We start from the raw sequence: 461,373 nt of genomic DNA, 5'->3' as shown, positions 1-461,373 counted from the left end.
AGGATCACCCACGGCAGGGGGATTAGGAGGATATTTCAGCCCCGGCATCATGCTCATGATCAGAAACCCGCCCAACGACAATGACAGCGCCAGCGCTCTTGCCTGGCGCGGTCCGGTTCGTTGCCAGCACAGCGACCAGACCAGAGCCAGCGCGCCGCCCATCGCCGCGCTGAACAGGATCATCCCGCTCAGCAGACCGGCACCGGATTGCGTCTTCCGGCTAAACGCTTCACCATCGGCTTCTCCCTCGTGGTGATGCCCGCCCTCCTCACCCACCGGCTTATGGGAAAGGGCTTCTTCAAATGATATCGCGCGATCGACCTGCGGCTCGCCGAAGACGTGGGCAAAGCTGAAGGCGATAATGCCAGCGAGTATCCCCGCCATCATCCCCTGTAACAGAAGTTTTCCCGTCATGATTTTGTCCTCAGTGGCAGGGGAATCCCAGCAGATGCCGGGCATCATGGAAGTATTCGTGTACCTGATTGCCGGAGAAAACGGCAGTTGCCCCTTGCTCCGCCCCGATAAAATAGACGGACAGCATCACCAGCAGAGTGATAAATGTAATCCACGGCAGGATGGCATTAAGCGGGATGGGTGCCTGCTTGACTTGAATGTCATTAACGGTATGGTCCATTTTTCTTCCTTCTATCTGACTGTGAATAATATTCAGGGTTTCAGACCGGCGGATGCCAGGCTGACCGCCACGGGGACACGAAGTGCCGGGTGGTGGTGATTATGCGCTGGCGCGCAGGTGGCGCTGATCAGTGCAACCGGCATCCCGTGCGGGGTATTCAGATAAGCCTGGCGCCATTCATCGGTTCGCCGGGTCATATCTTCCTTTCCTGTCAGTTCCAGGGAGAACAGCATTTTTTCGGCGGCGGAGACCCACTGCCGGTAATAGGCATCGTTAATGCTTTCCCCCTCCCGCAATGGACTGGCTTTTATTTCCTCGCTGAAAACATCAACCCACGCTTTCCAGCTGAACTGCCCGGCCTGATGGAGGTAGACGATCAGCGAAAAAATCTGCGCCTGCCACGGATGTTCAAATGGGGCGTTATCCGCGGCGGTAGCATCGGGGGCTATCCGGATTTCTGTACTCATAGCGCCTCCAGATAGTCGTCCCACAGGTCGATTCGCACCGTGTCTTTAGGCGGTGCTTTATCGCCCCACAGCTCAGTCGCGTAAAAGCTCACGCTGTAAACGTGCTGAGGATGATCGCCCAGATCGTGAGCAGCCGTATCCGGGGTGATAAAGACCCCATGATCAATCACAATCGTGCCGATCTTACCGCGGACATAGCGCGGCAGGCGGGTATGCCCCGCAGGATTGATATTTTTTGCTCTGACGCGGTCGCCAGGCTGGAAGCTGGCCGGTACATCAATATCTACCCGTGCGCAACCCCCGGTACTGACAACCGCCTGCACCATATCCTGCCGCAGCACCGGCGTTTCCGGCGATGCTGACCGCGGCTTAACCGCGCCGGCAAGCTCATCGGCGGTAATAACGCCCCTCTCCAGCAGAAGCGTCTCGAAAGCATGCATCCAGTGTTCGTAGTAGCTTTCTTCGAGATAGTGCGCCGGGGTCATGCGCTCAATGGCGTGCCGGAACATATCAACATTGAAGTGACCACCAACAAACAGAGAGGCAAAAAGCGAAAATGTGCGCCGTTCCCATTCGTGATGGAAGGGAGGCTCGTTTTCTTCAGTAATGACGGCGCCCATACCATGCATACCGCCCAGGTCATGTATCCCGTTCATCGAATTCTCCAAAAGAGTTGAAAGAAATAGCGCTTGCTACTTATCGCCCGGCTGAAGCGCCACTCCCGTGCCAATCATGGCATCACGGGTGACCAGCGCGACAAGCTGCTCCACACTCCAGCCCTCAGTTCCGGCGGGCCTTTCCGGCAGAACCAGATAACGCAACTCAGCGCTGCTGTCCCACACCCGAATTTCCCTGTCTTCACTGATGTTCAGACCAAACTCGGCCAGAACGCTGCGCGGCTCAATGACAATGCGCGATCGATACGGCGCCGATTTGTACCAGGCGGGCGGAAGACCGAGTGTTGGCCAGGGGTAGCAGGAGCAGAGCGTACAGACCGTCACGTTGTGAACCTCGGGGGTATTTTCAACAACCATCATGTCTTCCCCCTGCACGCCTGAAAAACCCAGTTCGGCAATGGCCTCTGTGCCATCGGCAAGAAGACGGGCCTTGTAATCAGGGTCGCTCCAGGCTTTTGCCACGACAAGCGCACCGTTTCGGGGGCCAATTCGGTGTTCATACGTGTCGATAAGTTCATCCAGCGCCGCAGGATCTACCAGGCCTTTTTCCGTCAGCAGCGACTCCAGCGCTTTCACGCGAAGCGCAATTTCCTCCGGCGGTTCGGTGTGGTCATGGTGGTGTTCGTGGTCGAGAGCCATGATATTTCTCCGATAAATTTAAGGTTATTGCCGGGCCTTTGGTCCGGCGGTTTCACCCTGAGCATACGGGCTGTTAACGGCTACATCTCCTGCCAGTTACCGCTCGCTTCAAACGCGGCGGCGGCCTGATAGATAGTGCTTTCGGCGTAATGGCGCCCAATCAGCATCATGCCGACCGGCAACCCGTCAACCAGCCCGCAGGGCACAGACATGGCTGGATGACCCGTCACGTCTAGCGCAGCCGTGTTGCCAATCATCTCGAATGCCCTGGAGATATACTCGGTAATTGAACTGCCCGGTTGCGGCAGCGGCTGGGCCGTCACCGGGACGGTCGGCATGACCAGCAGATCGAAATCACCGAACGCGCGGTCATAGTCTGCCCGTGCCCGGCGGGCCAGATTCTGTGCCTTCGCGTAATAACGACCGTTATAGCGCGTCAGGCCATACTGGCCGATGAGCATGCAGATTTTGAGCGAGGGAGAAAGCGTGTCTGCGCTGTCGCGCCAGGCCGCATGTTTGTCCAGCAGGGGGACGTCGTAGAGCCCTTCCCAGTTAAATCCCATACCGTTGCCATGCATCATCTGCATGGTGAGTCCTTCGCAACCAATAGGCGACCACAGCGCGGCGGCAAGCTGATGACCGGGCACTGATACTTCCCGGGCGGATGCGCCAAGACTTTCCAGCCGCGCAACGGCATTACGGACCTTTTCAGCAAGCTGAGGCTGGAGATTGGGCAACTGGAATCCTTCCGTTACCACCCCGATTTTCAGCCCGCTGACCCCTTTATCAAGCGCAGCGGTATAGTTTCCGCCACGAGAGGTGTACTGGCGCGGGTCAAGCCCGTCCGGTCCGGCCATGACCTCCAGCATCAGGGCATTGTCCTTCACATTCGCGGTAATCGGTCCGGCATGATCGAGGGTGGCTTCAATCGGCATAATGCCGGTATAGGGAACCAGACCGTGAGTAGGCTTCATGCCGTAAGCGCCACAGAAAGCGGACGGAATACGGATGGAGCCCCCCTGATCACAGCCTATCGCCATATCCACTTCCCCGGCGGCGACCAGCGCTGCACTGCCCGATGAAGAACCGCCGGCGCTGTACCCCCTGCGCCAGGGATTATGTACCGGAGCCGGGTCTGACGTGTGGCTGCCCCCGGAGAGACAGAAATGTTCGCAGGTGGCTTTCCCCACAATGGTGGCGCCGGCCTCAAGGAGGCGCGTTACTACGGTGGCGTCAAAAGCAGGTACATGCCCCTCAAGCGAAGCGGCGCCGTTCATCATCGGGACGCCGGCCAGGGAAATATTATCCTTCAGCACCACGGTTTTCCCGACGAGCCGGCCTTCTGGAGCCCCCTGCACTTCGCTTTTGTAATACCAGGCATTCAGCTGATTTTCTTCGCCCTCCGGGCGGTATCCTTTTTCACGCGGATATTCAACCTGTGGGATTTCATCCTGTAGCTCCTCAATCAGGTCATAGGCATCGAGATTTGGCTGCATAAGGGCAAGATATTCTGCCGCTTCGCTCTCAGAAATCTGCAGATGAAGCTCGCGTGCAAGCTGCTGCAACTGACTGGCATTGGGACGTTCAATGGACATATTTATTCCTTACATGAAAAATGACTGACTGAATCCTGTTCTGAACATAACGCACCGGCACTGCCTCTACCTGGCTGAGACGGACAGTGACCTGGTCACAAAGGACAGCGTCAGAAAACGCGTGCATAGCGGAGATTCAACCGGAAATTCTCTTCCGCGCCGTTTTCAACGCGCAGATCCCTTCCCAGCTGTATCTGGAACTGATCGCGAGGGGTCACAAATTTGGTTGCTGTGATACGGACGTTGGTGGTCTGCGCCGGATTATCCTGATTTTCACCGTCAACGGTTGTTTCACCGCCCCAGGTCTGACCGAACCCCAGACCGAACGCCAGTGTAGGATCAGGCATATAACGTCCCATAATCTGGGCTGCCCACGCGTTATCCTGCTGAAGGCGGGATGAACCAGGCCCATAATCGTTATTGTCACCGTACCAGATGGCGTCACCGACCACGTCCAGCGCCCACTTTTCAGTGAAATATTTCACCCAGGCCGCCTGCAGGTCGACCTTCCAGCGGTTCTCACCCAGATTTAGCGCATCGTTGTGGTCATAGCTGCCGCTGGGCACATAGAGATAAGGGGCAAAGCCAAAAATGTCGCCTCCTGCGTTGAGTTTGACCTTCAAAGGCACGGTAAGGATCAGATCGCTGGTACCATTGGCTGAGCCGAGGGAAGCCGCATCGCCGCCGCCAGATATCCGCCCGAAAGGCAACAGAAACTGCGGGTCCAGCGTTGCTGACTCAGAAATCTGTACGGTATGCAGCAGACGCAACATGCCGATATCAGAAGTCAGGTTGTAATCAGAGCTGACTTTGTCACCGCGGGAGTGCGCTGAGCCGGTTGAGGCGTGCTGATAATAAAGCAGCCCCACCGTGGTGCCGTCGGGAAATTGACTGTAGTCGCCAGGCGCGACTTCAACGGCGAGCGCTGGCACAGAACCAAGCAATATGGCAGGCAGGAAAAAGCGTAATGCGTGCATAAAGTAATCCCCCGGAGAATTGTTGATGGATAGCGATGTTGTTCAGCGTTGAGCGTCACGCAGCATCCCGGTCATAGGATGGCAGTTGATGTACTCGAAGGTCTGAAAGCGGACGTCTGAAACGGAAACCTCGTGGTAAAGCCGCAGTTTCTGCAGACCGGTTACCACCCGGAAAAACGTGGTGAAGATGCGAAGATGCGTGGGGTGCGATTCGGCCCAGCGCTCAAGCCGGTCTAGTGAACGCCAGAAGCCGATATCGTAGGCAATATCCAGCAGATTTCCGTTGATATCCACGTTGCGGACAAAGCGGTTGCTGTAGCAGCCGAGCGTCTGACCTTCATCCCTCAGAAAATCCATACCAGCCTGCAAAGGAGGGAGCATCTCTGTGAAGTAAAGCTGACGCTCCTGCTCATCCGCCGCCATCCAGTCCTGCCCTGAACGGATAAGCGCGATGTTGTCATGGCCCTGCACCACCACCCTGCCGCCGGCATCAGGATCGCCCGAAATAATGCGCAGTCCATCGTCAGGCTGCAGCCAGTCATTCTGAGAGGCCGGAATACGGTCACGCACGGATCCCCAGTAGCCGTGCTCCTGAATCTCACCGCTGATCTTGTCCATTACCGCGCCGACGCCCGGCAGATCTTCTTTAAAGGCATACAGCGTCTCAAACTGCTCCGCCCGCGGGGCAATAACTTCCCGGAAATAACCGACGTCATCCTGCAGACGTTCATCAGAAGACCACCAGTGATCGAGCTCCGGCTGACGGACCCAGCGGCAGTACGCAGCCGGATCCCGCCAGTACCCCACTACGATAAAATTACCGTAGCCCTGGTTGTCGGTATGAAAAGAGATATCATGATTACCCGGCCCGTCGCTCAGGCTGAAGGTCGACACAATGTGCTGCATTGCCCGGACAGCGTTCTCACGCTTTTCCTCCCGAAACTGCACGCCCAGATAGGCCATAACGACCTGCGTCAGATCGCTACCGGCCCGTCCGGCAAACATCGGGAACGGTGGCTGATAATCGTCGTGAACCCGGCGGGAAAGCGTTCGCGGGCATTTCAGGTGTTTATCAATGGCAGATTCCATAAAGACTCCCGGTAAATAGTTTCAGCGATGGGTTAATTCACCATTGATACTAAGGAGAAATCTGCCGGATACCTGGCTCAACCGGACAATCGTCTGGCTGGGAGGGACACCCCTGATATTTATAAATCAGGGGGTGACTCGTGATGAAAAGAAACAGTGCAGCACTGCCCGTTAATAGTGCGCCCCCCGTCGTTTGGCATATCTGAATACATCAATTCGCTCTGAAATCTCTCGCAAAACAGTCATGGCGCAAATATTGCTTTCAGTTTGAAACAATTCATTCTGATATGAGGTGTCGCCGTGAACAGTCATTCCGCCTCCCGGGATATACGCTATTCCACCGAACATGTTTCAGTGCATCACCGTTTCGAATACTGGAATGATGTTATTCTTCGTCACTGCATTCCTTCAGATGGCAAACCGCTTGCTGACGGCAGGTTTGACGGTGAACTGGCCGTGCGTGAAGTGGGTCTGGTGGATGTCTGCACTCTCACTTCAACGCTTCACCACTGGGAGCGAAAATCACGACATCTGCGAACGGGACCGGACGATGATTTGTGGCTCGGTTATATTCAGGGGGGATACGGACAGCTGGAACAGGGGGGACGAAAGGCATGCCTGGCGTCTAATGACCTGGTTCTTTATGATGCGGCACAGACTTTTCGCTTCAGCATCGGGGGCAAAAATAACCATCTCATACGGATCCCCCGACATCTGCTGGCAGGAAAAGTGCCTGCCAGCGACGCCCTGACCGCCACGGTCCTTGATGATACCCGTCCGGGCGTTATTCCGCTGCGTGAGATGATTTGCCAGGCAGCGAATACGCCCGTTCTGGTCAACAATTCGGATGTGGCCAGTCGCTTTTCACAAACGATGCTGGATCTGCTGATACTGAGCCTGGAGCTTCAGGATCACCATAACGTGGCTTCAGAACGCGATTTATACGCAAAAATGCGAAGCTATATCAGCAGAAATCTAACTAATCCTGAGCTAAGCGTTGAGAATATTGCTCTCGCTCACCACGTGTCAGTACGCACCGTGACCCGGACTTTTGCCCGGCATCAGAAAACGCCAGCAGCCGTTATCTGGCAGGAACGGCTTTTGGCCAGCCGCGATGCGCTAGAACAAGGGCGAGTATGCAGCGTATCTGAGGCTGCGCTTGACTACGGATTCTCTGATTTCACTCACTTCAGTCATGCATTCCGGAAAGCATTTGGCGTCACGCCCAGCTCGCTCCTGAGGCAGAAAAGCCGGTTCTTTATACAGCCCGGATAGATTGTGAAACGTAAGCAAAGCAGATAATTGATTGTTTAAATAGAAATTTAATGTTCTCAATTCTCCCTTCAGAATATCCTCCGCCAGCGTGGACGTATATACCTCTGCATCAGTGGGGATAACCGGGCGATATTCTCATCCCCGATTTCTTCATCATTACTGCGCATCCAGCTCACGGCTTCCTGCATATAAAGCGTGTTCCACAGCACCCCGGCGTTAGTAACCAGCTCTGCTGAACCCAGTCGTTCTTCCTGCCATTCACAATACCGTTTTCCGATCTCTGCGCGCGGTCCGTGGGCGCTCGCTCGCGCCATTGCATAACGGGTGATATCCTTCAGCACGCCATAATCGACATATTTATCCACACGCCAGAATACAGTAGCTCCTGCATCAGCCAGACGGAGAGAAAACTGATAGCCTGGGAACCACAAAAGACCGAAGATCGGATCGCTGGAGCCGGCCATATTTGTCATTATCTCAGTCGGGTTTGTCCGGAGCAGCCTTTCCAGTACAAGTATGGAATCCCTTAGCGTATCTGGGTACGCCAACGTCATGAAATCCTGATAGCCGATCTGAAATGAGTTTGTGACAGGTGATGCCGCGGCTTGAGCAAAGTATTTTGCGGATTAGTGCCGCATCGTCCTCAATGGATATATTGGGATAAACCCGGTGCTAACTATAACTCAACCAAAGTCCATCGTATCAACCATCCGGACTAATGCGATCGGTTATAAGATTCTCTATTTTTAAAATAAAGAAATGAATATTTTTTTGAATTTATGTAAACCTCATTTACATAAATAAATGCATTCAATTTGGCTTGCCGCTGAATATTTGTAGAAAAAAAGGAGTTTTGAACAATAAATTTGAATCAGAATTAAAATCAAGATTAATTTTAACTTAATGATTGATTAATTAATGAAACAAAGTCATTGTACTTTTTTTGTTACATAATCGAGCGTTTTGAAAATGCGTCTGGTAAACTCACAATCAAATTATGGCTTTATATCCATGACGCTGCACTGGCTAACGGCTGTCGTGGTGTATGCGATGTTCGCACTCGGGTTGTGGATGGTTACATTAGGATATTATGATACCTGGTACCATAGGGCCCCAGGAATCCATAAGGGAATTGGTATTCTTTTAATGATGGGGCTCATAATTCGTATTTTGTGGCGGTTTATATCCCCTCCCCCTCCTGCGTTAAAAAGTTATTCTAAGTTAACGCGTGTCGCTGCTGGATTCGCTCATTCATTACTTTATCTGGCACTTTTCACTATCGTCATTAGCGGGTATCTCATATCTACAGCTGATGGAAAATCTATAACCGTCTTTGACTGGTTTAGTGTACCGGCGATCGTATCGGATGCTGCGATACAGGCCGACATTGCCGGCGTATTACACCTATGGGTGGCATGGGGAGTTGTCATTGTATCTATTCTTCATGGACTCATAGCGTTTAAACACCATTTTATTGATAAAGACGAAACGCTACTCAGAATGCTGGGTAAAACGTCTTCACACCCTGAGGTTAAAAAATGAAGAAACGCTTGCTGGGACTTTCTCTGTTTACCGCGATGTTCATTTCAGGATCAGCTTTAGCTGCTGATTATAAAATTGATAAAGAAGGCCAACATGCATTTGTAAACTTCAAAATTAAACATCTTGGTTACAGCTGGTTGTACGGGACATTTAAAGACTTCGATGGCACTTTCACCTATGACAAAAGTAATCCATCGGCTGATAAGGTTAATGTAAAAATCGCTACCAATAGCCTTGATACCAATCACGCTGAACGTGACAAACACCTGAGAAGTGCTGATTTCCTCAATACAGCCAAGTTCCCTGAAGCGACGTTTGTATCTACGGCAGTCAAAAAGAATGGTGAAAAGCTTGATATCACCGGTGATTTGACACTGAATGGCGTTACCCGTCCTGTTGTTCTGGACGCGAAACTTATTGGTCAGGGCGATGACCCATGGGGCGGCAAACGTGCTGGATTTGAGGCTACAGGCAACATTCACCTCAAAGACTTCAATATTAAAAGCGACCTCGGGCCGGCATCACAAGATGTGGAGCTTATTATCTCGGTTGAAGGTATCCAACAGTAATGGAATAACTCCCGGATATAACAGATCCGGGAGTTATTTAGTTAATATGAGGATAGAGAAGTTTAGTGCCCATATTCGGGACTGTCTGAGCGTTAAAAAAACGCACCTTCGAACGAAGGGGCGTTTTTTCATTTTGGGACTTTATTGATCCACTGTTTTTCCTTTCCCTTCATCTCTGTCAGCATTGAAGGAAGGGGTAGCCCTGGCAGCGGAAGCCGGGGTTGGATAAAAAAGTGGGTCATGAGTTTACCCTCAGGCCAGGGGGTGTTGAGCGCAGATATCACACATAGCACAGGCAGTTTTAAGCCTGTGGGTCAAAGCGACGCAAAACCGCTTCATCCAGCGCGATGGGGTCGCCCTGCAGCTCCGAACTGAGCTTCGCCATAAACTGCACGAGGAAGCGGGCGTTGTGTTCCGCCATCGCTCTCCCTTCATCGGTTTGCATCGTTTTTGGCAGCCTCAGCAGCTTGCACTGAAAATGGTCCAGCGCATAGGTACGATCGTCCAGCTTACGCCTGTCGGCAAAAGGATCGTCAGCATCAAACAGGATATTATTCAGCGCGCCGGAAACCGCGAAAACGCGTGCCAGGCCAATCGCCCCCAGGGACTCAAGCCGGTCGGCATCCTGGACAATCTTCGCCTCTTCGCTCAGGGGAGGAATACCGGCGCTGAAGCTATGCGCCTCGATGGCGTGCAGCACGGCCGGATAGCGGTCGACGGGAAAATCGGCAAATGACGACTGCAGAATGCTCTGCGTCTTTTTCGCCGCCATCACCGATGAGCGGCTGCGTTCGGGGTGGTTTTTCGCCAGGCTCACAATGTCATGAAAGTAGCAGGCGGTCAGGATCACCAAACGGTCAACCTGCCGGTTGGCGGCCAGCCGTTGAGCGGTGCTCCACACGCGACGAAAATGTGAGATGTCGTGAGCGGAGTCGCCCTGCGAGTGATGCCCTATCAGCCAGGTTTCAAATCGTTGCTGCCAGTCAACCAGTTCCATGCGCTTTCCTTTGAGAGAAGGTAGGCTGCGATCATAGCAACTTTAATCCTGATGTTCATATCTCCTGCCATCAGGCCGCGTATACCAGGCGATAGCCCCAAGGATTAACCCGACGATCCCCAGGACAAGAAAACCCAGCAGCGCGCCCAGCCATTTACCCGTCGTCGAACCCAGATCCCCGTCAATACCCACTCCGGGCATGCTTTGAATGTGCCCGACGACCCACCAGTAGCGCGCCATTGCCCACAGGAAATAACCGCAAAAGGCGTAAAAAGCCCATAGCGCCAGCTTCCCGCCGAGACTCCGTTTCGCTTTCTCTTCCATTTAACCGCTCTCCTTCCTCAGTAACGAAACGTCACTTGCAATAAAAATGTGATTTTAGTCACATTATACAGCGAAGTTTGCCGTCAGGCATCCGCAACGTCCGGGGATTTTCATCGACGAATCGATGCCTCCTGCGCCGCCTCTCGCCTGCTCCTGATAGATAATATGTCCTACACTCCCCCGCTATATTATTTCCCTGAACAACCGATTTTATATTCCTCCGTTAGCGGTTATTTTCCGAAATCCCCGATCGTAGAAGAAGGATATTTATCGCCAGAACATACCTGAGACGCTAAACCATAAACACCATAAATTTTATAACAAGCATGAATTCACAACCATCATCAATAATTCATTGTTATAAAAGACAATAAACCAAAATAATAGCTCACTTGCAACCTATAGAATATTAATATAAAGAACCAAAATGAAACATTTTGTAATATTACATATAATTTACTTACATTTTTAATTTAAATAAAAATGAACCTTCGCAGATAGTATTTATTTTGCATCGAGCACGACTCTTTGACATTCACATTAATTATAAATAAAAGGGAATATATAATGAAAAGAAAAGTACTGGCAATTCTGGTGCCGTCCTTATTAATTTCTGGGGCCGCTAGCGCAGCGGAAATCTATAATAAGAGCGGTAATAAAGTCGATTTCTACGGCAAAATGGTCGGCGAGCATATTATGACCGATACCGACGAAGGCAATCGCAACTCTGAAGATACCTCTTATGCGCGGTTCGGCGTTAAGGGTGAAACGCAGATCAACAGCGACCTGACCGGCTACGGTCAGTTTGAGTACAATATGAAAGCTAACCGGCCAGAAGGCGACCAGGGCAGCGCGACCCGTCTGGCATTTGCCGGTTTAAAATACGCCAACTACGGTTCATTTGATTATGGCCGTAACTACGGGGCGGTATACGACGCAGCGGGCTACACCGATATGCTGGTTGAGTGGGGCGGCGACGGTCTGGTGCATACCGATAACTTTATGACCGGCCGTGCCAACGGCGTTGCTACATATCGCAATACTGACTTTTTTGGCCTGTCCGATGGGCTGAACTTTGCTCTCCAGTACCAGGGTAAAAATACCAACCGCGATCGTCTGAAAGCAAACGGCGACGGTTACAGCATGTCCGTTGACTACAGCCTCGACGGATTTGGTTTTGCCGCCGCCTACGGTAATTCCGACCGTACTGACGAACAGACTGCCGACGGCAAAGGCGAAACGGCGGAAGTCTGGAGCATCGCGGCGAAGTATGATGCCAATAGCCTGTATACGGCCGTTATGTATGCCGAATCACGCAATATGCTCCCGATGGAAAATAGCATCATCGCCAATAAAACGCAGAGCGTTGAAGCCGTCGTTCAGTACCAGCTCGATTTCGGTCTGCGCCCTTCCCTGGGCTACGTCTTCGCGAAAGGTCAGGATCTCGGCAACAACAGGCACGGCAATGCAGAGATCATGAACTATGTTGAGCTGGGTACCTGGTACTACTTCAACAAAAACTTCAACGTCTACACCGCCTATAAATTCAATCTTCTCGATGAGGAAGACAGCATTGTCACCGGTGCGGCGACTGACAATCAGTTCGCGGTCGGTATCAACTATCAGTTCTGATGCTATTTCACCAACCTAAGCCCGCCTCGTGCGGGCTTTTTTGTTAGCGGCTGACCGATACCAGATTCAGAGATAACCTAAGGCGCAATCGCCGGCAGTGGCTCATTTTTAAATGGGCGCAACCACAGGCTGCATCACACGACTTAGCTCACAAAATGAAGGAGATACTGGCAAACTGCTACCTTGAGCAATCGCTAAGTGATAGCTTATGAGGGCGTGAGAAGCGTTCAATCCCGTCCAGCGAGAGCCGGCATCAGATGGCATACGTAACGGTATACTGAACAACAGGAATTTAATTAAAGGATTTCGAATCAGATAGATGGAAAGATGAAGTGGCGGAGAGAGGGGGATTTGAACCCCCGGTAGAGTTGCCCCTACTCTAGTTTTCGAGACTAGTCCGTTCAGCCGCTCCGGCATCTCTCCGCTGTTGAGGTTGCTATAATGCCAGGTTCTTTGGCATTTTAATAGTTCCTGTCTCTTTAATTATGTTCAAGTGACGACTTTGCGAGCAATGTGATGTTTAAATGGCCCTGGAAAGCAAATGAAGAGTCCGACAGTGCGGGAATTCCGTGGGAACAGGCGCTTGCCATTCCTGTTTTAGCCAACCTGTCCGCACAGGAGCAGCAGCAGCTTGTGCAGATGGCGGCGCGCTTTCTGCAGCAAAAACGCCTGGTTGCCCTACAGGGGCTGGAGCTGAGTCCGCTACAAAGCGCGCGCATCGCGATGCTGTTTTGCCTGCCGGTTCTCGAGCTCGGTATTGAGTGGCTGGACGGTTTCCACGAGGTGCTTATCTACCCTGCCCCGTTCGTCGTTGATGATGAGTGGGAAGATGACATTGGCCTGGTGCATAACCAGCGGGTCGTGCAATCAGGACAAAGCTGGCAGCAGGGGCCCATTATTCTTAACTGGCTGGATATTCAGGACTCTTTCGACGCATCTGGTTTTAACCTCGTAGTACACGAAGTGGCGCACAAGCTTGATACCCGTAACGGCGATCGCGCCAGCGGCGTACCGCTAATACCCTTACGCGAGGTTGCCGGCTGGGAACACGATCTCCATGCGGCCATGAACAACATTCAGGATGAGATTGACCTGGTCGGCGAGAGCGCCGCCAGTATTGATGCCTACGCCGCAACCGACCCGGCGGAGTGTTTTGCCGTCCTGTCAGAATATTTCTTTAGCGCACCAGAACTCTTCGCCCCACGTTTTCCGGCGCTTTGGCAACGTTTCTGCCACTTTTACCGCCAGGACCCGCTGCAAAGATTACGTGATAATGAAGAGCAGGACGCGGACGACACGCGAATTGTGCACTAAAACAACGAGCTGAGCTAAATTTAGCCATCTGAATCAGCTAGTTAAATTTAGTGTTGACACAAAAATGCGGGGCCAGTAGTATGCGCCTCGTTCAAACGATTCCTCTGTAGTTCAGTCGGTAGAACGGCGGACTGTTAATCCGTATGTCACTGGTTCGAGTCCAGTCAGAGGAGCCAAATTCTTGTTTTCATGCCGCTCTGCGAATCCTTATGTGATTTAGATTCAATAAGTTAGCGTGAAAAGTCTTCCCGATGCATTTTCAGTTTTCTCTCCGCATCGGGAGAATTTGGTGGTCAGATTTGGGGCCAAGTTGGTTCGATGACGGAGTGACCCCCAAATGTCTCTTAACGACTCAAAAATCCGCAACTTAAAACCATCCGCAAAACCCTTCAAAGTTTCCGATTCTCATGCCCTGTACCAGCTGTTTAATCCAGGCGGTTCACGTCTTCTTTAGTATCTTGATGGCTCCGCTCTGATTGAGTCCCTCCGGCGTTGCCAGAAGCACCGGATTACGCACCGGCAGGCGTTGCTCTTCCTTACGAGCAAAAAGCGAGAATTACGCATTACATTCAGCAAATTAGAGACACGAACGCGCCGTTTTCATCCTAAATGTCGCTTAGCCTCCTGACGTACCCGGTGCAGTACATGATGTTTGATCCCGCTATAGGCCGGGTGTTCAGACAGCGTCTCGATATCGCGCTCCCGGCCAAAAGGCAGGACGATCTCCTCGACGATTTTTCCGGGCTTCGCCGACATAATCAGAATACGATCGGCAAGGAACAGCGCCTCTTCGACGTCGTGAGTCACAAACAACAGCGTGGTGCCGGTATTAAGCCAGGCATCGCGCAAGAGTTCCTGCATCATCAGACGCGTTTGCGCATCCAGCGCCCCGAACGGTTCATCAAGTAGCAACGCTTCCGGCCCCGGCAGCCAGGCGCGGGCCAGCGCCACGCGCTGTTTCATCCCGCCCGAGAGCTGCCACGGCGCATGATGTTCAAACCCTTTCAATCCTACCCGCGCCAGCCACTCCAGCGCCTGCGCGTTGACCTCTGGTTTGTGATATTTCCTCAATCGTGGGCCAAATGTGACGTTTTCCAGTACCGACAGCCAGGGGAACAAATTCGGCTGCTGGAAGATCATTCCCCGGTCCGGCCCAGGCAGACGCACCGTTTTGCCGCCTGCCGCCACACGCCCGCGGTCCGGCTTATTGAATCCGGCGACCAGGTTCAGAATCGTGGACTTGCCACAGCCGGAGGGCCCCAGCAGCACCACGAACTCCCCTTTTTCCAGCGACAGGCTGATATCTTCCAGCACCGTAAACGGATGCGGTTTTGCCGCAAAAGAGAGCGATACGTTTTCCAATGTAATAGCACTCATTACTCTTTCCCCGCCCAGGGCACAAAAAATCGCTGCAGACCCAGCAGCAATAAATCCAGTAAATAACCGATACCGCCGAGCAGCAGGATCCCCAGCATCACGATATCGGTTCGCAGATAAGAACTGGCGTTAATCACCATCCAGCCGAGACCGGAACTTGCCGCCACCATTTCCGCCGCGATGAGCGATGTCCAGCCGATCCCGATGGACAATCTGACGGTGGTAAATAGTTCTGGCAGCGCATCCGGCAACACCACGCGCAGAAAAATCTGTTTGCGCGAAGCGCCGAGCGTTTGCGCGACACGAATGCGCGAACGGCCAATACGCTCCACCGCAGCGGACGCCCCCACGACCACGCTCAGAAAGGTGGCGATGAAAATCAGGAAGAACTTAGACGCCTCCCCGATCCCCAGCCAGACGACCGCCAGAGGAATAAGCGCGATCTTGGGCAGCGGGCGCAAAAATTGTACAAATGGATTCAGTACCGCCGCCAGGCCTTCCGACAAGCCCATCAGTAATCCCAGGGGAATGCCGATGATAATGGCTACGGAAAAAGCGCTTAATGCGCGAGCCAGGCTAACCGCAACGTGCTCCCACAAAGGCACCTGCCGATAGCCATCGGCCAGCAGCTCTTCGGTCGTCAGGCCAATTTCCTGCAGCGACGGAAGCAGCAGCGGGTCCACCCATTGCCGCATCGCCGCCACCTGCCAGAGGATAAAGAAAACAGACACCGAAACGACGCTGATGGCGATGTGATAACTCAATCTCATGGCGCGACTACCGCCGCGTCACGGATGTAGCGGGAGTTTATGGCGCTATCCCAGTTCGCCGGGATATCACGTTTGCGGATCTCGCCAATCCCCGCCAGGAAGTTAGAGGTCTTTGTCAGCGCTTTCCCGATACCGCTGTCGGTCGTATGGGTTCCGTTGCCAAGCCAGTCCGCCGTACCCTGCTGCGTCAGGGTTGGGTATTCCAGCCCACCCAACGTATTCGCGGCAGTCGTCACCGGCGCCCCCACCTCTTTCGCCACAATCGCCGCCGCACGTTCCGGGTCGGCCTTAAACTCATCAACTTTTTCCTGATGAACTCGCAGGAACGCGCTGACGGTTTGCGGATACTGCTCGGCAAAGGCTTTACGCACGACGTAGTTGTTATAAATCAGGTAGCCATCCTTTTGCAGATCTTTGGTCGCGAACACCTGATGCCCGCCGGAGGCCTCAAGTTCCTGAGCAAACGGCGCCCAGACATAGCCCGCGTCGATATCGCCGCGTTTCCAGGCTGCGACCATTTCCGCCGGACGCAGCGGCAATAGCGTTATTTTGCTGCGATCGAGCCGGTTGACGCTGATAGCGGCCTCAAGCGCATATTGCGCCGTCGAGTTTGGCGGATAGGCGACCCGTTTGCCCTCTATATCCTTAATACTGCTAATGCCGTCTTTACCTATCAAACGCTCGTAGCTGGCGATCACCCCCGAAACGCCGACAATCTCCACCGGCAGCTTTCTGACAATGCCCGCCGTTGCCGGGCTGGAGCCGAAATTGGCAATATCAATCGCGTTGCTGGCAAAATAATTTAACGCATCCGCGCCGGACGCAAATTGCACCCATTTCACCTTACTGTTTAATGCCTTATCCAAAGAACCATCGGCTTTTGCCAGCATCAGCACCTGAGAGCCGCCGCTATATGCTACCCGGACCTCCGCGGGCGCGTCGGCAAAGCTGGTATTGACCCACAGGCCACCTGCTGCAAGGAATACGCAGAGACTTTTCTTCATTTAATTTATCCTTTAAATAATAACGTTATTAATGCCACGTCTCGCGCTGCGCCAGCCATAGGTGCGCGCACTGCTGCGCCAGCGCTTCTGCGGGGTCAATCGACACGGCTAAATGCGGGGATGCTACCTCCGCCAGCGCAACCGGCACTTCCGTGCAGGCCAGCACCAGCCTCTCTGCGCCACGATCGCGCAGTGCCTGAGCCTGCAAACTCAGCAGCTCACCGCCGGCACGCAGTTCGCCCCGTTTCACGGCATAGCACCCCGGCACAAACAGCTGCCGTAGCTCTTCTGCCGTCGGCAGCACGCTGTTGATACCCAGTGCGGAGAAACCGTGCTGGAACCAACCGGCATCAAGCGTCCCCTGAGTGGCGATAACCCCGACCCGGCGAGGCTTCTCTTTCCCCTCGAACGCCGCCAGCGTAGCGTCCACGATATGCAGCAACGGCGCATCGCTGCGCTGCGCCAGCGCCTCATACCAGTGATGCGCGGTATTACAGGCGATCGCAATATGGCTGGCGCCCACGCGATTCAGCTGCTCCACCGCGTGCAGCAGCTGCGGCAGCGGCGATGGCCCCTTCCCCGCCAGCGCCTGTTGACGATCGGCAATTTGCGGGACGTTCCATACCACATGTGGAATTTGCTGCTGGTCGCTTTCGGCGGGCGTTGCGCGCAGCAGTTTATGCATCAAATCCAGCGTCGCCAGCGGACCCATGCCGCCAACGATCCCCAGAAGAAAAGGTTTACTCATGATGACAAAGAGTCCGCAATCACCTGACGATAGCCAAACAGGCCCGCGCTTCCGCCCGTATGGATAAACACCACATTCTCATCCTGGCGAAAATGACCTTTACGGATCAGATCAATCAGTCCGGCCATGCCTTTACCGGAATAAACGGGATCGAGCAGAATCCCCTCGTGCTGCGCCAGCAGCTGCAGCGCTTCAAGCATCCCCGCGGTGGGCAGGCCATAGCCTTCACCCACATAATCACCGTTCGCGACCACCGCCTCACGCGGCAATTCACCCGGCACGCCGAGCAGTTCCCGCGTCTGTTGCGCCAGGCGCCAGACGTTTTGCTCCTGTTTATCGCGCGGCGCGCGAACGCTGATCCCGAGCAGAGGAATATCGCTGTTGGTGGCGCTTAAGCCCGCGATCAGGCCGGCCTGCGTACCCGCGCTGCCGGTGGCATGAACGATACGATCGATACGCAGCCGTAGCTGGCTGGACTGCCAAAGCAACTCTTCCGCGCAGGCTACATAGCCCAGAGCCCCGATAGCATTCGAACCGCCGCCAGGGATGACGTAAGGGGTATGACCCTGCGCGCGCAGGCTTTCCGCATGTTGCTCCATCGCCTGCTGCATATCCGTACCGCCGGGCAAATGGGCAATAATTTTGCCGCCGAGCAAACCATCCAGCAGCACATTGCCGGATTGCTGATATTCATCACCCAACGTGGTGACGCGCTGTTCGAGAAAAATATGCGTTTCCAGACCCAGTCTGGCCGCCGCCGCGACGGTCTGACGCACATGATTAGACTGCGTGGCGCCCTGGGTAATAATAATGTTCGCCCCTTTTTCCTGAGCATCCCCCAGCAAAAATTCAAGTTTGCGGGTTTTATTACCGCCGGTGGCAAGGCCGGTACAATCATCACGTTTTATCCAGATATTTGGCCCCCCCAGCAAACGCGAAAGCTGAGTGAGAGGCTCCAGTGGCGTCGGGAAATGGCCAAAATGAAGACGGGGAAAACGCGCCAGGTGCATAATATCTCCTGTAAAAAAAGGCTCCGCAGCAAATTAAAATTCGCCGGCGGGAGTAAGAAAGGTTCGTGGAATATGGGAGTGACTATATTGATTTTTCCACTCGCGGTTTACCAAGTTTTTCAGCTATGGTTATGTTGATAAAATATATATAAAAAAAGTGGTCACTTTATTTATTCGCCACAGCTGCTTAGCAGACCATAATGTCGATCCGGGAAAACAGATAACTAAAATAATTATTGGGCGTGCAGGCAACCTCCGGTGTTTAATTCCTCAAGGGCGACAAACGCCTGCCAGCTCACCTCATCAATCCAGATCCCCTCTTCCTGACGCCGGTGATAAGCGCGCAATTCCGGTTCTCCAGGGATCTGCACATCGCGCCCTTCCTGCCCGCAGCGTACCCAGTCAACCTGCGCTAATAACGCCTGGGGGTAGCTTTCCTCCGCGCCCAATCGCGCAGGGTCAAATAAAATCGACAGCATATTGTTAATGATCCCTGCACGTGGCGGGATCTGCCGGCTTTCGGTCTCGCCGCCGGTCAGCGCCGCGCCGAGCAAGCTGCAAATCAGCGACAGTCCCGCGCCTTTATGGCCGCCAAAAGGCAGCAAGGCGCCAGCCGGCTCAGTCATTAATACGGCAGGGTCGGTCGTGGGCTGTCCGTTCGCATCTACCGCGCACCCTTCCGGGATAGCGCGCCCTTCGCTCCATGCGATACGCGCCTTATTCCCCGCAATGGCGCTGGTAGCGAAGTCAAGGATAACCGGGGGAGAGTTGCGAAGCGGAACCCCCACGCAAAAAGGGTTTGTGCCAAGCCTGGGGCGCAGTCCATCGAACGGCAGGACCACCGCCGGCGCCGCCACGTTGGCAAAATGGATCGAGACCAGCCCGGCGCTCGCCGCCTGCTCTGCCCAGGCGCCAATCCGCCCAAGATGGTGGGTATTAGACAAGCCAATAATTGCCACTCCAAACTGGCGCACGCGCTCAATACCGGCGGCCATAGCCTGCTCGCCCAACGCCTGGCCGAAGCCATGACCGCCATCAAAAGAGACAATCGGTCCGGCATCAGATAAGGTGGTCAGCGTGGCGCCGGGGTTCAAATCTCCCGCCAGAATTGCCCGAATATAGCGTGGCAAGAGGGTCACCCCGTGGGAATCGTGGCCTTTTAATGAGGACTCGACCAGGTTATCTGCCACCTTTTTGGCGATATCAGATCCAGTGCCAACCCGTTCCAGATGCCGTTGTAAAAGCGAACGTAAGTGATGATGTGAAAATAGAGGCATGGTTCTACTCACGGCCGTTGCCCATACAATGCAAAGGGCTATTAAAGAGTGGGCCGACTATAGCAAAGATATTTTTGTTACATAAACACGAATAATGGCTAAGCTTTTCCATTTATCGAATAATAAGTGCCAAATATCGTTATTCGTTTTCCTGATATTCATAGCCATTTAAATCATTTCCTTTCCCTCCCGCCTCTGCCCATGATTTTTTGCTGAAAAGCACCTTTCCGGGGAGAAGAGATGAGTAAAATTAACGGGGTATTAGCCTGGACGCTGGCATTTTCTGTTCTTGGCGGAGTCAGCCAGCCGGCATTCGCCGAAGGGAATATTAGTATCGCGCAGCAATTTGGCATCGGTTATTTAATTCTTGATGTGGTACGAGACCAGCAGCTTATCGAAAAAGAGGGGCAAAAAGAGGGGCTGGATATCAAGGTCGAGTGGCGCACCATCTCAGGCGCGACCGGGATGAACGAGGCCCTGCTCTCCGGGGCTCTGGACGTTGCATCGGCGGGCGTCCCCCCGCTACTCACCCTCTGGGATCGCACCAAAGGTAAACAAAATGTGAAAGCAATAGCCTCGCTGGGATCGATGCCCAATTACTTATTGAGTAATAATCCGGCGATAAAAAGCATCAAAGATTTGACGGATAAAGACCGTATTGCCGTTCCGGCGGCTGGGGTCGGTTTCCAGTCGCGGACATTACAAATCGAGACCGCAAAACTATATGGCGACAAAGAGTTCAAACGCTTCGATAAAATTAGCGTCAGCTTACCGCATCCGGATGCCAGCGCGGCATTAATTGCCGGTGGTTCGGAAATTAACACCCATTTTTCCAGCCCGCCGTTCCAGTATCAGGCGCTGGAGCACAGCAATATTCATAAGATACTCAGCTCCTATGATGTGCTGGGGGGACAGGCAACATTTAACGTTCTCTACACTACCCAGAAATTCCATGACGAAAACCCAAAAACCTATAAAGCGTTTTATCGCGCACTTAGCGAAGCCGCGAATATCATTAACCGTGATAAAAATGCGGCGGCTGAAACGTATATTCGCGTCGAGAAATCACGACTGCCCTTACCGCTGGTGCAAAAAATCGTTAACGACCCTGAAATCAGCTTTACGGTTTCCCCTGAGCGTACCGGCGTATATGCGGAAAAACTTCATGAGCTTGGCGTACTGAAAAATAAAGCCGATTCGTGGAAAGATTATTTCTTCGACGAAGCATGGGAAAAACCTGGCAGTTAAACCGCGACACCGGAGGCTCTAGTGGCAACTCAGCAAATCAATGGCCCGCTGCTGCAGGTCAGCAATGTCGATATCGAATACCGCACCCGCGAACGGCAAATACGCGCGACGCATGATGTCAGTTTTGATGTCTGGCCCGGCGACCGCTTTATTCTACTTGGCCCGTCAGGCTGCGGGAAATCGAGCCTGTTAAAAGCCACAGGCGGTTTTCTCACCCCGCGCAGCGGTCAAATTTCTCTTGCGGGGACCCCGGTTAGCGCCCCCGGCCCGGAGCGGATGATGGTTTTCCAGGAGTTCGACCAACTGCCGCCGTGGAAAACCGTGCTGGAAAACGTCATGTTTCCTCTGCTGGCCAGCCGGAAAGCCAACCGCGCGCAAGCAAAAGAGACGGCGCTGCATTTCCTGCACAAAGTTGGGCTGGCGGAATTTGCCGAAGCGATGCCCCATACCCTCTCCGGCGGAATGAAGCAACGCGTCGCCATCGCGCGCGCTCTGGCGATGAAACCGCGAATCCTGCTGATGGACGAGCCCTTTGCGGCGCTGGATGCGCTGACCCGCCGCACTATGCAGGAGGAGCTGCTGGCGCTGTGGGAAGAGGAGCGCTTTACCCTGCTGTTCGTCACCCACTCGATTGAGGAGGCGCTGGTGCTGGGCAACCGTATCCTGGTGCTTTCGCCGCATCCAGGGCGCGTCAGGGCGGAGCTTAACTGTCATCAGTTCACGCTTAATGACTTCGGCAGCGAGGCGTTCCAGCACGCGGCTCGTCATATTCACCACCTGTTATTCCCGACAACCGGCAGCAGTTCGTCTCACTCATCCGGCGAGGAGCCAGAGTATGTCCCAGTCACCGTACATTCGTCCTGAATTCGAACGTGAATTACCGCCGCTGCGAGATCTGCCGGTGGAAACGCCGCTCCCCTTAAGCCAGCGCCTGTGGAATCAAACATGGCTGCGCAAGTGTCTGATTGTGGCCCTTGTCCTCGCGCTATGGGAGATCGCCGCGCGGGTACAGCAAAACGATCTGATGTTACCCGGAGTACTTCAGACCCTGCAGGCGTTTAGCGAAGACATGCGCAATGGCGAATTGCCGGAAAAAATCGCCAACTCCCTTAGCACCCTGTTGAAAGGGTATCTGGCAGGCAGCGCGCTGGCGCTCATTGCCAGCGCGCTGGCAGTGACCACCCAGTTTGGCCGCGATCTGCTGAGCACATTAACCGCGATGCTGAATCCTCTGCCTGCAATTGCTCTGCTGCCGCTGGCCCTGCTGTGGTTTGGTCTGGGGAATGTCAGCCTGATATTTGTACTGATACATTCGGTGATGTGGCCAATCGCGCTGAATACCTGGTCCGGTTTTAGCAGCGTTCCGGAAACGCTACGCATGGCGGGACGCAACTATGGCCTCCGTGGGCCACGCTATGTAATTACGATTCTTATTCCGGCATCGTTGCCGGCAATCCTTGCCGGCCTGAAGATCGGCTGGGCTTTCGCCTGGAGAACGCTGATTGCCGCCGAGCTGGTATTTGGCGCCTCCAGCGGCGAGGGCGGTCTTGGCTGGTATATTTTCCAGAATCGCAATGAGCTCTTCACCGACCGGGTCTTTGCCGGGTTGCTAACGGTCATCGCGATTGGCCTCCTGGTGGAAGGCATCGTATTCGCCAGTCTGGAAAAGATCACGATTAAGCGCTGGGGGATGCAGCGTTAGCGCCAGCTATCTCAACAGCCAGGTCCTGTGAAATCGCTCCCTTAATCACCCGGTGAGAGCCACGGTAGCGAATACGGGAGCCCGCCAGTTTTGCTGCCAAACGGTACCTTGCGCCGTCCTGCTGCACATGAGATCCAGCCTCCAGGCATGGATGCTTTATGAGAAAAGCCCGCGCGGAAACCGGCGGGCTTAGGTGATCGTCGCGGTTGTCCACCCGTTACGTGGTTGACACCGCTGACCGGGCCGGACCTCGCTACCGCGAAGCAAACCGGACGACATGCTCTGCGAGAAAATCAATTTCCTGCGGCGTGTTATAGAAAGCCAGCGACGGCCGGACGGTACTTTCATAACCAAAATGGCGCAGGATCGGTTGCGCGCAGTGGTGTCCGGATCGCACGGCAATACCGACCTGACTCAGATAGCGCCCCACGGCTTCATTTTCATGACCCGCCAGCACGAAAGATAAGACGCTGGTTTTGTTCGCCGCGGTGCCGACCAGCGTCAGGCCCGGAATAGCCGACAGCTTCTCGATCCCATACTCCAGCAAGGCGTGCTCGTACTGCGCAATATTTTCTATCCCCAGCGAGGTGACATAATCGATAGCCGCCCCCAGCCCGACGGCATCGGCAATATTGCCCGTGCCCGCCTCAAACTTATTCGGCGAGGGTTGATAGCGCGTCAGTTCAAAAGTTACGTCGGCAATCATATTCCCGCCGCCCTGATACGGGCGCGCCTCTTCCAGCACCTCCTGCTTGCCATATACGACGCCGATCCCGGTCGGTCCAAAAATTTTATGCCCGGAGAAGACGAAGAAATCGGCATCCAGCGCCGTGACGTTGGTCGGGATATGCGAAATAGACTGCGCGCCGTCGATGGCGATGCGCACGCCAAAACGATGGGCGATTTGCACCAGCTCCTGAACCGGCGTGACGGTACCCAGCGCGTTGGAAACGTGGGTAGCGGACACAAAACGGGTCTTGTCATTGAACAAACGGACATATTCCTCAACGATCAGCTGCCCGTGCTCATCAACCGGCGCCACGCGGATCACCGCTCCCGTCTCCTGCGCAATGAGCTGCCACGGCACAATGTTGGCGTGATGCTCGAGCAACGTGAGGATAATTTCATCCCCCGGCCGTAACAGCGGCTTCACGTAGCTGTGCGCAATCAGGTTGAGCCCTTCCGTGGTGCCGCGCACGAAGATGATATTCTCCGGGCCGCGCGCGCCGATAAACCGCGCCACTTTGTCACGCGCGGCTTCATAAGCATCGGTGGAACGTGCGGCAAGGGTATGCGCCGCCCGATGAACGTTCGAGTTTTCGTGCAAATAATAGTGGCTGATGCGATCGATAACCTGCTTCGGGCGCTGGGTCGTCGCGGCATTGTCCAGCCAGACCAGAGGATGACCGTCCACCTGTTCGGCAAGGATCGGAAAATCAGCGCGGATCCGTTCAACCGGGATCTGCCCGACACGCGCCGGCGGCGCCGGCTTTGCGCCAACAGAAGGTCGCGCCGCGAATCCGCGAGGCGCGATATCCCCCCGGCTCTCCTGCCCCAGCGGCACCACCCGCGGCGCGTACGCGGCCTCGGCGGCCCGCGGGCGTGCGGGCGTGTCGCCCAGCAGCCCTTTCAGATCCCGCGCGTCGGGCAGTCCGTAATCCCGCGCGGAGGGAGCGTCACCCGCCTCGCCCGGCCATCCGCCGGGCGCGTGGGGAAGCGTGAATAAATTACTCGTAGTCATAATATTCACCCACTTCAACGTCTTCCAGCACGGCAATGGCGTCATCGGCCAGGATCGCAGCGGAGCAATAAAGTGAGAGTAAATAGGATGCCACGCCGTTATCGTCGATCCCCCGGAAGCGCACCGACAATCCGCGAGACTGTTCGTTTGGCAGCCCTTCCTGATAAAGCCCCAGCACGCCGCGTTTGCTTTCACCGGAGCGAATCAGCAGGATATTGGTTTTCCCGCCCTGGCCTTTCGGGTTTTTCAAACCATCAACAAACAGCTTATCGGAAGGGATCAGCGGAATACCGCGCCACAGGATAAAAGTGCCCCCGTGCAAATTCACGGTGACCGGCGGCACGCCGCGTCGCGTGGCTTCACGCTGAAATGCGGCAATCGCACGCGGATGGGCCAGGAAGAAGGACGGCTCCTTCCAGACTTTTGACAGCAGCTCATCCAGGTCATCCGGCGTCGGACGGCCATTGCGGGTCTGAATACGCTGCGAGTCATCGATATTTTTCAGCAATCCATATTCATCGTTATTGATCAGCTGACTCTCCTGGCGCTCGCGCAGGCTTTCAATCGCCAGCGCAATCTGCTCTGACGCCTGGTCGTACGGCGAGCTGTAGAGATCGGCGATTTTGGTGTCCACGTTAATAATGGTCGCAATGGAATCGAGCTGGTATTCACGCGGCGTGGTCTGATACTCGATGTAGCCCTGCGGTATTTCAACGCGCGTCGGGTCCTGGCTGCATAATACGTCCAGCGGCGTATCCCCCTCCACGACCTTGTTCACCCGATAAATCCCCGACTCCAGGCCTTTATAGTCGAGAAAACGGCTGACCCAGCGCGGGGTAATCGCCGCAAATTGCGGAGCCGTTTTGGTCACGTTCGCTAACTGATACGCGGCTTCACGCCCCAGTGCATTAATGCCTTTTTGTTCTGCCATGATGATTCCTTAGTGTTTGAAATAGTGGAGCTGAAGGTTAGTACTGCGGCAAACGGGTATCCACATCCCGCGCCCAGGCGTTTAGGCCATCTTTTAAATTCATCACGCGGCCCTGATAGCCCGCGCGCTGTAGTGCCCGAATCGCGAAAATACTGCGCTGCCCGATCTTGCAGAGAAACACCGCATCGACCGTCGGGTCGAATTCACCGATACGCCTGACTATCTGGCCCAGCGGCATCACTTTTGCCTGCGGAAATTTGGCAATCGCCCGTTCGTGGGGTTCACGAATGTCGATCAGCTGCAGGGGTTTACCCTCCTCTATCCAGGCGTGCAGCTCCTGGGCCGTGACGCTTTCAACCGGCACCTCCGCCTCATCGGGTTTCAGTCCACAAAACTCTTCGTAGTCAATCAGCTCATGAATCGACGGGTGCTCACCGCATACCGGGCAGCCGGGATCTCTCGCCAGCCGCAGCTCACGCTGCTTCATCTGCCAGACATCGAAGAGCAGCAGGCGGCCAATCAGGCTCTCGCTGCCGCCGACGATCAGCTTGATCGCTTCTGCCGCCTGAATGGTGCCGATAATCCCCGGCAACACGCCGACAACGCCGCCTTCGGCACAGGAGGGCACCAGCCCCGGCGGCGGCGGCTCGGGATACAGACACCGGTAACACGGCCCTTCCCCGGCATAAAAGACGCTGGCCTGCCCTTCGAACTGGAAAATGGAGCCGTAGACCAGCGGCTTACCCAGCAAAACGCAGGCATCGTTAATCAGATATCGGGTTGGATAGTTGTCCGTACCATCGACGACGAGGTCGTATTCGCGAATAATCTCCAGCGCGTTTTTACTGCTCAGGGTGGTGTTATAGGTCTCCACCTGCAGGTCGGGATTGATCGCTTTAATCTTGTCTTTCGCCGAGGCCACTTTGGGCCGGTTGATATCTTTGGTGCTATGAATGATCTGCCTTTGCAGGTTGGATATTTCGACAAAATCAAAGTCGACAATCCCCAGCTTACCGACCCCGGCAGCGGCCAGGTAAAGCGCCACCGGCGCCCCCAGCCCTCCGGTGCCGATAAGCAACACGCGGGCTGCCTTCAGACGCTTTTGCCCTTCAAGCCCGACTTCCGGCAGCAGCAGATGGCGGCTGTAGCGGGCAATCTCCGCATGCGTCAGCTCCGTCAGGCGGTCGTCCGGGATAATGCTCTCTCTGCTCATACCGCCTTCCCGACGCCGCCTGCAATGGCGGGGACCAGCAGCACCTCAGCGCCATCGCTGACCGGGGTCTCCAGCCCGCCGGTGGTTTTAATGTTGTTCTCCCCCACGTACAGATTGATGAAACTGCGCAGCGCTCCGGTGTCGTCATACAAATGCTGCTGAATGTCCGGGAAACGCTCCGCCAGCGCCGCGACCAGCTGACCTACGGTGTGGCCTTCGAGGGTCACTTTCCCCTGGCCGTCGGTGAAGGCGCGTAGTGCGGTGGGAATCAGTAATGTCGATGCCATAGTGATAATCTCTCCGTGTTTTGCTCTGGTTTCAGGCAGCGTTGTGCCTGCTATTCACGTCATGGAACGGTTTGCACGTCCTCCTGCAAAAAGCGCTGGCGGTCCTGCGTCAGCCGCCAGCTGGTCAGCGCCCCCGCCTGCCGCTGCGCGACCGCCACGATGATGTAGGCGTAAAACGGCAGCGCATGCTCGCGGTCAAATTCCGACGGAATAGCCGGATGATCGGGGTGCGAATGGTAATAGCCGACCACGTCCACTCCCTGAGCCAGCGCCGCGCGCTCCGCCCGCAGGGAGTCATCGGCGGTGATGACAAAACGGTGGTATTGCTCCTCCGATTCGCGGGCATTGACGATGGGGAAAATCGCCGTCACGCGGGCATCGCCCTGCGCGGAGAAATGGCCAAAGAGCGCGCCGCAGCATTCGTTGGGATAGGCCTTTTCCCCTTCAGCGCCAATCTGCTTTGCGATTTTGTGGGTCAATTCAATCATCGGTTTCATTCCAAAAAGAGTCAGTCAGGTAACGCGAGCCGACATCACACAGCAGCGTGACCACCACAGATCCCGCCGGCAGCGTGCGGGCCAGCCTCACGGCGGCGGCTACGTTTGCGCCGGATGAAATGCCGACAAAAATGCCATCGCGCCGGGCCAGACGCCGCGTGATGGCGTAGGCCTCTTCGGTGGTGACAGAAATAATGTCGTCGAACAGGGTTTCGTCGAGAATGCCCGGTTTAATGCTGCTGCCCATATGCTTGGTCCCTTCAATGCCGTGGAACGGCGAAGCGGGCTGCACGGCGAGCGTTTTAACCTGCGGATTCTCATATTTGAGCCGCCGCGCGGTGCCGACAAAACTGCCGGAGGTGCCCATCCCCGCGACAAAATGGGTGATTTGTTGCCCGCTCTGGTCCCAGATCTCTTTTCCGGTGGTCGCGAAATGCGTATCCGGATTAACGGGGTTGTTATATTGGTCGGGATAAAAATAGCGTTCCGGATGCGCAGCAACTTGTGCCTGAACTTCAATATATGCGCCGTCGGAACCTTCAAGCGGATCGGTTTCCACAATCGTGGCGCCATAATGACGAATAATTCGTTTGCGTTCCGGGCTGGTATTCTGCGGCAGATATAGCCGGACGTGATATCCCAGCGCCGCGCCAATCATCGCGTAGGCAATGCCGGTATTGCCGCTGGTCGCATCAATAATCGTTTTACCCGGCGTTAATAAACCCCGCGCAATCCCGTCCAGCACCATGGCTTTCGCCGCGCGGTCTTTCACTGAGCCGCTGGGGTTCATATACTCTGCTTTTGCCAGCAGCGTTACGCCAGGCAACTCTGCGGCAAAAGAGGGCAACGTTATTAACGGCGTAGCGCCGATCGTCTCAAGCAAATTCATAATAATTATCACGCCGTTATTTTTGTCTGTTGTGCTGCACTGACCATTCCATTGCATTATTGGAATAATTAAATCCCATCACCGTCGCTGAAATGTTTTTGTTGCGCTCGGGCCTGCAGCACATTACTGTCCGGCGGAACGTCGCGGGTCAGCCATATATTCCCGCCGATGCTGGAACGCGCGCCGATGGTAATTCGCCCTAATATTGTCGCGCCGGCATAAATAACTACGTCATCTTCTATTATCGGATGGCGAAGGTAGTTTTTTTGCAACTGCCCGTCTTCACCGGCAATAAAGCGTTTGGCCCCCAGGGTGACGGCCTGATAAATACGCACCCGTTTACCGACGATGGCCGTTTCACCAATCACCACGCCGGTCCCGTGATCGATAAAGAATCCATCATCGATCCGCGCGCCGGGATGAATATCTATTCCGGTCTGGCTGTGCGCCTTCTCGGACATAATTCGCGCCAGCAGAGGCAGATCGAGCTGATGCAGCTCGTGGGCCAGACGATAGTGGATCACGGCATGAATTCCCGGATAGCAGAGCAGCACTTCATCCATGCTGCGCGCGGAGGGATCGCCCTGATAAGCCGCGAGGATATCGCTGTCGAGACGCTGACGGATGACCGGCAAACGGTTGGCAAACTGCTGAACCCGCCTGACCGCCTCTTGCGACAGCGCCTGACTCGCGCCCTCCTCGTCCTGCTCATCCGACTGATAATAGAGTTCCAGAAGCGCTTCTTCGGTGAGCCTGTCAAGCGCGGTGCCTAACAAATGGCCGACGTAATAATCTTCGCCCTCTTTGCGTAATTCGACGTCGCCTAACCGCATCGGATAAAGCACTTTTATCAACGTATCGGCGACTGAATTAACGCTTGCCCGGGAAGGTAAACTACGTTTATTACGATAATTATTTTTCGAATGTTCATCGCGCCACGCCTGACGAACGCGACGCAGTTCATCGACGACATTATTTAAATGCCAGTTATTTTCTCTTTTCGGCATGAGATACAATTCACCCGCTTCCGGCATAATAATATCCTTCTTAAAATCACATCGATAAATCTGTTTTCTGCGTTACCTCACTTTTATGCATTACCCACATTAAAAACAAATAACCTTATTGACTTTGAATAGCTGAAAAGAATAAATACATAAAAATCAACAGACTAAATTCAGAATGGCCTCGCGGCGCCAGCATTCATTGAGGCCAGGGACGTTTTCCCCCTGCGGCAAAACCGCCAGGCTTACCCGCGGGCACGGCGCTGAGTCTGTCCACAAAGTGGCTACTTAACTCTGTGGATAACCTGGAGTCAGATTGCTGCAGAGGGCGTGAGGCCGACCACGGCGCCGAATGTGCAAATTTTAACCAGCGGCTGATTGAGTGGACGAGCCGCGGTCCGTTGAGTATTGCCGCATATTTATTTATGTCCCAACGCATATCGCAGTATTATATACAGCGCTTTATGAAGTGAACCTGGGGCGAACTCCAGTGCGGGAGCCCCTTTAAGCGTGTCTTATCCGACAGCCTTTAGCGATGAATACGGTTCGCCGCAAGCGGGCGTCCTGACGATGCAAGGTCTCAGGTCAGGAGAGCCTTGTTGTTACCTTTGCCAGGCATATCGGAAGATTTTTGACCCCTCCAGGGACGGGACGGCCCGCAGCCAGTTTAACGGGATGGCCTGAATCACAGGTAAACAGATGTTCAGCAAAAAACCCTTTCTCCGGCCTCTGCTTATTTTGCTCACAACCGGAGGCGTTGTACTCACGTCACTCCTTCTGTCAGGAACGATGCTGATTTTCCAAAGGAACAATATTGAGGCGTCACTCCTTGACAGCAATCAGGCCTACGCCCGAAAGCTTGCCGACACGACGGACCGTTACCTGGCTTTTGCCCAGCGCGAGTTAGCCTGGAGCGCTTCGTCTATCCGTAGCCTCTCTTACAGCCAGCATGAAGTGGATCGCCTTCGCCTTCAGTCCGGTATCTTTAACTCTGTGGGGGTTGTCAACGCTCAGGCAGCACTGGTTTCGACGTCCCCATACCTGCCGGCGCTTACGGGAGTGACGCTGCATTCGCGCGCCAACCAGCTCGCTCTGGCCGCGCGGTCGCCCTTGATTTCCGAACCATTCACGTCGGTCGCCGGGAATGAGATGATTCTGCTCTCACAGCCCGTTCTGGCACCCGATGGCCGCTATCTGGGGTATTTAGGGGGCAGCATCTATCTGAAAAAACAGAGCATGCTGAGCGATATTCTGAGCCTCCATTTCTATGAAGATAACATCGCCATCAGCGTCGTCGATAATCATGGCCGGATTATCTTCAGCAGAGATACGGCCCAAAAGGGTTCGTTCCTGCCCCTGCCTCCGCAGGTCCAGGCCGCACTGCGGGCGAATAAAAGCGGAAACTATACCGGGCTTTATGAAAGCCATAAAAACCTGGTCGGCTATGCCAGCCTTAACCAAACTAACTGGAATATTTTCGTTTCAACCCCCGCCGATACGGTCACCCGCATGCTATGGCGGACGGTCGAAAAAATCTCAGGGTTTGTTCTCGCTATCCTTCTTCTTATCGCCGGGGGCGTGGCTATTTTATCCTCCTACATTGCGCGTCCGCTGGAGCAGCTTGCGGGACGAGTTCGCGCCACGGACGGCCTGACATCGCCGGAAAAACTCTCGACGATCAGGGCCTGGTATCAGGAAGCTGACATGCTGCGGGACGCGATGGAAAACAGCTTCCGCTCGGTATCGGCCCGCTTCGCCACGCTGAGCGATGAGGCCATGACGGACCCGCTGACCGGACTGTATAACCGCCGGGGATTTTATGAACAGTCGGCCCGCGTCGGGGACGCGGAGAATCAGTACGTGATTGCCATAGACATCGATCATTTTAAAACCATTAACGATCGGTTCGGGCATGACACGGGAGATGACGTGTTGGTTCGTATTGCTGACCTGCTGAAGCAGACCTGCCGGGATGGGGATATCATCAGCCGCTTCGGCGGGGAAGAGTTTATTGTACTGCTCCCCGACTCGACGCTTAACGGAGCTATGACGATGGCGGAGAGGATCCGCAGAGTCATGGCCGGGGCGACCTTCTCCCGTGCAGGACATATCACCATCTCCGCGGGCGTGGCCGGGCTGCGGGAATGCGATGGCGACAGGGAAAGGCTTCTTCGGATGGCCGATCGGGCGCTTTATCAGGCCAAACAGCTGGGACGCAATCAGGTCGTACTCAGTGAGTACCCTCCGGAGCCCGGCAGTAAATAAGCAGGAGACTTACCGCGATACCCGGATCTCCACCGTTCCGGGCCGATCGGCAGAACGGGAGCGTCCTGAGGCCGTCGATTTGCCGGACGCGAGCGAAGGCCGCTCCGTCGGAGAAGCCAAATGAGAAAAGCCCGCGGAGGAAACCCGGCAGGCTTTTGCTTTCTCAACTCACTTTCGCCTACGCTAGCCGCCGAACGTGGACGGTATCGCTGAGTAGCCGATATTCACCGGCATTCCGGAACGACGCAGCATGACCTCGCTGGCCCGGTTAGCCTCAACGCCCTCTCCTTGCACAAACGCCTGCAGCCCCGTGGTCATAGGCAGCGGCACTTTTCGGTCTGATTCGTATTCCGCGCGGTTGCGCGAAAGCGGCTCGTGAACCTCAAGCCAGCGGCTACCGTCCGGCTCGAGGGTATATTTCACCGGCCGATCGATAATCTGCACCCGCGTCCCCACCGGAACGTTATCGAAGAGATACTTGATATCGTCGTTACGCAAGCGGATACACCCCTGGCTTACCCGCAGCCCGATACCAAAGTTGGCATTAGTGCCATGAATGGCGTACAGCCTGCCGATATAGATTGCGTACAGCCCCATCGGGTTTTCCGGGCCGGCAGGCACGAATGCGGGCAGGCTTTCTCCCCTTTTGGCATACTCGCGGCGGGTATTCGCCGTCGGCGTCCAGGTTGGCGCCTCCTGCTTACGTTCAACCGCCGTCACCCAGTTGCGCGGCGTTTCGCGGCCCGCCTCGCCGATGCCTATCGGTAGAACCTCAACCGTGGTCCCCTCCGGCGGATAGTAGTAAAGGCGCATTTCCGCGACGTTAACCACAATCCCCTCACGCACCGTATCGGGCAAAATAAGCTGCTGCGGTACGATCAGCGTCGAACCCGACTTCGGCAGATAGACATCGACCCCGGGATTGGCTTCGAGCATATTGCTCAGCCCTTGCCCGTACTGCGCGGCAAACGCCTCCAGCGGGAGCGTATTACCGTCCGGGACGGTGATGGTTTGCGGGCTACCCACAAGGCGGCTTCCTTCCGGCGGCAACGGGTAGCTAACGGCCAGAACGCTCTGGCTTGACAGGATAAATAACAGAGAGCAAAGCAGTTTCACACGCCGCACCATTTCCCTTCCTCAGTCGCGACAATCGTGAATGAATTATAGCTTTATTATCGAAATCTTATATACCGACTCACGGCGGTGGACCACGTTCCCTTGTCCACTGCCGGTATTCCGTTAGATCTGGTAATCGATCGCCGTCTCTTCCGGCTCCATCGCCTGGCGTTTAATTTCATCCAGCGACAGTCCGGCGTTGCACAACTCGATAAAGCGCCAGACGTAGTTACGCTGCAGCTGTCCGCGCTTTAAGCCTAGCCAGACGGTATTGGCATCAAACAGATGGCGGGTTTCAAGACGCGTGAAGGTGTCGGACTCTCTGGCATCGCCCGACTGTTCGGCGACCAGCCCTACCCCGAGGCCAAGCTCAACGTAGGTTTTAATGACGTCGGAATCCTGGGCGCTGAGCACGATATCCGGCATCAGCCCTTTGCGATTGAAGGCTTCATCGATACGCGAGCGTCCGGTGATCCCCTGACGATAGGTAATCAGCGGCCAGCGGGAAATGGCTTCCAGGGTGAGCGGCGTCACCTGCACCAGCGGATGATCTTTTGGAACCAGCAGGCTGTGGTGCCAGCGGAACCAGGGAAAGGCCACCAGCGTCGGATCGTTGCTCAGCCGCTCGCTGGCGATGCCGATATCGGCGCCTCCGTTGTGCAGCAGCGCTTCGATCTCCTGCGGCGTCCCCTGCACCAGCTCCAGGCGAACGTCGGCAAAAAGCTCGCGGAAGGCCTTAATCACCGGCGGCAGGCTATAGCGCGCCTGGGTATGCGTCGTGGCGATGGTTAATACGCCCGAGGCGTCGTTGGTAAACAGGTCCGCAAGACGGCGGACGTTGCTGGCTTCATTAAGAATGCGTTCGGCAATCGATAACAGCGCTTTACCCGGTTCCGTCATCCCCAGCAGACGCTTGCCGCGTCGGATAAAGATTTCGATCCCCAGCTCTTCTTCGAGTTCACGAATATGGCGACTGACGCCCGATTGCGATGTGTAGAGCATATTGGCGACTTCCGTCAGGTTATAGTCCTGACGGGCCGCTTCACGAATTATTTTTAGTTGCTGGAAATTCACCCTTTCCTCCGGGCTATCAGACATAACATATGCTCTATTGTTAGAGTCTGTTGTCCCTGCTAACAAATAATAAAAACCAGCAACTTATTCCATTCAGGAATATACATTAACTCACCAGCAGCAGTTCACGGTTCTCCAGCGAAGGGCGGCTCACCAGCGACAGCAAAATTTCCTTCACCGCCTGCGCCTGCGGCGACAGGCTTCCCTTGGCAGACATATTCAACGATAGCGACAGGCTCATGGACGGCGTGCTGATACGCGCCATCCAACCGTTAGCGGCGCTGCACAGCGAGCGAGCGGCGGATTCCGGCAGCACGGTGGCCCCCATTCCGCTGGCTATCGCCGCGGTTAAGGTCGTAATAGACTCGATTTCGCCGATGATTTTTGCCGACAGCCGCCGCAGGGTAAAGGCTTCCGTCACCCTCGCCCGCACCGCGCTGTAATCGCGGGGCAGGAACAGATTCATCTCGGCAACCGCCGTCAGGTCAACGCTTTGCCCCGGGCAATCCCGGGTACCGACCAGGTACAGGTCCTCTTTCAGCAGCGGCTGGCTGACGATACCGGCAACCGGCGAGCGCTCGTACAGCACCGCCATATCCAGCTGACCGCTGAGCAGCTTATCGTTAAGGATCGTCCCGCTGCTTTCCTGCAGATAGACCATCACTTCAGGAAGTTCGTTACGTACAGTTTGCAGCAGCGGCATAGTAATGGCGGACGCCGCCGTTCCCGGCGCCAGGCCGATAGAGACCTGGCCGCTGAGGATATGGCCCACGTTATTGACCGCCAGCTGCGCCTGCTCGCACTGGCGCAGAATGGTCCGGGCGTGGGTATAAAGGATTTTCCCTGCTTCCGTCGGCGTGACGCCTCGCTTCGTACGAATCAGCAGCTGCTGGTCCAGTTCACCTTCCAGGGTCGCAACCTGCTGACTCAGCGCGGGCTGTGCGATATGCAAGACTTCGGCTGCCTGGGTCAGACTGCCAATATCGACGATTTTCACAAAATACTTCAGTCGTCTTAAGTTCATTTTGCCTCCTGTAAGGAACGCCAGTACCAACGCTGGCAATTGAGATACAGAAGGTTTTGCAATTTACTTGCCAGTTTTATTCTGCCCGGCGTAAAAGCCGCCGGACGCGGCGTAATAAGCGATTCCGATTGCTGCAGGGGATTTTTTTGCCCGGTAAGCAGATTACGATATGCCCCATTAGGGGTACATTTGCACCATCGCGGTGCGCAGCGGCGTAAAACTGCGTGAACATCACCCAACTGCTGAAATTGTCAGCAGTCAAACTCATTCCGATGATTCAGCCTTTGACAAGGTGGAGCGCCGCCGTTAATATGCGCCCCGTTCACACGATTCCTCTGTAGTTCAGTCGGTAGAACGGCGGACTGTTAATCCGTATGTCACTGGTTCGAGTCCAGTCAGAGGAGCCAAATTCTTGTTTTCATGCCGCTTTGCGAATCCCTGTTTAATTCGAATTCAATAAGCCAGCGTGAAAGTCTTCCCGATGCATTTGCAGTTTTTCCTCCGCATCGGGAGAATCTGAGGTCAGGCGAGTTCGATAACGGAATAACCCCTGATATCTCCTGGCGACACAAAAATCCGCAGCTTAAATCCATCCGCAAACCTATTCAAAGTTTCCGATTATCACGGTCTGTATCTTTTAGCTCATCCAGGCGGTTCACGTTTCGGGTATCCGCCACGTCGTCCTGTACTCTTTCCGCAGTAATATTTCTCAGTAACGCTTAACAAACCGCACCGGCATACTGCGAATCCCGGTGTGCTTATTGCTGCGCACCCAATTGACATCGCCATCCAGCCTGAAGCCATCCACCTGCTCCAGCAGGTGGTGCAAAATAACGCGCATTTCCAGCCTCGCCAGCTGAGCGCCAAGACAGCTATGTCCCCCGCCCCCAAATGCCATATGCAGATTTTTCTGGCGGCCAATATCGAACGCAAAAGGTTGCTCATAATAAGCATCATCCCGGTTGGCCGACGCCCACCATAACGTGACTTTCTCCCCACGGCGAATCAGCCGATCGCCGATAGTCACATCGCGCGTTGCCGTTCGACGGTTATAGGGGGTCGGTGAAGTCCAACGCAGTATTTCGTCGAGCGCTGAATTCATCAGGCCGCCGTCCTGTTGCAGGCGCAGCCACTGCTCTGGATGGTGAATAAATGCCAGAATACCGCCGGCAATGGCGTTACGCGTGGTTTCCAGCCCCGCCACCATGACCACGCTGAACACCATCAACTGCTCCAGCGGCGTCAGTTTTCCCAGCCCTTTGGGTAGCTCGCCTGTCACGGCCAGCGACACAATATCGCTGCCTGGGTTCTGGCGTTTCTCTTCGACGAACTTATGCCCGTAGGCCATAAAGTTCTTCATCCCCTGCTGGCTACTGATGCTGGTTTCCCCCAACTGACGGTCCGAATAGTCCAACACGGCGTTAATCCACGCAAAAATCTGATGGCGATCGTCGTGTGGGATACCGACTAAACTGGCGATAGCAAACAGCGGCAGCTCTGCCGCGATGGCAGAGACGAAATCGACACGTTCCTGCTGGAGCGCGGCCTGTACGGCAGCCCCTGCAGCGGCAAACAGAACATCCTCCATCGCCGCCACACGGGCATTGGTGATGGCCGGAGCAATCAATCTGCGTAGCGCCTTATGGCGCGGATCGTCCATCATATTGATTACCGATCCCGGCCCCATTTCCCGCGGCAAATCCTCAATCATGGTACCCCCGCCCTGCCGATCGCCGCCACCAGCGGAGGAGAAGGTGTCGTTATCTTTCGCGATGGCCGCAATGTCGTGATAGCGCGTAAATACCCAAAATCCTTCGCCATCGGGCGTTAGCGCCGTCCGGGGATGGAACAATGCCCCGTGGTGGCGACGCAGGTCGGTGAATACCTGATGTGGAAACCCGCGGCTGAACAGGTCCAGATTGGTCAGATCCACGTCAGGCAGCGGCCAAAACTGCGCGGCCTGTTCACTGTTGATAATCGCTTCGGACATCGTTACCTCCCCGGTTTATTGCAGACGCCAGCCTTCAGCACGGTTACGCGCCTGCCAGAAATCGGCATAGCGACCGTCTGCGGCCAGTAATTGCTGATGGTTGCCCTGTTCGATAATGTGCTGCCGATCCAGCACCAGAATCTGGTCAGCGTTTTGGATGGTCGAGAGCTGATGGGCAATGACCAGCAACGTACAGCGATGGTGCAGAGACTGTAATCCGGCGGCGATCGCGGACTGATTCTCTGCGTCAAGAGCGCCGGTGGCCTCATCCAGCAGCAATATCGGCGCGTTTTTCAACAATGCGCGAGCGATGGCGACACGCTGGCGTTCACCGCCGGAAAGCAGGCCGCCGCCCTCGCCAACCTGACTTTGCCAGCCATCCGGCAGACGTTGCAGCAGCTCGTCCAGCCGCGCCAGCCTGACCACCTGCGCAATTTCCTGCGCATCGGCGTGCGGATTGCCAATCAATACGTTTTCCCGCAGGGTGCCGCTGAACAGATAATTGTCCTGAAAGACTGGCGCGATCAGCGACATGTGCTCGCGACTGCTTAACTGGCGCAGATCGGTGCCTCCCAGCGTAATGCTGCCGCCGTCGGGATCAAAGAAACGCGCGATCAAACGCATAAGGGTGGTTTTACCGGCGCCAGAGAGGCCCACCAGCGCCGTGGTGGTGTTGGCGGGCAGCGTAACCGACACATTTTTCAGGATCGGCCGCTCGGGTTGATAGCCAAAGGTCACGTTATGCAGCTGAATGCTGGCCTCGCCGCTGTATGGCTGCGGATCGTCGGCCTGCGGCAACGGTTGCTCGGCCAGTACCCGTTCCACCGCATCCATTTGGGCAGAGGCCATACGGATCCCGGAACCATAGGCGGCCACTTCGGTAAGGGGATCAATCACCCGGTTAATCAGCACCAGCAGCGCCAGCAGCGTGACCAGCTGCTGCGGATCGTTATCGGCCAGCCCCAGCCAGGTGACGCTGGCCATCAACGTCAGGAAACTGAGCTGCGCCAGCCAGGAGTTCGCCAGTAACGGCGGCAGCACCAGCCACAGCTGGCGTTTACTGGCCCGATTTTGCGCCACTAAGGCCGCATCAAAATTGGCATGTCCCTGTTCGCCGCAGCCGTGAGTTCGCAACACCATTTGGTTCTGCGCAAACTCAAGCATACGTTCGCTGGCTTCTGCCGTGGCATGGTGAACGGCTTCGTCCGCGGCGCGACCCAGCCTGCCCGCCCACCAGTAAACCAGCGCCACCAGCGGAAAAATCACCAGCGCGATCAGCGCGATACGCCAGTCGAAGAAAAAGGTAATCGCCACCACCACCAGCGGTGTCAAGGTGGCGCGCATTAACGGGCTTAATTGATGGGCGGGCAGCCCCAGGATTTCCATCACCCCCTGACTGAGCAGCACGCCAAGCTGGCTGGTATTGGCGGGACTGAACCAGCCCAGCGGCAGAGTCACCACATGGTCGCCAATGCGGTGACGTAAGGTATTCAGTAGCGCGATGGCCACCTTGAAGCCGCCCAACGAGGCAACGTAGTTAAGATACCAGGCGAGCAGCGTACCCAGCGTGAGCGGCAATAACCACCATGTCGCCCGCGTGATATCAGCCTGCAATAGCGCCTGGACGATCGGCACGACCATCGCAAAAGCGATCCCCTGCACCAGGCAGAAAAGCACCATCAGGATCAGGTAACGTCGCAGAACCCTGGCGTTATCATTGCCCAGCAGTGACGAGAGACGGGTCAGCAGCATACCTCCTCCTTTGATGGTGAGAACTGCGCCTGCCACAGACGCGCGTATTCCCCCTTGTTAGCCAGCAGCTGGCTATGCGTTCCCTGTTCCGCAATACGTCCCTGCGCCAGCACCACGATATTATCGGCGTTAACCACCGTCGCGAGGCGGTGAGCCACCACCAGCAGCGAGCGGTTACCCTGTTGAGAAATGAGCCGGGAGAGCGTGTCCTGAATGGCGGCTTCTGATTCGGCATCAGCCTGTGCCGTGGCTTCATCCAGCACCAGCAGCTGCGGCTCCTTGAGTAGCGCTCTGGCAATACTCAGGCGCTGCGCTTCCCCGCCCGACAGGCGGGCATCTTCGCCATAGACCGACTGATAGCCGCGCGGCAATTGCAGAATGCGTTGATGGATATTGGCTGCCTGCGCCGCGGCAATCACTTGCCGATCGGTTGCCTGCGGATGACCCAGGGCAATGTTGTCTCTGATGCTGAGTCGCAGCAGTCGTACCTCCTGAAAGACACAGCCAATCTGGCGATAGAGATGGTCGGTCGCGATATTCGCCAGATCGACACCCCCCAGCATAATCCGCCCAGCGTCGGGTTCGGCAAAGCGCAGGAGTAACTTCGCCAGCGTTGATTTGCCCGCCCCGGATGCGCCAACCAGCGCCGTTACCGTACCGGGTTCCAGCCTCAGCGAGATGTCATGCAGAATCTGGCGATCGGGCCCGTAGCTGAAGCTGACGCGATCAAAACGCACCTGGCTGCCCGCATTGAGCATCACCCGCTCCGGCTCCTTTTGTTGAGGGATCGCCAGTAACCCGGCCAGGCGAGCAAAAGCCCCCTTCGCCATCTGCAGCGACTGTGCGCTGCTGCTTAACGTGCCAATAGGCACCGAGATCCCCAGCCCCAGCACCGCAAACGGCAGGAGTTGCCAGATATCCATCCAGCCGAAATGAATAAAGGTGACGCCGCCAACCAGCACCAACAGCAACAAGGTGATCGGCGCGATAATCACCCCTGAGAGACTTTCCGGTTTGATCAGCGGGCGCACCCAGTCGAGAAAGAAATCGCGAAAGCTGTCTACCGCCCGGCGATATGCCTGATGAGCAACGCCATGCTGGCCGAAGGTTTTCACCACCGGAATGCCCTGGACAAACTCCACCACCGAGCGATTGACCTGCTCCAGCTCCTGGCCGTATTCCGCCATTTTGGCCTGACTGGCACGCATAATCTGGCGATAGAGCAGAAAAAAGAACGGTAGCGGAATCAAGGTAATCAGCGTCATCCGCCAATCGATGAACAGCAGGTAGCCGTAGACGCACAGAAGGGTGGCGGCGGCGTTTGCCAGATTCAGATAGGAGTGCGCCACCAGGTGATGAATGGCGGTCACGTCATCCTGCATACCCTGCTTAATCCTGCCGCTGCTGTTGGCGCTGAACCAACTGAGCGGCGCGTGCGCCATACGACGCGCTAACTGGCGGCGCAGCCACAAGGAGAACGCATTATCAGCGAGGTGCGTCGTGAGATCGGCCAGCCCGCGCAACGCCAATCCTCCGCCCAGGCAGAAAGCGGATATTTTCACGATATGCCAGGCCAGGGCCGCGCGATCTGCCTGCGCGCTCATCAGCACCCGCGCCAGTTCAGTCAGACCAATCAGCGGGGCCAGCACCAGCGCCGATGAACCCACCTGAAGTACCACCGCCAGCGCAATCCAGCCGCGAACCGGTCGTAATAGCCCGACCTGCTGAGGTTCAGTCTCGCATGTTGAAGTCATCACAAATCTCCTTGTCAAACACCGCGCCTGAATCAGCATCATCGCTGCTGAGATGCAGACCTGCGGTGCAAATCTGTCTGGCTGCCGGTAAATCATGGGTAATAAAAAGCACTGCCATGCCCTGCGTCAGTAGCTGACTCAGCAGTTGCAGAATCGTGCGGGTGCTGAGCACATCCAGCGCCGAGGTCACTTCATCGCAGATAAGCACGCTGGGCTGACCTGCCAGCGCCCGCGCCAGCGCCACGCGCTGCTGTTCGCCGCCAGAGAGCTCTCGTGGCAAGCGGCGGGCGTAATCGCCGGGCAGTCCGACCTGGTGCAGCAGCGCGGCCACGCTGCCTGGGTGGGATAATCGGTACCGATCGAGCGCCTGCTGTAGCTGTTGTCCAACGCTGCGTAGCGGGTGCAGCGAATGGGCTGGGTCCTGAGGCACCAGCGCGATGGCGCGCTGCTGTTCGCGAGAGCGCCGGCGCACATCGCTCGCCAGCGCTCGATCGCCAAGGGTGATAGCGCCCTGATGGGGTGGATTTAAACCCGCCAGCGATCGCGCGAGGGTGCTTTTGCCAATGCCGGATGGCCCGGTGACCGCAAGGCACTGCCCCGGATGCAGCGCGAAACTCAGCTCTGGCAACGCGATCTGTCGGGAATGCCCCGGATGCCAGCGCGAAACCCGCAGCAGTGGCTCACCCTGAGTGGCTACCGGTCGCGGCCAGGTCACAGGAGACAACCACGCGCGCAGCAGCGGGCTTTTGGGAGCGACGAAAAGCTGCCGGGTGTCGCCATATTCCAGCTGCTGCCCGTTATGCAGTACCAGCATCCGCTGCGCTATCTCCGCCACGGCGCTGAGTTGGTGACCGATCAGCAACAGGGCAAAGCGATATTGCCGCTGTAACTGACGCAGTTCCGCCATCATCTGCTCACGATGTCGCCGATCTAATCCGGCGAAGGGCTCATCGAGAATGAGGAGCTGCGGGCGCTTCAATAACACCCGAGCGAGTGCGACCCGACGACGCTGCCCGCCGGAAAGCTGGTGGGGGAAACGTTGCAGGAAAGCGTTATCCTGCGGCAATCCGAGTGAAGCCAGCACCTCGCTAATGGCGTTGGCATCGCCATGATGAAATTCATTAAGCTGACGCCGCACCGACATACCTGGCGTCAGCTCCTGTGCCGGGTCCTGGCCGAGCCAGGCGGTATGCCTGAATCTGAGCTGCCGGAGCTGGCGAGGCGTCGCCTGCAATACCTCGCATCCGCAGCAGATAATCTGCCCGCCGGCGTGGCGCTGCCCGGAGGTCAGGTCACCCAGCAGCGCGCGCCCAAGGGTGCTTTTCCCTGCCCCGCTGCTGCCAATCAGCGCCAGCGAACCACCCGCGGCCAGCTCAAAGTTAATGTCCTGCAACACCGCATCACCCTGCGGGTTGCGGATCGTCAGGCCGGAAACCTGCACCACCCAACGCATCAGCCCTTGCTCCAGAGGTCAGTCTGCAAACTCATCGCCACCACCACCAGCGCGATACCAAGCGCAGGTAACAGCGCCGCCCAGGGATTGAGCATCAGTCCGGGCAACCCGTCGCGCACCATTGACGCCCAGTCGATCCCGCCGGGAGTGGCGATACCGAGAAAACTGGCCGAGGCGAGCAGGTAAATCGCAGCGACTAAACGGGTTGTCCCATCTGCCAGGATACCGGGAACAATCACCGGCAGGACTTCGCGCCATAACAGTAACGGCAGCGCATCGCCTGCCGCACGCGCGACCTCGACATAACCGGTATCGAGGACGGGATCCGCCAGCGAACGTACGTAGCGCAGGGTAAAAGGGATATTGAGTAACGTAATCCCGATCAACAGCGCGACCTGCCCGTTGCCAAAGGCATAGATCACCCCAATCAGTACCAGCAGCGGGGGCATGTACAGTAGCGGGTCCAGTAACACCACCAGCCTTCTGCCGCGATCGGGCAAAGCAACCAGCAGCAGCGCACACAGGCTGCCTAAAAATGAGGAGCACAATGCGCACAACAGGGGGAACAGCAGAATATTGCGACCACCGCTCAGCAGCCGGCTCAAGACATCCCGCCCCAGGCCATCGCTGCCCAGCCACAGTCTTTCATCCGGCAGTTGCCAGGCCAGACCGAGGCTACGCTGAGGGTTATAGGGGGCCAGCCACGGACTACAGATAATCAGGGCAATCATCAATAAAGCGACGATTCTCACGAGCGCCTCCGCCAGGGATCGAGCCAGACCGCCAGGATATCCGCCGCGAACCAACACAGGGCGGTAATCAGCGCCAGCAGCATCGCCACCCCCTGAAGCAAAATGGCATCACGGGTATTCAGCGCCGTCAGCAGCAGCTCGCCGAGGCCGGGAAAGCCAAATACGCGTTCCACCACCACGGCGCCGCCAATCAGGTAGGGTAAACTGGCGGCAAATAACTGGGCCAGCGGCCCCGCGGCCTGAGGCAGCAAATGGCGGGCCACCAGCGTCAGCCCGCGCACGCCGTTAAGGCGGGCGCTAAGAATGTTGGGCGCGGCAGTCAGCCTTATCAACGAGGCGCGTATCATACGCAGCAAATAACAGCCGCCGATCAGTGCCAGAGTCAACGCGGGGAGAACCAGAATCGACCACTGGTCGCTGATGTTGCCGGAAGCCGGCAGCAGGGATACCGCCGGGAACCACCCCGCCCCAACCGCCAACAGCAGGATCATCAGCGTGGCAACAATAAATTCCGGGGTGCTTAATCCACTCATCGCGATGAATGACAGCAGCCGGTCCTGCCAGCGATCGCGATGCATCGCCGCCAGTACACCGCCGGCGCCTCCCAGCAGCAGCATCCCGCAGGCGGCCAGCAGCGCCAGCAGCCCGCTCCGCCGTGCGGCGGGAGCGATAATATCGGCTACCGGTTGTTGGCTGGTCAAAGAGATGCCGGGATCGCCGCGCAGAATACCGCTAAGCCATTGCCAGTATCTTGCGGCGACGGGCCGATCGAGGCCGAACTGATGCCGTAGCGTCTGCAACGCCTGCGGGGTGGCGCGTTCGCCCAATGCCTGCACTGCGGCATCTCCGGGCGCCAGCGCCAGGGTGAAGAAGATCAACATGCTCGCCAGCCACAGCAGCAGCAGAGTGCTGAGCAGACGCCAGAGGACAAATCTGGCCATCATTGGCCGGCCGCCATCCGGGCGCTGCGGAACAGAGGGATCCCCTGGTTGAGCTCAACGCCCTGCAAAGCCGTCACCGCCGCCGAAAGCTGATCGCGATACCCCCAGAGCAAATACGGCCCCTGTTGCCACAACTGTTGTTGTAACTGGTCGAGTTGCTGCTGTTGGCGCTGCGGATCGAGCGTTTTACGCGCCTGCTCAACCCCTGCCGCAAAATCGTCCGGATACCACCCGCCATAGTTATAGGGGTTGTCATCACCGAACAGCATCGGGATCGCCGCCAGGAAGGGGCGATTTAACGCATACATCGATAACATCTGCGCCTGATGGAGACGTGAAATATCCCCCAGATAATCAGCCGCAGCCACCGTCTCAACCCTGAGGGTAATGCCCATGTCGGCCAGCTGCTGGCGTAATAGTTCTGCCGCGTCGTTCAGCCCTGGGGTCAGATCGGCGGTCAGCAAGGTCAGCTGCGTGATCCCTTTTTTGCGCAGCAGCGCCTGCGCCTCGGCAGCATCGGTCTGGCGCTGAGGGAGCTGGTTGTCAAAACCACTGAGCCCCTGGCCGAAAACGTCATTCCCGCGATAGCCATAGCCGCCGAGGACCACATCAAGCAGCTGCTGACGGTTCACCAGCGTTTTCAGCGCCTGCCGGACCTCAACGTCGTCAAACGGTTTTACCCTGGTATTCATGGCAAAGTAATAACCGCTGGCATTCGCCACACCGCTGCGGATGATTTGCCAGCCCTGACGTCCGTCTACGCTGCGGGCGCTGCTGACCGGTATATCAAAGGCATAGTCTGCCGCGCCGCTCAGCAGCGCGTTCACCCGCGCCGTGGCATCGGCCAGCGGGCGAATTTCAATGCGATCAAACCACGCCGCAGGATGCCATGCATAAGGGTTGCGGCTGAGCAACGCCCCGTTCTGTGCATTGAAGGAGGTGACCTGATACGGGCCGCTGCATACCGGGATCGCCGCATCGCCCCGCCCCTGTTTCCATACCATACTGGCGGCGGTCAGCACGGTGGTGACCAGATCGGCACGTGGCCGGGTAAGAACCAGCTCCAGCGCTTCGGCATTGACAACATGGCTGGCCTGCATATCGACATCGCTGAAGAATCCGGCAAAACCGGGAGAAGCGGCCAGAAAGCGCAGGCTCGCCAGCGCATCATCAGCGGTCAGCGGCGATCCATCGGAAAAGCGCACCCCGGCACGCAGTGAGACGGTCCAGCGCGTGGCATCCTGATTGGGGGTAATGGCACGACTCAACTGATAGTCGGGACTGCCCTGCCTATCCGCCACCAGCACATCGCAGACATTGCCGGTCACCACCCAGGGGTAATAGGTTTGCGCGCGCCCGTAATCGAGCGTTTCGCTCTGGCTGCCCAACATCACCACCCGGAGAGTACGCTCAGCGGCAGCCTGCGCGGCGGGCAGAGCCATTGTCACACCCAGGAACAGCCACCCTGACAGGCGTAATTTCATCATATTTGCATCCGGGAAAACTGAATGACGCGCCCGGATACCAATCCGGGCGCAGCGCGTAATCAGAATTTTATTTGCGTGCCGACGCCCAACACACGTCCATGTCCAACGGTGACCGCCTCGCTGCCCGGGCCGTAGTACAGACCAATGTACTGCGGACGTTCATCCGTCAGGTTTTGACCAAAGACATAGACATCAAAGGAGGAGAATTCCAGACCCACTTTGGCGTTGTAGAGTTGGTAGGCATCAAGCTTGAAGTGGCCGCCGACATCCGCTTCACGACTGCCGACATACTGATGCTGCGCCAGGGCGAAGATATTGGCTTCCGGCAGCCCCAGCCAGGCGGCAGAATCGTAGTATTGCAGCGTCAGGTTGGTGTTGAATTTCGGTACCGCCGGTACCCGGTTGCCATCGCGTGCGCCGGATGAGGCCGCGACATCATCCGAAACATTACGTAATTCCGTATGGGTGTAACCCGCCCCGCCGCTGACCTTCCAGTGCTCAGCCAGCTGCAGCGAGCCCTCCAGCTCCACGCCATAGTTACGGGTATCCATCGGCTTCGGCACAAAGGTGAATGACGCGGAATCCAGCGCGAACAGGTTTTCATCTTTTACGATGTTATAGAACAACGAGGCGTTCAGTTCGGCACGCCCGTCCAGGAAACGGTTTTTGCTGCCGATCTCGTAGCTCCAGGAGGAGGAATCCTTATAAGGCTCATCCTTCAAGCCGCTGGGTGCGTTGTTGGTAAAATTAGGGAAACCGCCGCTTTTCGCGCCGCGTGCGACGCTGGTATAGATCGTCGAGTCATCGGTCAGGTCATAACTCAGCGCCGCGCGGCCTGTCACCATGTCGTAATTCAGCACCCCGCTTTGATTGAAGGAGGCCACCGTCCCGGGGAAACCGTTGGAACGATACAGCGATTCATAGCTTTTACGATCGTGGGTATAGCGACCGCCTAACGTCCCTTTCAGTTTCTCGGAGCCAAACAGCGGTACCGTCACCTCGCCAAAAGCGGCATAGCTGTTGGTGGTGTAATCCCCGTTACGCGTACCGTTGGTGGAAGCGAAGAACGCGGAATCATATTTGGTGGTCAGCTTGTAGCTGTCATGCAGATAGTTGATGCCGCCGACCCAGACAATATCCGCGTCATCGAGGCTACTCAGGCGCAGCTCCTGGTACAGGCTGTTCTGGCTTTCGTCATAAGTACTCCAGTCGGTGGCTGGAATAAATGCCGACGTCGGCATACCGAACACTTTGCTATACGTCAGCGCCTCGGAGTTATTGGTCAGGTTTTTAAAATCGTAATGGTTCACCGCGGATACGGAGGTGAACTGCATCCGATCAAGCTGACGGCTGGCGGTTAATGACAGACCGGAAATCTCGCGATCGACCCAGCCTTTAGGAGCCAGCTCTACCGTGGGGAAGTTCGGACCATTTTTGAGAATGAAGTTTGACGGCGTGTTGTTGTCCCGCTCGTAGTTGCCGGTCAGCACGAAGCGGGTACGGTCGTCGGGGGTGAAGACCAGCGAACCACGGAACACCCCGGTTTCCACCTTGCCCAGCTTGCCACCCGGCGCTTTGTTATCCACATCGGCGCCCAGGTTGGAATAGGCGGCGGAGAAGCGCCCGCCCAGGCGGTCCTCAATCAGTGGCCCGGAAACCGTCAGCTGGCCCACGTTCTCGGATTCGCTGTTCAGGCCCGCTTCCGCACGCAATGTGCCTTCAAAGGTATCGCCAGGCTGGCGCGTGGTGATGTTAATCGCCCCCGCCTGCGCATTGCGTCCAAACACCGTGCCCTGCGGGCCGCGCAAGACTTCAATCCGTTCAACATCCAGGAAACGCAGATCCGAACCGAAGGCCGGTTGCGGCACGCCATCGATATAGGTCACGACCGACGTATCATCAAAGCCGAGCGGCTGGGCCATCGGCCCGACCCCACGGATCGACATATAGGTTGAGCGCATATCCCCCAGCGAGCTGAAGCTGATGTTTGGCACGTCACGGATTAAGTGCTCCACATCATCAATGCGGCGATCGCCCAGCGTCTGGCGATCGAACAAGGTCATGCTGACCGGGACTTTCAACGGATCCTCTTTCACCTTACGGGCCGTCACCACCAGGGTTTCTTCTTTTTTGCTATCGGTGGTTTGTTCCGCGGTAAAAGCCGGGGCTGAAATCGCCAGACCGCACAGCAGGCAGAGCGGTTTAATGGTGGCAGGTAGATTTTGTTTTAAGCGAAGCTGGTGTGAACTGGTGCGCATGACCATCCCCATGGTGCTGAAACAGAAACAAAAAAAATCGTTTTATATCTGTCACAATTATATGGGGGTGGTCATACGACACCCTAGTTAACTCAGCTATGAGCAAAGCCAAATGAGTTATGTTTTCAGCCAGTCAGAGGCTGAGAGAGTCGCGCGGGGGCATACCAAATTTGCGCCGATAGGCCGTTGAAAAGTTACTGGGATGCTGATAACCAACATAGTAGGCGGCCTGCTTTACCGTCCACCCTTCTGACTCTAATCCCTGGCGGGCACGGGTCAGGCGCTGGTCGCGCAGGAAGGCGAAAACCGACTGCCCCATGACCGCCTGGAACTTACTTTTCAGGGCGCTGACGCTGATGCCAACATCACGCGCCAGGTCACACAGGCAATGGTTGCAGTCCAGTTCCGTGACCAGCTTATCCCGCACTTTCAGCATCCGCGTCACATCGCGATGCGGCGCCATCACCCCCACCTGAGGTAAATCCGGATTCGCCGCGCGCAGCACCTGGGCCATCAGATCCAGTACGCAGCTATGGGTCTGTAGCCGACCAATCACGCAGTTATCGCAAAAGCCAAACAGCTCATTGGCCCGATCGATGGTGTACTGCGGGATGATTAAGCTGAAGACATGGTTACGTTGCAAAATACGTTCGACCTGATCCGCCAGCTCTTTATCGCTGATACGATCCGGCGCCGCCTGAATCACCAGGCTGCGGCAATGATGTCCACGCGGATTGCGGCACCACAGGCGCATACGATCTTTGGTGGCAATCACCTTCGCCATGCCCCTTTCCGCCGGCAACGGACTGCCGTCATCAAGATGATAGTTGGGTTCATCGCCGCCGAGCGTCAGTAAAATAGTTAAACAATGGTGAAGCGTGCCGCTGCGATGGTCGTCACCGTTGGCGGTCAGCTCATTGAGACAGAGGTTGACGCCGTAGGGCAGCGTGACCGTTTTGATTGTCCCTTCAAACTCGCCAGACTGACGAACCGCGCAGTTGGTATTTGCCAGCTCATAGTCGTAGCCCCATTTGTGCGCCATATCGGTTAACTGCTGCAGAGAATGTAACTGGTGAGTGGATTGCATAAAAAACCCTCTTTTGTAAGTACCCGGCTGGCGAACTCGCCAGGTGCTTAGTTCCCGAAACGAAACTCAGGGAATCATCATACTGGGGTTTATAAATATGTAAATAATAATCATTATCAATTGATGACCCTTTCCTGACACTCTCCCCATGCAACAAACAAACCGGTCAGACGCTATGATAGCCGCGCCCTCCTCAGCCGAAGAGGGCGCATCCGCAACAGGTTAATTAACCAGAAAATACCAATAGATCTCGTGCCAGTTGAGTCAGGCGTCATCCGTCATTTCGCCTGCGAAACCACCAGGTAAGGCGCCACGCTGGAAAGTTTTTCGCAGGTCTCCGTCAGCTCACGTAATGCGTTCGACTGAGCAATCACCCCGGCTCCGGCCTGGATCCAGCTTCTCTGCGCATCCTGAAATGCGCTACGCAGAACCAGTGCCGCCTCGAACGAGCGATCGCCTTCCAGCATCAGTATCGCGCCGGAGTAAAGCTCACGCGGCATCGCTTCCAGGCGGAGGATGGCAGCCAGTGCCGGGAGCTTGGGAATACCGGATGCGGTGATCGCCGGGAACAGCACATCAAAAGCGTCCCAGGCATCGCGCCCCGACGCCAGTTTGCCGCACACCTGAGATCCCAGATGTTGCACACTCCCCCTTTCGCGTACCGACATCAGGTCGGTGACCGCCACGGAGTCACGCACGCACAGCGTTTCCAGCTCCCCAATCGCCGCTTTGACCGAGATAACGTGTTCCACAATCTCTTTGCTATCGCTTTGCAGCTCAGCCCGATTGTAAGCATCTTCACCCGCCGAACCGGATAGCGCGCGGGTGCCAGCCAGGGGTTCGCTGGTGACGATATCCTGCTCCACCGTCACCACCATCTCCGGGCTAAAACCGGTCGCGGCAAACGCCCCCTGCTGCAGCAGGAAACTGCGTGCCGGGGTATTGGACATTCTCCCGCGCCAGAGGGTAGCGGGCATGTCGATGCGCTCGGCAAGCGCCAGAGCGCGCGACACAATCACCTTGGTGTATTCGCCGGCGGCGATCTCTTCAAGCGCGCGTGTCACCTGGTGCTGATAATCTTTGCCCTGCGCGGTCAGGTCGGCCAGCAGCGCGCCGCCAGCCGGTGCCGGTAAGATGTCCTGTAATTGCCGGGCGAGGCGCTGGCATTGGTCAGCACTCTGCGCCAGGATCGTCACTTCCCCCGCGTCAAAAACCAGTTCATCACGCGGCACCAGGAGAGACAGCAGTGGCCACTCGCCGGCCGGAAACGCGATCCCACGAATGCAGGCCGCGTAATTAAATCCGGCCATACCGAAGACGCGTTGCCCTGCGCTGGCATGTTGCGCACGGAACTGACGGGCGTAATCCGCCAGCGATGAGGTGACGGGCGCTGTCTGACAGCCCTCTTCGCTTTCGGTTATGGCCTGCGAGCCATCGGGTGAAAGGGTTAAACTCGCCCGTTTACCCAGGCCCACATACCAGCATGGTGGCCGCTCATAGATATAGTAATCCTCCGTCGGATTCTGCCGGATAAGGCTGACAATCGCGGCCAGCGTCCGATCTGCAGGCAGGTTGAGTCGAAGTTCGGTGCGTGTATCCGTCATGTTGACTCCTGAAAGTTAAACCGCCAGCCGGGCTGCCAGCGCTTGTTTATTGATTTTGCCAATCGGCGTCAGCGGGAAAGCATCAACCAGCGTCAGCCGATCCGGCCATTTAAATGGCGCGACCTGCTGCTGTTCAAGAAACGCCCGCATCTCGGCCAGCGTGAGAGGGGAATGGGCGATGACGACCGCATGGATCGCTTCTTGCTGCTCTCCGACCGCATCCGCCAGTACCGTCACGTCGCGTACCAGCGGATGCGCCCGCAGGCACTCCTCGATTTCATCGGCGGCGACCGACTCCCCGTGGCGGTTGATCGTGTCGCGGGTTCGCCCCTCCACCAGCAGCTCGCCGCCTGGCAACTGCCGTACCCGGTCGCCGCTGCGGTAGAACCCCCCGGCGGCAAACGCCCGACGATTGTGTTCAGGCGCGCGATAGTAGCCTCGGATGGTGTAAGGCCCGCGAACCAGCAATTCCCCGGTCTGTCCGCTAATCACCGGCAGGCCCTGCTCGTCAACCACCCGGATCTCATCATCGTCGCATAGCGGTCGGCCCTGCGTGGTGGTAATCAGCTCAGGTGAGTCATCCAGTCGCGTGTAGTTCAGCAGCCCTTCCGCCATGCCAAACACCTGCTGCAGCTGGCATCCCCACCGGGCCAGCAGCTGGCGGGCGGCATCGGCTCCCAGCCTCGCGCCCCCCACCTGAACCAGCCTCAGTGAGCTAAGGTCGGGTTGTTCCCACTCCGCCGCTTCCAGCCATAACGTTGCCAGCGAAGGGACCAGCGCCGTGAGCGTCACGCGGTGCTGATGAATCGCGTCAAACGCGTCCTCAGCGGCGACGGTGGCCGGGACCACCACGCAGCCTCCGCGGGAAAAAATCCCGAGGATGCCCGGACAGGCGAGGGGAAAGTTATGCGCCATTGAAAGCACGGCCAGGTAACGGTCATCCGGCTGGACGTGGCAAAGCGCGGCGCTGGCGCGAAAGTTGTAGTGATAATCGGCATGGGTGCGGGGGATCAGCTTGGGTAAGCCGGTTGTACCGCCGGAAAGCAGCAGCAAAGCAATATGCTGGGGCGCATCGCCGGGAGGCAATTCCTCCATCGCCGGAGCCTGGCTGGCGGCAAAACGCTGCTCCGCCGTTGAGAGCAGGCTATGACAGTCGGGTGCCTTAGCGCGCAGGCTCTGCGCCTCAATTCCCGCCTGTTCGGCGTCACTCAGGAACCAGCGCGCCTGCGCCAGCTCCACCACGTGCAGGATTTCACGCTGGCGGTGAGCCGGTAACATCAGCACGGGCACCGCCCCGTTGAGGATCGCCGCGAACAAGGCCACCACGAAATCGGCCCCGTTGGGCAACTGAATAACGACCGTTTCCCCGCTTTGCATCCCTCGCCGCCTGAGTTCACCGGCGAAACGACATGCCTGGTTGATTAACTGGTGATAACTCCAGCTGCGGCCCGGTTCGATCAGGGCGGTGCGGTCACCATACTGCCGCCATTGCAGAATCAACTGACCGAGCGTTTCCGGCTGCCAGTAGCCGCGTTGCGTATAGCGCTCGGCCAACGCCACCGGCCAGCGCATCTCCTCCGGCAGGATACGGCGATCGGGGGAGGCAATCGGTTCAGACATACAGCACCCCCGCCTGCGCAGTCAGACGTTCAGCATGCAGCCCGGTTTCGCGGGCGAGATCGTCCAGGCCAAAGGTATGCCAGACGCTCCGGTTACGGATCACCTGCGTGGCGCAGGGTCCGCCGCTAACCGTCCAGCATGAAGTCAGCAGCATGGTGTCGTTGGGTCCAGGCTCACCCTCGAGGGTCGCGTGATAGTGACGCTGGCCGATCGTTTCACTGGCCAACGTCATCGTCGGCAATACCATCGGTTTTTCGACCGGCAGCAGCTCCACGAACACCGGCGCGCCGGGTGCGAGCCGCGGCAGCAATATTGACCACAGCGCCTGACGCGCCTCCGTCGTCAGGTGTCCCAGCACCCCGAAGGCCACGACCGCGCCCAGCCGCTCGGGTAGCTGCAGCTTGTCCACCGTGTCCGGGATAATCGTGACGCGCCGCCGCAGCTCCGGCCTTTGCGCCACGCAATGGGTCAGCACCGCGCGCATGGCCGGGGCTGGCTCCACCGCCAGAATATCCACCAGCGGCACGGTTTCGGCTATCGCCTGCACCGTTCGTCCGGTGCCAGCGCCGATATCCAGCACCGGGTCGTGAATATCGGTGAATGCCGACAGCCGCTCACGCAGCGCGGTTTCACCCGCGGAGTGCGCGCGACCAACCAGATCGTAAAACTCAGCGACCGGCGAGTAGAAGTCTTCCATAGATTATCCTTCACTGAACAAGGGTGAGAACTGCCGTAATGCCTGCCGCACGCAAGCCACCACGGCGGCACGCTGGCTGGCAATGAAAAAGTGATCGCCTGGAAAACGATGCACGATACTTTCAGCTGAGGTGTATGCCGCCCAGGCCTCGGCTTGCGACAGAGGCAGTTCACCGTCGCCTTCGCCGCTCAACACCACTATCGGGCAGGTAAGCAAACGCGCAGGCTGCGGGCGGTAATTCTCAATCAGTCGGTAATCATTGCGGATCGCCGGCAGCAGCAGCTCCGCCAGCTCTGGTTGTTCGCGCAGCGTCTGGTTATCGTCGCTGAGGCGCAGCAGTTCCTCGATAATTTGCCGATCGCTACCCAGATGAATGCCGCTATCCAGCGGATGAAAATCCGGCGGCTGGCGGCCTGAGACGATCAGCAGTTCTGGATGCCGGCCGTGGGCGGCCAGCGACTGCGCCAGCTCATGGGCGATGGCACCGCCCATACTGTGTCCGAGCAGGGCAAAACGGCGTCCCGCCAGATGCGGCAACAGCTCCTCCTGCAAGGCGGTCAGCAGCTCGGGCATATTGTCGATGAAGGGCTCAGCGAAGCGGTCCTCGCGTCCCGGATACTGCACCACTGCCAGCTCCGCCTCAGACGCATCGAACAAATAAGGCCACGGGCGAAACGTACTGGCCGCCCCGCCGGCATGGGGTAAGCAAACCAGCAACAGCGGCGCAGCGGGTGCGGGCTGGTAAAAGCGTAAAAAATGCTGACTCATCGCGGGGTCTCCTCAGTTAACCGATCAATAAGCGGCAGGATGGCCGGCGTGTCGGGATAAATCAGTTCTGGCGGCCCCAGCACCGATGACACCCGATGCCAGAATCCGGTCACGCCCAGCGCCCATTGCACCTGCTGCTGCGCCAGCGCAGGGGCGTCGATGGAACGCTGAAAATCCGCCACCGCGCAATTAATGGCCTGCGGCCACAGCTGTTCGAAAATCTCGCTGAAGCTGACGGCTTCGCTGCCAGGCAAAAGGGTGCTGCTGGCTGCCGATAAACGTTCTGTCCCCTCGCCCTCCAGCACCAGGCGATGGGTTTCATCACGGTGGGTATGTAATCTGGGGCTCCAGATCGCCGGGCCGTGGGTATCCGCGAGTGCCAGTACGCCGCTTTCGGCGGTGATGGTCAGGCGGTGCAGCAACAGCGCGTGGTTGTCGGCGTCTGCCGGATGGATTTGGTTCTGAACACGCAGCGTCAGCGGTACGCCGCCGATACTGCCGTGCAGGCAGGTATAAGGTCCCACCTGGCGGGGCTGCATCAGCTCCAGCTGCGCCGGGCGCAGTTTTCCCAGCGCGCGCGCAATCACATCCAGCAGCGGGTAGAGAACCTGCGCGCCGCACACGCCTTCAATGTATTGCACCGGCTGGCGCTGACGCAGAATCTCGGCCGCCTCAAGAAAGCGGCGGATGGGGGCAACAAAGGGGTAGAAGGCATTGATGCCAAAACGGACGCGATGCTGGTGCGCCGTGCGCAGGCAATCGGCCAGCTCGTCAGGATGAAGCGGATGCTCCTGCAATACATGAATGCCCCGCGTTAACAGCTGGCCGGCGATTTCCGCGCCCTTGCCGCCGGAGACGGCCGCCCTCACCACCACGCAGGCAAGGTCTATATCGGCCGGCAGACTTGCCGCCGAGGTGTAGTGAGCGATATTCAGCTCACGCGCGTAGCCCGCGGACGCGGCAGAGCCGCTGGAAAGAATCCCGACCAGTTCAATCGTCGGATTGTTGGCCAGCGCGCGCAGATAAAAGCGGCCAAAGCTGGTACCACAGACAATCGCGCGGCGGCGGGGTGTCGAAGCTGGAGTCATATCACCCCCTGCTCTGGCTGCATATCCGGCAGATACTGGCTGATGTGGGTGCCCGCATGCAGCCGCGTGATATCAGCCAGCACGGTCGCCGGGTGCAGTACACAATCGGCAAAATGCACGCCCGGCGCAATCTCGCCGCGCATCAGGCTCAGAACGGTACTGACGGCGGTGGCGGCGGTGAGCGCCAGGCTGCTGTCCGTGCGCACCACGACGCGCCGACGCCGCTCCCCCTCCTGCTGCCAGTCAAACACCATCTGGTAATAAGGGGCGTAGCCCGCCAGATCAATTTCACTGGCCTTCTCCACCGCTGCACGGGCAAGCGCGAGACTCTGCGATGTGCCATCCACCTTGCCGCGCAGCCCGGTCAGGGTTTCGCGCAGGCATTGACCGCTGAAAACGTTGTACCAGCTCAGAGCGGAGAGATGATGGCGCAGCGCCAGCCGCTCGGCGTCGGCGCTCAGCCAGGGCAGTAACGTAACGTGGCCGGTGAAATGCGCCAGCGTATCCGTCTGCTGCGTTGACAGAACGTGGCGTGCGCGACGGCCGAGCCGCCAGCCGGCACCGGCCTCGCCGTACCAGTAATCGCTGCCCTGCAACGCATTGCATTGTTCATTTAACGACAGCACCAGATCGGCGGCAGCCGCGCCGCTCACCCGCTCAATACCGCCGCTGTAGACCGTCAGATCGCCGCCAGCACGCTGGCTCATCCAGCCCGGGACCAGATTCGCCAGCCCGGGCAACATCCCGGCGGAGAGCACCGCAGTCCAGCGCTTATCGCCGGCAGGTTGCCGCTGTAACAGATGCCACGCCGGGCCATCGCCTGAGACATCCACATAATGCGCATGCGCCGAGGCGGCAGCACGCGCCACCCGATCGAGCACCTGATAGGAGGGACCGGCGCAGTTCACCACCGCGACGCAACCCCGGCAAAACTCGCGAAGCGCCGCCTCCTGCCATAGATCCACCAGCTGAGCTTCCGCATCCAGCCGTGTCGCCAGCTGCCGTAAGGGATCGCGACGGCGACCGCCGAGCCGCAATGCAAATCCGGCCTGAGCCAGCCAGCGGCTGACATAGCGCCCTGCGCCGCCGGTGGCGCCGAGTACCGCGATGATGTTGTCGTTCATCAGGCTTCTCCCGGCGCGGTGTGGCGCGCGATCAGCGCAGCCAGGGCGGGCGCATGCTGACGAGCCAGGCAGCTAAAATGGTCGCCGGGCGTATCTTCAACAATGAGTTCACCCAGGCACAGCCGGCGCCAGTAGTCGTGGACGTCGCCGGGCGTACCGGGCAAGAGAGGATCGCTTTCGCTGTTACGCACCAGGATGGTTTTACCAAACCAGGGATCGGGGCGATATTGGCCCACTGACGCCATGCTGTGTCCGAACAGGGCGTAACGACTCGCAAACAACGCGCTGGCTTCATCCTCCTGATGGTAGGCTCCCTGGGCCATGCCGGCCGTCTGCAATGCTTGCAGGCGAACGGACTGCGGCTGCTGGAACCAGCGCGTCAGCGCCTGCGCGACCTGCGAATGGTCGTCGAGGCAATCAAATGCGTCTTCGGCGATACGCTGCGGGGTCCGTTGCAGGATAGCGCTCACGGCGGCGGCCAGCGCCGGCTCCTGCGGCAGCCCCAGTTTCTCCAGGTCGGCCCCGATCGCCCGGGCAAACACGTAATCCACCAGCCGCGCGTCATCCACCTGCGGCGGCTGATACGCGCTGATGACCACCAGCTCGCGCACGTTTTTGCCGCGCTCGCTGAGCTGACGGGCGATTTCCGCGGCCAGCAAGCCACCGAGGCAATATCCCAGCAAAGTGAAGCTTTCCCCCTGCGCTGACAACGCATCGGCATAGTGGCCGGCCAGCGTAACCAACGCCTCATGCGGCGCCAGCGCCATAAACGCCTGCTGGCTGGGCAGTTCGAGACCAACGCCGCGGGCAAATAGCGACTTGTCCAGGCTCGCCAGCAGATGCTGATACGGCTGGAGATTGCCCGTACCGGCGTGAAGCAGCACGCAGCAGTGGCGGTGATAATCCTGCGGGCCCCACAGTGGAACCAGCACGGCGCGAGCCTGCTGTTGCTGCTCACTCTGCGTCGCGCTGCTGCGTAGCAAATCCGCCAGCGCCATCACCGTGGATTCCCGCAGCAGATGGCGCAGCAGGGTTTCCCATTCGAAATGAGCCGCCGCCGCGACCCGGGCGCGCAGACGTCCGATCATGCGTGATAACAGCAGGGAATCGCCGCCCAGCGCATAGAAGTCAGCATCGCGCTGCACGTCCGCCACTCCCAATACTTCCGCCCAGACGGCGGCAATCTGCTGTTCCAGCGCATCGCGCGGGGCGTTACCGCTGCCTGCCTGCTCCGCCCTGGTCAGCTGCTGCGGCGCGGCGCTCAGCAGCCGCTGACGATCGGTTTTACCGTTAGCCGTACGCGGCAGACGATCCAGCAGATGTAGATGCGCAGGCACCATATAGCCCGGCAGCCGATCGCGCAGAAAATCCCGCAGCTCATCGCGGCGGAGGCTGGCGCGGTCCGTTTTGAACCGGGCGATAAATACCCCCTGCCCGGAGCTGGACAGCGCGCTTTCCGCCGGCGGGGCGCAATCAGATATCGTCGCCCCCGCCTGCGCCAGCAGGTCAAGCCACTGCTCGCGGGTGAAGAACGTTTGATCGGTGTTGGCGCGCAGGTCCGTAAAGCCCGTCAGCTCCGGGAAGAACTCCATCGAAACCAGCAGCGGGTAGTTATGACGACGGAAAGGTTCGATAAACACCAGCGTACCGCCGGGCGCCAGCAATGAGGAGAATTGCGCCAGCACGTCACCGGCGTTACGGGCGTTATGCAGCACGTTGGCGCACAGGATCACATCAAAGCTATTCGCCGCCATCCCCTGCCGCCCGGCATCTTCGTTCATGTCAAAAATGCCGTAGTGCATCCACGGATAAGGGGCGAAAAGCTTACGCGCTTCAACGAGGAAGAACTCTGACAGATCGGTAAACCAGTATTCAGGCTGCCAGGGCGCCAGAGCAGGCACCAAATCGCTGGCGGTCCCCGCCACGCCGGCCCCCACTTCCAGCACCCGTAACGGGCGGGCGCTGGAAGCCGCCAGCGCCGAGATCGCCGCAATCACGATCGCGTTCATGCTCTGACTGACCAGGTTATCCCGGTAGGCCGCGTGGGCGGTCGACAGCTCGCCTTCCGGGAACAGAATACCGCGGACATCGGTTTCGCCACGCAGCAGCCCGCTCAGGCAATCGCTGCAAACGCGGATATAGTGCAACGTCTGGCTGCCATAACCGGCACGCTGCTCAAGCTGTTCCACCTCGTGCCAGCACTGCTGCAACGTGGCCGCATCGCAAGGGATCAGGTCTGCGTAGCATCCCTGCGCGTCCTGGGTGAGCGCACCGGCGCTGACCAATCCGGCCAGCCAGCGGCGCAGCAGTCGCTGATGAACCTCCGCCACCCCGGTCGCATGATAGATCTCTTCCAGCGAGTGACGGGAAGCGATCGTGGCGAACAGGCCATCCTGACGCAGGCGATCGGACATCGCGAGAATCGCCACGCGATCCGCTCCCGCCATTAACGCCTCGAAAGCTTCACCATCAATCTGCTGTTCAATATGTCGCGCACGCTGCCGGGCGCTTTCCATCGCCGGCCGACTGCCGGGCTGCTCGCCCGCCGCCAGTTCCACGAATCCCAGCAGATTACTGGCGGTGCCATGACCTTCCGTCAGGCATACGGCAGCATCGGCGACAGCCGGGTGTTGGCGCATCGCCGCGGCGATTTCACCCAGCTCAACGCGGTGTCCGCGGATTTTGACCTGGTTATCGACCCGCCCCAGAAACTCGATGTTGCCATCCGGCCAGTACCGCCCCCGATCTCCGGTCAGGTACAGGCGCCGTCCGTCATCGCGGGTCACAAAACGCGCGGCGGTCTTCTCTCTGTCCATCCAGTAACAATCCGCCAGCCCGTCACCGCTGATGGCGATCTCGCCGCTGACCCAGTCAGGGCGGTCGTGCAGGCTCTCATCAACAATATGCAGTTGCTGATTGGCCAACGGCTTACCATACGGAATGCTCTGCCAGGACGGCGCGACGTGCGTGACCGGATGGAATACCGACCAGATTGCCGCTTCAGTCGCGCCTCCCAGCGCTATCAGTTGACCATCGGCTGAGATGGCCTGCAGTTGTTCCAGCAGATTGAGTGGAACCCAGTCTCCCGATACCAGCGCCAGGCGTAGCGTCGGCAGGGGCTGTTGCGTATCGGCCAGCATCTGCAGCTGGGCCGGCACGCTGTTCCATAGCGTGACGCCATATTGAGTGATGCATTCAGCCCAGTGTGAAGGATCCGCTTTTCTCGCTTCCTGCGGATAGACCAGAGCGCCTCCCGCCGCCAGCACGCCAAACAGATCGTACACTGACAGATCGAAACTCAGGTTAGCGACCGCCAGGACCCGATCCCGGGCGCTCACCGCAAAGCGACGGTTGATATCGGCAATCGTATTCCAGGCGGCATGATGGTTGATGACCACGCCTTTCGGTTCACCGGTCGACCCGGAGGTATAGATAATATAGGCAGGCTGATGGAGACCGATTCTGAGCGGCTGGAAATCACCAGCGGACGTCTCCGTACGCCAGGCGATCGGATCTACGTCCTCAGGTAATTGTTCCGGATCGTCACAGATTGCCCGGCGCACCCCGGCGTTACGCAAAATCGCCTCCCGGCGGCGGGCAGGCTGTTGCGCATCAACCGGTACATAGCACCCGCCATTCAGCAGGATGGCAAGAGGGGCGAGCGCATGGGCGCGCCCTTTCCCGCACATCACCGCGACGGCTTCGCCTGGACAGTGCCCCGCCCGCTGCAAATCCGCCGCCAGTCCGTAAGCCCGGGCGGCCAGTTCGCCGTAAGTCAGGCTCCCTTCATCGTCCCACAGCGCAATGGCATCCGGCTGCCGTTCCGCCTTATCCAGGAATCCCTGCTGTAGCAGCCGGGCGAAATCTGGCTGGCTATCCGCGTTAATCTGTTGGCGAACGGCGGCTTGTGCCGCAGGCAGCGTCAGCAGCTGACGCTGGTTAAGGCAAGACTCGCCGTCCTCCAGCAGCCGCTGGATTAAACCGCTGAAGGCATTAAACGCGTGTTCAATAAACTGCTCGGGGAATAGCCCCTCGCGCGAGTCCCACGCCAGCATCATGCCATCGGGCTGGGCGGTGACCTGGCAGTCAATCAACACCTGCGGGGTTTGGGTTAAACCCTGCTCGATACGATAGCGCGCCGGGGCCTCCTGCCGTTCCCCCTGGCCGAGCGTGCTGGTAAACACCACGGGCATCAGCACCGCCTCACCATGATGGCGTGACAGTTCACTCAACGCTTCAAGGCCTGAGAACGCGCTATGGTCGAGATCGGCAAACAGGCGCTGATTGAGGGTCAGCAGCTGCCTGGCAAACACCTCATCTCCACGCAGATCGACCTCCAGCAGCGTGACAGAGGTGAAATCCCCGACCACCCGTTCAAGGTCACGATGCTGCCCCTCACGGCGGAAAATGGGCAGGTTAAGCGTAAAGTGGCGACTGTCGCTGTAGAACCCCATCACCTGTGAGAACGCCCCCAGCAGCAGCGCGTTCAGCGTTACCTGCGCCTTCGCGGCCAGCTGGTTCAGCCGCTGACGCTGTTGATGGGACAAGCGCAGATGGCGACGGACAAATGTGGCTTTCTCAGCGGCGGCGCTAGCGGGCAAGGCCGGAGCATTGGGGAGCTCAGGGATGCGCTCCCGCCAGTATTGCTGCGCCTTACGGTAGCGCGCGCCCTGGCGCGCTGCGCGCCGGGCAATCACGTAGTCACGGAAACCCAACGAGGGCGCGGGCAGCAGCGTCCCTGGCGCAAACAGCAGTTGATCCAGTTCATCCACCAGCAGATAAAGGCTGGCGGAATCCACCAGGATCAGCTCAATCGACAACAGCAGGCGGGTTTGTCCTGCCGCGAAGATAGTGGCCGCGGCAAAAAGCGGCCAGCGCTGGTAATCCGCCGGGGCAGCCAGCATCGCTTCGCGCAACTCAGCGATACGCGCCCCGATTTCTGTGGTTGGCAGGTCTGGCCATTCGTGTTGTTGCGGCTGGAATAGCGGCACCTGCGGCAGAACGCGCTGGAATCCCTCTTCCTCAATCACCACCCGCAACATGTCGTGGCGAGCAATCAGCTGATTAAGCGCCTGGCTGAGCTGCGCAGGCGTGACGGGCCGATCAAAACAAATCTCCAGATATCCCCGACAGGCGACGCCGCCGAACGCGAACGCGCTATGGCGCCCGACAAAATAGGCCTGCTGCGCCTCCGTTAAGGGGAAAGGCGTAAAACGCGCATCGGGATCGGCTTGCAGCACTGCCCCGCTCTCCTGCTGCCTGAGCCAGTCGAGGATGGCCGGTTTATGGTCGCGCAATTCCTGCATAATGGCTTCGGTCATCACTCCCGCAGGCGCGCGAAAGCGCAGATTGTTCTCCTCCTGCCACAGTTCAATGCCCTGAGTTTCCAGTCGTACGATAACGTCAGAAATTTTCACAATAAACCTTCTTCCATACTGTTTTTGTCAGCCAAATGCCTTTCGACGGATGCGCAAAGGCCCGAGAGGGTAGCGTCAGCAAAAAAGTCTCGTAGTGTCAGACGGATACCGAAGTGTTTGCAGATTTGCGCGACCAGGCGGGTGCCCAGTAGCGAATTACCGCCAGCGCTGAAGAAGCTTTCGCTGGCATGGCCCGGCTGCGCGCCCAGCACCTGCTGCCAGATGTCCGCCAGCGCCTGCTGGTGAGGGTCGTCCAGGGACAGCGCGGTTTCCGCAGCCTGAGCGGTGAGCTGCGCCAGCGCCTTGCGGTCGATTTTGCCGTTAGCGGTGAGCGGCCAGCTGCTGAGAGAAGTGATGGCCGCAGGGATCGCCCAGCCAGGCAACACGCTACGCAGCCCGCGCTGCACCTCGTCGATCGCTGTCCCGCCCTCATAGAAGGCGTGCAGGCTGGCGCTGACGCCGCTCCCCTTGAGTAACACCACCGCGCGGCGTACCCCCGGACAACGCTGCAGCTGCTGTTCAATTTCGCCCAGTTCAATGCGGTGGCCGCGTAACTTCACCTGACCATCGCGTCGCCCGAGGAATTCGAGGACGCCGTCGGGGCGGTAACGTCCCATGTCGCCCGTGCGATACCAGCGCTGCGGGTAGTCGCCGCTAAAACTGGCCTGGGTCAGACTCCGATCGCCACAGTACCCGCGCGCCACCCCCATCCCGCCAATCCACAGCTCACCTGCCACCCAGTCCGGCAGATCGCAGCCCAGTTCATCCACCACCCTGAACTGCTGATTGCGCAGCGGTAAACCGTAAGGGACCGATGTCCAGTCGCGCGGCGGCCGGGCCGGGACCGCCCAGGCGTTGGACCAGATGGCGGCTTCCGTCGCCCCGCCCAGCGCAATGGTCCGGCACTGTGGCGCAACAGGTTCCAGCCGGGCGGCAATGTCCGGACTGACCCAATCGCCTGACAGCAATGCCAGACGCAGCGCCGGTAATTCACCGCCGCGCAGCTGCGCGATTTCGATCGTCATCTCCATCAGCGTGGGGACGCTGTTCCAGACGCTGACCCGGTGCTGCTGCATTAGCGCCAGCCACCCCTCGGCATCGCGATGCTCTTCTTCCGCGCTGAGCACCAGCTGCGCGCCCTGGTTCAATGCGCCGAAGATATCGAAAACCGACAGGTCAAAATCGAGCGCGGCCACTGCCAAAAACACATCCTGACTGCGGATGGCATAACGCTGGCAAATGTCGTCGACGGTGTTACTGGCGCTGCGGTGTTCAACTTCCACGCCTTTGGGTTCACCGGTCGATCCGGAGGTAAAGATGATGTAAGCCAGGCTGGCCGCATCGGGCAGCACCGGCTCAGGCAGCGGCGCGCAGTTGAGTAGCTGCTGCAGAGGAAGAGATATGGCGCCGTCCACGCAGCCAATCGCCCGCTTCGCCTGTGCTTTACGGCATAACAATGCCTGCCTGGCGGGCGGATGTTTGCCATTGACGGGCAGATACGCGGCGCCCGCCGCCAGTACGCCCAGCACCGCCGCTATCTGATCGACGCCGCGCGGCAGACCTATCGCCACGCAGTCGCCTTCGTTAACTCCCTGCTGCTGAAGACCCGCCGCCACCGCAAGCGCTCTTTCCCGCAGCTCGCCGTAGCTGATGCCGCCGCTCTGCCCGTCCCACAGCGCTATCCGCTGCGGGTGACGACGCGCCTGCTCAAAGAAGCCCTGATGCAGCAGCGCCGGGCCCTGCTGCGGTGCTTCGGTGGCATTGATCCGCTCGCGAACGCTCTGCTGAGCGAGCGGCAGCTGGCGCGACGGCGGCAGCTGCCAGTCGTCGTCGGCCAGCCGCTGCAGGGCCGCGCAATAGCTGGCAAACATCTGCTCCACCATCTGCGGCGGGAACAGATCCTCCAGATAATCCCAGCTCAGCAGCAGGCCATCTTCGAGGTCAATCACCTGATGATCCAGCCACACCTGCGGCGTCTGAGACAGCGTAAAATCGGGCCAGGGCGCGGCTTTCGCCAGCGCATCGGCCACGCCGAGCATGCTGGTGAACACCACCGGCACCCCTCGCGTTTCACCGCCATGATGCTGCGCCAGCTGCCGCATCACGCTGACAGCGGAGACCTCCTGATGATCCAAATCGCGCCAGATTTGCGCCTGCATCCGCAGGGCATGACTAAGCCAGCCCTCGTCCGCCCGGGCGTGGTATTCCGCCAGTATCAGCGAGGTAAAGTCGCCGATGACCCGGTTGATATCAGGATGGAGCGGCTTGCGGTCAAACAGCGTCATATTAACCACCAGCGAGCGCTGCCCGCTCCAGCGGCTCAACACCTCGGAGAAGCAGGTCAACAGCAGCACGGAGGGGGTAATTTGCGCCTGGCGCGCCCGTTGCAGGATCTTTTGCCACTGCGGCGTTGCCAGCCGGGCCTGCAGGCGGCGGAATACAGGCTGAGTCAGCGTATCCGGTTCAACCTGCGTCGGTAATGCAGGCGCGGCAGGCAACGAAGCCAGCCGCTGCTGCCAGTACTGGAGGGATTCAGAGGACGTCCCCTGCCGCTGGCGCAGGCATTGGTAATCGCGGAACTCCACGCCGAGCGGCGGCAAAGGCTGCTCAGGATGCTGGTAGTAGTGGAACAGTTCGGTGAACAGCGTCAGCATGCTGAGGCCATCGACAATCAGGTTGTCGAGCAGCACGGCCAGCCGCAGCTGGCGATCGCCGTAATGGATGACCTGGACGTCGTAGAGACGCCCGCTGTCGGGGGCGAGTTTCTGTCGCGCCATCTGTTGACGCAGTTCATCCAAAGAAGCGGCGCCCAGGTGATGCTGGCGGAAGTGGTAGAAAGGCACCTCCTGCATAATCTGCTGCTGGCCGTCAGCGGTGATGCGACAACGTAGCATGTCATGACGCAGCACCAGCTGATGCCATGCCTGCTCCATGCGCGCGACGTCCATACCCGGCAGTTCATATTCGTTGTAGCACTGCGCCGCGATATCACCGAGCGTGAACGCCTCCTGGCGGCCCAGCCAGTACGCCTGCTGCACATCGGTCAGCGGGAAGGGTTGGTAGCGGCAGGTCGCGTCATGCGCTAGCACCGGCTGCTGCGCCGTTGCTTCACGTTTCAGGCTGGCAGCAAACGGGCGTAGCTCAGGGGTGCTAAACAGGGACGAGAGCGCCCCACGGAAACCCGCCTGTTGTAGTCGGCTCATCAGGCGGGTTGCCACCAGGCTGTCGCCGCCAAGGCTGAAGAAGTTATCGCTCGCGGCAACGTGCGGCACCGCCAGCAGCTCACGCCACAGCTGCGCCAGCAGGGTCTCCGCCTCGCCGCTGATGGGCTGTTGCTCACCGGCATGCGCTGCCTGTTCCAACCGCTCCGCAATCTGTCGGGTGATAGCTTCACGATCGACTTTGCCATTGGCGGTGAGCGGGATCTGGCTGATTTGAATCAGGTGCTCAGGCACCTCATAATCCGGCAGGCTGGCCTGCGCGGCGTGTTTTACCGCGGCCAGGTCGATCGGCCGGGAGGCCACCAGCGCCGCCGCCAGCTGCCGCGTTGTGCCGGTTAACACCACCGCCACGGCGCTCTCCACCTGCGGCAGACGACTGAGCGCGCCTTCCACCTCGCCCAACTCAATGCGGTGGCCGCGGATCTTGACCTGATTATCGGCCCGGCCAAAGAACTCCAGCACGCCGTTGGGACGATAGCTGGCGACGTCGCCGGTGCGATACCAGCGACGTTGCTGCCACGCGACGAACTTCTCTGCGCTGCGCTTTTCATCACCGTGGTAGCCCGTCGCCACGCCGGCCCCGCTGACCCACAGCTCGCCCTTGACCCAGTCCGGGCAATCACCTCCCTGCTGGTCCACCACCCGGCACTGCATATTCGCCAGCGGGACGCCGTACGGCGCCGATGCCCACCAGGGATCGTCAGGCTGGATCTCATAACACGTCGAGTGAATCGCCGCCTCGGTCATCCCACCGAGGGAGACAAAACGCGCCTGCGGCGACAGTTGCCATAAATCCTGCGGCAGCTGGCGCACCACGCGATCGCCCCCGACCATCACCAGACGCAGCGCCTGAGTGAGTCCATGCGCTTGAGCAGCAACGGTAATCATCTCGATCAATGCGGGTACGGCGCTGATGACGCTGACCTGCCAGTGGTTAATTAACCCCACCCAGGCGGCGGCATCACGGCGCTCCGCCTCATCCACCACCGCCAGCGAGGCGCCACGCCCGAGGAAGGTGAAAATGTCGTAGGCGGAGAGATCGAAATCGAGGGCCGACAGGGTGATGGAGCGATCCTTGTCGCTGATGCCGAACCGCGCCGCGACGGCGTCAACGGTGTTCGCCACCGCGCCATGACTCACCACCACCCCTTTGGGGGTGCCGGTTGAACCGGAGGTAAAAATAATGTACTTCGCGGCTTCTGCAGGCTGCACACGGGGCGCGGCCAGGGGGGTCGCCTGTAATGCCTCACTAAGGCTGGTTACCGCTACGCCCTGCGGCCAGCTGAGCTGATGCAAACTGTTTTCATCGCACAGCACCCGCTTTACCCCGGCATCGCGATAGACCACCGCGCGGCGCGCTTCCGGTAAACCGATGCCGGAAGGGACATAGCAGCCCCCCGCAGCTAACACGCCCAGCACCGCGACAATTTGCCGGGGGCCTTTTGCATGGGTGATGGCGACTCTGTCGCCGGGTTGTATCCCTCGTTGCTGCAGATAGCCCGCAACCGCCAGCGCCTGTTGCGCCAGGGTGCCGTAATCCATCCGCCCTTCCCGGCCCCAGAGCAGCGCGGTGGCGTCCGGATGTTGATGGGCCTCGGCAAAGAAGCGCAGGTACAGCGGCCGTGAATCCGGGAAGGAGAACGCGGTCTGATTGGTGAGCCGGCGTACCTGCTGCTGGCTCTCCGGTAATGGCAGCGTCACCGGCTGGCGCCAGTCGGATTGGGTTAGCTGCGCCACCAGCTGACAGTAGCTGCTGAACATCGCCTCGATCATGCCCGCCGGGAATAACGCCTCCAGCGCATCCCACTCCAGCAGCAGACGCCCGCGCGACTCGCTGATTTTTGCGTCCAGCCACACCTGCGGCGTTTGCGTGATGGCGTAGATTTGTTGGGGGAAGGCATCCGAAAGATCGAGCGACGCGTCTTTATCCAGCCCGATAACGCTGGTGAACACCACCGGCATTGAGGCCATAGTCTGACCTTTCTGGCGGGCCAGTTCGCGCAATACCCAGATCCCGGACACTCCGCGTTGCGCCAGGGCCGCCCCTTCCTGCTGCTGCAGGCGACGGGCCGCGGCAAGGAAATCGCCTCCGGCGCTGCTTTGATAACCCAGCAGCAGAATTGAGGCGAAATCACCGACCACATGGTTAATCTGCGGATGGCGCGGCTGACGATCAAACATCGTCAGGTTGATGGCCAGCGCGGTCTGGTTGCTCCAGCGAGCCAGCACTTCGCCATAGGCCGCAGCCAGCACCACGCTCGGCGTAATGCCGTAACTTTTCGCCACCGCCTTTAACTGCTGCCAGCGGCCGGGAGATAACTCGTGACTCCAGCGACGAAAACGCGGCTGTTGCAGGGTTTCAGGCGCGACCGCCAGCGGCAGCGCGGGACGTTCCGGCAACGTTGAGAGATGCTGCTGCCACCATGCCTGCGCCTGCCGCTCGCGCTCCGCAGCGGGCCGATTTTGCAAGACATAGTCGCGGTAGCGGATGGACAGTTCCGGCAGGCTGGAGCAGGGATCGCGATACAGCCGATCCCATTCAGTAAACAGCACCATGATGCTGCGGCCATCCAGCATCATACTGTCCAGGCTGACGAATAAGCGCTGGCGCTGCGCATAATGGGCGACATGGATGGCGAACAACGGCCACTGACACGGATCGTAAACCTGATGCGACAATGTTTCGCGCAGGGTTGCCAGTTCAGCCTGTGCATCTTCGTTCAACCAGTGCTGCTCAATTTCCCACGCGGGAAGCTGCTCCGCGACCTGCTGCTGCCCCTCTTCCGTTACGCGAACGCGCAACATGTCATGACGCAGCATCAGCTTACGCCAGGCCTGTTCTAGCCGCACGACATCCAGCCCCTGGCCGTCGAACTCAATGTAGAAGTGCGACCCTACCGCCCCCAGCGTCATTTCCCCGGAGCGACCTATCCAGAAAGCACGCTGGATATCGCTGAGCGGGAACGGCTGATAACGATTGGCTTCATCGGCGCTAAGCGGCTGGTCAGGTACCTGATGCTGGCGTCGCACATGGGCGCAAAATGCCGCCAGCGTTGGCGTGGCGAAGAGTTCGGCCAGGGGGGCGGTAAGGCTCTGTTCATGCATCCTGGCGATTAGGCGCGTGGCGATCAGGCTGTCGCCCCCCAGCACGAAGAAATTGTCCTCGCGTCCCACCTGCGCGACCTGCAGCAGCTGCTGCCATAGGGCGGCGACCCGTTGCTCAATCTCCCCTTCGGGAGGCTGAAATTGTCGTTCAGCGCTCGCCAGCTGCCGCTCTGCCTGCTGCTGCAACGCGCGACGATCCAGTTTACCGTTCGCCGTCAGCGGCATTTCTGCGAGGAACTGATAGTGTTCCGGCACGGCATAGGCTGGCAGCTGGGCCTGTAGCCAGCTGCGCAGCGTTGCATGACTCAGGGGTTGCAACGTCACCAGGCTGGCGCACAGCTGTCTGGCAGCCGGCGATACGATGCCAACGCTTGCCTGAAGCACCTGGGGATGGCTGAGTAACGCGGTTTCAATCTCACCCAATTCAATACGGTGGCCGCGTATTTTAATCTGCTGGTCGGTACGCCCAATGTACTCAATGATGCCTTCAGGCCAGTAGCGTACCCGGTCACCGCTGCGATACCAGCGGCGGCCAGCATCCTCAACAAACTTTTCCGCGGTACGGACAGGATCTTTCAGATAACCCAGAGCCAGGCCGGGTCCGCTAACCCACAGCTCGCCGCCGACCCAGGCCGGGCAATCGCGACCGCGATCATCGACGATACGGCAATGCATATTTGCCAGCGGCTGCCCGAAAGGCACCGCTGACCATCGCGTATCATCCGGCTGCAGGACAAAAACCGTTGAGTGGATAGCCGCTTCCGTCATCCCGCCCAGCCCGACAAATGCAGCCTGCCCGGTCAGCGACCACCAGCGCGAGGCCATCTCCGCCGGGATGCGATCGCCCCCCATCATCACCAGACGCAGCGATGGCAGGGGTTTGTCGGCCGCGGCGGTGAGGATCATATCCAATAGCGCCGGAACGCAGCTGATGATCGTGACCTGCCAGCGCTGTAACAACGCCACCCACGCGTGGGCATCCCGGCGCTGGAATTCATCGACCACCACCAGACCCGCCCCACGGCTCAGGCTGGCGAAGATATCGTAAGCCGACAGGTCAAAATCCAGCTCAGAAAGCGAGATGGTGCGATCCGCCGGCGTGAACCGGAACAAGCCGTCGACGGCATCAATGGTATTGGCTACCGCGCCATGTGAAACGGCCACGCCTTTTGGCGTCCCCGTCGATCCGGATGTGAAGATCGCGTACATGGCCTGCTGAGGCGAAACCGGCAGGCAAGATTGCAATGGCGGGCTGGCTAACGCCGCGCTGAGCGGCACCACGGCCACCCCTTCAGGCCATGACGGCTGGCAACCGGGCCGATCGTCGCTCAGGACCCACCGCACGTCAGCCGTCTGATACACCTGCTGGCGGCGTTGTAACGGCACATCTATCCCGCAGGGGACATAGGCTGCGCCGGCGGCCAAAATACCCAGCGCGGCGATGACCTGCCCGATGCCCTTCCCCATGCTGACAGCAACGTAGTCGCCTGCCTTCACGCCCTGCTGCTGCAGATATCCGGCAACGCATAACGCCTGATGCGCCAGCTCGCCATAGGTCAGTTGCTGCTTATCCCCCCACATCAGCGCAATCGCCAGGGGCCGTTGTTGAGCCTGGTGGAAAAAGCGCTGATGGAGCGGGATACCCGATGCTACAGGCGCTTCGGGCTGAGGGAATGACGCCAGCGGAACCGGCGTGGCAAGCGGTTTCCGCCAGCTGACGGGATCTTGCAGCAGCTGAAGCGTACGCTGACGGAACCAGTCAAACATCGCATCAATAACCTGGGGTAAGAACAGGTCGGCGCGGAAATCCCAGTTCAGCAGGATCCCCCCCTGATACTCTGTGGCCTGGGCATCCAGCCACACCTGCGGCCCCTGCGAGATTGACCAAACCGGGTCGCCCAGCGTCTGTTTGACCTCGGGTTCATACAATTCACCCAGCGCCAGCGCGCTGGTGAAAACCACCGGAGCCAGCACCTGTTCCCCACTTTGCTGCCGGGCCAGATCGCGCAGCACCTCAACACCGCCGTAGGCCGAATGCGCCATTGCCTGATGCAGTTGCCCCTGGAATCCCCTCGCCTGGGCGATAAAGTCAGGCTGGCTGGCAGGCTCAATCGTCACCAGCACCGAGCTGGAGAAATCACCGACCAGGAGATCGACCTGAGGATGGTCGGAGTGGCGGGAAAATACGGGCAGGTTAAGCACGAAGGGAGCGGCCCCGCTCCACAAACCAATTGTCTCGGAAAACAACGTTGCCAACACGACCGGAACGGTCAGCCCGGCCTGTTGACTCAGCTGTGACAGCGTCTGACTTTGAGCTTCATTAAGACAGAAGTGTTTGCGTTCAGTACGGGGAACAGCGCTCGCCGTGCGCAGCGGTAAGGCAGGCGGACCGGCCAAATCGGCTAATTGCTGCTGCCACCAGCGGCGATCTTCCTGCCACTGCGATTGCTGATTTTCACGTTTTTGCCGGAGATAGCTCTGGTAGCTGAAATTTAGCTCGGGAAGGGACGCGTCGGGGCGGGCATAGAGTGAGGCCAGTTCGCGCAGCAGAATGCGCAGACTGGCGGCGTCACCCGCGATCATATCCAGATCCAGATGCAGCCGGCTGCGCTTTCCGGGCAGCCGCGTCAGTGCCAGCATCATCGTCTGGCCCTGTTCGATATCCAGCCGCTGGTGGGTGTAGCGTTGACGATATTTTTCCAGCTGTAGCGTCACTTCCGTTGCGCAGAGATCGATTAAGTCATTCACCTGTAACTGACAATCTGAAACCGCGACGGTGTGCTGTAACCCTTCGCTATTGATGCGCATCCGTAGCATCGGATGGCGGGCGATAAGCTGCTTAAATGCCTGATTAAGACGCTCAGGTTCCAGCTCCGCCCCATCAAGCTCAGCATAAAAATGGGCAGAGACGCCGCCAAGTTGCTGCTGCTCCTGGCGACCGATCCAGAAGGCATGTTGCATCGCCGCCAGTTCAAAAGGGGCTTCGCCTGCGTTGACGTGCATGGCTGGAGGCACGGTGATGCTACTGGCCGCCCGCACAATGGCCATCCATTCCGCCAGCGTTCTTTTTCCAATCAGCTCAGTAAACCTGACGGAGATACCTGCGCGGCGCAGTTCACTGGCCGCACGCATGGTGCGCATCGAATCCAGGCCGTGGCAGATCAAGTCACTTTCGTCATGCAACTGCTCTGAGGGCACATCTAACAGCCGGGTTAACAGACTTTTTAACAGCGCTTCTGGCGAACTCATGGTGGTGATATCTCCTGTCAATAGCCGAAAACAGGTTTTGGCTATTTCCTTGCCAATGAGGAGATATGTTGGTTTTAATCACTGTCCGCCGTCATGCGTTATAAGTTATGCCTTAAGACATTTGACTATGCGAAGGGCCAAATAACAGCATCGAATCTGTGCCCTTAACTCAGAAAGGCGGCAATTATTATAATAATGGAAGGCCGTTAGACGATAATGCAGTGGTCGGATTATCGGGATTCGTGCCGTGGACCCTGTGCCCCAGCCTATATTGTCGGCAGAGAAAAGCGCGCTCCTGCCTGCTCCATCAATTCCCGGTGCTGAAAATCAAAACCGCCCCGGTCAGGGCTGATACGATTTTTTATTTTATCCGCCAATGTGGCGGCGGCCGATCGCAGCGATGCAAGCGCCGGATATCCTGTTCAATGACATGGATAAGCGCTCACCCGTTCCCCGATAAATGCCCTGCTTTGCAAACAAGCTGATTTTCCGCGCCCGACGCCTGACATTTTAAACCACAATAAAATTGCTAAAACAGACGGGGCCGTATAGCATCAATAGAATATATCTCCAGCTTCAATCATGGTGTCATTTTAATCATGTTTGTGTTTACAAAAAAGTTACCTGATGGCAAATTCATTCGTTCACATAGAACCGGCCATCTTATTCACGAACCCTCAATAGGTGTTTGTGAGATAGCGTTTCAAACAAACAACTATCGCGATGCACTATTCACAGAGCATTCAATTCAGTTTCCAGAAAAGCTCTTCGCCGCGGTAGCAAAGCGTCGTTCCGAATATCTGTGCGGGCGTCTTGCAGCTCAAACGCTATTACACGAAAAACAAATTTACGCACAGATAACCCAATCAACAGACGGGGCACCAATATGGCCTGGGGGATGGCTTGGTTCTATTTCTCATACAGATCACTGTGCGATAGCGGTTATAGCCCCGCAAAATAAACGATGCATTCTCGGTATTGATATTGAGAATTTTAACCCCGAAGCGCTGGACGAAATAGCCGGGACGATCGCTCAAGAAAGTGAGCGAAAACGCCTGGCGAAAAGTGAAATAGATTATAATATTGCATTACACATCGCGTTTTCGGCAAAAGAAAGTCTCTACAAGGCGCTATATCCCCAGGTGAGACAAATTTTCGGTTTTGAAAGCGCCATAATTACCGATATAAACACGCACAAGCAAACCTTCAGTATACAGCTGACACACGCCCTGACTCCCGCGCTTCCAGCTGGATTCCAGCGCACCGGTTATTATCAACTCGATAAAGACAAAGTCGTTACCGTTATTTACTAAGATATCATTATTATAGCCTTACCCGATTTAATACCGATGCCGGATGTTAATAATAAAATCCTTATGTCACCAATAAAACAGATGACTATGACAAAAGATCTCTAAAAGTGAATGGTTCGTTTTAGCGGGATATTTACAGTCTCCCTGCCTGAAGTAAGGCAGCTGCGTGAAGGTATCCGCAAACCTGGACGACGTGACGGCAGCTCCAGCATGATCCGAATTTCAGGATCGGCCAGAACCACCTAATTCACCCCGCGCACTCACGCAGCTCAAACGCGCCTCATGGCTTCATAACGATGCGGCCCAGCGGTTTTGCGGTCTCGGCGAATTCGTGAGCCTCGGCAGCGTTGGTCAGGGGGAATATGCGGTCGATGACAACCCTGATGCGCCCTGCAGCTACGGCCTGCAGCATGTCGTCCACACTTGAGCGAACTCCGGGCCTTTCAAAAAGAGGTCCCATGAATACCCCCATGAGCGTCTGGTTGGACTGCATTGGCGGCCACAGGTCGACAGTCAGGCAGCCACCCCCCGCATTACCGACGAAGACGAGACGTCCTTCCGGGGCGAGTGCAGAAAGTGAAGCAGGCAACGTCGTCCCCACAGGATCGATGACGAGGTCAACACCGGCGCCGTGGGTGAACTGTCGGACACTGTCCACCACGTTATTCGCGGCGCGATCCACGACGTGGTCGGCGCCAAGTTCAAGCAGCCGGCTCCTGCGCTGCGTTCCGCTTGCCACGGCGATGACCGTCGCGCTTGCCTGTGAGGCAAGCTGAACGGCCGCGAGACCCACGCCGCCGGCTGCCGCCTGAATAAGGACGGTTTCTCCGTGCCGAAGCATGCCCCGCGTGAAAAGGCAGTGATGCGCGGTGCCGAAAGAGATCGGGAGCACCGCCGCTTCTGCCGCCTCCACCCCATCGGGTATCAGCCACGTTCGTTCCGCGGGCACGGCCCAAAGCTCCGCATGCGACCCCTGCATGTTAAAAGCAGCGACCCGGTCCCCAACCGTACGGCTACGGACGTTCGATCCGACAGCGACAATCGTGCCCGCGGCCGCGTAGCCGACGATCCATGAAGGATGAGGCGGCGGCGTTGAACGGCGGTTGATCAGATCCCCCCCTTCAATCGAGATAGCCTCGACAGAAATCAGGACGTCGTCAGGTCCCGCGACCGGATCGGGGATATCGACATATTTCAGGACGCCGGGCGCGCCTTGCACGTCATAAACCGCTGCTTTCATAAATTTTCCTCTGTCTCATCAGTCAATCCAGACCGATCCGGCTCCTGGCACATCAGAAATCTCCTCGACCTCTGACCGGTAGGCAGCCACAACCGCTATTCGGCGGCATTGCATTAACTCACTGCCGCATTCCCCGCGGTGGGTTTTCGTCGATGCTGCCAGGCCGTAATGGCCACAGTCCGCGCAGGCTGCCCTGCTGAATTTTCGACTGTCCGAAGATCCGTAACGCTTACGGCAGCCTGGCAATCACTTTAATCTCAAACTGGAATCCGTAAAGCCACGTCACGCCGATCCCGGTCAACGTGGGGTAAGGCGCTTCCCCCCAATATTCTGGCAGGACGCTCCAGATAGCGTCGAGGTTCGACTCGGGATCGACGACGAAGAGGGTGACGTCAACCACGTCACCGAATGTGCAGCCCGCAGCCGCGAGAACAGCATTCAGATTATCGAATGCCAGCCTGACCTGTGCTTTTAGATCCGGTTCAGGCGAACCATCCTCGCGGCTACCCACCTGCCCCGAAACGAACAGGAAACCGTTGGATTTGATGGCCGGTGAATAGCGATTGCGCTCATAGAGCGCCTGCCGACCGAAGGGAAAAACTGCTTCGCGTGCTGTCATGTTTGTACCTTTGCAAGGGGGCGAAATCTGCCCGGTGAACATAAAGACACTTTACACGCGCTGGATCGGCTGGATAAACAAGCGACTTTGTTCATCATTGTTTGTAAAATCCAAACAATCGCTGAAAAGAGAGGATAAGGAATGGATCGTTTCGATGCGATGCGCGCCTTTGCTCGCGTGGTGGAGGCCGGTAGCTTCACAAAGGCCGCCCAAACGCTGCATATGAGCAAAACCACGGTGACGCAGCTCATTCAGCAGCTGGAAGCGCGCCTGCGCGTCAGGTTGCTCCATCGCACCACCCGCAGGCTCGGCGTCACTCCCGATGGCGCGGTCTACTACGAACGCGTCATCCGCCTGCTGGCGGACATGGAAGATGCTGAAAACAGCCTGTCCAGTGCGGCGATTACGCCCAGGGGACGGCTACGGGTGGATGTGCCCAGTCCGCTGGCCCGCCTCCTCCTGGTGCCGGCGCTACCGGCTTTCCACGCACGCTACCCTGATATCCAGTTCGACATGGGCGTGAGCGACCGGGTGGTGGATCTGATCGGCGACAACGTGGATTGCGTCCTGCGCGGTGGCGAAATCAACGACCAGTCCCTGATTGCACGCCATGTCGGCGATTTGCCAATCGCCGTGTACGTCGCGCCGAGCTATGTGGAACGCCTTGGCACCCCTGCGCACCCGCGGGAGCTGGAAAACACCGACCATCGCATCGTAGGTTTTTTGTCTTCGCGCACCGGTAAGATTGATCCTCTGGTGCTGCGCAGTGAGAGTGAACATATTGAAATCACGGGCCGCTATGTACTTGCCGTGGATGATGGCAATGCTTACCTCGAAGCCGGGTTAGCCGGGTTAGGAGTGATTGCGCTGCCAATCTATATGGCGGCAGCACATCAGGCTGTAGGCGCTTTAATTCCGTTATTTACACAATGGCGTATCAGTCCAATGCCCCTGCACCTGGCGTTTCCGCCGAACCGCCATGTCAACGCCAAACTGCGAGTTTTTATTGATTGGATCATTGAATTGATGCAGCAGCATGCCCCGAATTCCAACCATAAGTAGCCACATGCAGGCTCCCTGAATCGCTCCTGCACCGGTATCAGTCGCTATGCAACCGACCGGTTAAACCGAAAGTCCCACTCATGTTGGCAGGCAGACTTGCCAACATGAGTTAACGCGCACCGTTAAGTTAATGGCTCAATATTTGCTCCAGAAATTGCCGGGTGCGTGGATGTTCCGGCTGGCTGAAGAAGCGTTCCGGAGGCGCGGATTCAACAATCTGCCCGTCAGCCATCAGGATCACATTGTCCGCCACCGTGCGCGCAAAACCCATCTCATGGGTAACGACAATCATGGTCATTCCGCCCTCCGCCAAATCCAGCATCACATCCAGCACCTCTTTAATCATCTCAGGGTCGAGCGCCGAGGTGGGCTCATCAAACAGCATAATTTCCGGCTGCATGCACAGCGCGCGGGCAATCGCTACGCGCTGCTGCTGGCCGCCCGACAGCTGCAGCGGGAATTTATGCGCCTGATTGCCAATATGCACTTTCTCCAGATAGTACATCGCCAGCTCCGTCGCCTGCTTCTGGTTCATCTTACGCACCAGCCGTGGGCCGATGGTGAGGTTGTCCAGCACGCTAAGATGCGGGAACAAATTGAACTGCTGAAACAGCATACCGATGCTCAAACGAATGCGGTTGATATTGCGCACGTTGTCATTCATTTCGATGCCGTTCACCAGGATCTGCCCCTGCTGATGCTCTTCCAGACGGTTAATGCAACGGATTAACGTGGATTTTCCCGACCCTGAGGGGCCGCAGATCACCACTCGCTCCCCTTTCGCCACGTTCAGGGATACGTTGTCCAGCACCTGAAATTTTCCGTACCATTTGCTGACGGCGTTCATTTCGATAATCGGGTTTGGTAATGCGACGGACATCAGGCGACTCCTTCTGAGTGGTGGCTGGCATCAATGCGTTTTTCTACCCAGATGGCGTAGCGGGAAAGCATAAAGCCGAACAAAATATAAATGGCCGAGATAAAGACGTAGGTTTCGATGTAGTAGCGCCGCCACAACGGGTCCTGCATCACCGCACTGGTGGCGGTAAGGACGTCAAACAGGCCGATAATAATCACGAATGAGGTATTTTTCATCGCGGCGATAATATGGTTGGTTACCGCCGGCAGACAGATGCGCAGCGCCTGCGGCAGAATAATTTTCGTCGTAGTGTGCCAGTAGCCGAGGTTCAGCACGGTCGCCGCTTCATACTGCCCACGCGGTACGGATTGCAGGCCGCCGCGGATGACTTCCGCCTGATAGCAGGCGAAAAACAGCGCGATGCCGACGATAATCCGCAGCAGCTTGTTGATCTCCATATTGGTAGGCAAAAACAGCGGAAACACGTTCACCGCGACAAACAGAATGGTGATCAGCGGCACGCCGCGCAATCCTTCAATAAAGATCACCGACAGCCCGCGCAAAAACGGCAGCGGCGAACGTCGTCCCAGAGCCAGCGCTACCGAGACGGGCATGCCGATAACCACCGTGCCGGAAAACAGCAGCAGCGTCAGCGGTAGCCCGCCCCAGTCGGCAGACTGAACGGGCGGCAGGCCAAACGCGCCGCCGCTCATCAGGCAGGACATTGCCGCCAGCGCGACGCCCCACAGCGGCCACAGAAACCGCGAGTGCCAGCACGCGGGCGACAGCGACAATCCCACGCTGACGAACCAAATCAGCATGCACAGCGCCGGACGCCACTGCTGTTCATAAGGATACAGCCCGAACAGAATCGGCCGGTATTTTTCGCCGATCACCGCCCAACACGCGCCCGCCGCCGCGCGGCACTGCTCCACGCCGCCGGTAAATACCGCATCCGTCACGCCCCAGCGCAGCAGCTTGCCGCCAACCATGAAAATCAGGGCCAGAAGCGCCAGGGTGAGCGCAGTCTGAGCGACGTTGCTGAACAGATTACGCCGTAGCCAGTAAATAGCCGAATGTTGCATTGCCACTCCTTAGCGCTCTTTAATGGCGACGTAGCGGTTAAAGATATTCATCAGCAGCGAGGTTGTGCTGCTGATAATCAAATACACCACCATCATAATGGCGATAGCTTCCAGCGCCTGTCCGGTCTGATTCATTAAGGTATTACTGATATTCGCCAGTTCCGGATAGCCCACCACCACGGCAATGGAGCTGTTTTTCGCCAGGCTGACGTACTGGCTGGCCAGCGGCGGCACCATCACCCGCATCGCCTGCGGAATAATGACGTGCCGAATCACATGCCAGGGCGATAGCGACAGCGAACGCGCCGCCTCAAGCTGCCCTTTCGGCACCGACTGGATCCCGGCGCGGACGATTTCCGCAATAAAAGCGGAGGAATAAAGCGCAATTCCCAGCAGCAAGGCGGTGAATTCCGGACTGATGGTAAAGCCGCCGCGAAAGTTAAAGCCCCGCAGTTCCGGGCGGTCAATAGCATGGGGGGCGCCGCCTAACCACCAGGCCAGCAGCGGCAAACCGATAATAAGCGCCACGCGCAGGCGGGCGACAGGTAGCAGGCGTCCTTGCTGCTCGCGTAACCGTCGCGCCAGCGTCGACAGGACGATATTTAACGCCAGCGCCGCCAGCAGAGCCCAAAACGTCCACAGCCAGCCGGGGTGCGCCTGCAAAACGGTAAAGGTCAGACCGCGGTTGGTCAGATAACCCGCCCCACCCAGTTCGATCGCCGCGCGCGGCGAAGGCAGGTTGCGGATCACCACCGACCAGAAAATCACCTGTAAAATAACCGGCACGTTGCGCAGCAGCTCGACGTAGCCTTCCGCCAGCTTCACCAGCAGCCAGTTTTTCGAGACGCGTCCAAGACCGACGATGAATCCCAACAGGGTTGCCAGCACGATGCCGCAGGCGGTGACATACAGGGTGTTGAGTAAACCGACCAGCACTGCCCTGGCGTAGCTGTCGCGCGGGGTATAGTCGATTAGCGTTTCGCCGATGGCGAACTGGGCGCTTTGCTTCAGAAAGCCGAAGCCGGTGGTGATGCGCTGCGTTTGCAGGTTTTCCACCACGTTGTTGTAGAGCCATCCGCAAAAACCCACCAGCAGCGCGGCCAGCAGGATCTGGTAACACCAGGCGCGCGTGGTTTTGCTGCCGACGAGCGACGAAGGACGAAACGCGGCGTCCTGCGTCGGCGTGGCGGGAGATCTTGTGCAGGTGTTTGCTTGTTCTGGTTGTTTCATCATGTCAGGATCGGGCATACAAACCAAAAGAAAGGTCCCTGCTAACAGGGACATTCAGGTTAACGGATCGGTAAGCCATACAGGAGGCCGCCGTCGTTCCATAACTTATTCAGATCGCGATCGAGGGGTTCCGTGCTTTGCGGCCCAAAGTGGCGGTTATAAATATCGCCGTAGTTACCGACCTGCTTCACCACGTTATAAGCCCATTTGTTATCCAGCCCCAGCTTCTGACCAAAGTCGCCGCTCACGCCCAACAGAGCCTGAACATCCGGATCGGCAGATTTCAGCTGCTCGTCCACGTTGGCCTGGCTGGTCTTCAGCTCCTCGGCGTTGAAAGTGGCATAAACCACCCACTTAACAATATCAAACCACTGGTCGTCGCCTTTGCGCACCGCCATTGCCAGCGGCTCCTTCGAATAGATACCCGGCAGGATCGTATGGTCGTCCGGCTTTTCCGCGTCGAAGTTTTTCACCCCCGGCAGCGCAACCTTGTCGCGGGCGATCGCGTCGCAGCGCCCGGCCAGGTAGGCGGCAACGTACTCTTTGTTATTCTCAATAACGACCGGCGTATAGTGCAGATGACGGGAGGTGAAGATCTGCGCCACGTTTTGCTCCGTGCTGCTGCCGGGCGTGATGCAGACGGTCGCGCCGTCAAGGTCCTCGATCTTCTTTACACCGCTGTTGGCGCGCACCATAAAGCCGGTGCCGGTGTAAAAGTTAGGCGGCGCAAAATTCAGCCCCAGCGACACGTCGCGGGTCAGCGAGGCGGTGATATTGCGCGACAGCACATCCACTTCGCCGGACTGAATCGCCGGGAATCGCTGCGCCGTGGAGAGCGGCGTAAAGCGAACCTTTTTCGCGTCGCCAAAAACGGCCGCCGCCAGCGCGCGGCAAAAATCGACGTCCAGCCCGACCCAGTTGCCTTTATTGTCGATGGATGAGAAACCGTGGCGCGCAGGATGCACGCCGCAAATCAGCTCTCCGCGGGCTTTAATTTTCTTCAGCGTTTCGCCGCTGCTGGCGGACGCGTCTGCGCCATACGCCGGGAGGACGAAGCTCCCGGACGCGATCAGCAGAATTGCCGCCACCGTTTTGATACTTTTGCGCATAATCGCCCCTTTTCCCGGTTAATTTTTTATATTTACTAATATTTGCTATCAACTTGTCTGACTATGTTCAGCGCATCCCCCAGCCCCTGGCAAAGAACGAATATGCCGGAACAAATGAGAAAATGGTCTAACTCAGCCATCCCTGCACGCCCTGCCATATCAGCTGTGCGCTCAACAGCAGCATCGTTAGCCTGAACACCACGCGAAACAATTTTTCCGGCAGATTATCGAGCAGCCGCGAGCCCAGCCAGGTACCCAGCGCCCCGCTGACGATCATCGCCGTCAGCACCGGCAGCCATGCGGCCCAGGCAAACCCCATCAGGCCGAAGGCCAGAATCTTAAGCCCGTGCTGAAGCACCATGCAGGTCGCATGCGTGGCGATAAGCGGCTGCCGTTTCAGCCCCTGAGAGCTGATAAGCCCGGCGACCATCGGGCCGGTCGCGCCAACAATCATCGTCCCCAGGCTGCTGATCCCGCCGCCGATGACGAAAAATAGCTTATTGAGCGGCTTCGCCTCGCCACGCTTATGAAAAACCGTCCACAGGATGAACGCCGCTAACGCGATGCGCGCCACGCTGTCCGGAATCGCGGCCGCCAGCGGCGCGCCGAGAGCGATGCCGACGGCACTGCCCAGCAAAAACCACAGCACCAGCGGCCAGACGACGTAAATACGCTGAATGAGCGTACGGCTGAGATTCGATCCCAGCTGCACCATCCCGTGGACCGGCATCAGACTGGCTACCGGCATCCCCAGCCCCATCACGGCCAGCAGGGCCGTACCGCCGCCCAGCCCCATCGCGGCCGTCAGCGCCGAGGTAAGAAAGCTGCAAAACACCATAACGCCGGCAAACAGCGGCGAAATATCGGCGGGGATTAAGTGTAATGTCATGGCCGTCCCGCTCAGCGATAGTCGTCTTGCAGCAGGCGCGCATAGAGCCCCCGCGCATCGTCAGGAGACAATACCCGGCCAGCGCAATCGAGGAATTTTTGCGCCAGCAAGCCTTCCGGCAGTGGGTTCGCCGGGCTGGAGCCCCGAGCCCCCGCGATATGCTGATGAAACTGTCGTCCGTCGGTGGCGGTCAGCGTCACGTACGCGCTGTGGGTCGTCGGCTCGTCATGGCAGCTCAGCGTCACCTTGCGTAATAATTCCTGGGTTGCCGGATCGGCAAAACGCGTGTTTTCAATAAAATCGTCCAGCGTCAGGGTGCCGGCGACAAAGGCACGCGCCACGCAATAATGCAGGCTGAATTTCCCCGCCAGCGGATTTTCCGGCTGCGGAATATTGATATGTGGGAAACGGATCGGATGGACCTGCACCTCAATACGCTCCACCTGCTCCGGGTTGAGTCCCGTTTGCTCGCGCAGCGCCAGCACGCCGTCAACCGGCGACAAGATCGCGTAGCAGCAGGAAAAATATTTAAAGTTGTTGCTCTTCTCGGTATCAAGAATGTACGGCGTACCGTCCCAGGGTTCGGTCAGCGCGGACGGGTCGACATTGTCGCTGCCGTTGAAGACGTTGAAATAGCCGTGATGGTGCTCAAACGCCGTCTGTCCGGCGCTGAAGTCTTCCCGCGCCAGCAGCGCCGCCATGACCGCGCTGCGCGCCGCCTGCCCCACCACCAGCGCCTTGGTCTGGCTGCCAAAGTTGGATTTAATGCCGGAAGATAATGACGCGCAAATTGATAGCGCCGTCGCGGTTTGTTCTTCCGTTAACGCCAGCAGTACGGCGCAGGCGGCAACACCGGCAAAAATCCCCACGGTCGTCGTCGGATGCCAGCCGTGCCGGTACTGGAACGGGCTGACCGCTTTGCCCATCCGCACGGCGGTTTCATACCCGCAAAGATAAGCGCGCACGATCGCCTCGCCGTTAAGCTCATATTCATCCGCCAGTGCCAGCACGGCGGGCAGCACGGCGACAGAAATATGCCCATGTAGCCAGGAGTTGGAATCATCAAAATCCAGCAAATGGGACGACGCGCCGTTCAGCAGCGCGGCATCCAGCGCGTTAAGGCGCAAAGCGGTGCCAAAAACGCGGCTTTTACCGGTTGCCGCAGAAGGCGCAATCACATGGCGAAGTTTCTCCGCCCCGTCCTGTACGCCGCCTGCCAGCGTTACGCCGAGCGTATCAATAATGGCGGTTCGCGCCTGCTCCTGCGCCGCCGGTGAAAACGTCTGGCGCGAGAAACGCAGCATGTTTGCGGCCATTTGTCTGGCAATGGTCATTAATAGGTATCCTTACTAAAGTCGGCGTTGTCGCCTGCCAGCAGCGCGGTAATCTGCGCCAGCGAGCCGGGGCGTTCAAAATGCGCGGCGGCCAGGTAGAGCGCACTGCTGCGCTCTGCGCCTAGCGCCGGAATCGCCAGAGAGTCGAATTTGGCGCGCAGCTCCTCATCGGTTAACGGGTTTTGCGCGTGGCCGCGATACACCTCGGTCGCGGCGTGAAGTTTCTCGCCGTCCTCCAGCCAGACGTCAATAAACGCCGAACTGGCGGACTGCCCCTCAACGGCCTGCACGTTCATTAGCGGCAGCAGCGCGCGGGCGGCGGGATCGGCCACCGTTTGCGGCGTAAAATCCGTATCGGTAAGCGCGTACCCGCTGAGCGCCAGCGCAATGCAGTGCGGAATGCTGAATTTGCTCTCCAGCGGCGTTTGCGGATTGAGGATCCCCGCGTTCACCATTCCCATTGGATGCACCTTTGCCTCAATGCGGGCGATCTTCCGGCCTTTAAGCTGGGGGTAAAGCTGGCGGGCGGTCTCGATGGAGGCATGCGTTCCACGGCAGCTGGCATACAGCTTGTAGCCATTGGTCAGCAGTTCCCAACTTTCGCCGAAATCGAGCGGCGGGATCTCCGCGCTGCCGTCCTGAATAAAGTTTTTTACCCAGCCGTCGGCTTCAAAGAAATGGTGCGCGCCGACAAAACCTTCGGACGCCAGCTGCGCGGCAAGAATACCGTCCATTGCCGCCTTACCCGCATGGAAAGGCTTGCCGTGGGTACCGGAGGATTTTTGCAGGCCGCCCATCATGGTCGCCGCCGCGCCGAGCGCGTTTTGTATTTGTTCTTCGTTAAGCCCAAGAATTGAAGAGGCTACCGCCGTCGCCCCGACTCGCCCGACGATCGAGGTCGGATGAAAGCCGCGACGCTGCAGATTGCGTCCGACGCCTGGCACCCAGCCGCCGCCCAGTTTCGCCATCACTTCAAATCCGGCGATAAACGCCTTCAGCACGCGTTCCTCGCTGACCGGATGCGCCTGCGCCATTGCCAGCGCCGTCGACCAGCACGGGCCGCCCGGATGGCCCGCCCCGGCGGGATGGGTATCGTCGTAATCCGCCGCGTGCGCCATAGTGGCGTTAATCAGCGCCGCCAGCCCCGGCGTAGTCGTTCCGCCAAGCAGAATGCGCGCCTCGCCTGCCGCGTTCCAGACGCTTGCGACCTGCCGCACCGCCCGCACCGCGTCATCGTTCACCGCCCCGAGCGCTACGCCGAGGTAATCAATCAGCGCGCGTTTCGCTTCATGCAGAACCGGGTCCGGGATGCGAATTTCATGTGCGTGATGAATAAAATGGCTGAGTTGCGCCCCTCGCTGATATGGGACAGATGCGACGTCTGATATCGTCATGATGGGTTTCCCTGATGCTGGTAACTAAAATAAATCATATAAAACAATACAATGCTTAATTGAATTCATTTGTATACAATAAATCATGGCGTAAACATATCAGCGACGGAGCGAAGGTCAAAAGATGTTTTTTAGCTATGCTAATAACAAAATGAGCGATAAAACATTATTTACTGTGGCAATATGACGCTATCATCAATTGCACTCGACCCCAGCAGCCTTACCTGCAAACTGGAAAATATCCCCTAAAAATTATGAACTTAAAACCTGGCGAGCGTGATGTGACATTGTCACCTTTTGAGATACTGATTACCGCGATTGAACGCGGTGAACTTCTCCCCGGAGAACGATTACAGGAAACGCGGTTGGCAGCGCAGTTTGGTCTGAGCAGAACGCCTATACGTGAGGCGTTACACCGGCTGGAAACGCTCGGCCTGGCGGAACCGGGCCCCAAACGCGGGCTGATTGTCGCGAATATCAGCTACGATCGTCTGCGTCAGCTTTTTGCCGTCCGTGAAGGGCTGGAAAAAATCGCTATACAGCTGGCGGTGACCGCCGCGTCCGATGAAGAAATCGCGCTCCTGCAAAGGATGGTCGACGCTGAAAAAACGATGACCGACAGTAAAACGCTGCACGATCATAACCGCCTGTTTCATCGTCAAATTTATCGATCCACTCATAATCCTTATCTTAATGAAATGCTTGATAACCTGCGTATCCATCTCTCTCTGTTGCGCGGCACGACCTACGCATTGTCCGATCGGGCGGAAGAAGCGAAATGCGAGCATCAGGCAATGGTGGACGCCCTCGCCCGCCGCGACGCCGACGCGGCGCAGGAGGCCGCCTGCCTGCATATCCGCAACGGCTACCGCGCACGCCTTGCCATCATCAGCCAGCTGGATAATTAAAACACGCCCGCAATTTCGCGGGCGGCGCATTATACCTCCGGCGGCGGCTTGATGGCTGCCGTCAGCCGCGGCGGAATAAACGCCTTTACCGGCGGCAGAACGCCCTCATATTTGACCATCTCTACCGGGGCTATCTGCCCGGTACACCCCTGCGCCAGCGATGAAGTGCCTGCGTCGAGGGTGACGACGTTGGGGTTACCGTGGACGCAAAAAGGCGCGTCAGCCAGCGGCTCCAGCGGATCGAACCATGCGCCGGTCGGCACCTGGATCACGCCGGGCATGATGTCTTCCGTCACCTTCGCGCAGGCCAGCAGCGCTCCTCTCTGATTAAAAATCTTCACGATATCGCCCGTACGTATCGCCCTTTTCAGCGCATCCCGCGGATGAATCTGGCATATTTCCCGCTCTTTTTGCTTGTGCCGCGCGCTCCACTGTCCAAAATCAAGCTGGCTGTGCAGGCGCGTGGCCGGCTGATTCGCGATAAGCCAGAGAGAGTGCTGCCGATCGGGCTGCTGAGTCGGCGGCAGCCACGCCGGATGTCCCGGACAATCCGCATAGCCGAAACGCGCGATGGTGCGGGAAAAGAGTTCTATTTTCCCGCTGGGCGTCGCTAGCGGGGCGTTGTCCGGGTCGGCTCGAAAGCCCCGCATCAGCCGATCGCCGTCCTGAATCTGCGGCAACAGCAGCGTTCCTGCCTGCCAGAAGGCGTCGAAATCGGGTACGCGAATAGCGTGCTCGCCCAGTTTTGCCTGCATCTGGCCGTAAAGATGGCGCAGCCATTGCTGGCTGCTGCGACCTTCGGTAAAGGCGCGTTCCGCGCCAAACCGTCGCGCCAGCGCCGCAAAAATCGTATAGTCGTCCCGCGCCTCGCCCTGCGGCGCTCTCACTTTCTGCATCGCCACCAGCAGAGGATCGGTCGGCGTGCCGCCGATGTCATCACGCTCAAGGGTCATCGTGGCAGGCAGAACAATATCGGCATGACGCGCCGTGGCCGTCCAGAACGGTTCATGAACGATAAGCGTATCCAGCCGGCTGAAGGCGCGACGCAGCCTGCCGAGATCCTGATGGTGATGGAACGGGTTGCCGCCTGCCCACCATGCCAGCTTAATCGCCGGATAGGTCAGCCGCTGGCCGTTAAAATCATAGCGTTCGCCGGGATTAAGCAGCATATCGGCAATTCTGGCCACCGGAATAAAGGTATTAACCTGATTCACCCCCTGCGGGAACGCCGGGAAAGCAACCACGTTATGATGCTTGCCGTAATGCCCAATCGCCCCCAGCGCATAGGCGTAGCCGCCGCCGGGTAATCCGGGCTGGCCTAATACCGCCGCCAGCGCCAGCCCCAGCCATACCGGCTGCTCGCCGTGTTCCGCGCGCTGTAATGAGTGTGAGACCGTTACCAGCACCCGCTTACCGACAAGTTCGCGGGCCAGCGAGGCAATCTTGTCTTCCGGGGTCCGGCAAATCGCCGCCGCCCAGCGCGGCGTTTTCGCCTGGCCGTCGGTATTGCCCAGCACGTAGGCTTCAAATTGCCGCCAGCCCTCGCAGTAACGACTGAGAAACGCCCGGTCGGCACTCCCGGTGACGACAATTTCGTGGATCAGCGCCAGCATCAGCGCCGCATCGCTGCCGGGGACGACCGACCGCCATTCGGCGCGGGCCTCTGGCGGCATATCCGTTCGCAGAGGACTGAAATTGATAAACCTGGCCCCTCTTGCGGCGGCCTGACGCATAAACTCCCGCTCGGTATGGCGGCTGATGCCGCCGCTGGCCACCTGCGAATTTTTCAGCGCCATGCCGCCAAAAGAGAGAATGATATCCGTATGCGCGGCGATATCATCCCAGCTGACGCCGCGACGGGCCACCTCATTTAATTCGCCGATAATATGGGGCAGGATCACCGCCGCCGCCCCAGAACTGTAGCTATTGACCGAACGAACGTAGCCGCCGATGGTGGTATTCAGAAAGCGATGCACCTGGCTCTGGGCGTGGTGAAAGCGCCCGGCGCTTGACCAGCCGTAAGATCCGCCAAAAACCGCTTCTGGCCCGTACTGGCGATTGACCCGCGCCAGTTCATCGGCGGCGAGATCGAGGACCTGCTCCCATTCCATCTCAATATACTCATCCGCGCCCCGGCGATCGTCAGGGCCCGGGCCGTTCTCCAGCCAGCCGCGTCGGACGGCCGGCTTAACAATTCGCGTCGGGTGGTCGGCAGAACCGGTAAAATTACCTAATAGCGGACTGGGGTCCGGATCGTCATCCCAGGCTTTCACTTTGAGCCTTTGACTCTCCTCAGAGACGCGAAAAACGCCCCAGTGCGAGCTATGCATTTTTTCATTGTTCATGCCGCCACCCTTTTATTAACGTCTGCGTTATGTCATCTGATATCAGAACTGGTACGTTAGCCCAATGCCAAATTTGTCATCGCTATTGACGCCCAGCGGATTATTATCATCCAGGAGGTTAATTTTATAATCGGCATAGGCCAGGATATTTTTATTAATGAAGTATGAGATAGCGACATCAACATATTTTATGATGTTCGTTTCACCTACCCCTTCAATATCTTCCCCGCGCGACTGGAAATATCCCACAAAAGGTTTTACACCGGAGGAAAACAGATATGAGGCAACGGCCTCAAAGCTGTTGGCTTCGTTGGCATAACCGGATGAGCTGATTTTATTCAGGTTATGGCTGTTGGAATAGAGCGCCGCCAGATATAAATGGTTGTCGTCATATTTAATCCCGGTAGCCCAAATCTCGGCGCGGTTGCCCTCCCCCCACTTCAGCTGCTGCTGAGCCGAAGTTCTTTTTGACGTGCTGTACGTACCAAGAACGGTAAGATTATCGACCAGTTCATAGCTCAGCGAGAAACCGTAGCCATCGCCGTTAGTAGCCGTAGCCGACCGCTCTGAGTTGCGCCCCTGATACTGTGCCGACACGTTCAGTCCGTCAACGGCGCCGAACAGATCGCTGTTACGCCAGGTCAGCAAACCGGTCGAGCGGCCGGTCATAAAGTTATCCGCAGTGCTGTAGGTCAGCTCGTCGAAGATCGGCGCTTTATCGGTGATCGACGCCACATCATAAGTCACCCCCCAGTTGCGTCCATAGTCGATGGAGCCGAAGCGGTTAAACTTCAGGCCAGCAAAGGCCAGACGCGTTTTATTGCCGTCCTGGGCATCGCTGCCTTCGGAGTTATTGGCCTGAAAATTATATTCCCACTGACCAAATCCGGTCAGGCTATCGTTAATTTGAGTCTGGCCTTTAAATCCCAGCCTGACATAAGACGCGTCACCATCAACGCTGCTGCTATCGCTGAAATAATGTCTCGCACGGATGCTGCCATACAGATCCAGCTTATTTTGATCCTTATTAAAAATTTCCGCCGCATGGGTCGATGAGGCGCTGACAAATAATGCCATAAGAATTATTTTTTTCATTAACTTCCCCAGAGTTTAGGTAATAAAATCCCCGGCCCATTATTGTGAATGGGCCAGCGTACTAACAACGTTGATTAATTTATCTCAGGCGCTGCGCGTATATGCCATAAACGGCGATGGCCTGTTCCTGGCTAATATATCCCGCCTCAACATCGGCAAGAATATCTTGCTCTGTCCGCTGCTGCGGCTTTCCCCAACCGCCGCCGCCGGGCATTTCCAGCACCAGTCGATCGTCGAAAGGGATCTCCTGAATGCCTTTCGCGTTCAGCGGCTTACCCGATGCCAGGTAAAGCCGACCGGTGCGTCCCGGCAACCCTCCTTCGCTGCCGCGCGCGGGATGATTAACCCGGTCGAAGCGAGCATACAGCGCCAGCGGTACGGGAAAACGGTTGCCGATAACCATGCGCTGCCCCAGCCCGCCGCGGTATTGCCCCGCGCCGCCGGAATCCTGGAGCAGAGATTTCTCCCATACCACGACGCTGGTCATGGCCTCCGTGATTTCCACCGGCACATTTTTCACGCCGGAAGGAAACGGCGTGGCGGAAAGCCCGTCGCTCTGCGGCCTCGCGCCCGCGCCGCCGCTGTGGAAACTGGTAGTCATATACGCCTTTCCCCATTCAGAGGCGGGTGCGGCCAAACGCACATTCCACAGGCTGCCGGTACTTTCCGCCGGGGTTTTATCAGCAAGGATCTGGCGCAGGCAGCCGAAAATGAGGTCCGGCAGAAACATCCCAACCAGAGAACGCGCCACGACGGGTCGTGGCCAGTGGGCATTAGCGATGCAGTCTTCCGGCGCCCGCAGCGTAATACATCCCAGCGTCGCCGCATTGTTAGGCAGCGCGGGGGCAATCAGGCTCTTCACGCCAAACGCCGCATAGGCTTCGGTATAGCACAAGGGGCAGTTAATGCCGTAGCGCGACGGCCCGGAGGTCCCTTCCATATCAATATGGATGCCGCTGTCGTCGATGGTGACCGCGGCAACCAGATCGATCGGCTGCTCATAGCCGTCAACCTGCATGCTATTGCGCCATGTTCCGTGCGGCAGCGCGCCGATCGCGGCCATCATCGCCCGCTGGCTGAAGGCCAGAATGCGCGCGCCGACGTCGGAGAAATCCGCCAGCGCATATTCGTCCATCACTTTTTGCAGGCGGCGATTGCCGACATCATTGCAGGCCATCAGCGCAAAAATATCGCCCTCGACCTGCACCGGCTCCCTGACGTTGGCGCGCACGATTTGCAGCAGGCTTTCGTTGACGACGCCGCCCTCGGCCAGCTTCATGATCGGGATAAACAACCCTTCGCCGAAGACCTGGCGCGATTCCGGCGACGGACCGTTGCCGCCGATATCCACCACGTGCGTGGTACAGGCGAACAGCGCGACGGCGCGTCCATGACGAAATACCGGCGTGACCACCGAAATATCCGACAGATGGCCGGTTGCTTTCCAGGGGTCGTTCGTAATGAGCACGTCGCCCGGCGCCAGCGTCTCCAGCGGATAGGCGGCGAGAAAATGCTTCACCGAACGGGCCATTGAGTTCACATGTCCGGGCGTACCGGTCACCGCCTGGGCCAGCATCTCCCCCTCCCGGGAGAATACGCCGGCGGAAACGTCACCCGCTTCCCGGGTTGAGGTGCTGAACCCTGCGCGAATCAGGCTCCTGGCCTGCTCCTCTACCGCCGCGATGAGGCGGCTCCAGATAACCTGCAGCTGAATATCGGAAATAGCAGCGCTCATTTTTCCTCCCGGTGGGCTTGCAAAACAAGATGTTGTTGGCGGCTAAGGGTGACGCTGAATCCCTGCGGCACAACGGTGTTCGTTTCGCTCTCTGCGATAACCGCCGGTCCCAGCAGTCGTGCGCCGATGCGTAACTCCTCGCGCAGATAGATCCCCGCCCGCTGCGCCGACAGCGTGGCGAGATCAACCAACGTCTGCTCACCCTGCGGCGTGGGCGTATACGGATCGTGATTCGGTATAGCGGGGGCCTGTGGAGCGTCGGTCGCAAGACTCAGCCGCAAGCCCCACGTCAGGCACTCCACCTGCATGCCGGGAATGGTGCGATGAAAGTGGCGGGAGTACTCCTCTTCAAAGCGGGCCGTCAGCCATGCGGCGTCACGATCTTCATAGCGTTTTTTTCCGCTCAGGCGCACCGGAATCTCATGCCCCTGCCCCCGGTAGCGCATATAAACGGTGTGTTCCTGATGCAGCGCGGACTCATCCTGCGAACCAGCCGCCAGCGTAGCTTTCGCCTGCTGGTACAGCTGGCCGAAAATGGCGTTCACACGATCGGCGCTAAATGCTTCCAGCGCCAGCAGCTGCGTTTTCACCACCTCGCAGGCCAGCGGCGCCAGCAAAAAGCCGTGCGCCGATCCGACGCCCGCGCCTTTGGGAATAATGACCCGATCGATACCCAGCTTTTGCGCGACGCGCGCCGCATGCATCGGCGCCGCGCCGCCAAAGGCGATCAGCGTCCGGCCTTCAATGGTCAGGCCCCGGTCGGTCGCATGAACCCGCGCGGCGTTAGTCATATTCTCATCAACCACTTCGACCATCGCCATCGCCGCCTGCAGCCCGTCGCGATCGGAATCATCGCTGAGGTGCGTCTGTAAAGCGCGCACGGCGTTGTCCCGCGACAGGGCGATTTTGCCGCCGGCGAATCGCGCGACGTCGATCTTGCCCAGCAGAAGGTCGGCATCGGTAATCGCCGGCAGTTCGCCGCCGCGCGCGTAGCAGGCGGGCCCCGGCTCCGATCCGCTGCTTTCCGGACCAACGTCAATCAGGCCGAGCGCGTTGCGCTTTGCCAGCGAACCGCCGCCTGCCCCGATTTCGACCATATCCACTACCGGAATACGCAGCGGCATGCCGCTGCCTTTCAGAAAGCGATACGCCCGCGCCACCTCAAGCTCGCGGCCGTATTGCGGCACGCCGTCATCAATAAACACCACTTTCGCCGTGGTGCCGCCCATATCGAAGGCGATGGCTTCGGCGATCCCCGCTTCGCGGGCAATATGGGCGGCAAACACCGCCCCGCCCGCCGGGCCTGACTCCACCAGCAGTACAGGGAAACGGCAGGCCTGCTCAAGCGAGGTCAGGCCGCCATTCGACATCATCAGCAGAGTCTGACCGGCGATGCCGCGCTGACGCAGCCCCCGATCCAGCCGCTGCAGATAGCGGGCAATGGTCGGTTGCACGTAGGCGTTAGCGCAGGCGGTGGAGAGACGTTCGTATTCGCGGATCTCCGGACAGACCTCATGCGACAGGGTGATCGAAAGGCCTGGGCGCGCGCGGCGGAGGAGTTCCGCGGCCTGCCGTTCGTGCTCGCCGTTGACATAGCTGTGCAGAAAACCGATCGCCACCGACGTAATTCCCTGCGCATCCAGCTGCGGCAGCAACTCTTCCAGCGAGCGCGGGTCCAGCGGCGTCAGCACGCTGCCGTCGGCGGCCAGCCGCTCGACGACCTCCAAGCGCAGCGCGCGCGGCACCAGCGGTTCCGGACGTTTCATATACAGGTCGGAAACGTCAAAACGATGCTCGTGGGCGATTTCCAGCGTGTCGCGAAAACCCCGGGTCGTGATCAAAGCCGTTTTCGCGCCCTTGCGCTCAATGAGCGCGTTAGTGGCAAGCGTGGTGCCATGCACGACAGCGCTCACTTCCGTCGCCGCCGTCGCCGTCTCATTGAGCAAATTATCAATGCCCTGTAATACGGCCTCTTCCGGCGCGCCGTGGGTCGTCAGACGTTTGGCCGACACCAGCGTGCCGTCGGCGCGCTGCAATACAATATCGGTGAATGTGCCGCCGATATCGACGGCAATTCGGGTTCCTCTTTGCAACATAACCAGTTTCCGTATAGTTAGCTCATTCGTTTACTGACAGCAGATGGCCCGCCGGTCTACGCGACTTCATATTAAGCGCCCGCAGGAGCGCCCACAGCGATGCCTGATTAGAGGTCACTACAGGTACGCCCAGCGCCTCTTCCAGCAGCGGAATAATCTCCAGCGTCAGCAGATTGGTGCAGCTGATAAATAGCGCATCGGCCCGACCGATCGCTCCGGCATACCTGATGGCGAGCGCCATAATTTCATCGCTATCCACGGCCGCAATGGGGTACGCCGACGAGCAGTTGAACGACTGATAGCCGGTGGTCTCCACCCCGTAGCGATGTAAAAACGCCACCTCGGCGAGATTAATTTCTTCCGGGTATGGGGTGATCATATAAATTCGCTTCGCCTCCAGCGCCCGCAATGCCCTGATAACCGCGTGGGCGGTCGTTACGGCGGGAACGCCGAGAGCGGCGGTGATTTGACGTTCAATCGCTTCCGGCGCATCGGGCTGGCCGACAAAACTGCCGCTGGTACAGCCAAACAGCGCCACCCTTAGCGGCAGACGATCCAGCTGATCGAGCGCCGGGGCGATATTTTGCTGCATCGCTGCCAGCGCTGAGGCAGAGAGCGTCGTACCGCCCGGTCGCCACACGCGAGCGACGTTTAGCGCGATGCTCTCCGGCAGCCAGCGCGGTAGCTCATACTCCAGCGCCATATTGCCTGCCGGTACCAGCAGCCCGGCGCGGATCGGATCCCGGTGTTTCATTTTTGCGCTCCGGCGTCGCCGGATACGCCGATCTCCATCGCAATGGTTTGCTCATCGCTGCGTCCCGGATAGACCAGCGGCTTACGCAACCCCCAAACGTTGATGGGATGGTAAAGCGGCAGCAGAGCCACATCCGCAATGGCAAGCTCAATAGCCGAGGCGAAAAGCGCCTCGCGTTTGCCATCATCAAGGGTGACCAGCCCCTGTTCGATAATCTGGTCCACCTTCTTATTGCTGTAGAAAGAGCGGTTGCTGGAGCCGTAGCCCCTTTCTTTATCGATGGTGTGCAGCAGTGAGCGCAGGGGCGAAGAAGACTCGCCGGTGGCGCTGCCGTAACCGACGAGGAAGAAGCTGAATTCGCTGCCCTGCGCGTCGCCGGTGACGCGCTTGTAAAACACGCTGCTGGGCATGGTCTCCACCTCGGTTTTGATGCCGACGCGCGTCAGCATCTGCGCCACGGCCTGAGCAACGGCGCTGTCGCGAATAAACCGATCGTTCGGCGAATGCAGCGTAATGCGAAAGCCCTCCGGATACCCTGCGGCTTTTAGCAGCGCTCTTGCCTTTTCCGCATCCGCGATGACGGGTTTAATCGCGTTGCTGTGGCCGAAAATGCCTTCCGGCACCAGCTGATCGGCCACTTCCGCGGCGTCGGTGAGAATATGTTTGACGAGCAGCCGGGTATCGATCGCCAGCTGAAACGCCTGGCGGACCCGTAAGTCCAGCAGCGGGTTATCAATTGGCTGACCCGCGTTATCGCGAATAAACGGCGAACGTTTACGCCCGTGATCGAAGCTGAGAAAGATGGCTCGATTGGTCACGCTGCGGGTCAAATTCACCGCGTCGTTGGTTTTCAGGCGGGCGATATCGCTGGGCGCGACTTTTTCAATGACGCTGACGTCCCCTGAGAGTAGCGCCGCCACGCGCGCGCCATCCGCGCTAATCGGGCGGATGGTAATCTCTTTCCACTGCGGCTTCTCACCCCAGTAATCATCATTGCGGGTCAGTACAATACGGTTGCCGGGAATATAATTGACCAGCTTATAAGGACCGGTGCCGATGACGGCTTTGCCGCTGTTATAGTCGGCGGTCGTCGCCTCCCCGCTGCTGCGGCTAATAATCGCTACCGTAGCCAGCTCATTAGGTACAATCGGATTTGGCGCAAGGGTTTTTATTCTTAATACCGTGTCGCTGATTTTAATGACGGTTTTATCATGTAAATAGGTTCGTAACGCAAAAGGCGAACCAACAATATGGCTGGCGCGATCGAAAGAAAAAATAACATCATCGACAGTCAGCGGCGCGCCGTTATGAAACTTCACGTTCGCCTGTAATTCGAACTCCCAGGTCGTGTCATCAATGACCTGCCATGATTTTGCCAGCCCCGGCTGCGGGCGCTGTTTATTATCCGATCTTACCAGCCGATCGAATAAATAGGTGGTCAGCGCCGCGTTAGCGCTGACGATATGCCAGTGCGGATCGAGCGACGACGGTTCGTTGCTGAACCCCAATACCAGGCTATCTACGGAGCGGGCGGCCCAGCCGGTCACCGGCCAGGTGACAGCCACGGGAATAAACGACGCCGCCGCCAGCGCGCCGGTTCGGAAGAGAAATTGTCTTCTGTTAATATTCATGACTGTCTCCTGGTGGTTTAATTTAGGCAAATTGTATTTATTAATTTCATTTAATCAGAAAGATAAGACATTCCCTTCCCGCACCGCTGACAGTTCTCGCCGATCCGGCCTGGAATATTTTAATAATTAATATTGCTATGAATATGTTTAATTTTTATTAGTCATTATCACTGACAGCACGGCAACAGCCGATAAATATCTAACTCATCGACACAGGATAGCTGCTCTATATTTTGTAATGACGCCCACAGCGCGTGGCTATTTTCTGTTACGCCGCCCCAGTGCAGGCAATGAATAAATTTCTCCTGCAGCTGTTCAGTGCTTAATGGCGATCGCGCATCGCCCGTGGCATAGCGCACCGGCGGGCTAAAGAGCGTATCTCCCTGACGAAAAACAATCTCGATCCGGTCCTGTGGCGCGAAGCCTTCGCGCTCGGGATCGCTTTCTGCAATGACAATACGTTCGCAGCATGCCATCAGCCGCCAGACCTCCGCACGCGCACGTTTCTTATCCTGTAAGGAACCTGGCGTCAGTTCGCCATCGATGAGCGCGCTTGCGGCGACAAACTCCAGGCTAAAGGCACTCTGCGTGCGGTCCATCGGCTTACGGAAACGCAAAATATCGCTGTGACGCTGGCTGGTCATCAGGCGGATGCGCGCAATATCCGCACGGCGCGCGGCCGTCTGTAAATAGAGCTGGCGCGCGGCGTCCACGATCCGGTGAGCGGCATAGCACACCGGATAATATTTAATTGCCGCAGGCTGGCGCGCCAGTAGCCAGTCCTGCTGCCGTAAAGCCAGCGCCGTCGTTCTGTCTGCGGGATGGTGCGGCGACCAGGTCGTCAGCCAGCCGCGCTCCTGTTCCAGAATAGCGTCATTGCCGGTAATGCCCTGACGCGCGAGCAGCGCGGCAAACAGACCGGCTTTGGCGGCGAAGCCAATATGCAACGCCTTAACCGGCGTGCCGAAATTCGCCATCAGTCCCGCGCTTTGCGAAGCCGCAATCGCCAGCGCGTGCCGGGCCCTAACCGCATCAAGTTCAAGCGCCGAGGCGCAGGCCGCCGCCGCCGCTATGGGGCCGATTAACCCGCTGGGATGCCAGCCCGCCGCGTGCGCCAGCACCGGATGCCGCCGCCGTAATTCGCCCCACGCTTCATAGCCTGTGGCGTAAGCAACCAGTAGCGCGCGCCCGGACAGCGGAAAGCGCCTCGCCAGCGCCAGTAGCGCCGGGATCAGTACGGCAGCGGGGTGCCCGCCCAGCGCGACGTTGTCATAGTCCAGCACGTGCGCCGCCGCGCCCGCCTGCAGCGCGAAGGCGAGAATATCCGGGGGCGTATCCTCCGCCAGCAGGCGCTGCGTTTGCGCCAGCCTGCTGATGGTATCCTCGTTTCTGCCCGCCAGCATCACCGCCAGCGTGTCGATCAGGTCGCGTCTGGCGTAATGCAGCGCATCGTCGCCGAACGGTATCTGGCGGGCGGAAGCAATCATGTCCCCCAGTTCGCGGGTCAGCATCATGGTCATATCAGCGGTTCACCACGACCTGATGCTCAGCCGCAATCTGACGATAAACCAGCGTTGGAACATCGGCATTGGCCGGCATAACCGCATGCACTATCTCGCTGTTATCCAGTTCAGGCGCCCTGCTGCGTCGGGAAGGGTCGGCAACGGGGACCGCGCTGAGTAAACGGCGGGTATAGGGGTGCTGCGCCCGCTGAAAAATATCCTCATTACGCCCCGTTTCGACAATGACGCCGCGTTGCATGACGGCGACACGGTGGCTGAACTGTCTGACCACCGACATATCATGAGAAATAAACAGAAAGGCCGTACCGAGCTTGTGCTGCAGGTCGCTCAGCAGCTGCATGACCTGCATTTTCACCAGCGCGTCGAGAGCGGATACCGATTCGTCGGCAATGATCACCTCAGGCTCCATGATCAGCGCCCGCGCGATGCAAATACGCTGACGCTGGCCGCCGGAAAATTCATTGGGGTAGCGCGTCGCCATGCCCGGCGTAAGCCCGACCAGCTTCAGCAGCTCGCTAACCCTTTCACGCGCCTGATGCCGGTCGCCATGCCGATGGTAAATCCACGGCTCTGCAATCGCCTCGCCGACAGTCATGCGAGCATTCAGGCTGGACCACGGGTCCTGGAAGATCATCTGCACGCGGCATGCGCGATCGGTTCGTAACGGCAGGCCTGGCGCAACGATCTGTTCGCCATTGAGGAGGACGCGGCCAGCCTGCGGCGCGACCAGCCCCACCAGCGCTCGCCCCAGCGTGGATTTGCCGCTGCCCGACTCGCCCACCAGCGCCAGCGTTTCGCCGCGCCTGAGCTGTAAGGATATTTGCTCAACGGCATGCACCCGCTGCTTCACCCGTCCCAGCAGGCCGCCGCGGAGGTTAAAACGGCAGGTCAGTCCCTCAATCTCCAGCAGCGGCTCTGCGGCGGAGGGCGCGGTGGGAGGCGGCGCATCATGGCGGGCGGCCGCCAGCAGCCGCGCCGTATAGGTATCCTGCGGATGCGCAAACAGAGCAGCGGTAAGATTCGTTTCTTTTACTTCTCCCGCCTGCATCACGAGGGTTCTGTCGGCCATTTCCGCCACCAGGCCCATATCGTGGGTGATAAACAGGACAGCCATCCCCTCTTCACGCTGCAATTGCTTGAGCAGGGCCATAATTTGCGCCTGGATAGTCACATCCAGCGCGGTCGTGGGCTCGTCGGCGATCAGCACTTTCGGACGTCCCGCCAGCGCCAGCGCAATCATCACCCGCTGACGCATCCCGCCGGAGAGCTGATGCGGATAGTCATCCATCCGCGTTTCCGCTGCAGAAAGTCGGACCTTCTTCAGCAGACCGATGGCTTCCTGTCGCGCCTGACGGCGGCTCAGCTGCTGGTGCTGAATCAGATGTTCCATAAGCTGATAGCCAATCGTGAGCACCGGGTTCAGGCAATCCTCCTGAAAAACGATGCCGATATCGCCGCCGCGCACCGCGCGCATCTGTTTTTCGCTCAGCGGCAATAACGCCTGCCCGTTCAGCAGTACGCTGCCGGTAACGCGCGTGCTCTTTTCGGGCAAAATCCGCATGATTGCCGCCGCCGTAACGCTTTTCCCCGAGCCCGACTCGCCGACCAAGGCCAGCGTCTGACCGGCGTCAAGCGTGAAGGAAATATGGCGGACGACCGACCGCCACTCGCCGTCGGATTGAAGATCCACGCTCAGGTTTTCAACTTCAAGAACTGGCCTCATCATGCCTCTCCCCGCCGGAGTAAGTCGTTTATTGTGCCCATGGATTGAGCACGTCCCGCAGGCGATCCCCTGCTATATTAATCGCGACGATGGTCACCATCAGCGCAATGCCGGGGTAAAAGCAGATCCAGTATTCACCCGATAACATATATTGATAGCCGTTGGCGATAAGCAAGCCGAGACTCGGTTCCGTCACCGGCACGCCCAACCCCAGAAAGGAGAGCGTCGCTTCCAGCGCAATCGCCCGCGCTACCTGTACGGTGGAAATCACAATCAGCGGTGGCAAACATTGCGGCAGAAGATGGCGAAACAGAATGCGATGTAAAGGCAGCCCAAGGCAGACCGCGGCCTCAATATAGCCTTTCTTACTTTCGACAAGCGCGGTGCTGCGCGTGGCCCGGGCGTAGGTCGCCCACTCAACAATAACCAGCGCCAGCACCACATTACCGATACCTTTACCTAAGAAAGCCAGCAGCATTAAGGCCACCAGAATGGCCGGAAAGGAGAGCTGCAAATCCACCAGCCGCATAATGAAGGCATCGGTTTTACCGCCGCGATAGGCAGCCAGCAGCCCCAGGGACCCGCCGATAATGGCCGCGAAAAAAACAGAAACAAAACCGACGCCCAGCGAAATACGCAATCCGTACAGTATCGCCGATAGCATATCCCGCCCCTGATCGTCGCTGCCCAGCCAGAACAGGATGCCGGAACTGCCCTGTGCGCCCGGCGCCAGCTGCCCGTCAATAATGCTGAGCTGCTGAAGATCGTAAGGGTTTTGCGCAGCCAGCAGAGGCGCGGCAAAGGCCGCAATAATAATCAGCCCTATCAACAACGCAGCAAATAACGCGCTTTTTGAACGCGAGTAGCGCCTTAAAAATTGCCGTATGCCCTGTTTGCGCTGCGGCGTCGACGGTATCACCATATTTGCCTCAGCCATTCGCATTTGCTCCCGCATTTATTCTGATTCGCGGATTAAGCAGCGATGAGAGAATATCCACGACGAGATTTATAACAACAATAAGGGTGACGATGATCATCAGATAGGCGACGATAACCGGCCGGTCGAGCATATTAATACTGTCAATAATCAGTTTGCCCATGCCGGGCCAGGCAAATATTGTCTCAGTGACCACCGAAAAAGAGATAACCGAACCGAACTCCATTCCCACCACGGTGATCAGGGGAATCACAATATTTTTTAATAAGTGGACAAACGTCATTCTGAACTCAGATAACCCACGCGCTTTGGCCAGCCGCATATAATTCGCTGACATCTCCTCCCGCACGCCGGCGCGGGTGAGACGCAATAACAGGGCGGTTTTAAATAAGGCCAGATTAATGGCCGGGAGTAATAAGTGGCGTAATCCATCGCCGGTCAGGAAAGACCACTGAACGCCCAAAAAGGTTTTCATCTCGCCGCGTCCGCCGCTGGGCAGCCATCCCAGACCGACCGAGAAAAACATAATCAGCAGCAAACCCGCCCAGAATGTCGGCAGAGAAAAGCCGAGGATGCTGCCCGCCATAATGGTTTTTGACAGCCAGCTATCCGGTTTTAGCCCCGCATAAAGACCGAGCGGCAAGGCGATAATAATAGCCAGCAAAGTCGCACTGACCGCCAGCTCAAGCGTGGCCGGGAAGCGCTGCAGAATAAGCGTCAGAGCGGGCTGATTAAAGACGTAGCTGCGTCCCAAATCACCGTGCAGGAGGCCCTGTAAAAAAAGCCCGTACTGTTGCCACAGCGAAAGATTAAGTCCAAGTTCAGCAATCAGCTGCTGCCGATCGCGCTCGGTGGCATCGGGAGACAATAAAATATCGACCGGGCTACCAATAACGTGCAGGGCGAAAAAGACCAGCGTCGCCATTAACCAAACCACCACGCATGCCTGCATCAGACGTTTGATTATCAGATTCAACATAGGTAATACAGCTCCGGCTCATGAAATAGCGGCTTCAGGAGGCGAAGTACCGCACTCAGCTGAATCCTTTGGTCTGCGATGAAAATGGAACCAGAAAAGAATACCAATGTATACAGTAATGCTGAAATGCAAAAACCAGCAAAGAAAAGTCTTATTTGAGAAATACCAGACGCGTTTATCCAATCATCTCTTGCCGGTAAAGCCGTGCGCTTTCTTCCCTTTCGTCGCACATCATTTTCTGGGGATACCCGCTGGGCCAACCTCCTCTCCCGACATGTAGCTATTCTTGTCGCTAACTACGCTCAGTGGGCTGGTTTGCCGCTTTACAGTCTGGAATAGGCCCTACCGCCGGCCGAAAACAGCTGAACATGGCGGCTGCTAATGCCCAGCCGTACCGTCATGCCGACTTTGCGCTGCGATTCTCCAGGCACTCTTTGTATCAGCGGCTCATCTACCCCTTCAATCTGGTAATAGAGCAATGTCTCGTAGCCCAGATTTTCAATCAACACCAGCAAGGCGTCCAGCTGCGGTCCGGGGATCTCCTCTGAGGGTAAATGCTCTGGACGCACGCCCAGCCATGCCTGCTCACCCGCCACGGCATGACGACCATCCACCGTCACGAGCAGCGGTACATCGCCGGGCAGACGAACCTTAATGCCCTGCTCACTGCCCTCCTCTATTTTCACCGGCAGGATATTCATTCGCGGCGATCCGATAAAGGTCGCCACTTCCAGCGTGGCCGGATGATGGTACAGCTCCAACGGCGTCCCTACCTGGGCAATACGTCCCGATGACATCATGACGATGCGATCTGCCAGCGTCATCGCTTCTACCTGGTCGTGGGTGACGTAAATCATGGTCGAACGCAGCTTTTGATGCAGGCGAGCAATCTGAACGCGCATTTCCACGCGCAGAGCGGCATCAAGATTGGATAAGGGTTCATCAAACAGAAACAGGGCCGGCTCTTTCACCAGCGCGCGGCCAATGGCCACCCGCTGACGCTGTCCGCCGGACAGCATCGCAGGTTTGCGCTCCAGCAGCGGGGTGAGCTGTAAAATACTTGCCGCCTCACTAACCCGCCGGGCAACCTCCGCTTTCGGCCGCTTCGCCAGCGTCAGGCTATATGCCATGTTCTCCGCGACCGTCATATGCGGGTACAGGGCATAAGACTGGAACACCATGCCGATACTGCGCTCCTGAGGCAGGGTATCGTTTATCAGCTGACCATCCAGGAACATCTCACCGGTGCTGATATCTTCAAGACCGGCGATCATCCGTAGCAGCGTGGATTTGCCGCTGCCGGACGGGCCGACAATGACCACAAATTCGCCGGCGTCAATGGTCAGATCGATATCCTGTACCACTCCCTGAGCGTGGAAAGTTTTCCCCACGCCCCGTAATTCTAATTGTCCCATAGTACTCTCTGTTGTTATAAAAACCGCTGTGGGGCAATAAACGCCGTGTCGAGTTCGACCGTCTTACCAAGCGCCTCTGCGGCAATGATCTCGCCGATAGCCGGGGCATGTTTAAAGGCATGACCGCTGTCACCGCCGGCCACCAGCACGTTTTTCCGGTATCGCCCGACGATAAACTGCGCATCGGGCGTACGGGTGATCATGCACGGACGGGCGCTGGCCGGTTGCGGATGAATCCCTCCCAGCCACTGGCTAACGGCCTGACGCAGCTCGGCGGTATCTTCACGGGTGATATGCCGGTCAATATAGTCAGGGTCGAGCGCGCGACGAGGTACGCCGATATCTCCCAGACCAAGCTTCACCGCCCCGCCGGGTAAAGCGCCGTGCCCCCACAGGGTGAGCGACGGATGAATTTCACGCACAAACACCGGGAACTCAGCCAGGCCGTAACCAGGCGCGACATCAAACCAGGTCATCACCGTGCGAACAGGATCGAGCGGGAGATCGGCAGCAAAGCGCGCCAGCCACGCCCCGCTCGCCAGCACGACCTGATCGGCCCGTACGTCCCCTGCCGAGGTAGCAATGCGCACTCCGTTGCCGTCATCCTCTATCGCCTCGACGCTCACCTGCGTCAGCACCTGCGCCGACAGCGCTTCAGCGCGCTGCAATGCCGCGCGAATAAAGCCTTCCGGGTTCGCCACGCCCGCTTCCGCATCAAACACGGCCACATCATCAGCGCGTAACCCGAGATGCTGCGGCTGACGCGCCGCAAGCTCCGCGGCGGTCCACACGTTCAGCGCGACGCCGAGCCGTTCTGCGGCCCGTAGCGTGCCGCTGACCGCCAGCGAATCGCGACGGCCGATAATGGTGCCGCCCGTTACCGACAGCAGGCTTTCTCCCGCGTGGAGTTCCAGCTGCTGAAACAGGCTACGGGATAAGCGGGCATACTCCCCCAGCGCAGGATGCTCAAGGCAGAAGGTACGGAACAGCCGGGTTTGACCGTGGGTCGCGCCGAGATCGTGAGGCGGAGTAAACCGATCGATGCCGATCGCCCTCACCCCCCGCTCCGCCAGGCGCCACAGCGCTGCGGCCCCCATAGCGCCCAGCCCTACCACCGCCACATCATATTGCTGACCAGCCACGTCATATTCCTCTTACAGTTCGGACGAAATTTTCCACGGATTGACGCCGCCATCGTGTACCGCAAAGTTGTCGATCAGAGCCAGCTCATCGCTGCTGAAGACCAGGTTATCCAGCGCTTTCAGATTCTCAGCCAGCTGCTCTTTGCTGGATACGCCCACCAGCGTCGAAGCCACGCGCGGGTCCCGCAGCGTCCATGCGATCGCCAGCTGCGACAGCGTCTGGCCGCGTTCCGCCGCGATAGCCGCCAGCCCGCGCAGGCGGCGAAGGTTGTCTTCAGACTGCGCCTCGGCGCTGATATAAGTCCGGTGCTGCGCGCGCTGCACCTCAAACCCCTGCAGGTAACGATCGGCCAGCAGACCCTGCGCCAGAGGCGTGAAGGCAATCGCCGCCGCGCCGGACTGCGCAAGATCGCTCAACAGTTCGTCTTCAATCCAGCGGTTAAGCAGCGAGTATGATGACTGATTGACCAGCAGCGGCGTCCCCAGCTCTTTAGCAATGCTGAGCGCCTCGCGGGAACGCTGCGCCGAATAGGACGAGATGCCGACATACAGCGCCTTCCCCTGACGGACGAGGGCGTCGAGCGCTTCAATGGTTTCATGCAGCGGCGTATCCGGGTCATAGCGATGGGAATAGAAAATATCCACATGATCGAGGCCAAGACGTTCCAGAGATTCATCAATGCTGCCCAGCAGGTGCTTTTTACCGCCGAGACGGCCGTTTGGCCCGAGCCACTGCGGCCAGCCCGCTTTGGTGGCAATCACCAGCTCATTACGGTACGGACGGAAATCTTTACGCAGGATGCGGCCAATGTTCTCTTCGGCGGCGCCCAGCGGCGGGCCGTACTGGTTGGCGATATCAATATGGTTAATCCCGTTCTCGAAGGCAAAACGGACGATGTCGCGCTGCTTCTGGAACGGCGTGTCGTCGCCGAAGTTGTACCAGGTCCCGAGCGCGATGGGCGAAACCACCAGACCACTGTTGCCGACCCGGTTATAGGCATACCGCTTGAAACGGTTTTCGGGCGGCGTCCAGGGGGTATTGGGGTCCGGCCGCTCATCAAGGAATTCAACGCGTTGTGTCATGCTATTCTCCTGCTGCATTCAGCATATTATTTGCCGCCGGTGTGGCTCAGCGAGCGGGTAAATGAACGCTGACCGAAAAAGATCAGCAGCGCCGGGATCAGCGCAAGGATAAAGACTTCGGCAAAGGCCAGACCGTAGTCCTGGGTATAGGCCGAATCCGACAACCCCATCGCCACGGCGCCGGTTTGCTTACTGTTGTCGGTGATAATGAGCGACGGCCACAGCCAGGCATTCCACTGCGCCATCGCCAGAATCATTGCCGTACCAATCACCGCCGGGCGCACCAGCGGCAGGTAAATTTGCAGAAGAATGCGCCACCAGGAGGCGCCATCCAGCAGCGCGGCCTCCAGCTGTTCGCGCGGGATGCTCAAAAAGAACTGGCGCAGGTTGAAAATCGCCAGACCGTGCACCAGCCCCGGAACAATCAGCGCCGTCAGGGTGTTAGCCAGTCCCATCCCGGTAAACACCGTGGTTAACGGCAGCGCCACCACTTCAAAAGGGATCATGAAGGCGAACACCACGGTGACAAACAGCCAGTCACGCCCCGGAAAACGCATCACCGCCAGGGGAAAAGCCGCGAGAATCGCCAGCGCGGTGCCCACCAGCGCCGAAACGCCGGTCACCCACAGCGAGTTAAACAAGTTGGTGGCGAATCCCCGGCTGAACGCCGAGGTAAAATTTTCCAGAGTCCAGCGGCGCGGTATGAATGTCCACAAATCCACGTGGGCCTGGAAGGTCTCCGTCACCGGGCGGAAGGCCGAAGCCACCAGCCAGACAAAGGGCACGGCAAACAGCAGCGAAATCAGCAACGCTATGCAGGTGGCGATCACCCGCCGCAGCTGGCGACGCCGCAGGACGACGTGACGCCTCACGGCGCGCTTCTCATCCGGTTCAACAGCCTGAATTGCAGCCATACCGTGATCCCCATTAAGACAAATAAGATGGTCATCTCCGCCAGCGCCGATCCCGGCGAACTCAGGGCGTAGTAGCGGGTAATGATGTCGTACATAAGAAAGTTACTGGAGCCCTGAGGGCCGCCTTTCGTCAGGGCGCCGATCGGGGCGTAAAGGATAAAGTTCCATACCGTGCTGGCCGTCAGCACGAACAGCAGCTGCCGCTGGATCAGCGGCAGCGTCACATTGACAAACTGCCGCCATTCTCCGGCGCCATCCAGCATCGCCGCATCGTAGTAGTCCTGCGGCACGTCGCGGATGGCGGCAATCAGGAAGATCATCCAGTAACCTACCGCCGTCCAGGTGGATAAGATCACCAGAGCCGCCATCGCGCCATCGACGTCGGTAAACCAGCCGCTGGTGGGCAGGTGCGCCAGCGCCAGCAGGTTGTTCACCACCCCTTCCGGGCGCAGCAGCACGCCAAACACCACCGTGGTCCCCATCAGCGGCAGAGCCGTTGGCAAAAAAGCGAGGGTGCGCCACACGCCGGTCAACGCCACGTTACGCGTCAGCAGCCAGGCGAGAAACAGGGCGAAGACCATAGTCAGCGGATTGACCAGCGCGGCGAACAGCAGCGTACGCCACACGGAATCCCAGAAGCCGGGGTCTTCAAACAGATCGAGATAGTTCTGCCAGCCAACCCACTTCGGCGGGATCACGCTCCCCGGCACCGAGGTATAAAACGACTCCACAATCGCCAGCCCGGTCGGAATAATGCGCAGTAACAGCAGCAGCGCCAGCGCCGGAGTCAGCAATAACAGCGCGGCGCGCGCTTCATGGCGGGCAGCCCTGCTGGTCACTGATACTTTCTCCATGCGGCTTTCAGTCTGGCATTCGTCGCGTCCAGCGTTTTCTGCGCATCGGCGCCGTTGATAATGTCGCCAATGGCCGCCCCCATCAGCTGAGTGAACTCCGCGCCGCCCACGGTCTGCGGACGAATACGGGCAGAATGTTGGGCCTGCCAGGTCAAAATATCCTGCAAACCGCTCAGCCGCGGATCGGCGTAGGTCGGATTTTTCCAGAATACGGCGCGGGTGGCTTCGGTGGTCGGAACGTTTTCAGTTTGCGGATCGGCAGAGATAAAACCGCCGTTCTCGCCAAACAGATACCAGTTGAGGAATAAGGCGGCCGCCTGCTGTTTTTCCGGGCTGGAAAGCGCGCTGATGCCTAACGCCCAGCCGCCGCTGGTGGTAGCGTCCTGGCCATCTTTAAACTTAGGCGCGGTGGCGATCCCAAAATCTAAGTCGGCATTTTTAGTAATCGTTGGCGAATTCCAGATGCCGCCATAAAAGAACGCGCTGTCGCCGTTGGCGAAGGCCAGCGCCGTTTCTCGCACGCCACGCGGCGCCAGGCCATCGGCGTACAATTTGCCATACCAGCCCAGGGCCTTCACCCATCCGGGATTGTTAACGTCCGGCGTGAGCTGTTTCTCGCCTTTGACGCCGGTTCCGCCGCCAAGGGATTCCGCCAGCGGCTGGAGGTAGTAATACATATCCGGGGTGGAGAAGGTCACGCCGTAAGACGAGGCTTTCGCTGCCACCGCTTTGCGGGCCGTCGCTTCCACCCATTCCCAGGTCGGCGCTTCCCCAGCCTTGTTGGACGGGTACGCCACGCCGATTTGCTTCAGCACGTTTTTGTTGTAATACAGGAAGGTGGTGCCAATCTGGTACGGCAGGTTGAGTAACTTACCGTTGATGGTGGACTCTTTCAGCGCAGGCGGGTCGATCAGCTGGCGTTTCGCGGCGAACGCATCCGTCAAATCGGCTTCCCAGCCGCGTACCGCGTAGCTGGCGCTCTGCGGCTGGTCGATGTCGAAAATATCCACGTTACCCTGGGCAAATCGCGCGCCGAGCGTTTCGTTGTAGCTGTTGAATGGCACCGCGTGGTAGCTGATTTTAATCGTCGGGTAGCGTTTCTCAAATGCCGCGATAATTTTGTTGGCGCGCTCCGCCGGGACCGCGCCGCCAAAGTAATTGAGGGTGATGGTTTTCTCCGGCGCTTTCAGGTTTTCTACCGCCGGGATTGGCGCAGCGCTAGCTGCCCCCACAGCCAGAATGGCTCCCGCCAGGACAACGGTCGATGCTTTTGCTGGTGCTATCATGTCATTACCCCTTCAAATCATTGTTGTTATTTTGCGCTGTAAAACGTCCGCGAAAGTCCGCTGCCGGGTGGGGGGCGCTCAGCCGATCGCCCTTGCCAAACAGCCGGTTGCGCAAGGATGACTCTTTTCCCGGCGGCAGGAACAGCCCGCGCTTCGCCAGCGCCGGCAGCACCTGTTCGGCGAATTCGATAAAATCGTGCGGGCTGACAAACTCGTGCAGGTTGAAGCCGTCCACGCCGGTGAGACGAGCAATCTTTTCGATGCTCTCGGCAATGCTTTCCGGCGTGCCCACCAGGGTGGGAGCGTAGGGGCTCAAATTCACCAGTCGCTGCCTGATGGCGCCCACGCTGTCAGGACGGGCTTTTTCGCTGGTGAAGCGTGCCGATTCAGAACGGGAGAAGTTATGCGGTTCGGCAGACAGCGTGTCGTCATCGCCATAGCGGGAGAGATCGAAGCCGCTGGCGCCGCCAAATGCCGCATACTGGGCTTCCGGCGATTGCGCGGCGCGAATGAGATCCGCTTTTTGTTCTGCTTCCGCCTCGGTACGGCCGATGACCACGGAAAGATCCGTCAGCACTTTAATGGAATCCGCCGCCCGGCCGGCCGCGACGGCGGCGGCGCGCAGCTTATCCACGTTGCTGCGCAGAGCATCCGGGTTCATGCCATTGACGAACACCACCTCAGCGTGACGAGCCGCGAAGGCAAGCCCGCGTGCCGAGGCCCCGGCCTGGAAAATCACCGGCGTGCGCTGTACGCTCGGTTCCGTCAGCGAAGGCCCCTGTACGGAGAAATAGTCCCCCTGATGGTTGATGCGATGCACCTTGTCGGCATCCGCATAGCGTTTCGCGGCCTTGTCGTACAGCACCGCGTCCTCTTCCCAGCTCCCTTCCAGCAGTTTATAGAACACCGTCAGGAACTCTTCGGCCCGCGCGTAACGCACTTCATGCGGCAGTTGATCCGGCAGGCCATAATTGCGCGCCGCATTCGGCAGATAGGACGTCACCACGTTCCAGCCGATTCGCCCTTTCGCCAAATGATCGAGGGTGCCGAAGCGGCGGGCAAAGGTAAACGGGTGTTCATAGGTCGTGGATGCCGTCACCGCGAAGGAGAGGTTTTGGGTTACCGCCAGCATCGCCGGGATCACCATAAAGGGATCATTCAGCGGAAAATCTACCGCCCCTTCAATGGCGGGAACCGGCGACTGCCGGTAAACGTCATAGACGCCCAGCACATCGGCAAAAAACAGCGCGGTAAAACCGGCGCTATCGAGAAAGCGCGCGCGTTCCACCCAGTAATCCAGGTCTTTATAGCGATGACGCTGCGAATCCGGGTGAGTCCAGCTTCCCTGGGCGTAGTAGCCTACGCCGTTCATTTCGAAAGCGTTAAAAATTAGCGGGCGCGATGCGCTCATGAACGAGACTCCCGATCGACAGAGGATTCAACAAAGCGGAATATCTGGCTGCGCCCCAGCTCCTGATAGCGCAGACGAACCGGGTCGTGCAGGGTATGGGTGCGCACGTTGCGCCAGTAACGGTCAAGACGTAGCGAGCGGTCGGCGGCGCGCGCGCCGCTCCAGGAGAAAACGTCGCTGCTGGCCGCCAGGCCGACTTCAGCAGCAAGCGCCTTGGTTGCTGCCAGCTGCGCCTGCAATTGCGGTAATTTTGCGGCATCGCCCTGCTGCACCTCATCCAGCAGCCGCGCCGTGCTCTCCAGCAGCGCGGCCGTCGACAAAACGCGCGCGCTCAGCACGCCAACCTGATATTGCAGCACCGGATCTTCCGCCAGCGAGGGATAAGGCGATTCAAACGGAATACGTTTATCCGTTGCGACCGTCCGTAACCCCCACTGGATAACGCCCTCAGCGATGCCCAGGTCAATAGCCGCGTGGATCAGGCGTCCGCTTTCATGCCAGGCCACGCCGCGATGCTCCGCGTCCCATACCGGGATTACATAATCCGCTGACACCACCACGTTCTCGAGAATCAACGATCCGCTGGAGCTACCGCGCTGTCCCAGTCCGTTCCAGTCGTCAATCAGCGTGACGCCCGGCGCATCGGTGCGGATAAAGGCCAGTGCCTGCCCGCCGCTCTGATGTTTGCCAATCACCGTTATCCAGCGCGCGCCAATGGACCCGGTGGCGTAATATTTACGTCCGCTGATCCGGTAGCGATCGTCGCCTTCGCGACGCAGCGTGGTGGAAAAGTCGGCAGAATGTTTACCGCCCCGCTCGCTGGCGGCATTAGCGATACGCTCCCCGTTCAGGAGGTCCTGAAACAGCACGCGCTGCGCCTCATCCGAGGAGAGCAGGGAAATGGCATCGGTAAAACCGTAATGGGGCTGAAGCAGCTGGGCGATGCCGGCGTCCGCCTGCGCCAGAATGCGGCTGACGGCGATCGCCTGCGCCTGACTGCCGCCGAACCCTCCGGCGGCGCGGGGCAGCCGCAGTGCCAGCAGGCCAGACTGCCGCAGTTTTTCCCGCGCCTGCTGATAGTCACTGCGGAGATCGGATGTCACCGCCAGCGCATCCAGCTCCTCTCTCAGCGCGTGAGCAGCAGCGAAAACATCAAAAAAAGACGAACTGCCGTCAGCCGCAGGCGACGACAAAGCGGATTGATTACGCATAATACCCCTGGCAATAACGGAAACGAGATGTTCCAGAAAAGCTCCGCAAATAAGCGGAGAAACAACTTTGTGAATGCTAATTTTTAAAAACACTATAACCGACGGTTAACAAAATCAATCCCGACCTTTATGCGTATTACGGCTATTTAAAGTCAAAAAAAATCAAAACAGCTGGCGAAACGCAGTTGCGCAGCTAATACCAGCGCCCGCAATGCATGACTAATTAATTCAGTAGAACTGACTCCTTTATTATTTAATAATGCCGCGATTAAGCTATTTATTATAAAACTGCTGCCGGCGGTTTCAGCCCGAGCGGGAGCCGTCCGCGCCCAGTTTGACCATGCCCGCCAGAGGGTATTCTGAAACTCAACACTGACCACGAATCATATTTATAAGGTGCGTGTCTTCTGCCGCCGAGGGCGAAAACAGCGGTTAATTTTTTGGTTCAAGCCGTGAATTTAGCTACGCTGAATCATTCTTACCAATCTTATTTAGCCACATTTTTTAATTAAACATGAATAAGGTTGCTGACAGGCCGCTCAAATCAGTTTTATTTACCCCGCGCCGATTGGGGGGGGGCATTCTGGCGGTTGATTATCCCTTTTTTCAGGTTCACCCTCGTGGACTTCCCCCTCCTCCCGAAGCCGTATCCTAATGCCAAAAAACAGGCCGAGATTCAAGAGCTGAAAGCAAAACGCGGCAATACACGAGCTTTCTGGATTGCTGCCAGGGCGTGGTTTACCCCCAGCCGGGGATAATTATCCCGCCTCGGGAAAATGCGCTTTATAGAGGGAACTCAGCCAGTCGATAAATACCCTGACCCGCGGCGAGAGCTGCCGGTGCTGCGGATACAGCGCTGAAAGCGACATCCCCGGACTTTGCCATCCGCCAAGCACCTCCACCAGCCGCCCGTCTTCCAGAGCATCCGCGACGTGATAGCGGGGAAGCTGTACCAGCCCCGCGCCGCGCAGCGCGCAAATGACGTAGTTCTCCGCATCGTTTACCGTCATCCAGCCTTTGAGCTGATAGCTCTGTATTTTGCCATTAACGATAAGCTCAAGCGGATAGTTCGTTCCCCGGCTGGTAGAGAAAAAATTCACGCACTGGTGGGACAGCAAATCGTTGGGTGAGCGCGGCGTGCCGTGCCGGAGCAGATACTCCGGGCTGGCGCAGATAACCTGCGGCATGGTGACCAAATAGCGCGCAATCAGCGATGAATCATGCAGTTTCCCCGCACGAACGGCGCAATCAATTCCCTCACGCACCAGATCGACCAGCCGATCGCCGCTGCTGATAACCAGCTCGATATCCGGATAGCGGGCGTGGAACTCATCAATACACGGCAGAACAATCCGCGTTGCGTGAGCGCCGTGCAGGTCAATGCGCAAAATACCGCGCGGCCGCGCAACGGAGTGGCGTAGAGAAGACTCGGCGTCGTCGAGTTCAGAAAGAATATGCACGCAGCGTTCGTAGAAAGCCTTACCGTCCAGCGACGTTCGCACGTGGCGGGTTGTCCGCTCCAGCAGCCGGCACTCCAGCTTTTTTTCCAGCGCTTTTATCGCATTGCTGGCGGTGGCTCTGGGGATCCCCAGCCTGTCCGCCGCCAGGCTGAAGCTTTCCAGCTCGACGATGCGGGTGAAGAGCAGCAAAGTGTCGAACTTATCCATTTGAAACCTCTCACGCGACCCATTATTAATTTTAATGGAATTATCATATCAAAATATCCCCATTTATCTCTCATAAGAAAACATTAATATCTCTATCAACCCGTGCCAGCACGGATAAACAATCAACCTCCGGAGAACACCATGAGCAAAACCAATAAAACAGCCCTTGTTACCGGCGCATCCCGCGGTATCGGTCGCGCCATCGCCGAGCGCCTGGCGCAGGAGGGTTTTACCGTCATCGTTAACTACGCCGGGAACGCGAGCGCCGCTGACGAAGCCGTGCAGAGCATTATTGCCAACGGGGGAAGCGCCGTTGCCATACAAGCCGATGTCGCCAGCGAAGATGACGTCAGCCGCCTGTTCAGCGCAGCGAAGACCGTGACCGGTCAGCTGGACGTGGTGGTGCACAGCGCCGGGATCATGCCGATGGCAAAAATCACCCCGGATGGCCTGGCTGATTTTGACAAGGTCATTCACACCAACCTGCGCGGCGCCTTCCTCGTGCTGGCAAACGCGGCGCAAACGGTGAGTGACGGGGGACGCATTATTGCGCTCTCTACCAGCGTGATCGCCAAATCCTTCCCGGCCTACGGTCCGTACATCGCCTCCAAGGCGGGCGTGGAGGGCCTGGTGCACGTGCTGGCAAATGAACTGCGCGGCCGCAACATCACCGTTAACGCGGTGGCTCCGGGGCCGACCGGTACCGATCTGTTTTTCAATGGCAAAAGCGAGGAGCAAATCAGCGCCATCGCCAAACTGGCGCCGCTGGAGCGTATCGGCACGCCGGAAGAGATCGCCGGCGCGGTTGCCGCGCTGGCCGGCCCGGACGGCAGCTGGATCAACTCTCAGGTGATCCGCGTTAACGGCGGCTTCGCTTAAGAAACGCCCGTTCCGGCTGCATGTCGATCCGTCGGACGATGGCGCCGTCGTTGTCAATGCGGTCGCCGATCGCATCCGCAAAGAGTTTTTACAGCGCATCGGATTAGGGGATTTGTTAGCTCCCCATCGCCGGGCGTAATATCCGCCGCCGGCCGGAAATTACGGTCGGCAGCTGAGGAAAATTGCCTATGCGCACCCTGCTCTTTCTGCTCAGCGGTCTGCTGCTGGCGGGCCTGTTCCGCCTGCTGACGCGGCGGCTCATGCCGGCTCATCCACCGGCCGCCGGCAGGCTCGCGCTGCTGTTTGCCCTGCTGTGGTTCGGCCTGGCGTCAGCCAATATGGCTCTCGGTATCATCCGGGCGGGCTATAGCTTTGCTGAAGAACTGCCGATTTTCCTGCTGATCTTTGCGCCTCCGGTCGCCGTCATCTTCTGGCCTGGCGGTAAATAACCCACGAGCGCCCACATTCAAACCGCCTCTCATTCTGCTTAACGCCTCTTCCACGGCTCGACGGCGTGCCCGCGGGAGATTAAAAATTAATTACCCGAGCCGCCGGGTCACTCCGACGGTTCGGGTATTTTATCGATACGCTACGTTGGAAGGGGAGGCCCCGGATGGCCTGCCCCCGTAAGCTCCACGGTTCGCTTGCCTGATCCCGCTCGCCGCCCGTCAGGCCGTACGCCATCTGCGGGTTAACGGTTTTTCGATTTCCACAATCAGGAACATCACAAATCCGATGATGAAGGTGATCACCCAGTAGCGGAACGGCAGCGCCGCGGTGCCAAACAGCATCTGCATAAACGGCGCGTAGATTATCAGCAGCTGCAGCACCAGCAGGACGCCGCTGACGACCCAGATGCCTCTGTTGGCCAGTAATCCTTTGCTCAGAGAAAAGCCGTCGGCTACGCGACAGTTGAGCATATAAAACCACTGGGCGGTCACCAGCGTTTGCAGCAGGACGGTACGAATAAACTCCGGAGAGTAGCCGCGCGGCTGGAGCCAGGCTTCCAGCACGAAGGCGCTCACGGCAATCATCGAGCCAACAAAAATCACCCGCCAGATAGCGAATCCGTCCATAACGTGCAGCTTAGGATCGCGCGGCGGGCGCTTCATAATGTTCTTCTCGCCGGCCTCAAACGCCAGGCCAAACGACAGCGTGGCCGAGGTCGCCATGTTCATCCACAGGATCAGCACCGGGGTCAGCGGAATTAAATTCCCCGCCAGCAGGGCAATAATAATTAACAGCCCCTGCGCCAGGTTAGTCGGCATAATAAAGAGGATGGTTTTCTTCAGGTTATCGTACACCCGCCGCCCTTCCCTGACCGCGCTGGCGATGGTGGCGAAGTTGTCATCGGTAAGCACCATATCGGCCGCCTCTTTGGTCACTTCGGTTCCCTTGATGCCCATCGCGATCCCAACGTCAGCCTGCTTCAGCGCCGGGGCATCGTTCACCCCGTCGCCGGTCATCCCGACCACCTCTTTTTTACTCTGCAGCGCCTGCACCAGGCGGAATTTATCCTCCGGGCTGGTACGGGCGAAAATATCAAACTTCTGCGCGGCTTCGCTGAGCTGCTGGTCGTCCATCACCTCCAGCTCGCGCCCGGTAATGGCGGTGCCGGCGTTGCCGATGCCCAGCATTTGCCCGATGCTCATCGCCGTTTGCGGGTGATCGCCGGTGATCATCTTCACGCGAATCCCCGCCTGCAGGCAGTCGCCGATCGCCGTAATGGCTTCCGGACGAGGCGGGTCCATCATCCCGGCGATGCCGAGGAGGATAACCCCCTGCTGCAAATCCTGGTGGGCCAGCTCGGTCTGCCCGCTGGCCGCAGGTTTCCACGCCGCCGCCACCATGCGCAGCCCTTCCCGCGCGTACTCTTCAATTTTTGCCTCCCAGTACGGCTGATCGAGCGGCTGCAGGCCGCCGTCGGTCTGCTGCTGCTGGCAGAGTCGGAACAGCACGTCAGGGGCGCCGGTAATTAAGATCGCCTCCTCATCACCGATCCGGTAGAGCGTCGACATATATTTATACTGCGAATCGAAAGGAATTTTGCTGCGCAGCTCGGTTGCCACCGCCGGCAGCGCCACCTTCGCCGCCAGCACCTTCAGCGCCCCTTCCGTCGGGCCGCCGGTAATTTTCCATAATCCGCTTTCATCCTTGATGAGCTGGCTGTCGTTACATAAATCAATGGTCCGCAGATAGCGCTCAAGCAGCGTACCCGGCGCCACCACCAGCGGCCCGGAATCATCTATCGGATGAATATTACCGATCGGCTCATAGCTATCCCCTTCGACCCGATAGACGGCATCTGCGGTAATGACGGCTTTGACCGTCATCTCGTTCATGGTCAGCGTCCCGGTTTTATCCGAGCAAATCACCGTCATCGCCCCGAGGGTCTCAACGGTCGGCAGCTTGCGGATAATCGCCTTCTGCCGCGCCATAGTCTGCACGCCCAAAGAGAGAATGATCGAGATGATCGCCGGCAGCCCTTCCGGCACCGACGCCACCGCAAGGCTAATCAGCGAGAGCATCAGCTCCGAAACCGGCATATCGCGGAACAGCAGGCTGAAGACAAACAGCGCGGCCATCATCGCCAGGATAATAATAAAGATGGCTTTACCGAGCTTATCCATCTGCACCAGCAGCGGCGTGCGGTGTTTTTCAATATCCGCCATCATCTGGTTGATATGGCCCAGCTCGGTATCACCGCCGGTCGCCACCACCAGGCCTTTACCGCCGCCGGAGCTGACCGTGGTCCCCGAAAACAGCAGGTTTGTGCGATCGCCGAGGGGAAGTTCGCCGCTCAGCGCCTCGGTGCTTTTCTCAACCACCGTCGACTCGCCGGTGAGTATCGCCTCTTCCACGCGCAGGTTGTGGGCTTCAATAACCCGCAGATCGGCAGGAATGCGGTCGCCCGCGCGGATCACCACGATATCGCCGGGCACCAGCGCGGTGGTCGGAATCGTTTCATGGTTCCCCTGGCGGATCACCACCGCTTCGCTGGAAAGCATATTGCGAATGCTCTGCAGCGATTTTTCCGCATTACTTTCCTGAATATGCCCGATCAGAGCATTGATCACCGCGACGCCGAGGATCACCAGGGTATCGACCCAGTGGCCCATGACCGCAGTCAGCAGCGCCGCTGCCAGCAGGACGTAAATCAGAACATCGTTGAAATGGGCCAGGAAGCGCAGCCACGCGGGTTTACCCGCCTTTTGCGGTAACGCATTCTCGCCGTATTGCTGGAGTCGCGATGCCGCTTCTGCGCTGCTAATACCTTCGGGGGAGCTGTTGGTGCTGGACAGGGTTTCATCGACGGAGAGCTTGTAGAACGGGCCGCCCGGTTTGTCTGTACTCATAGTTATCTCCTCACTCCTGTAACGGAAATCAGAACAGCATCAGGCCGCCCTTAACGCACAACAAATACCGGAACGTGAGCATAACGAACGATACTGGCCGCCTCGGAACCCAGCAAATGCGTCTGAATATTGGGGTTGCGTGAGCCAATAATCACCACATCCGCCTGCAGCTCGTCGGCCAGCTTCGTCACTTCATCACGAATATTGCCGCTGCGGACGTGAATATGAATATCACCTTCCGGCAGGCTCGCCTTTTTGGCTAACTCAGTCAGCTTTTCCTGAGAATTTTTAACAAGATAGTCTTCCATTTTTCGCGCATCGGAAATAAATCCACGCGTCAGCGCCGGGGAAAATAGAGGATTTACGTGCAGCAGGTGAATTTTCCCGGAAGAGCTCTGCGCGAGAAACTGAGCGTGGGATAGCGCCTTGTCGGCAAGGCCAATTTCAAAGACATCAACCGGGACCAGAATATTTTTATACATACAGACAATCCTTTTATTACCAATAGAATAGATAGCGAATAACTCCCAACGAGACGCGTTGAGGAAAAAATCTCAGGAACAAAGCTGGCACAGAAGTCGGTATGATTAAACGTAGCACACGACGGTTAACATGATTAAGCCGCCAATTAATATATTGAAAAATATCACGGAGATAGCCCGCCTCAGACAATTCGGCTGAAAACGCCGCTAAACCGTCGACATAAGGGCAATTTTTACTCTTTTTAACATTTCCGCTTTTCTACGACTATGCTCATTATCAGGAGCCGCAGCGCTTCTGAAAACCACTCAGTAATTAGGTAGATAAGAATCTACTTACAATATAACCAGTACCAAAGGAGGAACGATGTTTGGCTATAGTCTGTTTCGCCTGAGCCTGTTTATCGCCCTGGCAATAATTGCCTGTACGGCTACAGGATTATTCACCTACGTCGTCGTCTCTGCCCTGGCTGAATAAGTCCGACGCTTGTAACTAATATGTAAAATAAATCTCTTAGCTCTGCGGGGAATACAGTGAACCGTTATTTTTCTCTCATTCCTGTTGTTATTTTAATAACAACAGCTTGCGACCAGAAAGCGCCGCAGGTTACGCCGCTGCCGCGGATGGTGAAAGCCGCTGAGGTGACCGCGGTAGGTGATTCACAGCAGCGCGTTTTCCCCGCACGCATCGAATCCGGGGACTCCACGGAGCTCTCTTTTAAACGAGGCGGCCAGGTTGAATCGCTCGAGGTTCGGCAAGGCGCGAACGTTGCGCAAGGGGAGGTCCTCGCCCGCCTCAACGCGCGCGAAGCCCAGCAGCGCGTCAATGAACGACAAACCGCCGCCACGCTCGCCCAGCGGCAGTTCGATCGCTTTCAGACCCTCGCCGGCCGCCAGGCTATTTCGAAAGCGGAAATGGACGTTCAGCGCGCCAGCCGCGACTCGGCAAACGCCGCGCTGAAAATCGCCCGCGAAGAGCTCGACCAGATGACGCTAAACGCGCCCTTTAGCGGGGTGGCGGCCAGCGTCCCGGTCCGCAATCATCAGGTGGTGGCCGCCGGGCAGACCGTGGTTACCCTGACGCGTACCGATCTGCTCGACGTGGTCTTTAGCATCCCTGAAAACCTCTTTACCGCCTTTGATATCCGCAACGCCCGGTATCGGCCGATCGTCAGAATCAACTCCCTGCCGGACCGCCAGTTCACCGCGCAGTACAAAGAGCATTCCGGCAGCAGCGACAATAGCACCCTCACCTGGCAGGTGATTTTGACCATGCCGCGCCCGGACGATTTCCCGACGGTCGGCGGCGTCAGCGGCACCGTGACGGTGAATCTGGCAAACCTCCCCGCCAACGCGGGCCGCGAGGCGCTGGTGGTGCCGGTTGAGGCGGTGTTCAATCCTGATAATCATCAGCGCAACGAGCCGCACGTGTGGGTGATTAAAGGCGATGGCGAGCAACTGCATCTTGAAGATCGCAAAGTGAGCGTCGGGCAGGTGACAACCCAAGGGGTGGTCATTACCGATGGGCTCAGCGCCGGCGAGCGCGTAGTGGCGGCCGGCGTAAGCGAACTGCATGCGCAGCAGCCGGTTCGAATCTGGACGCGTGAACGAGGCCTTTAATGGATATATCCCGCCAGTTTATTAATAATCCCGTTCGCGTCTGGCTCACCATTCTGCTGCTGGGCGTTGGCGGTGTTTTCGCCCTGCTCAATATCGGCCGTCTGGAAGATCCGGCGTTTACTATCAAGACCGCCGTGGTCATTACCCACTATCCGGGCGCATCGGCTCAGCAGGTCGAGGAGGAGGTCACCCTGCCGCTGGAAAATGCCCTGCAGCAGCTGCCCTACCTGGATAACGTCAGCTCTATCTCCTCCAACGGGCTGTCGCAGATTACCGTTAACATCGCCTCGCACTATCACTCCAGCGAGCTGCCGCAGATTTGGGACGAGCTGCGGCGCAGAGTGGGAGACGCGGCCCGACTCTTCCCGCCTGGCGTGGTTTCCCCCTTCGTGAACGACGATTTCGGCGACGTGTTTGGCTTCTTCTTTGCCATTTCCGGCGACAGTTTTACCAATCCGGAGCTGGTCCGCTATGCCGAGCAGCTGCGCCGGGAGCTGGTGCTGGTGCCCGGCGTCGGCAAGGTCGCCATCGGCGGGGCGATCCCGCAGCAAATTAACATTGATATCTCGCTGCCTAAAATGGCGGCCCGCGGCATCACGCTTAACCAGCTTTCCGCCATTCTCAGCCGCCTGAACGTCGTTTCCAGCGCCGGGGAGATCAAATCCGGCAGCGAGTCCATTCGCCTGCATCCGACCGGGGAATTTGAGAATATCGACGAGCTGGGCGATCTGCCGATCAACCCGCACGGCACCGGGGCGGCGACCCGGCTGCGGGATATTGCCACCATCTCGCGCGGCCTGAGCGAATCGCCGTCCAGCATCTACCACGCCAACGGCCGCCAGGCGGTGACGATGGGGGTCTCGTTCATCCCCGGCGTCAACGTCATCGACGTTGGCCACGCGCTGGAGGCCAGGCTTGAGCAAATGTCGGCGGAAAAGCCCGCCGGGATTAAAATCGACCTGTTCTACGATCAGGCCGCCGAAGTCGGCCACTCGGTTAGCGGCTTTATCACTAATTTCCTGATGGCGCTGGCTATTGTTGTCGGCGTGCTGCTGATCTTTATGGGCGTGCGCAGCGGCATTATTATCGCGCTCTCGCTGGCCCTCAACGTGCTGGGCACGCTGCTGATTATGTATCTATGGGGCATTGAGCTGCAGCGGATCTCGCTAGGCGCGCTGATTATCGCCCTCAGCATGCTGGTCGATAACGCCATCGTCATCGTCGAAGGGGTGCTGATTGCCCGTCAGCAGGGGTCAACGCTGCTGACCGCCGTCAACTACGTTATCCGCCGATCCGCCCTGCCCCTGCTGGGGGCAACCGTAATCGCTATCCTCGCCTTCGCGCCGATCGGCCTGTCGCAGGACTCAACGGGAGAATACTGTAAGTCGCTGTTCCAGGTGCTGTTAATCTCCCTGATGCTCAGCTGGTTCTCGGCGCTCACCGTTACCCCGGTGCTGATCAAATGGTGGCTGTTTAAAGGCGCGGCCTCCCCGACGCCGGCCGCCGAGGCCGATCCTTATCGCGGGCGCTTTTACCACGGCTATCAGCAGATCCTTAACGCCCTGCTGATGCGCAAAGCCGTCACCCTCGTGCTGATGGCGGCGCTGCTGGCCGGCGCGATCTGGGGGTTCGGTTCGGTGCGGCAGAACTTTTTCCCTTCATCCAATACGCCGATCTTCTTCGTTGACCTGTGGCTGCCCTACGGTACCGATATTGCGGCAACCGAACAGATGGCCAGCGATATCGAAACCGCGATTAACGGTCAGCCCGGCGTCGTCACCACCGTGGCTACCGTCGGCCAGGGCAGCATGCGCTTTATCCTCACCTACAGCGGCCAGCGGCAGTACAGCAACTATGCGCAGATCATGGTTCGTATGGACGATCGGCGCAGCATTGACGCCCTCACCCGCCACGTTGACGCCTATATTGCGCGTAACTATCCGCAGGTGAACGCCAGCAGCAAGCGGGTGATGTTCGGTCCTTCCGGCGACAGCGCAATCGAGGTGCGGATTAAAGGCCCCGATCCCGACAGATTGCGGCTGATAGCCAGCCAGGTGAGCACGATCCTCACGGCGGACCCGGCCATCGGCAGCGTGCGCAACGACTGGCAAAACCGCAGCAAAACCATCCGGCCGCAGTATTCGCCCACCCTGGGGCGCGAGCTGGGGGTGGATAAACAGGATATCGACGGTGCGCTGCAGATGAATTTCACCGGCAGCCGCGCCGGGCTGTACCGCGAAGGCGCCGATCTGCTGCCGGTGGTGGTCCGCCCGCCGGCCGCCGAACGTCAGGATGCCAACCATCTCAATAACGTGCTGGTGTGGAGCCAAAGCCGTCAGCAGTATATTCCGCTGAGCAACGTGGTCAGCGGCTTTAACCTCGAATGGGAAGATCCGTTAATTCTGCGCCGCGACCGCAGCAGGGTACTCACGGTAATGACCGATCCCGACCCTCTGAGCAATCAAACCTCGGGGGATATTCTGGCGCGGGTCCAGCCGCAGATTGACGCGCTCAGCCTGCCGCACGGCTACAGCATTGAGTGGGGAGGCGATGCCGAGAACTCCAGCGAAGCGCAGCAGGGGCTGTTCACCACCCTGCCATTGGGCTATCTGGTGATGTTTGTCATCACCGTGCTGATGTTCAGCTCGCTGAAAAATGCGGTCGCCATCTGGCTGACCGTGCCGCTGGCGCTTATCGGCGTGACCCCGGGCTTTTTAATTACCGGCATCCCCTTCGGCTTTATGGCGCTTATCGGTTTACTCAGCCTGAGCGGCATGCTTATCCGCAACGGCATCGTGCTGGTGGAAGAGATTGAACAGCAGAAGCAGGAAAAGCCGCAGCATCAGGCAATTATCTATGCCGCAACCTCGCGCTTACGCCCTATACTGCTCACGGCCTTCACCACCGTGCTCGGCCTGGCGCCGCTGCTGCTGGACGTATTCTTTCAGAGTATGGCGGTTGTCATCATGTTTGGGCTGGGTTTTGCGACCATTCTGACGCTACTGGTTCTTCCGGTTATTTACGCCTGTTTCCACCCTAAGGATATGCAGCAACCACAATGAACACCACCGGGTTAAATATTATTAAAACGCTGGGATGCATGACGGCGGTAACGTTCTTTACCATCTATAACACCTGGGATCTGTATGATTACGATTATCACTGGATCCTCGGCTTTCTGACGTTTATCTCGACCATCGCCACGCCGCTATTTTTTGTGGTGGCGGGCTATCTCGACGCTCAGTCCCGGCACAGCGCGCGCTGGCAGATGGGGAAAATTAAAAGCGTGGTGATCGTCTTTCTTTTCTGGATGACGATTTACTACCTCTGGGAGCCCTACCAGCGCGGCTATCTTATTCAGCCGTGGTTCGTCTTCGCCTTTATTGTGATTTATACCTTCCACCCGCTGATCGAGTGGCTAAGCCAGCGCAGAAGGCTCTTTTTTGGCGTAGTGTTTGTCCTCCTGCTTTTCTCCTATGGCTACGACCTGCTGGCGGCCCTCTATCCCAACGTTCATGCGCTGAGCCTGGCGCCGCAGTATCGCCTGTGGACCTGGCTGTTGTTCTATTTAACCGGCCAGCTGTTCAGCGACCCGCTGGTGGTGCGCTGGCTGAACCGCGATAAGGTGGTCAAAGCCGCGATGTTTGCCATACCATTTATTTATCTTTTCACCTGGTTTTACGAGCGCCATTTCTTTTTCGCCCTGTTCAAGGCCGACAGAAATGCGTTCATCCTCACCGGTTCGCAAATTTATATTCTGGTGGTCGCGCTGGTTATTGCGGCCAACGGCGTCCGTTTCCGTAAAAACAGCGAGTTTAAAGAGAGTATTCTGGCGGCAATCAGCAAAACGATGACCGGGGTCTATATCCTCCATTACTCAATTTTTCATCTCCTGAGCGCCCTTATCCCAATCGGTTCGCTGACCACAAAATTAATGCTGATTGCCCTGACGTTTGTCGCCTCGGTACTGATTTCGATGCTGGCGTTATCCAACCCGGTCGCCAAAAAAGTGATCACCCTTTAAGCCTCCCGGCCCGGCCTGGCTTCGGGTTTAAAAACCATAGCGTAGCCAGGCAAACAGGACGTTGCCGTTATTGTAGGTGCCGGGAATATAGGTGAACTGCACGCTAAGCCGCCGATAGCTCGCGGAAAATAGCGGCAGAATAATCGGTAGCGGCACGTAATTAGCGAAATCATCGCGAGCGGTGATCCCGGCGGTCACGCCGAGGCCAAGGCGGAAATCGCGGCGGCTATCCAGATACCAGCCCTTCTCCCAGCCGTAGCCGACGATCGGCTGCCACTTGTTATGCGAATCCTTAAACATCATGGCGTACAGCGAGCTCCAGTCGCCGTCATCATGATAGCGGGAGAGGCCGAAGCCGCCGCCCCAGGGCATCTCGTTGTAGTTATCCGTTTTCTCTTTATCGTAGGTTAAGCGGTTGTGCCAGCTGAGAAACGGCAGATACAGGTCATAGTTTTGCGGCTGATTCCAGGTTTGCGAGACATCATTTTTTAGCCAGTCCCACCAGCCGCTGATGCGCTGCTCGCCGTAAACGCCTTCTTCCGCCCGCGCCGCGGAGGCAAAAATAATCAGGGTTCCCCACACTATCAGCCGACAACGTTGCATAGGCTTTTCCTTAAAGATAATTTCCGCTGGTTATTCATTCTGGGAACAGTAAACACGCTTTGCAAATGTCGTGGCGGCATTTTACCGGTAATACGCGCCCCTTATGATGAGTATATATAACAACCGGCAGGGGCGACTGCCAATAGCGGCAGATCGTATCATTTCCCGGCAGCGGGGATTATCATGATGCTAATTAATGGTTTTGCATGCGGTGCTGAAAAAATAAATGGATGTCATAAGCATTATTATGTCGGCGGGGAAATCCTCGGTTAACGTCGCGCTTTATACCCTGCTGCCCATTATGGTGGTGATGCTGATCATCATGAAGTATCTGGAAGTTCGCGGGGTGCTCGATGTTATCGTCCGCTGGGTCGCGCCGTTGCTCAAGCCGTTTGGTTTAACCGGGATGAGCGCTTTTGCCCTGATTCAGATGAATTTCGTCAGCTTTGCCGCCCCGCTGGCAACCCTGTCGATTATGGATAAACGCGGCGTCTCGGACCGGCAGATGGCTGCAACCCTGGCGATGGTCTTTGCGATGGGTCAAGGCAACGTCTTCTACCCCCTCGCCCCCTTCGGCCTGCACTGGATGGCCTCGATAATCATTTCGATTGTTGGCGGGCTGTGCGCGGCCGCGGCAACGTGGTATTTCACCGGCCGCCGGCTATCGACCCTCGAGAACGCCCGTGCGGAAGCGCTCCCCAACGCGGAGCAAAATAGCCAGGGGATCATTTCCGTTATCAACAGCGCCGGCTCCGATGCGATTCGTCTTGCCCTCGGCGCCGTGCCGATGCTGATCCTGTCGCTCACCATCGTCGGGCTGGTGCAGGCTGCCGGCCTGATTGAAATGCTGCAGCGCCTGCTGATGCCGCTGCTGCTGTGGCTGCATATCCCGGAAAACTTTGTCCTGCCGGCGCTGGTCAAATGCGTGGCCGGCGGAACGGCCTACTTTGGCGTTATCTCTGAATTACTGCAGCAGGGCAAGGTCACCGCCAGCCAGATAAACGCCTCCGCCGGGCTGCTGATTCAGACCTTCGATCTCCCGGGAATCGGCATTTTTCTTGGCGTCAGCTCGCGGTTTGTCCGCCTGTTCCGCTTTGTCGCGCCTGGCGCCATGGTTGGCATCGCGGTTCGCACCCTAATGCACGTCTCGCTATTTTGAGCCCCCGGTCGGCTGCAGGCAGGCCCGCACGTCAGGCTGGAAGCCGCAGCCAATGCGCTGGTCAATGCGATCCATCATAAACGGGAAGAACGGGTTGGAGGTCACGCGCATCAGCGTATCCAGCCCGACGCTCAGGGTGGAGGTCTCGCCGCGAAGCGAAATGGTACCGATGCTAATACCGTAACGGTTCTTCTCCGTCGGCTCGCGGCCGTACAGGGAGTCGTTCAGCGGGAACGGCACCGCGACGTGCGAGAGCGAATACATATCCTGCGGCCACGCCAGGTTCAGCGGCGTCACCCGCTCCTCTTTTTCTCCCGCCGGCGTGGTACGGGCCACCGTCTCATAGGTCGTGGGCGAGGCGTTGGTAATCACCGTGGTGCTATAGCGGCGCGGCGCTGGCGGCAGGAGCGCGCTGACCGCGGAGTAGAGCGCCGGTCGAAACAGCGCCCGCAGGTTCGCGGCCTGGTTGATATCAAAAATCACCAGCTCGCTGCCGTTTTCCGGCAGGTAGCGATACAGCGAATCCACCACCGCCCGGGTGCTGACCGTGGAGTCCATCACCGACTGAAAGGTCAGCACCGGCGGCAGCGCGGCAAGCCGCCGGCTGCGGGAGGCCTGGACAATTTGATCCTGCAGCGCCTGGGTTAACAGCCACGACTGGCGGGCCGCCTTCACCGGAAACGAGTTGTACTTATAAGGGTTGAACTCGGGCACCACGTTCAGCCAGGCCGCCCTGGCAAAGGCCGGAAACACCGCCGGTAGCCCCGTCAGCCCGGCAAAGCGGGCAAAAGCGGTCACCCCGATCATCGGCGACAGCAGGACGATCTGCTGCGGCTCGGGCAAAGTGCTATCGTCCAGCGCGTCGAGCGCATACTTCAGCGCCAGCGCGCCGCCGTTGGAGTAGCCGATAACGTGCAGCGGCGCGTTCGGCCCGCCCAGCCGCGTCGCTTCGCGAACCGCCAGCCGCGCCGTCGCCATCCACGCCTGCCAGTCAACGGCGGTCAGCGATCCCGGCGCGGTGCCGTGTCCCGGCAGCCTCGGCACCACCGCCACGAACCCCTGCTGCTGATAGGCTTTGGCCAGATAGCGCACGCTGTACGGCGAGTCCGTCAGCCCATGAAGCAGCACCGCGGCGCCGCGCGGCTTTCCCTCAGGCAGCAGCACGAAGGAGCGGTTCCAGTTAGGCTGAAACTTTTCCGGGTAGACCTCGCTTTGCGCATAAAAGCGATTGAGCGGCGTTTTTTCATCATCATGCAGCGCATCGGTTAGCTGGGTCTTCATCTCCTGAAAAATAGCCCCTTCCCGCGCCAGGTATCCGGCGAAGGTCGTGCGGTCAATCTCAGCCGCCGACATTTCATCGGCGGACCAGGTGTGCCACGAATGCAGCGCAGGCCCGCGCTGGGTTTCGTAAATACGTCCGGCAAAAAAAACGCTAATAACGATAAGCAGGCCAACGGCGATTTTTTTCGCCAGCGAGGCGACTTTCAAACCAGCTTTATTCAGGTGTCGGGTAAAGCGCATCATTGCCATATCACTGTCCATTTCCTTTGCTGTAGATAACGACCGTCTGCGCGTTCGTGCATGGATATCTGAGTTATTAAAGCCTGCGAGATGCTTTTTAAACATAGACTAAACCGAAGGGCTATTCTTATTGTCAGAAGAGGAGCAAAAGACAATTATCGCCGGGAATATTACAGGCCAGGGAAAAATAGATGGAGTGGTGGGTAAAAAAGGTCTGCGCAGAAACGACCCGCGTGGTTTTACAAAGCGGTCAGCTGCTGATTATTGCCGAGATTGAGGCCTGCCGCTGCCGCCTGAAGGTCGGCGATAAGCTCACGCCGCAGGCAAACGCGCGGTACGGTATCAACGATAATCCCGCGATGACCCTGAAGGTGAAAAAGGCGACGCACTTCAGCCCCGAACGCTGGGCGGATAGCACATATTCCGCGAGCAGATAGCCGCCGGAAATAATCATCAACTGTTTCTATTTGCAGTATTTTCATCGCTCCGCCGGTGAAATTCCCCTTCGCTCTTTTCCGTCTGTGACATACTATCGAACACGTCAGCAGACCTGAAACAAGGAGCGAATGATGAACCACAAGGCCGCCAGTCTGACCCCGGAACAAGCGCTGAGCCAGCTAGAAACGCAGTATGAGCAGTCGGTCAATGCGCTACGTAAAGCCATTGGCGAGTACATCAACCATAACGTGCTCCCTGACAATACCATCCGCGCCCAGGGGCTATTTGTCTATCCGCTGCTGTCCGTTTCGTGGGATGGCGCCGATCACAAGGCCCTCAAAACCCGCGCCTGGGGCCGCTTCACCCACGCCGGTTGCTACACCACCACCATTACCAATCCTAAGCTCTTTCGCGCCTATCTTCTCGAACAGCTAACCCTGCTGTATGAGGACTATGGCGCGCACATCAGCGTTGGGCTTTCGCAGCATGAAATCCCCTACCCTTACGTGATTGACGGTTCCGCGCTGACCCTTGACCGCTCGATGAGCGCAGGCCTGACCCGCCATTTCCCGACTACCGAACTGTCGCAGATTGGTGATGAAACCGCCGACGGGATATTCCACCCGACCGAAAACCACCCGCTTTCTCACTTCGATGCCCGACGCGTCGATTTCTCCCTGGCCCGCCTGCGCCACTACACCGGAACGCCGGTCGATCATTTCCAGCCCTACGTGCTGTTCACCAACTACACCCGCTATGTGGATGAGTTCGTGCGCTGGGGCTGCAGCCAGATCCTCGATCCCGACAGTCCCTATATCGCGCTCTCCTGCGCCGGCGGGATCTGGATCACCGCGGACACCGAAGCCCCGGAGCAGGCCGTTTCCGATCTGGCATGGAAAAAGCATCAGATGCCCGCCTGGCACCTGATCACCAAAGATGGTCAGGGGATCACCTTGATTAACATCGGCGTCGGCCCCTCTAACGCCAAAAATATCTGCGATCATCTGGCGGTGCTACGCCCTGACGTGTGGCTGATGATTGGCCACTGCGGCGGCCTGCGTGAAAGCCAGACCATTGGCGACTACGTGCTGGCGCACGCCTATCTGCGCGATGACCACGTGCTCGATGCGGTGCTGCCGCCGGATATCCCGATCCCCAGCATCGCCGAGGTCCAGCGCGCGCTCTACGACGCCACCAAGCAGATCAGCGGCATGCCGGGCGAAGAGGTTAAACAGCGGCTGCGCACCGGTACGGTAGTTACTACCGATGACCGCAACTGGGAGCTGCGTTATTCAGCCTCGGCGCTGCGCTTCAACCTCAGCCGCGCCGTCGCTATCGATATGGAAAGCGCGACTATCGCCGCCCAGGGCTACCGCTTCCGCGTCCCGTACGGCACGCTGCTGTGCGTATCGGATAAACCGCTGCACGGTGAGATAAAGCTGCCCGGCCAGGCCAACCGTTTTTACGAAGGGGCGATTTCAGAACATTTGCAGATTGGCATTAAGGCTATCGATCTCCTGCGGGCCGAAGGCGATCATATGCATTCGCGCAAGCTGCGCACCTTCAACGAACCGCCGTTCCGCTAGTTTCCCTCCCTGCACTCCCCCGCGCGCGGTCCGGCGCGCGGGGGCACGGATCGCCTGAAAAACCCGCGAGCCGCCCCACCCTGTTATCACCACGCGCCTAATCCCGATGCCGGAAGGCTATCTATCATTATGATAATAATTATCGCCCCGCAGATGATAATCACCCGACGATAGCGGCAACGGCCTCCCGCGCAGGCAGCGTCGTTTCGCCAATAAACTCGATCGGCGTCACAGTTGGCACCCGCGAAAATCCCTTTCCCTTGAGCTGGCATATCTATTGCTACTTCTCGCCAGATAGGCAAAAAACGTCTTTACGACCGTTATGCCGCGCAAACAGACACGACCCGCAGCTGCGGCAGTGCGACCTACGGTGACACCATCCGTCGGGCGTCGTTCGTACAAGGGACAGGACCCTGGAAACGGAGAAAAATATGACCACTACGCTGGTTGGCAATGAAGTCGCGCGCGTTGATGGCCTGGCCAAGGTGAGCGGCAAGGCTATTTACGGCGATGATATTAAAATGGCAAATATGCTGTACGGCGTTTGTCGTTTTGTCGATATTCCTGCAGGACGCATTGACTCTCTCGACTTATCTGCGGCGAGAAACGTTCCTGGCGTGGTACGCATTGCCACGTGGGAGGATATTCCCGGCGAGAAGAGCCTCGGCGTTATCATTCCCGACTATCCGCCGATCATTCGCGATGAGATTGCTTATCGCGGGGATGTGATTGCGGTCGTCGCCGCAGAAACTTATGAAGCGGCGTGCCTGGCGGCGGAGAAGATCGCGATTACCTATACGCCCTGGCAGCCCATCGTTTCGCCAGAAGAGGCCATGAAACCCGGAGCCCGCTTAATTCATAGCGAGCTCGACAGCAACATTATTAATCACCACCACACCGTCAAGGGCGACATCGACAGCGGCTTTGCCGCCTCTACGCATATTTTCGAACGCGAGTACGAGGTGGGGTTTCAGGAACATGGCTATATAGAACCGGAATCCATTACCGCCTGGATCGATAGCAACGAGCAGGTGATGACCATTAGCGGCTCGATTCAGAACGCCCACCGGATTCGCGGTATCGTGGCAAAATACCTCGGCCTTGCGCAGTCGCGCGTTAACGTCAAACGCTCGATACTGGGCGGTTCGTTTGGCGGAAAAGACGATATTATCGACAATATTGCCTGCCGCGCCGCCCTGCTGGCGCATCTTACCGGCCGCCCGGTCAAGATCTCCTACAATCGGGAACAGTCGATGCGGGAGAGCTATAAACGCCATCCCTATAAGATGAAGTACAAGATTGGCCTCGATGATGAGGCCCGCATCCAGGCGATTAAGGTCGATATTATCGCCGATGGCGGCAGCTACTCCGGGCAGACCATGTTCGTGACCTGGCGCAGTTCGGTGCAGGCCGCCGGGCCGTATAACATTCCCAACGTGCGGGTCGATGTGACGGGGGTCTATACCAACAATAACTACACTTCCGCCTATCGCGGCTACGGCGCTCCCCAGGTTATTTTTGCCAACGAATCGCTGATGGACGAAGTCGCCGAGGCGATGGGTCTCTCTCCGGTCGAACTGCGCCTGCGCAATATTCTCCGCCAGGGCGATACCAGCATGGCCGGACAGGTATTTGATAATCATACGGTCTCCGCACAGGAAGTCCTCGAAAAAGCTATGGCGAAAGCGGAGTTCGTCGCCAGGCGCGAGCACTATAGCAAGCTCAACGCCGAGGGCGGGCCGGTGCGCTACGGTATCGGCCTGGCGCTCAGCCACCGCGGATGCTCCCTCGGCGCGGAGGGCCTGGATGCCTCATCGGCGCTGATGCAGGTGAACGCCGATGGCAGCATCAACATTTCAACCTCCGTCTCTGAAAACGGCCAGGGTTTGCAAACCACCATGTCGCTGATTACCGCCGATGCCTTCGGTATCGGCCTGGATCGGGTGATGTTCTCTGAGCCTGCCACCTCGATGATTGCCGACGGCGGCTCTACCGTCGCCTCCCGCGGCACGCTAATGGGCGGACAGGCCATCCTGAGCGCCGCCAATAAAATCAAAAAACGGATGGCCAACGCCATCAGCCAGCGGCTTGAGGCCGCCGGTATAGACGACCTGGTGTGGCAGGAAGGGAAGGTCTTCAATCGTCACAAACCGCAAACCGCCCTGACTTTTCAGGAAGTCGTTGATTTGACCCGGGCGACGGGCGCCAATCTCTCCTCCTACGGCTGGCACGTGGCGCCGGCTATTCACTGGGATGAGGAAAAAGGCTGCGGCAGCCCCTATTTCACCTGGGTGTACGGCTGCCAGATCGCCGATATTGCGCTGGATACCCGCACCGGCAAGATCGCTATCAATAACGTCGTCGCCGCCCACGATGTGGGTAAGGTGATAAATCCCGTCGGCTTTGCCGGTCAGGTGTACGGCGGCGTGCTGCAGGGAATGGTGGGATACGGCATGCTGGAGGATTTCAATACCGAAAACGGAGCGGTGAAATCAGAGAATTTTGACACCTATCTGCTGCCCACAATCCAGGATATGCCCAATATCGATATTATCGCCGTCGAAAACCACGACAACGCCGGGCCTTTAGGCGCCAAGGTCATCGGCGAGCCGGTCCTTGAGCTGGGAGCGGCGGCGCTTAATAACGCGGTCTGCTTCGCCCTGGAGAAACGGAACCGCCAGCTTCCCCTTACCCTTGAGCGCGTCCGTTTGGGCTATAACCTGAAAAAACCCGAGCGCCAGAGCGAACTCATGGCGGAGGGAGCGGAGCATAAGCAGGTTCTGCGCCTCAATACGCTGCGGATGGCGACGCCGAAAAATCTGGACGAAGCGCTGCTGATGCTGGCGCAGGAAAATAGCCGGCCCATCGCCGGGGGGACCGACGTACTGGTACAGGCGCGGCTAAAAACCGACGAGGTCGGGCTGGTCAATATTGCGGGGCTTCAGGAGCTGAAGCAGATTGAAGAGGCCAACGACGAGCTGATTATCGGCTCAGGCGTCTGTTTTACCGATTTGGTCAGGCACCCGCTGATTAGGGCGCGCTACCCGCTGCTGGTCACGGCCTGCAAAACTATTGGCTCTCTCCAGCTTCGCAACCAGGCCACCGTCGGCGGGAATATCGTCAACGCCGCGCCCTGCGCCGACTCGGTTCCGCCGCTCATTATCTATGACGCCAGGCTGGAGCTGCGCAGCCGTACCGGCCTGCGCCAGATAGCCCTCAGCGACTTTATCGTCGGCGGCTACCGCACAGCGCTGAATCCAGGAGAAATAGTCACCAGGGTCATATTACCTGCCCCGCCCGCGCAGCTCTCACAGCAGCGGTATTTACAGCTGGGACGCCGCAACGCGCTGAATATCACCCGGCAAAGCCTGACGGGCGTATTCGCATTTTCTGGCGATGGCACCCTGGCGCTCTGCCGCCTGGTTGATGGCGCCCTGCTCAGCAAGCCGCAACGGCTGACGGAGGTTGAGTCCTGCCTGACGGGGTTCGTCCTCGATGAGAAGCGAATTGAGGACGCGACGCAGGCGCTGAACAAAATAATGCATCAGGCGATAGGCGGACGCTGGTCTGCCCCTTACAAAATACCGGTATTTGAAGATATGTTCCGACAAATGATGCAGGAAACGCTGGCAGAGCAGAAGGTGGCAAAAAATGAACCGAATTGAGCTGAAGGTCAATGGTATTCGCATCAGTCGCGAAGTGGACGATAACACCCGCCTGCTGGATTTTCTGCGGGAAGAGCTGCGGCTAACCGGCACCAAGGAGGGTTGTTCCGTCGGGGAGTGCGGGGCCTGCACGGTAATCATGAATGAAAAGTCGGTCTGCTCGTGCCTTCTGCTGGCCGCGCAGTGCCACGGCGCGGAAATCACCACAATTGAGGCGCTGCAGCATGATGCCGTCGGGAAAAAGCTGCAGAATGCGTTCGTGCGCCACGGCGGAGTGCAGTGCGGCTTCTGCACGCCGGGGGTACTGATGAGCACTAAGGCCTTGTTAGATCAAAATCCTCAGCCTACCGATAGCGAAATTTGTGAAGCTCTGGAGGGGAATCTCTGCCGCTGCACCGGCTATCAGCCAATTATCACCTCGATAAAAGCAATACTGAAGGCTTGAGTTTGAGGCGCTCCCCGGACGCGTTGATATCCGGGGGCGCCGATACTCGCGGAGGGCGTATGCCTGTTAAAGAGTGTTTGATTCTTGCCGCCGGAATGTCAACCAGGATGGGTACCTGGAAAATGATGTTGCCCTGGGGAAAGGGCACCGTCCTGGACAGCGCCATCGCCGATGCGCTCTCCTTCTGCGATCGGGTTATCCTGGTGACCGGCTTCAGAGGGGCCGAGCTGCATCAGCGCTATGCGCATCATCCCGATATTGAGCTGGTTCATAACGCCAGCTATCAGGAAGGCATGTTTTCATCCATCCAGGCCGGGGTGAAGCATATTAAAGCGCGGCATTTTTTTATCGCCTTAGGCGATATGCCGGCAGCAGGCGCCGGCGTTTATGCTTCGTTGTGGCGCCAGCGCCGGGAGACGTGCCTTATCCCGGAGTATCAGCAGGGTCGGGGCCACCCGGTGCTGCTGCCGTTTTCGATTATTGAAAAAATAGGCTCTGCCGGAGCCGACGATAACCTCAAAACGGTCGTTCATCAGTTCGGTAGCCAAACCGTCGGCGTGCAGGAAAGCGGCATTCATTGGGACGTTGATACCCCGCAGCAATATCAACAGCTGCTGTCCCGATGCCAGGCCCATCGGCACCAGCAACGCTGACGGGCTGAAGGCGATCTACTTGTCGATCCTACCGATCCCCTCGCCGATGCGGACCGGGCCGGTCGCGAAATAGCCTCCTGCCGGGGCGACGGCTAAAAATCACCGCCATGCGGATCGCCGGAGGCCGCCGGGTCTGCATCCTCCACCAACCTATCCCGGCGATAATGTCCGGGAGCCACGGCCATCACCCGCTTAAAGGCGCTGCTGAACGCGCTTTCGGAAGCGTACCCTACCTTTGCGGCCACCTCGGCGATCGCCGCCCCCGCCAGCAGCTCGCGCCGCGCCAGGTACATGCGCCACTGGGTTAAATAAGCCAGCGGCGGGACCCCAATTTTTTCGCGAAACCGCACCGCCAGCGAAGTTCTCGACATCCCGGCGCTTTTTGCCAGCGCCTGCAGGGTCCAGCTGCGGGAGGGGTCGCCGTGAATGCAGCTGAGCACGATGGAGAGCCGCGGGTCGGCAAAGCCCTTCAGCCATCCCTTATCGTCCGCCGGCGCGTCGGCAAGCCAGGCGCGCAGCGTCTGGGTAAAGAGCAGCTGGGTCAGCCCGGCCACCATGCTTGAGCGTCCGGGACGGCTGCTTTTCATTTCGACCACCAGTTGCCTGAGCAGCCAGGAGAGCGGTTCTGCTTCGGCCGCGCCGCCGCGCACGTGGATCAGCGGCGGCAGCCCGCTCAACAGCAGCGCCTGGCGATCGGCATCAAGCCGCACTTTGCCGCCGAGCATGGTGAAATCCTCTCCCTGCCCCAGGCGATACCGATCGTCGTCGTCGCGTTCGATCGGCGCCTGCCCGGCATCGGGTAGCAATTCGGCCGCGCTGGCCAGCGTCAGGGTACGCGTGCCGTTGGTAATCAGCACGTCGCCGCTCTCCGCCAGCAGCGGAGCCGGCATGTCATCGAGCAAATACCAGCAGCGCCCCTGCGTTACCGCACAAAACTTAATCGAGTCGAGGTTGGCGAAACGCCGCGCCCAGGCCCCGCCGGCCACCAGGCGGCCGGAGAGATCGCAGCGCACCTGCAGGAAATCGAGCAGGTCCGATAGCGGGTCAACGCTTATATTTGAACTATTACGCATAAAAATAGCACTTTCACGGCTTCATCGTACGGTGACGGCACTCTACCATGTGACAACCCCCTTCGTCCCGGAGAACAGCTATGCTCACCCCTCAGTCTCCTGTTGTTTCAGGCTTCAGCGCAACCTCTACCCCCGAGGAGGTCATGCGTCACGTCGACCTCAGCGGAAAATGCGCCATCGTCACGGGCGGTCACGCGGGAATTGGTCTGGAAACCGTCAGGGCGTTGCGCTCCGCCGGCGCCAGAATCATCGTTCCCGCCCGCGATGTGGCAGCGGCCCGATCCGCCCTTGCCGGTATGCCGGACGCCATCGTGCTGCCGCTGGATCTGCTGGATCCGGACTCCATTGACCGCTTCGCCAGCGCCGCGCTCGCCGAAACCGACGCCGTCGATATTCTGCTGAATAACGCCGGTATTATGGCCCCGCCGCTCTCCCGCGACGCCCGCGGGTTCGAATCGCAGTTTTCCACCAACCATCTCGGCCATTTTCAGCTGACGCTGCGGCTTTGGGACGCGCTCGTCGCCTCGGGGAGCGCGCGCGTCGTGGCGCTGTCATCCCTCGGGCACCGCTATTCCGCGGTCTGCTTCGACGATATCCACTACCGCCAGCGGCCCTACGATCCCTGGCGGGCCTACGGCCAGTCGAAAACGGCCAACGCCCTGTTTGCCGTACATCTCGACCGACTCGGCGAGCCGTTGGGCATTCGCGCTTTTGCGGTACATCCCGGCAGGATCCCCGCTACCGGGCTGAGCCGCTTTATGAGCGCGGAGGAGAAGGCGGCCGTCGCCCAGGCGGCGCAGGTTGGGCCGGACTTTGTACCTTCGCCCCTGAAAACCGTGGCTCAGGGCGCGGCGACGAGCCTGTGGGCGGCCACCAGCCCGCAGCTGGCCGGAATGGGCGGGGTGTACTGCGCGGACTGCGACATATCGTCGCCGGTCGCCGACGATAGCCCCGACGTCAGCGGCGTGCGCCGCTGGGCGATAGACCCCCTGCAGGCCGGGCGCCTGTGGGACCTTTCGCTCAGGATGATCGGACAATAATTTTTTCACCCGCAGGAGAACGCTATGCCGCTTAATCACTACATTACCCTGGGACGCTCCGGGCTACGGGTCAGCCCGTACTGCCTCGGCACCATGACCTTTGGCGAAGAGTTTGGCTGGGGCGCCAGCCCGCAGGAATCGTTTGCCATGCTCGATGAGTACCGAAGCCGCGGCGGCAACTTTGTCGATACCGCCAATATCTACACCGCCGGTCATTCGGAGCAGATTGTCGGCGACTATATAAAGCACCACGCGGTGCGACGCGATGAGCTGGTGCTGGGCACAAAATTTTACTGCAACCTCTTTCCCGGCGATCCAAACGGCGGCGGCGCGGGGCGCAAGGCGCTGATTCAGCAGTGCGAGGCCTCGCTAAAACGCCTGCAGAGCGACTATATCGATATCTACTGGCTGCATAACTGGGACCGGGGCGCGCCGATTGAAGAGACGCTGCGCGGGCTCGACGATCTGGTCACCGCCGGCAAAATTCGCTATATCGGCTTCTCAGATATTCCGGCGTGGAAAACCGCCGAAGCGCAGACCATCGCCCGCTTTCGCGGCTGGGCGCCGGTTATTGCGCTGCAGCTCGAATACTCCCTGCTGGAGCGAACCGGCGAAGGGGAACTGTTCCCGCTGGCGCAGGAGATGGGCATGGGGATTATGCCCTGGTCACCGCTCAAAAGCGGCTTCCTGAGCGGTAAATTCAGGCGCAACGGCGAAGGCAGCGTCGACACCCGCCGCAGCGGCATGGTCGGCATGCCGTCGCCGGCGGACTACGATGTTATCGACACGGTGGTTGAGATCGCCTCGGCGCTTAACGTCAGCCCGGCGGCGGTGGCGCTGGCGTGGGTCAGGTCGCAGGCGGGGGTCAGCGCCACGCTGATTGGCGCCCGGCGGCTCGATCAGCTGAAAACCAACCTCGACTCGCTTGAGGTCAGGCTGTCGGCCGGGCAGATCGCCAGGCTCAGCGAGGTTTCGCAGCCGAGGCTCAACTTCCCGGCCGAAAACAACGCCACCCTGGCGCCGATGCTCGCTTTCGCCGGCATGACCGTGGATGGTAAAACGATCCCTCCTTTCACCCTTCACGCCTCCTGAGAGGAGGCGATCGCGGCCCGGCCCGCGCGGCGTTTATCCCCCGCCGCGGGCGGAGAAGCTAATCCAGGTCGCGGTGGCACTGATGGATGATGTCAGACAGCGCGCCTTGTACCTGCCCGTCTCTTTTGTCATAGAAGAAATTGACCAGCGTCTTTTTGCCCGATTTACCCATGTCGATATTCGCCACCGCATCGTGGTCTCTCAGAAGATTATATCTTTTATCGCCGTTGGGCAGCGGATCGTCTTGCTCAAGATAAAATTGATGGCGGAGTGACTGATACTGCAGACATTCCTGGGTGCGTTCTACGCTGGCGGAGAAATATTCCTCTTTCAGTTCGGTATTTTTGACCTTATCGATAAAGCCCGAACATCCTGACAGCATGGCCATAATGGCGGCCAGATAAATTAGTTTAAACATCAGCTTTCTCTGCGGGTTAAAAGGGGTAATGCGACGCTATTGTCCGCGAGTCCCCCTCAACCAGCTATCAACAATAACCACTAAGGCCCTGAGGAGAAAGGCTGGTTACGCCCCGCCGCGCAGCATCGTGCAGAAGGCGCAGTGGCAGCCGGGGACCGGCGTCGCGCTGCAGGTCCCCAATATTGAGGTCTGAAAACCGGCGTCGTTGTGGCTATAGAAATTGCTGACGATGCTCTCTTCCGCCTTTTTCAGCTGGGAGGCGCTTACCTCCGCAGAAGCCGCGCTTTTAGCCTGGAAGGCATAGGCCGCCGGGGAACTAAAGGCAACGGATAAAAGTACTATGCGATAAATTTTCATATCTGAAACGCGTCCCGGGCCAGTTATTGATGCGAAAACCCTACCACAGCGCCCATTCGGCGCCAGCGGTATATTGCACAATAAATACATTGTTACAATATAACATCCAGCTTTACGCGGGTCGCAGGCTATCCAGGACGGAGCGCTTTGTTTATATTGCGGATGTTATCATATAACACCATCGGTTCTTCGTCTCAGCGGTAACCTCAGCAGATCGTTTGCCCGGGTTGAGGGGGCAAGGACGGATCAACTGGAGAGTCTATGGCGCAGCCCCCCTCACCCGAGAGTCGCCCTCGGGTCACTTCGCGAAGCCGACGTTTGCTTATCGCACAGGCTATTCTGTACTGCCTTCTCGCTATCTCCGGCGCGATTTATCTCTTCCTGCAGCTGTTTTCCGTCACGGGGTTCTGGCTGCCCGTGACGCGCCTGATGCTCGCCGCGGTGCTGGTCGCGCTGGCGTTTGTGGAAAACGCGTTACGCTGCGAAGGCGGCGGGATGCAGGACTCGCCGTCCGCCAATAGCGCGGAGGAAGAGCCGACTCTTCTGCGTCGCGCGCTGCCGGAAAACGTGCAGGCCTGGCTCCGCCATTTCCATCAGCATCTGGCGACCACCCTGATCGCCGCCGCGCTGGCCGGCGCCTTTGCCATCGCCAATATCGCGGATGACCGGTCCGTTGACCAGGCCGATGCCCCGCGGCTGATCGCCGTCGCTTTCTTTATTCTGCTCTGTTTTACGCTGCTGCTGCTCGAACGCATGCTCAGCTTCCGCCTCCTTCGCGACTGGCCTCATCAGCAGCAGCACGTGAGCTTCGCTCGCTTCATGCTCAGCCTCTTGCTGCTGCTCACCCTCTCGCTGCTGGCGGCGATGGCTTTCCCCGCGCCCGCGCTGTGGGGTATTAAGCTGGCGAGCCTGATGATACTGCTGGTTGCGCTGGAGTATGTGCTGCGCGCCCTGACCGCGATGGCCTCTCCCCTCCCGCCGAACGCCGCCCCCCGCTTTCTGACCCGCAGCCTGCTCGCCGGGCTGTATCAGTGGCCGCCGCGGCCGCTGCTGCGCGCGCTGGACTCATTTCAGCAGCGCTTTGGCGTCGATCTGCGCCAGATTCAGGCGTTTCGTCTGATGGGCAGCCGGCTTTTACCGGTGACCGCGGGGATCGCCGCGCTGGGCTGGCTGCTCAGCGGGCTGACGGAGGTGCAGCTGCATCAGCGCGGGATATATGAGCGTTTTGGCCGCCCGATCGCCGTTCTGGCTCCCGGCCTGCACGCCGGGCTGCCCTGGCCCTTTGGCCGGGTGGTCGCCGTCGAGAACGGCGCGGTGCATGAACTCCAGCTCAGCGATATCGCCGAAGCCGCGCAGGCGGATCTCCAGCCCAACGACGCCGCAGAAGGCCCGGCACCGCAGAGCAGCTGGCGGCTCTGGGATAGCAGCCACGCCACGGACCAGTCCCAGGTCATCGCCAGCGCCGCTATGGACAAGCAGAATTTCCAGATAGTGAATATGGATATCCGCGTGATCTGGCGCATTGGCCTCAGCGATCGGGATGCGCTTAACAGCCAGTATCAGACCGAAGACCTGGCGGTGATGATTCGCAGCATCGCCCGTCAGATACTGGTGACCCAGTTTGCCAGCAAGCAGCTCGATGAACTGCTTGATGAGCAGCGGGCGACGCTGGCTACCGCGCTCAGCCAGCAAATCCAGCAGCGTCTTACGACCCTCAATACCGGCGTGGAGCTGCTGTTCACCCGCATAGAGGCCATTCATCCCCCCGCCGGAGCGGCCAACGCCTATCACGGGGTGCAGGCCGCGCAAATCGCGGCAAATGCGCTGATCGCGCGCGAACAGGGCTATGCGGAGAAGGTCGGCCGCGAAGCGCAGCGTAACGCCCTGACCGGCCTGAATAACGCCGAGGCCTCCGCCGCCGAAAACCGGTCGCGGGCGCGGGCCGCCGCGGTGACCTTCTCTGCGGAACAGCAGGCGTGGCAGCAGGCGGGAGAGGCGTTTATTACCGAGCGACGCTATCACATTTTGAGCCAGGCGCTGGCCCATACTCCGCTGCTGATCCTCGATAACCATCTTCAGGGGACCAGCGAACCGGTGCTCGATCTCCGTCAGTATCCCGCTTTATCCGACAGTACCGCCCCACAGAAGGCCAGCACACCATGAAGATCCGCGCGATAACCGCCACCCACGTAGCCCCGAATGCCGTTAAGCGGCAGATCTCTCCGCCTGCCCCGCTGCGCCGCAGGCGCGGCATTCGCCTCGGCGTGGCGGCATTTCTGGTCACGCTGGCGGTATTAACCGCCTGCCTGCTGGAAGTCCGCGCCGGGAGCGCCACCGTGGTGACCCGCTTTGGCGATCCGGTACGCGTCCTGCTCGCCCCCGGCCTGTCATGGCGGCTGCCGGCGCCTTTTGAAACGCCGCTGGACGTCGATCTGCGCATTCGCTCCACCTCCAGCGGCCTGCAGGACGTGGGCACCCGCGACGGATTACGGGTGCTGGTGCAGGCCTGGGTTATCTGGAAGGTCAAACCCGATAACGACAACGTGCTGCGCTTTATTCGCGCCGTGCAGAACCAGCCGGACGAGGCCGCCCGCCAAATCCGCACCTTTATCGGCTCCGCGCTGGAGACCACCGCCAGCAACTACGCGCTGTCGGATATCGTTAACGTCGACGCTAACAAAGTCAAAATAGCCCAGCTGGAGAGCCAGTTGCAGTCGCAGCTGCAGGCCCAGCTGCTGAAAAGCTACGGCATTGAACTGATCCAGACCGGGATCGAGCGCCTGACCCTACCGGCCGTCACGCTGAACGCCACGGTGGATCGCATGCGCGCCGAGCGCGAAACCATCGCCACCGAACGCACCGCCGAAGGCAAACGTCAGGCTGCGGAAATTCATTCCCGGGCGGATCGCGATGCGCGCATTCTGCAGGCCGACGCCGCGGTGAAAGCGGCGGCCATTAGCGCCGATGCCCAGCGCGACGCGGCCGGCATCTACGGCAAGGCGCGGGCCAGCGACCCGCAGCTGTATGACCTCCTGCGTTCGCTGGATACGCTCAGCACGATTGTTAACGCCAGCACCCGCCTGGTGCTGCGTACCGATGCGGAGCCGTTCCGCACCCTGGTGCAGGGCCCCACGCCGTTGACCGGGACGCAGCAGCCATGACCTCAGCATCGCCTGGCTCAACGCCCTGGGGACAGTCATACCGCATCGCCTTCTTTACGCTGTATGGCGCGGCTATTCTTGCCGCCGGCGCGTGGCTGTTCTCCTGTATCCATCCGGTCGCCCCCGACAGCCGGGCGGTGGTCTTTCAGTTTGGCAGGCCGATCCGCGTGGCGAACGCGGGGCTGCTGTTCGCCTGGCCGCATCCCGTCAACAGCATCGAACTGGTGCCGGCCGCCGAACGCATTCTCGAACGGGACGTGGCGGTGCTGCGCCGCGACCAGCAGCTGGAGCGGATCAACAACTGGGAGCGGGACGGCGATGCCGGCGCCGGAGCGGGCTATCTTTTAACCGGCGATGAAGGCGTGGTGCAGCTGGATGTCCGCGTATTCTGGCGGGTCAGCGACCCGATCCGCTTCGCGCTACAGCGTCCGCATATCGAGCCGCTGATCGATCGCCTGACCGAACGCGCCGCCGCGGTCGTCTGCATGGAGCGCGGTCTGGACGCGATTCTGGTTGCCAGACCGGAAACCCCGCAGAACGATCGCCACTCGGCGGAGGAGCGTATCCGCCTGCGCACCGACTTCAGACACAACATGGCACAAAGCCTGGCGCAGATGGCCGCCGGCGGCAACGATCCGGGCATCGTCATTGAGCGTGTCGATATCGTTTCATCGCTGCCGGCGAACGCGGTGGCGGCCTTCAACGCCGTGCTCACCGCCAGCCAGCAGGCAGATAAGGAGATCGCCAGCGCGCGCACCGCGGCCACGCTGCTGAGCCAGCAGGCGCAGCAGCAGGCGGATCGCACCATTCAGCAGGCGCAAGCCAGCCGTCAGGAAACCCTAGCGAAGGCCAGCGTTGATACCCGAACCATCCTGCAGCTGGCGCAAACCCGGCGCGACGGGAGCGACGGCGGATTGCTTCTACGCCTGTGGCGCGACGCGGTCAGCCGCATTCTGTCGCAGGCGGGACAGGTTATTACCGTCGCCCCCGGAGACGACAGCCGCCTGATCCTTCAGGGCCTTCCCCCCCAGCCGGCCACGCCGCCGGCCAGCGAGAAATCACCATGAGCCAGTCGTGCAGCCACGGACATATTCACTTTAGCCAACATCTCCAGACTCCTGCGGAGCAGCGGCGGATGGCGCGCCGGCTGACGCTGGCGATGATAACCATCGGGCTGCTGTTGCTCAGCCTGCTCTGGCGCGCCGTCGCGCCGGATCAGCCGGCGATCGGCGATATTCTGGCCGCCGTTGCCTGGCTGCTGGTTGCCGTGCCGGTATTCCGGGCGGGCTGGCACAGCCTGCTGCATCCGGATCTCCACGGGGTGACCGACCTGCTGATCGTGCTGGCGATGCTGGGCGCGTGGGCGCTGGGCGATCTGATGACCGCCGCGCTGCTGCCGGTGATCATGATTTTCGGCCACATTCTGGAAGAGCGCAGCGTCATGGGCACCCGCCAGGCCATCGCCGGCCTGAGCAAGCTGGCGCATAGCCGCGCGAGACGCCTGCGCCAGGACGGAGCGCTGGAAAATATCGGCAGCCAGCAGCTGCGCCCCGGCGACGTGGTTGAAGTTCGTCCAGGCGATCAAATTCCCGCCGACGGGAAGATCCTCTCCGGTAATGCCAGCCTCGACGTGGCGTCCATTACCGGTGAATCGGTCCCGGCGGAGGTCTGCCCCGGAATGTCGGTCTTCGGCGGAACGCTGAACCTCAACGGCCTGCTGCGCGTCGAGATTACCCATACGGGCGAGCACTCCACCCTCGGGAAAGTGCTGGCGCTGATGCAGGACGCCGAGCGGGCAAAACCGCCCATCACCCGAATGCTGGAACGCTACGCCGGACATTATCTGATCCTCGTGCTGCTGATCGCCGCGACGACCTGGTTTTTGACCTACGACAGCCAGGCGATGCTGGCGGTGCTGGTCGCGGCCTGCCCCTGCGCCCTGGTGCTCTCCGCCCCGGCCACCTCGATGGCGGGGATCGCGGTGGCCGCCCGGCACGGCATCCTGATCCGCAACGCGGCCTTTCTTGAAGAGCTGGCGGACGTTGATGCGGTCATTATTGATAAAACCGGCACCCTGACCCAGGGGCGGCTGCGGCTGGTCGACGTGGTTCCGGCAACCTCGCGCCCGCGCGAATCTCTGCTGCGGCTGGCCTCGGCGCTGGGCGCCGCAAGTAATCACCCGGTGAGCCGGGCGATGGTCGGCGCGCTTCCGACAGATGAAGAGATCCCGCTGCGGGACGTGGAGGAGATTCAGGGTTTGGGGGTCGTCGCCACCACCGATGCCGGCCGGGCGCTGCTGGGACGAAGAGAGCTATTCGACCGCTATCAGATCGACGTCGCGCCGCTCCCCGACCACGATGGCCCGACGGTCGGTATCGCTGAAGGCGGCGTTTTTCTCGGCTGGCTGCTGCTCGACGATACGATCCGCCCCGAGGCGCCGGAGGCCATCGGGATGCTGCAAAATCTCGGCATCGGCCGCTTCCTGCTGCTGACCGGCGATCGCCTGGCCGTCGCGCAGCGCGTGGCCCAACGGACGGGAATTGGCGAGCTGGCGGCCGAAGTTCTTCCGGCCGAAAAGCTGCAGCAGGTGCAGCGGGCCGTCAGTGAAGGGTGGCGCCCGATGGTGGTTGGCGACGGGATCAACGATGCGCTGGCGCTCAAGGCCGGCGCCGTCGGTATCGCGATGGGCAGCAACGGCGCCGATATCGCGCTGGCTTCCGCCGACGTGGTGCTGACCGGCAGCGACTTACGCCGCCTGCCGCTGGCGGTAAGGCTCAGCCGCCAGTGCCGCGCCACCCTGCGGGTCAACGTATTTATCGGCCTTGGCTGGACCATTTTAATCGTGATTGCCGCGGCGATGGGGCTGCTCGGCGCGGCGGGAGCCCTGGTGGCGGCGATATTGCACAATCTCAGCACGCTGCTGGTACTGCTGAATACCGGGAGGCTGCTGCAGTTCGACGCCCGACGCGGGAAAGATGAGAACGCGGGCAACGAGCCGCGCTCGTAAAAACAGGCGCGCTGCGGCCCAGGGCTGGCACGGCGCTGCCGGGGCCTGGCGGGTCAGCGCGCAGGGAAATTTAATGCTCTGGGTTGAGAAAGCGGCAAACGACAAAAAAGCCCGCTGAAGAAAACTTAAGCGGGCTTTTTAAATATAGCTTCGCGGACTAAATGCAATGTTTGTCTCTCTCATTTGACCCCCAAAAACTAAATTTTTCGCCTTAAATGGAACGCTTATTAAGAGCCAAAGATGAAGTATTCTTTGCGATGTGATTTTTTTCGCGATTGGTTGACCCTTGTTCACAATCCAGAGCAGGATTGCCTACAGGCCGCTGCCGCTGCGGTTTCAAAGGGGCCCTGAAGATATCAGGAAAGAGCAGGAGAGCGAAATGATGGTAACCTTCACAATCCCATACGTAATATTTATTATTGGTGTTGCCTATAACATCCAGCAAACGTTAGATGCCACAGGAATATCCCTTGTTACACCTCTAGCAATCGATTCCAGCGGCTATGCCATGATCACGGCCTTTGATATCCAATATGGTATCGGGTTTTTAGTTTTCTTTCTGTTGATATATTTGATGTTGCTTTTTGTTTTTTCTATGGTCGCCGCCTACTGCGTTGGACGATGGAAAGGATTGCTGGCTGGGGTATTTATTTGGTGCGTTCCGGGAACGCTTTCGGTCTTAGGGTATTGGCCTAAAATTCAATTCTTGCCAGAGATTTATAACGTCTGGGGTGCAGGCTATTTAGGTAGCGCGGTGGGCATGACCTGCCTGCTCATCATGGGATTAATTACCGGCTGGAACTTATTTATCATTCTTACGGATATCTTTAGCTTACAGGACCGATTTCGCCATTTCTACGATCATGTTTGGTACTCAATGGCAATTGTCGCAGCGGTATTTTTTGTTGCTGATACCGGCGCTGGAGAGAATCAACGGCACCTGCAGGATGACACTCAACAGTTCCAACAGGCAAGCACCTATCTGGCAGATCAGCTTCGCCAGTACGATCGGCATTGTGCTCAAGAAAAGCTAAATTTGGCATCGTGTGCCTGGGCTCATCGTATGCGGCAAGAGTTGGCAGAATATGCCACCTACAATGATAAATTAATTCTCGCGCTGGTGCCGAAAACAACCCGCGAAATCTACATTATTTATAACAGAGATGCCGACAATAATACTGCCAAAAAAATCCGCGAGGAGCTTGATACATATAATCAAGCAACCTGTCAAAATGGCCCTGGCTCGTACGATTGTGTAAGGACACCGTCCGTTTATTGTTTAATCAGCGATCCGCCAAAGAATTTTTATGATTATTCTCACCACCAAACGATCGTTGCGAACGAATGTATTATTCCAACGTTAGTCCTTTTACAAAAAAGAATTGCTAGTGAAACGAAGAAAGTCAGCGCATCTTCCGAACAAAAGCATATACGCTGGTTTTTCTACTTTTTACTTTCTGTCCTTGCCGGCGGTAAAGTCGCTAATGCAACCGCACGCTGGAGCAAATCTGGCAAAAACAGGGCCGGTTTAGGGGATAAACGTCGGATAATCGGTATGACAAGCGCCGCCTGGGAATTTTTGATTGCATCTTCCCGGCAGATTTTCTGCATTCTCAATCGATTATTTTGTCGGTTATTAACGCAGTGCGCAAAGCTAAGAACGGCAATTAAGCGGTCAGTAAACGGAAGGCCGACAGAAGATCGTGATGAGACGTAGGGCCGGCTACCCGCATAGCGCGGGAAAGATGCCTTCGGTGAGGATACGGTTGCTGACATGCGCTCACCCCTGTTCCTGTAAGTAGCGATGGACAAATGTCACGGCCATCGCCCCCTCGCCAACGGCGGACGCAACGCGCTTCACGGAACCATGTCTGACATCCCCCGCGGCAAAAGAGCCGGGCACGCTGGTTTCCAGATAAAATGGCTGGCGGGCTAATGGCCAGTTCTCGGGCCAGCGGCTCTCTCCGAAGAGATCGGACCCGGTTAGCAGATAGCCTTCAGAGTCGCGCAAAATATGCGTTTCGCTGGCCCAGTCGGTGTTGGGCTGGCCGCCAATGCAGACAAAAAGTCGGGAACAGGCGTGGCGACTTTTTCCACCCGATAACCGGTCGTGAAGAGTAATCGCCGCGAGGGAATCCTCACCGTCCAGCTCAGCTATCTCGCTATTGAAGATGACCTTTATATTGGCTTTTGAGGCGATACGCTGGATTAAATACGTCGACAATGTTTGAGACAGGCTGCTTCCCCGTACCAGCATCGTGACCTGAGCAGCATATTCAGCAAAGTGCATCACCGCCTGGCCTGCCGAGTTGCCGCCCCCCACCACATAAACATGGTCATTCGCGCAATAAGGCGCCTCTGCTGCTCCGGCGCCATAAAACAGGCCGTGCCCGAGGAACTTATCTTCCCGGGGTAAATTAAGGCGGCGATACTCAACGCCGGTAGCGCAGATATTGGTTCTGGCGGTCAGCGTCTCGCCATTGGCAAGACGAACATGGATTTTGCCATCCTTAAAATGGGCCTTCACCCCTTCACTCATGGTTACCAATTCAGCGCCAAACTTAATCGCCTGCTTACGGGCCCGGTCCGCCAGCGCAGCCCCGGAGATCCCTTCGGGAAAACCGAGATAATTCTCGATTAATGAACTGGTACCCGCCTGGCCGCCTGGAGCCTGGCGCTCAATTAATATGGTTCGCAGACCTTCGGATGCGGCATAGACGGCGGCGCTTAGCCCTGCAGGGCCCGCGCCGTAAATGGAGACGTCATATTCACGATATTTGGGCAGCGTGATGTGGCCTAAATAAGCGGCGATATCATGCAGTCCCGGGGCGAACAGGCGAACCTGTCCCGGAAATTCAACAACGGGAAGACGCAGGTCATTGAACCCTGACACCCCTAATGCCGACAAACACTCTTCTTCACTATTTAGTTCAATCCATTCAAAGGTAACCGCGCTACGCGCCAGATAGTCCCGAAGCAGATAGCCTTCCGGCGATCCCGCCCGGCCATAAATGCGTATGCTGTTTGTTTCTTTATCGGTCATTTTTAGCAACCTCACCATGCAAGGATTGAAGAGCATCAGACGTTCAGAGAGCGGGCTTCTCCTGAGGTTTACGGGCAATCGCCCTCATGATGGCATCCTCGATAAGATTTAACGGCTGCGCGCCGGAAATCGTCTCGCCTTCAATGTCAAAATTCGGTACGCCGCGGATCCCGGTGGCGAAGCTGATTGCCGCTCTGGTCTCTTTTGCGCCAGCATCGCTGGTGAGGTAGGCCAGCGCTTCCGCTCTGTTGAGGCCGTTTTCCCCGGCGATATCAGCCAGAACGGCCACATCCCCGATATCGCGGCCCTGCTCAAAATAGCCATGGAAAATCCCATTGGCGACGGCATCAGCGACGCCATGCCGGTGGGCCAAATTCATCAGACGATGCGCGCGGAAGGTGTTCGGCGTCTTCTGCATTGCGTCGTAATTAAACGCGATATCATCCTCCGCGGCAGCCAGAATGGTTTTTCTGTCCAGCGACTGGCTGTACTCCCAACTGCCAAATTTGGCGGAACGGTAGTTCTTACGATCGACGCCTTCTACCGGCATCGTGGGATTAAGCTCGTAGGGCTGCCAGAGAATTGTCACCTCCACATCATCGGGTAAACGACGAATCACCTTTTGCAGACGGCGTTCGCCAATAAGGCACCACGGGCAAATAAAATCAGAGGTGAGCTTGACGGTAATATTCATATTGACTCCTGCTGGCTATGAGTGGGTCGGGAACATCATTGCGTTTAAAAGATTATTTAGGCGAAAGATGAAATACATTACGGGCGCTACGGCGTATTGATATTTAATATCCTGATGATGATGACATATCAATTGACATCAGGCGGTTGCCCATGTTCATTCCCACCTGCTTCAGATATTTACCGAGATGCCGCTGCTCCGGCTCCCAGCGCGCTAAAGCGGCATCGATATCGTCAGGATAATTCAGAAATGCCCACCGTAATGCCAGGGCATTTGCCGCCGCCTTGGAAGTGCTTGCCGCCGTGTGTGGGCGTGGAATAGACGCCGCATCGCCAAGCAATAGCACCCGATCTTTCACCATGCTATCAACGGCCAGATCGCGAATAGATTGCGCGAAAGGCTCTTTTGTCGCCAGCACCACGTCTCTGAACCCTGGCGGTAGCATCCGCGCGGCCTCTTCATAAATATGGTTTTTCCATTTTTGCGCGATGACGCCTTCAGGTAGAGAATGCCCGCGCATTACGCCATTTTTATCGGTCATCACGGATTCGCGAGTCGCGTCGTCCATAACGCGATACCACACCCAGTTATAAAGCCGATGCCCCGGACGCAGATCGTTATTTATCCCCGGAACGAGGTAGCCCAGAATCTGCGATCCCTTATTATCGGCAAACGCAAAGTTGCCATGAAGATCGAGCCGGGCACGCTCCGGCAGCCGATCTTCACGAATCAGCCCTCGCCAGGCGATATAGCCAGAATAAGTCGGGGTTTCACCCGGCCAGAGCAGCTGGCGGACGGTGGAGTTATTGCCATCGGCGCCAATCAGAATGTCGCCTTTTATATAGCTACCGTCCTCAAACCACGCGGTAACGCCCTCTTTTTGCGAATCGATACGCTGCAGTTTTTTCCCCTGATGGTAATTCTCTTTGCCGGTGGTGGTCAGTAATGTCGAATAAATTAATGACCATGAGGTTTGCATTTGTGGAGCTAATTGTTTGTATTCAACCGTACCGTCGGGATTATAAAAAATGCGGTATTGTGAACGAACACCCATCTCATCCCATTTTTTATTAACGCCGCTTTCCTGAATTACCTCCACCACCTGCGGCTGAAGCACGATGCCACCGCCCTGGCTATCCAGATTTTTTGCCGAGCGTTCGAAAATATCCACATCCCATCCGGCTTTTTTCATCATATTTCCGGCAAAAAGTCCGCCAAGAGAACCGCCAATAATAATGGCTTTTTTAGCTTGAGTAATATCTGACACAGGCACCTCCGCATTTTATTTATGCCACGCAGGTAAGGGTATAAATAATAATTAACTGTCTGGCTGCTGACGTTAACCATAACAGCCTCAGCGCTAGCGGAGAATACCAGCAAAACCGGAAACACTATTGCGTAGCATGCAAAGCTGACTGGTATTCCTTACTCAAAACAGGCTAAGGTAAGGACTCACCCAGGCGTTTTTCCTATAAGAGAAAGTTAAAGCTATGGATATGTTTTCGTCCTTACAGGCGCTGGTCGCGGTGGTTGAGGAAGGCGGATTCTCTTCCGCCGGGCGGCGCCTGTCGCTTGCCACCTCTTCCGTCACCCGACAAATTGACACGCTTGAGCAATATCTTGGAACGGTGCTGCTGGTTCGCTCAACCCGAAAGGTATCGTTAACCGGGGCCGGAGAGCGGTACTACCAGCATGCCTGCAGGATTATGGCCGATCTCTCCTACGCTAACTACGAAGCCCGCGATCACTCCGGTATGCCTCGCGGGATCCTCAGAGCCAGCCTGCCGGTATCCTGGTCACTGCAATATTTAGCCACTTTATTGCCTGAATTCATGAAGCAATATCCGCTTATCCGGCTTGAACTCGCTTTTACTGACGATGTGGTTGATCTGGCTGAGAACCGGCTGGATCTCAGCATCCGGCTGGGGAAAATTTCTGCGCAAAACGTCATTGCCAAAAAGCTGCTGTTGCAAAGGCGCGTTCTTTGCGCCAGCCCGGCCTATCTTGCTGAAAAAGGCGTGCCATTGCTGCCTGCCGATTTACGACGCCATAATTGCCTGCTTTTCTCCTACTCTTCCGGTCAGACAAAATGGTTTTTCTTCCGCGATAAAACGGAAGGCGTCAGCGTTGAGGGAAACCTTAGATGCAACAATTCTCAGATACTCAGGCAGGCGGCTTTGGGCGGGCAGGGTATTGCTTTGCTTCCTGACTGGCTGGTGAATAACGACGTTCAGCGCGGCGACCTGTTAGCGCTGTTTCCGGATATACGCGCTGATGTTACCGCTGACGAAGATGAATCCGCGGTGTATGCGCTTTATCATCCAAGCCGCCGCGACATTAAAATGGTAAAATTATTTGTCGATTTTATTTATCAGTTCCTCAACCAGCAGGCGGCAGAGGAAACTGATATTTTCTGCGGGAAGCCAGGCTAAAGCAGTACGCCTGGTTATTTATCTAAACTAGCGGCGGATAAACGCAAGCACATCTTGATTAAACTGCCCGGCATTTAGCTGAGCCAGACCGTGGCTGGCGCCGGGATAGATTTTCAGCTCAGCGCCTGCGATTATCTTCGCGCTCTTAATGCCTGCCGCAGCAATGGGCACAATTTGATCGTCATCGCCATGAATAATCAGGGCAGGTTTGTCGATTTTTTTCAGGTCGTCCGTATAGTCGACTTCGGAAAACTCGCGGATACAGTCATACTCCCCTTTGATGCCGCCCTGCATCCCCATCCGCCAGAACGATTCGACCAGGCCATCATTGGTGGCGATATTTTCGCGATTAAAGCCATAAAACGGTACCGCCAGCTCGCGGAAGAACTGCGAACGATTGGCTGCGGTGCCGGTGCGGATATTGTCGAAAACCTCCAGAGGCGTGCCCTGCGGGTTATCAGCCGTTTGCAGCATTAGCGGTGGAACCGCGCCGACTAACACCACTTTTGCCACGCGGGAAGATCCGTGACGGCCGATATAGCGGGCGACTTCCCCACCGCCGGTTGAATGGCCAATCAGTATCGCATCATGCAGATCAAGATGGTCGAGCAGCTCGGCCAGATCGTCCGCGTAACGGTCCATGTTGTTGCCTTCCCAGGGCTGCCCGGATGCGCCATGCCCGCGGCGGTCATGGGCGATAACCCTGAAACCGTTCTGCCCAAAGAAAAGCATTTGTGCGTCCCAGGCGTCTCCGGAAAGCGGCCATCCGTGAGAGAAAACAACCGGCTGACCTTTGCCCCAATCTTTATACGCGATGCGAACATGATCTGAGGTAGTGAAATGGCTCATTATCGTTCTCCTGAAATTAACGGCATTAATTAGGAAACTACATCCCGTGTCGGGTGCAGTTAACTTAAACGACAATGTCAGAGGTGATAATCCGGGGAATATACAACGTAGTTTTGCATCTGGTGCAACGCTGGCGCCGTTCAGGGTATCCGGCTGTTTTTATGTCCGCGCCGTGTTACGTGCTGAGCGCCAAATTTGCCCGATATGGAGGGAAAACTGAAAATGCACGGGAAGATTTTTCGCGCTTGCTCATTGAATCAAAATCACGAAGGGATTCTCAAAGAAACATGAAAAAGCCCGCTTAAGTTTCCTTAAGCGGGCTTCTCGAATTTGGCTCCTCTGACTGGACTCGAACCAGTGACATACGGATTAACAGTCCGCCGTTCTACCGACTGAACTACAGAGGAATCGTGTGAACGGGGCGAATATTAACGGCGACGCCCGGCCTTGTCAAAGGCTGTTTCGCACATTTCAAACCGTTTGCCGATTTATTCTCCACTTTGGGCGAAATTTGTCGTTTCGCCCAGAAAATGGTTAGGTTTCGCGCACCTGGCTTTTGTTTCGTGGATATTTCCACAGCCAGCGCCCGCTGACCATCCGGCAGTAGAACAGCGCGCCGCGTACCGCCCAGTCAAGCACCATCCCCAGCCAGACGCCAATCACGCCCATACCGAGTACGATGCCCAGCGTATAGCCCGCCACGACGCGGCAGCCCCACATCCCCAGCATCGACACCCACATGGTGTAGCGTACGTCGCGAGCGCCTTTAAACGCGCACGGCAGGGTCCAGGACATCGCCCAAATCGGCATAAAGAAGGCGTTCAGCCACAGCAGCTCTTTAACCACCACTTTGACATCCTCTTCGCTGGTATAGAACGAGGCGATCAGGTTAGCAAACGGCGCGGTTCCCCACGCAATTACCGTCAGGATGATGGTCGATAGCCAGAATACGTGCCACGCCTGGCGCTCCGCCTGCCCAATCTGGCCTTTTCCCAGCCGGGTGCCGGTAATGATGGTCGACGCGGAGCCCAGCGCGTTTCCCGGCAGATTAATCAGCGCGGCGAAGGAGAAAGCGATAAAGTTGCCGGCAATGACGTTGGTTCCCATGCCGGCGACGAACATCTGCGTCAGCAGCTTGCCGCCGTTGAACAGCACCGATTCGATGCTCGCCGGGATGCCAATGCCCATCACTTCCCAGATAATGGCAAAGTTAAGCGGTTTGAAGTAGCTCTTCAGCGAGATGCGCAGCGCGGGATTAAACCCGACGGCTAATACCCACACGATCGCCACCGCTCCGATGTATCGGGCGATGGTCAGCCCCAACCCTGCGCCGATGAAACCGAGGCCGGGCCACGAAAAAACGCCGTAAATCAGGATGCTGCTGATAATAATATTGATTATGTTCATCCCGCCGTTAATCAAGAGCGGAATTTTGGTATTGCCTGCCCCGCGCAGCGCGCCGCTGCCGATCAGCGCAATCGCCGCCGCCGGGTAGCTCAGCACCGTCAGCTCCAGATAGGTTAAGGCCATATCCTTCACCTGGGCCGAGGCGTCTCCGGCGACAATATTGATAATCTCTTTGCCGAAGGCGTGTATTACCGCCGCCAGCAGAATGGAGAACAGCGTCATAATCGCCAGCGACTGCCTCGCCGCCGCCCGCGCGCGTCGCGGATCGCGCTTGCCGAGGCTAAAGGCAACCACCACCGTCGTCCCGAGATCGATAGCGGCAAAGAACGACATGATCACCATATTAAAGCTGTCGGCCAGCCCAACCCCGGCCATCGCCTCTTTACCCAACCAGCTCACCAGGAAGGTACTGACTACGCCCATCAGCAAAACGCAGCTATTTTCCAGCAAGATGGGAACCGCCAGCGGGCTGATTTCACGCCAGTAAAGTACGCGATAACTCTTACGTTTTTTGAACCAGGATGTTCGTTCTACGGCCCTGCGTGCTGCGGATGTGACGTTCAAGGGAGACCTTAGTGAGAAAAGTTGAAACTACATTTCAAATGATGATAGAGAAATGCTAATCCTGCAAAGCATTTTTCCTTCTAAATTGTCGGTAATTACAACAAATTGTTGATAGAAGCGGCGGTTGACCGACAGGGGCGGAATAGATGTTTGACAAAAATTTTTTCGCCGCTAAGATACGACCCCACACGATTCCTCTGTAGTTCAGTCGGTAGAACGGCGGACTGTTAATCCGTATGTCACTGGTTCGAGTCCAGTCAGAGGAGCCATATTAAAGAAGCCCGCTTAAGGAAACTTAAGCGGGCTTTTTGTTTTTGTCGAGTTTGAGGGCCGGATAAGAGCACTAAGCCCGCCGACCTCCGCGCCCTGCCCTTGTCAACGTCAGTCTGCCGCTAAGTTGCCCCTGTTATTCTGTTTTTTATTGTCAGCGGCTCACCGCCGGTAAGTTTTTATGGCGTTAATTTAGCCATCAGAAAATACGTCAGAGGTGCTCTTTCCTGAGCCATAAATAAGAGAGTTTTAAGACACAACTCAATGCTCGGTCTATATATTTGCTGTAAATAAAAGCATGTTTTTAAAAACAGTATTGACAGTACTTTTAAAAGCGGTAGATTGGATTTTAACAGCGCTGGAATGGTAGTTCGCTGTTATAATTTGCGATAAAGGCTACGTATTTTGTTGTATGGGATTACGGGTGTTAAGAAGATTATTTTTTACACCGGTAATGTTTTAAGGTCATGCAGTTAGAGTCGTTAATCGCAAATCTGGGGGAAGTAGCGCGACGATGTAAGGCTATGTTTTAAGAGTTATTGTTTGCGATTGAGTTGTGTACGTTAGTTAAGTTAAATCATCGCAACGGAAGTCAAGCCACGCATCAAAGAGTATATGTCGCGAGGGGATGTACTTGTTTAAAGTGCCATTTTTTAGCGTTATGAAAATGGTGGGGTAGGTTAACAAGAAAATAGCGGGAGGTTTTAGTTAGTATCAGCACCCAATATTATCTGTGATAAACGTGTACATTTAAAGCAGTATCATGAGTAGTACCCATATTAAGTCCATGAATGTTAAACCTTAAATCAGTAGTTCCTTAAAAGCCCTGGCTGCAATGGTCAGGGCTTTTTTGTATCTGCGCCGTTGATTGCGGATATCCGCCTGTATGAACCGCCTCCTGAGTCCCCCGGCACGAGTGGCGGAACAGTCTCCTCGCCACCCGGCATGCCCGCAGGCTTCTCCTCCTTGCTGGCAGTCGCACGCGCCGTCGTATTATGCTCAACCATGCCGCTAAGGATGTAGTCTGATGACAATCGTAGCCGCCCATGCGCGAAACGGAGGTCATCATGATTTTTTTTGAGCTACGTCACTTCGCAGACATACCTGCACGGCCGGATCCGTCGGCGAACCTTACGCGCGGTACAGCGCCAGCTGGCGCTGGAAAACAGCGAGACCTGGAGGTGGCATGGAGGAAAAGGCAGACACCGTCAGATGTCTGCGAAATCAGCAAAGCGGCAGTTGATTAAAGGATCTACAGCGCCACAACGCGATAGTTGGCGATTCTTAATTCCGCTATTTGCTGCATATCGATATGGGACAAGGTGAAATCAAGGATCGCAAAGTTCTCGGCCATTCTCCCGGGGTTGGATGACATGGTGTTTGACTGAATGCCCGACTGTAAAATCCAGCGCAGAATAATTTGTGCCGGCGTCCTGGCATAATAGTCCGCCAGCCGCTGAATAAGCGGATATTTAAGTACCTCTCCCCGGGCTATCGAACAATACGATGATAGCGGGATCTGCGTCTCTACCGCAGCCTGCAGCAGATCGCGTTGATCGAGCAGAGGGTGAAACTCGACCTGGTTGACGACGAGCGGCGTGGCGATCTCGTCGCGTGCCGCCCCCATCTGCTCAGGCGAGAAGTTACTTAAGCCAATATATTTTGTCAGCCCCTGCCGCTGCGCCTGCTCCAGCAAACGCAACGTGGCGCTGAACGCCTGCTTTGGCGGGCTATGCAGCAGCAGCACATCCACCTGTTCAACGTTAAGCGCCGCCAGGCTGCGCGCCACCGAAGCCATAAACAGATCTTTGCGGTAATTCGCCGGCAGGACTTTCGTCGTGATGCAAAGCTCACCGCGCGCGACGGGATGACGGCTTAATACCTGCCCAATCTGCTGTTCGTTTTCATACATCTGCGCGGTATCGATCGCCCGATAGCCGATGCTCAAGGCATGCTCTAAGGCGGTGGTTAAGCGTTCTCCGCGCAGTTTATAGGTGCCAAAACCGCGGATAAACTCGGGCCGATAAAGAATATTCATATCTTTTTCCTCAAAGGACGGTTTTAGCGGCGCAGCGGCTGACTCGCAGCCTGCTGCCAGAGCGAGGCAATGTTAAACGCCGCCGACTCCAGCAGGGCGGCGGCTTCCCGCAGGGCGCGCTCGTAGGAGATAATGCCGGGGACCAGCGAAAACGCCGAGATTAAACCGAGCTCATACAGCGCTTCATATCCGCTGCCGAGCGAGCCGGCCAGCGCAATGCTGGGGCAACCGTGGGCATGAGCGCGGCTGATAACGCCGGCAGGCCCCTTACCGCCGCTGGTCTGTGCATCAAGCCGCCCCTCGCCGGTAATGACCAGATCGGCATCGCGCACCTGCGCATCGAAATGCAGCGTGTTGAGCACAATATCGATCCCGCTCGACATCTCTGCGTTCAGCACCCCCTGCAGCGTGGCGCCGATCCCGCCTGCGGCACCGCCGCCCCTCAGGCTGGCGATATCGTCCCCGGTTCTGGATGTGAGAATAGTGGCGATCCGCGCCAGGTTGCTTTCAATCCTGGCCGCCGTTTGCGCGGTTACCCCTTTTTGCGGACCAAAAACCGCGGTCGCGCCCTGCTCGCCGAGCAACGTATTGTTGACGTCGCAGGCCAACAGCAGCTCCACCTGGGCTAATCGCGGGTCCAGTCCGCTGAGGTCGAGATCGGCCAGCTCATCAAGCCCTCCGGCCCCCCAGGGAACGTCCTCCCCCGCGGCGGTGATACAGCGGCAGCCCAATGCCTGCAGCATACCAATCCCCCCTTCATTGGTGGCGCTGCCGCCCAGGCCGATAATGATTTTGTCGACGTCGCGATCCAGCGCCGCTTTAATCAGCTCCCCGACTCCGTAGCTGGTTGCGAGCAGCGGATCCCGGTCTTCCGGTGCTACCCACTGCAGGCCGCAGGCGGCGGCAACCTCAATGACCGCCGTTTTACCATCGCCAAGCAGGCCGAAAAAACCCTGCACCGGCGTCCCCATCGGCCCGGTTACCGCGACGGAGATCCGCTGGCCTGAGGTCGCGTTTATCAGCGCATCCACCGTCCCTTCACCGCCGTCGGCTATCGGTAGCTTCACGCACTCCACGCCAGGCAAGGCTCGACGCAGACCCCGCTCGATAGCATCGGCAACGGCGCTGGCGGACAGACTCTCTTTAAAGGAGTCCGGGGCAATAATTATTTTCATCGCGATTTACCTGCTATCAATCAGAAACGGGAAACCAACATTCCGCCGTCGGCGCTAATCACCTGGCCGGTTAGGTAGGGCATCCCGCCGCTGGCCAGAGTGGTTACTATCGTGCCTATCTGAGCGGGGGTCCCCAGCTCCGGCAGCAGGGTTAAGCCTTCATCGACGCGCTGTTGGTACATTGCCAGCGAAGGCTGTGTCATTTCGGTAGCAATCAGTCCCGGCTGAATATCAAACACCTGCACTCCCGCCCTGGCGAGACGGGAAGCGAATAGTTTCGCCACCATCGCAGCCCCGGCTTTTGAGACACAGTACTCTCCGCGATTGATGGAGGCCGCCGAGGCGTTCGAGGAAGAGACGACGATCAGGCTGTAGTGCAGTTCGGGAGAGCGGGTACCGGCAAGCAGGCGTCGGGCAAATGCCTGGCAGAGAAAGAACGTGGCGCGGGCGTTAACGGCCTGGCAGCGATCGTAGCTTTCCGGCGTCACGTCGAGGAGATCGCCGCGGCTGGTCACCGACACGCCGGCGTTGTTCACGAAGGTCGTCAGCGGCCCTAGCTCATGTTCCGCCCGCGCCAGCATCCTGTCGTGCAGGCTGATGTCCGCCACGTCGCCGGGCACGGCAACGGCGTTAACGCCCCAGCCTTTTAGGCGCGCCACGGATGCCTGTAGCGCCGCAGAATCCTGATAATCATTCAGCGCAATATCGAAGCCGGCCTGCGCCAGCTTTGCGGCGATCTCAAAACCGATGCCGCGCGCCCCACCGGTGATAAACGCTACCTGTCGTGTTTTAACGGTCATTTTTTGTCCCATTATGGAGTGAGAATACGCCGAAAGCATAGCTACACCTTTCATCACTTGTAAATAAATAGTTACTTACTATATGCAAATATGAGATCTGCGCACTCCACGCGTGACGGGGGAAGATCGCCAGCAAAATCTTTGTGACTGATATCTCAAACGCAAGCAAAACAGCCCGGGAAGAAAAAATGAGGAAAAGCTAATATAAATCATATTGATAAGAGATATTCTCAGGCAAAACCCCCGAGGAGAAGCATTTACTCATTCACAAAGGAAATATTTAAAAATAACAATAAAAAACAAAATACTAGGCAACTCCCTATCCGATAAACGAGCCACGTAAACCCGGCCCAAAGCGCTTCATTGCCAATCTCATTCTCGAATGATATATCATCAACTTGTAAGTAATTAGTTATTTACATGTTGCGTATTTTTCACCGGGATAAACTCCTCCACGTAAACCGAAAAGACAGGAAATATCGCTATGTCATTTATTAAAAAATTCGTTGAACAAAGCGTGATTAGCCGACGTGAATTCCTGCTGAAAAGTGCCCTTGGCATCGGCGGCATGGCTGCGCTTCCGCTTATCAGCCCGCTCTCGAAAGCCTTGGCGGCTGAGGGGGGGAATCTCACTCTGGCCTGGGGCTACCGCGACCCTGACAACTCCTACTGGAACGCGATTGCCGCCGGCGGGCAATCTTATGCGAAGACGCAAAACTCGACGATGGTGAGCCTGATTAACGGCGGCAATAACGAGAAGGTGCTGTCTGATATCAAAGCCCTGCTTTCCAAAACCGAAGGGAAACTGGCGATCGGCTGCGATCCTAACGATGCCCCTAACGCGCGAGCCGTGGTGACCGCCTGCCAGCAGCGCGGCGCGTTTATTACCACCATCTGGAATAAAACCGACGATCTGCATCCCTGGGATTTTGGCGACAACTACGTGGCCCACATCAGCTGGTCGGATTTCGAGCCGGCTCAGCAGTGCGCGCAGCTGCTGTTTGACGCGATGGGGAAAAAAGGCGGGATTGTCGGGCTGGGCGGTATCGCCTCCAACGTCCCGGCGATTGAGCGCAAAGCAGGGCTGATGCACAAGCTGAAAGAGAACCCGGATATCAAACTGCTGGACTGGCAGGATGCGGACTGGAGCACTTCGAAAGCCAACGACATGATGTCCACGATGCTCACCCGCTTCGGGGATGATATCAAAGGCATTTTCTCCTCCAACGACAGCATGACCCTCGGCATTATTGAGGCTCTACGCGCCGAAGGCCTGGCGGGACAGATCCCGATCGTTTCCTACGACGGCACTCCGGACGCCGTCAAGCTGTGCATCAGCGGTGAAATACTCTGCACCGTGAGCACCGATCCCTACTGGGCCGGAGGCATTGCGCTTTCACTGGCGCACCATGCGGCTCTCGGCAGCTTCAAACCCTCCGCCGAACCGCATGAGCATCGCGAATTTTATGGTCCGACGATCATGATAACTAAAGACGACGCGCAGAAATGGTACCAGGAAAATATCGTCAATACGCCGGTGAACGACTGGAATAATTTCTGGCAGGCGTCAAAAGGGCCTATTCAGTATCGCAAATTATAGTTGTCTCCTTCTGCAGATATTTATTCTCGATGAAGACGTTATAAATTCAATGAGTGAAGGTCGAACATGTCATCACATTCAGGCTACAAAGATTTTTTGCGCAAATGGGCGCCGCTGATGGTGCTGCTGCTGCTCTGCACCATCATCAGCGTTATTTATCCCGGTTTTTTATCCGTGCGTAATTTCTCACGGTTACTGACCGCCAGCGCCGCGCCGTTAATGATTGCCATTGGCGTGACGTTTATCATTATTATGGGTTCGATCGACCTGTCCATTGAAGGCATTATGGCTTTCTGCGGCTCCATGCTGGCAATCATCATGGTGAAACTGGGCGGTTTTAGCGAACTCGGATATTTAGCAATTCCCGCCGCAATCCTTATTTCGGCAGCCTGCGGACTAATCAACGGTCTTATTCACGTAAAGCTTAAAATCCCCTCATTCCTGGTCAGCCTGGGCATCGGTTTTAGCTTAATTGGCGTCACGATGGTGACGACCGGCGGCGAGCGTATTCCCCTGCCCGACCCGGTATTCCGGTTACTGCTGACCGAGCGCATTTTTGATTTCCCGCTGATGGTCTATCTCGCCGGGGCGGCCCTGCTGGTTGCCTGGTTTATTCAACGCTATACCGCGCTGGGGCGTAATTTTTATGCGATCGGCGGCGGCGAGCATCTGGCCTACGCGTCCGGCCTGTCGGTAAAACGTATTCGCGTGCTTGGCTTTGCGCTGGCCGGAGTATTTTACGGCCTGGGCGCCGTCTTTGCGGTCGCCCGCCTGGGCTCGGTCGCCAGCAACCTCGGCGATGGTTATACCTTTATCGCCATCACCTCCGTGGTCGTCGGCGGCACCTCCTTAATGGGCGGCAACGGCGGCGTGTGGCAAAGCCTGATCGGCGTGCTGATTATCAACGTTATTAACAACGGCATGGTGCTGGTCGGCTTCCCGACCTATATCCAGCAAGGGGTTTTAGGCGCCCTGGTTATCATCTCGGTGGCATTAGTCACTAATCGTAAACGTCTGCAAATAGTGAAGTGACGATTATGCTTGAATTCAAAAATGTTGGTAAATCGTTCCCGGGCGTTCTGGCCTTACAGAATATAAATCTGCAAATTAATCCCGGCGAAATTGTCGGATTAGTCGGCGAAAACGGCGCCGGGAAATCGACGCTGATGAAAATAATTTACGGCGCCTATCAGCATGATAAAGGTGAAGTGCTGATTAACGGTCAGCCGGTGGTATTTCGCTCGCCACGCGACGCCATGATGCAGGGTATCGGGATGGTATTTCAGGAGCAGTCGCTGATTTCCAACCTCAGCGTGATGGAAAATATATTCCTCGGCTTTGAACAACCGTTTAAAAAGCTGGGCGTTATCAACTGGAAAAAAATGGCGGCGGCGGCCAGAAAGCAGCTGGCGAAAGTCAAACTGGATATCGATCCGCAAACAATGACCGCCGAGCTTTCCTTTACCCAACGTCAGCTGGTGGAGCTGGCGAAGGTTTTAACCCTTGAGGAGAGAAGCAGCGGCCACTTAATTATCCTGCTCGACGAGCCGACTTCGGTCCTGCCGGCCCAGGAGATAGAGCTGCTGTTTGAGCTGGTCAGGGAGCTGAAAAGCCGGGCCTCTTTTATTTTCGTTTCGCATCGCCTCGATGAAGTGATGGCGCTGTCCGACCGCATCTACGTGATGAAGGATGGGCAGGTTATGGATATGCTCACCCGCGACCGCTTCGACGTGGTGAATATTCAGCGCCAGATGGTCGGCCGGGATATCGATGAACGCTATTATCGCGAGCATCGTAAGCACCGAATTAACAAAGAGACGACCTTAGTCGAATTAAAAAATATTTCGCTGCCGGGCCATTATAAAAACGTCTCCCTGTCGCTACACGCCGGCGAAGTGCTGGCGCTGGTCGGAACCGATGGCGCGGGTACCGAAGAAATCATCCGCTCGATCTTCGGATTGATGCAGCCGGAACGGGGAGAAGTGATCCTCAACGGCAGAGCGGTACGCAAATTTAGCCCCACCCACAGCATCGCCGAGGGAGTGGGATATATTCCTCGCGAGCGCAAAATCGAGGGCATCGTCGAAGGCATGTCGGTGGTGGAAAATATTACCCTCGCCAACCTGCAGGACTATTCCAGCGGCGGACTGCTGCAGGTCCATCACGAGCGCAGGCTGGCAAACGAGTGGGTTAAAAAGCTGTCGATTAAAACCGCCAGTATTGATACGCAATGCGGCAAGCTTTCCGGCGGCAATCAGCAAAAGGTGGTGCTGTCGAAATGGCGGACCGCTGAGGCGAAAATCATCCTGCTTGACCACCCTACCCGCGGCCTCGATATCGGTGCCAAAGAGGATGTCTATGACTTAGTACGCGACTTCACCGATGAGCAATGCGGCGTGATTTTGATCGCCGACTCTCTGGAGGAGGCTATCGGCCTCGCCCACACCATCGCTATTTTTAAGGACGGCCGACTGATGCATCAGTTTACCGGCTGCGAAGAGAAGCGCCCGGAGCAATATGAATTATTGCAGCATTTCGTCTAGGTTATTAAGGCCCATCTCCATGAAAATCATCCGTTCTGACTCATTAGCAGTGCCGACAAATAATAATAGCGGTAGCCCGACGCGGCCGCCGTTAACCGGGCGTGAAAAAATCACCCGCTATTTACCGATACTCACCCTGGCGGTATTAGTGGCCTTGGTCAGCCTCTATAACCCGGATTTTCTTAAGCTCGACAATATATTCCAGCTGCTGCAGGACGCTTCGACGCTGTTTATTATGGCGATCGGCATGACCTTTGTGATTTATATCGGCGGAATAGATTTATCCGCCCAGTCGATTGCCAGCATGTCGACGGTCGTACTGGTCATTCTGCTATCGCAAATTGGCGTGCTGGCTATTCCGCTGACGCTGGCGATCGGCGCGCTGTTCGGCGCGGCTTCCGGCTGGGTGCATACCCGCTTTAAAATATCATCATTCATTACTACCCTCGCCGTGGGGGGGATCGCCTACGCTACCGGACAGGTTATTTCCGGACAGCGGGCGTTTTATATTCCTGGGGATATTCGCAGCCAGACGGTTGGCTGGATGACCGCCACCGTCTTTACGCTGCCGGCGGAAATCATCATCGCCGCCGTACTGCTGCTGCTGGCGCTGCTGATGGAAAGACGCACCGCGCTGGGGCGCCATATGAAGGCGGTTGGCGCAGGGGAATCCGCCGCGCTCGCCAGCGGCGTGAAGGTGGTCAAGGTGAAGATCCTCACCTTTGCCATCGCCGGAGCGTTCGCCGCCGCCGCCGGGGTGCTGCTGGCGACCCGTCTGTCCGGCGCATCGCCGACGATGGCCGATCAGTTCCTGCTACCGGCGATTGTCGCGGTGCTGTTAGGCGGCACGCCGCTGACCGGCGGCGTGGGCGGCGTATTGAGCACGCTTATCGGCACCATCATCGTCGCCGTCATTCGTACCAGTATGACCTACCTGAACGTTGAAGCGCAGGCGCAGCAGATCTTCTTCGGGGCGCTGATGATCGCGGCCATTGCGATGACCATCGATCGTTCCAAAATTTCTACCGTTAAATAACCGGAGCCGGCCATGATCCCCAAATTAATGAAAGCGGCGGTGCTTACCGCCGCCAAAAAATTCGAAATACGCCAGGTTCCGGTCCCCGAATACGGGGATGACGAGGTCCTCATTCGCGTCAGCCAGTGCTCGATCTGCGGCACGGATATCCATATCTATAACGGCCACTATGCCCAGGATAAGCTACCGTTAATTCCCGGCCACGAGTTTAGCGGTGAAATTGTTGCCGTTGGCCCTCGCGTCGCGACCCTGACGCCGGGCCAGCGAGTGGTCGCCGATATCAATATCAGCTGCGGCCACTGCTATTATTGCCGGCGCAACGAGCTGCTCAACTGCCCGGAGATCCGCCAGCTCGGCATTCACACCCACGGCGCTTTTGCACAGTACGTGGCCGTGCCGGCCCGCCTGGTGATTCCTCTCAGCGACGAGGTTACGGATAGCGTTGCCTGTCTGACCGAGCCGTTCTCCTGCGTGGTTCGCGCCGGTAAAAAAATCGGCCTCAGCGTGGCAGAGTCGGTGGTGGTCATCGGCGCCGGCCCGGTGGGCAATATGCATATTCAGATGGCGCGCCTGCTGGGGGCCGCGCCGATTATTGCCGTAGAGCTGAATCCGCAGCGCGCCGAGCTCGCCGGGCAGTGCGGAGCGGATAGCGTCATCACCGACCCCGAACGCGCGCTGGAGCAAATAAAGCTGCTCACCCAGGGCCGCGGCGCCGACGTGGTCATCGAAAGCGTCGGCCATCCCGAGCTGTACAAACAGGCGCTGACGTTTATGCGCCCCGGCGGACGGTTGCTGGCCTTTGGTTTAACCGACAGCGAAACCGCCATCGCCATCAGGCCGCTGGAGATTATTTTAAAAGAGCAAAGGATTCAGGGCAGCGTAGCCGGGATGGGCGAAGACATGCACCAGGCGCTACATCTGTTGCAGCATCAACGTTTTATCACCGCGCCCTTTTGCCAGTCCGTCCATCCGCTGGAGGATATTCAGCAGGTTTTCACCTCCCTGCTCGCGCAACCGCAGTATTTGAAAGTCCAGCTGCGCATCGCGCAGGAATGAGGCCTTAGCGACGCGGATAAGGCCGCAAGGATCAAAAAAGGTGCTCATCAGGAGCACCTTTTTTATTCTGCAATCCTCACTCAGGCCTTGCGGTCTGCCGGGGTGGGCGCGCCTTCATCCAGCAGCCCCTGTTGTTGCAGCGTACGCCAGAAATCATCCGGGATCGGTGCGGCAATCCACTCCAGGCAGTTCTCAAGCTGCGCCACCGTGCGGGTGCCGGGAATGATGGTGGGCACCGCCGGGTGAGCCAGGACAAACTGTAGCGCGGCCGCCGGCAGGCTAACCTGATAATCGCGGCAGACGTTTTCAATTTTGCTGACCTTTTCCAGAACCGGCCGGCCGGCCGGGCCGTAGTTGTATTTCGCGTTCTCAACCGCCCCGGTCGCCAGAATTCCGCTGTTGAATCCCCCGCCGATCACCACCGCCGCATTGCGCTCCTCGCACAGCGGCAGAAACGCTTTTAACGCCTCCTGTTCCAGCAGCGTGTAGCGCCCGGCCAGCAGGAAACAGTCGAAGTCGGCCTCCTGCAGCGCCGCATGGCAAACTTCCCATTCATTGACGCCCATGCCGACGGCTTTAATCACCCCTTCATCACGCAGCTGCGCCAGCGCGCGCCACGCGCCGTCCATCGCCTGGCGAAAATAGTGCGGCTGCTTATCGCCGTGGGTATAAACATCACAGTCGTGAATAAAAGCGATATCGATATGCTCCAGCCCCGTGCGCTGCAGGCTGTCTTCAATCGAACGCATGGTAGCAGAGTAAGAGTAATCAAAAATCGCCTCAAACGGCAGCGGATTGACCCATGCCCCGGAATCAATTTCAGCGCGCTTTTTCGGCTTCAGCAGGCGGCCGACCTTGCTGGAGAGCACGTACTCATCGCGCGGATACCAGCGCAGGCCGTGGCCAATCCTCGCTTCGCTCAGGCCATGTCCGTACAACGGCGCCGTATCAAAATAGCGCAGGCCGCTGTTCCACGCCTGATGGATCATGTTTTCCGACTCCTGCTCGCTGATGGGGCGAAAAATATTGCCAATCGGCGCTGCGCCGTAGCCCATTGCGGTGACCTGAATATTTGTACGACCAAACGCATTCTTCTGTGATGGAACCATGCCAGCCCTCCTGCAGATTGATGATTTAATTAACTAACAAGATAGTTATATCAAAACGAATGTTGTGAAAATGTTACCTGGATAACAAAGCGTCATCAATTACGTTGATCCTTCATTTTTTTTCTGCAATTGTAACTAACTAGTTAGTTTATTTATTACCGAATACAACGAGGATAACGAGAATGCACGGCAAACTGAAAAGCGTCGATGACGCAGTGGCTTTGATTAAAGACAACTCCACCGTTGCCTTCACCGGCTCAGGCGGCGGGCTGCTGGAGTCCGACTACGTCATGGCGGCCATCGCGACGCGCTATCGTGAGACCGGGCATCCGCGGAATCTGACCCTGATTCATGCCTTAGGTATTGGCGACGGCAAGGGGTCCGGTCTTGGGCGGCTGGCCATTCCGGGCCTCATCAAACGGATCATCGGCGGGCACTGGTCGTGGTCATCCGAGCTGCAAAAAATGGCCCGCAACAATGAGATAGAAGCCTACTGCTTGCCCACCGGCATCATCATGACGCTGTATCGCGAAAGCGGCGCCGGGCGCCCGGGAGTCATTTCCAGCGTCGGGCTGGGGACCTTTGTCGACCCGCTGATTAGCGGTGGAAAATGCAACGACATCACCTGCGAAAATATCGTTTCGCGCATTGAGCTCGACGGGAAAACCTGGCTGCACTACAAACCTTTTAAAGTTGATGTCGCGGTGATTCACGGTTCACAGGCGGACGCGGTGGCGAATATCTCCACCAGCGAAGAGCCGGCGGATCTGGATACGTATGCCGTCGCTTTAGCCGCGCATAACAACGGCGGCATGGTCATCGCCCAGGTGAAATCCACCACTCCTGAGCACTTTGTCCCGGCCCGAAAGGTGACCGTACCCGGCGTAATGATCGACCATATCGTCGAATGTCCGACGCAGTGGCAAAGCTATCTTGCCGAATACGATCCGGCCCTCTCCGGCCAGCTCGCCCCGCCGGATGAGCACCCGCTCGACGCGCCGGCAGAGGGCATTCGCCGCCTGATTTCTGGGCTGGCGGTACGGGAGCTGAAGCCGAATATGCGGGTCAATTACGGCTTCGGTATCCCCGGCGGGATCTCCGCTATGGCGGAGAAATCGCTGGTAGACTCCTGCTGGCAGATGGTGGAACAGGGCATTCACAACGGCCAGCTTCTCGACGGCGCGCTGTTCGGCGCGGCAAAGTATCCGCACGCCATCGTCAGTTCGCTCGATCAGTTCGATCTGTTTTGCGGCGGCGGGCTCGATATCACCTTCCTCGGCATGGGAGAGATGGACGCGGAAGGCAACGTTAACGTTTCTCAGCTTGGCGACACGATCGTCGGGCCGGGCGGTTTTATTGATATTACCTGCGGCGCCAAAAAGGTGGTTTTCTGCGGCACCTTCGAAGCGAAAGGTTTACAGGTGTGCCAGCAGGGAGAGCAGTTACAAATCGAGTCTCACGGGCAAATTCCCAAGCTGGTGCAAAAGGTACGCCATATCACCTTCAGCGGGCCGGAAGCCATAAAACGCGGGCAGGAGGTGCTGTACGTCACAGAGCGCGCCATTTTCAGGCTGACGGAAGACGGCGTCGAGCTGGTCGCGGTGGTCAGCGGGGTTGACCTCGAACGGGATATTTTGCAGCGCATGCAGTTCTGCCCGAAAGTCGATCGCCCCGCCATTGTTGCTCTTTGAATCGTGAGGGTAATGCGGGTATCAGGGCTGTAATATCCGCATTATCGTTTCGACGTTGAAATCAAGGCGCTGCTGAAGGGAATCAGCGTCCATGAAATTACGATCGAACAGAATGGCGCCGGTATATTTATTATTAAAGTAATAGTAGTTTACCGCCGCAATGGTAATCACCAGCTGCTCAGGATCGACGCCGGCCCTGAACACGCCCTGCTCCACGCCGCGCTGAAGAATATTCTCCATCAGGGCTACCATCGATTTTTGCGCTGATTTGATCGCCACCGACTTTTTCAGATGCACGGCGCGATGCAGGTTTTCACTGTTGACCAGCGTCAGAAATTCCGGATTTTTCAGGTAGTAGTTCCAGGTAAAGCGGACCAGCGCTTCAACCGCCTCTTGCGGCTCCAGCTTTTCAAGATTTAATTTTTTTTCCGCCGCACGAATATCGAGGTAGGAGTCTTCAACAACTTTCTGGAAAAGCTGCTCCTTACTACCAAAGTAGTGATAAATCATGCGCTTATTTGACTTTGCTTTTTCAGCGACAACGTCAATGCGCGCCCCGCCGAGTCCCTTTTGCGCAAACTCTCGTTTCGCGGCTTTGAGGATCCGATTTTGTGTCGCAATAGGGTCACGGACCTGCACTGTTTTTTCAGAAGCTGATTTAGTCATTACATCGTTTTGGTTGCGGATCTGGCTGATGATTAATCCTTACTCATTGGAGGAAATCAAGAAAAATTTTTGGCTGTTCTCCTTTCTGCTAGCCGCTTAACAATTTCATTACAAGGGCTGGCGTTTCCTTATCCAATCGAAAAACAGCGTGCTAACATATGTAACCATATAGTTATATATATAATACATAAATCTTTTAAAACATCAAGTTAAACGCAAACAAACCCAACTCATCCTGTCAGCACTCATCACGTTGAGGGCAGGATGACAACGATCACACACCGGCTCTTACCGTGCGGTAAGAAATGCTATGAACGATGGGAAGAGAATTATGAGTAATACATTTCGCCCTGTAGACGTTAACCACGCTTTGCTGCCCGAAAAAGCACGCGAGTTTCAGATGTTCATCAATGGCAAATGGACCGCAGGCCACGGCAGCGAAAACTTTGTGCGTAAAAGCCCGGCTCACGATATTGTCGTCAGCAGCTATCCTGCCGGCACCGCTGAAGACGTTGATGATGCGGTAAAGGCGGCCAGAGAAGCCTTTGACTGCGGGAAGTGGTCGCGTATTAGCGGCGCGGCGCGGGCGGCAGTACTGCTGAAAACCGCGCAGCTGATCCGCGAGAAGCTGGACGAGCTGGCGCTGCTGGAAACGCTTGAAACCGGTAAACCGATCGCCCAGTCCCGGGGAGAAATCCAGGGGGCGGCGGATATCTGGGAATATGCCGCAGGTCTGGCGCGCAGCGTCAAGGGCGACAGCTTTAATAACCTCGGCGACAGCATGCTCGGTCTGGTGACCCGCGAACCCATCGGCGTCGTCGGCGTCATCACCCCGTGGAACTTTCCTTTCTTTATCGGCGCGGAACGCTACCCCTACATTCTGGCGGCGGGCTGTACGCTGGTGGCGAAAGCCGCTGAGATCACTTCCGGCACGACCCTGCTGCTGGCCGGCATTCTTCAAGAAGCGGGCCTGCCCGACGGCGTATTTAACGTCGTCACCGGCAGCGGCTCGGTAGTCGGTCAACATCTTACCGAACATGCCGACGTTGATATGGTTTCCTTCACCGGCTCTACCGCCGTCGGCCAGATGGCGCTGCACGCTTCGGCAAAAAACATTAAGCGTCTTGGGCTGGAGCTGGGCGGCAAGAACCCGCAGGTGGTATTTGCCGATGCCGATATCGACGCCGCGCTGGACGGTACGCTGTTTGGTTTCCTGTTTAATACCGGCCAGTGCTGCGTCAGCGGCAGCCGCCTGCTGGTTGAGCGTTCAATCCATAAGGATTTCTGCCAGAAGCTGGTTAAGCGCGCGCGAAGAGTGTGCAGCGGCGATCCGCTGGATGAAAGTACCCAGATTGGCGCGATTATCACCGAAAAGCACTACCAGACCGTGCTCAGCTATATTGCACAGGGCAAAAATGAGGGCGCAACGCTACTCACCGGCGGCAGCGCGGTTAACGCCGGCTGCGGGCTGTTTATCGAACCGACTATTTTCGATGATGTGACGCCGGAGATGACGATTTTCCGCGAAGAGATCTTCGGCCCGGTACTCTGCGTCACCCCGTTCGACAGCTATGAAGAAGCTATCAGAATTGCCAACGATACCTGCTACGGGCTGGCTGCCAGCATCTGGACCTCGAACCTCGATCATGCGGTGCAGGGATTCCGCGATCTTAAAGCGGGCAGGCTGTGGGTGAACACCACTATTGCCGGCGGTCCTGAACTGCCTTCAGGCGGATTTAAGCAATCCGGCATCGGACGCGAAAGCGGCAGCTATGGTCTGGATGAATATACCGAAATTAAATCCGTGCATATCCAGTTGGGCAAGCGCGCCAAATGGCTCGCTGAATGATTTTTGGCAGAGGATCAGACATGTACGACTACATTATTATCGGCGGCGGTTCGGCGGGCAGCGTCCTTGCCTCGCGCTTAAGTGAAAATAGCCACTGTAAAGTGCTGCTGGTTGAGGCTGGTCCAAAGGACAGCAACCCCTACATCCACTTGCCGGTCGGTTTTAGCAAACTCACCTCCGGGCCGCTGACCTGGGGCTATAAAACGGTGCCCCAGCCCCAGCTGGGCAATCGTGAGCTGCTGTTTGCCCAGGGGCGGGTACTGGGCGGCGGTAGCTCTATCAACGCAGAGGTGTTCACCCGCGGCACCCCAGCGGACTACGACCGCTGGGCGGCGGATGAGGGATGCGACGGCTGGTCATTTGCCGATATCCAGCGCTATTTTATTAAATCCGAGGATAACGATACCTTTTCAAACGCCTGGCACGGCGTCGGCGGTCCGCTCGGCGTCTCCAGCCCGGTCAGCGCTAACCTGATGAGTAAAACCTTCAGTAAAGCCTGCCAGCAGGCGGGATTGCCCTACAACCCTGATTTCAACGGCGCCACCCAGGCCGGCTGCGGCCTGTATCAGACCACCACCCGCCATGCCCGCCGCTGCTCCGCGGCGGTGGGATATCTGAAGGACGCGAGCCGGCGCAGCAATCTCACTATTAAGACCGGCTGCCATATTTCCCGGCTGATTATCGATAACCAGCGCGCCGTCGGCGTGGAGATTTACCAGGATGACAAGCAGCAGCGGCTGCATGCCAGCTGCGAAGTTATCGTCAGCGCCGGGGCGATCGGCTCGCCTAAACTGCTGCAGCTTTCGGGAATTGGCGCGGCGGATGAACTGACCAAAAAAGGGATTACGGTCGCGGCCGACCTGCCGGGCGTGGGCGAAAACCTGCAGGACCACGTGGGCATCGATCTGATATTTGAGCTCGGCAACGCCCTGAGCTATGACAAGTACAAAAAGACGCACTGGATGATGTGGGCAGGGCTGGAGTATCTGCTGTTCCGCAAAGGTCCGGTATGTTCGAATATCGTCGAAGGCGGCGCATTCTGGTACGCCGATAAGCAGTCGGTAAATCCGGATACCCAAATTCACTTCCTGGCCGGAGCCGGCGTGGAAGCCGGTATCGAACCGGTGCCGTCCGGCTCCGGCGTGACGATTAATAGCTATTTCCTGCGTCCGCGCAGCCGCGGCCGGGTCGCTTTACGCACGGCGAACGCCAGCGACGCCCCGCTTATCGATCCGAACTATCTCAGCGATCCTTACGATATGAAAATGACGATCGAAGGCTGCAAGCTGATGCGCGATATCATGCAGCAAAGCGCCTTCTCGCCGTATATTCGCCGCGAGCATATGCCGGGACACGAAGCGCAAAGTGATAAAGATCTGGAAGAGTACATTCGCCGGTTTGCGCGCACCTGCTATCACCCGGTCGGCACCTGCAAAATGGGCATCGATGAGCTGTCGGTCGTCGATACTCAGCTGCGCGTTCGCGGCATTGAAGGGCTGCGCGTGGTGGACTCGTCGGTGATGCCAAGCCTGGTCAGCTCTAACACCAATGCCCCCACCATTATGATTGCCGAGAAAGCCAGCGATCTGATTATCGCGTCGCACTGATCACAAATTGCTGCCCATGTTTCTGCTCATGGGCAAAAATCGATTGAATAAATAACTAAATAGTTATTTACTTAAGAGAGATAAACAGAGAAAACATTCCGAGAGGTCACGATGAAAGTTCTCGTCCCCGTTAAACGCGTTGTCGATCATAACGTTAAAATCCGCGTCAAAAGCGATGGCAGCCAGGTTGATCTGACCAACGCGAAAATGGCGCTCAACCCGTTCTGCGAAATTGCGGTTGAAGAAGCCATTCGCCTGAAAGAGCTCGGCATCGCCAGCGAAATTGTGGTGGTAACCATCGGTGATGACGCGGCCCAGGAGCAGCTGCGCAGCGCCCTGGCAATGGGGGCAGATCGCGGGCTGCTCATCACCGCCGGCCAGTCCCTCGAACCGCTCAATCTGGCAAAACTGCTGGCGAAAGTCGTCGCGCAGGAACAGCCGTCGCTGATCCTGATGGGGAAACAATCCATTGACGGCGACAACAATCAGACCGGGCAAATGCTCGCCGCGCTGTGCGGCTACCCGCAGGGAACCTTTGCCGCTGAACTACGCATTGAGGATGGTCAGGCCATCGTCACCCGTGAAATTGACGGCGGCCTGCAGATTGTTTCGCTGACGCTGCCGGCGATTATCACCACCGACCTGCGTCTTAACCAGCCGCGCTATACCTCCCTGCCCAACATGATGAAGGCCAAAAAGAAGCCGCTCGCTATCCTGCCGGTAGAGGAGTTCGGCCTTGAATTACGCCCGCATACGGCGCTGTTACGGGTCGAGGCCCCGCCAGCGCGCGAGGCCGGCGTGCGTGTCGAAAGCGTCGATGAACTGCTGAACAAGCTCAAAAACGAAGCGAAGGTGATTTGATATGGCGACTTTACTCCTTGTTGAACATGATAATAACCAGCTCAACGCGGTAACCTATAACGCGGTGAGCGCCGCCCGGGAGCTGGGCGGCGAGATTACGCTGCTGGTGGCGGGCGAAAAATGCCGTACGGTCGCGGAACAGGCGGCGCGCATTGAAGGCGTGACGAAGGTGCTGCTCGCCGACGATAGCGTCTTTAAAAACCAGCTGGCCGAAAACGTCGCCGCGCTGATCTTCTCCCTGCGCGAGGGTTACAGCCACATCCTTGCCGCCGCCACCTCAAACGGGAAAAACATCCTGCCGCGCGTGGCGGCCCTCGCCGACGTCGCACAAATCTCCGACGTGATTGCGGTGGTCAGCGCCAGCGTGTTCAAACGCCCCATCTATGCGGGCAGCGCCATCGCCACCGTCGAGAGTCTCGACCCGCTGACGGTGCTGACCCTGCGCGTCTCGAGCTTCCCGGCGGCGCAAAAAAACGAATCCTCCGCGCCGATTGAGCACATCAGCCGCGTCGATAATCCGCCGGTTTCTCGCTTCATTCATGAAGAGCTGGCGCAATCGGACCGCCCTCAGCTTTCCACCGCCCGCGTGGTGGTCTCCGGCGGTCGCGCGCTGGGCAGCCGCGAAAACTTTGCGCTGATCGCGCAGCTTGCCGACAAACTGCACGGCGCCGTCGGCGCATCGCGCGCGGCGGTCGACGCCGGGATGGTCGCCAACGATCTGCAGGTCGGGCAGACAGGCAAAATTGTCGCGCCGGAGCTCTACATCGCGGTGGGCATTTCCGGCGCGATTCAACACCTGGCGGGAATGAGTAATGCCAAGGTCATCGTGGCCATCAACAGCGACGAAGAGGCGCCCATTTTCAAAATCGCCGACTACAGCCTGGTGGGCGATCTGTTCGAGATTGTGCCGCAGCTGGTGGCGAAACTCTGATGAGCAAGGGGCAGGCAACGAAAGATGGAGGTTATGGTGGAACGTGAAACGATGGAATTTGACGTCCTCATCGTCGGTGGCGGTCCTGCCGGGCTGTCGGCAGCCTGCCGGCTGATGCAGATGGCGCAGCAGGAGCAGCGCCCGCTGAGCGTTTGCGTCATTGAAAAAGGCGCCGAGATTGGGGCGCATATTCTTTCCGGGGCGCTTTTCGAACCCCGGGCGCTCAAGGAGCTTTTTCCCGACTGGCAGTCGCTCGGCGCGCCGCTCGCGACTCCGGTAACGCAAGATGAGCTCTTGCTGCTGCGCGATGGCGAAAAAGCGTGGAAGATCCCGGCGGCCTTTATCCCTGCCCCGATGCATAACGCCGGTAATTACGTCATTAGCCTGGGGGATTTTTGCCGCTGGCTGGCCCGCCAGGCAGAGTCGCTGGGGGTGGATATTTTCCCCGGTTTTGCCGCCGCCAGCATCCTGTACGACGATGCGGGCGCCGTCGCCGGTATCACCACCGGCGATATGGGCGTCAATGCCGAAGGGCAAGAGAAGCCGGGCTTTACGCCAGGCATGAACCTGCTGGCGAAATATACCCTTTTTGCCGAAGGCTGCCGCGGCCATCTCGGCAAACAGCTGATCGCCCGCTATCAGCTTGATGCCGGCCGCGATCCGCAACACTACGCGTTGGGGATAAAAGAGCTGTGGGAGATCGCCCCGCAAAAAAGCCGGCCCGGAGAGGTCATCCACGCCTCCGGCTGGCCGCTGAGCGAAGGCGCGTCGGGGGGAAGCTTTCTGTACCATACTGGGAATAATCAGGTTGTCGTCGGGCTGATTGTCGATCTTAACTACCGCAACCCTTATTTAAGTCCGTTCGATGAGTTTCAGCGCATGAAGCATCACCCGGCCTTTAGCGAAACCCTCAGCGGCGGAAAGCGTCTCTGCTACGGCGCGCGCGCCATCACCAAAGGGGGCATCAATGCGCTACCCAAAATGCATTTTCCCGGCGGGCTGCTGATTGGCTGCGATGCGGGAACGCTCAACTTCGCCAAGATTAAGGGCAGCCACACGGCGATGAAAAGCGGCATGCTGGCCGCCGAATCGGTCTATCAGGCGCTGGTACAAGCTCCCGATGAGAAACGGGAGCTGGATGATTTCGCGCAGGCGTTTAGCGAATCATGGCTGGGGGAAGAGCTGCGGCAGTCGCGTAACTTCGGTCCGCTGCTGCACCGTTTTGGTACGCTGGCAGGCGGGGCACTTAACTATATCGATCAGAACTGGTTTAAAGGAAAGCTGCCGTTCACGCTGCACGACCGCAGGGCGGATCACCTGCAGCTGAATACGGCCGAACGCAGCACGCCCATTAGCTATCCGAAGCCGGATAACCAGCTGAGCTTTGATAAGCCCTCTTCCGTGTATCTGGCAAATACGTCCCACGATGAAGATCAGCCCTGCCATCTCAAGCTCAAAGACGCCGAACTGTCGGTGCGGGAAACGCTGCCGCGTTTTGCCGAGCCGGCGCAGCGTTATTGCCCGGCGGGCGTTTATGAAATTATCGCCCCGGAGGGAAAGCCCAGATTACAGATTAACGCGCAGAACTGCGTGCACTGTAAAACCTGCGACATCAAAGACCCGTTGCAGAATATCCTCTGGACGGTGCCCGAAGGAGGCAGCGGCCCCAACTACCCGAATATGTGATCTGTTCCCCACCCCGGCAGCGCCGGGGTTTTCTTTGCCTCCGCTCGGCCTCCCCCATCGCATATGCCGGGGTCATGGGGCGGGCGAAACGCTTCTCCGTACCCTTCACCCGCAGCGGGTATGGGAAAAACGTCGGATTCACCATTTACCTGCATCATGCCAGCCCATGAAACCATAAAAACAGGCTGGTCACCTGAGGTGATCAGCCTTATCCCGGTTAAGGTACCGTGTCGGCGGGCGACGGGCGTTACGCCAGCAAATTGCGGCCGATAATCATGCGCTGGATCTGGTTAGTTCCTTCATAGATTTGGGTTATCTTGGCATCACGGTACAGACGCTCCACCTCCACGCCGCGAATATAGCCGCCGCCGCCAAAAATCTGTACCGCGTTGCCGCTGTGCTGTACCGCAGCGTCGCCCGCGAAACATTTCGCCATTGAACAGGCAATCGAGGTATCCGGGGCGTCGGTATCAATTTTATACGCCGCGCTATGCACCAGCAGGCGAGCGGCTTCGGTATCTTTGGCGATATCTGCCAGCATAAACTGCACGCCCTGGAAATCAGCAATCGGCTTGCCAAACTGTTCGCGCTGTTTCGCATACTCAATCGCCGCTTCGAGACCGGCACGCGCAATGCCTACCGCCAGCGCGCCAATCCCCACCCGCCCTTTATTCAGCACGCTCATCATAATATGGAAGCCGCGGTTTTCCGGCCCCAGCAGCGCGTCCGCCGGCAGCCTGACCTGGCTGAAGTGCAGTTCGCCGACCTGCGACGAGCGTTGGCCCATCTTGTGCTCTTTAGCGCCGCGCGAAACGCCGTCGCGCGAGCAGTCGACAATAAAGATGCTCATACCGCGGTGACCGGCTTCCTTATCTGTGCGCGCCAGGACGAAGGCCACATCGGCGACCGGCGCATTATGGATCCACAGCTTGCTACCGTTCAGCACCCAGCCCTCTTCGGTGCGCGTGGCGGTGGTTTTAATTCCCGAAACGTCAGAGCCGGCGCCGGCCTCAGTGATGCAATAGGCCCCTTTCAGCGACGCGTTCAGCAGCCCAGGCAGCCATTGGGCGCGTTGCGGATCGTTACCATATTTTGACAGCAGCGTCCCCAGCAGCTCCACCAGGCCGCACTGATCGGCAATCGAGGCATAGCCGCGCGACAGCTCTTCCATCACCACAGCGTAGGCGACAGCATCCAGCCCAACGCCGCCATACTCTTCCGGAACGGTGATACCAAACAATCCCAGTTCACCCATCTGTTGATAGATCTCGGCAGCAAAGCGCTCTTCTCTGTCCAGCTCTTCGGCCTGGGGCCGAATCACTTCGTCGGCAAACTTACGGGTCATTTCGCGGATCTGTTGATGGGTTTCAGTCAAATACATGGTCATTCTCCTGCCGGCTATTATTCATGCCGCCTGTTTTTTGCGACATCCAAACGCATTAATTAAATAACCAGATAGTTACTACATTGGATAAATGTTGCTGTCAATACCGTTAAATAATTGTTGTTAACTCATCGACAAATATTGCAGGTAAAGGCCGCCACCCGATCACAGTAGGCTGTTCCGGTTATCACTTTGGCCGCGAATACCTTGACTTTTACCTGGGCAAAAAGTACACCTTAAAAGTAACCAAATGGATACTTAATGGAGAAGTTAACATGCTTAAAATCGACCTGCCCACGCCGCAAGGCTCCATCGCGAATTACCGCCTTGTGACGACGGAAGAACGTTCCTGCGCCATCACTCCCGCGTTTAATCGTATTGCCTACGCCGCAGCACACGTGGTTATCGATCCCCGCCATCAGGGCGCGGACTGGCTGAACAATCCGCGCATTGACTGGGACTCGACGCTGGCCTACCGCCACCATCTGTGGCGGCTGGGATTTAATATTGCCGAAGCGATGGACACCGCTCAGCGCGGCATGGGGGTAAGCTGGCATATCGCGCAAGAGCTGATCGTGCGTTCTCTGAAGGAGGCGAAAACCGTACCGGGCGCCGATCTTGCCGCCGGAGTCGGTACCGATCAGCTGGCGGCGGCAGACGCGACAACCCTGGCGCAGGTCATCGCCGCCTATGAAGAGCAGATGGAGCTGGTCGAGAAGCATGACGGTAAAATTATCCTGATGGCCAGCCGGGCCTTAGCCGCGGTGGCAAAATCGCCGCGGGACTACCTTGCCGTGTATAACCGCCTGCTTGAACAAAGTAAGGGCAAAATTATTCTTCACTGGCTGGGGGAGATGTTTGATCCCGCGCTGAGCGGATACTGGGGATCGGCAGATTTCAACGCCGCCGCCGATACCGTGTTTGAGATAATCGGCAACAACGTCGATAAGGTGGAAGGGATCAAGATTTCGCTACTGAGTAAGGAAAAAGAGGTCGCCTTCCGTAAGCGCCTGCCGCCACAGGTTAAAATGTACACCGGCGATGATTTCAACTATCCCGAGCTGATCGCAGGAGAAGATGGCTATTATTCACATGCGCTGTTAGGCATTTTCGATGCCATCGCCCCGGTTGCCGCCGCCGCACTTAACGAACTGGCGCTGGGCAACAGCGGCGAATACTACCGCCTGATGGATCCTACCGTGGCCCTGTCGCGAGAAATCTTCAAGGCGCCGACGCAATATTATAAAGCAGGCATCGTGTTCCTGGCCTGGCTCAACGGCCATCAGCATCATTTCGCGATGGCCGGAGGAATGCAGTCAGCGCGGGAGATTAGCCATTACGCTGAAATTTTCCGTCTCGCCGACCAGGCCGGCCTGCTGCAAAATCCGCCGCTGGCTGCCCGGCGAATGCAAAATCTGCTAACAATTTACGGCCTCTGAGCGCTGAGGCGCAGCGCGATTTCCCAGAGCGGTCGACTCTGGGAAAATCACTCCCTTAGCCGAATTCGCGGTGACGCTGTTTACATATCGCCAGCACCTCATCCGGCTCCCGCAGCCACCAGTTATTCTGCGAAAAAATCTCCACTTCATGCAGGCCCGTATAACCTAACGCCTCCAGCGCCTGGCGACGGCTGCGGATATCAATAACCCCATCGCCCATCATGCCCCGATCCAGCAGCATATCCGTAGTCGGTACCAGCCAGTCGCAAATATGAAAAGCCAGCAGCCGGCCCGCGCCCGCCCGCTCAATCTGCTGCTGAAACTGCGGATCCCACCAGGTGTGATATAAATCGACCGCAATACCCAGCCCTTCATCCCCTAACTCATCGCAAAGATCGTTTGCCTGCGCGAGGGTATTTACGCAGGCGCGTTCGGCGGCATACATCGGATGCAGGGGTTCAATCGCCAGCGGCATGCCAAGCGGGCGCGCGTATTCCAGCAGTTCGCTCAAACCATCGCGCACCTGCTGCCTGGCGGCGGACAAATCTTTCGAACCTGCGGGCAGCCCCCCAACCACCAGCACCAGGCAAGGCGCGCCAAGCTCCAGCGCTTCGTCCACCGCCCGCCGGTTATCCAGCGCCTTATCGCGGCGCTCCTGCGCGGTGCTGCCGGGAAACATCCCCCCGCGGCAATAGCCGCTCAGCGTCAGCTCATGATGGCGGATAAGACGCGCTGACTCTTTTAGCCCCAGCGTCTGGACCTGGTCGCGCCACGGCGCGATGCCGCGGATCTCATGCCGCGCGCAGCCCTCAACGATCTGATTAAGTTTCCATTTCTGCCGCACCGTAGCGGTATTGAGGGACAGTTTGCGACTGTCGGGTTGATTCATCTCAGCGACCTCGTTATTTGCTTTGCCTGAAAAACGTAAAATCCACCTAAATTGAGCATCAGTTTGCTCAACAAAGGATTATAGAAATGAACACGTTGGGTAAATACGACCGCCATCACATAACGAACCAGTTAGTTACTAAAATCAAGAGAGAACGGCAAAACAAGAGAGCCTGGCGGGACAATATCTAAGGGCAATGATGCAAGGTGGGATAACGGTCCGGGGGAAAGGCAGACATCGAGGAGGCCTGCCTGATATATCGATGCCGAGGCTACCAGCCGCAGACGTTGGTCTCTTCATCCGATTCATAGCCGCGGACGATATTAACCAGGTCTTTTACCGCATCGGCGGCAATGAGCGGGTCCTGTAATTCGACGAGGGTTGCAAACTCTTTATCTACCGATACGCCGTTATTATTATTCGTCACCGACAGAACAAAGCCTTTACCCTGCTGGTTATCCACCGACAGTGAACCAATAAGTTCTGCTACGGCCTGAACCGCAATATCGGGAACATAAAGCGCCATGGGTTTAAGATAGACTTTTGCTTGTCTTTCATCATTGTTGCCATTAACAACAGCTAATGAATAGCCTTTATTTTCACTGTTCATAAGTTCAGCTTTATCCCTCTATCAGAATTTTAGGATCGACGTAGAAATCCACGTTAAAGACGGTATCTTCCGTCAACGCTTCAATACGGTGCCATTTTTCCGCCGGGAAGACGCCGAACTGGCCGGCCTCTATCGTCATCGTTTCAACAGGTTCAGACGCGGTTTCATCCGTATAACCATAATAGCGTATAGCGCCCTGCATGACCGCCAGGCGAGGGTAAACGCCCTGCCGCGTTCCGGCATCAAGATGCCGCTGCCAGATTGACGCCGGTGCCGTTTCTTTGGTCCATAACGGGGTTGTGCGGGTATGCACGTAGTGGGTCGGAATAACGATACGCTGCATGATTCGGCCTCTCTTTCCGTACCATTGAGCACGGTCGGGAACGGGGAAAATATATTGCATATGATATACCCCTTTTAATCTCTGAGGGTATTATTTTTTAAGAAATTTCCCCCTACCCCTATTTATACCCAACAAGGATTATATATTATTGAATATACGAAAAGGCGGATCTGTATTAACAGATCCGCAATAAATAAAGCATCTCAACTATTTATTACTGGCGGTGTTCAGCGGGCCGGGTTTGCCAATCAGGTAGCCCTGTACCAAATCGCAACCTAATTGCTGGAGAGATTTTAACTGCTCATCCGTCTCGACGCCTTCCGCCACGATGCGCATATGTAAGCTTTTACCCATACTGATAATCAGCCGGACAATATCCAAATCATCTTTCTGCGCTGGAATATTAATGACAAATGAGCGATCGATTTTAATCTTATCAAACGGGAAATAGCTCAGGCGCGATAATGAGGAATATCCGGTACCGAAATCATCAATAGAAATTTGAATCCCCAGCTCGCGCAGCTGGCTGAGGATTTCTAAAGAGCGCGTGTTTTCATTAAACACATCTGATTCCGTAATTTCGAGGTCAAGCCGATGCGGGTCCAGCCCCGTGTGCTTCAGTACCGCGATAACGGTATCGGTCAACGAACTGTTGATCAGCTGAACGGGCGATACGTTCACCGAAACTTTAAGCGGTGACGACCAGCTCGCCGCTTCCTCACACGCGGTTTTAAGCACCCACTCTCCGAGCGGGTTAATCATGCCAATTTTTTCGGCGACGGGAATAAATATTGTCGGCGGCACCATGCCGCGCACCGGATGGAACCAGCGCACCAGCGCTTCATAGCCATAAATCTCGCCGCTCATCGTATCGGCAATCGGCTGGTAGTAAACGCGGAATTCACCGTTATCGAGCGCCTGCAGCAGATCGTCCTCAAAAGACTTATTCTCCTGCAGACGCTGCAGCATCCCGGGGCGGAAAATTTGGACGGTACCCGACCCCTCTTTTTTCGCTTCATAAAGCGCAAGATCGGCGCATTTGTATAAATAATCGGTACGGGTTTCCCGGTCAGAAATAACAATCCCGATGCACGCGTCAATATTAATCAACGAATCATAAACCTGATACGGCTGGCTGATCTTTTCACGGATAACCATCGCCCGCGCCAGAGCCTGCTCTTCGCTTAAATCACAGGAGACCAGCGCAAACTCATCCCCTCCGAGCCGGTAGAGGGTTTCGGAGGTTTTGCGGAAAAAGGAGAGACGGCTGGCAAGATCCTGCAGCAGCTTATCCCCGGAATCATGGCCCAGCGTATCGTTAACGTCCTTAAAATTGTCCAGATCGAACAGCATAACCACCGCGGAACCGTTGTACGGCCGAACCTGATTGACGATCTCCTGCAATTTTTGCCAGAAGGAGAGCCGGTTCGGCATGCCGGTCAAGGAGTCATGGTACGCATCGTATTGCAAACGCCGGTTTTGCACCTGGAGCTTCTCTTTTGATGCCTGCAGATCGTTCGCCAGCAGCTTCATGCGGACGTGGGCGCGGCGCAGGTTGTTATTTTGCCGCAGCATTAACAGCCCTAAAGAAATACACATGGTGATCAGCAGAATGGAAATTATCGAATAGATAAAATAGAGGTTCTGTATTTTATCGTGGGTCAGGTTAACGATATTAATATCCTGCGCCAGCGACATTGACGCCAGCCCGGTCATAGGGCCGTCGAGTTCGCCCATCTTATGCAAAATCGGCTTTATCCGCTGCGGGGTGATGGTATCCAGCTGCTCATCAAGCTGATACAGAATAGCGATCAGGCTCTCAATAGTCGCCCGACGCCCCGCATCCTTACGAATAAACTCACTCGGCTCCCCCTGCTGCAGCGGTTTGATCTGGCCCATCATGATCTCCAGACGCAGCCGGACATCATCGCGATCGACGCCTTCGACGCCCAGGGCATAGGAGCCTAGATGCGCTTCCAGCCGCATATACTCAGAGACTATCTGCGCGATTGACCACGAATCCGTGTAACGGGTCAACTTTTGCAGCTCGCTCTGTCGCTCATGCACCAGATAGGTAATGTATCCGGTGATAACGAAAAGCGACAAAATAATGGCAGTGAGTATTCGATTCAAGATCAAACCCTTAGAGCCTATCCCATTAGGCTATTTTATTTATCAGTTTGCTCCTGGGCAGAGCTCAAAACCCCCGCGTACGCCGTATACGCCCTGGTCCCTAAGCCCTGCCGGTGTCCAAACTCTATCCAACAATTACGCCTGGCGGGACAGGCTATTACTCAATAATAATTTTCGAAACCTGCCACGCCGAGCGAGAATAATAGATCTGATTTTGTAAATCAGGGCTGCTGTCGTAGGGATAAACAATAAACAGAGGGCCCTTATCGCGGACCCGCATATATTCACCGTTCATTTTTAAAGCCAAAATAACGGGGAATTTATGGAAATCATCAATGGGCACAATCGTCGTATAGTCATTCAGGGCGATGACCCTCGCCGACTGACCCTTTGCTGCGACTAAGTCCATGAGCTTGCTAAGGGAAATTCCGTCAAAGCGCACTTTCCCTGAGTACCACGGGGTGGTCGTTTCCACGGTCTGCATGCCCAGCTTCTCTAATGCCGCGAGATCAAACACGGCGGTATCGCCTTCATTTGTATTTCCAATAAGACCGGAAATGGTTAAAACGGGCTTGCCCGTAGGTGCGGGCAGTTTTTCTGCAAATGCATTTGGTAAAATCATGAAACAAAATAAAGCTGCGAAAAGTAAACGCATTTAACTCACCATTTCCGACATTGGAGATATGTTAATTGTAAACCATTTACGGCAATTCTTAAAAGATGTCATCGGAAGGTTGTGAGCTGTTCAATTAAAAAAGAACGCCGAATTTCAGAACCTTCCGATCGCCGGCTTATGACTGACCGTAGAATGCACATTTTTTGCCGTTAATGCATGACGATGGGTAAAAATCTTTTCTCTCGTCCGGCGGCGCGGTAGTCTCTTTGATGGCGCCGCTAAGAGTGCGTCTCATTCCAATAACGATAACGTAACATCAGAACAGATTGACAGGACAGGTATGGACTCAACGCTTACATCCCCTCGCCCCGTCGGGGAAGCCCACTCACTTCATCGCGCGCGAAGAGCGGCGTGGGGCAGCTTCGCCGGCGCGGTGGTCGACTGGTACGACTTTTTGCTTTACGGCATCACCGCCGCGCTGGTCTTCAACAAGGAGTTTTTCCCGCAGATCGGCCCGGCAATGGGCACCCTGGCGGCCTTTGCCACCTTTGGCGTCGGTTTTCTTTTTCGTCCTCTGGGCGGCATTATCTTCGGCCATTTTGGCGACCGCCTCGGGCGCAAGCGGATGCTGATGATGACCGTCTGGATGATGGGGATCGCCACCGCCTGCATTGGCCTGCTGCCCTCGTTCAATCAAATCGGCTGGTGGGCGCCGGTGCTGCTGGTGATTCTGCGCGCGATCCAGGGTTTTGCCGTCGGCGGCGAATGGGGCGGAGCGGCGCTGCTTGCCGTCGAAAGCGCGCCGAAGAATAAAAAGGCCTTCTACAGCAGCGGGGTCCAGATTGGCTATGGCGTCGGCCTGCTGCTCTCAACCGGCCTGGTCTCGCTAATCAGCGCCAATACCAGCAATGAACAATTTTTGAGCTGGGGCTGGCGTCTTCCCTTCCTGTTCAGCGTCGTGCTGGTGCTGGCGGCGCTGTGGATCCGCAACGGCATGAGCGAATCGGCTGAGTTTGAACATCAGCAGCAGAAAAATCTGCCCCTGCCGGCGAAAAAGCGTCTGCCGGTAGTCGAAGCGTTATTCCGTCATCCCGGCGCCTTTTTGCTGATTATCGCTCTGCGCCTGTGCGAGCTGCTGACGATGTATATCGTGACCGCCTTCGCCCTCAATTACTCCACGCAAAATCTCGGCCTGCCGCGCGAGCTGTTCCTTAACATCGGCCTGCTTGTTGGCGGGATCAGCTGCCTGACCATTCCCTGCTTCGCCTGGCTGGCGGATCGCTTTGGCCGTCGGCGCATCTATATTACCGGCGCGCTGATCGGTACGCTAAGCGGCTTCCCGTTCTTTATGGCCCTCGAAAGCCAGTCCTATTTCTGGATCCTGTTCTTCGCGCTGATGCTGGCGAATATCGCCCACGATATGGTGGTTTGCGTACAGCAGCCGATGTTCACCGAAATGTTCGGCGCCAGCTACCGCTACAGCGGAGCCGGCGTCGGTTACCAGGTCGCCAGCGTCGTCGGAGGCGGCTTTACGCCCTTCATCGCCGCCGCGCTGGTCACCTTCTCCGGAGGCTCCTGGCACAGCGTTGCTATCTATCTGACCGCCGGCTGCCTGCTCTCGGCCATCACGGCCATGTTGATGAAAAAACCTCAGCACGTCTGACAGCGCCCGGGACGACGGGAAACCGTCGTCCATAAGGAGACTCCATGATTCAGGACAACAGAGCGGCCTGCTGGCCGCAGCGCTTCATTCATCAACAGCTGCCGCTGCACTACTACGCCGACCCGACGCTTGCCGAGCTGCCGCTGTTCGAGCGGGCCCGTAGCGGCGAAGCGCTGGCCCAGCTGTGGCAGGCCCCGCAGGGATTCGTCGTCCCCGGCAGCTACCGAAAATTCAGCCAGCTCTCCGCCGTTAGCGAACGCTTTGCCGGGCGCGGCTGGCCGGTGTGGCTGCGTCGCTCCGGCGGTGGTCTCGTGCCGCAGGGGCCGGGGATTGTTAATCTCAGCCTTGCCTGGCCGGTCTATCAGCCGCTGGGCGAGGCCGCTGAACCGATCTATCTGTTGTTGTGCGGTCTGCTGCAGCGCGCGCTGGCGACCTTTGGCGTCGATGCCCATTTTCAGGCGGTGAGCGGCTCGTTTTGCGACGGACGCTATAACCTTGCCTGCGGTCAGGGGGAGCAGGCGCGTAAAATTGCCGGTACCGCGCAGTACTGGCGGCCGATGGCGGAGGGCCGCGGTCATGTCGTTCTCGCGCACGCGGTGATCCTGATCGATATCGATCCGATCGCCGCACACCGGGCGGCCAATGATTTTGAGTCACAGCTGGGCAGCGGCCGGATTTACCGCGCGGATAAAACCATCACTCTCGCGCAGCGCCTGCCGGGCGAAAAAGATCTGCTTCCCCGCTTCCGCCAGGCGCTGGCGACCGAGCTGCAAAATCTCAGCTGAAGCTACTTTTCAGATAGCGGCTGAAGGTCTCTACCGCCCGCGATACGCGCGGCGCGTAGGGGCGGATCACATACAGACTGCCGGCAAAAACGTCCACCGGCCGCCAGCCGGGCAGCAGCTCCTGCACCTCTCCGCGCCCTATCGCCTCCCGGGCGCTAAAATCGGGCAATAGCGCAATCCCCAGCCCCGACAGCACCGCATCGCGCAGCGATTCGCTATTGTTCGTGGCAAAGGGGCCGCGCACCGGGACGCTCACGCGCCCGGCGCGATCGTCCTCAGACTCAAACGCCCACTGCGGGCTTTGCGAACCGCGCGGGTAGGTCAGGCACTGGTGGTGGCGTAGCGCATCGGGGGAGTCCGGGACGCCAAAGCGGCGGATATACTCTGGCGAGGCAACAACCAGCGTGGCGGTCTGACACAGCGTCCACGCGACATGGGTATCCGGCAGCGCCTCGCGACGACAGTGACGAATCGCCAGATCGAATCCCTCGCTGGCGAGGGATACCAGCCTGTCGGTGACCTCCAGCTGCAGCTGCAGCTGCGGATGCTGGTGCAGAAAAGGGGTAATCGCCGGGACCAGCTGCTGGCGGGAAAAGGCGACCGGGGCCGTAACCCGCAGCGTGCCGCGCAGCGGCCCCTCGTCATCGCGGCTGCCGTTAAAGATATCGCGGAGCTGGCCGAAGGGCGCATTCAGCTCCGCCACCAGCCTAAGCCCGTCTTCGCTCAGCGTCACGCTGCGGGTGGTCCGGTGCACCAGCGTCTTGCCGGTTACCCGCTCCAGCTCGCTGATTTTCTGGCTGACTGCCGATTTACTCACCGCAAGCTTTTCCGCCGCGCGGGTATAGCTTTTCTGCTCTTCCAGCACCGTAAGCCAGTACAAATGGGTCCAGAAAACGTCGGGGCGCGGATCGCTCATCTCGATTGTTCACCTGTAAAAACAATGAATTCAAATATAGCGGTTTTTGCCCGTTGTCACATTGGATAGCATCGGTTTTGCCCACTCATCGTACACAGGATAATAAGGATAGCCTGCCATGCCGCTACTGACATTTGATGTGATTGAAGGTCGCAGTGAAGATGAAATAAAAACGCTGCTCGATGCCGCCCACCGCGCCGTACTGCACGCCTTTAAGGTGCCGGAACGCGATCGCTACCAGATTGTTCATGAAAACAAGCCTCACCATATGGTGATTGAGGACACCGGTTTAGGCCTGACGCGAAGTCAAAAGATGGTGGTGGTCAGGGTGTACACCAGCCCACGCAGCGAAGAACAAAAACAGCTGTTTTACGCGACGCTGCTCGCAGAACTGCAGGAACACTGCGGGCTGAGTCCCGATGATTTGATGGTTTCGGTGCTGAGCAATCAAAAAGGCGACTGGAGTTTTGGCCGCGGCGTGGCGCAGTATCTGACCGGCGGGCTTTAGCCGCTCACCGCCGCCCCACGCAGACGGCGGCGTTACGCCCTCGGCGCAGCGGCCATGCGCCGGCGCGCTTTTTGTTCGATATTTTCCAGCAGCTCCTGAACGTCATCTTCGTCAATATCCAGGAACTGACCATCCAGCAGCGCGGCATGAATGTCCTCGCGGGTCACCGAAAGCCCCAGCGGAACCACTTTGCTTTTCACCTCTTCCGCCGCCAGCGGATGCGGATAGCGGCGTCCAACAAGGTTATTGAAAACGATCGCCAGCAGGGCCAGCATGGCGGAGTTCAGCAGCACCGGCGTCAGCACAAAGTAATAGCCCTCGCTGTGTACGCCAGCCCCGCCGAGAATGGCCGTCAGGGCAACGGCGCCGCCCGGCGGATGCAGGCAGCGCAGAAAATACATGCCCGCAATCGCCAGTCCGGCCGCCAGACCGCAGGCCAGCGCAAGGTCAGGCACCAGCACGCCAACGGTAACGCCGATCAGCGCCGACAGCACGTTGCCGCCGACAATCGACCACGGCTGCGCCAGCGGGCTGCTGGGTACGCCAAACAGCAGCACCGCCGAGGCGCCCATCGGGGCGATAAACCACAGATTGACTTCGCCCAGCAGCCAGTGGCTGAACATACTGGTGACCGCCAGCCCCGTCCCCGCGCCGATGGAGCCGAGGAGAATATGCTTTCTGGCAACCGGCAGCGCATGAGGCTTCAGGCGGCCGATAAAAATGCGGATCCGCGAAAACACCGCGGAAGGTAAAACGCTTAACATCTCACTGCTCGCTCAGGTCATATAAATTTCTTATATTTTATTTTCTTTTTTTAACCATATTTTAACAACCACGTTTTTTTCATGCCTATCCCCCTCGCGTCCTCTGACCGGCAGCCATTGACCCCGGCTATGTGATTTCACCTTACTACGCTAGAATCATCCTCGTTCGGGATTTCACCCACTCTACGGATTGAAGGCATAATACGTTGAATAATAATATTAATTTAGAGAAAGAAGTGGCATGGGCCAGCCAGAACATGCCGCGCACTCTGCGCCAGGTTGCCGCACTTCCCGACCTGAGCCAGGTTCGACTAGCCTGCTGTATGCATCTGGATATGAAAATGATCCCGCTGGTGCAGGGCATTCTGGAAAAGGGCGCGCAGGTATTTTTAACAACCTGTAACCCGACCACCGTACAGGACGAGGTCGTCAGCTGGCTGGTCGCGCGCGGAGCAGAAGCCAGCGCCTGGCGCGATATGAGCGATGCCGACTGGCAGCAGTCGTGGCAAAAGGCCATCGCCTGGGGGCCAACGCATCTGTGTGAAATGGGGGCCGATATCACCACCCTGCTCCACCAGCGCGGCGAATTTGGCAATATCGTGGCCGGGCTGGAAGCGACCGGTTCCGGCGTCAGCCGGCTGGGCGATATTCGCCCGGGCTATCCGATTTTTAACTGGGACGATCTGCCGGTTAAAGAGGGCCTGCATAACCGCCACATGGTCGGTCTGACCGCCTGGCACACCTTCTTCCAGACCACCCATCTCACGCTGCATGAGAAAAAGGTGCTGGTGATCGGCTATGGCCTGGTGGGCCAGGGCGTTGCCGCCGCCGCAAAAGCCTTCGGGGGCCAGGTGATGGTCGCCGAAGTCGACCCTGCCCGTCGCCTGCAGGCGGCTTACGACGGCTGGCATGTCGTCGAACTGCAGGACGCCATTGCCTCGGCTGACGTCGTCGCCACGGCAACCGGCGCTAAAAAGGTGGTTAACAGCAGCGCGCTGGATAAAGCGAAAGACGGGGTATTTATCCTTAACGTCGGCCACGTTGCGGAAGAGATTGACTGCGGCTACCTGCGCCAGTTCAGCCATGAAGAGGTGATGCCGTATATCAACGCCTATCAAATGAATGGTAAAACCGTTTACCTGATGGCCAACGGTTCGATGCTCAACCTGACCGCCGGTTTTGGCGATAGCCTGAACGCGTTTGACGTTACGCTGGCGGTGATGACCAGCGGCATCCACCATATCGTGACCGATGGCAGGAAGGCCGAGGCCAAGGTCTATCTGCTGCCGCAGAGCGTGTGGCAAAAAGCGCTGTAGGCCGGATAGCAACAGGGCGCCTGACGGCGCCCTGATTGGCGGTTAACGGCTCTCCGGCAGGACGATATTGCTCTCCGCAAGGGTCCCCATCTCGTTAAACACCGTACAGGCGGCCTCTACCAGGTGCATAGCCAGCGCCGCGCCGCTCCCCTCACCCAAACGCATCCCCATATCCAGATACGGCTCAAGCTGCAGATGCTCAAACGCAATGCGCGCGCCCTTTTCCGCCGACAGATGGGAGGGGATCAGATAGGGATGAACGGCCGGCGCAATACGGCAGGCCGCCAGCGCCGATGCACAGGAGAGAAAGCCGTCCAGCACCACCGGCAGCCCGCAGGATGCGGCCCCCAGCATGACGCCGGTCATGCCAACCAGATCGAAACCGCCAACCTTCGCCAGCACCTCCAGGCCATCCTCCGCCTGCGGTTGGTTGACGGCAATGGCCCGACGCACCACCTCCGCCTTATGCGCCAGCCGCGACAGCGGCAGGTTTGCCCCGATGCCGACGGTATCCTGCGCATCGCGCCCGGTGAGCACGCTCACCACCGCCGCCGCCGGCGTGGTGTTCGCCATTCCCAGTTCGCCAACGCCGAACAGCGTCACGCCCTGAGACGCCAGCTCGCGGGTATAGCTGATGCTCGCCAGCAGCAGCGTCGTCGCCTGTTCGCGACTCATCGCCGCCGTTTGCGCAATATTGCCGCTGCCTCGCGCCACTTTTAAGTCGACAAGGCCTGGGATCGGCTCCGCATCGATCCCGGCGTCGACGACCCGGACTTTTGCCCCCGCCTGCGCCGCCAGGACGCAAACGCCGGTATTTTGCCGGGTCATATTTATCGCCTGAATCGCGGTAATCGCCTGGGGTGAGATAGTCACGCCCTCATGCCAGACGCCGTGATCGGCGCACATCACCACGATCGCTTTTTCTGCCAGCCGCAGCTGACCATTCAGCCCCGGCATTCCAGCCAGCTGCACGGCCAGCGCCTCCAGGCGGCCCAGGCTGCCGGGGGGTTTTAATAAACCGTCAAGATGCTGCTGCGCCTGGGCCATCGCCGCCCGATCCGGCTGCGGAATGTCGGCAATGAGGTCCGAAAGTGTGTCCATGATGTTCCTCGTAGCGCTAAAAGGGAGCGGACCGTTGCGCGCATATTTTTCTACGTTCAGGCCAGCAGCCTGCGTTATACGGCGGTTCGCCATACGGAAGAAAGGAGTCGTTCAGAGGGAATGCCGGGGAGAACTCCCGACGGCGAGAACCGCCGCCGGGCAGGGTCGGGGGAGATTACTCTTCGACCTTCGCTTCGCCGATCACTTTCAGCTTTTTGGAGATATCGCGACGTTCTTTAGAGAGTTCAGCATTTTTGATGATGTAATCATCAACGCGATCTTCGTAATCGCTCTTCATGCTGGCAATGATGCCCTGGATAGCTTCAACGCTCATGCCCGGTTTGATGTAGTCGCTGAGGTTGTCCAGCAGCAGTACGCGCTTCTGGTTATCACGGATCTTTTTCTCAACGTCCTGAATTTCACGCTGCAGTTTGTTCTTACGACGATAGAGACGAACAAACTCCAGTACGTCCTGGAAAGAAGGCTTAGTTGTTTCCATTTTTATACCCCTAATATTTGAGATTCGGATTCGCTAAAGCGACTGCAATATAGGGCTAACATAACTGTTAGCAGCCGCTGATGACAATGTTTTTTCCTTTAGGGTTATCATACCCCTAAATGCTGCTGAATCGAAGCAACCTGTGGTCGTTCTCGCGCATCTGGCTTTTATTTACGCAACGCCCGACAGATCAAATTCGACAGCAGCTCAAGCTGGCGCGCCAGCTCTATCGTCAGCCAGACGTAGCCGTGTATCGGCGTTTCCGAGAGGTTTTCGCCCGGATGCTCTTTGATAAGCTGACGCAGTTCGGCGACGATTTCATTAAGCTTTTCAGTATTGGCGCGGATCGGCTGCGGGTTGCCTTCATACAGGGCGTGGGCGATGGTCAGCAGCGTTTGCTGGGTCATCTGCTGAGTTTCGCGCAGCGTAAGGGAATTTAGCATCACAAAGTGCCCCGGCCGCGAGCCCCAGTAAGCGTTGACCTGCAGCTCAAGCATACAGACCAGGTTACGGCTGACGGTCTGAATCGCCTCGAAAATGGCCTTCTGGATATGGGTTTCTTTGCTTGCCGGCGTAATCAGGCCGCGCATTTTCACCACGTCGTTCAGGACCTTTTGCAGGTGTTTTTCCAGCCGCGGACGCTCGACCAGGTTTGGCGAGATCCCGGCCTGATACAGGCGATTAAGGGCAGTGACGTAATTTGCCATCTGGATACGCCAGTGCAGAAACGCCCGCTGCGGCCAGATGCCGGTAAACAGCATCGCCAGCAGGGAACCGAAGATAACATCGCCGCTTCGCCACAGCGCGGTGTTCATGTCTCCCGGCGGAGCCCCTACCACCACCGCCAGCGTAATGCCGATCAGCAGCGCCTGGTACGGTTTTTTCCCTAAGGCCAGCCAGCCGCAGAGGAACATCGCCGCCGCGCACCACAGCACCATAACGGGTAAGGAGATTAGCTCCAGCTTGAGCGCCACCAGCCCCAGCGCGGAGCCGAGGATGGTGCCGCCGATCCGCTCAAACGCGCGCGGCACCACGTTGCCCCAGAACGATATCGGCCCCATCACCACCACCAGAGTAATCAGCGGCCAGGTGCCTTCCGGTACGTTCAGCAGCCGTACCAGTAAAAAGGTGAGAACAAAAGCCAGCGCGATGCGTATGCCGTGCACGATTCGGTAATGGCGATACAGACGAATTTCTAAAGGCTTAAGTGATTTATCAGCGCGCACGACCCTCTCCGCTAAGAAGAAAAGGCCAATTGTAACTGCTTTTTCACCGCAAGCATCACGCTAATGTAAGAAACCTTGTTCACTCCGGGGATAAGCGCCTACCTGCCGATACGCTCAACCGCCACGTACATTTCGATATCCCAGTAGCCGTCGTGATTGCCGTCGTTAAGATAGAGCTCAAAACAGGGTTTTGGCGCCAGCTGGTACTCTTTGCTTTGCAGCAGGCTTTCAAAGAACTGCAGCCAGGGCGTGGAGAAATCATGGTTCAGCACCCGCGCGCTGGCGAAAGCGTACTCTCCGCCGGCGATCTCGGTCAGGATCGCGCCTTCGCTATTGACTGGAATGACGAAGTCGTCGTCCACCGTTACCACGGTGTCGCAGCGCAGCTTTTCCGCCGGCACCTGCTGCGGGTTGTCGTAATAGACGGCGACCCACTCCCGGGCCGGGATCTGGCGACTGCTGACCCATGCCATCAGCTGTTCAAAACCCTGCTTAACGGTCTGTTCCCAAGGCCCAACCATATGAAAACCGGCGATTTTACGCGCACCAAGGGACTTAACGCTGTAGTTCATATTGCCTCCGCTATTGATAAGAAATACTGTATAAATATACATGCAATGTAGCAGGCAGCCAAAAAACAGTATGTGCGCGGATTCACAGAGTCGCCATTGGCCGGTGCTGAAAAATCATTCAGGAAGCCGACACGCAGAACCGATACTTCAACCGCACCTCAATGCCGCCTGCGCATAAATTGTTTTCGCCGCGCTGATTATTGATAATCGTTATGTAAATAAAAACATAACGAGTGGAACTACCGATGCAAGGAAAAATGAAGTTTGCGCTGGCAGCAATGCTGGCACTGCAGTTCGCCCCCGCGGCTATGGCGCAGGATATTCGCGTCACCTATGCCGGCTCGATGGGTAAAGTGATGGATCAGGGGCTAGGCCCGGCGTTTGCCAAAGCGCAAAACGGCGATTATCAGGGCCAAGGCCAGGGCGCTTACGGCATGGCGCGCCTGCTGGCAAGCCACAAGCTGACCGCCGATGTTTTCGTCTCCATTACCCCGGGCCCGATGCAAATCCTGAAAGACGCCGGCTTGATTGACGATGCTGTCCCGGTCGCCAGCACCAGCATGGTGGTCGCCTGGAGCCCCAAAGGGAAATATGCCGCGCAGTTTGCCGCCGCGAATAAAAACCAGGATGCCTCGTGGCTGAAGCTGCTGACGCAGAAAGACGTCCGCTTTGGCCGCACAGACCCGTACGTCGATCCTAAGGGCCAGAATATCGTCTTTACCCTGCTGCTGGCCGAGAAGTATTACCGCCAGCCTGGCATCAGTGAAAAAATCCTCGGCGAGCTGCAAAACCCGGCGCAGACCCACCAGGAGGGCGGCCTGCTAAGCCGTCTGGAGAGCGGCCAGGTTGACGCCGCGGCGGGCTACGAAAGCGAAGTCCTCTCCGCCCACCTGCCCTACGTCGCGCTGCCCGATGAGATTAACCTCAGCAACCCGGCAATGGCGAAACAGTGGTATGACACCGTCAGCTTCACCATTAAGGACAGCGCTGGTAAAGACCAGACGCTGCACACTCAGCCGCTGGTCTTCTACGCCGCGGTGCTGAAAAACGCGCCGAACGGCGTGGAACAAGGGAAAAAATTCATCCGGTTCATGGAGAGCGCTCAGGGGCAGCAGCTGTTTAAACAGTACGGCTACGCCGCGGCACAAGGGGAAAACCTATACGCCAGGTAAAACGCGCCGGGCGCATTGCCGGCTGGCTCGCGCTGCCGGCTCTGCTGCTGCTCAGCGTCCCCTTCCTCACCCTAATCAGCGTCACGCCGTGGCAGCATCTGCGGCTGGCCTGGCGGGACGACGATGCGATCCTCGTGTCGATGGGGCTGGGGTGCCTGGCGCTGGCGACGATCGTGGCGATAGGCCTGCCGACCGCCTGGTGGCTGTCGCAGGCCAGCGGTCGTCGGCGTCTGCTGGCGGAGCTGCTGCTGATGATCCCGCTGCTGACGCCGCCGCTGGCGATGGGGATTTTACTGGTCTCGGCCTATGGCCCCTACGGGCTGGCCGGACAATGGCTGACGCGAATGGGCGTCACGCTGGTGAACAATCCCGCCGCCTTTGTCATGGCGCAGGTCTACGGCGCGCTGCCCTACTTTATCGTGGTCGCCCGCTCCGCCTTCGCCACGGTGCCGAAAGCGATCCTTGAAGCCGGACAAACGCTGGGGGCAACGGGCTGGAATCGCTTTCGCTTTCTAGCCCTGCCGATGGCGCTGCCGGGGCTGGCCTCCGCGGTGGCGCTGGCCTGGGTACGCGCCGTCGGCGAGTTCGGCATTGTGATGATCTTTGCCTATTTCCCCCAGGGGATCCCGGTAAAACTCTATACCAACCTGCAAAACGACGGCGTTGACGCGGTCTATACCCTGCTGTGGATGCTGCTGATCGTCACCCTGCCTCTGCCGCTGGCCTGCTTTGCGCTGGGAAGAGGCACGACGTGGCGGCGAAAAACGCCGCCGGCGGTTACAGGCTAAAAGGTAGCTCAATCCCGACACTGGCGCCCAGATCGTCGCTGTCGCTGTGGTTAGCGTCGGTATACCACAGGGAGGTGCTGAGGCGCACGGTGGGCATCACGTCGCCGCTCCAGCCTAACTGCACGCCCTTCAAGGTATCGGCGTGCGGGAAGGCTTTATTAATCCGCTGATTTTTCGGGTTCACCTCGGCGTAAACCAGCCGCGCGCTCCAGCGCTGATTCTCCTCCGTCACCAGTTCGACCTTACCGGCGTACAGACGCCCGTCGCCGCCCATCGCGTCGCCTAACGGATAACCCTGCTGGTAGTAGCCATCTTTATAGATAAAGTGGTTATAGATGTAGTTGGTGCGCCCCATATTCGAGCGGGTATCGTGCGCCTCCAGGTACCAGTTAATCGCGCTGCTGTTCCACTGGTGATGCCCTTCGACGCCGCCGAGGTAAAGGTGGGCGGACGGCAGGTACCCGGCTTCATCCTCGCCGATCATCTGCCCGTAGACGCTCACCGGCCAGCCCGTCGTCGGCGCCAGCTTCAGTTTAAAATCAAAGCCCGCCAGCTGATTGCCCGGATCGTCCGCCGAATCGCCGGTGTTATCGCGCCCGGTGAGCCCCTCCCAGAAGCTGCCAAAGGAGGAAGGCCGCCCCTCGCCGCCCCACTGCATAATGCGCGAAGCGCCCAGCTCCAGCGAGGTAAAGGGGGATACCGTCAGGCGGCCGCCAAAAATTTTAGTATGCGGTACCGCCGCGTACTGGCTCATCTGGCTGGCGGAAAGCTGGTACTGCCAGGGGCCAATCCAGCTTAGCCAGGCGTTCTCCGGAGCCCGCTGTTCGGCGCGCTGCAGCAGAAAACCGGTCATCGGCCGCGCGGCGTCGGAACGAATCAGGCTCCCCTCATAGCCGGGCCCCCACCACTGCGGAATTTGGCCAAACGCCAGCCACTGGTTCCACAGCTTCAGCGCCCCGTAAGCACCGTTGGCGTTAACGTTGGAGCTATTGCCGATGCGCTTGTCTCCTTCAACGTTGCCCTGCAGGTGCAGATCCCACCATTCGCCGCTGTTATTGAGCGCGATGGAGAGCGAGTGGTCGGCAGGATAAGACCCGGCAAAGCCCTGCGGCGTTCCCGGCCTGTCGGTTGAGCTATAGCCGGTGACGCGCACGTCGGCTTTTAGCGACCTCAGCCGTTGATTCACCCGGCCCAGCACCGCCCTCTCTGCGGATGTTGCCGGATGAGCGTTGGCCAGCGCGCGGCCGATCTCCTCCTCGCTCAGGGGCCAGGTCGATAAACTCAACGAGAGGGCTCCACGATCGGATAACCAGGCTAAATCATTGCGGAAGTCGTTATCGGCCAGAACCAGGCCAGAGGCTAAGCTTGCAGGACTAAAAACGGCAAGAAGTCCCAGAGAAAGCGCACTACGCGCGAAAAATTTCATCTTCCCAGCTCCATTTCAGGCGCACGGGCGCCGGCGTATTTCCTTAAAGGTGAGCAGGTAAGGTAATTGACTGAAACTAAACAAATCGCCAACCAGCGCCACAACAGCGCGCTGCGGGAAAAGATGCCGCTCCGGGAGAGAGCGGCACGAAGGTCAGAGCTTGTGGTGCAGATAATCACTCATGCGCGAGAAAAGGCCGCCTTCGCCAACGCTTTCCAGCGTCACCAGCGGCCAGTGGGCCACGACCTTATCGCCGTCGTAGAGCGAAATCTCCCCGACCCGCTGATTGGCGGCGATCGGCGCCTCCAGCTCTTTCTGATCCAGCACATATTTGGCCTTAATACGCGAAACCTCAGACTTCGGCAGCGCTAACCAGAAGTCCTGGTCGGTGCCGAGCTGGATCTGGTCCTTATCGCCATACCAGATAGGCTCGCTGCCCACTTTTTTACCTTTTTGCAGGACCTGGACGGTATCGAAGTTTTGCTGGCCCCAGTGCAGCAGTTTGGCCGCCTGCTGCTCGCGCCCTTTCGGACTCTCGGCCCCCATCACCACCGCTATCAGGCGACGCTGGCCGTCGACGGCGGAGGCAATCAGGTTAAAACCGGCGCCGGAGGTGTGGCCGGTTTTCAGGCCATCGACGTTCATGGTTTTATCCCACAGCAGACCGTTGCGGTTCTGCTGGGTAATACCGTTCCACGTCAGGCTTTTCTGACTGTACATGTGGTACACGTCAGGCTCGCCGTGAATAATCGCCCGCGACAGGACCGCCAGATCGTAGGCCGAGCTATGCTGCCCCGGCGCATCCAGCCCGTGTACGGTTTCAAAATGGGTGTCCTGCAGGTGCAGCTTTTGTACGTATTCATTCATCAGGGCAACGAACTGCGGCTGGCCGCCGGCAACGTAGTCGGCCAGCGCCACGCAGGCGTCGTTACCGGAGTCGACGATAAGCCCGCGGCTTAAATCACGGACGCTAAGCCGATCGCCGGGTTTGAGGAACATCAGCGATGAACCATCGAATACCGGGTTGCCCTTCGCCCAGGCATCTTTGCCGACGGTGACCATATCGTCAAAGGTAATGCGATGGCTGTCGATGGCGCGATCGACCACATAGCCGGTCATTAATTTCGTCAGGCTGGCGGGGTTACGCTGCTGATGTTCGTTACCGGCGGTCAGGATCTGACCGGTGGTGTAGTCCATCAGCACCCAGGAGCCTGCCTGAATGGAAGGCGGCGTCACGGTGACGGGAAAATCATTCGCGGCAAAGGCGCAAGAAACGCTCGAAGCGAGCAAAGTTACAGCAATAAAAAAACGGCCTTTCAACGGCATATCCTCAAGATTTACAGATCCGCCGTCCTTTTTACGGAAATTCTCCTTTCATATCATGGTTTAATTGCAAGAAAATATGACACGATAAACGCGCTGCGCGGCCGACGCCCTTCTGATGGCCGGACAAATCGTTTACCATAGCCCGTCATACTTCAAGCTGCACGTGCGCTGGCTTTGTGGCTCACCCCGAACGATTTAGCGTATGGACGCCAACCACCACGGAAAATAGACAGACTATGCAAGATAGCGCCAACCAGCCCGGATTTTTGTTCCACGACTACGAAACCTTTGGCACCCGCCCGTCCCTTGACCGGCCGGCGCAGTTTGCCGCTATCCGCACCGATGCGGATCTTAACGTTATCGGCGAGCCCGAGGTATTCTACTGCAAGCCGGCTGACGACTATCTGCCGCAGCCCCAGGCGGTGATGATTACCGGGATAACGCCGCAGGAAGCGATCGCCAAGGGCGACAATGAAGCCGCTTTTGCCCGCCGCATTCACGATCTGTTCACGGTGCCAAAGACCTGCATTGTGGGTTACAACAACGTGCGTTTCGATGACGAAGTCAGCCGCAATATTTTCTATCGCAACTTCTACGATCCCTACGCCTGGAGCTGGCAGCACGATAACTCGCGCTGGGATCTGCTGGACGTGATGCGCGCCTGCTACGCGCTGCGCCCGGAAGGCATCAACTGGCCGGAAAACGACGACGGCCTGCCCAGCTTTCGCCTTGAGCATCTGACCGTGGCCAACGGCATCGAGCACAGTAACGCCCACGATGCGATGGCCGACGTGTATGCCACTATCGCCATGGCGAAACTGGTCAAAACCCGACAGCCTCGCCTGTTCGACTACCTTTACACCTTCCGCAATAAGCGCAAGCTGGCGACGCTGATTGACGTGCCGCAGATGACGCCGCTGGTCCACGTTTCCGGAATGTTCGGCGCCGCACGCGGCAACACCAGCTGGGTGGCTCCGCTGGCCTGGCATCCGGATAATCGCAATGCGGTGATTATGGTTGACCTTGCCGGCGATATGTCGCCGCTGCTGGAGCTGGACGCAAACGCGCTGCGCGAGCGGCTGTATACCGCCAAAGCCGACCTCGGCGACCTGCCGGCGGTACCGGTCAAACTGGTCCACCTCAACAAATGCCCGGTGCTGGCCAAGGCCAATACGCTGCGCCCGGAAGACGCGGAGCGTCTGGGCATCAACCGTCAGCGCTGTCGGGATAACCTGCAGCTGCTGCGCGGCCAGCCGCAGGTGCGGGAAAAAGTGGTGGCGATCTTTGCCGAGGCGGAGCCGTTCGTTCCTTCCGACAACGTCGATACTCAGCTCTATAACGGCTTCTTCAGCGATGCCGACCGCGCGGCGATGAAGATTGTGCTGGAGACCGAGCCGCGCAACCTGCCGGCGCTGGACATTACCTTCGCCGATCCGCGTATCGAACGCCTGCTGTTTAACTATCGCGCGCGAAACTTCCCCGGCAGCCTCGATGAAGCCGAGCAGCAGCGCTGGTTAGAGCATCGTCGGGAGGTGTTTACGCCGGAGTTTTTGCAGGCTTATGCCGATGAGCTGCAGACATTGCAGCAGCAGTATGCTGACGATAATGAAAAGCTGACGCTGGTGAAAGCGCTGTGGCAGTACGCGCAGGATATTGTTTAATATAAATAAATTCCCGGCTCAGCGTGGCGCAGGCCGGGAACGGTTATTTATCCTTTCGCGCGGCTGGCGATAATCGCCTCCGCCACGTTACGCGGGGCCTCCGCGTAATGATGGAACTCCATGCTGTAGGTCGCCCGCCCCTGGGACATCGAGCGCAGGGTCGTGGAATAGCCGAACATCTCGGCCAGCGGCACGTCGGCGCGAATAATCTGGCTGCCGAAGCGCTCTTCCATCCCCTGCACCATGCCGCGGCGGGAGGAGAGATCGCCCATAATATTACCGGCGTACTCTTCCGGCGTTTCCGCTTCCACATGCATCACCGGTTCGAGGATCACCGGGTCGGCCCTGCGCGCGCCCTCCTTGAAGCCGAAAATGGCCGCCATGCGGAAGGCCATTTCCGAGGAGTCGACGTCGTGGTACGAACCAAAAGTCAGGGTCGCTTTGACGTCCACCACCGGATATCCTGCCAGTACGCCGGTGCCCATCGCTTCACGCAGGCCCTTTTCCACCGAAGGAATGTACTCGCGCGGCACCACCCCGCCTTTGGTGGCATCTTCAAATACGAAGCCGCTACCGGGCTCCAGCGGTTCGAGAGTCAGCACCACGTGGCCGTACTGCCCCTTACCCCCGGACTGGCGGACGAATTTGCCTTCCACCTCTTTCACCGTTTTGCGGATCGTCTCGCGGTAGGTTACCTGCGGGCGGCCAATATTCGCCTCAACGCCAAATTCGCGTCGCATCCGGTCAACGATAATTTCCAGATGCAGCTCGCCCATCCCGGAAATAATCGTCTGGCCTGACTCCTCGTCGGTGTGCAGGCGGAACGACGGATCTTCCGCCGCCAGGCGCTGCAGCGCAATGCCCATTTTCTCCTGATCCGCTTTGGTTTTCGGCTCGATAGCCAGCGAAATCACCGGCTCGGGAAACTCCATACGTTCCAGGGTAACGATCGCGTTCGGATCGCACAGCGTGTCGCCGGTGGTGACGTCTTTTAGACCGACGCAGGCGGCGATATCGCCGGCATGCAGCTCGTCCACCTCGTGGCGATCGTTGGCGTGCATCAGCACAATACGGCCGATACGCTCTTTTTTACCTTTAACCGGGTTATACACCGCATCCCCTTTCTTCAGGGTGCCAGAATAGACGCGGATAAAGGTCAGCTGGCCCACGTAGGGGTCGGTCATCAGCTTGAACGCCAGCGCTGAGAGCGGTTCATCGTCAGCAGGATGGCGCTCTGCCGGCCGGCCCTTCTCATCAACGCCCTGAATCGCCGGGATATCCAGCGGGGACGGCATCAGTTCGACGACCGCGTCGAGCATCCGCTGGACGCCTTTATTCTTAAAGGCGCTGCCGCACAGCACCGGCTGGATCTCTCCGGCAACGGTGCGCTTACGCAGCCCGGCTACGATCTCAGCCTCGCTCAGATCGCCCGTTTCCAGATATTTGTCCATCAGCTCATCGCTGGCCTCCGCCGCCGCTGAAACCATTTTCTCCCGCCACTGCCGGGCGGTTGCCAGCAGCTCATCCGGCACCGGAGCATAGCTGAAGGTCATCCCCTGGGTCGCATCGTCCCACAAAATGGCGCGCATTTTGATTAAGTCCACGACCCCGACGAAATGCTCTTCGGCGCCGACGGGAATGACCACCGGCACCGGATTGGCCTTCAGGCGGTCGATCATCATCTGCACCACGCGGAAGAAATCGGCCCCCGGGCGGTCCATTTTATTGACGAAGGCCAGCCGCGGGACCTGGTACTTATTCGCCTGCCGCCAGACGGTTTCCGACTGCGGCTGCACGCCGCCCACGGAGTCGTAGACCATTACCGCGCCATCCAGCACCCGCATGGAGCGCTCGACTTCGATCGTAAAATCGACGTGCCCGGGGGTGTCGATGATATTAATCCGGTGCGGTTCAAAGCTGCGGTCCATGCCGGGCCAGAAGCAGCTTACCGCGGCGGAGGTAATGGTGATCCCGCGCTCTTGCTCCTGCGCCATCCAGTCGGTTGTTGCCGCGCCATCGTGTACTTCACCCAGCTTATGGCTCATTCCGGTATAAAACAGAATGCGCTCAGTGGTGGTGGTTTTACCGGCATCGATATGCGCGGAGATACCGATGTTGCGATAACGTTCGAGGGGGATGGGTCGGGGCATGATGCGTCCTTAGTCATTTTGACTGTCAGTGAGCGGCGAAATGGCCGCGGTTCGTTCAATGGCATCTATCATAGTACAACTGTACGAGTATATTCGAACTATTTTTGCTATCGTTACTATTGGTGAAGCTGCGGCAGCGCGCGTGGCTTTAGCGATTCAGTTTGGGTATATTACCGGCCAGCCGCCGATACGGGCTGCTGTTCCGCGGAACAGAGCAACCGCCGACACAGGAATATTATGATCGCCAATCACCCCGAACGTGAACAAATCCGCCTTGAAAATGTTCTTTTTGCCCTTGGGAATCCGATGCGGCTGGAGATTATTCGCATCCTCGCCGACGGCAGCGAGCAGAGCTGCAACGCCCTGCGCCATGAAGACGTCGCGAAGTCCACCATGACCCACCACTGGCGCGTTCTGCGCGATAGCGGCGTGATATGGCAGCGCCCGCAGGGGCGGGAGAATATGATTTCACTGCGCAGGGAGGATCTGGAGGCGCGTTTTCCCGGGCTGCTGGATACGCTACTCAGAGTGATGCGCCAGGAAGTGCAGAAGTAACGGAAACAAAAAAGCCGGAGGTCTCCCCCCGGCTTTTTTTATCCTGTCGCCCGATCAGGCAATGTCTTCGTACTGCGGAACCGGGTTGCGGAAACGACGGGTAACACAGGCCAGATAAACCAGGCCGATGGTGCCCCAAATCAGGCCCAGAACCATAGAACTCTGTTCCAGGTTGACCCACAGTGCGCCTACGGTCAGCGCGCCACAGGTTGGCAGCACCAGGTAGTTGATGTGGTCTTTCAGGGTCTTGTTACGCTTCTCACGGATCCAGAACTGTGAAATCACCGACAGGTTAACGAAGGTGAAGGCCACCAGCGCCCCGAAGTTAATCAGCGCCGTCGCGGTCACCAGGTCGAATTTAATCGCCAGCAGCGCAATCGCGCCCACCAGCAGGACGTTAAACGCCGGGGTACGCCATTTCGGGTGAACGTAGCCGAAGAAGCTGGTCGGGAATACGCCATCGCGGCCCATCACATACATCAGACGGGAAACGCCCGCATGTGCGGCCATGCCGGAAGCCAGAACGGTCACGCTGGAGAAGATCAGCACGCCCCACTGGAAGGTTTTGCCCGCCACGTACAGCATGATTTCAGGCTGCGACGCGTCCGGATCTTTAAAGCGAGAGATATCCGGGAAGTACAGCTGCAGGAAGTAAGATGCGCCGATGAAGATCATCCCGCCGATCAGCGCGGTCAGGAAGATAGCCTTCGGGATCACCCGCTCTGCGTCTTTGGTCTCTTCAGACAGAGAAGAGATACCGTCAAAGCCGAGGAACGAGAAGCACAGGATGGTCGCACCGGTAATCATCGGCACCACGTGGGCCCCTTCGGACCAGAACGGACGGGTGCTGGTCAGCGTACCGGCGCCTTCACCGTGCATGATGCCGTAGATAATCAGGCCGACGATAACCGCCACGATACCCATCTGCAGAACCACAATCAGGGTATTGAAGTTCGCCACGGCCTTGATGCTGCGCAGGTTGGATACGGTCATAAAACCGACCAGCGCAACCACGAAAATCCACGACGGAACGGAAGGCATCAGCGCTTCAAAGTAAATCTTCGCCAGCAGGATGTTGATCATCGGCATAAACAGATAGTCGAGCAGCGATGACCAGCCAACCATAAAGCCAACGGCCGGGCTGATAGATTTCTGAGCGTAGGTGTAGGCGGAGCCTGCCGACGGAAAACGACGAACCAGTTTACCGTAGCTCAGCGCCGTGAAAAGAATTGCGATCAGCGCGAAGGCGTAGGCCGTCGCAACGTGACCGTCAGTCAATCCAGAGACGATACCAAACGTATCGAACAGCGTCATCGGCTGCATATAGGCCAGGCCCATCATGACAACCGGAATCAACGTAAGGGTTTTACGTAATTCCACGCGAGAGGTTTTTGGAGTAGCGTTATGCGACATTGTGGTCATCCCCTTTTACGGCGAAAGCCATCGCGTAAGCAAAAAATTGCCCCATTTCTGTGTATTCCTCAGCGACAACAACTGTCGGTTTTTAGTAAATATCTATCCGGTACGAAGCCCGGCCTCTTGGTATTGAATGATGTGTCTTTAAAGCAAAAAAATAACCGACACTTTAAAAAGCGTCGGCTAGTTTCTGTTTTTCAGGCCGCGTATTTTGCAACATTTACTGGCCGGATGACAAGCCGTTGAAGAGCCAAATAATTGTAGGAATTATTTAACAGACTAATATTCATACGATTTTAGTATTGTATATCCTGCCAATAGCATTATTTGCTAAAACTGCATTCTGCCACCATCCGCTGGCAAGGCCGGAAGCGTCCTCCTGCCAGCCAATCCACGCCCGGTGAATCGGCTGATGGGCGGCGACCTCTTTCATTATCAGCTCGCCGCGGTCCAGCTGGGGCTGCGCCAGGTATCGCGGCAGATAGCCCCAGCCGAGACCGGCGGAAACCAGCGCCAGCTGGCCGGGAAAATCAAACGCGGCCAGATGCTCCCGATCGTCGGCGGATGGCCAGCCGCCGCCGCAGATAATGGCCCGCTGGCGCTTCATCACCCGCCAGCTCAGCGGTTCCGGCATCTGCGCCAGCGGATGCTGCGGCGCGACGACAAAAACATGCTCCAGCTCGCCCAGCGGGCTGAAGCCGTAGCCGCCAAGAGCCGGCGGGTCGCTTAACGCCCCCAGCACGATATCCGCCCGCCCTTCAACCAACGCCTCCCAGCGGTCGGTAAGCGTCTCGCGGCAAAAGCGCAGCTGCGCCAGATTGTGCTGCTGGTAAAACTGGCCCACCAGCGGCGCCAGTAAAGAGAAGGGAAAGGTGGCGTCCACGGCAATGACCAGCGCATTTTCCCAGCCCTGGTGCAGCTTAATCGCCTGTTTTTCCAGCTCGCGGGCGGTGTGCAGCACTTCGCGCCCCTTTTCCAGAAGCAGCTGCCCGGTGGGCGTAAAGCGCGCGCGGTGTCCGCTGCGGTCAAGAAGCTGAATATTAAGGTCGCTTTCCAGCTTGTGAATGGTGTAGCTCAGCGCGGAGGGCGTTTTATAAAGCTTTGCCGACGCTGCGGCAAAGCTCCCCTCTTTTTCCAGCGCATCCAGAATAACGAGGACATCCAGCAGTGGTTTCATCGCCGCCCCCTTACGGTTCGCGATTTCCCGCTGACTGATTATTCCATCGGCATGACCAGCGGGTCCGGGTACTGATACTCAAACCCCAGCTCATAGCAGATACGGTTGCCGTCGATAATCTTGCCGCTACCGCCGTCCGGATTATCGGCAAACACCGGCGGCGGAAGGCCAAGTTCGCGGGCCATCTGCGGATAGAAGACGCCGCGAGCGGGATGCTTTGGCGCACATATATTATAGATGTGTCCGCCCTTCGGGGCCTGCAGCAGCAGCTCAATCGCGGCGATAACATCCTGCAGATGGACCAGATTGACCCCTTGCTGGCCGTCCGGCGCCGACTTACCGGCAAAGAAACGTCCCGGATGGCGCGAGGGCCCCACCAGCCCGGCAAGGCGTAAAATATCGACCGAGGTCCCCGGAAGGTTATGCAGCCAGTCCTCCAGCTCTTTAAGCACCCTGCCGCTGGCGGTTTGCGGATTGCGGGGGGCCCCCTCTTTTAAGGTGCCGCTGGCGTTGCCATACACCGAGGTTGAGCTGGTAAAAATTATCCGCGGCACGTGGTGGGCTAAAGCGGTATCCACAATTTCCTGTACCGCCTGCAGATAGAAATCCTCCCCCGGCCCGGTACGGCGAGCCGGTAAGGTGATCACCAGCGCATCGACGTTCATCAATGCATCCAGATCTTCCGTGTCGCAAACCAGCTGGGGCTCAAGACGCAGCGGATAGCCGTCAATTCCGCACATCCGTGCCGCCTCCACGCCATCCTGCGTCGTCTTACTGCCGGTCACCTCCCACCCACGCGCCATCAACGACAGCGCAAGGGGCATACCCAACCATCCTAATCCGACAATCGCGACCTTTTTCATATCCTGGCTCCTGACTCTTTCGCTGTGCTGACTTAAGGCTACGCCAGCCGGCGGCAGCTGACAATTTCTTCGGTCAATATGAAATGAATTAATGATAGTAAAAAGCCCTTGCTTTATGCCGCTGAACTGGTTTAGGTTAAAAGGCATCAAATGCATAGTCATTCAAAGAGAATTTTATGAACTGCGTTCAATCTAAAAACCACCATCATCACCATCATCCTGACTAGTCTTTCAGGCGATGTGTGCTGGAAGACATTTGGATCTTCCAGAGGTGCATGAACGCAAAGAGAGCCCCCGGAAGATTTACTTCCGGGGGCTTTTTTTTGAATTAAATTCGGACAGATTCAGACAGGTATAAGAGGAAAACAAGAATGTTAGACAACAGCCGTTTACGCATAGCTATTCAAAAATCAGGCCGCCTGAGCGAAGATTCACGCGAATTATTGAGCCGCTGTGGCATCAAAGTGAATCTGCATACTCAGCGCCTGATTGCGCTGGCAGAAAATATGCCTATCGATATTTTGCGCGTGCGTGATGACGATATCCCGGGCCTGATTATGGACGGCGTGGTCGATCTGGGGATTATCGGCGAAAACGTGCTGGAAGAAGAGCTGCTGAGCCGCCGCGCTCAGGGCGAAGACCCGCGCTACTTCACCCTGCGCCGTCTTGATTTCGGCGGCTGCCGCCTGTCGCTGGCCACGCCGGCGGATGAGCGCTGGGACGGCCCGTCGGCGCTGGATGGCAAACGCATCGCCACCTCCTACCCGCACCTGCTGAAGCGCTACCTCGATCAGAAAGGAATTTCGTTTAAGTCCTGCCTGCTGAACGGCTCCGTTGAAGTCGCCCCGCGCGCGGGCCTCGCCGACGCCATCTGCGACCTGGTGTCTACCGGCGCAACCCTCGAAGCCAACGGTCTGCGCGAAGTGGAAGTGATGTTCCGCTCCAAAGCCTGCCTGATTCAGCGCGACGGCGAAATCGCCGATGCCAAACAGCAGCTGATTGACCGCCTGCTGACCCGTATTCAGGGCGTGATCCAGGCCCGGGAATCGAAATACATCATGATGCACGCGCCGACCGAGCGCCTGGAAGAAGTCGTGGCTCTGCTGCCGGGCGCCGAGCGTCCGACGATCCTGCCGCTGGCGGGCGATAAGCAGCGCGTAGCGATGCACATGGTCAGCAGCGAAACCCTGTTCTGGGAAACCATGGAAAAACTGAAAGCGCTCGGCGCCAGCTCGATCCTGGTTCTGCCGATTGAGAAGATGATGGAGTAATCCAGCCAGCACGGGCCCCACCGGGCCTGTCTCAAAGAGTAAACAGGGGAAACTATCATGAGCTTCAACACAATCATCGACTGGAATAGCTGTAGCGCCGAACAACAGCAACAATTATTAATGCGCCCGGCGATTTCCGCTTCCGACAGCATCACGCGTACCGTTGCTGAGATCCTTGATAACGTCAAACAAAACGGCGACGCGGCGCTGCGCGAGTACAGCGCAAAGTTTGATAAGACCGACGTCAAGGCGCTGAAGGTCAGCGACGAGGAGATTGCCGCCGCCGGCGAGCGCCTGAGCGACGAGCTCAAGCAGGCTATGGCGGTTGCGGTACGCAATATCGAAACCTTCCACAACGCCCAGCAGCTTCCGGGCGTGGACGTTGAAACGCTGCCGGGCGTGCGCTGCCAGCAGGTCACCCGACCCATTGCCTCCGTCGGCCTCTATATTCCCGGCGGCTCCGCCCCGCTGTTCTCTACCGTATTAATGCTGGCGACGCCGGCGCGCATCGCCGGCTGTCAGCAGGTGGTTCTGTGCTCGCCGCCGCCCATCGCCGATGAAATTCTCTATGCCGCCCAGCTGTGCGGCGTGCGTAACGTCTTTAACGTCGGCGGCGCTCAGGCGATTGCGGCGCTGGCCTTTGGCAGCGAATCGATTGCCAAAGTGGACAAAATCTTTGGCCCGGGTAACGCCTTCGTGACCGAGGCTAAACGTCAGGTCAGCCAGCGTCTCGACGGCGCGGCGATCGATATGCCCGCCGGCCCGTCCGAAGTATTGGTGATTGCCGACAGCGGCGCGACGCCGGACTTCGTGGCGTCAGACCTGCTGTCACAGGCCGAGCACGGCCCGGATTCGCAGGTTATTCTGCTGACCCCGGATGCCGAAATGGGCCGCCGCGTAGCGCAGGCCGTTGAGCGCCAGCTGGCGGAGCTGCCGCGGGCGGAAACCGCTCGCGAGGCGCTCTCAGCCAGCCGCATCATCGTGGCGCGCGACCTCGCGCAGTGCGTGGAGATCTCCAACCAGTACGGCCCGGAGCACCTGATTATTCAAACCCGCAGGGCGCGCGAGCTGGTCGATAGCATCACCAGCGCCGGGTCGGTGTTCCTCGGCGACTGGTCGCCCGAGTCGGCGGGCGATTACGCCTCCGGCACCAACCACGTGCTGCCGACCTACGGCTATACCGCCACCTGTTCCAGCCTCGGCCTGGCGGATTTCCAAAAGCGCATGACGGTGCAGGAGCTGTCGCGCGAAGGCTTTTCCGCCCTGGCGTCAACGATTGAAATTCTCGCCGCCGCCGAGCGCCTGACCGCCCACAAAAATGCCGTTACGCTGCGCGTTGCAGCGCTTAAGGAGCAAGCATGAGCATCGAAGATTTAGCCCGCGCTAACGTCCGTGACCTGACGCCATACCAGTCTGCTCGCCGCCTGGGCGGTAAAGGCGACGTCTGGCTCAACGCCAACGAATTCCCGACCGCCGTTGAATTCCAGCTAACTCAGCAAACGCTGAACCGCTACCCGGAAGGCCAGCCGAAAGCGGTGATTGCGAACTACGCGCAGTATGCCGGGGTTAAGCCCGAGCAGGTTCTGGTGAGCCGCGGCGCCGATGAAGGCATTGAGCTGGTGATCCGCGCCTTCTGCGAGCCGGGAGAGGACGCGGTGCTCTACTGCCCGCCAACCTACGGCATGTACGGCGTCAGTACCGAAACCTTCGGCGTGGATCGCCGGACGGTGCCGAGCCTGAGCGACTGGCAGCTCGATCTCCCCGGCATCGCCGCCAATCTCGACGGCGTAAAGGTGGTCTTTGTCTGCAGCCCCAACAACCCGACCGGCCAGGTGATTAACCCCGACGATATGCGCGCGCTGCTGGAGATGACCCGCGGCAAGGCGATTGTCATCGCCGACGAAGCCTATATCGAGTTCTGCCCGCAGGCGACGCTGGCCGGCTGGTTGAGCGACTACCCGCACCTGGTGGTGCTGCGCACGCTGTCGAAGGCCTTTGCCCTCGCCGGACTGCGCTGCGGCTTTACGCTGGCTAACGCCGAGGTGATTAGCCTGCTGATGAAGGTCATCGCCCCCTACCCGCTCTCCACGCCGGTCGCCGATATCGCCGCCCAGGCTCTCAACGCCGAGGGTATTGCCGCCATGCGCGCCCGCGTCGCGCAGATCGTAGACGAGCGTGAGTACCTGATTGGCCAGCTACGCGGCATCGCCTGCATTGAGCAGGTTTTCGATTCCGAGACCAACTACATCCTCGCGCGCATTAAAGCCTCCAGCGCGGTATTTAAATCTTTGTGGGATCAGGGCATTATCTTACGAGACCAGAATAAACAACCCTCATTAAGCGGCTGTTTGCGTATCACTATCGGTACCCGTGCAGAGAGCCAGCGCGTGATTGACGCTTTGACTGCGGAGAATGTATGACCCAGAAGTTTCTCTTTATTGACCGTGACGGTACGCTGATTTCCGAGCCACCGGTTGATTTTCAGGTAGACCGCTTTGAAAAGCTGGCCTTTGAGCCACGGGTGATCCCTGCGCTGCTGAAGCTGCAGCAGGAAGGCTATCGGCTGGTGATGATCACCAATCAGGATGGTCTGGGCACCGACAGCCTGCCGCAGGATGAGTTTGATGGCCCGCACAACCTGATGATGCAGGTATTTGCTTCCCAGGGCGTGAACTTTGAAGAGGTGCTGATTTGTCCGCACCTGCCGACGGAAGGCTGCGACTGCCGCAAGCCGAAAACTCAGCTGGTGCTGCCGTGGCTGGAAGAGGGCGTGCTGGATAGAGCCAACAGCTACGTCATCGGCGATCGCGCCACCGACATCGAGCTGGCGGAAAATATGGGCATTATCGGCCTGCGCTACGACCGCGAGACCCTCGACTGGCCGACCATCTGCGAGCAGCTTACCCGCCGCGACCGCTATGCCCACGTTGAGCGCATCACCAAAGAGACCCAGGTCGATGTAAAAGTCTGGCTGGATCGCGAAGGCGGCAGCAAAATCCACACCGGCGTCGGCTTCTTCGATCATATGCTCGATCAGATCGCCACCCACGGCGGCTTCCGCCTGGAGATTAACGTCGGCGGCGACCTCTATATTGACGATCACCACACGGTGGAAGATACCGGCCTGGCGCTGGGCGAAGCGCTGAAGCTGGCGCTGGGCGATAAGCGCGGCATCAGCCGCTTTGGCTTTGTGCTGCCGATGGACGAGTGTCTGGCCCGCTGCGCGCTGGATATTTCCGGGCGTCCGCACCTCGAATATAAGGCCGATTTTGCCTATCAGCGCGTCGGCGACCTGAGCACCGAGATGGTGGAGCACTTCTTCCGCTCGCTCTCCTACACTATGGCGGTGACTCTGCACCTGAAAACCAAGGGCAAGAACGACCACCATCGCGTCGAGAGCCTGTTTAAAGCCTTTGGCCGCACGCTGCGTCAGGCGATCCGCGTGCAGGGCGACACGCTGCCATCTTCGAAAGGGGTGCTGTAATGAACGTGGTGATCCTCGATACCGGATGCGCCAACCTCAATTCGGTGAAATCGGCGATTCTCCGCCACGGCTATCAGCCGGCGGTGAGCCGCGATCCGGACGTGGTGCTGCGCGCCGACAAGCTTTTTTTACCCGGCGTGGGCACCGCCCAGGCGGCAATGGACCAGCTGCGCGACCGCGAGCTGATTGAGCTGGTTAAGGCCTGCACCCAGCCGGTGCTGGGGATCTGCCTCGGCATGCAGCTGCTTGGCCGGCGCAGCGAAGAGAGCAACGGCGTCGATCTGCTGGGCATTATTGCCGAAGACGTGCCGAAGATGACCGACCACGGGCTGCCGCTGCCGCATATGGGCTGGAACCGCGTGTACCCGAAAGCGGGGAATCGCCTGTTCAGCGGTATCGAGGACGGGGCTTATTTCTATTTCGTCCACAGCTACGCGATGCCGGTCAATCCGCACACCATTGCGCAGTGCAACTACGGCGAGCCGTTCACCGCTGCGGTACAGCAAGATAACTTTTTTGGCGTACAGTTTCACCCGGAGCGCTCGGGCAGCGCCGGCGCCCAGCTGCTGAAAAACTTCCTGGAGATGTGATGATAATTCCGGCTTTAGATTTAATTGACGGTACGGTTGTCCGTCTCCACCAGGGCGATTACGGCCAGCAGCGCGACTACGGCAACGATCCGCTGCCGCGCCTGCAGTCCTACGCCGCCCAGGGCGCGGAAGTGCTGCATCTGGTCGATCTCACCGGCGCGAAAGATCCCGCAAAGCGTCAGATTTCGCTGCTCAAAACCCTGGTTGCCGGCGTTGACGTTCCGGTGCAGGTCGGCGGCGGCGTGCGTACGGAAGAGGATGTCGCGACCCTGCTGGATGCCGGCGTCGCGCGCGTGGTGGTAGGCTCTACGGCGGTGAAATCGCCGGAGACGGTGAAGGGCTGGTTCAAACGTTTCGGCCCGCAGCATCTGGTGCTGGCGCTCGACGTGCGCATCGATGCCGAAGGTAATAAGCAGGTGGCGGTCAGCGGCTGGCAGGAAAACTCCGGGGTAACCCTTGAGGAGCTGGTGGAAAGCTATCTGCCGGTTGGCCTGCAGCACGTGCTGTGCACCGACATCTCCCGCGACGGCACCTTAGCCGGTTCCAACGTCTCTTTATATGAAGAGGTGTGCGCTCGCTATCCGCAGGTCGCGTTCCAGTCCTCCGGCGGCATCGGCGATCTCAACGATATCGCCGCGCTACGCGGAACCGGGGTACGCGGGGTCATTGTCGGCCGCGCGCTGCTGGAAGATAAATTCAACGTAACGGAGGCCATTCAATGCTGGCAAAACGGATAATCCCCTGCCTCGACGTTCGCGACGGCCAGGTAGTGAAAGGCGTGCAGTTCCGTAATCATGAAATCATCGGCGACATCGTCCCGCTGGCGAAGCGCTACGCCGATGAAGGCGCGGATGAGCTGGTATTCTACGATATCACCGCCTCCAGCGACGGCCGGGTGGTCGATAAAAGCTGGGTTTCCCGGGTGGCGGAAGTTATCGATATTCCGTTCTGCGTCGCCGGTGGGATTAAATCGCTGGAAGACGCGGCGCAGATCCTCTCTTTTGGCGCAGACAAGATTTCGATTAACTCCCCTGCCCTCGCCGATCCGACGCTGATTACCCGCCTCGCCGATCGTTTCGGCGTGCAGTGCATCGTGGTGGGCATCGATACCTGGTTCGACGCCGATACCGGCAAGTATCATGTTAATCAGTACACCGGCGACGAAGCCCGCACCCGGGTGACCCAGTGGGAAACTATCGACTGGGTAGAGGAAGTGCAGAAGCGCGGGGCGGGAGAGATCGTGCTGAATATGATGAATCAGGACGGCGTGCGTAACGGCTACGATCTTGAGCAGCTGAGCAAAGTCCGCGCCGTGTGCCACGTGCCGCTGATCGCCTCCGGCGGCGCCGGCACCATGGAACACTTCCTTGAAGCCTTCCGCGACGCCAACGTCGACGGCGCATTGGCCGCATCGGTGTTCCACAAACAGATTATTAATATTGGCGAACTGAAAGCGTACCTGGCAGCACAGGGCGTGGAGATTAGGGTATGTTAACTGAACAGCTGGACTGGCAAAAAACCGACGGCATGATGCCGGTCATCGTACAGCACGCTATTTCCGGCGAAGTACTGATGCTTGGCTACATGAATCAGGAAGCGCTGGCGAAGACCGAAGAGAGCGGGAAAGTGACCTTCTGGTCGCGCACCAAACAGCGTCTGTGGACCAAGGGCGAAACCTCCGGCAATTTCCTCAACGTGGTGAGCATTACCCCGGATTGCGACAACGATACCCTGCTGGTGCTGGTTAATCCGATTGGCCCAACCTGCCACAAGGGCACGTCCAGCTGCTTCGGCGAAGCGGGACACCAGTGGCTGTTTCTGTATCAGCTGGAGCAGCTGCTGGCCGAGCGGAAGCACGCCGACCCGGAGAGCTCCTATACCGCGAAGCTGTACGCCAGCGGCACCAAGCGCATTGCGCAGAAGGTCGGGGAAGAAGGCGTGGAAACGGCGCTGGCCGCGACGGTGCACGACCAGTTTGAGCTGAAGAACGAAGCGTCGGATCTGATGTATCACCTGCTGGTGCTGCTGCAGGATCAGGGGCTGGACTTGACGGCGGTGATAGAGAATTTGCGCAGTCGGCATAAGTGATTTTCCGCCGTCGGGCGATAATAAAACGAGCATCAATAGATTGCGTCCAGGCGCAATCTAAATACGATTAGCCCTGATTTTGTTTTTTGCCTTTGCAGCAAAATCAGGACTTCACCTTTTATTGCATTGGCGGTCCCCTTCTTGTTATTAAAAGACCCGGATTTATCTACAGGCAATATATTAAACTTCGATTAAACACAGTTATTGAATATATCTCGAGAAAACCTAACCTGAACACATCCGAAGGGCGACACTCGCATATTAATTATAGTGTTATGAATGATGCATTATCCCGACACCGGCGAATTCACTTGTCTGCTTTTCGATTCAGCCACTTATACCTGACACCTAATTATGGACAGAAGATATCGATTCTGAGTTCAGAGGCCGTATACTATACAGACATGAACAAATCCTCCGAGCCAAGGTATACGTTACCTGGTATACGTTGCCTGATGAAAAATATAGCATAATGCACTTTATTTTATGTTGGTATAAATCTTGACTCTTGCGCAATCCAACACCTCTACACCATTATTTTGTCACCAGATAGTGAGTAGGGTCTATTGAAACAGAAGATGCGAGGGAAGTTACAGCGCCGGTATTATCATTATGCTGAGGAGTATTGTGGCGATCGCGATCGATCTTTGACCCACGGCTTATGCATCAGGGGAAAGTGTGCTGTACGTCTTTAACATATCTTTAGTGATTTATACATTACTAAATCTGAGGCGACTGCTCATTGAATAATGATAGCATGCCTAAGACATTATTGATTAATTAAATAAAAAAGGCCCCGCAGGGCCTTTTTTATTGCATATAAGGTAGGTTGGACATGTAGATTTGCAAATAATATTTTGTGCAATAAAATTATAAATAATCTGTCGCAACCAGCTGTTTGTTTTTTGAGCTCCCCCATGCATCAAAGTTTCTTAGGCAAGTAATCAGTGAATACTGGTCCCAATTATCCGTACGGGCTAGTTCAATCATCGGCATTGCCAGCATCTGTGGGCTCAGTGACAATCCAAGGCGTTCCTGAATCTGATAGTACAAGCGGGCGAAACGTTCACTGCCATAACAAAGCGCTTGTACAGAATCACAGAGATTCTCATCCACGCCGCGGCCCGCATCTTCGACTGCAACAACAGGATTTCCCGGCACCAACCCGATGATAGAGTGATGCGGCGCTGAAAAGAAAAACTCAACGGCAACCCTTGCGGCATAAATCTTCGACACAAGCTCTGGACTACTATTTGAGCTATCAAAAAGAGCCGACATATTCATGCTATTCTGACGATGCAAACGCTCTGGGGTATCGGCAAGACAGAAATAGTACCCATGAACGTCAACCTTCATAAATGAGCTTATTGCATTAATAAAAGCTTCCTGGGTTGTTCCACTCCAACCGACATCAACCACAGCAATTTTCTGACCGCTTTGAATACCAGACTGCCTCAGATACTGGAATAGCGCGCGACGATTGCGCTGGCAAACTTTTAATATCTCCCAACGCCAGGCGTACAGGAAAGCAACCAGCTTTTCATGTAACGCTGGAGTAATCGCTACCTGGGCACCTAAACCGAATTTATTCATAATATCAGGCGCCGGAACCTTAACCCCAATTCTTTCAAGCACTTCACAGGCACAAAGGCCATCACTGCCCGAAATCAGAAACGGTATATAAGCGCTAAAATTGGCGTCAGTCATTGCCGCCAAAGTGAATGTTGTACGCGAACCGTAGAAATAGCCGAACGGCGGTAAACGATCTTTCATATGCTGATTCGCAATATTGGTTAATACATAACCATCACGAGCGAAAAATAGAATATGATCAATACCATCATCACGAGATTTAGATTTTATCCATTCAAGAAAACCAAGGCTGGCGGGTCCTCCGGTTAAGAACCCTAGCTCTTCATAAGAACCGTATTCAATCTCACGGGCCTCCATACGTAGTAAACCCTCAGCAATAGAGGTGCTTACGCTAACATTTTTCTTTTTATCGCGAAAACGGCTCGCCACATAATGGTAACTCAGCAGACCTTTCTCCGCAGGGCGCTTCACGTCGCCTGTTTCACTATCGCCAATATGCAGAATCTTGCCCGGTGCGACACCGAGTTGAGTACTGACAATAGTGAAAAGCTCACCGCTATCACGCTTCGTTGCGTTGGCATCCGCTGACGAAAAAACAGTGATGTTTTCGATTTGCTGTTTTGCCAGCGCCTGTTCAAAGAACTGCCCGGTGAAATACATATCGGAAACAATTATCACCCTCTTTCCGCAGGCGATTAACTGTTGGAAAAGCGGAAACAGCTCATAATTAGGCTCAATCAGCTGCATTTCCAGATCATATTCCGCCTGCATCAACGTTTCTTTAGCGTATTGCTTATCCGGGAAACAGCTATATATGTTATCGAGAGTGATCTCTTTACGCCCTTCCTGAACCATCACTCTGAAAGCTTCCGCCTGCGCCTGTTGACGTTTAGCCCTGAAGTTCTCAATATTGAGTTTTTCCCCCAAAAGAGTGAATGCATCTTCCGGGTCAGAAAGAGGTCTTAGATATAAAGTATCAAAAAAATCGAATGAAACAACCTCGGCCATATCAATTTTTTTGGCCAGTTCTGGTTCACATACAAACTGTTCCATAGAAATTTCGTCCATCTTCTTACTCCAAATATAAAATCAAAAAATGACTCAGGCCGTCAGATCAAAGTTAATTCCATTCGGTGCCAAATTAACGTTGTAGAAAGGATCATATTGATAATAATTTGGATGCTTTTCGTATAAACGACGCAACTCGCTATAAAGACGCTCTTGTTTTACTGGGTCCACCTGATCCAAACCACGGCTAATCGATTCATAATGATGCAAGCTGACCGCCTGACATACAACGTTGTAGAAACCATGCTCTACCGATTTAAAACACAAATCGACATCGTTGTAGGCCACAGGGAATGACTCGTCAAAGCCACCGATTTTCTGATACTTCTCACGTTCGATCATCAGGCATGCACCTGTAACTGCCAGCCAGTTATACTCAAGCAAATTACGCATAAAGTAGCCTGGGCTGTTGCTATCATGACGCAAGAATGCGTGCACCGGACCACACTGCAGGTTTAATACCCCGGCATGTTGAATTTGCTGAGTTCCTGGATAGAGTAATTTTGCACCAACGGCACCGATATGCGGCAGCTGGGCGTAGCCCGCCATACGTTCCAGCCAGTCCTCCATCAGCACTTCGGTATCATCGTTCAGGAAAAGCAGGAGCTCCCCTTGTGCTGCCGCTACGCCCACATTATTAAGTTCAGAAAAGTTGAACGGAATATCATGGTGGATAACCTTTACACGTTTATCAGCAACGACTCTGGCAAAGTATCCCAGTGTCGATTCTGCTACTGACCCATTATCAACAATAATGACTTCATAATTCGCGTATTGCGTTTTTTCAAGGATCGAATCAATACAGCGGCTTAAGACATCAACATTATCTCGCGTCGGAATGATGATAGAAATTAGCGGCGTACCGGTTACATGATAATTGACGCGGAAATACCCCGGCATCTGAGCCACCGGCTCAACTGTACCCTGCAGCCCACGACGTTTTAATGCATCGATACGCACCTGACGCGAAGCTTCAAGTACATAAGGTTTCGCTGCAATATCAGAAGCAACGGAAGCCGGAATAATACGCCAGTGGTACAGGACTTTATCAATATGGCTAATGCGCGTGGTGTGTTCAGCAACACGTAATACAAAATCCCAATCCTGACAGCCATCGAATTCAGAGCGCAGCAGGCCCGTTTTATCAAGCAGACTACGACGCACGCAGGAAGCATGGCACGTAAACATCGTACTCATCATCGTATCCGGAGACCAGTCAGGTTTATAATGGGGCTGCGTATAGTTACCTTGCTCGGTTAGCTTATCTTCATCACTGTAAATAAAATCAGGCTGCTGCTGCTCGATGCACAATGCCATTTCATACAAGCAGTCAACGGTTAACTCATCGTCATGATCGGCAAAAATAATAAAATCACCTTTCGCCGCACCAATCCCGAGGTTAGTTGCCCCGGAAATTCTGAGATTGGATTTAGCATGGATCACCCTGATCTGCGGATGCGAGATTTTACTCAATGCCAGCTGTAGCTCCGGATCTGGACTGCAATCATCTGCCAGAATCAATTCCCAGTGCGGATACCATTGCGAAGTGATAGATTCCAGCAAGCCGTCAAGCAAATCCAGTGGCGTGTTATAAACAGGAATAACTATTGAAAAGAAAGGTTTGCTTTCAATGCTGGCAATCTTTTCCGCCAAATCTACCGGTCGTGCGGGAGTAACATAGCAATAGCCGGAATGAGATGATTTGAGGCTATATCCCTCTTCCCTGTCGAAGCAAATGGAAGCGACCGGAGAAGAAGAGTGAGTAGCATTCATCGTCTCCTGTAAAATACTGAGGCTGCGCTGCTGTCTCAGGCGAGCAATAACCCCGGAAACACCCTCTTTACGAATATAAAATATCCCTTTCTGAGCAACAGACTTAAGGCCATGCTTTTGAATAAGACTGGTAGCCAGCTTATTCGCTTTTTTAATTTTTAGATTTAAGCTACCTAAGGACCTTAAAGGCTGAGACACTTTCCAGCTTGTCGACTGACGGTACTCTGTAATCGTATTATTAAGTACCTGAATATGACCAGCATAGTTGGCCAGTTGAATATTCTGCGATTCTAGTTTTGATTTTAACTCAAGCATTTCGGCCTGCAGCTGCTGCTGTGATACTTCCAGCTGCTGTTGTGATGCCTCCAGCTGCTGATGAGTCCAGGCCAACTCGCGGAAGCGATCTGACTGTAGCGTATTTTCTGCCATTGCTTTTGCCACAGTGCTCGCGCTCACCAGTTCCATATCAGCATCGACCGTTAAAGCACCGTCAGTGAAGGCTACTGGCACAATAATTTGCGGATCGTTAGAGCTCGAATAATACAACACACCATTATTCAGCGCCCCGACCCGCGACAGATTGATATAATCGCCAGAAGTATCATCTGAAGACCACAGAACTTTGCCTTGCTGATTTTTAACCGTCAGGTTATTTAGCAAGATCCAACCGCTAGTTTCTGATGGATCTAAACGCAGATAGACGGGTCCATTAGGTTTCCCTGCAACGCTGAACGTATGACGCAGCGGGCGATCCATTTGCGTTTTAAATGACAGGCTGTGCTGTTGTGTAAAGCTTGCCTCACCTGCTTTAAAGTACAGGCGCACTTCAGAATGATTTGCCGACTCTCCACCTGCAAGGAGTTCATCAGGGCGCCAGTTACCCAGGAATGACCGATCTAAACCGGTAACCTGCTGCTGGAAAGCAACCTCTTTAGCATTAAAACGCTCGAGATCGGCTTCATCAACCATAAATCCGCTTTCACGCATGACGTAAAGAATGAACGCTTTACGAGTCAGTTCCGGCTGCTGAGCAGGCTGCATTATGCGTGAACTTTGCTGCATCAGTAGGATAAGAGCCCTAAATAGCAGATGACCGGTTTCAATAGGTTGCGGAGCGCACCATTCGCAATCAAATAAATTTGCGTGGCCTTCAGCATCAAGAATTATATTTTGAGGCACTGCATCGATGAATTTCCCAGGGATAGTCTGATTAATCGGTCCTGCAACACCATCCTCGGTCAGGAATGATTGCAGATACCCCAGATATTCTGTGACCAAATTCACCGCTGCATCAACGGTCCAACCACTGGACGTAAAGAGCGTGACAAACTTAAGACTTAATGGCGTACCACAGTAATAAGCAGGATTTTTAATCAGCTCACAGCTGTAGCCTTCGTGTTCACTCTCAACGATATTGGCAAATTTTTCATAGCAAATGCTGACAGCGCCATTATCTAAAGAAAAAATCGTCTCCTTAGCATAGGCGCGTTTTCTTTGAGTACTGTAGTGATAAGCCAGAATATTCGCATCGAGTCCAGGTACGTCAGATTCCGTCGCAGCAATCAGAAATGAGTTTGCCAGATCCATTCCCAGACCGTTTTTGAAAATAACCGGCCAGGCATCCGTCAACGAGAAATTCAGCTCATGGGGTAACTGCGGGTCCGCAGAAACCGTCTGCCATGCAAACGCCCCGGCGTCAAACTCCCGTACCTTGCAACCACGTTCAGTGACGATCGATGACGGCATTTTGTAGTCAGGATACGGCGCAAGAAACTCTACGGTTTGATAGCCACTGCTGTTAAGTAAGCGCTCAATTGTAACCTTGCCGAAGGTTTCTGGTTCACCTAATTTGTAGCGGCCTTCAATACCGTACATGACTTTATCAAGGTGATCTTCCGGCGTGCCGGCAAAATACTTCAGGCCTAGCTGGTTCTCAATCGCGATGAAAAGATAGCCATCGGGTTTCAGGAACCCCCTAATTTTTTCCAGCATTGCAGCAGCCGCATGTTCAGCTGAGCTAAACATACTGGCATATTCGAGCACACCGATAAGGGTAATCGCATCGAATTTCTCTTCAGTCTGGAAGTCATCAAATCGTTCGGCCAGAACGGTAATATTGTCCAGATCCCGCGTGCGGCTTGAGGCAATGGACGCCCTACGCTGGCTTCCTTCAAGCGCCAGGATCTGACCACCATTTTCTCCGAGAAAACGGGTAATCGCACCGCAGCCGGCACCGATTTCCAGCACCCTGCCTTTTAGCTTATCCTGGAACGGACGTAAGATATTGCCGCGTTGTGAGCTCAGGTGATAAAGCGTTTGCCAGTCGACACACTGATTACGTAACTCAGAAGAGAAGATTGATAAATCATGCGCAGAGGCGATTATTTTTGCTAATCGTTGTTCTTCGTAGTCGCCATCGCTGTAAGAGATATCCTGATAATCAATCTTAGACCAGATGCCATATTGTTCGAGAAACTTATACCCACTTTCTTCGAGATGAAACATATATTCAACCTATGCAATATTTAACGCAGATATACTCACCTGACATATCTGGTTGTACTTTCCAAATTATTTATCAACCGAACTACATCGGCGTACAATTCATTTTCACGCCAAGATCAACTAATCCAATGAAGTCAGGCGTCGGTTCTACCGCCAAATGAATTGAATCATAACGACGGTCATGAGGTATAATATTGCCTACACCATCGCTGCTGGCAATACCGACAGAAATAAAATAGTCCCCTTGGCTGAGGACTCCAGGAATTTCAACTGAGACAATATACTCATCGTTTGATTTGGTTTCATCAGCGAAATTCACATCCTTATATTCAGTATTGGTATTATAAATAGTAATACCTTCTTTGGTTTTTATCGCAAAGCCAAAGATTGGCCGAACCACCAGCTGCGTGAATTTAATTCTGAACTTAAAACGTAACAGTTGCCCGTGCTTACAGATCGTCGGGTATTCTTCACTACCTTGTACTAAATGGTAGTCAACTATCTCGGCGCCACGATCGCCCCAGCGATACTCGGCATTGTTATAGTTCGCGCGCTGTATAAAGCCGTCCTCGCCGTATTGCCATGCCGACTCTTTTACTGTCTGACTTTGTTCTTCCACTTCCATTTCGCGATCGAGGCGTTCTTGCTCGCCTTTTGCCGCCTGTTCGATTGAGGCAGAAACCGATGCACGCTCGGCGCTCTCTTTCGGGGATTTACCAAACAGTAGATCGAGATAATGGTTGACGACAATTCGAGGGGAGTCTTCGAGAACTAATTCACCATCATTAAGTAAGATCGCACGATCACAGTGGGTAACGATTTGTTCTGTCGCATGTGAGACAAACAAAATCGATGTGCCGTTCGCTTTTAGCTGCTTCAGACGAGCAAAGCACTTGGCCTGAAATTTTGCATCGCCCACGGCCAATGCTTCATCAACAATTAATATCTCAGGGTTAATTTGTGCCTGTACGGCGAATGCCAGTCTTACCAGCATTCCGCTTGAGTATGAGCGGACCGGAGAATCAATAAAGTGGCCGATATCTGCAAATGCGAGGATATCATCCAGACGATTATCCACTTCAGATTTAGTCAAACCAAGTAATGAAGCATTCAGATATACGTTTTCACGGCCGCTAAAATCATTATTAAAACCAGCGCCTAGCTCAAGTAATGCAGCAATTCGTCCGTTAACACGAACCTCTCCAGAAGTTGGAGTTAAAGTGCCGGCCAGAATTTGCAGTAGCGTCGATTTACCTGAGCCATTTTTACCGACCACACCAATAGTCTGACCACGTGGTAATTTAAACGAGATGTCCTGCAGCGCCCAGAATTCGTCATGGTATACACGCGCGACGCGTCCAAGTCGTTGATCGATTTTGGGAACAATGAAGTCTTTTAAGCGGCGTAGTGGATTATCATAGACTTGATAGCATTTACTAATATTATCCACTTCAATTGCATAATCGTTAGATGACATCAGCAAAACCCTTACGCGTTTTCTGGAACCAGATATAGCTCAGTAACATGATAATAACTGATACCAGTGTATAAACTGCCAGGCCAACAAAATCAGGCACCCCACCCCAGATGATCACCGTTCGGGCCTGTTCAATAATAAATGTCAGCGGATTCAGCAATACAATATGCTGAAAAGCCTTGGGCAGCGCTGATAATGGGTAAAAAACCGGGGAGAGAAACATCACTACGGTCATAATAATCCCAATAGATTGCCCAATATCCCTGATGTAGACCCCCAGCGATGACAACAGCCAGGCGAGGCCTAAGGTCAGGATGACTAAGGGAAGGAAGACGAAAGGTGCGAAAATCACCGTCCAATGCAGGAAGCCATTAAAGGTAATAAATGCGATTAGCAAAACACAAAAACTGATAAAACTATGGAAAAGTACGGAGAGTAAGGTGACAACAGGTAAAATTTCGAGAGGAAAAACAACCTTCTTCACGTAATTTGCATGCTGAATAATGAGTCCCGGGGCGCGCATCAGCGTTTCGGCAAAAAAGCCATGGGTAATCATGCCTACAAAAAGAATAACCGCAAACTGCGTTTTGGGTTCATTTACTGCACCGGCCCCCCATTTAGCTTTAAATACCACTGAAAAAACAATGGTATAGACTGCAAGCATAAAGATTGGGTTAATAAATGACCAGAACAATCCCATAACCGAACCTTTATATCGCCCACTAATATCACGGCGGGTCATTTGATATATAAGATTCCTGTTGCGCCATATAGAAGTCAGCATCTCATAGATTGCTGATTTTTTTTGAGATGGATTACTCACTGGTATCCTCTTGAAAGTATAGAACCGTACTGAACAAATTAGTCAATAGCAGCTTTTAGAGCTTCTTTAAAAGAACGGCCATAAACAAAGCAATATTGCCAAGCGTGGTTTGCCGATAAGGTTTTAATTTACAAAACGTCCGGAACCTGTCAACCAAACAAGAGCTGCGTAGCTTAACAAAATCTTTTAACTTTTGTTTATTTTCTACCGTCAATTGCGCATCGAAACTTTGCAACAGATCGATGTTTTTTTGGTTCCAGATTTTGAACTTACCATCCATCAACTTCCTTATCCGCAAAACTCTTGCGGTCATCGATATATTCGAACCGATGATATTATCACCGTGCTGCCGATAATATATTGAGGGATTCGGATCATAGTACATGTGGCCATTGCAGCCCGAAACCAGGATATAGATCCACCAGTCATGGGAGATAATTTCCTCATAACAGGGTGTTTTGCTTACCAGCTCTTTAGCTGGATAATTCAGGATCATAGTGTTGCCACCGGCAATGCTTTGTACTAACGCGTTACAGAATGATGGCTTGTACTCAAATAATGGCGAATCACCAATCGGCTGGCCATCACCGTCAATGAGTTTGGTTCGCCCACAGTACACCGCTGGTTCATTTCTCTGGCTAAAACCAGCAAGATATTGAATCCCACGGGCGAGCTTATCGATGTACCAAATATCATCTTGATCGCAAAACGCAAAATAACGGCAATGAGTGCCGTTATTTTGCAAAGAAGAGATAAAATTCCAGGCGAATCCTTTACGCGGGCCGTGGGTAATAAACAGACGGTCCTCGCCAAGCTGACGCTGGTACTCCTCTAAAATAGCGATGGTTCCATCCGTGGAACCATCATCAGAAACGTAAATAACCCACTCTTGATAGGTTTGATTAATAATCGAATCAACCTGCTCTCTTAAGTACTTTTCACCATTATAGGTGCAGAGCAGGATCGCAATTTTGTCGTTTATATTCATGAATTAATTATATACTTCAGCATCGCTCAATAATAATCCATTCAGATCTTTTACAGAAAGCTGAATATCATCAATAGCAGGCCACTCAATACCAATTTCCGGGTCATTCCAGAGAATGCTGCGCTCTGACTGCGGCGCGTAGTAGTTGGTCGCCTTATATATAAACTGCACCGTCTCGCTCAGCGCCATAAATCCGTGCGCAAAACCTTCCGGGATCCACAGCTGACGCTTGTTTTCCGCACTCAGCACCACGCCAACCCACTGACCAAACGTCGGCGATGAGCGACGTACGTCCACGGCGACATCGAACACTTCACCCTCAATGCAGCGCACCAGCTTACCCTGCGCATGCGGCGCCAGCTGATAGTGCAGACCGCGCAGCACGCCTTTCTGCGACTGCGAGTGGTTGTCCTGTACAAACTCAACCTTGCGACCCACCGCCTCATCAAAGATTTTACTGCTGAAACTTTCAAAGAAAAACCCGCGGGCGTCGCCAAACACCTTCGGCTCACAAATTAATACATCCGGAATTGCGGTTTTAATAATATTCATTTTGTATGCTCACTTACTTTACTTACCTGAAACTTCAACAACCACGCGCTCAACGCCCTGCCGCCAGTCCGGGAGCGTCACGCCGAATACACGCTGGAATTTCTCATTCGACAGGCGGGAATTCAGCGGCCTTTTCGCCGGCGTCGGGTAGGCCGTCGTCGGGATCCCGTTCACCGTATTAATAGCCAGCTGCACGCCGTTCGCCCGCGCCACATCAAATACAAAGCGCGCATAGTCGTACCAACTGGTTTCACCGCTGGCCACCAGATGGTAGGTTCCGGCAACCGCTTTATTGCGTAACTCTTCACGGATGGCAATGGCGGTACAGTCGGCCAGAAGCTCGGCGCCGGTTGGCGCGCCGTGCTGGTCGTTAATGATCGACAGCGTCTCTTTTTCACCCGCCAGGCGCAGCATGGTTTTGGCAAAGTTCGCCCCACGCGTCGCGTAAACCCAGCTGGTGCGGAAAATCAGGTGGCGCGGATTACCCTGCTCCAGCGCGATTTCCCCGGCGCGTTTCGTTTCACCATAGACGTTCAGCGGTCCCGTGGCCTCATCTTCATGGCGATAATGACTGCCCAGACCATCAAACACGTAGTCGGTGGAGTAGTGCACCATCAGCGCCCCCAGCTTTGCCGACTCTTCCGCCAGCACTGCCACGCCCCGGTCGTTCAGCAGGTCGGACAGCTCACGTTCGCTTTCCGCTTTATCCACCGCCGTATGTGCCGCCGCGTTGACCACCACATCCGGTTTCACCTGACGGACGGTTTGCGCAATACCCGCAAGATTGGTCAAATCGCCACAGAGCTCTTTATCAAAATAATCCACGGCAACCATTTCACCCAGCGTCGACAGCGACCGCTGTAGCTCCCAGCCCACCTGGCCATTTTTACCAATCAGCAAAATTTTCATTATTGATACCCTGTATTTGGTCGGTACGCGACTAGCGTTCGCTGAGCAGACGTTGCAAATAAGCGCCGTATTCTGTTTTCTTCAACCGTTCAGCCTGCTTAGCCACCCCTTCCGCGCTTAGCCAGCGATTACGGAAGGCGATCTCTTCCAGACAGGCGACCTTCATCCCCTGACGCTTCTCGATGGTGTGAATGAACTGCGAGGCTTCAATCAGGCTGTCGTGCGTACCGGTATCCAGCCACGCAAAACCCCGGCCCAGCAGCTCGACCTGCAGATCGCCACGGTCCAGATACATCTGGTTCAGGGTGGTGATTTCCAGCTCACCACGTTCTGACGGTTTCACCGCTTTCGCCATCTCCACCACGTCATTGTCATAGAAGTACAAACCGGTCACCGCCCAGTCTGATTTCGGTTTCAGCGGCTTCTCTTCAATCGACAGCGCCCGGAAGTTTTCGTCAAACTCCACCACGCCAAAACGCTCCGGATCCAGAACCTGGTAACCAAAGACGGTGGCACCCGAAGTTTTGCTGGCCGCGGCATCCAGTTTTTTACCGAAGCTTTGCCCGAAGTAGATATTGTCGCCCAGCACCAGCGCACAGGCATCATTCCCGATGAACTCTTCACCAATGATAAAGGCCTGCGCCAGACCATCCGGCGACGGCTGAATGGCGTAGCTGAAATTGACGCCAAACTGCGAGCCATCTCCCAGCAGACGTTGGAAGGCCGGCATATCTTCCGGCGTGGTGATAATCAGGATGTCCCTGATACCGGCCAGCATCAGCACCGAGACCGGATAGTAAATCATCGGTTTGTCGTAAATCGGCAGCAGCTGTTTAGACACGCCTTGGGTAATCGGATACAAACGGGTGCCGGAGCCGCCGGCCAGAACAATACCTTTCATCCTGCAATCCACCTTAATTAGTTATTCAGACCAAGACGTTCACCGGCATAGGAGCCGTCCAGCACGCGCTGCCACCAGGTCTGATTATTCAGGTACCAGTGCACCGTTTTCTCAATCCCGCTTTCGAACGTTTCTTCCGGCACCCAGCCGAGGTCGCGCTGAATTTTAGCCGCATCAATGGCGTAACGCAGGTCATGCCCCGGACGGTCTTTAACAAAGGTGATCAGGTCGGCAAAGTGGCTGATGTTGCCCGGCTTCTGCTCCACCACTTTATCGAGAATGGCGCAGATGGTTCTCACCACGTCGATATTTTTACGTTCGTTATGACCGCCGATGTTGTAGGTTTCGCCGCTATGGCCTTCGGTGGCCACTTTATACAGCGCCCTCGCGTGGTCTTCGACGTACAGCCAGTCGCGGATCTGTTCGCCGTTGCCGTAAACCGGCAGCGGTTTGCCCGCCAGCGCGTTGAGAATGGTCAGCGGGATCAGTTTTTCCGGGAAGTGATACGGGCCATAGTTATTCGAGCAGTTAGTCACCACCACCGGCAGACCGTAGGTGCGGTTCCAGGCGCGGACTAAATGATCGCTGCCGGCTTTGGAGGCCGAGTACGGACTGCTTGGCGCATACGGCGTTTCTTCAGTGAACAGGTCATCGGTGCCATCGAGGTCACCGTAGACTTCATCAGTGGAGATGTGATGGAAGCGGAAGCCTTGTTTCTGCGCATCGTTCAGCGACTGATAGTAGTGACGTGCCGCTTCAAGCAGCGTGAAGGTGCCGATCAGGTTCGTCTGGATAAAGGCGGCCGGGCCGTCGATAGAGCGGTCAACATGGCTTTCAGCCGCCAGATGCATCACGATATCCGGCTGAAACTCACTGAACTGCCCGGCGATCCCCTGTGCGTCGGTGATATCCGTGCATGAAAACGAATAGCGTTCGTTTTGGACTACGGGTGCCAGAGACTCGAGATTACCTGCGTACGTCAGGCAGTCCACGACGCGAACGTTATCCTGGGTATTTTCAATAATATGACGAACAACGGCGGAACCGATAAAACCCGCGCCACCGGTAACAAGGATCTTCATACTTTATCTCGTTTTTCAAATAGTTATATGCTAATTAAGCATGTATCATAAATTTCAGGCACGCTACCGCCATTGGCTATCGCAACCAAAACGCGTAACGCTTCTGTACACTGTCATCATCATTTCGGGACTCTCGGACAGCAGGTAACAGCAAACAATTGCCATTTCCCAGGAACTGACCTTTCCGCTGAGTCTTACCGCCACAGGCAAACAGCCCCGAGAGACCCGCGATGAATAACCAAAAACAGAGATATACCTCGGTAGCCATATCTCTGTTTTCAGGCCGTAAGTCGCTCATCAGGCGGCAGATGCGCAGGCGCCACTTTCTCCCTTTTGCTACCGGCTATCCATCAGGACTTTCTCATTTAGCAAGAACCCGGGATCACCGACATCAAAGGTACGTTCGCTGAACGCTGGCTCAACGCGTCAGTAAAGCTGCTGTATGCGTCGCTAAAGCATCAAGGGTAGCTAAACTGGCGCAACGATCCACCCCATTCCTCATATTCTGCCCCCCGAGAAAGAATATCCATTTCAGGGTTTGTAACACAGGTCACCAAATGTACTGAGGAAGCATTACCCTGCAAAACAACAATGCTGTGATGCATAGATTATCCGCGCATTATAACGCTGGTAACTAAGAATAAAAATCAAAAAGCATGGCGAATTAATTCATGTAAAAAGCAAACAACAAGGATACATTATTTACATAATTTCAAAGAAAAACCATAACCAACTGATATGTAACTAAAAAAAATAAAAACCGTTCAGTTAACATAGAAATAACGAGCATTCAGCGGCGAAATACTCGGAAAACATATAATCAGTAACAATATAGTCCATAGGACACGCTCGATCTCGCATTGAGTACTTTATCGGCAGAACATCAATTATTGGTATAAGAAACTATAGGTATTATTATGATGCTAACTTACATTTAAATGATAATGATTTTTATTTGCAAAAAATAATATAGGGAATATAGCGCAGATGCGATCTGCCGCTTCTTAAGCACTCCCCTTCTCTGACTGCTTCATGAAGATCCGGAAACGGGAAAGCAGATGACCCCCAAGGCAACCCGGTGTAAAATCGGCGATTATATATAGCGGGAAACAACAAACCCGGAGGATGAACATGAAGTTTTTAGTCACTGGAGCCGCAGGATTTATCGGTTTCCATACCTGCAAGCGCCTTCTTGAGGCGGGTCATCAGGTTGTTGGTATCGACAACATGAATGATTACTACGACGTCAATCTTAAGCAGGCGCGTCTGGATTTACTGCAATCCTCCCTTTTTAGTTTTCACAAAGTCGACCTTGCCGATCGGGAAGGCATTGCACGACTGTTCGCAGAAGAGAAGTTTAACCGCGTGATCCACCTGGCCGCTCAGGCCGGCGTTCGATACTCGCTGGAGAACCCTCATGCCTATGCCGACTCTAACCTGATCGGCTATCTGAACATTCTGGAAGGTTGCCGACAGCATAAGGTCGAACACCTGCTATATGCATCGTCCAGTTCCGTCTACGGTTTGAATCGTAAAATGCCGTTCTCAACCGACGACTCGGTCGACCATCCTGTTTCACTGTATGCCGCCACCAAGAAAGCGAATGAACTGATGGCGCATACCTACTCCCACCTTTACGGGATACCGACTACCGGGCTGCGGTTCTTCACCGTATACGGCCCGTGGGGTCGCCCTGACATGGCGTTGTTCAAATTCACTAAAGCCATGCTGGAAGGTAAGAGTATTGATGTGTACAACTACGGCAAGATGAAACGTGATTTCACCTACGTTGACGATATTGTGGAAGCCATTGTGCGCGTCCAGGACGTTATCCCGCAGCCGAACCCGGAGTGGACCGTTGAGAATGGCTCGCCGGCAAATAGCTCCGCTCCGTACCGCGTATACAATATCGGCAACAGCTCTCCGGTTGAACTGATGGATTACATCACCGCCCTGGAAGAGGCGCTGGGAATGATCGCTGAGAAAAATATGATGCCTATCCAGCCGGGCGACGTACTTGAAACCAGCGCGGATACCAAACCGCTGTACGATCTTGTTGGCTTCAAACCGCAGACGACCGTCAATGAAGGCGTGAAGAATTTCGTCGACTGGTATAAAGAATACTACAAGGCATAATCGCACAATCATTTTCTGAACCGCAGCTGCGTGGCTGCGGTTCTCCCTTCCGGGTATCGTTCTCTCTCTTCCGCTTAGCAGCTATTCTCTGTGGCTAATTTTAGTGACTTTTTCACTTCCGAGCTCTTAGACTCTTGATGAAAGGGATCGAGATTTCCCCATTTATAACTGTCTGAAAATGCCTCTAACAAGCTAAAAGCGTAGTCTTTGCCAAAAATCAGAAGCTAACGCTAAGCTTTTTTATATGCGTAGTTTTTTATTCTTCATAAAAAAAACATAATTACCGTATAGGAATTTTCCTGGAAAGAAGCTATGTTATTACGATAAAGATGGTTTCCATCAGTCTTTTAATTTCAACCTAATCATTTATTACCGTTACTTTCGCCTTGGTAGATCTTATGGAAAACCTATTTTTCTTAGTTACTGCTGCCATACTGCTCGCTGTTTCTGTTTATTTTTTAATTTCTTATTTAAAGGATAGAAAAAGAACTAAGTTGTCGTTCAATAAACGCAAATGGTAATTGCAGGATTAGTATACTGACAGAAGAGGAAAAATTTAAGAAAGGTAACTGCACTATTCTATTTTCAGTACGGACTCTTTTTATAACAAATCGGAAATCCAGCCAAGAGTATATCAGTTTCCCTGGCCATAAAAATAACAAAAGCCTGCATTGCAGGCTTTGTTTTACCTTCCGGCGCTTATCTCCAGCATCTACATCACAGTGACGGTAGCTCTTCACAAGGTAGATACAACATATCCGACCTGTTCTGACGGTGCAATGGATGGAATGCTAGATTACGGGCTACATCACAATTTTATTGGTGGTAGGGACAGTACAGGGAGAGATAAGAAGGGTCTAAAAGGAGATGGTTAAAACAGACCGGCGGCTGGTACCGCCAGTCATGGTCAGCAAAACGCTAGTCGTTGCCAAATAAGTCGCGGGTATATACCTTATCAGCGACGTCAGCAAGTTCTTCCGCCATGCGGTTAGATACAATGACGTCAGCTTCCTGCTTGAAAGCTTCCAGATCGCGAACTACCCGGGAGTTAAAGAACTCATCTTCCTGCATGACCGGTTCGTAAATAATAACCGTAACACCTTTAGCTTTAATACGCTTCATAATGCCCTGAATAGAGGACGCACGGAAGTTGTCTGAACCACTCTTCATTATCAAACGATAAACGCCAACAACCTTCGGCTTACGGGCAAGAATAGAGTCTGCAATAAAGTCTTTGCGGGTACGGTTAGCATCAACGATAGCGCCAATGATGTTGTTCGGTACCGACTCGTAGTTTGCCAGCAATTGCTTGGTGTCTTTAGGCAAGCAGTAGCCGCCATAACCAAACGACGGATTGTTGTAGTGGTTCCCAATGCGCGGATCCAGACATACCCCTTCAATGATCTGCTTGCTGTTAAGACCCTGGCTCTCAGCATAGCTGTCGAGTTCATTGAAATAAGCAACGCGCAGCGCAAGATAGGTATTGGCAAACAGTTTAATCGCTTCGGCTTCAGTCGAATCAGTGAACAGAGTCGGAATATCTTGCTTAATCGCCCCTTCCTTCAGCAGATTGGCAAAACGCTCTGCACGTTCGGAACGCTCACCAATAACGATGCGGGAAGGATGCAAATTGTCATACAGCGCACGACCTTCGCGCAGGAACTCTGGAGAGAAAATAACGTTATCAATACCGAAACGTTCTTTGATATCACGGATAAAACCAACAGGAACTGTCGATTTCACAATCATTACCGCGCCAGGGTTAATCTCAGCAACATCGCGAATGACGGCTTCAACGGTAGAAGTATTGAAATAGTTCGTTTTTGGATCGTAATCAGTTGGGGTAGCGATAATGACGTAATCAGCATTACGATAAGCGTCCTGCTTGTCAGTTGTCGCACGAAAATTCAACGATTTTTCGGCCAGATATTCCTGGATCTCTTTATCGACAATCGGAGAAATCTTCTGGTTAAGCATATCGACTTTGGACTGAACGATATCAAGCGCCACCACTTCGTGGTTTTGCGCAATCAGGATGCCGTTCGATAAACCAACATAACCGGTACCGGAAATAGTAATTTTCATTCGATCACACTTTAATCAGTTAACTGGACAATGGCATATTAGCCACCCTGGTAATCAACACTTGTGGCGGTTTTACTCTCTGATTAGATGCATGTCAAGGACAGAACGGGCCTGGTAGAGAGTAAATAGCAAAGCTTTAAAGAGAGGGCAAACAATCGTAACAGGAGTTTTCGTATTGAAAGAAATTCACTGAAAAACCCCCGGTTATTAAATAACCGGGGTTAAATTATTTTAATAATTACTGATTATTCCATCCACTCAGTATGGAATACACCTTCTTTATCGGTACGCTTATAGGTATGAGCACCAAAATAATCGCGCTGAGCTTGAATCAGGTTAGCCGGCAGAACTGCAGAGCGATAACTGTCGTAGTATGCAATAGCAGCAGAGAAAGTTGGTACCGGGATACCATTCTGCACAGCATAAGCAACTACATCACGCAGAGCCTGCTGATATTCATCAGCAATCTGTTTGAAGTATGGAGCCAGCAACAGGTTAGCAATCTCTGCATTCTGCTCGTAAGCATCAGTGATCTTTTGCAGGAACTGGGCACGAATGATGCAACCGGCACGGAAGATTTTGGCAATCTCACCATAGTTGAGATCCCAGTTGTATTCATCAGATGCGGCTCGTAACTGAGAGAAGCCCTGCGCATAGGAAACAATTTTCCCCAAATAAAGAGCACGACGCACTTTCTCGATAAACTCGGATTTTTCACCAGCTGGTTGGGCTTGCGGTCCTGTCAACACTTTGGAAGCTGCAACACGTTGGTCTTTCAGAGAGGAAATATAACGAGCAAAAACAGACTCAGTGATCAGAGACAGTGGCTCACCAAGGTCAAGAGAACTTTGGCTGGTCCATTTACCGGTACCTTTGTTGGCAGCTTCGTCAAGAATCACATCAACAAGGTATATACCCTCGTCATCTTTCTTAGTGAATATATCCTTAGTGATATCAATTAGGTAGCTGCTCAGCTCACCTTCATTCCACTCGGTAAAGGTTGTAGCCAGTTCTTCATTTGATAGCGCAAGACCACCTTTCAGCAAAGCATAAGCTTCTGCAATGAGCTGCATGTCACCGTATTCAATACCGTTATGAACCATCTTCACATAGTGGCCAGCACCGTCAGCACCGATATAGGCAACACAAGGCTCATCGTCTTCTGCGCGAGCAGCGATCTGCTCAAGGATTGGAGCTACCAGATCATAAGCTTCTTTCTGACCACCAGGCATGATAGATGGGCCCTTCAGTGCCCCCTCTTCTCCACCCGACACTCCCGTACCAATAAAGTTAAAACCTTCAGCAGAGAGTTCACGGTTGCGGCGAATGGTGTCCTGGAAGAAAGTGTTGCCACCATCAATGATGATATCGCCTTTATCCAGATACGGTTTCAGGGAATCAATAGCGCTATCGGTGCCAGCGCCAGCTTGCACCATTAACAGGATACGGCGTGGAGTTTCGAGCGATTCAACAAACTCTTTGACGGTATAATGTGGGACCAGTTTCTTGCCAGGATTCTCGGCAATCACTTCCTCAGTTTTTTCACGGGAGCGGTTGAAAACAGAGACGGTATAACCACGGCTTTCGATGTTGAGCGCAAGGTTGCGCCCCATCACTGCCATACCGACAACCCCGATCTGTTGCTTGGACATTACATACTCCTGTCTGGTGTGGTCACTGCGACACGTTCGCAGCTTAAATGTGATGATTATGTTAGCTCAAAGCTGGTGAGGCGCATAGCGCAAAAAGCTAAGGGAGCATTGCAATACCTGAGCCTTGTATATACTTCAATTCAAGCTCGTGAAAGATATAACTAATTGATTAGCGACTAGACAAATCACTGAAACACGCCGAGAATAGGTATACCAACTCAAAGTGAGCATATCATCAATCAATAGCAAGATTTGTACAACTCAATTAAATTAAGTTATAGCTTTGCTATCACATCACTAATGGCAAGCCGCCAATTAGATGGTGAAATACCAATCTTTTGAATTTTAGTGGTATCAAGAGTTGAAAATACAGGTCTTTTAGCAGGTGTAGGATAAAGTTCTGTCGCGATTGCATTAAGTTCTGGGATTTTACTCAGTTTCCCTGCATCTTTTGCTGAACCGAAAATTTCCTGTGCAAATTCAAACCATGAAACCTCATTATCACCACAGTAGTGATAAATCCCACCATCGGCCTGAGCATTGATTAGCTCGATGATTGCATCCGCAATATCTCCAGCATATGTAGGACAACCACGTTGATCACTAACAATCCCTAAGCTATTACGCTCATGTCCAAGACGTAGCATAGTCTTTAGGAAGTTATGACCATACTCACTAAACACCCATGCAGTACGCACAATGATAGATTGTGGTAGAACATTAATCACCGCCCTCTCACCATCAAGCTTTGTTTTTCCATATATGCCAAGCGGGTTAGTCTGATCCTTCTCCGTATAGGGAACAGTAGCATTACCATCAAAAACATAATCAGTAGAAACATGAATAAGTCGAGAATTATATTTTTTTGCCGCAAACGCAAGATTCTCAGGACCACGATTATTCACTAAGTCAGCAAGCTCAACATCAGTTTCTGCTTTATCAACAGCAGTGTATGCTGCTGCATTAACGATGATGTTAGGCTGATAACTTTCAACTGCTGCCAAGACAGCATCATGCTTAGTAATATCAAGTTCGGAAGTATCTGTTGGCCAAACTTCCCATCCTTGAGGAAGACGGTCCTGAAAGCAATGACCAAGTTGCCCACTCGCACCAGTCAATAAGACTCTCATGAAAATAGTTCCTTAAGTGTCTTCCCTTGCTTATCTTTATCAGATAACAACGGATTGTCTATCGGCCATTTGATACCAATCTCAGGATCATTCCAGGAGAGGCAACCTTCATATGAAGGGCTATAATAATCAGTACATTTATACTCAAAATCAGCAATATCTGACAATACAACAAATCCATGAGCAAGACCCGGAGGTACCCAAAATTGAGTTTTATTTTCTTCTGAGAGAATCACACCTTCCCACTGACCAAACGTTGGTGATTCAGGGCGAATATCTACAGCAACATCAAATACAGTACCACGAACCACTCGAACTAATTTACCTTGCGGATTTTTATTCTGAAAGTGTAAGCCACGTAAGACACCTTGAGAAGAGCGAGAATGATTATCCTGAACAAATTCAAGATCAATATTTAGTAATTCTTGATAACGTTTTCTTTCAAATGTCTCAAGAAAAAAACCGCGAGCATCACCAAAAACTTTAGGTTGAATAATCTTGACGTCAGCAATTCGCGTTTCAATGATTTGCATATTAATTTTCCTCAGCCAACGCTCTCAAATATTGACCATACTGTGTCTTAGATAAAATTTTTGCTTGCGCAAGGACTGCTTCTTTAGATAACCATCCTTTTCTATAAGCAATTTCCTCAAGACAAGCAACTTTAAATCCTTGGCGTTGCTCAATTGTATGAATAAATTGAGATGCTTCAAGCAGACTTTCATGAGTGCCAGTATCAAGCCATGCGAACCCGCGGCCGAGTTTCTCAACATGCAAATTACCTCGCTCAAGATACATTTCATTAAGAGTTGTAATTTCAAGCTCGCCACGTTCAGACGGTTTCACTTTCTTGGCCATATCAACAACACTATTGTCATAGAAATATAAACCAGTAACCGCCCAATTAGATTTAGGTTTTACAGGTTTTTCCTCAAGCGAAATAGCACAATTTTCATCATCAAACTCTACAACGCCAAAACGTTCAGGATCCATAACTTGATAGCCAAATACTGTCGCACCTTCGGTACGCATTACAACATTTTCAAGTTTACGACCAAAGCTCTCACCAAAGTAAATATTATCGCCCAAGACTAAAGCACAAGAATCACCATCAATAAAGTCTTCGCCTATCAAGAAAGCCTGAGCCAATCCGTCAGGACTTGGTTGTATTGCATAACTGAATGTAATCCCAAATTGATTTCCATCCCCCAGTAAACGTTTGAAGGCAGGCATATCGTCAGGAGTTGAAATTATAAGAATGTCTCTGATACCAGCTAACATAAGAACTGAAATAGGATAATAAACCATCGGCTTATCGTAGATTGGCATTAACTGTTTAGATGTCCCTTGGGTCAGAGGATATAAACGTGTACCGGATCCTCCAGCTAAAACAATACCTTTCATTTTCAATTTTCCCTATTTGTAATTACTGAGAAATACCTAAGCGCTCACCTGTATAGGACCCATCTTTGACACGGCGCCACCAATCTACATTTGATAAATACCATTGCACAGTTTTGCGGATACCACTTTCAAATGTTTCTTGCGGTTTCCAACCTAATTCATTATCAATCTTTCTGGCATCTATAGCATAACGCATGTCATGTCCAGGACGGTCTTCAACATATGTAATTAAATCAGTATATTGGAGAACACCTTCAGGCTTAGTTGGTACTAATTCTTCAAGTAACTGGCAGATAGTATTAACAACTTCTATATTTTTTCGTTCGTTATGGCCCCCAATGTTGTAAGTTTCTCCAACCTTACCTTTGGTAACAACGGCGTAAAGTGCACGAGCATGATCTTCCACATACAACCAGTCACGAATTTGTCCACCGTCGCCATAAACTGGCAAAGATTTACCGTCAAGTGCATTTAAAATAATTAGCGGGATCAATTTTTCTGGGAAATGGTAAGGCCCATAATTATTTGAACAATTGGTAACGATGGTTGGTAAGCCATAGGTACGCAACCAAGCACGAACTAAATGATCGCTTGATGCTTTTGATGCAGAGTACGGACTACTTGGTGCATAAGAAGTCGTTTCAGTAAACAAATCATCTCCACCATGAAGATCGCCATAGACTTCATCTGTAGATATATGATGGAAGCGAAAAGCCTTTTTAGCAACGCTATCGAGTTTATTCCAGTACTCTCGTGCAGCCTCCAGCAAAGTATAGGTTCCGACAATATTGGTTTCGATAAATGCGGCAGGGCCATCAATTGAGCGATCGACATGGCTCTCAGCAGCCAAATGCATAACGGCATCAGGTTTATATTCACTGAAAAGATGGTCTAATGACTGACGGTCACAGATATTGATATTCTCGAATTGGTAACGAGGATGATCGGACACTGTATGAAGGGATTCTAAATTACCAGCATACGTCAAAGCATCAACAACAATAACTTCATTATCTGTTTCATTAATAATATATCTTACTACTGCAGAACCAATGAAGCCAGCACCACCAGTGATAATGAGTTTCATTTATTTTATTCCTATAAAAATCGTAAGTAAGAAATTGGATTTATAAATAATAATTTTATCTATTCCTGCATCTAGGGTGATTACCATGAATTAGTGCATCACACATAGTGTGAATATCACTAAACCTGAGATAAAGTACGTTTAGCAACATTCTTTTTCCGTATGATAACCAACCGCGGGCTGAAGGATAATGCCTTACAGTAATAGCAAAATCGATTAACCGTTCCTTACGTCGGAATGTACTTTCTTCACCTTCTGCTCGAGATAATGAATGAATTAATCGAGATGATGTTTTAAACTTAAAAACATCCCCTTGAGTAGAAAACAACCATATTCTGCGAAAAAAGCTTATATCAACACCATACAACGCATAGTGTTCATCAAATAGTTGAGTCGCCTTACTTTTAAAAATATCAACAACTCTCTTATCAATAATAAGGCCAGAGCCTATTGAATGAGTACATTGTGGATCAAACGTCCCTTCTCCTTCAACAACTTTCCCATAAGTCATTGGGTAATATATTTTACCATCAATTCGAGATATAATAAGAGGTAGTTGAACATCATATTCACAATCGTAGATAGCTTTAATAAATGAAGATGTCACTTCCGAATCATCATCAAAAATAATAAACTTATCAAAATGATTATACTCTTCAATGAAATCATTATAAATGACGCTCAAAGGTTTATTCGAAGTGCAATTGTTTAGCTTTAATTCTACATTTTTACATCTAGACTCAATAATTAAGTCAGAATCCAACTCTATTTTTTGGGGACCATTATTATGAATGACAACTGTAACATCCGAAATACCAGACAAAAGTAAAGACTTAATAGTGGTAGAATCATTTACTTTTTTATCATAAAGAACAATAACAAAAGCAACCTTTATTGGCATCATAATATCTCACAAAACCATTGTGTATGCATAGCATATTCCCGCATAACACTTACAATATATTAGCAATCTCATTGAGGCTTTCAGAAATAATCTTCTGAGTTTGAAGTGTTGCATATTTCAAGTCAGAGTCATCATTATCTTTCGAAAGAGAAAAAGCCTCTGTCATATTAAAAATAGAAATTGGTTTATTATATGGAGAAACACTCCATGTGTGTAAGAAAGATGTAATTTTCTCAATATTCTCATTAATAGAAAAATGAGGGACTATAAATGACATAGCAGTAATAACACCATGTAGACTTGTCCCAAAATACGCTTTTGATCTGGAAATTACAAACATAATCTCCCATACATTTAACTCTGAAAGAAGTATAAATTTATTATCAGCACAGCCGTTCACTTTTTCCAGAAAAATAGCATCATCGTGCCCACTAGCATATCCTATGGGTAGTAAGACAATATCAACAGAATGAGTATCAACAATACGCTCCAGTTCTTTTGCCATCTGAACAGCCGTAAAATCAACTTTATATGGACATGCCTGAACACTGATAAAGTTGTTGCCAATTTTGTCTCTAATTTCTTTTCTAACGACAGTACTGAAAAACTCATCATCGATAACAGCAGATGCCATTAGAACAGAATCAGGAACTAGCTTTGGATCACAGAAATTAGATAAATGCTTAAAAGTTCTGCCATCACGAGCCGATACATAATCAGCTGAGATGATATTTTTTTGCTCAGTGACTGCAGGATTACCACCTACAGTATTATATATAATCTTAACATTATTTTCAAAGTCATCTTTATTTGGAATATAAGGATAATCCCATACAGCATCGTAATTTCGGTGAGCAATATTATTTAGTAAGGTGGGAGATAGTTTCCTTATAAATCGTAATATTTTCGTGGCTAACAAGCTATCTTGAACGTGTGTATATAAGATACCAATATTTGCACCAAGTACCTCGCCACCTACGATAATTACTGAAGAACCATCTGGTGCATTTAAAAGCTCACGCATCGGAATAGTTGGCATACATTTATATTTTGACAAGTCAGATTTTTTTATAGAGGAAAATACAAATTCAATACTATCTATTTTCTCATAATGATACTTATAAAGAAACTTTTCTAGCAATATAGGCATGAGATTATCACCATAATTATATCTATCAAATGCACCATATAAAATAACTTGTCGCTTCATATAATATATCATCCTAAAATTGTCTTTTTAACTCGACGAATAGAACCAGGTAACCATAAAGATTTTGTTTTCTGGTAAAATGCAACTCTGGTTTTCGAACTCAAAGCATCAAAAAAATACCCAGCACAAGAATAAGCAATCAATGTTGCATAAACAGAACCTTTCGCACCAAACCTTGGTATTAAGATAAAATTAAGTATCACACCGATAATTAGCCCTAATATATTTCTATTTAGTGCATATTTTTGCAACCCTTCATTAATATACCAACGACCACTTGCAGAACTTAAGAAGTAAAACAAACTCACCCATGCGTAAATTTTAATCAACTCAGAAGCCTCGTAATAATGAGGCCCATAAAGAGTTACAATAATATAATCGGATATAAGCGTAATTAATATAGCCAGCATAACACCTATAATAACCAAAACATCATAGAGAAACTGTAACTTCTGGTTATACTTTTTATCGTCTATAGACTTTAACTTTATAATGTTTGGAAAAAGAGAGGATACAATTGCAACAGGAATAAAATACCATATTTCAACCATTTTCACAGCAACAGAATATATTCCAACTGCAGCATCCCCTATAATATTACCAATCATTATCTGGTCAATACGCATATATAACATTAATGCTACACCAGATAATACCAACGGCCAACTAATTGACAACAATCTCTTAGCCTCTAGGAAATCAAATTTCCATGCCAATGAATTTTTTTTCTTTTTATAAAAATAAAATAAAAGAACAGCCAGTAAAAAAGCCTCTAAACTAATTGTTGCAGCAATAGCTAAATAACTACCATTCAGATATATAACAAGCAACTTTGCCAATGAACTTATAAAAAAAGAAAAATTCTGAGCTAAGACAGTATATTTGGCAGATACAGTTGCTTCAAACCAGTATTTAATTATGTCGGAAGAACGTAGTAATACTGACGGTAACATGAATAAAACAGCCAGCATCAAGTCCCACTCATGTGGTCTTAACAGCATTACTGTGACAACTACAAGAATTGAAGCAAAAAAACTGCCAATGACCTGAAGAGAAAAGGATGTCCCCATAATGGTTGCATTATTCAGGTCACCTTTAACAATTTCCCGAACAACTACTCCATTCATGCCTAGCGAAGCAACGGCTGCATAAATCGCAATCATAGCATATGCATAATTAAACATCCCGAACTCTGCAGGGCCTAAGTACCGTGCGAGCCAGACACTTACAATAAATCCCATACCTAGACGCAAAACACTATCAGACATTAGCCAAATAATGTTGATAATAGATTTTTCCTTCAGAAGAAGTGAAAGCTTTTTCATTAAAGTTTTAACTCATAATGATTAATAAGCACGAATTCTATAAAAATAGAGCTTATCAATATGCCGATTTATTAACAAATCCTTTAAAAACAGTAAGGAAAATTATTTTTAGATCTAACCAAATACTCCAGCCTCTAATATAGAGTAGATCAAATTCGATCCTTTTTTCCATTTTTTCTAAAGTGTCTGTCTCACCTCGCCAACCATTAATCTGAGCCAGCCCAGTGATTCCTGGTTTAACTTTATGTCTGAGCATATATCCCTGAATAAGGGAGCGATATTGTTCATTATGTGCCACAGCATGAGGCCTAGGGCCAACAACAGACATCTGACCAAAGAGTACATTGAAAAACTGTGGTAGCTCATCTAGAGATGTGCTCCGTAAAAACTTCCCTACTTTAGTTATACGTAAATCGTTCTTAGTTGCCTGAACAACTTTATCATCATTTTCCATCACAGACATTGACCGAAACTTCCATACCTTAATGGGTTTACCATCCATTCCATAACGTATTTGACGGAAGATGACCGGGCCTGGAGATGTTAACTTAACAGCACAAGCAATGACCAGCAACACCGGCGAAATGAGAATAAGGATAACGGCAGAAACAATGATATCCTCAAGACGTTTGAATACCATGTTAATTCCATTCAATGGAGTATCGAATAATGGCACAACAGGTACACCATTTATTTCCTCAGTACGAGATTGCAGAATGTTAAAGGTAAATAGATCTGGGATAAGTAAGACTGAACAGGTTGTATCTGTAAGTTGACTGACGATTTCTTTTATCTTTACCTCATCCTTCATACTCAGAGCAATATAAATCCGATCCAGTTTTCCATCTCGTGCATCTTGAATTAATTGTGATAATGAACCAGCATAAGGAACACCATCATAATCACCTTCGGAATGATCATCATATATACCTTTAACAATGAATCCTAACCAAGGCTCTTCTAAGAACCCCTTTAGAAGGTTAACTCCTGTAGGTAATGAACCCACTACAGCCACATGTCGAGTGTTATAACCTAAGTTCCTAAGTATTCCGGAGCCAAGGCGTATTGCTGAACGACAGCAAACGAAACCAATCACAACAATAAAATACCATTCTATAAAAATTTTAAAACTTAGGTAAAGCTCTGGTAATAGTGACACTCCCCCTAGTGTAAGTAATAAACTCAAGGTCCAATTTTTTAAAATTAAAATCAACTCAGCAGATATTTTAACCCCACGCCATGAGCGGTAAAAATCTGTTATCCCACCAATCATCTGGAACATAACAAGTACAGTACATGAGATTAAAGCATGCTTGTATTCAAAAGGAAAACCATTAAAAAAACAAATCGCATATAATCCAAGAAAGATAATGATAATATCTGAAAAACGTTGAACCATTGATATAAGAGAAGCATTCGCGTTAGCTCGTGCTCGATGAGAAAAAGTTATCATGCTGGTATCACTCTGATTAACTGTAGGTTAACAGTTTAACGTATGAACGTATTGGCATTCTCAATTCATCCTCTACCATATTAAAAGATGAATTAATTAATACTCTATACTTTTATTCCCTTTAAATTCCAGCCATTTTTTCTCTATATAGTCTCGCATTTCGCTCTGGAATCTTTCATTTGAAAAACGTAATGTATTATTCCGGCAAGAAACAGGTAGGATGGAATCACAGATGCTTTCAAATTTATTAATTGCCGATACTATAGAATCAACATTTTGTTCGTCGAAAAATAAACCGGTAGGATTTTGAACTCCGTATGGGCGTATAGTTTCTAACGTACCGCCTTTGCCGAAAGCAATTACCGGAGTACCACATGCCTGAGCTTCTACAGGGGTAATACCAAAATCTTCTTCAGCTGCAAAGACAAATGCTTTTGCCTTTTGCATGTGCTCTTCCATAATATGATTAGGTTGATAACCTAGAATTTCAATATTTTTCCCTGCTTTAGATTTTATTTTTTCCATTTCCGCCCCGTCACCAATCACAATCAATTTTTTGTCTGGCATATAACTGAAGGCTTCAACAATCAGATCCACTCGTTTATAAGGGACAAGCCTAGAGGCAGTAAAATAATAATCAGACTTATCTTCACAAAGCTTAAATCGTTCTACATCAACTGGCGGATAAATAACATCAGAATTACGTCCGTAAACCTTTTTTACTCTACGAGCAATAAACTTCGAATTTGCAATAAAGTGATCGACACCGTTTGCGGTACGGTAATCCCATAGTCGCATTTTATGTAAGATCCATTTAGCAAGAAGGCCTTTAATTCCCTTATTTAAACCAGCTTCACGCAGATACTGATGCTGTAAATCCCATGCATATCGAATTGGAGAATGTATGTAGCTAATATGTAATTGGTCTGGGCCAGTCAAGACACCTTTCGCAACAGCATGACTACTGGAGAGAACCACATCATGAGATGATACATCTAATTGCTCAATGGCCAATGGCATAAAAGGCAAATACTTCTGATATTTTTTCTTAGCCAATGGAAACTTTTGTATAAAAGTTGTATTTGCTTGCTTACCTTGAAAATGCACTCTAGATTCATCGGATAGAAAATCAACAACAGAATACAATTCTGATTCAGGATAAAGGTCCACAAACTCTTTGATGACGCGCTCAGCACCTGCGTAGGTAACAAGCCAGTCAGCAACTATTCCAATATCGAAATCTCTAGTCATAATGTAACCTTTTTAATCCATGAACAAAATAATTCTTTATTAGGTATGAAATATATTCATTATAGTATTTATGCAGGTGAGAAACACACCTGCATAATATCCTATGATCTCAACAGAGCTAATATTTCTTGTGTTTTTGTAACCATCAGTTTAGCGTCTGCACGCGATTCAACATTTAACCGAATGACAGGTTCTGTATTGGAACTACGCAGATTGAAGCGCCAATTTTCATACTCAACACTGATACCATCAGTATGGTCAATCGACAATGCATTTTTTGCGTATTTTTCTAATACTTTATCAATCGCTTTCTTAGGATCTTTCAATGAGCTATTGATTTCACCTGATGCGGGATATGCATTCATCCTGTCGCCTACTAACTGGCTAAGAGACTTAGATTTAATACAAAGTAATTCAGCTACTAATAACCATGGGATCATTCCACTGTCACAATATGAAAAATCTCTGAAATAATGATGAGCACTCATTTCCCCACCGTAAATAGCATCCTCAGATCTCATTCTTTCTTTAATGAAAGCATGCCCTGTTTTTGACATCACAGGCACTCCTCCTGCTTTTTGCACAATATCTATTGTGTTCCAGCTAAGACGGGGATCATGAATAATACGTGATCCAGGATTTTTCTCAAGAAAGGCTTCTGCTAACAAACCAACTATGTAGTACCCTTCAATGAAATTTCCTTTTTCATCAAAAAGAAAGCATCTATCGAAATCACCATCAAAGGCAATACCAATATCTGCACTATTAGCTAGTACAGCATCAGTTGTGTCCTGACGACATTCAGGTAACAATGGATTTGGAATTCCATTGGGGAAATTACCATCTGGTTGATGATGGATTTTGACCAACTCGATAGGTAAATTAGCTTGTTTAAAACGAGCCTCAATAGCGTCAATCACATGACCAGCTGCGCCATTTCCTGAATTAATCAATAACTTGATTGGGCAATTAAAACTGTTTAGATCAACATATGAAAGTAATTTATCTACATAGGCATCAATAACAGTGATTTTTTTATAACTACCACGATTGTCGTCATTCACAGGAGGAAAATTATTTTCTTCTGCTAATCGCTGAACATCCCGAAGGCCTGTATCACCACTGATTGGTTTAGATTCTTCTCTAACTAGTTTCATGCCATTATAATCCATTGGATTATGACTTGCCGTAACTTCAATTCCCCCATCAACTTCCATGTAAGAAGTGGCAAAATAGATTTCCTCTGTACCACTTAACCCGATATCAAGAACATCGGTTCCCGCATCCTGTAAACCTCTGGCTACCGATAATTTCAGAGACTCACTCGTTAAACGAACATCCCCCCCCAGAATAATTTTTTTCGGCTTAAGGTATTCCCCATAAGCACGACCAATACGATATGCTATATCCTCATTAAGCTCTTCACCCAATTTGCCACGGATGTCATATGCTTTGAAGCAAGTCAATGTGCTCGACATGATTATGTCCTTCTAATTAACAATTACCATAGTGATCTTTCAAACGAATAATGTCATCTTCACCAAGATAGGATCCAGATTCGATTTCGAGTAATTCTAAAGGTATTTTCCCTGGATTTTCTAACATATGAGTTGTACCAGCAGGAATAAAAGTTGATTGATTTTCAGTCAGAAGAATTATTTTCCCATCTATGGTGACTTCTGCAGTACCAGATAAAATGACCCAATGCTCAGCACGATGTAAATGCTTTTGTAACGAGAACTTCCCGCCAGGCTTGACTGTCAAACGATTAATATTATATCGCGGCTGACTTACGATTTTATCGTGATGACCCCATGGGCGATAAGATTCACGGTGTAACCTGTATTCACGCCTATCACTTGATTTTAAATATTCAACAACTTTTTTTACGTCCTGTACTCCAGATTTGTTAATAACTAAAACTGCATCTTTAGTATTAACAATAACTAGATTTTCAACACCTATTGCTGCAACTAGTTTTTCATCAGTATTAATATAACAGTTAGATGTGTTATACGTAAATATGTCACCAGCTAATGAATTATCATTTTGGTCTTTTTCATTAACTTCCCATAATGCGGACCAAGAACCTACATCATTCCATCCTGCATCTAAAGGAATTACAACTCCATCACTAGTTTTTTCCATCACAGCATAGTCAATAGATTCATCCGGACACGAAAAAAACGCCTCCTTATTGATCCGAATAAAATCTGCTATAGTATCGTATTTGATCGAAGCTATTGACTTTTCACATGCAGCAAGTATATCTGGTCTGAATTTTGACAATTCATCTAAATACCTGCTAGCCCTAAATAGGAACATACCACTGTTCCAATAATACTCGCCACTAGTCAAATACGCTTTTGCTGTTTCAATGTTTGGCTTTTCTACAAAACGACTAACTGCATATGCGGCTATTTTTCCTGATTGGGACTCACCACGGTGGATATACCCATAACCAGTTTCAGGACCTGTAGCGACAATACCAAATGTGACTAGTTTTCCTTGTTCCGCAAAAATAACTGCCTCATTGACTGCTTTATGGAATATAGCAGTATTTTCTATCACATGGTCTGCAGCAAGAACTAGCAATAGGGGATCTTCACCATTTTTAATAGCAGTCAACGCTGCTAAAGCAATTGCTGGTGCGGTATTGCGTCCAATTGGCTCAAGAATTATATTACTTGTAAGTTGATTAATTTGCCGTAACTGTTCTGCAGCCAAAAAACGATGTTGTTCATTGCAAATAAGAACAGGTGCGGAGACACCTAAGCCCTCGAGCCGTGTAATAGTTTCTTGCAACATTGAGTATTTACTATTTAGACGTAAAAACTGTTTAGGATATAATTCCCTTGACATTGGCCATAAACGACTACCTGTGCCACCTGCCATAATTACTGGGAGGATCATAATACAACCTCGTTGATTCCAATTAGATTTAAAGGTTCTGACATTGAAGCGAAATTTACTTTACTGGGAATCATCTACTCGTATTTTTAATTTCCAATGCAGACTTTTTAGGCGTCAGGTTTTTTGAAAAAAAGCCAAAATTATGTTCCCTCTTAAAGGGGTCATCGCCATCATTAATAAGGTCATACCACCAAAGACCTTTTATATATTTTCTCTTTCGTGCTTCTTTAGTATATTCTTTAATGTAGGCTGCTGACTCCTCTATGCTTAATCCACCAGGACCATTGTAATTTGTAACTCCGGTCTCCGTTATATATACATCAATATCTTTACCTGCTATTTTGGAGAAATAGCTATGGAATTTGTCTAGATATTCTAAATTCCCGATTGGTGTCCTTAGGTTTTTATCACGGTTTAAATATGAATACGTATGGAGTGAAACTCCATCAATGTAGTTCATCATTCCTAAACTCACCAATTTCTTAAACCATTCCCAATCTGTTAGTTCAATATATCTGGCACGTTGCTCTAATGGGTTTATGGACCCCGCAATTATTACTGCGTTAGGATCAACTTTTCTAATCTCTTCACTTGTTTTCTTGACAAGTTCAAAATAAACATCAGCTGGTGGTATTTCATCTCTGAACTTTACCATCCCTGTGCCTAGCGTCCATTCATTCCAAATTTCGTAATATTTCACTTTCCCTTTAAATCTTTCCGCTGTCCAAGCAGCATATTTAGAAAATGCGGCTATAGACTCAGAATCAGAAGGATAATGTCCTGAATTATATAAAGCATTACCATAATCTAATATAACAACAGGATTCAGATTATATTTCATTCCATTTTGAATAGCGAAATCTGTTTTTTCTAAATTCTTCGATACGCTATAAACCCCTGGGGATGATTCAATTTTTGACCATGAATAATCATCGCGGAAGGAAGTAAAACCATACTTTTTTAGTATATCCAAATAGACAGTTGGGGGATTCTTATATGATTGAAAATGTGTCCCTATACCTAGTTCAATACTATTGGCCGGGGCTGTAAGCAAAGAACTGACACAGAAAACAATGGGCAGTATATGTCTTATGATATTCATAATCTACCTTTGATATCTGATGATCTATATATAGAATCCTCTAGGCCATTTTTTATTCTTTCAACTGTATTTTCCCAGGAGAACATTTTGGCACGTTCCAGTCCTTTCTCGACTAGTTTATTACATAGCTCAGGATTGCAGTTTAAAGATTCAATGGCCTCCTTAATTTCATCAACATTAAGTGGGTTGACTAGAATGGCAGCGTCTCCTGAAACCTCAGGTAGGGAAGTTGTATTAGAAGTAATGACGGGAGTTCCACAAGCCATTGCTTCAATAACAGGCAACCCAAAGCCCTCATATAAGGATGGGAACAACAGCATCCGGGCCCCTTTATACAGAGAGGCTAGTTTATTATTATCTAGTCTCCCCATGAAGAAAACACGATCTTGTAAATGCTGATTCTTAATATAGGAATCCAGTTCTTCTGATTGCTCGCCAGTAAAATATAAATTTATATCCTTTGCTAAGTTTGCATTGGAAAATGCTTCAAGTGCGCGTAATTCATTCTTATGTCGTTTTCTATTACCGACGACAAGAATATAATTTCCTTCATGTGGTTCGATATTAGAATGGAATTCAGCAGATACACCATTACCGACAACATCAACTTGCGATGACGGAATATCAGCCCATTCGCATATTCTTTTTTTAGAAAATTCTGAAACAGTAAAAATTTTACACGATTTACGGCATGCTCTTTTGAGAACGAATCTATAATATATTTTTTTCAAAAAACTAGTGTTATGATCAACATCAATATGGTTTAAATCATGAACCGTTAAAATCGTCTTTTTAAGGAAAAATAGCGGCGCATTATAGCCCGGAGAGAAATATATTCCGCTATGAAAAGCGACATACAAAGTCGTAAAAAAAATATCAGCAGGACTACTAGGCTTAATGCGGCTATTGATTCGAATAAAATCAGGGTTTCGCTTTTCTATTTCACGAGCAAATCTTCCTATTCCGTGTTCTCCACCCCAGCGAGAATCGAAGTTCACTTTTTCTTTCATTTTTTTACTCTTTGATAAATTTAACTAATAAATATTTTTATAAGCACGCGAGTTGAATATCATCCCCAAAGCGAGCCCCATCAATGGATATTCTGGAGTTGTCATCGATATTCCAAATAAACAAAGCACTATTAATGTCATTGATAAAAATCGTGGGATAGCAGAGTTATTCAAGATACTAGCCTGATAATTCCCCCACGCTAATAATATAAAGCCAAGAATAAAGCCCCCCGTACCAATTATATACAGATACATACTATCACCGGGGTTGTAAGCGCCACTTCCAAGCTTAGAACCAACACCCAATGTTCCTAACCCACCGCCAAACAGTAGATTGCCATTATTCATGATAGCAGCAACTCCATCCGGCCAAGTAGCAGTTAAGCGAGCATTCAATGAGCCTAATAACATTACGCTCATAGGGTCATCATTAAGTGCAAAGGAATAGTTTGTTGAAACAATTGTAAAAATTGTAGCTAAGATAGAGAATAATAAAGTCCCCCTCCACAAAAGCTTTACAGGAAGAACTTTCATAAACAGATATAGAAGTAATATAACGTGTAAGGCAAATGTAGTTTTAGATATAGTTATAATTGATACGGCCATGCTTAGCAGGAAAAAACAAAGAACAGCCAACTTACTTCTTGTTGAAGCTACTATATATAATAACAAAATGAAGACATTAGCTGATGCTTGTAATGAACTTTTAAAAAAACCGGCATAGCGAGTGTACCCTCCGGTAGTACCCATTTCAGCTGATGATACATCCATACCAGCAATTTGATATGAAACATCATACCATGGATAATTAACTAGAATATTAAAGAACACCCCCATACATGATAGAAGGAAAACAAAAGAAACAACGTTATTAGTATTATTATTTTTCACACTTTCGAATATAATTCTTGCTGCATGATATCCTAAAAAAATCGGGATAATTCCCCACAACCCAACAAACAAAGGGACTGGCTCTGAGTTTACAAGCCCAACGAGTAGAATATACCCCATCGTCAATACAGCAATGAGCCCATTAGTTGTTACTTTCTTTTTGTATATAACCTGAAATATAGAAACTATTTGAGTCAATAGTATCAATACTTTAGGTAACGAAAAAAAAACCTCGGCACCGACCATATGGAAGAGCCACCGCAAAGGACCAGCAAAAAATTCGAAAATCAGAAATAGAAAAAGAGATAATTTTATAAGTCTATCTTCTAAAATGTTTAATGTCATGTTGCAATCCGATTAATTATAGACTTTTAAATATGCATTAGCGATCTCCGCAGGCTCAAAGATTTTCACCCCTGAATTATCTGTCGATATACCTTCATACTTCAGCATTATTTCGGGAAAATTCTTCTCAATGGAGGTAGTAACAATAACATTTCCAAATATCTTTCCTAGCTCAGGCATCGAACCAACTGGTGTCGTTAATACTAACTTACCAGATAATGCACATTCCACAACCGTCCGCCCAAATGGTTCATTCCATTTGATGGGTAAAATAACGACATCCACGTTATCCAGAAAATCATTTAATGGCATATACCCTGGAATTGATACGTTACTATTATTAGCCATATTTTTTAACGAATCATTATCGCCTGAATTAGAGAAACTACCGGCGGCTATGAAACTGTACTTAGAGTTATCTTTATATTTACGTGAGAGTCGGCAAAATTCGTCGAACCCCTTTTCAATCGAGAGTCTCCCGATAAATCCAACTCGAATTATCCCCTCCGTATTTTTTCTTGATTTTATCCGGGAGACAGAATTGTAAATAACTACGCTGTCTACCTCCGTGAAAAAACCAGAAGCTTGATGCAACGATAGAATAAAATTACTGATACCAATATAATGGTCTACCTTTCGACTTTTTATTTTTTTTATAAAAGACCAAAAAATAACACTGGTATCTTTTGTGGACATAATAGTACCATTCTTGAAAAGAGTACTATTTGGATGAAATAGGTAGTAGTCTCTTGATGTATGTACTAGCTTCACCTTTGTTTTTTTTACTGCATCCCAAATAGATACAGAAAAACCGCTCAAGTTATTTGTATGAACAACGTCGGGTGAGAAATCATTTATTTCTTTGGTAGCATTTTCTCTCATCACGAAGTTATAACAATCGATTATATGCCATATAATTTTTTTTATTCTTGAAGTTACTTTATAATTAAAAGGCCAATAAATATTTTTTAATGGTAGATAAACGACTTCAACCTCATTTATCATTTTTACTTTCCGTTCCTTATGTTCATGAAGAGTTATGACTCTTACTTTATGGCCTTGTTTCACCAATTCTTCCGCAAGTAACTGAACTGACACTTCTGCGCCACCAATTCGATAAGGATAATAGAGTGAATTAAAAATCATTATTTTCATGAACGAAACCTTTAAATCAACAAAGCATTTATTTAACATACATAATAAATGCTCTACCAGGATCTACCTTGGCAGAGCATTTATATCACTCTGACTTATCTGTATACGAATAGCCGTAATGGTTATATCCATATCCATAATAGCTGCTTGCTTTTTTGACTATACCATTCAAAATACAACCTTTCACTGATATACCACTTTGCTCAAAACGTTTGATACTGACGTCAATTTCTTTTGCCGTATTTAACTCAAAACGAGCGACCAATAATGTTGTTCCGGCATAGTGACCTATAATAGCGGCATCTGTCACAGCAAGAATCGGTGGAGTATCTATTATGACTAGATCATAATTTTTACCAGCCCAATTTATTAAATCTCCAAAACGTTGATGCATCAATAATTCAGCCGGATTCGGAGGGGCCATCCCTCTCGATAAAAAATCAAATCCAGGACCTTCAAGACTCTTAACAGATTTTTCAATGTCCGATTTTCCAGAAAGAATCTCAGATATGCCATTCTCATTGTTTACATTAAATAACTTATGTGTATATCCTTTCCGTAAGTCAGCATCTATAAATAATACTTTTTTCCCTGTCTGAGCAATTATTGCCGCAAGATTTGAACTAACAAAAGTTTTCCCCGCATTTGGACTCGCACCAGAAATCATTAAAACGTTATTTCTAGCTTCCATCATTGCGAAATGCAAACTTGTCCGAAGCCCTCGAATCGATTCGATAGCTAGATCAGCCGGATTTTCAACTGCAAGAAAATTTTGATATTCTGATTCCTGTCTTTTCTTTTTGCTCCAACCAGAATTTTGGAGCATCTTTTTCGCAAAGTTTTCCGATATAGGTATACTAGCATATACACTGATTCCAAGTTCCTCTAACTGCTCAGGTGATTCAATACCTCTCCGCAGTAGAACTCTCATAAACACCAAACCTGCAGAGATAATAACCCCAAAAACAAGACCAATCAAAACGACAAGTATTTTTTTTGGCTGTACGGGTTTTGGCTGAGTTACAGCACTATCAATTATGCGGACATTACCAATTGCACTTGATTTGGCTATACTTAACTCTTGTTGTCTATTCAAAAGTTGCATATAGACAGCACGACCAGATTCTACATCACGACTTAAGCGTAATACTTCTTGTTGTGTTTCAGGCATTGCTGATACGCGTTTATTGAATTTCCCCCTTTCCTCTTGAAGAGTTTTTCTTTTTTCTATCAATGCCTTATATGTAGGATGTTCTTTGGTGTACAACTGTGCAACCTCAGATTCCTTTATTGTTAATTCGTTCAATTGATTATCAACATTAACAATTTGATCTAATACTGATTTGGCTTCAAGCGATAAATCTACAGAATCTTTTTGCTGTCTGTATTTATTTAATTTATCCTCTGCTATATCTAGGTCGTGGCGTACCTCCGGTAACTGCTTATCAAGAAACTCAAGACTCTTGGCATCCTGAGCAGCCTGACGATTTATATTTTGGATTAAATAATTATGGCTAACACTATCAACAATTTCTTTAATTAATACAGGATCATCGCCAGTCAATGATAAAGCAAGCATCCCTGTATCTTTCCCTTGATCTGTAACACTAAACGCTTCCCGTAGGTCATTAATAGCTTTTAATCTAGTCACATATGCGAGAGAAAAATCTGAACCGGGCTCAGCATTAATGCTATCGACCTTAAGCGATAACTCTTTTTTCTGTAATAACTCACCAACAACTCCAGTATATTCAAAATTATCACCAGTGACTTTATATACTTTATCGTTAACGACACTTAACTCAATTGTAGGAACATCATCATCTTTCTTTTCTATATACAACTTAGAAACAGATATTGTACCGGAATCACCTCCAGTCAATCTTACCCAGCCGCGCCCAAATATAGGAAAAAATTTTTGTTTCACTCTGACTTGTAAGTTTAGGTCATCCACAGTCTTACCTAATACCATACGAGACTGTAATAACGTAATTTCAGGTGCAGACTGAGGCTGGCTATCAGGCAACATTTGACTTAAATTGCTTAATATTGCATTGGCTTGTTTTTGCTCGACCTGAATCAATGCATCTGCCTGATAAACAGGGGTCGCGAATAGTGCATAAATTAATGCCAGCAACGTGAACAATGCAGTGACGGAGATAATTAGTTTTCTATGGTCAATAAGTTCGCCGATCAAACGACTCAGATCAACTTCATCTGAATCTTTTGTAGTGGATTTATGTGTAACTGATGACATGCATTAATTCCCAATAATTAGATGCCTAACTTTTTTACCCAACGCTGTCCTGATTCTTCAATCAGCTGATAGATCGAGGTGAATGCCTCTTCACTCTTTCTATATGGATCTGGAATTTCACGTTGATTTAACCAATGCCCAAACAACATTGCTTTCCCTCTGACCTCGGGAGCTATTCTACCTATTTGTTCAATATGTGCTTTTTCCATTACAAGAATTAGATCATACTGTCTCGCCAAAGCGGAAGTAAGTTGTCGCCCTCGATGGCCTTCTAATGAAATATCATGCAGAGAAGCAATTTTGATTGCACTTTCATCCGCCGGATGACCGACTAACGCACCTGTACCAGCCGAGTCTATTTTCTTTCCGGGCATTGCTTTTCTTAAAAACCGTTCACCAATTGGGGAACGGCAAATATTACCAGTACAAACAACTAAAATTGAATCAAACATAATTATTGCCAATTTCTAATGTAACGTACAGCTTCCGTCATATCATGAACACCGGTAATCGTTGGAACGAGCTGAGAAACAACACGATTCCAGCGAACCAGAGGAGCTGTAGTAACATATACGATGTCATAAGGATGTAACTGGAACTCCGTTCCCAGAACCATTGCTGAAGCATCCTGCGCATTTAATTGATAAATATTTGCGATCTTACCTTGTTTATCGCCTTTCAACTGACGAACAACAAAGATTCCTGTTGCATCGCTCATTGACTGAGATATACCTTCAGCGTTACCCAAAGCTTCAGCAAGCGTCATACCACTGCGATCCATCTTCATAGTACTCTGTTTGCCCACTTCACCCATCACGAACACTTTCAGATCGTCATTACGGGGGACAAACAGAATATCCCCAGGATACAGTAGACGATTCTGTGTTAAATCACCCTTCTGCATTAATGCATACAAAGAAATTTTAGTATCTTTACCATTATGCGTCAGTACTACATTACGCCAGTCTGCATTAGCTGCCAATCCACCCGCAGCATTAATCGCATCCATAACGGTCAGCGGAATATTAGTAATCGCCTGCTTGCCTGAGTTCGTCACTTCACCGGTAACATAAACTTTTTGCGATCTAAATGCAGCGATACTCACATCAACTTGAGGGCTTTCAATATAGGTGGTAAGGCGACTTGCAATTTCCTGGCGCACCTGACTCAGCGTTTTACCCGTGACCTGGACCTTACCAATATACGGATAGAAGATTGTTCCATCCGCATTTACCCAGTTGCCAGTATCGCTAGCGCTACGGTACTGGCCAGCAGGTGTTGTTAACTCAGGGTGATCCCACACGGTTACCATTAAAACATCACCCACCCCAATACGATACTCATAACTTTTCAGTAAATTATCTAACTGGGGATTGGACTGGGCCATCACAGTTTCCGGACGTAACATATCGATTAAGCCTGGTGTCAGCGGATAAACGTTAACCAGCTTATCCAGATCGTAATCGCTATCCGGTAGTTCAACCACATTCTTGCGCAGACTATTTAATCCCTGGCCTGGAATAATGGTACAACCCGTTAAAAACCCAATTGCCAATGCTAATGCCGAAAATCTAACAATTTTTTTCTTCATAATGTCACATCATCAGTAAACCAAAATTTGCCAATTCCTGAGCTGCTATCCATCCGCCAGTTTGTTGTCACCTGACTTAGGAAGAGAGCGTCACTTTCTCTTCGATACTCGCAGCAGTCAGCCTATAAACTAAACGGTATTTCAATCCCTGCGCTGGCCCCGACATCATCGCTATCGCTATGGTTTGCGTCGGTATACCATAATGAAGTATTCAATCGTACTGTTTTATACACGTCTCCGCTCCATCCTAACTGTATGCCTTTCAATGTATCGGAGTGCGGGAACGCCTTATTAATTGATTGATTCTCGGGATTTACCTTAGCGAAGACTAAACGTGTACTCCAGCGCTGATTGTCTTCCGTGACTAGTTCGACTTTACCAGCAAACAGCTGTCCGTCTCCCCCCATTGCGTCTCCTAGCGGATAGCCCTGCTGATAGTAGCCATCTTTATAAATATGATGAGTATACGTATAATTTGTACGACTCATATTGCTACGGGTATCGTGCGCTTCCACATACCAGTTAATTGCATCTTTACCCCAGCCGTGATGCCCTTCAACTCCTCCGAGGAACATATTGGCAGAAGGAAGACCGCCGGCTTCATCCTCACCGATCATCTGCCCGTACAGACTTACCGGCCATCCGAGAGTTGGCTCAAGCTTAAATTTAAAATCAAACCCCGCCAGTTGGTTACCCGGTTCATTGGCCGTACCGGTATTATCCTGCCCGGTGAAGCCATCCCAGAAGCTGCTGAAAGACTGCGGCCGCCCTTCCCCCCCCCACTGCATAATGCGTGATGCGCCCAGTTCAAGAGACTGGAATGGCGTGAAGGTCAAGCGTCCACCGATAATCTTGGTATGCGGCACTGCGGTATATTGATCCATCTGGCTGGCAGAGATCTGATACTGCCATGGGCCAATCCAGCGCAGCCACCAGGTTTCCGGCGCGGCCTGCTCGGCACGCTGCATTAAAAATCCGGTCATCGGCCTGGCAGCGTCGCCGCGGATCAGGCTACCCTCATAACCCGGCCCCCACCACTGCGGCACCTGGCCAAACGACAGCCACTGGTTCCAAAACTTCACGGCGCCATAGGCGCCATTCGCATTAAAGCGCGAGCCATTGCTGATTCGCTCCCCGCCTTCCACATTCCCCTGGAGATGAACATCCCACCACTCACCGCTGTTATTGAAGGCCAGCGATAGCGAATTATCTGCCGCTTGGCCTTGGCCAAAACCCTGCGGTGTCCCGGGCCGATCGGTGGAGGTATAGCCGCTGACGCGGAAATCAGCTTTCAGGGAAGAAAGGCGTTGGTTAATACGTGCCAGGACAACTTGTTCAGATGAGTATGAAGGTTTTGCCTTCTTCAATGCGCGGGTAATCTCTTCCTGGCTCAGCGGCCAGGTTGAAAGGCTTAGCCGGATAACGCCTCGGTCGGATAACCACGACAGATCGTTTCGCAGCTCATTATCATTGGTTACCAGACCAGAAGCAAAAACCGGCGAGCTCACCGAGGTAAGCAGCCCGAGAGCAAGTGCTATACGCGCAATTTTCATCATTATACAAGATCCATTTTTTAGCCCCACCAGCAAACAAACACGGTTGCGGGGAATGTAGGTATTGAGAGCGTACTCTGACGCCAGCCTTCAGTATGTTTGTGCCACATCTATACTGCAGCAACGATCACTGGGGAGCGATATAGAGGATTACCGCTAAAACGTTGCCGCCTCAGCGGTTGATAATCGTTCATATCGCATATAATGCAAGCAAAAAAAAGCGCGTAGCGCTATCTGGAACTATTCTTTTATGTGTTTGGTTCTGACTGACATGTCGTTGCAGACTGCAACTGGCGCTCTTTGAAAGCGACTCAGTATATCCAGGTAGTCAGGATATTCACCAGGTGAGGCAGGTTTTAGGAATTTCGAACGTCTGAAGGAGGTCATGCTGAAAGGATTCGAGTACATTTGGAAACGCTACCGCCCTTGGCTTAACAGCTACCAATGCACTGTACTTCCTTTTTAAGCCAATTGACCGACTTCATGTCCGTCGAATAATTAATCACTTACTATAAATTTAGCGGCATCAAGTTTACGAGATTCTGCCGTTAAATGGGAGAGAAAATGAAAATTATTCACCCATTAAAGGCCTTCTCCGCCGACGCAAAAAGCAAACGCACTTCTGGCAATAAGATTATTAAGCCGCGCCATAGAATTTGTTAATTTAACACTATCACTATCAAGCCAATCACGTAACAGATTGTTTTTAAATGACTTTATAAAAACGCACTCTACGCAATTCTTTCGCTATCCATCCCGGTCAACTACAAAATTTAATAGATTTTGTTTGGTTATTATACTTGACAAGTTTAATTTAAAATCAGACGGTAATCTTATCGTTCTATTTAGGAATCATCTCACAAGCATTATAAAAATCATGGGTATCGCTCAGGATGTAGTAACAGTTATTTATTTCATGAATATGAATCAGCTTCAACCCGCTTAATCAAGCTGTAATCATTCTGATGCCAACGCTATCTCTGATATTGAGCGATGACCGCCAGCTCAACGCCATGTTTTTAATAAAAGCGCTTATGCAGATCCGCACGGGTAAAGGGCTTTTCCAGCGGGCCAATCTTCATCGCAATCTCCCCCAGTAAAGACTGAGTTGGCGCCTTTACGCCGGTATTAAGCAGCAATACGGGGATCAAAATCACGCTGAGTAACCCACTCAACGAAAGCTGTACATTCCCTGCACGCGATGTCCGCGATTGCAGCAGGAGGAATAATGCGCTGCCGCTCGCGCCGAGCAGCAGGCCAGCGACCACTTCCGAGGTGGAGTGGGCATGAATCATTAATCTGGAGTAACCCACCAGCGCCGCCAGGGTATAACCAATCACGACGGCAGCGCGACGAATCCCAGCCGTAGCTCGTGCGCAGAGAAGCCATAAGAAAATCGGCCAAAATGCCGCAGATAGTGCGGTGTGTCCGCTAAAACCGGTAAAGTCGAGCTCTCTGATACCGATACCCCAGCCCATAAAGGCCAGTTTGGATGCGCTAACGATAGCGCCAGTGATACCGAACAAGAGTGCCCACTGGCAGGCCACCTGCCGGGATGGTGCGCGCAGAAACAAAACAATCAACAGTACCGCCGCGCTGGGTAACAGCACGGTGCTATCGCCAAAAAAAGAGACAAATTGCCAGCTCATTTACTTTTCATCCTTTGACGATATCTCCTGTTCATCGCGTTTTTCCACTGTTTTTATGTGGGAATGCATATCCATAAACTTCACATTTTTATGCATTCATAATCGTTGTTTAATGCGTAAGTATGATCTCAGTCAAGTTTTATTTTTTTGTCTCCACCGGAATCACGCTTCTGTTTTGAGAATAATCTTAGTAAGTAACTCTTCATTAAGATTAAATTCTGCTCGTCTGACCATTACGCCATCTTACCGTTATCCACGTACAGCGTATTCTACTTCACGGATTTAGGGACAATTCATTGAAGCACTTATCTAAAAAACCTAACGCATTGATATTTTTAATTTTTTAGATAATCATTCCTTTCAGGTTTAGCGATTGCGAACCGGCTACAGAAGCAACGAAGGGCTCACCCTCATAATTATGCTTCCGTAGACCGATATTTTACGCTGTCGCCGTCACGCCGTTAGGCCAGCAGCTTCTTAATGCTCTCGCGGAATTTGTTGCCTTCTTTATGGTTACGCAGCCCGTAATTAACGAATGCCTGCATATAGCCCATCTTCTTACCGCAATCGTAGCTCTCGCCGGTCATCAGCATGGCGTCAACGGACTGCTTTTTCGCCAGCGCTGCGATAGCATCCGTTAACTGAATGCGGCCCCAGGCGCCCGGTTCAGTGCGCTCCAGCTCGCTCCAGACGTCGGCGGACAGAACGTAACGTCCTACGGCCATCAGGTCAGAGTCGAGGGTCTGTGGTTCATCCGGCTTCTCGATAAACTCCATAATGCGGCCAATCTGCCCTTCCGTTTCCAGCGGTTCACGGGTCTGAATAACCGAATACTCGGCCAGATCGCCGGCCATTCTCTTCGCCAGAACCTGGCTGCGCCCCGTTTCATTGAAGCGGGCAACCATTGCCGCAAGGTTGTAGCGCAGCGGATCGGCGCTGGCATCGTCTAATACGATATCCGGCAGCACGACCACAAACGGGTTATCGCCAACCAGCGGGCGCGCGCAAAGAATGGAGTGGCCTAAACCAAGCTGCTGCCCCTGACGTACGTTCATAATCGTGACGCCCGGTGGGCAAATAGCCTGCACCTCGGCCAGCAGCTGGCGTTTTACGCGCTGTTCAAGCAGCGCTTCCAGCTCGTAGGAGGTATCAAAATGGTTTTCAACTGCATTCTTGGATGAATGGGTAACCAGCACGATTTCCTTGATGCCGGCGGCAACAATTTCGTCAACAATGTACTGAACCATAGGTTTATCGACGATCGGCAGCATCTCTTTGGGGATCGCCTTGGTGGCCGGTAACATATGCATACCTAACCCTGCTACCGGAATAACCGCTTTCAAACTCGCCATTCTCATATCCATCCGTAAGTTATAGATCTTTCTATGCCTGTCAGACCGCATGTATCAACGGCATTTATTCCTGATAATACATGTTTGCGACCAGCCCGACTTCCCGTCAAATTCTGAATTTACGCGTTTAACCAGAGAATACACTTAAAGTATGGCAGCCGACAGGCCGATTTAAGAAAATTCTTATGCCATTTATTTCGTAGGATCGCAAGATGCGCTCATCATGACCCATCCGACTTATCTGTCCATCCTCACGCATAAGACGAAGCTATGTATTTATAAACATATAGCTATTACAACAAGTTGATATTTATGACTAATTTATCATCACCAGCAGGCAAACCGACTCACCAGATAGCGCTCAGCGCTCAGACAAAATGAGCGTTAAGATTGGATCTTTTGAATATATTATCCATATACCTTATCAGGCGATACGCCATCTGTTGATATATAAATCTATCAACATCCTCATATATAAACAGATATGTCACAAGCCACGCGATTAGGTAGTTGGAAAAACTACTCATTCACCTGATACGGCAAAATAGCGCCTGTTCTTCGTACCGTGCCTCACGCGATCGTGCTGGCGGTAACCTGCAGGGAGCCTGTGATATAACGCCTTCGCCGTTCAGGGTAACAATAACCCACCGCCTGGCTGCGCTCCTGATTTCACTAGCTTATAAGTAAGTTAATTCGCATAAATATAAGCCATACCGTTTATATTTTACCCGGTGAAATATTCATCACGATTACTTTTATTTGTATCAAACCTCAGCGACGGCGGGCCCTCAGGGCCCGTATACGGAATAATTCGAGTTGCAATTTAGCAGTCGCTTATCCATGATCGACCTATGGCACGCTTATGTTGTAAAGGTTTTAACGAATGATGGAATGGATTGCCGACCCCTCAATCTGGGCCGGTCTGGTAACGCTTGTCGTTATTGAACTGGTACTCGGGATTGATAACCTGGTGTTTATCGCGATTCTTGCCGAAAAACTTCCCCCTGCCCAGCGCGACCGCGCTCGCGTCATTGGCCTGCTGCTGGCCATGCTGATGCGTCTCCTGCTGCTGGCATCGATATCCTGGCTGGTCACCCTGACAAAACCGCTGTTCACCTTTCATGATCTCAGCTTCAGTGCCCGCGACCTGATCATGCTGTTTGGCGGATTATTTTTATTGTTTAAGGCCACGGTTGAGCTTAACGAACGCCTCGAAGGCAAGGACAGCGATAATCCGGTTCAACGCAAAGGAGCGCGGTTCTGGGGCGTGGTGGCGCAGATTGTGGTACTGGATGCCATCTTCTCGCTCGACTCGGTGATTACCGCGGTCGGGATGGTGGATCATCTGGCGGTGATGATGGCGGCGGTGGTTATCGCCATGAGCTTGATGCTGCTTGCCAGCAAAGCGTTAACCCGCTTTGTTAACAGCCACCCGACTATCGTTATCCTGTGCCTTAGCTTCCTGTTAATGATCGGCTTTAGCCTGATCGCCGAAGGTTTTGGCTTCCCAATCCCGAAAGGTTATCTGTACGCGGCGATCGGCTTCTCCGTGATCATCGAATCGCTAAACCAGCTGGCGCTGTTCAATCGCCGTCGTTTCCTGTCGGCTAATCTGACGCTGCGCCAGCGAACCACGGAAGCGGTAATGAGCCTGCTGAGCGGGCATAAGGAAAACGCCGAGCTGAATACGGACACCTCAGCGCTAATCGTCAATCAGGAAGACGGTCCTCTGTTCAACCCTCAGGAGCGCCGGATGATTGAGCGGGTGCTTAATCTCAACCAGCGTACCGTCAGCAGCATCATGACCTCACGCCATGATATTGAGCATATCGATCTCAGCGCGCCGGAAGCCGAGATCCGCGCGCTGCTGGAGAAAAACCAGCATACCCGGCTGGTGGTTACCGGCGGGAAAAATGACGAAGACCTGCTTGGCGTGGTGCACGTTATCGACCTGCTCCAGCAGTCGCTGCGCCACGAGCCGCTCGACCTGCACGTTCTGCTACGCCAGCCGCTGGTCTTCCCCGAAACGCTGCCGCTGCTTCCAGCCCTCGAGCAGTTTCGTCATGCCCGTACCCACTTTGCCTTCGTGGTCGATGAATTCGGCTCCGTTGAAGGGCTGGTGACGCTCAGCGACGTGATGGAAACTATTGCCGGTAATCTGCCGAATGAGGCGGAAGAGATTGATGCCCGCCACGATATTACCCGGGACCCTGACGGCAGCTGGACGGTCAACGGCCATATGCCGCTCGAAGATTTAGTGCAGTACGTTCCCCTGCCGCTCGATGATAAACGCGAATATCACACTATCGCCGGCCTGCTGATGGAGTATCTGCAGCATGTGCCTGAAGCCGGAGAAGAAGTTAAGATTGGCGATTACATTCTGCGTACTCTGCAGGTCGAAAGCCACCGGGTGCAGAAGGTGCAGATTATCCCACCGCCTGTGCAGGACGATGAGCTGAGTTACGAAGTGTAGGATGATGACCTTCCCCGGTAGCGCAGCGCTCGCCGGGGCTTCGGGTTAGCGCAGGTCCCGTAGCCCGGATAAGCATCGCGCCATCCGGGATCGTCTTCAGGCCCTGCAGCGGTCAAAGCTTATCGAGCAGCTTCTTCACGTCTTTGCCGTCCTGGCTGTTCTTATTGCGTTCAACCCAATCGTTCAGGCGCTGCCTGGCCTCATCCTGCAGCTGTTTACGCAGAATCTGGTCAACCTGCAGGCTGTAGCTCAGCGCCTGCCATTTACCGTAGATTCGCAGCGGAATAGCCGTCTGTTTGAGTTTATCGATCAGCTTGCCTTCGCCTTTCCAGCCGCCAAGCACGCGGACGTTAAAGCGCATATCGCAATCTTCTTTCAGCAGATTCAGGCTACCCTGCCCGCTTAGCGCCATCAGCTCTGACTGCCCCTGCATACTCTTGAGCGTCACCTCGCCGCTATCCAGCAGCAGGTCGCTGCTCATGGAATCGAGGCGGGTGGCGTTATCGTAGTTCTCCTGCGCCTGCACGTTAGTGCTTCGCGCAACGGCCTGCTGCACCAGCTGCTGGAAATTGAGCCCTTCGGTGCGGGTATCGCTCATTTGCAGATGCGCCTGCCCCTGCCAGTTACGGCGGAAGTCGTCGGCATCAATGCGCTGGCCGGAAAAATCACCGGCCAGAGAGAGCTTGCCGGTAAGATTCAACGAGTAGTTAAAGGCATTGAGAATGGTCGCAATCTCGACATTATCGAGTTTTGGCTGGAACGATGCCTCTGCGGTATCCGTGCGCGCATCCAGCGTGCCGGGCAGAGAGATAAGCCCGCCGTCGATCTCGCCCTGCAGCTGATTAATCGTCAGTAGCCCCTGCTGGTTGCTAATATCGCTCTTAACCTGGGTAAAATTCATTCCCCGCCACTGCAGGCGATCCGCGGTCAACGCCATATGCGCGCTGAAGCCGCGCAGGCTATCGTAATCCTGCTGAATGTCGCTATCGGCAATCACCGGACGCATCTGCCGCGGCTGGCTTTGACTCCGCTGGCTTGCCGAGCTATCGCCGGCGGCATCGGTATGCGTCAGCAGGCTGTCGAGGTTAAGCGTACTGGCATGGAGATTAAGCTTCCAGTCGGCCTGTTCGCCAAGCACCACGCTGGCATTGCCGGAAATCGCGCTGCCGTTAGCCGTCAGGTTCAGCTTATCAAAGCTGAGCATTTTCCGATCCTCAAGCCAGCTGGCCTGCAGGCTGCCCTGACCGCTGATGCCGTTAGCCGGCAGCTCGGCGCCGCGCAGCTGCCAGTTAAGCTGAGAAATTTCGGCCTGCAGGGAGTGCGGATAATCGCCGCCCTGCACCTGGGCGGAGAAGGAGAGCGCCAGATCGCGCTGATCGCGATTGACCCGCCCGGAGAAATCGAGCGTCGCGTGATGATTTTGATCCTGATCCATCTGCAGACGGATATCGCGCACCGTCACCTGCTCGCCGCTTTCATGCTGGAAGAACAGCACGCTGTCGACAACCTTCAGCTGCCGTACGTCATATGACCAGCCGCTGTCTTCCGACACCTGCGGCAGCGTATTGTCATGCGGAACCACCGGCGCATTCAGATCGCGCACCGCTTCAGTTTCCGGCGTCAGCTGGATAACCGCGCCCTTGAGCATCACCTGCTTAACCTGCAGCTGGTGGGAAATCAGCGGCAGCAGAGCCACGTCAAGGCGCATATTGTCCGCGCGCACGACCGGTTCGGCAGCCCCGGGCGCCGTCAGCGTCATGCGCCCGGAGAGAATGCTCAGCTGCGGCCAGACGTGCCAGCGCAGCGGGCCATCGAGTTTGAGCTGATAACCGCTACGCTCCGCTACCTTGTGCACCATATAGGCGCGAAAATCATTGGGATTGACCAGCAATACCAATGCGGTAAGCCCGGCGACAACTACCGCCAGTAAGATCATCAGCGTCGTCAGAATTCGTCTCATGGCACCCTCAGCAAGCCGCTTACGTTATCAATCCTTGTCGATTCGACTCGCCACCGCGCCCTGCTGGTCGCGATATTTGGCGTCTTCACGGCGGTTATAGGGACGGGCCGCCGGGCCGGATAGCGGTTCAAAACTCAGCGCGCCGATCGGCATCCCCGGACGCAGCGCCAGCGGCAGCTTGCCGGAGTTATAGAACTCAAGCACGATGCAGCCTGACCAGCCCGGATCGATACGGTGCGCGGTTACGTGGACCATCAGCCCCAGACGCGCCAGCGACGAACGGCCGTCCAGCCAGCCCACCAGATCCGCAGGCAGGGTGACCGACTCAAAGGTTACCGCCAGCGCCAGCTCGCCCGGATGCAGATAGAACGCTTCGCCTTCCGGCAGCACGATCTCTTCGCTCATCACGCGATCCAGCGCCGCGGTCACTTCCGCCTTCGGCCCGCTCAGGTCGATAAACGGCGCCGTGTGGCCGCGAAAGGTACGGAACTTATTGCCCAGACGGACATCGACGGTCGCACCATTAATGCGCTCAACGGGCGGACGCGGGCTGATGGATAGCCGGCCCTCATCCAACCAGGCTTCTATATCTCGGTCGCACAGACGCATGAGCTTTCTCCTTTAAGGCATCGCGCCCTCACACCTTCCGGGGATAAGGGCAATATGGGTTCTCTTTGCACGTTACACAATTCGTTAGTGTTATTCAAAGAACTGGCTGATCTTGGCCTTCAGAATATCAATCGCAATGCGGTTCTTACCGCCACGAGGCACAATGATGTCGGCATACTGCTTGGAAGGGTCAATAAACTGCAGGAACATCGGACGAACGGTTTTCTGATACTGCGCCATCACCGAATCCATCGAGCGGCCGCGTTCGTTAACATCACGCTTAATGCGCCGCATCAGGCAGATATCCAGCGGCGTATCGACGAAGATGGAAAAGTTTAATTCATTGCGTAAACGCACGTCGGTCAGGAGTAAAATCCCCTCAAGGATAATCACTTTCTTCGGCTCGATATGGATCGTTTCCGGCATACGCGTGTGCTCAACGTAGCTGTAAACCGGTAGTTCAATCGGCTGGCCGCTTTTCAGCATCTGCAGGTGCTGGAACAGCAGACTATGGTCCATCGAGCTGGGATGGTCATAGTTCGTTTTAACCCGCTCTTCCATCGACAAATGACCTTGATCTTTGTAGTAGCTGTCTTCCGGAATAACGCCGATATGCTCGTCGCCAACCTGCTCGCGTAATTCGCGATAAAGCGTGCTGGCAATAAGACTTTTTCCCGAAGCCGATGCGCCGGCAATACCTATAATGACGCACTGATGAGACGTATCAGTCATAACTTTTTGCGACCTGATTAACCTGGATGTATATACACATCATCCTGCAAACTGCCCGGCGTTAGCTGCGTCGTGCGCTCCGGTCGCTGACTTTAGCCAGCTTCCGGGGATTCACTTCCCCGTCGCCTTGACGTATCTCGGATGATTTTATGTACAGGAAGGGTGACGTTTTAGCGTCAAACGCGGCAATTATAGGGGCTTCAGCGCGGCGATACCAGCGCTATGCGCCCCGTTAGGCTATTCCGCCGCCGGGCTCCACCCTTCGGTGTACCAGATGTGCAGCAGCGCATAGGAACGCCACGGCTGCCAGCGGCTGGCGTAACGCGCAATCCCCGCCGGCGTCATGGTGGGGAAGCGCTGCTTAATCAGGTAATCATCCGCGAGGAAAATATCCTTCGCCTGCCAGCCGCGCAGGGCGAAGTAGCTCGCGGTCCAGCGGCCAATGCCCGGCAGAGTTTGCAGCTGCTTCATCCCCGCCGCGATATCGGGCGGCGCCGCCAGCGGCAGGTCGCCGCTGATGGCCGCCTGCGCCAGGTGAACCAGCGCCTCGGCGCGCCGCAGAGGCATGCCCAGCGCCTTCAGCGCCTGCGGATCGGCCTGCGCCAGCCGCTGCGGCGACGGAAAAAGAAAATATCCCGGCGCCTGGGCCAGCGGCTCGCCGAAGGCTGCCGCCACCTTCGCCGTCAGCCTGGCCGCCATCGCCACGCTAACCAGCTGCCCCAGCACCGCCCGAACCGCCTGCTCGAAGGCATCGAGGCAGCCGGGTAAGCGCAGACCCGGCCGCGCCAGCGCCAGCGGGCCCAGCGCGTGCACAATCTGCTGCGGGTCGCAGGCGAGGTCAAACATGCGCGCCACGCGCCGCAGACACTCATCCGCGACCGGCAGCAGCCCCTCGGATAGCGTCACCCGCAGCCCCTGCGCGATGGCGTCCGGCGCGATCGTTATCAGCCCGCGGTGCCCTGCCAGTGAGAAGCTGCGGGTATAGCGCCCTTCGCTAAAGGTTTCGATTCCCTGAACCGCGCGGGCGCCGAGAAAACCGAATATCCACTCCCCGTCGTAGGGCGGGTGCCAGGGTAATAGCGTCATAATTTCTCCCGATGAATTGCCTCAATGATAGCCGCTCCGCGGATGCCGTACCTTGCTTTTAAATTCCAGTTGTCGCCGTGGCAGCAATCCGCTAAAGTCGCCCCCCTTCTTCACTGGCATGGGGATTTTCAGGTCATGTTTATTGGTTTTGACTACGGAACCGCCAACTGTTCGGTTGCCGTAATGCGCGATAATACTCCGCAGCTGTTAACGCTGGAAAACGGCAGCAAGCTGCTGCCTTCAATGCTCTCTGCGCCGACCCGCGAAGCGGTCAGCGAGTGGCTCTACCGGCATCATAGCGTCCCGACCAACGGTGATGAAAATCAGGCGCTGCTGCGCCGCGCGATGAACTTTAACCGCGAGGAAGATATCGAGGTTCTCGACAACAGCGTGCAGTTTGGCCTCGCCTCCCTGCATCAGTACGTCGATGACCCGGAGGAAGTGTACTTCGTCAAATCGCCGAAATCCTTCCTCGGCGCCAGCGGCCTGAAGCCGCAGCAGGTCGCGCTGTTTGAAGATCTGGTCTGCGCCATGATGGTCCATATTAAGCAGCAGGCGCAAACCCAGCTGGCGGAAACCATCGACCAGGCGGTCATCGGGCGGCCGATTAACTTTCAGGGCCTCGGCGGCGATGAGGCTAACGCCCAGGCGCAGGGGATCCTCGAACGCGCGGCGCAGCGCGCCGGGTTCCGCGACGTGGTGTTTCAGTTTGAGCCGGTGGCTGCGGGGCTGGATTTCGAAGCCACGCTCAGCGCGGAAAAACGCGTGCTGGTTGTCGATATCGGCGGCGGTACGACCGACTGTTCGCTGCTGCTGATGGGCCCGGAGTGGCGTCAGAAGGCCGATCGCCAGCAAAGCCTGCTGGGACACAGCGGCTGTCGCGTCGGCGGGAACGATCTTGATATCGCCCTCGCCTTTAAATGCCTGATGCCGCTGCTCGGCATGGGCGGCGAAACCGAAAAGGGGATTGCCCTACCGGTTCTGCCGTGGTGGAACGCGGTGGCGATTAACGACGTCCCGGCGCAAACGGATTTCTACAGCAGCGCCAACGGCAGGCTGCTGAACGATTTAGTCCGCGATGCCCGCGATGGCGAGAAGGTCGCGCTGCTGACCAAGGTGTGGCGCCAGCGCCTCGGCTATCGCCTGGTACGCGGCGCCGAAGAGAGCAAGATTGCCCTCTCCGCGCAGGATAGCGTCACCGCCGGACTGCCGTTTATCAGCGCCGACCTGGCGACGGCCATCAGCCAGCAGGGTCTGGAAGCCGCGCTGAATCAGCCGCTGGCGCGCATCATGGAGCAGGTTCAGCTCGCGCTGGACAGCAGCAGCGAAACGCCGGACGTCATCTATCTGACCGGCGGCAGCGCCCGCTCCCCGCTGATTAAGAAAGCGCTGGCGGCCCATCTGCCGGGCATTCCTGTTGCCGGTGGCGATGATTTTGGCTCGGTCACCGCCGGTCTGGCCCGCTGGGCGCAGGTGGTCTTTAGCTAACCCCGCTGCGGGCGGCCGGACTTTCGGCCGCCCTGTCATCGAACATTATCATTTATCAATGCGGCGGCTTAGCGCCTGGTACGGACAGCGGTAAATAATTCTGCTGGCGGTAGCGGACATATCGGCGGCTAAAAAGAGATATCCTCAGCCCGTCCGGGCGCCTGCTATCACAAAATGCTCTCTCCCGTCCTCTTCCATTCGTGATATACCCTATGGCGCAAACCCGGCCGCCCGCGCCGCTGGCGCGAGGGTTCCGGCCCGTCATGATAAAGAGAAATGACGAACTGAAATAAAGCTGGAATATTCTCTGTCGGGTCAGCAAAATGTTTTCGCGTCTGAACCTCTGCACTTTTCCCCGGGATACCGGCGGATTTACGCTGCCGGTTATTCACTGTCGCGCTATTTAAAATACCGTTATCAATGCCGCAAGGGGGCGTGATTGGATCGCGTGTGCGCTATTTTTGCTACGGCTAAGCCGGTAGCCTGGTTCAGGTGCCTTTTTTTAGTCTGCTGCGGCGTATTTAGCTATCTCCAGGCGATGGCGCCGGCTCATGCTGAATCCCGCCAGCTGGGGATCGATATTCCCCTCTACTGGTTCGTCGACGCCGGCGGCCAGATGACGGTGGATACCTTCGCCTCGCTGCCGGAGAGCGATCTGCAGCCGCTGCGCAAAATCCCCTCCTTTGGCTACTCGCGCAAAGCCTGGTGGCTCAAGGCCACCTTACCGGCCTCTTACTTCGCCGGCCAGCCGCGCTGGCTGCAGGTTGGCCCATCCTTTGTCGATAACCTGACGGTCTTCTACCGCCCGGCCGGCAGCGCTACGCCCTGGATTCGCAAGACGTTCGGCGACCATGCTCCGGCCAGGGAGAGCGATATAGACTATCGCGAAAGCGTACTGATTTTTCCGCCGCCCCCGGGACCTGCGGGATACGAGGTGGTTTTCCATCTCCAGAGCAGCAGCACCCTGATCCTGCTGGCGACCCTCTCTTCCCCCGAGGAGTTCGTACAGGCCGCCACCATCGATACCGCCTTCTGGAGCTTCTATTTCGGCCTTGCCATTATTGCCAGCGGCATTGCCCTGTGGCTGGCCATCGCGCTGCGCCGCCGCCTGCTGTGGGGGATCTGCCTCTTCTCCCTCAACTACCCGCTGGTTGCAGCGCTGCACGGCTACCCGGAGTGGCTATTCGGCCAGGCGGTGCTGCCCGTTCAGGACTACATGATAAGCTGCCTGTCGCTGCTCAGCTACGCCACCGCCCTGTGGCTGCATGGCGAAGTGTTCGACCTGAAGAAGAATATGCCCAGGCTGTATCGGCTGCTGCTGCTGGCGGTGGGTTTGAACGTCGTGCTCCAGCTCAGCATTCCGCTAGGCTTTTACGGGCTGGCGATGCAGATTGAGGCAGGGATCTTCCTTATTGCCTCCCCGGTGCTGCTGACAACCTCGTGGATGCTGTGGCGGCGCAAAGCGATCGACTTAAATACGCTGCTCCTTGGCCTGCTGCCGCCGGTCTACGTCGCCTCGGCGGCGCTGGTATTGCTCTCGATACACGGCATCATTCCCTATCATCAGGCGATTTACTCCGCCTGGCAGTACGCGCTGATCGTCCATATCATCACCGTACTGATCATCGCCGTGCTGCGGGTTCGCGCGGAAAACCGCAGGCTGTTGCAGAAACAGCAGCTGGCGCGGGAGCTGCGCATCGAGCGCGAAGCCAGCTTTCATCAGCGCCAGTTTATGGGCATGGTGGCGCATGAATTCAGAACGCCGCTGGCGATTATCCAGGCCGCGCTGGAAAACCTGCGCCTGTGCGCCGCCACGCAGGCGCAGGCGCCCCGGCTGGATCGGATGCAGCGGGCGACCACCCGCCTCGTGCAGCTCACCGATAACTGCCTGGCTGATGCCCGGCTCTCCTCTGACGCTCTCTCCGTCGATAAACAGGACGCGGCGCTGCTGCCGGTGATTCAGATGGCGGCGACGGTGGTGGATCTCTCGCTAAAACACAATCTCAAGGTCAGGCTGGAGGGACGTCTGGTAACGCCCGACGACCACTCGCCGGTGCTTTTTATTGATAGCGGCCTGCTGTGCGTGGCGCTGGCCAACCTGCTCGACAATTCGGTGAAGTACGCCTCCTCCGGCGAAATTGGAATCGATATCGCGCAAAAGGAGCGGCACTTCGAGATCAGGATCCGCGACCAGGGCCCGGGCATTGCCGTCGAGGAGATCGAGCTTATTTTTGAGCGCTACCGACGCGGCGAAACGCGCGGCGCATCACCGGCCGGTACCGGCCTTGGGCTGTATGTCGCGAGACAAATTGTCCAGGCCCACGGCGGCGATTTATGGCTGGCAGCGAATACGCCAGCCGGCTGCGAATTTGCGTTAACGCTTCCCCTGACAGGACAGCAAAAGGTCAAGTTATGACATTACGTGTGGCTATCATTGAAGATAGCGCTGATTTACTCGATGAACTACTGGCCTTTCTCCGCCACCGCGGATTTGCGGCCTGGGGCGTACGCAGCGCCGAGGCGTTCTGGCGGCAGCTGCACGCTGACCCGGTTGATATTGTATTAATTGATATCGGATTGCCGGGCGAGGATGGCTTCAGCGTGCTGGAGTATCTGCATCAGCTTGGCCAGTTTGGTCTGATCGTCATTACCGCCAGGGGCCACCAGCAGGACAAGCTGCAGGCATTAAACCTCGGCGCGGACTTCTACCTGATTAAACCGGTTAACTTTTCCGACCTCGCAGACACCATCCATGCGCTGGGCGCGCGGCTGAAGGAGCAACAGGCGGTGACGCCTGTTCCGCCGACGCGATTAGCCGACCCGGCGCTCACCTCTCCGTGGACGCTGCAGGCTGAGCGGCTGGTCGCGCCGTCGGGGCTGATCCTTCCGCTGACGCAGCAGGAGTACCGGCTGATGGAGATCCTGATGCGCAACCGGAATGAAGTGTGCAGCAAGATCGATCTGCATGCCTGGCTCTTTACCGACGAAGGCGAACCCGAGCTGCACCGCATCGACGTGGTCATCAGCCGGCTGCGGCACAAGGCGCGGCTGCACGGCATCAGCCTGCCCATCCGGGCCATTTTCGGCAAAGGGCTGGCGTTTCTTTCCTGAGGTCGGTGGGCCGATACGCCCCTTCCCGCGCCATCGTTATTGCCGCTACGTTATTAATTTTTCTGGGGTTGTTAATTTTTTCTCGCTTTTTGAGAGAAATGAGAGAAATGAGACTGACGCCTTGATTAGGAATTTTCTTACACTGATTTTGCGCCATAAAGCGCGGGCTGCCGGTGTGTCCCGTTTATCGAACCGTCTGACAGGCACGGTTCATGGCTACCGGCCCCTGGTAAATATAATGATATAGCCGCCCTGCCTGAAATTGTCGCTGCATTGGCCGCAGCGCAGCATGCAGCGTAGAGCAATATTCATACTTAGCTATTTTTTAGCGCCATATACCAATTAGAACCTGCCCCGGCAGGCTCTTAGAGAAAGGATATTCATAATGACCATGCAAACGGGGTTCGCCCTGCTGCTGTGCATATTTTGTCTTTGTATTTCGGTCTACAGCCTGGTGTCCTATCTGAAGGACCGAAGAAAACAAAAGATTCCGTTTACCAACGGGCGTAAAAAATAACGCCCGACGGACTTTCGGCAATACTAAAAATAACGCGCCATATAATAAGCGGCAGCGCTAATAAGCCGATGTTGACCCTATTTTTGTGCATAACACACAGCAACCATCGCCTACGCCGGAGGTCCGGTCGCGGAATGGCGTCATGTTGACTTATAAAGGAAGTCGCGCCATGAAAACCATTAATATTGCTCTTAACACTCGCAACACCTTTATCCGGGATGCGCTGGTTTACATAGTGAACGAGCTCACCCGGGATCGCGCCGGCCTCCGGGTGAGTTTCTCCTCACGCAGCGATACGCTGGCGCATGAGGACATCATTTTCTCTGACGTTCTGCCCGGCGAGATCCACCTGTGCAACACGCTGATCAAAAATCGTAAGCCCGCCAGTTCGGTTATTATCCTGCACGGCTACGACACCCTCCCGGAACCGGCATGCATCGTCAACTGCCTGAGGGACGTTATCTTTTTCGCCATCAAATCAGCCAGCGTCGAACAGATGCGAACGATAATAGAAAAAGTGCTGAAGAACGTTGAAAATCCGCCGATAAAATTATTCAAGGACCCCGGGTTAATCTGCAGCCACTGCCCGCACCAAACGCTATCGCGATCGCAGGTCGCGGTGGCCCACGGTCTTATTCATGGGTTTGATATCGGTAAAACATCCGCCATCAATAAGGTGAGCATCAAAACGACCACCTACCATAAAAGTAAGATCATGGAAAAATACCGCCTCAATAATAACCATGACTTTTTTCAGTTTATGAATTTACTAAGAGAAAGAGGGTAATCGCCGGGGAATATTTGCGACCGAAGGGTAAAAATTAGGAATTTATGGGGTTGTGCAGGGATGCTATTCCTAAAAAAACCGCCGCGCGGAAAAATAGCTTCTCATGCCCGACGAACAGCAGATAACATCAGCGCATCCTCGGTATAAAGGCGCAGCAATGCGTGGTTATACAATAATAACAATGTATTTAGCGGGGAATATTTACTTCGTCACATCGCCCCTTGCGTGCCTGTTAGGGGCATCTTTTTCTATCACCGCGCCCTTCGCGGCAGAAGAAAATACGCGCTCCGGCCAGAGCGCGTATGCCACCGTCAGGCCTGAACGCCCTGAGGCTCCGCCTCCGGCACCTCTTCCTGCAGCTGACCCTCATTTTTCGACAGCATCGCCGTGGCAATACCGTTGCCCAGCACGTTGATGGCGGAACGCCCCATATCGAGGAAATGGTCGATCCCCATCAGCAGCAAAATTCCGGCGACGGGAATATTGAAGCTGGGGATCGTCGCGGCCAGCACCACCAGAGCCGAACGCGGCACCCCGGCAATCCCTTTCGATGCCAGCATCAGCGTCAGCATCATCACCGTAATTTCGCTGAAGCTGAGGTGGATGTTATATGCCTGAGCAATAAACATAGAGGCAAAGGAGCAGTAGACCATCGAGCCGACCAGGTTAAAGGAGTAACCGATGGGCAAAACGAAGGAGACGATATTGCGCGAGCAGCCGAAGCTGACCAGCCGCTCCAGCGTCTTCGGATAGGCCGCTTCGGAGCTGCTGGTGGTAAAGGCGACCAGCACCGGATCCTTAAGCATATTGAGCAGGCGGAAAACCTCTTTTTTCAGCACCATATAGCCCACCGCCATCAGCACCGCGCTGGTGAGCAGCACCGCAACGTAGTAGCCGCCGATAAAAGAGGCATAGTTCAGCAGAATGCCCAGCCCCTGGGAGGCGATAACCGAGGAGATAGCGGCAAAAATCGCCAGCGGGGCCACGTACATCACGTATCCGGTCACCTTGAGCATAATGTGGGAGACCACGTTCAGCGCCGCCACCAGCGGGGCGTTAAACTTCTCCCCCAGCGATGCCCCGGCGATGCCAAAGAACATCGAGAAGACCACGATTTGCAGAATTTCGTTATTGGCCATCGCTTCGGTAATGCTGGTCGGAATGGTATGCGACAGGAAGCCTTTCAGGCTCATCCCGCTGACCGCCAGCCCGGTGTCCACGGACTCTTTGGGGATCGTCAGATTCAGGCCGCTGCCCGGATGCCACAGCGTGACGATCACTAATCCCACCAGAATGGAGAGGATCGAGGAGGTGACAAACCACACCATCGCCTTACCGCCTACGCGGCCGATAGTGGCGGTTTCGCCCAGCCGCATGATGCCGACGGTCAGGGTACTGAAGACCAACGGCGCAATCACCATCTTGATGAGGCGTAAAAACATATCGGTGAAAAGCGTGATGTTCTCAGACCATGCCACGATGGCGGTCTGGGAGGCGTAGGCGTGGATTGCCGCGCCGGAAAGGATCCCCATCAGCATGAAGATAACGATGAAGAGCGTGAGTTTGTTTGCACTAGCCACTAAAATTACCCCTGATTTATGAACCCGTCGCGTTCAGTGTGCATATATTTTTTATTATCGAAGCACACCAAAACATTCGTCGTATAAATTGAATAAAAGCCGCGCCAGTTACAACTCTTTTTTATTTTTTAAATTAAAAGTTGGCAGGATGCTTGATGTGCATCAAGTGCTTAATAATGCACATTCGCTGCATCTTCTCTGCGCGTTGCCGCCGGGCCGACGTGGAGAAGATGCCCCGGCGGATGGAAAGTTCCAAAGGGGTTCCGTCGATGAGCCTCCCATCGCGGGTTCAGGAGGGGAAAACGCCCGCTCGCCGGCCGCAAAAAATGGAGTCAATCCAGACATATCTCAACAGTCTTTTCATAATTCCTCCATTTTTGCGAGGCGTTCCCTCACTAAACTAGTATCATTTCGCGAAACGTTTCAGGATGAGATAGCAAAATAATGAAAGGCAGTCACACACTTCGTTGGGCAACCGCCCTGGCGGTCGTCATCGTTGCCGGCGGCGCATACTGGTTTTGGCAGGGTCGTGATACGGCGGGCGAAGCGGCTCCAGCGGCGGCCGGACAAGGTGCGCCTGCTCCGAGCGGCGGTCGTCACGGCCGCTTAGGCGCGACGCTGGCACCGGTCCAGGCCGCAACGGCCACCAGCGAATCGGTGCCGCGCTATCTCAGTGGCCTCGGCACGGTAACCGCAGCCAATACGGTCACCGTGCGCAGCCGCGTCGACGGCCAGCTGCTGGCGATCCATTTCCAGGAAGGCCAGCAGGTTAAAGCCGGCGAGCTGCTGGCTGAAATCGACCCCAGCCAGTTCAAAGTGGCGCTGGCGCAGGCGCAGGGGCAGTTGGCCAAAGATCGGGCGACCCTTGCCAACGCCAGGCGCGACCTCGCCCGCTATCAGCAGCTGGTAAAAACCAACCTCGTTTCGCGCCAGGAGCTGGATACCCAGCAGTCGCTGGTCAGCGAAACCAACGGCACGATTAAAGCCGACGAAGCCGCGGTGGCCAGCGCCCAGCTGCAGCTCAACTGGAGCCGGATCGTCGCGCCCATCGACGGGCGCGTCGGCTTAAAACAGGTGGATATCGGCAACCAGATCTCCAGCGGCGATACCACCGGTATCGTGGTATTAACGCAAACCCACCCGATCGATTTAGTCTTCACGCTGCCGGAAAATGACATCGCGGCGGTGGTTCAGGCGCAGAAAGCGGGTAAAGCCCTGCCGGTTGAAGCCTGGGACCGCACCAACAAGCAGAAAATCACCAGCGGCACGCTGCTCAGCCTTGATAACCAGATTGATGCAACCACCGGCACCATCAAGCTGAAAGCCCGCTTCAGCAACCTGGACGATGCGCTGTTCCCGAACCAGTTCGTCAACGCCCGCATGCTGGTGGACACCGAGCAGAATGCGGTCGTGATCCCTACCGCCGCTCTGCAGATGGGCAATGAGGGCCACTTCGTGTGGGTGCTGAACGCCGACAATAAGGTCAGCAAGCATACGGTCACGCCGGGTATCCAGGATAGCCTGAAGGTGGTCATTAACGCCGGGCTTTCCGCCGGCGACCGCGTGGTCACCGACGGTATCGACCGCCTGACCGAAGGCGCGAAGGTCGAAGTCGTCGAGCCGCACAGCGCCTCCGCCGCCGCGCCGGAAAAAGCCACCAGCCGCGAATACGGTAAAAAAGGAGCGCGCTCCTGATGCAAGTCTTACCGCCGAGCAGTACGGGCGGCCCTTCCCGTATCTTTATCATGCGTCCGGTGGCCACCACGCTGCTGATGGTGGCGATCCTGCTGGCCGGGATTATCGGCTACCGGTTCCTGCCGGTCTCGGCGCTCCCGGAAGTGGATTATCCGACCATTCAGGTCGTTACCCTCTATCCGGGCGCCAGCCCTGACGTGGTGACCTCATCGATCACCGCGCCGCTGGAGCGCCAGTTTGGTCAGATGTCCGGCCTCAAGCAGATGTCGTCGCAAAGCTCCGGCGGCGCCTCGGTGGTTACCCTTCAGTTCCAGCTGACGCTGCCGCTGGACGTCGCCGAGCAGGAAGTGCAGGCGGCTATTAACGCGGCCACCAACCTGCTCCCCTCGGACCTGCCTAATCCGCCGGTGTACAGTAAAGTCAACCCGGCCGATCCGCCGATCATGACCCTCGCGGTCACCTCTTCCTCCATTCCGATGACCCAGGTGGAAGATATGGTGGAGACCCGCGTGGCGCAGAAAATCTCCCAGGTATCCGGCGTCGGGCTGGTGACTCTCGCCGGCGGTCAACGTCCGGCGGTGCGCGTGAAGCTCAACGCTCAGGCGATTGCCGCCCTCGGGCTGACCAGTGAAACCATTCGCACCGCGATTACCAGCGCCAACGTCAACTCGGCGAAAGGGAGCCTCGACGGCCCTTCGCGGGCGGTAACGCTCTCCGCTAACGACCAGATGCAGTCGGCGGAAGACTATCGTCGCCTGATCGTCGCCTATCAGAACGGCGCGCCGATTCGCCTCGGCGACGTCGCCACCATTGAGCAGGGCGCGGAAAACAGCTGGCTGGGCGCGTGGGCGAACAACCAGCGGGCGATCGTCATGAACGTTCAGCGCCAGCCGGGCGCGAATATTATCGCCACCGCCGACAGCGTGCGCCAGATGCTGCCGCAGCTGACCGAAAGCCTGCCGAAATCGGTCAAGGTGCAGGTCTTATCCGACCGCACCAACAACATCCGCGCCTCGGTGAGCGATACGCAGTTTGAGCTGATGCTGGCGATCGCCCTGGTGGTGATGATCATCTACCTGTTCCTGCGTAACGTCCCGGCGACGATCATTCCCGGCGTCGCCGTGCCGCTCTCGCTGGTGGGCACCTTTGCGGTGATGGTGTTTCTCGACTTCTCGATTAACAACCTGACGCTGATGGCCTTAACCATCGCCACTGGCTTCGTCGTCGATGACGCCATCGTGGTTATCGAAAACATCTCGCGCTATATCGAAAAAGGCGAAAAGCCGCTGACCGCCGCGCTCAAGGGCGCCGGCGAGATCGGCTTTACCATCATCTCGCTGACCTTCTCGCTGATTGCGGTGCTGATCCCGCTGCTGTTTATGGGCGATATCGTCGGCCGGCTGTTCCGCGAATTTGCCGTAACCCTGGCGGTGGCGATCCTGATCTCCGCCGTGGTGTCGCTGACCCTGACGCCGATGATGTGCGCCCGGATGCTGAGCCACGAATCGCTGCGTAAGCAAAACCGCTTCTCCCGCGCCAGCGAACGCTTCTTCGAGCGGGTAATTGCCGCCTACGGCCGCCTGCTGAGCCGGGTGCTGAACCATCCGTGGCTGACCCTCAGCGTGGCGCTGGGCACCCTGGCGCTGTCGATTATGCTGTGGGTATTTATCCCGAAAGGTTTCTTCCCGATTCAGGACAACGGCATTATTCAGGGCACGCTGCAGGCCCCGCAGTCGGCCTCTTTTGCCAGCATGGCGCAGCGCCAGCAGCAGGTCTCCGCCCTGATCCTCAAGGACCCGGCGGTGGAGAGCCTGACGTCGTTTGTCGGCGTCGACGGCACCAACCCGGCGCTGAACAGCGCCCGGCTGCAGATCAACCTCAAGCCGCTGAGCGAGCGCGACGATCGCGTGCAGACGGTTATCTCTCGCCTGCAGCACTCGGTGGACGGCATTCCCGGCATCGCGCTCTATTTGCAGCCCACCCAGGATTTGACCATCGATACCACCGTCAGCCGCACTCAGTACCAGTTCACGCTGCAGGCCAACTCGCTGGATGCGCTCAGCAACTGGGTTCCTCAGCTGTTGACCCGCCTGCAGGCGCTACCGCAGCTCTCCGACGTCAGCAGCGACTGGCAGGATAAGGGCCTTGCGGCGTACATCAACGTCGACCGCGACAGCGCCAGCCGCCTTGGGATCAGCATGGCCGATATCGATAATGCGCTGTACAACGCCTTTGGCCAGCGCCTGATCTCAACCATCTATACCCAGGCCAACCAGTACCGGGTAGTGCTGGAGCATGACACCCAGGCCACGCCGGGGCTCGCCGCGCTCGACGGCATTCGCCTCACCGGCAGCGATGGCGGCATCGTGCCGCTGAAATCGATCGCCACCGTTGAGCAGCGCTTTGCCCCGCTGTCGATCAACCATCTCGACCAGTTCCCGGTGACCACCATCTCGTTTAACGTCCCGGATGGCTATTCGCTTGGCGATGCGGTCGAGGCGATTCAGGCCGCCGAACAGGCGCTGGATTTACCGACCGATATCCGCACTCAGTTCCAGGGCAGCACCCTTGCCTTCCAGTCGGCGCTGGGAAATACCGTCTGGCTGGTCGTCGCCGCGGTGGTGGCGATGTATATCGTCCTCGGCGTGCTGTATGAGAGCTTTATCCATCCGATCACTATCCTCTCGACCCTGCCGACCGCCGGCGTCGGCGCGCTGCTGGCCCTGTGGCTCGCCGGCAGCGAGCTGGACGTGATTGCCATCATCGGCATCATCCTGCTGATTGGCATCGTCAAGAAGAACGCCATCATGATGATCGACTTTGCCCTGGCCGCAGAGCGCGAACAGGGCATGGCGCCGCGCGAGGCGATTTATCAGGCCTGTCTGCTGCGTTTCCGCCCCATCCTGATGACCACCCTGGCGGCGCTGCTCGGCGCGCTGCCGCTGATGCTGAGCACCGGCGTGGGCGCAGAGCTGCGCCGTCCGCTGGGGATCGGCATGGTCGGGGGCCTGATGCTAAGCCAGGTGCTGACGCTGTTTACCACCCCTGTCATCTATCTGCTGTTCGACCGCCTGTCGCTGTACCTCAAAAGCCGCTTCCCACGGCGCGAGGAGGAGGCGTAAATGAAGTTTTTCGCCCTCTTCATTTACCGTCCGGTGGCGACGATTTTAATTTCGCTGGCCATCACCCTGTGCGGCATTCTCGGCTTCCGCCTGCTGCCGGTCGCCCCGCTGCCGCAGGTGGATTTCCCGGTGATTATGATCAGCGCTTCGCTGCCCGGCGCCTCGCCGGAGACGATGGCCTCGTCGGTGGCGACGCCGCTGGAGCGCTCCCTCGGGCGCATTGCCGGGGTCAATGAAATGACCTCCTCCAGCTCCCTTGGCAGCACGCGCATTATTATGGAGTTCAACTTCGACCGCGATATCAACGGCGCCGCCCGCGATGTCCAGGCGGCGATCAACGCCGCGCAAAGCCTGCTGCCCAGCGGCATGCCGAGCCGTCCGACCTATCGCAAGGCCAATCCGTCGGACTCGCCGATCATGATCCTGACGCTCACCTCGGATACCTACTCCCAGGGCGAGCTGTACGATTTTGCCTCCACCCAGCTGGCGCAAACTATCGCCCAGATTGACGGCGTCGGCGACGTTGACGTCGGCGGCAGCTCGCTGCCCGCGGTGCGCGTAGACCTCAATCCGCAGGCGCTGTTTAACCAAGGGGTGTCGCTGGACGCCGTGCGCACGGCGATTGATAGCGCCAACGTGCGCAGGCCGCAGGGGGCGCTGGAGGACAGCAGCCATCGCTGGCAGGTGCAAACCAACGATGAGCTGAAAACCGCCGCCGAGTATCAGCCGATAATCGTGCACTATAGCAACGGCGCGGCGGTGCGTCTTGGCGACGTCGCCAACATCAGCGATTCGGTGCAGGACGTACGCAACGCCGGGATGACCAATGCGAAACCGGCGATTCTGCTGATGATCCGCAAGCTGCCGGAAGCCAATATCATCCAGACGGTGGACAGCATTCGCGCGCGCCTGCCGGAGCTACAGAAAACTATCCCGGCGGCGATCGATCTGCAAATCGCCCAGGACCGCACCCCAACGATTCGCGCCTCGCTGGAGGAGGTCGAGCAGACGCTGGTGATTTCGGTCGCGCTGGTGATCCTCGTGGTGTTCCTGTTCCTGCGCTCCGGCAGAGCCACGCTGATCCCGGCGGTAGCGGTGCCGGTATCGCTGATCGGCACCTTTGCGGCCATGTACCTTTGCGACTTTAGCCTCAACAACCTGTCGCTGATGGCCCTGACCATCGCCACCGGCTTCGTGGTGGATGACGCCATCGTGGTGCTGGAGAATATCTCCCGCCACCTTGAGGCGGGGATGAAGCCGCTGCAGGCGGCTTTGCAGGGAAGCCGGGAAGTGGGCTTTACGGTGCTGTCGATGAGCCTGTCGCTGGTGGCGGTGTTTTTACCGCTGCTGTTGATGGGCGGCCTGCCGGGGCGTCTGCTGCGCGAGTTCGCGGTCACGCTGTCGGTGGCGATTGGTATTTCGCTGGCGGTGTCGTTAACTCTGACGCCGATGATGTGCGGCTGGCTGTTGAAAAGCGGTAAGCCGCATGAGCCCACGCGCAACCGCGGCTTTGGCCGGCTGCTGGTCGCCATTCAGGGCGGCTACGGCAAATCGCTGAGGTGGGTGCTGAAGCACAGCCGAATGACCGGCCTCGTCCTGCTGGGTACGATTGCCCTTAGCATCTGGCTCTATATCTCAATTCCGAAAACCTTCTTCCCGGAGCAGGATACCGGCGTGCTGATGGGCGGCATTCAGGCCGACCAGAGCATCTCTTTCCAGGCGATGCGCGGCAAGCTGCAGGACTTTATGAAAATCATTCGTGAAGACCCGGCGGTGGATAACGTCACCGGCTTTACCGGCGGCTCGCGGGTCAACAGCGGGATGATGTTTATCACCCTCAAATCGCGCGACCAGCGCCATGAAACGGCGCAGGAGATTATTGACCGCCTGCGAAAAAAACTGGCGAAAGAGCCGGGGGCGAACCTGTTCCTGATGGCGGTGCAGGATATCCGCGTCGGCGGACGTCAGGCCAACGCCAGCTACCAGTACACCCTGCTGTCGGACGATCTGGCGGCGCTGCGCGAGTGGGAGCCTAAAATTCGCAAAGCGCTGGCGGCGCTGCCTGAGCTGGCTGACGTCAACTCTGACCAGCAGGACAACGGCGCGGAGATGGACCTGCTCTACGATCGCGATACCATGTCGCGCCTCGGCATCAGCGTGCAGGACGCCAACAGCCTGCTCAACAACGCTTTCGGCCAGCGGCAGATCTCCACCATCTACCAGCCCCTCAACCAGTACAAGGTGGTGATGGAGGTTGACCCGGTCTATACCCAGGACGTCAGCGCGCTGGATAAGATGTTCGTTATCAACAGCGAAGGCAAACCGATCCCGCTCTCTTATTTCGCCAAATGGCAGCCGGCTAACGCCCCGCTGTCGGTGAACCATCAGGGGCTTTCGGCCGCCTCCACCATCTCCTTTAACCTGCCGACCGGTAAATCCCTGTCGGAAGCCAGCGACGCCATCAACCGCGCCATGACCCAGCTCGGGGTGCCGTCCAGCGTCCGCGGCTCGTTCGCCGGCACCGCTCAGGTTTTCCAGCAGACTATGAATTCGCAGATCATTTTGATTCTGGCGGCGATTGCGACGGTCTATATCGTGCTGGGGATCCTCTACGAAAGCTACGTGCATCCGTTAACGATCCTCTCCACCCTCCCCTCGGCGGGGGTCGGCGCGCTGCTGGCGCTGGAGCTGTTCGGCGCGCCGTTCAGCCTCATCGCGCTGATCGGAATTATGCTATTAATTGGAATAGTGAAGAAAAACGCCATCATGATGGTCGACTTCGCGCTGGAGGCGCAGCGTAACGGCAACCTGCCGCCGGAAGAGGCCATCTTCCAGGCCTGCCTGCTGCGTTTTCGCCCCATTATGATGACCACCCTCGCGGCGCTGTTCGGCGCGCTGCCGCTGGTGCTATCCGGCGGCGACGGCTCGGAGCTGCGCCAGCCGCTGGGGATTACGATCGTCGGCGGTCTGGTGGTAAGCCAGCTGCTGACGCTGTACACCACGCCGGTGGTGTATCTGTTCTTCGATCGTCTGCGGCTGCGTTTTTCCCGAAAAATCAGGCAACCGGTAAGCGAATAACATGACCGATCTCCCGTCCAGCGTGCGCTGGCAGCTATGGATAGTGGCATTCGGCTTCTTTATGCAGTCGCTGGATACCACTATCGTCAACACCGCCCTCCCCTCGATGGCCAAAAGCCTCGGGGAGAGCCCGCTGCATATGCATATGGTTATCGTCTCCTACGTGCTGACGGTGGCGATTATGCTGCCCGCCAGCGGCTGGCTGGCGGATCGGGTCGGAGTGCGCAATATCTTTTTTACTGCCATTATCCTGTTCACCCTCGGGTCGCTGTTTTGCGCCCAGGCCAACACCCTTGACCAGCTGGTGCTGGCCCGCGTGCTGCAGGGCATCGGCGGCGCCATGATGGTGCCGGTAGGCCGCCTGACGGTGATGAAAATCGTCCCCCGCTCGCAGTATATGGCGGCGATGACGTTCGTCACCCTCCCCGGCCAGGTCGGGCCGCTGCTGGGTCCGGCCCTCGGCGGCGTGCTGGTGGAATATGCCTCCTGGCACTGGATTTTTTTAATCAACATTCCGGTCGGCATTATCGGCGCTATCGCCACGCTCTCGCTGATGCCGAACTACACCCTGCAGACGCGCCGCTTTGATATGCTCGGCTTTATCCTGCTGGCCACCGGCATGGCGACGTTAACCCTCGCTCTTGACGGCAAAAAAGGGCTGGGTATTTCTCCGCTGCTGCTGACGGCGCTGGTGGCTATCGGCATCGCCTCCGTTGTTCTCTATCTGTGGCACGCGCGGGGCAATGACGGCGCGCTGTTCAGCCTCGACCTGTTCCGCAACCGCACCTTCTCCCTCGGGCTCGGCGGCAGCTTCGCCGGGCGTATCGGCAGCGGCATGCTGCCGTTCATGACGCCGGTATTCCTGCAAATTGGCCTCGGCTTCACGCCGTTCCACGCCGGCCTGATGATGATCCCGATGGTGCTCGGCAGCATGGGCATGAAACGCATCGTGGTGCAGGTGGTGAACCGCTTTGGCTACCGCCGGGTGCTGATTGTGGCGACGATCGGCCTGGCGCTGGTCAGCCTGCTGTTTATGGCCGTCGCGCTGGCGGGCTGGTACTGGCTGCTGCCGGTGGTGCTGTTTTTACAAGGCATGATCAACTCCAGCCGCTTCTCGTCGATGAATACCCTGACGCTGAAGGATCTGCCGGACCCGCTGGCCAGCAGCGGCAACAGCATGCTGTCGATGGTGATGCAGCTGTCGATGAGTATTGGCGTCACCATCGCCGGCATGCTGCTGGGGATGTTCGGCCAGCAGCACCTCAGCGCCGATGCGGCTACCGCGCATCAGGTCTTTCTCTACACCTACCTGAGCATGGCGGTCATTATCGCGCTGCCGGCGCTTATTTTTTCCCGCGTACCGGATGACATCGAAGGCAATACCGTCATCGCCCGCCGCAAAAGGAGTGAACCGTGAAGCTTTGGCGTCCCGGCATTACCGGCAAACTGTTTCTCGCCATCTTCGCCACCTGCATCGTGCTGCTGATCAGCATGCACTGGGCGGTGCGTATCAGCTTTGAACGCGGCTTTATCGACTACATTAAGCGCGGCAACGAACAGCGGCTGACGATGCTTGGCGATGCCCTCAGCGAGCAGTATGCCCAGCACGGCAGCTGGAAGTTCCTGCGCAACAACGACCGCTTTATTTTCCAGCTGCTGCGCACCTTTGAGCGCGACAACGACGATCGCTCCCCCGCCGGCCACGGCCCAGGGCCTGACGGCGAGCGGGGTCCCGGGCCAGACCGAGGCCCGCCGCCGGACAACGGACCCCGCGGTCCCGGGCCGGATATGCCTCCGCACGGCTGGCGAACGATGTTCTGGGTGGTCGATCAGAAAGGCCGCGTGCTGGTCGGCCCGCGGGAGCCGGTGCCTGAAGACGGTACCCGCCGCGAGATCCTCGTTGACGGCGCTCCGGTAGGGGCGGTCATCGCCTCGCCGGTGGAGCGCTTAACCCGCAATACCGATATCAATTTCGATCGGCAACAGAAGCGCACCAGCTGGCTGATTGTGGCCCTGGCGACCATCCTTGCGGCGCTGGCGACCTTCCCGCTGGCGCGCGGCCTGCTGGCGCCGGTTAAACGGCTGGTAGAAGGAACCCATCGCCTCGCGGCGGGTGATTTCTCCACCCGGGTCACCGCTAGCGGCGGCGATGAGCTTGGCCGCCTGGCGCAGGACTTTAACCAGCTTGCCAGCACCCTTGAGCGCAACCAGCAGATGCGTCGCGATCTGATGGCGGATATTTCCCACGAGCTGCGCACGCCGCTGGCGGTTCTGCGCGGCGAGCTGGAGGCGATTCAGGACGGGGTACGCAAATTCACCCCGGACTCTATCCCCTCCCTGCAGGCGGAAGTCGCCACCCTGACCAAGCTGGTTGACGATCTGCACCAGCTGTCGATGTCGGATGAGGGCGCGCTGGCCTATCAGAAAAACTCCGTGGATATCATCACCCTGCTGGAAGTCGCGGCGGGGGCCTTCCGCGAGCGCTTCGCCAGCCGCGGGCTGGAGATCGGCGTATCGTTACCGGAAAGCGCCATGATTTTTGGCGACGGCGACCGCCTGATGCAGCTTTTCAATAACCTGCTGGAAAACAGCCTTCGCTATACCGATAGCGGCGGCAAGCTGCTGATTAGCGCCAGTCAAAACGGTCGGATGCTGATCGTCGACTTCGCCGATAGCGCCCCTGGCGTCAGCGATGCCCAGCTGGAGCGCCTCTGCGAACGATTCTACCGCGCAGAAGGTTCGCGCAATCGCGCCAGCGGCGGCTCCGGCCTCGGGCTGGCTATCTGCGTCAATATCGTCGCCGCCCACGGCGGCACCTTACGGGCCGGCCATTCGCCTTTTGGCGGGGTTAGCATTAAAGTAGAGTTACCTCTGGAACGCGATTTACCGAGAGACGTATGATTGAATTACCTGTTGATGAAAACACTCCGCGTATTCTTATCGTGGAAGATGAACCCAAGCTCGGCCAGCTGCTGATCGACTATCTGCTTGCCGCAGGCTATGCGCCGACGCTGATTAATCACGGCGATCGGGTTCTGCCCTACGTTCGCCAGACGCCGCCGCACCTGGTCCTGCTGGATCTGATGCTGCCGGGCACCGACGGGCTGACGCTGTGCCGTGAAATTCGCCGCTTCTCCGACGTTCCGGTGGTGATGGTGACGGCCAAGATTGAGGAGATCGACCGCCTGCTGGGGCTGGAGATCGGCGCCGACGACTATATCTGCAAGCCCTACAGCCCGCGTGAAGTCGTGGCGAGGGTAAAAACCATCCTTCGCCGCTGCAAGCCGCGTCCGGAGCTGCAGGCGCTGGATGCCGTCAGCCCGCTGATCGTCGATGAAGGGCGTTTTCAGGCCTCGTGGCGCGACAAGCTGCTGGATCTCACCCCCGCCGAGTTTCGCCTGCTGAAAACCCTCTCCCAGGAGCCGGGAAAAGTGTTCTCGCGCGAACAGCTGCTGAACCATCTCTACGATGATTATCGCGTGGTCACCGACCGAACCATCGATAGCCATATCAAAAACCTGCGCCGCAAGCTGGAGTCGCTGGACGCAGAGCAGTCGTTTATCCGCGCCGTCTACGGCGTCGGCTACCGCTGGGAGGCGGACGCCTGCCGGCTGGCATAGGCCGCAGGATACCGTTCTGCCCGCGCGATTACCCGCCAGCTGGCGGGTAATTTTTATGCGAAAAACGCCTCCGGCGCTCTCGCCCATATGGCGCCGACGAGTCCGCGCAGCAGGAGCATTTGCCGTCATTGACCCGCCGACCCGGCGCTGGCGGCGTGAAAGGGTTTACCTGCCTCCCCCACGGCGCTACAATGCCCGCCCTTAATGTGGGGACACTCCCCAACTCGCCCACCAGGTGCGGCGAATCTGACCTGTCATCAGAACGAGAAAATCATGTTTAAACCGGAACTCCTTTCCCCGGCGGGAACGCTGAAAAATATGCGTTACGCTTTCGCATACGGCGCAGATGCCGTTTATGCCGGCCAGCCGCGCTACTCTCTGCGCGTGCGCAATAACGAATTCAACCACGAAAACCTGCAGCTCGGCATCAACGAAGCCCATGCGCTGGGGAAAAAGTTCTACGTGGTGGTGAACATTGCGCCGCATAACGCCAAGCTGAAGACCTTCATTCGCGATTTGAAGCCGGTAGTGGAAATGGGGCCGGATGCGCTGATCATGTCCGATCCGGGCTTAATCATGCTGGTACGGGAAAACTTCCCCGAGATGCAGATCCATCTCTCGGTACAGGCCAACGCCGTCAACTGGGCAACGGTAAAATTCTGGCAGCAGATGGGGCTGAGCCGGGTCATTCTCTCGCGCGAGCTGTCGCTGGAAGAGATTGCCGAAATCCGCAGCCAGGTGCCGGAGATGGAGCTCGAAATTTTCGTTCACGGCGCGCTGTGCATGGCCTACTCCGGCCGCTGCCTGCTCTCCGGCTATATCAACAAACGCGATCCGAACCAGGGGACCTGCACCAACGCCTGCCGCTGGGAATATAACGTCCAGGAAGGCAAGCAGGACGACGTCGGCAATATTGTCCACAAATATGAGCCGATCCCGGTACAGAACGTTGAGCCAACGCTGGGGATCGGCGAGCCGACCGACCGGGTATTTATGATTGAAGAAGCCAAGCGCCCGGGCGAATATATGACCGCCTTCGAAGACGAGCACGGCACCTACATCATGAACTCGAAGGATCTGCGCGCCATCGCCCACGTTGAGCGCCTGACCAATATGGGCGTGCACTCGCTGAAAATCGAAGGCCGCACCAAGTCCTTCTACTACTGCGCCCGTACCGCCCAGGTCTACCGCAAGGCGATCGACGACGCCGCCGCCGGCAAACCGTTTGACGAAAGCCTGCTGGAAACCCTCGAAGGGCTGGCCCACCGCGGCTATACCGAAGGCTTCCTGCGCCGCCATACCCATGATGATTATCAGAACTACGAGTACGGCTACTCTCTCTCAGAGCGCCAGCAGTTTGTCGGGGAGTTTACCGGCGAACGTAACGGCCAGCTGGCGGCGGTGGCGGTGAAGAACAAATTCACCCTCGGCGACAGCCTTGAGCTGATGACGCCGCAGGGCAACGTCAACTTCACCCTCGAGCATATGGAAAATGCCAAAGGCGAAGTGATGCCGGTCGCCCCCGGCGATGGCTACACGGTCTGGCTGCCGGTACCGGAAGATATGGTGCTGCAGTACGCCCTGCTGATGCGCAACTTTGCCGGCCAGAGCACCAGAAACCCGCACGGCAGCTAGTTTACCAGGGTTATTTTTTCAGGATGCACGGATATTAGAAACGGATCACATACCGTTTCGCTTAAAGCCGGTATCATCCATTTCGCTGAAAAACATAACCCATAAATGCTAGCTGTACCAGGAACCACCTCCTTAGCCTGCGTAATCTCCCTTACGCGGGCTTATTTTTTTATTATTAACCTATCTACGTCCGCATGCTGTCCATGCCTGGATACCGGCTTTGCTTTACCAGGTGCCCTCTTTACAGCGGAGACCCATCCGCGATCGTTCCCCTGATATTAAAAACAATTCCCCGCCTTTCCCGCTGCTTTGGTTCCTCCTGGGCGACAAAACCTCCGTTCAGGCGCGGCCATCAATATGTTGTCGCCATCAGCCGCTCTGACCGGAACGGCGCTCTCCCGCTGGCCCAGGAGTGACATGCTTTTTATCCATCATTCATTAGACAGATAATTATAACCACCTCAATTAAATGATAATGATAACTATTTGCATTTGTTTAATTAGAGGCATAAACTGCAATTCTTTATTTTTTTAGTGTTTTAAACCGGTAATTAACCATCTACTGGTTTTTCATCACTAACATTGTTGGATTTTCGATATCTTTTTAAAAAATAAGGAAATTTCATGGGAAAACGCGCCTTAATCCTCACCTTATCGACGTCGGTTTTTACAGGTTCGACGCTTGCAGAGGGAAAAAATGACAATGAAGAAATTATGGTTGTTTCATCTACAGGGACCGCTGAAAATACCCTCTCCGGATCTGATTTAAACAGATTCAGAGGGATTGCGAATGCAGATATTTTTTCCTCTGAAACATATATCCAGTCAAATAATATGAGAAATGAGGCGGGTGCGATTGATCCAGGAATCAGGGGACTGCAGGGAGAAGGCCGTGTTCCGGTGTTTATTGACGGCTCGCTGCAGTCGACCCACACGTCAAGAGGCTATCAGGGAACCAGCGACAGAACGTATATCGACCCTGATTTAATCAGCAATATCACCATTAGCAAAGGGGCCTCACAGAATAACAATGCCTTTTCATCCGGCGCCATCGGTGGGGTAATAAATATAAAAACCCTCTCCACGGAGGATATTATCAATCCCGGCAATAGCTACGGCTTACTTCTTAAGCTAAGAACGTTCAACAATAATAAAAAGCCTGATATCCCTGATGATTATGCGGAGCAGAGCTATTATCAGCTGACGGACAAGCCCCGCGGGTATGATTTTAGAAATGGCTCCGCCACGCTTGCCTTTGGCTTCAGAGATGATACGGTTGATACCGTGCTTGCCTATAGTAAAAGATCTACCGGGAACTATTTTTCAGGGAAAAATGGCTTTAAAAAATTCAACGATCCGGTGGTATTTAAAAATGAAGAGGTCGTAAACACCTACTTTGAAAGCGAGTCATTTATTTATAAGCTTGCGATCAACGCGAATGATGATCATCACTTCAACCTTGCGTACCGCAACCATCGTCAGCAGGCCGGTGAAACGTTGGCTGCCTACTGGTATAAAAACGCCAATGACATTGACTTCGAGCCCCTGCCTGCGGGCGTGGAATCCATGCCACAATGGAAACCTGGCAGCGCGATTGTTAATGCCTACAGTGCCGGATATACCTATACCCCCGTTAACAACAGGCTGATTAACTTAAATCTGAACTACTGGATAACCGATACGAACTTAAAGCAATATAACGGCCTGTGGGCATTGGGGACCAATGCGCAACAATATCTGCATGCCTATAGCAACAATAAAAATGGTATAGCCATTGTCAATGAAAGCCAGTTAAACATGCTCACGCTCCGCTACGGGTCGTCAACGCAAAAAGAAAAGCTGGCGCCAAAATCTGACGGTCTGACCCGGTTTACCGCCTATCCCACCTCGCGGCATGGCGAGAGAAGGGAAAATGCCCTTTTCGTCAACGGGATGATTGAGAGTGGTCCGCTCCAGGTCAATCTGGGTATTAATTATCATAATTCCGCAGCCAACGATTTTCAGACCAATCAAAGCGTAAAATATCAGGCTAAAGCAGACCTGAGTTCCGAAATAAGCTATGCGCTGACCCCAGGCACAACCGTGTTTGTGAAAGCAGCCAGAAACTACAGAATGCCGAGCCTGTATGAAACCACGGTATCGAATGAGATTTTCAGCTATAACCCGGCGGACCCGATCGCGCCAGAAGTCTCCCTGCAAAAAGAAGTTGGGGTTAAGATACATCGCCCGGCTTTATTATCCGCGGAGGATGCTCTCGACCTCTCCCTCTCCTGGTTTAACAACAGGACCAATAACTTTATCTCTCCCGGATTAAAGGATAAAACCGCGGGAATGCCGGCATGGCAGGATAACTTCACGTTTATGAATTATGATAAGCTCGATTTATCCGGAATTGACTTTTCGCTTAAATACAACAGCGAACTGTTCTACTCTGCCATTTCCGCAACCTTGTATAGCAAAACGGCGGTGTGCTCAAACTACTATGCGCAAAAATATAACACCAGCAGCTGCAATAACATGGGCTTCGCCTGGGGATTAACGCCCACCAGAATTCCCGCCAAACAAAATATCTCTGTGAATCTGGGGAAAAAATTCCGCAATGAAACCGTCGATGCTGGCATCAGATACAGATATCACTCGGCGAAAACAAACCCTGCGGGATGGCTTGAGGGGACAGCAGCCAACCCGGTTATCGAAATACCTTCCGGGTACCAAATTGATTTGTATGGAGAATATATTTTAAATAAAAATGCGACCTTTTTTGCCGCGGTTAATAATGTCACAGATCGCTATGATATCCAGCCCGGAGCGGTTATCAGCATGCCAGATCCCGGCAGAACGGTAATGCTCGGCGTTGACCTCCGCTTCTGATCGTTCCCCACCAGAGGCGCTATCAGGGAAGAGGGCGATTTTTGCGCCCTCTTCCCTGCCGATTATGCGCTATGAATACTTATCTCCAGGCCGCATCCGGGTTACCCGGCTCATACTTCGAAGAAGTCGACCTCCCCGCCGGCAAGATGATACATGCTGCCAACAATTTTGATTTTCCTTTGTTCTTCCAGCTTTCTCAGCACCGGACTATTTTTCCGAATATTTTCGATTGTCAGCTCGACGTTTTTCCGCGCCACGGCATCAACAAAGTCGTAATTACTGCCTTGACGTTCACCGCTGTACTCGGTTTTTGCGATGGCCGGTTTAATTTCATCGAGTAAGCCGGTCAGGTTACCTAATTCGGCATTATCGATGGCCCCGCGGACGGCGCCGCAGCGGGTATGCCCCATCACCAGCACCAGCTTCGCACCGGCGACGGCGCAGGCAAACTCCATGCTACCTAACATATCGCGGTTGCTGATATTACCCGCTACCCGAGAGTTAAAGGTTTCACCGATCCCCGCATCCAGAATAATTTCTGCCGGCGCGCGCGAGTCGATACAGCTGAGGATCACCGCCGCCGGGAACTGCCCCGCCAGGCTGCTGCGCTTTTGCTGCAGATAATCGTGCTTAAGCGGGCGGTTTTCCCGGAAACGCAGATTACCCTGTTTAAAATGTTCAATTACCGCATCCGGCGTCATACCGTCGCGTTCCTCTTTGCTCAGAGACGCGGCAAAAGAGATCGTCGGTACCGATAAGGCCGCCAGCCCGGTGATGGACAGCGCGGAAAGCGCTAACGTCTGCTTCAGAATGGTACGACGTGAAGGTTCAGCTTGTTGGTTCTGTTTCATAATATCTCTCTATGGACCGGGTTATTCAAATTACGCAGATAATCTCCTGGTAAAGAACAACCAAACTAAAACCACACGATATATAGAGAAATTTTTTTGCCCTTTGTTTCAATAATGACGCTCGCAGGGGCAGATTGTTAATATGAAGAAGCCTTTTTGAAAAGACAATTAACATAAAGCGCACAGTTTAAAAACCGTGCGCGAATAAGATGCGAAGTAATAGCGTAATGCCGAATTACCGCGCAGGGGCATTTGACCTTACGCTGACCCGTACGGTGGTCGCTTTCTCTGTGATATTCAGCCAGGGGCGGCCATAGACGAAGTTAATATTTCCGCCCCCCTGCTGAACACCTTTGAAGGTAAAGGTTCTTTCCACCGGGCAGCCCGTGGCTCGCTTACCGCAGCTGGCGGGCTGGCGGTAATTCTCGGCGACCAGCATGACCTGCGCGGGTAAGGAACGTAGCATCCACTTGTAGCCGGTGCCCGGGATATCCTGCAGCGTAACGGTAAACTGTTCCCCGCCGGAAATGCTCTTCTCCGTCACCTGCGCGGAGAGAGCCTGCAGGGAGAAAGCCAGACAAAATACCGCCATGCAGGAATTCGTTACGTAGGTGAATGTGTTACGGGACATCCTCTTTTCCTTACTGTATCAATGGTCAAATTTACCCGCGCAATTCTGACACTCCCGCGCAGCGTATCACAGGACGAATAGCGCGCCGGTTGAGCTACCATTGCAGAAAAAGGGGGGCGCGGTTATCAATAGCCCGATATCCACGCCCCCCGGGCCGATAATTTACGAAATATCCATCCTTCTCTTCATGCGGTACACTTTCTGCATCTTGTGCAATGAGGCAACCATCATGTCAACGTTTCCGGCCAGCTTACTGATTCTGAATGGCAAAGGCGCTAATGAGCCGCAGCTGCGCGAAGCGATAAATCTGTTACGCGAAGAGGGCGTCGATATCCACGTCCGCGTCACCTGGGAAAAAGGCGACGCCGGGCGCTTCGTCGATGAGGCCGAACGGCTTAACGTCGGCACGGTGATTGCCGGCGGCGGCGACGGCACCATTAATGAAGTCGCCACCGCGCTGGTCCAGCGTGGCAGCAAGGCGGCGCTGGGGATCCTGCCGCTCGGTACCGCCAACGACTTCGCTACCAGCGTCGGGATCCCGCTGGACCTCGCCAGCGCCCTCAAGCTGGCGATCGTCGGGCGCGATATCGCGATAGACGTCGCGCGGGTCAACGATAAAACCGGCTTTATTAATATGGCCACCGGCGGCTTCGGCACCCGGATCACCACCGAAACGCCGGAAAAGCTCAAGGCCGCGCTGGGCGGCGTCTCCTACCTGATCCACGGCCTGATGCGCATGGATACCCTCAAACCCGACCGCTGTGAAATCCGCGGGGAGAACTTCTCCTGGCAAGGGGACGCGCTGGTGATCGGCATCGGCAACGGACGCCAGGCGGGCGGAGGCCAGCAGCTGTGCCCGCAGGCGTTAATTAACGACGGGCTGCTGCATCTGCGCATCTTTACCGGTCAGGAGCTGCTGCCGGCGCTGTTCAGTACGCTGGCCAATCCCGACAACTCCCCTAACCTGGTGGACGGCGTTTCGTCCTGGTTTGAAATTACCGCCGCCCACGAGATGACCTTTAACCTCGACGGCGAGCCGCTAAGCGGCAAAACCTTCCGCATGGAAATTCTGCCCGGCGCCCTGCGCTGCCGGCTGCCGCCGGACTGCGCGCTGCTGAAATAATCCGCGGCCTCCAGGGTTTCGCGGCTCAGACCATGCCGCATGAGCGCAATCTTGTGACGCAGATGGGCGATCGCCAGGGAAAGGTGTGAAAATGAGCGCAGAAAAGAGATAAACCGACCGTTACATCCCCAGGGTTTCTGCGCTCATCGGTACGTGGCTATCCGGCCGCCTTGACGCTTTCAGCGCGCGACAGCAGCAGCTCGGTTAGCGAATGATGGCGGGCGACGGCGCCGTGGAACTGCTGATGCTGGCAATCTTCGGTCACCGCTATCGTCGGGATGCCCGCGGCCCGGGCGGCCTGAAAGCCGCTGGCGCTATCTTCGATAACCAGACACTGGTCCGCGCGGAGATTGAGCTTGCGCAGGGTCGAGAGGTAGACCGCCGGGTGCGGCTTGCCCCACGCTTCGTCATCGGCGCTGGATATCACGTCGAACCAGGGGCGCAGGGCGAGTTTATCGAGCACGGCGGCAATAACCTGATGGGATGAGGAGGTCGCCAGCGCAATCTTGTAGCCGCAGTGGCGGAAATGGGCCAGGGCTTCATTGACGCCGTCCATCGCCTCGCCCCTGGCGATAATCAGCCCGGTCACCCGCCGCAGGATCATCTGCTGCAGGCGCTGAGGCGCGACGCTGAGCTGACAATGGCGGCACCAGGTGCGCGCAATGTCGTCCAGCCGCTTGCCTTTGGTCAAGGTTTCACACTCCGCCACGCTAACCGTCGCGCCCAGAGAGGCCAGGGCCTCCATCTGCGCCTGGCGCCACAGGCCTTCCGAATCAATAAGCACGCCGTCCATGTCAAAAATTACCGCTTTAATACTCATCATCCACCTCAGGCGGGCCGCGATGTCTGCCATCGCGGCCCGTAGACTCTCATCAGGAAAATTCAACGCTTTTGCCGCTACCGGCCGGCTGCTGGCTAAAACCCGGCTGCTCAACGCGGATAAACGCGCAGAGGAAGAACGCCAGCACGTACAGCGCGGTGTAGGCGATAACCACCCCGATGGTGCTGTAGTACGGCAGCAGGACTACCGCTATCGCCGGGGCGAGGAAGTTGGACAGCCCCGCCGACAGGTTATAGACCGAAATGGCCGCCCCTTTATGCTTAGGCTCAAGCGCCGGGAACACGGCGGCCATCGGGACGAAGGCGGCGACAAAGATCCCCAGCGCAACCGCCGGGATCAGCGCCATGGCGAAGTTATGCCCGAAGTGCTGCGGAATGTAGTAAAAAGCGAGGCTCGACAGCGCCATGCCCACGCAGCCAAACCAGCGCACCACTTTGATCCAGCCCAGCTTCTCGCCTAAGATCCCCCACAGCACGTTGGAGAAAATGGTGGTGAAGAAGAACACCGCCCACACCTGCAGCCACTCCGAGGTGGTGAAGCCCAGCTCATCAACAAACATCAGCGGCATAATCACCGCAAAGCCGAACAGCGACAGGGTATTGATAATGCGCACCACGCTGGAGAGCAGAATATTGCGATTGCTGTAGAGCAGCGTCACCGCGCGGCCCAGTTCGGCAAACTTCTCGCGGGTGGTCAGGTTTTGCATATGCCGCGGCGTCTCAATTTTGCGCAGCGCGACCATCGCGATAACGCCGCCGGTGACGCAGAACGCCAGCGCCAGCCACAGGGTACCGAGCTCGCCGATATGCGGGATGGTAAAGCTCGGAATGTAGCTGCCGAATACGCCGATGCCGATTGAATAGACGGCCCAGAACCAGCCCAGCGCCGAGCTGGCGCTGTCGCTTTTAACGTTGTGAATAATCGCCACGATAAACGAGTAGAGGAACAGCGGATAGGCAAAGCCGCGAATGCCGTAGAACAGCAGGATCAGCGGATAGTTAGCGTGTCCGAGGCCAAAAACCAGGAACAGAACGTGGAACACGCACCACAGCACGAAGCCGATCATCATCGTTTTCTGCGGGGTGATGATCTCCGCCACCACGCCGGAAATCCACGCCGAGAGCGCGGCGGCCAGGCCGTACAGCGTAAAGGCGAAAGAGGCCTGCGCCGGGGTGAAGCCCAGCTCTTTGATATAGTGCGAGAGAAAAGCCAGCTCGAAACCGTCGCCGGTCATAAACACGGCGATAGCAATGTATCCCCATATCAGATTCAGGGGCAGACCAAGCCACTGTTTATTGGTTACGGACATAATGACCTCGTTTTCAGGGTACAGGATGCCGCTCCGGTGGCGTCACCGGGGCGGTTGTTATACCCGTCATAATTCAGGCTGCAGGTGCGTTGCCTTCCTCACTCGCTCCGGTCGCTTACCTAAGTAAGCTCCTGGAGATTCCCTGCGTCGCCGCCTTCCTGCAGCCCGAATTATTTAGGATATGTTATTTATAATTAGCGCTGACGGTAATTCAGGTCGTTGAGATATAAGGCCTTAAACTGCGCATAGCGCTGCATCAGGGCCTGATGGCGGGCCGGCGTCGCGCGCCAGGTTTGCCAGACTTCCGGCTTTTCGCACACCGCAGCCAGCGGTTTCCCTGCCGCCAGGCAGGCCAGCCGCGCCGCCCCCAGCGCGCCGCCGGTTTCGCCCCCTTTATGGGTAACCACCGGCATCGCGAGAATATCCGCCAGCAGCTGGGCCCAGAACGGGCTTCGGGCGCCGCCGCCAACCAGCGAGCACTGTTCAATCCGCGTGCCGCTGTCCTTCAGCACCTGCAGCCCGTCGTTAATGCCAAAGCTCACGCCCTCCAGCACCGCGTAGCCCAGCTGCGCGCGCAGGCTGGAGTGCGTCATCCCCCAAAACATCCCCCGGGCATCGGGATCGTTATGCGGCGTGCGTTCGCCGGAAAGGTACGGCAGGAAGAACGGGGCGCTGGCTTTCTCTTCCTCGCTGAGCTGGGCAATCTCTTCCAGCAGAGCGACTTCGGTGGTACCGGTGAGACGGCAGAACCACTGCAGGCAGCTGGCGGCGCTGAGCATGACGCTCATCTGGTGCCACAGGTTCGGCAGCACGTGGCAGAAGGCGTGAACCGCCGACTGCGGCGCCGGACGATAGGCGTCGGTCACCACGAACAGCACGCCGGAAGTCCCGAGAGAAATAAAGGCATCGCCCGGAGAGACCGCCCCGACGCCAATGGCGCTGACCGCGTTATCGCCCCCGCCGCCGGCGACCACCACCGACGCGTTCAGTCCCCAGCGCTCCGCCACCAGCGGATCGAGGGTCGCGGACACCTCGCAGCCTTCGACCAGCGACGGCATATGGCTGCGCGACAGGCCGCACTTGTCCAGCAGCGCATCGGACCAGTCGCGCTTCGCCACGTCCAGCCACAGCGTCCCGGCGGCATCCGACATATCGGAGATTTTCCGGCCGGTCATCCGGTAGCGCAGATAATCCTTCGGCAGCATTACCGTCGCCGTGCGCTGGAAGTTGGCCGGCTCATGGCGCCGCACCCACAGCAGCTTCGGCGCGGTAAACCCCGGCATCGCCAGGTTTCCCGCCACCTGGTGCAGCTCGGGCGCCGCCTCCTCCAGCTCGCGGCACTCGTCGGCGCAGCGGGTGTCATTCCACAGGATTGCCGGGCGAATCACCTCCCCGCGCTCGTCCAGCAGCACCGCACCGTGCATCTGCCCCGAGAGACCGATCGCCTTGATGGCCGACCAGTGATGGCCGCACTTTTCCCGCAGGGTGGTCATCAAATACTCCGTGGCTTCCCACCACGCCTGCGGCGCCTGTTCTGACCAATGGGGATGGGGCCGCTGAATGCTCAGCGGCGCGCTATGGCTGGCGACGACGTCATTGTTCTCATCAATGACCAGCGCTTTCACTTCCGACGTGCCAAGATCGATCCCTAAGTACATAGCCACCTCTTACTTAATCAGCGTATAAACTGCGGCAATCTTCTCGCGCAGCAGTGCCAGGAAGTCCTCGTTCTCCGCCAGCGCGCCGAACAGCGCCCGGTCTTTGGCGTAGACGGCGATCGGGTCGCTGGCCTCAAACATCTCGTGCACCGCCTGCGCGTCGAGGATCCCGTCCTGGTATTGATACGGCAGCGTTCCCTTATGCCACTGCTCCATAAAGACGAAGAACAGCGCCGGGAGCATCGCCGTCGCTTCCGGCCGCGCGCCGCGCTGGTAGCACTCCTGCAGGGTCGGGGCGATCATCGCCGGGATTTTAGAGAAGCCGTCCGCCGCCACCCGCTGGTTGGTGTCCTGGATGTAGGGGTTGGTAAAGCGCTTGAGCACCACGTCGCGATAGGTCGCAAGGTCGATACCGTTATCGCCGAGGCACGGGATCACGTCTTCGGTGACGTAGCGATCGGCAATGGCGTAGATGAATTCGGTGAGCGTGCTTTCGTGGATATAGCGCTGGCCGATGAGGGTGCCCGCCCAGGCGATGCAGCTGTGCGAGGCGTTGAGAATACGAATTTTCGCCTCTTCGTAAGGAATAACCGAGGCCACCATCTCAACGCCAACGGCTTCCAGATTCGGTCGCCCGGCGCGGAAATTATCTTCCACCACCCACTGAATGAAGGTTTCGCCCATGACCGGCGCCTTATCGTCAATGCCGGTTTGCGCTTTGATTCGCGCCGGCAGATCCGCCGCCGGGCGCGGCGTAATGCGGTCAACCATCGTGTTCGGGCAGTTCGCATTCGCCGCCAGCCACTCAACCAGCGCCTGCCTGCCGGTTAGCTGCAGGAACTCCACCAGCCCGTCGTGGAAGCGCTCGCCGTTGTGGCGGACGTTATCGCAGTTCAGCAGGGTCAGCGGTCCGGCGTTATCCGCCATGCGCTTTTCCAGAATACGCGCGATGGTGCCGTAGATGGTCTGGCAGTCGCCCTGCAGATCGGCAACCAGGTCGGGGTTGCTGGTCTCCAGACGATGGCTGGTATTCAGGTAGTAACCCCCTTCGGTGACGGTGAAGGCAATGACCTTAGTCTGCGGGTTGGCCCCTTCATCAATCAGCGGCTGCAGCCCCTTCTGCCACGGCAGCAGCTTCTGAATAGAGGTGATTTCTTCATACTCGCGTTCGCCTTCCGGGCTGACGGTCTCCAGCACATAGCGCCCGCCCTGCGCGGCCAGCGCCTGCACCACCTGCTCGGCATCATCGCGAATATTGCCCGCCGCGATATGCCAACGCTGATCGCCGCTGGCGATCAGGCGATGCAGATACCACGCCTGATGCGCACGGTGAAAAGAACCCAAACCGATGTGAAGCCATGTGTATTGCTGATTCATATTCTGATCTCCTTGAGTGATGTGGCTCACTGTAGATGATCATTTGACCCAAATAAGAGCTATAGATCACAAAAGAGCAATTACCCAATTAAATTACAAATGACCAAACCAGAGCAAAAGCTTGCCTGTTTTCTGAGCCGCAGCCAAAATGCTGCTAATAGTCAAAATCAGTGGGCCTGCAGAAAGACGAACTTATCGCCGTGGCCGCAAACTTAAGGCAGGGAACCGTGAGTAAAGAAGATGACATCAGGCTGGACCAGAAGGTCCGCGCCGCGTGGATGTACTACATTGCCGGCCAGAATCAGAGCGAGATCGCCAGCCAGCTCGGCACCTCAAGGCCGGTGGTCCAGCGGCTGATTGCCGCGGCGAAAGAGGAAGGCATCGTCTCGATTGGGCTGCATCATCCGGTGGCAAACTGCCTCGACTACGCCCAGTTGCTGCAGGAAAAATATCGGCTTATCGACTGCAATATCGTTCCGGCCTATAGCGAGGAGAGCACCCTCGACAGCGTTTCGTTCGGCTGCTACCAGCTGATGGCCCGCTATCTGCAGGACGATAAGGCCAAAATTATCGGCATTGGCTCCGGGCTGACGCTGAAGAAAACCATGCAGCGCATCGATTTCGACAGCCTGAACACGCGCTGCGTGGCGCTGATAAGCGCGATGGATGCCGACGGACAGTGCAACTACTACGACGACGTTCCCCTGCTGCTGGCGCGGAAAATACAGGCCAAATATTACCAGTGGCCCGCGCCGCGCTATGCGCAAACGGCGGATGAGCACCGGATGTGGTGCACCAGCCGCCTGTTTCAGAACGTGTCCGGAGTGGCGCAGCAGGCGGACGTGATTTTCGTCGGCATCGGCCCGCTGGGCACCCACAGCCCAATCTTCAAGGACGGATTTATTAATCAGGCGCAGCTGGACGAGCTAACGGCCCAGGGCGGGATCGGCGAGATCCTCGGCCGGTTTATCGATGCCGAAGGCGGCGTGGTGGAGAGCAATATCAACCAGATGATCACCAGCTACGATATCCGCCACAACCGCTGCCCGCGAATTGCGGTAGCCTGCGGCGAATATAAGCGTCCGGCAATTCTGGCGGCGCTGAAAGGCGGCTGGATCAACGGCCTGGTGACCGATGAGCACACCGCCCGCTGGCTGCTGACGCGCTAACGCCCGCAACGCGCTCAGATAAGCTCGCGGCTGCCGATCAGCAGCGGCGGGATTTCGACCAGCTGTTTAGCGGCGTCGCCGGAATCAATAATGCCGAACACCGCTTCCAGCATCGCCGGCACGTTCTGCTGAACCATGTCAATATCGTGCCCCAGCAGGTAGACGAAAGGGTCCCAGTCAAAGCAGCCCATCGGCGGCTGCCCGGTGCCGGTCAGGCCCCGCTGGGCCAGCCAGCGGACGACCCCTTCAAGAGAGATGGTTGAGTTGACGAAGAAGCCCTGCAGATGTTCATCCGGCGCGCCGAAGCGGGCCAGCATGCTGGCCTCAACTTTGCCTTTCGAGTAGCCGGGAGCGAGGATATTTTCCGCCGGCACGTTCAGGCCGCGCGCCCGATGCGCGTCGTGAAAGCCGCGCAGACGCTCAAGGGTGTTATGGTCGCTGCTGCGGCCGCCGACGAAGGTCAGCGGCGCCAGGCTGCCGTGACGCCGCAGGCTGTTGTCGAGGATTTTATCGGTCAGCGCCCTCGCGCCGGCGTAGTTATCGGAAATTACCGAAGGCGCAATGGTTCCCGGCAGGTCAAGGTTAACGGTGGGCACCCCCGCCTGCTGGCACAGCTCGGCAATTTTGTCCGGATTGGTTGCCCCGGTCGCCACCACCCAGTCCACCTGCCAGGAGAGCATCGCCTTCACGGCTTCAATTTCCAGCTCCGGGCGACGGCGGGTACAGGTAATAATCGGCAGCAGCCCGCGTTCGCGCGCCATCTCTTCAAAACTTTCCGCCACCGATCCGAAGTAGCGGTTATCATATTTAGGGACGATCATGCCGATTACGTGGGATTTTTTACTGCGCAGCATGCTGGCCTGGCGGTTGATCGCATAGCCCTGCTCTTCGGCAATCCGGGTAACCTTCTCCGCCAGCTTCGCGCTGATACGGCGTTTTTTCCAGTTACCGTTGAGGATCGCGCTGACCGCGCTTGCCGAGACGCCGGATAATTCCGCCAGATCGTAGATAGTGATTTTTTTCATTTTCCCAACTTGCGTCACAAATTCATTTCGCTGTTAATTTCCCCACTTGCTCAATCGATGAAGCTGGCGCACATTAGCTTCATCGATTGAGCAACCACTATGCTCCCCGGCGCGCCAGGTCGCACGCCGCTCAGTATCCAGCGTATATAAATAAATGATGCTGATATTCAAAATCTTAGCAAGATTTAGTACCTGACTCCAACGCTGGTCCCGGCTTATTACGGGCCAGATCGATTTACCAAAACAGACCCGGTGAAGGATTATAAAATGAACCACTCCGTATCCTCTATGAATACTTCTCTCAATGGTAAAGTCGCTGCGGTGACCGGCGCGGCTTCCGGTATCGGTCTCGAATGCGCCAAAACCCTGCTCTCGGCGGGCGCGAAGGTAGTCCTGATCGACCGCGAAGGCGAAAAGCTAAATAAGATTGTGGCCGAACTGGGCGAAAACGCCTTCGCCCTGCAGGTGGATCTGATGCAGGGCGAACAGGTCGATAATATTCTGGCCGGTATTCTTAAGCTGGCGGGCGGGCTGGATATCTTCCACGCCAACGCCGGCGCCTATATCGGCGGGCCGGTGGCCGAAGGCGATCCGGACGTGTGGGATCGCGTGCTCCACCTTAACACCAACGCCGCCTTCCGCTGCGTGCGCAGCGTTCTGCCGCACCTGATCGCGCAAAAGTCCGGCGATATCATCTTTACCAGCTCCATCGCCGGGGTGGTTCCGGTTATCTGGGAACCTATCTACACCGCCTCAAAATTTGCGGTTCAGGCGTTCGTGCACACCACCCGTCGCCAGGTGTCGCAGTACGGCGTGCGCGTCGGCGCGGTCCTGCCTGGCCCGGTAGTTACCGCCCTGCTTGACGACTGGCCGAAAGAAAAAATGGAGGAAGCGCTGGCCAACGGCAGCCTGATGCAGCCGATTGAAGTGGCTGAATCCGTGCTGTTTATGGTGACCCGCTCGAAAAACGTCACCGTACGCGACCTCGTTATCCTGCCTAACAGCGTGGATCTCTAACTCTTTAATCAGGCTGGCTAAAGGATGGCTCTATGAACTGCGATACACCAACCATTATTGGCGTCGATGTCGGCTCGGGCAGCGTGCGGGCGGGCATTTTCAACCTCAATGGTGAACTGCTCGCCCACGCGACGCGGGAGATTACCCTCTTTCGCAGCCCGGGAAGCATGGTTGAACAATCCAGCAGCGAGATTTGGCAGGCGGTGTGCGGCTGCATTAAAACCGCGATCGCCCGCTCCGGCGCCGCGCCGGACTCGGTGGCGGGCATTGGCTTCGACGCCACCTGTTCGCTGGTGGTGGTCGGTGAAAACGATGCGCCGCTGGCGGTGGGTCCTTCAGAGGACCCAAACCGCGACATCATCGTCTGGATGGATCACCGCGCGACCGGGCAGGCGGAAAAAATTAACGCTACCCGTCACCCGGTGCTGCAGTACGTCGGCGGCATTATCTCGCCGGAGATGGAAACGCCAAAAATACTGTGGCTTAAGGAGAACCGCCCGCAGGTTTATCAGCAGGCGCGACACTTTTTTGATCTCGCGGACTACCTGACCTGGCGCGCCACCGGCGACGAGGCCCGCTCGGTCTGTACCGTCACCTGTAAATGGACCTATCTGGCCCACGAGCAGCGCTGGGATGCCGACTACTTCCGCCAGATTGGGCTTGCCGAGCTGGCGGACGAGGGGTTTGCGCGCATCGGCCAGCGCATTGTCGATCCGGGAACGCCCTGCGGCAGCGGCCTTACCGCCGTCGCCGCACAGCAGATGGGCCTGCCGGTCGGCACGCCGGTGGCGGTTGGCATGATTGACGCCCACGCCGGCGGCATCGGCACCGTTGGGGTTCTCGACGGCGCGCTCAGCAATATGGCCTACGTGTTCGGCACCTCCTCCTGCACCATGACCACCTCGCAGGAGGCCATCTTCGTGCCCGGCGTCTGGGGCCCTTACTACTCGGCGATGGTGCCGGGCTTCTGGCTGAATGAAGGCGGTCAGAGCGCGGCAGGCGCCGCTATCGACCGGCTGCTGAGCTTCCATCCGGCGGCGCATGAAGCCCGTCAGCTGGCGCAGGAGGCCGGGTTGCCGCTGCCGGTCTATCTCGCGGACCGGGTGCTGGCCCGCCTGGAGAGCCCCTCCGAGGCGGTACGCCTCGCTGCCGGCCTGCACGTGGTGCCTGAATTCTTAGGCAATCGCGCGCCGCTGGCGGACCCTAACGCCAGAGCGATCGTTGCCGGGCTGGGGATGGAGGAGGATGTCGATCATCTGCTGGCGCTGTACGTGGCCGGACTGTGCGGCATTGGCTACGGCCTGAGGCAGATTCTTGATGCCCAGGAGGTCTGCGGCGTGCGCAGCGAGAATATCGTGATTAGCGGCGGCGCGGGGCAGCATCCGCTGGTTCGCCAACTGCTGGCCGATACCTGCGGCATTCCGGTGATGAGCACCGTATGCAGCGAGCCGGTGCTGTTAGGTTCAGCGATTCTGGGCGCCGTCGCCGGCGGGGTTTGCGCGTCGCTGCCGAAGGCGATGAAGCGGTTTACCCGGGTGGATAAGACCTATTTCAGCGCGACGCAGCATCAGGCGGTTCACCAGCGTCGCTATGAGGCTTATCTGGCGCTGCAGCAGGCGGCCAGGCTGATAAGGGAGTAGCGGCCACCGCGGAGGATATTTTCTTGCTCCGCAGGATGTTGCGCTCCCCGGCGATTTCCCTGCCCTATGTTCCCCGTCGCGCAGGGAGCGCACAGGGGGCGGCCCATCGCCGCCGCCCCCTGTACCCCCGGGCTCCGGCCAGCCAAAATCGCCGCTGCGCGGTCCCTTCGACCGATGCCGTCAGGCTGTCGGGTCGGGCCGAGGTAACGTCCCTGTAAATCACGGCCCTCAGCCCGCATCCATGCGGGCTGCCCCGGCCTGCCGGCAGCGTCTCAGCGATTTTGAGGCCGACAACACCCGCAGTTTCAGCCGGCTCCAGAACATTCGATAAATCATGTTCCGAGACACAAACTGGCATACCTAGGCTATCGTTACCTTGCCGTCGAGATAGACGTCCTGCACGGCGTTGATCAGCTTCACGCCGTCGGCCATCGATTTTTTGAAGGCTTTACGGCCAAGGATCAGCCCCATGCCGCCGGCGCGCTTGTTGATTACCGCCGTACGTACGGCATCCGTCAGGTCGGTCTCGCCTCCCGCCGCGCCGCCGGAGTTTATCAGCCCCGCCCGCCCCATATAGCAGTTCGCCAGCTGGTAGCGAACCAGATCGATCGGGTTCTCGGTGGTCAGCTTGCTGTAGACGCGGTCGTCGGTATAACCGAAGTTAACCGCCTTATAGCCGCCGTTATTTTCCGCCATTTTCTGCTTCACAATATCCGCGCCAATGGTCGCCGCCAGGTGGTTAGCCTGACCGGTCAGGTCGGCGGAGACGTGATAGTCGACGCCATCTTTCTTAAATGCCGGATTGCGCAGATAGGCCCACAGCACGGTGACCAGCCCCAGCTCGTGCGCGCGCTCGAACGCCGCAGAGATCTCTTCGATCTGGCGGCGCGACTCTTCTGAACCGAAATAGATAGTCGCCCCCACCGCCACCGCGCCCATATTAAAGGCCTGCTCAACGCTGGCGTACAGCGTCTGGTCGAAGGTGTTCGGGTAGCTCAGGGTCTCGTTGTGATTTAGCTTCACGAGGAACGGAATGCGGTGCGCGTAGCGGCGCGATACCGAGGCCAGCACGCCGTAGGTCGACGCCACGCAGTTACAGCCGGCCTCAATCGCCAGCTCGACGATATTTTTCGGATCGAAGTACAGCGGGTTGGCGGCAAAAGAGGCGCCCGCCGAGTGCTCCACGCCCTGGTCAACCGGCAGGATCGACAGGTAGCCGGTGCCGGCCAGGCGCCCCGTGTTGTACAGGGTTTGCATATTACGCAGCACCGCCGGCGGACGATTGTTATCAACCATCACCCGGTCGACGTAATCCGATCCCGGTAAATAGAGCTGATCGGCTGGAATAGTCATACAACGGTGCTGTAACAGGCTGTCGGCATCTTTGCCAAGCAATTGCGTAATATCAGTCATAGCAATAACTCCCGTAAGGCCGGCCGCGGCCGGCGTCAATGTTCCTGACCCAACTTTTTTGGGCAGGTTAAGCCTGGTACCGACTTAGCATATTTTCCAGCCGGGATCGCATTTTTTCAGCAACTTCTGCTGGCACGATTCAGATACGAAAAAGTGTTAGCTTGCTCAAACAATCAGCTCAATGGTATTTCAAAGGTATTATCAAGTGGTACTCTAAATGCGTACCTTACCTGTCATGAAGGATCTCCAAATGAAAACTACAGCAAAGCTGTCGTTCATGATGTTCGTTGAGTGGTTTATCTGGGGAGCGTGGTTTGTTCCTCTGTGGCTGTGGCTGAGTAAAAGCGGCTTCAGCGCCGGCGAAATTGGCTGGTCCTATGCCTGTACCGCCATTGCCGCCATTCTCTCTCCGGTACTGGTTGGCTCTCTGACGGATCGCTTTTTCTCTGCGCAAAAAGTGCTGGCGATTCTGATGTTTGCCGGGGCGATACTGATGTACTTCGCTGCTCAGCAGACCACCTTCAGCGGCTTCTTCCCGCTGCTGCTGGCCTACTCCCTCACCTACATGCCGACTATCGCCCTAACTAACAGCATCGCGTTTTCCAACGTCGCCGACGTCGAACGCGATTTCCCGCGCATTCGGGTGATGGGGACCATCGGCTGGATCGGCTCCGGGCTGGTGTGCGGTTTCTTACCGGGAATGCTCGGCCTGGGCGACATCTCGCCCACCAACGTACCGCTGCTGATCGCCGCGGGCAGCTCGCTGGTGCTGGGGATTTTTGCGCTGTGCCTGCCGGATACGCCGCCGAAGAGTACCGGCAAACTGAGCCTCAAGGTGATGCTGGGACTGGACGCGCTGATCATGCTGCGCGACAGGAACTTCCTCGTCTTTTTCTTCTGCTCGTTCCTCTTCGCCATGCCGCTGGCCTTCTATTACATCTTTGCCAACGGCTATCTCAGCGAATCGGGGATGAAAAACGCCACCGGCTGGATGACCCTCGGCCAGTTCTCTGAAATCTTCTTTATGCTGGCGCTGCCGTTCTTCACTAAGCGCTTTGGTATTAAAAAGGTTCTGTTGCTTGGTCTTATTACCGCCGCCATTCGCTACGGCTTTTTCGTCTACGGCGCGGCAGATAACTATTTCACCTATACGCTGATGTTCCTCGGTATTCTGCTGCACGGCGTCAGCTACGACTTCTATTACGTCACCGCCTACATCTACGTCGATAAAAAGGCGCCGGTGGCGATGCGCAACGCCGCGCAGGGGCTAATCACCCTCTGCTGCCAGGGGTTCGGCAGCCTGCTGGGCTACCGCCTCGGCGGGGTGATGATGGAGAAAATGTTTGCCTACTCATCGCCGGTTAACGGTCATACCTTTAACTGGGCGGGAATGTGGACGTTCGGCGCCATAATGATTGCCGTTATCGCCGTTCTGTTCATGGTGTTCTTCCGCGAGTCGGATAAAGACATCACCACCATTGAGATCGACGCGCAGGATGCTGCGCTTACACAAGAGGAAGTCAAATGAAAGCAGAACGTATTCTCGGTGCCCTTTACGGGCAGGCGTTAGGGGATGCGATGGGCATGCCGTCGGAGCTCTGGCCAAGATCGCGGGTTAAGGCCCACTTTGGCTGGATCGACCGTTTCCTGCCCGGACCGGCGGAAAATAATGCCGCCTGTTACTTTGCCGAGGCCGAGTTCACCGACGACACCTCGATGGCCCTGTGCCTCGCCGATGCCATCATCGAATGCGACGGCCGGATTGTTCCTGATACCATCGGCCGCCACATCCTCCGCTGGGCGGAGGAGTTTGACGCCTTTAATAAGAACGTCCTCGGGCCAACGTCAAAAATCGCCTTAAAGGCCATTCGCAGCGGCACGCCGGTGAGCGAGCTGGAGAATAACGGGGTGACCAACGGCGCGGCCATGCGCGCCTCGCCGCTGGGATGCCTGCTGCCGACCGGCAACCTCGACGCCTTTATTGACGAGGTTGCCGCCGCCTCCAGCCCGACGCATAAATCTGATTTAGCCATCGCCGGCGCCGCGGTCATCGCCTGGGCCATCTCGCGCGCCGTCGACGGCGCAAGCTGGTCCGCCATCGCCGATGCGCTTCCTGCCATCGCCCATCATGCCCAGCAGCAGCGTACCACGACCTTTAGCGCCTCGCTGGCCCTGCGCATTGAGCTGGCATTACGCACCGTACGCAGCGCGGGCGGAGTCGAGTCCGCCTGCGAGCAGCTTTATCAGCTGGTGGGGGCCGGAACCAGCACCATCGAATCCGTGCCCTGCGCCGTGGCGATGGTTGAGCTGGCCGCAGCCGACCCTAACCGCTGCGCCGTACTTTGCGCGAACCTTGGCGGCGATACCGACACCATCGGCGCGATGGCCACCGCCATTTGCGGGGCGATAAACGGCATATCAGCCATCGATAGCCGGCTCAAAGCGCGTCTGGACGAGGTCAATAAGCTGGACTTCACGCGCTACGCCGACGCCCTCGGCCGCTACCGCCGGCAGCGGGAGGCGCAATGAATAGCCGTCAGCTGAGCGATAAGCTCGCGACCCTCACCGCCGTCAGGCCGGTGACGGTTATCGGGGCCGCGGTGATCGACGTGATTGCCGACGCTTACGCCCTGCCGTGGCGCGGCTGCGATATCGAACTGCAGCAGCAGAGCGTGAACGTCGGCGGCTGCGCCCTGAATATTGCGGTGGCGCTAAAAAGGCTGGGCATCGCGGCGCAAAACGCGCTGCCCATCGGCGAAGGCGTGTGGGCGGAAATTATCCGCAATCGCCTGGCGCAGGAGGGGATAACCAGCGTGATAACCCGCGCCAGCGGCGACAACGGCTGGTGCCTGGCGCTGGTGGAGCCGGACGGAGAGCGCACGTTTATGTCCTTCAGCGGCGTCGAAAACCGCTGGTGCGACGACTGGCTCATACCGCTCAATGTCGGGCTCAACGGCCTGGTGTATCTTTCCGGCTACCAGCTGGCCTCCCCCAGCGGCGAGCGGCTGGTGGCGTGGCTGGAGAAGCAGAGTGACGTCACGCCGTTTATCGATTTTGGTCCGCGAATCGCCGATATCCCCGAGGCGCTAATGGCGCGCCTGATGGCGCTGAAGCCGCTGGTTTCCGTTAACCGTCAGGAGGCGCAGATTGCCGCCGAGGCTAACGGCTTCTCCGCTGAGGTGAGCGAGTTCGGCGCCGGGTGGCTGAAAAAGTACCGCGCCCCGCTGATCGTCCGCCTGGATAAAGAAGGCGCGTGGTTTTTCAGCCCGCAGGCGAGCGGACAGGCCCGAGCCTTCCCGGCGACGGTCGTCGATACCATCGGCGCCGGGGACAGCCACGCGGGGGGCACCCTGGCCGGATTAGCCGCCGGCTGGAGCCTGGAAGAAGCGGTGACGCTGGGGAATGCCGTGGCGGCGTGGGTGGTGGGTCATCGGGGCGGCGATTGCGCCCCGGATCGCGAAACCCTACTCCTCGCACACAAAGACGTATAGATCGCTGCGGCAGTAGCTAATGCTGTATTCGATAGGGTGCTGGTGCTGATCGAGGGCAACCTGTTTAATCACCAGCACCGGGATCGCGCTATCCATCTGAATATGCGACTGAAACTCGGCGTCCGGCATCCTGGCGCTGACCCGGGAGCGGGTGCGCTGGGGAAGGATCTGCCGGCTGCGGAAGTAGTCGTACAGCGAGACGCTGATCGCATCGACGTCGTGGATAAGATGCGCGGGAACCCACGACTCCTCAAGCGATACCGCCGCTTCATCCACGTAGCGGATGCGCTTGAGCATAAACACGTCGCTGCCTGCGGCAATCGCCAGCTGCTGCGCGACCTCCTCCGGGCATTTGACGATCCGCTTATTGACCCACAGGGTGTCGGGCTTTTTACCCCGCAGCACAACCTGCTGGGTAAAGCCGCGCGCCTCTTTCAGCGAATACTCGAAAATATTGTTGACCCGGGTGCCGTAGCCCTGGGCGCGCGTAACCACGCCTTCATCTTCCAGCGTCCGCAGCGCCTTGCGCACGGTGATACGCGATACGCCGGTAAGCTGACTCAAATCGCGCTCGCCGGGAAGGATATTACCGTTCTCCAGCCAGCCGCTGCGCACGGCGTCCTTGATGGTGTCAGCAAACCTGATATACAGCGGCGCGTTATCCGTCGCGGCCATGCGTTCAACGAGCTGGTGAATCAACCGGGTATGCGCCTGTTCCATTTGTCTTTTCCTGACTGAAATCTGGCGTCAGTATATCAGGCTTACCACCAGGCGTGGAAATGGTGCACCGGACCAATCCCCTGCCCCACTTCCAGCGAATCCGCCTGCGCCAGCGCCGCTGAGAGCCAACCTTTGGCTTCGGCAACCGTTTGTCCCCAATCGTGGTAGCGCGGACGCAGCGCGGCCAGCGCGGCGGAGAGCGTACAGCCGGTGCCGTGGGTATTTTTGGTCCTGATCCGCGGGGCGGTGAAGCGCTGCTCGCCTTCGGCGCTAAAGAGCCAGTCCGGACTTTCGGCATCGTCCAGATGACCGCCCTTCAGCAGCACCGCGCCGCAGCCCAGCGCCAGCAGCGCCCGGCCCTGCTCAAGCATCTCTTTTTCATTCTGCGCGTGGGGCGCATCCAGCAGCGCCGCGGCCTCCGGCAGGTTTGGCGTTATCAGCGAAACCTGCGGCAATAGCCGGGTGCGTAGCGTCGCCACCGCCGAGGCTGACAGCAGCGGATCGCCGCTTTTCGCCAGCATCACCGTATCCAGCACCACGTTGGCGATCCGGTAGCGCGCCAGCCGCTCGGCCACGGCTTCGACAATATCCGTTTCCGCCAGCATGCCAATTTTGGTGGTATCGATACGGACGTCGCTGAACACCGAGTCCAGCTGGGCGGCAACAAAATCAGGCTCGATGCGGTACACCGACTGCACGCCACGGGTGTTCTGCGCCACCAGCGCGGTGATCACCGAGCAGCCGTAGGCGCCGAGGGCGGAAAAGGTTTTAAGATCGGCCTGAATCCCCGCGCCGCCGCTGGGGTCGGTGCCGGCAATCGTTAAGGCGTTAATCCGCTTCATTGATGGTCCTCCTCGTACAGCGCATCAAGGAACGCCGGGGTAAAGCTGCCCGGGCCGCCCTGACGGGCCGCCAGCCCGCCCGCCAGCTTCATCAGGCCGCAGGCCGCCGCGACGTTTTCCAGCCGGTCGCCGGGAAGCGCCGTACTGGCGGCAACTACCGCAGACAGGGCGCAGCCGGTGCCAACAACGCGGGTCATCAGGCGATCCCCACCGCTTACGGCGCGCGTGCGCTGGCCGTCGGTGACGTAATCCACCTCACCGGTCACCGCAACCACCGTATTCAGCTGACGCGCCAGCGCCTGGGCGGCCGGCAGCGCCGCCGCCGCGGTATCGGTGGTATCGACCCCGCGCCCGCCGCCGCTCATCCCCGCCAGGGCCATAATCTCCGAGGCATTGCCGCGAATGGCGGCCGGCTGCAGGGTTAACAGATCGCGACAGAATTCGCTGCGCAGAGTGAGCGCGCCGACCGCAACAGGGTCCAGCGCCCACGGCTTGCCGGCCTGCTGCGCGCTGCGGACAGCCGCCCGCATGGCGTCGGCGCGGTCGACGGTTAAGGTTCCGACATTAATTAACAGCGCATCGGCAATGGCGGCAAACTGGCCTGCCTCCTGCGGGTCAATCACCATCGCGGGGGAAGCGCCAATCGCCAACAGGACGTTGGCGGTGAAAGTCTGCACCACGTCGTTGGTCATGCAGTGAATAAGGGGGGAATGGCGGCGAAAAAGATGTCGCAGATGCGCGATATGCGCGGGGTTCAGTTGCTCAGCTTGCATCGTTTGCTCCAGCCAGGCGATGAAGAAGCAACGACCTTGCGGTCTCTGACTTCCCTACGCTGGCATTATCCAGATCAGGTGGTACGGGTTTTTCTCAGCCTTCACAAGGAAGGGCACCCCGAGTCATTTAATTCAAAATCAAAAACTTGCGATTAACATTCCGTTAATCTCTGATCAGGATAATGCCATCGGGAAGTCAAAGACACAACCTTTCTAAAAACAGCATACGTCCCGCCAGTGACCCACGCTGGGGACCATAAGAGCAAACCAAAACACGCGGCATCCCCGGTGGCGCTATCGCGATATGTCGAGATAATGAGCTACAAAATGTAGAAAATGTGAAGATTGTCATTGACAACTCTGGATTTAGGAAAACGCTGAATAGAAATTCATAACGGAATGATAATCTGTCTACTCCAGTTCAGGAGTTGAAGATGAAAAAAATAATCCTTTTCGTGCTTGTAGTAGCAAGTGTCTCCAGTTTATCCGGATGTATCATGCCCTGGTGGGGACCAGGTGGCGGAGGCGGTGGCGGAGGTCCGATGCAAGGGCCTGGTGGCGGTGGTGGTGGTGGTGGCGGTGGATTTGGTGGAGGTCATGGTCCGGGCTGAATCTAAAACACAGGCATAAAAAAAACCGGACGGGAAACCGCCCGGTTTAGTTGATCTTATTCGTTCTTTTCTCATTAAGATAATGCCGAATAGCGCTATCGAATCCGTAATTTTTAATACGATCAAGCAGGCTGGAACGACGACAATCAGGCCGACATTAATAATCGCGTCGTCGTTTGTACCGTCTAAAATCCACTGCATCAACGGCAGGTTGCCAGTGGACTAACCCCGCCGCCGCTCGTGGGGGATGCTTTACCGTTTTCCAGCCCCCGGAACATGCGCTTCCCGCCCTGATTTCCCTGCCCTTTTTACGCACATATCGATTTGCTTTCGCCGCTACCCGGGCACAAGATTAGCAGTGGGAATAATGTTTTGCGCAGATAACCATCCGAGGTGGGCTATGTCCGTTTATCACCATGCGCTGGTGCTGATTAACAGCAGCATTGACGGGGCTCCGCTGCTTCAGCACGCGGCTAAAATGGCCGAAGAGAACGCCATGAAGATAACCATCGCCCATATCAGTACCGACTATCGGGCGCTGAACTACGTTTCCGACAGCCTGATGGATGATGACGTCTCGCAGGAGGTGATCCAGGCCAAAGCCCTGCTCAACGAACTGGCTACCACCGTCGCCCTGCCGGTGCAGACGCTGGCGCTGGTCACCGCCCGCCGCTTTGCCGACGTCGAGGAGTGCGTGCGCCAGCGCAATATCGATTTGATTATTGCCGGCCACCGCAACCGCCTGCTGGGGGTGATGGCTTCCCGCTCCCTCGAGTACATCAATCACCTCAGCGTGGACGTGCTGATTAAGCACCTGCCCTGACCCACCGCTGCGGCCTCCCCGAAAGAGTGGGGCTGATTACGGATTCACTTCCCGCAGCGAACTCAGCAGCAACGCGAAGCTGGACTCAATCAGCGGCGGTAGCGGCTGCGGCCCGCGCATTAGCGCCACGGTGCGGCTCAGCGCGGGCTGCTGCAGCTGGGCTATCTTCAGCTGCGGATCGCATAAATGGGTGGTATAGAGCTCGGGCAGAATGGCTATCGCCAGGCGCGACCGCACCAGGCCATACAGCGTTTCGATATAGTCCACCTGATAACGCGTATTCAGCGTCAGGCGATGGCTCTCCGCCAGCGCCCCCACCAGCCGCTGGATATTGCCTTTCGAGAACACCGCGATATCGCGACCGGCCAGCAGCTTCCACGGCAGATGCGGCTGGCTGGCGAGCGGATCGTCGCCGTGCAGCACCGCCACAAACGGGTCCTCGCGCAGCGGATAAACCTGCAGCTCTGCGGGCAACGAGCTGTCGATGGCGCCCACGGCGAAATCAATCTGCCCGCTCAGCAGTTCGCGCACCAGCGCGTCGTTGGCCCGATCGTGAAACTCGACCCGCAGGCGCGGAAAGGTCTCGGCCAGGGTCTGCGGCAGCAGGGGAAAAAGCAGCGAGCTGACCGACGGCATCAGCCCAATGCGCACCGTACCGTCGCCGCCGGCTTCGACAATCTGCCGCATATCATCAAACGCCAGCTGGGCCACGCTCAGCACGCGCTGCGCGTGGGGCAGGATCGCCGCGCCCAGTTCGGTTAGCGTGACCGAAGAGGCGGTGCGGTTCACCAGCTTGCCGCCGAGCACCGCCTCCACCTGCCGCAGCGCGCTGCTCAGCGCCGGTTGGCTGATGGCCAGCCGGTTGGCGGTATCGGTAAAATGACGCAGCTGCGCCAGGGTAACAAAATACTGTAGCTGCTTGAGAGAAAGCGCGGGCAGCCGCTGCCACGGTTCGGTCATGTTATCCATCGCTGAGAGTGAGCAGGCAGAATAACCCGAGCTTATCGGGCGATAAATTTATTCATCTGGGCAAACGTTTGCTGTGCCCCTAGAGTATCGCCATTATCCTTGTGCCGGAGTTGTTATGTCCAGCAGTGCTGAAAACCGCCGCCGCGCCGTGCAGGCCGCCCGGGGCGAATTGCCGTTCGATCTCTTACTCACCGGGGGAGAGATCGTTGATATGGTCACCGGGGAAATCCGCGCCGCCGACGTCGGCATCGTCGGAGAGATGATTGCCAGCGTCCACCCGCGCGGTAGCCGCAGCGATGCCGCAGAATCCCGCGACCTGCAGGGCGCATACCTCTCTCCGGGGCTGATGGATACCCACGTCCACCTCGAAAGCTCCCATCTGCCTCCCGAGCGCTACGCGGAAATCGTCCTCGCCCAGGGAACGACGGCGGTATTTTGGGATCCGCACGAGCTGGCCAACGTTCTCGGCGTGGAGGGCGTGCGCTACGCCGTTGCCGCCAGCCGCAATCTGCCGCTGGAGGTGATGGTCGCCGCCCCCTCCAGCGTCCCGTCCACGCCGGGGCTGGAGATGTCCGGCGCGGATTTTGCCGGAGAAGAGATGACCACCATGCTGGCGTGGCCGGAAGTGCGCGGCGTGGCGGAAGTGATGGATATGCACGGCGTGCTGCACGCCAGCGAGCGGATGCAGGAGATAGTCCAGGCGGGTCTCAACAGCGGCAAGCTGATTGAAGGCCACGCCCGCGGGCTGAACGGCGCGGATCTGCAGGCCTATCTGGCCGCCGGCGTCACCTCCGATCATGAGCTCACCTCGGCGGAGGATGCGCTGGAAAAACTGCGCGCCGGCCTGACGCTACAAATTCGCGGCTCGCACCCCTATCTGCTGGAGGATATCGTCAAGGCGCTGAAAACCCTGCCGCATCTCTCCTCGCAAATCACCGTCTGCACCGACGATGTGCCGCCGGATATGCTGCTGGAAAAAGGCGGCATTATCGCCCTGCTAAACCTGCTGATCGGGCACGGCCTGCCGGCCACCGATGCCCTGCGCTTCGCCACGCTGAACGCGGCGATCCGCCTGCAGCGCAATGATTTAGGCCTGATTGCCGCCGGTCGTCGCGCGGACCTGGTGGTGTTCCCCGCGCTGGATAAGCTGCAGGCGCGCGAGGTCTATGTCGCCGGGAAGCTGATTGCCCGGGACGGACAGCTGCGCCAGCCCATTCCTGCGGCCACCGACGTCACGCCGCCGCGCGATACCCTGCAGCTTGCGCCGCTGAGCGCCGACGACTTTATCCTCAAGGTCGGCGGTATTCGCCACGGCGTCGCCCGCCTGCGGCATATTCGCGGCGCGCGTTTTACGCAGTGGGGGGAAGTTGAGGTGCAGATCCGCGACGGCAGCGTCCAGCTGCCCGACGGCTTCAGCCTGATTTGGGTCAAGCACCGCCACGGGCGCCATCAGGCGACGCCGCAGATTGCCCTGCTTGAGGGCTGGGGCGAGCTGCGCGGGGCGATTGCCACCAGCTACTCCCACGACTCGCACAACCTCGTGGTGCTCGGGCGAGACGCCGAAGAGATGGCGCGGGCCGCCAACCGGCTGATCGCCTCCGGCGGCGGCATGGCGCTGGCGCAGCGGGGAGAAATTCTGGCCCATGTCGCCATGCCGATTGCCGGGATGCTTTCCGACCTGCCGGCGGCGGAGCTTGCGCGCCAGTTCCGCGAGCTGCGCGATCTGAGCGCCGAGATTGCCGACTGGGAGCCGCCGTACAGGGTGTTTAAGGCCATCGAAGGAACCTGCCTCGCCTGTAACGCCGGGCCGCATTTGACCGATTTGGGTTTGACCGACGGCACCACCCGCCGGATCGTCGACCCGCTGATAGCCTGCCGGGAAACCCCGGAGCATACCAACAACAATAATCACCACGGAGCCTGATAATGGCTGACAACACACTTCCTGCATCAACCCGGGGCAGCTGGCTGGAACGGCGATTTTCCCTCTACTCACGCGGCAGTACGCTGCGTACCGAGTGCCTGGCGGGGGTCACCGGCTTTCTCGCCGCCGCCTATCTGCTGGTGGTTATTCCCGGCCTGCTGGCGGTAGGCGGGATGGATAAAGGCGCGGTTACCACCGGAACGATTCTGGTCTTCGTCGCCGGAACGCTGCTGATGGCGTTCTACGCTAACCTGCCGTTTATCGTCGGCCCCGGCATCGGCGGATCGGTGCTGGTGGGCGTCACCCTGGCCGGTAGCGAAGGTATCGGCTGGCAAATCGGCCTCGGCATCGCCTGCTGGTCCGGAATTCTGTTTTTCCTGTTGACCAAATTCGGCCTGCGCGAGGTAGTGACCCGCTCGGTGCCGCAGTCGATCAAGCTGGGGCTAACGGCCTCCATCGGGCTGTTCGTGGCGGTTCTCGGCTTTCGCAACGCCGGCCTGGTGCTGGCGAATGCGAAAACCAACGCCCTGATGCTCGGCGATTTCCTGGCCCCCGGCGCGCTGGTGGCGCTGTGCGGCCTGTTTCTCGCCATTGCGCTGCAGGCGCGGCGCATTCCGGGCGCGATTCTGTGGGCCATCCTCGTTGCCACCCTCGTGGGGATCCCGGCCGGCGTCACCCGGCTGCCGACCAGCTTTATCGCCATGCCGCACTCGCTGACGCCGGTGCTCGGTCACGTCGATATGCTCGGCGCGCTGAATATCGCCTTTCTGCCGTTTCTGTTTATCTTTTTCGCCTCTGAGTTCTTCTCCACCATGGGGACAACTCTGGCGGTAGGCGGCGAGGCGGGCCTGCTGGATGAGGAGGGCAATATGGTGCACATCAACCGGCCGTTTATGGTCGACTCCATCGCCGCAGCCATCGGGCCGTGGGTCGGTATTCCGGCAGCCACCGCGCTGATTGAGTCCTCCGCGGCGGCCGAAGCGGGCGGCAAAACCGGGCTGACGGCGCTGGCGGCGGCGGTGATGTTCCTGCTGATGCTGCTGTTTACCCCGATTGCGCTGATGATCCCTAAAGAGGCCACCGCGCCGGCGCTGATCCTGATTGGTCTGAATATGTTCAGCGGTCTGCGCAAGGTCGATTTAGCCAACTTTACCGACGGGCTACCGGTGTTAATGATGGTGATGATCACCCTTATTGCCAACAGCTTTGGTACCGGCATCGCCGGCGGGCTGCTGTTCTATATCGTGATTAAGGCCGTTGCCGGAAAGTGGCGCGAGATCCCGTTAGGGCTGTGGATCCTCGCGATCCCGCTGGTCTACTACTTCGCGACGCTGGTAAGGCACTAAGGCGCCGGGCGCTGGTTCTGCAGCGCCTCGCAGCGGGCCTTCACCTCTTCATAGAGCAAACGCACCGCGGCAGAGAGCTGCTTGCGGTGCGGGCAAATCATATTCAGCGGCACCCGGTCGCCCTGATACTGCGGCAGGAGAACCTTCAGCCGCCCGGCGCGAATATCGTCGCTGACGTCGAGCCAGGATTTGTAGGCAAACCCCTCCCCGGCAATCGCCAGACGGCGAATCACTTCCGCATCGTCGCTGACGATAACGCCAGAAACCTGCACGTGCTGAACCTCCCCCGCCAGGCTTAATGACCAGCGATCGAACTGCCTGCCGCGCAGCACGTACAGCAGAGCGTTACGCTGCGCCAGCTCCTCCAGGGTCTGCGGTTCGCCGTGTTCGGCGATCCACGCCGGGGAGGCCACCAGCACCCGGCGGTTTTCCGCCGCCACCGGCAGCGAGATAAACGAGGCGTCGTCGTTATCGCCATAGCGAAACGCCACGTCGACCGGATCTTTAAACACGTCGGTGCGATGATCGGAGAACAGGATGCGCAGCCTGAGCTCCGGGTAGCGCTGGCGAAAGGCGCGAAACACCGTCAGCAGCAGATTGCGCCCAAGGTCGGAGGGCACCGCAATTTGCAGCGTGCCGCGGATTTCGTCATCCGGTAGCTGGATTTTTTGCAGCCCGGCGTGCAGGGTGTCGAGCATCTGCGTCGCATAGGGCAGCCAGGTCTCCCCTTCGGGGGTCAGGCGCAGGCTGCGGGTTGAGCGGGCAAAAAGACGGATATTCAGCGTGGTCTCCAGACGCTTAATCGCCGCGCTCACCTGCGCCGGCTGCTGCCCGACCTCCCGCGCCGCGTCGCTGAAGCTGCCGAGCGCCGCCGCGCGGACAAATAACGTCAGATCTTCCAGCCTGAACATATTAACTCCCACCTCCGAATCGCCGGACTTTTCCTAAAACTGGCGCAGTTCGCTGAATCGCGTAACCGGCACCATCGTTTGCTTACATTTTTAATCAACCAGTACTTGCCATCGCCGTCATGCTTCGGAATGATACGAGGCTGCGATTTTGTGTCCAGGATAATAATGAGGAATTTATGCGTAAAACAAAAATGCTGCTTCTGGGCGTACTGCTGGCGAGCGCCGGCGTCGTTGGGTCGGTTTCCGCCGCCGATCTGCAGAAATATGAGCTGGACGGCGTCACCTCCGACTTCCAGCAGTTTCGCGTAGGCGATACCGTACCGGCGCTGTATATGACCCCGGAGTACACCATTAAGCAGTGGCAGCAGCGCCACCTGCCTGCGCCAGACGTTAACACCCACTGGACCTACATGGGCGGCAGCTATGTGCTGGTCACCGAGCCTGAAGGTAAAATTGTCAAAATTTACGACGGCGAGATTTTCTACCAGCACTGATTGCAAGGCTCACGCAGCGCGCAGCGGCCGCTAGCCGCAACGAAAAACGCCCGGTCCTTCTGCTGCTCCCGCATGGCGCAGCGAAGTCCCGGGCGTTGTTTTACGCGCGGCGGTTAAACCGCGCGGAAGGCGATCTCGCTGGGAATAACCTCACCTTGCCAGTAGAGCTGGGCCGCCACGCGCCCTGCCAGCTGGCGATAGATATCGGTAAACTCGCTTTCCGGGCGGGCGATCACCGTCGGGGTACCGTTATCCAGGTCCTCACGCAGATGAATGTGCAGCGGCAGCTGGGCCAGCAGCTGGGTATGATATTGCTCCGCCAGCTTCTGCGCGCCGCCGGTGCCAAAGATAGGCTCATGGTGACCACAGTTGCTGCAAATATGCATGCTCATGTTCTCCACGATACCCAGCACCGGCACCTCCACTTTTTCGAACATCACAATGCCCTTTTTGGCATCGATCAGCGCGATGTCCTGCGGCGTGGTGACCACAACCGCGCCGGTCACCGGGATGTTCTGCGCCAGCGTCAGCTGAATGTCGCCGGTGCCTGGCGGCATATCCAGCACCAGGTAGTCGAGATCCGGCCACAGCGTCTCCTGCAGCATCTGCATCAGCGCCTTGCTGGCCATCGGGCCGCGCCACACCATAGCGTTGTCGTCAGTCACCAGATAGCCGATCGAGTTGGTGGCGAGGCCGAATTTCATAATCGGCGCCATATGGGTGCCGTCCGGCGAGGTGGGACGCTGATCTTCCGCGCCCAGCATGGTAGGAATCGACGGGCCGTAAATATCGGCGTCGAGAATCCCGACTTTGGCCCCTTCCGCCGCCAGCGCCAGCGCGAGGTTAACCGCCGTAGACGATTTCCCGACCCCGCCCTTACCGGAGCTCACGGCAATAATATTCTTCACGCCGTTGACGCCCGGCTGGTTTTTCACCCGCTTCAGGGTGGCGATGCTGTGCGTCAGCTTCCAGTCGATAGCCTGGGCGCCGGTAATGCGCAGCAGATCGGCGCTGCACTGCTCTTTCAGGGCTTCAAAAGCGCTGTGCCAGACGAACGGCATCTGAATCTCGATATGCACGGTGTCGTCCAGCCAGGCGACGTGGTGCAGCGCCTTCAGCGCGGTGAGATTGTGCTTCAAAGTGGGGTGCTGAAAATTAGCCAGCGTTCCGGCGACCATCGCGCGTAGACGTTCGGGGGATTTGGCCTGGGATTGCGAATTCATCCCGACTCCTTTGTTGTTATGAGATGCTTTCAGTAATGATTGAGTTTATCACAGCTGGGGATTATCCATATATGGTCAGCCATTTATGGCGCACCCAGTGCCCTTTTGGTAATATCAAAAGCCCTTTTTACAACAGAAGATGTAATGCTCACTATGACTCAAGTCGCGAAGAAAATTCTGGTAACGTGCGCGCTGCCGTACGCCAACGGCTCAATCCACCTCGGCCACATGCTGGAGCACATCCAGGCTGATGTCTGGGTCCGTTACCAGCGAATGCGCGGCCACGAGGTCAACTTCATCTGCGCCGACGACGCCCACGGCACGCCGATCATGCTGAAAGCCCAGCAGCTTGGCGTCTCTCCGGAGCAGATGATTGGCGAGATGAGTCAGGAGCACCAGGCCGATTTTGCCGGCTTCGACATTAGCTACGATAACTACCACTCCACGCACAGCGACGAAAACCGCGAGCTGTCGGAGCTTATCTACTCGCGCCTGAAAGAGAACGGTTTTATTAAAAACCGCACCATCTCTCAGCTCTACGATCCGGAAAAAGGGATGTTCCTCCCTGACCGTTTCGTGAAGGGGACCTGCCCGAAATGTAAATCACCGGATCAGTACGGCGATAACTGCGAAGTGTGCGGCGCGACCTACAGCCCGACCGAGCTGATCGAGCCGAAATCGGTGGTTTCCGGCGCGACGCCGGTGATGCGTGAATCCGAGCACTTCTTCTTCGACCTGCCGTCGTTTAGCGAAATGCTGCAGGCGTGGACCCGCAGCGGCGCGCTGCAGGAACAGGTGGCGAATAAGATGCAGGAGTGGTTCGAGTCTGGTCTGCAGCAGTGGGACATCTCCCGCGATGCGCCGTACTTCGGTTTCGAAATTCCCAACGCGCCGGGCAAATACTTCTACGTCTGGCTGGACGCGCCGATCGGCTACATGGGTTCATTCAAAAACCTGTGCGACAAACGCGGCGATAGCGAAAGCTTTGACGCCTACTGGAAGAAAGACTCCGCCGCCGAGCTGTATCACTTTATCGGTAAGGATATCGTCTACTTCCACAGCCTGTTCTGGCCGGCGATGCTGGAAGGCAGCGGCTTCCGCAAGCCGACCAACCTGTTCGTTCACGGCTACGTGACGGTCAACGGCGCGAAGATGTCTAAATCGCGCGGCACCTTCATTAAAGCCAGCACCTGGCTGAACCACTTTGACGCCGACAGCCTGCGCTACTACTACGCCGCCAAGCTCTCTTCGCGCATCGACGATATCGACCTCAACCTCGAAGACTTCATTCAGCGCGTCAACGCCGACATCGTCAACAAGCTGGTTAACCTCGCGTCGCGCAACGCCGGCTTTATCGCCAAACGCTTCGACGGCGTGCTGGCCGCTGAGCTGGCCGATCCGGCGCTGTACAAAACCTTCACCGATGCGGCAGCAAGCATTGGCGAAGCGTGGGACAGCCGCGAGTTCGGTAAAGCCATCCGTGAAATCATGGCGCTGGCCGACGTGGCTAACCGCTACGTTGACGAGCAGGCCCCGTGGGTAGTCGCCAAACAGGAAGGCCGCGATGCCGATCTGCAGGCTATCTGCTCCATGGGCATCAACCTGTTCCGCGTACTGATGACCTGGCTCAAGCCGGTCCTGCCGCAGCTGACCGCCCGCGCCGAAGCGTTCCTCAACAGCGAGCTGAGCTGGGATGCGATCCAGCAGCCGCTGCTGGCGCATAAGGTCAACACCTTCAAAGCGCTGTATAACCGCATCGAAATGAAGCAGGTTGAGGCGCTGGTAGAGGCATCGAAGGAAGAGGTGAAGGCGCTCTCGGCTCCGGCCACCGGCCCGCTGGCGGACGATCCGCTGCAGGAAACCATCAGCTTTGATGATTTTGCCAAAGTGGATATGCGCATTGCGCTGATCGAAAACGCCGAATTCGTCGACGGTTCCGACAAGCTGCTGCGCCTGACGCTGGATATCGGCGGCGAGAAGCGCAACGTCTTCTCCGGCATCCGTAGCGCCTACCCCGACCCGCAGGCGCTGATTGGTCGTCTGACGGTGATGGTCGCTAACCTCGCGCCGCGCAAGATGCGCTTCGGCATCTCCGAAGGAATGGTGATGGCGGCGGGCCCTGGCGGGAAAGATATCTTCCTGCTCAGCCCGGACAGCGGCGCCCAGCCTGGTCAACAGGTCAAATAATCTCCGCGTAAAACGCTGCCCCGGCAGCGTTTTTTTTGCCTGAAGCCTCTCCCGGCAGGCTCTTTAATTTGCACGCCCTGCTAATAAGAACAATAATCAATACGCTATTCTGACAACGGAACGGTATTAATATCAACACAGGGAACCGGGATGAAATATACACACAAGCTCACCGCGCTTGCCGTCGTCGCTCTGCTGACCACGGCGCTGACCGCCTGCGACAATAAAAAAGAGCAGAGCAAAACCTTTAACCGCGCGGCCGAAGGCGTCGAACTCAGTTTTACCTATTATTATGAGGGCGACAAAGTCCTACGTCAGGACGCCAACAACATCATCCCCTATAAAACCATCGGCGCCAGCAATGAAGAGCAGGCGCGGGCCATTATTGAACCGATGAGCAGCGTTTATCGCAGCATAAAGGGGGTGGAGCAAACCATCGACTATAAAGACAGCTATGCGCAGGAACACCTGAGCGTCGATTTTAACGAGGCGAAAATCAGCGAACTGTGCAAGCTACCGGGATCGATGTTCACCGACTGCTCGCGGCAGTTTGTTTCGATGTCCGTGTCGACAAAACTACTCGAAGAGCAGGGTTTTCAGGAAGTGAAGTAGGCCGTAGCCCGGCTAAGCGCTGCGCCAGCCGGGCCGCCTGATGCAGAAACTCAGGGTTTGGCGGCGTGCACGCGCTCGGTCAGACCGCGCAGGAAATAGCGCAGGAACTGGTCGCCGCACTCGCGGAAGTTTTTATGCTCCGGCGCGCGCATCATGGCGGTAATTTCCGGCATTGAGACGCGGAACTGCTGCTGGGTCAAAATGGCGAGAATATCGTCGGTCTTCAGAGAGAAGGCAATGCGCAGCTTTTTCAGCACGACATTGTTATTCACCCGACGCTCAACCGCCAGCGGCGGCGCGGACTCATCTTTACCGCGTTTGTCGTAAATCAGACCATTCAGGAAGATCGACAGGACGATATCCGGACAGCGCTGGAAGCCGTCCTCGTCCTCTTTTTTCAGCCACGGTACCAGCTGCTCTGCGCTGACGACGGAATCGCCGAGCGCAAAAATACGCACCAGGCCATTATTATTGGTTTTCAAGGTGTAGCGCAGGCTACGTAGGATATCGTTGCTGATCATAATGCCTTCATGATGAAAAATACTGGCGCTAAGTCTACCACGATTCTGCCGTTTTACAGACCAATCGCCTCTTTCAGGCTTTTTAAGTAGCGGCGGCTAACCGGCACCGTATGCCCGGCGCGCATCAGCAGCTCGGCCTGGCCGTTCTCCTCCAGACGAATCTCCTTCAGGTGGGCCATATTGACCAGATACTGACGGTGGCAGCGCAGCAGCGGCGTTCGGCTCTCGAGGGTGCGCAGGGTCAGCTCGGTGAAGCCCTCCTTCCCTTCGCTGTCGGTGACGTAAATACCGCTCATCCGGCTGCTGACAAACGCCACGTCCTCCATCTGCAGCAGCCAGATCCGGCTATGGCCGCTGCAGGGGATATATTTCAGCGCCTGCTGAGCGCCGTCGAGTAGCGAAATGTCCTGCAGGCTGCGCTCCTGGCGCAGGCGAGCCAGAGTTTTATCCAGCCTGGCGGCCTCAATCGGCTTGAGCAGATAGTCAAACGCGTGCTCTTCGAACGCCTTAACCGCATATTCGTCGAAGGCGGTAAGGAACACGATATAGGGCCGGTGCTCGGGGTCGAGCATGCCGACCATCTCCAGCCCGCTGATGCGCGGCATCTGGATATCGAGGAACAGCACGTCCGGGCGCAGCTTGTGCACCGCGCCAATCGCCTCAACGGCGTTACCGCACTCCCCCACGACCTCAATATCGCTCTGCGCTTCCAGCAAAATACGCAGGTTTTCACGCGCCAGCGGCTCATCATCAACGATTAATACTTTTAACACGCGCTCTCCTCCACGGGCAGTCGCAGCGTAACTCGGGTAAAGCGCTCGGCTTCACAGGTCACGGTAATTCCACACTCAGCGCCAAATCGCGCCCGCAGCCGCCGGTCCACCAGGCTCATGCCGAGTCCGCTGGCGTCCGGATTGGCCTGATACAGCCCGGCGTTATCTTCGATATCCAGCTGCAGCCAACGCGCGTCCTGGCTGGCGCGAATGATAATCTCGCCCACGCCAAGATGCTGCGAGGTGCCGTGCTTAATGGCGTTTTCCACGATCGGCTGCAGCGTAAACGCCGGTAGCTGGTGATGCGCCAGCGCGTCGGGCACCAGCATCTGAATCTGTAGATTGGCCTGAAAACGCGCTTTTTCAATCTGCAGATAGGCATTCACATGCTCAATCTCATCCGCCAGGGTGACAATTTCCGACGGCCGCTTCAGGTTTTTGCGAAAGAAGGTCGACAGATACTGCACCAGCTGGCCGGCCTGATCGCTGTCGCGGCGAATCACCGCCTTGAGGGTATTCAGGGCGTTGAACAGAAAGTGTGGATTAACCTGGGCATGCAGCAGCTTAATTTCCGACTGGGTTAACAGCGCCTTCTGTCGTTCATACTGCCCGGCAAGAATTTGCGCCGACAGCAGCTGGGCAATCCCCTCGCCCAGCGTACGGTTGATTGAGCTGAACAAACGGTTCTTCGCCTCATACAGTTTGATGGTGCCAATCACCCGCTGGTTCTCGCCGCGCAGCGGGATCACCAGCGTTGAGCCGAGCTTGCAGTGCGGGTGGATGGAGCAGCGGTAGGGAACCTCGTTGCCGTCGGCGTATACCACTTCGCCGCTTTCGATCGCCTTTTGGGTGTAGAGGGAGGAGATAGGCTTGCCGGGAAGATGATGATCGTCGCCGATGCCGGTGAAGGCCAGCAGCCGGTCGCGATCGGTAATCGCCACCGCGCCGATATCCAGCTCCTGGATAAGCACCTGCGCCACCCGCATGCTGTTCTCTTCGTTAAACCCCTGGCGCAGGATCCCCTCCGTCGAGGCCGCGACCTTCAGCGCGGTAGCGGAAAACGCCGAGGTGTATTTTTCAAACATCGCCCGCTTATCGAGCAGGATACGCATAAACAGCGCGGCGCCAACGGTGTTGGTGACCATCATCGGCGCGGCAATGCTCTGAACCAGATGGAGGGCGTCCTGAAACGGGCGCGCGATCAGCAGGATAATCATCATCTGCACCAGTTCGGCAAAGAAGGTGATCGCTCCGGCGGTCAGCGGGCTAAAGACCTTATCCGGCCGCCCGCGCTTCACGAGGATGCTGTGCACCAGCCCGCCAAGCAGCCCTTCGACAATGGTCGAAACCATGCAGCTTAGCGCGGTCATTCCGCCAAGGGAGTAGCGATGCAGCCCGCCGGTCAGCCCCACGAGGCCACCGACCACCGGCCCGCCGAGCAGGCCGCCCATTACCGCGCCGATGGCCCGGGTATTGGCGATAGAGTCTTCAATATGCAGACCGAAGTAGGTCCCCATAATGCAGAAAATTGAGAAGGTAACGTAGCACAGCAGCTTGTGCGGCAGACGGACTGTGACCTGCATCAGGGGAATGAACAGCCGCGTCTTGCTCATCAGCCACGCGATAACTAAAAAGACGCACATCTGCTGGAGCAGCAGCAACACCAGATCGAACTCGTACATACCCGCAGACCACACATCACCTGAAAGCGCGTAACATACACCGCCCCGGCAAATCTTTCTTTGAAGCGCTACAAGAAAATGAACATTCATGGCCGCGATCACACTTCTTAGCGCCTTGCTCTCGGCGAAAAGAACAAAAAATAAGCAAATATTTCCCCTTCCCCAAACAGCTTCTACAGTTATAGGGAGGAGAATTCTGCGGGAGGGGAAGAGATGACGCTTTATACGATTGGTGAAGTGGCGCAGCTTTGTGACGTTAACCCGGTAACGCTTCGCGCCTGGCAACGGCGCTACGGTCTGCTCAAACCTCAGCGTACCGACGGCGGCCACCGCCTGTTCAACGAGCAGGAGATTGACCGCATCCGCGAAATTAAGCGCTGGATTGACTCCGGCGTTCAGGTAGGAAAGGTCAAAACGCTGCTCGCCGACAGCGACCCGCAGGAGGAAGGCGGCTGGCGCGAACAGCAGGAGATCGTGCTGACGCTGCTGCACGACGGCAGCTACCGTCGTCTGCGGTCGTGGATTAAAGAGCGCAGCCACAGCTATCCGGCGCACACCCTGGTCAACCACCTGTTTGTTCCTTTACGCCATCGCCTGCTTAGCCCCCAGCCGACGCTTATCGCGCTGCGCGGCATTCTCGACGGGGTCCTCATCAGCCACATTGCGCAAAGCCTGGCCAGCGCCTGGAAGCACCCCGGCAGCCACGCGCTGGTCGTGGGCTGGAACACCGGCGATATCGCCCGGCTGTGGCTGGAGGGCTGGGTGGCCAGCGAACAGGGCTGGCGGGTCGACGTCGTCGCCCACTCGCTGACGCAGATTCGCCCGGAGCTGTTCCCCGAGAGCACCCTGCTGGTGTGGTGCGGCGAAACGCCCGCTCCCGCCGAGCAGGAACAGCTGCTGGAGTGGCAGCAGCAAGGGCGCGCGATCTGGCTAAATAGCAATTAATGTTTCATTAACACCTGCGCTTCACCGTATAATCGCCCCGTTAACATCAGGAGCCTATTATGAAGCCAGCAAAAATTGCGGTTATTACCCTGTTCTTATTTATGGCTATCGGCGGGATCAGCGGCGTTATGCTTGCCGGTTACTCCTTTATCGTTCGCGGCGGTGTCGGCTGATTCGCTGATTCAGCCGCTCAAACCCACGATCGACCACGATCGCCGCCAGCGCCACCAGCAGCGCCCCTTGCAGCACATAGGCGGTATTAAACCCGCTCAGGCCGATAACAATCGGCGTGCCGAGGGTATTGGCCCCGACCGTTGAGGCAATCGTCGCCGTCCCTATATTGACGATCGTCGAAGTACGAATACCGGCCAGCATCACCGGTGCCGCCAGCGGCAGCTCGACTTTTACCAGCCTCTGCCAGCGGGTCATTCCCATTCCCTGCGCAACCTCAATAACCCCCGAGGGCACCGCGCTCAGGCCCGCCAGCGTGCCCTGCAGCACCGGCAGTATGCCGTACAGCGCCAGCGCAATCAGCGCCGGTTCCCAGCCAAACCCCAGAACCGGAACGGCAATCGCCAGAACCGCCACCGGCGGAAAGGTCTGCCCCATTGCGGCAATGGTCTCCACCAGCGGGCGAAATTCGCGGCCCGCGGGGCGCGTTACCGCAATCCCCGCCCCAACGCCGATAAGGGTTGCCGCGAGGCTGGAGAGCGCCACCAGCCAGCAGTGGGCGAGGGTCAGCGAAAGAAAGCTCTGCTGCTGATAGACCGGGCGCGGCAGTTCCGGAAACAGAGCGCTAAACAGCGGCGCGCTGTAGGGGAGCGCCAGCAGAATGGCGATAAACAGCGCCAGCAGCCACAGCAGCGGATCACGCAGAACCTTCATGCCGTACCTCCTCGCGCAGCAGATCGGCAAAATGCAGCGTCCCGCACGCGGCCCCCCGTTCATCCACCACCGGCAGCACCTCGCGACGGTGGGCCACGAACAGCGACAGCGCCTCGCGCAGCGTCATCGCCACGTTCAGGGTATCTCCGGCGAGACGTTCATCGCGGCGCAGATAGTCGGCGACGCCGCGCAGCGACAGCAGGCGAACGCCAAGCTCGCTGCGGCCAAAAAAGGTCTCGACAAAGTCATTCTTCGGCTGCAGCAGCATCTGCAGCGGCTCCCCCTGCTGCACGACTTCGCCGCCGTCCATCAGCACCAGGTGATCCGCCAGCCGCAGCGCTTCGTCAATATCGTGGGTGACCAGCACAATCGTGCGCCCCAGCAGCCGGTGAATACGGATCATCTCCTGCTGGAGCGCCTCGCGGGTCACCGGATCGAGCGCGCCAAAGGGCTCGTCCATCAGCAGAACCTCAGGATTTGCCGCCAGCGCCCGCGCCACGCCGACCCGCTGCTGCTGGCCGCCGGAAAGCTGATGCGGATAGCGCGCCCGCAGCGTGGCCTCCAGCCCCAGCAGCGCCATCAGTTCATCAACCCGCTCCGCCACTTTCCGCCGCGGCCACTTCTGCAGCTGCGGGACGGTGGCGATATTCTGCGCCACCGTCCAGTGGGGAAACAGGCCGATCGACTGGATGGCGTAGCCCATCCGCCGACGCAGCGCCAGCACCGGCTGCTCGCGGATATCCTGGCCGGCGAAGCGGATAGTGCCGCTGTCGTGCTCAACCAGCCGGTTGATCATCTTCAGCGTCGTCGACTTGCCCGAACCGGAGGTGCCGATCAGCACCGAGAACGCCCCCTCGCGCAGGTGCAGATTGAGGTTTTTCACCGCCGGCTGCCCGGCAAAAGATTTGTTTACGCCGTCAAATTCAATCACCCGCCTCTCCTTTTAGCAACGCGCCCCACAGCGCAAAAAGCGCATCCACCACCACCGCCAGCGCAATCGTCGGGATCACCCCAAGCAGCACCAGATCCAGGGCGCTGCTGAGCAGGCCCTGGAACACCAGAGCGCCGAATCCCCCGGCGCCGATCAGCGCGGCCACCACCGCCATGCCGACGGTTTGTACGCTTACCACCCGCAGGCTGCGCAGCAGTATCGGCAGCGCCAGCGGCAGCTGTACGTGCCAGAAGCGCTGGCCGCCGCTCATGCCCATCCCCGCCGCGCTTTCCAACGCTTCGCGCGGCACCTGCTGCAGGCCGGTGACCACCCCGCGCACCAGCGGCAGCAGAGCGTAGAGCACCAGCGCAATCAGCGCGGGCGCCGTTCCGGTGCCGGAGATACCGGCCTCAGCCAGCGCGGGAAAGCGGCGCGTCAGGCCGGCAAGCGGCGCGATCAGCAGGCCAAATAGCGCCACCGAAGGGATCGTTTGAATGACGTTGAGGCAGGTAAACACCGACGCCTGCCACCGCGGCTGCCGCCAGAGCCACACGCCCACCGGGACTCCGATGAGCAGAGCGGGCAGCAGCGTGCCGAGCAGCAGGAGCACATGCTGGCGCAGGGCATCGTCAAAGATATCCTGGCGGTTGGCGTACTCTTTTAGCAGCGATAGCGAGTCAAGCATCCCCGTCGCCAGCAGGATGCAGGGAATTAGCCAGATTTGCGCATTGAGCAGCCAGCGCCACAGCGCCCGGGCGGTCAGGCGCCGTATCGCATCGCTGGCCAGCAGCAGGCACAGCGCCAGCGAAAGCCACAGCCCGCTGCCCGGCGAAGTGCGCGCCAGCGACGACCCGCTTTGCGCCAGCTGTAGCGCCGCCTGCCCGGCCCCGAACCACAGCAGCGGCAGCAGCGCATCGGCTATCAGGAAGGTTAACAGCAGCGGTAAGCGCCCGGGCAGCGCGCAAAGCAGCAGTACGGCCATCGCCATGCCCAGCTGCGCGGCGGCCAGCCACGGCCAGCTCTGCCACAGCCAGCGCGCCTCTCCGGAGAGTAGCCGGTTCGGCGCATAGTTCACAAACGGCAGAGCCACCATCATCAGCAGTAAAAGCGCCAGCAGCAGCGAAACGCGGTTATAGCAACGAATAGCCACCAAAACCTACTTCAACAGCCCTTTTTGCTGCAGATAGTCTGCGGCAACTTTCTTCGCATCCAGCCCTTCCACCGCAATGCTGGCGTTGAGCTGCTGCAGCGTTTTTTCGTCAAGGCTGGCGAATACAGGCTGCAGCCACTGCGCCATATGCGGATAGGCCTTCAGCACCGCTTCGCGCACCACCGGCGCCGGGGCATAGATCGGCTGTACGCCTTTCGGGTCGCTCAGCGTTTGCAGCCCGAGCGCGGCCACCGGCCCGTCGGTACCATAGGCCATCGCCGCGTTGACGCCGGAGGTCTGCTGCGCCGCCGCCTTGATGGTCACCGCCGTGTCGCCGCCCGCCAGCGACAGCAGCTGGTTTTGATTAAGCTTGAAATCGTAGGCCTTTTCAAAGGCCGGGAGCGCATCCGGGCGTTCGATAAACTCGGCGGAAGCCGCCAGCTTGAATTCACCGCCCTTCTGCAGATAGCTGCTCAAATCGGCCAGCGAAGTGAGGTGGTTTTTTTGCGCCAGATCCTGGCGCACGGCGATGGTCCAGGTATTGTTGGCCGGCGCAGGCGTTAGCCAGATCAGCTTATTCTTCTCGGCGTCCAGGGTTTTGACCTTCTCATAACCCTGCTGCGCGTTTTTCCACGCCGGGTCGTTCTCCTGCTTAAAGAAGAAGGCCCCGTTGCCGGTATACTCGGGGTAAATATCTAATTCACCCGCGGTAATGGCGCCGCGTACCACCGGCGTGGTGCCGAGCTGAATTTTATTCACCGTCTTCACGCCGTGGCTTTCCAGAACCTGCAAAATAATATTGCCCAGCAGCGCCCCTTCGGTATCAATTTTTGAGCCAACTTTGACCGGCTCCGCCGCCTGCAGCGGCAGGCTCACCAGGGCCGCCAGCGCGAGGGCGCCCGACCATTTGCTTGCAATCATCATCCCGCTTCCCTCTTTAATTTGCGCTCCATTTACAGAAGCTTAAGAGAAAAGAGTAGCCCAAATGCGCAGTGAGAGGAAAAGAAAAGGCCGGTTACCCGGCCTGATAGAGAGTCAACGTCAGCGCGTCGCGCCCGCCTGAACTACAGCAATTCAAACTCACCCTGCTTCACGCGGGCAGAATCTACGCCGATAAAGACGTTGAATTTACCCGGCTCGGCGGCGTATTTCATTTTCTGGTTCCAGAACTTCAGCGCGTCGACCTCAATCGGGAAGCTGACGGTCTGGGTCTCGCCCGGCTTGAGGGTCACGCGCTTGAAGCCGCGCAGCATTTTCACCGGGCGGCTCATCGAGGCGGTAACGTCCTGCAGGTACAGCTGGATCACCGTCGCCCCTTCGCGCTTGCCGGTATTGGTTACCTGCACGCTGGCGGTCACGCTGCCGTCGGCCTGCATGGTCGGCGCCGACATTTTGACGTCGGATACGCTAAAGGTGGTGTAGCTCAGGCCGTAGCCAAACGGATAGAGCGGGCCGTTGGCCTCATCAAAGTAGCGCGAGGTGTACTTATTCGGCTTGTCGGCGTTGTAGGGACGACCGGTATTGAGGTGGCTGTAGTAGACCGGGATCTGCCCCACCGAGCGCGGGAACGACATCGGCAACTTGCCGGACGGATTCGCGTCGCCGAACAGGACGTCGGCGATGGCGTTGCCGCCTTCGGTGCCGGCGAACCAGGTCTCCAGAATCGCGTCAGCCTGCTGATCCTCTTTGACCAGCGCCAGCGGGCGGCCGTTCATCAGCACCAGCACCAGCGGTTTACCGGTGGCTTTGAGGGCGCTGATTAAATCGCGCTGGCTCTGGGGCAGAGTGATATCGGTGCGGCTGGAGGCTTCGTGCGCCATCCCCTGCGCTTCGCCGACAACCGCGACGACCACGTCAGACTGCTTCGCGGCGGCGACCGCCTCGTCGATCATCGCCTGCGGCGAGCGCGGATCGATCTGCACCGCTTTCTCATACAGGTTGAGGAAATCAACGATGCCTTTATCGTCAGTCACGTTGGCGCCGCGGGCGTATACCACCTTACCGCGATCGCCGAGCGCCGTTTTAATCCCGGTGAGCACGGTAACCGACTGATCGGCAACGCCTGCCGCCGACCAGCTGCCCATCATGTCCCGCTTGCTGTCAGCCAGCGGCCCGATAACCGCAACGGTGCCCGATTTTTTCAGCGGCAGCGTCTCAAGACGGTTTTTCAGCAGTACCAGGCTTTCGCGCGCCACTTCCCGGGCCTCTTTACGATGCAGGCGGCTTTCGGCGTTGGTGTCCTGCGGGTCTGACTCCTTCGGTCCCAGGTGGCTGTACGGATCGTTAAACAGCCCCATATCGTATTTGACGTTGAGCACGTGGCGCGTCGCGTCGTCCAGCTCCGCCATCGTCACCTTGCCGGACTTCACCAGATCCGGCAGGTATTTGCTGTAGTACTCGTCGCTCATGCTCATATTGATGCCGGACTTCAGCGCCACGCGCACCGCGTCTTCCGGGTCGGAAGCAACGCCGTGTTTGATCAACTCTTTAATCGCGCCGTGGTCGGAAACGGTAATGCCCTTAAAGCCCCAGTCGTCGCGCAGCACCTCTTTTAGCAGCCACGCATCGGAGGTGGCCGGCGTACCGTTGAGCGAGTTAAGCGCCACCATTACCGCGCCGCTGCCGGCATCCAGCCCCGCTTTGTACGGCGGCATATAGTCGTTGAACAGGCGCTGCGAGCTCATATCGACGGTGTTGTACTCTTTACCGCCCTCCACCGCGCCGTAGGCGGCGAAGTGCTTCACGCTGGTCATCACCGAGTAGCGGTCCGCCGGGCTTTTGCCCTGCATCGACTCAACCATCGCTTTGCCCATCATGGTGGTTAAATAGGTATCTTCGCCAAAGCCTTCCGAGGCGCGTCCCCAGCGCGGATCGCGGGAGACGTCCACCATCGGCGCCCAGGTCATGTTGAGGCCATCGTCGGCGGCCTCATAGGCCGAAATGCGCCCGACGGTATTCACCGCGTCGAGGTTAAAGGAGGAGGCCAGGCCGAGGCTTATCGGGAAGACGGTGCGCTGGCCGTGAAGCACGTCGTAGGCAAAGAATAGCGGAATTTTCAGCCGGCTGAGCTGCATCACCTGGTCCTGCATCACGCGGATATCCGAGCGGGTCACGGTGTTGAAGATCGCCCCGACCTGGCTCTCTTTGATCATCTCGCGGATCGCCTCTTTCGGGTTATCCGGGCCGACGCTGATCAGCCGCAGCTGGCCGATCTTTTCGTCTACCGTCATTTTTTTCAGCAGTTCGCTGACGAAGGCATCCCGCGCCTGCGGAGTCAAAGGATGGTTGCCGAACAGTTCATCCGCCAGCGCGGGTTGCAGCGCCAGGCTAACGGCGAGGCCTACAGTACAGAGCCATTTCATGGTTATCTCTCTTTTCTTCCAGTAGCGAGGATTTTGGCGAAACCTATACTCTATCAATTTCGAGCCGGGGGACTCATCGTCCCGGCGCCGGCCCGCACAGGGCGAGGCTGGCGGCGCGCGCAGCTTGTAAGACGACAAGTATAATAAAAACCGCAGTTTGCCATAAACATAGGCGAGACGCCTGTAGAAAGCTCGGCTTCTGCTCTGATTTTTCGAAACATTCATGCACCAAATTGTCATACAAAGCGCTATTCTTAGTGCAGAGTTTTTTGTCCCACCACAAGGAGTGGATCATGTCATCTGCAGCAACACCACATAACAACGCTTTTCTGACCGAGCTGGCGAGACTGGTTGGCTCCTCGCACCTGTTAACCGACCCGGCAAAAACCCAGCGCTATCGCAAAGGGTTTCGTTCCGGCCACGGCGATGCGCTGGCCGTGGTTTTTCCCGGAACGCTGCTGGAACTCTGGCGGGTGCTGAGCGCCTGCGTGGAAGCCGATAAAATTATTTTAATGCAGGCTGCGAATACCGGCCTCACCGAAGGCTCCACCCCGAACGGCAACGATTACGATCGCGACATCGTGATTATCAGCACCCTGCGCCTGGACAAGCTGCATCTGCTGGGTAAAGGCGAGCAGGTGCTGGCATTCCCGGGCACCACGCTCTATTCACTGGAGAAAGCGCTGAAGCCGTTTGGCCGCGAGCCGCACTCGGTGATTGGCTCCTCCTGCATCGGCGCATCGGTTATCGGCGGCATCTGCAATAACTCCGGCGGCTCGCTGGTCCAGCGCGGCCCGGCCTATACCGAGATGTCGCTGTTTGCGCAGATTGATGAGCAGGGCAAGCTGCGCCTCGTTAACCATCTGGGCATCGACCTCGGCAGCACCCCGGAGCAGATCCTCAGCAGCCTCGACGACGATCGAATTAAAGATGAAGACGTCCTTCACGACGGCCGCCACGCCCACGATCATGATTACGTCACCCGCGTACGCGACGTCACCGCCGACACGCCGGCGCGCTACAACGCCGACCCCGATCGCCTGTTTGAGTCTTCGGGCTGCGCCGGCAAGCTGGCGGTCTTTGCCGCCCGTCTGGACACCTTCCCGGCGGAAAAGCGCCAGCAGGTGTTTTACATCGGCAGCAACAGGCCTGAAGTGCTGACCGAAATCCGTCGTCATATTCTTGCTGAATTTAAAAATCTGCCGGTGGCGGGGGAATATATGCACCGCGATATCTACGATATCGCCGAGCGCTACGGCAAAGACACCTTCCTGATGATCGACAAGCTCGGCACCGACAAAATGCCGTTCTTCTTCACCATGAAGGGCCGCACCGATGCGCTTCTGGAGAAGGTATCGCTGTTTAAACCGCACTTCACCGACCGCTTTATGCAAAAGATCGGTCACGTTTTCCCGGCGCACCTGCCGGAGCGAATGAAAACCTGGCGCGATAAATATGAGCATCACCTGCTGCTGAAGATGGCGGGCGACGGCGTCGAGGAAGCCCAGGCGTGGCTGACGGAGTACTTTAAACAGGCCGAGGGCGATTTCTTTGTCTGTACGGCGGAAGAAGGCAGCAAGGCGTTCCTGCACCGCTTCGCCGCGGCGGGGGCCGCCATTCGCTACCAGGCCGTTCACGCCGACGAGGTGGAGGATATTCTGGCGCTGGATATCGCGCTGCGCCGCAACGACACCGAGTGGTTTGAGCATCTGCCGCCCGACATCGACGACCAGCTGGTCTATAAGCTCTACTACGGCCACTTTATGTGCCACGTCTTCCACCAGGATTACATCGTCAAGAAAGGCGTGGATGCCCACGAGCTGAAGGAGAAAATGCTGGCGCTGTTAAAAGAGCGCGGCGCGCAGTATCCCGCCGAGCACAACGTCGGGCATCTTTACGAAGCGCCGGAGAGCTTAAAGCAGTTCTACCGCCAGAACGATCCGACCAACAGCATGAACCCGGGGATCGGCAAAACCAGCAAGCAAAAATACTGGGGCGAGCGCCAGGAGAGCGACGGCAGCGCCTCGTAGGCGCAGCAGCAGAGGCCAACCGCCGAACCCATTCGGCTTATCCGTCGCCAGCGGGCGGGTGGGCCGAAGGGCTATTCATCTACCGGGGTTATGTATTACGCTGCATGCCGAAGAAAACGCGTCTCCGGTAAACCTGGCTTAAGGAGCCCCACCATGTCCGAAGCGGATATGTTACACAGCGCTGAATTAGAAATCCGCGAAGCCCTGCCCGATGATGCTCACGCCATCGCCGCGCTGTACGTCTGGCACGTGCTGAATGGGCGCGCCTCCTTTGAGGATATTCCCCCCACCGTCGACGAAATGCGCAAGCGGATTAAAACCGTACGCGACAACGGGCTGCCGTGGCTGGTAGCGCTGTGGCGTGGGAGCATTGTCGGCTACTGCTACGCCACCTTTTACCGCCCTCGCCCCGCCTATCGCTACACCCTCGAAGAGTCGATTTACGTCGAGTCGGGCATGGGCGGGCGCGGTATCGGCAGCGCCCTGCTGTCACAGTTGATCGCGAAGTGCGAACAGGGTCCGTGGCGGCAAATGCTGGCTATTATCGGCGACGGGCACAATAACGCCGGCTCGCTGGCGATCCACAAAAAATTTGGCTTTAGCGTGGCGGGCCAGCTGCGCAGCGTGGGCTACAAGATGGGCGACTGGCGGGATACCTTAATTATGCAGCGTCGGCTTGGCGACGGCGACCTGACGATCCCGGAGTAGCTTCTGGCGAAAACCGGGAGCGGCGCTTGCGCAGAGCGCGCAAAAGCGCCAGTCCGGGCAATTCCCCGAACTGGCCGCTTATTATGGCCGAGTTTGGGGGCCGATTAGTCGTTCTGCGCGGTCTGCGCGCCGCCTTTCAGCATCGCATCCGCCATCTGCGCTTCGCGCTGCTTTTTATAGCTCAGAGCAGAAGCCGGCACCGGCATCACCTTCCCGGTTTCAATCCACGTCCGCAGACGGCTGGCGTCGGCAAAGTGCGTATATTTGCCAAAGGCGTCCATCACCACCAGCGCCACCGGGCGCTGATTAATCACCGTGCGCATGATCAGGCAGTGGCCCGCGGCGTTGGTAAAGCCGGTTTTGGTCAGCTGAATATTCCAGTTATCGCGATACACCAGATGGTTGGTGTTGCGGAACGGCAGCGTGTAGGCCGGCTGGGCGAAAGTGGCCATATCCTCTTTGGTGGTGCTCAGCTGACCAATCAGCGGATACTGCTCGGTCGCAATCAGCAGCTTAGTCAGATCGCGCGCGGTCGAGACGTTATGGATCGACAGGCCGGTCGGCTCGACGTAGCGGGTATGGGTCATGCCCAGCGCCTGCGCCTTGGCGTTCATCGCGCGAATAAAGGCGTCATAGCCGCCGGGGTAATGGTGAGCGAGGCTCGCGGCGGCGCGGTTTTCCGAAGACATCAGCGCCAGCAGCAGCATGTTACGGCGGCTGATTTGGCTGTTCAGGCGCACGCGTGAATAGATGCCCTTCATTTCGGGGGTGTGGCTGATGTCCACGCTCAGCATCTCGTCCAGCGGCAGATGGGCATCAAGTACCACCATGGCGGTCATCACTTTGGTGATGGAGGCCATCGGGCGAACCAGATCCGGCTGGCTCTGGTAGACAATTTTTTTACTCGCAAGATCGACAATCATCGCGCTACCGGAAGCGATATCCGGCTGCATGGCGTGAACGGTCGCGGGGGTTTTTGCTATCGCCTGGGGCGCAAAAGGAACAGCCAGTAGCAAAGTCAGGCTGAGCAAAGAAACTCGAAATTTCGGCATGGTGAGCATTCTGAAAAGTATTTTTGCACGTTATACACGTACGCTGCGCCGCTGAATCAAAAACGACGCTGGCAAAAGCCATCATACCGCGCCACAGCCGCGCCTGGCTAATAAGAATAGTGAGCAAATGCTGCATTGCCAGCATAAAAATCCATTTATGCTGGCAATGTATGTTATTAGAAAAGCCGGTAACCGTAGCCCCAGAGGATAACGGTTATTGCCAGCAGCACTTCCAGCACCAGCACCCCGATTGCGAGGGTGGAGCTGGCAAAGCTTAGCCCCTCTTCACGATTAATACTCAGGAAGGTTGGGATCCCGAGATAGAGCAGATAGCCGGTGTAGAACAGCGCCACCGTGCCGACAAACGCGCATAGCCACACCAGCGGATAGAGCGCCACGATCCCGCTTAGAAACAGCGGCGTAGCGACATAGCCGGCAAACACCATGCAGCGTTTTAGCGAAGGTCGCTGCGGATAGCTTCTCGCCATCCACCAGATAACCCGCCCCATCACCGCCACCCCGGCCAGCATCACGGCATAAAACAGCACCGCGAGCGCCAGCCCGGTGAACAACGACGGTTTTATCACGGTGCCATCGCCGAAGTTCCAGCCCAGCTGCGTGGTACCAATAAACGCGCAGATAACCGGAACCGCCGCCATGATCAGCACGTGGTGCGTGTAGTGATGCGAAATCGTTTCGTTTTCGCTCTTGATAACGCTCATCTCTTGATTCGGATGAGAGAAAAGTCCCCAGACATGGTTCATAGCGTCCCCCTTGTCACGGCCTCGTACAGCAGTGATACAAGTATAATTCACCCTGAGAGATTATTTTGTGTACAGCGATAAAAAGGCACTTAACCTTATTTTAAGCGCCAGGGTGTATGCTTAGGCTTTAGGATAAATACGTCGCGTCATTCAGGATGGTTAAGACTGGCGGCCGGGTCTGGCACAGGCCACGCGCCAGCGTTAGCTGAAAAATGCCGCGCGGAGGGAGAATTTTTTGTATGGATATCAATAACCTGATTTCCCATTATGGTTACGCTGCGCTGGTCATCGGCAGCATAGCGGAAGGCGAAACTATCACCCTCCTTGGCGGAGTGGCCGCGCATCAGGGCTTATTGAAGTTTCCGCTGGTGGTCATCTCCGTAGCGCTTGGCGGGATGATCGGCGATCAGCTGCTGTATCTGCTGGGCAGGCGCTTTGGCGGCCGGCTGCTGCGACGCTTTTCCCGTCAGCAGGCGCGGATCCGTAAGGCGCAGCGCATGATCCAGCGCCGCCCCTATCTGTTCGTCATCGGGACGCGCTTTATGTACGGTTTTCGCATCATCGGGCCGCTGCTGATCGGCGCCAGCCGCCTGCCGCCGAAGGTCTTTCTGCCGCTCAATATCCTGGGAGCGATTGTCTGGGCGCTGCTATTTACCACGCTCGGCTATCTGGGGGGAGAAGCCATTGGCCCGTGGCTGCATCATCTTGACGGCCATCTCAAGCATGCGATCTGGCTGATCCTCGCGGTTGTGCTGGCGATCGCCGCGCACTGGTGGCTAAAGCGCCGCGAGGCGCAAAGGAAAGAGTAAGCGGCCACCCCGGCCAGCGTCGCCGCCGGGGAAAAGAGGATTACTTCGCGGCCTGGCGATAGCCGCCGCCCAGCGCGGAGGTCAGCTGAATGCTGGCGTCGAGCCACTGGCCGTGCAGGCGAAGCGCGGAAATCCGCTCTTCGAGCGCCGGCAGCTTCGCCATGCTCACTTTCGAACCCGGCAGAAGCCCGGCATTCATCCGCTCCTGCGCCAGATCCACCATCCGCCGGGCGTCTTTTTCGACCTGCTGCTGCTGCTGGTTTTTCTCCATCAGGGTCTCAACCTGGCTTGCCGCCTTCGCCACCTGGTTCACCGCGCCAACGACCGCTTTATTGTACTTTGCCACCGACAGCTTGTTCTGCTCGCTGACGATATCCAGGCTGGCGTTCAGGCGACCGCTATCAAAGATCGGCAGCGTCAGGCCCGCTGAGAGCCCCATCTGCTGCGCCGAATGGCGGAACAGATCGCTTAAGTGCAGGGCATCCTGCTGCAGGAAGCCCATCAGGTTAATATCCGGATAGAATGCCGCTTTCGCCGCATCCACCTCGCTTAAAGAGGCTTCGATATACCAGTGCGCCTCCTGCAGGTCCGGGCGGCGCGCCAGCAGCTCGTAGCCCAGCTCGCCCGGCATTTGCGTGCTGACGGCGGGCAAAGGGGCCGGGCGGAGGTTCAGCCCCTGGCTCTGGCCGTTGGTCAAGGCCATCAGACGCGCCTCAATCTCCTTCATGCTGCCGGCCACATCGGCCAGATGCTGATCGGTTTTACTGACGTTGATATCGTTCTGCGCCCCTTCGACCGAGTTGGTGATCCCGCGCTGGTACAGCGACCGATCGACGCTGACGATATTGTTCTGCTCATCCTTCAGCTGCCGCAGCACCTCCTTCACCGCCGCCTCGGTCTGCCACTGCCAGTAGAGCCGCGCCACGCTGCTGGCCAGCAGCTCCCGGGTTTGCGCCTGCTCGGCCATCTGAGCCTTCACTTCGCCGATGCGGGCCTTTACCAGCGCGCGATTTTTACCCCACAGATCCAGATCCCAGCCCGCCGTCAGGCCGAAGGTGCCGTTGGTGTACCACGGACCGGTATTGCCATCGGTATCGGTAGCAAAAGGGCCCATCAGCCCCTCTGAGGACATTTTCTGCCGCTCAACGTTGGCGGAAAAGTCCATCTCCGGGCCAAGGTTGGCCTGCGACATACGCGCCTGAGCTTCCGCCAGCCTGATGCGCCGATCGGCTATTTGCATATCCGGCGCGTTGGCTAAGGCTCGCTGAATCAGGCCGTTCAGCTGCGGATCGCGGTAATCCTGCCACCAGTTCTCCTGCGGCCAGCCGTTTTTCACGCTGGCAGGCAGCTCCGTAGCCACATGGGATGCAGGAGCCTGCTGCTGCTGCGGGGCGCCGGTATCGTGTGACGGCGCGCAGCCAGCCAGCGCAATGACCAGGGGCAGCCCGGCGAGGACGCGTTTGCTCGGATTCAGGTTCATGAGATAGGTCAGATGACTTAATAGGGTCGGTTATAATAAGTTAATCGCCCTCGCGCCGTTAAGTAAAGCGTGTGGCCAGCCAAATCAGATGGTTAAAAATAGATAAATGAATTCACGGAGTGAACATGAGCCAGAATATTTACGACGATCCGCGCTTTTTCGCCGGATACGCGACCCTCGACCGTTCGGTAAAGGGCCTTGACGGCGCGCCCGAGTGGGCCGCCATTCAGCAGATGCTGCCGCCTTTATCCGGCCTGCGGGTCGTCGATCTCGGCTGCGGCTACGGCTGGTTCTGCCGCTGGGCTCGCGATCGCGGGGCGGCTCAGGTGAGCGGACTGGATCTATCCAACCGCATGCTCGACCGCGCGCGCGAAATGAGCGTGGGTCAGGATATTGACTACCGCTGCGCCGATCTGCAAACGCTGACGCTGCCCGCCAACAGCTGCGAACTGGTCTATAGCTCGCTGGCCCTGCACTATCTTCCGGAGGTGGCCCCGCTGTTCGCCACCGTTTATCAGGCGTTAACCGCCGGCGGCACGCTGGTGTTTTCCGCCGAACATCCGGTCTATACCGCGCCGCTGCGTCAGGGCTGGCAGGAAGATGCCGATGGGCAAAAAAGCTGGCCGGTCAGCCACTATCAGCAGGAGGGTGAGCGCATCAGCAACTGGTTTGCCGATGGGGTAAAAAAACAGCACCGCAAGCTCGCCAGCTGGATAAACCTGCTGATTGCCGCCGGCTTCGTGATTGAGCATCTCGACGAGTGGGGGCCGACGGCGGAGCAAATTGCCGCCCAGCCGGGCCTCGATGAAGAAAAAGAACGGCCGATGATCTTTTTACTGCGCGCGCGTAAACCGGCGTAACCGGCAGGCGGCCCGGCGCGTGCGGGCCGCGAGCGGCTTACTCTTTCAAACTACCGCCGTTGCTGGCAATGACCTCTTTGTACCAGTAAAAGCTCTTCTTCCTGCTGCGCGCCAGCGTCCCCTTTCCCTGGTCGTCACGATCGACGTAAATAAAACCGTAGCGCTTGGAGAGCTCGGCCTTCGAGGCGCTCACCAGGTCGATTGGCCCCCAGCTGGTGTAGCCCATCAGCTCGACGCCGTCGTCGATAGCCTCCCGCACCTGCAGGAGATGATCGTTCAGGTAGGCGATCCGGTAGTCATCATTAATGCTGCCGTCGGCTTCAACCTTATCTTTCGCGCCGAGGCCATTTTCAACGATAAACAGCGGCTTTTGATAGCGATCCCACAGGACGTTAAGCAGCGTACGCAGGCCCAGCGGGTCGATTTGCCAGCCCCACTCCGAGCTCGCCAGGTGCGGGTTGGGCACCATGCTGAGAATGTTGCCGCGCGCCTTTTTATTCAGCTCTTCATCGGCGGTCACGCAGCCGGTCATATAGTAGCTAAAGGAGATAAAATCGACGGTCTCTTTCAGCGCCGCGCGGTCGGCGTCGGTTATCTCAAGGCTGATATCCTGCTCGCGGAAATAGCGCAGCATATAGCCCGGATAGGCGCCACGGCACTGCACGTCGCCGAAGAACTGCCAGCTGCGGTTCTGCTGCAGGGTTTCAAAGATATCTTCAGGACGGCAGCTGAGCGGATACATCAGGCCGCCGAGCAGCATATTGCCGATCTTCCCGTCTTCGACTATCTCGTGGCAGGCCTTAACCGCCAGCGCGCTTGCTACCAGCTGATGATGTATCGCCTGGTAGACCGCCGCTTTGCTGCTGCCTTCCGGCAGGCCGACCCCGGTCATCGGCGCATGCAGGGACATGTTGATTTCGTTAAAGGTTAGCCACAGCTTGACCTTATGCTGATAGCGGGAAAACACCGTGCGCGCATAGCGCTCAAAGAAGCCGATAACCTCGCGGCCGCCCCAGCCGCCGTAGTTTTTCACCAGCGCCCACGGCATTTCGTAATGCGACAGCGTCACCAGCGGAGTGATGTTGTGCTGCGCCAGCTCATCAAACAACCGGTCATAGAAGGCCAGTCCGGCTTCGTTCGCTTCGCTATCATCGCCGTTGGGGAAAATACGCGTCCAGGCAATCGACACCCGCAGGCAGTTAAAGCCCATCTCCGCGAACAGGCTGATATCTTCCGGGTAGCGGTGGTAGAAATCGATGGCGATATCTTTGATGCCGCTGTCGCCGGCAGCGCGCTCAACCACGTCGCCGAATACGCCGTGCGGCTGGACATCTGACGTGGATAACCCTTTCCCCTCTTCCAGATACGCCCCTTCCACCTGGTTTGCCGCGGTCGCGCCGCCCCATAAAAACGTTTTTGGGAATGTCTTCATCTCTCTCTCCTGTGATTAATGGCTGACGGACAGCAGCGGCTGGCCCGCGTCAACCACGCTGCCAGATACAATATCAACGCTGCGATAGCCGTCGCTGTTACTGATAATTATCGGGGTAGCCAGGTCATAGCCGGCATCCAGAATCGCCTGGCGATCGAACTCAAGCAGCAGGTCGCCGGCCTTCACCTTATCCCCTTCTTTCACGTGGGCGGTAAAGGGCGCGCCGTTAAGCTTAACGGTGTCGATACCGACATGGATCAGCAGCTCAATTCCGCCGTCGCTGAGTAAGCCAATCGCGTGTTTGGTCTGAAATAAAGAGGCCACTTCGCCAGAGAACGGGGCGATGACCTTGCCGGTGGCGGGAATAATCGCCACCCCCTGCCCCAGCAGGCCGCTGGCGAAGGTGCCGTCGGGAACCTGATCCAGCGCCAGAACGCTGCCGGACATCGGCGCCAGAATATCGTTTTCGCCTGCCGGAGCGGTGACGACAGCGGCCTGCTCCTCGCGACTCTTCGGCAGCCCGGCGACAAAGGTCAGCGCGCAGGAGATAACCAGCGCGGCAACCATACCGATCGCGCCGCCCCACAGGGTGGCGTCAATGCCCTGCGGCGGGATCATCTGCGCAAGGGTGAAAATGTTGGCAAAGCCGAAGGAGTAAACGTGGCTGTCGCTGAAACCGACAATCGCCCCGCCGATCGCCCCGGCCACGCAGCCGAAGATAAACGGGCGACGCAGCGGCAGGTTCAGGCCATAGATCGCCGGTTCGGTGATGCCAAAAATCCCCGCGGAGATAGCCGACCCGGCCAATACTTTTTGCCGCGCATCGCGGGTGCGCAGGAAAATCCCCAACGCAGCCCCCACCTGCCCCATCACCGCCGGCAGCAGCATCGGCATCATCGAATCCTGGCCGAGCACCGTCAGGTTGTTGATCATCAGCGGGATCAGCCCCCAGTGCAGACCAAAGATCACGCACACCTGCCACAGCGCGCCCATTGCGGCTCCTGCCAGCCACGGCGCAACCGCGTAGATAATCTGGTAACCGTGGGCCAGCAGCTGGCTCAGCCAGGTGGCAACCGGGCCGATAGCCAGGAAGGTGAGCGGCACCACCACCGCCAGGCAAATGGCCGGTGTGAAGAAGTTTTTCATCGATGACGGCAGCACCGCGTTACTGCGTCGCTCCAGCCAGCAGCTGGCCCACGAGGCGAGAATTATCGGAATAACCGACGAGCTGTAGTTGATAAAGGTCACCGGTATGCCGAGGAAATGCGCCGTGCCGGCCCCCGACGCCTGGCTGGCGTCAAAAGCCTGAATCATGAGCGGGTGGGTTAACGCCCCGCCGATAACCATAGTGATAAACGGATTGCCGCCAAATTTTTTACCGGCGGTATAGCCTAAAAAGAGCGGGAAGAAGAAGAACAGCGCGTCGCTGGCGGCAAACCAGATCTGATACGTTGCCTGCTGCGGAGTCAGCCAGCCGCACACGACCGCCAGCGCCAGCATCCCCTTGAGGATCCCCGACGCCGCCAGGACGCCGATAAACGGAGTGAAGATGCCGGACACCACATCAATAACCTGGCCGAGAATCGAGGTTTTTTCCCCTGTTTCCGCCACCGGCTCGCTATCGTCGGTCAGCCCGGCTTCGCTGCGAACCGCCTGCCAGACGTCGTGGACATGATTGCCGATCACCACCTGAAACTGACCGCCGCTTTCGACCACCATAATGACGCCCGGATTCATCTTCAGCCCTTCCGCGTCCGCTTTTTTATTCTCTTTAAGCTTAAAGCGCAGCCGTGTAGCGCAGTGAACCAGACTCACTATATTCGCTTTGCCACCAACCCGGCTAAGAATATCCTGCGCGAGTGCTTTATATTCCATGCTGTTTTCCTTGACTTCAGCTGCCCTCAGGCAGCCCGTGACTGAGTGTTAAAATAAAAAAAACCCGAGAACAACGCCGGATGGCGTCGCGCTCAGGTTTTGCCTGCGTTATGCAGTAACAATCCAATTTTTGGTCGCTGGGGGCTAACGCCCCTCTTTTCTTACCCGTTCAATATGAATGGCAAGAAACATAATCTCTTCCGTCGTCAGCTGCCGCTGATAGCTTTTCTGCAGATGTCGGGCCACGGTTTCCGCACACTTCCACGCCCTGGCGTAGTTGTCCTTCACCGCGCTGTGCAGCGTCACGTCATCATCTTCCACCACCGTGCGGGTCAGCATCCGCTGGGCGAAAAACTTCAGATGGGTGACAAAGCGCTGGTAGCTTAACGACTCTTCGTCATAATTCAGCTGCAGCTGATACTTCACCAGCTGCAGAATTTCCTGCATCACCCGGGTGACGTGCATCACTTCCGGCATTTCGCTGTTGAGCTGGGCGGTGACCAGATGCAGGGCTATAAACCCGGCCTCGTCTTCGGCCAGCTCGACGCCGAGCCGCCGGGCAATAATCGCCCGCGCCTCCTGCCCCAGCTCAAACTCTTTCGGATACAGCCGCTTAATTTCCCACAGCAGGACGTTGCGGATGGTCACGCCGTTTTTCTGCCGTTCAATGGCGAAGTGGCAGTGATCGGTCAGGGTGATATACAGGCTCTCCTGCAGTTTGCCCAGCCGCCCGCGCGCCAGCTCAATAATTCGGTCGCAGGTGGTCATCACTTCCAGCGGTATCTGACTGAGCAACTCTCCTAAACGGCCGACCAGCTCATCGCTCTGCAGCGCGAAGACCTTTTCAATTTTACTTTCATCCAGCGAGTCACCGACGCGTTTCTGAAAGGCGAGCCCTCGCCCCATCACCACCTGCTCGCGCTGCTGCTCGTCGAGAATAACCACCACATTGTTATTAAGAACTTTGGCGATTTGCATATGAACCCCGGAAACAAAAAAACCTGACTCCCGACAGATGCCAGGAAATCAGGTTTTGCCTGCCTAAGCAGTAGCAATCCAACTCCCGCACTGTAGCAACTTCTTTCTTTGTCTCAACTGCCCAGGCGGAAAAACGTGATACAGATCGCGACTAATAGCGTATCGCCGCGGCGTTTTTTAGAAGGTCACCACCGTTTTCCACTCCACCACCCACGCATCCTGGGTCTCGGCGACGCCGCCGGGACGGTGCCAGTACTGCAGGCCGGGCTGCAGCTCAAGCCAGGAAACCGGGCGGAAGCGGTAATAGAGTTCGGCGTTCAGCGAATGTCCGGCAACCGGCTGATAGCTGGCATCATAGTAGTCCGTGGCGCCGCTGATTTGGTTCATATAGCGCTGATTGCGCGCGTAGCTATCGCTCATATCCATCCAGGTCAGGCCAAAGCCGATCCAGTCCGCCGGTCGGGCGTCAAACAGGCCGCGATAGCGCATCGAGGCGGCCACGGCGGTATGGATGTAGTTGCTACGCTGGTCGCTATAGCTGCCGCTCAGCGACAGGCTCATCCCGCGGTCAGGATCGTCGGCGTGCCGGGTTACCTGTTGGTTCATGCCGCCATACAGGAACCAGGTCCGGTTATGCTGCGCGTAGCCTTCGGGGTCCGTCGCGCCGGGGCCGCCGGATTTCCCGTAATATAAATCGCTCTGCGGCGCGTTGGTGAACAGCACGCCGAGGTTATACGCGCCCGACAGGCCGTTAATCGTCGGACGAGCCTCAATCTCCAGCGGCAGCAGCACGCCTTTACTGCCCTTCGTAGACCAGCTCCACGCATGGCTACGGGAAGCGGCCTGCGGGTTCTGCTCCATCACTCCCCCTTTCAGGGTGAGCGTCGGCATCAGCTTATATTCGAAGGTGGTCCCCCAGGTATGCACGTTCCAGTTATTCCACGTCAGCGAGTTGGCGGATTTACCGCCGCACTGCGAGAGCAGCTGGAAGTCGCAGGGAATGATCTGATCGAACGTTTGCACTTTGTTCATCATGCCAATTCGCCAGGTCAGGCGCCGGTCGTCAAAGCTGCGGGCAAAGGTTAGCCAGCCGAGGCGGGTAATGGACTGCCCGCCCCAGCTCTCCTGGGAGAGATCGTTAAAGTTAACCCGCGGATCCTGCAGCCGTTTGGTGGTCAGATTATCGTTGTGGTTGCGGTTCACGATATTACCTTCGATGCGCGCGTCCGGGATCCCGGTCCAGCGCTCAAGATCCTGGTTAAAGGTCAGCGCAACCTGGTCGATATAGGCCAGATGCTTATCATGGTTATAGCCGCCGCCGGCGTTATAGCCCATTTCATTGAGATAACCGAGGTTATAATTAAACCCACGATCCTCAAGTATCGGGCGAATCCCAAACATATCACCGAGCAGGCCTTTTTGCGGGCTTTCAAAACCTAATACGGTACCGTTCCACGGCGGCGTTTCGGCAGCCAACGCCGCCGGCGTCAATAGTGAAAATGCCAGTAAAGATAGCAGGCGATTTATTTTTTGGTCATTCATAGATATATCCAACCTGACTGAGTAGGAGTAATAGCTGTCCGCAGGCAATAACTTTGCCCGTTTTTATTTTATTTTTTTATTTTTGAAGAAAGGAGCGTTGTCGGTCATTAAACCGCTTAGCCGCATCGCACCTTTACTTACAACTCATTGTTTTATTTAATAATTAAACTCCCCATAAATTGAAGGCAAAAAAAAACCTAAGCACTCCCCACCACGGATGGCGGAAGTGCTTAGGTTTTGCCTGTAATCAGTAGCAACCCTGAATATTAGAACTGCACACTATCACTCTCTTTATGAAATTCCCATCAGCAGAAACTTCCTGAGTAATAATTTGTGAGCGAATTAACAATCCTGAGATTAATAACGGGCAATAGCGGCGGCAATCTCAGCAGAGGTTTTTAGGGTGCGAATCTCATTAAATACCTCCAGCGCTTCAGTATATTCTTTACGTAAATAGCTGAGCCACTGCTTGATACGCGCCACGTGATACAGGCCGGTATCGCCCTGCTTTTCCAGACGGGTATATTTCTGGAGCAGCAGCACGACCTGCGGCCACGGCATCCGCGGTTCGTTGTATTTTATCACCCGGCTCAAATTCGGCACGTTAAGCGCTCCCCGGCCAATCATCACCGAGTCGCAGCCGGTGGCCGCCAGGCACTCCTGCGCGCTTTGCCAGTCCCAGATTTCGCCGTTGGCCACCACCGGGATCGTCAGGCGGCGGCGGATTTCGCCGATCGCCTGCCAGTTGATGCTCTCCGCCTTATAGCCCTCTTCTTTGGTTCGCCCGTGAACCACCAGCTCGCTGGCTCCCGCCTGCTGCACGGCATCGGCAATTTCAAACCGCCGCCCGGAGCTGTCCCAGCCGAGGCGCACTTTTACCGTCACCGGCAGGTGGTCAGGTACCGCTTCACGCATTGCCTTCGCGCCGCGATAAATCAGCTCCGGGTCCTTCAGCAGCGTCGCGCCGCCGCCGCTGCCGTTAACCAGCTTTGACGGGCAGCCGCAGTTCAGGTCAACGCCCCACGAGCCGAGCTCCACCGCCCGGGCGGCGTTCTCCGCCAGCCACTGCGGATATTGTCCGAGCAGCTGCACGCGCACGCGGGTTCCGGAAGGCGTCCGGCTGTGGTGATGCAGCTCCGGGCAGAGCCTGTAAAACGATTTTGCCGGCAGCAGCTGGTCCACCACGCGCAAAAACTCGGTGATGCAAAGATCGTAATCGTTGACTTCGGTCAGCAGCTCGCGCACCAGCGAATCGAGCACGCCTTCCATCGGCGCCAGTAATACCCGCATATTGTTATTCATTGCCCGGAAAAAAAGAGGCGCTATGTTAGCGCCTCTACGTGCCGGTTGAAAGGGCCCCGTGCGGGTTTTCCCGCCCCTCGTTGCGCAGGCTACGGCCCGCGGCCTGCGCTAGCGCGGCTGCAGGCAGTTATCCTCCTTCCAGCCGTACAGCCACTCGATGCCGCGATAGAACTCAGCCTGGGTTTTGCCCTTCCACAGCAGGTTGCGTACCTGGCGCTCGACGCCTGCGGCATGGTAGATCCGCCCCATTTCGCGGGTTGACCAGACGATGCGCGCGGTGCGCGGAATTCGAACCGACTCATACAGCGCAAACGCGCGGGCGGCATCGCCGTCGCAGTGCGCCAGCGCCTTGCCAAGCGTGACCGCATCCTCCAGCGCCATGCAGGCGCCCTGGGCCATATACTGCGCCACCGGATGGGCCGCGTCGCCTACCAGGATGATACGTTCATTGCCCCATTTATCGACCGGCTCGCGATCGGCGGTGGACCAGCGGCGCCACGACGTGGGTTTGTCCAGCATCTGCCTCGGGCGCGGATGGATCCCCTGAAAATAGGAGAGCACCTCCTCTTTGCTGCCGTCGCGTACGCCCCACTCCTCCTCCTGGCGGCTGTGGAACGTCACCACCAGGTTGTACTGTTTGCCGCCGCGCAGCGGGTAGTGCACCAGATGGCAGTGCGGCCCGGCCCACAGCACCGGCGCGTTGATCCGCAAATCATCCGGCATATCCGCCGCTTCAACCACCGCCCGGTAAACCACGTGGCCGGTGACCCGCGGCGCATCATCCAGCAGGCTCTGGCGGACCACCGACTTCACGCCGTCGCAGCCAATCAGGATATCCGCACTCCAGCCGTTGCCGCGATCGTCAAATACCGTCACCTCGTCGGCGCTCTGGCGGATATCGACCACCTGCGTTGAGGTGCGGTACTCCACGTCGGGATGGGTTAACGCCGCTTCCCAGACGGTGGCATGAATATCTGCCCGATGGATAACCGCGTAGGGGCCGCCAAAATGATCGCGGAAAGCCTGCCCGGTTTTAATCTGCACCACCTCTTCGCCATTCACCGCATCCATCATGGTGATGTGATCGGTGAAGACGGCGCGCTGGCGGGCTATTTCGCCCACGCCCAGGCTATCCAGCGCAGAAAAGGCGTTGGGGCCAAGCTGGATGCCGGCGCCAATTTCGCCGATTTCATGGGCCTTCTCCAGCAGCATCACCTTGATGCCCTGGCGCGCCAGCGAGAGCGCGGTCGCCGCGCCGCCAATTCCGCCACCGACAATGATTGCTCGCGTTACTTTCGCCATACTCAGCCCCCTAGGCCGGAATTTTGTCTTGTTGATTTTCCGGCGCGGCGGCGATAAACGCCGGAAGCCGGGTACAGGCGTCATAGACCGCCTGGCAGCGCGGATAGTGGCTCAGATCGCAGCCCATGCGCTGGGCGTTGGCCCACTGCGGCACCAGGCAGCAGTCGGCCAGCGTCGGCGTCTCGCCTACGCAAAAGGCGCCGGATCGGGAGTGCCGCAGCAGCAGCTCCACCGCGCTGAGCCCCTGCTGGACCCAGTGCGCATACCAGCGCTGTTTGTCCTCTTCGCTCACCTTCAGCTCATCGCTAAGGTAGCGCAAAACGCGCATGTTATTAATCGGATGAATATCGCAGGCGATAGCGTAGACGATCTCCAGCACCCGCATCCGCGCGGGGTCCTGCAGGGGCAACAGCGGCGCCTGCGGATAGCGCCGGTCGAGCCAGTCGGCGATCGCCAGCGACTGGCCCAGGGATTCGCCCTCGTCGGTCATCAGCGTAGGCACCAGCCCCACCGGATTCAGCCGTCGGTATTCGAGGGCGTTTTGCTGGCCGATACGAATATTGACGCCCACGCTCTGGTAGTCGATCCCCTTCAGCGCCAGGGCGATACGCACCCGGTATGAAGCGGAGCTATTGAAAAAACTGTACAGCTTCATCACTCACCTCATACCACGCGGACGGCAATGGGCGTCAGTCCATCCACGCCGCCGCTAATCACATCCCCTTTGACCACCGCGCCAACGCCTTCCGGGGTGCCGGTGAAGATCAGGTCGCCGGGCTGCAGTTCGAAAAAGCCTGACAGGTAGCTGATGGTTTCGTTAACCGACCAGATCAGATGGCGAATGTCGCTACGCTGGTGGTCTTCACCGTTCACCTGCAGCCAAATCTCCGCCTGATTGACCGCCACGCTATCCGCTTTGTGCAGCGGCGCCACCGGCGCGGAAAGATCGAACGCCTTGCCGATTTCCCACGGACGCCCCATCTGGCGCATTTCCATCTGGCGGTCGCGGCGGGTCATATCAAGGCCGGTCGCGTAGCCCCAGATATATTCATGGGCCTGCTCCAGCGGAATATCGCTGCCGCGCTTGCCGATCGCCACCACCAGCTCGATTTCGTAGTGGTAGTTATCCGTTTGCGGCGGATACGCTAAATCGAGGGTTTCGCCTGCGGCCACCGCAACCACCGCATCGGCCGGTTTGCAGAAGAAAAACGGCGGCTCACGGTCCGGGTCGAAGCCCATTTCACGCGCGTGAGCGGCATAGTTACGCCCCACGCAGTAGACGCGGCGCACGGGGAACAGCTCATCGCTGCCGACAACGGGAACGGTGACCGGGGCCTGGGGGGCAAAAACGTATTGAGTCATGATCGAGTCCTTATGATTAGTCGCGCGCTTCGCGGAACAGGCCGAGGGTTTCCTGAACCGGGCGATCCGAGAAGCTGAATAACACCGTCTCCTGCGTTGCGCTGAAAGAGACGCCGTGCCAGGTCGGCACCACGAAGATATCTTTCGCCTGGAAGCTGAAGGTTTGCCCGCCGACGGTGACCCGCCCGCTCCCCTCGACGACGTGGTAGATAGTGCTGTCGGTGGTTTTCGCGGTCCGCGAGCTAAAGCCTTTGGGCAGCAGCTGCAGGAAAGCGCCCACTGACGGCATCGGGTAGCCGCCGGTGACCGGGTTGACGTAGCGCATTTTGTAGCCATCCCACTCGTCGGCAGCGCCCATTTTTGTCAATTCATGCAGCGCATCGCGGCTGCGGTCATAGCGATAGTTAAAGATCGGCGAGGAGTTGCCCACCTGGTGGCGCAGCGGCAGCATATTGGCGGCGTAGCGCGGCAGATAGTCGCCCTCTTTGCGGGTGACCGGCTGCTGATCCTCAGGGTAATCTTCGGCAAACCCGCAGCCCAGATAGTTCACCAGCGGCAAATCGAGGCCATCGAGCCAGATAACCGGCTCATCTCCCGGATTGCCGTGATCGTGCCAGCGCCACTGCGGGGTGAGAATAAAGTCGCCGGGGCGCATCGCCGTCCGCTCGCCGTCAACGGCGGTAAAGGCCCCTTCGCCTTCCACGACGAAACGCAGCGCCGACTGATTATGTCGATGGCTCGGCGCCACCTCGCCGGGCATGATCAGCTGCAAACCCGCATACAGCGAGGAGGTGATTGAGGAGTGGCCGCGCAGGGCCGGGTTCTCCAGCACCAGCACCCGACGCACCGCTTCTTTAGCGCCAATCAGCCGGCCGCTTTCCAGCAGCAGCGGGCGAATTTCCTGATAATTCCAGTAGGCCGGCGCGCAGTTGGCGTTCGGCGTTTTCGGCACCAGATGATGCAGCGACTCCCACAAAGGCGTCAGGTTCTGGCCCGAAATATGCTCGTAAAACTGCTGGCGACCGGCGGAAGCTTCCGCAGCGTGCTGAGACATGGTTGTTCTCCTTATTTATTCGCGATGCCCGCGGAGGGCAGCGCGTCGGGTACGGTAACGGGGGTGCGGACGACCAGCGTCAGCAAAATCAGCATCCCTGCGCTAATCGCGGCCGGAACGGCGATGACGAAAAACAGGGTGTCGAATGAGAAGTTCATGGCCATCATCATGCCGCCGGAGAGGGAGCCGACAATGGCTCCGCAGCGGCCAACGGCGTTTGACCAGCTGACGCCGGTGGCGCGGCTCTGGGTCGGATAGAGCGTGGCGGTCAGCGCGTTGAGCCCAACCTGTGAACCGCTGACGCCAATCCCGGTGCCGAAAATGGCCAGCGCCATCAGCCACAGGCCATTCTCGCTAAGGCCGATCATCACGATACAGGCCGCGCCCAGGCAGTAGCTCAGAGCCAGCACCCGATACGGATTGAAGCGATCCATCAGCACGCCGAGCAGAAGCGCGCCGAAGGTGCCGCCAATCTGGAAAGCGGCGGTGACCCATGAGGCATGCTGCAGGTCGATGCCGCGATGGTTGAGCAGCGTCGGCATCCAGCTGGAAAGCAGGTAGATAATCAGCAGGCTCATAAAGAACACCACCCACAGCATCAGGGTAATGGGCAGCTGGCGGCCAACGAACAGCTGGCCGATGCTGCCTTTGGCGCCGGTGGCCGGTTCATCCAGCCAGAAATGGGTGTGCTCATAGCGCTCGCCGGTAATGGCGCCGACGGTCTTCGCAATCACCGGCTGCGGCAGCCGGCGGCGAATCTGCCAGCGCGGGGATTCCGGAAGCACCGCCAGCAGCACCGCGGCCAGCAGCAGAGGCAGAACGCCGCCTAGCGCCAGGATGCCGTGCCAGCCAATCTGCGCCACCAGCTGGGCGCTGACCACGCCGCCTAATGCCGAACCGAGGGTAAAGCCGCAAAACATCAGGGTCACCAGCGCGCCGCGCCGCCGGGAGGGCAGATACTCCGAGGTCATGGTAATGGTGTTCGGCATCGCCCCGCCGAGGCCGAGGCCGGTGAGGAAGCGCAGAACAACCAGCGTCTCAAGGTCGGGGGAAAAGGCCGAAAGCAGGCTAAACAGGCCAAATAGCGCGACGCAGAACTCAATGACCCGCTTGCGCCCGAAGCGGTCGGAAAGCGGACCGCACAGCAGAGCGCCGGCGGTTAAGCCCAGCAGACCGGCGCCAAACAGCGGCGCGAGCTCGCTGGCGCTGAGCTGCCAGTGGGCGCGAATATCGGGGGCGATAAAACCAATGGCGGCGGTATCAAAACCGTCGAGCATGACCACCAGAAAACAGCAGATAATCACGCGCCACTGCCGGGCACCTATCGGAGCGGCGTCCAGCAGCGTTTGCAATTCACGTCGTTGAGTCATCGTTATGCCTCAGTGTAGGGAGGAGGAGATGTTGTATTTATTTCTTTTATGTTGCGATTTTGTAACCAAGGCGATGAAATGTACAATGGTATCTCGGGCACAGACATAACCTGGAGGTTATAGCTAATGGCAAACTGGGCGCAAAAACTGAAGCTGCATCATCTGCAAATGCTGGTGGCGCTCGGCGAGCAGGGCAACCTGACGCAGGTGGCCAAAATGATGAATATTACCCAGCCCGCGCTCTCGAAATGGCTGACTCAGTTTGAAGAAGAGGTCGGCATGCTGCTGTTCGAACGCCATAGCAAAGGCCTACGCCCTTCCGAAGGCGGCAAGCTGCTGCTGCAGCACGCCCAGCGCCTGATCAACGATATGTCCCGCTCGCAGTATGAGATCGAGCGCTTTAAACAGGGCGGGCTGGTGGGCAGCCTGATGATCGGCTGTTCGCCGGTAGCCACCGACTGCGTTGCGCTGGCCATTCTCTCGCTGCTCAAGGAGATGCCGAGCCTGCATCTGAACATTGAGGAAAAGGTGATGACTCCCCTGCTTCACGATCTGCTCTCCGGGGTGGTGGACGTCGTGGTGGGACGGGTGGGCGGACGGGCGCTGGAGCTGCCGCTTAACTATCGGGTGCTGTACACCGAGCCGGTGTGCTTCGTCGCCCGCCCCGATCACCCGCTGGCGCAGATGCCGAGCCTCGGCTGGGCCGACCTCGCCCACTGGCGCTGGATAGTCTGGCCAACCGGCACGCCGATCCGCCTGAGCATTGACAACGCCCTGGTCGATAACGGCGTTATGCTGCCGGAAAATACCATCGAGTCGGCGTCGATGAACGTCACCAGCAATCTGCTGCAAAGCAGCGATATGATCTCTATTCTTTCCTTACGCCTGGCGCAGCGCTTTGCCGAACAGCAGCAGCTGGCGATTCTTAATTTGCCGCGCATCGAACAAAAAGGTAGCGTCGGGGTATTCTGGCGAAAAAGTGAAACGCCATCGCTTGCCCTCAGCCGGTTTCTTGATTATTTATCGCAGGAGTCGTAGCCGTGACGCTGCCCGCGCGCAGGGTTCCATTGCTCTATTCCAGCTATGCGTATAATTCATGTTGTGACCGGTAGCACATTTTTGGGTTTAATTGTATGATGAATGCGGTTCATCAAGGGTTATTACCATGAGTCAATCACTGATTATTATCTGGCAGTACCTGCGGGCATTTGTCCTGATCTACGCCTGTTTATACGCCGGGATTTTTATCTCCTCCCTGCTGCCTATCACCATCCCCGGCAGCATTATCGGGATGCTGATTTTGTTCGTACTGCTGGCGCTGCAGATTATGCCGCCGAAGTGGGTTAACCCCGGCTGTAACGTGCTGATCCGCTATATGGCGCTGCTGTTTGTGCCCATTGGCGTGGGCGTGATGCAGTACTGGGATTTGCTCCGCGCTCAGCTCGGCCCGGTCGCCGTCTCCTGCACCATCAGCACGCTGGTCGTTTTTCTGGTTGTCAGCTGGAGCTCCCACCTGGTGCACGGCGAACGCAAAGTGGTCGGCCAAGAAGGAAGTAAAAAATGATGCATGAGATCTGGTGGTCACTGCCGCTGACGCTGATTGTCTTTTTCCTCGCCCGCAGGCTGGCAGCGCGCTTTAAATTTCCGCTGCTCAACCCGCTGCTGGTGGCGATGGTGGTCATCATCCCCTTTCTGCTGGTGAGCGGTATCTCTTACGACCGCTATTTTCAGGGCAGTAAGATCCTCAACGATCTGCTGCAGCCTGCGGTCGTGGCGCTGGCCTTTCCTTTATACGAGCAGCTTCACCAGATTCGCGCCCGCTGGAAATCGATTATTACCATCTGCTTTATCGGCAGCGTGGTGGCGATGGTGACCGGGACGACGGTTGCGCTGCTAATGGGCGCGACGCCGCAAATCGCCGCGTCGATTATGCCGAAATCGGTAACGACGCCGATTGCGATGGCGGTCAGCGGCAGCATTGGCGGTATTCCGGCGATCAGCGCGGTATGCGTTATTTTCGTCGGCATCCTCGGCGCGGTTTTCGGGCATACGCTGCTAAACCTGATGCGCATCCACACCAAGGCCTCACGCGGCCTGTCGATGGGTACCGCCTCGCACGCGCTGGGCACCGCGCGCTGCGCGGAGATGGATTATCAGGAGGGGGCCTTCAGCTCGCTGGCGCTGGTGCTGTGCGGAATTATTACCTCCCTGGTCGCGCCGTTTTTGTTCCCGGTGATTTTAGCCCTGGCGGGATAAATTGTGATTTAAATCACATTTATCAATGCAACGTAATAGAGTTGCACAAACAATGAGATATTAATCACATATACAGGCCATCACCGCCCGTACACTAGATTCCCATTACATTGTTATGAGGCAACGCCATGCACCCACGTTTTCAAGCTGCTCTCCCTCAACTGACGGCAGACCTGCAGACGGCTATCGCCCCGATGCTGACCGACCCGCATTTCCCGGCCATGCTCGATGCAGACCAGGTCGCCGCGCTGCAACGCGCAACTGGCCTTGACGAAGACGCGCTGGCCTTTGCCCTGCTGCCGCTGGCCGCAGCCTGCGCGCGCGCCGACCTCTCGCATTTTAACGTTGGCGCTATCGCCCGCGGCGTCAGCGGGCGCTGGTATTTCGGCGGCAATATGGAATTCCTCGGCGCGACCATGCAGCAAACCGTCCACGCGGAACAGAGCGCCATCAGCCATGCGTGGCTACGCGGCGAAAAATCCCTGCTGGCAATCACCGTCAACTACACGCCCTGCGGCCACTGTCGCCAGTTTATGAACGAGCTCAACAGTAGCCAGGTGCTGCGGATCCACCTGCCGGGGCGCGAGGCGCATTCGCTGCAGCACTATCTGCCGGACGCGTTTGGTCCGCAAGATCTGGAGATCAAAACGCTGCTGATGGATGAACAGGATCACGGCTTCCCGCTGAGCGGCGACGCGCTGGCGCAGGCGGCGATTCAGGCGGCAAACCGTTGCCATATGCCCTACAGCCAGTCACCGTCCGGCGTCGCGCTGGAGCTGAAAGACGGCACCCTCTTCTCCGGCAGCTATGCCGAAAACGCCGCCTTTAACCCGACGCTGCCGCCGCTGCAGGGGGCGCTCAACCTGCTTAGCCTGAACGGCTATGATTATGCCGATATCCAGCGGGCCATTCTTGCCGAAAAGGCCGATGCGCCGCTGATCCAGTGGGATGCCACCGCGGCCACGCTGAAAGCGCTTGGCTGTCACAGTATTGACCGCGTCCTGCTCGGTTAAATCACACATTATGCGGGCCTCAGGCCCGTATTGTTGAAAATCCCCGCAATCAAACGATGGTTTCTTGCTCTTGCCCGGCGGGTAAAGTAGCCTGAACACTCCATTGTCTACCGTTGAGCCCAGGTTAATGTTAAAGCGCGTGTTATACAGCCTGTTAGTCCTGTTCGGCCTGCTGCTGTTGACCGTGCTGGGTCTTGACCGTTGGATGAGCTGGAAAACCGCGCCCTATATCTACGATGAACTGCAGGATCTGCCCTATCGCCAGGTCGGGGTGGTTCTCGGCACCGCCAAGTACTACCGCACCGGGGTCATCAACCAATACTATCGCTACCGTATCCAGGGAGCGCTCAACGCCTACAACAGCGGCAAGGTGAACTACCTGCTGCTCAGCGGTGATAACGCGCTGCAGAGCTATAATGAGCCGATGACGATGCGCCGGGACCTGATTAAAGCAGGCGTCGATCCGGCGGATATCGTCCTGGACTATGCCGGCTTCCGTACGCTCGACTCTATCGTGCGGACCCGCAAGGTTTTTGACACCAACGATTTTATTATCATCACCCAGCGCTTCCACTGCGAGCGCGCGCTGTTTATCGCCCTGCATATGGGGATTCAGGCGCAGTGCTATGCGGTCCCGTCGCCAAAAGATATGTGGAACGTGCGGCTGCGTGAGTTCGGCGCGCGCTTCGGCGCCCTCGCAGACCTCTACGTTTTCAAACGCGAGCCGCGTTTTTTAGGCCCGCTGATCCCCATTCCGTCGCAGCAGGAAGTTCCCCAGGGGACGCAGTCCTATCCGGCGGTGACGCCGGAGCAGCTGCTGGAATTGCAGAACAAATAGAGCTCGCGCAGCACTGGATCGGCCGGTTCAGCGCTCTTATCATCGGCGTCACTTAGCCAAAGCCGATTCATCAAGAAGTGATTATCTTTCCGGACAAGATAAAACCGGCGCGATCTTCCGCCACATATTGCGGCAGGAGAGCGGCCGGGCCGGCGCCTATGGTTGGACTTTATTCCTTCACTCCTGCAGGGGTTTAAAAACGAGCTCACCTCAGCCGCAGCCAAAAAAAAGCCCGCGCACTGCGCGGGCCTGATAAAGAGAGCTCGTTACTTTTTACGCGCGTATTTCAGTGAATCCAGCGCAACGGCGAAGATAATAATTGCGCCTTTGATAATATACTGCCAGTACGGGTTAACGCCGATGTAGGTCAGCCCGTAGTTAATCACCGTAAAGATGATAACGCCGGTTACCACGCCGAGCACGGTACCCACGCCGCCGCTGAAGGAGACGCCGCCGACGACGCAGGCCGCAATCGCATCCAGCTCGTACATAAAGCCGAGGTTGTTGGTCGCAGAGCCAATTCGTCCGGCCTCCAGCAGCCCGCCGAAGGCGTAAAACACGCCGGACAGGGCATAAATCATCAGCAGGTTAAGGGCAACGTTAACCCCTGAAACCTTCGCCGCTTCCGGGTTGCCGCCGATAGCAAAGATGTTTTTGCCAAAGCGGGTTTTATTCCACAGGATCCAGACGAAGAAGACGGCAATCAGCGCGTAGAAGGTAATATACGACAGGCGGAACGTCCCCAGCGCAATAAACCCTTGAGCGAAATGCGAGAAGTGGCTGTCAAACCCGGAAACCGGCGAGGCGCCAACAAAATCGTAGTACAGGGAGTTGATCCCATAAACGATAATCATGGTACCCAAGGTGGTGATAAATGGCGTCACGTTGAGGTACGCGATGATAATCCCGTTAATCAGGCCAATCACCGCGCCAATCGCGCACACCAGCAGGATCACCAGCGGGATTGGCATGGTTGCCATATCCGGGAAGACCTTGTTGGCGTTGTCCACCGCCTGCAGCATCGTTGCGGCGATAACCGCCGCCAGCCCAACCTGACGTCCGGCTGACAGGTCGGTCCCCTGAGTCACGATGAGCCCCGCTACGCCCAGCGCGATAATAATACGCACCGAGGACTGGGTCAGAATGTTACTTAAGTTCAGTAAACTTAAGAAGGTTGGATCCTGGAAAATAATAATGGCCAGCAGGACCAAAAGAACAACGTAAATCCCACCATCCTTCAGGTAAGTGAGAAAACTCTTTTTATTTAATGCGCTCATCGCAAGCCCCTGATCTTAAAGATGCAACGACGCAAGACGTAAAATTTCGTTTTGCGTAGTGGTTTTTGTCTCAACAATTCCGGCAACGAGACCGTTGCTCATTACCAGAATACGGTCAGTAATACCCAGCAGCTCCGGCATCTCGGAGGAAATAATAATGATCCCTTTCTCTCTTTTTGCCAGCTCGGCAATCAGCTGATAGATTTCAAACTTAGCGCCGACGTCAATCCCGCGGGTCGGTTCATCAAGCATCAAAATCTCCGGCTGTGTTAACAGCCAGCGGCCGATAATAACCTTCTGCTGGTTGCCGCCGGACAGCGAACCAATTTGCGTATGCTGTCCTGGGGTCTTCACGCGCATGGAGTCAATAACCCATTGGGTATCGCTTTTCATGCGTGAGTTATCCAGCAATCCGACCCTATTTTTATATTTCTTAATATTGGAGATCAGGGAGTTAAAACCGATATCCAGATAAGCGTAAATCCCGGTAGAGCGACGCTCTTCGGTAACCAGCGCAAAGCCGTGGTTAATGGCTTCATTGGCGCTATGGTTATTAATTTTCTTACCGTGCAGCTTAATCGTCCCGCTGGCCTTTTCGCGAATGCCGAATAAGGTCTCAACGATATCGGTACGCTTGGCCCCCACCAGTCCGGCAATGCCGAGAATTTCGCCCTTATGCAGGTCGAAGGAGATATCGCGGATCGACGGCTGACGCAGCGACGTCAGGTTGCGCACCTCAAGAATCACCTCGCCCGGCGTATTTTCACGGCTCGGGAAGCGCTGGTTCAGGGAGCGGCCGACCATCATGGCGATAATCTTATCCATGTCCAGTCCTTCCAGCGGCTGGGTGGCAATCCACTGACCGTCGCGCAGGATGGTTATCTCATCGCACAGCTGGAAAATCTCTTCCATTTTGTGGGAGATATAGACAATGCCGCAGCCGCGTTCTTTTAGCTTGCGGATAATCTTAAACAGATGGTTGACCTCTTTTTCGGTCAGCGATGACGTCGGCTCGTCCATGATGACGATTTTGGCGTCATAGGAAAATGCCTTCGCAATTTCAATCATCTGCATTTGCGATACCGATAGCGTCCCCACACGCGCGCGCGGGTCAATATCAATATCCAGTTCATCAAATATCGCTTTGGTATCGCGATACATTTTGTCCTGATCGACAAACACGCCTTTGGTGGGATAACGCCCCAGCCACATGTTGTCCATCACCGAACGTTGTAATACTAAGTTTAATTCCTGGTGAACCATTGAGATGCCGTTTTCCAACGCTTCTTTAGCCGAATGGAAATCGATCTCTTTTCCCTGAAAAAGAATGCTGCCGGAATCTTTTTGATAGATCCCAAAAAGACATTTTAATAATGTTGATTTTCCCGCGCCATTCTCGCCCATTAATGCATGAATAGAGTGAGGACGGACTTTCAGGTTGACATTATCGAGTGCCTTGACGCCAGGAAATGATTTGTTGATGTTGCTCATTTCCAACAAAAATTCGCCCGACCGTTCGCTATTATTACTGACCATAGTTATACCTGGCTGCGTTCATGCACACTCTCAGCTGACGAATTAGCGTCAAAATAAGAGTCTGGTTCTGTATCAGGAATAATCGGGCGTAGCGGCTGGCGATCCTTCAGGCGGCCATTTTACCGGCGACGTTGATCTCAACGCATCCCGAGTGATTTTATTTATAGCTGATACGCCCGTACATCTACCCGATGAATTTCGAGCTGCGAAATGGTATTCACCCGCAGCTCGAAAACCGAGTATTAAATATTACTTGCCAACAAACTGGCTCAGATTGTCTTTATCTACGCCAACGTAAGGAACGCGAACGATTTTATTTTCAATCTTCCAGCTGGTGCCTGCAGCCGGCTCTTTGCCGTCCGCCAGGTTTTTCGCCAGATCGAACGTGGCTTTTGCCTGGTTATTGGCATCGTTCAGCACGGTACCGGCCATTGCACCGGATTTAACCAGCGCCAGCGCTTCTGGTAAGGCATCAACGCCGAAGACCGGAATGCTGCTCTTGTTGTGCGCTTTCAGCGCTTCTACCGCCCCCATTGCCATCGCATCGTTGTTGGCGATAACCACTTCAATTTTGTTAGCGTTAGGGCCAGAGAGCCAGGCGTCCATTTTGTCTTTCGCCTGAGCGGTGTCCCACATCGCGGTATCCAGCTGCAGCTGCTGAGTTTTCAGACCTTTGTCATTCAGCTCTTTAATGACGTAGGTGGTACGCGCTTCAGCATCCGGATGGCCCGGCTCGCCTTTCAGCAGCACATACTGAATCTGGCCGTCTTTGTTCAGATCCCAGCCGGCGTTGGCTTTCCAGTGTTTAGCGATCAGATCGCCCTGGATAATACCGGACTCTTTAGAGTCGGTACCGACATAATACGCCTTGTCATAGCTATCCAGCGCTTTACGGGAAGGCTCTTTGTTAAAGAACACGACCGGGACGTTCTGTCCGCGCGCTTTATCGATAACGGTGCCTGCAGCAGCCGGGTCCACCAGGTTAATCGCCAGCGCTTTCACGCCTTTTGCCAGCAGGACGTCAATCTGATCGTTCTGTTTGGACTGGTCGTTTTGCGAGTCATTCATCAGCAGCTGAACGTCCGGCGCTGATTTGCCGTCTTTCTCAATTGCCTTACGCACCACCGACATAAAGTTGTCGTCATATTTGTAAATGGTTACGCCGATGCGGGTATCAGCTGCGTGTGCCGCGGCGCCAAATAACATACTCGCCATAACTGCAGACAGGGTTAACACCTTCTTATTCATGGAATCTCCGGTTTTTTTTATGCAGGGTCATTGGTGTGAAAACGGCTGGCGGAAAGTTGTTACATTAACGTTACCGCACAACAAGGTTCACGACTGTAAATTCTGTCTTCCGTGTAGGGTAACGCTCCAAAGGTACGGCTTTACTCGCAGTTTAGCGCCTTGTGCCTGTTGTAAAAGTGATTAATCACCGTGACAAAATGGTCAGGACTGGTAAACGCGGCCATCATAATCAGTTGAATGTTAATATACTGTGAATTTACTCACAGATTGAAAGCGGTTACATCACCGCCCTTTTCAGTTAGTGATCGGACCCACAATTTGCCGCTGGGTCACCGAATGGCGACGCACCAGAGTCGGCATAAAACAGTGGCGAGCGTCATGGTCGAGTTTCCCCGCAGCCCCCAGCAGCGCCAGCTCGGTGGCCAGTTTCGCCATCGACATAATAGGATAGCGCACCGTCGTCAGCTGTGGGTCGGTGTAGCGAGAAATAGGGATATCATCGAAGCCAATCAGCGACAGATGCTGCGGCACAACAATGCCGTTATCTTTCAGCGTGGTCAGCGCACCGGCCGCCATGCTGTCGTTGTAGGCAAAAACGGCGGTGAGGCCTAAATTACGCCCCAGCAGTTCAACCATCGCCGCCTCGCCGCCCTGCATATCCGGCGAGCCGGAGCCTACCCAGCTATCGGGGGCAATAATGCTTTGCTCCTGTAACGCCTTGAACCACCCTTCCCGGCGCAGAGAGTCATCCTCAATGCCGTGGTTTGAGGAGAGATAGCCGATCCGCTGGTGCCCGTGGTTCAGCAGCATCCGCGTGGCCATCAGCGCCCCGCTGACGTTGTCCAGACCGACGCAGCGGTGCTCGTAGCCGGGCACAATGCGGTTTATCAGCGCCATCCCCGGAATATGCTGCATGAAATCGCCGAGCTCCTCATCGCTCAGCGCCTTGGAGTGCACGATCAGCGCCGAGCAGCGCTGGCGGATCAGCACTTCGATGGCGTTACGCTCTTTTTCCGCCTCGTGGTAGCTATTGCCGATCAGCACGTATTTCTGATGCTGCTGGGCCACGGTATCCACCGCTTTCACCAGCGCGCCGAAAAAGGCATCCGATACGTCCATCACCACAACGCCGATGGTATCGCTGACCTGGGTCGCCAGCGCCTGCGCGTTGGCGTTAGGCCGGTAGCCCAGCTGCGTTACCGCTTTCATTACGCTTTCGCGCGTATCCGGACTCACCAGCGCGCTATTATTCAGCACGCGCGAGACCGTCGCGACGGAAACTCCCGCCTGACGGGCGACATCACGAATGGTGATCATGCTCACCGACCTGTAGAGAATTGCAATACGTCACACCCACCTCCTGTGTTCAGCAAGGTGGCTATTCTGGCAGCGACGCGCGGCGCGCTACGTGAGTGAGGTCACATGCCTGAAAACGCTTACATTCATTTTGTTAATGATTGTGATCGGGATCGTTATCTGGATGTGTTCTTTAATGATGTCCCCGAGGCGCGCAGGGTTAACTGACGCCACAACCATTCAACCGGGCCCTGGCGGAAATGACGTAGCCAGAAGAGCGAGAAGATGAGGTTTACCGCCCAAACCGGTACGACGAAGGCCAGCAGCTGCAGGCGGTCGAACTTCATAAACAGGCCAAGGTGATAAAAGAGCGTGGTGCAGATGAGGGTTTGTAGCAGGTAGTTGGTCAGCGCCATGCGCCCGACGCAGGCAATCGCGGTCACCAGCCGCAGCTTACACAGCTGGGGCCAGAAGCCCCACGCTAAAGAAGCGTAGCCGATGGTTTGCAGCGGCGCGCCGAGCTCGCGCGGAGCCTGCAGCAGGAATGCGCACCAGCGGGGATCCCAGTCGAGATACCACTGGGCGAAAATCGCCGGGATATTGACCGCCATTCCGGCGACGATCAGCAGGCCGCCGGTGCGCCGATAATGGCTGAGGCTGAACTGCCCTTTTAGCCAGCCGCTGCGCATCAGGGCAGCGCCCATCAGCATCATTCCCGCCAGCTGCCAGCCGTACTGCGCGCCGAGCGCCAGCAGGTTACCCGACAACATATCCGCGCGATTGCTTATCGCCTCGAAGCCGCCGGTCATCTTCCAGTACTGTTCATACTGTAAATTTGCCGCATCGGGCACCCACGAGCGATTCGGCGCATTGCCCGAAATGACGCCAAGCAGCACTAAGACCGCCACGCCGATGACGTACAGCATCACGCCGGTGTTAAACAGGGATTTGAGGTGATGCGCATCGCGGATCATTCTCCAGGCCACCAGCCCCACGAGCGCGTAGGCCAGCAGGATATCGCCATCCCAGAAAAACAGTCCGTGGATAAACCCCAGCAGCGCCAGCAGCGTCAGACGCGACTGGATCCAGCGCTTGCCGCGAGGCAGCAGCATCTGAAGCCCGGCGCCAAACAGCAGAGCAAACAGGGTCAGGAATTTCACCTGCGCCAGCAGGTCGAGGATCGCCCAGGTCCAGGCGTCGCTAAAAGAGATGCTCCCGGACCATGCCGGGTTAAGATATGCCGCCTTCGGCAGGCCGAAGGCGTTAATATTCAGTAGCAGAATACCCAGAATGGCGACGCCACGAACAAAGTCCAGCGTGACGTTTCGTTCCATGTACCCTGCTCCGATTTTAGCCGTTGTGACGTACGGCGCGCAGGAACTCCTGGCGGGTATTCTGGCTGGATTTAAACAGACCGCCCAACGAGGTGGTTGTGGTGGCGCTGGTTGCATCGCGAATGCCGCGAGCCTTGACGCAGTAATGCACAGCATCAATCGATACCGCGACGTTGCTGGTACCTAGCAGGGTTTGCAGCGCGGTTAAAATCTGCTGCGTCAGTCGCTCCTGCACCTGCGGGCGCTGGGAGAAGAACTGCACGATGCGGTTGATTTTCGACAGGCCAATGACCGAATCTTTCGGGATATAGGCAACCGTGGCTTTACCGTCAATCGTCACAAAGTGGTGTTCGCAGGTGCTGGTCAGGGTGATATCGCGCACGGTGACCATTTCATCAACCTGCATCTTGTTCTCGATGACGGTGATTTTGGGGAACCTGGCGTAGTCCAGTCCGGAAAAGATCTCATCGACATACATTTTAGCGATGCGATGCGGAGTTTCCATCAGACTGTCATCACTAAGATCAAGATTCAGCAGCTGCATAATCTCAGTCATGTGTCCGGCAATCAGACGCTTGCGAGTTTCATTATCTATTTCTTGCACTGGCGGACGCAACGGCGTCTCCAGCCCACGAGCGACCAGCGCTTCATGAACGAGTATGGCTTCTTTGCTCAGTGATGACATTTATGTTCTCCTGCAGGTGTGGCGCTCTTTGCTCTTCTGAGGGCAAAGTTTGCATGCATTGTGCGTGAGGTAGCGCACATAATCTAGTAGCCGAAACGATAATTATTGAAATTTGCGTGACCTATTGATAGTGCGCGTCTGGTCCCACGTCTCCCACATCGCGCCAGTCAATCGTCTAATGCCCGCCAGTTGCCACTTCCCGAATAAAAGAACGACTTCGCGTCATTCTCAATAGCACAGCCGCCGGAGCATGTTGGCTAAAAGTTGCATTAATGATGCAATATGTTCCCTAAAGGAGAAAGTGAAAGTTGCTCACGAGTGAATGAAATATCTGTATTATGAAAAATTACGTCCCTGTACGCAGAATCACTCAGCAGCCGTTACCACGATATATCCGTAAAGTAAGGTCTGCAGACTCACGCGTATCCCCTTTTCTGAGGAGCCCGGCATGGAATTGCTTGAAGAGCATCGCTGTTATGACGGTCGGCAGCAACGCTGGCGGCATGACTCCACTACGCTGAACTGTTCGATGACGTTCAGCATCTTTTTACCCCCGCAGCGCGATACCGCGCCGCCGCCGGTTGTGTACTGGCTTTCCGGCCTGACCTGCAACGATGAGAACTTCACCACCAAAGCCGGCGCTCAGCGTATTGCTGCGGAGCTAGGCCTGGTACTGGTGATGCCGGATACCAGCCCGCGCGGCGATAGCGTCGCCGATGACAGCGCCTACGATCTGGGCAAAGGCGCGGGTTTTTATCTCAACGCGACCGAGGCACCGTGGTCCGCGCATTTTCGCATGTACGATTATCTTCGCGACGAGCTGCCGCAGCTGATTGGCGCGCAGTTTAACGTCAGCGATCGCTGCGCTATCAGCGGGCACTCAATGGGGGGTCACGGTGCGCTTATTATAGCACTGAAGAACCCGGGCCGTTTCGTCAGCGTGTCGGCCTTTGCACCGATCGTCAACCCTGCCCGGGTGCCGTGGGGACAAAAAGCGTTTACCGCCTATTTGGGTGCCGACGAATCAAGCTGGCAGGCGTGGGATAGCTGCGCGTTAATGCAGGCAAGCCACGCCAGCGACGCGATACCAACGCTTATCGATCAGGGCGACAACGACACGTTCCTCGCCCAGCAGCTGCAGCCTGCGGTGCTGGCCGAAGTTGCGCGACAAAAAGAGTGGCCGCTAACCCTGAGAATTCAGCCCGGTTACGATCATAGCTACTACTTTATTGCTTCATTTATCGAAGACCATCTGCGTTTTCACGCCCAATATCTTATCAAATGAAACAGGAGGGCTGAGGCCCTCCATATTTACACACCCCTAACCTTCTGAATTCATGCTTATTTAATTCAATTCAAAGTAAATACAAATGATTTCAATTATCATTAATGTTTACAAAATAACATTTTTTTGTACAATCCCTCCTTCTTCTCTCCATCATTCAGAGTTCTTACAAGACAAATAAATACGGTTCTCAGGGTTATCCCGATGGAGATTTATTCATTTGAAATGGAATGTAAAAATGACTATACCTCGCGTTAAGCTACTTGCCGCCGCGATATGCGCAGCCACCATCTCACCGCTTGTTCATGCAGCCGATTCAGACACCATGGTCGTAACGGCTACCGGTTTTGAACAGAAAATCCAGAATGCACCAGCCTCTATCTCCGTTATCTCCAAACAGCAGATTGAAGATAAGGCCTACCGCGACGTTACCGATGCGCTAAAAGACGTACCCGGCGTAGTCGTCACGGGCGGCGGAAGCAGCAGCGATATCAGCATTCGTGGCATGTCTTCCCAATACACCCTTTTCCTGGTTAATGGTAAACGCGTCAGCACCCGCAGCACCCGTCCAAACAGCGATAACTCAGGGATCGAACAGGGCTGGCTGCCGCCTCTCGAGTCTATTGAACGGATCGAAGTCATCCGCGGACCGATGTCCTCCCTCTATGGTTCCGATGCTATGGGCGGGGTGATTAACATCATTACCAAAAAAATCTCGAACACCAAAGCCTGGACAGGCTCGCTGCACGGCGACGCTACTTTCCAGGAAAACAATGATTCTGGTGACCTGTTCCAGACAAACGTCTACGCTTCTGGCCCGTTGATTGACGGGCTACTGGGGGCGAAAGTCACGGGCCTGCTCTCCCGCCGCGCGGAAGATAAAATCGAAAACGGCTTCAACGAGCAGAAAATGCGCAACGGCGGCGTCACGCTGAACTTTACGCCTGACGACAAAAACGATTTCGATCTCGACTACGCGCGCGAACTGCAGGACCGTAACAGTACGCCGGGGATGTCAACGGCTGAGGAGAGCTGCCGCGGTAATGTCTGTACGCCAAACAGCAAAAGCGATTCCCGCTACGAACACACCACCTACTCGCTGACCCATAGCGGTTATTACGAGCACTTCAACACCACCAGCTACGTCCAGCAGGAAGAGACCAACAACCCCGGGCGTAAAATGAAGTCGTACAATACGACCATTAATAACCAGAACCAGGTTTTCCTTGGCGATCACACCCTGACGCTGGGCGGACAGTATCGCTATGAGAAGCTCAGCGATAAAGGCAATCAGCTGGAGGCGGCCGATGGCCTGAGTAAGCTGACGCGCTGGAGCTGGGCGCTGTTTGCTGAAGATGAATGGGCGATGACCGAAAGCTTTACGCTAACCGGCGGCCTGCGCATGGATAAAGATGAAAACTACGGCACCAACTGGACGCCACGCGGCTACGGCGTATGGCACCTTGCCGAACAGTGGACGCTGAAAGGTGGAGTTTCAGCAGGCTACCGCGCGCCGGATCTCCGCCAGTCTTCCGCTAACTGGGGCCAGGTCACTGGAGGCGGTCGTCTTGACGGCATTATCGTGGGTAATCCGGACCTCAAGCCGGAAAAGAGCCTGAGCGAAGAGATTGCTTTACTGTGGGATAACAACGACAACCTCAACGCGGGCCTTACGTTGTTCAACACCGACTTCAAAAACAAAATCACCGAAGTACGTCGTTGTAACAGCAAGTCTGACCCGGCCTGCACCATCGGCAATACCAGCTATGACTTCGTCAGCGACCGCGTCAACGTCGATAAAGCCAACATGCGCGGCGTGGAATCGACCTTCGGCTGGAAAATCACTCGCGATCTGAACTGGACGGCGAACTATACCTATACCAAGTCAGAACAGAAAAGCGGTCAGTTCTCCGGCAAGCCTTTAAATAAAATGCCGAAAAACATGTTCAACACCACCCTGGACTGGCAGGCCACGCCTGACGTCGGTTTCTGGAGTCGTTTGAACTTCCGCGGGAAAACCTCAGAGTATCTGAGCCGTACCTCTATGGCTCAGGGCACACCGTCCTATACGCAGGTCGATCTCGGTTTGCGCTACAACGCCAACAAAAACCTGCTGGTTTCCGCCGGGGTGTATAACGTTCTCGATAAGCAGATTGCTTACGATACCTACGATACGGTACTTGATGGCCGACGTTATACCGTGGGCCTGACCTATAGCTTCTGATGATCTGATTCTGACGATCTGATAACGAAAAAACCCCGGAAACCCGGGGTTTTTTTATCAGTCAATAACGTTATTGCTTGAAACGCTGCGGGAACTTCATTTCGCTATAGCGGACAAACCGGGTGCCTTTGGCAAGCTTATAGCCAAACCAGATAACCAGGAACAGCGGAATACCGATATAGGTCGCCGCCACGCCACCCCAGTCAATGGTGTCTTTAAGGAACGCTTCGTAGTTCTGGCCGAGGGTGATAATCAGGCACAGGACGAAGGCGAAGATCGGCCCAAGCGGGAAGAACCCGGAACGATACGGCAGATCGTTCACATCGTTGCCCTGCAGCACGTAGCCACGACGGAAACGATAGTGGCTGATAGCGATCCCCAGCCAGGCAATAAAGCCGGTCATCCCTGAGGTATTCAGCAGCCACAGGTAAACGGTCTGGTTGCCAAACATTGAGCTCAGGAAGCACAGCGCCGCCACGACCGTGGTGGCGTACAGCGCGTTACGCGGCACGCCGCCGCGCGACAGCTTAGCGAAGATACGCGGCGCTTTGCCATCGCAGGCCAGGGTGTAGAGCATACGCGTGGAGGCGTACATTCCGGAGTTGCCCGCCGACAGTACCGCCGTCAGGATGACCGCATTCATGATCGCGGCCGCAGACAGCAGGCCCGCATGCTGGAACACCAGGGTAAACGGACTGACGGAAATATCCTTCACGTCGTTACGCAGCAGGCTCGGATCGGTATAAGGGATAATCAGGCTGATGATTAAAATCGCGAACACGTAGAACAGCAGAATACGCCAGAACACCTGGCGCACGGCGCGCGGAATGTTCTTCTCCGGGTTTTCTGATTCACCCGCGGCGATACCGATAAGCTCGGTGCCCTGGAACGAGAAGCCGACGATCATCGCCACGCCAATCATCGCCGCAAAGCCGCCGGCAAACGGCGCATCGTCGATACCCCAGTTGCTCCAGCCCGCCGGCTGCGCGCCCTCAAAGATGCCGACGATCATCATCACGCCAACAACGATAAAGATGATGACGGTGGCGACCTTAATCAGCGAGAACCAGTACTCTGCTTCACCGAAGCCTTTTACCGAGATCCAGTTCAGCAGGAACATAATGCCGAGGAACAGCGCGCTCCAGATCCAGCCTGGGGCATCGGGGAACCAGTAGGTCATGACCAGCTGCGAGGCAACAAGGTCAACGGCGATGGTCACCGCCCAGTTATACCAGTAGTTCCAGCCCAGCGCGAAGCCGAAGCCCTCTTCGACATAGTTCTGACCGTAGGTGGCAAAGGAGCCGGATACCGGCATGTATGCCGCTAGCTCGCCAAGGCTGGTCATCAGGAAATAGACCATCAGACCGATCAGAATATAAGAAAGCAGCGCGCCGCCGGGGCCTGCCTGGGAAATAGTTGCACCGGATGCAACGAAAAGACCTGTACCGATGGAACCGCCAATAGCGATCATGGTCAAGTGACGCGCCTTCAGTTCACGGCGTAGGCCGGGCGCTTCTGTGGTTTTAGTATCCGAAACCATGTGAAAATGCTATCCATCAAAAAAACGAGGCGAGATTGTAGCAGACGATCGGCGATCCATCCGGTACAAATACAAAGTTATAAGAGAGGTTCATGATCGAACATGGATTATTAGTAAAGCACTAAATCGCGGAATTGCCAGCAATAATCCCCCACCTCTCTTCATCCGAACGCCCCGGCCCCCGCGTTTTTACACCTCGCAGTAACGCAGAAAACGCTGTAATGCTTTGGAAATATGCTTCTGGCGATGATGAATCCGCCACAGGGTGCGGGTTAAAGGCGGTAACGGCACGCTCAGCTCAACCAGCGATCCCACCTCCAGCTGTTCGGCGATAACCCGCCGCGAAAGGCAGCTAATTCCAAGGCCATGACGTACGGCATGCTTGATAGCCTCGGAGTTGCCTAGCTCCATCCCCAGCTGAAACGCCGGCAGGTGCGATAGCAATAAATAGTCGACGATTTCCCGGGTGCCCGAGCCGTGTTCGCGCAGGATCCACGGCGCCTCCGCCAGCCGCTGCAGCGTCACCTCGCCCTCCAGCAGCGGCGAGCCGGGAGCGGCAAACACCACCAGCTCATCCGCCAGCCACGGTTCGGCGATGATATCCGCCGCGTGGCACGGCCCCTCAATCAGCCCGATATCCACCCGCAGATCGGCCACGGCGTTAATCACGTCCTGGCTATTGCCGACGCTCAGCTCCAGCGGCAGATCGGGGAAATCGCGGCGATAGCGGGCAATGATTTCCGGTAAAATATAGTTCCCGATAGTGCTGCTGGCGTACACGCGGATCGCGCCGTTATCGCCGCGAAACAGCTGCTCGATTTCAATAGCGCGTTCAAGCAGCGCCAGCGCGCGCGGGTAGAGCAGCCTGCCGTGCTCATTCACCACCAGCCGCTTGCCGACGCGATCGAAAAGCTGCACTCCCAGCTGACCTTCCAGATCGGTCAAGGCCGCGCTGACCGCTGACTGCGAAAGCGCCAGCATTTGCGACGCCTGGGTGGTTGAACCGCTCTTGAGAACTTCAGCAAAAACTTCCAGCTGCCGTAGCGTGATATGCATAACCCTTCCTTGCTCGTCTATCCGACATCGCCCTTCGCAATCCCGACGGCCGGCGCGTAACGCCGCGCGGAACCGCGAACAGGCTCGTTTACCACTTATTACGATTAATTATAAATATATAATCAATTTTATATTTAAACCAGCGAGTCGTAATCTTTACGCAGACAAAGGAGAAGGTTATGACAGCACTCACTTTACCGACAAAACATCGCCCGCTGTGGCATTTCGCCCCAGGACTGGCGCTTACCGCCGTTGTGACCGGCGCTGCGCTCTGGGCTGGCAGCTTTCCCGCTATCGCCGGCGCCGGCTTCAGCGCGCTGACGCTGGCCATCCTGTTCGGCATGGTCGTCGGCAATACGCTCTACCCGAAAATATGGCAACCCTGCGACGGCGGCGTGATCTTTGCCAAACAGCACCTGCTGCGTCTCGGTATTATTTTATACGGCTTTCGCCTGACGTTCGCGCAGATTGCCGATGTTGGCGTGAGCGGCATTGCCATTGACGTTCTGACGCTGGCCAGCACCTTTTTTATCGCCTGTATCCTCGGGCAGAAAATCTTCGGTCTGGATAAGCATACCAGCTGGCTGATTGGCGCCGGCAGCAGCATCTGCGGCGCGGCGGCGATTCTGGCAACGGAACCGGTAGTCAAGGCGGAGGCCAGTAAGGTGACCGTCGCCGTCGCCACGGTGGTAATTTTCGGTACGCTGGCTATCTTCCTCTATCCGGCGATGTATCCGCTGCTGGCGCACTGGTTTACGCCGGAAACCTACGGCATTTATATGGGCTCGACCATGCATGAGGTGGCGCAGGTGGTCGCTGCGGGACACGCCGTTAGCCCGGACGCAGAGAACGCGGCGGTCATTGCCAAAATGCTGCGCGTGATGATGCTGGCGCCGTTCCTGCTGTTCCTCGCCGCCCGCGTTAAGCAGCTGGCCCCGGCCGGCAGCGGCGAGCAAAGTAAAATCACTATCCCGTGGTTTGCCATTATGTTCATCCTGGTGGCGGTATTTAACTCCTTCCACCTGCTGCCAAAAGCAGCGGTCGACATGCTGGTGACCCTCGATACCGTAATGCTGGCAATGGCGATGGCCGCCCTCGGGCTGACCACCCACGTCAGCGCGCTGAAAAAAGCCGGCGCCAAACCGCTGTTGATGGCATTGATGCTGTTCGTCTGGCTGATTGTCGGCGGCGGCGCGATTAACCTGGCGGTTCACGGCCTGATGGCCTGACCGGAAGCAGACAGACGACAGCATTCGTTGATGTAACTCTTCAGTTAAGCCGCTATCATTACCCACCCCGCAGCGGCTTAACTGGAGTTTTTTATGAAATATATTGGAGCGCACGTCAGCGCCTCCGGCGGAGTGGCCAATGCCGCCATTCGCGCAGCCGAAATCGGTGCGACCGCGTTCGCCCTCTTCACCAAGAACCAGCGCCAATGGCGCGCCGCCCCGCTGAGCGACGAAACCATTGCTGAATTCAAAGCCGCCTGCGAAAAATACCATTTCGGTCCCGGGCAAATCCTGCCGCACGATAGCTATCTGATCAACCTCGGCCACCCGGTCGAAGAGGCGCTGGAAAAATCCCGCGAAGCGTTTATTGATGAGCTGACCCGCTGCCAGCAGCTAGGGCTGACGCTGCTGAACTTCCATCCCGGCAGCCATCTGCAGCAGATACCGGAAGAGGAGTGCCTGGCGCGCATTTCCCGCTCGATCAATATCGCGCTGGAAAAAACCGAAGGCGTGACCGCGGTTATCGAAAACACCGCCGGCCAGGGCAGCAATCTTGGATTTAAGTTTGAACATCTGGCCGCCATTATCGACGGCGTGGAGGATAAATCCCGCGTCGGCGTGTGTATTGACACCTGTCACGCCTTTGCTGCCGGGTACGATCTGCGTAGCGCCGAAGAGTGTGAGAAAACCTTCGCCGATTTCGAGCGGATCGTCGGCTTCAAATACCTGCGCGGGATGCACCTGAACGATGCGAAAAGCGCCTTCGGCAGCCGCGTCGACCGCCACCATAGCCTGGGGGAAGGTAATATCGGCCATGACGCTTTCCGCTGGATCATGCAGGACAGCCGCTTCGACGGTATTCCGCTAATTCTGGAGACCGTTAATCCCGATATCTGGGCGGAAGAGATTGCCTGGCTGCGGGCGCAGCAGACGGCGGAAGCGTCGGCCTGAAGTCGATGCCGGGCTAATCCCAACAGCTAAAAAAAGAAAGGGCCGAATCATCGGCCCTTTTGCTTATCAAAGTTTTACTCAGGCAGCTTTTTCTACCGTCTGCACTTCCGGACGTTTCAGCACCGCGTAGGAGAGACCGGCAACCAGCGTCCCGGCGATAATCGCCAGCAGGTAGCCGAGCACCGGCGTAATGGCGCCTGGGATCAGCAGAACAAACAGACCGCCGTGCGGCGCCATCAGTTTGGCGCCAATCGCCATGGAGATTGCGCCGGTTACCGCCCCGCCGATGATACAGCATGGCAGCACGCGCATCGGGTCACGAGCGGCGAACGGAATGGCCCCTTCAGAGATAAAGCACAGTCCGAGCACCAGGGCCGCTTTACCGCCTTCACGCTGGCCTTTGTCAAACTTATTACGCGCCACCAGCGTCGCGATACCCATCGCCAGCGGCGGTACCATGCCTGCGGCCATAATCGCCGCCATCGGCGCGTAGGTCTGAGTACTCAGCAGCCCGACGCCAAAGGCGTACGCCGCTTTGTTCACCGGACCGCCCATATCGGTACACATCATTGCCCCGAGGATCGCGCCCAGCAGGACCGCATTGGCCGTCCCCATAGTTTGCAGCCAGTGGGTCAGACCCGCCAGAATACCGGCAACCGGCTTACCGATCAGGTAGATCATGGCCAGACCGACAATCAGGCTGGAAACCAGTGGAATGATCAGAATCGGTTTCAACGCTTCCATGCTCGGCGGCAGCTTCAGCTTCGTGCTGATCAGTTTAGCCACGTAACCAGCAAGGAAGCCCGCAATGATCCCGCCAATGAAGCCGGAACCGCCGCTCACCGCCAGCATACCGCCGATAAGACCCGGCGTCAGGCCCGGACGGTCGGCGATGGAGAAGGCAATGAAGCCCGCCAGCACCGGAACCATCAGCGCAAAGGCTGAACCGCCGCCGATCTGCATCAGCGCCGCCGCCAGCGTATCCTTCACTTCAAATGCCTTAATCCCAAAGGCGAAGGAGAGCGCGATACACAGGCCGCCCGCCACCACCATCGGCAGCATGTAGGAGACGCCGGTCAGCAGGTGACGATAGGCGCCGCCGCCCTCTTTCTTCGCGCTATCCGCCTGCTGTCCGCTCGGCCCGGAAGGCTGATACGGTTTGGCTTCCAGCTGCGCCTTTTCAAACTCCTGGGCGGTTTTCTTCAGCGCCAGGCCGGTAGTGGTGCGATACATTGGCTTACCGGCAAACTTCGCCAGGTCAACTTCAATATCCGCCGCAACGATAACCAGATCGGCCTGCGCCACCTCTTCTGGCGTAATCGCATTGCCCGCGCCGACGGAGCCGCGCGTTTCAACCTTCACCCACCAGCCGCGTTTTTTCGCTTCGGTTTCGATAGCCTCTGCGGCCATAAAGGTATGCGCCACGCCGGTTGGGCAGGCGGTAATTGCGACGATGCGTTTTGGGCCGCTGGCCGCAGCGGGCGCCGCAGCCGGCGCGCTGTAAGGGGTCGCATGGCTTTTCGCCTCGCCGAGGAACAGCTCCGGGTGGGCAACGGCGCGGTTAATATCGCCGAGATACACCTTTTTACCGTTCAGCGCGCTGTCAGCAGGCAGCGTTGAGCCGAGGACGATAGCCAGCTCCGCATCGTTCGGGTTATCAATCAGTTCGAGTTGCGCTTTTTGCGCCGCGGTGCTCAGCAGGGTTTTCGCCATATAGGCGCGAGCCTGTCCGAGTCCGGCATCAATAATCAGCAGCGTTTTCATTATGCCTCTCCTGCTGTTAATTAAACGGTTGTAAGTCGACGCGCGCCATCATTGCGGCCAACTGGGTACGATCGGTAATACCAACATTGCTCTGGCTAACCGCCAGGGCTGCAACGGCCGTGGCCAGGCGCAAAGTATGCTCGCTGGATTCACGCATCAGCAGGCCGTAAATCAGGCCGCCGACCATAGAATCGCCGGCGCCGACGGTGCTGACCACTTCGACTGAAGGCGGCTTGGCGATCCATTCGCCGGAGGCGTTAACCCACAGCGCGCCCTCTTCACCCAGCGAGATAACCACGTGGGCAATCCCCTGCTCGCGCAGCGCGTGGGCGGCGTCAATAACGTCTTTCATTTCAGGCAGCTTGCGGCCGGCCCAAATCTCCAGCTCGCGGCGGTTTGGTTTAACTAACCACGGCGCGGCCTTCAGGCCGGCAACCAGCGCTTCGCGGCTGCTGTCGAAAATAATGCACGGACACTGGCTGCGCAGGCGGATCATCCATTCGGTGAAGGCCTCAGGGCTGACGCCTGACGGCAGGCTGCCGCTGACGCAAACCATGTCGAACTGACCCAGCCAGCTCAGGGAATCATTGACGAAGCGCTCCCAGTCACCCTGAGTCACCTCAAAGCCGGAGAAGTTAAAGTCGGTGACTTCACCGTCTTTTTCCGTCAGCTTGACGTTGATACGGGTACGGCCCTGCACAACCTGGAAGCGGTTGGCAATCCCCAGCTCGCTAAACAGCTGCTGAAAGCCATCCTGATTATCTTTGCCGAGGAAGCCGCCGACGGTGACGTCGATACCGAGATCTTTCAGTACCTTCGCAACGTTGATACCTTTTCCGGCTGCATGCAGGCCGGTGGTGCGGACGAGGTTGACTTCGCCGCGCTCAATTTCCGGCGTGAAACCCACCAGATCGTATGCCGGGTTTAAAGTAATCGTTGCTACACGTCTGCTCATTTATGCGCCCTCCCCAAGGCCTGCGGCGATAGCTTCGCCAATCGCATCCAGCGCTTGTTGCGCATCTTCACCCTGCGCGGTAAAACGCAGACGGTGACCTTTCTTCACTCCCAGCGCCACGACCTTCATCAGGCTGCGACCGTTTGCCGGCTTGCCGGAACCGTCGAGGTTGGTGACGGTAATGTCGCTGGAGAATTGTTTGATGGTATTAACCAGCATGGTGCCCGGACGCGCGTGCAGCCCGTGCTCATTGCGCACGACAAATTCAGCGCTCAGCACGTCTTCGGCAATCGCATCATCGCTGGTCAGCAGCGCCAGCAGCGTGGCGCCGTCGGCCTTCAGCAGGCGGTCAGCTTTTTTGTCAATCAGCAGGTTGCTCAGGCGACTGAGCACCGCGGTCGGCTGTTCGTCGGCCATCGCGACGGTAATCAGCAGCGACACCGGCTGTTCATCAGCGGTAAATGCGCTGGCGGCGCGGCTCACGGCAACGGCGCTACGCAGGTTGCCTTCAGCACTGTCGTTCAGCCAGATGCCCTGACCCAGGTTCAGCGGCTTATCGTTAATGGTGCGGCTCACAAACGCGGCGTCAACGGCGCCGGCTTCTTTCAGCCGCGCGGCGTTCAGCGCCTGCAGGGTCAGCAGATCGCTGGCCACGATATCAAGGCTCAGCGTGTCGTTATCCAGCTTCAGCACTTCGCTCTGCTTTTCACCCATCAGCAGGGCGCGCAGCTCTTCAGCCGTCGTGGCGGACCTGAGCTGCTCCGCGACCGAATCATCGCTGAGCACGTGCGTCAGCTGACGCAGTAATCCGAGATGCTCATCCGAGCTGGCGGCGATACCAATCGCCACGTAGGCCGTCTGCCCTTCCCCCCAGGTTACGCCCTGCGGGAACTGATAGACCTGAACGCCGGTTTTCAGCACCTGATCGCGCGTGTCGGTGGTACCGTGCGGAATGGCAATCCCGTTACCAAGGAAAGTGGAGGTCTGCTGCTCGCGCGCCAGCATCCCGTTAACGTAGCCTTCCGCCACGTTGCCTGCGCTTACCAGCGCAGAAGCAACCTGACGAATCGCCTCTTCTTTATTACCGGCCTGCTGACCGGGATGAATATCCTGCACAGATAACTGGAACATGGATCTCCTCTCCTGCTGAGTTGAATCGTTTCAGCTGTTTAGCGAAAAAATGCGTCATCCTGCAGCTGAAGAAATTCCTGATGACGCTGAAACGTTTCAATGAGTCTGTACCTTTATTAATCACCGCGCAAGATAAGTTGTCAGCCTGATAACAGAAGTTAGATATAACGCACATTTTTGCTGAAGCCGTATCGCAAGACCGGCCTCAGCTTCAGCATTTTGCTGAACGCAATATTTTGAAACGCCTTTTTGATTTATTAGTGCCATACTACTGTTCATTTTCTGACTGGCGGCGTAAACTCCGCGACTCCTGAAACCACAGATAACCGCACATGCAAAACAGTAGCGCCGCCCTTCCCCGACGCGGGTTCGATTTAACCTCTTCCGCCTTCCTGATTGTCGCCTTTCTGACCGGGATTGCCGGCGCGTTGCAAACGCCAACCTTGAGCCTGTTTTTGACCAATGAAGTGCACGTGCGCCCGGCGATGGTCGGCTTCTTTTTTACCGGCAGCGCGGTAATCGGCATTCTGGTGAGCCAGTTTCTCGCCGGGCGCTCGGACCGCCGCGGGGATCGTAAACAGCTGATCGTCTTCTGCTGCCTGCTGGGCGTGCTGGCCTGCCTGCTGTTTGCGTGGAATCGCAGCTACTTTGTTCTGCTTTTCGTCGGGGTATTTCTCAGCAGCTTCGGCTCCACCGCCAACCCGCAGATGTTCGCCCTTGCCCGCGAGCATGCGGATAAAACCGGCCGCGAGGCGGTGATGTTCAGCTCGATTCTGCGCGCCCAGGTGTCGCTGGCGTGGGTTATCGGTCCGCCGCTGGCCTACGCGCTGGCGATGGGTTTCGGCTTTACCGTGATGTACCTCAGCGCCGCCGTCGCCTTCGTATTCTGCGGTGCGATAGTCTGGTTCTTTCTGCCCAGCATGCGCAAAGAGCCAAAAGCGGCCGCGGGTCAGCTGGAAGCTCCGCGCACCCATCGCCGCGACGCGTTGCTGCTGTTCAGCGTCTGCACGCTGATGTGGGGCATCAACAGCCTCTATATCATTAATATGCCGCTCTATATCATTAATGAGCTGCACCTGCCGGAGAAGCTGGCGGGTTTAATGATGGGCGCAGCCGCCGGCCTCGAAATACCGACGATGCTGATCGCCGGCTATTACGCCCGCCGCTTCGGCAAGCGTTTTCTGATGCGCGCGGCCGGCGTCGCCGGGCTGCTGTTTTACGTCGGCATGCTGCTGGTTCATACGCCTGGTCTGCTGCTGGCGTTACAGCTGCTGAACGCTATTTTCATTGGCATCCTGGCGGGAATTGGCATGCTCTATTTTCAGGATTTAATGCCGGGCCAGGCGGGAGCGGCGACCACGCTGTACGCCAATACCATTCGCGTCGGCTGGATTATTGCCGGGTCGCTGGCCGGCGTGGTCGCCGAGATCTGGAGCTATCACGCGGTATTCTGGATTGCGCTCGGCATGGGGGCGATCGCCCAGCTGTGCCTGTGGCGCATCAGGGACATTTAAGCCGCAGAGATAAAACGGCGCGCCGCTAGCTGGCGGTGAGCCGTTCGAGATGAATAAGGTACGCCATTGCCTCATCGCGTCGGGTGCCGCACATTTCACGCTCTGGCTGCAGGCTGCCGCAAACTTTGGGGCGCAGCGGTGAGCCAAAGATATTGCACAGGTTGCCCGCAGACAGCTGTACGCACCGCGTGTTCGCGGGTTTGCCGTCAGGCATGCCGGGTATCGGGGATGAGATGGAGGGGGCGATACAGCAGGCACCGCAGTCAGTACGACATTCCATAGATGGTTCTCTTAACGGCGCTTTTTCAGGCTCAGCCTAAACGTTTTATCCGAAGATAGCAAAACGCGTGAATTCCACTTGCCTGAAAGGCCCGGCGCGAGTAGTTTTACGCGATATTTTTGACCCTTTACGTTACAGGATTACCGCAATGCCAAGAGCGAATGAAATTAAAAAAGGTATGGTGCTGAATTACAACGGCAAGCTGCTGATTGTGAAAAATATTGATATTCAGTCACCGAGCGCCCGTGGCGCAGCAACGCTGTACAAAATGCGTTTCGCTGACGTACGTACCGGTCTGAAGGTTGAAGAACGCTTTAAGGGCGACGATATTGTTGACACCGTGACCCTGACCCGCCGCTACGTTGACTTCTCCTATGTCGACGGCAACGAATACGTGTTTATGGATAAAGAAGATTACACCCCGTATATCTTCACCAAAGAGCAGATTGAAGAAGAGCTGCTGTTTATTCCGGAAGGCGGCATGCCGGACATGCAGGTTCTGACCTGGGATGGCCAGCTGCTGGCGCTGGAGCTGCCGCAGACCGTTGATCTGGAAATTGTTGAAACGGCTCCGGGCATCAAGGGCGCATCCGCCAGCGCTCGCAACAAACCGGCAACCCTGAGCACCGGCCTCGTGGTGCAGGTTCCTGAGTACCTGAGCTCGGGCGAACGCATTCGTATCCATATCGAAGAAAGCCGCTATATGGGTCGCGCCGACTAATCGAACGGCGGGTTAATAACCGGTAGCCAATGCGAAAATGCCCGTCAGTATCGCAACTGACGGGCATTTTTTTACCGACGCACGGTGGCCTACAGCAGTTCCGGATACTTCGTCATCTTCAGCGCCAGCTCTACGCCGCGAACTTCCGCCATCCCCTTCAGACGACCGATCGCCGAATATCCCGGGTTGGTTTTCTTACGCAGATCGTCCAGCATCTGATGGCCGTGATCCGGGCGGAACGGGATCGGGCGCAGATCGCCGGCGCGCTTGCGACGCAGCTCTTCGCTCAGAATCGCATTCACCACCGCCACCATATTAACGTCACCGCTCAGGTGCGCTGCCTCGTGGAAGGTTTTCGGATTCTCTTCGCGGCAGGTCGATCGCAGATGGGTGAAGTGAATACGATCGCCGAAGGTTTCAACCATCTTCACCAGGTCATTATCGGCACGCACGCCGTAGGAGCCGGTGCACATGGTAAAACCGTTGTTAATGCTATCAACAACCTCTTTCAGCCACTGCATATCTTCGATCGTCGACACGATACGCGGCAGGCCAAGGATCGGACGCGGCGGATCGTCCGGGTGAACCGCCAGACGCACGCCCACCTCTTCACATACCGGCACGATGGCGCGCAGGAAGCGGGCCATATTTTCACGCAGCTGCTCTTTATTGATATGGTCATATTCGGCAAGACGGGTGCGGAACTGATCGAGGGTATAGCCCTCTTCGGCTCCCGGCAGGCCGGCAATAATATTGCGGGTCAGCTTTTCGACTTCCGCGGCGCTCATCGCCGTAAAATAGGCCTGCGCCTGGCGCTGCTCTTCTTCCGTGTAATCCGCTTCCGCGCCGGCGCGCTGCAGGATATGCAGCTCAAAGGCCGCAAAAGCGATTTGATCAAAACGCAGCGCTTTAGAGCCGTCCGCTAGCTGATACTCCAGATCGGTACGCGTCCAGTCGAGGATCGGCATAAAGTTATAGCAAACGGTATCAATCCCGCAGGCCGCAAGATTGCGGATGCTCTGCTGATAGTTGGCAATCCAGGTCGCACACTGCCCGCTATCGGTTTTGATCTCTTCATGCACCGGGATGCTTTCGACGACCGACCACGTCAGCCCTTTTTCCGCCAGCAGCGCCTGACGCTGCTTAATATCGTCAACGGGCCATACCTGCCCGTTCGGAATATGGTGCAACGCGGTAACTACGCCCGTCGCGCCAGCCTGTCGTACATCATCAAGCGATACCGGATCGTTCGGTCCATACCAACGCCAGGTTTGCTCCATCGCTATACCCCTTTAAAGTTGTTATACCAATAATGCGAACGTCAATGACGACTACCATACAGGCTTCACGCAAAGGATCAAATAATCCCGCTGAATTGATTGATCCAGCTCACACTAAGCGTATAAATACGGCTCACCAATTTAATTTGCTGTCATATAACTTTACACTGAGCGTGTTAATCATTGGTTAATCAGGTGTGTAAATAATGACGACTATTGCTACAGCTACGCTACCGGAAGACGTGCAGCTTCCCCGCTACGATCGCAGCCAGCTGCGCTCGCGTATCGTGCACTTTGGGTTTGGCGCCTTTCATCGCGCGCACCAGGCGCTGCTCACCGACCGGGTGCTGAACGCCAGCGGCGGCGACTGGGGGATCTGCGAAATAAGTCTGTTCAGCGGCGATCGGCTGATGAGCCAGCTTCGCCAGCAGGATCACCTGTTTACCGTGCTGGAGAAAGGGGCGCAGGGCAACAGGGCTATCGTGGTCGGCGCGGTGCACGAGTGCCTGAACGCTAAACTGGATTCGCTCCCGGCGATAATCGAAAAGTTTTGCGAACCGCAGGTCGCCATCGTCTCTCTGACTATCACTGAAAAAGGCTACTGCATCGACCCGGCAAGCGGTTTGCTGGATCTCAGGCAGCCGCGGATCGTGCACGATCTGAATAACCCGACGCTGCCGCAGTCGGTGCCGGGGATTTTAGTCGAGGCGCTCGCCCGCCGCCGCGAGCGCCGCCTGCCGCCGTTTACCGTCCTCTCCTGCGATAACATTCCTGACAATGGCCACGTGGTGAAAAACGCCGTGCTGGGAATGGCGGAGAAACGCTGTCCGGAGCTGGCGCGGTGGATTGCTGAACAGGTCAGCTTCCCGGGTACGATGGTTGACCGCATTGTTCCCGCAGCCACCGACGAGTCGCTGGCGGAAATCAGCGCCGCGCTGGGCGTCGAAGATCCCTGCGCCATCAGCTGCGAGCCGTTTATTCAGTGGGTCGTCGAAGATAACTTCGTCGCCGGCCGCCCGGCGTGGGAAGCCGCCGGCGTGCAGATGACCGACAACGTGCTGCCGTGGGAGCAGATGAAGCTACGGATGCTCAACGGCAGCCACTCTTTCCTCGCGTGGCTCGGCTACCTGGCGGGCAGTGCGCATATCAGCGATTGTATGCAGGATGACGTGCTGCGCGCCGCCGCGCGCCGGCTGATGCTTGATGAACAGGCGCCGACGCTCTCTATTGAAGGCGTTGATCTGACGAGCTATGCCGACGGTCTTCTCGAACGTTTCAGCAACCCGGCGTTAAAGCATCGCACCTGGCAGATCGCGATGGACGGCAGCCAGAAGCTCCCGCAGCGCATGCTTGACGGTATCCGGGTGCACCTCGCGCGCGGCAGCCGCTGGCCGCTGCTGGCGCTTGGCGTCGCGGGCTGGATGCGCTACGTCAGCGGCGTGGACGACGCCGGTCAGCCGATCGATGTCCGCGACCCGCTGGCGGAGAAAATCCAGGCCCTGGTCGCTAGCAGCCATGAGCAAGAGCGGGTCAGCGCCCTGCTCTCCCTCGAAGAGATTTTTGGCAGCGACCTCCCGCACAGCGCAGAATTTGTCGCCAACGTGACGTCAGCCTGGCGCCAGCTCTCATCGCTGGGCGCACGCAACGCTATCGCCGCCGCGCTGGATTCTTAACAATTTCTGCTGTTTAACGGACAGAAATATTTTCTGTCCGCCCTAACCCTTCTCTTTTCCCCTTTTTTTCGTCAGGATAGTCTCAACTGTTACAACATTACATTTGTATCCTGGAGAAAATGTGACCAAAACAAACTTGATCACGGGGTTTCTCGGCAGCGGTAAAACGACCTCGATTCTTCATCTGCTGGCCCATAAGCCTGCAGATGAAAAATGGGCCGTACTGGTCAATGAATTTGGCGAAGTTGGCATCGATGGCGCTCTGCTGGCCGATAGCGGTGCGCTGCTTAAAGAAATTCCCGGCGGCTGCATGTGCTGCGTCAACGGTCTGCCAATGCAGGTCGGGCTGAATACGCTGCTGCGTCAGGGGAAGCCGGACCGCCTGCTGATTGAGCCAACCGGGCTCGGTCACCCGAAGCAGATCCTCGATATTCTGACCGCCGCGGTCTACGAGCCGTGGATCGACCTGCGCGCGACGCTGTGCGTCCTCGATCCTCGCCAGCTTCTGGACCCGAAGGTCATAGCCAACGAAAACTTCCGCGATCAGCTGGCCGCCGCCGACGTCATTATCAGCAATAAAACCGACCGGATGACCGCGGAAAGCGAGCGCGCCTTCAGCGCCTGGTGGCAGGAGTACGCCGGCAAACGCCTGCGCGTCAGCGCCACCCAGGGGAGCATTGACCCGGCGCTGCTGGACCTGCCGCGGCTGAATCTGCGCCCGCTGCCGGAAAGCGCGGAGCATGCGCACGGCCACGGACAGAAAAAAGGCCTGGCGGCGCTGAATCTCCCCAGCCACCAGCGCTGGCGCCGCAGCCTGAACAGCGGCCAGGGCTACCAGGCCTGCGGCTGGATTTTTGACGCTGATACCACCTTTGATACCATCGGCCTGCTGGAGTGGGCGCGTCTGGCCCCGGTGGGCCGCGTGAAGGGCGTGATGCGTATTGCCGAAGGCCTGGTGCGGATCAACCGTCAGGGGCTGGACCTTAATATTGAAACGCAAAACGTTGCGCCGCCGGACAGCCGTATTGAGCTGATCTGCGACGGCGAAGCGGACTGGAATGCACTACAAGCCACTCTGTTGAGGCTACGTTTAAGTTAGGGCGGCTATGTTTGCCCCCGTTTTACACAACACGCGACCGTTATGAATAAAACCCGAATCCCCCTTATCCTGCTGCTTAACGCCGCAGGTATTGCGCTTTTTTTATCATGGTATCTCCCCGCTAACCACGGCCCGTGGTTTTCGCTGGATTCCGCCATTTTCCACTTCTTTAACCACAACGTGGGCGTCAGCCGCGGCTATACCTGGCTGCTGGCGATTATCAACAACCGCGCTTTTGACGCCTGCTCTCTGCTGGCAATGGGAGGCGTGATGCTGAGCTTCTGGCTGAAAGAGCAAAGCGCCGGCCGCCGCCGAATCGTGATTATCGGCCTGGTGATGCTGCTGTCTGCGGTGGTGATAAACCAGCTGGCTCAGCACCTGATGCCGGTTAAACGCGCCAGCCCGTCGCTCTCGTTTAGCGGCATTGTTAAGGTAAGCGACGTGGTCTCGTTTCCGACTAAAGATGCATCGAAGGATAGCTTCCCGGGCGATCACGGGATGATGCTGCTGATTTTCGCCACCTTCATGTGGCGCTATTTTGGCCGCCGGGCGTTTGCCATTTCTCTCGCCATTTTCGTTGTTTTTGCCTTCCCGCGGGTAATGATTGGCGCCCACTGGTTTACCGATATTGCCGTCGGTTCATTAACCGCGCTGCTGATCGGCGCTCCCTGGGTTCTGCTGACGCCTCTGAGCGACAAAATGATTGCCTGGTTCGACCGAACCCTCCCGGGCGGATTGCACAAAAATTAACATTCCCGTCGCATATTATTAAATATCCATAAGGGATCGTTCTCGGTCCCTTTTTTTATGTTTCGCCATTTTTATCCCCACAATCATCTTTCTGTCACATTAATCGTCTTACAAATGAGGTAATTGCGTATTTTTCACCCATCTCTGCCGCTATTTTGTCCTTTCCCGATGATTCACTTTTTGTCGCAAAAATTCTTATAAGAAATCTCGCAAAACCGCTCGCCATCCCAGTGTTGATAGGGTAATCTCATTCTCGTTTTGCCTTTCCAGCAACGTAAAACCGGCAGCAGAATTAATTTGTGCGTCACTGCACAAATTTAGGTTTAAGGAATTGTCTCATTGCTGGCAGGTATTTAGGCTCTAACACGTTTGGCATTTTTTATAACGACATTGTCGTTAAGGACAACAAGGGAAAACAAACAACATGGTCAAATCTCAGCCGATTTTGAGATATATCCTGCGGGTCGTTCCCGCGGTTGCAGTGGCAGTTTTGCTCTCTGCCTGTAGTTCGACCAGTAGTACCGCAAAGAATATGCATTCTGAGACGCTTGCTGTGGGTAGTGGCGATTTGTCATCACTGCAAGCCTCTCAGGATGAATTTGAAACAATGGTCAACAATCTGGACGTTAAGTCCCGTTTAATGGACCAGTATGCTAGCTGGAAAGGCGTGCGTTACCGCCTTGGCGGTAGCACCCGGAAAGGTATCGATTGTTCAGCATTCGTGCAGCGTACCTTCCGCGAACAGTTTGGTCTGGAACTGCCGCGCTCAACTTCCGAGCAGCAGGATTCCGGTAAGTCGATTTCACGCTCCCAGCTGCGTACAGGCGATTTAGTCCTGTTCAGAGCGGGTTCCACTGGCCGCCATGTAGGTATCTACATCGGCAACAGCCAGTTTGTTCATGCTTCCACCAGCAGCGGTGTGACTATCTCCAGCATGAACGAGCCGTACTGGAAAAAGCGCTATAACGAAGCGCGCCGCGTGCTGAGCCGTTCCTAACCTCTTCTGTCGTCAGTTTTCCCTTGGCTGACGAACGGAAATTAAAAACACTGCTGAGGCAGTGTTTTTTTTTGCTCATTGCCCCGCAAAGCCGCAATATAAGCTATGTCTTTTAATGGAGATGGTGAAATCGTTTTTCTGTCACCCCATTTGCGCGCCTCATAAACACGGACTGACTATAGCCTATGCTTACCCGCTACTTCTCACCCCGGCGTAAAATCTGGCTGACCAGCACACTCATTGGGATTTTCGTCGCCCTGCTGGCCGGTAGCATTCAATTTATGGTTATCTACCACAACCGGTCTGAACGCTTTGACTTCATCATCAACAACGTCAACGGTTACCTGAATGAATACTTTCACGAGCTTAATCATACGATTACCGTGCTGCAGCCGCTGATTGACCAGAAGTGTGAGAATATCGCGTCGGGCCTGACCGCGCATGCCGCCTTCAGCCCAAACGTTCGGGCGTTTCTGCTGGTTAAAAATGGCCAGGCATTTTGCTCTTCGGCAACAGGTCCAATGAACAGCCCCCTGGCACAGCTCATTCCCCAGCTCGATATCAGTAAACCTGTCGATATGGCCATCCTGCCGGGTACGCCGATGATGCCAAAAAGCTCGGCGCTGGCGATGTGGGTACGCAGCCCGCACGGCGGTAACGACGGTATTTTCGTGTCAATCAATACCAACCTGACCCCCTATATTCTCTATTCTGCCCGGCAAAATGACTTCAGCGGCATTGCGCTGGTGGTCAACAACAACAGCATTTCGACCTTAAGCAACGGGCTGGTTAACCCAAAAACGACGCTCTCAGAGCCGATTCGCGAAGTGCAGATCAAGGGGCTGCCGCTCAAGGTTTATCTCTACGCCAACAGCTGGCTGGCTGAAAATACCCAGTACGCGCTGCTGTTAGGCGTGGTATGCGGGCTGCTGGCGGGGCTGCTGGGCTATTACGTGCTGACGATCAAATCCGATCCGCGAAAAGCGATCCTGGTGGGAATAAAGAACGACCAGTTTTACATCGTCTATCAGCCGGTCGTTAAAGCCTCAACGCTGCACATTAGCGGCGTTGAGGTACTGATGCGCTGGCGGCATCCGGTCGCCGGCGAAATTCCTCCGGATGTCTTTATCAACCTGGCTGAAACCCAGGAAATGATCGTCCCGCTAACCCATCATCTGCTGGCGCTGATCGCTCGCGACGCGCCCACGCTGCAAAAGATCCTGCCGGCGGGGAGTAAGCTCGGGCTGAATATCTCCCCGGCCCACATGCATGCCGACAGCTTTAAGCCGGATTTACAGCGCTTCGCCGCCGCCCTGCCGGTTAACCACTTTAGCGTGGTGCTGGAGATAACCGAACGCGCGATGATCGATAAGCACCGATCGCTGGCCATCTTTGACTGGCTGCATGAGCAGGGCTTTGAAATTGCGATTGATGATTTTGGCACCGGCCACAGCGCGCTGATCTATCTTGAACGCTACAACTTCGACTTTTTGAAAATCGATCGCGGCTTCGTGCAGGCCATCGGTACCGAAACCGTCACCTCGCCGGTGCTTGATGCCGTGCTGACGCTGAGCCGCCGCCTGCAGCTCCTGACCGTTGCCGAAGGGGTTGAAACGCCTGAACAGGCAGAGTGGCTGCGCAAGCACGGCGTACACTATCTGCAGGGCTACTGGATAAGCCGGCCCCTGCCGCTGGAAACGCTGCTCGCCGCGCATGAAGAACCGGCGAAATACTTCGCCGCCTCCGGGCGTTCCTGATAATTTAGTCTATGGACGGGCCCGCTGAGGGCTCGCCGACAGAGGATAACAACCTGGCTATGTTTGCGCGTATTTGTCTGATATTAATTACTTTTATTAGCCTTAACGGTCAGGCGCAGACCGTGAAAGAGAGCAGCAGCTTCGCGATTATCGGCGAGCCGAAATACCCTGACGGCTTTAGCCATTTCGCCTACGCCAACCCAGCGGCGCCAAAAGGCGGGAGCATCACGCTCGCCACCATTGGCACCTTCGACAACTTCAACCGCTATGCGCTGCGCGGCAATCCCGGCGTGCGCACCGATGCCCTGTACGATACCTTATTCACCACCTCCGACGACGAAGCGGGCAGCTACTATCCGCTAATCGCCGACGGGGCGCGCTACGCCGAGGATTTTTCGTGGATAGAGATCACAATCAACCCGCAGGCCCGCTTTCATGACGGCACGCCGATCCGCGCCAGCGACGTCGCGTTTACCTTCCAGAAATTTATGACCGAAGGCGTCCCGCAGTTTCGCCTGTACTACAAAGGCACAAGCGTCAAGGCCATCGCCCCGCTCACCGTGCGCATTGAGTTAGGCCAGGCGGGCAAAGAGAACATGCTCAGCCTGTTCACCCTGCCGGTGATGCCGGAAAAATTCTGGCGCGACCATAAGCTCAGCGATCCGCTCTCCACCCCGCCGCTGGCCAGCGGCCCCTATCGCATTACCGACTGGCGGATGGGTCAGTACATCGTTTACTCACGCGTTAAAACCTACTGGGCGGCCAATCTTGCGGTCAACCGCGGACGCTGGAACTTCGATACGCTACGCTACGACTACTATCTCGACGATAACGTCGCCTTTGAGGCCTTTAAGGCGGGGGCGGTAGACCGGCGGGAGGAGACGATGGCCAAAAACTGGGCCACCCGCTACGTGGGGCGCAACTTTACGCGCGGCTACATCGTGAAGGATGAGTATCAGAATACCTCGGCGCAGGATACCCAGTGGCTGGCATTCAACATTCAGCGCCCGGTGTTTGCCGATCGTCAGGTACGCGAAGCCATCACCCTCGCCTTCGATTTTGAATGGATGAACAAGGCGCTGTTTTACAACGCCTACAGCCGCGCCAACAGCTACTTCCAGAATACCGAGTACGCGGCCCGCGCGGCGCCCGATGCCGATGAGCTCGCTCTGTTGACGCCGATGAAAAACGATCTCCCACCCGAGGTCTTCACCGAGCTCTATCAGCCGCCGCGATCCGACGGCGGCGGTTTCGATCGGGCGAATCTGCTGAAGGCGGACGACCTGCTCAACCGGGCCGGGTGGGTGTTGAAAAACCAGCGCCGGGTGAACGGGAAAACCGGGAAGCCGCTGCGTTTTGAGCTGCTGCTGCCCGCGGGCGGTAACGATCGCTGGGTTCTGCCCTTTCAGCACAACCTGCGGCGTCTCGGCATCACCATGGATATTCGCCAGGTTGATAATTCCCAGTACAGCAATCGCCGCCGCAGCCGGGATTACGATATGATGCCCGTGGTCTGGCGAGCGACGCCGTGGCCCGGCACCGACCTGCAGATCTCCTGGGACTCGGCCTATATTCACTCCAGCTACAACGCGCCGGGAGTGCAAAGCCCGGTCGTGGATCGCCTCATCGCGCAGATTATTCGCTGGCAGGGCAATAAGCAGAAGCTCCTGCCCTTAGGCCGCGCGCTGGATCGGGTGCTCACCTGGAACTACTACATGCTGCCGATGTGGTATATGGCGCAGGACAGAACGGCCTGGTGGGACAAGTTCTCGTTCCCGCCAACGCGGCCGGTTTACTCCTCCGGCTTTGACAGCTGGTGGTATGACGTTAACAAAGCGGCAAAACTGCCCGCGGACAGACGCTAAGGAACGACGATGGGCGCATACCTGATCCGCCGACTGCTGCTGATTATCCCCACCCTGTGGGCGATTATCACGATCAACTTTTTTATTGTCCAGATTGCCCCCGGCGGCCCGGTCGATCAGGCCATTGCCGCCATTGAGTTCGGCAATCACGGCGGGATGCCGGGCGCGGGCGACAGCGGAATGGCCGCCAGCCACGCGCGCACCGGCGTTAGCAACGTCAGCGAGGGCCACTATCGCGGCGGGCGCGGCCTCGACCCGGAGGTCATCGCGGAGATAACCCATCGCTACGGCTTTGATAAGCCCCTCCACGAGCGCTACCTGAAAATGCTCGGCGACTATCTGCGCCTTGATTTTGGCGACAGCCTGTTTCGCAGCGCCTCGGTGCTGCAACTGATAAAAAACAGCATGCCGGTCTCCATTAGCCTTGGCCTGTGGAGCACGCTGATTATCTACCTGGTGTCGATCCCGCTCGGCATACGTAAAGCCGTCAGCAACGGCAGCCATTTTGATATCTGGAGCAGCACGCTGATCATTATCGGCTACGCGATCCCGGCATTCCTGTTCGCGATTCTGCTGATCGTTATTTTCGCCGGAGGCAGCTATTTCGACCTGTTCCCGCTGCGGGGGCTGGTCTCCGCCAATTTCGATAGCCTGCCGTGGTATCAGAAGATCCTCGACTACCTCTGGCACATCACGCTACCGGTGCTGGCGACGGTGATTGGCGGCTTTGCGGCACTCACTATGCTGACCAAAAACAGCTTTCTGGATGAGATCCGCAAGCAGTACGTGGTCACCGCCCGCGCCAAAGGGGTGAGTGAAAAACAAATTTTGTGGCGCCACGTGTTCCGCAACGCCATGCTGCTGGTTATTGCCGGTTTTCCGGCGATGTTTATCAGCATGTTCTTTACCGGTTCGCTGCTGATTGAGGTGATGTTCTCCCTCAACGGCCTGGGGCTGCTGGGCTATGAAGCGACGGTTTCGCGCGACTATCCGGTCATGTTTGGCACATTGTATATTTTTACGCTAATTGGTCTGCTGCTTAATATCGTCAGCGATATTTGCTACACGCTGGTCGACCCGCGTATCGATTTTGAGGGCCGCTGATGTCTTTTTTGAGTCCCGTCAATCAGGCCCGCTGGGCGCGTTTTCGCGACAACCGCCGCGGCTACTGGTCGCTTTGGCTGTTTTTAATCCTCTTCGTCTGCAGCCTGGGCGCGGAGCTGATTGCCAATGATCGTCCGCTGCTGGTGCAGTACCGCGGCAGCCTGTACGTTCCGCTATTAAAAGAATATAGCGAGAAGACCTTCGGCGGCGACTTCGCCACCGCCGCCGACTATCAGGACCCGTGGCTCCAGAAACAGCTCGACAGCCACGGCTGGGTGCTGTGGGCGCCGGTGCGCTTCGGTGCGACGACCATCAACTTTGCGACCCAATCCCCCTTCCCCTCTCCGCCGTCGCCGCAGAACTGGCTGGGCACCGACGCCAACGGCGGCGACGTGCTGGCGCGCATCCTGTACGGAACGCGGATCTCAATCCTGTTCGGCCTGCTGCTGACGCTCTTTTCCAGCGTCCTCGGCGTGCTGGCGGGCGCCATCCAGGGCTACTACGGGGGCAGAATAGACCTCTGGGGGCAGCGCTTTATTGAAGTGTGGTCGGGAATGCCGACGCTGTTTTTGATAATCCTGCTCTCCAGCGTCGTGCAGCCCGGCTTCTGGTGGCTGCTGGCGATTACCGTCCTGTTCGGCTGGATGACGCTGGTGGGCGTGGTGCGCGCTGAGTTTCTGCGCACCCGTAACTACGACTATATCCGCGCGGCGCAGGCGCTGGGGGTTAACGACCGCAGCATTATCCTGCGGCATATGCTGCCCAACGCGATGGTCGCCACCCTCACCTTCCTGCCGTTTATTCTCTGCAGCTCGATTACCACCCTGACCTCTCTGGATTTTCTTGGCTTCGGCCTGCCTCTAGGCTCGCCCTCGCTTGGCGAGCTGCTGCTGCAGGGGAAAAACAACCTGCAGGCGCCGTGGCTGGGGATCGCCGCCTTTTTGTCCGTCGCGGTGCTGTTAACGCTTTTAATTTTCATTGGTGAAGCGGTTCGCGACGCCTTCGACCCCAGTAAGGCGGTATAAGATGGCGCAGCCTCTGTTAGAAATCGACAATCTCTCCATCGCCTTTCGCCAGCAGGGCGAAACCCGGACCGTCGTCAGCGAACTGTCGCTGCGCATTGCGGCGGGGGAAACCCTGGCGCTGGTGGGCGAATCCGGCTCCGGCAAGAGCGTTTCCGCGCTGTCGGTACTGCGCCTGCTCCCCTCGCCGCCGGTAAGCTACCCCAGCGGCGATATCCGCTTTCACGGCCAGTCGCTGCTGCATGCCGATGAGCGTACCCTGCGCGGGGTGCGCGGCAACCGTATTGCCATGATTTTTCAGGAGCCGATGGTTTCACTCAATCCGCTGCACACCCTGGAAAAGCAGCTCTATGAAGTGCTCTCTCTGCATCGCGGAATGCGCAAAGAAGCCGCCCGGGGAGAGATTCTCGACTGCCTGGAGCGCGTCGGCATTCGCCAGGCCCCTCGCCGGCTGGCGGACTATCCGCATCAGCTTTCCGGCGGCGAGCGCCAGCGGGTGATGATCGCCATGGCCCTGCTCACCCGCCCGGAGCTGCTGATTGCCGACGAACCGACAACCGCGCTGGATGTCTCGGTGCAGGCGCAAATTCTGCTGCTGCTGCACGAGCTGAAGCAGGAGCTGAATATGGGCCTGCTGTTTATCACCCATAACCTGAGCATCGTCCGCCAGCTCGCCGACCGCGTGGCGGTGATGCAAAACGGGCGCTGCGTCGAGCAAAACGACTGCCATGCCCTTTTTTCTGCTCCCCGGCATCCCTATACCCGCCGCCTGCTGGATAGCGAACCGGCGGGGCTTCCGGTACCGCTGGCGCCCGATGCGCCGCTGCTGCTCGCCGCCAGCGGGCTCAGCGTCGCCTTTCCCGTTCGTCGGGGCCTTCTGCGCCGGGTGGTTGACCATAATCGGGTGGTTAACGCTCTGAGCTTTCAGCTGCGCGCGGGTGAAACCCTGGGACTGGTGGGAGAGTCCGGTTCCGGCAAAAGCACTACCGGGCTGGCGCTACTGCGCCTGATTGCCTCCGAGGGGACCATTGCCTTTGATGGTCAAACGCTGCAGGGCCGCAGCCGTCGGCAGATGCTGCCGCTGCGCCGCCGGATGCAGGTCGTGTTTCAGGATCCGAACTCATCGCTGAATCCGCGGCTAAACGTTTTACAGATTATTGAGGAAGGGCTGCGCGTCCACCAGCCGACGCTCACCCCCGCCGAGCGTGAACAGGCGGTTATTCAGGTGATGCAGGAGGTGGGGCTGGATGCGCAAACGCGCCTGCGCTACCCGGCCGAGTTTTCCGGCGGCCAGCGGCAGCGTATCGCCATCGCCCGGGCGCTGATCGTCAAACCTCAACTTATCGTCCTGGATGAGCCGACCTCTTCGCTGGATAAGACCGTACAGGCGCAAATCTTAGCCCTGCTGAAAGCTTTACAGCAAAAGCACCAGCTGGCCTATATTTTTATCAGCCACGATCTGCGCGTCGTGCGAACGCTATGCCATCAGGTGATGGTTCTGCGGCAAGGAGAGGTGGTCGAACAGGGAGAGTGCGAGCGCGTATTTACCGCTCCGCAGCAGGAATATACCCGCCAGCTGCTGGCGCTGGGCTGACGGTCAGAACGGGTTGTTACCGGAGAAGGGTTCGGCAATGGCTACGCCGAAATTTTTCAGACGACAGGTGGCGGCAAACTCGTCCTGCATGCTGACAAACAGGCACGGTTCCCCTTCACACTCAACGATTGAGCAATCGACTTCGATGTCGCTGAGCGCCTGGCTAAGCTTATGCATAACCGGCCACGCTTTCTCGCCGTCCGGGCTCAGTAATTTCAGCGCCACGAGGCTATTCTCGCTCTGCACGCCGTTTTGCGGAATCGGTTCAACTCTTGAACCCGCAAAACCGGCCAGCCAGCGATAGCTTTGCGGCAGTCGGTGTACGATAGAGAGTTGTTGTGTATTCACCTGGTTTTCCCCGGAAGCAAATGCTTCACAATAAATTTACATCAATATTAACACATTGTTGACAAATAGTCCTGTATCAGCGTGGAAAACGTTTACACCGGCGTGCGCCAGAGTTAACCGCTTATTATCCAGAACTTTATAGTTTCGCTGAGGAACCGATCGGGGCTATATGTACCCGTTTCTGTGATCCAAAACAACTTTTTTATCGCAACATTGCGACTTTTTACACTAATTGATTTTACATAAAAGAAACAAATAGCAGAATAATGAAGCCCGCTGCGGTTGATATGCATCAAAAAAGGGGCTGAAATAGCCCCTTAAATGAGATTCAAAGCGCGACTTTTCGCCGCCGGCTGGCGTAGAGGTAGAAGAGAATGGAGCTGCTGGCGCAGAAAGCGATAGAGATCAGCATCGGCCAGGCGGTGGTGAAGGTCGCCATCGACAGCAGCGCGCCGACAATCGCGCCGATCCCGAAGCGGAAGGTTCCCGCCAGCGAAGAGGCCGTTCCGGCCATATGCGGGAACTCATCGAGAATGACCGCCATCGCGTTCGAGGAAACCATCGACACGCAGCCGATAAACGCGGCCACGCCGAACACCAGCGCCCAGAAGCCGACATCAAACAGCGCGCAGACCACCATCCACACGGCCATCGCAAACTGGATCCACAGCCCGGCGCGGAACATATTCAGCGCCCCAATCCGCCGGACAAAACGGCTGTTTATCATGGTCATGACGAACAGGAAGGCCACGTTGAGCGCAAAGTAGTAGCCGAAGTGCTGCGGCGAGACGTGGTTAATATTGATGTAAACAAACGGGCCGGCGCTCAGAAATGAGAACATCCCGGCGAAGCTGAAGCCGCTCGCCAGCATATAGCTCAGCACGCGCTTGTGGCGGAACAGGGTAGCAAAGTTGCCGAGCGTGGTGCGCACATGAAACTTCTGCCGCCGCTCCGGCGGCAGGGTTTCGCTAATGAAGAATGCGATCATCGCCGACGCAAGCAGCGCCGCCACCGCAAGGATCCAGAAGATGGCGTGCCAGCTGAACCACACCAGCACCGCCCCGCCCACCATCGGCGCGACCAGCGGGGCGATGGTGGTTACCAGCATCACGAACGACATCATCCGCGAAAACTCTTCTTTCGGATAAATATCGCGCATCAGGGCGTTAATCACCACGCTCGCCGCCGCCGCCGCGAGGCCGTGAAAGAAGCGCATGGTAATCAGCATTTCGATGGTCTGCGACAGCGCGCAGGCCACCGCGGCGGCGGCAAAAATCAGCGTCCCCCCGAGGATCACCGGCTTACGCCCGATGCTGTCGGCCATCGGGCCGTACAGCAGCTGGCCAAAAGCAAAGCCCAGAATATAGGTGCTAAGCGTCATCTGCGCGCTGCCGTCCGGCACGTTAAACTGCGCCGAGATCACCGGCAGAGCCGGTAGATACATATCAATCGACAGCGGCATGAGCATGGCCAGCAGGCCAAGAATAAACACAATCCCCAGGGAAGAATTCTGCTTTGCCGTCACGTTTTACTCCGCGCATGCTGAACGCCAACGCTGGCAATCTCTTCTTCCGTCAGCGGGCGATACTCGCCGGGCTCCAGAGAGTCGTCCAGCGCGATAGCGCCAATTCGTTCACGATGCAGGCCGACAACGTGGTTACCCACGGCGGCAAACATCCGCTTAACCTGATGGTAGCGCCCTTCGCTGATGGTCAGCCGAACTTCCGTGGGAGTCACCACTTCGAGAACCGCCGGCCGGGTCAGCTCTTTTTCATTATGCAGCTGAACGCCCTGCGCAAACTGCTCCGCGGTGTGTTCGTCCACCGGGTTTTCCAGCGTCACCAGATAGGTTTTTTCGCAGTGATGGCGTGGAGAGGTAATACGGTGCGACCACTGCCCGTCATCGGTCATCAGCACCAGACCGGTGGTATCGATATCCAGACGACCGGCGGCATGCAGCTTGTGCGCCACCGGAACATCAAGAAAATAGAGCACCGTCGGGTGATCCGGATCGTCGGTAGAACAAACGTAACCCTGCGGCTTGTTAAGCATAAAGTAGCGCGGGCCGTTCTGCTGGGTAAGCGTATTGCCGTCATACTCAACGTCATGCTCCGGCTGGAGCTTGAACGAAGCGTCTTTCACGATTTCACCATCCACAAGAACGCGGCTGCTGCGGATTTCACGTCCGGCAATAGCCCTGCTGACGCCAAGTTGCTGAGCGATAAACTTATCAAGTCGCATGAGATTTTTTTAGCCTGTAATAATGCTGGAGCGGGCAAGCGCCCGAAAAAGAAGAAATTCATTGGCTAGTATAACGGGCTCTTAACGCCACTCAAGGGAAAAGATTCATGGCATACTATTTGCGAGTTAATTAACGCCTGTGAAGCCATGAATTTTACATTACGCCCCTACCAAAAAGAGGCGGTCGATGCCACCTTAGCCTGGTTTCGTCGCCACCATGAGCCCGCCGCTATCGTCCTGCCGACCGGGGCCGGCAAAAGCCTGGTCATTGCCGAGCTGGCGCGCCTGGCCCGCGGCCGCGTGCTGGTACTGGCGCACGTCAAGGAGCTGGTGGCGCAAAACCACGCTAAATATCTTGCCCTTGGGCTGGAAGCCGATATTTTCGCCGCCGGGCTGAAGCGCAAAGAGAGCCACGGTAAGGTCGTTTTCGGCAGCGTACAGTCGGTTGCCCGCAACCTTGAGCAGTTCCAGGGGGAGTTTTCGCTGCTGATCGTCGATGAGTGCCACCGCATCAGCGATGACGACGATAGTCAGTACCAGCAAATCATCGCCCACCTGCGGCAGGTCAATCCGCAGCTGCGCCTGCTTGGGCTCACCGCCACGCCGTTTCGCCTCGGGAAGGGCTGGATCTATCAGTTCCATTATCATGGCATGGTGCGCGGCGACGAGAAGGCGCTGTTTCGCGACTGCATTTATGAACTGCCGCTGCGCTACATGATTAAAAACGGCTATCTGACGCCGCCGGAGCGGCTCGATATGCCGGTGGTGCAGTACGATTTCAGCCGCCTTCAGGCGCAGAGCAACGGCCTGTTCAGCGAAGCCGACCTCAATCATGAGCTGAAAAAACAGCAGCGCATTACGCCGCATATCGTCAGCCAGATCGTTGAGTTTGCCCAAACGCGAAAAGGGGTGATGATTTTCGCCTCTACGGTGGAGCATGCGCGGGAAATCACCGGCCTGCTGCCCGCAGGTGAAGCCGAGCTGATTACCGGCGAAACGCCGGGGCCGCAGCGCGACCGCATTATTGAATCGTTTAAAGCCCAGCGGTACCGCTATCTGGTCAACGTGGCGGTGCTGACCACCGGCTTTGACGCCCCGCATGTCGATCTTATCGCCATTCTGCGCCCTACCGAATCGGTCAGCCTCTATCAGCAGATCGTCGGCCGCGGCCTGCGCCTGGCGCCGGGGAAAACCGACTGCCTGATCCTCGACTATGCCGGCAACCCGCACGATCTCTACGCGCCTGAAGTCGGGACGCCGAAAGGCAAGAGCGACAACGTGCCGGTGCAGGTATTCTGTCCGGCCTGCGGTTTCGCCAATACCTTCTGGGGCAAAACCACCGCCGACGGGACGCTGATCGAACATTTTGGCCGCCGCTGTCAGGGCTGGTTTGAAGATGATGAGGGCCATCGCGAGCAGTGCGACTTTCGTTTTCGCTTTAAGCACTGCCCGCAGTGTAATGCGGAAAACGATATCGCCGCCCGCCGCTGCCGCGAGTGCGACACGATTCTCGTCGATCCCGATGATATGCTGAAGGCGGCGCTGAAGCTCAAAGATGCGCTGGTGCTGCGCTGTAGCGGCATGGATCTGCAGCACGGCGCCGACGACAAAGGCCCGTGGCTGAAAATCACCTACTACGATGAAGACGGTGCCGACGTCAGCGAGCGCTTCCGCCTGCAGACTCCCGCCCAGCGCACCGCGTTTGAACAGCTGTTTATTCGCCCGCACACCCGCACGCCCGGCGTGCCGCTGCGCTGGATAACCGCTGCCGATATCCTTGCCCAGCGGGCGCTGCTGCGCCATCCGGACTTTGTCGTCGCCCGCATGAAGGGGCAATACTGGCAGGTGCGGGAGAAAATGTTCGACTACCAGGGACGCTTTCGCCGGGCCAACGAACTGCGTTAATCGGCATTAAGGCTGAGGTTTTGATTGCCGTAAAAACCTCTGGCGGCTATAATGCCGCCCGCTTTTGCATTCGCAAAGCAGATCATCTGCCTGCTGCTGGGTCGCCTGTAGCAGGATTTAAATATAGAGAGACATCAATGTTTACTATCGACGCAGAAGTACGTAAAGAGCAGGGTAAGGGTGCGAGCCGCCGCCTGCGTGCAGCTAATAAATTCCCGGCCATCATTTATGGCGGCGAAGCTACTCCGGTAGCAATTGAGCTGGACCAGGACAAACTGTGGAACATTCAGGGTAAAGCTGAGTTCTACGGTGAAGTTCTGACCATCGTTATCGATGGCAAAGAAGAGAAAGTTAAGGTTCAGGCTGTTCAGCGTCACCCGTTCAAGCCAAAACTGTCTCACATCGACTTCGTTCGCGCTTAATAGCCGATAGCAGTTGTTGTATGAAACGCCCCGGTCCGCAAGGTCCGGGGCGTTTTGTTATGTGCTTTGCGCCCACAGCGCCGGCGCTAAATCGATAACCGTCTTCAGGGCCTGGTGCTTGTTCATACCCGGCTGCCAGAGCATCACCATCGTGACGTTCAGCCCCTGACTGCCGACCTCGGTTTCGATTTTACTCACCCCATCCCAGCTCTGCGCCTGGAAATGATCGGCCAAAAATCCCCACCCCTGCCCCTGCTGCATGGCGTGACGCAGCAGCGTGATTTCATTCATGTACTGCGTATGGCCGGAGATTTGCAGCCGTCGGGCGATCTGATCGTCAGAGCGGCGATGCATCACCAGCTGAGGCACCAGCGCCAGGTTCAGCAGCGTCAGCGGCCTCGCATAGCCGGCAAACAGCCGCTCTGCGGCATAAAATCCCAGTTCAACGGTGCCCAGCGCGCGCCACTCCATCTCGCTGCCAAGGGTGCGGTTATTGGCCTGGCATATCGCCAGGTCGGCATGGCCGTCCGCCAGCGCCTGTTCAGCCTCGCGACGCGATGCGCTCCAGCAGCTCATCCGCAGCTGGCGCTGCGCAAGATTATCGGCCAGGGCGCAGAGAAAGCCGCGCGGCACAAAGGGGTCATACGCCACCCTCAGCTCCTGCCAGGCCGTGCCCGGCAGCGTCCGGGCGAAGGATTCAAAGGCCTGCGCCTGGCGCAGCAGCAGGTGCGCCTGGCGAAAAAGCTGCTCACCCTCCGCGGTTAACGCGAGGCTGCGTCCGTGGCGCAGGAATAGCGCGTAGCCCAGCGCATCTTCCAGATAATCCAGCAGATCGCGTAGCGTGGTGCGATCTTTGCCGAGGCGAATCGCCGCCCGCGACAGCGAGCCCGTTTCGGCGACGGTGGCAAAAGCCTCAATTTGCGCAAAAGAGTACTGCAGCGTTTTCATACCATCCCATCCTTGCGGGGGAAAATCCCCCATCGGCTGATTTTAGCCTGCGGCCGACGATTTATATACTGCGCATCGGGTTGTAATGGCTAACAAGGAATTTCTGATGACAAGTATAAAAACGATCAAACCGCTGGCGCTGGCGCTGATGCTTACCGCCCTACCCGGCGCCGCGCTGGCGCAGGCCCAGCCGCAGCAGGAGTGCGGCGGCGTGCTGCTCGATACCTGCCCGACGCCGTTTGATAAAACGCTGCCGGCGGCAAAAGAGATGCTCACCTGGGATCAAGCCGATCGAGTGGTTGGTTTTCGTAACGACTATCGTAACTATGCCGGGGACGTCTTTCACCACGGCGCCGCCGTTGCGCTACAGCAGGCAGATAGGCCCCTGACCGACGCCAGCTATACGCTGAACGGCCAGACGTGGCACCTGCAGGACTACCTGAAGCGCGAAAATGTGACCGGCCTGCTGGTGCTAAAAGAGGGCAAAATTGCCTATAAGTACCTTGGCGCCGGCAACACCGACTCCACGCTGTGGACGTCGCGCTCGGTGGGCAAAGCGGTGGTCTCCACGCTGGTCGGTATCGCCATCCAGCAGGGGAAAATCCACTCTTTGGATGATCTGATTACCGATTATGAACCGGAGCTGAAGGGCAGCTCCTGGGACGGCGTCACCCTGAAGCAGCTTATCCAGCACACCTCCGGCGTAGAGTGGAATGAAGATTACACCAATCCGCAGTCCCACTTCGCGCGGCTGACCCAGTGCGAGGCGCATCCGGGAGCCTACGACTGCGTACGTAAGATCGTCGCCTCTCTGAAACGCGCGCATCCGGCCGGAGAGCAGTGGTCCTACTCCTCCGGCGGCGCGTGGCTGCTGGGGGATATCGTGGAGCGAGCAACCGGCATGTCGCTTGCCGCCTGGCTGGAACAGACGCTATGGCAGCCTGGCGGCATGGCCCACGATGGCGTGTGGCATGCCTATCAGCAAGGGAAGCACGATGTCGGCGCCCACGGCTTCAACGCCACGCTTGAAGACTGGGGACGTTTCGGTGAGTTTGTTGCCCGCGACGGACGCCTGCCCAACGGCAAATCGCTGGTGCCTGACGGCTGGTTCGATATGGCCGCCGACTGGACTCAGGCACAGAACTCGGTCTCCGCGGCGCACCCGGACGGAATTTACGGATTCCAGTGGTGGAATAACGCGATTCCGGCCAATGCCAAAAACGTCGAACCTACGGCTCAGCAGGGGCTGAAGGATTCCCTGTGGGCGCTCGGCATATATGGCCAGGTGATTATGGTCAATCGCGCTGAGCATCTGGTTATCGTCCAGTGGTCAACCTGGCCGCAGGCGGAGCCTTCGTTTAACGCTCAGCCGCTGGAGGCCGCGCTGATGTACAGCGCTATCGCCCGCCAGCTACGCTAGACCGTGTCGCTCTTTGCCCGTTCTGCGGCATGGAGCGATGCTGAATTGAGCGCCAGGTGCTGCAGCAGCATAATGGTTTTGGCATCCACGATCTCGCCGTCGCGTATTGCCTGCAGCGCCTGCTCCAGCGGCCACTCCAGCACTTCGATATCTTCCCCTTCTTCCGCCAGCCCGCCGCCGCTACTTTGCCGGTCGTCAGCCGAATATTCGGCAATAAAAAAGTACAGCTTTTCCGTGACCGAACCGGGGCTCATATAGGCCGTAAAAACGGGCTCGATGCGGGTCACCTGAAAGCCCGTCTCTTCCTGCGCTTCGGCGATAATTCGCTCTTCCGGGGAGGCGTTATCCAAAAGCCCGGCGGCGGCCTCGATCAAAAATCCGCTATGGCCGTTAATCCATACCGGAAAGCGGAACTGGCGGATGAGAACCACGGTTTTTTTCTCGCGGTTGTAGAGGAGAATAACGGCACCGTTCCCGCGGTCGTAGGCTTCGCGGCTCTGTTCCTGCCAGCGTCCGTCCCGCCGCAGCAGTTCGAAGGTATATTTTTTTAGCGTATACCAGTTATCGGATAGCAGCGTTTCGCGGATATTGCGAACGTATGGTGCGTCAATGTGCATGTTTTGCTCCTTACCAGGTGACAGAAAGCACCATAGCATGCACAATCATGCACAAACAAGATAAAACATGAAGGAAAACGCATGCTCGCCAGCCAACGAAAGCAGCTCATTTTGCAGATTCTTAGCGCCGAGAAACAGGTCATGTCGGGGGAGCTCAGCCAGCGCTTCAGCGTCTCGGAGGACTCCATTCGTCGCGATTTACGCGAGCTGGCGGCGGAAGGGAAGCTGCAGCGGGTTCACGGCGGCGCGCTGCCGGCTTCGGCCGCCGTTGCCCCGATCGCGGCCCGCAGAAACGTGCAAATCGATTCCAAGCAGGCGATTGCCCGCCGGGCGGCGGCGTTAATTCAACCAGGCCAGGTGGTTATCGTTGACGGCGGGACCACCACCACCGAGATGGTGAAGCTTTTGCCCGCCGATTTAGCCTGCACCATCGTGACCCATAGCCCCGGCATCGCCGTCGCGCTGGTCGATCGGCCGCTGGTTGAGGTGATCCTGATCGGCGGGCGCCTGTTTAAACATTCGCTGGTCGCCGTCGGCGCCGCGGCGCTGGAAGGTATTGCGCGGATCAACGCCGATCTGTTTTTTATGGGCGTCACCGGGGTACACCATCAAGCGGGTTTCACCACCGGGGATTATGAAGAAGCGGGCATCAAGCGGGCGCTGGCCGCGCGGGCGGCGGAAACCATCGTGATGGCCTCGCGGGAGAAGCTGAATTCGGCATCGGCTTTTGCCATCGGCGAGCTAAGCCTTGCCGGCACGCTGATTGTCGATAGCCCGGTGGATGAGATGCTGCAAGCGCGGCTGGCGCAATGTGGAATTGAAACGATCCGCGCCGACGCGCAGTAAGGGAGAGAAATCCCCCCGGCCTGCGGCCGAGGGGATTGGTTTCAGCTTCCGCCGGAAGTCCGGCGCTGCAGCTGATCGCGCAGATTCGGCGGCGTGCCTTTGATGGTCAAGGTATCCGTCGCCGGGTCCCAGAACACGCGCTCGCCGAGCAGCATGGCATCAAAGTTGATCGTCAACCCGCCGCCGCTGCCGGCAAACTTAGTTAACTGCCGCAGAGTGCTGCGATCCGCCGGGAAGCTCTCTTCCAGCTCATACCCCTGTTCAGCGGTAAACTCCTGGAAACTCTTCTCGCTCACCCCCGCCAGCTCTTTAGAGAGCGATTCGAGCTCAATCTCTTCTCCGGACTGCAGCTGCTCGCTGCAGTAGGCGTAAACCTGCTGACGCACGTTCTGCCGCTCGGACTTATCCAGCTGCGCGTCGGCGGCAAAATCATCCACCGCCTGCAGCAGGCCGCGGTTCTGCGCTTTGGCGTTCAGCCCTTCGCTGGCACCGAGGAAATCCATAAAGAAATCGGCGACTTTGCGCCCTACCCGGCCTTTCAGGAAGGTCAGATAGCGGGTCGATTCCGGGTTCGTCTCCCACTCGGTTAAATCAATGCGCGCCACGATGTCGGCATGATTGATGTCCAGATAGTGGGTGGAGCGGATATCCAGCTCTTCGTTGACCCGCATGCTGCTCAGGTTGTTGAGCACCGCCACCAGCAGATACTCAACCGCCAGATAGCGATACTGGCAAAACAGAACGATCCCGCCTTCTGCGAAGGGATACTTCGCCAGCTCGTCGCGCAGACGACCGGTCGCCGCGCGGCTGAACGGCAGAAAATCTTCTTCACCTTTGCGCTGCAGGCGCAGCGCCTGGGCCAGCTCGCTCTCTTCATTAAACAGGCCATAGGCCTTGTTTTTTGCGCTGTAGACACGATGCAGCTCGGCCATCATCTCTACGACCGTCGCATTAGGCTCCAGCAGCGAATCGCGCAGCACCAGCTCAAGGTTTTGTTCATCACGTTTAATTAACTGATGCAGGGCAATCTGGTCGATATCCAGACTCATGTTAAACTCTCCTTTTAGACCGGGCGGTATTCAACCACCGCCGGGACGGCGACGCAACCGGCGCGTGACTCTTCGGCTAGCCGAGACTCGCGATCCTGCGCGCTTTTGCGCCGTGGCGAAAAAATGCGGAAAAAAAGCTGCTGCTACGGTAATATGTTGCCCTTTCACGAACAAACAGATTTTGACTTTTATGCCGCAATTATCCCGCTATAGTGATGAACACGTCGAACAGCTGCTCAGCGAGCTGACCAACGTGCTGGAAACACACAAAGCCCCCGTTGACCTTTCACTGATGGTGCTAGGCAATATGGTGACCAACCTGATCAATAGTAGCGTCGCGCCGGCGCAGCGTCAGGCGATCGCCCGTTCTTTTGCCCAGGCTCTGCAGTCCTCAATCAACGACGACCCGGCGCACTAAGGATAACCAACAACTTTATATGGTGACTCTTCGTCAGCCCTACCGAGAAAAAGTCTCCCAGATGGTCAGCTGGGGGCACTGGTTCGCCCTGTTCAACATGTTGTTGGCTATGGCGCTCGGCAGCCGCTATCTTTTTGTCGCCGACTGGCCAACGACGCTGGGCGGACGCATTTTTTCGTATGTCAGCCTCGTTGGTCACTTCAGTTTTCTGGTCTTTACCAGCTACGTACTGATTCTCTTTCCGCTGACCTTTGTCGTGATATCACAGCGGCTTATGCGCTTCCTGTCGGTCATTCTGGCCACGACAGGGATGACGCTACTGCTGATTGATAGCGAAGTATTCACCCGCTTCCACCTGCATCTCAACCCTTTCGTCTGGGAACTGGTTATCAACCCGGATCAGAACGAGATGGCGCGTGACTGGCAGCTGATGTTTATCAGCGTGCCGATTATCTTCCTGCTGGAAATGCTTTTTGCGACCTGGAGCTGGCAGAAGCTGCGCAGCCTGACGCGCCGCCGCCACTACGCGCGCCCTGTCGCCTGGCTTTTCTTTATCTCTTTTATCAGCAGCCACCTGATTTATATCTGGGCTGACGCGAATTTCTATCGTCCGATTACCATGCAGCGGGCGAACCTGCCGCTCTCCTATCCGATGACCGCCCGCCGCTTCCTTGAGAAACACGGCCTGCTGGACGCGCAGGATTACCAGCGTCGCCTGGTGGAACAAGGCGCGCCGGAAGCGGTCTCCGTGCAGTATCCGCTGAGCGATCTGCGCTATCGCGACCTCGGCACCGGCTATAACGTGCTGCTGATTACCGTTGATAACCTGAACTACTCGCGCTTCGAGAAGAACATGCCGGAGCTTGCCGGCTTCGCCAGGGATAGCGTCAACTTTACCCAGCATATGAGCTCAGGTAACAGCACCGATAACGGTATTTTTGGCCTGTTCTACGGTATTTCACCGGGCTATATGGACGGCGTGCTGTCGGCCCGTATTCCGGCAGCGTTGATTACCGCGCTCAACCAGCAGGGCTATCAGTTGGGCCTGTTCTCTTCCGATGGCTTCAGCAGCCCGCTCTATCGCCAGGCGCTGCTGTCCGACTTCTCGCTGCCGGTAGCCAAAACGCAAAGCGATGAGCAGACGGCAAACCAGTGGATTGGCTGGCTGAATCGCTACGCTCAGGATGAAAACCGCTGGTTCTCGTGGGTTTCGCTCAACGGCACCTCGCTTGACGACGGCCAGCAGCAGAACTTTGTGCGCCGCTATAGCCGCGCGGCGGGCGAGGTCGATACGCAAATCGGCCGGGTGCTCAGCGCCCTTCGCGAAGCGGGCAAGCTGGATAATACGGTGGTTATCGTCACCGCCGGTCACGGCATGCCGCTTAATCCGCAGCACGGCAAGTTTGACTGGTCGAGAGACCAGCTGCAGGTTCCGCTGGTGATTCATTGGCCGGGCGTTCCGGCGCAGACTATCGCGACGCTGACCGATAACAAAGATGTGATGACCACGCTGATGCAGCGTCTGCTGCACGTCTCTACCCCGGCGAACGAGTATTCGCAGGGCGAGGACCTGTTTAGTCCGGCACGTCGCCGCAGCTGGGTCACCGCGGCGAACGGCGATACGCTGGCGGTCACCTCGCCGGAAGTCACCGTGGTGCTGAACCACAATGGAACCTACAGCACCTGGAATAGCGACGGTAAGAAGATCGACAATCGCAAACCGCAGCTCAGCCTGCTGCTGCAGATCCTGACGGATGAAAAGCGCTTTATCGCTAACTGATTGATTAATTATGAATCAATTGGTCGCTCCCCCGCTTGCATTCGCCTGGGGAACGGGTAATATTACCGCCTATGCGTCGGCACGTAGCGCAGCCTGGTAGCGCACCGTCATGGGGTGTCGGGGGTCGGAGGTTCAAATCCTCTCGTGCCGACCAAATCACTCTGAGAAACCAGCCTTTTATGGCTGGTTTTTTTATGCCTGTTTTTCATGCGGGGAGTTAACGGGGTGAAACCCGGACAATAACCCCATACTTCGTCGCTATTCCTGCGCATCAGAACGTATAAAATATTCCATCGCCCGTTCTTTCTGCCTGAAAACTGACGCGAACCCGCCCGCAGTGCCGCTCATTGAGCCACTTCGGTAAACAAACTACGACCTCGCTGATTGTAAATCGAGGAATAGCTTCTATATTCGACTGTATCAGTCATACGCCAGGAAGATAAAAATGAGAGTTAATGGAATTACCAAGGGATTCTTTATCCTGATCCTGCTGATAGTCAGCCTTGCCTTTTTTGATGTCCTTTCTCCCTATTACTCAGCCATTCTGTGGGCGGCTATTCTGGCCGTGATCTTCAATCCGGTGAAGAACAAGCTACGCAGCAGGCTTGGTGAACGCAATGGCCTGGCCTCGCTGCTGACCGTGGCGATTATCTGCCTGATCGTCTTCACCCCGCTGGCGATTATTTTCTCCTCGCTGGCGCTCGAGCTGAACCTGGTTTACACCAGGCTTGAGCATAATGACACCCAGTTCCCGGCGGTGGTGGCGAGCCTGTTCGCCCATCTCCCGGAGTGGGTCAGAAGCTTCCTCTCGGAGCATAATCTCGACAGCGCCGATCAGATTCAGAAACAGCTCTCAGACGCGGCGCTAAAAGGCGGTCAGTACCTGGCCGGCAGCGCATTTCTGATTGGCAAAGGGACGTTCGGTTTTACCATTAGCTTTGGCGTCATGCTGTATCTGCTGTTTTTCCTGCTCAAAGATGGCCCGTATCTGGTGATGCTGATCCTGGAGTCCCTGCCGCTGTCTAACTACGTTAAGCAGCACCTGTTTGCCAAATTTGCCGCCGTCGCCAGGGCTACCGTGAAAGGTACCGTCGCCGTCGCCCTGGTCCAGGGCATACTGGGGGGAATAGCCTTCTACGTTGCCGGGATTGATGGCAGCATTTTATGGGGCGCGATCATGGCGTTTCTGTCGCTGATCCCGGCGGTAGGTTCAGCCATTGTCTGGGTTCCCGCAGCCATCTTCCTCTTCGCCACCGATCAGCTATGGCAAGGGGCGTTTGTCGTCGGCTTCTTCGTGATTGTTATAGGGCTGGTGGACAATATTCTGCGTCCGCTGCTGGTGGGTAAAGATACCAAAATGCCGGACTACATGATTCTGATAGCCACCCTGGGGGGTATGGAGATTTACGGTATTAACGGCTTTGTGATCGGTCCGCTGATCGCCGCGCTGTTTATCGCCTGCTGGAATCTGCTCTCAGGCCGCGAACACGCCGGCAATACCGATGAAATTGATGAAGAGTTTATTGAGGAAGGCAAGCTAAACCGCGATGAGTAAGCCACTCGCGCGCTAGCGCCGTGACGTCAGCTGCCGCAGGCGGCAGCTGACAAAAAGCAGCAAGATAATACCTCTTCAGTTAAGCATATTTTCAGCAAACTCCTATACTCCACAACAATAAAGCAGCATATCACGCTGCTTTATATGCAAACATTGGTAAATAAATCTTACCAATAGGGCGAAAGATGATAGTCTTTTAGCGTTGAAAAACGATAACAAAGGATGATCGATCGTGAACAAAATCGCTACGTTTGCTGTTTCCCTGCTGACCGTTGCCTGTGTCTCCGCCAGCGCACTGGCCGCCGAACAGCCTCTGGAAAAGATTGCGCCCTATCCAAAAGCGGAGAAAGGCATGAAGCGTCAGGTGATCCAGCTGCCGCCGCAGAAGGACGAATCGGCCTATAAAGTTGAGCTGCTGATTGGCCAGACGCTGGAAGTCGACTGTAACCACCATCGCCTTGGCGGTCAGCTGGAGAGCAAAACCCTCGAAGGCTGGGGCTACGATTATTACGTCTTTGATAAAGTGACCTCGCCGGTTTCGACCATGATGGCCTGCCCGGACGGGAAGAAAGTGCAGAAGTTTGTTACCGCAGGGCTGGGCGATGCCGGCATGCTGCGTTACAACAGCAGGCTGCCGGTAGTGGTTTACACGCCGGATAACGTTGAAGTGAAGTACCGTATCTGGAAAGCAGACGAAACTATCGGTAATGCCGTCGAGCGCTAACCGCAGGCAATAAGAAACCGGCGGCGCTGGCCGCCGGAGTTGTCTTCTACAGCGCGATATCCGCTATCGGTTTACTCTCCGTCAGCGGTTTCAGCTCTGCCTGAGGAGCTTTATCCGCGACTGAAACCGGCTCATAGCGCAGCTGCAGAACCTCGCTGGTCCACGCCAGCGCCTGCTCAATCGCCGCGGAGTTGCCGTCAAGACGCAGGCCGTAGGAGGGAACGATCTCTTTTAGCTTCGCCTGCCAGGCGGCTGAATGCACCTTATCCTTAAAGACCGTTTCCATCAGCTGCAGCATAATCGGCGCGGCGGTTGAGGCCCCGGGTGAAGCGCCGAGCAGCGCCGCAACGGTACCGTCATCATCGCTGACCACTTCCGTTCCCAGACGCAGCACGCCCTTCTTGCCGTTACGCTTAATGATCTGCACGCGCTGGCCGGCCTGCCACAGGCGCCAGTCGCCTTTATTCGCTTCCGGATAGTATTCGCGCAGCGCCTCGTGGCGATCTTTATCTTTCTGCATCACCTGGCTAATCAGGTATTTCACCAGATCGAAATTATCCAGACCCACGTTGAGCATAGGCAGAATATTTGACGTGTTGGTCGAGGCCAGCAGATCCCACAAAGAGCCGTTTTTCAGGAAGCGGGTGGAGAAGGTGGCAAATGGCCCGAACAGCACCACTCGCTTACCGTCAATAATACGCGTATCGATATGCGGCACCGACATCGGCGGCGCCCCCACCTCGGCCTGACCGTAAACTTTTGCCAGATGGTGGTTAACGACTTCAGGGTTTTCACACACCAGGAACTGGCCGCCAACCGGGAAGCCCGCGTACTCTTTAGCCTGAGGAATGCCGGTTTCCTGCAGCAGCGTCAGCGCCGCGCCGCCGGCGCCAATAAAGATAAATTTGGCCTTAATCACCCGCTTCTGGCGACGGTTGTTGGCATCCGCCAGGGTGACCGTCCAGCTCTTGTCGGCGTTGCGCTTAAAGCGACGCACAACGGTGCCAAGCTGTAAGGAGAAATTAGCGTGGGTCTGCAGCCCGGCAATCAGCTGACGCGTAATTTCGCCGTAGTTGACGTCGGTGCCGACCTCGGTGCGGGTCGCGGCAACCTTTTGCTGCGGGTCGCGCCCTTCCATCACCAGCGGAGCCCACTCTTTAATTTGCTGATGATCTTCGGAATAGCGAATACCGCGGAACAGTTCGCTCTGCTGCAGAGCGGCGTAGCGCGCGCGCAGGAAATTAACGTTATCTTCGCCCCACACAAAGCTCATGTGCGGTACGCTGTTGATAAATGATTTCGGCTTACTCAGAATGCCGCGCGTGACCTGGTGGGCCCAAAATTGACGAGAGATATGGAAGGATTCGTTGATATCGACCGCTTTGTCGATGTTGATCCCGCTGGCGGTCTGGGGCGTATAGTTCAGCTCCATCAGCGCCGCATGCCCGGTACCCGCATTATTCCAGCCGTTCGAGCTCTCCTCCGCAACGCTGGACATCTGCTCGACCATGGTAATAGACCAATCCGGCTCCAGTTCCTGCAGCCAGGTTCCCAACGTGGCGCTCATGATGCCGCCGCCAATCAACAGTACATCCGTCTCTTGCTCATGGCGGGTGTTGGTCCGAGGTGTACTTGAACCAACCGCCGGTGAGCTGGGTACGGCCATCTTTTTCTTCATCGAATTTGAGCCTTACTTTACTCGCTTTTTTATTTAGCGCAGGTGACACGATTATCAGGAATCAAAGTAACACTGAAGATAAAAAAATTAAATATTGTTTAAAATTTAAGTTGAGTTTTGAGATCTGTTATAAAAATGTTTAATAAATGTGTACCACAAATCACATTTTGTACTGGTATAAGCGGCGAGACCGCGCTATCATCCTCCGTTTTGTGACAGACCGCACGCAAGCTCAGGCTTATCCATTCCGGCTTATATTAACAGCGAAATTCTTATGCCTCAGGCTCCAGACCACGCTACGCCCGCTTCAACAGGCGCCATTCGCCACGTACTCCGTTCGCCGTCGCTGCTCACCCGAGAGGCTCTGGCTGGCGTTATCACCGCCCTGGCCCTGATTCCAGAGGTGATCTCCTTCTCAGTAATTGCCGGCGTTGACCCGAAGGTCAGCCTGATTGCTTCCGTTGTGCTGTGCCTCGCGATGTCGGTACTCGGCGGCAGACCCGCGATGGTTACCGCCGCCGCCGGATCGGTAGCGCTGGTGATTGGGCCGATGGTTCATCAATACGGCGTTGGCTACATCCTGCCTGCCGTCATTTTGGCCGGTATTATTCAAATTTTGTTTGGTTTGGGCGGAATGGCCCGGCTGATGCGCTTTATTCCGCAGGCGGTGATGACCGGCTTCGTCAACGCGCTGGGGATTTTGATCTTCTTCGCCCAGGTCCCCCATTTCTGGAGTAAGCAGCCGCTGATCCTCGGCCTGTTCGTGCTGACGCTGCTGATTGTTCTCTGGGCGCCGCGCTATATTAAAGCGGTCCCCGCGCCGCTGATTGCCATTGTGGTATTAACCCTGTTTACCGTCACCACCGGGCAGCTGCTGCCTACCGTGGGCGATGAAGGCTCGATGAGCGGCGGGCTTCCGGGGTTCACCGCCCTGCTGGTGCCGCTCAATCTCGCTACCCTGCAAATTATCTGGCCCTGTGCCCTGAGCATTGCCTTTGTCGGCCTGATGGAGTCGCTGCTGACCGCTAAATTAGTCGATGACCTGACCCAGACGCCGTCCAGCAAAGCGCGCGAGAGCGCCGGGCTGGGAATCGCCAATATTCTCGCCGGGTTCTACGGCGGGATCGCCGGCTGCGCGATGATTGGTCAGACCATTGTTAACGTTGAAATGGGGAAAGGCCGCAGCCGCGTCTCCACCCTCGCCGCCGGCGCGGTGCTGCTGCTGCTGGTCACCGTGCTGAGCGAAGTAATGGCAAAAATTCCGATGGCGGTACTGGCCGGAGTGATGGTCATTGTGGCGGCAAAAACCTTCAGCTGGCACAGCCTTCGCCCGGCCGAGCTAAAGCGTAATCCGTGGCCGGAAACGCTGGTTATGCTGGTAACCGTCGCCGCAACGGTGGGTACCAGCAATCTGGCGATTGGCGTGCTGGCAGGCCTGGTGGCGATGGCCCTGATCCCACGCAGGCTGCGCAGCGGAGCGCCGGCTACATCAGGAAAATCGTCGCCAGGCCGAGAAAAATAAAGAAGCCGCCGGTATCGGTGATGGCGGTGATCATCACGCTGGAGCCGACCGCCGGGTCGCGTCCCAGCTTCACCATCACCATCGGGATAATCACCCCCATCATCGCCGCCATCAGCAGGTTCAGCATCATCGCCAGCGTCATCACGGCGCCGAGCTGCGGGTCGCTATAGAGCCACCAGGTCACCGCGCCCATAATCCCGCCCCACACCAGTCCGTTAATCACCGCGACCCCCATTTCGCGCAGGATCAGGAACGAGAAGCTTCCCGGCTGAATATGCTGCAGCGCCATCGCCCGTACGATCATGGTGATGGTTTGATTTCCGGTATTACCGCCGATCCCGGCGACGATCGGCATCAGCGAAGCCAGCGCCACCAGCTGCGAAATGGTATGCTCAAAGCCGTCGATTACCCGCGAGGCGATAAACGCGGTGCACAGATTGACCGCCAGCCAGGCCCAGCGCGTTTTCACCGCTTTGCTTACCGGGGCGAAGACGTCGTCATCGTTGCTCAGGCCCCCCATCCGGCGTAAGTCGTTATCGGTCTCTTCGTAGACCACGTCCACGATTTCGTCGATGGTCAGACGCCCCATCAGCTTGCCGTCGGCATCAATCACCGCGGCGCTGAGTAAGTCATCACGTTCGAAGGTGCGCGCGACCTTTTCCGCATCTTCATGCGGCTGAAAGGTGACCGGATCGCCTTCCATAACTTCCCCTACCCGCTTCTGCGCATCGTTGAGCAGAATGGTTTGCAGCTCCAGCTCGCCAAGCAGCAGCTTATTGCGGGTGGTAACAAACAGCTTATCGGTGTTTTCCGGCATTTTGCCTAACCGCCGCAGGTAGCGCTGCACCGCGGCGAGCGTCGCCTCCGGACGGACGGTGATAACCTCGAATTCCATGATCGCGCCGACGGTATTGTCGGCGTAGCGCATCATCTGGCGAATACGCGCGCGCTTATCCGCCGGCAGCGTCGCCAGCAGGCGTCCGGTCAGGTCGCGCGGCAGGTGTTGCAGGAGATAGACCTGCTCATCAATATCCAGATTCTGTAGCGCAAAAAGCAGCTCGTGATCGCTCATCTTATCGATGAGGTCGCCCCAGACGCTTTCCGACGCTTCAAGCAGCACTTCGCCGCGTTTATCGTCGGCAACCAGCCGCCAGAGCGCGTTACGCGCGTCGTAAGGCAGCGCTTCCAGCGCATCCGCGAGGTCCGGCGGCGGCAGGTGGGAAACCAGCACTTCCACTTCCGCCAGATCGTCGGCAAGGGTGCCGTCGTCATAGCGTTCGGCCAGCGTTAATTTGCCCAATAATGAGGAAGTAACGGCTTTATCGGTGCTCAGCAGCCAAATGAGGCGGGCGCGCTCTTCGTCGCGCAGTCTGGCGCTTTTTTTATGCAAAACGGACATCGGTCAGGCAATCCTTGTGAGAATAGTTGGCCGACCAGCAGGCCAGGTGCCATAAGCATAGCGCGAGGAGGGGGAAATAATAACCGCCGGCAGGTTCGTCCGGCGGAAAAATCAACAATAGCGCCCGCCTTTGGTCGGCAGACGCGGTTTTCAGGCGGTGCGGGAGACCGCATCGCGGGTCGCCAGCTCGCGCTCTTCGCCCGTTAGCTCCGCCAGCTGACCGGCGCGCATCTCCAGCAGGCGATCGGCATGCTGGAAATAGTGATCGTCGTGGCTGATAGCGAAAATAGTTTTCCCCATCTGCTGCATCAGCGGCAGCAGCACCTGATAAAACTCGCGGCGGAAGTGCGGGTCCTGATCCGCCGCCCATTCATCCAGCAGGATGATATCGCGGTCTTCAGCCAGGGCCAGCAGCAGCGCCACGCGCTTTTTCTGCCCCTTCGATAGCTTCAGATCGAGGATCTTGCCGTTATCCAGCCGCAGCTTGTGCGTCATTTTCAGGTGCTCCATCCACTGGTTCACCCGCGCGGGATCGGCCCCTTTCCCCTCCGGCCCCAGCAGCTGGTCAAACAGCCAGACATCGGTGAATACCGCCGAGAACAGCTTACGGTAGTCTTCCGGTTTGTCTACCGCCAGCGCCTCGCCGTCCAGCAGGATTTCGCCGGAGGCCGGCTGATACAGCCCGGTCAGCAGCATCGCCAGCGTCGACTTGCCGCTGCCGTTGCCGCCAATCAGGAACACCAGCTCGCCGCGTTTCAGGGTCATATTAATGGGCCCGACGGCGAAGCTGTTGTCCGGATAATGGAAGCTGACGTCGCGCAGCTCCAGCGTTTGCCAGTGCGGATGCGCCTGCGGCTGCGGGAATTCGGCACGATACGGCGCCAGAGAGAATTTGTGCAGCTTATTGAAAGCGACCTGGGCGCTGAGCAGCGTCGGCAGCGCGCCAACGGCCGAAAGCAGCGGCGTGCGCAGGAACAACAGGGTCAGAGAGTAGGTCGCCGCCACGGCGGTATCCGCCCAGCCCAGGCCGTTAGCCATCCAGAACACCAGGCCGATGGCGCCGAGCATCATAATGTTCGACCAGTTCACCGCGCTGAGGTGGAAGGTGTCGGCGCGGATAATATGGTGCCGGTATTCGCGCGCATCCGGCAGATAAAGATGATTAAACACGTATTCGGCGCGCTCGCGGTTAAGCGTCAGCTCTTTACGCCCTTCCAGCACCGTCTGGTAGTCATGGTACAGCTTGTCTTCGGTTTCCCGCAGCGTCGCCATATGCTTATAAACGCGCGCCACCAGCACAAATCCGCCCCAGATGGTTATCGCCATCCACAGGGCGGTCACCATCATCATTTTTCCCGATAGCCACGCCAGATAGGCGGCGGACCCGAAGGTCAGGATAATGCCCTGCACCAGCTCAGGCAGGCGCACGAAGGCAATGGTAATGTTGCGTACGTCGCTGGTTAAGCCGGCAAGCAGCGAGGCGCTGCCGATCTTCTCAACTTTCTCGATTGGAGTGTCGAGGATGCGTTTAATGAACTCACCGCGCAGGCGGAAGACGAAATGGTGCCCAAGGGTCGTCAGGGCCAGCTGCGATCCCAGCGTCACCGCCATCAGCAGCAGCAGCAGGCCGAGAAATTCCGGCAGCACCGTCAGCGAGGTATCGACAACGGTCATCAGGCGCAGATTGATAAAGGCAATAAGCCCGATTCCCAGCGCCGCGCTGAGCAGGCTCAAGGCAATGACGGAAATAAACGGCCAGCGATACTGGCGCCAAACGAGAAGAAGAAGTTCCATAACACGCAATCCGGGCAAGCAAAACAGCCAGCAGTGTAAACTGCTCGCCGATGACATCAAGAATAATTCTTATTTTTATTCTTTATCGCCTGCCAGCCGAAAGGTGAGGTTGTACCGACAGGCGCCGGTGTCCGGATGGTCACCCTCTTTCAGCGGCTGAACGCCGTGATAAAACAGCCGCGACTCGCCGCCCCAGACCACCACGTCCCCGTGCTCCAGCAGCACTCTGCGCAGCGGGTCGCTACGCTGCAGGCCGCCAAACTGAAACACCGCCGGCAGCCCCAGCGATACGGAAACGATGGGCGCACGCAGATCGCGCTCATCCTTATCCTGATGCAGCGAGAGCTTCGTCCCGGGCTGATAGCGGTTTATTAAACAGGCATCGGGCACAAAGCCTGCGTAACCGCAGGCGAGCGCCGCCTCTGCGGCCAGCCGGGCAAATATCGTCGGCATCGGCGGCCAGTCTCGTCCCGTTAGCGGATCGCCGGGAGCATACAGATAGCCGTGCATATTGGTCGTCCAGCCCAGCGGTCCGCAGTTAGTCATCGCCACCGACATGGTATAGCCGCCGGGCGTGACCATCTGACGAAACGGCGAAACGTCGGCAACGCGCAGGAGCGCCTGCAGCAGAGCCGGGGCGCGCTGGCGGGCGAAGCGCCGCAGAATGACGGCCCCGGGCGCCAGCGGCTCCTGCCACGGGGGCGTATCGGCAAAGAGATCGAGCATCACGACTCCTCGGTTTGAGCTTCCCGAGCCAGCAGCTGCGCTTTGCGGGCGGTTCCCCAGCGATAGCCGGACAGCGCCCCGCCTTCGCGGACCACCCGGTGGCACGGAATGATGATAGCCAGCCGGTTGGCGGCGCAGGCTCCCGCCACCGCCCGGACGGCGCCCGGCTGACCGATACTTTGCGCAACCTGGCGATAGCTGCGCGTTTCGCCCGCCGGGATCTGACGCAGAGCCTGCCAGACCCTCTGCTGAAAGGCGGTGCCGCGAATATCCAGCGGCAGATCGACCGCCAGGCGGCTATCGTCAATATGGGCAAAAATCTGCGCCACCCGCCGGGAAAAATGCGCGTCGCCGGGCAGAAGCCGGGCGTTAGGAAACAGGCGGCGCAGCTCGTCCAGCGGCGCGTCGCCCTCTCCGGGCAATACGGCGCACACCCCGCGCTCGCTTTCCGCCACCAGGCAGCGGCCAATCGCGCAGTCGCCGAGCGTATAGATGATATCCGTATTATCGCCGCCGCGGCGAAACTGGCTGGCGGTCATGCCAAGCACGGCGTCGGCCTGACGGTAATAGCTGCTGCCGTCGGGAAAACCCGCAGCCAGCACCGCTGAGGTAACTTTTCCCCCTTGCGCCAGCGACTCCCGTAAACGCCGCGCGCGCCACGCCTGCTGCCAGGCTTTCGGCGTCATTCCGGTAACGGATTTGAATAAACGGTGGAAATGGTACGGGCTGACCGCCAGCTCATGGGCCAGCGCTTCAAGGGTTATCGGCGTTTCCTGCTCAAGCAGGCGGCAGGCCCTGGCGACTTTCTCGGCCTTCTGCCGCTGCGGGTCGCGTTTGTCCGGCTGGCAGCGCTTGCAGGGGCGAAACCCGTCGGCGGTGGCGCTTGCCACATCGGGGTAAAAGCGGACGTTTTCCCGCAGCGCCCGCCGCGAGCGGCAGGAGGGGCGACAGCAAACGCCGGTGGTCAGCACGGCAAACACGAACTGACCATCGGCGCGGGCATCACGATCGCATACCGCCTGCCAGCGGCGGTCATCGGTATCAGCAATAATCGGTTTCATCATCGGCTCCTGCTTTAAGTGTATAGCCAGTCTGCTTCATCGCCCGCCGAATAAAACCCGAAATCTTGCTGTTTAATTCTTTTCGCCAACCAGGAAGGTGCGGAACTGCGGCGACATCCAGGTTTTAAACCCCTCACCCTCTTTGACAATCATATAGACCGCCAGCCCCTGCTCTTTCACCACCTCCTGCGCCTTCTCCGTACCGAGCACCATCAGCCCGGTATCCCAACCGTCGGCTTCCAGCGCCGTCGGCGCAATCACCGTCACCGAGACCAGCTTATGGTCGATCGGCCTTCCGGTTTGCGGGTCGATCACGTGCGAGATCCGTTTGCCATCCAGCTCGTAATAGTTGCGGTAGCTGCCGGAGGTGCTGATACCGTGGCCGTTAATATCGACGATGGCCTGGACGGCATTTTCGCGATCGGTCGGCTTTTGGATCGCCACCCGCCACGGCTGCCCGTCGGCGTTCATCCCTCGGCTGACCAGCGCGCCGCCGACGGAAACCAGATAGCGAGAAATGCCCTCCTGCTCCATCAGGCGCGCCAGATGATCGGCGGCATAGCCCTCGCCCACGGTAGAAAGATCGACAAACAGATCCGCGATATCCTTCTGTAAATACTGGCGATCCGCGCGGTTAATCACCGTCAGATGCTGCAGCCCCGTCCGCGCTTTTGCCGCCGCGATCTGCTGAGGATCCGGCGTTTTTACCGGCTGTTTATCCGGGCCAAAGCCCCACAGATTGACCAAAGGTCCGACGGTAATATCCATCGCACCGTGCGTTTTAGCGCCGATCCGCAGCGCGCCGGTGACAATATCAGCCATCGCTTCGCTTACCGGCCACGGTTCAGTCCCGGGAGAGTGGTTAAAGCGCATTAGCGCCGAGTCATCTTTCCAGGTTGAGAGCAGACGGTCGTCCGCGTCCAGCTGGGCCTCTATTTTCTGACGCAGCGCCTTGGCTTTAGCTTCATCAACGTTAATGATGCTGACCCGCCAGAATGTGCCCATCGTTTTGCCATCCAGCACGGTAGCGGCGCTCTTTTGCGGTGCAGGAGAAGTAGCTGAATCACAGCCGGAAAGGAGTACGCAAGCGCCGAGCAGCGCGGCGCGGAAAAAAGTGATATCCATAAAATTGGGTTCCTCTTGCTAAGGCTGCAAGAGTACACCAGCCTGCTTAAACGAGGCATAAAAAAAGGCGCCAAAAGGCGCCTTTTTCGAGACTTCAGCGTGCTTAGAACTGGTAAACCAGGCCCAGAGCGACGATATCGTCGGTAGAGATACCGGCGTTACGAGTGAAGTTGTTTTCGTCCAGCAGGTTGATTTTGTAGTCAACATAGGTGGACATGTTTTTGTTGAAGTAGTAGGTCGCGCCCACGTCAACATATTTCAGGATATCCTGGTCGCCGTAGCCTTCCAGATCCTTACCTTTAGACTGCAGGTAAGCAACGGACGGACGCAGACCGAAATCGAACTGGTACTGTGCAGCCACTTCGAAGTTCTGTGCTTTGTTAGCAAAGCCCAGGGAGCCAGCGCGGGTTGCGTTGTAGGTCTGGGTGTACTGAGTAGCCAGGTAGATGTTGTTCGCGTCGTATTTCAGACCGCCGGTGTAGGTTTCAGCGTTATCGCCTTCACCCAGTGTCAGATTGTTCTGATCGCCAAGGCGTTTGGAGTGAGAGTACGCGAAACCAGCGCTGATACCGTCGAAGATATCATAGGTCAGGGAGGTGCCGTAACCGTCGCCGTTCTGTTTCAGAGCAGTACGACCGTTGTTGGTCGGAGACAGCGCGCCTTCGCCGTTGACGCTGCCGTTTTTACCCTGGTACTGCAGGGCAAAGTTCAGGCCGTCAACCAGACCGAAGAAGTCAGAGTTACGGTAGGTTGCAACGCCGTTAGCACGGGACTGCAGGAAGTTGTCAGAACCGTAGGTGTCGCCGCCGAATTCCGGCAGAACGTCGGTCCAGGAAGTTACGTCGTAAACAACGCCGTAGTTACGACCGTAGTCGAAAGAGCCCGCGTCGCCGAATTTCAGACCGGCGAATGCCAGACGAGTCCATGCCTGATCGCTGGAGCTTTCAGTGTTGTTCGCCTGAACGTTGTATTCCCACTGGCCGTAACCGGTCAGCTGGTCGTTGATCTGGGTTTCGCCTTTTACGCCAAGACGAATGTAGGTCTGGTCGCCGTCATTGCCCTTGTCGTCAGAGAAATAGTGCAGGCCGTCGATTTTACCGTACAGGTCTAATTTGTTGCCATCTTTGTTATAAATTTCAGCCGCATTTGCTGCGCCTGCTACCAGCAGAGCCGGTACCAGGAGGGACAGTACTTTAACTTTCATGTTATTAACCCTCTGTTTGTTATATGCCTTTTATTATGCCACTGCTTACTGATTACCCTTCTAATCAGTCGGCTATATTCATTGTGCTGTAAAATGCAGAATAATCCAACAAGAATATGATACGAAAACTTCTAAGGTGTTTCAAAATGCGCACAAGATGTTTCAATTTGTAAACGCAAGGGAACTTTTCACAACGATGAAAAACTTTAAAATAAGCACCAATAATCAAGAAAATAATTTTTTTCAATTAGCATCAGGCAGTTACATGATGGTCCAGGTATAGCACTGAATGACAAAACAAAATGGTCACCTGCGACTAGAATAACTCTCGCTATCATCATTAACTTTATTTATTACCGTCATTCAGTTCTGAATGTCTGTTTACCCCTATTTCGACCGGATGTTTCGCATCCGGTTTTTTTTACCCTTCTTTACATAACTTTAATTATACCTGTGCTAGCCGCGATAAAAATAACGGTTATTAATCAAACACTCGGCGTATGAGAAAGCGCTTATCCGGGTAATTTCTTGTTATTTCGTGCTATTTCCTGCAGACGATCGATAAATAACTGTACAGAATCAATCTTGCTGTACATTTTTATTGTTACCGCTCCTTTGAGATAAATCCCAAAGCTAAAAAGCGCCGAAGGCCATTCTGTAGTATGGATTTGATAAATTAGCCTTTATACTGCTTAGCGAATTCACTCTGCTACCAGTTACCTTGGTGCAACATCCTGCTTACAAACATTGATGAGTCGCACTGCTACACGATGACCCAGAAAAAATTCACCCTGATGCCTGGCAGCATCACCCGTTTCTTCATTTTGATGGTCATCGTCCTGCTGGCGACGATGAGCGTGACGCTGCAAAGCGCGGTCAACGCCTGGTTAAAAGAGAAAAGCTATCAGATTGTCGACGTGAGCCATGCGCTGCATAAGCGCATCGATGCCTGGCGCTATGCCACCTGGCAAATTTACGACAATATTGCCGCCACCTCTTCCAGCGCCGCCGGTGAAGGTTTACAGGAAACGCGGTTAAAGCAGGATGTCTATTATCTGGAAAAGCCGCGGCGTAAGACCGAGGCGCTGATTTTCGGCTCTCATGACAGCTCAACCCTGGAAATGACGCAAAAGATTTCCAACTACCTCGATATTCTGTGGGGCGCAGAGACCATTCCCTGGTCGATGTACTACCTCAACGGGCTGGATAACAGCCTGATTCTGATCTCTACGCTGCCGCTCAAAGATCTCTCTTCCAGTTTTAAAGAGTCGACGATTAGCAACGTGGTGGAGTCCCGCCGCGCGGAAATGCTGCTGCAGGCAAATACCCTCGACGAACGAGAAACCTTCTCGTCGCTGCGCCAGCTTTCATGGCAAAACGGCCACTATTTCACCCTGCGGACCACCTTCAACCAGCCGGGTCATCTGGCCACGGTGGTCGCTTTCGATCTGCCGATTAACGATCTGATCCCGCCCGGCATGACTCTGGATAGTTTCCGCCTTGAGCCTGATCCTTCACAGAGTGCGGCCAGTAATTCCGATAAAGAAGAGTCTGATAACGTCAGCGTCAACTTCAACGGCACGCGGATCGAAATCACCACCACCATTAATACCACCGGGATGCGCTTGATCTGGGTGGTGCCATTCAGCACCCTGATTATCGAGTCTCTGCAGAACGTTCTGCTGCCGCTGCTGCTGATTATCGGCCTGCTGGCATTGACCCTGTTTGGCTTCACTACCTTTCGCCACTACAGCGGCCGCAGCCGTCAGACCGGGACGGGGGTCTCCTCTGCCGCCAGCGGCGAGCATCGTACGCTGCGAGCAATAAATGAAGAGATCGTCTCGCTGCTGCCGCTGGGGCTGCTGGTTCACGATCTGGAAGCTAACCGCACGATTATCAGCAACCCCATCGCCGATCATCTGCTGCCGCATCTGAACCTGCAAAATATTACCAATATGGCGGATCAGCATCAGGGCGTGATTCAGGCCACGGTGAATAACGAGCTGTATGAGATTCGCCAGTACCGCAGCCAGGTCGCGCCGCGAACGCAAATCTTCATCATCCGCGATCAGGATCGGGAAGTTCTGGTAAGTAAAAAGCTCAAGCAGGCCCAGCGCCTGTATGAGAAGAACCAGCAGGGCCGCACCGCCTTCATGCAGCACATTGGCGCCGCGCTGAAGCAGCCCGCCCGCAGCCTGGCGGAAGAAGCGGCCGCGCTCGGCATTGCCGAAAGCGGCAGGCTGGCACAGCATGCCGATGAGCTGGTGCAGCTGGTTGACGAGATTCAGCTGGCAAACCTGCTGGAAAGCGATAGCTGGAAGAGCACGCCGGATCTGTTCTCGATTCAGGAACTGATCGATGAAGTGGTGCCTGAAGTTCTGCCGGTCATTAAGCGCAAGGGCCTGCAGCTGCTGATTAACAACGCGCTACCGGCAAATGAGCAGCGCTATGGCGACCGCGACGCGCTGCGCCGTACGCTGCTGCTGCTCATTCAATACTCGGTCACCACGACGCAAATCGGTAAAATCACCCTCGAGGTGAGCAAGGACGAATCCGCGGACGATCGCCTGACCTTCCGCATTCTCGATACCGGCAACGGCGTTTCGGCAAACGAAATCGATAATATGCACTTCCCTTTCCTTAACGCTACCCAGGCCGATCTGTATGGCAAGGCCAATGCGCTCACCTTCTGGCTCTGCGACCGCCTGACGCGCAAGCTCGGCGGCCAGATGAATATCAAAGCGCGCGAATCCCTGGGCACCCGCTACTCCCTGCATCTTAAAATGCCGGCCAGTGAAGAAGCGGGCGGCTCCGGCGAACATCTCCTGGATGACGTGGTGGTATTACTTGATATTACGGCTAACGAGGTCCGAAGGATCGTCACCCGCCAGCTTGAAAGCTGGGGAGCGAGCTGCATCACGCCGGATGACAGGCTGACAAGTCAAGAATACGATCTCTTTTTAACGGATAATCCGTCTAATCTTACTGCTTCGGGCTTGCTTTTAAGCGATGATGAGGTCGGGATACGAAAAATAGGTCCAGGCCAACTGTGCGTCAATTTTAATATCAGCGCGGCCATGCAGGAAGCGATTCTGCAACTGATTGAACAGCAGCTGGCGGAAGAGAACGTTCAACCTTCTCCTCCGGGAAGCGGGAGCAACGCTGAACTGCACGCCAGCGGCTATTATGCGCTGTTTGCCGATACGGTTCCGGATGATGTTAAGAGACTGTATACTGAGCTGGCAACAAGCGATTTAGCTGCGCTGGCACAGACTGCGCACCGCCTCAAAGGGGCGTTTGCTATGCTTAACCTGATCCCCGGCAAACAGTTATGTGAAACGCTTGAGCATCTGATTCGCGAAAAAGATGCGCAAAGCATAGAAAAATACATCAGCGACATTGACGTTTACGTCAAGAGCTTGCTGTAGCAAGGTAGCCTAATACATGAATACTATGAACGTAATTATTGCCGATGACCATCCGATCGTACTGTTCGGTATTCGTAAGTCACTCGAGCAAATTGAGTGGGTAAACGTTGTCGGCGAGTTTGAAGACTCCACTGCACTTATCAACAATCTGCCTAAATTAGACGCACATGTTCTGATTACCGATCTGTCCATGCCCGGCGACAAATACGGCGACGGGATCACGCTGATCAAGTACATCAAGCGCCATTTCCCGGATCTGTCGATCATTGTTCTTACCATGAACAATAACCCGGCGATCCTCAGCGCGGTGCTGGATCTGGATATCGAAGGGATCGTGCTAAAACAGGGCGCGCCGACCGATCTGCCGAAGGCCCTGGCGGCGCTGCAGAAAGGCAAAAAATTCACTCCGGAAAGCGTTTCACGCCTGCTGGAAAAAATCAGCGCCAGCGGTTATGGCGATAAGCGCCTGTCGCCGAAAGAGAGCGAAGTGCTCCGCCTGTTTGCCGAAGGTTTCCTGGTGACCGAGATTGCCAGAAAGCTCAATCGCAGCATTAAAACCATCAGTAGCCAGAAAAAATCGGCCATGATGAAGCTCGGCGTAGAAAACGACATTGCCCTGCTGAACTACCTCTCTTCCGTTTCGCTGAGCGCAACCGACAAAGATTAACGCCCACCTTCCCGGATAGCGGCGCGGCAGTTATGCGCCATATCCGGGGCAACGACCCGCTCTGGCCGGGTCGGGCCTGCGGAAAATCCCCCGACCTATTCCCTGCTCTTACGCACCCGTGCGGCGTACAGCGTCAAGGTTTGCTTGATAATATCCAGCGTCACCGGTTTAGAAAGACAGCTGTCCATACCCGATTCGAGGCAGCGCTGCTTCTCTTCCGCCAGCGCGTTGGCGGTAACCCCGATAACCGGTAGCGTCATTCCCAGCTCGCGAATACGCTGCGTCAGGCGATAGCCATCCATATTCGGCATGTTGACATCGCTCAGTACGATATCAATATGCTGCTTGCTGAGAACGCCCAGCGCATCAACCCCATCGTTCGCCGTCACGCACTGATAGCCCAACGATCCGAGCTGGTCGGCCAGCAGCCGGCGGTTGATCGGATGATCGTCCACCACCAGAATCATCATGTCATCGTTGTTGGCCGTCTGCGTTTCCGGCGCGGATAGCGCCGGGCCGTGCTCGGCGCTCGCCACGTCAATTCGCAGGATCCGCCCCAGCAGCGGCAGCAGCTCATGCGGCGTCGTTACGCTATGCAGCCACTCTCCCGGCGCGCGCTCCAGCGGAATGCCGATATGCCGACGGCAGAAAATAACGACCGCGGCCCCTGACCAGCCGGTACAGGACTCATCATCGGTGAGCAAAATACCCTCCGCTCCCGGCGCCTCGCCGGCATAGCTTTTCACCTTAACCCCGTGGTGATTGAGCAGCGAGGTGATAAACATCGTCAGGGCGGTGTTGTGAATGGCGAGCCAGCAGCATTTTTCCGCCAGGCCATCGGCAATCAACGGCGGACCGTTTTGCACGCCATACAGCGGAATACGGATGGTAAAGCGGCTGCCCATCCCGGGCTCGGTTTCCACGGCGATATCGCCATCCATCATGCTGATGAGCTTCTCGCAAATCGCCAGCCCGAGGCCCGTTCCCTGGAAATTGCGCTGAACGCCGGTACCGACCTGGAAGAACGGGTCGAACAGGCGCACCACCTCTTTGGCCGGGATCCCTTCCCCGGTATCGCGCACGCTGATTTGCAGATAATCGCCGGCGCACTGAACGTGCAGGACGATACAGCCGGTATCGGTAAATTTGATGGCGTTGCTCAGCAGGTTCGAAATAACCTGCTGCAGGCGCATCGGATCGCCGGACATCAGCTGCGGAACGTCGGGCTCAATAAAGCAGTACAGCCCGAGCTGCTTGCGCACCACCAGCGGCAGATAGTTCGCCGAGATATGGTTCATCACCTCCCGCGGCGAAAACTCGCTCGGTTCGATTTTCAGCTGTTCGGACTCAATTTTCGAGAAATCCAGAATATCGCTGATAATCTTCAGCAGCAGGCTGGACGAGTTGTTCATCGCCGTTACCAGACGATCGACGCCTTTCGGCAGCTCTTTGGTCTGCAGCAGGTCGAGGTTGCCGATAATTCCGTACAGCGGCGTCCGCAGCTCGTGGCTCACCGTCGCAAGGAACATCGATTTCGACTGGCTGGCCTGCTCTGCGGCCTGAGCCATCTCCTGCAGCGACTCTTCCATTTTGACGCGGGCGCTGACGTCCACCAGAACGCAGATGGCCACGTTTTCGTTGCGGTAGCGCGAATGAACGAAGCTGATTTGCAGGTTGGTATTATTGCTGGTCAGCACATCCACAAAATTGACCTGCTGGCCGCAGATAATCTGCGTCAGCCTCTGCCGGTCCTCATGGGTCAGCATATTGAGGTAGTTATGCGCCAGTTCGTTACTCAGAATATTGGTGCCGTCGAGGGTGCGCAGAATACAGATCCCCACCGGCGCCGAGGCGACAATCTTACGGTTAAACTGCTCGTGCTCCTCGAGGCGCTGGGCGTCATTTTCCGCCGGGATGAAGATCCGCCGCTCGTACATTCGCGCGAGGGCGAAAAGCATCACCCCGGTCAGGATATTGAGCACTATCGCATTGAGGATCAGCATCCGGATGCGCTCGAGGACCTGGTCTACCGATACCGAATACACGATGCTCAGGGAGGATGGCGGCAGGCTCTTCTTCATGACCAGCTCGCGGAAGCCGGAGGTGTAGCCGAACCAGATTCGTTCCTGCATCCAGCGGGCTTCACCCTTGATTTTAGCGTCCGGTCCGGCGAGGGAGATGAGCGGCTGGCCGTTGTCGTCAAGAATCGTGACGCCCATCGGCAGGCTTCCCGGCGTGAAAAAGCTCTCCATGCGAATAGTTTGCTCGACGCCGAGCATCGCCTGCAGGCGATTAGCTATATACACCGGCGTCAGCGCGTAGAAATAGCCGACGCCAGGACGCACGCCCTGGCTAATCCAGAACAGACTGCTGCCGCGTTCGCTTTGCGGGGCGTCGCGATACTGCTCGATACGCTGATGCAGTACCTTCAGCGCCTGGTCCCGTTCCAGCGGCATCTCGCGCAGGCCGAAGTTCGCCATGCACAGGTTATCGCTGCCAATTAAAAAGATACGGTTGAGATCGTAAGCCGCGGAGAAATTATCGCGCCAGTAGCGCATAAACCACGCCAGCGACTGCAGCGAATTGCGCCAGGTGCCGCTCATTGCCCCGCAATCTGAATCTGGGTAGAGCGGTTCGAAGTCCGGAACCGCTATCTCACCATTTTGCACCGGCGACGCGTCGCCTTCACGGCCGCCGCCCGGCCGATTGCCGGCAACATACTTCAGCTCTTTAATGACGTCCGCCGTGCGCTGGATATAGCGCTGCGCCTGATCGGCGTTGAGGTTGAACTCCTGGCGGATCTCAGATTCTCTGTCATGCAGCGCATTAACAATATAAAACACCGAGGCGAAAGCAATCAGCATCCACAGCAGGACCGCCAGCGCCCGGAACAGGTAGCGTGAAACTTTTAGCGTGGTATGAAAAGAAGCAAGATATTTCAATGTGGCGATGCTCGGCCGTCAGGGACTCAACAGAATGGGGTTAAGGTAGCGGTAAACACGTTTTGTCGCAACGTTATACTCTCTGGATTAAAGGCCAGCGCCGGGCAAATAAAAAGGGCCGGGATATCCCCGGCCCTTTTCGCAACATTAGCGCAGATTATTCATCATCTTCGGCAATGTCATCATCAGCGTCAGCGTCGGTTTCCGGCGCGATATCGTCATCGCCTTCCGCCACGCTGCCGTCGATGGCATCCAGCTCTTCGTCATCAACAGGTTCAGCAACGCGCTGCAGGCCGACCACGTTTTCATCTTCCGCAGTACGGATCAGAATGACGCCCTGAGTGTTACGACCCACGATGCTCACTTCCGATACGCGAGTACGCACCAGGGTGCCCGCATCGGTGATCATCATGATCTGATCGCAATCGTCCACCTGTACCGCGCCCACCACGGAGCCGTTACGCTCGGTCACTTTGATCGAGATAACGCCCTGGGTTGCGCGGGACTTGGTCGGATACTCTTCCGCCGCCGTACGCTTGCCGTAGCCGTTCTGCGTGACGGTCAGGATCGCACCTTCGCCGCGCGGAATGATCAGGGAGACAACTTTATCTTCACCCGCCAGCTTGATACCGCGCACGCCGGTGGCGGTACGGCCCATAGCGCGGACCGCGCTCTCTTTAAAGCGCACCACTTTACCGGCCGCAGAGAACAGCATCGCTTCGTCTTCGCCGTTCGTCAGGTCAACGCCGATCAGCTCATCGCCTTCGTTCAGATTCACGGCAATGATGCCGGCTGAACGCGGACGGCTAAACTCGGTCAGCGCCGTTTTCTTGACGGTACCGCTCGCGGTCGCCATAAAGACGTTCACGCCCTCTTCGTACTCGCGTACCGGCAGAATGGCGGTGATACGTTCATTGGCTTCCAGCGGCAGCAGGTTGACGATTGGACGTCCACGCGCGCCACGGCTGGCTTCCGGCAGCTGATAAACCTTCATCCAGTAGAGACGGCCGCGGCTGGAGAACAGCAGGATCGTATCGTGGGTGTTGGCCACCAGCAGGCGGTCGATAAAGTCTTCTTCTTTAATACGTGCGGCCGATTTGCCTTTCCCACCGCGACGCTGCGCCTCGTAGTCGGTCAGCGGCTGATACTTCACATAGCCCTGGTGAGACAGGGTGACCACCACATCTTCCTGGTTGATCAGATCTTCAATGTTGATATCAGCGGTGTTGGCGGTGATTTCGGTGCGACGCGGGTCGCCGAACTGTTCGCGCATCGCTTCCAGTTCTTCACGAATCACTTCCATCAGACGGTCGGCGCTGCCGAGGATATGCAGCAGTTCGGCAATCTGTTCGAGCAGCTCTTTGTATTCGTCGAGCAGTTTTTCATGCTCAAGGCCGGTCAGCTTCTGCAGACGCAGATCCAGAATCGCCTGGGCCTGCTGTTCGGTCAGATAGTATTGACCGTCACGCACGCCGAACTCTGGCTCCAGCCACTCCGGACGCGCGGCATCATCACCGGCACGTTCCAGCATCGCCGACACGTTGCCCAGATCCCAGGACCTGGCAACCAGCCCGGCCTTCGCTTCCGCAGGCGTCGGCGCGCGGCGGATAAGCTCGATGATCGGGTCGATGTTTGCCAGCGCAATCGCCAGCGCTTCAAGGATGTGCGCACGATCGCGGGCTTTACGCAGCTCGAAAATAGTACGACGGGTTACCACTTCACGGCGGTGGCGCACGAACGCGGAAAGAATGTCCTTCAGGTTCATGATCTTCGGCTGACCGTGGTGCAGCGCAACCATGTTGATGCCGAAAGAGGTCTGCAGCTGAGTCAGCGAGTAGAGGTTGTTAAGAACCACTTCACCCACCGCATCACGCTTGATCTCAACCACGATGCGCATGCCGTCTTTATCAGACTCATCGCGCAGCGCGCTGATCCCTTCCAGACGCTTCTCTTTCACCAGCTCGGCCATTTTCTCGATCAGGCGAGCCTTGTTCACCTGATAAGGAATTTCATGCACGATGATGGTTTCACGGCCGGTTTTCGCGTCGGTTTCTACCTCAGCGCGGGCGCGAATATAAATTTTGCCACGGCCGGTACGGTAGGCTTCCTCAATACCGCGACGGCCATTAATGATGGCGGCGGTCGGGAAGTCCGGGCCTGGGATGTGTTCCATCAGGCCTTCGACGGAGATCTCCTCATCGTCGATATAGGCCAGACAGCCGTTAATCACTTCCGTCAGGTTGTGCGGCGGAATGTTGGTCGCCATCCCGACGGCAATACCGGACGAACCGTTTACCAGCAGGTTGGGGATTTTTGTTGGCATGACGTCAGGGATTCGCTCCGTGCCGTCATAGTTATCAACGAAATCAACCGTCTCTTTTTCGAGGTCGGCCATCAGCTCGTGGGCGATTTTCGACATACGGATTTCCGTATAACGCATCGCTGCGGCGGAGTCGCCATCGACAGAACCGAAGTTACCCTGGCCATCGACCAGCATATAACGCAAGGAGAATGGCTGCGCCATACGTACAATGGTGTCATAAACCGCGGTATCACCGTGAGGGTGATATTTACCGATTACGTCACCAACGACACGGGCGGATTTTTTATAGGCTTTGTTCCAGTCATTGCCCAATACGTTCATGGCGTAAAGTACGCGACGGTGTACCGGTTTCAGTCCATCTCGGACATCCGGCAGCGCACGGCCAACAATGACCGACATCGCATAATCCAGATACGAGCTCTTCAGCTCTTCCTCAATGTTGACCGGTGTAATTTCTCTCGCAAGGTCGCTCATCTAACCGCTATCCCTCTACTGTATCCCGGATTCAAAGGTCGCAAATTATAACACAGCCGAGGTGATACCGGTAAACCTATACCCAATGAATTTCGTGCCGCATCAAAGCGGCAAACGCAGGAGTCCCGATGAGCTCACCGTAGTGAGTGATTCGGGTGAGTGCGTGAGGCCAACGAAGAGGCGGTGCGAAAGGCGACGGGTATACCCAATGAATTTCGTGCCGCATCAAGGCGGCAAACGCAGGAGTCCCGATGAGCTCACCGTAGTGAGTGATTCGGGTGAGTGCGTGAGGCCAACGAAGAGGCGGTGCGAAAGGCGACGGGTATAGACGGTTTATTCATGGCGGTCTGCTGATATACTCGCGGGTCTGAACTGAAAAGGAGTAAAAGCGCCCATGAATGCCGAAAAATCGTCGGTGGCCCACAACGTTGATCATAATGAAATCGCTAAATTTGAAGCCGTCGCCTCGCGCTGGTGGGATTTAGAGGGCGAGTTCAAACCATTACATCGCATCAACCCGCTGCGTCTGGGCTATATTGCGCAGCGCTCCGGCGGCCTGTTTGGCAAAAAAGTGCTCGACGTCGGCTGCGGCGGCGGCATCCTTGCGGAAAGCATGGCGCGGGAAGGCGCGACGGTCACCGGGCTGGATATGGGCTTTGAACCGCTGCAGGTGGCGAAGCTGCACGCGCTGGAGAGCGGTATTCAGGTTGAGTACGTCCAGGAGACCGTCGAAGAGCACGCGCTCAAACATGCGCAGCAGTACGACGTCGTGACCTGTATGGAGATGCTGGAGCACGTTCCCGACCCGCAGTCCGTCGTCCACGCCTGCGCGCGGCTGGTTAAGCCCGGAGGCCAGGTCTTCTTCTCAACCATCAACCGCAACGGCAAAGCGTGGCTGATGGCGGTAGTCGGCGCCGAATACGTGCTGAAAATGGTGCCTAAGGGTACCCATGACGTGAAGAAGTTCATCAAGCCGGCCGAGCTGATTGGCTGGGTTGATCAGACAAATCTGAAAGAACAGCATATTACCGGCCTGCATTTCAATCCGCTAACCAATACCTTCAAGCTGGCGCCGGGCGTAGATGTTAACTACATGTTGCATACAACGGCGAAAAACGCATAACGTCAGCTGTTTTTCATATGATGATTACGCGGCGTCAAGCCGCGTAATTTTCCCTGGCGCCGAAGAAATCAGCACTCGATCAAATTTTCATTTTTATTTTTGAGTTTATTGACATCTTCTCCAGGCCTTATGCGACGTGGTCCCGGCTATTATTACGCTTCCGCAACCTCAATTTAACGTCAAAATCAACTCTTGTACTCAAAAGAATCCTTACTAGAATACTCACCATATAGCGTTCTTTTTATCGACAACCCCCAACATATAGTATTTATCCACAGAGTTAGTCACAACGGCCATCTGTGGATAAGCGGGGGATATTTTCTTTCACGGACAGGTATAATCCACATGAATCAGAGTCTGCTGGTGACAAAGCGCGACGGTACAACCGAGCGTATTAATCTCGACAAAATCCATCGCGTGCTGGATTGGGCGGCAGAAGGACTGAATAACGTTTCGATTTCTCAGGTAGAATTGCGTTCCCACATTCAGTTCTACGACGGCATCAAAACCGCCGATATTCACGAAACCATCATCAAAGCGGCCGCGGATCTTATCTCTCGCGATGCCCCGGATTACCAGTATCTCGCCGCGCGTCTGGCGATTTTCCATCTGCGTAAAAAGGCCTACGGCCAGTTCGAGCCGCCGGCGCTGTTCGATCACGTCACGAAGATGGTCAACAAGGGTAAATACGATACTCATCTGCTGGAAGACTACACGGAAGAAGAGTTCAAGCAGATGGATTCGTTCATCGTGCACGATCGCGATATGAGCTTCTCCTATGCGGCTGTTAAGCAGCTGGAAGGTAAGTATCTGGTGCAGAACCGCGTGACCGGCGAAATTTATGAAAGCGCCCAGTTCCTCTACATTCTGGTCGCCGCCTGCCTGTTCTCGAACTACCCGCGCGAGACCCGTCTGGACTACGTCAAGCGCTTCTATGACGCGGTATCCACCTTCAAGATTTCGCTGCCGACGCCGATCATGTCCGGGGTGCGTACGCCGACCCGCCAGTTCAGCTCCTGCGTGCTGATCGAGTGCGGCGACAGCCTGGACTCCATCAACGCCACCTCCAGCGCGATTGTGAAATACGTTTCCCAGCGCGCCGGTATCGGCATTAACGCCGGACGCATCCGCGCGCTGGGTAGCCCGATTCGCGGCGGTGAAGCCTTCCACACCGGCTGTATCCCGTTCTATAAGCACTTCCAGACTGCGGTGAAGTCCTGTTCACAGGGCGGCGTGCGCGGCGGTGCGGCCACCCTTTTCTATCCGATGTGGCACCTGGAAGTTGAAACCCTGCTGGTGCTGAAAAACAACCGCGGCACCGAGGCGAACCGCGTTCGTCATATGGACTACGGCGTACAGATCAACAAGCTGATGTACACCCGCCTGCTGAAAGGTGAAGATATCACCCTGTTCAGCCCGTCCGACGTCCCGGGCCTGTATGACGCCTTCTTCGCCGATCAGGACGAATTTGAGCGTCTGTATACCCAGTACGAAAAAGATGACAGCATCCGCAAGCAGCGGATCAAAGCGGTTGAGCTGTTCTCTCTGATGATGCAGGAGCGCGCCTCTACCGGCCGTATCTACATCCAGAACGTTGACCACTGCAACACCCACAGCCCGTTCGACCCGGTTATCGCGCCCGTTCGTCAGTCCAACCTGTGCCTGGAAATCGCCCTGCCGACCAAGCCGCTGGATGACGTCAACGATGAAAACGGCGAAATCGCGCTGTGCACTCTGTCAGCGTTCAACCTCGGCGTGATTGAGAGCCTGGACGAGCTGGAAGATCTGGCGGTGCTGGCGGTTCGCGCGCTGGATGCGCTGCTCGATTATCAGGACTACCCGATTCTGGCGGCAAAACGCGGCGCGATGGGCCGTCGTACGCTGGGTATCGGCGTGATTAACTTTGCCTACTATCTGGCAAAACACGGCAAACGCTACTCCGACGGCAGCGCCAACAACCTGACGCACAAAACCTTTGAAGCTATTCAGTACTACCTGCTGAAAGCCTCCAACGAGCTGGCTATCGAACAGGGCGCCTGCCCGTGGTTCAACGAAACCACCTATGCTCAGGGCGTTCTGCCGATCGATACCTATAAAAAGGATCTCGACGCTATCGTCAGCGAGTCGCTGCACTACGACTGGGAGCAGCTGCGTGAGTCGATCAAAACCCACGGCCTGCGCAACTCTACCCTGTCCGCGCTGATGCCTTCAGAGACCTCTTCGCAGATCTCTAACGCCACTAACGGTATTGAGCCGCCGCGCGGCCATGTAAGCATCAAAGCCTCGAAAGACGGCATTCTGCGCCAGGTGGTTCCGGATTACGAAAAACTGCAGAACAGCTACGAGCTGCTGTGGGAAATGCCGAGCAACGATGGCTATCTGCAGCTGGTCGGCATTATGCAGAAGTTTATCGACCAGTCGATTTCGGCGAACACCAACTACGACCCGACGCGCTTCCAGTCCGGAAAAGTGCCGATGCAGCAGCTGCTGAAAGACCTGCTCAATGCCTATAAATTTGGCGTAAAAACTCTGTACTATCACAACACCCGTGATGGCGCGGAAGATGCACAGGACGATTTGGCGCCATCCATCCAGGACGACGGCTGCGAAAGCGGCGCTTGTAAGATCTGATAACGCCCCCCTCGCCCCTGGGCGAGGGAACATCAAAGCCCGGCCCTCTCTGCAGGGCCGGAGCGAAGGGCAATAACATCACAGGACGCACATTTAATGGCATATACCACCTTTTCACAGACCAAAAACGATCAGCTGCTTGAGCCGATGTTTTTTGGCCAGCCGGTTAACGTTGCCCGTTACGATCAGCAAAAATATGACATCTTCGAAAAGCTCATCGAAAAGCAGCTCTCCTTCTTCTGGCGCCCGGAGGAAGTTGACGTTTCTCGCGATCGTATCGATTATCAGGCGCTGCCGGACCATGAAAAGCATATCTTCATCAGCAACCTGAAGTACCAGACCCTGCTGGATTCCATTCAGGGCCGCAGCCCGAACGTTGCGCTACTGCCGCTGATTTCGATTCCTGAGCTGGAAACCTGGGTGGAAACCTGGGCGTTTTCTGAAACCATTCACTCGCGCTCCTACACTCATATCATCCGCAATATCGTCAACGATCCGGCGATGGTCTTCGATGATATCGTCACCAACGAGCAGATTCAGAAGCGCGCGGAAGGGATCTCCAGCTATTACGATGAGCTCATTGAGCTGACCAGCTACTGGCATCTGCTGGGTGAAGGCACGCATAGCGTTAACGGTAAAACCGTCACCGTGAATCTGCGCGAGCTGAAAAAGAAACTGTACCTGTGCCTGATGAGCGTTAACGCGCTGGAAGCGATTCGCTTCTACGTCAGCTTCGCCTGCTCCTTCGCCTTCGCCGAACGTAAGTTGATGGAAGGTAACGCTAAAATCATCCGTCTGATCGCTCGCGACGAAGCGCTGCATCTCACCGGCACCCAGCATATGCTGAACCTGCTACGCTCCGGCGTCGACGATCCGGAAATGGCCGAAATTGCCGAAGAGTGCAAGCAGCAGTGCTATGACCTGTTCGTGCTGGCGGCTCAGCAGGAGAAAGAGTGGGCGGATTATCTGTTCCGCGATGGTTCGATGATCGGTCTGAACAAAGATATTCTCTGCCAGTACGTCGAATACATCACCAACATCCGCATGCAGGCGGTCGGCCTCGATCTGCCGTTCCAGACCCGCTCCAACCCCATCCCGTGGATCAATACCTGGCTGGTATCCGATAACGTGCAGGTTGCGCCGCAGGAAGTGGAAGTCAGCTCCTACCTGGTGGGCCAGATCGATGCCGAAGTCGATGCCGACGACCTGAGCAACTTCCAGCTCTGATGAAACGCATTTTTCTGAAAATTTCTGACACTCATCTCGAGTGTCAGGATGAACACCGCTGCCTGCTTGATGCCCTGGAATCGCATAATATCGACGTGGAGTATCAGTGCCGCGAAGGTTATTGCGGCTCCTGCCGCACGCGTCTGGTGTCCGGCCAGGTTGACTGGCTGACCGAGCCGCTGGCGTTTATTCAGCCGGGAGAGATTTTGCCCTGCTGCTGCCGGGCAAAAAGCGATATCGAAATCGAGATGTAGCGGCCCGGCAAAATCCCATCCGCGCCGGCCGGCGCGGACAGGTTTGCCATTCACGCCGCGGGTTAGCGGCGTTCCCCTTCTTGCTGCAGGAACTGTACCGCCTTATCCGGGAAGTCGCTGAACAGCCCATCGACGCCGGCCTTGTTATACAGCAGGTCGAACAGCTGATTCACGTTGGTGACGTAATCCGGCAGCTGGTCCGCGCGGACGGTATACGGATGGACCACCAGATGCTGGCGATGCGCCTCTTTTACCATGTCGGTCAGCGTCACCTGGCCCGGTCCGGCGTTCGCCGCCACCAGCATGTGGTAGTCCGGACCAATGCCGTCGGCGTATTGGGCAATCTGCCCCATCGCGCCGGGCTTAAACATCCAGTCATAGCTGTAGTTAACCCATTTGCCATCCGCCTCGCGCTGCTGGGTTTCGTGCCAGTCGGTGTAAGCGATCAGCTGCACCAGATTCAGGTTCATGCCCATCTTCGGCTCCAGCTCATTCTTAATGCGCTTAAGCTCGTTGGCATCAAAACATTGCAGATACGCTTTATCCTGCTTGCTGGTGTAGCCATACTTCTTCAGCACCTGCAGGGCGGCGGTGGCGATATCCTTGCCTTCCTGATGGTGGAACCACGGCGCTTTAATTTCCGGGTAAATACCGATATTTTTCCCCGTTGAGTGGTTCAGCCCCTGAACGAACTCAATCTCCTCTTCAAAGGTATGAATACGGAAATCCGCTTTTCCCATCGGGAAGCGCCCCGGGAAGGTCTGGACGTTCTTACCGTTTTTGGGTTCAAACCCCTCGCTGAACTTCAGCGTTTTTATCTCCGCCAGGGTGAAGTCGATCGCGTAAAAGCGGCCATCCTGACGCGCGCGCTGCGGAAATCTCTCCGCCACATCGGTAACCCGATCGAGATAGTGGTCATGCAGCACCACCAGCCGATCGTCTTTGGTCATCACCAGGTCCTGCTCGAGATAATCGGCGCCCTGGGCATAGGCCATCGCTTTCGCCGGCAGCGTATGCTCCGGCAGATAGCCGCTGGCGCCACGGTGGGCAATGACTATCTTATCCCCCGCCTGAGCGGCAAAACTCAGCGTGGAGCCTGCCAGCAAAATCCCGGTCATCAAGGTCGTTATTGCCGTTTTCATGCTCATTCCTCAGGACTGTTTCAGCTGCTGGTGATGACGCTTTTCACCCACCATTACCACAATCAGCAGCAGCACCGCCAGCACGCTGCCGCCAATCATCACCATAAACCCGCCGTCCCAGCCGAAGAAGTCGACGGTGTAGCCGACGATCGCGCTGGCGGCAACGGAGCCTCCCAGATAACCGAACAGCCCGGTAAAGCCCGCCGCGGTACCGGCGGCCTTCTTCGGTGCCAGCTCGAGAGCATGCAGGCCAATCAGCATCACCGGACCGTAAATCAGGAAGCCGATAACGATCATGCAGGCCATATCAACGCCCGGATTACCCGGCGGGTTAAGCCAGTAAACGACGGTAGCGATGGTCACCAGCGTCATAAAGAAGACCCCGGTCGCCCCGCGGTTGCCTCTGAACACCTTATCCGACATCCAGCCGCAAATCAGCGTTCCGGGGATCCCCGCATATTCGTACAGGAAGTAGGCCCAGGAGGATTTATCCAGCGCAAAGTGCTTCACCTCTTTCAGGTAGGTTGGCGACCAGTCGAGAATGCCGTAGCGCAGCAGGTAGACAAAGACGTTGGCGATGGCGATATACCACAGCAGCCTGTTCGGCAGAATATACTGCTGGAAGATCTGCCGGGCGGTGAGCTCCTGTTCATGCTGTTCGCTGTAATCATCCGGATAATCGTTTTTATACTCTTCAATCGGCGGCAGGCCGCAGGACTGCGGGGTATCGCGCATCATGGCAAAGGCAAATATCGCCAGCAAAATTGCGCCGAAAGCCGGCATATACAGCGCCGCGTGCCAGTCGTTGAACCACGCCATCCCGAGCAGGAACAGCAGCGGCGGGATCCCGCCGCCAACGTTATGCGCGCAGTTCCATACCGAAACAATGCCCCCACGCTCCTTCTGCGACCACCAGTGCACCATCGTGCGCCCGCACGGCGGCCAACCCATTCCCTGAAACCAGCCGCAGAGGAACAGCAGTACAAACATAACCATGATGCTGGAGGTCGCCCAGGGCACAAAGCCCATGACCAGCATCACCAGCGCCGCCAGAATCAGCCCTGCGGGCAGAAAAACACGCGGATTCGAGCGATCGGATACCGAGCCCATAATGAATTTTGAAAAACCATAGGCGATTGAAATCCCGGACAGCGCAAAGCCAAGATCGCCGCGAGAGAATCCCTGCTCCACCAGGTAAGGCATGGCTAACGCAAAGTTCTTGCGCACCAGATAGTAGGCGGCATAGCCAAAGAAAATACCGATAAAAATCTGCCAGCGTAATCGACGATAGTGCGGGTCAATTTCCGCCGCGGGTAAACGCGCTTTATGCGCCGCGGGTTTGAAAATACTTAACATAGCAGCCTCCGTTGCCATTTGCTTTTATGGGTACAGGTAAAAAAAAACCTAATTTAATCACCCACTTCTGATATGGCGCGATGGTAGGGAAACCTCGCAGACGATACTGTGAAATATCGCACGCTTTGTTACAAAAATATGACAAAACATTCCATTGTGAGCATGAAATCACATTCCATGCTCGATAAGCGCGCGAATATGCTCGAAATCAAACAATACGTACTATTTGTGTGGCTAAATGGCGTAAAACGAAAGTAGAGGGATAGAGAGATGGCCGAGACCGGTGAATGTGATGTCATTGTCATTGGCGGCGGCGCAACCGGAGCAGGGATCGCCCGCGACTGCGCGCTCCGCGGGCTGCGCGTAACCCTGGTAGAACGCCACGATATCGCCACCGGGGCGACCGGGCGCAATCACGGGTTGCTGCACAGCGGCGCCCGCTACGCGGCGACCGACGGCGAATCGGCGCGCGAATGCATCAGCGAAAACCGGATCCTGCGCCGCATCGCCCGTCACTGCGTGGAACCCACTAACGGGCTGTTTATCACCCTTCCTGAAGACGACCTCGCCTGGCAGCAAACCTTTATTCACGCCTGCCATCAGGCCGGAATTGAGACCCGTCAGCTGTCGCCCGCCGAGGCGCTGCGCATTGAGCCGACCGTCAATCCCGCGCTTCTCGGCGCCGTTCAGGTACCCGACGGCACGGTCGATCCGTTCCGTCTGAGCGCGGCCAATATGCTTGACGCCCGCGAACACGGCGCCACCATCCTTACCGGGTGCGAAATCACCGGCCTGCTGCGTAGCGGCGATCGGGTCCACGGCGTGCAGTGCTATGACCATAAGCGCCGCGAAAGCCGCACGCTGCGCGCCGGAGTGGTGGTCAATGCCGCCGGGATCTGGGGGCAGCGGATCGCGGAATATGCCGACCTGCGCATTGCGATGTTTCCGGCTAAAGGATCGTTGCTGATCCTCGACCATCGCATCAACCGGCACGTTATCAACCGCTGCCGCAAGCCTGCCGATGCGGATATTCTGGTACCCGGGGACACCATCTCCCTGATTGGCACCACCTCGGTGCATATTCCCTACGATGAAATTGACGATAATCGGGTCACCGCTGCGGAAGTCGATACCCTGCTTCGCGAAGGCGAGAAGCTGACCCCCGTCATGGCCCGCACCCGGGTGCTGCGCGCCTACTCCGGCGTGCGCCCGCTGGTCGCCAGCGATAACGATCCCAGCGGGCGTAGCGTCAGTCGCGGTATTGTGCTGTTAGATCACGCCGAACGCGACGGGATGGCCGGGTTTATCACCATTACCGGCGGCAAGCTGATGACCTACCGTCTGATGGCGGAATGGGCGACGGACGCCGTTTGCCGCAAGCTCGGCAACACCGTCCCCTGCACCACCGCCGACGCGCCTTTACCAGGTTCCCGCGAGCCGGTCGAAACAACGCTGCAAAAAATCATCTCTCTGCCCGCGCCGCTGCGGGGATCGGCCGTGTACCGTCACGGCGATCGCACGCCCGCCTGGCTTGGCGATAGCCGCCAGCATCGCAGCCTGGTCTGCGAGTGCGAAGCGGTTACGGCGGGGGAAGTGCAGTACGCGGTAGAAAACTTAGCGGTCAATAACCTGCTCGATTTACGCCGTCGCACCCGAATCGGCATGGGAACCTGCCAGGGCGAGCTGTGCGCCTGCCGCGCCGCCGGGCTACTGCAGCGCTTCAATGTCGCCACGCCGGCCCAATCGCTGACCCAGCTATCGGAGTTTTTAAACGAGCGCTGGAAAGGCGTGCAGCCCGTAGCATGGGGCGATGCGCTTCGTGAGAGTGAATTCACCCGCTGGGTCTATCTCGGGCTGTGCGGTTTGCAAAAGGAGCAGCAGGATGAAATTTGATTGCGCGATTATCGGCGGCGGGCTCGCCGGGCTACTTTGCGGGCTGAGCCTGAATCAATACGGTTTGCGCAGCGCGATCGTCAGCCGCGGTCAAAGCGCGCTGCATTTCTCCTCCGCCTCGCTGGACCTGCTATCCGAGCTGCCCAATGGCGACAAAGTTACCGACGTTGCCCAGGGGCTCGCCCGGCTGGCGACCCAGACCCCGGAGCATCCTTACGCAAGGATCGGCGTACAGCGCGTCATGGACTACGCGGCGCAAACCCAGGCGCTGCTGGCCGCCAGCGGCATAATGATGCAGGGCGATACCGCCCGGCCGCACCTGCGCATCACGCCGCTCGGCGCCCTGCGCGTCGCGTGGCTCTCCCCGCAGGAAGTTCCCGTTTATCCGTTAACCGCCCTGCGCCCCTGCCTGGTCGGGATCGGCGGCTTTGCCGACTTCCAGCCGCACCTCGCCGCCGCGTCGCTTAATCAACACGGGATGAACGCCAGCGCGGCGGAAATCGACTTACCGCTGCTGGATGTCCTGCGCGAGAGTCCGAGCGAATTTCGCGCCGCCAATATCGCCAGAATGCTGGATGACGAGCGCCACTGGCCGGCGCTGCTGGCCGCGCTGCTTCCGCTGGCGCGCGAGCACGATCTGCTGATCCTGCCCGCCTGCTTTGGCCTTAGCGATAACCACCTGTATCTGTGGCTACAGGAACGACTGCCCTGCCCGCTGCGCCTGCTGCCAACTCTGCCCCCTTCGGTACCGGGAATGCGCCTGCATAGCCAGCTCCAGCGCCGCTTTATACGCGGCGGAGGAACGTGGCTGGCCGGAGATGAGGTGACCAACATCAGCCATCAGGATGGGACGGTCAACAGGGTATGGACGCGTAACCACGGCGATATCCCGCTGCGTCCGCGCTTTACCATCCTGGCCAGCGGCAGCTTCTTCAGCAATGGCCTGATTGCCGGGCGCGATGGCGTGCGCGAGCCGATTCTTGGCCTCGATCTACAGCAAAGCCTGCCCCGTGAGAGCTGGTATCAGCGGGATTTCTTCGCCTCCCAGCCCTGGCAACGCTTCGGCCTTAAAACGGACGCCATGCTGCGTCCGTTGCTGCAGGGACAGCCGCTCAACAACCTGTTTGCCGCTGGTTCTCTGCTCAGCGGCTTTGACGCTATTCAGCTGGGATGCGGCGGCGGCGTTTGCGCAGTCACCGCGCTGCACGTCGCCAAACAAATCAACGACCTTGCCGGAGGCGAACGATGAACGATACCCGCTTTGAGAGCTGCATCAAATGCACCGTTTGCACCACCGCCTGCCCGGTCAGCCGGGTTAACCCGCGCTACCCTGGCCCTAAACAGGCGGGACCCGACGGCGAGCGGCTGCGGCTAAAAGACGGCGCGCTGTATGACGAAGCGTTGAAGTACTGCATTAACTGCAAGCGCTGCGAGGTCGCCTGTCCCTCTGACGTTAAAATCGGCGATATTATCCAGCGGGCTCGGGCGCAGTACGGCCAGCAGAAGCCCACCCTACGCGATGCGGTGCTGAGCCATACGGATCTTATGGGCACGCTTTCTACGCCGTTTGCGCCGCTGGTCAACGCCGTAACGGGGCTACAGCCGGTGCGCCGGCTGCTCGATACGGCGCTCAGGATAGATCACCGTCGGACGCTGCCAAAATACGGTTTCGGCACTTTCCGCCGGGCATACCGCCAGCTCGCCGCGCGGCAGGCGCAGTTTAGCGACCAGGTCGCGTTCTTTCACGGCTGCTACGTCAACTACAACCATCCGCAGCTGGGTAAAGATCTTATCCGCGTGCTGAACGCCATGGGCACCGGGGTACAGCTGCTGTCCAAAGAAAAATGCTGCGGCGTACCGCTAATTGCCAACGGCTTTTTTGCCAAAGCCCGCAGGCAGGCGCTGAGTAACGTCGCCGCCATGCGCGAAAGCGCGCTACCGACCATCGCCACCTCCTCCACCTGCACTTTCACCCTGCGCGATGAGTATCCGCACGTGCTGGATGTTGACAATAGCGACGTGCGCGACAACGTTGAGCTGGCAACGCGCTGGATCTGGCGCCAGCTTGACGGCGGGCGAACCCTGCCGCTAAAACCGCTGCCGCTTAAGGTGGTCTACCACACCCCTTGCCATATGGAAAAGATAGGCTGGTCGCTGTATAGCCTCGAACTGCTGCGGCAAATTCCCGGGCTGCGGCTGGAGGTCCTTGATTCGCAATGCTGCGGCATCGCCGGTACCTACGGGTTTAAATCGGAGAACTACGCTTCTTCGCAGGCCATCGGCGCGCCGCTCTTCCGCCAGATTGAGGAGAGCGGCGCCGATATTGTGGTGACCGATTGTGAAACCTGCAAATGGCAGATTGAGATGTCCACCAGCAAGCGCTGTGAACATCCCATCACCCTGCTGGCGCAGGCGCTGGCCTGAACCTCTGCGCCATGATTACGGGGGGTCAGTAGCTCCCCTTTCCCTCCTCCCGCCGTGCGCCGGGCTTAAACATCGCCAGCCGGCTATCCAGCGCATCGGTATAGAGCTGAGTATCTACGCCAACGGCGACAAAATTGGCGCCCCACTCGAGGCTTTTTTGCGCCATTTTCGGATCGACGGCAAGGAATCCGGCCGCTTTGCCCGCCGCGCGAATGCGGCGAATGCTCTGTTCAATAATCCTCTGCACTTCAGGATGACCGGCGTTATCCGGGTAGCCGAGGGAGGCAGATAAATCGGCGGGGCCGATAAATACGCCATCAATGCCTGCCACTTCGAGGATCTCATCCAGATTGTCGAGCGCCGTTTTGCTCTCGACCTGAATGAGCAGACAGAGTTCATCATTCGCCTGCGCCATATAGTTCCCAACCCGGCCCCAGCGCGCCGCCCGCGCCACGCCGGCGCCCACTCCGCGCGTGCCGATGGGCGGATAGCGGGTTGCCGCGACAATATCCCGCGCCTGGCCGGCCGTATCGACCATTGGGATAAGTAACGTCCGGGCGCCGATATCCAGCACCTGCTTAATCAAGCTGCGGCTCCCCTCGACCGGGCGTATAACCGGCTGGCTGGCATAGGGAGCAATGGCCTGCAGCTGATGGTAAAGATCCTGAATGGTATTTGGCGCATGCTCGCCATCAATCAGCAGCCAGTCGTAGCCTGCCGTGGCGGCAATCTCGGCCACGTAGGAAGAGGTTGAGCTCAACCACAGGCCAATCTGCGTTTCTCCCCTGGATAATCCCGCTTTAAACGGGTTCGATAAAATAGCGTTCATAAGTCTTCCTTATATTAATGCGGTACGCTGCCGGACTGCGGCACCATGCGAGTTACGCTCAGTGAAAAGATAATAACGACGCCCACAATCGCCACGCAGGAGAGCGTCAGCAGGCCGGCGGAATGGCTGGCGAAAATCGTTTCCGCCTGGACGCGAACGATCGGAGCCAGAAAGCCGCCGATTGCGCCGAACAGGTTGACGAAGCCAATGCCTGCGGCCAGCGCGGTACCGGACAGTAATTGCGTCGGCATCGTCCAGAATACCGGCTGGACGGCGATCACGCCGACCGCCGCGACGCACAGCGCCAGTATCGCCAGCACCGGTGGCACCAGCCCGGAGACGCCGATGCCAATCGCTGCCGCCAGTAAGGTCAGCGCCGCAATATTCCGTCGTTCGCCGGTACGATCGGAGTAGCGCGGAATAAACCAGGTCCCCAGCAGAGCCGCAATCCACGGAATCGCCGTCACCACCGAGGCCACAAATCCCACTTTAGTGCCCAGCAGCGCGGCAACCTGGGTCGGCAGGAAGAAGATCAGACCATACACGGCAACCTGAATCGTCAGATAGATAATCGCCAGCTGCCAGACGCGCCCGTTGCGCAACGCATCGGAGAGCCGCGAAGTCACCTTTTTCTCCTCTTCGCTCGCCAGCTGGCTAATCAGCGCCTGCTTTTCCGCGGCGGTCAGAAAACGCGCATTTTGCGGCGTATCGTCGAGCCAGAAGAAGGTGAAAAAGCCCGCGCAGACGGCCAACAGCCCTTCAATCACAAACATCCAGAACCAGCCGGGATGACCCATAAAACCGTGCATTTCCAGCAGCGCGCCGGATAACGGCGAACCGAGCGTCAGCGCCAGCGGCGCGCCCATATAGAACAGTCCCATAATGCTGGCGCGGTTCTGTTGGGGGAACCATTGGGAAGTCAGGTAGATCATTCCCGGGAAAAAGCCCGCTTCGGCGGCACCGAGCAACGTCCGTACCAGCAGGAATTTTGTTTCGCTATCCGCCCATGCCATTGCCGCAGAAAGCACGCCCCACAGTAAAGTGGTGCAGCCAATCCATTTTCTCGCGCCAAATTTACGCATCAGCAGATTCGCGGGCACCCCAAGAAAGGCATACACCACAAAAAATATCCCGGCGCCAAGCGCGTAGGCCTCGTTGCTCAGCCCGGTATCAAGCTGGTAGGTCTCTTTGGCAAAACCAATATTCGAACGATCAAGAAACGCCAGCACGTACAGCGCCAGCATAAAGGGGATCAAACGGGCGCGGTTTTTCTTAACCACGCTCTCCAGCAAATTATTACTCATCGCAATATCCTCAGGAATTGGCCGCACAGCGACGCTGCGCGGCACGACGAGATCAGTGGCTATAAGGGCGTTTGAGATTACAGTCGCGATTCAATTCAACGCCAAATCCCGGTTTATCCAGCACGGATTTATGGATCCGTCCGTTCTGCGGCACCGGCTCGCCCAACAGGATCGGGTCAAACTGAGGGCGCAGCGTGGCGCAATCCGGGCTGGTCATCAGGAACTCGCTAAAAGGGGTGTTGGTGAAGGTAATAACCGCATGGTGCGAATAGACCGACGAGCCGTGCGGCACCACCAGCTGACCGCGCGCCTTCGCGATCGCCGCGATCTCGACCAGGGTGGTCAACCCGCCGCACCAGCCGACGTCGGGTTGCATAATATCGATGCCGGTTTCCGATAGCGTGCGGAAAGATTGCAGCGTGCCGTGGTGCTCGCCGCTGGTGACCATCATCCCGGCAGGCGCATTGCGCTTGAGTTCGCGATAGCCTTCGTACTGCTGCGGCGGCAGGCACTCTTCAATCCACTTGAGGTTATAGGGCGCACAGGCGTGGGCCAGCTTAGTGGCGTAGTTCACGTCCTGGCTCATCCAGCAATCCAGCATCAGCCAGAAGTCCGGGCCGCATTTCTCGCGATATTCTGCAACCATAGCGGCGTCTTTGCGGATCCCGGCATCGCCGTCGTGCGGCCCCCAGTGCGTCGGCATTTTGCCGCCGATAAAACCCATTTCCTGCGCCAGATCCGGACGCGCCCCGGTGGCATAGAACCGGATTTCATCGCGTACCGCGCCGCCCAACAGCTTGTAAACCGGCAGGCCAACCACTTTGCCGAACAGATCCCACAGCGCCAGATCGATACAGGAAATCGTATTCAGCACCAGGCCGCCGGAGCCTGAGTAGTACAGGGTGGCATTGAGCATCTGATCGTGGATCAGTTTAATATCGCTGACGCATTTCCCTTCGACAAAGCGGCTAAGGTGTTTTTCGACGATAAAGCAGCCCATCTCTCCCGCTGTCGACACCGCGAAGCCGGTCTGCCCGTTGTCGGCCTCCACCTCAACAATCAGCGTTCCCAGCACGTTAATGCCGAACGACTGACGGGATTGTTCATACTCGGTGTATTTGCTCATCGGCGTCGCGATGTGATCGTCAATCCAGTGGTTCGCTCCCTGATCGTGATAGTCGCCGCCGCCAGCGCCTTTTTCTGCGGTAGCGCCGCCGATAAACCACGCGCGGATGTGTTTAATTTTCGGTAGGGTCATGATGTTCTCCTTGTTATGAGGCTCGTTGTTCGAAAGGGCTCTTCCACCCCAGCAAACGGGAAATATCTTTGGCGCAGGCAATCGCCTTACCGGCAAGGTAATCACGATTATCTTCATTGATTTGCAAACGTGTCCCCACCACCGAGATCGCAGCGGTCAGATCGTTATTGGCGTTAAAGACCGGCGCGGCCACGCAGCGGACGTCGAGGTAATCCTCGCCGTTATCAAAGCTCCAGCCTCTGGCGCGAATGTGTTCCAGCTCATCGTAAAGGCGCTGGGCAGTGGTAATGGTAGTCGGCGTAGACCGCTCCCACCGCAGTTCGCTGATGATGGCGTGCTGTATATGCGCGGGCTGCCAGGCCAGCAGGCATTTGCCAATGCCGGAGCGATAAAGCGAGAGGCTCTTTCCCTCGTGTGAGCGGACGCTGATCGTGGCGGGAGATTCGACTTTCAGGATGTAGTAGGCGTTACCCTGATCGATAATGCCCAGATGACAAAGCAGCCCGCATTCGTCCATTAGCTGAGTCAGACGGGGACGGGCCAGCTCACGCAGGTCCATTTTGCTCACGGCATGGCCGGCCAGCTCCACCAGCTTGGTCCACAGGCAGTAGTTATCCTGATTATCCATACTGAGGAAGCGCTGTTTTCTCAGCTCACCCAGCAGCAGATAGGTGGTACTTTTAGGAATACCGAGTTCGTCAATAATCGTCGCCGCGCCGCAGGGGCCAATGCGGGCGATTAAATTGAGAATATCGATGGCGCGGGTCAGCGCCGGGACCTTGCTTGATTCCAACATACTGGACTCCAATCCTGAATACTGGAATCAGTGTTGCGATTGTCAGGGGGGAAAATTGTGAGCGGCCTCAAATCACGGCGTTATTCCAGCAAGGTGGACATTCCGAAGAATATAAATGAGGGATAGCGCACAGAATATTTAAAAATAAGTACAACGGGCTGGACTGACAACGCGCCGGAAGAGGCTCCCGGCGCTATTTATGACTTAAATCGAAAGCGTTTCGACAACGTTAATCCAGCCGTGATCGCCGGCCACCGGCTGGCCATTCAGCCAGCGGCGCAGCATATTCAGGGCCATCATCGCGCAAACCTCCTGGCGGACCTGCAGGCTGTAGCGGGTGACGCTTAGCTTAACCCGCAGCGCGTGGGTGCCTTCCGGGGTAGAGAGTACGAAGTTCAGATAGTCGGCCTCCTGGCCGCAGACCGCCAGCGCAAGGCCGGCAAAATGCTTCACCCGCCGCTCTGACGTCCAGCGGGCCGACTGCGCCAGCGTCTCCTCCTGGGCGGGAACCACTTCGCTTGCCAGCAGCGGAGCATTGGCGCGGGAGAGCTGGAGCGACAGCAGGCCGCTGGTAAACTGCTCGCTGAGGGTCAGGCTCAGCTGCCGCTCCTGCAAGCGGCGCGCAATCTGCGCAGGCAGCCCTTCGGTGCCTTCAAAAATCAGGTTCTCGCCGGCCACTTTTTGCACTTCTGGCCATAGCGCCAGCATCGCGTCGCGCTGTTCAGCAGGCCCGGTGAGTTTGAGCTCAATAATCGGCATCGAAGAACGATAGCCCATCACCACGCCAGGCGGCAGCGGCAGCAGATTGAGGCTTTGCGCCAGGTCGCTTTCTGAACGACCAAAAGTGGTCAGGCGCAGGCACAGCGGCGGCGCAGATAGCGGGAAGCGTTCGCGCAGGCGCGGTAAAATCTCCTGCTCAACCATCACCTTAAATTCCGACGGCACGCCGGGGGTAAAAAACATCAGACAGCGATTGAGCTGAACGGCAAAACCGCAGGCCGTGCCCACCGGGTTGTTGATCATCTCCGCGCTGGCGGGGATTTCCGCCTGCTTGCGGTTGCTTTCCGCCATCGGCCGTCCGCGTTCGGCAAAGAAACGCGTCATCGTCTCCAGCCATCCGGCGTGCAGAATTAACGATTCGCCTTTAGCGGTTGCCGCAGCCAGCGCGCTGAGATCGTCGCTGGTCGGCCCTAGCCCGCCGTTGACAATCAGTACGTCCGCATGCTCGCTGCGCTCGCGTAAAATTGCGATCAGAGAATCAAGATCGTCACCGACGGTGTTGCGACGCGTTAAAGGTAATCCCTGATTAAAAAAGAAATCCGCCAGCCACGCGGCATTGGTATCAACGATTTGCCCATGCAGCACTTCGTCGCCGGTGGACAGCATTTCCACGTTTAACATTGTGAACTCCAGCCTGATAAGTGGAAATACTATAACGCAAAGGCGCTGGCTGGGTAGACAGGAAATCGGCGCGGCATGATACCGCGCCTGGGGATCAGAAGCTGGCGCTGACGCCGACGTACGGGCCGTCAGCAATGGTATTATCTTTGTTACCGTCTTTACCTTCCAGGTTCAGATAGCGATAGCCGGCCTCAATGCTCAGAGGGCGCATGACCGTCCAGCTCGCGCCGGCATTGGCTTCCTGATAGCTCTGGATACCGCTGGAGAGGGAGTCCGGTGAATAGTAGTATTCGCCGAACAGGCGGAAGCTGTCGCCAATTTTCCACTGCAGGCCGCCGCCGACCGCTGCCGCATAACCTTCATCACTGCTTTTCGGATTGGTATATACGCCTTTGCCGCCTACCGTTGCCAGAAATGGCCCCAGCGGAATGTTTAAACCTAGCCCTAAACCTGCCGCGTCGCCGTCGTTATCGCTGTGCATCCAGTTGCCGGTTACCGCCAGTCCGGTTGATTCGGTACCAAAACCAACGCCAAGGTTGGTGTAGTGCTCACCCGCCTGCCCGGTGACGCTGATAGCGTTTGCCGCCGTGGAGACGAACGCCATGCCGGCAAGGCCGATTAATATGCATTTTTTCATTTTTTACTCTATCCAGAAATCAAGAATCAAAGAAGTCCCAAAAACCGCAGAATTGTACTGCCGAATGCTGCGGAATCAATGTTCTAAAACGACCTTTATTGTTGTGATTGTAAGCAGTTGCTACCGGAACCCTGGCTTTGGGCGCTCATGACGCCGCGATCTGCCGTAACGGGGTGAAGATGTCGATTAAAAGCTTGTTCAGCAATTCCAGCATGGATCTGCGCTAAATAGGTGAAGCAGTAAAGAATCGGCAGCTATCGCCTGGCTCATGCTGGCCTCCGGTCCGTCATTTCAACCCACCCTACCATTACCAACGCCGGTCGCGCGTTTTCGCTTGCGGTTTACCGAGGCGGCTCGCAAACTGGCAGCCAGATGCTTTGCTAACCGTTCACCCAAAGGAGATAACCATGCGCCAAAGGACTATTGTCTGCCCGCTGATTCAAAATGAGGGGCGCTATCTGCTCTGTAGGATGGCCGACGATCGCGGCGTTTTTCCCGGCCAGTGGGCGCTTTCCGGCGGCGGAGTGGAGCCTGGCGAGCGCATTGAGGAGGCCCTGAGACGTGAAATTCGCGAAGAGCTGGGTGAGGCGCTGAGGCTGACGAGCATTACGCCCTGGACCTTCAGCGACGACGTGCGGGTCAAAACCTACAGCGATGGCCGGCAGGAGGAGATCTATATGATCTACCTGATTTTTGATTGCGTCAGCGCCAACCGAGAAGTCACCATTAACGAAGAGTTTCAGGATTATGCATGGGTCAGCGTCGAGGATTTGCCGCGCTACGATCTGAACGTCGCCACGCGAAAGACGTTATCGCTGAAAGGGCTGCTCTGATTTTTAACCCACAGCCAGAAAGCAGATTCCGCACCGCCGGGCTGAGAATAACTTAGCCCGAGCAATGCGCTACCGCGAATTTTGCCGATGAAAGTTCGCCCTGATGAGTATGAGCGGCATCACTGCAATCATAAAAACGTATTCAATCTCTTCATCAAAAGATGATTCAAAGGTTCACTGGCGATAGTTATCCGCCGCTCTAAGCGCAATCGTCCCGATGCGCGTTGACCCACTCGCGTAACGCCCGACGCGAGATCTTTATGCCGCCGGTTTTCAGCGTTTCGGGCAGCGCCAGCCAACGTACCGGCTGCTGAAAGCGCGCCAGCTTATCCTCTACCCAGGCCGCTAACTCCGCCATATCGCAGCCCGCGTCGCCTTCTACCACCGCCACCGGACGCTGGCCAAACTCGGCATCATCCAATGGCACGATGAACGCCTGGCGGATCTGCGGATGAGCCATAATCACCCGTTCAACTTCTTCCGGCTGTATCCCCTCACCGCCGCTGAAAAAGAGATTATCCAGACGCCCGACAATCACCAGCTTACCGTTACGCAGCTCGCCGCGATCGCGCGTTGCAAACCAGCCCTGCTCGTTAACCAGCGGCACCAGTTCTCCGTCGCGCCAGTAGCCTGCCGCCATGCTGTCTCCGCGCAGCCAAACCTCGCCGTCGATAATTTTCAGCTCCCTCCGGGGCAAAGGTTGCCCGACATCCGCCTCGCCATCGGCCTCTTTGGCGCACACCGTCGAGGCAAATTCGGTCAGGCCATACCCGCACCAGCTGCGGATGCCTTTAGCCCGGGCCTGCTCGGTGAGTTCGACGGGAATTGCCGCCCCGCCCAGAAGAACGGCCTTCAGCGATACCTGCGCATCGCCATTGAGCAGCCGCCACAGCTGCGTTGGCACCAGCGACGCGTGGCTGCAGCCCTGAAGAGCCTGTTCTAACGGCCGCTTTTCCCGCACCGTCAGACGCGATCCGGCCAGCAGCCAGCGCCAGAGAATACCCTGCCCCGAAACGTGAAACAGCGGCAGGGAAAGCAGCCAGTCGTCGTCCGCCGCCAGCGGGATCATCGCCAGCACTCCCTGGGCGCTGGCAAGATGAGCGCGGAAAGTATGCACCGCGGCCTTCGGCAGCCCGGTAGAACCGGAGGTCAGCGTCATCGAAGCCAGACGATCTTCACTCCAGGCCAGCCTGCGGTCGCCGGCGACAGCCTGCATAACCAGCCGCGGATAGCCGAGGGCGAGATCGTCGCCGCTAAGCGCCAGCAGATGATGGACATCGAGGGACGGTAACAGCTGCGTCAGCATGGCCGACGGCAGCTGCGGATTAAGCGGCAGCACCCTGGCGCCGCACTGCAGCAGCGCCAGCCACGCCAGCAGCGCCGCCGGCTGATTGTAGGCCCGCAGAATAACGCCATCGCCTTCACCTACGCCCTGAGCCACGAACCCCGCCGTCAGCGCATCGACCCGCTCGCACAGCTGCTGCCAGGTCAGGCTATCGTCGTTCAGCCGCAGAGCAAACGCGTCCCCCCGCCGCTGACGCCAGTGGCGCCACGGCCAGTCGCGAAAGATCACAGCAGCGGCTCCAGCGCATCCGTTGACAGGCACGGCAGCGCGCTTGCAGGCCACGGGCGCACCAGCTGAGTCTGCATCAGCGCCAGCGTATCAAGGCCCGGAATGGTCTGCGGCGTTAGCCAGGCCGCAATACGCGCCAGCTGCGTCAGCCCGAGACTCGATTCAATCGAGGAGCTGATGACCGCCGTCAGCCCAAGAGCGTGGGCGGCGGCAACCTGTTCCTGCACTTTTTGCAGGCTACCGGTAAGGGTTGGCTTAATCACCACCGCCCCTACCCCCTCCTCGGCCTGAAAGCAAAAATCGGCTTCGCGCAGGCTCTCATCCCAGGCAATGGTAATACCGGTTTGTTTCGCAAAAGCGCGGGAATCATCGCGGGTTTTGCACGGTTCTTCGAGGAAAGCGATGCGATCCCGATACTGCGGCTGCACATATTTGGCGAACTGCTGCGCTTTGAGCGGCGTCCACGCCCGGTTGGCGTCCAGACGCAGCCGCAGCTCAGGGATCGCCTCCAGCAGCAGATTTACGACCATCCCGTCGCGTACCGCCTCATACAGGCCCACTTTGACCTTGGCGACCTTCTCGCCCGGCATCGCTGCGAGCCTGGCAAACAGTTCATCCGGATCCCCGGTGCACAGCGGCGCGGCGCGATAATCTGCCGCCTGCGGCAGTTCGTCCTTCAGCTCGGCCAGCGCGCAGCTGACCCCGAACGCCACGCAGGGCTGCGCAGGAAAAGGGAGATCCTGCCCCTGACGCCAGGCTGTCGCCCACGCCAGCAGCGCAGCCTGCGCCTCTTCCAACGTTTCTTCGCTAAATCCCGGCAGGGGAGAAACTTCCCCCCAGCCTTCGCGCTCGCCGTGCTGGAGATGGACGAACAGCCCGTCACGGGTTTTTAACCGCCGTTCGCGCAGCACCACGCCCGCGTCCATCGGTATCTGCCAGCGGTAAACCTGCGCCCGGCGCATTACGGATTCCGTTTAAATTTGCTGAAGTCCGGCTGACGCTTCTGATTAAATGCGTTGCGCCCTTCCTGACCTTCTTCGGTCATGTAGAACAGCATGGTGGCATTACCCGCCAGCTCCTGCAGACCCGCCTGACCATCGCAGTCGGCGTTCAGCGCCGCTTTCAGGCAGCGCAGAGCCATTGGGCTGTTTTGCAGCATTTCGCGACACCAGCGAACGGTCTCTTTTTCCAGCTCTGCCAGCGGGACGACGGTGTTGACCAGCCCCATATCCAGCGCCTGCTGCGCATCGTACTGGCGGCACAGGAACCAAATTTCACGCGCTTTTTTCTGACCAACGATGCGGGCCATATAGGCTGCGCCCCAGCCGCCGTCGAAGGAGCCCACTTTGGGACCCGTCTGACCAAAGATGGCGTTTTCCGCGGCGATCGTCAGGTCGCACATCATATGCAGCACGTGGCCGCCGCCGATGGAGTAGCCGGCGACCATTGCGACGATCGGTTTCGGACAGGTGCGGATCTGACGCTGGAAATCGAGCACATTCAAGTGATGCACGCCGGAATCGTCCTGATAGCCGCCGTAGTCGCCGCGCACCTTCTGGTCGCCGCCGGCGCAGAACGCCAGATCCCCTTCGCCGGTCAGGATAATGACGCCGATGTTGTCGTCATAGCGGGCATCCGCCAGCGCCTGAATCATCTCTTTTACGGTCAGCGGGCGGAATGCATTACGCACCTGTGGGCGGTTAATGGTGATTTTAGCAATACCATCCGTCGATTTTTGGTAACGAATATCGGTATAGCCTTCGGAACAATCGTGCCATTCAACCGGGGCGTAGAGCATGGCTTCATCAAGAGAGATCATAGAATGTCCTTTAGTTAACTTGCTAAAAACTGTGCCAGGCAAGCGGTTACCGCCGCGGGATTTTCCCGATGCGCGTTGTGCCCGGCATGATGAATAACGTGTATCGTCGCGGCTAAATCGCCCGCTATCGCGCGGAATTTTTCATCGCGCGCGCCGCAAAGATAGTGAAAAGGAAAGCGGCAGGCTCGTAATGCCGGGCGCAGATCGGGCTGGACCGCCAGCGACGTCGCCTCCAGCATGGCGGCAAGATTTTCGCCATGATTGCGGCTGCGTAATGCGATTAAGGCCGCTCGCTGCTGCGCATCCAGCGAGGCGAAAACCGGCTGCTGGTACCAGTCAGCAAAGACCTGGGGCAGCGGTTCGCGGCGAAAGCGTTCGGCCCAGGCCGCATCGCTCCGGCGACGCAGCAGGCGATCGCTATCGTCGCGTAGTCCCGGATGACCGCCCTCCACGACCAGCCCGCACAGCCCGTCGCGCGGCCGGCTGGCAAAGGCCATCGCGATGCGGCCGCCGAGGGAGTAGCCAATCAGCCAGTAGTTAAGGATGCTGTAACTATCCAGCGTCTCCTGCAGCAGCCGGCAGACATCGGCAAAATCAGCTACCTGAATATCACGGGAACCGCCGTGGCCCGGCAGGTCGATATACAGGCGCGAGCGGGCGCTAAACGCCTCGCCGACCGGCCGCCATTCACGACTGTCGCCCGAAAAACCGTGTAAAAAAATCAGCCAGGGTTCACTGGCCTGGCCGCGTTCGCACTCGGCGTGCAGGCTCATAGATGACTCACCTGCGCCAGCAGCTGCTGCAAAGTATGGGTGCCATCGGTTTCGTTCACCACCAGCTCAATCACGGTCGCGCCAGGGATGCGCCACGCGTCGGACAGCGCCGTCTCCAGCTCGTTCCAGCTGCCCGGGCGGCTGTAGTTGAGATCGAACATCGCCGCGGCATGCCCGAAGTTGACGTCCTGCGGCATTAAATAAAACTGGCGCCTTTCGTCCTGCGGCGTCGGCAGCAGAGAGAAGATCTGGCCGCCGTTATTGTTGACGACAATCAGCACCAGCGGAGCCGAGGCATGGCGCAGCAGCGCCAGCGAATTAAGATCGTAGAGCGCGGAAAGATCGCCAACGATAGCCAGCAGAGGGCGAGCGCTGGCCCGCTGAACGCCGGCGGCGGTTGCCAGCAGGCCGTCAATACCGCTGGCGCCGCGGTTGCTGTAGACCGGATAGCCTGCCGGCAGCTGCGATAGCGCATCAATTAAGCGCACCACCAGGCTATTGCCCACAAACAGCTGCCCCTGCTCCGGCAGATAGCGATGAATACGGTGGGCCAGCTGGGCCTCGCCGAAGCGCTCGCTGCTTTCCACCGTCGCCTGCCAGGCCTGCTGCGCGAGAACCGGCAGCGTCGTTGCCCAGGGCTGGCGTTTTTCCGCCGGATGCAGTTCAAGCCACTCCCCCACCGGGCAGACCAGACGGCGGCCGCGGTGCTGGGCCGGATCTAAACGCCCGGGTAAATTATCGACCAGCCAGTACTCCTCCGGCTCGCAGCTCGCCTGCCACTGCAGGAGGCGTTTTCCGGTCAGGCTGCTGCCCAGCTGGATAACGATTTGCGCCTGCTCCAGCTCGCTGACCGCTTTCCCGTTGCCCAACCATAGATCGGCGCAGGGCAGCGGCTGCCCGGTTTGTGAAAGCACATCGCCAATCAGCGGCCAGCCGAGCATTTTCGCCCACGCGGCGGTCTGTACGCCTTCGGCGGCGCTCATGCGCCCGGCAATAACGACGCCGCGCTTTTGGCGCCAGAAAAACCAGTCGCGCTGCTTTTCGCTTGCAAGATGCAGCGACTGACGCAGCCAGGGCGTATCGCTCTGCCACCAGTCCCCAAGCTGCTGCTGCCAGCTCACGCCGGTATCGTCCATATCGCCATACAGCGGCTCGGCGAACGGACAGTTAATGTGTACGCCGCCGGAATGCAGCGCGCCCAGCGCCTGGTCGATGGTTGAAACCAGCCAGCGCGCGGGAATATCCTGCGACGGACGCGGCAAAGAGAGGGTTTCGGACGGATGCGATGCGAACATGCCCGGCTGGCGGATCGCCTGGTTAGCGCCGCAGTCGATCAGCTCCGGCGGCCGGTCGGCGGTGAGCAGAATCAGCTTCTCGCCGGTCAGCCCGGCCTCAATCAATGCCGGATAGAGATTGGCCGTGGCGGTACCGGAGGTGACAATGACCGCCACCGGCTGCCTGCTGGCCTTCGCCAGCCCCAGCGCCAGGTGGCCGAGCCCGCGTTCGTCAAAATGAGTATGGGGAATCAATGCGCGGTTTTCCGCAGCTGCCAGCGTTAAAGGCGTCGAGCGCGACCCCGGCGCAATGCAAATATGCTGCACGCCGTGGCGGGTTAATGCTTCAAGGATCACCGCCGCCCAGCGTCGGTTAAATGCGCTTACTGACATGAAATTGTCCGATATCAAATATTGAGGCTAAGTATAGGTAATACAAAGTGATGGAGTATTGATATGCGTCGTTTATCTACATTTTTCTCAGCAGCAACGAACGCAGCCCCGCGGCTTTATTTTCAATTTCCTGCCACTCTTGTTCAGGCTCGGAACCGCTGACGATACCGGCGCCGGCATACAGCCTGAGGGTGTCGTTTTCCACCTTCGCCGAGCGCAGCGCCACGCAGAATTCGCTTTGCGCCAGCGACAGATAGCCGGCGGAACCGGCGTACCATTCGCGGGTAAAGGGTTCATTTTGGCTGATAAAGTCCAGCGCCGCCCGCCGAGGCAGCCCGGCGACCGCCGCCGTAGGCTGCAGCTGGCGCAGGCAGCGGGCGTCATCGGATGAATTCAGCTCAGTCCAGATGCAGCGCCGCAGATGCTGCACCTTGCGCAGGCGCACCACCTGCGGCGGCAGCACCTCCAACATCTGCGCTTCGCCCTGCATTCGCTGGCAAATATCCTCCACCACCAGCATGTTTTCCCGCTGGTTTTTATCATCCTGCATTAACCAGTCGGCCAGCGCCCGCGCCTGGCGATCGTCAGCATGGCCGGCGACGGTACCCGCCAGCGCCTCGGTACGCAGCAGCGTTCCGCGCCGACGCCACAGCCGCTCCGGCGTTGAGCCGAAAAACGCCTGCTGAGGGTTAAAGGCCATCAGGAAATGAAAGCAGTTAAAGTTACTGCGGCGGCTGGCGGCCATAATCGACCAGGCATCTAAGGGAGCGGCAAACCGCAGGTCCGTGGCGCGTGCCAGGACGACTTTTTCCATCTCTCCGGCCGCAATGGCCCGGGTAGCCTGCAGGATAAGCTCACGCCAGCGCGGATATTCCGGGAAGTGCTGCTCGCTGAGTACGGCCGGTATCGCCGCAGGCTGCGCCTGCTCCGCCGTTAATGTCCGCAGAAACTCGCGCGCCGCCCGGGCATCTTCGCGTAGCGACGTCGCGCTGCACAGCACCAGCCGCAACGACGCCGTTCCCCCTACCCGACGCCACTCCAGCCTCGGCAGCACCAGCGCTCCGACCTGCGGGCTGAAGGCATTCAGACCGCAAATACGCAGATCCTGATGCTGCTGATGCTGTAAAAAACGCTGCGCTTCGGCCAGCGAAGAGAACGTTTTCACCGCACCTAGCGCAGCAAGCTCCTCATCGCCGCTGCGCTGCTGCCAGTAAAACTGCGGCCACTGAGGCTGGCGCCCGCACCACAGCAGGGGATCAAACGCATCGTGGAGAGGAAACGAGACATCAAAAATTCGCGTGCCGGACGATGCGGGGAACTCATCGCTCAGGCAGCCGCGTAAGCTTTCCAGCGCAGCGGAAACAGACAGCACGCAAACCTCCACAGACTAAAAACCCCACATTATACGGGGTCCTGGCGAGAAATAGCAGTACCCACGATGAGGGAGTGGCCTTTGGCGGCCCGTCGGTCATTCAGGAAGTATAGATAGTCTGCGGCTACCTCGGCAGGAGCGGGTCCGCTGCGGCCTCGCGGGCCATGCCGATATGCGCAATCCCGTCTTCGTCGTAAACCTCGGTCACCGGCTGGAAGCCGAAGCTGGCGTAGAAGCGCTGTAAATGCGCCTGAGCGCCGAGGTAGATAGCTTTCTGCGGCCATTGGCGGGCGCAGCTGGCGAGCGCATTTTCCATTAGCTGATAGCCGAGCTTCTCACCCCGCACCGTCGGGCTGACGATAACCCGGCCAATCACCACCGGTTCAAAATCCTCTGCGCTTTTCAGGATCCGCGCATAGGCCACCAGCTCATCGCCGCGCCAGCCAAGAAGATGACGGTTTTCGCCGATCAGGTCATCGCCGTCAACATCCTGATAGGGACAGTTTTGTTCGACGATAAAGACTTCGCAGCGCAGTTTGAGCAGCGCATAGAGCTGCGGGACGGTCAGCTCGCTATGGTGGAGATCCTGCCATATCATCATCTATTATTCCTTCATTGAAATTAGCCCTGCATCATTCCGGCGGCATGAAGACGGCAAGCTCAGCCAACGCGCACGCAACCTGAGGGATGACGGGTATACTCTGTTTTTTGACTCACGCCCTAAGGACACAGGACGATGGAATTAACTTTTTTGGGGACATCCGCTGGCGTGCCGACCCGTACGCGTAATATGACGTCTATCGTGCTGAATTTGCAACAGCCAACGGCGGCGGAGGTATGGCTGTTCGACTGCGGAGAAGGCACCCAGCATCAGTTTCTGCATACCGCCCTGCACCCCGGCAAGCTGAATAAAATTTTTATAACCCATCTCCACGGCGACCATCTGTTCGGCCTCCCCGGCCTGCTGTGCAGCCGCTCGATGCAGGGAAACTCGCTACCGCTGACCCTATACGGGCCAAAAGGCCTGCGGGAGTTTGTCGAAGTGGCGCTGCGCCTCAGCGGCTCGTGGACCGATTATCCGCTGGATATTGTCGAAGTTGGCCCCGGCCTTATCTTTGACGAAGCCGGATATCGTGTCACGGCCTGGCCGCTAAACCATCCGGTTGAGTGCTACGGCTATCGCATTGAGGAGCACGATAAGCCCGGCGCCCTCGACGCGGCCCGTCTTATCGCCGACGGCGTCCCCTCCGGGCCGCTGTTTCAGCAGCTAAAACAGGGGCTGAGCGTCGAGCTTGCCGACGGGCGGATCGTCGATGGCCGCCGCTATCTTGGCCCGACAACGCCGGGCAAAAAGCTGGCCATCTTCGGCGATACCGCGCCCTGCGAGGCGGCGCTGGAGCTGGCGCGCGGCGTGGACGTCATGGTTCATGAGACCACCCTGGAGCAGGCGATGGCCGAGAAGGCGAACGCTCGCGGGCACTCCTCCAGCCAGCAGGCGGCGGCGCTGGCGCGCGATGCCAACGTCGGCACCTTTATCGCCACCCACTTCAGCTCGCGCTACGACCCGCAGGGCTGCCTGCGCCTGCTGGCGGAGTGCCGGGAAATCTTCCCGCAGACCCTGCTGGCGGAAGATTTTATGGTCTACCCCATCGGCTAAGCAGGCTCCTCGATCGGGCTGGCCCGGTTAACCGACGCGCATAAAAAAACCGCCGATCGTAGACCGGCGGTTTTTTTGCAGGCGCAGACGCTTTACATCAGCGGAGTTGCCAGCTGCACGATGCTAATCAGCGGCTGCGGCCAGACGCCGAGTACCAGCACCAGCAGGGCCGAGATCAGTACCACGATACCGCCGGCGCTGTACTGCCAGTTAGACGGCGCGTCGCGGTTCAGTTTCTCCGGCGCGCTCAGATACAGGCTCACCGCTACGCGCAGGTAGTAGTAAAGACCAATCGCCGAACCCGCCACCACGGCACCAACCAGCCACCACAGGTGCGCGTGCACGCCGACCGCCAGCACGTAGAACTTACCGATGAAGCCCAGCGTCATCGGAATACCGGCCAGCGACAGCATCATCACCGTCATCACCGCCGACAGAATCGGACGGTGCCAGAACAGGCCGCGGTAGGAGTACAGCGAGTCGGCATCCGGGCCGCGGTACGGGCTGGACATCAGGCTCACCACGCCGAAGGCGCCAAGGCTGCTGAACAGGTAGCCGGCCAGATAGACGCCAACCGCTTCCATCGACATTTCGCCGCTCTGCAGGGCGATCAGCGCCACCAGCAGATAGCCCAGATGCGAGATCGAGGAGTAGCCGAGCAGGCGCTTGATGTTGGTCTGGCTCAGCGCCATCAGGTTACCGAAGATAATGGATGCAAAGGCTATCAGGCCCAGCACGATGCGCACCGCTTCGCTATTGCCTACCGGCATATACAGGAACAGACGCATCACCACGCCGAAGATAGCAATCTTGCTGGCGGTGGCCAGGAAGGTTGATACCGGCGCCGGCGCGCCCTGATAAACGTCCGGCGTCCACAGGTGGAACGGCACCAGCGACAGCTTAAAGCCCAGACCGACAATCATCAGCCCCAGACCCGCCAGCAGCAGCGGCTCGTGCAGGGTGTTATCCGCCAGGCTCTTGCCAAGGGCCAGGAAGGAGAGATTGCCGGAGTTCGCGTACACCAGCGCCATACCGAACAGCAGGAAAGAAGAGGCTGCGGCCGAGAGGATGGTGTATTTGATACTGGCTTCCAGAGAGCGTTTCTGGCGGAAAGCGTAGCCGATGAGGCCGAACAGCGGCAGCGAGATCAATTCGATACCGAGGAACAGCGCCGCCAGATGGTTGGCGCCCGCCAGCAGAATGCCACCCAGCGCGGCGATTAACACCAGCAGGTAGAACTCTTCTTTATTGTCCTTGTAACCCTCAAGCCACGGATAGGCAAAAGTACAGGTCGCCAGGCTCGCCAGCAGCACCAGCCCGGTGTAGAGCATGGAGTAGCCGTCAACGCGGATCAGCGGCGTGACGTCCATCGCGCCGTTCTGGCCGACAAACCAAAGCGATATCAGCGCGGCGTTAAGCCCGAGAACCGACAGCGTGGCATTAAGGAAATGATTGCGTCGCCACGCAATGGAGAGCATCACAACCACCACCGTCAAGCCGACGATCAGCAGCGGTAGCAGTGCGATCAGTTGTTGTGGAGTTATTGTCATGGCGAATTACGGCCTTGTAGTAGAAACAGAATTAACAAACCACTGCTGAATGTTGCTCATCGCAGCATGTGAGGTGTCCAGAATCGGCTGCGGGAAGAAGCCCAGCAGCACCAGCAGAACCACCAGCAGCAGAATAATCGACAGCTCGCGCAGCGACATTCCCGGCAGCTCTTTCGCCGCAATCTCGCTCTTCGCTTTACCGAAGTAGGCACGATGCAGCATCGCCAGCGAGTAGACGGAAGCGAACACCAGACCAAAGGTGGAGATCACGGTAATCACCGGCACCACTTTATAGCTGCCGAACAGGATCATGAACTCGCCGACAAAGTTACCGGTGCCCGGCATCCCGAGGGTCGCCACGGCGAAGAACATCGACAGCGCCGGCAGCCATTTAATTTTGTTCCACAGGCCGCCCATCTGACGCATGTCACGAGTGTGCAGGCGCTCATACAGCTGGCCGCAAAGGATAAACAGACCGGCAGCGGAGAGACCGTGCGCAATCATCTGAATCACCGCCCCCTGATAGGCCAGCTGGCTGCCGGTATAGATGGCAATCAGCACGAAGCCCATATGGGAAACGGAGGTGTAGGCAATCAGGCGTTTGATATCGTACTGGCAGAAGGCCATCCACGCGCCGTAGAAGATACCGATGATACCCAGCCACATAGCGATTGGCGCAAATTCGGCTGAGGCGTTCGGGAACAGCGGCAGCGCAAAACGCAGCAGGCCGTAGGCCGCGGTTTTCAGCAGGATCCCCGCGAGGTCAACGGAACCGGCGGTCGGCGCCTGGGAGTGCGCGTCCGGCAGCCAGCCGTGCAGCGGTACAACCGGCATTTTCACCGCGAAGGCGATGAAGAAGCCCAGCATCAGCGCATATTCCACGCCGTGGGACATCGGCGTCTTCAGCAGATCTTCATAGTTGAAGGTCCACACGCCGGTGGCGTTGAAGTGAACAAACGCCAGCGCCAGGATGGCAATCAGCATCACCAGCCCGCTCGCCTGGGTATAGATGAAGAACTTGGTGGCCGCCGTGATACGCGTTTTCCCGTCGGAAGCCTTATGGCCCCACAGCGCGATCAGGAAGTACATCGGCACCAGCATCATTTCCCAGAAGAAGAAGAACAGGAACATGTCGATGGCGAGGAACACGCCGATAACGCCGCCCAGGATCCACATCAGGTTGAGGTGGAAGAAGCCCTGATACTTTTCGATCTCGCGCCATGAACAGAGTACCGCCAGTACGCCGAGCAGGCCGGTCAGCACCACCATCAGCAGCGACAGACCGTCGATAGCCAGATGAATGCTAATACCGAAGCGAGGGATCCACGGCATGACAAATTCAGACTGCCACTGGGGGATACCCGCGGCCTGTGTCAGAGAATAGCCGCCCTGCAGCCACAGCTGCAGCGAGAGAACCAGCGTCAGTCCCATGGTAATCAGCGCAATCCAGCGCGGCATCTTCACGCCAAAGCGTTCAGTCTGCCAGCACAGAAACCCACCGATAAAGGGGATTAGTATTAACCAGGGTAATAACATAGCTGAGTATGTCCCTTATATTTACTCCTGCTCAGGCTATCTCGCTCGCCAGCCCGAATCCTGCCAGTGCTCGCACAAAACGCATCGCGTTTTGAACGTCCGTAAGGACGGCCCCGTAGGGGTGAGCTTCGCGAATCATCCTCGCGCACTTTCGTACGCTGCGGTTGCTCTGCGCTGGCGGTCTCCGGTCTGACTTCGCCGATGACGCCTGTACCTCAGGAACAGATTTTCAACGAATTCTAAAATTCTTTTAGGGTTTGTCGGCCGGATAAGCGCAGCGCCATCCGGCAATCGCTCACCCGGCCAACAAACTCAACGCAATACCATCAGCAGCGCCAGCACGACAACCGCACCGATGCTCATTGACGCGACATACCAGCGTAAATAACCGTTCTCGCTTAGCAGCAGGCCTTTACCTGCAAAGCGGGAGAGGATAGCCGGAATGTTCATCATCGAGTTCAGCGGATCGCTTTTCAGCAGCCACGCCACGCCGAGGAACGGCTTCACGAACACCTTGTCGTACAGCCAGTCGAAGCCCCAGGCGTTGTACCACCAGGTGCCGAGCAGGCGGCCAGGGGCGCTATTGGCAATGGAGGTCACCAGCGTGCGTTTACCCAGCCACAGCCATGCGGCGATCAGGATACCGGCGATAGCCACAATCCCGGAGACGATTTCCAGCGTCATCACGCGGCCGTGCTCAAGCTCGGTGGTCTGCGGCAGCACGCCCTGCAGCGGCGGAACAATCAGCGCGCCAACGAAGGTCGACAGAATCAACAGAACAATCAGCGGCAGGTGATGGGTAATCCCCTTACCCGCGTGAGCGTGAATCTGCTCTTTGCCGTGGAACACGATGAAGATCATGCGGAAGGTGTACAGCGAGGTCATAAACGCGCCGACCAGACCGGCAACCATCAGGTTGATATGACCGTTAGCCATCGCGCCTGCGAGGATCTCATCCTTACTGAAGAAGCCTGCGGTGATGAGCGGCAGTGCGGACAGCGCCGCGCCCCCCACCAGGAAGCAGACGTACACCAGAGGAATCGATTTACGCAGACCGCCCATTTTGAAGATGTTCTGCTCGTGATGGCAGGCGAGGATCACCGAACCAGACGACAGGAACAGCAGCGCTTTAAAGAACGCGTGGGTCATCAGATGGAAAATCGCCGCGTCCCATGCCTGAACGCCCAGCGCCAGGAACATGTAGCCAATCTGACTCATCGTCGAGTAGGCCAGCACGCGTTTGATATCGGTCTGCACCAGCGCGGCGAAACCTGCCAGCACCAGCGTCACCGCACCAACGATACCCACCAGATGCAGAATTTCCGGCGTCATCAGGAACAGGCCGTGGGTACGGGCGATCAGGTAGACGCCCGCGGTAACCATCGTCGCGGCGTGGATCAGCGCGGAGACCGGCGTCGGGCCGGCCATCGCGTCCGCAAGCCAGGTCTGTAGCGGCAGCTGGGCAGATTTACCCACCGCGCCGCCCAGCAGCATCAGCGTCGCCCACGTCAGCATATTGTTGCCGGCTTCGAAGTGCGCGGGAGCCAGCTCAACCATTTCGCGGAAGTTCAGGGTACCCAGCTCGTTGTAGAGAATGAACAGCGCGAAGGCGAGGAACACGTCGCCGACGCGGGTCACCACAAACGCTTTCATGGCCGCAGCGCCGTTCTTCGGATCGGTATAGTAGAAACCGATCAGCAGATAGGAGCACAGGCCCACGCCTTCCCAGCCGAGGTACATCAGCAGCAGGTTATCGGCGAGTACCAGAACCACCATGCTGGCAATAAACAGGTTGGTGTAGGCGAAGAAGCGGGAGTAGCCCTCTTCCCCGCGCATGTACCAGGAAGCGAACATGTGGATCAGGAAACCAACGCCGGTGACCACGGAAAGCATGGTCAGGGAGAGACCATCCAGTACCAGGTTAAAACCGATGTTGAAATCGCCCACCGACATCCACGTCCACAGCGGGACGCCGATCGCCTGCCTGCCGTTAGCAAAGAAGTCCATCCCGACGAAGGCCGTGACCAGCGCGGCCAGGCCTACCGATCCCATTCCCACGGTGGCGGAGAGATTTTCCGACCAGCGCCCGCGGGAAAAGGCCAGCAGCACAAAGCCAATCAATGGCAAAAGAATGGTTAAGGAAAGCATGTTCATCCACGCAACTCACTTACTGAATCGATGTTCAGGTTCTGGCGGCGACGATGGAGCTGCAGCAGCAGCGCCAGACCGATACTCGCTTCCGCAGCCGCAAGGCTGATAGCGAGAATATACATTATCTGACCATCGGCCTGACCCCAGTAGCTTCCGGCAACCACGAAGGCCAACGCCGCGGCGTTGATCATGATCTCCAGGCTAATCAGCATAAACAGCAGATTGCGGCGAATCACCAGACCCGTCAGACCGAGAACAAACAGGATCGCGGCGAGGATCAGTCCATGTGTTAAGGGGATCATGCGTGCTCCTCCGTTTTTCTTTTATCGCTATCGTTCTGGCGGTTGCTCAGCACCTCACCGACGCGCTCTTCGCGGCCGATGTGGAAAGCAACAACCAGACCGGCCAGCAGCAGCATGGAGGCCAGCTCCACCGCCAGTACGTACGGGCCAAACAGCGCAATACCGACTTCTTTCGCGCTTATCGCGTTGCCTTCAATGCCCTGATCGTTAAGACCGAGGATGGCATAAACGATAACCGCCAGCAGCACCGCGGAAAGGATGGCCGGGCCGATCCAGATCCCCGGCTGCAGCCACTTACGCTCCTGCTCAATTTCGCTGCCGCCAAGGTTAAGCATCATCACCACGAAGACGAACAGCACCATGATGGCCCCGGCGTAAACGATGATTTCCAGCGCCCCGGCGAAGTACGCGCCCAGCGAGAAGAACACGCCAGCAATCGCTAACAGCGAAATAATCAGGTACAGCAGCGCGTGCACCGGATTGGTGTGGGTGATCACCCGCAGGGTTGCGAGGATGGCGATAAGGCCACAGATATAAAAAGCGAATTCCATTGCCCTCTCCTTACGGTAACAGGCTCTTGACGTCGATAGGCTTAGCTTCGTTCTCTGCTTCGCCCTTATCTTTGCCGTCGATTGCCATACCCGCCATCCGGTAGAAGTTATATTCCGGGTATTTGCCCGGACCGGAAATCAGCAGATCCTCTTTTTCGTACACCAGATCCTGACGCTTGTATTCACCCAGTTCGAAGTCCGGGGTCAACTGAATCGCCGTGGTTGGGCACGCTTCTTCGCACAGACCGCAGAAAATGCAGCGTGAGAAGTTGATGCGGAAAAACTCCGGGTACCAGCGGCCGTCTTTGGTCTCTGCTTTTTGCAAAGAGATACAGCCTACCGGACACGCTACCGCACACAGGTTACAGGCAACGCAGCGCTCTTCGCCGTCCGGGTCGCGCGTCAGCACGATACGGCCACGATAGCGCGGCGGCAGATATACCGGCTCTTCCGGGTACATCTGGGTTTCACGTTTGGCGAAGGCGTGCATCCCGATCATGCAGATACTGCGGACCTGGGTGCCGAACCCCACCAATAATTCTTTTAAGGTCATGGTCAATTCACCCCTTATTGCGCCTGCCAGAGAATGACAGCCGCCGTTACCAACAAGTTGATCAGCGTTAATGGCAGGCATACCTTCCAGCCAAAGGACATTACCTGGTCATAACGTGGACGCGGTAATGATGCGCGGATCAAAATGAACATCATCATGAAGAACGCGGTTTTCAGTGCGAACCAGATGAACGGAGGTAAGAATGGGCCATTCCAGCCGCCGAAGAACAGCGTGACGATCAGCGCCGATACGGTGACAATCCCGATATATTCACCCACGAAGAACAGACCGAACTTCATGCCGGAATATTCGATGTGGTAGCCATCGGCCAGTTCCTGCTCGGCTTCCGGTTGGTCGAAGGGGTGACGGTGACACACGGCCACGCCCGCAATCGCAAAGGTAACAAAACCGAAGAACTGCGGGATAACGTTCCACAGATGCGCCTGGTTGTTGACGATATCGCCCATATTGAACGATCCCGCCTGCGCCACCACGCCCATCAGGGAGAGGCCGAGGAACACTTCGTAGCTCAGAGTCTGCGCAGAGGCGCGCATCGCGCCCAGCAGCGAGTATTTGTTGTTACTCGACCAGCCGGCAAACAGCACCGCGTAGACCGCCAGGCCTGCCATCATCAGGAAGAACAGGATGCCGATGTTCAGGTCGGCCACCACCCACGACGGGCTGACCGGCACGATAGCGAAGGCCAGCAGCAGCGAGGTAAAGGCGATAACCGGCGCCAGAGTAAAGATCACGCGATCGGTAAAGCGCGGAACCCAGTCCTCTTTAAAGAACATTTTGATCATGTCGGCAACGAGCTGCAGCGAACCGCCCCAGCCCACGCGGTTAGGTCCATAGCGGTTCTGGAACAGCCCGAGCAGACGACGTTCGCCGAAGCTCATGAATGCGCCACAGGTGACAACCACCAGCAGAATGACCACCGCCTTCAGGATGCTTAACAGAATGTCGATGAGATCCGGAGTTAACCAACTCATGCTTTTGCCTCCTGCAGAGTATCAATACGCGCTCCGGTCAGAACCGGCGCAATGCCAGGCATGCCCATCGGTAGGCCAACCTGCCCTGCCGTCAGGCCCGCAGAGATAATCAGCGGCAGGCTAAGCATATGGCCTTCAACGCTGAAGGAGACCATCGCTCCCGCGTTGACGCCAAGCTTCGCGGCATCTTCCGGGTTAAGCTTGAGATACGGCTGCGGCATGCGGCTCTGGAACACCGGCGAGCGCTGCGAAAGCTCATCGCTGCCGAACAGATGGTAGTACGGCGCAATCCGCCATTTCCCTTCTTCGGCCTGGAAGCTTTCCGGCACCGTGGTGAAGTAATCCAGACCGTCGGCGGAAGCCTCAATCAGGCGCACGCCCGGATCGCCGTGGCGCAGTTTACCGCCCACTTCATCCTGGAATTTGTTCCACGCCTGCGGGGAGTTCCAGCCCGGAGCCCACGCAAACGGAATTTGCGAGCGTGGCGCGGACGGCTGGTTGTTCCCTTCCATCGAGAAGGCAAACATGGTGTCTTTGTCCTGCGGCTGGCGCGGTTCATGCACGCTGATATTGGCGCGCATCGCCGTGCGGCCGCTGTAGCGATGCGGTTCGCGGGCCAGCTTCTGACCGCGAATGCGGAAGGTCGCGTCCGGCGCGGCATCTTTAATGCCGGCCAGCTGCGGCAGCTTAGCCACCACCGCGTCAATCACGTGATCCAGCTGCGTCCAGTCAACCTGACGGTTGTCGACGGTGCTGTGCAGCGAATGCAGCCAGCGCCAGCTCTCCAGCATCACGGTATTCGCATCGTAGTAGGCCGGGTCGTAAACCTGGAAGAAGCGCTGGGCGCGGCCTTCGTTGTTGACCACCGTGCCGTCGCTTTCGGCGAAGCTTGCCGCAGAGAGCACCAGGTGCGCTTTGTCCATAATCGCCGTGCGCTGATGGTCAACGACCATCACCAGCGGCGCTTTAGCCAACGCGGCGTCTACGCGCGCGGCGGAAGCATGGCGATGCAGATCGTTTTCCAGCACGATAACCGCATCGGCGGCGCCGGTTTCCAGCTCGCTTAACGCCTCTTCCAGCGAACCGCCGCCAATCATGCCCAGACCGACGCTGTTCACCGCCCGGGCCACCATAGTGACTCCGACGTCTACGCCGCGGCCCTTCAGCGCTTTAGCCACGTTGGCCGCCGCCTGAATAATTTCGACGCTGCCGGCGTTGGTTCCGGAGACGATCAGCGGTTTCTTCGCCCCGGCCAGCGCCTGGACGATCACGTCGATTTTGCCCTGCAGATCTCTGCTCAGGCCTTCCACCGCCGGTGCGCTTTCATCCAGCGCATGCGCAATGGCGAAGCCCAGACGCGCCTGATCTTCAACCGGCGCGCGATAGGTCCATGCGGCGACATCGTCAAGACGGGTGTCATCGATATTGGTGACAAACAGCGGATGCTTCGCGCGCTGACCGATGTTGAGGATCGCGGCGATCTGCCAGTCGGCGACTTTCTGCGCCGCGGCCATTTCACGCGCTTTTCCTTTCACCGCCTGGCGTACGGCCAGAGCAATGCGGGCGCCGGTTTGGGTAATATCTTCCCCCAGCACCAGTACCGCATCGTAGGATTCGATTTCGCGCAGCGCCGGGGTATGAATACCGCCGTCGCGCAGCACCGTCAGCATCATCTGCAGACGTTCCTGCTCGGCTTTAGCGATGCCGGTATAGAAGTTCTCGGCGCCGACCAGCTCGCGCAGCGCAAAGTTGCTTTCGAGGCTGGCGCGCGGGGAGCCGATGCCGATCGCTTTTTTCGACTGGCGCAGAATATCCGCCGCACCCTGCATGGCCTGCTCGGCGTTGAGGGCGATCAGATCGTCGCCGCGGCGCTGAACCGGCTGACGCGGACGGTCTTTCAGGTTCACGTAGCCGTAGCCAAAACGACCGCGGTCACAGAGGAAGTAGCGGTTGACGGTGCCGTTATAGCGGTTTTCGATACGACGCAGTTCGCCGTAACGCTCACCCGGGCTGATGTTACAACCGATGGAGCACTGCTGGCAGATGCTTGGCGCAAACTGCATGTCCCATTTACGGTTGTAGCGCTCGGAGTGCGTTTTATCGGTGAATACGCCGGTCGGGCAGACTTCAACCAGGTTGCCGGAGAATTCGCTCTCCAGCACGCCGTCTTCCGGGCGACCGAAGTAGACGTTGTCGTGAGCGCCATAAACGCCCAGATCGGTGCCGTCAGCATAGTCTTTGTAGTAGCGTACGCAGCGGTAGCAGGCGATGCAGCGGTTCATTTCGTGCGAGATGAACGGCCCCAGATCCTGATTGCGGTGGGTGCGCTTGGTAAAGCGGTAGCGACGGAAGCTATGACCGGTCATCACGGTCATATCCTGCAGATGGCAGTTACCGCCCTCTTCGCAGACCGGACAGTCGTGCGGGTGGTTGGTCATCAGCCACTCAACCACGCTTTCGCGGAACTGCTTCGCTTCGCCGTCGTCAATGGAAATAAAAGTGCCGTCCGATGCCGGTGTCATACAGGACATCACCAGGCGACCACGCGTGTCTTCCGCGTTTTGATATTGCTTCACCGCACACTGGCGGCAAGCACCGACGCTGCCGAGCGCCGGGTGCCAGCAAAAGTATGGAATATCAAGACCGAGAGAGAGACAGGCCTCTAACAGGTTGTCCGCTCCGTTGACCTCGTATTCTTTGCCGTCTACATGAATCGTAGCCATTAGCATGCTTCCAAATTAAAAAAATCGTTACCACTTCCTCATTCAGACTGCCGCCTTGCTACAGCCTGAATGAGTTGTGGGAATCACCAGCGCGTCTTAAGCAGGTTCGGCTGAATCCCGTTGATAGCATGGGTATTACTGAACTGCTGCTTAATGCCTGCTTCGAATTCGTCGCGGAAATATTTAATGGCGCTCTGCAGCGGTTCGACCGCACCTGGCGCATGCGCACAGAAGGTTTTCCCCGGGCCCAGGAATCGACACAGTTGCTCAAGTGTCTCGATATCACCCGGTTGACCTTCACCGCGCTCCAGAGCACGCAGAATTTTCACGCTCCACGGCAGACCGTCGCGGCACGGCGTACACCAGCCGCAGGATTCGCGGGCGAAAAACTCTTCCAGGTTACGCACCAGCGACACCATATTGATCTCGTGGTCAACGGCCATCGCCAGCGACGTCCCCAGACGGCTTCCCGCTTTGCCAATACTTTCGAATTCCATCGGCAGATCAAGATGCGCTTCGGTCAGGAAGTCGGTTCCCGCGCCGCCCGGCTGCCAGGCCTTGAACTTCAGGCCGTCTCGCATGCCGCCGGCATAATCCTCAAGGATTTCGCGCGCGGTGGTACCAAACGGCAGCTCCCAGACGCCCGGATTTTTCACCCGGCCAGAGAAGCCCATCAGCTTGGTACCGGCATCTTTGCTGGTAGAAATGTTCTGATACCACTCGACGCCGTTGGCCATAATCGCCGGGACGTTACACAGGGTCTCAACGTTGTTGACGCAGGTTGGCTTACCCCAGACGCCGGAGCTCGCCGGGAACGGCGGCTTGGAGCGCGGGTTGGCGCGACGACCTTCGAGGGAGTTAATCAACGCGGTCTCTTCACCGCAGATGTAGCGCCCTGCCCCTGTGTGCACGAACAGTTCGAAATCGAAACCGGTGCCGAGAATGTTTTTGCCCAGCAGGCCGGCTTCGGTCGCTTCGGCAATGGCGCGGCGTAAATGGACCGCCGCTTCAATATATTCGCCGCGCAGGAAGATGTAGCCGCGGTACGCCTTCAGCGCAAACGCGGAGATCAGCATGCCTTCCACCAGCAGGTGCGGCAGCTGCTCCATCAGCAGGCGGTCTTTATAGGTGCCCGGCTCCATCTCATCGGCGTTACACAGCAGGTAACGGATGTTCATGGATTCGTCTTTCGGCATCAGGCTCCACTTCAGACCGGTGGAGAAGCCCGCGCCGCCGCGCCCTTTCAGACCGGCGTCTTTCACCTGGTTGACGATCTCATCCGGCGCCAGGCCCAGCAGCGCCTTACGGGCGCCCTCGTAGCCATTTTTGCTTTGATACTCATCCAGCCATACCGGCTGTTTGTCATCGCGCAGGCGCCAGGTTAGCGGATGCGTTTCGGGAGTTCGGATAACGTTTTTCATTTATACCGCTCCAGCAAATCAGGAATTCCTTCCGGCGTCAGATGACTGTGGGTGTCTTCATCAATCATCATGCTTGGGCCTTTATCACAGTTACCCAGACAGCAGGTTGGTAACAGGGTAAAGCGGCCATCAAACGTAGTCTGACCCGGCTTGATATTCAGCTTTTGCTCAAGTGCCGCCTGAATCCCCTGATAGCCGGTGATGTGACACACCACGCTGTCGCAGTAGCGAATAACGTGACGGCCAACCGGCTGACGGAAGATCTGGCTGTAGAAGGTCGCAACGCCTTCGACATCGCTGGCCGGGATCTCCAGTACGTCAGCGATCGCATAGATCGCGCCGTCCGGCACCCAGCCACGCTGTTTCTGAACGATCTTCAGCGCTTCAATGGACGCCGCACGCGGGTCTTCGTAGTGGTGCTTCTCGTGCTCAATTGCCTCACGCTCTGCCGCACTCAGCTCAAAAGCCTCGGTTTGTGGTTGTTGATTTTCGTGCATAATTAGCGGTCCACGTCTGACATAACAAAATCGATACTACCCAGATATACGATAAGATCGGATACCAGGCTGCCGCGAATCGCCGCCGGAATCTGCTGCAGGTGCGCATAGCTCGGCGTACGGATACGGGTGCGATAGCTCATGGTGCTGCCGTCGCTGGTCAGGTAGTAACTGTTAATACCCTTCGTCGCTTCAACCATCTGGAAGGATTCGTTGGCCGGCATCACCGGACCCCAGGAAACCTGCAGGAAGTGCGTGATCAGGGTTTCGATATGCTGCAGCGTGCGCTCTTTCGGCGGCGGCGTGGTCAGCGGATGATCCGCCTTGAACGGCCCTTCCGGCATATTATCGAGACACTGCTGAAGGATGCGTAGGCTCTGGCGCAGCTCTTCTACTTTCAACATCACGCGGGTGTAGCAGTCGGAAACGCCGCCGCCGGTCGGGATTTCAAAGTCGAAGTTTTCATAGCCTGAATATGGACGCCATTTACGCACGTCGAAACCAATGCCGGTCGCGCGCAGGCCAGCGCCGGTGGTTCCCCACTCCAGCGCCTCTTTCGCATTGTAGGCGGCCACCCCTTTCGAACGGCCAATCAGAATGCTGTTGCGCAGCGCGGCCTTTTCGTAGGAATCCAGACGCTTAGGCATCCACTCAAGGAATTCGCGCAGCAGGCGATCCCAGCCGCGCGGCAGGTCATGCGCGACGCCGCCGATTCGGAACCACGCCGGGTGCATACGGAAACCGGTGATGGCTTCGACCAGATCGTAGATTTTCTGTCGATCGGTAAAGGCAAAGAACACCGGCGTCATGGCGCCGACGTCCTGAATAAAGGTGGAGATGTACAGCAGGTGGCTGTTGATACGGAACAACTCTGAGAGCATCACGCGAATCACGTTGACGCGATCCGGCACGGTGATACCCGCCAGTTTTTCTACCGCCAGCACGTACGGCATCTCATTGACGCAGCCGCCGAGATATTCGATACGGTCGGTATAGGGAATGTAGCTGTGCCACGACTGACGCTCGCCCATCTTTTCAGCACCGCGGTGGTGGTAGCCGATGTCCGGAACGCAGTCGACGATCTCTTCGCCATCGAGCTGCAGAACGATACGGAAAGCACCGTGGGCAGACGGGTGGTTCGGGCCGAGGTTGAGGAACATAAAGTCCTCGTTTTCGGTTCCGCGCTTCATGCCCCACTCTTCCGGTTTGAAGGTCAGCGCTTCCATTTCCAGATCCTGCTTGGCTTTTGTCAGCTCAAACGGGTCGAATTCGGTGGCGCGTGCCGGATAGTCTTTACGCAGCGGATGGCCTTCCCAGGTCGGCGGCATCATGATGCGCGTCAGGTGCGGGTGGCCTTCGATATCAATGCCAAACATTTCCCACGTTTCACGCTCATACCAGTTGGCGTTAGGGAACAGTTTGGTAAATGTCGGAACGCGCAGATCGTTTTCAGATAATGCTACCTTGAGCATGATATCGCGATTGCGTTCAATGGAAATCAGGTGATAGAAAACGGAAAAATCCGCGGCGGGTAGCCCGTCACGGTGGGTACGCAGACGTTCGTCCATACCGTGCAGATCGAACAGCATGACGTAAGGTTTCGGTAATTTCTTCAGGAAATCACCCACCTCCAGCAGCTGTTCGCGCTTGACCCAAACTACCGGTACGCCGGTACGGGTTGGCTGAACGGTAAAGGCATCCGGGCCAAAACGATTGCGCAGTTCGCCGATCACCGGGTCATCAAGGTGATCGCGGGTTTGCCAGGCTGGTGCGGCGTCATGCGCGTTTAAATCGGTCATATTGTTCACCATTGCAAAAGGTCCGTGGTGACTGCCGGGCGGGCTTCGCGCTGTTGTAGATTGATTTGCGAAGTATTATGCCGCCGCCCGCAGGCGCAAATTAAATCTCGTCCGGAGTCCGCAGATTGGTCACTGCAATGCGTTCGCCGCGTTTACGCTCACGTTCCGACTGCATGTTGGCGCGATAAACGCCCTGATCGCCAACCACCCACGAGAGAGGACGGCGCTCTTTACCAATAGATTCCTGCAGCAGCATCAGCGCCTGCATATACGCTTCCGGACGCGGCGGACAGCCCGGGATGTAAACATCAACCGGAATAAATTTATCTACGCCCTGCACAACAGAATAAATATCGTACATACCGCCGGAGTTGGCACATGCCCCCATGGAAATAACCCATTTCGGCTCCAGCATCTGATCGTAAAGACGCTGAATAACCGGTGCCATCTTGGTGAAGCAGGTACCCGCAACCACCATCAGGTCAGCCTGACGAGGAGAGGCACGCAGAACTTCTGCGCCAAAACGCGCTACGTCATGCACCGCAGTGAATGACGTCACCATTTCTACATAGCAGCAAGAAAGGCCGAAGTTGTAGGGCCAGATTGAGTTCTTACGACCCCAGTTCACCATGTCATGCAGCGCGTGTTCGAGTTTCCCCATATACACGCTTTTGTTAACTTCTTGCTCCAGGGGGTCGGTTACGATCTCCTGTTTTTGCAGGGGGTAACGGTCGTTCTCACCGTTGGGATCTATGCGGGTGAGCGTATAATCCATCTTATTGCCTCGCTTTTACTGCATATGACGGTTAGTGGGACTGTCTGTTTCTGAGTTAACCAGCGTGCGACGGGAACGCGCAGGCGTCCAGTCCAGTGCGCCGATACGGACGAGATAAACCAGACCAGCCAGTAGCACTAAAATGAAAATTGCGGCTTCCACAAAGCCAACCCAGCCGCTTTCGCGGATAGAGGTCGACCATGCGTAGAGATACAGGGCTTCCACGTCGAAGATAACGAAGAACATGGCAACCAGATAAAACTTCGCAGAAAGACGTAAGCGAGCCGAACCAACGGAGTCGATCCCCGATTCAAACGGCGTGTTTTTGCTACGCGCGCGCGCGCGACCGCCGAGGTACCAGCCCCCGACAAGCATCAGGCAGCACAGGCCGATGGCAATGATGAGAAATATAGCGAATGCCCAATGATGAGCGATGACTTCAGTGGATGTTGACATACGCATTGCTTAACCAAAAAAGTGTAGCGCTAAACCCTCTGCTCTTACTGGCAGATGAACGCCACAGCGTTTCACGGGGAGGAATAAAAAAATAACCTTGCAAAAAAGCGTCCCTACTTATCGTAGAAGGCCATATGCGCTGGCTTTTTACCCCTTTCTTTAACCTTTTGTCAACTTCAACAAAAGTTTTAACAACATTAATTTACATTAGGTTTTTTTCATTAACATTAAATGCCCTTTTATGCGAAATAACCTTGCATACCAATTGGATTTAGTGTTGTTGAATCGTGTCCGTTTCCATTGTAAATCATAATTACCCGCCTATTTTGACAGGATTTAGCCTCGATTCCTCCCCCTAAGGAGGGGTATTTTCTTGATCTGTGACACGCTTTTGTTAATTAAACCAAAAAAACAGCAACAAACTGGCCGGTTTTTTAACATTAGCATGAACTATTGAAAGTGCAGGGGAAAGTAGAGAAGTGTGGGTGGGATTGCTTCTAACCAACTGATATACATAACAATAAAACAACAATATATTAAAAATCAGCGTAAAATAAGAAAAAAAAGAACCGCAGGGTCTAATTCTGACCTCAGCGGTTCCTTTTTGCATTTACATTTTGTTACCAGCTTTTTGTGACGAGCGTGGCTTTGATCACCCTCACGAGATGAGGGTATGGCCTCCCCCTTCGGGGGTAAAAAGCGGGTCCGACGACCAGAGGTTATGGTCCTGACTCAGCGACTGAAAAATGGCCTGCGCCAGTTCACTTACGCTCTGCGGATCGCAGCTCAAAACGTAGCGCGTATCCGGTAATCCGGGCAGGCCGTCGCTCTTGCCTACCACCCGCAGCTCGGGGCTCATCATTTCTACCGGCCGCGCCGTAACGCCCAGCCCGGCTTTCACCGCCGCTTTTACGCCCGCAAGTGAGGACGCAGAGTGGGCCAGATGCCACGGGGTTTGAGCGCTATCGAGCGCCGAAATAATATCATCCCGGAAGGGACCAGGTCCCTCAAGCAGGATCAGCGGCACCGACGCCTCATGGGGCAGCACGTAGTCCGCCGCGCAGTACCACAGGGTGGGTGAAATGCGCAGCGTCAGCATTTCAAAGCTGTCAGACTGATGGGTGGTCAACGCGAGATCTATCGCGCCCTTTGCCAGCATGTCCACCACCTCAGCATAATTCAGAACCTTAATTTCCAGGGTCAGCCGCGGGTAGAAGCTGCCGATCCGATTAAGTAA

General features: G+C 56.6%; 372 protein-coding genes, 6 tRNA genes, 5 pseudogenes, 1 riboswitch and 1 other annotated feature (2 of these 385 cut by a window edge). Of the genes and pseudogenes, 143 read left to right on the top strand and 240 right to left on the bottom strand.

Annotation, left to right across the window (positions count from 1 at the left end; translation table 11 throughout):
* From QFI97_RS11080 to oxdA, 8 genes are all read right to left on the bottom strand, one after another.
* A protein-coding gene (locus QFI97_RS11080) for a CbtA family protein (protein ID WP_346431162.1) crosses the window boundary here: on the bottom strand, positions 1 to 414 show its 5' portion. The gene continues 351 nt to the left of window position 1, outside the view; the window shows 414 of its 765 coding nt (coding positions 1-414); the start codon lies at positions 412 to 414; its stop codon lies off the left edge, out of view.
* 10 nt (positions 415 to 424) lie between these two features.
* The gene (locus QFI97_RS11075) at positions 425 to 634 is read right to left on the bottom strand and encodes a CbtB domain-containing protein (RefSeq protein WP_346431161.1); all 210 of its coding nucleotides are present in this window, start codon (positions 632 to 634) and stop codon (positions 425 to 427) included.
* 32 nt (positions 635 to 666) lie between these two features.
* Positions 667 to 1,101, bottom strand: coding sequence for a nitrile hydratase accessory protein (locus QFI97_RS11070; RefSeq protein WP_346431160.1), 435 nt, complete (start codon positions 1,099 to 1,101; stop codon positions 667 to 669).
* Positions 1,098 to 1,757: a nitrile hydratase subunit beta gene (gene nthB, locus QFI97_RS11065; RefSeq protein ID WP_095101532.1), complete on the bottom strand. Its 660-nt coding sequence runs from the start codon at positions 1,755 to 1,757 to the stop codon at positions 1,098 to 1,100. The genes QFI97_RS11070 and nthB overlap by 4 nt, the downstream gene beginning before the upstream one ends.
* 36 nt (positions 1,758 to 1,793) lie before the next feature.
* Positions 1,794 to 2,417 carry a nitrile hydratase subunit alpha gene (nthA, locus tag QFI97_RS11060; RefSeq protein WP_095101530.1) on the bottom strand — a complete coding sequence of 208 codons (624 nt, stop codon included), beginning with the start codon at positions 2,415 to 2,417 and terminating at the stop codon, positions 1,794 to 1,796.
* 80 nt (positions 2,418 to 2,497) lie between these two features.
* Positions 2,498 to 4,012: an amidase gene (locus QFI97_RS11055; RefSeq protein WP_346431159.1), complete on the bottom strand. Its 1,515-nt coding sequence runs from the start codon at positions 4,010 to 4,012 to the stop codon at positions 2,498 to 2,500.
* Positions 4,013 to 4,122: 110 nt separating this feature from the next.
* Positions 4,123 to 4,989: a transporter gene (locus tag QFI97_RS11050; RefSeq protein ID WP_095101526.1), complete on the bottom strand. Its 867-nt coding sequence runs from the start codon at positions 4,987 to 4,989 to the stop codon at positions 4,123 to 4,125.
* A 42-nt stretch (positions 4,990 to 5,031) separates the two neighbouring features.
* On the bottom strand, positions 5,032 to 6,078 hold the full coding sequence (gene oxdA / locus QFI97_RS11045) for an aliphatic aldoxime dehydratase (RefSeq protein WP_346431158.1): 1,047 nt from the start codon (positions 6,076 to 6,078) through the stop codon (positions 5,032 to 5,034).
* A 300-nt stretch (positions 6,079 to 6,378) separates the two neighbouring features.
* Between oxdA and QFI97_RS11040 the strand changes: the two genes are divergently transcribed.
* A complete protein-coding gene (locus QFI97_RS11040) occupies positions 6,379 to 7,353 on the top strand; it encodes an AraC-like ligand-binding domain-containing protein (RefSeq protein WP_095101522.1) in 975 nt (324 codons plus the stop codon).
* A gap of 68 nt (positions 7,354 to 7,421) precedes the next feature.
* Here the strand turns inward: QFI97_RS11040 and QFI97_RS11035 are convergent, their stop codons facing one another.
* On the bottom strand, positions 7,422 to 7,925 hold the full coding sequence (locus QFI97_RS11035; protein ID WP_346432081.1) for a Tn3 family transposase: 504 nt from the start codon (positions 7,923 to 7,925) through the stop codon (positions 7,422 to 7,424).
* Between the two features lie 397 nt (positions 7,926 to 8,322).
* Between QFI97_RS11035 and QFI97_RS11030 the strand changes: the two genes are divergently transcribed.
* Positions 8,323 to 8,895, top strand: coding sequence for a cytochrome b (locus QFI97_RS11030; protein ID WP_095101517.1), 573 nt, complete (start codon positions 8,323 to 8,325; stop codon positions 8,893 to 8,895).
* On the top strand, positions 8,892 to 9,464 hold the full coding sequence (locus QFI97_RS11025; RefSeq protein ID WP_331834462.1) for a YceI family protein: 573 nt from the start codon (positions 8,892 to 8,894) through the stop codon (positions 9,462 to 9,464). Before QFI97_RS11030 ends, QFI97_RS11025 begins: the two co-directional genes overlap by 4 nt.
* Positions 9,465 to 9,765: 301 nt before the next feature.
* On the opposite strand, the gene QFI97_RS11020 is transcribed toward QFI97_RS11025, so the two are convergent.
* A complete protein-coding gene (locus tag QFI97_RS11020) occupies positions 9,766 to 10,461 on the bottom strand; it encodes a phosphohydrolase (RefSeq protein WP_095101513.1) in 696 nt (231 codons plus the stop codon).
* A 42-nt stretch (positions 10,462 to 10,503) separates the two neighbouring features.
* The gene (gene drpB, locus QFI97_RS11015) at positions 10,504 to 10,785 is read right to left on the bottom strand and encodes a cell division protein DrpB (RefSeq protein ID WP_331834463.1); all 282 of its coding nucleotides are present in this window, start codon (positions 10,783 to 10,785) and stop codon (positions 10,504 to 10,506) included.
* 567 nt (positions 10,786 to 11,352) lie between these two features.
* On the opposite strand from drpB, the gene QFI97_RS11010 reads away from it, so the two are divergent.
* Positions 11,353 to 12,417: a porin gene (locus QFI97_RS11010; protein ID WP_346431157.1), complete on the top strand. Its 1,065-nt coding sequence runs from the start codon at positions 11,353 to 11,355 to the stop codon at positions 12,415 to 12,417.
* A 333-nt stretch (positions 12,418 to 12,750) separates the two neighbouring features.
* Here QFI97_RS11010 and QFI97_RS11005 read toward each other — a convergent pair.
* A tRNA-Ser gene (locus QFI97_RS11005) sits at positions 12,751 to 12,840 on the bottom strand.
* Positions 12,841 to 12,930: 90 nt separating this feature from the next.
* On the opposite strand from QFI97_RS11005, the gene mtfA reads away from it, so the two are divergent.
* The 3 genes and pseudogenes from mtfA to QFI97_RS23590 form a co-directional block, all read left to right on the top strand.
* Positions 12,931 to 13,731 carry a DgsA anti-repressor MtfA gene (gene mtfA, locus QFI97_RS11000; protein WP_331834465.1) on the top strand — a complete coding sequence of 267 codons (801 nt, stop codon included), beginning with the start codon at positions 12,931 to 12,933 and terminating at the stop codon, positions 13,729 to 13,731.
* 100 nt (positions 13,732 to 13,831) lie between these two features.
* Positions 13,832 to 13,907 (top strand) — tRNA-Asn (locus QFI97_RS10995).
* A gap of 161 nt (positions 13,908 to 14,068) precedes the next feature.
* Positions 14,069 to 14,176 (top strand): annotated as a pseudogene (locus QFI97_RS23590) (hypothetical protein); the annotation flags it as partial.
* A gap of 155 nt (positions 14,177 to 14,331) precedes the next feature.
* Here QFI97_RS23590 and QFI97_RS10990 read toward each other — a convergent pair.
* The 6 genes from QFI97_RS10990 to QFI97_RS10965 all read right to left on the bottom strand — a co-directional run bounded on the left by QFI97_RS10990 (position 14,332) and on the right by QFI97_RS10965 (position 19,917).
* The gene (locus QFI97_RS10990) at positions 14,332 to 15,108 is read right to left on the bottom strand and encodes an ABC transporter ATP-binding protein (protein WP_095101309.1); all 777 of its coding nucleotides are present in this window, start codon (positions 15,106 to 15,108) and stop codon (positions 14,332 to 14,334) included.
* Positions 15,108 to 15,878 (bottom strand): ABC transporter permease, encoded by a 771-nt coding sequence (locus tag QFI97_RS10985; protein WP_095101307.1) that lies wholly within the window; start codon positions 15,876 to 15,878, stop codon positions 15,108 to 15,110. Before QFI97_RS10985 ends, QFI97_RS10990 begins: the two co-directional genes overlap by 1 nt.
* Positions 15,875 to 16,882, bottom strand: a complete 1,008-nt coding sequence (locus QFI97_RS10980) for a taurine ABC transporter substrate-binding protein (protein WP_095101305.1) — start codon at positions 16,880 to 16,882, stop codon at positions 15,875 to 15,877. The genes QFI97_RS10985 and QFI97_RS10980 overlap by 4 nt, the downstream gene beginning before the upstream one ends.
* Before the next feature lie 28 nt (positions 16,883 to 16,910).
* On the bottom strand, positions 16,911 to 17,630 hold the full coding sequence (gene cuyB, locus QFI97_RS10975; protein WP_346431156.1) for a cysteate racemase: 720 nt from the start codon (positions 17,628 to 17,630) through the stop codon (positions 16,911 to 16,913).
* Positions 17,627 to 18,640, bottom strand: coding sequence for a D-cysteate sulfo-lyase (gene cuyA, locus QFI97_RS10970; protein ID WP_095101301.1), 1,014 nt, complete (start codon positions 18,638 to 18,640; stop codon positions 17,627 to 17,629). Before cuyA ends, cuyB begins: the two co-directional genes overlap by 4 nt.
* 233 nt (positions 18,641 to 18,873) lie before the next feature.
* Positions 18,874 to 19,917 (bottom strand): malate/lactate/ureidoglycolate dehydrogenase, encoded by a 1,044-nt coding sequence (locus QFI97_RS10965; RefSeq protein WP_095101299.1) that lies wholly within the window; start codon positions 19,915 to 19,917, stop codon positions 18,874 to 18,876.
* A gap of 240 nt (positions 19,918 to 20,157) precedes the next feature.
* Here QFI97_RS10965 and QFI97_RS10960 point away from each other — a divergent pair, with 240 nt between their 5' ends.
* Genes QFI97_RS10960 through QFI97_RS10950 form a run of 3 tightly spaced genes read left to right on the top strand, consistent with a single transcriptional unit; the run spans position 20,158 to position 22,867 of the window.
* Positions 20,158 to 21,165, top strand: a complete 1,008-nt coding sequence (locus QFI97_RS10960) for an ABC transporter substrate-binding protein (protein WP_095101297.1) — start codon at positions 20,158 to 20,160, stop codon at positions 21,163 to 21,165.
* Between the two features lie 21 nt (positions 21,166 to 21,186).
* Complete coding sequence (locus QFI97_RS10955) at positions 21,187 to 22,029, top strand: ABC transporter ATP-binding protein (RefSeq protein WP_095101295.1); 843 nt, start codon at positions 21,187 to 21,189, stop codon at positions 22,027 to 22,029.
* Entirely contained in the window at positions 22,001 to 22,867 is an 867-nt protein-coding gene (locus QFI97_RS10950) for an ABC transporter permease (RefSeq protein WP_095101293.1), read from the top strand. The genes QFI97_RS10955 and QFI97_RS10950 overlap by 29 nt, the downstream gene beginning before the upstream one ends.
* Before the next feature lie 253 nt (positions 22,868 to 23,120).
* Here the strand turns inward: QFI97_RS10950 and QFI97_RS10945 are convergent, their stop codons facing one another.
* From QFI97_RS10945 to epsC, 7 genes are all read right to left on the bottom strand, one after another.
* Positions 23,121 to 24,608 (bottom strand): SufS family cysteine desulfurase, encoded by a 1,488-nt coding sequence (locus tag QFI97_RS10945; protein WP_346431155.1) that lies wholly within the window; start codon positions 24,606 to 24,608, stop codon positions 23,121 to 23,123.
* Positions 24,595 to 25,539: a family 2A encapsulin nanocompartment shell protein gene (locus tag QFI97_RS10940; protein ID WP_346431154.1), complete on the bottom strand. Its 945-nt coding sequence runs from the start codon at positions 25,537 to 25,539 to the stop codon at positions 24,595 to 24,597. Before QFI97_RS10940 ends, QFI97_RS10945 begins: the two co-directional genes overlap by 14 nt.
* 37 nt (positions 25,540 to 25,576) lie before the next feature.
* Positions 25,577 to 26,752, bottom strand: a complete 1,176-nt coding sequence (gene moeB, locus QFI97_RS10935; protein WP_346431153.1) for a molybdopterin-synthase adenylyltransferase MoeB — start codon at positions 26,750 to 26,752, stop codon at positions 25,577 to 25,579.
* The gene (locus QFI97_RS10930; RefSeq protein ID WP_095101285.1) at positions 26,749 to 27,039 is read right to left on the bottom strand and encodes a MoaD/ThiS family protein; all 291 of its coding nucleotides are present in this window, start codon (positions 27,037 to 27,039) and stop codon (positions 26,749 to 26,751) included. The genes moeB and QFI97_RS10930 overlap by 4 nt, the downstream gene beginning before the upstream one ends.
* Before the next feature lie 59 nt (positions 27,040 to 27,098).
* Complete coding sequence (locus QFI97_RS10925; RefSeq protein WP_346431152.1) at positions 27,099 to 27,527, bottom strand: M67 family metallopeptidase; 429 nt, start codon at positions 27,525 to 27,527, stop codon at positions 27,099 to 27,101.
* Positions 27,520 to 28,425: a PLP-dependent cysteine synthase family protein gene (locus QFI97_RS10920; RefSeq protein WP_095101387.1), complete on the bottom strand. Its 906-nt coding sequence runs from the start codon at positions 28,423 to 28,425 to the stop codon at positions 27,520 to 27,522. Before QFI97_RS10920 ends, QFI97_RS10925 begins: the two co-directional genes overlap by 8 nt.
* Before the next feature lie 68 nt (positions 28,426 to 28,493).
* Positions 28,494 to 29,459, bottom strand: a complete 966-nt coding sequence (epsC, locus tag QFI97_RS10915; RefSeq protein ID WP_346431151.1) for a serine O-acetyltransferase EpsC — start codon at positions 29,457 to 29,459, stop codon at positions 28,494 to 28,496.
* Between the two features lie 669 nt (positions 29,460 to 30,128).
* On the opposite strand from epsC, the gene QFI97_RS10910 reads away from it, so the two are divergent.
* Positions 30,129 to 31,694 carry a sensor domain-containing diguanylate cyclase gene (locus QFI97_RS10910; RefSeq protein WP_095101279.1) on the top strand — a complete coding sequence of 522 codons (1,566 nt, stop codon included), beginning with the start codon at positions 30,129 to 30,131 and terminating at the stop codon, positions 31,692 to 31,694.
* A 183-nt stretch (positions 31,695 to 31,877) separates the two neighbouring features.
* Here the strand turns inward: QFI97_RS10910 and ldtA are convergent, their stop codons facing one another.
* The 3 genes from ldtA to nac all read right to left on the bottom strand — a co-directional run bounded on the left by ldtA (position 31,878) and on the right by nac (position 34,908).
* Positions 31,878 to 32,822 (bottom strand): L,D-transpeptidase, encoded by a 945-nt coding sequence (ldtA, locus tag QFI97_RS10905; protein WP_095101277.1) that lies wholly within the window; start codon positions 32,820 to 32,822, stop codon positions 31,878 to 31,880.
* A gap of 111 nt (positions 32,823 to 32,933) precedes the next feature.
* Entirely contained in the window at positions 32,934 to 33,884 is a 951-nt protein-coding gene (cbl, locus tag QFI97_RS10900) for an HTH-type transcriptional regulator Cbl (protein WP_095101385.1), read from the bottom strand.
* Positions 33,885 to 33,990: 106 nt separating this feature from the next.
* Positions 33,991 to 34,908, bottom strand: coding sequence for a nitrogen assimilation transcriptional regulator NAC (gene nac, locus QFI97_RS10895; RefSeq protein ID WP_041146297.1), 918 nt, complete (start codon positions 34,906 to 34,908; stop codon positions 33,991 to 33,993).
* 331 nt (positions 34,909 to 35,239) lie between these two features.
* On the opposite strand from nac, the gene QFI97_RS10890 reads away from it, so the two are divergent.
* Positions 35,240 to 35,315 (top strand) — tRNA-Asn (locus tag QFI97_RS10890).
* Positions 35,316 to 35,461: 146 nt separating this feature from the next.
* Positions 35,462 to 35,578 (top strand): annotated as a pseudogene (locus QFI97_RS23585) (hypothetical protein); the annotation flags it as partial.
* A 39-nt stretch (positions 35,579 to 35,617) separates the two neighbouring features.
* Here QFI97_RS23585 and QFI97_RS10885 read toward each other — a convergent pair.
* From QFI97_RS10885 to QFI97_RS10805, 17 genes are all read right to left on the bottom strand, one after another.
* Positions 35,618 to 36,898: a cytochrome P450 gene (locus QFI97_RS10885; protein WP_346431150.1), complete on the bottom strand. Its 1,281-nt coding sequence runs from the start codon at positions 36,896 to 36,898 to the stop codon at positions 35,618 to 35,620.
* Between the two features lie 15 nt (positions 36,899 to 36,913).
* A complete protein-coding gene (locus tag QFI97_RS10880) occupies positions 36,914 to 38,650 on the bottom strand; it encodes an ABC transporter ATP-binding protein (protein WP_346431149.1) in 1,737 nt (578 codons plus the stop codon).
* On the bottom strand, positions 38,641 to 40,404 hold the full coding sequence (locus QFI97_RS10875; RefSeq protein WP_346431148.1) for an ABC transporter ATP-binding protein: 1,764 nt from the start codon (positions 40,402 to 40,404) through the stop codon (positions 38,641 to 38,643). The genes QFI97_RS10880 and QFI97_RS10875 overlap by 10 nt, the downstream gene beginning before the upstream one ends.
* Complete coding sequence (locus tag QFI97_RS10870) at positions 40,382 to 41,857, bottom strand: ABC transporter ATP-binding protein (RefSeq protein ID WP_346431147.1); 1,476 nt, start codon at positions 41,855 to 41,857, stop codon at positions 40,382 to 40,384. Before QFI97_RS10870 ends, QFI97_RS10875 begins: the two co-directional genes overlap by 23 nt.
* The gene (locus QFI97_RS10865; protein ID WP_346431146.1) at positions 41,857 to 42,609 is read right to left on the bottom strand and encodes an ABC transporter permease; all 753 of its coding nucleotides are present in this window, start codon (positions 42,607 to 42,609) and stop codon (positions 41,857 to 41,859) included. Before QFI97_RS10865 ends, QFI97_RS10870 begins: the two co-directional genes overlap by 1 nt.
* The gene (locus QFI97_RS10860; RefSeq protein WP_346431145.1) at positions 42,606 to 43,553 is read right to left on the bottom strand and encodes an ABC transporter permease; all 948 of its coding nucleotides are present in this window, start codon (positions 43,551 to 43,553) and stop codon (positions 42,606 to 42,608) included. Before QFI97_RS10860 ends, QFI97_RS10865 begins: the two co-directional genes overlap by 4 nt.
* Entirely contained in the window at positions 43,550 to 45,037 is a 1,488-nt protein-coding gene (locus tag QFI97_RS10855; RefSeq protein WP_346431144.1) for an ABC transporter substrate-binding protein, read from the bottom strand. Before QFI97_RS10855 ends, QFI97_RS10860 begins: the two co-directional genes overlap by 4 nt.
* Positions 45,038 to 45,096: 59 nt before the next feature.
* On the bottom strand, positions 45,097 to 47,295 hold the full coding sequence (locus QFI97_RS10850; RefSeq protein WP_346431143.1) for a TonB-dependent receptor: 2,199 nt from the start codon (positions 47,293 to 47,295) through the stop codon (positions 45,097 to 45,099).
* A gap of 133 nt (positions 47,296 to 47,428) precedes the next feature.
* On the bottom strand, positions 47,429 to 48,382 hold the full coding sequence (locus tag QFI97_RS10845; protein WP_346431142.1) for a helix-turn-helix transcriptional regulator: 954 nt from the start codon (positions 48,380 to 48,382) through the stop codon (positions 47,429 to 47,431).
* A gap of 278 nt (positions 48,383 to 48,660) precedes the next feature.
* Positions 48,661 to 49,986, bottom strand: coding sequence for a salicylate synthase (locus QFI97_RS10840; protein ID WP_346431141.1), 1,326 nt, complete (start codon positions 49,984 to 49,986; stop codon positions 48,661 to 48,663).
* Between the two features lie 15 nt (positions 49,987 to 50,001).
* Positions 50,002 to 51,606, bottom strand: a complete 1,605-nt coding sequence (locus tag QFI97_RS10835; RefSeq protein WP_346431140.1) for a (2,3-dihydroxybenzoyl)adenylate synthase — start codon at positions 51,604 to 51,606, stop codon at positions 50,002 to 50,004.
* Entirely contained in the window at positions 51,599 to 52,303 is a 705-nt protein-coding gene (locus tag QFI97_RS10830; RefSeq protein WP_076945574.1) for a class I SAM-dependent methyltransferase, read from the bottom strand. Before QFI97_RS10830 ends, QFI97_RS10835 begins: the two co-directional genes overlap by 8 nt.
* Before the next feature lie 3 nt (positions 52,304 to 52,306).
* Positions 52,307 to 53,071, bottom strand: a complete 765-nt coding sequence (locus QFI97_RS10825) for a thioesterase II family protein (protein WP_095101253.1) — start codon at positions 53,069 to 53,071, stop codon at positions 52,307 to 52,309.
* Complete coding sequence (locus QFI97_RS10820; RefSeq protein ID WP_346431139.1) at positions 53,068 to 54,159, bottom strand: Gfo/Idh/MocA family oxidoreductase; 1,092 nt, start codon at positions 54,157 to 54,159, stop codon at positions 53,068 to 53,070. Before QFI97_RS10820 ends, QFI97_RS10825 begins: the two co-directional genes overlap by 4 nt.
* Complete coding sequence (locus QFI97_RS10815) at positions 54,156 to 55,283, bottom strand: saccharopine dehydrogenase NADP-binding domain-containing protein (protein WP_346431138.1); 1,128 nt, start codon at positions 55,281 to 55,283, stop codon at positions 54,156 to 54,158. The genes QFI97_RS10820 and QFI97_RS10815 overlap by 4 nt, the downstream gene beginning before the upstream one ends.
* Positions 55,283 to 60,700 carry a non-ribosomal peptide synthetase gene (locus QFI97_RS10810; protein ID WP_346431137.1) on the bottom strand — a complete coding sequence of 1,806 codons (5,418 nt, stop codon included), beginning with the start codon at positions 60,698 to 60,700 and terminating at the stop codon, positions 55,283 to 55,285. The genes QFI97_RS10815 and QFI97_RS10810 overlap by 1 nt, the downstream gene beginning before the upstream one ends.
* Positions 60,697 to 70,275, bottom strand: a complete 9,579-nt coding sequence (locus QFI97_RS10805; RefSeq protein ID WP_346431136.1) for a non-ribosomal peptide synthetase — start codon at positions 70,273 to 70,275, stop codon at positions 60,697 to 60,699. The genes QFI97_RS10810 and QFI97_RS10805 overlap by 4 nt, the downstream gene beginning before the upstream one ends.
* A 599-nt stretch (positions 70,276 to 70,874) precedes the next feature.
* Here QFI97_RS10805 and QFI97_RS10800 point away from each other — a divergent pair.
* Positions 70,875 to 71,588: a 4'-phosphopantetheinyl transferase family protein gene (locus QFI97_RS10800; protein WP_346431135.1), complete on the top strand. Its 714-nt coding sequence runs from the start codon at positions 70,875 to 70,877 to the stop codon at positions 71,586 to 71,588.
* 280 nt (positions 71,589 to 71,868) lie between these two features.
* Here the strand turns inward: QFI97_RS10800 and QFI97_RS10795 are convergent, their stop codons facing one another.
* Positions 71,869 to 72,828 carry a quinone oxidoreductase family protein gene (locus tag QFI97_RS10795; protein WP_346431134.1) on the bottom strand — a complete coding sequence of 320 codons (960 nt, stop codon included), beginning with the start codon at positions 72,826 to 72,828 and terminating at the stop codon, positions 71,869 to 71,871.
* A gap of 229 nt (positions 72,829 to 73,057) precedes the next feature.
* The gene (locus QFI97_RS10790; protein ID WP_095101239.1) at positions 73,058 to 73,447 is read right to left on the bottom strand and encodes a RidA family protein; all 390 of its coding nucleotides are present in this window, start codon (positions 73,445 to 73,447) and stop codon (positions 73,058 to 73,060) included.
* Positions 73,448 to 73,588: 141 nt separating this feature from the next.
* Between QFI97_RS10790 and QFI97_RS10785 the strand changes: the two genes are divergently transcribed.
* The gene (locus QFI97_RS10785; RefSeq protein WP_346431133.1) at positions 73,589 to 74,509 is read left to right on the top strand and encodes a LysR family transcriptional regulator; all 921 of its coding nucleotides are present in this window, start codon (positions 73,589 to 73,591) and stop codon (positions 74,507 to 74,509) included.
* A 127-nt stretch (positions 74,510 to 74,636) separates the two neighbouring features.
* Here the strand turns inward: QFI97_RS10785 and QFI97_RS10780 are convergent, their stop codons facing one another.
* The 7 genes from QFI97_RS10780 to QFI97_RS10750 all read right to left on the bottom strand — a co-directional run bounded on the left by QFI97_RS10780 (position 74,637) and on the right by QFI97_RS10750 (position 82,409).
* Positions 74,637 to 75,389, bottom strand: a complete 753-nt coding sequence (locus tag QFI97_RS10780) for an amino acid ABC transporter ATP-binding protein (protein WP_095101235.1) — start codon at positions 75,387 to 75,389, stop codon at positions 74,637 to 74,639.
* Positions 75,389 to 76,453 (bottom strand): amino acid ABC transporter permease, encoded by a 1,065-nt coding sequence (locus QFI97_RS10775; protein ID WP_346431132.1) that lies wholly within the window; start codon positions 76,451 to 76,453, stop codon positions 75,389 to 75,391. The genes QFI97_RS10780 and QFI97_RS10775 overlap by 1 nt, the downstream gene beginning before the upstream one ends.
* Before the next feature lie 9 nt (positions 76,454 to 76,462).
* Positions 76,463 to 77,686, bottom strand: coding sequence for an amino acid ABC transporter permease (locus QFI97_RS10770; RefSeq protein ID WP_346431131.1), 1,224 nt, complete (start codon positions 77,684 to 77,686; stop codon positions 76,463 to 76,465).
* Between the two features lie 56 nt (positions 77,687 to 77,742).
* The gene (locus QFI97_RS10765) at positions 77,743 to 78,792 is read right to left on the bottom strand and encodes an amino acid ABC transporter substrate-binding protein (protein WP_095101229.1); all 1,050 of its coding nucleotides are present in this window, start codon (positions 78,790 to 78,792) and stop codon (positions 77,743 to 77,745) included.
* Between the two features lie 127 nt (positions 78,793 to 78,919).
* Positions 78,920 to 79,681 carry a sulfite exporter TauE/SafE family protein gene (locus tag QFI97_RS10760; RefSeq protein ID WP_346431130.1) on the bottom strand — a complete coding sequence of 254 codons (762 nt, stop codon included), beginning with the start codon at positions 79,679 to 79,681 and terminating at the stop codon, positions 78,920 to 78,922.
* An 11-nt stretch (positions 79,682 to 79,692) separates the two neighbouring features.
* Positions 79,693 to 81,015 (bottom strand): MmgE/PrpD family protein, encoded by a 1,323-nt coding sequence (locus QFI97_RS10755; RefSeq protein WP_095101225.1) that lies wholly within the window; start codon positions 81,013 to 81,015, stop codon positions 79,693 to 79,695.
* A complete protein-coding gene (locus QFI97_RS10750) occupies positions 81,015 to 82,409 on the bottom strand; it encodes an MmgE/PrpD family protein (protein ID WP_346431129.1) in 1,395 nt (464 codons plus the stop codon). The genes QFI97_RS10755 and QFI97_RS10750 overlap by 1 nt, the downstream gene beginning before the upstream one ends.
* Before the next feature lie 254 nt (positions 82,410 to 82,663).
* Between QFI97_RS10750 and QFI97_RS10745 the strand changes: the two genes are divergently transcribed.
* Positions 82,664 to 83,317 carry a GntR family transcriptional regulator gene (locus QFI97_RS10745; protein ID WP_095101221.1) on the top strand — a complete coding sequence of 218 codons (654 nt, stop codon included), beginning with the start codon at positions 82,664 to 82,666 and terminating at the stop codon, positions 83,315 to 83,317.
* Positions 83,318 to 83,346: 29 nt separating this feature from the next.
* Here QFI97_RS10745 and QFI97_RS10740 read toward each other — a convergent pair whose 3' ends face one another.
* From QFI97_RS10740 to QFI97_RS10655, 18 genes are all read right to left on the bottom strand, one after another.
* On the bottom strand, positions 83,347 to 85,662 hold the full coding sequence (locus QFI97_RS10740; protein ID WP_346431128.1) for a molybdopterin-dependent oxidoreductase: 2,316 nt from the start codon (positions 85,660 to 85,662) through the stop codon (positions 83,347 to 83,349).
* 42 nt (positions 85,663 to 85,704) lie between these two features.
* Positions 85,705 to 86,757 (bottom strand): porin, encoded by a 1,053-nt coding sequence (locus QFI97_RS10735; protein WP_268087215.1) that lies wholly within the window; start codon positions 86,755 to 86,757, stop codon positions 85,705 to 85,707.
* Positions 86,758 to 86,836: 79 nt separating this feature from the next.
* Positions 86,837 to 88,492 carry a hydantoinase B/oxoprolinase family protein gene (locus QFI97_RS10730; RefSeq protein WP_346431127.1) on the bottom strand — a complete coding sequence of 552 codons (1,656 nt, stop codon included), beginning with the start codon at positions 88,490 to 88,492 and terminating at the stop codon, positions 86,837 to 86,839.
* Positions 88,489 to 90,588 (bottom strand): hydantoinase/oxoprolinase family protein, encoded by a 2,100-nt coding sequence (locus QFI97_RS10725; protein WP_346431126.1) that lies wholly within the window; start codon positions 90,586 to 90,588, stop codon positions 88,489 to 88,491. Before QFI97_RS10725 ends, QFI97_RS10730 begins: the two co-directional genes overlap by 4 nt.
* A gap of 22 nt (positions 90,589 to 90,610) precedes the next feature.
* Positions 90,611 to 91,342, bottom strand: coding sequence for a maleate cis-trans isomerase family protein (locus QFI97_RS10720; protein WP_346431125.1), 732 nt, complete (start codon positions 91,340 to 91,342; stop codon positions 90,611 to 90,613).
* The gene (locus QFI97_RS10715) at positions 91,339 to 92,973 is read right to left on the bottom strand and encodes an ABC transporter substrate-binding protein (protein ID WP_346431124.1); all 1,635 of its coding nucleotides are present in this window, start codon (positions 92,971 to 92,973) and stop codon (positions 91,339 to 91,341) included. The genes QFI97_RS10720 and QFI97_RS10715 overlap by 4 nt, the downstream gene beginning before the upstream one ends.
* A gap of 167 nt (positions 92,974 to 93,140) precedes the next feature.
* Positions 93,141 to 94,493: an MmgE/PrpD family protein gene (locus tag QFI97_RS10710; protein ID WP_346431123.1), complete on the bottom strand. Its 1,353-nt coding sequence runs from the start codon at positions 94,491 to 94,493 to the stop codon at positions 93,141 to 93,143.
* Position 94,494: 1 nt separating this feature from the next.
* Positions 94,495 to 96,222 (bottom strand): ABC transporter ATP-binding protein, encoded by a 1,728-nt coding sequence (locus tag QFI97_RS10705; RefSeq protein ID WP_346431122.1) that lies wholly within the window; start codon positions 96,220 to 96,222, stop codon positions 94,495 to 94,497.
* 25 nt (positions 96,223 to 96,247) lie between these two features.
* Positions 96,248 to 97,162 carry an ABC transporter permease gene (locus QFI97_RS10700; protein WP_438943426.1) on the bottom strand — a complete coding sequence of 305 codons (915 nt, stop codon included), beginning with the start codon at positions 97,160 to 97,162 and terminating at the stop codon, positions 96,248 to 96,250.
* Entirely contained in the window at positions 97,149 to 98,135 is a 987-nt protein-coding gene (locus tag QFI97_RS10695) for an ABC transporter permease (RefSeq protein WP_095101203.1), read from the bottom strand. Before QFI97_RS10695 ends, QFI97_RS10700 begins: the two co-directional genes overlap by 14 nt.
* Before the next feature lie 323 nt (positions 98,136 to 98,458).
* Positions 98,459 to 99,550 (bottom strand): ABC transporter ATP-binding protein, encoded by a 1,092-nt coding sequence (locus QFI97_RS10690; RefSeq protein ID WP_346431120.1) that lies wholly within the window; start codon positions 99,548 to 99,550, stop codon positions 98,459 to 98,461.
* Between the two features lie 14 nt (positions 99,551 to 99,564).
* Entirely contained in the window at positions 99,565 to 100,692 is a 1,128-nt protein-coding gene (gene solA / locus QFI97_RS10685) for an N-methyl-L-tryptophan oxidase (RefSeq protein WP_346431119.1), read from the bottom strand.
* 12 nt (positions 100,693 to 100,704) lie between these two features.
* Entirely contained in the window at positions 100,705 to 101,775 is a 1,071-nt protein-coding gene (locus QFI97_RS10680; protein ID WP_346431118.1) for an aldo/keto reductase, read from the bottom strand.
* A gap of 26 nt (positions 101,776 to 101,801) precedes the next feature.
* The gene (locus QFI97_RS10675; RefSeq protein ID WP_095101195.1) at positions 101,802 to 102,689 is read right to left on the bottom strand and encodes a carbohydrate ABC transporter permease; all 888 of its coding nucleotides are present in this window, start codon (positions 102,687 to 102,689) and stop codon (positions 101,802 to 101,804) included.
* Entirely contained in the window at positions 102,644 to 103,543 is a 900-nt protein-coding gene (locus QFI97_RS10670) for a carbohydrate ABC transporter permease (protein ID WP_095101193.1), read from the bottom strand. The genes QFI97_RS10675 and QFI97_RS10670 overlap by 46 nt, the downstream gene beginning before the upstream one ends.
* Positions 103,525 to 104,829, bottom strand: coding sequence for an ABC transporter substrate-binding protein (locus tag QFI97_RS10665; RefSeq protein WP_095101191.1), 1,305 nt, complete (start codon positions 104,827 to 104,829; stop codon positions 103,525 to 103,527). The genes QFI97_RS10670 and QFI97_RS10665 overlap by 19 nt, the downstream gene beginning before the upstream one ends.
* 4 nt (positions 104,830 to 104,833) lie before the next feature.
* Positions 104,834 to 106,240, bottom strand: a complete 1,407-nt coding sequence (locus QFI97_RS10660) for an NtaA/DmoA family FMN-dependent monooxygenase (protein WP_095101189.1) — start codon at positions 106,238 to 106,240, stop codon at positions 104,834 to 104,836.
* Positions 106,237 to 107,451 carry an acyl-CoA dehydrogenase family protein gene (locus QFI97_RS10655; RefSeq protein ID WP_346431117.1) on the bottom strand — a complete coding sequence of 405 codons (1,215 nt, stop codon included), beginning with the start codon at positions 107,449 to 107,451 and terminating at the stop codon, positions 106,237 to 106,239. The genes QFI97_RS10660 and QFI97_RS10655 overlap by 4 nt, the downstream gene beginning before the upstream one ends.
* A 650-nt stretch (positions 107,452 to 108,101) precedes the next feature.
* On the opposite strand from QFI97_RS10655, the pseudogene QFI97_RS10650 reads away from it, so the two are divergent.
* A pseudogene (locus QFI97_RS10650) lies at positions 108,102 to 108,194 on the top strand (tyrosine-type recombinase/integrase); the annotation flags it as partial.
* Positions 108,195 to 108,209: 15 nt separating this feature from the next.
* Here QFI97_RS10650 and QFI97_RS10645 read toward each other — a convergent pair.
* Positions 108,210 to 109,118, bottom strand: coding sequence for a LysR family transcriptional regulator (locus QFI97_RS10645; protein ID WP_346431116.1), 909 nt, complete (start codon positions 109,116 to 109,118; stop codon positions 108,210 to 108,212).
* Positions 109,119 to 109,259: 141 nt separating this feature from the next.
* On the opposite strand from QFI97_RS10645, the gene QFI97_RS10640 reads away from it, so the two are divergent.
* Entirely contained in the window at positions 109,260 to 109,997 is a 738-nt protein-coding gene (locus QFI97_RS10640) for an SDR family oxidoreductase (RefSeq protein ID WP_346431115.1), read from the top strand.
* Positions 109,998 to 110,185: 188 nt separating this feature from the next.
* On the top strand, positions 110,186 to 110,446 hold the full coding sequence (locus tag QFI97_RS10635) for a hypothetical protein (RefSeq protein ID WP_346431114.1): 261 nt from the start codon (positions 110,186 to 110,188) through the stop codon (positions 110,444 to 110,446).
* Positions 110,447 to 110,665: 219 nt separating this feature from the next.
* Here the strand turns inward: QFI97_RS10635 and QFI97_RS10630 are convergent, their stop codons facing one another.
* Entirely contained in the window at positions 110,666 to 113,353 is a 2,688-nt protein-coding gene (locus QFI97_RS10630) for a cation-transporting P-type ATPase (protein ID WP_346431113.1), read from the bottom strand.
* 50 nt (positions 113,354 to 113,403) lie between these two features.
* Positions 113,404 to 113,835 (bottom strand): universal stress protein, encoded by a 432-nt coding sequence (locus QFI97_RS10625; RefSeq protein WP_346431112.1) that lies wholly within the window; start codon positions 113,833 to 113,835, stop codon positions 113,404 to 113,406.
* A gap of 531 nt (positions 113,836 to 114,366) precedes the next feature.
* Here QFI97_RS10625 and QFI97_RS10620 point away from each other — a divergent pair.
* The 3 genes from QFI97_RS10620 to QFI97_RS10610 are packed head-to-tail and all read left to right on the top strand — an operon-like array spanning position 114,367 to position 119,476.
* Entirely contained in the window at positions 114,367 to 115,452 is a 1,086-nt protein-coding gene (locus QFI97_RS10620) for an efflux RND transporter periplasmic adaptor subunit (protein WP_346431111.1), read from the top strand.
* A complete protein-coding gene (locus QFI97_RS10615) occupies positions 115,452 to 118,514 on the top strand; it encodes an efflux RND transporter permease subunit (protein WP_346431110.1) in 3,063 nt (1,020 codons plus the stop codon). The genes QFI97_RS10620 and QFI97_RS10615 overlap by 1 nt, the downstream gene beginning before the upstream one ends.
* A 38-nt stretch (positions 118,515 to 118,552) precedes the next feature.
* A complete protein-coding gene (locus QFI97_RS10610) occupies positions 118,553 to 119,476 on the top strand; it encodes an acyltransferase (protein WP_189339878.1) in 924 nt (307 codons plus the stop codon).
* Positions 119,477 to 119,503: 27 nt separating this feature from the next.
* On the opposite strand, the gene pagP is transcribed toward QFI97_RS10610, so the two are convergent.
* Positions 119,504 to 120,079, bottom strand: coding sequence for a lipid IV(A) palmitoyltransferase PagP (gene pagP, locus QFI97_RS10605; RefSeq protein ID WP_095101171.1), 576 nt, complete (start codon positions 120,077 to 120,079; stop codon positions 119,504 to 119,506).
* 226 nt (positions 120,080 to 120,305) lie between these two features.
* Here pagP and QFI97_RS10600 point away from each other — a divergent pair, with 226 nt between their 5' ends.
* The gene (locus QFI97_RS10600) at positions 120,306 to 121,238 is read left to right on the top strand and encodes a nucleoside recognition domain-containing protein (RefSeq protein WP_095101169.1); all 933 of its coding nucleotides are present in this window, start codon (positions 120,306 to 120,308) and stop codon (positions 121,236 to 121,238) included.
* Here the strand turns inward: QFI97_RS10600 and QFI97_RS10595 are convergent.
* Positions 121,230 to 122,762: an alpha/beta hydrolase gene (locus QFI97_RS10595; protein ID WP_438943441.1), complete on the bottom strand. Its 1,533-nt coding sequence runs from the start codon at positions 122,760 to 122,762 to the stop codon at positions 121,230 to 121,232. The two genes, QFI97_RS10600 and QFI97_RS10595, sit on opposite strands and share 9 nt — an antisense overlap.
* 188 nt (positions 122,763 to 122,950) lie before the next feature.
* Here QFI97_RS10595 and QFI97_RS10590 point away from each other — a divergent pair, with 188 nt between their 5' ends.
* The 5 genes from QFI97_RS10590 to QFI97_RS10570 all read left to right on the top strand — a co-directional run bounded on the left by QFI97_RS10590 (position 122,951) and on the right by QFI97_RS10570 (position 129,546).
* Positions 122,951 to 123,196, top strand: a complete 246-nt coding sequence (locus tag QFI97_RS10590; protein WP_095101167.1) for a histidine kinase — start codon at positions 122,951 to 122,953, stop codon at positions 123,194 to 123,196.
* A 132-nt stretch (positions 123,197 to 123,328) separates the two neighbouring features.
* The gene (locus tag QFI97_RS10585; protein ID WP_095101165.1) at positions 123,329 to 124,783 is read left to right on the top strand and encodes an AMP nucleosidase; all 1,455 of its coding nucleotides are present in this window, start codon (positions 123,329 to 123,331) and stop codon (positions 124,781 to 124,783) included.
* A gap of 431 nt (positions 124,784 to 125,214) precedes the next feature.
* Positions 125,215 to 128,448: a molybdopterin cofactor-binding domain-containing protein gene (locus QFI97_RS10580; protein ID WP_346431109.1), complete on the top strand. Its 3,234-nt coding sequence runs from the start codon at positions 125,215 to 125,217 to the stop codon at positions 128,446 to 128,448.
* Positions 128,435 to 128,893 carry a (2Fe-2S)-binding protein gene (locus tag QFI97_RS10575; protein WP_095101161.1) on the top strand — a complete coding sequence of 153 codons (459 nt, stop codon included), beginning with the start codon at positions 128,435 to 128,437 and terminating at the stop codon, positions 128,891 to 128,893. The genes QFI97_RS10580 and QFI97_RS10575 overlap by 14 nt, the downstream gene beginning before the upstream one ends.
* Before the next feature lie 59 nt (positions 128,894 to 128,952).
* A complete protein-coding gene (locus QFI97_RS10570; RefSeq protein WP_346431108.1) occupies positions 128,953 to 129,546 on the top strand; it encodes an NTP transferase domain-containing protein in 594 nt (197 codons plus the stop codon).
* A 92-nt stretch (positions 129,547 to 129,638) separates the two neighbouring features.
* Here QFI97_RS10570 and QFI97_RS10565 read toward each other — a convergent pair whose 3' ends face one another.
* The gene (locus QFI97_RS10565) at positions 129,639 to 130,619 is read right to left on the bottom strand and encodes an AraC family transcriptional regulator (RefSeq protein WP_346431107.1); all 981 of its coding nucleotides are present in this window, start codon (positions 130,617 to 130,619) and stop codon (positions 129,639 to 129,641) included.
* 80 nt (positions 130,620 to 130,699) lie between these two features.
* Here QFI97_RS10565 and QFI97_RS10560 point away from each other — a divergent pair, with 80 nt between their 5' ends.
* Together QFI97_RS10560 and QFI97_RS10555 are read left to right on the top strand one after the other, a co-directional pair.
* Complete coding sequence (locus QFI97_RS10560; protein ID WP_095101157.1) at positions 130,700 to 131,659, top strand: oxidoreductase; 960 nt, start codon at positions 130,700 to 130,702, stop codon at positions 131,657 to 131,659.
* 24 nt (positions 131,660 to 131,683) lie between these two features.
* Positions 131,684 to 132,751, top strand: a complete 1,068-nt coding sequence (locus tag QFI97_RS10555; RefSeq protein ID WP_346431106.1) for an aldo/keto reductase — start codon at positions 131,684 to 131,686, stop codon at positions 132,749 to 132,751.
* 58 nt (positions 132,752 to 132,809) lie between these two features.
* Here QFI97_RS10555 and QFI97_RS10550 read toward each other — a convergent pair whose 3' ends face one another.
* Both QFI97_RS10550 and QFI97_RS10545 read right to left on the bottom strand, forming a co-directional pair.
* Positions 132,810 to 133,169: a hypothetical protein gene (locus QFI97_RS10550; protein WP_095101153.1), complete on the bottom strand. Its 360-nt coding sequence runs from the start codon at positions 133,167 to 133,169 to the stop codon at positions 132,810 to 132,812.
* A gap of 105 nt (positions 133,170 to 133,274) precedes the next feature.
* A complete protein-coding gene (locus tag QFI97_RS10545; protein ID WP_095101151.1) occupies positions 133,275 to 133,526 on the bottom strand; it encodes a hypothetical protein in 252 nt (83 codons plus the stop codon).
* A 261-nt stretch (positions 133,527 to 133,787) separates the two neighbouring features.
* Between QFI97_RS10545 and hflK the strand changes: the two genes are divergently transcribed.
* The 5 genes from hflK (at position 133,788) to QFI97_RS10520 (ending at position 141,411) form a co-directional block, all read left to right on the top strand.
* Positions 133,788 to 135,689 carry a protease modulator HflK gene (gene hflK, locus QFI97_RS10540; RefSeq protein ID WP_346431105.1) on the top strand — a complete coding sequence of 634 codons (1,902 nt, stop codon included), beginning with the start codon at positions 133,788 to 133,790 and terminating at the stop codon, positions 135,687 to 135,689.
* Positions 135,686 to 136,687, top strand: a complete 1,002-nt coding sequence (locus QFI97_RS10535) for an SPFH domain-containing protein (protein WP_095101147.1) — start codon at positions 135,686 to 135,688, stop codon at positions 136,685 to 136,687. The genes hflK and QFI97_RS10535 overlap by 4 nt, the downstream gene beginning before the upstream one ends.
* Entirely contained in the window at positions 136,684 to 137,754 is a 1,071-nt protein-coding gene (locus QFI97_RS10530) for an SPFH domain-containing protein (RefSeq protein WP_346431104.1), read from the top strand. The genes QFI97_RS10535 and QFI97_RS10530 overlap by 4 nt, the downstream gene beginning before the upstream one ends.
* Complete coding sequence (locus QFI97_RS10525; RefSeq protein WP_346431103.1) at positions 137,751 to 139,694, top strand: heavy metal translocating P-type ATPase; 1,944 nt, start codon at positions 137,751 to 137,753, stop codon at positions 139,692 to 139,694. The genes QFI97_RS10530 and QFI97_RS10525 overlap by 4 nt, the downstream gene beginning before the upstream one ends.
* Positions 139,695 to 140,073: 379 nt before the next feature.
* Positions 140,074 to 141,411 carry an ATP synthase subunit B family protein gene (locus QFI97_RS10520; RefSeq protein ID WP_346431102.1) on the top strand — a complete coding sequence of 446 codons (1,338 nt, stop codon included), beginning with the start codon at positions 140,074 to 140,076 and terminating at the stop codon, positions 141,409 to 141,411.
* Positions 141,412 to 141,474: 63 nt separating this feature from the next.
* Here the strand turns inward: QFI97_RS10520 and QFI97_RS10515 are convergent, their stop codons facing one another.
* The 3 genes from QFI97_RS10515 to QFI97_RS10505 form a co-directional block, all read right to left on the bottom strand.
* Entirely contained in the window at positions 141,475 to 142,737 is a 1,263-nt protein-coding gene (locus QFI97_RS10515; RefSeq protein ID WP_346431101.1) for an NAD(P)/FAD-dependent oxidoreductase, read from the bottom strand.
* A 43-nt stretch (positions 142,738 to 142,780) separates the two neighbouring features.
* Positions 142,781 to 143,431, bottom strand: a complete 651-nt coding sequence (locus QFI97_RS10510) for a DsbA family oxidoreductase (RefSeq protein WP_346431100.1) — start codon at positions 143,429 to 143,431, stop codon at positions 142,781 to 142,783.
* A gap of 103 nt (positions 143,432 to 143,534) precedes the next feature.
* On the bottom strand, positions 143,535 to 144,698 hold the full coding sequence (locus tag QFI97_RS10505; protein WP_346431099.1) for an FAD binding domain-containing protein: 1,164 nt from the start codon (positions 144,696 to 144,698) through the stop codon (positions 143,535 to 143,537).
* Positions 144,699 to 144,921: 223 nt separating this feature from the next.
* Here QFI97_RS10505 and QFI97_RS10500 point away from each other — a divergent pair.
* Positions 144,922 to 145,098: pseudogene (locus QFI97_RS10500) on the top strand (LysR family transcriptional regulator); the annotation flags it as partial.
* 39 nt (positions 145,099 to 145,137) lie between these two features.
* Positions 145,138 to 145,863: a substrate binding domain-containing protein gene (locus tag QFI97_RS10495; protein WP_346432079.1), complete on the top strand. Its 726-nt coding sequence runs from the start codon at positions 145,138 to 145,140 to the stop codon at positions 145,861 to 145,863.
* A gap of 27 nt (positions 145,864 to 145,890) precedes the next feature.
* On the opposite strand, the gene QFI97_RS10490 is transcribed toward QFI97_RS10495, so the two are convergent.
* The 4 genes from QFI97_RS10490 to QFI97_RS23440 form a co-directional block, all read right to left on the bottom strand.
* Positions 145,891 to 146,712: an alpha/beta fold hydrolase gene (locus QFI97_RS10490; RefSeq protein ID WP_346431098.1), complete on the bottom strand. Its 822-nt coding sequence runs from the start codon at positions 146,710 to 146,712 to the stop codon at positions 145,891 to 145,893.
* 331 nt (positions 146,713 to 147,043) lie between these two features.
* Positions 147,044 to 147,119, bottom strand: a tRNA-Asn gene (locus tag QFI97_RS10485).
* 127 nt (positions 147,120 to 147,246) lie between these two features.
* Positions 147,247 to 148,683, bottom strand: a complete 1,437-nt coding sequence (locus tag QFI97_RS10480; protein WP_346431097.1) for an EmmdR/YeeO family multidrug/toxin efflux MATE transporter — start codon at positions 148,681 to 148,683, stop codon at positions 147,247 to 147,249.
* A gap of 95 nt (positions 148,684 to 148,778) precedes the next feature.
* On the bottom strand, positions 148,779 to 148,871 hold the full coding sequence (locus tag QFI97_RS23440; protein WP_369125005.1) for a DUF5951 family protein: 93 nt from the start codon (positions 148,869 to 148,871) through the stop codon (positions 148,779 to 148,781).
* Positions 148,872 to 148,876: 5 nt separating this feature from the next.
* Here QFI97_RS23440 and QFI97_RS10475 point away from each other — a divergent pair.
* Positions 148,877 to 148,952 (top strand) — tRNA-Asn (locus QFI97_RS10475).
* A 1,253-nt stretch (positions 148,953 to 150,205) separates the two neighbouring features.
* On the opposite strand, the gene QFI97_RS10470 is transcribed toward QFI97_RS10475, so the two are convergent.
* The 3 genes from QFI97_RS10470 to QFI97_RS10460 are packed head-to-tail and all read right to left on the bottom strand — an operon-like array spanning position 150,206 to position 152,966.
* A complete protein-coding gene (locus QFI97_RS10470) occupies positions 150,206 to 150,991 on the bottom strand; it encodes an aldo/keto reductase (protein WP_095101007.1) in 786 nt (261 codons plus the stop codon).
* A gap of 23 nt (positions 150,992 to 151,014) precedes the next feature.
* Complete coding sequence (locus QFI97_RS10465) at positions 151,015 to 152,166, bottom strand: glycerate kinase (protein WP_346431096.1); 1,152 nt, start codon at positions 152,164 to 152,166, stop codon at positions 151,015 to 151,017.
* A 20-nt stretch (positions 152,167 to 152,186) separates the two neighbouring features.
* Positions 152,187 to 152,966, bottom strand: coding sequence for a 3-ketoacyl-ACP reductase (locus QFI97_RS10460; protein ID WP_346431095.1), 780 nt, complete (start codon positions 152,964 to 152,966; stop codon positions 152,187 to 152,189).
* A 484-nt stretch (positions 152,967 to 153,450) separates the two neighbouring features.
* On the opposite strand from QFI97_RS10460, the gene QFI97_RS10455 reads away from it, so the two are divergent.
* The 5 genes from QFI97_RS10455 to QFI97_RS10435 all read left to right on the top strand — a co-directional run bounded on the left by QFI97_RS10455 (position 153,451) and on the right by QFI97_RS10435 (position 159,201).
* The gene (locus tag QFI97_RS10455) at positions 153,451 to 154,566 is read left to right on the top strand and encodes a sugar ABC transporter substrate-binding protein (RefSeq protein ID WP_095101001.1); all 1,116 of its coding nucleotides are present in this window, start codon (positions 153,451 to 153,453) and stop codon (positions 154,564 to 154,566) included.
* A 66-nt stretch (positions 154,567 to 154,632) separates the two neighbouring features.
* Entirely contained in the window at positions 154,633 to 155,598 is a 966-nt protein-coding gene (locus QFI97_RS10450; protein ID WP_095100999.1) for an ABC transporter permease, read from the top strand.
* 5 nt (positions 155,599 to 155,603) lie between these two features.
* Positions 155,604 to 157,109 carry a sugar ABC transporter ATP-binding protein gene (locus tag QFI97_RS10445; protein WP_346431094.1) on the top strand — a complete coding sequence of 502 codons (1,506 nt, stop codon included), beginning with the start codon at positions 155,604 to 155,606 and terminating at the stop codon, positions 157,107 to 157,109.
* A 19-nt stretch (positions 157,110 to 157,128) separates the two neighbouring features.
* On the top strand, positions 157,129 to 158,145 hold the full coding sequence (locus QFI97_RS10440) for an ABC transporter permease (RefSeq protein WP_346431093.1): 1,017 nt from the start codon (positions 157,129 to 157,131) through the stop codon (positions 158,143 to 158,145).
* Between the two features lie 12 nt (positions 158,146 to 158,157).
* Positions 158,158 to 159,201: a zinc-dependent alcohol dehydrogenase gene (locus QFI97_RS10435; protein ID WP_331834622.1), complete on the top strand. Its 1,044-nt coding sequence runs from the start codon at positions 158,158 to 158,160 to the stop codon at positions 159,199 to 159,201.
* 80 nt (positions 159,202 to 159,281) lie between these two features.
* Here QFI97_RS10435 and QFI97_RS10430 read toward each other — a convergent pair whose 3' ends face one another.
* On the bottom strand, positions 159,282 to 160,310 hold the full coding sequence (locus QFI97_RS10430) for an aldo/keto reductase (protein ID WP_346431092.1): 1,029 nt from the start codon (positions 160,308 to 160,310) through the stop codon (positions 159,282 to 159,284).
* A 182-nt stretch (positions 160,311 to 160,492) separates the two neighbouring features.
* Here QFI97_RS10430 and QFI97_RS10425 point away from each other — a divergent pair, with 182 nt between their 5' ends.
* A complete protein-coding gene (locus QFI97_RS10425; protein ID WP_331834624.1) occupies positions 160,493 to 162,001 on the top strand; it encodes an acyl CoA:acetate/3-ketoacid CoA transferase in 1,509 nt (502 codons plus the stop codon).
* A 21-nt stretch (positions 162,002 to 162,022) separates the two neighbouring features.
* Here the strand turns inward: QFI97_RS10425 and QFI97_RS10420 are convergent, their stop codons facing one another.
* On the bottom strand, positions 162,023 to 162,640 hold the full coding sequence (locus QFI97_RS10420) for a TetR/AcrR family transcriptional regulator (protein ID WP_243657290.1): 618 nt from the start codon (positions 162,638 to 162,640) through the stop codon (positions 162,023 to 162,025).
* A 358-nt stretch (positions 162,641 to 162,998) separates the two neighbouring features.
* Here QFI97_RS10420 and QFI97_RS10415 point away from each other — a divergent pair, with 358 nt between their 5' ends.
* The 5 genes from QFI97_RS10415 (at position 162,999) to QFI97_RS10395 (ending at position 169,601) form a co-directional block, all read left to right on the top strand.
* Complete coding sequence (locus tag QFI97_RS10415; protein WP_346431091.1) at positions 162,999 to 164,516, top strand: aldehyde dehydrogenase family protein; 1,518 nt, start codon at positions 162,999 to 163,001, stop codon at positions 164,514 to 164,516.
* A gap of 20 nt (positions 164,517 to 164,536) precedes the next feature.
* Complete coding sequence (locus QFI97_RS10410; protein ID WP_346431090.1) at positions 164,537 to 166,123, top strand: GMC family oxidoreductase; 1,587 nt, start codon at positions 164,537 to 164,539, stop codon at positions 166,121 to 166,123.
* Positions 166,124 to 166,234: 111 nt separating this feature from the next.
* Positions 166,235 to 166,984, top strand: coding sequence for an electron transfer flavoprotein subunit beta/FixA family protein (locus QFI97_RS10405; RefSeq protein WP_095100985.1), 750 nt, complete (start codon positions 166,235 to 166,237; stop codon positions 166,982 to 166,984).
* 1 nt (position 166,985) lies between these two features.
* Entirely contained in the window at positions 166,986 to 167,915 is a 930-nt protein-coding gene (locus QFI97_RS10400) for an electron transfer flavoprotein subunit alpha/FixB family protein (RefSeq protein ID WP_346431089.1), read from the top strand.
* A 24-nt stretch (positions 167,916 to 167,939) separates the two neighbouring features.
* A complete protein-coding gene (locus QFI97_RS10395) occupies positions 167,940 to 169,601 on the top strand; it encodes an electron transfer flavoprotein-ubiquinone oxidoreductase (RefSeq protein ID WP_331834630.1) in 1,662 nt (553 codons plus the stop codon).
* Positions 169,602 to 169,848: 247 nt separating this feature from the next.
* Here the strand turns inward: QFI97_RS10395 and QFI97_RS10390 are convergent, their stop codons facing one another.
* Positions 169,849 to 170,982 (bottom strand): acyl-CoA dehydrogenase family protein, encoded by a 1,134-nt coding sequence (locus tag QFI97_RS10390; protein ID WP_095100979.1) that lies wholly within the window; start codon positions 170,980 to 170,982, stop codon positions 169,849 to 169,851.
* A gap of 278 nt (positions 170,983 to 171,260) precedes the next feature.
* On the opposite strand from QFI97_RS10390, the gene QFI97_RS10385 reads away from it, so the two are divergent.
* A complete protein-coding gene (locus QFI97_RS10385) occupies positions 171,261 to 172,424 on the top strand; it encodes a dihydrodipicolinate synthase family protein (protein ID WP_346431088.1) in 1,164 nt (387 codons plus the stop codon).
* A 55-nt stretch (positions 172,425 to 172,479) separates the two neighbouring features.
* Here QFI97_RS10385 and QFI97_RS10380 read toward each other — a convergent pair whose 3' ends face one another.
* The 5 genes from QFI97_RS10380 to QFI97_RS10360 all read right to left on the bottom strand — a co-directional run bounded on the left by QFI97_RS10380 (position 172,480) and on the right by QFI97_RS10360 (position 177,054).
* Entirely contained in the window at positions 172,480 to 173,313 is an 834-nt protein-coding gene (locus tag QFI97_RS10380; protein WP_331834632.1) for a sugar phosphate isomerase/epimerase family protein, read from the bottom strand.
* Between the two features lie 271 nt (positions 173,314 to 173,584).
* The gene (locus QFI97_RS10375; RefSeq protein WP_346431087.1) at positions 173,585 to 173,923 is read right to left on the bottom strand and encodes a DUF1869 domain-containing protein; all 339 of its coding nucleotides are present in this window, start codon (positions 173,921 to 173,923) and stop codon (positions 173,585 to 173,587) included.
* Between the two features lie 10 nt (positions 173,924 to 173,933).
* On the bottom strand, positions 173,934 to 174,266 hold the full coding sequence (locus QFI97_RS10370) for a TehB family protein (protein ID WP_346431086.1): 333 nt from the start codon (positions 174,264 to 174,266) through the stop codon (positions 173,934 to 173,936).
* Positions 174,267 to 174,473: 207 nt separating this feature from the next.
* Positions 174,474 to 176,399, bottom strand: coding sequence for a putative bifunctional diguanylate cyclase/phosphodiesterase (locus tag QFI97_RS10365; RefSeq protein WP_346431085.1), 1,926 nt, complete (start codon positions 176,397 to 176,399; stop codon positions 174,474 to 174,476).
* 157 nt (positions 176,400 to 176,556) lie between these two features.
* Positions 176,557 to 177,054 carry a putative pterin-binding protein gene (locus QFI97_RS10360; RefSeq protein WP_095100968.1) on the bottom strand — a complete coding sequence of 166 codons (498 nt, stop codon included), beginning with the start codon at positions 177,052 to 177,054 and terminating at the stop codon, positions 176,557 to 176,559.
* A gap of 301 nt (positions 177,055 to 177,355) precedes the next feature.
* Here QFI97_RS10360 and shiA point away from each other — a divergent pair, with 301 nt between their 5' ends.
* Complete coding sequence (gene shiA, locus QFI97_RS10355; protein WP_346431084.1) at positions 177,356 to 178,678, top strand: shikimate transporter; 1,323 nt, start codon at positions 177,356 to 177,358, stop codon at positions 178,676 to 178,678.
* A gap of 44 nt (positions 178,679 to 178,722) precedes the next feature.
* Positions 178,723 to 179,463, top strand: a complete 741-nt coding sequence (locus QFI97_RS10350; protein WP_346431083.1) for a lipoyl protein ligase domain-containing protein — start codon at positions 178,723 to 178,725, stop codon at positions 179,461 to 179,463.
* Here QFI97_RS10350 and QFI97_RS10345 read toward each other — a convergent pair.
* Positions 179,456 to 180,379: a LysR family transcriptional regulator gene (locus tag QFI97_RS10345; RefSeq protein WP_095100962.1), complete on the bottom strand. Its 924-nt coding sequence runs from the start codon at positions 180,377 to 180,379 to the stop codon at positions 179,456 to 179,458. The genes QFI97_RS10350 and QFI97_RS10345 overlap by 8 nt on opposite strands.
* A 118-nt stretch (positions 180,380 to 180,497) precedes the next feature.
* Here QFI97_RS10345 and QFI97_RS10340 point away from each other — a divergent pair, with 118 nt between their 5' ends.
* Entirely contained in the window at positions 180,498 to 180,887 is a 390-nt protein-coding gene (locus tag QFI97_RS10340) for a tautomerase family protein (protein WP_346431082.1), read from the top strand.
* A 32-nt stretch (positions 180,888 to 180,919) separates the two neighbouring features.
* On the opposite strand, the gene QFI97_RS10335 is transcribed toward QFI97_RS10340, so the two are convergent.
* Positions 180,920 to 181,651, bottom strand: a complete 732-nt coding sequence (locus QFI97_RS10335) for an HPP family protein (RefSeq protein ID WP_331834637.1) — start codon at positions 181,649 to 181,651, stop codon at positions 180,920 to 180,922.
* Positions 181,652 to 181,857: 206 nt separating this feature from the next.
* Between QFI97_RS10335 and QFI97_RS10330 the strand changes: the two genes are divergently transcribed.
* On the top strand, positions 181,858 to 182,967 hold the full coding sequence (locus QFI97_RS10330; protein WP_346431081.1) for an adenosylhomocysteinase: 1,110 nt from the start codon (positions 181,858 to 181,860) through the stop codon (positions 182,965 to 182,967).
* A 42-nt stretch (positions 182,968 to 183,009) separates the two neighbouring features.
* Here QFI97_RS10330 and cobT read toward each other — a convergent pair whose 3' ends face one another.
* From cobT to sbmC, 4 genes are all read right to left on the bottom strand, one after another.
* Entirely contained in the window at positions 183,010 to 184,068 is a 1,059-nt protein-coding gene (gene cobT, locus QFI97_RS10325; protein ID WP_346431080.1) for a nicotinate-nucleotide--dimethylbenzimidazole phosphoribosyltransferase, read from the bottom strand.
* Positions 184,069 to 184,243: 175 nt separating this feature from the next.
* Positions 184,244 to 184,567: a DUF496 family protein gene (locus tag QFI97_RS10320; protein ID WP_041146350.1), complete on the bottom strand. Its 324-nt coding sequence runs from the start codon at positions 184,565 to 184,567 to the stop codon at positions 184,244 to 184,246.
* A gap of 167 nt (positions 184,568 to 184,734) precedes the next feature.
* Complete coding sequence (locus QFI97_RS10315; RefSeq protein WP_095100954.1) at positions 184,735 to 185,793, bottom strand: FUSC family protein; 1,059 nt, start codon at positions 185,791 to 185,793, stop codon at positions 184,735 to 184,737.
* A gap of 98 nt (positions 185,794 to 185,891) precedes the next feature.
* Positions 185,892 to 186,365, bottom strand: a complete 474-nt coding sequence (gene sbmC, locus QFI97_RS10310) for a DNA gyrase inhibitor SbmC (protein ID WP_346431079.1) — start codon at positions 186,363 to 186,365, stop codon at positions 185,892 to 185,894.
* A 257-nt stretch (positions 186,366 to 186,622) separates the two neighbouring features.
* Here sbmC and QFI97_RS10305 point away from each other — a divergent pair, with 257 nt between their 5' ends.
* Both QFI97_RS10305 and QFI97_RS10300 read left to right on the top strand, forming a co-directional pair.
* Entirely contained in the window at positions 186,623 to 187,537 is a 915-nt protein-coding gene (locus tag QFI97_RS10305) for an extracellular solute-binding protein (RefSeq protein ID WP_346432078.1), read from the top strand.
* Between the two features lie 14 nt (positions 187,538 to 187,551).
* The gene (locus tag QFI97_RS10300) at positions 187,552 to 188,325 is read left to right on the top strand and encodes a molybdate ABC transporter permease subunit (RefSeq protein ID WP_095100949.1); all 774 of its coding nucleotides are present in this window, start codon (positions 187,552 to 187,554) and stop codon (positions 188,323 to 188,325) included.
* On the opposite strand, the gene QFI97_RS10295 is transcribed toward QFI97_RS10300, so the two are convergent.
* Positions 188,315 to 189,751 carry a capsule assembly Wzi family protein gene (locus QFI97_RS10295; protein ID WP_346431078.1) on the bottom strand — a complete coding sequence of 479 codons (1,437 nt, stop codon included), beginning with the start codon at positions 189,749 to 189,751 and terminating at the stop codon, positions 188,315 to 188,317. The two genes, QFI97_RS10300 and QFI97_RS10295, sit on opposite strands and share 11 nt — an antisense overlap.
* A gap of 153 nt (positions 189,752 to 189,904) precedes the next feature.
* Positions 189,905 to 191,071: a serine-type D-Ala-D-Ala carboxypeptidase DacD gene (gene dacD / locus QFI97_RS10290; protein ID WP_346431077.1), complete on the bottom strand. Its 1,167-nt coding sequence runs from the start codon at positions 191,069 to 191,071 to the stop codon at positions 189,905 to 189,907.
* 242 nt (positions 191,072 to 191,313) lie between these two features.
* On the opposite strand from dacD, the gene sbcB reads away from it, so the two are divergent.
* Positions 191,314 to 192,738, top strand: a complete 1,425-nt coding sequence (gene sbcB, locus QFI97_RS10285; protein WP_346431076.1) for an exodeoxyribonuclease I — start codon at positions 191,314 to 191,316, stop codon at positions 192,736 to 192,738.
* A 47-nt stretch (positions 192,739 to 192,785) separates the two neighbouring features.
* On the opposite strand, the gene fusA is transcribed toward sbcB, so the two are convergent.
* Positions 192,786 to 194,888, bottom strand: a complete 2,103-nt coding sequence (gene fusA / locus QFI97_RS10280) for an elongation factor G (RefSeq protein ID WP_095100941.1) — start codon at positions 194,886 to 194,888, stop codon at positions 192,786 to 192,788.
* Positions 194,889 to 195,125: 237 nt separating this feature from the next.
* Here fusA and QFI97_RS10275 point away from each other — a divergent pair, with 237 nt between their 5' ends.
* Complete coding sequence (locus QFI97_RS10275; protein ID WP_095100939.1) at positions 195,126 to 195,443, top strand: ArsR/SmtB family transcription factor; 318 nt, start codon at positions 195,126 to 195,128, stop codon at positions 195,441 to 195,443.
* 54 nt (positions 195,444 to 195,497) lie between these two features.
* On the opposite strand, the gene QFI97_RS10270 is transcribed toward QFI97_RS10275, so the two are convergent.
* The 3 genes from QFI97_RS10270 to QFI97_RS10260 form a co-directional block, all read right to left on the bottom strand.
* On the bottom strand, positions 195,498 to 196,856 hold the full coding sequence (locus tag QFI97_RS10270; protein WP_331834644.1) for an APC family permease: 1,359 nt from the start codon (positions 196,854 to 196,856) through the stop codon (positions 195,498 to 195,500).
* Positions 196,857 to 197,145: 289 nt separating this feature from the next.
* Positions 197,146 to 198,036, bottom strand: coding sequence for a LysR family transcriptional regulator (locus QFI97_RS10265; RefSeq protein WP_331834645.1), 891 nt, complete (start codon positions 198,034 to 198,036; stop codon positions 197,146 to 197,148).
* 38 nt (positions 198,037 to 198,074) lie between these two features.
* Entirely contained in the window at positions 198,075 to 198,899 is an 825-nt protein-coding gene (locus tag QFI97_RS10260) for an SDR family oxidoreductase (protein ID WP_331834646.1), read from the bottom strand.
* A 176-nt stretch (positions 198,900 to 199,075) separates the two neighbouring features.
* Between QFI97_RS10260 and hisL the strand changes: the two genes are divergently transcribed.
* The 9 genes from hisL to hisIE all read left to right on the top strand — a co-directional run bounded on the left by hisL (position 199,076) and on the right by hisIE (position 206,332).
* Positions 199,076 to 199,126, top strand: coding sequence for a his operon leader peptide (gene hisL, locus QFI97_RS10255; RefSeq protein ID WP_115193915.1), 51 nt, complete (start codon positions 199,076 to 199,078; stop codon positions 199,124 to 199,126).
* Positions 199,102 to 199,224 (top strand) — a sequence feature (His leader region). Its footprint overlaps the gene before it by 25 nt.
* Before the next feature lie 46 nt (positions 199,225 to 199,270).
* On the top strand, positions 199,271 to 200,170 hold the full coding sequence (gene hisG / locus QFI97_RS10250; RefSeq protein WP_095100931.1) for an ATP phosphoribosyltransferase: 900 nt from the start codon (positions 199,271 to 199,273) through the stop codon (positions 200,168 to 200,170).
* Positions 200,171 to 200,227: 57 nt separating this feature from the next.
* Positions 200,228 to 201,532 carry a histidinol dehydrogenase gene (gene hisD, locus QFI97_RS10245; RefSeq protein WP_095100930.1) on the top strand — a complete coding sequence of 435 codons (1,305 nt, stop codon included), beginning with the start codon at positions 200,228 to 200,230 and terminating at the stop codon, positions 201,530 to 201,532.
* Positions 201,529 to 202,590, top strand: a complete 1,062-nt coding sequence (hisC, locus tag QFI97_RS10240) for a histidinol-phosphate transaminase (RefSeq protein ID WP_095100929.1) — start codon at positions 201,529 to 201,531, stop codon at positions 202,588 to 202,590. The genes hisD and hisC overlap by 4 nt, the downstream gene beginning before the upstream one ends.
* Complete coding sequence (gene hisB / locus QFI97_RS10235; protein ID WP_346431075.1) at positions 202,587 to 203,654, top strand: bifunctional histidinol-phosphatase/imidazoleglycerol-phosphate dehydratase HisB; 1,068 nt, start codon at positions 202,587 to 202,589, stop codon at positions 203,652 to 203,654. Before hisC ends, hisB begins: the two co-directional genes overlap by 4 nt.
* The gene (hisH, locus tag QFI97_RS10230) at positions 203,654 to 204,244 is read left to right on the top strand and encodes an imidazole glycerol phosphate synthase subunit HisH (RefSeq protein WP_045859512.1); all 591 of its coding nucleotides are present in this window, start codon (positions 203,654 to 203,656) and stop codon (positions 204,242 to 204,244) included. The genes hisB and hisH overlap by 1 nt, the downstream gene beginning before the upstream one ends.
* Positions 204,244 to 204,981: a 1-(5-phosphoribosyl)-5-[(5-phosphoribosylamino)methylideneamino]imidazole-4-carboxamide isomerase gene (gene hisA, locus QFI97_RS10225; RefSeq protein WP_346431074.1), complete on the top strand. Its 738-nt coding sequence runs from the start codon at positions 204,244 to 204,246 to the stop codon at positions 204,979 to 204,981. The genes hisH and hisA overlap by 1 nt, the downstream gene beginning before the upstream one ends.
* Entirely contained in the window at positions 204,963 to 205,739 is a 777-nt protein-coding gene (gene hisF, locus QFI97_RS10220) for an imidazole glycerol phosphate synthase subunit HisF (protein WP_095100925.1), read from the top strand. Before hisA ends, hisF begins: the two co-directional genes overlap by 19 nt.
* Complete coding sequence (gene hisIE / locus QFI97_RS10215; protein WP_346431073.1) at positions 205,733 to 206,332, top strand: bifunctional phosphoribosyl-AMP cyclohydrolase/phosphoribosyl-ATP diphosphatase HisIE; 600 nt, start codon at positions 205,733 to 205,735, stop codon at positions 206,330 to 206,332. The genes hisF and hisIE overlap by 7 nt, the downstream gene beginning before the upstream one ends.
* Before the next feature lie 870 nt (positions 206,333 to 207,202).
* Here hisIE and QFI97_RS10210 read toward each other — a convergent pair.
* The 9 genes from QFI97_RS10210 to rfbB (QFI97_RS10170) all read right to left on the bottom strand — a co-directional run bounded on the left by QFI97_RS10210 (position 207,203) and on the right by rfbB (QFI97_RS10170) (position 220,003).
* Positions 207,203 to 208,993, bottom strand: a complete 1,791-nt coding sequence (locus QFI97_RS10210; protein ID WP_346431072.1) for an HAD family hydrolase — start codon at positions 208,991 to 208,993, stop codon at positions 207,203 to 207,205.
* A gap of 33 nt (positions 208,994 to 209,026) precedes the next feature.
* A complete protein-coding gene (locus QFI97_RS10205; RefSeq protein WP_346431071.1) occupies positions 209,027 to 213,271 on the bottom strand; it encodes a glycosyltransferase in 4,245 nt (1,414 codons plus the stop codon).
* Between the two features lie 82 nt (positions 213,272 to 213,353).
* Positions 213,354 to 214,748, bottom strand: a complete 1,395-nt coding sequence (locus QFI97_RS10200; RefSeq protein WP_326010363.1) for an ABC transporter ATP-binding protein — start codon at positions 214,746 to 214,748, stop codon at positions 213,354 to 213,356.
* Entirely contained in the window at positions 214,738 to 215,571 is an 834-nt protein-coding gene (locus QFI97_RS10195) for an ABC transporter permease (RefSeq protein ID WP_290018156.1), read from the bottom strand. Before QFI97_RS10195 ends, QFI97_RS10200 begins: the two co-directional genes overlap by 11 nt.
* A 55-nt stretch (positions 215,572 to 215,626) precedes the next feature.
* Positions 215,627 to 216,559: a glycosyltransferase family 2 protein gene (locus QFI97_RS10190; RefSeq protein WP_290018154.1), complete on the bottom strand. Its 933-nt coding sequence runs from the start codon at positions 216,557 to 216,559 to the stop codon at positions 215,627 to 215,629.
* Positions 216,560 to 216,562: 3 nt separating this feature from the next.
* Positions 216,563 to 217,111, bottom strand: a complete 549-nt coding sequence (gene rfbC, locus QFI97_RS10185) for a dTDP-4-dehydrorhamnose 3,5-epimerase (RefSeq protein ID WP_290018151.1) — start codon at positions 217,109 to 217,111, stop codon at positions 216,563 to 216,565.
* Positions 217,112 to 217,129: 18 nt separating this feature from the next.
* Positions 217,130 to 218,020: a dTDP-4-dehydrorhamnose reductase gene (gene rfbD / locus QFI97_RS10180; protein WP_346431070.1), complete on the bottom strand. Its 891-nt coding sequence runs from the start codon at positions 218,018 to 218,020 to the stop codon at positions 217,130 to 217,132.
* Positions 218,021 to 218,051: 31 nt separating this feature from the next.
* Complete coding sequence (gene rfbA / locus QFI97_RS10175; RefSeq protein WP_346431069.1) at positions 218,052 to 218,921, bottom strand: glucose-1-phosphate thymidylyltransferase RfbA; 870 nt, start codon at positions 218,919 to 218,921, stop codon at positions 218,052 to 218,054.
* Positions 218,922 to 218,938: 17 nt separating this feature from the next.
* The gene (gene rfbB / locus QFI97_RS10170; protein ID WP_095100916.1) at positions 218,939 to 220,003 is read right to left on the bottom strand and encodes a dTDP-glucose 4,6-dehydratase; all 1,065 of its coding nucleotides are present in this window, start codon (positions 220,001 to 220,003) and stop codon (positions 218,939 to 218,941) included.
* Between the two features lie 1,131 nt (positions 220,004 to 221,134).
* Between rfbB (QFI97_RS10170) and QFI97_RS10165 the strand changes: the two genes are divergently transcribed.
* Positions 221,135 to 222,139 (top strand): NAD-dependent epimerase, encoded by a 1,005-nt coding sequence (locus QFI97_RS10165; RefSeq protein WP_346431068.1) that lies wholly within the window; start codon positions 221,135 to 221,137, stop codon positions 222,137 to 222,139.
* 398 nt (positions 222,140 to 222,537) lie between these two features.
* Positions 222,538 to 222,660, top strand: coding sequence for a small membrane protein (locus tag QFI97_RS10160; protein WP_346431067.1), 123 nt, complete (start codon positions 222,538 to 222,540; stop codon positions 222,658 to 222,660).
* Between the two features lie 397 nt (positions 222,661 to 223,057).
* Here the strand turns inward: QFI97_RS10160 and ugd are convergent, their stop codons facing one another.
* The 23 genes from ugd to galF all read right to left on the bottom strand — a co-directional run bounded on the left by ugd (position 223,058) and on the right by galF (position 251,464).
* Positions 223,058 to 224,224: a UDP-glucose 6-dehydrogenase gene (gene ugd, locus QFI97_RS10155; RefSeq protein ID WP_346431066.1), complete on the bottom strand. Its 1,167-nt coding sequence runs from the start codon at positions 224,222 to 224,224 to the stop codon at positions 223,058 to 223,060.
* 245 nt (positions 224,225 to 224,469) lie between these two features.
* Positions 224,470 to 225,876, bottom strand: coding sequence for an NADP-dependent phosphogluconate dehydrogenase (gnd, locus tag QFI97_RS10150; RefSeq protein WP_346431065.1), 1,407 nt, complete (start codon positions 225,874 to 225,876; stop codon positions 224,470 to 224,472).
* Positions 225,877 to 226,151: 275 nt separating this feature from the next.
* Positions 226,152 to 227,006: a dTDP-4-dehydrorhamnose reductase gene (gene rfbD / locus QFI97_RS10145; protein WP_346431064.1), complete on the bottom strand. Its 855-nt coding sequence runs from the start codon at positions 227,004 to 227,006 to the stop codon at positions 226,152 to 226,154.
* Complete coding sequence (rfbC, locus tag QFI97_RS10140; RefSeq protein WP_346431063.1) at positions 227,003 to 227,539, bottom strand: dTDP-4-dehydrorhamnose 3,5-epimerase; 537 nt, start codon at positions 227,537 to 227,539, stop codon at positions 227,003 to 227,005. The genes rfbD (QFI97_RS10145) and rfbC (QFI97_RS10140) overlap by 4 nt, the downstream gene beginning before the upstream one ends.
* Before the next feature lies 1 nt (position 227,540).
* Positions 227,541 to 228,410: a glucose-1-phosphate thymidylyltransferase RfbA gene (gene rfbA / locus QFI97_RS10135; protein WP_346431062.1), complete on the bottom strand. Its 870-nt coding sequence runs from the start codon at positions 228,408 to 228,410 to the stop codon at positions 227,541 to 227,543.
* Positions 228,411 to 228,432: 22 nt separating this feature from the next.
* Complete coding sequence (gene rfbB / locus QFI97_RS10130) at positions 228,433 to 229,497, bottom strand: dTDP-glucose 4,6-dehydratase (RefSeq protein ID WP_346431061.1); 1,065 nt, start codon at positions 229,495 to 229,497, stop codon at positions 228,433 to 228,435.
* 55 nt (positions 229,498 to 229,552) lie between these two features.
* The gene (locus QFI97_RS10125) at positions 229,553 to 230,401 is read right to left on the bottom strand and encodes a glycosyltransferase family 2 protein (protein WP_346431060.1); all 849 of its coding nucleotides are present in this window, start codon (positions 230,399 to 230,401) and stop codon (positions 229,553 to 229,555) included.
* A 49-nt stretch (positions 230,402 to 230,450) separates the two neighbouring features.
* Positions 230,451 to 231,611, bottom strand: coding sequence for a polysaccharide pyruvyl transferase family protein (locus tag QFI97_RS10120; protein WP_346431059.1), 1,161 nt, complete (start codon positions 231,609 to 231,611; stop codon positions 230,451 to 230,453).
* Positions 231,612 to 231,619: 8 nt separating this feature from the next.
* Entirely contained in the window at positions 231,620 to 232,936 is a 1,317-nt protein-coding gene (locus QFI97_RS10115) for a flippase (protein ID WP_346431058.1), read from the bottom strand.
* A gap of 55 nt (positions 232,937 to 232,991) precedes the next feature.
* Positions 232,992 to 234,389, bottom strand: a complete 1,398-nt coding sequence (gene wcaJ / locus QFI97_RS10110; protein WP_346431057.1) for an undecaprenyl-phosphate glucose phosphotransferase — start codon at positions 234,387 to 234,389, stop codon at positions 232,992 to 232,994.
* Positions 234,390 to 234,485: 96 nt separating this feature from the next.
* The gene (locus QFI97_RS10105) at positions 234,486 to 235,640 is read right to left on the bottom strand and encodes a glycosyltransferase family 4 protein (protein ID WP_346431056.1); all 1,155 of its coding nucleotides are present in this window, start codon (positions 235,638 to 235,640) and stop codon (positions 234,486 to 234,488) included.
* Between the two features lie 101 nt (positions 235,641 to 235,741).
* Positions 235,742 to 237,118, bottom strand: a complete 1,377-nt coding sequence (gene cpsG / locus QFI97_RS10100) for a phosphomannomutase CpsG (RefSeq protein ID WP_346431055.1) — start codon at positions 237,116 to 237,118, stop codon at positions 235,742 to 235,744.
* Between the two features lie 16 nt (positions 237,119 to 237,134).
* Positions 237,135 to 238,553, bottom strand: a complete 1,419-nt coding sequence (locus tag QFI97_RS10095) for a mannose-1-phosphate guanylyltransferase/mannose-6-phosphate isomerase (RefSeq protein WP_346431054.1) — start codon at positions 238,551 to 238,553, stop codon at positions 237,135 to 237,137.
* Positions 238,554 to 238,623: 70 nt separating this feature from the next.
* Entirely contained in the window at positions 238,624 to 239,655 is a 1,032-nt protein-coding gene (locus tag QFI97_RS10090; protein ID WP_346431053.1) for a cellulase family glycosylhydrolase, read from the bottom strand.
* Positions 239,652 to 240,665, bottom strand: a complete 1,014-nt coding sequence (locus QFI97_RS10085; protein ID WP_346431052.1) for a glycosyltransferase family 4 protein — start codon at positions 240,663 to 240,665, stop codon at positions 239,652 to 239,654. Before QFI97_RS10085 ends, QFI97_RS10090 begins: the two co-directional genes overlap by 4 nt.
* A gap of 24 nt (positions 240,666 to 240,689) precedes the next feature.
* Positions 240,690 to 241,901 (bottom strand): hypothetical protein, encoded by a 1,212-nt coding sequence (locus QFI97_RS10080; RefSeq protein WP_346431051.1) that lies wholly within the window; start codon positions 241,899 to 241,901, stop codon positions 240,690 to 240,692.
* Between the two features lie 12 nt (positions 241,902 to 241,913).
* The gene (locus tag QFI97_RS10075) at positions 241,914 to 243,056 is read right to left on the bottom strand and encodes a glycosyltransferase family 4 protein (protein WP_346431050.1); all 1,143 of its coding nucleotides are present in this window, start codon (positions 243,054 to 243,056) and stop codon (positions 241,914 to 241,916) included.
* Between the two features lie 85 nt (positions 243,057 to 243,141).
* Positions 243,142 to 245,313 (bottom strand): polysaccharide biosynthesis tyrosine autokinase, encoded by a 2,172-nt coding sequence (locus QFI97_RS10070; RefSeq protein ID WP_346431049.1) that lies wholly within the window; start codon positions 245,311 to 245,313, stop codon positions 243,142 to 243,144.
* Positions 245,314 to 245,330: 17 nt separating this feature from the next.
* The gene (locus QFI97_RS10065) at positions 245,331 to 245,765 is read right to left on the bottom strand and encodes an arsenate reductase/protein-tyrosine-phosphatase family protein (protein ID WP_346431048.1); all 435 of its coding nucleotides are present in this window, start codon (positions 245,763 to 245,765) and stop codon (positions 245,331 to 245,333) included.
* A gap of 2 nt (positions 245,766 to 245,767) precedes the next feature.
* On the bottom strand, positions 245,768 to 246,904 hold the full coding sequence (locus QFI97_RS10060; protein WP_346431047.1) for a polysaccharide export protein: 1,137 nt from the start codon (positions 246,902 to 246,904) through the stop codon (positions 245,768 to 245,770).
* A gap of 122 nt (positions 246,905 to 247,026) precedes the next feature.
* The gene (locus tag QFI97_RS10055) at positions 247,027 to 248,460 is read right to left on the bottom strand and encodes a capsule assembly Wzi family protein (protein ID WP_346431046.1); all 1,434 of its coding nucleotides are present in this window, start codon (positions 248,458 to 248,460) and stop codon (positions 247,027 to 247,029) included.
* Positions 248,461 to 249,476: 1,016 nt separating this feature from the next.
* Positions 249,477 to 250,106 (bottom strand): phosphatase PAP2 family protein, encoded by a 630-nt coding sequence (locus QFI97_RS10050; protein WP_346431045.1) that lies wholly within the window; start codon positions 250,104 to 250,106, stop codon positions 249,477 to 249,479.
* 461 nt (positions 250,107 to 250,567) lie between these two features.
* Positions 250,568 to 251,464 (bottom strand): UTP--glucose-1-phosphate uridylyltransferase GalF, encoded by an 897-nt coding sequence (gene galF, locus QFI97_RS10045; RefSeq protein ID WP_499843342.1) that lies wholly within the window; start codon positions 251,462 to 251,464, stop codon positions 250,568 to 250,570.
* Positions 251,465 to 252,344: 880 nt separating this feature from the next.
* On the opposite strand from galF, the gene QFI97_RS10040 reads away from it, so the two are divergent.
* A complete protein-coding gene (locus QFI97_RS10040; RefSeq protein ID WP_095101363.1) occupies positions 252,345 to 253,931 on the top strand; it encodes a TerC family protein in 1,587 nt (528 codons plus the stop codon).
* Between the two features lie 112 nt (positions 253,932 to 254,043).
* Here the strand turns inward: QFI97_RS10040 and asmA are convergent, their stop codons facing one another.
* The 4 genes from asmA to alkA all read right to left on the bottom strand — a co-directional run bounded on the left by asmA (position 254,044) and on the right by alkA (position 258,318).
* Complete coding sequence (gene asmA / locus QFI97_RS10035; RefSeq protein WP_346431043.1) at positions 254,044 to 255,891, bottom strand: outer membrane assembly protein AsmA; 1,848 nt, start codon at positions 255,889 to 255,891, stop codon at positions 254,044 to 254,046.
* A 27-nt stretch (positions 255,892 to 255,918) separates the two neighbouring features.
* The gene (dcd, locus tag QFI97_RS10030; RefSeq protein ID WP_045855745.1) at positions 255,919 to 256,500 is read right to left on the bottom strand and encodes a dCTP deaminase; all 582 of its coding nucleotides are present in this window, start codon (positions 256,498 to 256,500) and stop codon (positions 255,919 to 255,921) included.
* A gap of 90 nt (positions 256,501 to 256,590) precedes the next feature.
* Positions 256,591 to 257,232, bottom strand: a complete 642-nt coding sequence (udk, locus tag QFI97_RS10025) for a uridine kinase (RefSeq protein ID WP_041146397.1) — start codon at positions 257,230 to 257,232, stop codon at positions 256,591 to 256,593.
* A gap of 237 nt (positions 257,233 to 257,469) precedes the next feature.
* Positions 257,470 to 258,318, bottom strand: coding sequence for a DNA-3-methyladenine glycosylase 2 (gene alkA, locus QFI97_RS10020; protein ID WP_346431042.1), 849 nt, complete (start codon positions 258,316 to 258,318; stop codon positions 257,470 to 257,472).
* Between the two features lie 135 nt (positions 258,319 to 258,453).
* Between alkA and yegD the strand changes: the two genes are divergently transcribed.
* The 5 genes from yegD (at position 258,454) to QFI97_RS09995 (ending at position 264,221) form a co-directional block, all read left to right on the top strand.
* Positions 258,454 to 259,806, top strand: coding sequence for a molecular chaperone (gene yegD, locus QFI97_RS10015; protein ID WP_095100875.1), 1,353 nt, complete (start codon positions 258,454 to 258,456; stop codon positions 259,804 to 259,806).
* Between the two features lie 448 nt (positions 259,807 to 260,254).
* On the top strand, positions 260,255 to 262,222 hold the full coding sequence (locus QFI97_RS10010; protein WP_370525564.1) for a sensor histidine kinase: 1,968 nt from the start codon (positions 260,255 to 260,257) through the stop codon (positions 262,220 to 262,222).
* On the top strand, positions 262,219 to 262,917 hold the full coding sequence (locus tag QFI97_RS10005) for a response regulator transcription factor (RefSeq protein WP_346431041.1): 699 nt from the start codon (positions 262,219 to 262,221) through the stop codon (positions 262,915 to 262,917). The genes QFI97_RS10010 and QFI97_RS10005 overlap by 4 nt, the downstream gene beginning before the upstream one ends.
* 385 nt (positions 262,918 to 263,302) lie before the next feature.
* Entirely contained in the window at positions 263,303 to 263,434 is a 132-nt protein-coding gene (locus QFI97_RS10000) for a small membrane protein (protein WP_143350169.1), read from the top strand.
* 169 nt (positions 263,435 to 263,603) lie between these two features.
* On the top strand, positions 263,604 to 264,221 hold the full coding sequence (locus QFI97_RS09995; RefSeq protein ID WP_346431040.1) for a transcriptional regulator: 618 nt from the start codon (positions 263,604 to 263,606) through the stop codon (positions 264,219 to 264,221).
* Between the two features lie 311 nt (positions 264,222 to 264,532).
* Here QFI97_RS09995 and QFI97_RS09990 read toward each other — a convergent pair whose 3' ends face one another.
* Positions 264,533 to 265,801: a dicarboxylate/amino acid:cation symporter gene (locus QFI97_RS09990; RefSeq protein ID WP_095100869.1), complete on the bottom strand. Its 1,269-nt coding sequence runs from the start codon at positions 265,799 to 265,801 to the stop codon at positions 264,533 to 264,535.
* Positions 265,802 to 266,245: 444 nt separating this feature from the next.
* Here QFI97_RS09990 and QFI97_RS09985 point away from each other — a divergent pair, with 444 nt between their 5' ends.
* The 8 genes from QFI97_RS09985 (at position 266,246) to QFI97_RS09950 (ending at position 281,822) form a co-directional block, all read left to right on the top strand.
* Entirely contained in the window at positions 266,246 to 267,496 is a 1,251-nt protein-coding gene (locus QFI97_RS09985; RefSeq protein ID WP_346431039.1) for an MdtA/MuxA family multidrug efflux RND transporter periplasmic adaptor subunit, read from the top strand.
* Positions 267,496 to 270,618, top strand: coding sequence for an MdtB/MuxB family multidrug efflux RND transporter permease subunit (locus QFI97_RS09980; RefSeq protein ID WP_346431038.1), 3,123 nt, complete (start codon positions 267,496 to 267,498; stop codon positions 270,616 to 270,618). The genes QFI97_RS09985 and QFI97_RS09980 overlap by 1 nt, the downstream gene beginning before the upstream one ends.
* The gene (gene mdtC, locus QFI97_RS09975; protein WP_095100863.1) at positions 270,619 to 273,696 is read left to right on the top strand and encodes a multidrug efflux RND transporter permease subunit MdtC; all 3,078 of its coding nucleotides are present in this window, start codon (positions 270,619 to 270,621) and stop codon (positions 273,694 to 273,696) included.
* 1 nt (position 273,697) lies between these two features.
* Entirely contained in the window at positions 273,698 to 275,113 is a 1,416-nt protein-coding gene (locus QFI97_RS09970) for an MFS transporter (RefSeq protein ID WP_095100861.1), read from the top strand.
* Positions 275,110 to 276,597: an envelope stress sensor histidine kinase BaeS gene (gene baeS, locus QFI97_RS09965; RefSeq protein ID WP_346431037.1), complete on the top strand. Its 1,488-nt coding sequence runs from the start codon at positions 275,110 to 275,112 to the stop codon at positions 276,595 to 276,597. Before QFI97_RS09970 ends, baeS begins: the two co-directional genes overlap by 4 nt.
* A complete protein-coding gene (gene baeR / locus QFI97_RS09960) occupies positions 276,594 to 277,316 on the top strand; it encodes an envelope stress response regulator BaeR (RefSeq protein WP_095100857.1) in 723 nt (240 codons plus the stop codon). Before baeS ends, baeR begins: the two co-directional genes overlap by 4 nt.
* Positions 277,317 to 277,589: 273 nt before the next feature.
* Complete coding sequence (trhP, locus tag QFI97_RS09955) at positions 277,590 to 278,951, top strand: prephenate-dependent tRNA uridine(34) hydroxylase TrhP (RefSeq protein ID WP_346431036.1); 1,362 nt, start codon at positions 277,590 to 277,592, stop codon at positions 278,949 to 278,951.
* Positions 278,952 to 279,575: 624 nt separating this feature from the next.
* Entirely contained in the window at positions 279,576 to 281,822 is a 2,247-nt protein-coding gene (locus QFI97_RS09950) for a TonB-dependent receptor domain-containing protein (RefSeq protein WP_095100853.1), read from the top strand.
* Between the two features lie 110 nt (positions 281,823 to 281,932).
* Here QFI97_RS09950 and QFI97_RS09945 read toward each other — a convergent pair whose 3' ends face one another.
* The gene (locus QFI97_RS09945; RefSeq protein ID WP_346431035.1) at positions 281,933 to 282,673 is read right to left on the bottom strand and encodes a carbonic anhydrase; all 741 of its coding nucleotides are present in this window, start codon (positions 282,671 to 282,673) and stop codon (positions 281,933 to 281,935) included.
* A gap of 235 nt (positions 282,674 to 282,908) precedes the next feature.
* Positions 282,909 to 283,304 carry a protease inhibitor I42 family protein gene (locus QFI97_RS09940; protein WP_346431034.1) on the bottom strand — a complete coding sequence of 132 codons (396 nt, stop codon included), beginning with the start codon at positions 283,302 to 283,304 and terminating at the stop codon, positions 282,909 to 282,911.
* Between the two features lie 229 nt (positions 283,305 to 283,533).
* Between QFI97_RS09940 and yegS the strand changes: the two genes are divergently transcribed.
* Positions 283,534 to 284,427, top strand: coding sequence for a lipid kinase YegS (gene yegS / locus QFI97_RS09935; protein WP_095100845.1), 894 nt, complete (start codon positions 283,534 to 283,536; stop codon positions 284,425 to 284,427).
* A 157-nt stretch (positions 284,428 to 284,584) separates the two neighbouring features.
* Here the strand turns inward: yegS and QFI97_RS09930 are convergent, their stop codons facing one another.
* From QFI97_RS09930 to dalD, 4 genes are all read right to left on the bottom strand, one after another.
* On the bottom strand, positions 284,585 to 285,247 hold the full coding sequence (locus QFI97_RS09930) for an HAD family hydrolase (protein ID WP_346431033.1): 663 nt from the start codon (positions 285,245 to 285,247) through the stop codon (positions 284,585 to 284,587).
* 52 nt (positions 285,248 to 285,299) lie between these two features.
* Positions 285,300 to 286,577: an RbtT/DalT/CsbX family MFS transporter gene (locus QFI97_RS09925; protein ID WP_095100841.1), complete on the bottom strand. Its 1,278-nt coding sequence runs from the start codon at positions 286,575 to 286,577 to the stop codon at positions 285,300 to 285,302.
* Positions 286,578 to 286,771: 194 nt separating this feature from the next.
* Positions 286,772 to 288,235 carry a xylulokinase gene (gene xylB / locus QFI97_RS09920; protein ID WP_346431032.1) on the bottom strand — a complete coding sequence of 488 codons (1,464 nt, stop codon included), beginning with the start codon at positions 288,233 to 288,235 and terminating at the stop codon, positions 286,772 to 286,774.
* Between the two features lie 9 nt (positions 288,236 to 288,244).
* Positions 288,245 to 289,612: a D-arabinitol 4-dehydrogenase gene (gene dalD, locus QFI97_RS09915; protein ID WP_346431031.1), complete on the bottom strand. Its 1,368-nt coding sequence runs from the start codon at positions 289,610 to 289,612 to the stop codon at positions 288,245 to 288,247.
* Between the two features lie 227 nt (positions 289,613 to 289,839).
* Between dalD and QFI97_RS09910 the strand changes: the two genes are divergently transcribed.
* Positions 289,840 to 290,781, top strand: a complete 942-nt coding sequence (locus QFI97_RS09910) for a sugar-binding transcriptional regulator (RefSeq protein WP_095101359.1) — start codon at positions 289,840 to 289,842, stop codon at positions 290,779 to 290,781.
* 14 nt (positions 290,782 to 290,795) lie between these two features.
* Here QFI97_RS09910 and QFI97_RS09905 read toward each other — a convergent pair whose 3' ends face one another.
* Positions 290,796 to 291,806: a LacI family DNA-binding transcriptional regulator gene (locus QFI97_RS09905; RefSeq protein WP_346431030.1), complete on the bottom strand. Its 1,011-nt coding sequence runs from the start codon at positions 291,804 to 291,806 to the stop codon at positions 290,796 to 290,798.
* Between the two features lie 267 nt (positions 291,807 to 292,073).
* Here QFI97_RS09905 and QFI97_RS09900 point away from each other — a divergent pair, with 267 nt between their 5' ends.
* Positions 292,074 to 292,823, top strand: a complete 750-nt coding sequence (locus QFI97_RS09900; RefSeq protein WP_189339866.1) for an SDR family oxidoreductase — start codon at positions 292,074 to 292,076, stop codon at positions 292,821 to 292,823.
* 32 nt (positions 292,824 to 292,855) lie between these two features.
* A complete protein-coding gene (locus tag QFI97_RS09895; protein ID WP_346431029.1) occupies positions 292,856 to 294,463 on the top strand; it encodes an FGGY-family carbohydrate kinase in 1,608 nt (535 codons plus the stop codon).
* A 360-nt stretch (positions 294,464 to 294,823) separates the two neighbouring features.
* On the opposite strand, the gene fbaB is transcribed toward QFI97_RS09895, so the two are convergent.
* Positions 294,824 to 295,876 (bottom strand): class I fructose-bisphosphate aldolase, encoded by a 1,053-nt coding sequence (fbaB, locus tag QFI97_RS09890; protein ID WP_095101355.1) that lies wholly within the window; start codon positions 295,874 to 295,876, stop codon positions 294,824 to 294,826.
* Between the two features lie 250 nt (positions 295,877 to 296,126).
* Between fbaB and QFI97_RS09885 the strand changes: the two genes are divergently transcribed.
* Genes QFI97_RS09885 through QFI97_RS09875 form a run of 3 tightly spaced genes read left to right on the top strand, consistent with a single transcriptional unit; the run spans position 296,127 to position 299,367 of the window.
* Entirely contained in the window at positions 296,127 to 297,404 is a 1,278-nt protein-coding gene (locus QFI97_RS09885; RefSeq protein ID WP_346431028.1) for a nucleoside permease, read from the top strand.
* Positions 297,401 to 298,405: an ADP-ribosylglycohydrolase family protein gene (locus QFI97_RS09880; RefSeq protein ID WP_346431027.1), complete on the top strand. Its 1,005-nt coding sequence runs from the start codon at positions 297,401 to 297,403 to the stop codon at positions 298,403 to 298,405. Before QFI97_RS09885 ends, QFI97_RS09880 begins: the two co-directional genes overlap by 4 nt.
* On the top strand, positions 298,402 to 299,367 hold the full coding sequence (locus QFI97_RS09875) for a PfkB family carbohydrate kinase (protein ID WP_331834690.1): 966 nt from the start codon (positions 298,402 to 298,404) through the stop codon (positions 299,365 to 299,367). Before QFI97_RS09880 ends, QFI97_RS09875 begins: the two co-directional genes overlap by 4 nt.
* Here QFI97_RS09875 and QFI97_RS09870 read toward each other — a convergent pair.
* From QFI97_RS09870 to QFI97_RS09855, 4 genes are all read right to left on the bottom strand, one after another.
* Positions 299,341 to 300,087: a GntR family transcriptional regulator gene (locus QFI97_RS09870; RefSeq protein ID WP_315298428.1), complete on the bottom strand. Its 747-nt coding sequence runs from the start codon at positions 300,085 to 300,087 to the stop codon at positions 299,341 to 299,343. The two genes, QFI97_RS09875 and QFI97_RS09870, sit on opposite strands and share 27 nt — an antisense overlap.
* Before the next feature lie 41 nt (positions 300,088 to 300,128).
* A complete protein-coding gene (thiD, locus tag QFI97_RS09865; RefSeq protein ID WP_095100823.1) occupies positions 300,129 to 300,929 on the bottom strand; it encodes a bifunctional hydroxymethylpyrimidine kinase/phosphomethylpyrimidine kinase in 801 nt (266 codons plus the stop codon).
* A complete protein-coding gene (gene thiM / locus QFI97_RS09860; protein WP_346431026.1) occupies positions 300,926 to 301,702 on the bottom strand; it encodes a hydroxyethylthiazole kinase in 777 nt (258 codons plus the stop codon). The genes thiD and thiM overlap by 4 nt, the downstream gene beginning before the upstream one ends.
* Before the next feature lie 34 nt (positions 301,703 to 301,736).
* Positions 301,737 to 301,833, bottom strand: a riboswitch (TPP riboswitch).
* Between the two features lie 351 nt (positions 301,834 to 302,184).
* The gene (locus QFI97_RS09855; RefSeq protein ID WP_346431025.1) at positions 302,185 to 302,514 is read right to left on the bottom strand and encodes a hypothetical protein; all 330 of its coding nucleotides are present in this window, start codon (positions 302,512 to 302,514) and stop codon (positions 302,185 to 302,187) included.
* Positions 302,515 to 302,713: 199 nt separating this feature from the next.
* Here QFI97_RS09855 and QFI97_RS09850 point away from each other — a divergent pair, with 199 nt between their 5' ends.
* Entirely contained in the window at positions 302,714 to 303,136 is a 423-nt protein-coding gene (locus tag QFI97_RS09850) for a universal stress protein (protein ID WP_346431024.1), read from the top strand.
* Positions 303,137 to 303,172: 36 nt separating this feature from the next.
* On the opposite strand, the gene QFI97_RS09845 is transcribed toward QFI97_RS09850, so the two are convergent.
* Entirely contained in the window at positions 303,173 to 304,096 is a 924-nt protein-coding gene (locus QFI97_RS09845) for a LysR family transcriptional regulator (RefSeq protein ID WP_346431023.1), read from the bottom strand.
* A 124-nt stretch (positions 304,097 to 304,220) separates the two neighbouring features.
* Between QFI97_RS09845 and QFI97_RS09840 the strand changes: the two genes are divergently transcribed.
* A complete protein-coding gene (locus QFI97_RS09840; RefSeq protein ID WP_346431022.1) occupies positions 304,221 to 306,029 on the top strand; it encodes an adenine deaminase in 1,809 nt (602 codons plus the stop codon).
* A 2-nt stretch (positions 306,030 to 306,031) separates the two neighbouring features.
* A complete protein-coding gene (locus QFI97_RS09835) occupies positions 306,032 to 307,375 on the top strand; it encodes an NCS2 family permease (protein WP_095100799.1) in 1,344 nt (447 codons plus the stop codon).
* On the opposite strand, the gene QFI97_RS09830 is transcribed toward QFI97_RS09835, so the two are convergent.
* Entirely contained in the window at positions 307,372 to 308,286 is a 915-nt protein-coding gene (locus QFI97_RS09830; protein WP_331834694.1) for a LysR family transcriptional regulator, read from the bottom strand. The two genes, QFI97_RS09835 and QFI97_RS09830, sit on opposite strands and share 4 nt — an antisense overlap.
* 176 nt (positions 308,287 to 308,462) lie before the next feature.
* Here QFI97_RS09830 and QFI97_RS09825 point away from each other — a divergent pair, with 176 nt between their 5' ends.
* Positions 308,463 to 308,780: an RcnB family protein gene (locus QFI97_RS09825; protein WP_095100795.1), complete on the top strand. Its 318-nt coding sequence runs from the start codon at positions 308,463 to 308,465 to the stop codon at positions 308,778 to 308,780.
* Positions 308,781 to 308,893: 113 nt separating this feature from the next.
* On the opposite strand, the gene apbC is transcribed toward QFI97_RS09825, so the two are convergent.
* Positions 308,894 to 310,003 (bottom strand): iron-sulfur cluster carrier protein ApbC, encoded by a 1,110-nt coding sequence (apbC, locus tag QFI97_RS09820; RefSeq protein ID WP_095100793.1) that lies wholly within the window; start codon positions 310,001 to 310,003, stop codon positions 308,894 to 308,896.
* 153 nt (positions 310,004 to 310,156) lie between these two features.
* Here apbC and metG point away from each other — a divergent pair, with 153 nt between their 5' ends.
* A complete protein-coding gene (metG, locus tag QFI97_RS09815) occupies positions 310,157 to 312,190 on the top strand; it encodes a methionine--tRNA ligase (RefSeq protein WP_095100791.1) in 2,034 nt (677 codons plus the stop codon).
* Positions 312,191 to 312,340: 150 nt separating this feature from the next.
* Complete coding sequence (locus QFI97_RS09810) at positions 312,341 to 312,802, top strand: YehR family lipoprotein (RefSeq protein ID WP_331834696.1); 462 nt, start codon at positions 312,341 to 312,343, stop codon at positions 312,800 to 312,802.
* Between the two features lie 50 nt (positions 312,803 to 312,852).
* On the opposite strand, the gene QFI97_RS09805 is transcribed toward QFI97_RS09810, so the two are convergent.
* From QFI97_RS09805 to QFI97_RS09795, 3 genes are read right to left on the bottom strand one after another with little or no spacing between them, the layout of a single operon-like run.
* Positions 312,853 to 313,323 carry a YehS family protein gene (locus QFI97_RS09805; protein ID WP_095100787.1) on the bottom strand — a complete coding sequence of 157 codons (471 nt, stop codon included), beginning with the start codon at positions 313,321 to 313,323 and terminating at the stop codon, positions 312,853 to 312,855.
* 53 nt (positions 313,324 to 313,376) lie between these two features.
* Entirely contained in the window at positions 313,377 to 314,096 is a 720-nt protein-coding gene (gene btsR / locus QFI97_RS09800) for a two-component system response regulator BtsR (protein WP_095100785.1), read from the bottom strand.
* On the bottom strand, positions 314,090 to 315,778 hold the full coding sequence (locus QFI97_RS09795) for a sensor histidine kinase (RefSeq protein WP_095100783.1): 1,689 nt from the start codon (positions 315,776 to 315,778) through the stop codon (positions 314,090 to 314,092). Before QFI97_RS09795 ends, btsR begins: the two co-directional genes overlap by 7 nt.
* Positions 315,779 to 315,991: 213 nt before the next feature.
* Here QFI97_RS09795 and QFI97_RS09790 point away from each other — a divergent pair, with 213 nt between their 5' ends.
* Positions 315,992 to 316,723 carry a MerR family transcriptional regulator gene (locus QFI97_RS09790; RefSeq protein WP_095100781.1) on the top strand — a complete coding sequence of 244 codons (732 nt, stop codon included), beginning with the start codon at positions 315,992 to 315,994 and terminating at the stop codon, positions 316,721 to 316,723.
* A gap of 59 nt (positions 316,724 to 316,782) precedes the next feature.
* On the top strand, positions 316,783 to 316,896 hold the full coding sequence (locus QFI97_RS09785; RefSeq protein ID WP_071844955.1) for a protein YohO: 114 nt from the start codon (positions 316,783 to 316,785) through the stop codon (positions 316,894 to 316,896).
* Here QFI97_RS09785 and QFI97_RS09780 read toward each other — a convergent pair.
* The 5 genes from QFI97_RS09780 to bglX all read right to left on the bottom strand — a co-directional run bounded on the left by QFI97_RS09780 (position 316,871) and on the right by bglX (position 323,051).
* Positions 316,871 to 317,608 carry an ABC transporter permease gene (locus QFI97_RS09780; protein ID WP_346431021.1) on the bottom strand — a complete coding sequence of 246 codons (738 nt, stop codon included), beginning with the start codon at positions 317,606 to 317,608 and terminating at the stop codon, positions 316,871 to 316,873. The two genes, QFI97_RS09785 and QFI97_RS09780, sit on opposite strands and share 26 nt — an antisense overlap.
* Complete coding sequence (locus QFI97_RS09775; protein WP_095100777.1) at positions 317,592 to 318,539, bottom strand: ABC transporter ATP-binding protein; 948 nt, start codon at positions 318,537 to 318,539, stop codon at positions 317,592 to 317,594. Before QFI97_RS09775 ends, QFI97_RS09780 begins: the two co-directional genes overlap by 17 nt.
* On the bottom strand, positions 318,532 to 319,689 hold the full coding sequence (locus tag QFI97_RS09770; protein WP_346431020.1) for an ABC transporter permease: 1,158 nt from the start codon (positions 319,687 to 319,689) through the stop codon (positions 318,532 to 318,534). The genes QFI97_RS09775 and QFI97_RS09770 overlap by 8 nt, the downstream gene beginning before the upstream one ends.
* A gap of 6 nt (positions 319,690 to 319,695) precedes the next feature.
* Positions 319,696 to 320,613, bottom strand: a complete 918-nt coding sequence (gene osmF / locus QFI97_RS09765; protein ID WP_346431019.1) for a glycine betaine ABC transporter substrate-binding protein OsmF — start codon at positions 320,611 to 320,613, stop codon at positions 319,696 to 319,698.
* Positions 320,614 to 320,753: 140 nt separating this feature from the next.
* Positions 320,754 to 323,051, bottom strand: coding sequence for a beta-glucosidase BglX (gene bglX, locus QFI97_RS09760; RefSeq protein WP_346431018.1), 2,298 nt, complete (start codon positions 323,049 to 323,051; stop codon positions 320,754 to 320,756).
* A 293-nt stretch (positions 323,052 to 323,344) separates the two neighbouring features.
* Here bglX and dld point away from each other — a divergent pair, with 293 nt between their 5' ends.
* Complete coding sequence (dld, locus tag QFI97_RS09755; RefSeq protein WP_095100769.1) at positions 323,345 to 325,081, top strand: D-lactate dehydrogenase; 1,737 nt, start codon at positions 323,345 to 323,347, stop codon at positions 325,079 to 325,081.
* 153 nt (positions 325,082 to 325,234) lie between these two features.
* Positions 325,235 to 325,789 carry a GNAT family N-acetyltransferase gene (locus QFI97_RS09750; protein WP_041146457.1) on the top strand — a complete coding sequence of 185 codons (555 nt, stop codon included), beginning with the start codon at positions 325,235 to 325,237 and terminating at the stop codon, positions 325,787 to 325,789.
* A 104-nt stretch (positions 325,790 to 325,893) separates the two neighbouring features.
* Here the strand turns inward: QFI97_RS09750 and pbpG are convergent, their stop codons facing one another.
* Entirely contained in the window at positions 325,894 to 326,841 is a 948-nt protein-coding gene (gene pbpG, locus QFI97_RS09745; RefSeq protein ID WP_095100767.1) for a D-alanyl-D-alanine endopeptidase, read from the bottom strand.
* A gap of 176 nt (positions 326,842 to 327,017) precedes the next feature.
* Positions 327,018 to 327,605 (bottom strand): Yip1 family protein, encoded by a 588-nt coding sequence (locus QFI97_RS09740; RefSeq protein ID WP_045855849.1) that lies wholly within the window; start codon positions 327,603 to 327,605, stop codon positions 327,018 to 327,020.
* A 239-nt stretch (positions 327,606 to 327,844) separates the two neighbouring features.
* On the opposite strand from QFI97_RS09740, the gene QFI97_RS09735 reads away from it, so the two are divergent.
* The gene (locus tag QFI97_RS09735) at positions 327,845 to 328,414 is read left to right on the top strand and encodes a DedA family protein (RefSeq protein WP_095100766.1); all 570 of its coding nucleotides are present in this window, start codon (positions 327,845 to 327,847) and stop codon (positions 328,412 to 328,414) included.
* Positions 328,415 to 328,454: 40 nt separating this feature from the next.
* Here QFI97_RS09735 and mdtQ read toward each other — a convergent pair whose 3' ends face one another.
* Positions 328,455 to 329,894 (bottom strand): multidrug resistance outer membrane protein MdtQ, encoded by a 1,440-nt coding sequence (gene mdtQ, locus QFI97_RS09730; protein ID WP_346431017.1) that lies wholly within the window; start codon positions 329,892 to 329,894, stop codon positions 328,455 to 328,457.
* Positions 329,895 to 330,019: 125 nt separating this feature from the next.
* On the opposite strand from mdtQ, the gene QFI97_RS09725 reads away from it, so the two are divergent.
* A complete protein-coding gene (locus QFI97_RS09725; protein ID WP_346431016.1) occupies positions 330,020 to 330,754 on the top strand; it encodes a class I SAM-dependent methyltransferase in 735 nt (244 codons plus the stop codon).
* Between the two features lie 37 nt (positions 330,755 to 330,791).
* Here the strand turns inward: QFI97_RS09725 and QFI97_RS09720 are convergent, their stop codons facing one another.
* The 10 genes and pseudogenes from QFI97_RS09720 to mhbT form a co-directional block, all read right to left on the bottom strand.
* Complete coding sequence (locus QFI97_RS09720) at positions 330,792 to 332,186, bottom strand: glycoside hydrolase family 1 protein (RefSeq protein ID WP_346431015.1); 1,395 nt, start codon at positions 332,184 to 332,186, stop codon at positions 330,792 to 330,794.
* A 15-nt stretch (positions 332,187 to 332,201) separates the two neighbouring features.
* Positions 332,202 to 334,173: pseudogene (gene bglF / locus QFI97_RS09715) on the bottom strand (PTS beta-glucoside transporter subunit IIABC).
* Positions 334,174 to 334,205: 32 nt separating this feature from the next.
* Complete coding sequence (gene bglG, locus QFI97_RS09710) at positions 334,206 to 335,039, bottom strand: transcriptional antiterminator BglG (RefSeq protein ID WP_095100754.1); 834 nt, start codon at positions 335,037 to 335,039, stop codon at positions 334,206 to 334,208.
* 177 nt (positions 335,040 to 335,216) lie between these two features.
* Positions 335,217 to 336,581, bottom strand: coding sequence for a carbohydrate porin (locus tag QFI97_RS09705; RefSeq protein WP_095100751.1), 1,365 nt, complete (start codon positions 336,579 to 336,581; stop codon positions 335,217 to 335,219).
* A gap of 357 nt (positions 336,582 to 336,938) precedes the next feature.
* Positions 336,939 to 337,871, bottom strand: coding sequence for a tRNA dihydrouridine(16) synthase DusC (dusC, locus tag QFI97_RS09700; protein ID WP_095101345.1), 933 nt, complete (start codon positions 337,869 to 337,871; stop codon positions 336,939 to 336,941).
* A 120-nt stretch (positions 337,872 to 337,991) separates the two neighbouring features.
* Positions 337,992 to 339,185, bottom strand: coding sequence for a 3-hydroxybenzoate 6-monooxygenase (locus tag QFI97_RS09695; RefSeq protein WP_346431014.1), 1,194 nt, complete (start codon positions 339,183 to 339,185; stop codon positions 337,992 to 337,994).
* Between the two features lie 10 nt (positions 339,186 to 339,195).
* On the bottom strand, positions 339,196 to 339,840 hold the full coding sequence (maiA, locus tag QFI97_RS09690) for a maleylacetoacetate isomerase (RefSeq protein WP_346431013.1): 645 nt from the start codon (positions 339,838 to 339,840) through the stop codon (positions 339,196 to 339,198).
* An 8-nt stretch (positions 339,841 to 339,848) separates the two neighbouring features.
* A complete protein-coding gene (locus QFI97_RS09685; protein ID WP_095100745.1) occupies positions 339,849 to 340,547 on the bottom strand; it encodes a fumarylacetoacetate hydrolase family protein in 699 nt (232 codons plus the stop codon).
* A gap of 16 nt (positions 340,548 to 340,563) precedes the next feature.
* On the bottom strand, positions 340,564 to 341,601 hold the full coding sequence (gene gtdA, locus QFI97_RS09680) for a gentisate 1,2-dioxygenase (RefSeq protein ID WP_346431012.1): 1,038 nt from the start codon (positions 341,599 to 341,601) through the stop codon (positions 340,564 to 340,566).
* Between the two features lie 11 nt (positions 341,602 to 341,612).
* On the bottom strand, positions 341,613 to 342,971 hold the full coding sequence (mhbT, locus tag QFI97_RS09675) for a 3-hydroxybenzoate transporter MhbT (protein WP_346431011.1): 1,359 nt from the start codon (positions 342,969 to 342,971) through the stop codon (positions 341,613 to 341,615).
* Positions 342,972 to 343,097: 126 nt separating this feature from the next.
* Between mhbT and QFI97_RS09670 the strand changes: the two genes are divergently transcribed.
* The 5 genes from QFI97_RS09670 (at position 343,098) to sanA (ending at position 347,078) form a co-directional block, all read left to right on the top strand.
* Entirely contained in the window at positions 343,098 to 344,009 is a 912-nt protein-coding gene (locus tag QFI97_RS09670; protein ID WP_095100739.1) for a LysR substrate-binding domain-containing protein, read from the top strand.
* Positions 344,010 to 344,136: 127 nt separating this feature from the next.
* On the top strand, positions 344,137 to 344,535 hold the full coding sequence (locus QFI97_RS09665; protein ID WP_095100737.1) for a CidA/LrgA family protein: 399 nt from the start codon (positions 344,137 to 344,139) through the stop codon (positions 344,533 to 344,535).
* A complete protein-coding gene (locus QFI97_RS09660) occupies positions 344,532 to 345,227 on the top strand; it encodes a CidB/LrgB family autolysis modulator (RefSeq protein ID WP_095100735.1) in 696 nt (231 codons plus the stop codon). Before QFI97_RS09665 ends, QFI97_RS09660 begins: the two co-directional genes overlap by 4 nt.
* Positions 345,228 to 345,355: 128 nt before the next feature.
* Positions 345,356 to 346,240, top strand: a complete 885-nt coding sequence (gene cdd / locus QFI97_RS09655) for a cytidine deaminase (protein WP_095100734.1) — start codon at positions 345,356 to 345,358, stop codon at positions 346,238 to 346,240.
* A 127-nt stretch (positions 346,241 to 346,367) separates the two neighbouring features.
* The gene (gene sanA / locus QFI97_RS09650; RefSeq protein ID WP_095100732.1) at positions 346,368 to 347,078 is read left to right on the top strand and encodes an outer membrane permeability protein SanA; all 711 of its coding nucleotides are present in this window, start codon (positions 346,368 to 346,370) and stop codon (positions 347,076 to 347,078) included.
* 266 nt (positions 347,079 to 347,344) lie between these two features.
* Here sanA and mglC read toward each other — a convergent pair whose 3' ends face one another.
* From mglC to folE, 6 genes are all read right to left on the bottom strand, one after another.
* A complete protein-coding gene (gene mglC, locus QFI97_RS09645; protein ID WP_095100730.1) occupies positions 347,345 to 348,355 on the bottom strand; it encodes a galactose/methyl galactoside ABC transporter permease MglC in 1,011 nt (336 codons plus the stop codon).
* A gap of 15 nt (positions 348,356 to 348,370) precedes the next feature.
* Complete coding sequence (gene mglA, locus QFI97_RS09640; RefSeq protein WP_095100728.1) at positions 348,371 to 349,891, bottom strand: galactose/methyl galactoside ABC transporter ATP-binding protein MglA; 1,521 nt, start codon at positions 349,889 to 349,891, stop codon at positions 348,371 to 348,373.
* A 249-nt stretch (positions 349,892 to 350,140) separates the two neighbouring features.
* A complete protein-coding gene (mglB, locus tag QFI97_RS09635) occupies positions 350,141 to 351,139 on the bottom strand; it encodes a galactose/glucose ABC transporter substrate-binding protein MglB (protein WP_095100726.1) in 999 nt (332 codons plus the stop codon).
* Positions 351,140 to 351,433: 294 nt separating this feature from the next.
* Complete coding sequence (galS, locus tag QFI97_RS09630) at positions 351,434 to 352,456, bottom strand: HTH-type transcriptional regulator GalS (RefSeq protein WP_095101343.1); 1,023 nt, start codon at positions 352,454 to 352,456, stop codon at positions 351,434 to 351,436.
* Between the two features lie 155 nt (positions 352,457 to 352,611).
* A complete protein-coding gene (gene yeiB, locus QFI97_RS09625; protein WP_331834709.1) occupies positions 352,612 to 353,769 on the bottom strand; it encodes a DUF418 domain-containing protein YeiB in 1,158 nt (385 codons plus the stop codon).
* A 16-nt stretch (positions 353,770 to 353,785) separates the two neighbouring features.
* Positions 353,786 to 354,454, bottom strand: a complete 669-nt coding sequence (gene folE / locus QFI97_RS09620; RefSeq protein ID WP_095100722.1) for a GTP cyclohydrolase I FolE — start codon at positions 354,452 to 354,454, stop codon at positions 353,786 to 353,788.
* Positions 354,455 to 354,902: 448 nt separating this feature from the next.
* On the opposite strand from folE, the gene fghA reads away from it, so the two are divergent.
* Both fghA and QFI97_RS09610 read left to right on the top strand, forming a co-directional pair.
* Positions 354,903 to 355,739 carry an S-formylglutathione hydrolase gene (gene fghA / locus QFI97_RS09615; RefSeq protein WP_346431010.1) on the top strand — a complete coding sequence of 279 codons (837 nt, stop codon included), beginning with the start codon at positions 354,903 to 354,905 and terminating at the stop codon, positions 355,737 to 355,739.
* Between the two features lie 238 nt (positions 355,740 to 355,977).
* The gene (locus QFI97_RS09610; RefSeq protein ID WP_346431009.1) at positions 355,978 to 357,963 is read left to right on the top strand and encodes a ligand-gated channel protein; all 1,986 of its coding nucleotides are present in this window, start codon (positions 355,978 to 355,980) and stop codon (positions 357,961 to 357,963) included.
* Positions 357,964 to 358,033: 70 nt separating this feature from the next.
* On the opposite strand, the gene QFI97_RS09605 is transcribed toward QFI97_RS09610, so the two are convergent.
* A complete protein-coding gene (locus QFI97_RS09605; RefSeq protein ID WP_095100716.1) occupies positions 358,034 to 359,503 on the bottom strand; it encodes an amino acid permease in 1,470 nt (489 codons plus the stop codon).
* 189 nt (positions 359,504 to 359,692) lie between these two features.
* Positions 359,693 to 360,559 (bottom strand): DNA-binding transcriptional regulator YeiE, encoded by an 867-nt coding sequence (gene yieE / locus QFI97_RS09600; RefSeq protein ID WP_095100714.1) that lies wholly within the window; start codon positions 360,557 to 360,559, stop codon positions 359,693 to 359,695.
* Between the two features lie 179 nt (positions 360,560 to 360,738).
* Between yieE and QFI97_RS09595 the strand changes: the two genes are divergently transcribed.
* A complete protein-coding gene (locus QFI97_RS09595; protein WP_331834711.1) occupies positions 360,739 to 361,788 on the top strand; it encodes a YeiH family protein in 1,050 nt (349 codons plus the stop codon).
* A 93-nt stretch (positions 361,789 to 361,881) separates the two neighbouring features.
* Positions 361,882 to 362,739, top strand: coding sequence for a deoxyribonuclease IV (nfo, locus tag QFI97_RS09590; protein WP_095100710.1), 858 nt, complete (start codon positions 361,882 to 361,884; stop codon positions 362,737 to 362,739).
* Between the two features lie 78 nt (positions 362,740 to 362,817).
* On the opposite strand, the gene fruA is transcribed toward nfo, so the two are convergent.
* From fruA to fruB, 3 genes are read right to left on the bottom strand one after another with little or no spacing between them, the layout of a single operon-like run.
* A complete protein-coding gene (gene fruA / locus QFI97_RS09585) occupies positions 362,818 to 364,503 on the bottom strand; it encodes a PTS fructose transporter subunit IIBC (protein WP_346431008.1) in 1,686 nt (561 codons plus the stop codon).
* A gap of 16 nt (positions 364,504 to 364,519) precedes the next feature.
* Positions 364,520 to 365,458: a 1-phosphofructokinase gene (gene fruK / locus QFI97_RS09580; RefSeq protein ID WP_095100706.1), complete on the bottom strand. Its 939-nt coding sequence runs from the start codon at positions 365,456 to 365,458 to the stop codon at positions 364,520 to 364,522.
* Entirely contained in the window at positions 365,459 to 366,589 is a 1,131-nt protein-coding gene (gene fruB, locus QFI97_RS09575) for a fused PTS fructose transporter subunit IIA/HPr protein (RefSeq protein ID WP_095100704.1), read from the bottom strand.
* 332 nt (positions 366,590 to 366,921) lie between these two features.
* On the opposite strand from fruB, the gene setB reads away from it, so the two are divergent.
* A complete protein-coding gene (gene setB, locus QFI97_RS09570) occupies positions 366,922 to 368,103 on the top strand; it encodes a sugar efflux transporter SetB (protein WP_095100702.1) in 1,182 nt (393 codons plus the stop codon).
* A 25-nt stretch (positions 368,104 to 368,128) separates the two neighbouring features.
* Here setB and QFI97_RS09565 read toward each other — a convergent pair whose 3' ends face one another.
* Positions 368,129 to 368,383, bottom strand: a complete 255-nt coding sequence (locus QFI97_RS09565; RefSeq protein WP_095100701.1) for a YkgJ family cysteine cluster protein — start codon at positions 368,381 to 368,383, stop codon at positions 368,129 to 368,131.
* A 148-nt stretch (positions 368,384 to 368,531) separates the two neighbouring features.
* On the opposite strand from QFI97_RS09565, the gene yeiP reads away from it, so the two are divergent.
* On the top strand, positions 368,532 to 369,104 hold the full coding sequence (gene yeiP / locus QFI97_RS09560; protein WP_041146493.1) for an elongation factor P-like protein YeiP: 573 nt from the start codon (positions 368,532 to 368,534) through the stop codon (positions 369,102 to 369,104).
* Positions 369,105 to 369,193: 89 nt separating this feature from the next.
* On the opposite strand, the gene uxuA is transcribed toward yeiP, so the two are convergent.
* Complete coding sequence (gene uxuA / locus QFI97_RS09555) at positions 369,194 to 370,384, bottom strand: mannonate dehydratase (protein WP_095100699.1); 1,191 nt, start codon at positions 370,382 to 370,384, stop codon at positions 369,194 to 369,196.
* Between the two features lie 206 nt (positions 370,385 to 370,590).
* Between uxuA and QFI97_RS09550 the strand changes: the two genes are divergently transcribed.
* The 9 genes from QFI97_RS09550 (at position 370,591) to yejF (ending at position 382,245) form a co-directional block, all read left to right on the top strand.
* On the top strand, positions 370,591 to 372,057 hold the full coding sequence (locus QFI97_RS09550) for a mannitol dehydrogenase family protein (RefSeq protein ID WP_331834713.1): 1,467 nt from the start codon (positions 370,591 to 370,593) through the stop codon (positions 372,055 to 372,057).
* Positions 372,058 to 372,178: 121 nt separating this feature from the next.
* Positions 372,179 to 373,156: a CobW family GTP-binding protein gene (locus tag QFI97_RS09545; protein ID WP_346431007.1), complete on the top strand. Its 978-nt coding sequence runs from the start codon at positions 372,179 to 372,181 to the stop codon at positions 373,154 to 373,156.
* A gap of 42 nt (positions 373,157 to 373,198) precedes the next feature.
* Entirely contained in the window at positions 373,199 to 373,906 is a 708-nt protein-coding gene (locus QFI97_RS09540) for a phosphatase PAP2 family protein (protein WP_346431006.1), read from the top strand.
* Positions 373,907 to 374,330: 424 nt separating this feature from the next.
* Positions 374,331 to 374,903 carry a bifunctional murein DD-endopeptidase/murein LD-carboxypeptidase gene (mepS, locus tag QFI97_RS09535; RefSeq protein WP_095100691.1) on the top strand — a complete coding sequence of 191 codons (573 nt, stop codon included), beginning with the start codon at positions 374,331 to 374,333 and terminating at the stop codon, positions 374,901 to 374,903.
* Positions 374,904 to 375,088: 185 nt separating this feature from the next.
* Positions 375,089 to 376,660, top strand: a complete 1,572-nt coding sequence (pdeN, locus tag QFI97_RS09530) for a cyclic di-3',5'-guanosine monophosphate phosphodiesterase PdeN (RefSeq protein WP_346431005.1) — start codon at positions 375,089 to 375,091, stop codon at positions 376,658 to 376,660.
* A gap of 59 nt (positions 376,661 to 376,719) precedes the next feature.
* Positions 376,720 to 378,525, top strand: a complete 1,806-nt coding sequence (locus tag QFI97_RS09525) for an extracellular solute-binding protein (RefSeq protein WP_346431004.1) — start codon at positions 376,720 to 376,722, stop codon at positions 378,523 to 378,525.
* Positions 378,526 to 378,534: 9 nt separating this feature from the next.
* Entirely contained in the window at positions 378,535 to 379,629 is a 1,095-nt protein-coding gene (locus tag QFI97_RS09520) for a microcin C ABC transporter permease YejB (RefSeq protein WP_346431003.1), read from the top strand.
* A complete protein-coding gene (locus QFI97_RS09515; RefSeq protein WP_331834719.1) occupies positions 379,629 to 380,654 on the top strand; it encodes a microcin C ABC transporter permease in 1,026 nt (341 codons plus the stop codon). The genes QFI97_RS09520 and QFI97_RS09515 overlap by 1 nt, the downstream gene beginning before the upstream one ends.
* Before the next feature lies 1 nt (position 380,655).
* Positions 380,656 to 382,245 (top strand): microcin C ABC transporter ATP-binding protein YejF, encoded by a 1,590-nt coding sequence (gene yejF, locus QFI97_RS09510; protein WP_346431002.1) that lies wholly within the window; start codon positions 380,656 to 380,658, stop codon positions 382,243 to 382,245.
* 3 nt (positions 382,246 to 382,248) lie between these two features.
* On the opposite strand, the gene QFI97_RS09505 is transcribed toward yejF, so the two are convergent.
* The 3 genes from QFI97_RS09505 to rsuA all read right to left on the bottom strand — a co-directional run bounded on the left by QFI97_RS09505 (position 382,249) and on the right by rsuA (position 384,834).
* Positions 382,249 to 382,593: a YejG family protein gene (locus QFI97_RS09505; protein WP_095100681.1), complete on the bottom strand. Its 345-nt coding sequence runs from the start codon at positions 382,591 to 382,593 to the stop codon at positions 382,249 to 382,251.
* 328 nt (positions 382,594 to 382,921) lie between these two features.
* The gene (locus QFI97_RS09500; RefSeq protein WP_095100677.1) at positions 382,922 to 384,118 is read right to left on the bottom strand and encodes a Bcr/CflA family multidrug efflux MFS transporter; all 1,197 of its coding nucleotides are present in this window, start codon (positions 384,116 to 384,118) and stop codon (positions 382,922 to 382,924) included.
* Complete coding sequence (gene rsuA, locus QFI97_RS09495) at positions 384,115 to 384,834, bottom strand: 16S rRNA pseudouridine(516) synthase RsuA (protein ID WP_346431001.1); 720 nt, start codon at positions 384,832 to 384,834, stop codon at positions 384,115 to 384,117. The genes QFI97_RS09500 and rsuA overlap by 4 nt, the downstream gene beginning before the upstream one ends.
* A 147-nt stretch (positions 384,835 to 384,981) precedes the next feature.
* On the opposite strand from rsuA, the gene radD reads away from it, so the two are divergent.
* Together radD and rplY are read left to right on the top strand one after the other, a co-directional pair.
* The gene (gene radD / locus QFI97_RS09490) at positions 384,982 to 386,739 is read left to right on the top strand and encodes a DNA repair helicase RadD (protein WP_346431000.1); all 1,758 of its coding nucleotides are present in this window, start codon (positions 384,982 to 384,984) and stop codon (positions 386,737 to 386,739) included.
* Between the two features lie 137 nt (positions 386,740 to 386,876).
* Complete coding sequence (gene rplY, locus QFI97_RS09485) at positions 386,877 to 387,161, top strand: 50S ribosomal protein L25 (protein ID WP_095100671.1); 285 nt, start codon at positions 386,877 to 386,879, stop codon at positions 387,159 to 387,161.
* A gap of 57 nt (positions 387,162 to 387,218) precedes the next feature.
* Here rplY and QFI97_RS09480 read toward each other — a convergent pair whose 3' ends face one another.
* Positions 387,219 to 388,109 carry a LysR family transcriptional regulator gene (locus QFI97_RS09480; RefSeq protein ID WP_346430999.1) on the bottom strand — a complete coding sequence of 297 codons (891 nt, stop codon included), beginning with the start codon at positions 388,107 to 388,109 and terminating at the stop codon, positions 387,219 to 387,221.
* Between the two features lie 106 nt (positions 388,110 to 388,215).
* On the opposite strand from QFI97_RS09480, the gene QFI97_RS09475 reads away from it, so the two are divergent.
* The gene (locus QFI97_RS09475; protein ID WP_346430998.1) at positions 388,216 to 389,529 is read left to right on the top strand and encodes a serine hydrolase domain-containing protein; all 1,314 of its coding nucleotides are present in this window, start codon (positions 388,216 to 388,218) and stop codon (positions 389,527 to 389,529) included.
* On the opposite strand, the gene QFI97_RS09470 is transcribed toward QFI97_RS09475, so the two are convergent.
* A complete protein-coding gene (locus QFI97_RS09470) occupies positions 389,526 to 390,146 on the bottom strand; it encodes an NUDIX domain-containing protein (protein ID WP_346430997.1) in 621 nt (206 codons plus the stop codon). The genes QFI97_RS09475 and QFI97_RS09470 overlap by 4 nt on opposite strands.
* 81 nt (positions 390,147 to 390,227) lie before the next feature.
* On the opposite strand from QFI97_RS09470, the gene QFI97_RS09465 reads away from it, so the two are divergent.
* Positions 390,228 to 390,992, top strand: a complete 765-nt coding sequence (locus QFI97_RS09465) for a DeoR/GlpR family DNA-binding transcription regulator (RefSeq protein WP_095100663.1) — start codon at positions 390,228 to 390,230, stop codon at positions 390,990 to 390,992.
* A gap of 41 nt (positions 390,993 to 391,033) precedes the next feature.
* Here QFI97_RS09465 and yejK read toward each other — a convergent pair whose 3' ends face one another.
* Positions 391,034 to 392,041, bottom strand: coding sequence for a nucleoid-associated protein YejK (gene yejK / locus QFI97_RS09460; RefSeq protein ID WP_095100661.1), 1,008 nt, complete (start codon positions 392,039 to 392,041; stop codon positions 391,034 to 391,036).
* A gap of 190 nt (positions 392,042 to 392,231) precedes the next feature.
* On the opposite strand from yejK, the gene QFI97_RS09455 reads away from it, so the two are divergent.
* The 5 genes from QFI97_RS09455 (at position 392,232) to eco (ending at position 396,518) form a co-directional block, all read left to right on the top strand.
* A complete protein-coding gene (locus QFI97_RS09455) occupies positions 392,232 to 392,459 on the top strand; it encodes a YejL family protein (RefSeq protein WP_015583825.1) in 228 nt (75 codons plus the stop codon).
* Between the two features lie 19 nt (positions 392,460 to 392,478).
* On the top strand, positions 392,479 to 394,239 hold the full coding sequence (gene yejM / locus QFI97_RS09450; protein ID WP_095100659.1) for an LPS biosynthesis-modulating metalloenzyme YejM: 1,761 nt from the start codon (positions 392,479 to 392,481) through the stop codon (positions 394,237 to 394,239).
* A gap of 77 nt (positions 394,240 to 394,316) precedes the next feature.
* A tRNA-Pro gene (locus tag QFI97_RS09445) sits at positions 394,317 to 394,393 on the top strand.
* A 291-nt stretch (positions 394,394 to 394,684) separates the two neighbouring features.
* On the top strand, positions 394,685 to 395,794 hold the full coding sequence (locus QFI97_RS09440; protein WP_095100657.1) for an AI-2E family transporter: 1,110 nt from the start codon (positions 394,685 to 394,687) through the stop codon (positions 395,792 to 395,794).
* Between the two features lie 232 nt (positions 395,795 to 396,026).
* Positions 396,027 to 396,518 (top strand): serine protease inhibitor ecotin, encoded by a 492-nt coding sequence (gene eco, locus QFI97_RS09435; protein WP_095100655.1) that lies wholly within the window; start codon positions 396,027 to 396,029, stop codon positions 396,516 to 396,518.
* A 46-nt stretch (positions 396,519 to 396,564) separates the two neighbouring features.
* Here eco and mqo read toward each other — a convergent pair whose 3' ends face one another.
* Positions 396,565 to 398,196: a malate dehydrogenase (quinone) gene (gene mqo, locus QFI97_RS09430; protein ID WP_331834725.1), complete on the bottom strand. Its 1,632-nt coding sequence runs from the start codon at positions 398,194 to 398,196 to the stop codon at positions 396,565 to 396,567.
* Between the two features lie 274 nt (positions 398,197 to 398,470).
* On the opposite strand from mqo, the gene QFI97_RS09425 reads away from it, so the two are divergent.
* Positions 398,471 to 399,718 (top strand): SulP family inorganic anion transporter, encoded by a 1,248-nt coding sequence (locus tag QFI97_RS09425; RefSeq protein ID WP_346430996.1) that lies wholly within the window; start codon positions 398,471 to 398,473, stop codon positions 399,716 to 399,718.
* Here the strand turns inward: QFI97_RS09425 and mgtE are convergent.
* The 6 genes from mgtE to QFI97_RS09395 all read right to left on the bottom strand — a co-directional run bounded on the left by mgtE (position 399,681) and on the right by QFI97_RS09395 (position 407,027).
* The gene (gene mgtE, locus QFI97_RS09420; RefSeq protein WP_095100649.1) at positions 399,681 to 401,117 is read right to left on the bottom strand and encodes a magnesium transporter; all 1,437 of its coding nucleotides are present in this window, start codon (positions 401,115 to 401,117) and stop codon (positions 399,681 to 399,683) included. The two genes, QFI97_RS09425 and mgtE, sit on opposite strands and share 38 nt — an antisense overlap.
* A 150-nt stretch (positions 401,118 to 401,267) precedes the next feature.
* Positions 401,268 to 402,911: a multidrug ABC transporter permease/ATP-binding protein gene (locus QFI97_RS09415; RefSeq protein WP_095100647.1), complete on the bottom strand. Its 1,644-nt coding sequence runs from the start codon at positions 402,909 to 402,911 to the stop codon at positions 401,268 to 401,270.
* Positions 402,912 to 402,986: 75 nt separating this feature from the next.
* Positions 402,987 to 403,637, bottom strand: coding sequence for a DNA oxidative demethylase AlkB (gene alkB, locus QFI97_RS09410; protein ID WP_346430995.1), 651 nt, complete (start codon positions 403,635 to 403,637; stop codon positions 402,987 to 402,989).
* A complete protein-coding gene (ada, locus tag QFI97_RS09405) occupies positions 403,637 to 404,698 on the bottom strand; it encodes a bifunctional DNA-binding transcriptional regulator/O6-methylguanine-DNA methyltransferase Ada (RefSeq protein ID WP_346430994.1) in 1,062 nt (353 codons plus the stop codon). Before ada ends, alkB begins: the two co-directional genes overlap by 1 nt.
* A gap of 72 nt (positions 404,699 to 404,770) precedes the next feature.
* Positions 404,771 to 405,823, bottom strand: a complete 1,053-nt coding sequence (gene apbE, locus QFI97_RS09400) for an FAD:protein FMN transferase ApbE (RefSeq protein WP_346430993.1) — start codon at positions 405,821 to 405,823, stop codon at positions 404,771 to 404,773.
* Positions 405,824 to 405,926: 103 nt separating this feature from the next.
* Positions 405,927 to 407,027, bottom strand: coding sequence for a porin OmpC (locus QFI97_RS09395; protein ID WP_331834729.1), 1,101 nt, complete (start codon positions 407,025 to 407,027; stop codon positions 405,927 to 405,929).
* 770 nt (positions 407,028 to 407,797) lie between these two features.
* Here QFI97_RS09395 and rcsD point away from each other — a divergent pair.
* Positions 407,798 to 410,455: a phosphotransferase RcsD gene (rcsD, locus tag QFI97_RS09390; protein WP_346430992.1), complete on the top strand. Its 2,658-nt coding sequence runs from the start codon at positions 407,798 to 407,800 to the stop codon at positions 410,453 to 410,455.
* A 16-nt stretch (positions 410,456 to 410,471) separates the two neighbouring features.
* The gene (gene rcsB, locus QFI97_RS09385; RefSeq protein WP_095100635.1) at positions 410,472 to 411,122 is read left to right on the top strand and encodes a response regulator transcription factor RcsB; all 651 of its coding nucleotides are present in this window, start codon (positions 410,472 to 410,474) and stop codon (positions 411,120 to 411,122) included.
* Positions 411,123 to 411,217: 95 nt separating this feature from the next.
* On the opposite strand, the gene rcsC is transcribed toward rcsB, so the two are convergent.
* Together rcsC and gyrA are read right to left on the bottom strand one after the other, a co-directional pair.
* Positions 411,218 to 414,064, bottom strand: coding sequence for a two-component system sensor histidine kinase RcsC (rcsC, locus tag QFI97_RS09380; protein WP_346430991.1), 2,847 nt, complete (start codon positions 414,062 to 414,064; stop codon positions 411,218 to 411,220).
* 157 nt (positions 414,065 to 414,221) lie between these two features.
* Positions 414,222 to 416,861 carry a DNA topoisomerase (ATP-hydrolyzing) subunit A gene (gyrA, locus tag QFI97_RS09375; protein ID WP_346430990.1) on the bottom strand — a complete coding sequence of 880 codons (2,640 nt, stop codon included), beginning with the start codon at positions 416,859 to 416,861 and terminating at the stop codon, positions 414,222 to 414,224.
* 394 nt (positions 416,862 to 417,255) lie between these two features.
* Between gyrA and ubiG the strand changes: the two genes are divergently transcribed.
* The 4 genes from ubiG to yfaE all read left to right on the top strand — a co-directional run bounded on the left by ubiG (position 417,256) and on the right by yfaE (position 422,096).
* Positions 417,256 to 417,984, top strand: a complete 729-nt coding sequence (gene ubiG, locus QFI97_RS09370) for a bifunctional 2-polyprenyl-6-hydroxyphenol methylase/3-demethylubiquinol 3-O-methyltransferase UbiG (protein ID WP_346430989.1) — start codon at positions 417,256 to 417,258, stop codon at positions 417,982 to 417,984.
* A 345-nt stretch (positions 417,985 to 418,329) separates the two neighbouring features.
* On the top strand, positions 418,330 to 420,615 hold the full coding sequence (gene nrdA / locus QFI97_RS09365; RefSeq protein WP_346430988.1) for a class 1a ribonucleoside-diphosphate reductase subunit alpha: 2,286 nt from the start codon (positions 418,330 to 418,332) through the stop codon (positions 420,613 to 420,615).
* A gap of 96 nt (positions 420,616 to 420,711) precedes the next feature.
* The gene (nrdB, locus tag QFI97_RS09360) at positions 420,712 to 421,842 is read left to right on the top strand and encodes a class Ia ribonucleoside-diphosphate reductase subunit beta (protein WP_346430987.1); all 1,131 of its coding nucleotides are present in this window, start codon (positions 420,712 to 420,714) and stop codon (positions 421,840 to 421,842) included.
* A complete protein-coding gene (yfaE, locus tag QFI97_RS09355; RefSeq protein WP_045855971.1) occupies positions 421,842 to 422,096 on the top strand; it encodes a class I ribonucleotide reductase maintenance protein YfaE in 255 nt (84 codons plus the stop codon). Before nrdB ends, yfaE begins: the two co-directional genes overlap by 1 nt.
* Before the next feature lie 62 nt (positions 422,097 to 422,158).
* On the opposite strand, the gene glpQ is transcribed toward yfaE, so the two are convergent.
* Positions 422,159 to 423,238 carry a glycerophosphodiester phosphodiesterase gene (gene glpQ / locus QFI97_RS09350; RefSeq protein ID WP_331834733.1) on the bottom strand — a complete coding sequence of 360 codons (1,080 nt, stop codon included), beginning with the start codon at positions 423,236 to 423,238 and terminating at the stop codon, positions 422,159 to 422,161.
* Positions 423,239 to 423,247: 9 nt separating this feature from the next.
* Positions 423,248 to 424,594 carry a glycerol-3-phosphate transporter gene (gene glpT / locus QFI97_RS09345; protein ID WP_331834734.1) on the bottom strand — a complete coding sequence of 449 codons (1,347 nt, stop codon included), beginning with the start codon at positions 424,592 to 424,594 and terminating at the stop codon, positions 423,248 to 423,250.
* Between the two features lie 270 nt (positions 424,595 to 424,864).
* Between glpT and glpA the strand changes: the two genes are divergently transcribed.
* Genes glpA through glpC form a run of 3 tightly spaced genes read left to right on the top strand, consistent with a single transcriptional unit; the run spans position 424,865 to position 428,911 of the window.
* A complete protein-coding gene (gene glpA / locus QFI97_RS09340) occupies positions 424,865 to 426,487 on the top strand; it encodes an anaerobic glycerol-3-phosphate dehydrogenase subunit A (RefSeq protein ID WP_346430986.1) in 1,623 nt (540 codons plus the stop codon).
* Positions 426,477 to 427,736 carry a glycerol-3-phosphate dehydrogenase subunit GlpB gene (gene glpB, locus QFI97_RS09335; RefSeq protein ID WP_346430985.1) on the top strand — a complete coding sequence of 420 codons (1,260 nt, stop codon included), beginning with the start codon at positions 426,477 to 426,479 and terminating at the stop codon, positions 427,734 to 427,736. The genes glpA and glpB overlap by 11 nt, the downstream gene beginning before the upstream one ends.
* Positions 427,733 to 428,911 (top strand): anaerobic glycerol-3-phosphate dehydrogenase subunit GlpC, encoded by a 1,179-nt coding sequence (glpC, locus tag QFI97_RS09330; RefSeq protein ID WP_346430984.1) that lies wholly within the window; start codon positions 427,733 to 427,735, stop codon positions 428,909 to 428,911. The genes glpB and glpC overlap by 4 nt, the downstream gene beginning before the upstream one ends.
* A 25-nt stretch (positions 428,912 to 428,936) precedes the next feature.
* Here the strand turns inward: glpC and yfaU are convergent, their stop codons facing one another.
* The 6 genes from yfaU to QFI97_RS09300 all read right to left on the bottom strand — a co-directional run bounded on the left by yfaU (position 428,937) and on the right by QFI97_RS09300 (position 435,136).
* Positions 428,937 to 429,740 carry a 2-keto-3-deoxy-L-rhamnonate aldolase gene (gene yfaU, locus QFI97_RS09325; RefSeq protein WP_331834738.1) on the bottom strand — a complete coding sequence of 268 codons (804 nt, stop codon included), beginning with the start codon at positions 429,738 to 429,740 and terminating at the stop codon, positions 428,937 to 428,939.
* A 14-nt stretch (positions 429,741 to 429,754) separates the two neighbouring features.
* Complete coding sequence (locus QFI97_RS09320) at positions 429,755 to 431,044, bottom strand: MFS transporter (protein WP_095100611.1); 1,290 nt, start codon at positions 431,042 to 431,044, stop codon at positions 429,755 to 429,757.
* Positions 431,045 to 431,096: 52 nt separating this feature from the next.
* Positions 431,097 to 432,302, bottom strand: coding sequence for an L-rhamnonate dehydratase (gene rhmD / locus QFI97_RS09315; RefSeq protein ID WP_095100609.1), 1,206 nt, complete (start codon positions 432,300 to 432,302; stop codon positions 431,097 to 431,099).
* A gap of 13 nt (positions 432,303 to 432,315) precedes the next feature.
* The gene (locus QFI97_RS09310) at positions 432,316 to 433,098 is read right to left on the bottom strand and encodes an IclR family transcriptional regulator (RefSeq protein WP_095100607.1); all 783 of its coding nucleotides are present in this window, start codon (positions 433,096 to 433,098) and stop codon (positions 432,316 to 432,318) included.
* Between the two features lie 204 nt (positions 433,099 to 433,302).
* Positions 433,303 to 434,499, bottom strand: coding sequence for a nicotinamide mononucleotide deamidase-related protein YfaY (locus QFI97_RS09305; protein WP_346430983.1), 1,197 nt, complete (start codon positions 434,497 to 434,499; stop codon positions 433,303 to 433,305).
* Between the two features lie 94 nt (positions 434,500 to 434,593).
* A complete protein-coding gene (locus QFI97_RS09300; protein ID WP_346430982.1) occupies positions 434,594 to 435,136 on the bottom strand; it encodes a YfaZ family outer membrane protein in 543 nt (180 codons plus the stop codon).
* Positions 435,137 to 435,543: 407 nt separating this feature from the next.
* Between QFI97_RS09300 and nudI the strand changes: the two genes are divergently transcribed.
* On the top strand, positions 435,544 to 435,969 hold the full coding sequence (gene nudI / locus QFI97_RS09295) for a nucleoside triphosphatase NudI (RefSeq protein ID WP_095100599.1): 426 nt from the start codon (positions 435,544 to 435,546) through the stop codon (positions 435,967 to 435,969).
* 199 nt (positions 435,970 to 436,168) lie between these two features.
* On the opposite strand, the gene menE is transcribed toward nudI, so the two are convergent.
* From menE to QFI97_RS09260, 7 genes are all read right to left on the bottom strand, one after another.
* Complete coding sequence (gene menE / locus QFI97_RS09290) at positions 436,169 to 437,542, bottom strand: o-succinylbenzoate--CoA ligase (protein ID WP_346430981.1); 1,374 nt, start codon at positions 437,540 to 437,542, stop codon at positions 436,169 to 436,171.
* Complete coding sequence (menC, locus tag QFI97_RS09285; RefSeq protein ID WP_346430980.1) at positions 437,539 to 438,504, bottom strand: o-succinylbenzoate synthase; 966 nt, start codon at positions 438,502 to 438,504, stop codon at positions 437,539 to 437,541. Before menC ends, menE begins: the two co-directional genes overlap by 4 nt.
* Positions 438,504 to 439,361: a 1,4-dihydroxy-2-naphthoyl-CoA synthase gene (gene menB / locus QFI97_RS09280; protein ID WP_095100594.1), complete on the bottom strand. Its 858-nt coding sequence runs from the start codon at positions 439,359 to 439,361 to the stop codon at positions 438,504 to 438,506. Before menB ends, menC begins: the two co-directional genes overlap by 1 nt.
* Positions 439,362 to 439,375: 14 nt before the next feature.
* Complete coding sequence (gene menH / locus QFI97_RS09275; RefSeq protein WP_346430979.1) at positions 439,376 to 440,134, bottom strand: 2-succinyl-6-hydroxy-2,4-cyclohexadiene-1-carboxylate synthase; 759 nt, start codon at positions 440,132 to 440,134, stop codon at positions 439,376 to 439,378.
* Positions 440,131 to 441,801, bottom strand: coding sequence for a 2-succinyl-5-enolpyruvyl-6-hydroxy-3-cyclohexene-1-carboxylic-acid synthase (menD, locus tag QFI97_RS09270; protein ID WP_346430978.1), 1,671 nt, complete (start codon positions 441,799 to 441,801; stop codon positions 440,131 to 440,133). Before menD ends, menH begins: the two co-directional genes overlap by 4 nt.
* Before the next feature lie 76 nt (positions 441,802 to 441,877).
* Positions 441,878 to 443,173, bottom strand: coding sequence for an isochorismate synthase MenF (menF, locus tag QFI97_RS09265; protein ID WP_346430977.1), 1,296 nt, complete (start codon positions 443,171 to 443,173; stop codon positions 441,878 to 441,880).
* 124 nt (positions 443,174 to 443,297) lie between these two features.
* The gene (locus QFI97_RS09260; RefSeq protein ID WP_346430976.1) at positions 443,298 to 443,774 is read right to left on the bottom strand and encodes a GNAT family N-acetyltransferase; all 477 of its coding nucleotides are present in this window, start codon (positions 443,772 to 443,774) and stop codon (positions 443,298 to 443,300) included.
* Between the two features lie 135 nt (positions 443,775 to 443,909).
* Between QFI97_RS09260 and rnz the strand changes: the two genes are divergently transcribed.
* Positions 443,910 to 444,830 carry a ribonuclease Z gene (gene rnz, locus QFI97_RS09255; RefSeq protein ID WP_346430975.1) on the top strand — a complete coding sequence of 307 codons (921 nt, stop codon included), beginning with the start codon at positions 443,910 to 443,912 and terminating at the stop codon, positions 444,828 to 444,830.
* 92 nt (positions 444,831 to 444,922) lie between these two features.
* Here rnz and nuoN read toward each other — a convergent pair whose 3' ends face one another.
* From nuoN to QFI97_RS09185, 14 genes are all read right to left on the bottom strand, one after another.
* Positions 444,923 to 446,380: an NADH-quinone oxidoreductase subunit NuoN gene (gene nuoN, locus QFI97_RS09250; protein ID WP_331834747.1), complete on the bottom strand. Its 1,458-nt coding sequence runs from the start codon at positions 446,378 to 446,380 to the stop codon at positions 444,923 to 444,925.
* Between the two features lie 6 nt (positions 446,381 to 446,386).
* Positions 446,387 to 447,916: an NADH-quinone oxidoreductase subunit M gene (gene nuoM, locus QFI97_RS09245; protein ID WP_095100580.1), complete on the bottom strand. Its 1,530-nt coding sequence runs from the start codon at positions 447,914 to 447,916 to the stop codon at positions 446,387 to 446,389.
* A 312-nt stretch (positions 447,917 to 448,228) separates the two neighbouring features.
* Entirely contained in the window at positions 448,229 to 450,070 is a 1,842-nt protein-coding gene (nuoL, locus tag QFI97_RS09240; protein WP_095100578.1) for an NADH-quinone oxidoreductase subunit L, read from the bottom strand.
* Positions 450,067 to 450,369, bottom strand: coding sequence for an NADH-quinone oxidoreductase subunit NuoK (gene nuoK, locus QFI97_RS09235; RefSeq protein ID WP_002913148.1), 303 nt, complete (start codon positions 450,367 to 450,369; stop codon positions 450,067 to 450,069). Before nuoK ends, nuoL begins: the two co-directional genes overlap by 4 nt.
* On the bottom strand, positions 450,366 to 450,920 hold the full coding sequence (nuoJ, locus tag QFI97_RS09230) for an NADH-quinone oxidoreductase subunit J (protein WP_346430974.1): 555 nt from the start codon (positions 450,918 to 450,920) through the stop codon (positions 450,366 to 450,368). The genes nuoK and nuoJ overlap by 4 nt, the downstream gene beginning before the upstream one ends.
* 10 nt (positions 450,921 to 450,930) lie before the next feature.
* Complete coding sequence (gene nuoI / locus QFI97_RS09225; protein ID WP_015365590.1) at positions 450,931 to 451,473, bottom strand: NADH-quinone oxidoreductase subunit NuoI; 543 nt, start codon at positions 451,471 to 451,473, stop codon at positions 450,931 to 450,933.
* Positions 451,474 to 451,487: 14 nt separating this feature from the next.
* Complete coding sequence (gene nuoH / locus QFI97_RS09220) at positions 451,488 to 452,465, bottom strand: NADH-quinone oxidoreductase subunit NuoH (RefSeq protein WP_041146559.1); 978 nt, start codon at positions 452,463 to 452,465, stop codon at positions 451,488 to 451,490.
* The gene (gene nuoG / locus QFI97_RS09215) at positions 452,462 to 455,188 is read right to left on the bottom strand and encodes an NADH-quinone oxidoreductase subunit NuoG (RefSeq protein WP_346430973.1); all 2,727 of its coding nucleotides are present in this window, start codon (positions 455,186 to 455,188) and stop codon (positions 452,462 to 452,464) included. The genes nuoH and nuoG overlap by 4 nt, the downstream gene beginning before the upstream one ends.
* A gap of 83 nt (positions 455,189 to 455,271) precedes the next feature.
* On the bottom strand, positions 455,272 to 456,609 hold the full coding sequence (gene nuoF / locus QFI97_RS09210; RefSeq protein ID WP_095100572.1) for an NADH-quinone oxidoreductase subunit NuoF: 1,338 nt from the start codon (positions 456,607 to 456,609) through the stop codon (positions 455,272 to 455,274).
* A complete protein-coding gene (gene nuoE, locus QFI97_RS09205) occupies positions 456,606 to 457,106 on the bottom strand; it encodes an NADH-quinone oxidoreductase subunit NuoE (RefSeq protein ID WP_041146562.1) in 501 nt (166 codons plus the stop codon). Before nuoE ends, nuoF begins: the two co-directional genes overlap by 4 nt.
* Positions 457,107 to 457,108: 2 nt before the next feature.
* Positions 457,109 to 458,917 (bottom strand): NADH-quinone oxidoreductase subunit C/D, encoded by a 1,809-nt coding sequence (nuoC, locus tag QFI97_RS09200; protein WP_095100570.1) that lies wholly within the window; start codon positions 458,915 to 458,917, stop codon positions 457,109 to 457,111.
* Between the two features lie 88 nt (positions 458,918 to 459,005).
* Positions 459,006 to 459,680 carry an NADH-quinone oxidoreductase subunit NuoB gene (gene nuoB / locus QFI97_RS09195; protein WP_002913178.1) on the bottom strand — a complete coding sequence of 225 codons (675 nt, stop codon included), beginning with the start codon at positions 459,678 to 459,680 and terminating at the stop codon, positions 459,006 to 459,008.
* Between the two features lie 15 nt (positions 459,681 to 459,695).
* The gene (gene nuoA / locus QFI97_RS09190; RefSeq protein ID WP_004865103.1) at positions 459,696 to 460,142 is read right to left on the bottom strand and encodes an NADH-quinone oxidoreductase subunit NuoA; all 447 of its coding nucleotides are present in this window, start codon (positions 460,140 to 460,142) and stop codon (positions 459,696 to 459,698) included.
* A 652-nt stretch (positions 460,143 to 460,794) separates the two neighbouring features.
* A protein-coding gene (locus QFI97_RS09185; protein WP_331834750.1) for a LysR family transcriptional regulator crosses the window boundary here: on the bottom strand, positions 460,795 to 461,373 show its 3' portion. The gene runs 348 nt beyond the window's last position; only the last 579 of its 927 coding nucleotides appear in the window; its start codon lies beyond the right edge, outside the window — the gene reads right to left on this strand; the stop codon is at positions 460,795 to 460,797.

Source organism: Klebsiella scottii (assembly GCF_036561945.1).
GTDB lineage: Bacteria > Pseudomonadota > Gammaproteobacteria > Enterobacterales > Enterobacteriaceae > Klebsiella > Klebsiella scottii.
This window is presented reverse-complemented; position numbering and strand designations above follow the sequence as displayed.

What these genes read in the sequence shown, in the direction of transcription:
- QFI97_RS11075 (WP_346431161.1), bottom strand. Translation starts at nt 634, where the DNA reads ATGGACCATACCGTTAATGACATTCAAGTCAAGCAGGCACCCATCCCG.
- QFI97_RS11070 (WP_346431160.1), bottom strand. Translation starts at nt 1,101, where the DNA reads ATGAGTACAGAAATCCGGATAGCCCCCGATGCTACCGCCGCGGATAAC.
- nthB (WP_095101532.1), bottom strand. Translation starts at nt 1,757, where the DNA reads ATGAACGGGATACATGACCTGGGCGGTATGCATGGTATGGGCGCCGTC.
- nthA (WP_095101530.1), bottom strand. Translation starts at nt 2,417, where the DNA reads ATGGCTCTCGACCACGAACACCACCATGACCACACCGAACCGCCGGAG.
- QFI97_RS11055 (WP_346431159.1), bottom strand. Translation starts at nt 4,012, where the DNA reads ATGTCCATTGAACGTCCCAATGCCAGTCAGTTGCAGCAGCTTGCACGC.
- QFI97_RS11050 (WP_095101526.1), bottom strand. Translation starts at nt 4,989, where the DNA reads ATGCACGCATTACGCTTTTTCCTGCCTGCCATATTGCTTGGTTCTGTG.
- oxdA (WP_346431158.1), bottom strand. Translation starts at nt 6,078, where the DNA reads ATGGAATCTGCCATTGATAAACACCTGAAATGCCCGCGAACGCTTTCC.
- QFI97_RS11030 (WP_095101517.1), top strand. Translation starts at nt 8,323, where the DNA reads ATGCGTCTGGTAAACTCACAATCAAATTATGGCTTTATATCCATGACG.
- QFI97_RS11025 (WP_331834462.1), top strand. Translation starts at nt 8,892, where the DNA reads ATGAAGAAACGCTTGCTGGGACTTTCTCTGTTTACCGCGATGTTCATT.
- QFI97_RS11020 (WP_095101513.1), bottom strand. Translation starts at nt 10,461, where the DNA reads ATGGAACTGGTTGACTGGCAGCAACGATTTGAAACCTGGCTGATAGGG.
- drpB (WP_331834463.1), bottom strand. Translation starts at nt 10,785, where the DNA reads ATGGAAGAGAAAGCGAAACGGAGTCTCGGCGGGAAGCTGGCGCTATGG.
- QFI97_RS11010 (WP_346431157.1), top strand. Translation starts at nt 11,353, where the DNA reads ATGAAAAGAAAAGTACTGGCAATTCTGGTGCCGTCCTTATTAATTTCT.
- QFI97_RS10990 (WP_095101309.1), bottom strand. Translation starts at nt 15,108, where the DNA reads ATGAGTGCTATTACATTGGAAAACGTATCGCTCTCTTTTGCGGCAAAA.
- QFI97_RS10985 (WP_095101307.1), bottom strand. Translation starts at nt 15,878, where the DNA reads ATGAGATTGAGTTATCACATCGCCATCAGCGTCGTTTCGGTGTCTGTT.
- QFI97_RS10980 (WP_095101305.1), bottom strand. Translation starts at nt 16,882, where the DNA reads ATGAAGAAAAGTCTCTGCGTATTCCTTGCAGCAGGTGGCCTGTGGGTC.
- cuyB (WP_346431156.1), bottom strand. Translation starts at nt 17,630, where the DNA reads ATGAGTAAACCTTTTCTTCTGGGGATCGTTGGCGGCATGGGTCCGCTG.
- cuyA (WP_095101301.1), bottom strand. Translation starts at nt 18,640, where the DNA reads ATGCACCTGGCGCGTTTTCCCCGTCTTCATTTTGGCCATTTCCCGACG.
- QFI97_RS10965 (WP_095101299.1), bottom strand. Translation starts at nt 19,917, where the DNA reads ATGCCTCTATTTTCACATCATCACTTACGTTCGCTTTTACAACGGCAT.
- QFI97_RS10960 (WP_095101297.1), top strand. Translation starts at nt 20,158, where the DNA reads ATGAGTAAAATTAACGGGGTATTAGCCTGGACGCTGGCATTTTCTGTT.
- QFI97_RS10950 (WP_095101293.1), top strand. Translation starts at nt 22,001, where the DNA reads ATGTCCCAGTCACCGTACATTCGTCCTGAATTCGAACGTGAATTACCG.
- QFI97_RS10945 (WP_346431155.1), bottom strand. Translation starts at nt 24,608, where the DNA reads ATGACTACGAGTAATTTATTCACGCTTCCCCACGCGCCCGGCGGATGG.
- QFI97_RS10940 (WP_346431154.1), bottom strand. Translation starts at nt 25,539, where the DNA reads ATGGCAGAACAAAAAGGCATTAATGCACTGGGGCGTGAAGCCGCGTAT.
- moeB (WP_346431153.1), bottom strand. Translation starts at nt 26,752, where the DNA reads ATGAGCAGAGAGAGCATTATCCCGGACGACCGCCTGACGGAGCTGACG.
- QFI97_RS10930 (WP_095101285.1), bottom strand. Translation starts at nt 27,039, where the DNA reads ATGGCATCGACATTACTGATTCCCACCGCACTACGCGCCTTCACCGAC.
- QFI97_RS10925 (WP_346431152.1), bottom strand. Translation starts at nt 27,527, where the DNA reads ATGATTGAATTGACCCACAAAATCGCAAAGCAGATTGGCGCTGAAGGG.
- QFI97_RS10920 (WP_095101387.1), bottom strand. Translation starts at nt 28,425, where the DNA reads ATGAATTTGCTTGAGACGATCGGCGCTACGCCGTTAATAACGTTGCCC.
- epsC (WP_346431151.1), bottom strand. Translation starts at nt 29,459, where the DNA reads ATGCCGGAAGCGGGTGAATTGTATCTCATGCCGAAAAGAGAAAATAAC.
- QFI97_RS10910 (WP_095101279.1), top strand. Translation starts at nt 30,129, where the DNA reads ATGTTCAGCAAAAAACCCTTTCTCCGGCCTCTGCTTATTTTGCTCACA.
- ldtA (WP_095101277.1), bottom strand. Translation starts at nt 32,822, where the DNA reads ATGGTGCGGCGTGTGAAACTGCTTTGCTCTCTGTTATTTATCCTGTCA.
- nac (WP_041146297.1), bottom strand. Translation starts at nt 34,908, where the DNA reads ATGAACTTAAGACGACTGAAGTATTTTGTGAAAATCGTCGATATTGGC.
- QFI97_RS10885 (WP_346431150.1), bottom strand. Translation starts at nt 36,898, where the DNA reads ATGTCCGAAGCGATTATCAACAGTGAACAGGCCGCGCAGTTTTGGCCG.
- QFI97_RS10880 (WP_346431149.1), bottom strand. Translation starts at nt 38,650, where the DNA reads ATGCTGCTGACCCGTCTCTCGTCACTGCTGGGCAATGATAACGCCAGG.
- QFI97_RS10875 (WP_346431148.1), bottom strand. Translation starts at nt 40,404, where the DNA reads ATGACTTCAACATGCGAGACTGAACCTCAGCAGGTCGGGCTATTACGA.
- QFI97_RS10870 (WP_346431147.1), bottom strand. Translation starts at nt 41,857, where the DNA reads ATGCGTTGGGTGGTGCAGGTTTCCGGCCTGACGATCCGCAACCCGCAG.
- QFI97_RS10860 (WP_346431145.1), bottom strand. Translation starts at nt 43,553, where the DNA reads ATGATGGCCAGATTTGTCCTCTGGCGTCTGCTCAGCACTCTGCTGCTG.
- QFI97_RS10855 (WP_346431144.1), bottom strand. Translation starts at nt 45,037, where the DNA reads ATGATGAAATTACGCCTGTCAGGGTGGCTGTTCCTGGGTGTGACAATG.
- QFI97_RS10850 (WP_346431143.1), bottom strand. Translation starts at nt 47,295, where the DNA reads ATGCGCACCAGTTCACACCAGCTTCGCTTAAAACAAAATCTACCTGCC.
- QFI97_RS10845 (WP_346431142.1), bottom strand. Translation starts at nt 48,382, where the DNA reads ATGCAATCCACTCACCAGTTACATTCTCTGCAGCAGTTAACCGATATG.
- QFI97_RS10840 (WP_346431141.1), bottom strand. Translation starts at nt 49,986, where the DNA reads ATGACGGATACACGCACCGAACTTCGACTCAACCTGCCTGCAGATCGG.
- QFI97_RS10835 (WP_346431140.1), bottom strand. Translation starts at nt 51,606, where the DNA reads ATGTCTGAACCGATTGCCTCCCCCGATCGCCGTATCCTGCCGGAGGAG.
- QFI97_RS10830 (WP_076945574.1), bottom strand. Translation starts at nt 52,303, where the DNA reads ATGGAAGACTTCTACTCGCCGGTCGCTGAGTTTTACGATCTGGTTGGT.
- QFI97_RS10825 (WP_095101253.1), bottom strand. Translation starts at nt 53,071, where the DNA reads ATGAGTCAGCATTTTTTACGCTTTTACCAGCCCGCACCCGCTGCGCCG.
- QFI97_RS10820 (WP_346431139.1), bottom strand. Translation starts at nt 54,159, where the DNA reads ATGACTCCAGCTTCGACACCCCGCCGCCGCGCGATTGTCTGTGGTACC.
- QFI97_RS10815 (WP_346431138.1), bottom strand. Translation starts at nt 55,283, where the DNA reads ATGAACGACAACATCATCGCGGTACTCGGCGCCACCGGCGGCGCAGGG.
- QFI97_RS10805 (WP_346431136.1), bottom strand. Translation starts at nt 70,275, where the DNA reads ATGAGTTCGCCAGAAGCGCTGTTAAAAAGTCTGTTAACCCGGCTGTTA.
- QFI97_RS10800 (WP_346431135.1), top strand. Translation starts at nt 70,875, where the DNA reads ATGTTTGTGTTTACAAAAAAGTTACCTGATGGCAAATTCATTCGTTCA.
- QFI97_RS10795 (WP_346431134.1), bottom strand. Translation starts at nt 72,828, where the DNA reads ATGAAAGCAGCGGTTTATGACGTGCAAGGCGCGCCCGGCGTCCTGAAA.
- QFI97_RS10790 (WP_095101239.1), bottom strand. Translation starts at nt 73,447, where the DNA reads ATGACAGCACGCGAAGCAGTTTTTCCCTTCGGTCGGCAGGCGCTCTAT.
- QFI97_RS10785 (WP_346431133.1), top strand. Translation starts at nt 73,589, where the DNA reads ATGGATCGTTTCGATGCGATGCGCGCCTTTGCTCGCGTGGTGGAGGCC.
- QFI97_RS10780 (WP_095101235.1), bottom strand. Translation starts at nt 75,389, where the DNA reads ATGTCCGTCGCATTACCAAACCCGATTATCGAAATGAACGCCGTCAGC.
- QFI97_RS10775 (WP_346431132.1), bottom strand. Translation starts at nt 76,453, where the DNA reads ATGCAACATTCGGCTATTTACTGGCTACGGCGTAATCTGTTCAGCAAC.
- QFI97_RS10770 (WP_346431131.1), bottom strand. Translation starts at nt 77,686, where the DNA reads ATGATGAAACAACCAGAACAAGCAAACACCTGCACAAGATCTCCCGCC.
- QFI97_RS10765 (WP_095101229.1), bottom strand. Translation starts at nt 78,792, where the DNA reads ATGCGCAAAAGTATCAAAACGGTGGCGGCAATTCTGCTGATCGCGTCC.
- QFI97_RS10760 (WP_346431130.1), bottom strand. Translation starts at nt 79,681, where the DNA reads ATGACATTACACTTAATCCCCGCCGATATTTCGCCGCTGTTTGCCGGC.
- QFI97_RS10755 (WP_095101225.1), bottom strand. Translation starts at nt 81,015, where the DNA reads ATGACCATTGCCAGACAAATGGCCGCAAACATGCTGCGTTTCTCGCGC.
- QFI97_RS10750 (WP_346431129.1), bottom strand. Translation starts at nt 82,409, where the DNA reads ATGACGATATCAGACGTCGCATCTGTCCCATATCAGCGAGGGGCGCAA.
- QFI97_RS10745 (WP_095101221.1), top strand. Translation starts at nt 82,664, where the DNA reads ATGAACTTAAAACCTGGCGAGCGTGATGTGACATTGTCACCTTTTGAG.
- QFI97_RS10740 (WP_346431128.1), bottom strand. Translation starts at nt 85,662, where the DNA reads ATGAACAATGAAAAAATGCATAGCTCGCACTGGGGCGTTTTTCGCGTC.
- QFI97_RS10735 (WP_268087215.1), bottom strand. Translation starts at nt 86,757, where the DNA reads ATGAAAAAAATAATTCTTATGGCATTATTTGTCAGCGCCTCATCGACC.
- QFI97_RS10730 (WP_346431127.1), bottom strand. Translation starts at nt 88,492, where the DNA reads ATGAGCGCTGCTATTTCCGATATTCAGCTGCAGGTTATCTGGAGCCGC.
- QFI97_RS10725 (WP_346431126.1), bottom strand. Translation starts at nt 90,588, where the DNA reads ATGTTGCAAAGAGGAACCCGAATTGCCGTCGATATCGGCGGCACATTC.
- QFI97_RS10720 (WP_346431125.1), bottom strand. Translation starts at nt 91,342, where the DNA reads ATGAAACACCGGGATCCGATCCGCGCCGGGCTGCTGGTACCGGCAGGC.
- QFI97_RS10715 (WP_346431124.1), bottom strand. Translation starts at nt 92,973, where the DNA reads ATGAATATTAACAGAAGACAATTTCTCTTCCGAACCGGCGCGCTGGCG.
- QFI97_RS10710 (WP_346431123.1), bottom strand. Translation starts at nt 94,493, where the DNA reads ATGACCATGATGCTGACCCGCGAACTGGGGGACATGATTGCTTCCGCC.
- QFI97_RS10705 (WP_346431122.1), bottom strand. Translation starts at nt 96,222, where the DNA reads ATGATGAGGCCAGTTCTTGAAGTTGAAAACCTGAGCGTGGATCTTCAA.
- QFI97_RS10700 (WP_438943426.1), bottom strand. Translation starts at nt 97,162, where the DNA reads ATGCGAATGGCTGAGGCAAATATGGTGATACCGTCGACGCCGCAGCGC.
- QFI97_RS10695 (WP_095101203.1), bottom strand. Translation starts at nt 98,135, where the DNA reads ATGTTGAATCTGATAATCAAACGTCTGATGCAGGCATGCGTGGTGGTT.
- QFI97_RS10690 (WP_346431120.1), bottom strand. Translation starts at nt 99,550, where the DNA reads ATGGGACAATTAGAATTACGGGGCGTGGGGAAAACTTTCCACGCTCAG.
- QFI97_RS10680 (WP_346431118.1), bottom strand. Translation starts at nt 101,775, where the DNA reads ATGACACAACGCGTTGAATTCCTTGATGAGCGGCCGGACCCCAATACC.
- QFI97_RS10675 (WP_095101195.1), bottom strand. Translation starts at nt 102,689, where the DNA reads ATGGCTGCAATTCAGGCTGTTGAACCGGATGAGAAGCGCGCCGTGAGG.
- QFI97_RS10670 (WP_095101193.1), bottom strand. Translation starts at nt 103,543, where the DNA reads ATGGAGAAAGTATCAGTGACCAGCAGGGCTGCCCGCCATGAAGCGCGC.
- QFI97_RS10665 (WP_095101191.1), bottom strand. Translation starts at nt 104,829, where the DNA reads ATGATAGCACCAGCAAAAGCATCGACCGTTGTCCTGGCGGGAGCCATT.
- QFI97_RS10660 (WP_095101189.1), bottom strand. Translation starts at nt 106,240, where the DNA reads ATGAGCGCATCGCGCCCGCTAATTTTTAACGCTTTCGAAATGAACGGC.
- QFI97_RS10655 (WP_346431117.1), bottom strand. Translation starts at nt 107,451, where the DNA reads ATGCGTAATCAATCCGCTTTGTCGTCGCCTGCGGCTGACGGCAGTTCG.
- QFI97_RS10645 (WP_346431116.1), bottom strand. Translation starts at nt 109,118, where the DNA reads ATGGATAAGTTCGACACTTTGCTGCTCTTCACCCGCATCGTCGAGCTG.
- QFI97_RS10640 (WP_346431115.1), top strand. Translation starts at nt 109,260, where the DNA reads ATGAGCAAAACCAATAAAACAGCCCTTGTTACCGGCGCATCCCGCGGT.
- QFI97_RS10635 (WP_346431114.1), top strand. Translation starts at nt 110,186, where the DNA reads ATGCGCACCCTGCTCTTTCTGCTCAGCGGTCTGCTGCTGGCGGGCCTG.
- QFI97_RS10630 (WP_346431113.1), bottom strand. Translation starts at nt 113,353, where the DNA reads ATGAGTACAGACAAACCGGGCGGCCCGTTCTACAAGCTCTCCGTCGAT.
- QFI97_RS10625 (WP_346431112.1), bottom strand. Translation starts at nt 113,835, where the DNA reads ATGTATAAAAATATTCTGGTCCCGGTTGATGTCTTTGAAATTGGCCTT.
- QFI97_RS10615 (WP_346431110.1), top strand. Translation starts at nt 115,452, where the DNA reads ATGGATATATCCCGCCAGTTTATTAATAATCCCGTTCGCGTCTGGCTC.
- QFI97_RS10610 (WP_189339878.1), top strand. Translation starts at nt 118,553, where the DNA reads ATGACGGCGGTAACGTTCTTTACCATCTATAACACCTGGGATCTGTAT.
- pagP (WP_095101171.1), bottom strand. Translation starts at nt 120,079, where the DNA reads ATGCAACGTTGTCGGCTGATAGTGTGGGGAACCCTGATTATTTTTGCC.
- QFI97_RS10600 (WP_095101169.1), top strand. Translation starts at nt 120,306, where the DNA reads ATGGATGTCATAAGCATTATTATGTCGGCGGGGAAATCCTCGGTTAAC.
- QFI97_RS10595 (WP_438943441.1), bottom strand. Translation starts at nt 122,762, where the DNA reads ATGATGCGCTTTACCCGACACCTGAATAAAGCTGGTTTGAAAGTCGCC.
- QFI97_RS10590 (WP_095101167.1), top strand. Translation starts at nt 122,951, where the DNA reads ATGGAGTGGTGGGTAAAAAAGGTCTGCGCAGAAACGACCCGCGTGGTT.
- QFI97_RS10585 (WP_095101165.1), top strand. Translation starts at nt 123,329, where the DNA reads ATGAACCACAAGGCCGCCAGTCTGACCCCGGAACAAGCGCTGAGCCAG.
- QFI97_RS10580 (WP_346431109.1), top strand. Translation starts at nt 125,215, where the DNA reads ATGACCACTACGCTGGTTGGCAATGAAGTCGCGCGCGTTGATGGCCTG.
- QFI97_RS10575 (WP_095101161.1), top strand. Translation starts at nt 128,435, where the DNA reads ATGAACCGAATTGAGCTGAAGGTCAATGGTATTCGCATCAGTCGCGAA.
- QFI97_RS10570 (WP_346431108.1), top strand. Translation starts at nt 128,953, where the DNA reads ATGCCTGTTAAAGAGTGTTTGATTCTTGCCGCCGGAATGTCAACCAGG.
- QFI97_RS10565 (WP_346431107.1), bottom strand. Translation starts at nt 130,619, where the DNA reads ATGCGTAATAGTTCAAATATAAGCGTTGACCCGCTATCGGACCTGCTC.
- QFI97_RS10560 (WP_095101157.1), top strand. Translation starts at nt 130,700, where the DNA reads ATGCTCACCCCTCAGTCTCCTGTTGTTTCAGGCTTCAGCGCAACCTCT.
- QFI97_RS10555 (WP_346431106.1), top strand. Translation starts at nt 131,684, where the DNA reads ATGCCGCTTAATCACTACATTACCCTGGGACGCTCCGGGCTACGGGTC.
- QFI97_RS10550 (WP_095101153.1), bottom strand. Translation starts at nt 133,169, where the DNA reads ATGTTTAAACTAATTTATCTGGCCGCCATTATGGCCATGCTGTCAGGA.
- QFI97_RS10545 (WP_095101151.1), bottom strand. Translation starts at nt 133,526, where the DNA reads ATGAAAATTTATCGCATAGTACTTTTATCCGTTGCCTTTAGTTCCCCG.
- hflK (WP_346431105.1), top strand. Translation starts at nt 133,788, where the DNA reads ATGGCGCAGCCCCCCTCACCCGAGAGTCGCCCTCGGGTCACTTCGCGA.
- QFI97_RS10535 (WP_095101147.1), top strand. Translation starts at nt 135,686, where the DNA reads ATGAAGATCCGCGCGATAACCGCCACCCACGTAGCCCCGAATGCCGTT.
- QFI97_RS10530 (WP_346431104.1), top strand. Translation starts at nt 136,684, where the DNA reads ATGACCTCAGCATCGCCTGGCTCAACGCCCTGGGGACAGTCATACCGC.
- QFI97_RS10525 (WP_346431103.1), top strand. Translation starts at nt 137,751, where the DNA reads ATGAGCCAGTCGTGCAGCCACGGACATATTCACTTTAGCCAACATCTC.
- QFI97_RS10520 (WP_346431102.1), top strand. Translation starts at nt 140,074, where the DNA reads ATGATGGTAACCTTCACAATCCCATACGTAATATTTATTATTGGTGTT.
- QFI97_RS10515 (WP_346431101.1), bottom strand. Translation starts at nt 142,737, where the DNA reads ATGACCGATAAAGAAACAAACAGCATACGCATTTATGGCCGGGCGGGA.
- QFI97_RS10510 (WP_346431100.1), bottom strand. Translation starts at nt 143,431, where the DNA reads ATGAATATTACCGTCAAGCTCACCTCTGATTTTATTTGCCCGTGGTGC.
- QFI97_RS10495 (WP_346432079.1), top strand. Translation starts at nt 145,138, where the DNA reads ATGGCCGATCTCTCCTACGCTAACTACGAAGCCCGCGATCACTCCGGT.
- QFI97_RS10490 (WP_346431098.1), bottom strand. Translation starts at nt 146,712, where the DNA reads ATGAGCCATTTCACTACCTCAGATCATGTTCGCATCGCGTATAAAGAT.
- QFI97_RS10470 (WP_095101007.1), bottom strand. Translation starts at nt 150,991, where the DNA reads ATGAATATTCTTTATCGGCCCGAGTTTATCCGCGGTTTTGGCACCTAT.
- QFI97_RS10465 (WP_346431096.1), bottom strand. Translation starts at nt 152,166, where the DNA reads ATGAAAATAATTATTGCCCCGGACTCCTTTAAAGAGAGTCTGTCCGCC.
- QFI97_RS10460 (WP_346431095.1), bottom strand. Translation starts at nt 152,966, where the DNA reads ATGACCGTTAAAACACGACAGGTAGCGTTTATCACCGGTGGGGCGCGC.
- QFI97_RS10455 (WP_095101001.1), top strand. Translation starts at nt 153,451, where the DNA reads ATGTCATTTATTAAAAAATTCGTTGAACAAAGCGTGATTAGCCGACGT.
- QFI97_RS10450 (WP_095100999.1), top strand. Translation starts at nt 154,633, where the DNA reads ATGTCATCACATTCAGGCTACAAAGATTTTTTGCGCAAATGGGCGCCG.
- QFI97_RS10445 (WP_346431094.1), top strand. Translation starts at nt 155,604, where the DNA reads ATGCTTGAATTCAAAAATGTTGGTAAATCGTTCCCGGGCGTTCTGGCC.
- QFI97_RS10440 (WP_346431093.1), top strand. Translation starts at nt 157,129, where the DNA reads ATGAAAATCATCCGTTCTGACTCATTAGCAGTGCCGACAAATAATAAT.
- QFI97_RS10435 (WP_331834622.1), top strand. Translation starts at nt 158,158, where the DNA reads ATGATCCCCAAATTAATGAAAGCGGCGGTGCTTACCGCCGCCAAAAAA.
- QFI97_RS10430 (WP_346431092.1), bottom strand. Translation starts at nt 160,310, where the DNA reads ATGGTTCCATCACAGAAGAATGCGTTTGGTCGTACAAATATTCAGGTC.
- QFI97_RS10425 (WP_331834624.1), top strand. Translation starts at nt 160,493, where the DNA reads ATGCACGGCAAACTGAAAAGCGTCGATGACGCAGTGGCTTTGATTAAA.
- QFI97_RS10415 (WP_346431091.1), top strand. Translation starts at nt 162,999, where the DNA reads ATGAGTAATACATTTCGCCCTGTAGACGTTAACCACGCTTTGCTGCCC.
- QFI97_RS10410 (WP_346431090.1), top strand. Translation starts at nt 164,537, where the DNA reads ATGTACGACTACATTATTATCGGCGGCGGTTCGGCGGGCAGCGTCCTT.
- QFI97_RS10405 (WP_095100985.1), top strand. Translation starts at nt 166,235, where the DNA reads ATGAAAGTTCTCGTCCCCGTTAAACGCGTTGTCGATCATAACGTTAAA.
- QFI97_RS10400 (WP_346431089.1), top strand. Translation starts at nt 166,986, where the DNA reads ATGGCGACTTTACTCCTTGTTGAACATGATAATAACCAGCTCAACGCG.
- QFI97_RS10395 (WP_331834630.1), top strand. Translation starts at nt 167,940, where the DNA reads ATGGAGGTTATGGTGGAACGTGAAACGATGGAATTTGACGTCCTCATC.
- QFI97_RS10390 (WP_095100979.1), bottom strand. Translation starts at nt 170,982, where the DNA reads ATGTATTTGACTGAAACCCATCAACAGATCCGCGAAATGACCCGTAAG.
- QFI97_RS10385 (WP_346431088.1), top strand. Translation starts at nt 171,261, where the DNA reads ATGCTTAAAATCGACCTGCCCACGCCGCAAGGCTCCATCGCGAATTAC.
- QFI97_RS10380 (WP_331834632.1), bottom strand. Translation starts at nt 173,313, where the DNA reads ATGAATCAACCCGACAGTCGCAAACTGTCCCTCAATACCGCTACGGTG.
- QFI97_RS10375 (WP_346431087.1), bottom strand. Translation starts at nt 173,923, where the DNA reads ATGAACAGTGAAAATAAAGGCTATTCATTAGCTGTTGTTAATGGCAAC.
- QFI97_RS10370 (WP_346431086.1), bottom strand. Translation starts at nt 174,266, where the DNA reads ATGCAGCGTATCGTTATTCCGACCCACTACGTGCATACCCGCACAACC.
- QFI97_RS10360 (WP_095100968.1), bottom strand. Translation starts at nt 177,054, where the DNA reads ATGCGTTTACTTTTCGCAGCTTTATTTTGTTTCATGATTTTACCAAAT.
- shiA (WP_346431084.1), top strand. Translation starts at nt 177,356, where the DNA reads ATGGACTCAACGCTTACATCCCCTCGCCCCGTCGGGGAAGCCCACTCA.
- QFI97_RS10350 (WP_346431083.1), top strand. Translation starts at nt 178,723, where the DNA reads ATGATTCAGGACAACAGAGCGGCCTGCTGGCCGCAGCGCTTCATTCAT.
- QFI97_RS10345 (WP_095100962.1), bottom strand. Translation starts at nt 180,379, where the DNA reads ATGAGCGATCCGCGCCCCGACGTTTTCTGGACCCATTTGTACTGGCTT.
- QFI97_RS10340 (WP_346431082.1), top strand. Translation starts at nt 180,498, where the DNA reads ATGCCGCTACTGACATTTGATGTGATTGAAGGTCGCAGTGAAGATGAA.
- QFI97_RS10335 (WP_331834637.1), bottom strand. Translation starts at nt 181,651, where the DNA reads ATGTTAAGCGTTTTACCTTCCGCGGTGTTTTCGCGGATCCGCATTTTT.
- cobT (WP_346431080.1), bottom strand. Translation starts at nt 184,068, where the DNA reads ATGGACACACTTTCGGACCTCATTGCCGACATTCCGCAGCCGGATCGG.
- QFI97_RS10320 (WP_041146350.1), bottom strand. Translation starts at nt 184,567, where the DNA reads ATGGAAACAACTAAGCCTTCTTTCCAGGACGTACTGGAGTTTGTTCGT.
- sbmC (WP_346431079.1), bottom strand. Translation starts at nt 186,365, where the DNA reads ATGAACTACAGCGTTAAGTCCCTTGGTGCGCGTAAAATCGCCGGTTTT.
- QFI97_RS10305 (WP_346432078.1), top strand. Translation starts at nt 186,623, where the DNA reads ATGAAGTTTGCGCTGGCAGCAATGCTGGCACTGCAGTTCGCCCCCGCG.
- QFI97_RS10295 (WP_346431078.1), bottom strand. Translation starts at nt 189,751, where the DNA reads ATGAAATTTTTCGCGCGTAGTGCGCTTTCTCTGGGACTTCTTGCCGTT.
- sbcB (WP_346431076.1), top strand. Translation starts at nt 191,314, where the DNA reads ATGCAAGATAGCGCCAACCAGCCCGGATTTTTGTTCCACGACTACGAA.
- fusA (WP_095100941.1), bottom strand. Translation starts at nt 194,888, where the DNA reads ATGCCCCGACCCATCCCCCTCGAACGTTATCGCAACATCGGTATCTCC.
- QFI97_RS10275 (WP_095100939.1), top strand. Translation starts at nt 195,126, where the DNA reads ATGATCGCCAATCACCCCGAACGTGAACAAATCCGCCTTGAAAATGTT.
- QFI97_RS10270 (WP_331834644.1), bottom strand. Translation starts at nt 196,856, where the DNA reads ATGTCGCATAACGCTACTCCAAAAACCTCTCGCGTGGAATTACGTAAA.
- QFI97_RS10265 (WP_331834645.1), bottom strand. Translation starts at nt 198,036, where the DNA reads ATGAAACCACTGCTGGATGTCCTCGTTATTCTGGATGCGCTGGAAAAA.
- QFI97_RS10260 (WP_331834646.1), bottom strand. Translation starts at nt 198,899, where the DNA reads ATGAAAAAGGTCGCGATTGTCGGATTAGGATGGTTGGGTATGCCCCTT.
- hisG (WP_095100931.1), top strand. Translation starts at nt 199,271, where the DNA reads ATGTTAGACAACAGCCGTTTACGCATAGCTATTCAAAAATCAGGCCGC.
- hisD (WP_095100930.1), top strand. Translation starts at nt 200,228, where the DNA reads ATGAGCTTCAACACAATCATCGACTGGAATAGCTGTAGCGCCGAACAA.
- hisC (WP_095100929.1), top strand. Translation starts at nt 201,529, where the DNA reads ATGAGCATCGAAGATTTAGCCCGCGCTAACGTCCGTGACCTGACGCCA.
- hisB (WP_346431075.1), top strand. Translation starts at nt 202,587, where the DNA reads ATGACCCAGAAGTTTCTCTTTATTGACCGTGACGGTACGCTGATTTCC.
- hisH (WP_045859512.1), top strand. Translation starts at nt 203,654, where the DNA reads ATGAACGTGGTGATCCTCGATACCGGATGCGCCAACCTCAATTCGGTG.
- hisA (WP_346431074.1), top strand. Translation starts at nt 204,244, where the DNA reads ATGATAATTCCGGCTTTAGATTTAATTGACGGTACGGTTGTCCGTCTC.
- hisF (WP_095100925.1), top strand. Translation starts at nt 204,963, where the DNA reads ATGCTGGCAAAACGGATAATCCCCTGCCTCGACGTTCGCGACGGCCAG.
- hisIE (WP_346431073.1), top strand. Translation starts at nt 205,733, where the DNA reads ATGTTAACTGAACAGCTGGACTGGCAAAAAACCGACGGCATGATGCCG.
- QFI97_RS10210 (WP_346431072.1), bottom strand. Translation starts at nt 208,993, where the DNA reads ATGGACGAAATTTCTATGGAACAGTTTGTATGTGAACCAGAACTGGCC.
- QFI97_RS10205 (WP_346431071.1), bottom strand. Translation starts at nt 213,271, where the DNA reads ATGTTTCATCTCGAAGAAAGTGGGTATAAGTTTCTCGAACAATATGGC.
- QFI97_RS10200 (WP_326010363.1), bottom strand. Translation starts at nt 214,748, where the DNA reads ATGTCATCTAACGATTATGCAATTGAAGTGGATAATATTAGTAAATGC.
- QFI97_RS10190 (WP_290018154.1), bottom strand. Translation starts at nt 216,559, where the DNA reads ATGAATATAAACGACAAAATTGCGATCCTGCTCTGCACCTATAATGGT.
- rfbC (WP_290018151.1), bottom strand. Translation starts at nt 217,111, where the DNA reads ATGAATATTATTAAAACCGCAATTCCGGATGTATTAATTTGTGAGCCG.
- rfbD (WP_346431070.1), bottom strand. Translation starts at nt 218,020, where the DNA reads ATGAAAATTTTGCTGATTGGTAAAAATGGCCAGGTGGGCTGGGAGCTA.
- rfbA (WP_346431069.1), bottom strand. Translation starts at nt 218,921, where the DNA reads ATGAAAGGTATTGTTCTGGCCGGCGGCTCCGGCACCCGTTTGTATCCG.
- rfbB (WP_095100916.1), bottom strand. Translation starts at nt 220,003, where the DNA reads ATGAAGATCCTTGTTACCGGTGGCGCGGGTTTTATCGGTTCCGCCGTT.
- QFI97_RS10165 (WP_346431068.1), top strand. Translation starts at nt 221,135, where the DNA reads ATGAAGTTTTTAGTCACTGGAGCCGCAGGATTTATCGGTTTCCATACC.
- QFI97_RS10160 (WP_346431067.1), top strand. Translation starts at nt 222,538, where the DNA reads ATGGAAAACCTATTTTTCTTAGTTACTGCTGCCATACTGCTCGCTGTT.
- ugd (WP_346431066.1), bottom strand. Translation starts at nt 224,224, where the DNA reads ATGAAAATTACTATTTCCGGTACCGGTTATGTTGGTTTATCGAACGGC.
- gnd (WP_346431065.1), bottom strand. Translation starts at nt 225,876, where the DNA reads ATGTCCAAGCAACAGATCGGGGTTGTCGGTATGGCAGTGATGGGGCGC.
- rfbD (WP_346431064.1), bottom strand. Translation starts at nt 227,006, where the DNA reads ATGAGAGTCTTATTGACTGGTGCGAGTGGGCAACTTGGTCATTGCTTT.
- rfbC (WP_346431063.1), bottom strand. Translation starts at nt 227,539, where the DNA reads ATGCAAATCATTGAAACGCGAATTGCTGACGTCAAGATTATTCAACCT.
- rfbA (WP_346431062.1), bottom strand. Translation starts at nt 228,410, where the DNA reads ATGAAAGGTATTGTTTTAGCTGGAGGATCCGGTACACGTTTATATCCT.
- rfbB (WP_346431061.1), bottom strand. Translation starts at nt 229,497, where the DNA reads ATGAAACTCATTATCACTGGTGGTGCTGGCTTCATTGGTTCTGCAGTA.
- QFI97_RS10125 (WP_346431060.1), bottom strand. Translation starts at nt 230,401, where the DNA reads ATGATGCCAATAAAGGTTGCTTTTGTTATTGTTCTTTATGATAAAAAA.
- QFI97_RS10120 (WP_346431059.1), bottom strand. Translation starts at nt 231,611, where the DNA reads ATGAAGCGACAAGTTATTTTATATGGTGCATTTGATAGATATAATTAT.
- QFI97_RS10115 (WP_346431058.1), bottom strand. Translation starts at nt 232,936, where the DNA reads ATGAAAAAGCTTTCACTTCTTCTGAAGGAAAAATCTATTATCAACATT.
- wcaJ (WP_346431057.1), bottom strand. Translation starts at nt 234,389, where the DNA reads ATGATAACTTTTTCTCATCGAGCACGAGCTAACGCGAATGCTTCTCTT.
- QFI97_RS10105 (WP_346431056.1), bottom strand. Translation starts at nt 235,640, where the DNA reads ATGACTAGAGATTTCGATATTGGAATAGTTGCTGACTGGCTTGTTACC.
- cpsG (WP_346431055.1), bottom strand. Translation starts at nt 237,118, where the DNA reads ATGTCGAGCACATTGACTTGCTTCAAAGCATATGACATCCGTGGCAAA.
- QFI97_RS10095 (WP_346431054.1), bottom strand. Translation starts at nt 238,553, where the DNA reads ATGATCCTCCCAGTAATTATGGCAGGTGGCACAGGTAGTCGTTTATGG.
- QFI97_RS10090 (WP_346431053.1), bottom strand. Translation starts at nt 239,655, where the DNA reads ATGAATATCATAAGACATATACTGCCCATTGTTTTCTGTGTCAGTTCT.
- QFI97_RS10085 (WP_346431052.1), bottom strand. Translation starts at nt 240,665, where the DNA reads ATGAAAGAAAAAGTGAACTTCGATTCTCGCTGGGGTGGAGAACACGGA.
- QFI97_RS10080 (WP_346431051.1), bottom strand. Translation starts at nt 241,901, where the DNA reads ATGACATTAAACATTTTAGAAGATAGACTTATAAAATTATCTCTTTTT.
- QFI97_RS10075 (WP_346431050.1), bottom strand. Translation starts at nt 243,056, where the DNA reads ATGAAAATAATGATTTTTAATTCACTCTATTATCCTTATCGAATTGGT.
- QFI97_RS10070 (WP_346431049.1), bottom strand. Translation starts at nt 245,313, where the DNA reads ATGTCATCAGTTACACATAAATCCACTACAAAAGATTCAGATGAAGTT.
- QFI97_RS10065 (WP_346431048.1), bottom strand. Translation starts at nt 245,765, where the DNA reads ATGTTTGATTCAATTTTAGTTGTTTGTACTGGTAATATTTGCCGTTCC.
- QFI97_RS10060 (WP_346431047.1), bottom strand. Translation starts at nt 246,904, where the DNA reads ATGAAGAAAAAAATTGTTAGATTTTCGGCATTAGCATTGGCAATTGGG.
- QFI97_RS10055 (WP_346431046.1), bottom strand. Translation starts at nt 248,460, where the DNA reads ATGATGAAAATTGCGCGTATAGCACTTGCTCTCGGGCTGCTTACCTCG.
- QFI97_RS10050 (WP_346431045.1), bottom strand. Translation starts at nt 250,106, where the DNA reads ATGAGCTGGCAATTTGTCTCTTTTTTTGGCGATAGCACCGTGCTGTTA.
- galF (WP_499843342.1), bottom strand. Translation starts at nt 251,464, where the DNA reads ATGAGAATGGCGAGTTTGAAAGCGGTTATTCCGGTAGCAGGGTTAGGT.
- QFI97_RS10040 (WP_095101363.1), top strand. Translation starts at nt 252,345, where the DNA reads ATGGAATGGATTGCCGACCCCTCAATCTGGGCCGGTCTGGTAACGCTT.
- asmA (WP_346431043.1), bottom strand. Translation starts at nt 255,891, where the DNA reads ATGAGACGAATTCTGACGACGCTGATGATCTTACTGGCGGTAGTTGTC.
- dcd (WP_045855745.1), bottom strand. Translation starts at nt 256,500, where the DNA reads ATGCGTCTGTGCGACCGAGATATAGAAGCCTGGTTGGATGAGGGCCGG.
- udk (WP_041146397.1), bottom strand. Translation starts at nt 257,232, where the DNA reads ATGACTGATACGTCTCATCAGTGCGTCATTATAGGTATTGCCGGCGCA.
- alkA (WP_346431042.1), bottom strand. Translation starts at nt 258,318, where the DNA reads ATGACGCTATTACCCTGGCACCCGCCCTACGACGGGGAGTGGATATTC.
- yegD (WP_095100875.1), top strand. Translation starts at nt 258,454, where the DNA reads ATGTTTATTGGTTTTGACTACGGAACCGCCAACTGTTCGGTTGCCGTA.
- QFI97_RS10005 (WP_346431041.1), top strand. Translation starts at nt 262,219, where the DNA reads ATGACATTACGTGTGGCTATCATTGAAGATAGCGCTGATTTACTCGAT.
- QFI97_RS10000 (WP_143350169.1), top strand. Translation starts at nt 263,303, where the DNA reads ATGACCATGCAAACGGGGTTCGCCCTGCTGCTGTGCATATTTTGTCTT.
- QFI97_RS09995 (WP_346431040.1), top strand. Translation starts at nt 263,604, where the DNA reads ATGAAAACCATTAATATTGCTCTTAACACTCGCAACACCTTTATCCGG.
- QFI97_RS09985 (WP_346431039.1), top strand. Translation starts at nt 266,246, where the DNA reads ATGAAAGGCAGTCACACACTTCGTTGGGCAACCGCCCTGGCGGTCGTC.
- QFI97_RS09980 (WP_346431038.1), top strand. Translation starts at nt 267,496, where the DNA reads ATGCAAGTCTTACCGCCGAGCAGTACGGGCGGCCCTTCCCGTATCTTT.
- mdtC (WP_095100863.1), top strand. Translation starts at nt 270,619, where the DNA reads ATGAAGTTTTTCGCCCTCTTCATTTACCGTCCGGTGGCGACGATTTTA.
- QFI97_RS09970 (WP_095100861.1), top strand. Translation starts at nt 273,698, where the DNA reads ATGACCGATCTCCCGTCCAGCGTGCGCTGGCAGCTATGGATAGTGGCA.
- baeR (WP_095100857.1), top strand. Translation starts at nt 276,594, where the DNA reads ATGATTGAATTACCTGTTGATGAAAACACTCCGCGTATTCTTATCGTG.
- trhP (WP_346431036.1), top strand. Translation starts at nt 277,590, where the DNA reads ATGTTTAAACCGGAACTCCTTTCCCCGGCGGGAACGCTGAAAAATATG.
- QFI97_RS09950 (WP_095100853.1), top strand. Translation starts at nt 279,576, where the DNA reads ATGGGAAAACGCGCCTTAATCCTCACCTTATCGACGTCGGTTTTTACA.
- QFI97_RS09945 (WP_346431035.1), bottom strand. Translation starts at nt 282,673, where the DNA reads ATGAAACAGAACCAACAAGCTGAACCTTCACGTCGTACCATTCTGAAG.
- QFI97_RS09940 (WP_346431034.1), bottom strand. Translation starts at nt 283,304, where the DNA reads ATGTCCCGTAACACATTCACCTACGTAACGAATTCCTGCATGGCGGTA.
- yegS (WP_095100845.1), top strand. Translation starts at nt 283,534, where the DNA reads ATGTCAACGTTTCCGGCCAGCTTACTGATTCTGAATGGCAAAGGCGCT.
- QFI97_RS09930 (WP_346431033.1), bottom strand. Translation starts at nt 285,247, where the DNA reads ATGAGTATTAAAGCGGTAATTTTTGACATGGACGGCGTGCTTATTGAT.
- QFI97_RS09925 (WP_095100841.1), bottom strand. Translation starts at nt 286,577, where the DNA reads ATGTCCGTAACCAATAAACAGTGGCTTGGTCTGCCCCTGAATCTGATA.
- xylB (WP_346431032.1), bottom strand. Translation starts at nt 288,235, where the DNA reads ATGTACTTAGGGATCGATCTTGGCACGTCGGAAGTGAAAGCGCTGGTC.
- dalD (WP_346431031.1), bottom strand. Translation starts at nt 289,612, where the DNA reads ATGAATCAGCAATACACATGGCTTCACATCGGTTTGGGTTCTTTTCAC.
- QFI97_RS09905 (WP_346431030.1), bottom strand. Translation starts at nt 291,806, where the DNA reads ATGAAAAAAATCACTATCTACGATCTGGCGGAATTATCCGGCGTCTCG.
- QFI97_RS09900 (WP_189339866.1), top strand. Translation starts at nt 292,074, where the DNA reads ATGAACCACTCCGTATCCTCTATGAATACTTCTCTCAATGGTAAAGTC.
- QFI97_RS09895 (WP_346431029.1), top strand. Translation starts at nt 292,856, where the DNA reads ATGAACTGCGATACACCAACCATTATTGGCGTCGATGTCGGCTCGGGC.
- fbaB (WP_095101355.1), bottom strand. Translation starts at nt 295,876, where the DNA reads ATGACTGATATTACGCAATTGCTTGGCAAAGATGCCGACAGCCTGTTA.
- QFI97_RS09885 (WP_346431028.1), top strand. Translation starts at nt 296,127, where the DNA reads ATGAAAACTACAGCAAAGCTGTCGTTCATGATGTTCGTTGAGTGGTTT.
- QFI97_RS09880 (WP_346431027.1), top strand. Translation starts at nt 297,401, where the DNA reads ATGAAAGCAGAACGTATTCTCGGTGCCCTTTACGGGCAGGCGTTAGGG.
- QFI97_RS09875 (WP_331834690.1), top strand. Translation starts at nt 298,402, where the DNA reads ATGAATAGCCGTCAGCTGAGCGATAAGCTCGCGACCCTCACCGCCGTC.
- QFI97_RS09870 (WP_315298428.1), bottom strand. Translation starts at nt 300,087, where the DNA reads ATGGAACAGGCGCATACCCGGTTGATTCACCAGCTCGTTGAACGCATG.
- thiD (WP_095100823.1), bottom strand. Translation starts at nt 300,929, where the DNA reads ATGAAGCGGATTAACGCCTTAACGATTGCCGGCACCGACCCCAGCGGC.
- thiM (WP_346431026.1), bottom strand. Translation starts at nt 301,702, where the DNA reads ATGCAAGCTGAGCAACTGAACCCCGCGCATATCGCGCATCTGCGACAT.
- QFI97_RS09855 (WP_346431025.1), bottom strand. Translation starts at nt 302,514, where the DNA reads ATGCAGTGGATTTTAGACGGTACAAACGACGACGCGATTATTAATGTC.
- QFI97_RS09850 (WP_346431024.1), top strand. Translation starts at nt 302,714, where the DNA reads ATGTCCGTTTATCACCATGCGCTGGTGCTGATTAACAGCAGCATTGAC.
- QFI97_RS09845 (WP_346431023.1), bottom strand. Translation starts at nt 304,096, where the DNA reads ATGACCGAACCGTGGCAGCGGCTGCCCGCGCTTTCTCTCAAGCAGCTA.
- QFI97_RS09840 (WP_346431022.1), top strand. Translation starts at nt 304,221, where the DNA reads ATGTCCAGCAGTGCTGAAAACCGCCGCCGCGCCGTGCAGGCCGCCCGG.
- QFI97_RS09835 (WP_095100799.1), top strand. Translation starts at nt 306,032, where the DNA reads ATGGCTGACAACACACTTCCTGCATCAACCCGGGGCAGCTGGCTGGAA.
- QFI97_RS09830 (WP_331834694.1), bottom strand. Translation starts at nt 308,286, where the DNA reads ATGTTCAGGCTGGAAGATCTGACGTTATTTGTCCGCGCGGCGGCGCTC.
- QFI97_RS09825 (WP_095100795.1), top strand. Translation starts at nt 308,463, where the DNA reads ATGCGTAAAACAAAAATGCTGCTTCTGGGCGTACTGCTGGCGAGCGCC.
- apbC (WP_095100793.1), bottom strand. Translation starts at nt 310,003, where the DNA reads ATGAATTCGCAATCCCAGGCCAAATCCCCCGAACGTCTACGCGCGATG.
- metG (WP_095100791.1), top strand. Translation starts at nt 310,157, where the DNA reads ATGACTCAAGTCGCGAAGAAAATTCTGGTAACGTGCGCGCTGCCGTAC.
- QFI97_RS09810 (WP_331834696.1), top strand. Translation starts at nt 312,341, where the DNA reads ATGAAATATACACACAAGCTCACCGCGCTTGCCGTCGTCGCTCTGCTG.
- QFI97_RS09805 (WP_095100787.1), bottom strand. Translation starts at nt 313,323, where the DNA reads ATGATCAGCAACGATATCCTACGTAGCCTGCGCTACACCTTGAAAACC.
- QFI97_RS09795 (WP_095100783.1), bottom strand. Translation starts at nt 315,778, where the DNA reads ATGTACGAGTTCGATCTGGTGTTGCTGCTGCTCCAGCAGATGTGCGTC.
- QFI97_RS09790 (WP_095100781.1), top strand. Translation starts at nt 315,992, where the DNA reads ATGACGCTTTATACGATTGGTGAAGTGGCGCAGCTTTGTGACGTTAAC.
- QFI97_RS09785 (WP_071844955.1), top strand. Translation starts at nt 316,783, where the DNA reads ATGAAGCCAGCAAAAATTGCGGTTATTACCCTGTTCTTATTTATGGCT.
- QFI97_RS09780 (WP_346431021.1), bottom strand. Translation starts at nt 317,608, where the DNA reads ATGAAGGTTCTGCGTGATCCGCTGCTGTGGCTGCTGGCGCTGTTTATC.
- osmF (WP_346431019.1), bottom strand. Translation starts at nt 320,613, where the DNA reads ATGATGATTGCAAGCAAATGGTCGGGCGCCCTCGCGCTGGCGGCCCTG.
- bglX (WP_346431018.1), bottom strand. Translation starts at nt 323,051, where the DNA reads ATGAAATGGCTCTGTACTGTAGGCCTCGCCGTTAGCCTGGCGCTGCAA.
- dld (WP_095100769.1), top strand. Translation starts at nt 323,345, where the DNA reads ATGTCATCTGCAGCAACACCACATAACAACGCTTTTCTGACCGAGCTG.
- QFI97_RS09750 (WP_041146457.1), top strand. Translation starts at nt 325,235, where the DNA reads ATGTCCGAAGCGGATATGTTACACAGCGCTGAATTAGAAATCCGCGAA.
- pbpG (WP_095100767.1), bottom strand. Translation starts at nt 326,841, where the DNA reads ATGCCGAAATTTCGAGTTTCTTTGCTCAGCCTGACTTTGCTACTGGCT.
- QFI97_RS09740 (WP_045855849.1), bottom strand. Translation starts at nt 327,605, where the DNA reads ATGAACCATGTCTGGGGACTTTTCTCTCATCCGAATCAAGAGATGAGC.
- QFI97_RS09735 (WP_095100766.1), top strand. Translation starts at nt 327,845, where the DNA reads ATGGATATCAATAACCTGATTTCCCATTATGGTTACGCTGCGCTGGTC.
- mdtQ (WP_346431017.1), bottom strand. Translation starts at nt 329,894, where the DNA reads ATGAACCTGAATCCGAGCAAACGCGTCCTCGCCGGGCTGCCCCTGGTC.
- QFI97_RS09725 (WP_346431016.1), top strand. Translation starts at nt 330,020, where the DNA reads ATGAGCCAGAATATTTACGACGATCCGCGCTTTTTCGCCGGATACGCG.
- QFI97_RS09720 (WP_346431015.1), bottom strand. Translation starts at nt 332,186, where the DNA reads ATGAAGACATTCCCAAAAACGTTTTTATGGGGCGGCGCGACCGCGGCA.
- bglG (WP_095100754.1), bottom strand. Translation starts at nt 335,039, where the DNA reads ATGCAAATCGCCAAAGTTCTTAATAACAATGTGGTGGTTATTCTCGAC.
- QFI97_RS09705 (WP_095100751.1), bottom strand. Translation starts at nt 336,581, where the DNA reads ATGAATGACCAAAAAATAAATCGCCTGCTATCTTTACTGGCATTTTCA.
- dusC (WP_095101345.1), bottom strand. Translation starts at nt 337,871, where the DNA reads ATGCGGGTATTACTGGCGCCGATGGAAGGCGTGCTCGATTCGCTGGTG.
- QFI97_RS09695 (WP_346431014.1), bottom strand. Translation starts at nt 339,185, where the DNA reads ATGGCGAAAGTAACGCGAGCAATCATTGTCGGTGGCGGAATTGGCGGC.
- maiA (WP_346431013.1), bottom strand. Translation starts at nt 339,840, where the DNA reads ATGAAGCTGTACAGTTTTTTCAATAGCTCCGCTTCATACCGGGTGCGT.
- QFI97_RS09685 (WP_095100745.1), bottom strand. Translation starts at nt 340,547, where the DNA reads ATGACTCAATACGTTTTTGCCCCCCAGGCCCCGGTCACCGTTCCCGTT.
- gtdA (WP_346431012.1), bottom strand. Translation starts at nt 341,601, where the DNA reads ATGTCTCAGCACGCTGCGGAAGCTTCCGCCGGTCGCCAGCAGTTTTAC.
- mhbT (WP_346431011.1), bottom strand. Translation starts at nt 342,971, where the DNA reads ATGACTCAACGACGTGAATTGCAAACGCTGCTGGACGCCGCTCCGATA.
- QFI97_RS09670 (WP_095100739.1), top strand. Translation starts at nt 343,098, where the DNA reads ATGGCAAACTGGGCGCAAAAACTGAAGCTGCATCATCTGCAAATGCTG.
- QFI97_RS09665 (WP_095100737.1), top strand. Translation starts at nt 344,137, where the DNA reads ATGAGTCAATCACTGATTATTATCTGGCAGTACCTGCGGGCATTTGTC.
- QFI97_RS09660 (WP_095100735.1), top strand. Translation starts at nt 344,532, where the DNA reads ATGATGCATGAGATCTGGTGGTCACTGCCGCTGACGCTGATTGTCTTT.
- cdd (WP_095100734.1), top strand. Translation starts at nt 345,356, where the DNA reads ATGCACCCACGTTTTCAAGCTGCTCTCCCTCAACTGACGGCAGACCTG.
- sanA (WP_095100732.1), top strand. Translation starts at nt 346,368, where the DNA reads ATGTTAAAGCGCGTGTTATACAGCCTGTTAGTCCTGTTCGGCCTGCTG.
- mglC (WP_095100730.1), bottom strand. Translation starts at nt 348,355, where the DNA reads ATGAGCGCATTAAATAAAAAGAGTTTTCTCACTTACCTGAAGGATGGT.
- mglA (WP_095100728.1), bottom strand. Translation starts at nt 349,891, where the DNA reads ATGGTCAGTAATAATAGCGAACGGTCGGGCGAATTTTTGTTGGAAATG.
- mglB (WP_095100726.1), bottom strand. Translation starts at nt 351,139, where the DNA reads ATGAATAAGAAGGTGTTAACCCTGTCTGCAGTTATGGCGAGTATGTTA.
- galS (WP_095101343.1), bottom strand. Translation starts at nt 352,456, where the DNA reads ATGATCACCATTCGTGATGTCGCCCGTCAGGCGGGAGTTTCCGTCGCG.
- yeiB (WP_331834709.1), bottom strand. Translation starts at nt 353,769, where the DNA reads ATGGAACGAAACGTCACGCTGGACTTTGTTCGTGGCGTCGCCATTCTG.
- folE (WP_095100722.1), bottom strand. Translation starts at nt 354,454, where the DNA reads ATGTCATCACTGAGCAAAGAAGCCATACTCGTTCATGAAGCGCTGGTC.
- fghA (WP_346431010.1), top strand. Translation starts at nt 354,903, where the DNA reads ATGGAATTGCTTGAAGAGCATCGCTGTTATGACGGTCGGCAGCAACGC.
- QFI97_RS09610 (WP_346431009.1), top strand. Translation starts at nt 355,978, where the DNA reads ATGACTATACCTCGCGTTAAGCTACTTGCCGCCGCGATATGCGCAGCC.
- QFI97_RS09605 (WP_095100716.1), bottom strand. Translation starts at nt 359,503, where the DNA reads ATGGTTTCGGATACTAAAACCACAGAAGCGCCCGGCCTACGCCGTGAA.
- yieE (WP_095100714.1), bottom strand. Translation starts at nt 360,559, where the DNA reads ATGCATATCACGCTACGGCAGCTGGAAGTTTTTGCTGAAGTTCTCAAG.
- QFI97_RS09595 (WP_331834711.1), top strand. Translation starts at nt 360,739, where the DNA reads ATGACAGCACTCACTTTACCGACAAAACATCGCCCGCTGTGGCATTTC.
- nfo (WP_095100710.1), top strand. Translation starts at nt 361,882, where the DNA reads ATGAAATATATTGGAGCGCACGTCAGCGCCTCCGGCGGAGTGGCCAAT.
- fruA (WP_346431008.1), bottom strand. Translation starts at nt 364,503, where the DNA reads ATGAAAACGCTGCTGATTATTGATGCCGGACTCGGACAGGCTCGCGCC.
- fruK (WP_095100706.1), bottom strand. Translation starts at nt 365,458, where the DNA reads ATGAGCAGACGTGTAGCAACGATTACTTTAAACCCGGCATACGATCTG.
- fruB (WP_095100704.1), bottom strand. Translation starts at nt 366,589, where the DNA reads ATGTTCCAGTTATCTGTGCAGGATATTCATCCCGGTCAGCAGGCCGGT.
- setB (WP_095100702.1), top strand. Translation starts at nt 366,922, where the DNA reads ATGCAAAACAGTAGCGCCGCCCTTCCCCGACGCGGGTTCGATTTAACC.
- QFI97_RS09565 (WP_095100701.1), bottom strand. Translation starts at nt 368,383, where the DNA reads ATGGAATGTCGTACTGACTGCGGTGCCTGCTGTATCGCCCCCTCCATC.
- yeiP (WP_041146493.1), top strand. Translation starts at nt 368,532, where the DNA reads ATGCCAAGAGCGAATGAAATTAAAAAAGGTATGGTGCTGAATTACAAC.
- uxuA (WP_095100699.1), bottom strand. Translation starts at nt 370,384, where the DNA reads ATGGAGCAAACCTGGCGTTGGTATGGACCGAACGATCCGGTATCGCTT.
- QFI97_RS09550 (WP_331834713.1), top strand. Translation starts at nt 370,591, where the DNA reads ATGACGACTATTGCTACAGCTACGCTACCGGAAGACGTGCAGCTTCCC.
- QFI97_RS09540 (WP_346431006.1), top strand. Translation starts at nt 373,199, where the DNA reads ATGAATAAAACCCGAATCCCCCTTATCCTGCTGCTTAACGCCGCAGGT.
- mepS (WP_095100691.1), top strand. Translation starts at nt 374,331, where the DNA reads ATGGTCAAATCTCAGCCGATTTTGAGATATATCCTGCGGGTCGTTCCC.
- pdeN (WP_346431005.1), top strand. Translation starts at nt 375,089, where the DNA reads ATGCTTACCCGCTACTTCTCACCCCGGCGTAAAATCTGGCTGACCAGC.
- QFI97_RS09525 (WP_346431004.1), top strand. Translation starts at nt 376,720, where the DNA reads ATGTTTGCGCGTATTTGTCTGATATTAATTACTTTTATTAGCCTTAAC.
- QFI97_RS09520 (WP_346431003.1), top strand. Translation starts at nt 378,535, where the DNA reads ATGGGCGCATACCTGATCCGCCGACTGCTGCTGATTATCCCCACCCTG.
- QFI97_RS09515 (WP_331834719.1), top strand. Translation starts at nt 379,629, where the DNA reads ATGTCTTTTTTGAGTCCCGTCAATCAGGCCCGCTGGGCGCGTTTTCGC.
- yejF (WP_346431002.1), top strand. Translation starts at nt 380,656, where the DNA reads ATGGCGCAGCCTCTGTTAGAAATCGACAATCTCTCCATCGCCTTTCGC.
- rsuA (WP_346431001.1), bottom strand. Translation starts at nt 384,834, where the DNA reads ATGCGACTTGATAAGTTTATCGCTCAGCAACTTGGCGTCAGCAGGGCT.
- radD (WP_346431000.1), top strand. Translation starts at nt 384,982, where the DNA reads ATGAATTTTACATTACGCCCCTACCAAAAAGAGGCGGTCGATGCCACC.
- rplY (WP_095100671.1), top strand. Translation starts at nt 386,877, where the DNA reads ATGTTTACTATCGACGCAGAAGTACGTAAAGAGCAGGGTAAGGGTGCG.
- QFI97_RS09480 (WP_346430999.1), bottom strand. Translation starts at nt 388,109, where the DNA reads ATGAAAACGCTGCAGTACTCTTTTGCGCAAATTGAGGCTTTTGCCACC.
- QFI97_RS09475 (WP_346430998.1), top strand. Translation starts at nt 388,216, where the DNA reads ATGACAAGTATAAAAACGATCAAACCGCTGGCGCTGGCGCTGATGCTT.
- QFI97_RS09470 (WP_346430997.1), bottom strand. Translation starts at nt 390,146, where the DNA reads ATGCACATTGACGCACCATACGTTCGCAATATCCGCGAAACGCTGCTA.
- QFI97_RS09465 (WP_095100663.1), top strand. Translation starts at nt 390,228, where the DNA reads ATGCTCGCCAGCCAACGAAAGCAGCTCATTTTGCAGATTCTTAGCGCC.
- yejK (WP_095100661.1), bottom strand. Translation starts at nt 392,041, where the DNA reads ATGAGTCTGGATATCGACCAGATTGCCCTGCATCAGTTAATTAAACGT.
- QFI97_RS09455 (WP_015583825.1), top strand. Translation starts at nt 392,232, where the DNA reads ATGCCGCAATTATCCCGCTATAGTGATGAACACGTCGAACAGCTGCTC.
- yejM (WP_095100659.1), top strand. Translation starts at nt 392,479, where the DNA reads ATGGTGACTCTTCGTCAGCCCTACCGAGAAAAAGTCTCCCAGATGGTC.
- QFI97_RS09440 (WP_095100657.1), top strand. Translation starts at nt 394,685, where the DNA reads ATGAGAGTTAATGGAATTACCAAGGGATTCTTTATCCTGATCCTGCTG.
- mqo (WP_331834725.1), bottom strand. Translation starts at nt 398,196, where the DNA reads ATGAAGAAAAAGATGGCCGTACCCAGCTCACCGGCGGTTGGTTCAAGT.
- QFI97_RS09425 (WP_346430996.1), top strand. Translation starts at nt 398,471, where the DNA reads ATGCCTCAGGCTCCAGACCACGCTACGCCCGCTTCAACAGGCGCCATT.
- mgtE (WP_095100649.1), bottom strand. Translation starts at nt 401,117, where the DNA reads ATGTCCGTTTTGCATAAAAAAAGCGCCAGACTGCGCGACGAAGAGCGC.
- QFI97_RS09415 (WP_095100647.1), bottom strand. Translation starts at nt 402,911, where the DNA reads ATGGAACTTCTTCTTCTCGTTTGGCGCCAGTATCGCTGGCCGTTTATT.
- alkB (WP_346430995.1), bottom strand. Translation starts at nt 403,637, where the DNA reads ATGCTCGATCTCTTTGCCGATACGCCCCCGTGGCAGGAGCCGCTGGCG.
- ada (WP_346430994.1), bottom strand. Translation starts at nt 404,698, where the DNA reads ATGAAACCGATTATTGCTGATACCGATGACCGCCGCTGGCAGGCGGTA.
- apbE (WP_346430993.1), bottom strand. Translation starts at nt 405,823, where the DNA reads ATGGATATCACTTTTTTCCGCGCCGCGCTGCTCGGCGCTTGCGTACTC.
- QFI97_RS09395 (WP_331834729.1), bottom strand. Translation starts at nt 407,027, where the DNA reads ATGAAAGTTAAAGTACTGTCCCTCCTGGTACCGGCTCTGCTGGTAGCA.
- rcsD (WP_346430992.1), top strand. Translation starts at nt 407,798, where the DNA reads ATGACCCAGAAAAAATTCACCCTGATGCCTGGCAGCATCACCCGTTTC.
- rcsB (WP_095100635.1), top strand. Translation starts at nt 410,472, where the DNA reads ATGAATACTATGAACGTAATTATTGCCGATGACCATCCGATCGTACTG.
- gyrA (WP_346430990.1), bottom strand. Translation starts at nt 416,861, where the DNA reads ATGAGCGACCTTGCGAGAGAAATTACACCGGTCAACATTGAGGAAGAG.
- ubiG (WP_346430989.1), top strand. Translation starts at nt 417,256, where the DNA reads ATGAATGCCGAAAAATCGTCGGTGGCCCACAACGTTGATCATAATGAA.
- nrdA (WP_346430988.1), top strand. Translation starts at nt 418,330, where the DNA reads ATGAATCAGAGTCTGCTGGTGACAAAGCGCGACGGTACAACCGAGCGT.
- nrdB (WP_346430987.1), top strand. Translation starts at nt 420,712, where the DNA reads ATGGCATATACCACCTTTTCACAGACCAAAAACGATCAGCTGCTTGAG.
- yfaE (WP_045855971.1), top strand. Translation starts at nt 421,842, where the DNA reads ATGAAACGCATTTTTCTGAAAATTTCTGACACTCATCTCGAGTGTCAG.
- glpQ (WP_331834733.1), bottom strand. Translation starts at nt 423,238, where the DNA reads ATGAAAACGGCAATAACGACCTTGATGACCGGGATTTTGCTGGCAGGC.
- glpT (WP_331834734.1), bottom strand. Translation starts at nt 424,594, where the DNA reads ATGTTAAGTATTTTCAAACCCGCGGCGCATAAAGCGCGTTTACCCGCG.
- glpA (WP_346430986.1), top strand. Translation starts at nt 424,865, where the DNA reads ATGGCCGAGACCGGTGAATGTGATGTCATTGTCATTGGCGGCGGCGCA.
- glpB (WP_346430985.1), top strand. Translation starts at nt 426,477, where the DNA reads ATGAAATTTGATTGCGCGATTATCGGCGGCGGGCTCGCCGGGCTACTT.
- glpC (WP_346430984.1), top strand. Translation starts at nt 427,733, where the DNA reads ATGAACGATACCCGCTTTGAGAGCTGCATCAAATGCACCGTTTGCACC.
- yfaU (WP_331834738.1), bottom strand. Translation starts at nt 429,740, where the DNA reads ATGAACGCTATTTTATCGAACCCGTTTAAAGCGGGATTATCCAGGGGA.
- QFI97_RS09320 (WP_095100611.1), bottom strand. Translation starts at nt 431,044, where the DNA reads ATGAGTAATAATTTGCTGGAGAGCGTGGTTAAGAAAAACCGCGCCCGT.
- rhmD (WP_095100609.1), bottom strand. Translation starts at nt 432,302, where the DNA reads ATGACCCTACCGAAAATTAAACACATCCGCGCGTGGTTTATCGGCGGC.
- QFI97_RS09310 (WP_095100607.1), bottom strand. Translation starts at nt 433,098, where the DNA reads ATGTTGGAATCAAGCAAGGTCCCGGCGCTGACCCGCGCCATCGATATT.
- QFI97_RS09305 (WP_346430983.1), bottom strand. Translation starts at nt 434,499, where the DNA reads ATGTTAAACGTGGAAATGCTGTCCACCGGCGACGAAGTGCTGCATGGG.
- QFI97_RS09300 (WP_346430982.1), bottom strand. Translation starts at nt 435,136, where the DNA reads ATGAAAAAATGCATATTAATCGGCCTTGCCGGCATGGCGTTCGTCTCC.
- nudI (WP_095100599.1), top strand. Translation starts at nt 435,544, where the DNA reads ATGCGCCAAAGGACTATTGTCTGCCCGCTGATTCAAAATGAGGGGCGC.
- menC (WP_346430980.1), bottom strand. Translation starts at nt 438,504, where the DNA reads ATGCGCCGGGCGCAGGTTTACCGCTGGCAGATACCGATGGACGCGGGC.
- menB (WP_095100594.1), bottom strand. Translation starts at nt 439,361, where the DNA reads ATGATCTCTCTTGATGAAGCCATGCTCTACGCCCCGGTTGAATGGCAC.
- menH (WP_346430979.1), bottom strand. Translation starts at nt 440,134, where the DNA reads ATGAGCCTGCACGCCGAGTGCGAACGCGGCCAGGCCAGTGAACCCTGG.
- menD (WP_346430978.1), bottom strand. Translation starts at nt 441,801, where the DNA reads ATGTCAGTAAGCGCATTTAACCGACGCTGGGCGGCGGTGATCCTTGAA.
- QFI97_RS09260 (WP_346430976.1), bottom strand. Translation starts at nt 443,774, where the DNA reads ATGATGATATGGCAGGATCTCCACCATAGCGAGCTGACCGTCCCGCAG.
- rnz (WP_346430975.1), top strand. Translation starts at nt 443,910, where the DNA reads ATGGAATTAACTTTTTTGGGGACATCCGCTGGCGTGCCGACCCGTACG.
- nuoN (WP_331834747.1), bottom strand. Translation starts at nt 446,380, where the DNA reads ATGACAATAACTCCACAACAACTGATCGCACTGCTACCGCTGCTGATC.
- nuoM (WP_095100580.1), bottom strand. Translation starts at nt 447,916, where the DNA reads ATGTTATTACCCTGGTTAATACTAATCCCCTTTATCGGTGGGTTTCTG.
- nuoL (WP_095100578.1), bottom strand. Translation starts at nt 450,070, where the DNA reads ATGAACATGCTTTCCTTAACCATTCTTTTGCCATTGATTGGCTTTGTG.
- nuoK (WP_002913148.1), bottom strand. Translation starts at nt 450,369, where the DNA reads ATGATCCCCTTAACACATGGACTGATCCTCGCCGCGATCCTGTTTGTT.
- nuoJ (WP_346430974.1), bottom strand. Translation starts at nt 450,920, where the DNA reads ATGGAATTCGCTTTTTATATCTGTGGCCTTATCGCCATCCTCGCAACC.
- nuoI (WP_015365590.1), bottom strand. Translation starts at nt 451,473, where the DNA reads ATGACCTTAAAAGAATTATTGGTGGGGTTCGGCACCCAGGTCCGCAGT.
- nuoH (WP_041146559.1), bottom strand. Translation starts at nt 452,465, where the DNA reads ATGAGTTGGTTAACTCCGGATCTCATCGACATTCTGTTAAGCATCCTG.
- nuoG (WP_346430973.1), bottom strand. Translation starts at nt 455,188, where the DNA reads ATGGCTACGATTCATGTAGACGGCAAAGAATACGAGGTCAACGGAGCG.
- nuoF (WP_095100572.1), bottom strand. Translation starts at nt 456,609, where the DNA reads ATGAAAAACGTTATCCGAACTCCCGAAACGCATCCGCTAACCTGGCGC.
- nuoE (WP_041146562.1), bottom strand. Translation starts at nt 457,106, where the DNA reads ATGCACGAAAATCAACAACCACAAACCGAGGCTTTTGAGCTGAGTGCG.
- nuoC (WP_095100570.1), bottom strand. Translation starts at nt 458,917, where the DNA reads ATGGTGAACAATATGACCGATTTAAACGCGCATGACGCCGCACCAGCC.
- nuoB (WP_002913178.1), bottom strand. Translation starts at nt 459,680, where the DNA reads ATGGATTATACGCTCACCCGCATAGATCCCAACGGTGAGAACGACCGT.
- nuoA (WP_004865103.1), bottom strand. Translation starts at nt 460,142, where the DNA reads ATGCGTATGTCAACATCCACTGAAGTCATCGCTCATCATTGGGCATTC.